At 71.0% G+C, this 453,771-nt stretch carries 432 protein-coding genes, 5 tRNA genes, 2 pseudogenes and 1 riboswitch (2 of these 440 cut by a window edge); of the genes and pseudogenes, 258 read left to right on the forward strand and 181 right to left on the reverse strand.

Going from position 1 to position 453,771, the window contains the following annotated elements; translation table 11 throughout:
* On the reverse strand, positions 1–11 hold the 5' portion of the coding sequence (locus tag ACT26F_RS01630) for a mycoredoxin (RefSeq protein WP_471668731.1). It extends 235 nt beyond the left edge of the window; 11 of the gene's 246 nt are visible here — the first part of the coding sequence; its start codon is at positions 9–11; its stop codon lies off the left edge, out of view.
* 94 nt (positions 12–105) lie between these two features.
* On the opposite strand from ACT26F_RS01630, the gene ACT26F_RS01635 reads away from it, so the two are divergent.
* Complete coding sequence (locus ACT26F_RS01635) at positions 106–873, forward strand: ankyrin repeat domain-containing protein (protein WP_471668732.1); 768 nt, start codon at positions 106–108, stop codon at positions 871–873.
* A 22-nt stretch (positions 874–895) separates the two neighbouring features.
* Entirely contained in the window at positions 896–1,519 is a 624-nt protein-coding gene (locus tag ACT26F_RS01640; protein ID WP_471668733.1) for a hypothetical protein, read from the forward strand.
* Between the two features lie 37 nt (positions 1,520–1,556).
* Here the strand turns inward: ACT26F_RS01640 and ACT26F_RS01645 are convergent, their stop codons facing one another.
* Positions 1,557–1,895, reverse strand: coding sequence for a type II toxin-antitoxin system PemK/MazF family toxin (locus ACT26F_RS01645; RefSeq protein ID WP_471668734.1), 339 nt, complete (start codon positions 1,893–1,895; stop codon positions 1,557–1,559).
* Entirely contained in the window at positions 1,892–2,125 is a 234-nt protein-coding gene (locus ACT26F_RS01650; protein WP_471668735.1) for a hypothetical protein, read from the reverse strand. Before ACT26F_RS01650 ends, ACT26F_RS01645 begins: the two co-directional genes overlap by 4 nt.
* 197 nt (positions 2,126–2,322) lie before the next feature.
* On the opposite strand from ACT26F_RS01650, the gene ACT26F_RS01655 reads away from it, so the two are divergent.
* Positions 2,323–4,314: an ATP-dependent helicase gene (locus ACT26F_RS01655; RefSeq protein WP_471668736.1), complete on the forward strand. Its 1,992-nt coding sequence runs from the start codon at positions 2,323–2,325 to the stop codon at positions 4,312–4,314.
* A gap of 134 nt (positions 4,315–4,448) precedes the next feature.
* Here the strand turns inward: ACT26F_RS01655 and ACT26F_RS01660 are convergent, their stop codons facing one another.
* From ACT26F_RS01660 to ACT26F_RS01670, 3 genes are all read right to left on the reverse strand, one after another.
* Positions 4,449–5,804, reverse strand: coding sequence for an ABC1 kinase family protein (locus tag ACT26F_RS01660; RefSeq protein ID WP_471668737.1), 1,356 nt, complete (start codon positions 5,802–5,804; stop codon positions 4,449–4,451).
* A 36-nt stretch (positions 5,805–5,840) separates the two neighbouring features.
* Positions 5,841–6,650 (reverse strand): hypothetical protein, encoded by an 810-nt coding sequence (locus ACT26F_RS01665; protein WP_471668738.1) that lies wholly within the window; start codon positions 6,648–6,650, stop codon positions 5,841–5,843.
* A 65-nt stretch (positions 6,651–6,715) separates the two neighbouring features.
* Positions 6,716–6,874, reverse strand: a complete 159-nt coding sequence (locus ACT26F_RS01670; protein WP_471668739.1) for a DUF5679 domain-containing protein — start codon at positions 6,872–6,874, stop codon at positions 6,716–6,718.
* 320 nt (positions 6,875–7,194) lie between these two features.
* On the opposite strand from ACT26F_RS01670, the gene ACT26F_RS01675 reads away from it, so the two are divergent.
* Positions 7,195–7,701 carry a M48 metallopeptidase family protein gene (locus ACT26F_RS01675; RefSeq protein WP_471668740.1) on the forward strand — a complete coding sequence of 169 codons (507 nt, stop codon included), beginning with the start codon at positions 7,195–7,197 and terminating at the stop codon, positions 7,699–7,701.
* Here ACT26F_RS01675 and ACT26F_RS01680 read toward each other — a convergent pair.
* Positions 7,625–8,200, reverse strand: a complete 576-nt coding sequence (locus ACT26F_RS01680; RefSeq protein WP_471668741.1) for an NUDIX hydrolase — start codon at positions 8,198–8,200, stop codon at positions 7,625–7,627. The genes ACT26F_RS01675 and ACT26F_RS01680 overlap by 77 nt on opposite strands.
* Positions 8,197–9,492 carry a zinc-dependent metalloprotease gene (locus tag ACT26F_RS01685; protein ID WP_471668742.1) on the reverse strand — a complete coding sequence of 432 codons (1,296 nt, stop codon included), beginning with the start codon at positions 9,490–9,492 and terminating at the stop codon, positions 8,197–8,199. The genes ACT26F_RS01680 and ACT26F_RS01685 overlap by 4 nt, the downstream gene beginning before the upstream one ends.
* Positions 9,493–9,581: 89 nt before the next feature.
* On the opposite strand from ACT26F_RS01685, the gene ACT26F_RS01690 reads away from it, so the two are divergent.
* The 4 genes from ACT26F_RS01690 to ACT26F_RS01705 all read left to right on the forward strand — a co-directional run bounded on the left by ACT26F_RS01690 (position 9,582) and on the right by ACT26F_RS01705 (position 15,306).
* Positions 9,582–10,655, forward strand: a complete 1,074-nt coding sequence (locus ACT26F_RS01690) for a YlbL family protein (protein ID WP_471668743.1) — start codon at positions 9,582–9,584, stop codon at positions 10,653–10,655.
* Positions 10,643–11,179, forward strand: coding sequence for a PPA1309 family protein (locus ACT26F_RS01695; protein WP_471668744.1), 537 nt, complete (start codon positions 10,643–10,645; stop codon positions 11,177–11,179). The genes ACT26F_RS01690 and ACT26F_RS01695 overlap by 13 nt, the downstream gene beginning before the upstream one ends.
* A gap of 75 nt (positions 11,180–11,254) precedes the next feature.
* A complete protein-coding gene (locus ACT26F_RS01700; RefSeq protein ID WP_471668745.1) occupies positions 11,255–14,158 on the forward strand; it encodes a UPF0182 family membrane protein in 2,904 nt (967 codons plus the stop codon).
* Positions 14,159–14,160: 2 nt separating this feature from the next.
* A complete protein-coding gene (locus ACT26F_RS01705) occupies positions 14,161–15,306 on the forward strand; it encodes an NAD(P)/FAD-dependent oxidoreductase (RefSeq protein WP_471668746.1) in 1,146 nt (381 codons plus the stop codon).
* A 109-nt stretch (positions 15,307–15,415) separates the two neighbouring features.
* Here ACT26F_RS01705 and ACT26F_RS01710 read toward each other — a convergent pair whose 3' ends face one another.
* A complete protein-coding gene (locus tag ACT26F_RS01710; RefSeq protein WP_471668747.1) occupies positions 15,416–15,823 on the reverse strand; it encodes a nuclear transport factor 2 family protein in 408 nt (135 codons plus the stop codon).
* Between the two features lie 26 nt (positions 15,824–15,849).
* A complete protein-coding gene (locus ACT26F_RS01715; protein WP_471668748.1) occupies positions 15,850–16,452 on the reverse strand; it encodes a TetR/AcrR family transcriptional regulator in 603 nt (200 codons plus the stop codon).
* 100 nt (positions 16,453–16,552) lie between these two features.
* On the opposite strand from ACT26F_RS01715, the gene ACT26F_RS01720 reads away from it, so the two are divergent.
* Positions 16,553–17,038: a hypothetical protein gene (locus ACT26F_RS01720; RefSeq protein WP_471668749.1), complete on the forward strand. Its 486-nt coding sequence runs from the start codon at positions 16,553–16,555 to the stop codon at positions 17,036–17,038.
* 13 nt (positions 17,039–17,051) lie between these two features.
* On the opposite strand, the gene ACT26F_RS01725 is transcribed toward ACT26F_RS01720, so the two are convergent.
* From ACT26F_RS01725 to ACT26F_RS01745, 5 genes are all read right to left on the reverse strand, one after another.
* Complete coding sequence (locus ACT26F_RS01725) at positions 17,052–17,534, reverse strand: DinB family protein (RefSeq protein ID WP_471668750.1); 483 nt, start codon at positions 17,532–17,534, stop codon at positions 17,052–17,054.
* 41 nt (positions 17,535–17,575) lie between these two features.
* The gene (locus ACT26F_RS01730; RefSeq protein WP_471668751.1) at positions 17,576–18,031 is read right to left on the reverse strand and encodes an aminoacyl-tRNA deacylase; all 456 of its coding nucleotides are present in this window, start codon (positions 18,029–18,031) and stop codon (positions 17,576–17,578) included.
* The gene (locus ACT26F_RS01735) at positions 18,028–18,267 is read right to left on the reverse strand and encodes a hypothetical protein (RefSeq protein WP_471668752.1); all 240 of its coding nucleotides are present in this window, start codon (positions 18,265–18,267) and stop codon (positions 18,028–18,030) included. Before ACT26F_RS01735 ends, ACT26F_RS01730 begins: the two co-directional genes overlap by 4 nt.
* Positions 18,268–18,285: 18 nt before the next feature.
* Positions 18,286–20,007, reverse strand: coding sequence for a ubiquinone-dependent pyruvate dehydrogenase (gene poxB, locus ACT26F_RS01740; RefSeq protein WP_471668753.1), 1,722 nt, complete (start codon positions 20,005–20,007; stop codon positions 18,286–18,288).
* A gap of 65 nt (positions 20,008–20,072) precedes the next feature.
* Positions 20,073–20,927: an aldo/keto reductase gene (locus tag ACT26F_RS01745; RefSeq protein ID WP_471668754.1), complete on the reverse strand. Its 855-nt coding sequence runs from the start codon at positions 20,925–20,927 to the stop codon at positions 20,073–20,075.
* Positions 20,928–21,052: 125 nt separating this feature from the next.
* On the opposite strand from ACT26F_RS01745, the gene ACT26F_RS01750 reads away from it, so the two are divergent.
* From ACT26F_RS01750 to ACT26F_RS01775, 6 genes are all read left to right on the forward strand, one after another.
* On the forward strand, positions 21,053–22,069 hold the full coding sequence (locus ACT26F_RS01750) for a LacI family DNA-binding transcriptional regulator (protein ID WP_471668755.1): 1,017 nt from the start codon (positions 21,053–21,055) through the stop codon (positions 22,067–22,069).
* A gap of 159 nt (positions 22,070–22,228) precedes the next feature.
* The gene (locus ACT26F_RS01755) at positions 22,229–23,188 is read left to right on the forward strand and encodes a sugar ABC transporter substrate-binding protein (protein ID WP_471668756.1); all 960 of its coding nucleotides are present in this window, start codon (positions 22,229–22,231) and stop codon (positions 23,186–23,188) included.
* An 81-nt stretch (positions 23,189–23,269) separates the two neighbouring features.
* Entirely contained in the window at positions 23,270–25,468 is a 2,199-nt protein-coding gene (locus ACT26F_RS01760) for a cytochrome P450 (RefSeq protein ID WP_471668757.1), read from the forward strand.
* Positions 25,465–26,397: an NHL repeat-containing protein gene (locus ACT26F_RS01765; protein WP_471668758.1), complete on the forward strand. Its 933-nt coding sequence runs from the start codon at positions 25,465–25,467 to the stop codon at positions 26,395–26,397. Before ACT26F_RS01760 ends, ACT26F_RS01765 begins: the two co-directional genes overlap by 4 nt.
* The gene (locus tag ACT26F_RS01770) at positions 26,394–26,543 is read left to right on the forward strand and encodes a hypothetical protein (RefSeq protein WP_471668759.1); all 150 of its coding nucleotides are present in this window, start codon (positions 26,394–26,396) and stop codon (positions 26,541–26,543) included. Before ACT26F_RS01765 ends, ACT26F_RS01770 begins: the two co-directional genes overlap by 4 nt.
* Positions 26,544–26,598: 55 nt before the next feature.
* Complete coding sequence (locus ACT26F_RS01775; RefSeq protein ID WP_471668760.1) at positions 26,599–26,973, forward strand: hypothetical protein; 375 nt, start codon at positions 26,599–26,601, stop codon at positions 26,971–26,973.
* A gap of 44 nt (positions 26,974–27,017) precedes the next feature.
* On the opposite strand, the gene ACT26F_RS01780 is transcribed toward ACT26F_RS01775, so the two are convergent.
* The 3 genes from ACT26F_RS01780 to ACT26F_RS01790 are packed head-to-tail and all read right to left on the reverse strand — an operon-like array spanning position 27,018 to position 28,509.
* The gene (locus tag ACT26F_RS01780; RefSeq protein WP_471668761.1) at positions 27,018–27,449 is read right to left on the reverse strand and encodes an arsenate reductase ArsC; all 432 of its coding nucleotides are present in this window, start codon (positions 27,447–27,449) and stop codon (positions 27,018–27,020) included.
* Positions 27,446–28,150, reverse strand: a complete 705-nt coding sequence (locus ACT26F_RS01785; protein ID WP_471668762.1) for an aquaporin — start codon at positions 28,148–28,150, stop codon at positions 27,446–27,448. The genes ACT26F_RS01780 and ACT26F_RS01785 overlap by 4 nt, the downstream gene beginning before the upstream one ends.
* Positions 28,147–28,509, reverse strand: a complete 363-nt coding sequence (locus ACT26F_RS01790; RefSeq protein WP_471668763.1) for a metalloregulator ArsR/SmtB family transcription factor — start codon at positions 28,507–28,509, stop codon at positions 28,147–28,149. The genes ACT26F_RS01785 and ACT26F_RS01790 overlap by 4 nt, the downstream gene beginning before the upstream one ends.
* A gap of 80 nt (positions 28,510–28,589) precedes the next feature.
* On the opposite strand from ACT26F_RS01790, the gene ACT26F_RS01795 reads away from it, so the two are divergent.
* Positions 28,590–29,018 (forward strand): ArsI/CadI family heavy metal resistance metalloenzyme, encoded by a 429-nt coding sequence (locus ACT26F_RS01795; RefSeq protein WP_471668764.1) that lies wholly within the window; start codon positions 28,590–28,592, stop codon positions 29,016–29,018.
* Positions 29,019–29,085: 67 nt separating this feature from the next.
* On the opposite strand, the gene ACT26F_RS01800 is transcribed toward ACT26F_RS01795, so the two are convergent.
* Both ACT26F_RS01800 and ACT26F_RS01805 read right to left on the reverse strand, forming a co-directional pair.
* Positions 29,086–29,508, reverse strand: coding sequence for a hypothetical protein (locus ACT26F_RS01800; protein ID WP_471668765.1), 423 nt, complete (start codon positions 29,506–29,508; stop codon positions 29,086–29,088).
* A gap of 333 nt (positions 29,509–29,841) precedes the next feature.
* Positions 29,842–30,261 (reverse strand): Hsp20/alpha crystallin family protein, encoded by a 420-nt coding sequence (locus ACT26F_RS01805; protein WP_471668766.1) that lies wholly within the window; start codon positions 30,259–30,261, stop codon positions 29,842–29,844.
* 160 nt (positions 30,262–30,421) lie between these two features.
* On the opposite strand from ACT26F_RS01805, the gene ACT26F_RS01810 reads away from it, so the two are divergent.
* Positions 30,422–30,832 (forward strand): DnaJ domain-containing protein, encoded by a 411-nt coding sequence (locus ACT26F_RS01810; protein WP_471668767.1) that lies wholly within the window; start codon positions 30,422–30,424, stop codon positions 30,830–30,832.
* Position 30,833: 1 nt separating this feature from the next.
* Complete coding sequence (locus tag ACT26F_RS01815; RefSeq protein ID WP_471668768.1) at positions 30,834–31,169, forward strand: MerR family transcriptional regulator; 336 nt, start codon at positions 30,834–30,836, stop codon at positions 31,167–31,169.
* A 560-nt stretch (positions 31,170–31,729) separates the two neighbouring features.
* Here the strand turns inward: ACT26F_RS01815 and ACT26F_RS01820 are convergent.
* The 3 genes from ACT26F_RS01820 to ACT26F_RS01830 form a co-directional block, all read right to left on the reverse strand.
* A tRNA-Met gene (locus ACT26F_RS01820) sits at positions 31,730–31,806 on the reverse strand.
* A gap of 73 nt (positions 31,807–31,879) precedes the next feature.
* A complete protein-coding gene (locus ACT26F_RS01825) occupies positions 31,880–33,724 on the reverse strand; it encodes an Ig-like domain-containing protein (protein WP_471668769.1) in 1,845 nt (614 codons plus the stop codon).
* An 82-nt stretch (positions 33,725–33,806) separates the two neighbouring features.
* Positions 33,807–34,844 carry a GNAT family N-acetyltransferase gene (locus ACT26F_RS01830; RefSeq protein WP_471668770.1) on the reverse strand — a complete coding sequence of 346 codons (1,038 nt, stop codon included), beginning with the start codon at positions 34,842–34,844 and terminating at the stop codon, positions 33,807–33,809.
* 244 nt (positions 34,845–35,088) lie between these two features.
* Here ACT26F_RS01830 and pstC (ACT26F_RS01835) point away from each other — a divergent pair, with 244 nt between their 5' ends.
* The 13 genes from pstC (ACT26F_RS01835) to ACT26F_RS01895 all read left to right on the forward strand — a co-directional run bounded on the left by pstC (ACT26F_RS01835) (position 35,089) and on the right by ACT26F_RS01895 (position 49,799).
* Positions 35,089–36,120, forward strand: a complete 1,032-nt coding sequence (gene pstC / locus ACT26F_RS01835) for a phosphate ABC transporter permease subunit PstC (protein ID WP_471668771.1) — start codon at positions 35,089–35,091, stop codon at positions 36,118–36,120.
* Positions 36,117–37,187 (forward strand): phosphate ABC transporter permease PstA, encoded by a 1,071-nt coding sequence (pstA, locus tag ACT26F_RS01840; protein ID WP_471668772.1) that lies wholly within the window; start codon positions 36,117–36,119, stop codon positions 37,185–37,187. Before pstC (ACT26F_RS01835) ends, pstA (ACT26F_RS01840) begins: the two co-directional genes overlap by 4 nt.
* 11 nt (positions 37,188–37,198) lie before the next feature.
* Positions 37,199–38,827, forward strand: a complete 1,629-nt coding sequence (locus ACT26F_RS01845) for a substrate-binding domain-containing protein (protein ID WP_471668773.1) — start codon at positions 37,199–37,201, stop codon at positions 38,825–38,827.
* Positions 38,824–41,622, forward strand: coding sequence for a hypothetical protein (locus ACT26F_RS01850; RefSeq protein WP_471668774.1), 2,799 nt, complete (start codon positions 38,824–38,826; stop codon positions 41,620–41,622). Before ACT26F_RS01845 ends, ACT26F_RS01850 begins: the two co-directional genes overlap by 4 nt.
* Positions 41,619–42,533, forward strand: a complete 915-nt coding sequence (locus ACT26F_RS01855) for a class E sortase (RefSeq protein WP_471668775.1) — start codon at positions 41,619–41,621, stop codon at positions 42,531–42,533. Before ACT26F_RS01850 ends, ACT26F_RS01855 begins: the two co-directional genes overlap by 4 nt.
* 143 nt (positions 42,534–42,676) lie before the next feature.
* Positions 42,677–44,044, forward strand: coding sequence for a substrate-binding domain-containing protein (locus ACT26F_RS01860; protein ID WP_471668776.1), 1,368 nt, complete (start codon positions 42,677–42,679; stop codon positions 44,042–44,044).
* A 21-nt stretch (positions 44,045–44,065) separates the two neighbouring features.
* Positions 44,066–44,692 carry a hypothetical protein gene (locus ACT26F_RS01865; RefSeq protein WP_471668777.1) on the forward strand — a complete coding sequence of 209 codons (627 nt, stop codon included), beginning with the start codon at positions 44,066–44,068 and terminating at the stop codon, positions 44,690–44,692.
* Positions 44,693–44,739: 47 nt separating this feature from the next.
* Positions 44,740–45,987: an Ig-like domain repeat protein gene (locus ACT26F_RS01870; RefSeq protein WP_471668778.1), complete on the forward strand. Its 1,248-nt coding sequence runs from the start codon at positions 44,740–44,742 to the stop codon at positions 45,985–45,987.
* Between the two features lie 73 nt (positions 45,988–46,060).
* On the forward strand, positions 46,061–46,894 hold the full coding sequence (locus tag ACT26F_RS01875; RefSeq protein ID WP_471668779.1) for a phosphate ABC transporter ATP-binding protein: 834 nt from the start codon (positions 46,061–46,063) through the stop codon (positions 46,892–46,894).
* A gap of 1 nt (position 46,895) precedes the next feature.
* Positions 46,896–47,600: a lytic murein transglycosylase gene (locus tag ACT26F_RS01880; RefSeq protein ID WP_471668780.1), complete on the forward strand. Its 705-nt coding sequence runs from the start codon at positions 46,896–46,898 to the stop codon at positions 47,598–47,600.
* Positions 47,601–47,624: 24 nt separating this feature from the next.
* Positions 47,625–48,098 carry a PPOX class F420-dependent oxidoreductase gene (locus ACT26F_RS01885; RefSeq protein ID WP_471668781.1) on the forward strand — a complete coding sequence of 158 codons (474 nt, stop codon included), beginning with the start codon at positions 47,625–47,627 and terminating at the stop codon, positions 48,096–48,098.
* Positions 48,099–48,195: 97 nt separating this feature from the next.
* The gene (locus tag ACT26F_RS01890) at positions 48,196–48,558 is read left to right on the forward strand and encodes a YciI family protein (protein WP_471668782.1); all 363 of its coding nucleotides are present in this window, start codon (positions 48,196–48,198) and stop codon (positions 48,556–48,558) included.
* Positions 48,559–48,569: 11 nt separating this feature from the next.
* The gene (locus ACT26F_RS01895; RefSeq protein ID WP_471668783.1) at positions 48,570–49,799 is read left to right on the forward strand and encodes an RNA polymerase sigma factor; all 1,230 of its coding nucleotides are present in this window, start codon (positions 48,570–48,572) and stop codon (positions 49,797–49,799) included.
* Positions 49,800–49,829: 30 nt separating this feature from the next.
* On the opposite strand, the gene ACT26F_RS01900 is transcribed toward ACT26F_RS01895, so the two are convergent.
* Positions 49,830–50,759, reverse strand: a complete 930-nt coding sequence (locus ACT26F_RS01900) for a YhjD/YihY/BrkB family envelope integrity protein (protein ID WP_471668784.1) — start codon at positions 50,757–50,759, stop codon at positions 49,830–49,832.
* Positions 50,760–50,894: 135 nt separating this feature from the next.
* On the opposite strand from ACT26F_RS01900, the gene ACT26F_RS01905 reads away from it, so the two are divergent.
* From ACT26F_RS01905 to ACT26F_RS01920, 4 genes are read left to right on the forward strand one after another with little or no spacing between them, the layout of a single operon-like run.
* A complete protein-coding gene (locus tag ACT26F_RS01905; protein WP_471668785.1) occupies positions 50,895–52,916 on the forward strand; it encodes an FAD-dependent oxidoreductase in 2,022 nt (673 codons plus the stop codon).
* On the forward strand, positions 52,913–54,139 hold the full coding sequence (locus tag ACT26F_RS01910) for a class I SAM-dependent methyltransferase (protein WP_471668786.1): 1,227 nt from the start codon (positions 52,913–52,915) through the stop codon (positions 54,137–54,139). Before ACT26F_RS01905 ends, ACT26F_RS01910 begins: the two co-directional genes overlap by 4 nt.
* Positions 54,136–55,350 carry a class I SAM-dependent methyltransferase gene (locus tag ACT26F_RS01915; RefSeq protein ID WP_471668787.1) on the forward strand — a complete coding sequence of 405 codons (1,215 nt, stop codon included), beginning with the start codon at positions 54,136–54,138 and terminating at the stop codon, positions 55,348–55,350. Before ACT26F_RS01910 ends, ACT26F_RS01915 begins: the two co-directional genes overlap by 4 nt.
* Positions 55,347–56,144, forward strand: a complete 798-nt coding sequence (locus ACT26F_RS01920) for a DUF1295 domain-containing protein (protein ID WP_471668788.1) — start codon at positions 55,347–55,349, stop codon at positions 56,142–56,144. Before ACT26F_RS01915 ends, ACT26F_RS01920 begins: the two co-directional genes overlap by 4 nt.
* 36 nt (positions 56,145–56,180) lie before the next feature.
* On the opposite strand, the gene ACT26F_RS01925 is transcribed toward ACT26F_RS01920, so the two are convergent.
* Together ACT26F_RS01925 and ACT26F_RS01930 are read right to left on the reverse strand one after the other, a co-directional pair.
* A complete protein-coding gene (locus ACT26F_RS01925; protein WP_471668789.1) occupies positions 56,181–56,834 on the reverse strand; it encodes a sigma-70 family RNA polymerase sigma factor in 654 nt (217 codons plus the stop codon).
* Between the two features lie 111 nt (positions 56,835–56,945).
* Positions 56,946–57,068 carry a hypothetical protein gene (locus ACT26F_RS01930; RefSeq protein WP_471668790.1) on the reverse strand — a complete coding sequence of 41 codons (123 nt, stop codon included), beginning with the start codon at positions 57,066–57,068 and terminating at the stop codon, positions 56,946–56,948.
* 130 nt (positions 57,069–57,198) lie between these two features.
* Between ACT26F_RS01930 and ACT26F_RS01935 the strand changes: the two genes are divergently transcribed.
* The 7 genes from ACT26F_RS01935 to ACT26F_RS01965 all read left to right on the forward strand — a co-directional run bounded on the left by ACT26F_RS01935 (position 57,199) and on the right by ACT26F_RS01965 (position 62,980).
* Entirely contained in the window at positions 57,199–58,398 is a 1,200-nt protein-coding gene (locus tag ACT26F_RS01935; RefSeq protein ID WP_471668791.1) for an alcohol dehydrogenase catalytic domain-containing protein, read from the forward strand.
* The gene (locus ACT26F_RS01940; protein ID WP_471668792.1) at positions 58,395–59,366 is read left to right on the forward strand and encodes an iron-containing redox enzyme family protein; all 972 of its coding nucleotides are present in this window, start codon (positions 58,395–58,397) and stop codon (positions 59,364–59,366) included. Before ACT26F_RS01935 ends, ACT26F_RS01940 begins: the two co-directional genes overlap by 4 nt.
* The gene (locus ACT26F_RS01945) at positions 59,359–59,565 is read left to right on the forward strand and encodes a CDGSH iron-sulfur domain-containing protein (RefSeq protein ID WP_471668793.1); all 207 of its coding nucleotides are present in this window, start codon (positions 59,359–59,361) and stop codon (positions 59,563–59,565) included. The genes ACT26F_RS01940 and ACT26F_RS01945 overlap by 8 nt, the downstream gene beginning before the upstream one ends.
* Positions 59,562–60,041 (forward strand): hypothetical protein, encoded by a 480-nt coding sequence (locus ACT26F_RS01950; protein ID WP_471668794.1) that lies wholly within the window; start codon positions 59,562–59,564, stop codon positions 60,039–60,041. The genes ACT26F_RS01945 and ACT26F_RS01950 overlap by 4 nt, the downstream gene beginning before the upstream one ends.
* Before the next feature lie 33 nt (positions 60,042–60,074).
* A complete protein-coding gene (locus ACT26F_RS01955) occupies positions 60,075–60,935 on the forward strand; it encodes an SDR family oxidoreductase (protein WP_471668795.1) in 861 nt (286 codons plus the stop codon).
* Positions 60,935–61,573, forward strand: a complete 639-nt coding sequence (locus ACT26F_RS01960; protein WP_471668796.1) for a methyltransferase — start codon at positions 60,935–60,937, stop codon at positions 61,571–61,573. The genes ACT26F_RS01955 and ACT26F_RS01960 overlap by 1 nt, the downstream gene beginning before the upstream one ends.
* 108 nt (positions 61,574–61,681) lie before the next feature.
* Positions 61,682–62,980: an HNH endonuclease signature motif containing protein gene (locus tag ACT26F_RS01965; protein WP_471668797.1), complete on the forward strand. Its 1,299-nt coding sequence runs from the start codon at positions 61,682–61,684 to the stop codon at positions 62,978–62,980.
* Here the strand turns inward: ACT26F_RS01965 and ACT26F_RS01970 are convergent.
* Together ACT26F_RS01970 and ACT26F_RS01975 are read right to left on the reverse strand one after the other, a co-directional pair.
* Complete coding sequence (locus tag ACT26F_RS01970; protein ID WP_471668798.1) at positions 62,959–64,197, reverse strand: MFS transporter; 1,239 nt, start codon at positions 64,195–64,197, stop codon at positions 62,959–62,961. The two genes, ACT26F_RS01965 and ACT26F_RS01970, sit on opposite strands and share 22 nt — an antisense overlap.
* A 1-nt stretch (position 64,198) precedes the next feature.
* Positions 64,199–66,151 (reverse strand): M13 family metallopeptidase, encoded by a 1,953-nt coding sequence (locus ACT26F_RS01975; RefSeq protein WP_471668799.1) that lies wholly within the window; start codon positions 66,149–66,151, stop codon positions 64,199–64,201.
* Positions 66,152–66,170: 19 nt separating this feature from the next.
* On the opposite strand from ACT26F_RS01975, the gene ACT26F_RS01980 reads away from it, so the two are divergent.
* The 3 genes from ACT26F_RS01980 (at position 66,171) to ACT26F_RS01990 (ending at position 69,475) form a co-directional block, all read left to right on the forward strand.
* Positions 66,171–66,956 carry a siderophore-interacting protein gene (locus tag ACT26F_RS01980; protein ID WP_471668800.1) on the forward strand — a complete coding sequence of 262 codons (786 nt, stop codon included), beginning with the start codon at positions 66,171–66,173 and terminating at the stop codon, positions 66,954–66,956.
* A 147-nt stretch (positions 66,957–67,103) separates the two neighbouring features.
* Positions 67,104–68,525 carry an SDR family NAD(P)-dependent oxidoreductase gene (locus ACT26F_RS01985; RefSeq protein WP_471668801.1) on the forward strand — a complete coding sequence of 474 codons (1,422 nt, stop codon included), beginning with the start codon at positions 67,104–67,106 and terminating at the stop codon, positions 68,523–68,525.
* Between the two features lie 158 nt (positions 68,526–68,683).
* A complete protein-coding gene (locus ACT26F_RS01990) occupies positions 68,684–69,475 on the forward strand; it encodes a PIG-L deacetylase family protein (protein ID WP_471668802.1) in 792 nt (263 codons plus the stop codon).
* 1 nt (position 69,476) lies between these two features.
* Here the strand turns inward: ACT26F_RS01990 and ACT26F_RS01995 are convergent, their stop codons facing one another.
* From ACT26F_RS01995 to ACT26F_RS02010, 4 genes are all read right to left on the reverse strand, one after another.
* Positions 69,477–70,532, reverse strand: a complete 1,056-nt coding sequence (locus ACT26F_RS01995; RefSeq protein WP_471668803.1) for a tocopherol cyclase family protein — start codon at positions 70,530–70,532, stop codon at positions 69,477–69,479.
* A gap of 64 nt (positions 70,533–70,596) precedes the next feature.
* A complete protein-coding gene (locus ACT26F_RS02000) occupies positions 70,597–71,754 on the reverse strand; it encodes a reverse transcriptase family protein (protein WP_471668804.1) in 1,158 nt (385 codons plus the stop codon).
* 49 nt (positions 71,755–71,803) lie between these two features.
* Positions 71,804–72,541: a hypothetical protein gene (locus ACT26F_RS02005; RefSeq protein WP_471668805.1), complete on the reverse strand. Its 738-nt coding sequence runs from the start codon at positions 72,539–72,541 to the stop codon at positions 71,804–71,806.
* Between the two features lie 284 nt (positions 72,542–72,825).
* Positions 72,826–73,743 carry a DUF2510 domain-containing protein gene (locus ACT26F_RS02010; RefSeq protein ID WP_471668806.1) on the reverse strand — a complete coding sequence of 306 codons (918 nt, stop codon included), beginning with the start codon at positions 73,741–73,743 and terminating at the stop codon, positions 72,826–72,828.
* A gap of 77 nt (positions 73,744–73,820) precedes the next feature.
* Between ACT26F_RS02010 and ACT26F_RS02015 the strand changes: the two genes are divergently transcribed.
* Positions 73,821–74,117, forward strand: a complete 297-nt coding sequence (locus ACT26F_RS02015) for a DUF2277 domain-containing protein (RefSeq protein ID WP_471668807.1) — start codon at positions 73,821–73,823, stop codon at positions 74,115–74,117.
* Positions 74,118–74,151: 34 nt separating this feature from the next.
* Here ACT26F_RS02015 and ACT26F_RS02020 read toward each other — a convergent pair whose 3' ends face one another.
* Positions 74,152–74,565, reverse strand: coding sequence for a DUF8059 family membrane protein (locus tag ACT26F_RS02020; RefSeq protein WP_471668808.1), 414 nt, complete (start codon positions 74,563–74,565; stop codon positions 74,152–74,154).
* A 77-nt stretch (positions 74,566–74,642) separates the two neighbouring features.
* On the opposite strand from ACT26F_RS02020, the gene ACT26F_RS02025 reads away from it, so the two are divergent.
* On the forward strand, positions 74,643–75,260 hold the full coding sequence (locus ACT26F_RS02025) for a MerR family transcriptional regulator (protein WP_471668809.1): 618 nt from the start codon (positions 74,643–74,645) through the stop codon (positions 75,258–75,260).
* Positions 75,261–75,350: 90 nt separating this feature from the next.
* On the opposite strand, the gene ACT26F_RS02030 is transcribed toward ACT26F_RS02025, so the two are convergent.
* From ACT26F_RS02030 to ACT26F_RS02050, 5 genes are all read right to left on the reverse strand, one after another.
* Positions 75,351–76,109 (reverse strand): glycoside hydrolase family 16 protein, encoded by a 759-nt coding sequence (locus tag ACT26F_RS02030; RefSeq protein WP_471668810.1) that lies wholly within the window; start codon positions 76,107–76,109, stop codon positions 75,351–75,353.
* A 143-nt stretch (positions 76,110–76,252) separates the two neighbouring features.
* Entirely contained in the window at positions 76,253–77,617 is a 1,365-nt protein-coding gene (locus ACT26F_RS02035) for a pyridine nucleotide-disulfide oxidoreductase (protein ID WP_471668811.1), read from the reverse strand.
* Between the two features lie 42 nt (positions 77,618–77,659).
* Positions 77,660–78,910 (reverse strand): hypothetical protein, encoded by a 1,251-nt coding sequence (locus ACT26F_RS02040; protein ID WP_471668812.1) that lies wholly within the window; start codon positions 78,908–78,910, stop codon positions 77,660–77,662.
* Between the two features lie 28 nt (positions 78,911–78,938).
* Entirely contained in the window at positions 78,939–79,709 is a 771-nt protein-coding gene (locus tag ACT26F_RS02045; protein WP_471668813.1) for an acyl-CoA thioesterase, read from the reverse strand.
* Positions 79,706–81,067, reverse strand: a complete 1,362-nt coding sequence (locus tag ACT26F_RS02050) for an MFS transporter (protein ID WP_471668814.1) — start codon at positions 81,065–81,067, stop codon at positions 79,706–79,708. Before ACT26F_RS02050 ends, ACT26F_RS02045 begins: the two co-directional genes overlap by 4 nt.
* Before the next feature lie 54 nt (positions 81,068–81,121).
* Between ACT26F_RS02050 and ACT26F_RS02055 the strand changes: the two genes are divergently transcribed.
* Both ACT26F_RS02055 and ACT26F_RS02060 read left to right on the forward strand, forming a co-directional pair.
* Complete coding sequence (locus ACT26F_RS02055) at positions 81,122–81,598, forward strand: winged helix-turn-helix transcriptional regulator (RefSeq protein WP_471668815.1); 477 nt, start codon at positions 81,122–81,124, stop codon at positions 81,596–81,598.
* A gap of 43 nt (positions 81,599–81,641) precedes the next feature.
* Positions 81,642–82,307, forward strand: a complete 666-nt coding sequence (locus ACT26F_RS02060; RefSeq protein ID WP_471668816.1) for a histidine phosphatase family protein — start codon at positions 81,642–81,644, stop codon at positions 82,305–82,307.
* A 30-nt stretch (positions 82,308–82,337) separates the two neighbouring features.
* Here ACT26F_RS02060 and ACT26F_RS02065 read toward each other — a convergent pair whose 3' ends face one another.
* On the reverse strand, positions 82,338–83,792 hold the full coding sequence (locus ACT26F_RS02065) for an MFS transporter (protein ID WP_471668817.1): 1,455 nt from the start codon (positions 83,790–83,792) through the stop codon (positions 82,338–82,340).
* Positions 83,793–83,899: 107 nt separating this feature from the next.
* Here ACT26F_RS02065 and ACT26F_RS02070 point away from each other — a divergent pair, with 107 nt between their 5' ends.
* Complete coding sequence (locus ACT26F_RS02070) at positions 83,900–84,604, forward strand: TetR/AcrR family transcriptional regulator (RefSeq protein WP_471668818.1); 705 nt, start codon at positions 83,900–83,902, stop codon at positions 84,602–84,604.
* 33 nt (positions 84,605–84,637) lie between these two features.
* On the opposite strand, the gene ACT26F_RS02075 is transcribed toward ACT26F_RS02070, so the two are convergent.
* On the reverse strand, positions 84,638–84,994 hold the full coding sequence (locus tag ACT26F_RS02075; RefSeq protein WP_471668819.1) for a TraR/DksA family transcriptional regulator: 357 nt from the start codon (positions 84,992–84,994) through the stop codon (positions 84,638–84,640).
* 100 nt (positions 84,995–85,094) lie between these two features.
* On the opposite strand from ACT26F_RS02075, the gene ACT26F_RS02080 reads away from it, so the two are divergent.
* Positions 85,095–85,676, forward strand: a complete 582-nt coding sequence (locus ACT26F_RS02080) for a TIGR03086 family metal-binding protein (RefSeq protein WP_471668820.1) — start codon at positions 85,095–85,097, stop codon at positions 85,674–85,676.
* Positions 85,677–85,680: 4 nt separating this feature from the next.
* On the opposite strand, the gene ACT26F_RS02085 is transcribed toward ACT26F_RS02080, so the two are convergent.
* Together ACT26F_RS02085 and ACT26F_RS02090 are read right to left on the reverse strand one after the other, a co-directional pair.
* Positions 85,681–86,022 (reverse strand): DUF2200 domain-containing protein, encoded by a 342-nt coding sequence (locus tag ACT26F_RS02085; RefSeq protein ID WP_471668821.1) that lies wholly within the window; start codon positions 86,020–86,022, stop codon positions 85,681–85,683.
* A gap of 10 nt (positions 86,023–86,032) precedes the next feature.
* On the reverse strand, positions 86,033–86,533 hold the full coding sequence (locus ACT26F_RS02090; RefSeq protein ID WP_471668822.1) for a MarR family winged helix-turn-helix transcriptional regulator: 501 nt from the start codon (positions 86,531–86,533) through the stop codon (positions 86,033–86,035).
* A gap of 88 nt (positions 86,534–86,621) precedes the next feature.
* Between ACT26F_RS02090 and ACT26F_RS02095 the strand changes: the two genes are divergently transcribed.
* A complete protein-coding gene (locus tag ACT26F_RS02095) occupies positions 86,622–87,263 on the forward strand; it encodes an FMN-dependent NADH-azoreductase (RefSeq protein ID WP_471668823.1) in 642 nt (213 codons plus the stop codon).
* Between the two features lie 22 nt (positions 87,264–87,285).
* Here ACT26F_RS02095 and ACT26F_RS02100 read toward each other — a convergent pair whose 3' ends face one another.
* From ACT26F_RS02100 to ACT26F_RS02115, 4 genes are read right to left on the reverse strand one after another with little or no spacing between them, the layout of a single operon-like run.
* Positions 87,286–88,488 carry a CDP-glycerol glycerophosphotransferase family protein gene (locus ACT26F_RS02100; protein ID WP_471668824.1) on the reverse strand — a complete coding sequence of 401 codons (1,203 nt, stop codon included), beginning with the start codon at positions 88,486–88,488 and terminating at the stop codon, positions 87,286–87,288.
* Positions 88,481–89,650: a UDP-galactopyranose mutase gene (glf, locus tag ACT26F_RS02105; protein ID WP_471668825.1), complete on the reverse strand. Its 1,170-nt coding sequence runs from the start codon at positions 89,648–89,650 to the stop codon at positions 88,481–88,483. Before glf ends, ACT26F_RS02100 begins: the two co-directional genes overlap by 8 nt.
* Positions 89,647–90,615 (reverse strand): glycosyltransferase, encoded by a 969-nt coding sequence (locus ACT26F_RS02110; protein ID WP_471668826.1) that lies wholly within the window; start codon positions 90,613–90,615, stop codon positions 89,647–89,649. The genes glf and ACT26F_RS02110 overlap by 4 nt, the downstream gene beginning before the upstream one ends.
* A 60-nt stretch (positions 90,616–90,675) precedes the next feature.
* Positions 90,676–92,442, reverse strand: coding sequence for a CDP-glycerol glycerophosphotransferase family protein (locus ACT26F_RS02115; protein ID WP_471668827.1), 1,767 nt, complete (start codon positions 92,440–92,442; stop codon positions 90,676–90,678).
* A gap of 41 nt (positions 92,443–92,483) precedes the next feature.
* Here ACT26F_RS02115 and ACT26F_RS02120 point away from each other — a divergent pair, with 41 nt between their 5' ends.
* From ACT26F_RS02120 to leuS, 3 genes are all read left to right on the forward strand, one after another.
* On the forward strand, positions 92,484–93,839 hold the full coding sequence (locus ACT26F_RS02120; RefSeq protein ID WP_471668828.1) for a TrkH family potassium uptake protein: 1,356 nt from the start codon (positions 92,484–92,486) through the stop codon (positions 93,837–93,839).
* Positions 93,832–94,509 (forward strand): potassium channel family protein, encoded by a 678-nt coding sequence (locus tag ACT26F_RS02125; protein ID WP_471668829.1) that lies wholly within the window; start codon positions 93,832–93,834, stop codon positions 94,507–94,509. Before ACT26F_RS02120 ends, ACT26F_RS02125 begins: the two co-directional genes overlap by 8 nt.
* A gap of 142 nt (positions 94,510–94,651) precedes the next feature.
* Positions 94,652–97,426 carry a leucine--tRNA ligase gene (gene leuS, locus ACT26F_RS02130; protein WP_471668830.1) on the forward strand — a complete coding sequence of 925 codons (2,775 nt, stop codon included), beginning with the start codon at positions 94,652–94,654 and terminating at the stop codon, positions 97,424–97,426.
* 7 nt (positions 97,427–97,433) lie between these two features.
* Here the strand turns inward: leuS and ACT26F_RS02135 are convergent, their stop codons facing one another.
* The 3 genes from ACT26F_RS02135 to mobA are packed head-to-tail and all read right to left on the reverse strand — an operon-like array spanning position 97,434 to position 99,397.
* Positions 97,434–98,558, reverse strand: coding sequence for a molybdopterin molybdotransferase MoeA (locus ACT26F_RS02135; RefSeq protein ID WP_471668831.1), 1,125 nt, complete (start codon positions 98,556–98,558; stop codon positions 97,434–97,436).
* Between the two features lie 49 nt (positions 98,559–98,607).
* The gene (locus tag ACT26F_RS02140; RefSeq protein WP_471668832.1) at positions 98,608–98,853 is read right to left on the reverse strand and encodes a DUF6457 domain-containing protein; all 246 of its coding nucleotides are present in this window, start codon (positions 98,851–98,853) and stop codon (positions 98,608–98,610) included.
* On the reverse strand, positions 98,840–99,397 hold the full coding sequence (mobA, locus tag ACT26F_RS02145; RefSeq protein WP_471668833.1) for a molybdenum cofactor guanylyltransferase: 558 nt from the start codon (positions 99,395–99,397) through the stop codon (positions 98,840–98,842). Before mobA ends, ACT26F_RS02140 begins: the two co-directional genes overlap by 14 nt.
* Positions 99,398–99,477: 80 nt before the next feature.
* Here mobA and ACT26F_RS02150 point away from each other — a divergent pair, with 80 nt between their 5' ends.
* The 5 genes from ACT26F_RS02150 (at position 99,478) to ACT26F_RS02170 (ending at position 107,512) form a co-directional block, all read left to right on the forward strand.
* Complete coding sequence (locus ACT26F_RS02150; RefSeq protein WP_471668834.1) at positions 99,478–103,179, forward strand: nitrate reductase subunit alpha; 3,702 nt, start codon at positions 99,478–99,480, stop codon at positions 103,177–103,179.
* Positions 103,180–103,252: 73 nt separating this feature from the next.
* Positions 103,253–104,917: a nitrate reductase subunit beta gene (narH, locus tag ACT26F_RS02155; RefSeq protein ID WP_471668835.1), complete on the forward strand. Its 1,665-nt coding sequence runs from the start codon at positions 103,253–103,255 to the stop codon at positions 104,915–104,917.
* Positions 104,914–105,546 carry a nitrate reductase molybdenum cofactor assembly chaperone gene (gene narJ, locus ACT26F_RS02160; protein WP_471668836.1) on the forward strand — a complete coding sequence of 211 codons (633 nt, stop codon included), beginning with the start codon at positions 104,914–104,916 and terminating at the stop codon, positions 105,544–105,546. The genes narH and narJ overlap by 4 nt, the downstream gene beginning before the upstream one ends.
* Positions 105,546–106,304: a respiratory nitrate reductase subunit gamma gene (gene narI / locus ACT26F_RS02165; RefSeq protein WP_471668837.1), complete on the forward strand. Its 759-nt coding sequence runs from the start codon at positions 105,546–105,548 to the stop codon at positions 106,302–106,304. The genes narJ and narI overlap by 1 nt, the downstream gene beginning before the upstream one ends.
* Positions 106,301–107,512 carry an MFS transporter gene (locus ACT26F_RS02170; protein ID WP_471668838.1) on the forward strand — a complete coding sequence of 404 codons (1,212 nt, stop codon included), beginning with the start codon at positions 106,301–106,303 and terminating at the stop codon, positions 107,510–107,512. The genes narI and ACT26F_RS02170 overlap by 4 nt, the downstream gene beginning before the upstream one ends.
* A 15-nt stretch (positions 107,513–107,527) precedes the next feature.
* On the opposite strand, the gene ACT26F_RS02175 is transcribed toward ACT26F_RS02170, so the two are convergent.
* Positions 107,528–107,845 (reverse strand): DUF503 domain-containing protein, encoded by a 318-nt coding sequence (locus tag ACT26F_RS02175; RefSeq protein WP_471668839.1) that lies wholly within the window; start codon positions 107,843–107,845, stop codon positions 107,528–107,530.
* Between the two features lie 4 nt (positions 107,846–107,849).
* Positions 107,850–108,404 carry a TetR/AcrR family transcriptional regulator gene (locus tag ACT26F_RS02180; RefSeq protein WP_471668840.1) on the reverse strand — a complete coding sequence of 185 codons (555 nt, stop codon included), beginning with the start codon at positions 108,402–108,404 and terminating at the stop codon, positions 107,850–107,852.
* Between the two features lie 38 nt (positions 108,405–108,442).
* Between ACT26F_RS02180 and ACT26F_RS02185 the strand changes: the two genes are divergently transcribed.
* Positions 108,443–108,916, forward strand: coding sequence for a PaaI family thioesterase (locus ACT26F_RS02185; RefSeq protein ID WP_471668841.1), 474 nt, complete (start codon positions 108,443–108,445; stop codon positions 108,914–108,916).
* Positions 108,917–108,935: 19 nt separating this feature from the next.
* Here the strand turns inward: ACT26F_RS02185 and ACT26F_RS02190 are convergent, their stop codons facing one another.
* On the reverse strand, positions 108,936–109,187 hold the full coding sequence (locus tag ACT26F_RS02190; protein ID WP_471668842.1) for a TFIIB-type zinc ribbon-containing protein: 252 nt from the start codon (positions 109,185–109,187) through the stop codon (positions 108,936–108,938).
* A 137-nt stretch (positions 109,188–109,324) separates the two neighbouring features.
* On the opposite strand from ACT26F_RS02190, the gene ACT26F_RS02195 reads away from it, so the two are divergent.
* Both ACT26F_RS02195 and nhaA read left to right on the forward strand, forming a co-directional pair.
* Positions 109,325–110,980 (forward strand): hypothetical protein, encoded by a 1,656-nt coding sequence (locus tag ACT26F_RS02195; protein WP_471668843.1) that lies wholly within the window; start codon positions 109,325–109,327, stop codon positions 110,978–110,980.
* A gap of 91 nt (positions 110,981–111,071) precedes the next feature.
* Positions 111,072–112,331, forward strand: a complete 1,260-nt coding sequence (nhaA, locus tag ACT26F_RS02200) for a Na+/H+ antiporter NhaA (RefSeq protein WP_471668844.1) — start codon at positions 111,072–111,074, stop codon at positions 112,329–112,331.
* A 4-nt stretch (positions 112,332–112,335) separates the two neighbouring features.
* On the opposite strand, the gene ACT26F_RS02205 is transcribed toward nhaA, so the two are convergent.
* Both ACT26F_RS02205 and ACT26F_RS02210 read right to left on the reverse strand, forming a co-directional pair.
* Positions 112,336–112,656 carry a hypothetical protein gene (locus ACT26F_RS02205; RefSeq protein ID WP_471668845.1) on the reverse strand — a complete coding sequence of 107 codons (321 nt, stop codon included), beginning with the start codon at positions 112,654–112,656 and terminating at the stop codon, positions 112,336–112,338.
* Complete coding sequence (locus ACT26F_RS02210; RefSeq protein WP_471668846.1) at positions 112,653–113,111, reverse strand: MarR family winged helix-turn-helix transcriptional regulator; 459 nt, start codon at positions 113,109–113,111, stop codon at positions 112,653–112,655. The genes ACT26F_RS02205 and ACT26F_RS02210 overlap by 4 nt, the downstream gene beginning before the upstream one ends.
* Positions 113,112–113,176: 65 nt before the next feature.
* On the opposite strand from ACT26F_RS02210, the gene ACT26F_RS02215 reads away from it, so the two are divergent.
* Complete coding sequence (locus ACT26F_RS02215; protein ID WP_471668847.1) at positions 113,177–113,419, forward strand: helix-turn-helix domain-containing protein; 243 nt, start codon at positions 113,177–113,179, stop codon at positions 113,417–113,419.
* Positions 113,420–113,427: 8 nt separating this feature from the next.
* Complete coding sequence (locus ACT26F_RS02220; RefSeq protein ID WP_471668848.1) at positions 113,428–113,694, forward strand: acylphosphatase; 267 nt, start codon at positions 113,428–113,430, stop codon at positions 113,692–113,694.
* Here the strand turns inward: ACT26F_RS02220 and ACT26F_RS02225 are convergent.
* Both ACT26F_RS02225 and ACT26F_RS02230 read right to left on the reverse strand, forming a co-directional pair.
* The gene (locus tag ACT26F_RS02225; protein WP_471668849.1) at positions 113,648–116,380 is read right to left on the reverse strand and encodes an Ig-like domain-containing protein; all 2,733 of its coding nucleotides are present in this window, start codon (positions 116,378–116,380) and stop codon (positions 113,648–113,650) included. The two genes, ACT26F_RS02220 and ACT26F_RS02225, sit on opposite strands and share 47 nt — an antisense overlap.
* Before the next feature lie 85 nt (positions 116,381–116,465).
* Positions 116,466–116,541 (reverse strand) — tRNA-Lys (locus tag ACT26F_RS02230).
* A 72-nt stretch (positions 116,542–116,613) separates the two neighbouring features.
* Here ACT26F_RS02230 and ACT26F_RS02235 point away from each other — a divergent pair.
* Complete coding sequence (locus ACT26F_RS02235; protein WP_471668850.1) at positions 116,614–117,348, forward strand: dienelactone hydrolase family protein; 735 nt, start codon at positions 116,614–116,616, stop codon at positions 117,346–117,348.
* Here ACT26F_RS02235 and ACT26F_RS02240 read toward each other — a convergent pair.
* On the reverse strand, positions 117,334–118,854 hold the full coding sequence (locus ACT26F_RS02240; protein WP_471668851.1) for a phytoene desaturase family protein: 1,521 nt from the start codon (positions 118,852–118,854) through the stop codon (positions 117,334–117,336). The two genes, ACT26F_RS02235 and ACT26F_RS02240, sit on opposite strands and share 15 nt — an antisense overlap.
* 83 nt (positions 118,855–118,937) lie before the next feature.
* On the opposite strand from ACT26F_RS02240, the gene glpK reads away from it, so the two are divergent.
* From glpK to ACT26F_RS02260, 4 genes are read left to right on the forward strand one after another with little or no spacing between them, the layout of a single operon-like run.
* Complete coding sequence (gene glpK, locus ACT26F_RS02245; protein WP_471671643.1) at positions 118,938–120,470, forward strand: glycerol kinase GlpK; 1,533 nt, start codon at positions 118,938–118,940, stop codon at positions 120,468–120,470.
* Positions 120,467–121,525, forward strand: coding sequence for an alpha/beta hydrolase (locus ACT26F_RS02250; RefSeq protein WP_471668852.1), 1,059 nt, complete (start codon positions 120,467–120,469; stop codon positions 121,523–121,525). The genes glpK and ACT26F_RS02250 overlap by 4 nt, the downstream gene beginning before the upstream one ends.
* Positions 121,526–121,541: 16 nt before the next feature.
* Positions 121,542–123,326, forward strand: a complete 1,785-nt coding sequence (locus ACT26F_RS02255; protein WP_471668853.1) for a glycerol-3-phosphate dehydrogenase/oxidase — start codon at positions 121,542–121,544, stop codon at positions 123,324–123,326.
* The gene (locus ACT26F_RS02260; protein ID WP_471668854.1) at positions 123,323–123,865 is read left to right on the forward strand and encodes a nucleosidase; all 543 of its coding nucleotides are present in this window, start codon (positions 123,323–123,325) and stop codon (positions 123,863–123,865) included. Before ACT26F_RS02255 ends, ACT26F_RS02260 begins: the two co-directional genes overlap by 4 nt.
* 29 nt (positions 123,866–123,894) lie before the next feature.
* Here ACT26F_RS02260 and ACT26F_RS02265 read toward each other — a convergent pair whose 3' ends face one another.
* The 3 genes from ACT26F_RS02265 to orn all read right to left on the reverse strand — a co-directional run bounded on the left by ACT26F_RS02265 (position 123,895) and on the right by orn (position 125,139).
* Positions 123,895–124,323: a DUF1801 domain-containing protein gene (locus ACT26F_RS02265; RefSeq protein WP_471668855.1), complete on the reverse strand. Its 429-nt coding sequence runs from the start codon at positions 124,321–124,323 to the stop codon at positions 123,895–123,897.
* Between the two features lie 77 nt (positions 124,324–124,400).
* Positions 124,401–124,473 (reverse strand) — tRNA-His (locus ACT26F_RS02270).
* A gap of 57 nt (positions 124,474–124,530) precedes the next feature.
* On the reverse strand, positions 124,531–125,139 hold the full coding sequence (gene orn / locus ACT26F_RS02275) for an oligoribonuclease (RefSeq protein ID WP_471668856.1): 609 nt from the start codon (positions 125,137–125,139) through the stop codon (positions 124,531–124,533).
* Positions 125,140–125,228: 89 nt separating this feature from the next.
* Between orn and ACT26F_RS02280 the strand changes: the two genes are divergently transcribed.
* Together ACT26F_RS02280 and ACT26F_RS02285 are read left to right on the forward strand one after the other, a co-directional pair.
* Positions 125,229–125,990, forward strand: a complete 762-nt coding sequence (locus tag ACT26F_RS02280; RefSeq protein WP_471668857.1) for a DsbA family protein — start codon at positions 125,229–125,231, stop codon at positions 125,988–125,990.
* 1 nt (position 125,991) lies between these two features.
* Entirely contained in the window at positions 125,992–126,672 is a 681-nt protein-coding gene (locus ACT26F_RS02285; protein ID WP_471668858.1) for a DsbA family protein, read from the forward strand.
* Positions 126,673–126,680: 8 nt separating this feature from the next.
* Here the strand turns inward: ACT26F_RS02285 and ACT26F_RS02290 are convergent.
* A tRNA-Arg gene (locus ACT26F_RS02290) sits at positions 126,681–126,754 on the reverse strand.
* A gap of 51 nt (positions 126,755–126,805) precedes the next feature.
* Here ACT26F_RS02290 and ACT26F_RS02295 point away from each other — a divergent pair.
* The 10 genes from ACT26F_RS02295 (at position 126,806) to secA (ending at position 139,454) form a co-directional block, all read left to right on the forward strand.
* Positions 126,806–127,963 (forward strand): PrsW family glutamic-type intramembrane protease, encoded by a 1,158-nt coding sequence (locus tag ACT26F_RS02295; protein WP_471668859.1) that lies wholly within the window; start codon positions 126,806–126,808, stop codon positions 127,961–127,963.
* A 62-nt stretch (positions 127,964–128,025) separates the two neighbouring features.
* Positions 128,026–129,453 carry an adenosylhomocysteinase gene (gene ahcY / locus ACT26F_RS02300; RefSeq protein WP_471668860.1) on the forward strand — a complete coding sequence of 476 codons (1,428 nt, stop codon included), beginning with the start codon at positions 128,026–128,028 and terminating at the stop codon, positions 129,451–129,453.
* A 1-nt stretch (position 129,454) separates the two neighbouring features.
* Positions 129,455–130,156: an MtrAB system response regulator MtrA gene (gene mtrA, locus ACT26F_RS02305; RefSeq protein WP_471668861.1), complete on the forward strand. Its 702-nt coding sequence runs from the start codon at positions 129,455–129,457 to the stop codon at positions 130,154–130,156.
* The gene (gene mtrB / locus ACT26F_RS02310) at positions 130,156–131,685 is read left to right on the forward strand and encodes an MtrAB system histidine kinase MtrB (protein ID WP_471668862.1); all 1,530 of its coding nucleotides are present in this window, start codon (positions 130,156–130,158) and stop codon (positions 131,683–131,685) included. Before mtrA ends, mtrB begins: the two co-directional genes overlap by 1 nt.
* Positions 131,682–133,343: an LpqB family beta-propeller domain-containing protein gene (locus ACT26F_RS02315; RefSeq protein WP_471668863.1), complete on the forward strand. Its 1,662-nt coding sequence runs from the start codon at positions 131,682–131,684 to the stop codon at positions 133,341–133,343. The genes mtrB and ACT26F_RS02315 overlap by 4 nt, the downstream gene beginning before the upstream one ends.
* Before the next feature lie 65 nt (positions 133,344–133,408).
* Positions 133,409–134,059 (forward strand): ComF family protein, encoded by a 651-nt coding sequence (locus ACT26F_RS02320; protein WP_471668864.1) that lies wholly within the window; start codon positions 133,409–133,411, stop codon positions 134,057–134,059.
* An 85-nt stretch (positions 134,060–134,144) separates the two neighbouring features.
* Positions 134,145–134,765 carry a ribosome hibernation-promoting factor, HPF/YfiA family gene (gene hpf / locus ACT26F_RS02325; protein ID WP_471668865.1) on the forward strand — a complete coding sequence of 207 codons (621 nt, stop codon included), beginning with the start codon at positions 134,145–134,147 and terminating at the stop codon, positions 134,763–134,765.
* 27 nt (positions 134,766–134,792) lie between these two features.
* On the forward strand, positions 134,793–135,455 hold the full coding sequence (locus ACT26F_RS02330; protein WP_471668866.1) for a response regulator: 663 nt from the start codon (positions 134,793–134,795) through the stop codon (positions 135,453–135,455).
* Complete coding sequence (locus ACT26F_RS02335; RefSeq protein ID WP_471668867.1) at positions 135,452–136,648, forward strand: winged helix-turn-helix domain-containing protein; 1,197 nt, start codon at positions 135,452–135,454, stop codon at positions 136,646–136,648. The genes ACT26F_RS02330 and ACT26F_RS02335 overlap by 4 nt, the downstream gene beginning before the upstream one ends.
* Positions 136,649–136,724: 76 nt before the next feature.
* Complete coding sequence (gene secA / locus ACT26F_RS02340) at positions 136,725–139,454, forward strand: preprotein translocase subunit SecA (protein ID WP_471668868.1); 2,730 nt, start codon at positions 136,725–136,727, stop codon at positions 139,452–139,454.
* A gap of 9 nt (positions 139,455–139,463) precedes the next feature.
* On the opposite strand, the gene ACT26F_RS02345 is transcribed toward secA, so the two are convergent.
* Together ACT26F_RS02345 and ACT26F_RS02350 are read right to left on the reverse strand one after the other, a co-directional pair.
* On the reverse strand, positions 139,464–139,814 hold the full coding sequence (locus ACT26F_RS02345) for an Rv3235 family protein (RefSeq protein WP_471668869.1): 351 nt from the start codon (positions 139,812–139,814) through the stop codon (positions 139,464–139,466).
* The gene (locus ACT26F_RS02350) at positions 139,801–140,400 is read right to left on the reverse strand and encodes a LysM peptidoglycan-binding domain-containing protein (protein ID WP_471668870.1); all 600 of its coding nucleotides are present in this window, start codon (positions 140,398–140,400) and stop codon (positions 139,801–139,803) included. The genes ACT26F_RS02345 and ACT26F_RS02350 overlap by 14 nt, the downstream gene beginning before the upstream one ends.
* A gap of 162 nt (positions 140,401–140,562) precedes the next feature.
* On the opposite strand from ACT26F_RS02350, the gene ACT26F_RS02355 reads away from it, so the two are divergent.
* Positions 140,563–141,063, forward strand: coding sequence for a hypothetical protein (locus tag ACT26F_RS02355; protein WP_471668871.1), 501 nt, complete (start codon positions 140,563–140,565; stop codon positions 141,061–141,063).
* On the opposite strand, the gene ACT26F_RS02360 is transcribed toward ACT26F_RS02355, so the two are convergent.
* Positions 141,011–141,277, reverse strand: a complete 267-nt coding sequence (locus tag ACT26F_RS02360) for a helix-turn-helix domain-containing protein (protein WP_471668872.1) — start codon at positions 141,275–141,277, stop codon at positions 141,011–141,013. The two genes, ACT26F_RS02355 and ACT26F_RS02360, sit on opposite strands and share 53 nt — an antisense overlap.
* A 192-nt stretch (positions 141,278–141,469) precedes the next feature.
* Here ACT26F_RS02360 and ACT26F_RS02365 point away from each other — a divergent pair, with 192 nt between their 5' ends.
* Positions 141,470–142,003 (forward strand): hypothetical protein, encoded by a 534-nt coding sequence (locus tag ACT26F_RS02365; RefSeq protein WP_471668873.1) that lies wholly within the window; start codon positions 141,470–141,472, stop codon positions 142,001–142,003.
* Positions 142,000–143,181 carry an AAA family ATPase gene (locus tag ACT26F_RS02370; protein ID WP_471668874.1) on the forward strand — a complete coding sequence of 394 codons (1,182 nt, stop codon included), beginning with the start codon at positions 142,000–142,002 and terminating at the stop codon, positions 143,179–143,181. The genes ACT26F_RS02365 and ACT26F_RS02370 overlap by 4 nt, the downstream gene beginning before the upstream one ends.
* Here the strand turns inward: ACT26F_RS02370 and ACT26F_RS02375 are convergent.
* Entirely contained in the window at positions 143,111–143,599 is a 489-nt protein-coding gene (locus tag ACT26F_RS02375) for an ion channel (protein WP_471668875.1), read from the reverse strand. The two genes, ACT26F_RS02370 and ACT26F_RS02375, sit on opposite strands and share 71 nt — an antisense overlap.
* Positions 143,600–143,713: 114 nt before the next feature.
* Between ACT26F_RS02375 and ACT26F_RS02380 the strand changes: the two genes are divergently transcribed.
* Together ACT26F_RS02380 and ACT26F_RS02385 are read left to right on the forward strand one after the other, a co-directional pair.
* Positions 143,714–145,120, forward strand: coding sequence for a wax ester/triacylglycerol synthase family O-acyltransferase (locus tag ACT26F_RS02380; RefSeq protein ID WP_471668876.1), 1,407 nt, complete (start codon positions 143,714–143,716; stop codon positions 145,118–145,120).
* Entirely contained in the window at positions 145,117–145,410 is a 294-nt protein-coding gene (locus ACT26F_RS02385; RefSeq protein WP_471668877.1) for a hypothetical protein, read from the forward strand. The genes ACT26F_RS02380 and ACT26F_RS02385 overlap by 4 nt, the downstream gene beginning before the upstream one ends.
* A gap of 130 nt (positions 145,411–145,540) precedes the next feature.
* Here ACT26F_RS02385 and ACT26F_RS02390 read toward each other — a convergent pair whose 3' ends face one another.
* The 6 genes from ACT26F_RS02390 to ACT26F_RS02415 form a co-directional block, all read right to left on the reverse strand.
* Positions 145,541–146,023 (reverse strand): DUF2505 domain-containing protein, encoded by a 483-nt coding sequence (locus ACT26F_RS02390; protein WP_471668878.1) that lies wholly within the window; start codon positions 146,021–146,023, stop codon positions 145,541–145,543.
* A complete protein-coding gene (locus ACT26F_RS02395) occupies positions 146,020–146,811 on the reverse strand; it encodes a PspA/IM30 family protein (protein WP_471668879.1) in 792 nt (263 codons plus the stop codon). Before ACT26F_RS02395 ends, ACT26F_RS02390 begins: the two co-directional genes overlap by 4 nt.
* 113 nt (positions 146,812–146,924) lie before the next feature.
* Complete coding sequence (locus tag ACT26F_RS02400; protein WP_471668880.1) at positions 146,925–148,130, reverse strand: bifunctional glycosyltransferase family 2/GtrA family protein; 1,206 nt, start codon at positions 148,128–148,130, stop codon at positions 146,925–146,927.
* Positions 148,127–150,106, reverse strand: coding sequence for an ArnT family glycosyltransferase (locus ACT26F_RS02405; RefSeq protein ID WP_471668881.1), 1,980 nt, complete (start codon positions 150,104–150,106; stop codon positions 148,127–148,129). Before ACT26F_RS02405 ends, ACT26F_RS02400 begins: the two co-directional genes overlap by 4 nt.
* A 67-nt stretch (positions 150,107–150,173) precedes the next feature.
* Positions 150,174–151,592: a sensor histidine kinase gene (locus ACT26F_RS02410; protein WP_471668882.1), complete on the reverse strand. Its 1,419-nt coding sequence runs from the start codon at positions 151,590–151,592 to the stop codon at positions 150,174–150,176.
* Positions 151,592–152,326: a response regulator transcription factor gene (locus ACT26F_RS02415; protein WP_471668883.1), complete on the reverse strand. Its 735-nt coding sequence runs from the start codon at positions 152,324–152,326 to the stop codon at positions 151,592–151,594. The genes ACT26F_RS02410 and ACT26F_RS02415 overlap by 1 nt, the downstream gene beginning before the upstream one ends.
* Positions 152,327–152,475: 149 nt before the next feature.
* Here ACT26F_RS02415 and ACT26F_RS02420 point away from each other — a divergent pair, with 149 nt between their 5' ends.
* The 20 genes from ACT26F_RS02420 (at position 152,476) to ACT26F_RS02515 (ending at position 172,694) form a co-directional block, all read left to right on the forward strand.
* Positions 152,476–152,697 carry a hypothetical protein gene (locus tag ACT26F_RS02420; protein WP_471668884.1) on the forward strand — a complete coding sequence of 74 codons (222 nt, stop codon included), beginning with the start codon at positions 152,476–152,478 and terminating at the stop codon, positions 152,695–152,697.
* Positions 152,698–152,785: 88 nt separating this feature from the next.
* Positions 152,786–154,495 carry an Ig-like domain repeat protein gene (locus tag ACT26F_RS02425; protein WP_471668885.1) on the forward strand — a complete coding sequence of 570 codons (1,710 nt, stop codon included), beginning with the start codon at positions 152,786–152,788 and terminating at the stop codon, positions 154,493–154,495.
* Between the two features lie 36 nt (positions 154,496–154,531).
* The gene (locus ACT26F_RS02430; protein ID WP_471668886.1) at positions 154,532–154,876 is read left to right on the forward strand and encodes a histone-like nucleoid-structuring protein Lsr2; all 345 of its coding nucleotides are present in this window, start codon (positions 154,532–154,534) and stop codon (positions 154,874–154,876) included.
* Between the two features lie 92 nt (positions 154,877–154,968).
* Positions 154,969–155,733 (forward strand): phosphatase PAP2 family protein, encoded by a 765-nt coding sequence (locus ACT26F_RS02435; RefSeq protein ID WP_471668887.1) that lies wholly within the window; start codon positions 154,969–154,971, stop codon positions 155,731–155,733.
* Positions 155,734–155,782: 49 nt separating this feature from the next.
* Positions 155,783–157,714, forward strand: a complete 1,932-nt coding sequence (locus ACT26F_RS02440) for a TIGR03960 family B12-binding radical SAM protein (protein ID WP_471668888.1) — start codon at positions 155,783–155,785, stop codon at positions 157,712–157,714.
* Position 157,715: 1 nt separating this feature from the next.
* Complete coding sequence (locus ACT26F_RS02445; protein WP_471668889.1) at positions 157,716–158,480, forward strand: TIGR03936 family radical SAM-associated protein; 765 nt, start codon at positions 157,716–157,718, stop codon at positions 158,478–158,480.
* 136 nt (positions 158,481–158,616) lie between these two features.
* Positions 158,617–161,160, forward strand: coding sequence for an Rne/Rng family ribonuclease (locus ACT26F_RS02450; RefSeq protein ID WP_471668890.1), 2,544 nt, complete (start codon positions 158,617–158,619; stop codon positions 161,158–161,160).
* Positions 161,161–161,252: 92 nt separating this feature from the next.
* Entirely contained in the window at positions 161,253–161,558 is a 306-nt protein-coding gene (gene rplU, locus ACT26F_RS02455; RefSeq protein WP_471671644.1) for a 50S ribosomal protein L21, read from the forward strand.
* A 12-nt stretch (positions 161,559–161,570) separates the two neighbouring features.
* Positions 161,571–161,828 (forward strand): 50S ribosomal protein L27, encoded by a 258-nt coding sequence (gene rpmA, locus ACT26F_RS02460; protein ID WP_471668891.1) that lies wholly within the window; start codon positions 161,571–161,573, stop codon positions 161,826–161,828.
* A gap of 89 nt (positions 161,829–161,917) precedes the next feature.
* Positions 161,918–163,522, forward strand: coding sequence for a GTPase ObgE (gene obgE, locus ACT26F_RS02465; RefSeq protein WP_471668892.1), 1,605 nt, complete (start codon positions 161,918–161,920; stop codon positions 163,520–163,522).
* Positions 163,519–164,619: a glutamate 5-kinase gene (gene proB, locus ACT26F_RS02470; RefSeq protein WP_471668893.1), complete on the forward strand. Its 1,101-nt coding sequence runs from the start codon at positions 163,519–163,521 to the stop codon at positions 164,617–164,619. Before obgE ends, proB begins: the two co-directional genes overlap by 4 nt.
* A gap of 57 nt (positions 164,620–164,676) precedes the next feature.
* On the forward strand, positions 164,677–167,703 hold the full coding sequence (locus ACT26F_RS02475) for a hypothetical protein (RefSeq protein ID WP_471668894.1): 3,027 nt from the start codon (positions 164,677–164,679) through the stop codon (positions 167,701–167,703).
* 57 nt (positions 167,704–167,760) lie between these two features.
* The gene (locus tag ACT26F_RS02480) at positions 167,761–168,309 is read left to right on the forward strand and encodes a QsdR family transcriptional regulator (protein WP_471668895.1); all 549 of its coding nucleotides are present in this window, start codon (positions 167,761–167,763) and stop codon (positions 168,307–168,309) included.
* A gap of 19 nt (positions 168,310–168,328) precedes the next feature.
* Positions 168,329–169,465 carry a serine hydrolase domain-containing protein gene (locus ACT26F_RS02485; protein ID WP_471668896.1) on the forward strand — a complete coding sequence of 379 codons (1,137 nt, stop codon included), beginning with the start codon at positions 168,329–168,331 and terminating at the stop codon, positions 169,463–169,465.
* A 64-nt stretch (positions 169,466–169,529) separates the two neighbouring features.
* Complete coding sequence (locus ACT26F_RS02490; RefSeq protein WP_471668897.1) at positions 169,530–170,774, forward strand: glutamate-5-semialdehyde dehydrogenase; 1,245 nt, start codon at positions 169,530–169,532, stop codon at positions 170,772–170,774.
* A gap of 23 nt (positions 170,775–170,797) precedes the next feature.
* Positions 170,798–170,947 (forward strand): hypothetical protein, encoded by a 150-nt coding sequence (locus ACT26F_RS02495; RefSeq protein ID WP_471668898.1) that lies wholly within the window; start codon positions 170,798–170,800, stop codon positions 170,945–170,947.
* Positions 170,948–170,949: 2 nt separating this feature from the next.
* Complete coding sequence (gene nadD / locus ACT26F_RS02500; protein WP_471668899.1) at positions 170,950–171,564, forward strand: nicotinate-nucleotide adenylyltransferase; 615 nt, start codon at positions 170,950–170,952, stop codon at positions 171,562–171,564.
* Entirely contained in the window at positions 171,561–171,917 is a 357-nt protein-coding gene (gene rsfS / locus ACT26F_RS02505; protein WP_471668900.1) for a ribosome silencing factor, read from the forward strand. The genes nadD and rsfS overlap by 4 nt, the downstream gene beginning before the upstream one ends.
* A complete protein-coding gene (locus ACT26F_RS02510) occupies positions 171,917–172,564 on the forward strand; it encodes a histidine phosphatase family protein (protein ID WP_471668901.1) in 648 nt (215 codons plus the stop codon). Before rsfS ends, ACT26F_RS02510 begins: the two co-directional genes overlap by 1 nt.
* Before the next feature lie 57 nt (positions 172,565–172,621).
* A tRNA-Ala gene (locus ACT26F_RS02515) sits at positions 172,622–172,694 on the forward strand.
* A gap of 68 nt (positions 172,695–172,762) precedes the next feature.
* Here ACT26F_RS02515 and ACT26F_RS02520 read toward each other — a convergent pair.
* On the reverse strand, positions 172,763–173,527 hold the full coding sequence (locus tag ACT26F_RS02520) for an IclR family transcriptional regulator (protein ID WP_471668902.1): 765 nt from the start codon (positions 173,525–173,527) through the stop codon (positions 172,763–172,765).
* Between the two features lie 100 nt (positions 173,528–173,627).
* Here ACT26F_RS02520 and hutH point away from each other — a divergent pair, with 100 nt between their 5' ends.
* From hutH to hutI, 5 genes are read left to right on the forward strand one after another with little or no spacing between them, the layout of a single operon-like run.
* Positions 173,628–175,175 (forward strand): histidine ammonia-lyase, encoded by a 1,548-nt coding sequence (gene hutH / locus ACT26F_RS02525; protein ID WP_471668903.1) that lies wholly within the window; start codon positions 173,628–173,630, stop codon positions 175,173–175,175.
* A complete protein-coding gene (gene hutU, locus ACT26F_RS02530) occupies positions 175,172–176,836 on the forward strand; it encodes a urocanate hydratase (protein ID WP_471668904.1) in 1,665 nt (554 codons plus the stop codon). Before hutH ends, hutU begins: the two co-directional genes overlap by 4 nt.
* Positions 176,836–178,014, forward strand: a complete 1,179-nt coding sequence (locus tag ACT26F_RS02535) for an allantoate amidohydrolase (RefSeq protein ID WP_471668905.1) — start codon at positions 176,836–176,838, stop codon at positions 178,012–178,014. Before hutU ends, ACT26F_RS02535 begins: the two co-directional genes overlap by 1 nt.
* Positions 178,011–179,312, forward strand: coding sequence for a formimidoylglutamate deiminase (locus tag ACT26F_RS02540; protein WP_471668906.1), 1,302 nt, complete (start codon positions 178,011–178,013; stop codon positions 179,310–179,312). Before ACT26F_RS02535 ends, ACT26F_RS02540 begins: the two co-directional genes overlap by 4 nt.
* Positions 179,309–180,517 (forward strand): imidazolonepropionase, encoded by a 1,209-nt coding sequence (hutI, locus tag ACT26F_RS02545; protein WP_471668907.1) that lies wholly within the window; start codon positions 179,309–179,311, stop codon positions 180,515–180,517. Before ACT26F_RS02540 ends, hutI begins: the two co-directional genes overlap by 4 nt.
* Here hutI and ACT26F_RS02550 read toward each other — a convergent pair.
* Positions 180,477–180,833 (reverse strand): hypothetical protein, encoded by a 357-nt coding sequence (locus tag ACT26F_RS02550; protein ID WP_471668908.1) that lies wholly within the window; start codon positions 180,831–180,833, stop codon positions 180,477–180,479. The two genes, hutI and ACT26F_RS02550, sit on opposite strands and share 41 nt — an antisense overlap.
* Before the next feature lie 47 nt (positions 180,834–180,880).
* The gene (locus ACT26F_RS02555; RefSeq protein WP_471668909.1) at positions 180,881–181,381 is read right to left on the reverse strand and encodes a Dps family protein; all 501 of its coding nucleotides are present in this window, start codon (positions 181,379–181,381) and stop codon (positions 180,881–180,883) included.
* Positions 181,382–181,542: 161 nt separating this feature from the next.
* Between ACT26F_RS02555 and ACT26F_RS02560 the strand changes: the two genes are divergently transcribed.
* Positions 181,543–183,276, forward strand: a complete 1,734-nt coding sequence (locus ACT26F_RS02560; RefSeq protein WP_471668910.1) for a glycosyltransferase family 61 protein — start codon at positions 181,543–181,545, stop codon at positions 183,274–183,276.
* Positions 183,277–183,347: 71 nt separating this feature from the next.
* Positions 183,348–184,502 carry an acyl-CoA dehydrogenase family protein gene (locus tag ACT26F_RS02565; protein ID WP_471668911.1) on the forward strand — a complete coding sequence of 385 codons (1,155 nt, stop codon included), beginning with the start codon at positions 183,348–183,350 and terminating at the stop codon, positions 184,500–184,502.
* Between the two features lie 9 nt (positions 184,503–184,511).
* Here the strand turns inward: ACT26F_RS02565 and ACT26F_RS02570 are convergent, their stop codons facing one another.
* Positions 184,512–185,345 (reverse strand): MOSC domain-containing protein, encoded by an 834-nt coding sequence (locus ACT26F_RS02570; RefSeq protein ID WP_471668912.1) that lies wholly within the window; start codon positions 185,343–185,345, stop codon positions 184,512–184,514.
* Between the two features lie 43 nt (positions 185,346–185,388).
* On the opposite strand from ACT26F_RS02570, the gene ACT26F_RS02575 reads away from it, so the two are divergent.
* Positions 185,389–185,745, forward strand: coding sequence for a hypothetical protein (locus ACT26F_RS02575; protein ID WP_471668913.1), 357 nt, complete (start codon positions 185,389–185,391; stop codon positions 185,743–185,745).
* Between the two features lie 92 nt (positions 185,746–185,837).
* On the opposite strand, the gene ACT26F_RS02580 is transcribed toward ACT26F_RS02575, so the two are convergent.
* Positions 185,838–186,734, reverse strand: coding sequence for a DMT family transporter (locus tag ACT26F_RS02580; protein ID WP_471668914.1), 897 nt, complete (start codon positions 186,732–186,734; stop codon positions 185,838–185,840).
* 108 nt (positions 186,735–186,842) lie between these two features.
* Between ACT26F_RS02580 and ACT26F_RS02585 the strand changes: the two genes are divergently transcribed.
* Entirely contained in the window at positions 186,843–189,722 is a 2,880-nt protein-coding gene (locus ACT26F_RS02585) for an esterase-like activity of phytase family protein (RefSeq protein ID WP_471668915.1), read from the forward strand.
* 64 nt (positions 189,723–189,786) lie between these two features.
* On the opposite strand, the gene ACT26F_RS02590 is transcribed toward ACT26F_RS02585, so the two are convergent.
* Positions 189,787–190,356, reverse strand: a complete 570-nt coding sequence (locus ACT26F_RS02590; protein ID WP_471668916.1) for a GNAT family N-acetyltransferase — start codon at positions 190,354–190,356, stop codon at positions 189,787–189,789.
* A gap of 47 nt (positions 190,357–190,403) precedes the next feature.
* On the opposite strand from ACT26F_RS02590, the gene ACT26F_RS02595 reads away from it, so the two are divergent.
* A complete protein-coding gene (locus tag ACT26F_RS02595; RefSeq protein ID WP_471668917.1) occupies positions 190,404–190,982 on the forward strand; it encodes a dihydrofolate reductase family protein in 579 nt (192 codons plus the stop codon).
* Here ACT26F_RS02595 and ACT26F_RS02600 read toward each other — a convergent pair.
* Genes ACT26F_RS02600 through ACT26F_RS02615 form a run of 4 tightly spaced genes read right to left on the reverse strand, consistent with a single transcriptional unit; the run spans position 190,949 to position 195,020 of the window.
* Positions 190,949–192,070, reverse strand: a complete 1,122-nt coding sequence (locus tag ACT26F_RS02600) for a uroporphyrinogen-III synthase (protein ID WP_471668918.1) — start codon at positions 192,068–192,070, stop codon at positions 190,949–190,951. The genes ACT26F_RS02595 and ACT26F_RS02600 overlap by 34 nt on opposite strands.
* Before the next feature lie 5 nt (positions 192,071–192,075).
* Positions 192,076–193,428: a TrpB-like pyridoxal phosphate-dependent enzyme gene (locus ACT26F_RS02605; RefSeq protein ID WP_471668919.1), complete on the reverse strand. Its 1,353-nt coding sequence runs from the start codon at positions 193,426–193,428 to the stop codon at positions 192,076–192,078.
* 60 nt (positions 193,429–193,488) lie between these two features.
* A complete protein-coding gene (locus ACT26F_RS02610; protein WP_471668920.1) occupies positions 193,489–194,235 on the reverse strand; it encodes an alpha/beta hydrolase in 747 nt (248 codons plus the stop codon).
* Between the two features lie 8 nt (positions 194,236–194,243).
* Positions 194,244–195,020 (reverse strand): SDR family NAD(P)-dependent oxidoreductase, encoded by a 777-nt coding sequence (locus ACT26F_RS02615; RefSeq protein ID WP_471668921.1) that lies wholly within the window; start codon positions 195,018–195,020, stop codon positions 194,244–194,246.
* 77 nt (positions 195,021–195,097) lie between these two features.
* On the opposite strand from ACT26F_RS02615, the gene ACT26F_RS02620 reads away from it, so the two are divergent.
* The 3 genes from ACT26F_RS02620 to stf0 are packed head-to-tail and all read left to right on the forward strand — an operon-like array spanning position 195,098 to position 197,023.
* Complete coding sequence (locus ACT26F_RS02620) at positions 195,098–195,262, forward strand: DUF5302 domain-containing protein (protein WP_471668922.1); 165 nt, start codon at positions 195,098–195,100, stop codon at positions 195,260–195,262.
* A gap of 21 nt (positions 195,263–195,283) precedes the next feature.
* Positions 195,284–196,159, forward strand: a complete 876-nt coding sequence (locus ACT26F_RS02625; protein WP_471668923.1) for a formylglycine-generating enzyme family protein — start codon at positions 195,284–195,286, stop codon at positions 196,157–196,159.
* 54 nt (positions 196,160–196,213) lie between these two features.
* On the forward strand, positions 196,214–197,023 hold the full coding sequence (gene stf0, locus ACT26F_RS02630; protein ID WP_471668924.1) for a trehalose 2-sulfotransferase: 810 nt from the start codon (positions 196,214–196,216) through the stop codon (positions 197,021–197,023).
* 4 nt (positions 197,024–197,027) lie between these two features.
* Here the strand turns inward: stf0 and ACT26F_RS02635 are convergent, their stop codons facing one another.
* From ACT26F_RS02635 to ACT26F_RS02645, 3 genes are all read right to left on the reverse strand, one after another.
* Positions 197,028–198,401 carry a sulfatase family protein gene (locus tag ACT26F_RS02635; protein WP_471668925.1) on the reverse strand — a complete coding sequence of 458 codons (1,374 nt, stop codon included), beginning with the start codon at positions 198,399–198,401 and terminating at the stop codon, positions 197,028–197,030.
* Between the two features lie 67 nt (positions 198,402–198,468).
* Positions 198,469–199,428, reverse strand: a complete 960-nt coding sequence (locus tag ACT26F_RS02640; RefSeq protein ID WP_471668926.1) for an NAD(P)H-dependent flavin oxidoreductase — start codon at positions 199,426–199,428, stop codon at positions 198,469–198,471.
* 107 nt (positions 199,429–199,535) lie between these two features.
* Positions 199,536–200,315, reverse strand: coding sequence for an SDR family NAD(P)-dependent oxidoreductase (locus ACT26F_RS02645; RefSeq protein ID WP_471668927.1), 780 nt, complete (start codon positions 200,313–200,315; stop codon positions 199,536–199,538).
* 231 nt (positions 200,316–200,546) lie between these two features.
* Here ACT26F_RS02645 and ACT26F_RS02650 point away from each other — a divergent pair, with 231 nt between their 5' ends.
* Positions 200,547–202,148: an AMP-binding protein gene (locus ACT26F_RS02650; RefSeq protein WP_471668928.1), complete on the forward strand. Its 1,602-nt coding sequence runs from the start codon at positions 200,547–200,549 to the stop codon at positions 202,146–202,148.
* 78 nt (positions 202,149–202,226) lie between these two features.
* Here ACT26F_RS02650 and ACT26F_RS02655 read toward each other — a convergent pair whose 3' ends face one another.
* A complete protein-coding gene (locus tag ACT26F_RS02655) occupies positions 202,227–202,721 on the reverse strand; it encodes an O-acetyl-ADP-ribose deacetylase (RefSeq protein ID WP_471668929.1) in 495 nt (164 codons plus the stop codon).
* A gap of 145 nt (positions 202,722–202,866) precedes the next feature.
* Here ACT26F_RS02655 and ACT26F_RS02660 point away from each other — a divergent pair, with 145 nt between their 5' ends.
* From ACT26F_RS02660 to ACT26F_RS02675, 4 genes are all read left to right on the forward strand, one after another.
* The gene (locus ACT26F_RS02660; protein ID WP_471668930.1) at positions 202,867–203,268 is read left to right on the forward strand and encodes a helix-turn-helix transcriptional regulator; all 402 of its coding nucleotides are present in this window, start codon (positions 202,867–202,869) and stop codon (positions 203,266–203,268) included.
* Between the two features lie 49 nt (positions 203,269–203,317).
* A complete protein-coding gene (locus tag ACT26F_RS02665) occupies positions 203,318–203,722 on the forward strand; it encodes a VOC family protein (protein ID WP_471668931.1) in 405 nt (134 codons plus the stop codon).
* Between the two features lie 137 nt (positions 203,723–203,859).
* Complete coding sequence (locus ACT26F_RS02670; protein ID WP_471668932.1) at positions 203,860–203,982, forward strand: hypothetical protein; 123 nt, start codon at positions 203,860–203,862, stop codon at positions 203,980–203,982.
* Between the two features lie 112 nt (positions 203,983–204,094).
* Positions 204,095–204,403, forward strand: a complete 309-nt coding sequence (locus tag ACT26F_RS02675; RefSeq protein ID WP_471668933.1) for a WhiB family transcriptional regulator — start codon at positions 204,095–204,097, stop codon at positions 204,401–204,403.
* Between the two features lie 82 nt (positions 204,404–204,485).
* Here ACT26F_RS02675 and ACT26F_RS02680 read toward each other — a convergent pair whose 3' ends face one another.
* From ACT26F_RS02680 to ACT26F_RS02695, 4 genes are all read right to left on the reverse strand, one after another.
* Positions 204,486–205,469 carry an aldo/keto reductase gene (locus ACT26F_RS02680; protein ID WP_471668934.1) on the reverse strand — a complete coding sequence of 328 codons (984 nt, stop codon included), beginning with the start codon at positions 205,467–205,469 and terminating at the stop codon, positions 204,486–204,488.
* 148 nt (positions 205,470–205,617) lie between these two features.
* The gene (locus tag ACT26F_RS02685; protein WP_471668935.1) at positions 205,618–206,382 is read right to left on the reverse strand and encodes an SCO1664 family protein; all 765 of its coding nucleotides are present in this window, start codon (positions 206,380–206,382) and stop codon (positions 205,618–205,620) included.
* Entirely contained in the window at positions 206,379–206,933 is a 555-nt protein-coding gene (locus tag ACT26F_RS02690) for a DUF3090 domain-containing protein (RefSeq protein WP_471668936.1), read from the reverse strand. The genes ACT26F_RS02685 and ACT26F_RS02690 overlap by 4 nt, the downstream gene beginning before the upstream one ends.
* A 10-nt stretch (positions 206,934–206,943) precedes the next feature.
* Positions 206,944–207,651 carry a histidine phosphatase family protein gene (locus tag ACT26F_RS02695; RefSeq protein WP_471668937.1) on the reverse strand — a complete coding sequence of 236 codons (708 nt, stop codon included), beginning with the start codon at positions 207,649–207,651 and terminating at the stop codon, positions 206,944–206,946.
* 65 nt (positions 207,652–207,716) lie between these two features.
* Between ACT26F_RS02695 and ACT26F_RS02700 the strand changes: the two genes are divergently transcribed.
* The 4 genes from ACT26F_RS02700 to ACT26F_RS02715 all read left to right on the forward strand — a co-directional run bounded on the left by ACT26F_RS02700 (position 207,717) and on the right by ACT26F_RS02715 (position 213,144).
* Positions 207,717–208,313, forward strand: a complete 597-nt coding sequence (locus ACT26F_RS02700) for a hypothetical protein (RefSeq protein ID WP_471668938.1) — start codon at positions 207,717–207,719, stop codon at positions 208,311–208,313.
* A gap of 67 nt (positions 208,314–208,380) precedes the next feature.
* Positions 208,381–209,538, forward strand: coding sequence for an exonuclease SbcCD subunit D (locus ACT26F_RS02705; protein ID WP_471668939.1), 1,158 nt, complete (start codon positions 208,381–208,383; stop codon positions 209,536–209,538).
* A complete protein-coding gene (locus ACT26F_RS02710; RefSeq protein WP_471668940.1) occupies positions 209,535–212,423 on the forward strand; it encodes an AAA family ATPase in 2,889 nt (962 codons plus the stop codon). The genes ACT26F_RS02705 and ACT26F_RS02710 overlap by 4 nt, the downstream gene beginning before the upstream one ends.
* A gap of 49 nt (positions 212,424–212,472) precedes the next feature.
* A complete protein-coding gene (locus ACT26F_RS02715; protein WP_471668941.1) occupies positions 212,473–213,144 on the forward strand; it encodes a TetR/AcrR family transcriptional regulator in 672 nt (223 codons plus the stop codon).
* Positions 213,145–213,156: 12 nt separating this feature from the next.
* On the opposite strand, the gene ACT26F_RS02720 is transcribed toward ACT26F_RS02715, so the two are convergent.
* The 3 genes from ACT26F_RS02720 to ACT26F_RS02730 all read right to left on the reverse strand — a co-directional run bounded on the left by ACT26F_RS02720 (position 213,157) and on the right by ACT26F_RS02730 (position 215,537).
* A complete protein-coding gene (locus tag ACT26F_RS02720; RefSeq protein WP_471668942.1) occupies positions 213,157–213,408 on the reverse strand; it encodes an excalibur calcium-binding domain-containing protein in 252 nt (83 codons plus the stop codon).
* Between the two features lie 26 nt (positions 213,409–213,434).
* Positions 213,435–214,325 (reverse strand): HNH endonuclease family protein, encoded by an 891-nt coding sequence (locus ACT26F_RS02725; protein WP_471668943.1) that lies wholly within the window; start codon positions 214,323–214,325, stop codon positions 213,435–213,437.
* 69 nt (positions 214,326–214,394) lie between these two features.
* Entirely contained in the window at positions 214,395–215,537 is a 1,143-nt protein-coding gene (locus ACT26F_RS02730; RefSeq protein WP_471668944.1) for an acyl-CoA dehydrogenase family protein, read from the reverse strand.
* A gap of 74 nt (positions 215,538–215,611) precedes the next feature.
* Between ACT26F_RS02730 and ACT26F_RS02735 the strand changes: the two genes are divergently transcribed.
* Together ACT26F_RS02735 and ACT26F_RS02740 are read left to right on the forward strand one after the other, a co-directional pair.
* Positions 215,612–216,451, forward strand: coding sequence for an aldo/keto reductase (locus ACT26F_RS02735; RefSeq protein WP_471668945.1), 840 nt, complete (start codon positions 215,612–215,614; stop codon positions 216,449–216,451).
* 20 nt (positions 216,452–216,471) lie between these two features.
* Positions 216,472–216,663: a hypothetical protein gene (locus ACT26F_RS02740; protein WP_471668946.1), complete on the forward strand. Its 192-nt coding sequence runs from the start codon at positions 216,472–216,474 to the stop codon at positions 216,661–216,663.
* A gap of 18 nt (positions 216,664–216,681) precedes the next feature.
* Here ACT26F_RS02740 and panB read toward each other — a convergent pair whose 3' ends face one another.
* Positions 216,682–217,542 (reverse strand): 3-methyl-2-oxobutanoate hydroxymethyltransferase, encoded by an 861-nt coding sequence (panB, locus tag ACT26F_RS02745; protein ID WP_471668947.1) that lies wholly within the window; start codon positions 217,540–217,542, stop codon positions 216,682–216,684.
* A gap of 21 nt (positions 217,543–217,563) precedes the next feature.
* A complete protein-coding gene (locus ACT26F_RS02750) occupies positions 217,564–219,321 on the reverse strand; it encodes an NAD+ synthase (RefSeq protein WP_471668948.1) in 1,758 nt (585 codons plus the stop codon).
* 313 nt (positions 219,322–219,634) lie between these two features.
* On the opposite strand from ACT26F_RS02750, the gene ACT26F_RS02755 reads away from it, so the two are divergent.
* The 3 genes and pseudogenes from ACT26F_RS02755 (at position 219,635) to ACT26F_RS02765 (ending at position 224,784) form a co-directional block, all read left to right on the forward strand.
* Entirely contained in the window at positions 219,635–220,972 is a 1,338-nt protein-coding gene (locus ACT26F_RS02755) for a glutamine synthetase family protein (RefSeq protein ID WP_471668949.1), read from the forward strand.
* A gap of 10 nt (positions 220,973–220,982) precedes the next feature.
* Positions 220,983–223,883, forward strand: a pseudogene (locus ACT26F_RS02760) (bifunctional [glutamine synthetase] adenylyltransferase/[glutamine synthetase]-adenylyl-L-tyrosine phosphorylase); the annotation flags it as partial.
* Positions 223,884–223,893: 10 nt separating this feature from the next.
* Positions 223,894–224,784: a DUF3152 domain-containing protein gene (locus tag ACT26F_RS02765; protein WP_471668950.1), complete on the forward strand. Its 891-nt coding sequence runs from the start codon at positions 223,894–223,896 to the stop codon at positions 224,782–224,784.
* Positions 224,785–224,817: 33 nt separating this feature from the next.
* Here ACT26F_RS02765 and ACT26F_RS02770 read toward each other — a convergent pair whose 3' ends face one another.
* From ACT26F_RS02770 to ACT26F_RS02795, 6 genes are all read right to left on the reverse strand, one after another.
* Positions 224,818–225,363, reverse strand: coding sequence for a hypothetical protein (locus ACT26F_RS02770; RefSeq protein WP_471668951.1), 546 nt, complete (start codon positions 225,361–225,363; stop codon positions 224,818–224,820).
* Positions 225,364–225,452: 89 nt separating this feature from the next.
* Positions 225,453–226,943, reverse strand: coding sequence for a DUF6801 domain-containing protein (locus ACT26F_RS02775; protein WP_471668952.1), 1,491 nt, complete (start codon positions 226,941–226,943; stop codon positions 225,453–225,455).
* A gap of 213 nt (positions 226,944–227,156) precedes the next feature.
* Positions 227,157–228,431 carry an FAD-dependent oxidoreductase gene (locus tag ACT26F_RS02780; protein WP_471668953.1) on the reverse strand — a complete coding sequence of 425 codons (1,275 nt, stop codon included), beginning with the start codon at positions 228,429–228,431 and terminating at the stop codon, positions 227,157–227,159.
* Between the two features lie 60 nt (positions 228,432–228,491).
* Complete coding sequence (locus ACT26F_RS02785; RefSeq protein ID WP_471668954.1) at positions 228,492–229,787, reverse strand: fatty acid desaturase family protein; 1,296 nt, start codon at positions 229,785–229,787, stop codon at positions 228,492–228,494.
* Positions 229,788–229,799: 12 nt separating this feature from the next.
* A complete protein-coding gene (locus ACT26F_RS02790) occupies positions 229,800–230,891 on the reverse strand; it encodes a ferredoxin reductase (RefSeq protein ID WP_471668955.1) in 1,092 nt (363 codons plus the stop codon).
* Positions 230,892–231,042: 151 nt separating this feature from the next.
* Entirely contained in the window at positions 231,043–233,607 is a 2,565-nt protein-coding gene (locus ACT26F_RS02795; RefSeq protein ID WP_471668956.1) for a LuxR C-terminal-related transcriptional regulator, read from the reverse strand.
* Positions 233,608–233,735: 128 nt separating this feature from the next.
* Here ACT26F_RS02795 and ACT26F_RS02800 point away from each other — a divergent pair, with 128 nt between their 5' ends.
* The 5 genes from ACT26F_RS02800 to ACT26F_RS02820 all read left to right on the forward strand — a co-directional run bounded on the left by ACT26F_RS02800 (position 233,736) and on the right by ACT26F_RS02820 (position 238,685).
* Positions 233,736–233,936: a hypothetical protein gene (locus ACT26F_RS02800; protein WP_471668957.1), complete on the forward strand. Its 201-nt coding sequence runs from the start codon at positions 233,736–233,738 to the stop codon at positions 233,934–233,936.
* Positions 233,937–233,942: 6 nt separating this feature from the next.
* Positions 233,943–235,289, forward strand: coding sequence for a threonine/serine exporter family protein (locus ACT26F_RS02805; RefSeq protein ID WP_471668958.1), 1,347 nt, complete (start codon positions 233,943–233,945; stop codon positions 235,287–235,289).
* Between the two features lie 97 nt (positions 235,290–235,386).
* Complete coding sequence (locus ACT26F_RS02810) at positions 235,387–236,850, forward strand: APC family permease (RefSeq protein ID WP_471668959.1); 1,464 nt, start codon at positions 235,387–235,389, stop codon at positions 236,848–236,850.
* On the forward strand, positions 236,847–237,266 hold the full coding sequence (locus tag ACT26F_RS02815) for a hypothetical protein (RefSeq protein WP_471668960.1): 420 nt from the start codon (positions 236,847–236,849) through the stop codon (positions 237,264–237,266). The genes ACT26F_RS02810 and ACT26F_RS02815 overlap by 4 nt, the downstream gene beginning before the upstream one ends.
* A gap of 57 nt (positions 237,267–237,323) precedes the next feature.
* The gene (locus ACT26F_RS02820; RefSeq protein ID WP_471668962.1) at positions 237,324–238,685 is read left to right on the forward strand and encodes a M20/M25/M40 family metallo-hydrolase; all 1,362 of its coding nucleotides are present in this window, start codon (positions 237,324–237,326) and stop codon (positions 238,683–238,685) included.
* On the opposite strand, the gene ACT26F_RS02825 is transcribed toward ACT26F_RS02820, so the two are convergent.
* The gene (locus ACT26F_RS02825) at positions 238,679–239,983 is read right to left on the reverse strand and encodes a chloride channel protein (protein ID WP_471668963.1); all 1,305 of its coding nucleotides are present in this window, start codon (positions 239,981–239,983) and stop codon (positions 238,679–238,681) included. The two genes, ACT26F_RS02820 and ACT26F_RS02825, sit on opposite strands and share 7 nt — an antisense overlap.
* Positions 239,984–240,133: 150 nt before the next feature.
* Between ACT26F_RS02825 and ACT26F_RS02830 the strand changes: the two genes are divergently transcribed.
* Both ACT26F_RS02830 and ACT26F_RS02835 read left to right on the forward strand, forming a co-directional pair.
* Complete coding sequence (locus ACT26F_RS02830; protein ID WP_471668964.1) at positions 240,134–241,204, forward strand: AI-2E family transporter; 1,071 nt, start codon at positions 240,134–240,136, stop codon at positions 241,202–241,204.
* 42 nt (positions 241,205–241,246) lie between these two features.
* Positions 241,247–241,873 (forward strand): TetR family transcriptional regulator, encoded by a 627-nt coding sequence (locus ACT26F_RS02835; RefSeq protein ID WP_471668965.1) that lies wholly within the window; start codon positions 241,247–241,249, stop codon positions 241,871–241,873.
* Here the strand turns inward: ACT26F_RS02835 and ACT26F_RS02840 are convergent.
* On the reverse strand, positions 241,854–242,810 hold the full coding sequence (locus ACT26F_RS02840; protein WP_471668966.1) for a DUF4268 domain-containing protein: 957 nt from the start codon (positions 242,808–242,810) through the stop codon (positions 241,854–241,856). The genes ACT26F_RS02835 and ACT26F_RS02840 overlap by 20 nt on opposite strands.
* Positions 242,811–242,979: 169 nt before the next feature.
* Between ACT26F_RS02840 and ACT26F_RS02845 the strand changes: the two genes are divergently transcribed.
* Positions 242,980–243,696 (forward strand): GTP pyrophosphokinase, encoded by a 717-nt coding sequence (locus ACT26F_RS02845; protein WP_471668967.1) that lies wholly within the window; start codon positions 242,980–242,982, stop codon positions 243,694–243,696.
* 4 nt (positions 243,697–243,700) lie between these two features.
* Here ACT26F_RS02845 and ACT26F_RS02850 read toward each other — a convergent pair whose 3' ends face one another.
* The gene (locus tag ACT26F_RS02850) at positions 243,701–245,002 is read right to left on the reverse strand and encodes an HNH endonuclease signature motif containing protein (RefSeq protein WP_471668968.1); all 1,302 of its coding nucleotides are present in this window, start codon (positions 245,000–245,002) and stop codon (positions 243,701–243,703) included.
* 192 nt (positions 245,003–245,194) lie between these two features.
* Here ACT26F_RS02850 and ACT26F_RS02855 point away from each other — a divergent pair, with 192 nt between their 5' ends.
* From ACT26F_RS02855 to ACT26F_RS02870, 4 genes are all read left to right on the forward strand, one after another.
* Positions 245,195–246,991, forward strand: a complete 1,797-nt coding sequence (locus tag ACT26F_RS02855; protein WP_471668969.1) for an acyl-CoA dehydrogenase — start codon at positions 245,195–245,197, stop codon at positions 246,989–246,991.
* A 30-nt stretch (positions 246,992–247,021) separates the two neighbouring features.
* The gene (locus ACT26F_RS02860) at positions 247,022–248,116 is read left to right on the forward strand and encodes a hypothetical protein (RefSeq protein WP_471668970.1); all 1,095 of its coding nucleotides are present in this window, start codon (positions 247,022–247,024) and stop codon (positions 248,114–248,116) included.
* Between the two features lie 223 nt (positions 248,117–248,339).
* Complete coding sequence (locus ACT26F_RS02865; RefSeq protein ID WP_471668971.1) at positions 248,340–249,722, forward strand: DEAD/DEAH box helicase; 1,383 nt, start codon at positions 248,340–248,342, stop codon at positions 249,720–249,722.
* A gap of 63 nt (positions 249,723–249,785) precedes the next feature.
* Entirely contained in the window at positions 249,786–250,148 is a 363-nt protein-coding gene (locus ACT26F_RS02870; RefSeq protein ID WP_471668972.1) for a DoxX family protein, read from the forward strand.
* Positions 250,149–250,185: 37 nt separating this feature from the next.
* Here the strand turns inward: ACT26F_RS02870 and ACT26F_RS02875 are convergent, their stop codons facing one another.
* Complete coding sequence (locus ACT26F_RS02875; protein WP_471668973.1) at positions 250,186–251,559, reverse strand: aspartate aminotransferase family protein; 1,374 nt, start codon at positions 251,557–251,559, stop codon at positions 250,186–250,188.
* A 253-nt stretch (positions 251,560–251,812) separates the two neighbouring features.
* On the opposite strand from ACT26F_RS02875, the gene ACT26F_RS02880 reads away from it, so the two are divergent.
* Entirely contained in the window at positions 251,813–252,103 is a 291-nt protein-coding gene (locus tag ACT26F_RS02880; RefSeq protein WP_471668974.1) for a hypothetical protein, read from the forward strand.
* Between the two features lie 5 nt (positions 252,104–252,108).
* On the opposite strand, the gene ACT26F_RS02885 is transcribed toward ACT26F_RS02880, so the two are convergent.
* Together ACT26F_RS02885 and ACT26F_RS02890 are read right to left on the reverse strand one after the other, a co-directional pair.
* Positions 252,109–252,642: a MarR family winged helix-turn-helix transcriptional regulator gene (locus ACT26F_RS02885; protein WP_471668975.1), complete on the reverse strand. Its 534-nt coding sequence runs from the start codon at positions 252,640–252,642 to the stop codon at positions 252,109–252,111.
* Between the two features lie 48 nt (positions 252,643–252,690).
* The gene (locus ACT26F_RS02890) at positions 252,691–253,284 is read right to left on the reverse strand and encodes a TetR/AcrR family transcriptional regulator (protein WP_471668976.1); all 594 of its coding nucleotides are present in this window, start codon (positions 253,282–253,284) and stop codon (positions 252,691–252,693) included.
* Between the two features lie 172 nt (positions 253,285–253,456).
* Here ACT26F_RS02890 and ACT26F_RS02895 point away from each other — a divergent pair, with 172 nt between their 5' ends.
* On the forward strand, positions 253,457–254,551 hold the full coding sequence (locus tag ACT26F_RS02895; RefSeq protein ID WP_471668977.1) for a ScyD/ScyE family protein: 1,095 nt from the start codon (positions 253,457–253,459) through the stop codon (positions 254,549–254,551).
* 127 nt (positions 254,552–254,678) lie between these two features.
* On the opposite strand, the gene ACT26F_RS02900 is transcribed toward ACT26F_RS02895, so the two are convergent.
* From ACT26F_RS02900 to ACT26F_RS02920, 5 genes are all read right to left on the reverse strand, one after another.
* The gene (locus ACT26F_RS02900; protein ID WP_471668978.1) at positions 254,679–255,815 is read right to left on the reverse strand and encodes a hypothetical protein; all 1,137 of its coding nucleotides are present in this window, start codon (positions 255,813–255,815) and stop codon (positions 254,679–254,681) included.
* On the reverse strand, positions 255,812–256,846 hold the full coding sequence (locus ACT26F_RS02905) for a hypothetical protein (protein ID WP_471668979.1): 1,035 nt from the start codon (positions 256,844–256,846) through the stop codon (positions 255,812–255,814). Before ACT26F_RS02905 ends, ACT26F_RS02900 begins: the two co-directional genes overlap by 4 nt.
* Positions 256,847–256,951: 105 nt before the next feature.
* A complete protein-coding gene (locus tag ACT26F_RS02910; RefSeq protein WP_471668980.1) occupies positions 256,952–258,571 on the reverse strand; it encodes a hypothetical protein in 1,620 nt (539 codons plus the stop codon).
* Between the two features lie 221 nt (positions 258,572–258,792).
* Positions 258,793–259,230, reverse strand: a complete 438-nt coding sequence (locus ACT26F_RS02915) for an EamA family transporter (protein ID WP_471668981.1) — start codon at positions 259,228–259,230, stop codon at positions 258,793–258,795.
* A 42-nt stretch (positions 259,231–259,272) separates the two neighbouring features.
* The gene (locus ACT26F_RS02920) at positions 259,273–260,526 is read right to left on the reverse strand and encodes an APC family permease (RefSeq protein WP_471668982.1); all 1,254 of its coding nucleotides are present in this window, start codon (positions 260,524–260,526) and stop codon (positions 259,273–259,275) included.
* A gap of 114 nt (positions 260,527–260,640) precedes the next feature.
* Here ACT26F_RS02920 and ACT26F_RS02925 point away from each other — a divergent pair, with 114 nt between their 5' ends.
* Complete coding sequence (locus tag ACT26F_RS02925) at positions 260,641–261,633, forward strand: quinone oxidoreductase family protein (RefSeq protein ID WP_471668983.1); 993 nt, start codon at positions 260,641–260,643, stop codon at positions 261,631–261,633.
* Positions 261,634–261,794: 161 nt separating this feature from the next.
* On the opposite strand, the gene ACT26F_RS02930 is transcribed toward ACT26F_RS02925, so the two are convergent.
* Positions 261,795–262,157: a hypothetical protein gene (locus tag ACT26F_RS02930; RefSeq protein ID WP_471668984.1), complete on the reverse strand. Its 363-nt coding sequence runs from the start codon at positions 262,155–262,157 to the stop codon at positions 261,795–261,797.
* Positions 262,158–262,370: 213 nt separating this feature from the next.
* Positions 262,371–263,705 (reverse strand): hypothetical protein, encoded by a 1,335-nt coding sequence (locus ACT26F_RS02935; RefSeq protein ID WP_471668985.1) that lies wholly within the window; start codon positions 263,703–263,705, stop codon positions 262,371–262,373.
* A gap of 112 nt (positions 263,706–263,817) precedes the next feature.
* On the opposite strand from ACT26F_RS02935, the pseudogene ACT26F_RS02940 reads away from it, so the two are divergent.
* Positions 263,818–265,011 (forward strand): annotated as a pseudogene (locus ACT26F_RS02940) (IS3 family transposase).
* Between the two features lie 136 nt (positions 265,012–265,147).
* Positions 265,148–265,564, forward strand: coding sequence for a hypothetical protein (locus ACT26F_RS02945; protein WP_471668986.1), 417 nt, complete (start codon positions 265,148–265,150; stop codon positions 265,562–265,564).
* A 600-nt stretch (positions 265,565–266,164) separates the two neighbouring features.
* Here ACT26F_RS02945 and glnA read toward each other — a convergent pair.
* Positions 266,165–267,586: a type I glutamate--ammonia ligase gene (gene glnA / locus ACT26F_RS02950; RefSeq protein WP_471668987.1), complete on the reverse strand. Its 1,422-nt coding sequence runs from the start codon at positions 267,584–267,586 to the stop codon at positions 266,165–266,167.
* Between the two features lie 367 nt (positions 267,587–267,953).
* Here glnA and ACT26F_RS02955 point away from each other — a divergent pair, with 367 nt between their 5' ends.
* Together ACT26F_RS02955 and ACT26F_RS02960 are read left to right on the forward strand one after the other, a co-directional pair.
* Positions 267,954–268,466: a hypothetical protein gene (locus ACT26F_RS02955; RefSeq protein WP_471668988.1), complete on the forward strand. Its 513-nt coding sequence runs from the start codon at positions 267,954–267,956 to the stop codon at positions 268,464–268,466.
* Between the two features lie 179 nt (positions 268,467–268,645).
* A complete protein-coding gene (locus tag ACT26F_RS02960; protein ID WP_471668989.1) occupies positions 268,646–269,029 on the forward strand; it encodes an RDD family protein in 384 nt (127 codons plus the stop codon).
* Position 269,030: 1 nt separating this feature from the next.
* Here the strand turns inward: ACT26F_RS02960 and ACT26F_RS02965 are convergent, their stop codons facing one another.
* Genes ACT26F_RS02965 through ACT26F_RS02975 form a run of 3 tightly spaced genes read right to left on the reverse strand, consistent with a single transcriptional unit; the run spans position 269,031 to position 271,055 of the window.
* Positions 269,031–269,738 carry a DUF4191 domain-containing protein gene (locus ACT26F_RS02965; RefSeq protein WP_471668991.1) on the reverse strand — a complete coding sequence of 236 codons (708 nt, stop codon included), beginning with the start codon at positions 269,736–269,738 and terminating at the stop codon, positions 269,031–269,033.
* A 28-nt stretch (positions 269,739–269,766) separates the two neighbouring features.
* Positions 269,767–270,663: a lipoyl synthase gene (gene lipA / locus ACT26F_RS02970; RefSeq protein ID WP_471671645.1), complete on the reverse strand. Its 897-nt coding sequence runs from the start codon at positions 270,661–270,663 to the stop codon at positions 269,767–269,769.
* A gap of 23 nt (positions 270,664–270,686) precedes the next feature.
* Entirely contained in the window at positions 270,687–271,055 is a 369-nt protein-coding gene (locus ACT26F_RS02975; RefSeq protein ID WP_471668992.1) for an ArsR/SmtB family transcription factor, read from the reverse strand.
* Between the two features lie 19 nt (positions 271,056–271,074).
* On the opposite strand from ACT26F_RS02975, the gene ACT26F_RS02980 reads away from it, so the two are divergent.
* Positions 271,075–272,310 carry an MFS transporter gene (locus ACT26F_RS02980; protein ID WP_471668993.1) on the forward strand — a complete coding sequence of 412 codons (1,236 nt, stop codon included), beginning with the start codon at positions 271,075–271,077 and terminating at the stop codon, positions 272,308–272,310.
* A gap of 3 nt (positions 272,311–272,313) precedes the next feature.
* Here the strand turns inward: ACT26F_RS02980 and lipB are convergent, their stop codons facing one another.
* Together lipB and ACT26F_RS02990 are read right to left on the reverse strand one after the other, a co-directional pair.
* A complete protein-coding gene (lipB, locus tag ACT26F_RS02985; protein ID WP_471668994.1) occupies positions 272,314–273,006 on the reverse strand; it encodes a lipoyl(octanoyl) transferase LipB in 693 nt (230 codons plus the stop codon).
* A gap of 4 nt (positions 273,007–273,010) precedes the next feature.
* The gene (locus ACT26F_RS02990; RefSeq protein ID WP_471668995.1) at positions 273,011–273,508 is read right to left on the reverse strand and encodes a GNAT family N-acetyltransferase; all 498 of its coding nucleotides are present in this window, start codon (positions 273,506–273,508) and stop codon (positions 273,011–273,013) included.
* Positions 273,509–273,574: 66 nt separating this feature from the next.
* Between ACT26F_RS02990 and ACT26F_RS02995 the strand changes: the two genes are divergently transcribed.
* Together ACT26F_RS02995 and ACT26F_RS03000 are read left to right on the forward strand one after the other, a co-directional pair.
* A complete protein-coding gene (locus tag ACT26F_RS02995) occupies positions 273,575–273,967 on the forward strand; it encodes a hypothetical protein (protein WP_471668996.1) in 393 nt (130 codons plus the stop codon).
* Positions 273,968–274,097: 130 nt separating this feature from the next.
* Positions 274,098–275,396 (forward strand): HNH endonuclease signature motif containing protein, encoded by a 1,299-nt coding sequence (locus ACT26F_RS03000; protein WP_471668997.1) that lies wholly within the window; start codon positions 274,098–274,100, stop codon positions 275,394–275,396.
* Between the two features lie 12 nt (positions 275,397–275,408).
* Here the strand turns inward: ACT26F_RS03000 and ACT26F_RS03005 are convergent, their stop codons facing one another.
* From ACT26F_RS03005 to lpdA, 3 genes are read right to left on the reverse strand one after another with little or no spacing between them, the layout of a single operon-like run.
* Positions 275,409–276,293, reverse strand: coding sequence for a TIGR01777 family oxidoreductase (locus ACT26F_RS03005; RefSeq protein ID WP_471668998.1), 885 nt, complete (start codon positions 276,291–276,293; stop codon positions 275,409–275,411).
* Positions 276,294–276,313: 20 nt separating this feature from the next.
* Positions 276,314–278,089, reverse strand: a complete 1,776-nt coding sequence (gene sucB / locus ACT26F_RS03010; protein ID WP_471668999.1) for a 2-oxoglutarate dehydrogenase, E2 component, dihydrolipoamide succinyltransferase — start codon at positions 278,087–278,089, stop codon at positions 276,314–276,316.
* 18 nt (positions 278,090–278,107) lie between these two features.
* Positions 278,108–279,484, reverse strand: coding sequence for a dihydrolipoyl dehydrogenase (gene lpdA / locus ACT26F_RS03015; RefSeq protein ID WP_471669000.1), 1,377 nt, complete (start codon positions 279,482–279,484; stop codon positions 278,108–278,110).
* 148 nt (positions 279,485–279,632) lie between these two features.
* Between lpdA and ACT26F_RS03020 the strand changes: the two genes are divergently transcribed.
* Positions 279,633–280,181 (forward strand): hypothetical protein, encoded by a 549-nt coding sequence (locus ACT26F_RS03020; protein ID WP_471669001.1) that lies wholly within the window; start codon positions 279,633–279,635, stop codon positions 280,179–280,181.
* Between the two features lie 25 nt (positions 280,182–280,206).
* On the opposite strand, the gene ACT26F_RS03025 is transcribed toward ACT26F_RS03020, so the two are convergent.
* Positions 280,207–281,514, reverse strand: coding sequence for a serine hydrolase domain-containing protein (locus ACT26F_RS03025; protein ID WP_471669002.1), 1,308 nt, complete (start codon positions 281,512–281,514; stop codon positions 280,207–280,209).
* Positions 281,515–281,520: 6 nt separating this feature from the next.
* Complete coding sequence (locus ACT26F_RS03030) at positions 281,521–282,945, reverse strand: leucyl aminopeptidase (protein ID WP_471669003.1); 1,425 nt, start codon at positions 282,943–282,945, stop codon at positions 281,521–281,523.
* A gap of 33 nt (positions 282,946–282,978) precedes the next feature.
* On the opposite strand from ACT26F_RS03030, the gene gcvT reads away from it, so the two are divergent.
* Together gcvT and ACT26F_RS03040 are read left to right on the forward strand one after the other, a co-directional pair.
* On the forward strand, positions 282,979–284,079 hold the full coding sequence (gcvT, locus tag ACT26F_RS03035) for a glycine cleavage system aminomethyltransferase GcvT (RefSeq protein WP_471669004.1): 1,101 nt from the start codon (positions 282,979–282,981) through the stop codon (positions 284,077–284,079).
* A 1-nt stretch (position 284,080) separates the two neighbouring features.
* Positions 284,081–284,275: a hypothetical protein gene (locus ACT26F_RS03040; RefSeq protein WP_471669005.1), complete on the forward strand. Its 195-nt coding sequence runs from the start codon at positions 284,081–284,083 to the stop codon at positions 284,273–284,275.
* Between the two features lie 7 nt (positions 284,276–284,282).
* Here ACT26F_RS03040 and ACT26F_RS03045 read toward each other — a convergent pair whose 3' ends face one another.
* On the reverse strand, positions 284,283–284,831 hold the full coding sequence (locus ACT26F_RS03045) for a DUF3043 domain-containing protein (RefSeq protein WP_471669007.1): 549 nt from the start codon (positions 284,829–284,831) through the stop codon (positions 284,283–284,285).
* Between the two features lie 56 nt (positions 284,832–284,887).
* Here ACT26F_RS03045 and ACT26F_RS03050 point away from each other — a divergent pair, with 56 nt between their 5' ends.
* The 11 genes from ACT26F_RS03050 to ACT26F_RS03100 all read left to right on the forward strand — a co-directional run bounded on the left by ACT26F_RS03050 (position 284,888) and on the right by ACT26F_RS03100 (position 295,419).
* A complete protein-coding gene (locus ACT26F_RS03050; protein WP_471669009.1) occupies positions 284,888–285,625 on the forward strand; it encodes a PspA/IM30 family protein in 738 nt (245 codons plus the stop codon).
* On the forward strand, positions 285,600–286,490 hold the full coding sequence (gene htpX, locus ACT26F_RS03055; protein WP_471669010.1) for a zinc metalloprotease HtpX: 891 nt from the start codon (positions 285,600–285,602) through the stop codon (positions 286,488–286,490). Before ACT26F_RS03050 ends, htpX begins: the two co-directional genes overlap by 26 nt.
* Before the next feature lie 4 nt (positions 286,491–286,494).
* Positions 286,495–287,064, forward strand: a complete 570-nt coding sequence (gene pspAB, locus ACT26F_RS03060; RefSeq protein ID WP_471669011.1) for a PspA-associated protein PspAB — start codon at positions 286,495–286,497, stop codon at positions 287,062–287,064.
* Between the two features lie 25 nt (positions 287,065–287,089).
* Positions 287,090–288,355 (forward strand): aspartate aminotransferase type Ic, encoded by a 1,266-nt coding sequence (locus ACT26F_RS03065; RefSeq protein WP_471669012.1) that lies wholly within the window; start codon positions 287,090–287,092, stop codon positions 288,353–288,355.
* 1 nt (position 288,356) lies between these two features.
* Positions 288,357–289,463: a glycerate kinase family protein gene (locus ACT26F_RS03070; protein ID WP_471669013.1), complete on the forward strand. Its 1,107-nt coding sequence runs from the start codon at positions 288,357–288,359 to the stop codon at positions 289,461–289,463.
* Positions 289,464–289,595: 132 nt separating this feature from the next.
* Entirely contained in the window at positions 289,596–289,961 is a 366-nt protein-coding gene (locus ACT26F_RS03075) for a HesB/IscA family protein (protein ID WP_471669014.1), read from the forward strand.
* 89 nt (positions 289,962–290,050) lie between these two features.
* Positions 290,051–291,058 (forward strand): carbohydrate kinase family protein, encoded by a 1,008-nt coding sequence (locus ACT26F_RS03080; protein ID WP_471669015.1) that lies wholly within the window; start codon positions 290,051–290,053, stop codon positions 291,056–291,058.
* Between the two features lie 128 nt (positions 291,059–291,186).
* Positions 291,187–292,020, forward strand: a complete 834-nt coding sequence (gene ctaC, locus ACT26F_RS03085) for an aa3-type cytochrome oxidase subunit II (RefSeq protein WP_471669016.1) — start codon at positions 291,187–291,189, stop codon at positions 292,018–292,020.
* Positions 292,020–293,768 carry an aa3-type cytochrome oxidase subunit I gene (ctaD, locus tag ACT26F_RS03090; RefSeq protein ID WP_471669017.1) on the forward strand — a complete coding sequence of 583 codons (1,749 nt, stop codon included), beginning with the start codon at positions 292,020–292,022 and terminating at the stop codon, positions 293,766–293,768. Before ctaC ends, ctaD begins: the two co-directional genes overlap by 1 nt.
* A gap of 3 nt (positions 293,769–293,771) precedes the next feature.
* A complete protein-coding gene (locus ACT26F_RS03095) occupies positions 293,772–294,167 on the forward strand; it encodes a cytochrome c oxidase subunit 4 (protein ID WP_471669018.1) in 396 nt (131 codons plus the stop codon).
* Between the two features lie 61 nt (positions 294,168–294,228).
* On the forward strand, positions 294,229–295,419 hold the full coding sequence (locus ACT26F_RS03100) for a L,D-transpeptidase (RefSeq protein WP_471671646.1): 1,191 nt from the start codon (positions 294,229–294,231) through the stop codon (positions 295,417–295,419).
* Between the two features lie 8 nt (positions 295,420–295,427).
* On the opposite strand, the gene ACT26F_RS03105 is transcribed toward ACT26F_RS03100, so the two are convergent.
* Entirely contained in the window at positions 295,428–295,997 is a 570-nt protein-coding gene (locus ACT26F_RS03105) for an HhH-GPD-type base excision DNA repair protein (RefSeq protein ID WP_471669019.1), read from the reverse strand.
* A gap of 190 nt (positions 295,998–296,187) precedes the next feature.
* On the opposite strand from ACT26F_RS03105, the gene pstC (ACT26F_RS03110) reads away from it, so the two are divergent.
* The 7 genes from pstC (ACT26F_RS03110) to pstB all read left to right on the forward strand — a co-directional run bounded on the left by pstC (ACT26F_RS03110) (position 296,188) and on the right by pstB (position 306,226).
* Positions 296,188–297,201 carry a phosphate ABC transporter permease subunit PstC gene (gene pstC, locus ACT26F_RS03110; RefSeq protein WP_471669020.1) on the forward strand — a complete coding sequence of 338 codons (1,014 nt, stop codon included), beginning with the start codon at positions 296,188–296,190 and terminating at the stop codon, positions 297,199–297,201.
* A gap of 8 nt (positions 297,202–297,209) precedes the next feature.
* Complete coding sequence (gene pstA, locus ACT26F_RS03115) at positions 297,210–298,301, forward strand: phosphate ABC transporter permease PstA (protein WP_471669021.1); 1,092 nt, start codon at positions 297,210–297,212, stop codon at positions 298,299–298,301.
* Entirely contained in the window at positions 298,298–299,872 is a 1,575-nt protein-coding gene (locus tag ACT26F_RS03120; RefSeq protein ID WP_471669022.1) for a substrate-binding domain-containing protein, read from the forward strand. The genes pstA (ACT26F_RS03115) and ACT26F_RS03120 overlap by 4 nt, the downstream gene beginning before the upstream one ends.
* Complete coding sequence (locus ACT26F_RS03125) at positions 299,869–302,391, forward strand: hypothetical protein (protein WP_471669023.1); 2,523 nt, start codon at positions 299,869–299,871, stop codon at positions 302,389–302,391. The genes ACT26F_RS03120 and ACT26F_RS03125 overlap by 4 nt, the downstream gene beginning before the upstream one ends.
* On the forward strand, positions 302,388–303,302 hold the full coding sequence (locus tag ACT26F_RS03130) for a sortase (RefSeq protein ID WP_471669024.1): 915 nt from the start codon (positions 302,388–302,390) through the stop codon (positions 303,300–303,302). The genes ACT26F_RS03125 and ACT26F_RS03130 overlap by 4 nt, the downstream gene beginning before the upstream one ends.
* A gap of 136 nt (positions 303,303–303,438) precedes the next feature.
* Positions 303,439–305,295 (forward strand): Ig-like domain repeat protein, encoded by a 1,857-nt coding sequence (locus ACT26F_RS03135; RefSeq protein WP_471669025.1) that lies wholly within the window; start codon positions 303,439–303,441, stop codon positions 305,293–305,295.
* Between the two features lie 79 nt (positions 305,296–305,374).
* The gene (gene pstB / locus ACT26F_RS03140) at positions 305,375–306,226 is read left to right on the forward strand and encodes a phosphate ABC transporter ATP-binding protein PstB (RefSeq protein ID WP_471669026.1); all 852 of its coding nucleotides are present in this window, start codon (positions 305,375–305,377) and stop codon (positions 306,224–306,226) included.
* A 270-nt stretch (positions 306,227–306,496) separates the two neighbouring features.
* Here pstB and qcrB read toward each other — a convergent pair whose 3' ends face one another.
* From qcrB to ctaE, 4 genes are all read right to left on the reverse strand, one after another.
* The gene (gene qcrB, locus ACT26F_RS03145; protein ID WP_471669027.1) at positions 306,497–308,215 is read right to left on the reverse strand and encodes a cytochrome bc1 complex cytochrome b subunit; all 1,719 of its coding nucleotides are present in this window, start codon (positions 308,213–308,215) and stop codon (positions 306,497–306,499) included.
* Entirely contained in the window at positions 308,212–309,303 is a 1,092-nt protein-coding gene (gene qcrA / locus ACT26F_RS03150) for a cytochrome bc1 complex Rieske iron-sulfur subunit (RefSeq protein ID WP_471669028.1), read from the reverse strand. The genes qcrB and qcrA overlap by 4 nt, the downstream gene beginning before the upstream one ends.
* On the reverse strand, positions 309,300–310,136 hold the full coding sequence (gene qcrC / locus ACT26F_RS03155; RefSeq protein WP_471669030.1) for a cytochrome bc1 complex diheme cytochrome c subunit: 837 nt from the start codon (positions 310,134–310,136) through the stop codon (positions 309,300–309,302). Before qcrC ends, qcrA begins: the two co-directional genes overlap by 4 nt.
* A gap of 147 nt (positions 310,137–310,283) precedes the next feature.
* On the reverse strand, positions 310,284–310,889 hold the full coding sequence (gene ctaE / locus ACT26F_RS03160; RefSeq protein ID WP_471669031.1) for an aa3-type cytochrome oxidase subunit III: 606 nt from the start codon (positions 310,887–310,889) through the stop codon (positions 310,284–310,286).
* Between the two features lie 24 nt (positions 310,890–310,913).
* Between ctaE and ACT26F_RS03165 the strand changes: the two genes are divergently transcribed.
* Positions 310,914–311,342 carry a response regulator gene (locus ACT26F_RS03165; RefSeq protein WP_471669032.1) on the forward strand — a complete coding sequence of 143 codons (429 nt, stop codon included), beginning with the start codon at positions 310,914–310,916 and terminating at the stop codon, positions 311,340–311,342.
* Positions 311,339–312,376, forward strand: coding sequence for an anthranilate phosphoribosyltransferase (gene trpD, locus ACT26F_RS03170; RefSeq protein ID WP_471669033.1), 1,038 nt, complete (start codon positions 311,339–311,341; stop codon positions 312,374–312,376). The genes ACT26F_RS03165 and trpD overlap by 4 nt, the downstream gene beginning before the upstream one ends.
* Before the next feature lie 12 nt (positions 312,377–312,388).
* On the opposite strand, the gene ACT26F_RS03175 is transcribed toward trpD, so the two are convergent.
* Entirely contained in the window at positions 312,389–312,667 is a 279-nt protein-coding gene (locus tag ACT26F_RS03175; RefSeq protein WP_471669034.1) for an Lrp/AsnC family transcriptional regulator, read from the reverse strand.
* 21 nt (positions 312,668–312,688) lie between these two features.
* Entirely contained in the window at positions 312,689–314,404 is a 1,716-nt protein-coding gene (locus ACT26F_RS03180) for a DEDD exonuclease domain-containing protein (RefSeq protein WP_471669035.1), read from the reverse strand.
* 110 nt (positions 314,405–314,514) lie between these two features.
* Between ACT26F_RS03180 and ACT26F_RS03185 the strand changes: the two genes are divergently transcribed.
* Both ACT26F_RS03185 and ACT26F_RS03190 read left to right on the forward strand, forming a co-directional pair.
* Positions 314,515–314,754, forward strand: a complete 240-nt coding sequence (locus tag ACT26F_RS03185) for a hypothetical protein (protein WP_471669036.1) — start codon at positions 314,515–314,517, stop codon at positions 314,752–314,754.
* 42 nt (positions 314,755–314,796) lie between these two features.
* Positions 314,797–314,957: riboswitch (cyclic di-AMP (ydaO/yuaA leader) on the forward strand.
* Positions 314,958–314,965: 8 nt separating this feature from the next.
* Complete coding sequence (locus ACT26F_RS03190; RefSeq protein WP_471669037.1) at positions 314,966–315,922, forward strand: C40 family peptidase; 957 nt, start codon at positions 314,966–314,968, stop codon at positions 315,920–315,922.
* A 73-nt stretch (positions 315,923–315,995) separates the two neighbouring features.
* Here ACT26F_RS03190 and ACT26F_RS03195 read toward each other — a convergent pair whose 3' ends face one another.
* The gene (locus ACT26F_RS03195) at positions 315,996–317,738 is read right to left on the reverse strand and encodes an AMP-dependent synthetase/ligase (RefSeq protein WP_471669038.1); all 1,743 of its coding nucleotides are present in this window, start codon (positions 317,736–317,738) and stop codon (positions 315,996–315,998) included.
* A gap of 18 nt (positions 317,739–317,756) precedes the next feature.
* On the opposite strand from ACT26F_RS03195, the gene ACT26F_RS03200 reads away from it, so the two are divergent.
* Both ACT26F_RS03200 and ACT26F_RS03205 read left to right on the forward strand, forming a co-directional pair.
* On the forward strand, positions 317,757–318,263 hold the full coding sequence (locus tag ACT26F_RS03200; protein WP_471669039.1) for an SRPBCC family protein: 507 nt from the start codon (positions 317,757–317,759) through the stop codon (positions 318,261–318,263).
* A complete protein-coding gene (locus ACT26F_RS03205; RefSeq protein ID WP_471669040.1) occupies positions 318,256–319,296 on the forward strand; it encodes an ROK family glucokinase in 1,041 nt (346 codons plus the stop codon). The genes ACT26F_RS03200 and ACT26F_RS03205 overlap by 8 nt, the downstream gene beginning before the upstream one ends.
* On the opposite strand, the gene ACT26F_RS03210 is transcribed toward ACT26F_RS03205, so the two are convergent.
* Positions 319,196–319,624: a hypothetical protein gene (locus ACT26F_RS03210; RefSeq protein ID WP_471669041.1), complete on the reverse strand. Its 429-nt coding sequence runs from the start codon at positions 319,622–319,624 to the stop codon at positions 319,196–319,198. The genes ACT26F_RS03205 and ACT26F_RS03210 overlap by 101 nt on opposite strands.
* A 16-nt stretch (positions 319,625–319,640) precedes the next feature.
* Positions 319,641–320,423 (reverse strand): alpha/beta hydrolase, encoded by a 783-nt coding sequence (locus tag ACT26F_RS03215; protein ID WP_471669042.1) that lies wholly within the window; start codon positions 320,421–320,423, stop codon positions 319,641–319,643.
* 58 nt (positions 320,424–320,481) lie between these two features.
* Between ACT26F_RS03215 and ACT26F_RS03220 the strand changes: the two genes are divergently transcribed.
* The gene (locus ACT26F_RS03220) at positions 320,482–321,231 is read left to right on the forward strand and encodes a lysophospholipid acyltransferase family protein (RefSeq protein ID WP_471669043.1); all 750 of its coding nucleotides are present in this window, start codon (positions 320,482–320,484) and stop codon (positions 321,229–321,231) included.
* Between the two features lie 240 nt (positions 321,232–321,471).
* Positions 321,472–322,809 (forward strand): class II 3-deoxy-7-phosphoheptulonate synthase, encoded by a 1,338-nt coding sequence (locus ACT26F_RS03225; RefSeq protein WP_471669044.1) that lies wholly within the window; start codon positions 321,472–321,474, stop codon positions 322,807–322,809.
* 28 nt (positions 322,810–322,837) lie between these two features.
* Here ACT26F_RS03225 and pknB read toward each other — a convergent pair whose 3' ends face one another.
* Positions 322,838–324,826: a Stk1 family PASTA domain-containing Ser/Thr kinase gene (gene pknB, locus ACT26F_RS03230; RefSeq protein WP_471669045.1), complete on the reverse strand. Its 1,989-nt coding sequence runs from the start codon at positions 324,824–324,826 to the stop codon at positions 322,838–322,840.
* 64 nt (positions 324,827–324,890) lie between these two features.
* Complete coding sequence (locus ACT26F_RS03235; protein WP_471669046.1) at positions 324,891–325,919, reverse strand: polyprenyl synthetase family protein; 1,029 nt, start codon at positions 325,917–325,919, stop codon at positions 324,891–324,893.
* A gap of 23 nt (positions 325,920–325,942) precedes the next feature.
* Here ACT26F_RS03235 and metF point away from each other — a divergent pair, with 23 nt between their 5' ends.
* Positions 325,943–326,851 (forward strand): methylenetetrahydrofolate reductase [NAD(P)H], encoded by a 909-nt coding sequence (gene metF / locus ACT26F_RS03240; RefSeq protein WP_471669047.1) that lies wholly within the window; start codon positions 325,943–325,945, stop codon positions 326,849–326,851.
* 26 nt (positions 326,852–326,877) lie between these two features.
* On the opposite strand, the gene ACT26F_RS03245 is transcribed toward metF, so the two are convergent.
* The gene (locus ACT26F_RS03245; protein WP_471669048.1) at positions 326,878–328,062 is read right to left on the reverse strand and encodes a phytoene desaturase family protein; all 1,185 of its coding nucleotides are present in this window, start codon (positions 328,060–328,062) and stop codon (positions 326,878–326,880) included.
* Positions 328,063–328,116: 54 nt separating this feature from the next.
* Between ACT26F_RS03245 and ACT26F_RS03250 the strand changes: the two genes are divergently transcribed.
* From ACT26F_RS03250 to ACT26F_RS03345, 20 genes are all read left to right on the forward strand, one after another.
* Positions 328,117–328,866: a class I SAM-dependent methyltransferase gene (locus tag ACT26F_RS03250; RefSeq protein WP_471669049.1), complete on the forward strand. Its 750-nt coding sequence runs from the start codon at positions 328,117–328,119 to the stop codon at positions 328,864–328,866.
* Positions 328,867–328,881: 15 nt separating this feature from the next.
* On the forward strand, positions 328,882–329,262 hold the full coding sequence (locus tag ACT26F_RS03255; RefSeq protein WP_471669050.1) for a DUF3040 domain-containing protein: 381 nt from the start codon (positions 328,882–328,884) through the stop codon (positions 329,260–329,262).
* Between the two features lie 251 nt (positions 329,263–329,513).
* The gene (gene mraZ, locus ACT26F_RS03260) at positions 329,514–329,966 is read left to right on the forward strand and encodes a division/cell wall cluster transcriptional repressor MraZ (RefSeq protein ID WP_471669051.1); all 453 of its coding nucleotides are present in this window, start codon (positions 329,514–329,516) and stop codon (positions 329,964–329,966) included.
* A 118-nt stretch (positions 329,967–330,084) separates the two neighbouring features.
* Positions 330,085–331,032, forward strand: coding sequence for a 16S rRNA (cytosine(1402)-N(4))-methyltransferase RsmH (gene rsmH, locus ACT26F_RS03265; RefSeq protein WP_471669053.1), 948 nt, complete (start codon positions 330,085–330,087; stop codon positions 331,030–331,032).
* Positions 331,029–331,490: a cell division protein FtsL gene (ftsL, locus tag ACT26F_RS03270; protein WP_471669054.1), complete on the forward strand. Its 462-nt coding sequence runs from the start codon at positions 331,029–331,031 to the stop codon at positions 331,488–331,490. The genes rsmH and ftsL overlap by 4 nt, the downstream gene beginning before the upstream one ends.
* Positions 331,490–333,202, forward strand: coding sequence for a peptidoglycan D,D-transpeptidase FtsI family protein (locus ACT26F_RS03275; protein ID WP_471669055.1), 1,713 nt, complete (start codon positions 331,490–331,492; stop codon positions 333,200–333,202). The genes ftsL and ACT26F_RS03275 overlap by 1 nt, the downstream gene beginning before the upstream one ends.
* 28 nt (positions 333,203–333,230) lie before the next feature.
* Positions 333,231–334,730, forward strand: a complete 1,500-nt coding sequence (locus ACT26F_RS03280; protein ID WP_471669056.1) for a UDP-N-acetylmuramoyl-L-alanyl-D-glutamate--2,6-diaminopimelate ligase — start codon at positions 333,231–333,233, stop codon at positions 334,728–334,730.
* The gene (locus ACT26F_RS03285; RefSeq protein WP_471669057.1) at positions 334,727–336,085 is read left to right on the forward strand and encodes a UDP-N-acetylmuramoyl-tripeptide--D-alanyl-D-alanine ligase; all 1,359 of its coding nucleotides are present in this window, start codon (positions 334,727–334,729) and stop codon (positions 336,083–336,085) included. The genes ACT26F_RS03280 and ACT26F_RS03285 overlap by 4 nt, the downstream gene beginning before the upstream one ends.
* Positions 336,086–336,115: 30 nt before the next feature.
* A complete protein-coding gene (gene mraY / locus ACT26F_RS03290) occupies positions 336,116–337,183 on the forward strand; it encodes a phospho-N-acetylmuramoyl-pentapeptide-transferase (RefSeq protein WP_471669058.1) in 1,068 nt (355 codons plus the stop codon).
* Complete coding sequence (gene murD / locus ACT26F_RS03295) at positions 337,173–338,627, forward strand: UDP-N-acetylmuramoyl-L-alanine--D-glutamate ligase (RefSeq protein ID WP_471669059.1); 1,455 nt, start codon at positions 337,173–337,175, stop codon at positions 338,625–338,627. Before mraY ends, murD begins: the two co-directional genes overlap by 11 nt.
* Positions 338,628–338,713: 86 nt before the next feature.
* Positions 338,714–339,961, forward strand: a complete 1,248-nt coding sequence (ftsW, locus tag ACT26F_RS03300; protein ID WP_471669060.1) for a putative lipid II flippase FtsW — start codon at positions 338,714–338,716, stop codon at positions 339,959–339,961.
* Between the two features lie 2 nt (positions 339,962–339,963).
* Positions 339,964–341,043 carry an undecaprenyldiphospho-muramoylpentapeptide beta-N-acetylglucosaminyltransferase gene (gene murG, locus ACT26F_RS03305; RefSeq protein ID WP_471669061.1) on the forward strand — a complete coding sequence of 360 codons (1,080 nt, stop codon included), beginning with the start codon at positions 339,964–339,966 and terminating at the stop codon, positions 341,041–341,043.
* Positions 341,040–342,437, forward strand: a complete 1,398-nt coding sequence (gene murC / locus ACT26F_RS03310; RefSeq protein WP_471669062.1) for a UDP-N-acetylmuramate--L-alanine ligase — start codon at positions 341,040–341,042, stop codon at positions 342,435–342,437. The genes murG and murC overlap by 4 nt, the downstream gene beginning before the upstream one ends.
* Positions 342,430–343,140 (forward strand): cell division protein FtsQ/DivIB, encoded by a 711-nt coding sequence (locus ACT26F_RS03315; RefSeq protein WP_471669063.1) that lies wholly within the window; start codon positions 342,430–342,432, stop codon positions 343,138–343,140. Before murC ends, ACT26F_RS03315 begins: the two co-directional genes overlap by 8 nt.
* A 172-nt stretch (positions 343,141–343,312) precedes the next feature.
* Complete coding sequence (ftsZ, locus tag ACT26F_RS03320) at positions 343,313–344,428, forward strand: cell division protein FtsZ (RefSeq protein ID WP_471669064.1); 1,116 nt, start codon at positions 343,313–343,315, stop codon at positions 344,426–344,428.
* A 3-nt stretch (positions 344,429–344,431) separates the two neighbouring features.
* Complete coding sequence (locus ACT26F_RS03325; RefSeq protein WP_471669065.1) at positions 344,432–345,130, forward strand: purine nucleoside phosphorylase YfiH/LACC1 family protein; 699 nt, start codon at positions 344,432–344,434, stop codon at positions 345,128–345,130.
* Positions 345,127–345,831 (forward strand): YggS family pyridoxal phosphate-dependent enzyme, encoded by a 705-nt coding sequence (locus ACT26F_RS03330; RefSeq protein WP_471669066.1) that lies wholly within the window; start codon positions 345,127–345,129, stop codon positions 345,829–345,831. The genes ACT26F_RS03325 and ACT26F_RS03330 overlap by 4 nt, the downstream gene beginning before the upstream one ends.
* 37 nt (positions 345,832–345,868) lie before the next feature.
* On the forward strand, positions 345,869–346,342 hold the full coding sequence (locus ACT26F_RS03335; RefSeq protein WP_471669067.1) for a cell division protein SepF: 474 nt from the start codon (positions 345,869–345,871) through the stop codon (positions 346,340–346,342).
* Positions 346,343–346,348: 6 nt separating this feature from the next.
* Positions 346,349–346,642 carry a YggT family protein gene (locus ACT26F_RS03340; protein WP_471669068.1) on the forward strand — a complete coding sequence of 98 codons (294 nt, stop codon included), beginning with the start codon at positions 346,349–346,351 and terminating at the stop codon, positions 346,640–346,642.
* 108 nt (positions 346,643–346,750) lie between these two features.
* Positions 346,751–347,473, forward strand: a complete 723-nt coding sequence (locus ACT26F_RS03345; RefSeq protein ID WP_471669069.1) for a DivIVA domain-containing protein — start codon at positions 346,751–346,753, stop codon at positions 347,471–347,473.
* A 90-nt stretch (positions 347,474–347,563) separates the two neighbouring features.
* Here the strand turns inward: ACT26F_RS03345 and ileS are convergent, their stop codons facing one another.
* The gene (ileS, locus tag ACT26F_RS03350; protein ID WP_471669070.1) at positions 347,564–350,749 is read right to left on the reverse strand and encodes an isoleucine--tRNA ligase; all 3,186 of its coding nucleotides are present in this window, start codon (positions 350,747–350,749) and stop codon (positions 347,564–347,566) included.
* Positions 350,750–350,810: 61 nt separating this feature from the next.
* On the opposite strand from ileS, the gene ACT26F_RS03355 reads away from it, so the two are divergent.
* The 8 genes from ACT26F_RS03355 (at position 350,811) to ACT26F_RS03390 (ending at position 360,068) form a co-directional block, all read left to right on the forward strand.
* A complete protein-coding gene (locus tag ACT26F_RS03355; protein ID WP_471669071.1) occupies positions 350,811–351,212 on the forward strand; it encodes a TraR/DksA family transcriptional regulator in 402 nt (133 codons plus the stop codon).
* Between the two features lie 5 nt (positions 351,213–351,217).
* A complete protein-coding gene (gene lspA / locus ACT26F_RS03360) occupies positions 351,218–351,751 on the forward strand; it encodes a signal peptidase II (RefSeq protein ID WP_471669072.1) in 534 nt (177 codons plus the stop codon).
* Positions 351,748–352,677 carry an RluA family pseudouridine synthase gene (locus ACT26F_RS03365; protein WP_471669073.1) on the forward strand — a complete coding sequence of 310 codons (930 nt, stop codon included), beginning with the start codon at positions 351,748–351,750 and terminating at the stop codon, positions 352,675–352,677. Before lspA ends, ACT26F_RS03365 begins: the two co-directional genes overlap by 4 nt.
* Positions 352,678–352,834: 157 nt before the next feature.
* On the forward strand, positions 352,835–354,058 hold the full coding sequence (locus tag ACT26F_RS03370; RefSeq protein ID WP_471669074.1) for a pyridoxal phosphate-dependent aminotransferase: 1,224 nt from the start codon (positions 352,835–352,837) through the stop codon (positions 354,056–354,058).
* Positions 354,059–354,102: 44 nt separating this feature from the next.
* A complete protein-coding gene (locus ACT26F_RS03375; protein WP_471669075.1) occupies positions 354,103–355,083 on the forward strand; it encodes an ATP-binding cassette domain-containing protein in 981 nt (326 codons plus the stop codon).
* Positions 355,080–355,889, forward strand: coding sequence for an ABC transporter permease (locus tag ACT26F_RS03380; protein WP_471669076.1), 810 nt, complete (start codon positions 355,080–355,082; stop codon positions 355,887–355,889). The genes ACT26F_RS03375 and ACT26F_RS03380 overlap by 4 nt, the downstream gene beginning before the upstream one ends.
* A 124-nt stretch (positions 355,890–356,013) precedes the next feature.
* A complete protein-coding gene (dnaE, locus tag ACT26F_RS03385) occupies positions 356,014–359,553 on the forward strand; it encodes a DNA polymerase III subunit alpha (protein WP_471669077.1) in 3,540 nt (1,179 codons plus the stop codon).
* Positions 359,550–360,068 (forward strand): hypothetical protein, encoded by a 519-nt coding sequence (locus ACT26F_RS03390; protein ID WP_471669078.1) that lies wholly within the window; start codon positions 359,550–359,552, stop codon positions 360,066–360,068. Before dnaE ends, ACT26F_RS03390 begins: the two co-directional genes overlap by 4 nt.
* On the opposite strand, the gene ybaK is transcribed toward ACT26F_RS03390, so the two are convergent.
* On the reverse strand, positions 360,046–360,534 hold the full coding sequence (gene ybaK / locus ACT26F_RS03395) for a Cys-tRNA(Pro) deacylase (protein WP_471669079.1): 489 nt from the start codon (positions 360,532–360,534) through the stop codon (positions 360,046–360,048). The genes ACT26F_RS03390 and ybaK overlap by 23 nt on opposite strands.
* Before the next feature lie 9 nt (positions 360,535–360,543).
* The gene (locus ACT26F_RS03400; RefSeq protein WP_471669080.1) at positions 360,544–361,719 is read right to left on the reverse strand and encodes a benzoate/H(+) symporter BenE family transporter; all 1,176 of its coding nucleotides are present in this window, start codon (positions 361,717–361,719) and stop codon (positions 360,544–360,546) included.
* A gap of 24 nt (positions 361,720–361,743) precedes the next feature.
* Between ACT26F_RS03400 and hisD the strand changes: the two genes are divergently transcribed.
* The 4 genes from hisD to hisH are packed head-to-tail and all read left to right on the forward strand — an operon-like array spanning position 361,744 to position 365,361.
* The gene (hisD, locus tag ACT26F_RS03405; protein WP_471669081.1) at positions 361,744–363,042 is read left to right on the forward strand and encodes a histidinol dehydrogenase; all 1,299 of its coding nucleotides are present in this window, start codon (positions 361,744–361,746) and stop codon (positions 363,040–363,042) included.
* Positions 363,039–364,118 carry a histidinol-phosphate transaminase gene (locus ACT26F_RS03410; protein WP_471669082.1) on the forward strand — a complete coding sequence of 360 codons (1,080 nt, stop codon included), beginning with the start codon at positions 363,039–363,041 and terminating at the stop codon, positions 364,116–364,118. The genes hisD and ACT26F_RS03410 overlap by 4 nt, the downstream gene beginning before the upstream one ends.
* Entirely contained in the window at positions 364,115–364,723 is a 609-nt protein-coding gene (gene hisB / locus ACT26F_RS03415) for an imidazoleglycerol-phosphate dehydratase HisB (RefSeq protein ID WP_471669083.1), read from the forward strand. Before ACT26F_RS03410 ends, hisB begins: the two co-directional genes overlap by 4 nt.
* 2 nt (positions 364,724–364,725) lie before the next feature.
* Positions 364,726–365,361 carry an imidazole glycerol phosphate synthase subunit HisH gene (gene hisH, locus ACT26F_RS03420; protein ID WP_471669084.1) on the forward strand — a complete coding sequence of 212 codons (636 nt, stop codon included), beginning with the start codon at positions 364,726–364,728 and terminating at the stop codon, positions 365,359–365,361.
* A 2-nt stretch (positions 365,362–365,363) separates the two neighbouring features.
* Here hisH and ACT26F_RS03425 read toward each other — a convergent pair whose 3' ends face one another.
* Positions 365,364–365,984 carry a YitT family protein gene (locus ACT26F_RS03425; protein ID WP_471669085.1) on the reverse strand — a complete coding sequence of 207 codons (621 nt, stop codon included), beginning with the start codon at positions 365,982–365,984 and terminating at the stop codon, positions 365,364–365,366.
* A gap of 41 nt (positions 365,985–366,025) precedes the next feature.
* On the opposite strand from ACT26F_RS03425, the gene priA reads away from it, so the two are divergent.
* A complete protein-coding gene (priA, locus tag ACT26F_RS03430; protein WP_471669086.1) occupies positions 366,026–366,748 on the forward strand; it encodes a bifunctional 1-(5-phosphoribosyl)-5-((5-phosphoribosylamino)methylideneamino)imidazole-4-carboxamide isomerase/phosphoribosylanthranilate isomerase PriA in 723 nt (240 codons plus the stop codon).
* 15 nt (positions 366,749–366,763) lie between these two features.
* Here priA and ACT26F_RS03435 read toward each other — a convergent pair whose 3' ends face one another.
* The gene (locus tag ACT26F_RS03435; protein WP_471669087.1) at positions 366,764–367,411 is read right to left on the reverse strand and encodes a hypothetical protein; all 648 of its coding nucleotides are present in this window, start codon (positions 367,409–367,411) and stop codon (positions 366,764–366,766) included.
* 4 nt (positions 367,412–367,415) lie between these two features.
* On the opposite strand from ACT26F_RS03435, the gene hisF reads away from it, so the two are divergent.
* The 7 genes from hisF (at position 367,416) to ACT26F_RS03470 (ending at position 373,480) form a co-directional block, all read left to right on the forward strand.
* A complete protein-coding gene (gene hisF, locus ACT26F_RS03440; protein ID WP_471669088.1) occupies positions 367,416–368,177 on the forward strand; it encodes an imidazole glycerol phosphate synthase subunit HisF in 762 nt (253 codons plus the stop codon).
* Entirely contained in the window at positions 368,174–370,024 is a 1,851-nt protein-coding gene (locus ACT26F_RS03445) for an ABC transporter ATP-binding protein (protein WP_471669089.1), read from the forward strand. Before hisF ends, ACT26F_RS03445 begins: the two co-directional genes overlap by 4 nt.
* The gene (locus ACT26F_RS03450; RefSeq protein WP_471669090.1) at positions 370,017–371,789 is read left to right on the forward strand and encodes an ABC transporter ATP-binding protein; all 1,773 of its coding nucleotides are present in this window, start codon (positions 370,017–370,019) and stop codon (positions 371,787–371,789) included. Before ACT26F_RS03445 ends, ACT26F_RS03450 begins: the two co-directional genes overlap by 8 nt.
* 120 nt (positions 371,790–371,909) lie before the next feature.
* A complete protein-coding gene (gene hisI / locus ACT26F_RS03455; RefSeq protein ID WP_471669091.1) occupies positions 371,910–372,248 on the forward strand; it encodes a phosphoribosyl-AMP cyclohydrolase in 339 nt (112 codons plus the stop codon).
* The gene (locus tag ACT26F_RS03460) at positions 372,245–372,802 is read left to right on the forward strand and encodes a Trp biosynthesis-associated membrane protein (protein ID WP_471669092.1); all 558 of its coding nucleotides are present in this window, start codon (positions 372,245–372,247) and stop codon (positions 372,800–372,802) included. The genes hisI and ACT26F_RS03460 overlap by 4 nt, the downstream gene beginning before the upstream one ends.
* A 52-nt stretch (positions 372,803–372,854) precedes the next feature.
* Positions 372,855–373,055, forward strand: coding sequence for an HGxxPAAW family protein (locus tag ACT26F_RS03465; RefSeq protein WP_471669093.1), 201 nt, complete (start codon positions 372,855–372,857; stop codon positions 373,053–373,055).
* Between the two features lie 53 nt (positions 373,056–373,108).
* On the forward strand, positions 373,109–373,480 hold the full coding sequence (locus ACT26F_RS03470; protein WP_471669094.1) for a DUF2752 domain-containing protein: 372 nt from the start codon (positions 373,109–373,111) through the stop codon (positions 373,478–373,480).
* A gap of 56 nt (positions 373,481–373,536) precedes the next feature.
* Here the strand turns inward: ACT26F_RS03470 and ACT26F_RS03475 are convergent, their stop codons facing one another.
* Complete coding sequence (locus ACT26F_RS03475) at positions 373,537–374,364, reverse strand: hypothetical protein (RefSeq protein ID WP_471669095.1); 828 nt, start codon at positions 374,362–374,364, stop codon at positions 373,537–373,539.
* Positions 374,365–374,503: 139 nt separating this feature from the next.
* Here ACT26F_RS03475 and trpC point away from each other — a divergent pair, with 139 nt between their 5' ends.
* From trpC to lgt, 4 genes are read left to right on the forward strand one after another with little or no spacing between them, the layout of a single operon-like run.
* On the forward strand, positions 374,504–375,319 hold the full coding sequence (gene trpC / locus ACT26F_RS03480) for an indole-3-glycerol phosphate synthase TrpC (protein ID WP_471669097.1): 816 nt from the start codon (positions 374,504–374,506) through the stop codon (positions 375,317–375,319).
* Between the two features lie 39 nt (positions 375,320–375,358).
* Positions 375,359–376,600, forward strand: a complete 1,242-nt coding sequence (gene trpB, locus ACT26F_RS03485; RefSeq protein ID WP_471669098.1) for a tryptophan synthase subunit beta — start codon at positions 375,359–375,361, stop codon at positions 376,598–376,600.
* Complete coding sequence (gene trpA / locus ACT26F_RS03490) at positions 376,597–377,394, forward strand: tryptophan synthase subunit alpha (RefSeq protein WP_471669099.1); 798 nt, start codon at positions 376,597–376,599, stop codon at positions 377,392–377,394. Before trpB ends, trpA begins: the two co-directional genes overlap by 4 nt.
* Positions 377,394–378,239 (forward strand): prolipoprotein diacylglyceryl transferase, encoded by an 846-nt coding sequence (lgt, locus tag ACT26F_RS03495; protein WP_471669100.1) that lies wholly within the window; start codon positions 377,394–377,396, stop codon positions 378,237–378,239. The genes trpA and lgt overlap by 1 nt, the downstream gene beginning before the upstream one ends.
* Before the next feature lie 39 nt (positions 378,240–378,278).
* On the opposite strand, the gene ACT26F_RS03500 is transcribed toward lgt, so the two are convergent.
* On the reverse strand, positions 378,279–378,557 hold the full coding sequence (locus ACT26F_RS03500; RefSeq protein ID WP_471669101.1) for an antitoxin: 279 nt from the start codon (positions 378,555–378,557) through the stop codon (positions 378,279–378,281).
* Positions 378,558–378,640: 83 nt separating this feature from the next.
* Between ACT26F_RS03500 and miaA the strand changes: the two genes are divergently transcribed.
* The 6 genes from miaA to galE all read left to right on the forward strand — a co-directional run bounded on the left by miaA (position 378,641) and on the right by galE (position 386,553).
* The gene (miaA, locus tag ACT26F_RS03505) at positions 378,641–379,549 is read left to right on the forward strand and encodes a tRNA (adenosine(37)-N6)-dimethylallyltransferase MiaA (protein ID WP_471669102.1); all 909 of its coding nucleotides are present in this window, start codon (positions 378,641–378,643) and stop codon (positions 379,547–379,549) included.
* 9 nt (positions 379,550–379,558) lie between these two features.
* The gene (gene dapF, locus ACT26F_RS03510) at positions 379,559–380,368 is read left to right on the forward strand and encodes a diaminopimelate epimerase (protein WP_471669103.1); all 810 of its coding nucleotides are present in this window, start codon (positions 379,559–379,561) and stop codon (positions 380,366–380,368) included.
* On the forward strand, positions 380,365–381,762 hold the full coding sequence (gene hflX / locus ACT26F_RS03515) for a GTPase HflX (protein WP_471669104.1): 1,398 nt from the start codon (positions 380,365–380,367) through the stop codon (positions 381,760–381,762). Before dapF ends, hflX begins: the two co-directional genes overlap by 4 nt.
* 81 nt (positions 381,763–381,843) lie before the next feature.
* The gene (locus tag ACT26F_RS03520) at positions 381,844–383,799 is read left to right on the forward strand and encodes an ATP-dependent DNA helicase (protein WP_471669105.1); all 1,956 of its coding nucleotides are present in this window, start codon (positions 381,844–381,846) and stop codon (positions 383,797–383,799) included.
* A 43-nt stretch (positions 383,800–383,842) separates the two neighbouring features.
* A complete protein-coding gene (locus ACT26F_RS03525; protein ID WP_471669106.1) occupies positions 383,843–385,570 on the forward strand; it encodes a carboxypeptidase-like regulatory domain-containing protein in 1,728 nt (575 codons plus the stop codon).
* Between the two features lie 20 nt (positions 385,571–385,590).
* The gene (gene galE, locus ACT26F_RS03530) at positions 385,591–386,553 is read left to right on the forward strand and encodes a UDP-glucose 4-epimerase GalE (RefSeq protein ID WP_471669107.1); all 963 of its coding nucleotides are present in this window, start codon (positions 385,591–385,593) and stop codon (positions 386,551–386,553) included.
* Positions 386,554–386,557: 4 nt separating this feature from the next.
* Here the strand turns inward: galE and lexA are convergent, their stop codons facing one another.
* Complete coding sequence (gene lexA / locus ACT26F_RS03535) at positions 386,558–387,244, reverse strand: transcriptional repressor LexA (protein WP_471669108.1); 687 nt, start codon at positions 387,242–387,244, stop codon at positions 386,558–386,560.
* Between the two features lie 101 nt (positions 387,245–387,345).
* On the opposite strand from lexA, the gene ACT26F_RS03540 reads away from it, so the two are divergent.
* Positions 387,346–387,654, forward strand: a complete 309-nt coding sequence (locus ACT26F_RS03540) for a hypothetical protein (protein ID WP_471669109.1) — start codon at positions 387,346–387,348, stop codon at positions 387,652–387,654.
* Between the two features lie 24 nt (positions 387,655–387,678).
* On the opposite strand, the gene ACT26F_RS03545 is transcribed toward ACT26F_RS03540, so the two are convergent.
* Complete coding sequence (locus tag ACT26F_RS03545) at positions 387,679–388,605, reverse strand: YihY/virulence factor BrkB family protein (protein WP_471669110.1); 927 nt, start codon at positions 388,603–388,605, stop codon at positions 387,679–387,681.
* Between the two features lie 186 nt (positions 388,606–388,791).
* On the opposite strand from ACT26F_RS03545, the gene ACT26F_RS03550 reads away from it, so the two are divergent.
* Both ACT26F_RS03550 and ACT26F_RS03555 read left to right on the forward strand, forming a co-directional pair.
* Positions 388,792–389,178 carry a LysM peptidoglycan-binding domain-containing protein gene (locus tag ACT26F_RS03550; RefSeq protein ID WP_471669111.1) on the forward strand — a complete coding sequence of 129 codons (387 nt, stop codon included), beginning with the start codon at positions 388,792–388,794 and terminating at the stop codon, positions 389,176–389,178.
* A gap of 188 nt (positions 389,179–389,366) precedes the next feature.
* Positions 389,367–389,819 carry a hypothetical protein gene (locus ACT26F_RS03555; protein ID WP_471669112.1) on the forward strand — a complete coding sequence of 151 codons (453 nt, stop codon included), beginning with the start codon at positions 389,367–389,369 and terminating at the stop codon, positions 389,817–389,819.
* Positions 389,820–389,885: 66 nt separating this feature from the next.
* Here the strand turns inward: ACT26F_RS03555 and ACT26F_RS03560 are convergent, their stop codons facing one another.
* Complete coding sequence (locus ACT26F_RS03560) at positions 389,886–390,392, reverse strand: Dps family protein (RefSeq protein ID WP_471669113.1); 507 nt, start codon at positions 390,390–390,392, stop codon at positions 389,886–389,888.
* A gap of 67 nt (positions 390,393–390,459) precedes the next feature.
* Positions 390,460–391,668 (reverse strand): RNA polymerase sigma factor, encoded by a 1,209-nt coding sequence (locus ACT26F_RS03565; RefSeq protein ID WP_471669114.1) that lies wholly within the window; start codon positions 391,666–391,668, stop codon positions 390,460–390,462.
* Between the two features lie 397 nt (positions 391,669–392,065).
* Between ACT26F_RS03565 and nrdR the strand changes: the two genes are divergently transcribed.
* Positions 392,066–392,563, forward strand: a complete 498-nt coding sequence (gene nrdR / locus ACT26F_RS03570; RefSeq protein ID WP_471669115.1) for a transcriptional regulator NrdR — start codon at positions 392,066–392,068, stop codon at positions 392,561–392,563.
* Positions 392,564–392,620: 57 nt separating this feature from the next.
* Entirely contained in the window at positions 392,621–395,554 is a 2,934-nt protein-coding gene (locus ACT26F_RS03575; protein WP_471669116.1) for a vitamin B12-dependent ribonucleotide reductase, read from the forward strand.
* An 84-nt stretch (positions 395,555–395,638) separates the two neighbouring features.
* Here the strand turns inward: ACT26F_RS03575 and ACT26F_RS03580 are convergent, their stop codons facing one another.
* From ACT26F_RS03580 to ACT26F_RS03600, 5 genes are all read right to left on the reverse strand, one after another.
* Entirely contained in the window at positions 395,639–396,646 is a 1,008-nt protein-coding gene (locus ACT26F_RS03580) for a sugar phosphate isomerase/epimerase family protein (protein ID WP_471669117.1), read from the reverse strand.
* 29 nt (positions 396,647–396,675) lie between these two features.
* Positions 396,676–397,851, reverse strand: a complete 1,176-nt coding sequence (locus ACT26F_RS03585; protein ID WP_471669118.1) for a Gfo/Idh/MocA family protein — start codon at positions 397,849–397,851, stop codon at positions 396,676–396,678.
* Positions 397,852–397,936: 85 nt separating this feature from the next.
* Entirely contained in the window at positions 397,937–398,983 is a 1,047-nt protein-coding gene (locus ACT26F_RS03590) for a substrate-binding domain-containing protein (RefSeq protein WP_471669119.1), read from the reverse strand.
* Between the two features lie 86 nt (positions 398,984–399,069).
* The gene (locus ACT26F_RS03595; RefSeq protein WP_471669120.1) at positions 399,070–400,083 is read right to left on the reverse strand and encodes an ABC transporter permease; all 1,014 of its coding nucleotides are present in this window, start codon (positions 400,081–400,083) and stop codon (positions 399,070–399,072) included.
* Positions 400,080–401,597: a sugar ABC transporter ATP-binding protein gene (locus tag ACT26F_RS03600; RefSeq protein ID WP_471669121.1), complete on the reverse strand. Its 1,518-nt coding sequence runs from the start codon at positions 401,595–401,597 to the stop codon at positions 400,080–400,082. Before ACT26F_RS03600 ends, ACT26F_RS03595 begins: the two co-directional genes overlap by 4 nt.
* Before the next feature lie 94 nt (positions 401,598–401,691).
* On the opposite strand from ACT26F_RS03600, the gene ACT26F_RS03605 reads away from it, so the two are divergent.
* The 7 genes from ACT26F_RS03605 (at position 401,692) to ACT26F_RS03635 (ending at position 408,944) form a co-directional block, all read left to right on the forward strand.
* Positions 401,692–402,861: an ROK family transcriptional regulator gene (locus tag ACT26F_RS03605; protein WP_471669122.1), complete on the forward strand. Its 1,170-nt coding sequence runs from the start codon at positions 401,692–401,694 to the stop codon at positions 402,859–402,861.
* Positions 402,862–402,881: 20 nt separating this feature from the next.
* The gene (locus ACT26F_RS03610; protein ID WP_471669123.1) at positions 402,882–404,474 is read left to right on the forward strand and encodes an amidohydrolase; all 1,593 of its coding nucleotides are present in this window, start codon (positions 402,882–402,884) and stop codon (positions 404,472–404,474) included.
* 57 nt (positions 404,475–404,531) lie between these two features.
* Positions 404,532–404,960, forward strand: coding sequence for a MarR family winged helix-turn-helix transcriptional regulator (locus ACT26F_RS03615; RefSeq protein WP_471669124.1), 429 nt, complete (start codon positions 404,532–404,534; stop codon positions 404,958–404,960).
* Between the two features lie 31 nt (positions 404,961–404,991).
* On the forward strand, positions 404,992–405,423 hold the full coding sequence (locus ACT26F_RS03620; RefSeq protein WP_471671647.1) for an organic hydroperoxide resistance protein: 432 nt from the start codon (positions 404,992–404,994) through the stop codon (positions 405,421–405,423).
* A gap of 63 nt (positions 405,424–405,486) precedes the next feature.
* Positions 405,487–406,662 carry an NAD(P)/FAD-dependent oxidoreductase gene (locus ACT26F_RS03625; RefSeq protein ID WP_471669125.1) on the forward strand — a complete coding sequence of 392 codons (1,176 nt, stop codon included), beginning with the start codon at positions 405,487–405,489 and terminating at the stop codon, positions 406,660–406,662.
* Between the two features lie 72 nt (positions 406,663–406,734).
* Positions 406,735–407,346, forward strand: coding sequence for a TetR/AcrR family transcriptional regulator (locus tag ACT26F_RS03630; RefSeq protein WP_471669126.1), 612 nt, complete (start codon positions 406,735–406,737; stop codon positions 407,344–407,346).
* The gene (locus ACT26F_RS03635) at positions 407,343–408,944 is read left to right on the forward strand and encodes an MDR family MFS transporter (protein ID WP_471669127.1); all 1,602 of its coding nucleotides are present in this window, start codon (positions 407,343–407,345) and stop codon (positions 408,942–408,944) included. Before ACT26F_RS03630 ends, ACT26F_RS03635 begins: the two co-directional genes overlap by 4 nt.
* Positions 408,945–409,010: 66 nt before the next feature.
* Here ACT26F_RS03635 and ACT26F_RS03640 read toward each other — a convergent pair whose 3' ends face one another.
* On the reverse strand, positions 409,011–410,369 hold the full coding sequence (locus tag ACT26F_RS03640) for an FAD-binding oxidoreductase (protein ID WP_471669128.1): 1,359 nt from the start codon (positions 410,367–410,369) through the stop codon (positions 409,011–409,013).
* On the reverse strand, positions 410,366–411,067 hold the full coding sequence (locus ACT26F_RS03645) for a FadR/GntR family transcriptional regulator (RefSeq protein ID WP_471669129.1): 702 nt from the start codon (positions 411,065–411,067) through the stop codon (positions 410,366–410,368). The genes ACT26F_RS03640 and ACT26F_RS03645 overlap by 4 nt, the downstream gene beginning before the upstream one ends.
* A 100-nt stretch (positions 411,068–411,167) precedes the next feature.
* On the opposite strand from ACT26F_RS03645, the gene ACT26F_RS03650 reads away from it, so the two are divergent.
* A complete protein-coding gene (locus ACT26F_RS03650; protein ID WP_471669130.1) occupies positions 411,168–411,785 on the forward strand; it encodes a cysteine hydrolase family protein in 618 nt (205 codons plus the stop codon).
* A gap of 27 nt (positions 411,786–411,812) precedes the next feature.
* On the opposite strand, the gene recD is transcribed toward ACT26F_RS03650, so the two are convergent.
* From recD to ACT26F_RS03670, 4 genes are read right to left on the reverse strand one after another with little or no spacing between them, the layout of a single operon-like run.
* Positions 411,813–413,516, reverse strand: a complete 1,704-nt coding sequence (recD, locus tag ACT26F_RS03655) for an exodeoxyribonuclease V subunit alpha (RefSeq protein ID WP_471669131.1) — start codon at positions 413,514–413,516, stop codon at positions 411,813–411,815.
* Positions 413,513–416,839, reverse strand: a complete 3,327-nt coding sequence (locus tag ACT26F_RS03660; RefSeq protein ID WP_471669132.1) for a UvrD-helicase domain-containing protein — start codon at positions 416,837–416,839, stop codon at positions 413,513–413,515. The genes recD and ACT26F_RS03660 overlap by 4 nt, the downstream gene beginning before the upstream one ends.
* Entirely contained in the window at positions 416,836–420,129 is a 3,294-nt protein-coding gene (gene recC, locus ACT26F_RS03665) for an exodeoxyribonuclease V subunit gamma (protein ID WP_471669133.1), read from the reverse strand. The genes ACT26F_RS03660 and recC overlap by 4 nt, the downstream gene beginning before the upstream one ends.
* Positions 420,130–420,136: 7 nt before the next feature.
* A complete protein-coding gene (locus tag ACT26F_RS03670) occupies positions 420,137–420,610 on the reverse strand; it encodes a hypothetical protein (protein WP_471669134.1) in 474 nt (157 codons plus the stop codon).
* A gap of 90 nt (positions 420,611–420,700) precedes the next feature.
* Here ACT26F_RS03670 and ACT26F_RS03675 point away from each other — a divergent pair, with 90 nt between their 5' ends.
* The 3 genes from ACT26F_RS03675 (at position 420,701) to ACT26F_RS03685 (ending at position 423,454) form a co-directional block, all read left to right on the forward strand.
* Positions 420,701–421,153: a helix-turn-helix domain-containing protein gene (locus ACT26F_RS03675; protein WP_471669135.1), complete on the forward strand. Its 453-nt coding sequence runs from the start codon at positions 420,701–420,703 to the stop codon at positions 421,151–421,153.
* A complete protein-coding gene (locus ACT26F_RS03680; RefSeq protein ID WP_471669136.1) occupies positions 421,153–422,805 on the forward strand; it encodes a nuclease-related domain-containing DEAD/DEAH box helicase in 1,653 nt (550 codons plus the stop codon). Before ACT26F_RS03675 ends, ACT26F_RS03680 begins: the two co-directional genes overlap by 1 nt.
* Before the next feature lie 73 nt (positions 422,806–422,878).
* On the forward strand, positions 422,879–423,454 hold the full coding sequence (locus ACT26F_RS03685) for a hypothetical protein (RefSeq protein ID WP_471669137.1): 576 nt from the start codon (positions 422,879–422,881) through the stop codon (positions 423,452–423,454).
* 68 nt (positions 423,455–423,522) lie between these two features.
* On the opposite strand, the gene ACT26F_RS03690 is transcribed toward ACT26F_RS03685, so the two are convergent.
* The 3 genes from ACT26F_RS03690 to ACT26F_RS03700 form a co-directional block, all read right to left on the reverse strand.
* Entirely contained in the window at positions 423,523–425,130 is a 1,608-nt protein-coding gene (locus ACT26F_RS03690) for a solute symporter family protein (RefSeq protein WP_471669138.1), read from the reverse strand.
* A complete protein-coding gene (locus ACT26F_RS03695; RefSeq protein ID WP_471669139.1) occupies positions 425,127–425,489 on the reverse strand; it encodes a DUF485 domain-containing protein in 363 nt (120 codons plus the stop codon). The genes ACT26F_RS03690 and ACT26F_RS03695 overlap by 4 nt, the downstream gene beginning before the upstream one ends.
* A 176-nt stretch (positions 425,490–425,665) precedes the next feature.
* Positions 425,666–426,172, reverse strand: a complete 507-nt coding sequence (locus ACT26F_RS03700) for a hypothetical protein (protein WP_471669140.1) — start codon at positions 426,170–426,172, stop codon at positions 425,666–425,668.
* 288 nt (positions 426,173–426,460) lie between these two features.
* Between ACT26F_RS03700 and ACT26F_RS03705 the strand changes: the two genes are divergently transcribed.
* Both ACT26F_RS03705 and ACT26F_RS03710 read left to right on the forward strand, forming a co-directional pair.
* Complete coding sequence (locus tag ACT26F_RS03705) at positions 426,461–428,125, forward strand: AAA family ATPase (protein ID WP_471669141.1); 1,665 nt, start codon at positions 426,461–426,463, stop codon at positions 428,123–428,125.
* Complete coding sequence (locus ACT26F_RS03710) at positions 428,125–429,411, forward strand: 5-methylcytosine restriction system specificity protein McrC (protein WP_471669142.1); 1,287 nt, start codon at positions 428,125–428,127, stop codon at positions 429,409–429,411. The genes ACT26F_RS03705 and ACT26F_RS03710 overlap by 1 nt, the downstream gene beginning before the upstream one ends.
* 136 nt (positions 429,412–429,547) lie before the next feature.
* Here the strand turns inward: ACT26F_RS03710 and ACT26F_RS03715 are convergent, their stop codons facing one another.
* The gene (locus ACT26F_RS03715; RefSeq protein WP_471669143.1) at positions 429,548–432,133 is read right to left on the reverse strand and encodes a DEAD/DEAH box helicase; all 2,586 of its coding nucleotides are present in this window, start codon (positions 432,131–432,133) and stop codon (positions 429,548–429,550) included.
* 74 nt (positions 432,134–432,207) lie between these two features.
* On the opposite strand from ACT26F_RS03715, the gene ACT26F_RS03720 reads away from it, so the two are divergent.
* On the forward strand, positions 432,208–433,050 hold the full coding sequence (locus ACT26F_RS03720) for a dioxygenase family protein (protein WP_471669144.1): 843 nt from the start codon (positions 432,208–432,210) through the stop codon (positions 433,048–433,050).
* A 13-nt stretch (positions 433,051–433,063) separates the two neighbouring features.
* On the opposite strand, the gene ACT26F_RS03725 is transcribed toward ACT26F_RS03720, so the two are convergent.
* Positions 433,064–434,566 (reverse strand): acetyl-CoA hydrolase/transferase family protein, encoded by a 1,503-nt coding sequence (locus tag ACT26F_RS03725; protein ID WP_471669145.1) that lies wholly within the window; start codon positions 434,564–434,566, stop codon positions 433,064–433,066.
* A gap of 49 nt (positions 434,567–434,615) precedes the next feature.
* A complete protein-coding gene (locus tag ACT26F_RS03730) occupies positions 434,616–435,011 on the reverse strand; it encodes a thioredoxin family protein (protein ID WP_471669146.1) in 396 nt (131 codons plus the stop codon).
* Between the two features lie 106 nt (positions 435,012–435,117).
* On the opposite strand from ACT26F_RS03730, the gene ACT26F_RS03735 reads away from it, so the two are divergent.
* Positions 435,118–436,239, forward strand: coding sequence for a PQQ-dependent sugar dehydrogenase (locus ACT26F_RS03735; RefSeq protein ID WP_471669147.1), 1,122 nt, complete (start codon positions 435,118–435,120; stop codon positions 436,237–436,239).
* A gap of 276 nt (positions 436,240–436,515) precedes the next feature.
* On the opposite strand, the gene cspE is transcribed toward ACT26F_RS03735, so the two are convergent.
* The 5 genes from cspE to ACT26F_RS03760 form a co-directional block, all read right to left on the reverse strand.
* Positions 436,516–436,719 carry a transcription antiterminator/RNA stability regulator CspE gene (cspE, locus tag ACT26F_RS03740; RefSeq protein ID WP_471669148.1) on the reverse strand — a complete coding sequence of 68 codons (204 nt, stop codon included), beginning with the start codon at positions 436,717–436,719 and terminating at the stop codon, positions 436,516–436,518.
* Between the two features lie 371 nt (positions 436,720–437,090).
* Entirely contained in the window at positions 437,091–438,392 is a 1,302-nt protein-coding gene (locus tag ACT26F_RS03745; protein WP_471669149.1) for an MFS transporter, read from the reverse strand.
* The gene (locus ACT26F_RS03750; RefSeq protein ID WP_471669150.1) at positions 438,379–438,804 is read right to left on the reverse strand and encodes a MarR family winged helix-turn-helix transcriptional regulator; all 426 of its coding nucleotides are present in this window, start codon (positions 438,802–438,804) and stop codon (positions 438,379–438,381) included. The genes ACT26F_RS03745 and ACT26F_RS03750 overlap by 14 nt, the downstream gene beginning before the upstream one ends.
* A gap of 47 nt (positions 438,805–438,851) precedes the next feature.
* On the reverse strand, positions 438,852–439,649 hold the full coding sequence (locus ACT26F_RS03755; protein ID WP_471669151.1) for an exodeoxyribonuclease III: 798 nt from the start codon (positions 439,647–439,649) through the stop codon (positions 438,852–438,854).
* 34 nt (positions 439,650–439,683) lie between these two features.
* A complete protein-coding gene (locus ACT26F_RS03760; protein ID WP_471669153.1) occupies positions 439,684–440,925 on the reverse strand; it encodes a geranylgeranyl reductase family protein in 1,242 nt (413 codons plus the stop codon).
* 51 nt (positions 440,926–440,976) lie between these two features.
* On the opposite strand from ACT26F_RS03760, the gene ACT26F_RS03765 reads away from it, so the two are divergent.
* Positions 440,977–441,717, forward strand: coding sequence for a queuosine precursor transporter (locus ACT26F_RS03765; RefSeq protein ID WP_471669154.1), 741 nt, complete (start codon positions 440,977–440,979; stop codon positions 441,715–441,717).
* Here the strand turns inward: ACT26F_RS03765 and tgt are convergent.
* The 5 genes from tgt to ACT26F_RS03790 form a co-directional block, all read right to left on the reverse strand.
* Complete coding sequence (gene tgt, locus ACT26F_RS03770; protein WP_471669155.1) at positions 441,684–442,895, reverse strand: tRNA guanosine(34) transglycosylase Tgt; 1,212 nt, start codon at positions 442,893–442,895, stop codon at positions 441,684–441,686. The genes ACT26F_RS03765 and tgt overlap by 34 nt on opposite strands.
* 44 nt (positions 442,896–442,939) lie before the next feature.
* Positions 442,940–443,344, reverse strand: a complete 405-nt coding sequence (locus ACT26F_RS03775) for a tetratricopeptide repeat protein (protein ID WP_471669156.1) — start codon at positions 443,342–443,344, stop codon at positions 442,940–442,942.
* A 61-nt stretch (positions 443,345–443,405) separates the two neighbouring features.
* On the reverse strand, positions 443,406–444,212 hold the full coding sequence (locus ACT26F_RS03780; protein WP_471669157.1) for a class I SAM-dependent methyltransferase: 807 nt from the start codon (positions 444,210–444,212) through the stop codon (positions 443,406–443,408).
* 41 nt (positions 444,213–444,253) lie between these two features.
* Entirely contained in the window at positions 444,254–444,919 is a 666-nt protein-coding gene (locus tag ACT26F_RS03785) for a hypothetical protein (protein ID WP_471669158.1), read from the reverse strand.
* A gap of 105 nt (positions 444,920–445,024) precedes the next feature.
* Positions 445,025–446,983, reverse strand: coding sequence for a PTS mannitol transporter subunit IICBA (locus ACT26F_RS03790; protein WP_471669159.1), 1,959 nt, complete (start codon positions 446,981–446,983; stop codon positions 445,025–445,027).
* 167 nt (positions 446,984–447,150) lie between these two features.
* Here ACT26F_RS03790 and ACT26F_RS03795 point away from each other — a divergent pair, with 167 nt between their 5' ends.
* Positions 447,151–448,197: a zinc-dependent dehydrogenase gene (locus tag ACT26F_RS03795; RefSeq protein ID WP_471669160.1), complete on the forward strand. Its 1,047-nt coding sequence runs from the start codon at positions 447,151–447,153 to the stop codon at positions 448,195–448,197.
* A gap of 3 nt (positions 448,198–448,200) precedes the next feature.
* Here ACT26F_RS03795 and ACT26F_RS03800 read toward each other — a convergent pair whose 3' ends face one another.
* The 5 genes in view from ACT26F_RS03800 to secD are tightly spaced (at most 29 nt apart) and all read right to left on the reverse strand, a layout consistent with a single transcriptional unit that may run on beyond the window.
* Positions 448,201–448,671 (reverse strand): SRPBCC family protein, encoded by a 471-nt coding sequence (locus ACT26F_RS03800; protein ID WP_471669161.1) that lies wholly within the window; start codon positions 448,669–448,671, stop codon positions 448,201–448,203.
* A 13-nt stretch (positions 448,672–448,684) separates the two neighbouring features.
* Positions 448,685–449,848, reverse strand: a complete 1,164-nt coding sequence (locus ACT26F_RS03805) for a cystathionine gamma-synthase (RefSeq protein WP_471669162.1) — start codon at positions 449,846–449,848, stop codon at positions 448,685–448,687.
* On the reverse strand, positions 449,845–451,218 hold the full coding sequence (locus tag ACT26F_RS03810; RefSeq protein ID WP_471669163.1) for a cystathionine beta-synthase: 1,374 nt from the start codon (positions 451,216–451,218) through the stop codon (positions 449,845–449,847). Before ACT26F_RS03810 ends, ACT26F_RS03805 begins: the two co-directional genes overlap by 4 nt.
* A gap of 14 nt (positions 451,219–451,232) precedes the next feature.
* Positions 451,233–451,736, reverse strand: coding sequence for an NINE protein (locus ACT26F_RS03815; protein WP_471669164.1), 504 nt, complete (start codon positions 451,734–451,736; stop codon positions 451,233–451,235).
* 29 nt (positions 451,737–451,765) lie between these two features.
* Positions 451,766–453,771, reverse strand: partial view of a protein translocase subunit SecD gene (gene secD / locus ACT26F_RS03820; RefSeq protein WP_471669165.1) — the 3' portion only. Its footprint extends 385 nt past the window's final position; only the last 2,006 of its 2,391 coding nucleotides appear in the window; its start codon lies beyond the right edge, outside the window; it ends in the stop codon at positions 451,766–451,768.

The following is a 453,771-nucleotide window of genomic DNA, read 5'->3' on the forward strand; positions in this document are numbered from 1 at the left end:
GCGTCGGTCATCAGGTTCCTTCCGGAGGGGGGAGAGCGTCTCCATCATCCTGAACGCGAACAAACGCGTGGCCATTCCGACCGACCGGCTACCGTCGAGACGGTCATGTTGCGCCTGTCGATCACGCTCGCCCTGCTCGTCGTGGCGACCGCTGCCTGCGAGGGATCCGGGGAGCCCAGACCGGCGGCTCGCCCGACCGAGTCCCGGGCGACCCAGACCCCGACGACTCAGACTCCGACGACCCAGACTCCGTCCCCGAGCCCGCCGTCCGCGTCGATGAGCCGGTCGGAGGCGACGCGGCTGCTGGTCCGCTCCGCGCCCCGCGGTCACGGTGCGCAGGTGCGCGAGGCGATCGCCGCGGGCGCCGACCTCGAGCGTCGCGACGCGCAGGGCCGCACGCCGTTGGTTGCCGCGACGAAGCAGGATCGGCCCGGCGTGGCGCGGCTGCTGCTGGAGGCAGGCGCCGATCCGGACGCGAAGGACGACCTGCAGGACTCGGCGTTCCTCTACGCGGGTGCCGAGGGGTTGACCGAGATCGTCCGGTTGACCCTCGCACACGGGGCCGACGTCCGCAGCACGAACCGTTTCGGGGGCACGGCGCTGATCCCCGCGAGCGAGCACGGTCACCTCGAGGTGATCCCGCTGCTGCTCGCCGCGGGCGTCCCGGTCGACCACGTCAACGACCTGGGCTGGACGGCGCTGCACGAGGCGATCGTGCTCGGCGACGGGTCGCCGAGGCAGGTCGAGACGGTGCGGCTGCTGCTCGAGGCGGGAGCGGACGTGACGATCCGCGATCGTGACGGGGTGCTGCCGCGCGACCTGGCCGCACGCCGTGGGTTCACCGACATCGTGGACCTCATCGACGCGCGGTGAGTCCGCCACCTAGCCTTGGCGCGTGAGGAGACGCCGTCGGGATGCGCCGTTCACGGTGCGATACGTCGCCCGGGCCACGGACGGGTCGTTGGACCAAACGCTGACGATCACGAACGCCACCGAGACCTCGGTGATCCCGACCCTGCGCTTCCGGCCCATCAACATGTACGGCATGCCGTTGCCGCACGTGGCCGCGATCGGTGTCAACGGCTCCCATGCGGGACGCGCGATCCTGCCGGCCGGCGGTGCGCTCGTCGACGTGCTGCGGTTCGACGGACAGGGCGCCGACCAGGTGCGCCACGTCGAGGTCGAGGTGGCCGAGGTCGAGGAGATCGACCTGCCCGGCCCCGTGCAGCCGTGCCGGTCGGTGATGATCGACCTCGACGAGAAGGCGACGGCCGACAGCGACGCGTTCTGGGGGATCGGTCTGGTCAACCCGAACCCGTTCGGGGTGACGATGCGCGTCTCGCTGCTGCGGCTGGAGGAGCCGCACCGCGACGATCCCCGCCAGGTCGAGCACGTCGTGACGATGCAGGACGACGTCGACCTGGCCTCGGAGTCGAACCACGTGATCTGGCTGCCCGAGGACGTGCGCGGACTGTTCCACGAGGTCGTGCACCACCTCGTGCCACCGAGCTACGTGTGAGCGCCGCAGGCTCTCCTGCGCGACCGACCCGGTGACCTCACAGGCCCAGGGCGAGCCTGAGGCCGTCGTCGACGCGGCGCATCGCGGTCGCCCCGAGCGCTCCGGCAGGCTCGACCAGTCTCGTCCGGTCGATCACGAGAGTCTGTGACACGTTGACGACGGAGGCCTTCGGCAGCCCTGCCGCATCGGGCTCGAGTTCGACGTTGCCCGGCGCCTCCGCCAGCCGCAGGTTGCTCGTGACGGCCGAGACGATCACCGTCGCGATGCGCGACCGGTTGAACCGGTCCGAGGAGACGACCAGGGTCGGCCGTCGGTACCCGGGTTCGGAGCCGACCGGATCGCCGAAGTCCACCCACCAGATCTCGCCGCGGCTCACCACTGCCAGTTCCCGGTGTCGATCAACGTCCGACCGGTGTTCGCCGGATGGGTCGGGGCGAGGTCGTCGGCCAGCGCGTCGAGGGCTCGGGTCACCGGGTCGTCCTCCTGGTGCTCGAGGAAGCTGCGCAGCGCCTGGGCGTACAACTGGGATCGGCTCCAGCCTCGGGCTGCGGCAGCGCGTTCCGCGTCGCGGAACACCTCGTCGGGGATCGAGACCGCGATCTTCACGGGATGAGTATAACCGGTATGAACCGTCCGGCGAAGTGCTGGCACGGGTCCTCCTGTGCGTCGATACGGTCGGTGACGGCAGCACCGTAGGCGCCCGCGCCGACATCGGACGTCGACGTCCTGTGACGAGCCGGTGATCTGTCCGCGCCGCCGACTACGCTGGTCGCTGCCGCGCTCGACGACCCGAATCGGAGACCATGCCCCACGCCGACGACCTGCTGGACGGACTCGACCCCGAGCAACGCGAGGTCGCCACGACCCTGAGGGGACCCCTGTGCGTCATCGCCGGTGCCGGCACCGGGAAGACGCGCGCGATCACCCACCGCATCGCGTACGGCACCGCGACCGGTGTCTACAAGCCCACCGAGGTGCTGGCCGTGACGTTCACGGTCAAGGCCGCGGGAGAGCTGCGTGAACGCCTGCGCACGCTGGGCGCGGCGGGTGTGCAGGCGCGCACGTTCCACTCCGCGGCCCTGCGTCAGGCCCGCTACTTCTGGCCGCGCGTCTACGGCACCGAGTTCCCGCAGATCCTGGAGTCGAAGTTCGCGTTCGTCGCCGAGGCGGCGCGGCAGGTCGGCATCCGTGGCGACCAGGCGCTGATCCGCGACCTCGCGGCCGAGGTCGAGTGGGCCAAGGTGTCGAACGTCCGGCCCGACGACTACGGCGCCGAGGCGATCCGCCGCCATCGCGAGGTCGGCTCCCTCGACCCGGGCGAGGTGGGCGCGATCCTGCGGGCGTACGAACAGGTCAAGCGCGACCGGGGCCGCATCGACATGGAGGACATCCTGTTGATCACGGCGGCGATCCTGGCCGACGACGAGGCGATCGGGGCCGAGGTCCGGCGCCAGTACCGGTGGTTCGTCGTCGACGAGTTCCAGGACGTCAACCCGCTGCAGTCGACGCTGCTCGACCTGTGGCTCGGCGGCCGCGACGAGGTGTGCGTCGTCGGTGATCCGCGCCAGACGATCTACACGTTCGCCGGCGCCTCGGCCAAGATCCTGGGCGACTTCTCCACCCGTCGGTTCCCGCAGGCCCAGCGGATCGAGCTCGTGCGCAACTACCGCTCCACCCCGCAGATCGTCGCGGCGGCCAACGAGGTCTTCGCGGGCAAGGGACCCTCGATCAACCTCGGCGTGCGACTGCAGTCGCAGAACACCGCGGGCCCGGCCGTCGACTACCGCCCGTTCCCGGACGAGCCCGCAGAGGCCGACGGGGTCGCCGAGCGGATCGCGGCGCTGCACCGGCAGGGCGTGCCGCACCGCGAGATGGCGATCCTGTACCGGATCAACGCCCAGTCCGAGGTGTACGAGGAGGCGCTCGGGCGGCTGCAGATCCCGTACTCCGTGCGCGGCGGCCAGGGCTTCTTCCAGCGTGCCGAGGTGCGCCAGGCGGTCACCCTGCTGCGTGGCTCGGCCCGCGCGGGCGAGGGCGCCGGTGCGTTGGCCGACGACGTCCGCGCGGTGCTGGCTGCGATGGACTTCAGCGAGAAGACCCCCGAGGGCCGGGGCGCGGTGCGCGACCGCTGGGAGTCGCTCATGGCGATCCTCACGATGGCGACCGACCTGGCCGAGGCCCAGCCCACCGCCGACCTCGCCGCACTCGTCGCCGACCTCGACCGGCGTGCCGAGCAGGCGCACGCACCCGCCACCGACGGCGTCACGCTGTCCACGCTGCACGCCGCCAAGGGCCTGGAGTGGGACGCGGTGTTCGTCGTCGGCGCGCAGGAGGGAACGCTGCCGTTCGTGCACGCGATCGACGACCCCGAGTCCGTCGAGGAGGAGCGGCGACTGTTCTACGTCGGCGTCACGCGCGCCCGCCGTCATCTCACGGTGTCGTGGTCGGCCGCGCGGAAGGCCGGGGGTCAGGCCCGTCGCAAGCCCAGCCGGTTCCTCGATCGCCTGCTGCCGCCCGAGGTCCGCACGACGCGGCCGGCCAAGCGCAAGGTCGGGCTTCCCGAGCAGCCGGTCGACTACGACGAGGCGCTGTTCGAGGCGCTCCGGACGTGGCGCAAGGAGGTCGCGACGGCCGAGAGCAAGCCCGCGTTCACGGTCTTCAACGACGCCACCCTGAAGTCGATCGCCGCGACCAAGCCCCGCAACCCGGGATCGCTCATCACCGTCCCGGGCGTGGGCCAGGCCAAGCTGGAGAAGTACGCCGACGCGGTCCTGGCGATCGTCGCCGACCACTAGGTGAGGTGATCTCGATACGCCGGCTCGTTCCTCGCCGTGCTACTCGATCACCGAGCCGGCCGGACCGGTGATCGAGTAGCGACGAGCGAAGCGAGCCGCGTATCGAGATCCCGGCAGGATGCGAGGCGGGAGGGCTATTCGAAGCCGGGCAGCGACTCGGCGACGATGCCGCGGAAGTGGGCCGTCGCGCCCAGTTGGCACAGCACGCCGATGCCGCCGGCCCACACCCGGTGGATCAGCAGGTAGGACGGCGGGATGTTCAGCTTGAGCGCCGTCGACATCCCCTCCGGGCCCGGGGCGGCGATCCGCTGACTCTGGCGGCGCAGCCACCCGCGGTCGAAGGTGAAGGTCTCCTCGATCACGGGCTCGACGAGCGGAGCGAGGTACCGCTCGAGGACGTCGGTCTCGACGCGCGTGCCCGGCTTGAGGAAGCCCTCGTCGCGCAGGCCGGCGACCACGGCGTCGTAGTCGTTCTCGGCGGCGGAGCGCAGCAGGGGTCCGATCGGCGCCGGCAGGCCATCGGGCAACCGGGCCACGGCCCCGTAGTCGACGACGCCGAGCCGGCCGTCGGGCAGCACCCGGAAGTTGCCCGGATGCGGGTCGGCGTGCAGCAGGCCGGCGCGTGAGGGACCCGCGAACAGGAACCGCACGTAGATCTCGCCGAGCCGGTCCTTCTCGGCCTGGTCGTCGCCGGCGATGACGTCGGCCAGCGAGCGGTCGCCGGGCAGCCAGCGCGAGACGAGAGCCCGCGAGGTGTGCGCGTAGGGGTAGGGGACGACGATGTCGGGATCGTCCTGGAAGGCCTTCGCGAAGGTGGCCTGCGCCTGGGCCTCGAGCGAGTAGTCCAGCTCCTCGGCCACCCGGTCCTGCAGCTCCGTGACGAGCGCCTTGACGTCGAGGTTGGGCGCGAGTGAGCCGAGCAGTCGTGCGAGCCGGCCGATCTGGCGCAGGTCGGACATCAGCGCCTCGCCCGCACCCGGGTACTGCAGCTTGACGGCGACCTCGGTCGGCTCGGTCTCGGGGGTCGGCACCCACCACGAGTGGTGCACCTGTCCGATGGACGCCGCGGCGGCGGGGACGACGTCGAAGTCGGGGAACTGCTCGGGCCAGTCGTCCCCGAACTCGCGCGCCATGACGCGACGGACCGTGGCCGGACCCATCGGCGGCGCGGCGTCCTGCAGCTTCGTGAGCGCCTCGCGGTAGGGGGCGGCGATCTCCTCGGGCAGCGCGGCCTCGAAGACGCTGAGCGCCTGGCCGAACTTCATGGCGCCGCCCTTGAGCTGGCCCAGGACGCTGAACACCTGGTCGGCCGTGCGGCGCTGGACGTCGGTCACGACGGCCGCGGCGGGCGCCCCGACGAGCCGGCGACCGATGCCCCACGTCGTGCGGGCGGCGAACCCGGCCGGCAGGCTGGCCAGCCGCGCACCACGGCGCAGCGCGGATCCGCTCAGCGGAGTCTCACGCGCGTCGTCCTGGTCGTCGTCGGCCACGCGGTCAGGATAGTGGCGAGCTCGCAACCGGGCCGGTCACGCGACCAGCAGGGCGCACGGGCAGCCCGGTGCGAAGGGAACGGGGCGCACGGCGGAGTCGTGGTGCCCGGGCCCCAGCGACAGCACGGCGCCGGTGGTCGAGGGCCGCTCACCCGCGGCGAGGCACTCCAGCTGGTGCAGCACCTCGCCGGCTGCGCGCAGCAGCAGTCGGTGCGGCAGCCCTTGCGGCAGCAGTCGAGGGCGCTCGAACTGGGGCAGGAGCGCCGACCAGGCCGGATCGTCGACGGCGAGCAGCTCGTCGAGGCAGCCCAGGCACGACGTCGCGCCCGGGACGACGAGCGGCCCGATCCGGACGCGTCGCTCGTCGATCACGACCGGCAGGTGCGCGACGCCGGCGATGCGCAGGCTCTCGATACCCGAGCGGGCCGGTTCGCCCGCGCTCACCAGCACCTCGACGTCGGGGTCGATCCCGGCCGGGCCGAGCGCCTCGGTCAGCCGTGCGGCGAGCCAGTCGGTGGACCGGTCGTGGCGGACGGCGACGCGCAGGGCGTGCTCAGGCGGACGCGGGTCGACGACGGCCCCCGCGGCGACCAGGCGGGTGATCGTGCCGGCGAGGTCTCCGGTGAACTCGGGGACGTCACGAGCGACGACCTCGGCGAGCCGGGGGAGCGGCAGCGATCCGTCGAGCAGGCGCAGGACGCGTCCCAGACCCGGCTCGTCACGCACCCGGAAGCCGGGAGCCGTGCCGATCTGGAGGGTGGCGCGGTCGCGCCGCAGGAGCAGCGCACCGGGGGCGAGCATCGGACCGGTCGTGGCGGGCTCGCGCAGTGGTCGGGGTGCCGGCATGGCCCCATCGTGGCGGAGCGGGCCGGCGCGCGGGCGGCTGGTCCACAGCCGCCCGCGAGCGCGTTTCAGGCCTTGCCGAGGATCCGGTTGAGCTTCGTGCCGCAGACCGGGCAGACGCCCTTGGCCATGCGGGTGCCCTTGTCGCTGACCTGGACCTCGCCGGTCGTCTCGCGCTTGTCCTTGCACTTCACGCAGTAGAACTCGCCCGTCCATGTCTCCGCCATCACGGCCTCCTTGCCGAGGGTGTGCCGCCTGATGTGGCACAGATCACGTTCAGCCTAGGGCCAAAACGCCCGCTGGCAAGGGTGAGGCCCTCGTCCGGCGCGCCTTCCCCTTGCGCGCCGAGCGAGGGCCTCGACAGGGCTCAAGGTAGGACGCGGGATTCGGCTCGGTCAATGGGTCGTTCGGGTGACTTTCCACGGCCTGTGGACAACCTTGGGGACAACGTGTGGGGAAGGTCTCCCGGGGTGTGGAGAGACCTGTGGACGACGCGCCTCGCCTGTGGACGGCCCCGGGTGTCGGATCCGGGGCCTACCGTTGTCGCATGGCCGAGATCGAGGTGCGCCGCAGCGCGCGCAGGACCCGCACCGTGTCGGCCCGTCGCGAGGGCGATCTTACGATCGTCATGGTGCCCGCGCGCATGTCGCGCGCCGAGGAGGAGCGCGTCGTCGCCGACATGGTCGCCAAGCTCGACGCGCGCGAGCGACGGCGCACGGTCGGTCGTGGCGACGCCGAGCTCGAGCAGCGGGCGGCCCGGCTGGCGGCGCGCTACGTGCCCGAGGCGCCGGCACCCGCGTCGGTGCGCTGGGTCACGAACCAGAACCAGCGCTGGGGATCGTGCACTCCGGTCGACCGCACGATCCGGATCTCGCACCGCATGCAGGACATGCCCGACCACGTCGTCGACGCGGTGCTCGTGCACGAGCTGACGCACCTGGTCGTGTCGGGCCACGGCCCGCGCTTCGACGCGATCGTCAGGAGGTACCCACGCCTGGACGAGGCGATGGCGTTCCTCGAAGGCGTGACCTGGCAGCGGCGACGAGACTCCTGACCGAGTCGTCGGTCCCCTCCGGCAGGGCGTCGACGGCGAACCAGCGCACCTCGTCGGACTCGTCCGAGCACTGCGGCTCGGCGCCCGGGGGAGCGACGGCGACGAACTGCACGTCGAGGTGGTGACCACCCTCGTGGCAGCGGACGGGGTGTCGCGACAGCCGCACCGGCTCCGGGACGATCGTGAGATCCGCGATCGCGGTCTCCTCGGTGGCCTCCCGCAGCGCGGCCGCCACGATCGAGGCGTCGCCGGGCTCACAGTGGCCGCCGGTCTGCAGCCATCGCCCGAACTTCGGGTGCAGCACGAGTGCGACGCGGTCGTGCTCGGCCGACACCACGAGCGCGCTGGCCGTGACGTGGTCGGGTGCGCAGGACCGGGCGCCGGGCTCGTCGAACCCCTCGGCGTGCGCGACGAAGAGCTCGCGCAGTGCGTCCTGGTCGTCGTCCGGGGGCGTCCACCCGGCCAGCACGTTCCGGATGTCGGCGGTCAGTTCCCTCACGACTCGGACGGGCCCGCGTCCGGCTCGCCCGCACCGCCGAGCAGCTCGTTCAGGGCGGCGTCGAAGTCCGCATCGCTGAGCTCACCCACCTGGGTCTCGGCGAAGCCGAGCGGATCGTCGAGGTCCGCGATCGTGGGCAGCAGATCGGGGTGCGTCCACACGGCGTCGCGGGCCGCGGCACCGCGCCGGTCGCGCAACGCCGACCACAGGTTGGCGGCGTCGCGAAGTCGCCGCGGACGCAGCTCGAGGCCCACGAGCGAGGCGAACGTCTCCTCGGCGGGTCCGCCGGTCGCGCGGCGGCGGCGCACGGCCTCGGCCAGGGCGGTCGCGGCGGGCATGACCTCGGCGGTGGCCTGGGCGACGACCTCGTCGACCCAGCCCTCGACGAGCGCCAGCAGCAGCTCGAGGCGCTCCTTGGCGCGCTCCTGCTCGGGGGTCGGCTGGGGATCGAACAGCCCGCCGGACAGTGCCTCCTGCATCGCGGCCGGGTTGCTCGGGTCGATCGAGCCCATCTGCTCCTCGATCGCGCTGACGTCGATCCGGATGCCGCGCGCGAAGTCCTCGATCGCGCCGAGCACCGCCTGGCGCAGCCACGGCGCGTGCGCGTACAGCCGGTGGTGGGCGCACTCGCGCAGCATCACGTACAGCAGCACGTCGGACTCGGCGGCCTCGAGGTCACGCGCGAAGGCGGCGACGTTGTGCGGCAGCACGGCGGCGGTGTGCTCGGGTCCGAGCGGCAGTCCGACCTCGGTCGAGGAGAGCACCTCGGTCGCGAGCCCGCCGATCGCCGAGCCGAGCTGCTGGCCGAACATCGCGCCCCCGGCCTGGTTCAGCATGCCGACGAGCGGACCGGCCATCGCCTTGGCCTCCGCGGGCAGGGCGTCGGCCATCGAGGTGACGACGTGCTGCGCGATCGGCTCGACCATGACCTGCCATGTGCCCATCGTGCGCTCGACCCACTCGGCGCGGCTCCACACGGCGGTGGAGGTGGTGCCGGAGGGCAGGTCGGTGACCTTGTCGAGCCACATCTCGGCGAGCCGGGTGGCATCGGTCGCGGCGCCGGTCTGACCGGCGTGCGGCGTCGGGTCGTCGCCGGCGGCGGCGACGGCGTGCCGTGCGACGTCGGTGGCGAGCGCGTAGTTCACGGTGCCCTCGTGCGGCTCGAACATGCGCTGCATCTGCGACATCATCTGGCCGAGGTCGAAACCGCCTCCGGCCAACTGCCCGAACAGCGCCTCGAGCGGCGTGCCCTTGAACGGGTTCTGCGGGTCTTCCTCAGGTACCTCGGCCATGCAGCAAGCCTAGGCCGTCGCCCCTGAATCGCGGTGACCGTGCGGCGCACCCCGCGGGTGCCGTGGGTCCGGGGTTCTAGGGTGTCGGTGTGTCGAACCCCCTGCGGCTGAGTCGCCGCAACCTCTCGCTGACCGTCGCGGTCTCGATCCTCGTGCTGCTGACGTGTCTCGTGTCGTTCCTGCCCGTCCCGTACGTCACGATGCGGCCCGGGCCGGTGTTCAACACGCTGGGCGAGATCGACGGCGAGCCGATGCTCACGTTCGGCGACGACGTCACGACGTACCCGACCAAGGGCCGGCTCGACTTCACCACCGTCTCGGTCACCCGGGCCGAGTCGCGGATGTCGCTCGTGGCGGCGCTCCAGGGCTGGATCAACCCGGACGTCGCGGTGGTCCCGCACGACTTCCTCTACCCGGACAACCAGACGAACGCGCAGTCGCAGGCCGAGGGTGCCGCGCAGCTGGCCAGCTCGCAGGACTCGTCCAAGGCGGCAGGCATGCGCGCCGCCGGCTACGAGGTGACGGAGGTGCCCAAGGTGTCCGCCGTCGCGCCGGACGGGCCGGCCCAGGGCAAGCTCGAGGCGGAGGACCTGATCACGTCGGTCGACGGCGCGAAGGTCACGTCGCAGCAGGCGGTCGCCGACCAGATCAGCGGGCGCAAGCCGGGCGAGGACGTCACGATCGGCTACACCCGCGACGGCAAGCCCGGCAGCGCCACGATCACGACGGTGGCGATGGACGACGACCCCGACAAGGCCCGGATCGGCATCGCGGTCGGCACCGGATTCGAGTTCCCGATCGAGGTCGAGAACCACATCGGCGACCGGGTCGGCGGCCCGAGCGCCGGCACGATGTTCGCGCTCGCGATCTACGACGAGCTCACACCCGGAGCACTGACCGGCGGGCAGAACGTCGCGGGAACGGGCACGATCGATCCCGAGGGCACGGTGGGCGCGATCGGCGGCGTTCGGCAGAAGATGGCCGGCGCGGCCGCCGCGGGCGCGGACATCTTCCTCGTACCGGCCGACAACTGCCAGGAGGCGACCAGTGGTGGTGACTTCGACATGACACTCGTCAAGGTGGCGAAGCTGCAGGACGGGATCGACGCGATCTCGGCACTCGCGAAGGATCCCGACGCGAAGGTGTCCTCGTGCTCGGCGTGACGGGCGACGGCGTCGGCGAGGACTCGCCGGTCCGCCACGCGGCGCTCGAGGTCGAGCACCACGTGGGCGACGCCGGCTGGGACCAGCCGCCGCGACTGTTCGCGCTCGTGCTCACGGCCGACCTGCTGCGGGCCCAGCCCGAACTGGCCGACCAGCTCGGCGCGCCCGACTCGTACACCCCGATCGAGCAGGAGCTGCCCCCCGGCCGCGAGGTCGAGGACCTGCTCACCGAGATCGGCTGGCCGCCGGAGGTCGACGGCTGCGCCGTCGTGATGGAGCGGCTGACGTTGCCCCCCGAGGCGGAGGCAGGGCTGCCCGACGAGCCCGCGGCCGCCGCCGCGTACGCGGCGGGCCACCCCGATCGTCAGGAGATGCGGATCGTCGCGGCGGTGCTGCGCGACGGCTCCGAGCACGCCGCGGTGCGACCTCGCGTCCCGCAGGACTCCCCGCTCATCGAGGGCCCCGGGCTGCTGCCCGGACTCGTCGCCGCGATGCGCGAGACCCTCGCCGACGAACTGGCGTGATGCGCGCGGGGCCCGTGATGCACACCACCCCGTAGGCTGGCGCCACCAGACGCACGCCCGTGAGCCAGGAGAACCGTGAGCGACATCTTCGGATCGATCCCCCCTCGACGCGAGCCCGAGCCGGGTTCCCACCGGCGTCGCCGTGTGCTCATCCCGACGTTCGTCACGCTCGCCCTGCTGTTGATCCTCGGGTCGGTGTTCGTCAACCTCTGGACCGAACGGCTCTGGTACGGGTCGGTCGACTTCCAGGGCGTCTTCACGAAGGTGCTGACCACCCGGGCGCTCATGTTCGTCGTGTTCGCGCTCCTGGGCGGTGCGGCGATCGGCGTGAACGTGTGGCTCGCCCACCGGAACCGCCCCAACCCGCTCGGTCTGCGCCGCGACGACCCCGCGGCCCGGTACCGGCTCGCGCTCACGCCGGTCGTCAAGCCGGCCTGGTGGGTGCTGACGGTGGTCGTGGCGTTCTTCGCCGGCATCATCGGCGCCAGCCGCTGGGAGTTGTTCCAGCTGTGGCGCCACGGCACGCCGTTCGGCCAGAAGGATCCGCACTTCGGCATGGACGTCGGCTTCTACGTCTTCGACCTGCCGTGGTTCCAGTTCCTCGTGTCGTTCGCCTTCGGCCTGCTGCTGATCGCGCTCGTCGCGGTCGCGTTCGTCCAGTACGTCTTCGGCGGGATCCGCTTCTCCGGTCGGGGTCCGCAGTTCAGCCGGGCCGCGCAGGTCCAGGTGGCGGTGCTGGCCGGCCTCGCGATGCTCGTGCGGGCCGCGTCGTACTGGCTCGACCGCTATGCGATGGCCGTCGGCACCGACGGTCTCTTCGACGGCATCGGCTACACCGACGCGAACGCGCGCATCCCCAGCAAGAACATCCTGATCGCGGTCGCGATCCTGTGCGCGCTCATGTTCTTCTCGACGATCTTCCTGCGGTCGTGGACGCTGCCGCTCATCGGGCTGGGCCTGTGGTTCGTCACGTCGCTGCTGATCGGCACCCTGTGGCCGGCGATCATGCAGCGCTTCCAGGTCGACCCCTCCGAGCCCGACCGCGAGGGCCAGTACCTCGAACAGAACATCAAGGGCACGCGCGCCGCCTACGGGGTCGACGGCGTCCAGACCCAGGACTACTCGGCCAAGACCGAGCTGACGCCGCAGGAGCTCAACGCCTCGGCGGAGTCGCGGGTGAGCACGCGACTGCTCGACCCGACGCTCATCTCGCCGGCGTTCACGCAGCTGCAGCAGGTGCGTGGCTACTACACGGTGCAGTCGACGCTCGACGTCGACCGCTACGCGATCGGCGACGACCCGCAGCCGCAGGACGTCATCATCGCCGCGCGCGAGGTCGATCTCGACGGCCTGCAGGAGTCGCAGCGCACGTGGTCGAACGACCACACCGTGTACACCCACGGCTACGGCGTGATCGCGGCGTACGGCAACAAGCGGGGTCCGCAGGGCGAGCCGGTCTGGGTCGTCAAGGACATCCCGCCGGAGGGCCAGATCGAGTTCGAGGACGCGCCGCGGATCTACTTCGGCGAGAAGTCGCCCGAGTACTCGCTCGTCGGGCGGCCCGACGGCGCCGAGCCGATCGAGGTCGACACCCCGCGTGGCGGTGGCTCCACCGACGACGCGGGAACCGGGGACACCTCGGCGAACACGTACGACGGCAAGGGCGGCGTCGCGATGGGCAGTCTGGCGCGCCAGGTGCTGTACGCGTTCAAGTTCGCCGAGCCCAAGCTCGTGCTGTCGGACCGCGTCAACGAGAACTCCAAGATCATCTACGACCGGCACCCGCGCGACCGGGTCAAGAAGGTCGCCCCGTGGCTCACCCTCGACGGTGACACCTACCCCGCGGTCGTCGACGGCAAGATCGTCTGGATCGTCGACGGCTACACGACGAGCAAGTCGTACCCGTACTCGGAGTCCCGGTCGCTGGCCGCGGCCACGAGCGACACGCTCACGGAGGGCACGAGCCAGATCGCGCTGCCGACCGATCAGGTCAACTACATGCGCAACTCCGTGAAGGCCGTCGTGGACGCGTACGACGGCACGGTCACGCTGTACGAGTGGGACACGAAGGACCCGATCCTCAAGACGTGGGAGAAGGTGTTCCCCGGCGTCGTGGAGCCGAAGTCCGCGATCAGCGACTCGCTGCTCGACCACTTCCGCTACCCGGTCGACCTGTTCAAGGTCCAGCGTGACGTCCTGAGCCGCTATCACGTGACGAACGCCCAGACGTTCTACGAGGATGGCGAGCGCTGGAAGATCCCCGAGGACCCGTCCAGCGGCGGGGGCACGAAGCAGCCGCCGTACTTCCTCACGACCAGCCGGCCCGGCGAGGAGCAGTCGCGGTTCAGCCTGACGAGCGTGTACCTGCCCAACAACCGGCAGAACCTCGCGTCGTTCATGAGCGTGAACTCCGAGGCGTCCGACACCGAGAACTACGGCAAGCTGCAGATCCTCGAGCTGCCGAGTGACACGCGCGTCGGCGGCCCGAACCAGATCGCCGCGCAGTTCGAGTCCGACGCCGGCGTCCGGGCGGCCCTGCTGCAGTACGAGCAGTCGCAGAACACCCGCATCCTGCGCGGCAACCTGCTGACGCTGCCGGTCGGTGGCGCGATGCTCTACGTCCAGCCGATCTACATCCAGCGCGTCGGTGAGGGCTCGTACCCCGTGCTGCAGCTCATCACGGCGACCTTCGGCGATGGTGTCGGCGTCGGCCAGACGCTCGACGAGGCGCTCAAGGACGCGCTCGACCTCGCTCCCGACAGCACACCCGGCTCGGGCGGCGACACGGGCGGCGGTGGCGACACCGGTGGTGGCACGGGCAGCGCGAACAAGTCGGCCGACGAGCACCTCAGCGATGCGCAGCGCTACTACGACCAGGCGCAGGCGGCGCTCAAGGCGGGCGACCTGGCGACGTACCAGGCACGCATCGACGACATGGCCCAGGCGCTGGAGGCGGCGCAGAAGGCGCTGGAGGAGTAACCGTGGCCGCCCTGCCCACCACCGCCGAGGTCGTGGTGGTCGGTGGCGGGGTCATGGGCCTGTCGACGGCCCACCACCTCGCGCGGGCGGGCGTGCAGGTCGTCCTCGTCGAGCGCGACCAGTTGGGTGAGGGCTCGACGAGCCGGGCGGCCGGGGGAGTGCGGGCCCTGTTCAGCGACGAGCTCAACACGCGGCTCGGCCTGGCCAGCCTCGAGGTGTTCGAGCGCTTCGCCCACGACTTCGGCCAGCCGATCGACCTGCACCAGAGCGGCTACCTCTTCCTGCTCGACGACGCGGCGGATGCGGAGCGCTTCGCCGACGACGTCGTGTGGCAGAACGCCCTCGGCGTCGACAGCAGGGTCATCGACGTCGCCGAGGCGGTGCGGCTGGCGCCGGTGATCGATCCCGGCGGACTCGTCGGGGCGGTGTTCTCGCCCCGGGACGGGCACTGCACCCCCGAGTCGGTCGTGCTGGGCTACGCGACCGCGGCGCGCCGGGAGGGCGCGTGCCTCGTCACCCATTGCGGCGTGACCGGGATCGAGACCGACGGCGACCGGATCGTGGGCGTGCACACGACGCAGGGCACGATCGCCACGAGCGTCGTGGTGTGCACCGCCGGCGCGTGGTCGGCCGAGGTCGGGCGCTGGGTCGGCGTCGACCTGCCGGTGCGGCCCCTGCGCCGCCAGATCGTGGTGACCGATCCGGTCGACGTGCCGCCCGACCTGCCCTTCACGATCGACTTCGGCACGTCGTTCTACTTCCACCGCGAGGGGTCGGGCCTGCTCATGGGCGCCACCGAGGCGACCGACTCGTGGGGCTTCGACCTGTCGCGGGACCCGGCCTTCCTCGAGGTGCTGGCGGAGCGGATCGAGTACCGGGCGCCGGCCCTGGGCGACGTCGGGATCGCGTCGGGCTGGGCCGGTCTCTACGAGGTCACCCCCGACCACAACGCGCTGATCGGCGAGGCGGCGGGGATGTCGCGGTTCCTCTACGCGACCGGATTCAGCGGCCACGGGTTCCTGCAGGGTCCGGCCGTGGGTGAGGTGATGGCCGCCCTGGTCCAGGGGCATGCGCCCCGGTTCGACGTCGCCGAGCTGTCGGTCGAGCGCTTCGCGGCCGGCTCGCGGCGCGAGGCGAACATCGTCTGATCTCGATACGCCGCGTGCTCGCTGCGCTCGCCGCCGCTACTCGATCACCGGCTCGGTGGTCGAGTAGCTCCGCGAGGCACGAGCGGGCGTATCGAGACCACCATGCCCTTCAGCCGCCGAACAGTGCCTCCGTCGCACGGGAGTCGGCATACTCCTCGAACCGCGCGATCCGACCGTCCTGCACGGTCACGACCAAGCATGACGGGATCCGTACAGGCGCGCCGGTCGCCGAGGTCCCCACGGTCGTCGACTGCAGCACCCAGCCGCCGTCGAACACCTTGACCCGGACGTCCTCGACCCGAAGGTCCGCGCCGCCGTCGACCTGTCGGGTCCGCGAGGGCGTGCGCTGGATCTCGACCTCACGCTCGCCGATGTTGTGCCAGGTCGACACGGGGTCGGCGTACAGGTCGTCGTCCGCGCGACGGCCGGCCAGGAATGCGGGCAGCCAGCGCCGCACGACGGCCAGGGTCGCCTCGATCCCGGGTGTGCTGGGGGTCTCGATCACCGGCTCGGTCACGTCGTGATGCTATCGGCGCGCCGGGCTCAGGTGATCAGGCCGCTGAGGAGTCGGACCATGACCTCGCTGTACTCGTCGCGAGCCTGCTGCCGATCCTCCGGCTCGCTGGCGGCGATGTTCATCGCGCAGCCGCTCAGCGCCGTGAAGGTGATCGACGAGAGTCGTTCGACGGGCAGTGACGTGATGCGTCCGGAGGCCATGAGCGACGTGAGGATCTGCTCGATCAGGCCCGCGGAGTACTGCTCCTCGCAGGCCTTCCACTGCTCCCAGCCCAGGGCGATCGGGCCCTGGCGCAGGACGAGTTCGGCGTACTCGGGGTCGAGGCCGTGGTCGAGGTAGGCGTTCATGGCCGCGAAGGCGCCGTCGACGGGGTCCTCGTGGGCGAGGTAGGCGTCGGTGATCGAGTCGAGCCGCTCGGTCTCGGTGCGCTCGAGAACGGCCAGGAACAGGTCCTGCTTGTCCTTGAAGTGGTGGTAGACCGCACCTCGCGTGACCTGCGCCGCCGACGCGACCTCGGCGAGGGCGGTCTTGGCGAAGCCACGCTCCACGAAGAGCGCCGCGGCGGTGGTGAGCAACGCCTCACGCGTCTCCTCCGAATATTGCTGGCGCCGGCTCCGCGTGAGTGACATACTCGAAGCATAAGACATACACTGTGTATGTGACCGACGGAACGAAGGTCACCATCACGGCGTCAACGAACTTCGAGGAATCGCACGAGAGGACATACCGATGACGACCTCGACCATGAACACCACCGCCTGGGAGCGGACCACCCGGAACCAGCGCGCGCTGCACGCGCTCGCCGATGCCATCGCCCACGATCCCGCTGTGCTGCCGGACGCCGTGCGCCGCGCGCAGGAGGAGAGCTTCGACTCGCTCGACGACCTGCTGGAGCAGGCCCACGCGCAGTGGGCCCGCAACGTCGATGCCCGGCTCGACGTCCTGCTCGAGGACGGCGCCTACGGCGACCAGGTCGCCTTCGACGAGATCTGGGCGCAGGCGGGACGGGCGCTCGACGGCATCGCCCGCGTGCTCGACCACCACGGCGACCACCCGGTCGTCGCGCGCGCACACGCCGCGCACGCGCGCCGGGTCCGCGTCACGCTGGCGGTCGAGTTGCCGTCCACGTTCGCCCAACCGCGGATCGAGGATCGCCGGCGGACCGGTTGGGGCAGCCGCGCCCGGGCCCTGCTGGCCTGCACCAAGGTCGCCTGAGCGACCGACCCGCTCAACCCATCGTGCGCTGGCCGTCGATCGTCTCGCGGATGATGTCCGCGTGACCGGCGTGCTGGGCGGTCTCGGCGATGACGTGCAGCAGCACGCGGCGCACGGTCCATGAGCCGTCGGTGAACCACGGGGCGTCGGGCAGCCGGTGCGCGAGGTCGAGATCGGCCTCGAGGACGAACGCATCGGTCCGCCCGGCGACCTGCGCATAGCGGTCGAGCAGCCTCGCGAGGGTGTCGTCGTCGCCGAGCAGGAAGCGCGGATCCCCTTGCGACCAGTTGGGTACCGGGAAGTCGCCGGTGCTCGCGAACGTCAGCCACTGCTCCTCGGTGTCGGCGACGTGCTTGATGAGGGAGGCGACCGAGAGGGCGCTGGCGGTCGGGGTGCTGCGGGCCGCCTCCTCGGAAAGGTCGCGGGCGGTGAATCGCAGGAAGTCGCGGTGCCGGTCCAGGCTCGCGACCAGGTCGGCGCGCTCGATGTCGGTCATGGTGTGATTCTGGGCCCACCCGCCGACGATTTCGAGCCCCCTCAGTCCGTGACGTCGGCGACGGTCGCGGCCAGGACGCGGATCACGTCGTCGGCCTCCACGGTGGCCGCGACCCCGTGGGCGCCGGCGCCGAGCGAGATCGAGCCGGTCATCCGCGCGTCGGCGATGACGGGCCACGCCTGGGTCGAGCCGAACGGGGTGATCGTGCCGCGCTCGTAGCCCGTGGCCGCGAGGGCCACGTCGGCCGGGGGCAACGAGAGGCGCGAGACGCCGAGGTGGGCGCGCAGCTTCGGCCAGCTGATCTGGCGATCGCCGGGGACGAGGACGAACACGAAGTCGTCGTCGGCGCGGCGGACGACGAGGGTCTTGACGATCCGGTCGGGACTGACGCCACGCGCCTCGGCGGCCTCCTCGAGCGAGCGCACCGGCCCGTGGCGCGTGATCGTGTGGTCGATGCCGGCGGCGGCGAGCGCCGCGACGGCCCGCTCCTCGCTCACGAACGTCCTTGACGCATGAGGCCGCCGCGGGCACGGAACGAGAGGGTCGCCCGCAGGCAGAGGGCGGAGAAGGCCGAGCCGACGCTGGCGAACGAGCCGACGCTGAACACGGACAGGGCAGACCCGATCGAGCCCACCGAGAGGACGCTGCCGACCGATCCGACGGACAGCACCGACCGGGTGCTGCGGATCGAGAGGAACGAGTCCTGCGACGCGATCGACCACTTCGAAGCCATGGCGTCAGCCTGACACGATCAGAAGACCTGGCGCAGGTTCGCGCGGGCGAGGTCGATGATCTCGTCGCCGCGCCCCGACATCACGGTGCGCAGCGCGTAGAGGGAGAAGCCCTTCACCTGTGCGGCGGTCACCGCCGGCGGGACCGTGAGCTCCTGGCGCTCGGTGATGACGTTCACGAGCGCGGGGCCGTCGTGGGCGAACGCCTCCGCGAGGGTCGACGCGAGCTGGTCCGACCGGTCGACGCGGAAGCCGCGGATGCCGATCGCCTCGGCCACGGCCGCGAAGTCGGGATTCTGCAGACCCGTGCCCCAGTTCACGAACCCGGCGGCCTTCATCTCCAGCTCGACGAAGTTGAGCGAGCCGTTGTCGAACACGACGATCTTCACGGGCAGCCGGTTCTGCACGAGCGTGATGAGCTCGCCGAGCATCATCGACAGTCCGCCGTCGCCGGCGAGCGCCACGACCTGCCTTCCCGGCTGGGCGGCCTGGGCGCCGATCGCCTGCGAGACGGCGTTCGCCATCGACCCGTGACTGAACGATCCGATCAGCCGGCGCCGTCCGTTCATCCGCAGGTAGCGGGCCGCCCACATGACGGGGGAGCCGACGTCCGGCAGGAAGATCGCGTCGTCGCTCGCGGCGACGTCGATCGCCGTCGCGACGAACTGGGGGTGCTGGCCCCGGCCGGCCTTGACCGGCTCGGCGAGCTCGTCGAGCTTCTCGCGCGTCGTGGCGTAGTGGTCGCGCGCGTCGTCGAGGTGCGAGCGCTCCGCCTTCCTGCGCAGCAGGGGCAGCAGGGCGGCGGCCGTGTCGGCGACCGTGCCGACGAGGCCGAGGTCGAGGGGGACGCGCCGGCCGAGCTGCTCTCCGCGCACGTCGACCTGCACGACCTTCGCCTTCGGCGGGTAGAAGTCCTGGTACGGGAAGTCGGTGCCGAGCATGAGCAGTGCATCGCACGACTCCATCGCGCGGTACCCCGAGGCGAAGCCGAGCAGTCCGGTCATCCCGACGTCGAACGGGTTGTCCCACTCGACGTGCTCCTTGCCGCGCAGCGCGTGGACCACTGGCGCGCCCAGCCGGTCGGCGAGTGCGACCACCTCGTCATGGGCTCCCGCCGTCCCCGCGCCGGCGAGGATCGTGACGTTGCGGGCGTCGTTGAGCAGCGCGGCCGCCGCGTCCAGCTCCTCGTCGGACGGCACGACCCGTGCCGCCGTCGGGCGCAGCGTCGTGACCGTGTCGTCGGCGGCGTCCATGAGGGCGACGTCGCCCGGGATCACGAGCACCGCCACACCGCGACGCTCGATCGCCGTCTGCATCGCGATCCGCATCATGCGCGGCATCTGCGAGGGGCTCGAGACGTGCTCGACGAAGACGCTGCACTCGCGGAACAGGTCCTGCGGGTGGGTCTCCTGGAAGTAGGTCGAGCCGATCTCGGCGGTCGGGATGTGCGCTGCGATCGCCAGGACCGGGACGCGGGAGCGGGTGGCGTCGTAGAGGCCGTTGATGAGGTGCAGGTTGCCCGGACCGCAGCTGCCGGCGCACACCGCGAGCCGGCCCGTGGTCGCCGCCTCCGCGCCGGCCGCGAACGCCGCCGCCTCCTCGTGCCGGACGTGGACCCAGTCGATCCCGGAGGTGCGCAGCGCGTCGGTGAACGCGTTCAGCGAGTCGCCCGGGAGCCCGTACACGCGCTCGACGCCGTTCGCCGCCAGCGTGTCGACGATGTTCTTCGCGATGGTGGCCATGCGTCGACGCTAGTGCGCCGAGCGGTCGCCCACACCCCGTGCGGCGGTCGCCGCGGTCGACCGGGTCAGTCGGCCTTGCGCGACGACAGCCACTGGACCATCGACACGTCGTGGTGGTCGAAGAACTGGGAGCCGCCCTCCTCGAGGGTCTCGATCCGGGTCACCTCGTCCGCCGTCAGCTCGAAGTCGAAGATGCCCAGGTTCTCGTCCATCCGCTCGCGGTGCACCGACTTGGGGATCACGACGATCTCGCGCTGGGTCAGCCAGTGCAGGACGACCTGGCCGACGGTCTTGCCGTGCGCCTCGGCGATGTCGCTGAGGACGGGGTTGGTGAACAGCCCGTTCTTGCCCTCGGCGAAGGGTCCCCACGACTCGTGCTGGACGCCGAGCTCGCGCATGATCTCCTGGTCCTTGACCCGCTGGTGGAACGGGTGCGTCTCGATCTGGTTGACCGCCGGCACCACCTCGTTGTGCTCGATCAGGTCGACGAGGCGGTCGGGCAGGAAGTTCGAGACGCCGATGGCGCGGGCGCGTCCGTCGGCGTTGATCTGCTCCATGTCGCGCCACTCGCCGTAGACGTCGCCGATCGGCTGGTGGATCAGGTACAGGTCGACGTGGTCCAGGCCGAGGTTCTCCAGCGACTGCTCGAACGCCTTCTTCGTCCGGTCCTTGCCGACCGAGTGGATCCACAGCTTGGTCGTGACGAACAGCTCGTTGCGGGCGATGCCACTGGCGGCGATGGCGCGCCCCACGCCCTCCTCGTTGCGATAGGCCGCAGCCGTGTCGAGGTGCCGGTAGCCGGCCTCCAGCGCCTGGCTGACGGCGGCCTCGGTCTCCTCGGGCGGGATCTGGTAGACGCCGAAGCCGATGATCGGCATCGCGACGCCGTTGTTCAGGGTCACGGTGGGCTGGGTGGTCATGGCTGCTCCCGGGGGATCGAGGACGGGCGGACGGAGAGACCCGCTCCTGCAGTCAATGCGTCGCCGCCGCGGTACGCAAGCGCAGCGCCGGAGCGGTCCACCCGCGCCGTGGCATGATGCGCTGCGTGGTCCCCGCACAGAGCCGCCGCCCGACGATCTACGACGTCGCGGAGCGCGCGGGCGTGTCCAAGTCCCTCGTATCCCTGGTCCTGACCGGATCGACGAGTGTGAGCGAGCAGCGGCGCGAGGCCGTGCTCCGGGCCATCGACGAGTTGGGCTACCTCCCGAACACCGCCGCCGCGAGCCTGGCCGGAACCCGCACCCGGACGGTCGGCCTCGCGATCGAGCACTTCGCGAACCTGTGGTTCGTCGAGCTGCTGCGGGGCGCGCGCGAGGTGCTCGAGCCCGAGGGCTACCAGGTCATCGTCGGCGATCACGCGATGACCGTCTTCGGCGGCAGCGACTCCCTCGACGCCTTCACCTCGATGCGCGTCGACGGCGTCGTGCTCGCGTTCGACCCCGACACCACCCCCACGATCCGGCACGGCATCCCCTGCGTCGTGGCCGGCCAGCGGGTCAACAGCCCCGACGACGTGGAGGTCGTGACCAACGACGACCGTGCCGGCGGGCGTCTGGCCACGGAGCACCTCCTCGGCCTCGGCCACCGGCGCATCGTCCACGTGACCGGTCGCGGCGGCGCCGCCCGAGCACGACGCGAGGGCTACGAGATCTCGATGCGCGACGCGGGCCTGGAGCCCGTGGTCATCGGTGATCGCGAGGAGACCAACGAGCAACCGGCGCGGATCGCGCTGGGGGAGTACCTGCGCACCGATCGCGACCTCACCGCGGTGTTCGCGGCCAACGACACGATGGCCCTGGGCTGCATGGGTGCCCTGCGTGCCGTCGGCCTGTCGGTGCCCGAGGACGTCTCGGTGATCGGCTACGACGACTCGCCGATCGCCGAGGCCTCCTACCTCGCCCTCACGACGGTCGACTCGCGCAGCTTCGACGTCGGTCGCGACGCCGCGCGGGTGCTGCTGGCGCGGATGTCCGGCGCCGACCGGGAGCCGCACTCGCTCGTCCTCGATCCGCAGCTCGTGCTGAGGTCGTCGACGGCACCGCCCCGCACTTCGGGCGTCTGAACACCGTCTTCGCCGCGCATCCGAGGAAATATCCACCGAGCCCTTGACGTGACCCCCGTCACCTACGTACATTTTGGAGCGCTCCAAAGTTTGCCTCATGTCCTGACAAAAGAGTTCAGGAAACCCGAGCGGCGGACTTGCGACAGAGACGAGAAGACAATGAAGAAGCTCCCGCTGATCGGTCTGGTGGTCGCCGGCTCGTTCGCCCTCGCGGCCTGCTCCGGCACCGGCAAGTCCGACACGCCCGACGCGAAGGACCTCGACCTGAAGTACGCGGTCATCACCCACGCGCCGTCCGGTGACGCGTTCTGGGACCGCGTGAAGACCGGCGCCGAGAAGGCCGGCGACGACTACGGCGTGGAGGTCGACTACTCGGGGTCCGACGATCCGTCCGAGCAGTCGAAGCTCATCGACAGCGCCGTGGCCGACGACGTCGACGGGATCGTCGTCTCGATGGCCAACCCCGACGGCGTGAAGGACTCCGTGACGAAGGCGGTCGCCGCCGGCGTCCCGGTCGTCACGATCAACGCCGGCCAGGAGCAGTCGCAGGAGTTCGGCGCCATCACCCACATCGGCCAGTCCGAGACGATCGCCGGCGCGGCCGTCGGCGAGCAGATGAAGACCGAGGGCTTCACGAACGTCATCTGCGTCATCCAGGCCGCCGGCGCGGTCAACCTCGAGCAGCGCTGCGCCTCCGCGGCGGACGCGCTCGGCGCGAAGATGGAGAACATCCAGGTCGACGGGACCGACGACAACCAGGTCACCGCGACCATCACGTCGAAGCTCCAGGCCGAGCCCGACATCGACGGGATCCTGACGCTCGGCGGCCAACAGGCGATCGACGGCGTCGCCGCGGTCGAGGAGTCGGGCAGCAAGGCCCGCGTCGCGACGTTCGACCTCTCCGAGGACGTCCTCAACGACATCAAGAGCGGGAAGATCGAGTTCGCGGTCGACCAGCAGCCGTTCGTCCAGGGCTTTCTGGGCGTCACGACCCTCTACCTCAAGAGCATCAACGGCAATGACGTCGGCGGCGGTCAGCCGATCAACTCCGGGCCCGCCTTCGTGACGAAGGACAACGCCGACGCGATCTTGAAGTTCGCGAAGAACGGCACCCGCTGAGACCGGTGCGTGCGGGCCCTCCCTCCGTGCGGCCCGCACGCACCTCCTCGTTCCATCGACCCCACCCTCCGGAGTAGTGCCGTGACCGTCCAGCACCGCTCGAGTGTCGTCTACGACCCGTTCAGCGTCGCGTTCCAGGAGGACCCGGTCCCGGTCTACGAGCGCCTGCGTGAGGAGGCTCCGCTCTACCGCAGCGAGAAGTGGGGGTTCTGGGCGCTGTCGCGCTACGACGACGTCCGCGCCGGCGTCCTGGACCACGAGCTCTACAAGAACCACCCCGGCATCGACCTCGACGCGACCAACGACCAGGGCGGCGAGGGCAACATCCCGAACCTGGACAACCCCCGCCACGACGAGATCCGCAACGTCGTCCAGCGCCTGTTCATGCCGCGCAGCATCGCCAGGCTCGAGGACGACGTCCGCCGGATCACCCGACGGATGGTCGACTCGTTCGCCGACCGCGGCGAGGTCGACATCGCCCAGGCGCTCTCGTGGCCGCTGCCGTACGAGGTGTTCTTCGACTTCCTCGGCCTGCCTGAGGGGCAGGAGCGGGAGCAGCTCGTGCGGTGGTCGCACGGCCTGAAGGACCGCATCCCCGACGACGACCAGCTGACGCCGTACGCCCGCGAGTGCACGGACCACTCGCGCCAGTACCTCGCCGACCTGCTCATGGAGCGCCGCCGCCACCCGAAGGACGACCTGCTCACCCACGTGGCGCGGGCCGACATCAACGGCATCCCGCTCGCCCACCACGAGATCGAGGCGGCGTCCGAGGTCGTGGGCCTGGTGTTCGGGCTCTACCTGGCCGGGATCGAGACCACGGCGGGCCTGCTGTCGACCCTGTTCCAGGAGCTCGCGAAGCAGCCCGCGCAGCAGCGCGCCCTGCGCGACGATCCGAGCCTCATCCGCAACGCGGTCGAGGAGGGCCTGCGGTTCCGCACCCCGCTGCAGGTCACGACGCGGACCCTCCAGCGCGACACCGAGTACTACGGCATCACGATCCCGAAGGGCGATCGCGTCGCGATGGTCATCGGCGCCGCGAACCACGACCCGCGCCAGTTCGAGCGGGCGGGCGAGTTCGACGCGCTGCGTCCGAACGTCCGCCACCTCGGCTTCGGCGAGGGACTGCACGGCTGCCTGGGCAATCCGCTGGCCCGGCTCGAGGCCCGCGTCGCGCTCGAGGAGGTGCTGCCGCGGCTGGGTGAGTTCCGCATCGCCGGACGCGAGGAGCGGTACCCCAGCACGCCGAACATGGCCGTCCTGCAGCACCTCGACCTCGCCTTCGCGCCCGGCGCCGCGGCGCCGCCCGCCCCGATCGCCACCGAGGTCAAGCCCGCCCACACGACCCTGCCGCTCGTGGTCGAGGAGCGCGTCGAGGTCTCCGAGGGCGTCGTCGCCCTGACCCTCACGTCCCGCGACGGTGCCGACCTGCCCGCGTGGACCCCGGGGGCCCATGTCGACCTCGTCCTCGACGACGAGCTCGTCCGCCAGTACTCGCTGAGCGGCGATCCCGCCGACCGCTCGGCCTACCGCGTGGGCGTCCTGCGCGAGCCGGCCGGTCGCGGTGGCTCCGAGCGGGTCCACGAGACGCTGAATCCGGGGGCGCGCATCGAGGTGCGCGGCCCGCGCAACCACTTCGCACTCGAGGCCTCGCCGCGCTACCTCTTCATCGCCGGGGGCATCGGCATCACGCCGATCCTGCCGATGATCCGGGCGGCCGAGGCGGCCGGTGCCGCATGGACGCTGACATACGGCGGGCGGACCCGGTCGTCCATGGCCTTCCTCGACGAGCTCGAGGGGCACGGTGACCGGGTGACGGTGTGGCCGCAGGACGAGCGGGGCTTCATCGACCTCGACGGGCTGCTGGGCACCCCGCTGGACGACACCCTGATCTACGTCTGCGGTCCGACGCCGCTGCTCGACGCCGTCGAGGAGCGCAGCATCGCGTGGCCGAAGGGCGCCCTGCACCTGGAGCGGTTCGCGCCGAAGGACCTGTCGGCACCCGTGCTCGACGAGCCGTTCGAGGTCGAGCTGGTGCGCACCGGGAAGCTGCTGACGGTGCCGACGGACCGCAGCGTGGTCGACGTCCTCGACGAGGCCGGCGTGACGGTGCTGACGTCGTGCGGCGAGGGCACGTGCGGAACCTGCGAGACCACGGTCCTCGACGGCATCCCGGACCATCGCGACTCCGTGCTGACCGACGACGAGCAGGCGCGGAACGACTGCATGATGGTCTGCGTCTCGCGCTCGTGCACCGCACGTCTGGTCCTGGACCTGTGACGTCCCTGCTCGGTCGCGCCGTCGTCGAGCTGTTCGCGTCGGACGGCCCGGCGTGGATGCACTCCGGTGTCGCGGTGTCCGCGTCCGGCGAGGTGGTGGTCGCCGCACCCGAGGGCGACGCGCTGCTGGTCCTCGGTGCATCCGGACCGCGCCGAGTACCGACGCCCACGACCGAGCTGCACGGCATCACGCGTGACGTCGTGGACGGGACCGAGGTGTTCTGGGTCGCCGACAACGGCCACAAGTACGTGCCCGCCACCCCCGTCTACGCCGACCACCGCGTCGACGCCCGGCTCCTGGCGATCGACCTCGACGGGAAGGTCCATCGGGAGCTGACGTCGCCGGCGGGGTCGTGGAGTCCGACCGCCGTCGCCGTGCATGACGACGTGGTCTGGGTGGCGGACGGGTACGGGCAGTCACTGCTCCATGCCTTCGACCGCTCCGGCGTGGGCGTGCTGACGGTCGACGGAGCCGACTCCGGTCGCCCGTTCGACTGTCCGCACGGCCTCGTCGTCGACTCCCGCGGAGACGTTCCCGTGATCGTGGTGGCGGACCGCGCGAACCGGCGGCTCGTCGAGCTCGACCTCGACGGGACGTGGCGACGCACGTTCGGCGAGGGGACCGTGTTCAGCCCGTCCGGCCTCGCGATCGACGGCGACCTGCTGCTCGTGACCGAGCTGTGGGGGGACCTCGTCGTCCTCGGTCCCGACGGCGCGCTCGTCGACCGGGTCGGAGCGCAGCCCGCCGAGCCGACGCGGCCCGGCTGGCCCAACGCGATGGAGGACGGCGTCATGGTCCGACCGGCCGTCATGGCCGGCACGCTGAACAGCCCGCACGGCATCGCCGTCGACTCCGACGGCTCGTGGCTGCTGACCGAGTGGCTCATCGGCGGCCGCGTCACCCGGTTCCAGGGGGAGGACGGCCGATGAACCTGCAGCTCAGTTGCCCGTGCGGCGTGCACGTCGAGGCGCCCGAGGCGCAGTTCGTCGAGCGCGTCCAGGAGCACCTCGCCGACGCCCACCCCGGCCGCACCTACACGCAGGAGCAGATCCTCTTCCTCGCCACGCCGGCCTGACCTGCCGCCGTCGTCTCGACTCCGGGGCGGCGCAGGGTCGTCGTAGCCTGAGGTGGTGGAGTCAGCGGACGGCGCGCCACGGGTGCTCGTGATCGGGCTCGATCCCTTTCGGGTGCCCGGTTCGTGGGACCCCGCGCCGGTGGCCGCAGGGATCGAACTGGGAAGGGCGCGTTTCGCGCAGCATGGCGTCGGCGCCGAGTTCTGCCTGGTCGGCCTCGACGGCAGCGACGACGTGGAAGCGGTCATCGCCGCGGCGCTCGGTTCGCGCGCGTGGGAGTGCGTCGTCGTCGGCGGAGGGGTGCGCCATGACGGCCTGTTGTTCGAGCGGACGGTCAACCTGGTCCGCGAGCTCGCGCCGGGTGCCGCCATCGCGTTCAACGCCTCGCCGTCGGACACCTACGACGCCGCGGCGAGGTGGATCGCCGACTGACGCACGGCACTGGTGCCATCGCGGTGACCTGTCGCGAGCGACGGTCAGGCCTCGGCGCCTCCCAGCAGGTCGCCGATCAGCGCCGCGACGCGGCCCTTGATGTCGTCGCGAATGTCCCGGACGGTGGCGAGGTCCTGGCCGGCGGGATCGGCCAGCTCCCAGTCCAGGTAGGTCGTGCCGGGGTAGTAGGCGCACTCGTCCCCACAGCCCATCGTCACGACGACGTCGGCAGCCTGCATGAGGTCCGGCGACGCGTACTGGGGACGGTTGCCGGTGATGTCGATGCCTTCCTCGGCCATCGCCTCGACAGCGACCGGGTTGATCTGCGTGCCGGGGTTGGAGCCGGCGGAGCGGACGTCGATCGCATCACCGGCGAGGGCGCGCAGGTAGCCGGCGGCCATCTGGGACCGACCGGCGTTGTGGACGCACATGAACAGCACGCTCGGTCGAGGGGTGCTGTCGGTGGATGTGGTCATCGGGAGACTCCTTTGTTGGCGGGCCAGAGGACACGGATGAGCGCCAGGGCCAGCGCGGCGCCGGCCACCTGGGCGACGAGGAAGGCCGGTACCGAGGCCGGCGCGATCCCGGCGAAGGTGTCCGACAGCGTGCGGGCCACCGTGAGGGCGGGATTGGCGAAACTGGTCGAGGAGGTGAACCAGTAGGCCGCGGCGATGTAGCCGCCGACCGCGAACGCGACCGTGTGCGCGCGGCCGGAGCGGAGGGTCCCGAAGATCACGAGCAGCAGCCCGGCGGTGGCGATGAGCTCAGCGAGCCACACCCCGCCTCCGTCGCGGGCGCGGGCGGACACGCTCACGGCGTCGAGGTCGAACATCAGGTTCGCGAGCACCGCCCCGACGATCGCGCCGAGGACCTGGGCCGGGACCAGGACGCTGACGTGTCGCCACGGCAGGTGTCCGAGCACGGCCTCCAGCGCGGTCACGACCGGGTTGAACGCGGCCGAGATCGACCCGAACGCCAGGATCAGGGCGACGAGGACGGCGCCGGTGGCGATGCTGTTCTGCAGGAGTTGCAGGCCCGTGTCCGCGGGGGAGAGCCGGGCCGCCGCGATGCCCGATCCGATCACCGCCATGGCCAGGAACCCGGTCCCCACGGCCTCGGCGACCGCCTTCTGCGTCAGGCCGGGAGCCCGGGAGTCGGTCTCCGGGCCCGCAGTCACGCGGCGCCGCCGAGCAGGTTGACCAGTTCGCCCAGCGCGCTGGCGCGAACCCGGTAGTAGACCCACGTGCCGCGCTTCTCCCGGTCGAGCAGTCCGGACTCGTGGAGCACCTTGAGGTGGTGGCTGATCGTGGGCTGGGAGAGGTCGAAGGCGTCGTTGAGGTCGCACACGCACGCCTCGCCGTCGGCGTGCGCGGCGACGAGGGACAGCAACCGCAGCCGGACCGGATCGGCCAACGCCTTGAGCAGCGGCGCCACGCCCTCGGCCTGCTCGGTCGTCAACGGCTGCTTGGTCAGCGGTGAGCAGCAGGCCGCCGCGTCGACGGCGGTGGGCTCGAGGAGCGGCAAGGACTTCGACATGAATCAATATTGACATCAGTCGATGTAAGGCGCAAGGTAAACATCGACAGACATCAATATCGTGCCGAGGAGGCATTCCCATGTCGCGCATCCAACTCGCCCTGAACGTCGACGACCTCGAGGAGTCGATCGGGTTCTACACCCGGCTCTTCGCCACGGAACCGGCGAAGGTCCGTCCCGGCTACGCGAACTTCGCCGTCGCCGAGCCACCCCTGAAGCTGGTCCTGATCGAGAACCCCGGCCACGGCGGCTCGATCAACCACCTCGGGGTCGAGGTCGCCGACACCGACGCCGTCGACGCCGAGCAGACCCGGCTCGCCGAGGCGGGCTCCGCCTCGGTCGACGAGCGGGGTACGACGTGCTGCTACGCGAAGCAGGACAAGTTCTGGGTCGAGAACGCCCCCAACGGCGAGCGGTGGGAGATCTACACGGTCCTGGAGGACAGCCCCGTCGCCGGCGACGCCTGCGAGACGGACGGGTGCGCATGCGAGGTCGACGCGACGGCGTGACCCGGGCCTGATGCGGCCGTTGACCGCACATGTCTGGCCCGTATTCGGTCCCTGCTCGAATCCCGATTCAGGCGGTGGGTGGCTGGGGTGGGGCGGGTTGGCCGGTACGTCCTGGGGTGAGGGGCATCGTGGCCCAGGCAGAGGAGAGTGCGTCGGTGCCCAGGTCGCGGCGGTCGCCGGGGTTGAGTTCCGTCAGGTCGAGGGCATCCCAGTATTCGGCGTGCTGTTCGCAGTCGAGGACGGCGGTGATGTCGCCTCGGACGGGTGCCTTCTTGCGGTGCGCGCTGACTTGCAGGTACCGGTGGCCCGAGTCGGTGGCGCGCCAGGCGAGAACCTTGGGGTGGGCAAGGATCAGAGCCCACGCCAGGAGTTCGGACGGGTTGTCCACGGTCGCCGTGACGTCTCCGACGATGTCGAGCTCGCGGCTGATGCGTATCAGGATGGCCAGTTCGCGCGCGTCCTTGGCTGGGTACATCTCCTGTCCTTTCATGTTCGGACCTACGTGCAAGGCTCGGGCGGGCGCATGTGATCGGTGGGCTGCGGGGCGACATCGGCGGGAGGATCCGGCCGCATGTCGGGTCCTCCCGCCGATCGGGTCGGAGCGGGTCAGCGTGTGCACCGCTCGTCCCGGTTGACCGCTCAGCTGGCGATGAGCCGTGCCAGGGCTCTTCTGAGGGTCGCTCTGGCGACGACCCTCAGCGCGGTCGTGGTGGCACGCGCTTGCCGTGAGTCGCGTTCGCTGGGTAGTGCTGGCATGACCACCTCCTGTCCTGAACCTCCTGATGACCGGATGCGGGCGAGCCGGGTCGCGGCCCGTCTGGTCTCAGGCGTTGATCTCCTTGGCGGAGTCACCTGCGGTGATCTCGACCCTGCGCGGCTTGGCCTTCTCCGCCACGGGGATGCGTAGGGTCAGCACACCGGCGTCGTAGTTCGCGGTGAGCTGGTCGGCGTCGAGGGTCTCGCCCAGGAACAGCTGGCGACTGAACACGCCGTAGCTGCGCTCCTCGACCACCCGTTCCACGTCTCCAACTGGGGGCTTGCGTTCGGCGTGGACAGTGAGCACGTTCTGCTCGATCGTCAGGTCGATGGAGTCGGCCGAGGCGCCCGGCAGGTCGAGGTCGACCACGAAGGAGCCGTTGTCTCGGTACGCCGTCATTGGCATCACGGCCGGACGGGCTCGGGTTCCGAGCATCGCCTCGGTGAGACGGTCGAAGTCACGGAAGGGATCGGTGCGCATCAGCATGAGTTCTTCCTCCTCGCATGTCGCTCTGAAGTTGGGACCTGAGGCCACTGGGACTTCAGATAATCTGCTTTTGCTATTTCAGATTTTCTCTCTCTGTGCGACGATGTCAAGAGGTCACACTCAGGTTTTTTCGAGGGCAAGGCGCGGACGGGAGGCGGGGATGGACAGCAGACGGATCCACGCGTTCGGGGTACTGGGGATCCCCCCGGACAGCGACCCGGATGTGGTGGCGCGCGCCTACCGGGAACGTGCCCGCGCCACGCATCCCGACGTCTCGAACCACCCTGACGCCGCTCAGCGGTTCGCCACGGTCGCTGCGGCATACGAGCTGGTGTCCAAGGATTCTCGAACACGGTCGGTCCCCATACGTGTCCACGCCCCAACCCCCGGCGACGAAGGCCGGGCGCAGGCGTCTGTCCGCGTCGAGGGCGGGGCGGGTGCACCAGTGCGTCTCGGCTGGACGACACCGATGCCGACGATCCCGGGCCGGCGTCGCGGTGGGACCGCCCCGATCGTGGCTGGACCGGGATGGGTCCAACCCCCACGACGTGGCGTCGAGACGGAGGCGTGAGGTGGTTGACCTGGGCGCCGAGCGCGCATTGTTCTCGATCTCGGTCGCGGCGGAGGTGACCGGCGTACGGCCCCAGATGCTGCGCGTCTATGAGCAGAAGGGCTTGCTGGAGCCGCATCGCACCGAGGGCGGGACCCGTCGCTACAGCGGTCAAGACCTGCTCCTGGTCGACGAGATCACGAGCCTGCTCGCGGCCGGACTCAACCTGGCCGGCGTGGAGCACGTGTTCAGGCTTCGCGCCGAGAACGTTCGCCTGCAACGCGAGGTCGATCGGCTCCGCCGACGGCACTCCTCCGCCGCGACGACCGACCGGGGCGGACCACACTCGGGCGGGTGAGCGGATGGGTGGGATCGCCCTCGTGCTGCGCAATCCCGTCACGCACGACCGGCGGAGTCGGGCCGGGAACGGTGTCTGCAGCGGGAAGCCGCCGAAGCGAGAAGACCTGGCACGCCACCGCCGCGAAGGCGCGAGCTCGGGCAGCCAGGAGCACGTCCGCCCACGTGACCACCTCACCACACCGAACAGGACCGTGGATCCACTGGATCCACTGCCGTGATGAGTAGCGGGGGCGGGATTTGAACCTGCGACCTAGCCCGGCGGGCAAAGATGGGGGTGGTCAGACGCGGAGGTCAGGAATGAGTTCATCCATGCCTTGTACCGGGCTGCGACGTCGATCGCCCGGCCAGCCAGGGGCGGACGCCAGCGTCCGACCCTGCCGGCGCGGTGTCGTCCCGGCCAGTCGCCGAGGGGTCCATCGATCCCTAGGCCGGTCATGCCAGGGCCGGGGGTTCATCGGTAGGCAGGCGGGCCCGTCGGTCAAAGGAGCCCGAGGTGGACACTTGATCAAGTTCGTAAATGCTTTCAGGCTCGGAATCCGTAGATTCCGAGCCTGAAATTGGTAGCGGGGGCAGGATTTGAACCTGCGACCTCTGGGTTATGAGCCCAGCGAGCTACCGAACTGCTCCACCCCGCGTCGCTCGCTCCACTTTACAGGGCGGCCCTGCGCGCTCCAAATCGGGGTCACTCGGGTCTTCGACCTCGGGGACTCAGAAGCCCAGCGTGCGCAACAGCCCGGTGTCGGCGATCGGCGTCTCCCACACGGGTCCCGAGCCGTCCGGGTCGATCGTGCGGCCCGTCCTCAGGAACTGTGCCGTCTGGCCGAGTCCCTGGGCGCGAGCCGTCGCGAAGACCGGTGCCAGTCCCGGGAAGCCGTGCGGGTTCTCGCTCGCGGCGGCCGTGAGGTCGTTGCGGTACAGCGAGGTCCGGCCGGCGAGGTGTCCGGCCCTGAGGAGCGTGTACGACGTCGGGTTCGCCACGGTCCGGTCACCGCGGGCCACCTGGTAGAGCACGTCGCGGTGGCGCACGAGGGGGGCGAAGGTCTCGGGACTGCCCGACCGCTGCAGCCACGTGGAGTTCGCCAGGTAGGCCTGGATCGCGAGTGAACCGGCGGCCGGCGCGGTCACCGGATCGGCACCCGGAAGCGGCAGCGACTCGGTGAAGCCGACATTTCCGCCGTTCAGCAGGCCCTCGACCTGCAGGTTGAGCGCGGCGAGCGGACGGAAGTCCGGGGACAGCCGCGCGATCTCGCTGATCGGGCCGCCGGGCACGGTCAGCACGGCTCGGTCGAACGCGCGGTCGGCGCCGACGGTCATCGTGCCGTAGATGCCGCCGAAGCTGATGCCGTAGTAGTCGATCGAGCGCGACGACAGACCCAGTCGACGGTCGGCGGCGACGGCCCGCAGCAGGCTCATGTTGTCGAGCGACGCCTGCCGCAGCGTGTCCCGGAAGCCGACGGTCGCCGCGGGCGTCCCGACCCGTGGGCTCGCGCCGTCGGTCGACCCGATGCCGGGAGCGCCGTCCACGTCACGGCCGCGCCCGTACGCCGAGACGGTGCGCACGCCGGAGGAGTCGGTGATCCGCCACTGGCTGGCCGGACCGAAGCCGTGGCCGGGCACGGTCGTGGCGATCGTCGCGATGCCTCGGCGGGAGTTGTACTCGGCGACCGCCAGCATGTTGCTGAGGTTGCCGGTGAAGCCGTGGCCGAACACCGCGACCGGCCAGCCGCCGCGCGGAGCCCGTCCGGGCGGGGTCGTGAGCACGAACGGCAGCCGCGTCGACCCGACGGCCCGCGGACCCGCATCGCGGGTCGGGGTCTGCTCGATCGTCCCGTCGGCCCGCAACCACGACGGCGCGACGAACGAGCCGATGACGATCCGGCCGTCGAGCCCGGGAGTCGGTACGGGCACGGCCTTCAGGTCCGCGCCACCGACGTCCTGCAGGTACTCCAGCGTGGCGTCCGTCGCGTCGACGCGCGCCTCCACGCGCAACGACCCGGGCCGCGTCGCGCGGACCTGGCGCGCGAGGTCGAGCAGGCCGTCGGTGGCCGACATCGTGGTGAACTCCTCGCTCGACGCCCGCGCTCCCGAGCCCCGCACCGTGAGCCGATAGGTCGTGTCCGGGTCCAGCTGCCTCGCGGGATGGGCGTAGACGGTGTGCGTCGTCGCGTCGAGGACGACCCGCTCGACGCCGATGGCGTGCCTGCTGCCGACCGGGCGGATCGTGATCCGCTGCGCGGCCTGCGCCGCATCGACCGGACCGTCGAACGTCACCGCGATCCGCGGATCCAGGTCGAACCCGTCCAGCTCGTTGAGTCGTGCGACCAGGCCACACGCCGAGGCGGTGGCACAGCCCTGGGCCGGGAGCGCGATCCGCAGTCCCGTCCGCTGGCTGCGGTCGCGCACCGTGAGGTCGTTGCTCGGATAGATCGTCACGACGCCGGCTCCGGAGTCGTCACCGCCGCTGTCGATCGACGCGGCGCCGGCCGGGACGGCGGTGACGAGCATCCCCGTCACCGCGCTCGCGATGGCCGCAGTGGCCCAGTGCTTCCTCATCACGGATCCCCCCGATGCGTGTGATTCAAGTCACGTCGATCCTTGGCCCCGCGGCGGCGCGCGTCAAGTCGGGGAGTCGGGCTCAGTCCGTCAGGTCGAGGTCCTTGAACCACGACTCGGTCACGTAGTCGGTCACCCAGCCGAGGGAGCGGTAGAGCTGGTCGGCGCTCGTGGGGGAGTCGGCGTCGACCTCGAGGCCGACGCGGTCGTGGCCGCGGCGCGCGGCATCGGCGAGCACGGTCGCCAGCAGCGACTTCGCGATGCCGCGGCCCCGCGCGGCGCGGTCGACACCGATGTACTCGACGTACGTGCCCGCGGCGCCACCGTCGGAGGCGGGCAGTTCCGAGCAGACGACGGTCCCCGCGGCGACCGGCCCCGAGCCGTCCTCGGCGTCCACGGACGCGAGCCACCAGTGGTCCCAGCGGTGTCCGGGCAGCTCCCGCAGGCGCTGCACGAACTCGGGGAAGCTCTCGCGGTACGAGTTGAAGTGGTCCTCGAAGGACTTCTCCAGCATCGCGTGCACGACCCACAGGTCCGCGGCGACGGGCAGGCCGTTCTCGTGGCGCTCGACCGGACGCACGGTCACGCCGGGGCGCGGGGTGAGCGCCGCGTCCGCCGCGGTGGTCGGCCTTTCCATGTGCAGCCACGTGCGGCGCTTCGCGTAGCCGGCGCGCTCGAGCCAGCCGGCCTGGCGCGCGTCGCCGGCGAACGGGCTCTCGTCGAGGCGCGTCGACCGGACGCCGCGCAGCCGGGCCATCGACACGGCGGCGGCCTCGGCCCACACGTACGACGCCTCCGCGATCGCGTCCACCTCGGGCACGTCGCGGTCGAAGTAGCCCCACACGAGGGCTCGTCCGGCGGCCCGGTCGTGCACCGTGATCCATGCGCGCGGCACGTCGTCCTCGCCGACCGCCACGAACTGACGACGCGTCCAGGAGGCCTCGCCCGCGACTTCAGACTCGATGCCGGCCGGGTCGACGTGCGCCTCGCCCGTGCCCTGCAGCTCGTCGAGCCGGCGGAGCCTCACGAGATCGTCGAGGTCGGCGAGAACCGGGACCCGCGCCCGCCACGGGCTCGGCAGGTCGGGCAGGGGCAGGTCGATCGGAGTCGTCTGGGGCATCGCGTCCATTCTGGTCGACGCGGCGCGGGGAGGCGCCCGGGCCCCGAGATCGGGGCTCGTGATCCACCTCAATGTCCAGTAAACGAGTGAAGTTTGTCCAGAATCTGAGACCCAGCCCGTGAGCGGGCGTGAGCGTTCTATCGTTCCCCGACCGACAGCGCGTTTTCGATGGGTGCACACGTCCAGCGAGGGGGGACGGTGCTGACGGGCCGACTGCCCATTCCTCGACCCGATTGGACGCCCGGTGCCCCCCGAGACGACCCTGCTCGACGCCGTCGATCGCCTCGACGACGACGTGCCCCGGGACATCTCGGCCCGACCCGTCGGATCGGATCGCGTGTTCGTCAACGTCACCCGCGGAGTCGGCGTCCTCGTGTTCGTCATCGTGACGGCGATCGGCCTGTTCCTGGGCCTGCAATCCATCCCGACGTTCTCGCACTACGGACTGAGGTTCCTGACCGAGTCGCGCTGGCTGCCCAGCCAGGACATCGTCGGCATCTCCGCGGTGGCCCTGGGGACGCTCGAGGTGGCGATCATCGCGCTCGTCCTCGCGATCCCGCTGGCACTCGGCACGGCGCTGTTCATCACCGACTGGGCTCCCGAGCGCTGGCGTCCGGGCCTGACGTCCGCCGTCGACCTCATGGCGGCCGTGCCGGGCATCGTGTTCGGCCTGTGGGTCATGCTGCTGATCCAGCCGCACGCGACCCACGTCACCCACTGGATCAGCAAGCACCTCGGCTGGATCCCGTTCTTCGAGGTGCACACCGACGTCGACTACCCGATCTGGAACCAGGCCCCGGGCTACCCCTCGTACGCCGGTTCGGCCGCCATCGCGGCGATCGCGGTGGCGGCGATGATCTTCCCGATGGCCACCTCCGTCATGCGCGAGGTGTTCGCCCAGGCGCCGGTGGGGGAGAAGGAGGCCGCGCTCGCGCTCGGCGGCACGCGCTGGGCCGTCGTGCGCAACGTCGTCCTGCCGTTCGGCAAGAGCGGCATCATCGGCGGCTCGATGCTCGCGCTGGGCCGGGCCCTCGGCGAGACGATCTCGGTCGTGCTCGTCATCAGCCAGTCGTTCGACCTGAAGGTGCGCGTGCTCGAGTCGGGCACCTCGACGATCTCGGCCCTGATCGCGACCGGCTACAAGGAGGCCACCCCCGCCCAGCTCTCGGCGCTGCTGACGGCGGGCTTCCTGCTCTTCGTCGTGACGATGGTGGTCAACACCCTGGCCGCCGGGATCGTCGCCCGGGCCCGCTCGGGGGCGGTGAGCGAGCTGTGACGCTGCACGCCGTCGTCCCCGTGGTCGAGACCGTCCGCGCGACCGGCTCCTCGACCCGCGACGACCGGCATGCGCTGGCCGGCGCCGTCCTGGGCTCGCTCGCCACGACGTGGCTGCTCTACACGCAGGTCCTGCCGGTCACCGGACGGATCGGGTTCATCCTCGTCTGGTACGTCCTGTTCGTCGCCTTCTTCGCGGGACTGACCGCGCTGACCCGCCCCTGGCCGATCGTCGCCGACCGGATCGCGACGAGCCTCGTGGCCGCCGCCCCGGTGATCGTCGGTCTGGCCCTGGCCAGTGCCGTCCTGTCGACCGTCATCAAGGGCCTCGAGCCGCTGCTGCACGCCAACTTCTACGTCGAGGACATGAGCGGCGTGCAGGGCGACGACCCGTTCACGCAGGGCGGCATCCTGCACGCCATCGCCGGCACCCTGATCCAGATGAGCATCGCGGTGGCGATCGCGATGCCGCTGGGCCTGCTCACCGCGATCTTCACCGCCGAGGTGGGCGGCAAGATGGCCAACACCGTCCGGTCGGTGATCGAGGCGATGACCGCGATGCCGTCGGTCGTGGCGGGCCTGTTCATCTACACGGTGTGGCTCGTCTACCTGGGACAGCAGACGAGCGGTTTCGCCGCCTCGCTCGCGCTGGCCGTGATGGCGCTGCCGATCATGGCGCGGGCCAGCGACGTGGTGCTGCGCGTCGTCCCCGGCGGCCTGCGCGAGGCGTCGTACGCGCTCGGTGCGACGCGGTGGCAGACCGTGTGGCACGTCGTGCTGCCCACGGCCCGCCCGGCGCTGGCGACGGCCTTGATCCTCGGCGTCGCCCGCGCGGTCGGCGAGACCTCGCCGCTGCTGCTGACGTCCGGCGCGTCGACGTACTTCAACGCCAACCCGGTCAGCGAGCCGATGAACTCGCTGCCCCTCTACATCTACGCGAGCGCCTCGTCGGGGATCCCCCAGATGGAGCAGCGGGCCAACGCCGCCGCCGCCGTGCTGCTCGTCGTCGTGCTCGCCCTGTTCACGACCGCGCGGCTGATCGCCCGCAGGAAGGGAGTCCGAGGATGAGGCCCGCCACGATGGTCCGTCGCGCAGTGGTCGTGGGGGTGAGCCTCGTCCTGCTCTGCCTGTCCGGACCGCTGGGCGCCGCCCACGCCGCGACCTACGCACTCATCCAGGGATCGGGCTCCAGCTGGGCCGCCAACGCCGTCAACCAGTGGGTCGCCGACGTCGCGGCGCAGGACCTCAAGGTCGTCTACACCGCCAACGGCGCCGCGCAGGGTCGCAAGGACTACGCGAACGTGCGCACCGAGTTCGGCATCACCGACTCGCCCTATCGCGGCAAGGACCCGACAACGGGGGCGACGGACTCGGCGCTGGGTCGCTCGTTCGCGTACCTGCCGGTGGTCTCGGGCGGCACCTCCTTCCCGTACCACCTCGAGGTCGGCGGGAAGATGCACCGCAGCCTGCGCCTCTCGGGCGAGACGATCGCGAAGATCTTCACGAACCAGATCACCAACTGGAGCGACGCGGCGATCACGAAGGACAACAACGGCAAGCAGCTGCCGTCGATCCCGATCATCCCCGTCGTGCGCGCCGACGGCGCCGGCGTCACGAACCAGTTCACGACGTGGCTGAGCGATCAGTACCCGTCGCTGTGGAAGGCCTGCAACGGCGGCACGAACGCGCCCACCGACTACTTCCCGCTCAACTGCGGCAGGTCCTCGGGCCCGCAGAAGGCGCAGTCCGGCTCCGACGGCGTCATGAACTACATCAAGTCCGGTGGCGCGAACGGCTCGATCGCGATGGAGGAGTACTCCTACCCGCTGCTGGCGAAGTACCCCGTCGCGCGCATGCTCAACAAGGCCGGCTACTACGTCCTGCCGACGCAGTACAACGTCGCGGTCGCCCTGACGAAGGCGAAGATCAACACCGACAAGGGCTCGGCGAACTACCTCACGCAGGACCTCGACAACGTCTACGTCAACGCCGACCGGCGCACGTACCCGCTCTCGTCGTACGTCTACGCCATCATCCCGACGGCCAAGTCCGACGCGCGCATGACGAAGGCGAAGTCGCAGAGCCTCGCGGACTTCCTCTACCACTCGATCTGCCAGGGCCAGCGGGGCATCGGCCCGATCGGCTACTCACCGCTGCCCATCAACCTCGTGCAGGCCGGGTTCGAGCAGATCGGCAAGCTCAAGGCCTTCGGCGCCACGATGAAGGACCGCAACGTCTCGACGTGCAACAACCCCACGTTCATCAAGGGCAAGCCCTCGCAGAACTACCTCGCCCAGATCGCGCCCCAGCCGCCCGCGTGCGCGAGGGCCGGCAACGCCCCGTGCGAGAACAACGAGGACGCGGTGATCGCCAATCCCACGTCCGACGGGAAGGCGCCGGCCGCAGCCGGCGGGGCGAAGTCCCCGACTCCGCAGGCGACGGCCGGCGGCACGACGACGAACGACGGTCCGGCCGCGCAGGCGCCGGACGCGGGCGGCGTGGCCACGAACGACCTCGGCGTCGCGGGATCGAACGCCGCCGTCGCCTCCGGTGACGTCACGGTCGTGCCCACGACGCTCACGAGCGGTGCCCGATCCGGTCCCGCGCCCGTCCTGACGGCGCTCGTGGTCGGTCTGTTCATCGCCGTGGTCGTCGCACCCGGTGCGGTCTCCTCGTTCGCGGGCCGCTCGACGGGCAGGCGCCGATGAGCCGCCGTCAGTGGTCGCGCGCGCTGCTCGCGACCGCCTTCGTGGCCGGCGTCCTCGCCGTCGTGCAGGTCGCCGCCGGCCCCGCCGGAGCGGAGGACTGGGCATTCTCCAAGACCGTCGTGGCGAAGCGCGCGCACCTCGACGAGGACGGCACGACGTCCACCGAGGGCGCCACGAAGGACGAGGTCCAGGTCAAGGTCTCCGCGGTGACGAACCTGCGCGGGCGCCAGGAGGTGCGGGTCGCGTGGAACGGCGCGCACCCGACGGGCGGCGTCGCCCTCGATCCCACGGCCGCCGAGGCGAAGGACCAGGAGTACCCGGTCGTGATCCTGCAGTGCCGGGGCGTCGACACGACGGGCGCGGTGCCGAAGGGACAGTCCCGGCTGACCCCGGAGACGTGCTGGACCCAGACCGCTCCCGAGCGCTACTTCGCGTCCACGTCGCACACCCCCTCGTGGCGCTTCGACGCCTACGCCGACGCGGCCGACCGCGCGCCCGTCGTGGGCGCGCCCGATCCGCTGCCGGCCGCCTGCTCGAAGCTCTCGACGCCGGTCACCGCGCGCTGGCTGCCACTGCGCGGCGCCGACGGCGAGACGTACTTCGGCGGTCCCGATCCGTCCGTCGGGTGCGCCGGCGCGGCACCCGAGGCCAGCGACACGAGCGACGGCGGCCTGCCCAGCAACACGGTCTACGGCGCGACGGACGAGGACGGCACCGGCCAGGCCGAGTTCCCGGTCTGGACGCGCGCCGAGAACGCCACCCTCGGCTGCTCCGCCACGGTGCGGTGCGCCTTGGTCGTCGTGCCGATCGTCGGGATCAGCTGCGACGCGTGGGGGACCGAGCTCGACGCCGCGCAGGTGCAGGCGAACGGCACGGCGCTGACCACCTCGCAGAAGTCGAGCGCGAACGCCACGTGCCGGCGCACGGGTGCCTACTCACCCGGCGAGACCCGCGACTCGACCAAGAGCTCGGACCAGGCCGTGCGCGGGGCCTACTGGTGGTCGGCGTCGAACTGGCGCAACCGGGTCGCGGTGCCGCTCGAGTTCGCGCCCACGGGCGATGCCTGCTCGGCCACCGGGGCGGGGGAGGCCGTCGAGATCGGCGGCTCCGTGGTCCTCAACGAGCTGACCGCCTCGTGGCGGCCCGCGTTCTGCGCGAGCGACTCCCTGTTCAACTTCAGCCACGTGCAGCAGGCCGACTTCTTCGCCCTCGACCAGGTCGACGGCGGCACCCTGCCCGGGGCGTTCGCCAGCTCGGCGCGTGAGACGGAGTTCAGCAAGCCCGTCGTGCCCGCCCCGATCACCGTCGGCGGCTTCGCGATCGCCTTCGCGGTCGACGACACGACGAAGCACCGCAAGGAGAGCCTCCACCTCAATGCCCGGCTCGTCGCCAAGCTGATCACCCAGTCCTATCCCGTGACCACGTGGCTGCGCGCGGACCGTGCCGACCTCGCCGCGAATCCGCTCAACATGTCCGTCGACCCGGAGTTCCAGGCGCTCAATCCCGGCCTGAAGTCCGACACCGACCTCAGCTCGGCCGGTGCCCTGCAGCTGCTGTCCGAGCGGGCGGACCTGACCACGGCGCTCACCGCGTGGATCGACGCCGACCCCGAGGCCAGGGCCTGGCTCGACGGTGCGGCCGATCCGTGGGGGATGAAGGTCAGCGCCGCGTACAGCGGCAAGCGGCTGTCGGACCTCGACGGATTCCTGCTCGACACGTACGAGGCTCCGGACTGGTACAAGACGGCGAACAAGTGCTACGGCAACTCGCCCGCGCCCTACCTCAACCTCGTCGCCAACCCGCAGCCCAACCTCGCGGCGATCACCCTGAACCTGCAGTACGCCAGCTCGGCCGTGCTCACGGCGTGCAACTACCTCACGGAGGAGCCCGTCGCGTCGCTGCCGCTGCGCAAGGTCGGCCGGGCGTCGATCGGCAACCGGTTCGTGCTCGGCCTCGTGACGCTGTCGTCGGCGGAGCGCTACAACCTGCGGACCGCCGACCTGCAGACCGCGACCACGGTTCCGGCGGGGCAGAAGTTCACCGACGGGTCGGGCCGCACGTTCGTCCACGGTGACACGGCAGGGCTCAAGGCTGCGACGGCCGGGCTGAAGGCGGACCCGGAGACGAAGGTCTGGACGTTCGATCCGGCCTACCTGAAGACCGCCGCGGGCAAGGACGCCTACCCGGGAGCGCTCCCGGTCTACCTGGCCGTCCCGACGACGGGCCTGGCCACCGCGACGGCGCAGGATCTCGCGAAGCTGCTGTGCTACGCCACCGACGAGACGCGCGGCGCGAAGCAGGGGACCGCCAACGGTCGCCTGCCGGACGGCTACCTCGCGCTGACTGCCGCGAACGGGCTCGGTGCGCAACGGGCGTTCACGCTCAACGCGGTGTCGGCCATCCGCAACCAGACGAAGTCCGTCCCCGCGCTCGATGCGAAGCCCCTGGGCTACGACGCCGTGTGCGACTTCCGGACGGCCGCGACGCCCGTGGCCACGACGGCACCCACCTCCGACCCGGCCGCCACCGTCCCGGACGTCCCGGTTTCGGACGTCCCGGTCTCGGACGTGCCCGCCGAGTCCGGCGACCGCGTCGCTGCCGCCGCCGAGACGCCCCAGGTCACGCTCACGTCGGGGCAGTACTCGCGGCTCGGCAGTCTCGGCGCGCCGTTGCTGCTCGTGCTCGCGCTGTTCGCCGGACTCGCCGGATCGGTCCTGCGGTGGTCGGACGAGCTGGAGACCGTGGGCCGCCGGTTCCGCCGGCGACCGCCCGGAGTCGGGAGGCGGGCACGATGACCCTGCTCGACGACCGGACCACGGTGCACCACGGGTTCATCGACGCCTCGCCGCCACCCGTCGGAACGTCGGCGCCCAGCCGCGTGACGGTGGCGACCGTGCTGCAGGCCGTGGCCCTCGTGGTCGCGTGGCTGCTGCTCTACCTGACGGTCCTGAGCAGCTTCCAGCACGGTCACGCCCAACGCGAGCTCTACGACGAGCTGCGCACCCAGCTGGCGCTGGGGGAGGCGCCGTCGGGCGCCCCGATCCCGCTCGGCACGCCCCTCGCGCTGTTGGCGATCCCCGCGCTCGACGTCAGCAGCGAGGTCATCGTGGAGGGCTCGCGCAACGACCAGCTGCGCGCGGGACCCGGACACGTCACCGGCACGGTCCTGCCGGGCCAGCAGGGCGTCAGCGTCCTGGCCGGCCGGTCCACGACGTTCGGCGGCGTCTTCGGCGGCCTCGATGAGCTGCGGTACGGCGACCGCATCACGGTCACGACCGTGCAGGGAACCTTCCGCTACGACGTCCTGGGCGTCCGCGTGAAGGGCGACCCGATCCTGGCCGCACCCAAGGCGGGCCAGGGCCGGCTCACGCTCATGAGCTCGCTGCCCGGCGCCGGACCCCTGGGTGCCCTGCGGCCGGCCAACACCGTCTACGTCGACGCGGTGCTGAAGTCGGGCGCCGTCGCCGCCGGCCCCGCCGGCCAGGCCGACCCCGAGGTGACGTACATGTCGGGCCGGCTCGACGTCCCGACCCTCGCCCAGCTCGCCCTCGCCCTGCAGCTGCTCGTGCTGGGCGTCGCGGGCTTCGCGTGGGGCTGGCGTCGCTGGGACCGGCGCGTCGTCTGGGCGGCCGGCGTGCCCGTCGTCCTCGCGGCGCTCTGGCTCTCCACCTCGCTTGCCGCCTACCTCATCCCGGGCCTGATATGAGGCCCGTCCAGATCCCGGGACCGGGAATCAGGGCGGTTCGCCGCCGATAGTTTCCGGTCACCGCAATCGGCGCCGGGGGGCCAGCCGAGCACGACCCGCACCACCAGCAGTACCTGTTCAGCAACCACATCGAAAGGCTCCTCATGATCCGCACCCGGACCGTCGCCACCACGGCGGTCGCCGGGCTGGTCGCCGCGACCGCCCTGTTGACCACCAGCCCGGCCCAGGCCGACACCGCCCCGCAGGAGAAGGACGTCGTCTCGACGGGCTCGGACATCCTGCAGACCGCCTACAACTTCCTCGCCGACGGCTACGGCGACCTGCCCGGCTACAACACGGCCGGCAACCGGTGGCGGTTCATCAACTTCGACTCCTCGGGTGACGCCCAGGGTCGCACCGCCTACACCGACCCGCGCCTGCTCAGCACGATCACGGGCAACGGCACCCTCGGCGAGAGCGGCGTCAAGTACGTCAAGCAGAGCGAGGTCGAGGTGCTCAACCCGACGATCGCCCTGCGCGCGGGCCAGCCGCTCGTCGTGCGGCCGTCCGGTGGCGGCGGTGGCGGTCGCGACGCGATCATCAACGACTACGTCGACTCCAACGGCATCGGCGACTGGATCGACGTCGGTCGCAGCCCCGACCCGGTCGACTCCTCCGGCCAGGCCAACCAGACGAAGGCCCAGGCCCAGCTCGGCACGAAGCTGTACAGCGTCCAGTTCGGCACGGACCGTCAGGTGATCGCCACGGCGGCCGACACGAACGCGCCCGCGACCCTCTCGGCCGAGGTCGTCAAGAAGATCTACAAGGGCGAGATCACGAAGTGGAACCAGATCCCCGGCAACGAGGGCGGCAGCGGTGACACGATCATCCCGCTCACGCTGCCCGACGACGCCGGCATGTGGAACACGTTCCTCGCCGGCATCCGCGCCGCGAACAACCTGACGACGACGACGTGGACCGACGCCGACGCGCGGTCGAACCCGAACTCGTTCAACGTCCAGCAGAACGACCCGACCGCCATCACCGGCATCGAGGACCCGGTCAAGCGCAAGAACGCGATCGTGCCCTTCCCGCGCAGCCGTGCGACGGTCGTCAACAACGGCTACTACACGGTGGCGAAGAACGGCGCGAGCTCGACCAACCCGTACAACGGCGGCCGTACCTACACCGGCTCGTTCACCTCGGGCGGGCTGACGCTCGGCAACCACCGGATCTCCGCGACCGCGTCGGGCATCAAGCTGCTCGGAGCCGACTCGAGCACCTCGGGTGCGGCGGCGCCGTACGGCCAGAACTTCGCCCTGCGGGCGATCTTCCGCGAGTCCGACCTGAACGACGAGACGCCGTGGCAGCCCGGCAGCACGCTCAACTGGGTGCGCACGCTGTTCTACAACCCCGGCGGCGCCAAGCCGTTCGTCCAGACACCGGCGGGCGAGGCGCTCATCGAGGCCGCAGGTCAGGTCCCGACGTACCACGTCTACGGCACCGACAACGCCGAGATCACCGGCGACTGACGTCGTCCGAGGAGAGCAGCCGTGAGCAGCCAGTCCACCAGTCCGGGCCCGTCCGGGGCACGCGTGCGTCGCGTGTCCCGGAGGGTCTGGGCCCTCGCCGCCGTCATCGCGGTGGTCGCCGTCGTGGCCGTCACGTGGTTCGCGACGCGTGATGAGGTCGTGCCGTACGACGACCCGCAGTCCAGCGGACTGCTGACGTTGTGCGACGCGTCCGGTCACGCGGTCACGCACGGGAAGACCGGCGACACGCCGTTCGCCCCGATCGTCCTGGGCGAGACGCCCCTGGACGAGCGGGTCACCGACGACGCGGTCGCGATCGCCACCCTCTACGGCTACCAGCCGCGTGAGGCCGTCGACCCGCTGGAGTTCAGCGGATCGCCGATCGGCGGTCCCGTGCCGTTCGTGGACCACGCCCGACCGGCGACGCGGATCGTCAAGGACGCCTGGAGCCTCGCGGACTTCACCGAGGTGTTCCCGGCGACGCTCGACGGCTACGTGCAGCTGCGTCTCGTGACGAGCGCGAGCGGATTCGGCGCGTTCACCCAGGCCTACGACACCGCCGACCTCAAGGTCGACGGCGACTCGTGGCACGTGGTGCGCGGCGGTCATGCCGACTGCTCGGACGCGGCGGCCCTCCTCGGCGACTGACGTCGCCCCCACCAGACCTCTCGACCCCCCCCCCCAGGAGAACCCACATGAAGATCACCCCACGAACAGTGGCGAGCGTGGCCATCGGCCTGACGCTCGTCGCGGGGGCCGGCGGCGTCGCCGTCGCCGCCGACCAGCTCGACTGGTACGACGGCGGCCACGCGACGGTCGCCGACCCCGACAACGTCACGACCCTCAAGATCGTCAAGGCCGACGGCACGGAGGTCACCTCCGGTGCGCTCGACGAGCCGCTCGGTGCCTTCGCGGTCGCCGCCGAGGAGGTCCGGGCAGGCGACACCTCGGCGTCGCTGTTCGTCCACCTCGCCTCGGCGTCGACGGCAGCCGGCGCCTGGAGCGGCCAGCAGGCCTCGAGCACGACACGCTTCAGCGGCGGCGGTGCGGTCTCCGGGCCCACCGGTGTCGGTGCGAAGCCCTTCGTGGCGCTCGCGGACTCGCTCCCGCTCGACCAGGTCGTCGAAGCCTTCCCGAGCACCGAGACGCAGGGCTCGTTCCCGGACGTGTACGAGCTGCGACTGCGCACGAGCTCAACTCGGGCGGGCGTGTCGAACACCTACGCCTCGGCGTACGTCAAGGTCACCGGCTCGACCTGGGCGGTCACCGGGGCGCCCGAGCCGACGACCGAGCCGACGACGGACCCGACGACCGAGCCCACCTCTCCGGTGGACGGCCCGGTCGCGACCGTGACGCCGAGCTGGGGCGCGAACTTCGCGTACGGCGCGGCGCGCGGCATCACCGTCGCGGTGACCGGCGGCACGGCCACCGCGAAGGGCAACGTCGCGCTGCTCTCCGGCACGACGACGCTCGCCGCGGCGCGGCCGCTCGACGCGTCGGGCAAGGCCACGCTCACGATCGCCAAGGGTGCTGTCCTGCCCGGGGCCCGCAAGGTCAAGGTCGTGTTCACCTCGACCGACGCGAGCGTCGTGCAGTCCGCGACCACCGCCGACCACGCCTACACCGTCACGCGGGGCACGCCGCCCGCGCCGACGTTCACGGTGAGCAAGAAGGTGACGGCGAAGAAGGCTGGCAAGCTCACGATCGCCGTGGCCAGGCCGTCCGGACTCGCCCAGCCGACGGGCAAGGTCAACGTCGTGCTGAAGCTCGGTCGCAAGACGGTCGTCATCCGCAACAAGACGCTGTCGAGCTCCGGCAAGGTCGCCGTCACGGTGCCCAAGCAGAAGGCCGGCAGGTGGAAGGTCACCGTGCAGTACCTCGGCAGTACGGTGTACGCACCGCGGAACTCCGCGGCCAAGACCCTGGTCGTGGCCAAGAAGTGACCGATCGTCCCACCCGTGCGTGGGGGCGTCGCCCTGGCGACGCCCCCACGCGGCACGTCTCGCGAGGCTGTCCATGACCGCCGCCCAGACCGTCGTCCTGCCCGCCGTCGAGCGGGCCGCCGTCGTGTCGACGGCCTCGACCCTCGACGCGCGCGAGGTGTCGGCCTGGTTCGGCCGCACCAAGGTGCTGGACCGGGTCTCGATCCAGATGCCGGCGGGACAGGTCACCGCCCTGATCGGTCCGTCCGGCTGTGGCAAGTCGACGTTCCTGCGCATCCTCAACCGCATGCACGAGCTGGTCCCGTCGGCGCGGCTCGCCGGTGAGGTGCTGCTCGACGGCGAGGACGTCTACGACCCGGAGCGCCGGCTGACCCTCGCGCGCCAGAAGATCGGCATGGTCTTCCAGAAGCCCAATCCGTTCCCGGCGATGTCCATCCGCGAGAACGTCCTCGCGGGACTGAAGATCACCGGCACCCGGGTCGCCAAGGACGAGCGCGAGCAGCTCGTGCAGGAGTCGCTGACCCGCGCGGGACTGTGGAACGAGGTGCGCGACCGACTGGACCAGCCGGGTTCGGCGCTGTCCGGCGGCCAGCAGCAGCGACTGTGCATCGCCCGATCCCTCGCGGTGAAGCCGAAGGTGCTGCTCATGGACGAGCCCTGCTCGGCCCTCGACCCGACCTCGACGCGCGTCGTCGAGGAGACGATCACCCAGATCGCGCAGGACGTCACGATCGTGATCGTCACGCACAACATGCAGCAGGCGGCCCGGGTGTCGCAGCGGTGCGCGTTCTTCCTCGCGTCGCACGGAACTCCCGGTGTCGTGGTCGAGCAAGGTCCGACCGAGGCGATGTTCGCCGCGCCGGCCGACCCGCGCACGGCCGACTACGTCAACGGACGATTCGGCTGACGTGCGCCTCCTGATCGCCCTGTCGCTCGCGCTCGCCGGAACCGTTGTGGTCTTCGGGCTGGCGTGGGCGGACGTCCCCACCGCCGATCCGTTCGCCGATGCGGGTCTGCCGGCCGCAGCCGTCGCACCGGTCACGGCGGCCGGTGCCGCTACCGGCGCCACCGACGCCGCCCAGGCCTCGGGGCCCCGGCCCGCCGACAGCTGGGTCGCGAACGAGGCCGAACGGACCGGCGTCCCGCGGCGCGCCCTGACCGCTTACGCGACGGCCACCCTGCGGATGGACGGCGAGCGGCCCGGCTGCCGGCTCGGCTGGACGACGTTGGCCGCCATCGGCGAGGTCGAGTCCGGTCACGGCAACGGCACGCTGGACGAGTCGGGACTCGGGGCCGCCACGATCCACGGCCCGGAGCTCGACGGCACCGACGGGAACGCGGCGATCGCCGAGTCCGGACAGTGGGACCGCGCCCGCGGGCCGATGCAGTTCATCGCCTCGACGTGGCGCGACTGGGCCTCCGACGGCGACGGCGACGGGGTGGCCGACGTCGACGACGTCGATGACGCGGCCTACGCGGCCGCCCGCTACCTGTGCGAGGCCGGCGGCGACCTCGCCACCGGCGCGGGCTGGACCCGCGCGATCCACGCCTACAACCACTCCGACGACTACGTCCGCTCCGTCCTGGCCGTCGCGCAGCGCTACGCGGGCTGACGCCGCCGGGACTAGCCTGAACGCATGCCCCGAGTCGCCACGAACACGCCGGTCGCGCTGGACGAGTTGCTGGCGTTCGTGCGTCCTCGCCACCGGATGCTGGTGATCACCCGGCGGGCCGACGGAGCACCCCAGGCGTCGCCGGTGACCGGCGGCGTCGACGACGACGGCCGCGTCGTGATCGCGACCTATCCCGAGCGGGCCAAGACCCGCAATGCGCGACGCAACGACGAGGTCAGCGTCGTGGTGCTCTCCGACGACTGGGACGGGCCCTGGGTCCAGGTCGACGGCCGGTGCGAGGTCCTCGACGCCGTCGACGGCGAGGCGGCGCTGGACGCGTTCGTCGAGTACTTCCGGAACATCTCCGGTGAGCACGGCGACTGGGACGAGTACCGCCGGGCGATGGTCGACCAGGGCAAGTCCCTGCTGCGGATCACCCCGGAACGCTGGGGACCGGTCGCGACGGGCGGTTTTCCGCCGCGTCTCGCAGACCGGTGAAATTTTTCTCGTGCCGGGTGTCGTATCGGCGGTGCCCCGTTCGTGGTCAGGGTGGAAGGCGGTCATCGAGTCCGCCACGGAATCTAGGAGAACTGTCATGACGCACTACCTGCTTTCGGTCCACGGCCCCGTCGAGCGCTCCGAGTTCGGCAACTACGGCTCGAAGGAGGCCATGGAAGCGGCGTTCGCGGCGACCGGTGCCTTCAACGACCAGCTGCAGGCCGACGGCTACTGGGTCTACGCCGGCGGGCTCGAGCCGGCCGACACGGCCACCGTGGTCGACGGGAGCGGCGCCGAGCCGGTCATGACCGACGGGCCCTACCTCGAGTCCAAGGAGGTCATCGGCGGCTTTTGGATCATCGACGCACCGGACCTCGACGTGGCACTCAAGCTGGCCGCAGCGGGGTCGAAGGCGTGCGGCGGCACGGTCGAGGTGCGACCGTTCCAGGGTCTGGCCTGAGCCATTCCCCGATGACATCGGAAGCCACGGCGGCCGTCGAGCGGGTCTTCCGCGAGGAGTACGGCCGTCTGATCGCCTCGCTCGTCCGCCGGTTCGGTGACATCGACCTGGCCGAGGACGCGGCGAGCGAGGCGCTCACGGTCGCGCTGTCGACGTGGCCCGAGTCCGGGCCGCCGCCCAACCCCGGCGCCTGGCTGACCACGACCGCGGCCCGCCGGGCCATCGATCGGATCCGCCGTGAGAAGTTGCGCGACGCCAAGCACGAGGCCGCCTCGATGATCTTCGATCCCACCCCCGCCGAGCCCACCGGTCCGATCGAGGACGACCGGCTGCGGCTGATCTTCACGTGCTGCCACCCGGCCCTCGCGCCGGAGGCCCGGATCGCCCTGACGCTGCGCCTGCTCGGCGGACTCACCGTGGCCGAGATCGGTCAGGCGTTCCTCGTGCCCGAGACGACGATGGCCCAGCGGATCACCCGCGCCAAGCGCAAGATCGCGGCGGCGAACGTGCCGTTCCGGGTCCCCGCGGCCGCCGACCTGCCTCGCCGGGTGGACGGTGTCCTCACGGTGCTCTTCCTGATCTTCAACGAGGGCTATCTCGCCAGCGGTCCGGCCGTGGCGCCGGTGCGCGACGATCTCACCGCCGAGGCGATCCGGCTCACCAGGATCGTCCGTGAGCTGCTTCCCGAGGACGGAGAGGTGGCGGGTCTGCTGGCGCTCATGCTGATGACCGAGGCCCGGCGCCCCGCGCGGATCTCGGCGAGCGGCGAGCTGGTCACCCTCGCCGAGCAGGACCGCGGGGCGTGGGACGCCGCCCTCGTCGCCGAGGGGCACCGGCTGGTCCGCGAGCGACTCGTCTCCGGCGTGGCACCCGGCCGGTACCAGTTGCTCGCGGCGATCAATGCCGTCCACACGTCGGCCCGCGACGCCCGCGACACGGACTGGTCGCAGGTCGTCGCCCTGTACGACCAGCTCGTGCGACTCGATCCCTCGCCGGTCGTCGCGCTCAATCGCGCCGTCGCGATCGCCGAGCTCGACGGCCCCGAGGTGGCCCTCGCCGAGGTCGACCGGCACGCCGGCGCGCTGGACGGCTACCACGCCCTCCATGCCGTGCGCGCCGACCTGTTGCGGCGGCTGGGACGCAGCCGTGAGTCGCGCGAGGCCTACGACCGGGCCATCGAGCTGGCCGGGAACACCGCAGAGGCCGCCCACCTCACACGGCGTCGCGACCAGCTGGGATGACCCGTCCGGCAGGGGTGCCGTGGACTCAGGTCACAGGGGATCGAGCGGGTCGGCCGCCACGGCGGCGGCCCGGGCCGGTCGGACGAGGGAGTGACCCCCGGCGAGCCAGCGGCCCACGGGCCCGGCGTCGTTGACCAGGACCGACCCGAGGACCGCCGCCGCGAGGAACACCCACGCGATGACGTACAGCCACGCCAGGTACGTGAAGGCGACGCCGATCGAGCCGTAGTGCAGGGCGCTGGCCTCGAGCGATCGCGGCAGCCACAGGTCGGTGAAGGGGCGCATCAGGACGTTCACGACGCCGAAGATGAGCGCGCCGGGCATGAGCCCGCGCACGGTCACCTGGCCGTTCAGCAGGATCCACGGCACGAACAACGCAGCGGCGACGTACAGGGCCAGCGTGAGGACGAGGGTCCACAGCTCGGGCGGCGGGAGGTCCTTCGTGAGCTGATCCATGCGCCGGACCACGACGAGGGTCAGGACCAGGCCGACGACGACCGCGACCCACCGCCACGCCGAGCGGAGCGAGCTCTTCGGGCGCGGCAGCGACCAGATCACCGCGAACGCCCGGGCCAGCGCGCGCGACAGGCTCGTCGCCGACGCGATCACGATGATCGTGCCGATGATGCCGAACGTCGTCGAGGCGCCGGAGTTCATCGCATCGTCGACCTGCGCCGCCGCATCGGGAGGCAGATCAAGGGTGGACACCAGTACGTTGTCGGCATGGCCGAACCACGACGCCATCAGGATCAGCATCGGGAAGACCGATGTGAACAACTGCGCTGCGACGGCCATCGAGCGGTCGAAGATCTCGATCCTCTGCAGACCCCACGCGAATCCGAGCAGCACCCGGCCGACCCATGAATCGAGGATCAGGTCCGCCACCGACCGCAACCGCGTCGGCAGTATGCCGAGAGCGCGGTCCAGTTGCGCCCGTTGCTCGGGGGTCGGGGTGCTCACGGGTCAACCGTAGTCATCCCGGTGCCTGCTGCAGGCCGCGACGGCCCGGTGTCGCGGTGATTCGACACACCACCCATCCAGTCGCGCGTCGACTCCGAATGACACGCGACCCATCCGATCGCGCGCCGGCGCCGAATGACCGAGGTGAACGTGTCCCGGACTGAACCACATCAGCCCGCTACGCCCCGACTCGCCGTGATCGGGTCGGGCATAGCCGGCCTCAGCGCGGCGTGGTTCGCCACGCGCGCGGGGGCGCGCGTGGTGCTCTACGAGGCCGACGAGCGTCTCGGCGGACACGCCGACACGCACCGGGTGACCGACGGTGACCGCGAGCTGGCGATCGACACCGGCTTCATCGTGCACAACCGCCGCACGTACCCCGTGCTCTGCCAGTTGTTCGACGAGCTCGGCGTCGAGACCCAGCCGTCCGAGATGTCGCTCTCGGTCCGCGACGCGGAGGGCCGCGAGTGGGCCGGCGCGAAGGGCCGACGAGGCCTGTTCCCCGACGCGGCCCGACTGCGCGATCCGGGCCACTGGCGCATGCTCGTCGAGATCCCGCGGTTCCACCGCGCGGCACGACGACTGCTCGCGGCGGACCCCGGGACGCAGGACGAGATCACGCTCGACGCGTTCCTGGACCAGCACCGCTTCGGTCCGCGACTGCGCACGCACTACATCCGGGCGCTCGTCGCGGCCGTCTGGTCGTGCGATCCCGAGCTCGCCGGGCGATATCCGGCGCGCTACCTGTTCGCGTTCCTGGCCAACCACGGGATGCTCTCGGTGTTCGGCAGCCCGAGCTGGCGCACCGTCACCGGCGGCTCGCACGAGTACGTGCGGCGGGTCGCGAAGCAGCTCCCGGACGTCCGGCTCGCGACGCCCGTCACGAGCATCGTCGAGGATGCCGAGGCGATCACGGTCCGCGACGCCACGGGTCACGAGGAGCGCTTCGACCGCGTCGTCGTCGCGACGCACCCGGCCCAGGCCCTCGCCCTGCTCGGCGAGCCGACACCGTTGCAGCGCGACGTGCTGTCGGCGATGCCGTACTCGCCGAACCCGGCGCTGCTGCACACCGACGAGCGGCTGCTGCCGCGCACCGAGGGCGCCCGCGCGTCGTGGAACCTCGCCCTGGGGGACGAGACCACGGTGACGTACGACCTCACCCGGCTGCAGCTACTGCCCACCGCGACGCGCTACCTCGTGACCCTCGGCGGGGAGCATCTCGTCGATCCCTCGACGGTCATCGCGCGGATGGACTACGAGCACCCCGCCTACACGCCCGAGTCGGTCGCCGCGCAGCGCCGGCTCCCCGAGATCGAGACGGACCGGCTCGCCTTCGCGGGCGCCTATCACGGCTGGGGCTTCCACGAGGACGGCGCGCGCTCCGGACTCGACGCGGTGCGCCGGCTGGGCCTCGCGGCCCCGGCCCACCACGAGGCCGAGCGCGGACCCGACGTGCACCTCACCCGCGTGCGGCACCAGCGGCGGCAGCCGTTCGTCCGCGGGTTCGAGCAGCGGTCCGCGATGTGGGTCGTCGACCTCGACGCCCAGCTCGCCCGGCAGGAGGGACAGTCGCGCTGGCGGCGGCTCACCCGCGGCACGATCGAGGCGCGCGACCACCTCGGCGAGCCCGGCTCGACCCTGCGCCAGAACCTCGCGGGTTTCCTCGCCCGGCACGGCATCGAGCTCGGCGACGCACGGGTCCGGCTCATGACCCACCCGCGGGCCTTCGGCTTCTGCTTCAACCCGATCAGCGTGTGGTGGTGCACCCGACCCGACGGCACCCCGCTCGCGACCGTGGTCGAGGTGCACAACACGTACGGCGACCGCCACGCGTACCTGCTCGCCGGGGATCCCGACCAGGAGCAGCGGGTGGCCAAGGCGATGTACGTGTCGCCGTTCCACGACGTCGAGGGCTCGTACCGCGTGCTGGCGCCGGTCCCCGACGAGCGGCTCGACGTCCGGGTCGAGCTCGACCTGCCCCACGGCCCGCCGTTCCACGCATCCATCAGCGGCGAGCGGGTACCCGGGCACGAGTGGCGCGCGGCGACCGCCGGCCTGCTCGACCGCATCGCCATCACGGGGCACGGCGTCATCCTCTGGCTGCGCCGACTGCCCATTCGACCGAGGCCCACCCACCACCAGGAAGGCGTCCGATGACCACCATTCGACCGACCGTCACCCGTTGGCCGTCACTCGACCTCCCGCGCCGCGCGTGGCCCACCGGCGTCCGCGCCGCCGTGGCGCGCCGCCTCTTCGAGTCGGCGGTCTCGCGGCTCGACGTCACGGTTGAGCTCGAGGGTCGCTCGTACGGCCGCGGCGGCCCGATCATGACGATCCACCGGCCGAGCGAGTTCTTCGCGCGGCTCGGCACGCATCCGTCGACGGGCTTCGGCGAGTCGTACATGACCGGCGCGTGGGACGCGCCCGAGCTCGGTGAGTTCCTCACGGTGCTCGCCGCCCGGATCAGCACGCTCGTGCCGCGTCCGCTCCAGGTCCTGCGTGGCGCCGTGATGCCGCGTCCGCCCCGCGACGAGCGCGGCGCGCGGGCCGACACCCAGCGCGTCGTCGGCCACCACTACGACCTGTCGAACGACCTGTTCGCGTTGTTCCTCGACCCGACGATGACCTACTCGGCGGCGCTGTTCGACTCGACCGAGGAAGATCTCCAGACGGCCCAGGAGCGCAAGCTGGACCGCCTGCTCGACCTGGCCGAGGTGGGCGACGGGACCCGTCTGCTGGAGATCGGATCGGGCTGGGGGTCCATGGCGATCCGCGCGGCCCGACGCGGTGCCCGGGTCCGCACGATCACCCTGTCGGTCGAGCAGCAGCAGTTGGCCCGTGAACGGGTCGCCGCCGCCGGCCTCGGCGACCTCGTCGACGTCGACCTGTGCGACTACCGCGACCTCGACGGCACGTACGACGCCGTCGTGTCGGTCGAGATGATCGAGGCCGTCGGGTGGCGGCACTGGCAGACCTACTTCGCGACGATCGACCGGGTGCTGGCGCCCGGGGGGAAGGCCGCGATCCAGGCGATCACGATGCCCCATGACCGCATGAAGGTCACCCGGAACACCCACACGTGGGTGACGAAGTACATCTTCCCCGGCGGTTTCCTGCCGTCCGTGCAGGCGCTGGAGGAGGCCACCGACGACACCGCGCTGAGCCTCGAGTCCGCCTTCGCGTTCGGCTCGCACTACGCCGAGACGTTGCGCCGCTGGGACGAGCAGTTCGTGGCCAGGGCCGCCGAGGTCGAGGACCTCGGCTTCGACCACACGTTCCGCCGGATGTGGCACTTCTACCTCGAGTACTCGAGGGCAGGCTTCGCCTCGGGGTACCTCGACGACCACCACCTCGTCTTCGCGAAGGAGGCCGTCCGATGACGGGACTGGCGGAGCGCGTCTCGACCGTGCTGCAGCCCGTCGTCGGCGACCTGCCGGTGCGGCTGGAGATGTGGGACGGCTCGGCGACCGGACCCACGTCGGCCCCGGTCGTGCGCCTCACGTCCCCGCGGGCCCTGCGGCGGCTGCTGTGGAGTCCGGGCGAGCTCGGCGCGGCACAGGCGTACGTGACGGGTGAGGCCGAGATCGACGGTGATCTCGACGCCGCGCTGACGAGCCTGCTGGCTGCGGGCCGCGAGGTCGGGCCGATGCCGCGCACGCGCATCGCCACGACGGTCGCCAGGTCGATCCCGCTGCTCGTGCGGGCCGGGGCGATCGGTCCGCCGCCCGCTGCGCCGGCATCCCAGGCCGTCGTCCGGGGCCGGCTGCACTCCCGTGACCGCGACCGCGAGGCGATCCACCACCACTACGACCTGTCGAACGAGTTCTACTCGCTGATCCTGGACCCGTCGATGGCCTACTCGTGCGCCTACTTCACGACACCCGACGTCACCCTCGAGCAGGCCCAGCACGACAAGCTCTCGCTCGTGTGCCGCAAGCTCGGACTCGAGGAGCGCAGCCGGCTGCTCGACGTCGGCTGTGGCTGGGGCTCGCTGACGATCCACGCGGCGAAGCACTTCGGTGCCCAGGTCGTCGCGGTGACGATCGCACAGGAGCAGCGCGACCACGTCGCCGCGCGCGTCGCGCAGGAGGGTCTGGAGGATCGCGTCGAGGTGCGGCTGTGCGACTACCGCGACGTCGCGGGGGAGTTCGACGCCGCCGTGTCGATCGAGATGGGCGAGCACGTCGGGCAGGAGAACTACCCCGTGTTCGTGCGGGTGCTGCACGACCGCGTGCGCCCCGGTGGCAGCGTCCTGGTGCAGCAGATGTCGCGGCAGGGCCGGTGGCCCGGTGGTGGCCCGTTCATCGAGAGCTTCATCGCCCCCGACATGTACATGCGCCCCGTCGGCGAGACCGTCGCGCTGCTCGAGCAGGGCGGGCTCGAGGTGCGCGACGTGCACGATCTGCGCGAGCACTACGTGTGGACCGTGGCCGGGTGGATCGAGAACTTCGAGCGTCACGTCGACCGGCTCACGGAACTCGTGGGGGAGGAGGTCATCCGGGTGTGGCGGCTGTACCTCGCCGGTGGTGCCGCCGCGTTCCGTGACGGCCGGATGGGCGTCGACCAGCTGCTCGCGGTGCGGCCCGCGTGACCGGCGTCCTCGTCGCGGCCGTCGTCGCGGTGGTCCTCGTCATGGCGGTCGGTGCCGTGGCCTCGCGGGCCCGTGACACCTTCGCGATCGTCGATGTCGTGTGGCCGGTCGCGTTCGCGGTCGGGATGGCTGCGTCCGCGGTCGTGGGCCTGACCGGCGACCTGGGTGAGTCGTGGCGCACGGTGCTCGTCCTCGTGCTTGTCCTGGGGTGGGCGGCGCGGCTGGCGATGCACCTGGGCCGGCGCACGTTCTCGGCCGAGGAGGACGATCCGCGCTACGTCGAGTACATGGGCGGGTCGGCTCGCGAGGTGCCGTTCGTCGCGCTGCTGTCGAAGGTCTACGGACTGCAGGCCGTCCTCGTGCTCGTCGTCGGCTACGCGGTCTTCGCGGCGCCCGCGCTCACGGTGGCGTGGTCGTGGGTCGTGGTCGTCGGTGTGCTGGCGTGGATCGCCGGCGTCGTGGTCGAGGCCGTCGCCGACCGCCAGTTGGCCGCCTACCGCGCGACGCCGAAGGACCAGCGGGAGTCGATCCTGCGCACGGGGATCTGGTCGTGGAGCCGGCATCCGAACTACTTCGGTGAGGCCGTCACGTGGTGGGGCCTGTGGCTCGTGGCGGGCGCCGCGAGCGGCTGGGCACCGCTGCTGTGGACGCTGCCCGCGCCGATCGTGCTGACCGCGATCGTCACGGTCGTCTCGGGGGTCCGGATCGCGGAGCGGCGCATGCGCGGTCGCCCCGGCTGGGACGACTACGAGTCCCGCACGTCGGTGTTCGTGCCCCTGCCGCCGCGGCGGTGAGGACCTCCGCCGCGAGTGCTCGCGGCGGTTCCTCCGTCAGGCGACCTCCGGCAGGGCACCCGCGCGGAGCCGGCTCAACAGCGCCGACAGGCGACGCGAGACCTGAACCTGGCTGATCCCGAGCCGCTCACCGATCTGGCTCTGGCTGAGCTCGTCGATGAACCGCCAGAACAGCAGCTGGCGGTCCGGCCGGGGCAGGTCGGCGCACAACCGCCGCAGGGTCAGCAGGTCGTCGACGCGGCCGAACCCCGGATCGACGAGGCCCGGACCCGTGCGGGCGTCGGCATCGACCGAGGCCAGCGTGTAGGAGGCCCCGGCCTGCGCGGCCTCGCGCACGTCGGTCTCGGGAACGCCGAGCCGCGTCGCGAGTCGGGCCGTGTTCAGCGACGTGACCGGCTCGTCCGTCTCGGCGTTCAGGCGGGCTCGCACCTCCTGGACACGACGCGGCGGTCGCATCGCCCAGCCGTGGTCACGGAAGTGTCGCTTCAGCTCGCCGCGGATCGTGGCCGCGGCGAACGGCGGGAAGTCGCCACAGGCCGGGTCGAAGCGGTCGGCCGCGCTGACCAGTCCGAGGCGGGCGACCTGCACGAGGTCGTCCACCTCGATGCCGCGACCGGCATAGCCGTGCGCCAACCGGGTCGCGAGTTCCAGGTGGTCGAGAATCAGACGATGTAGTGCAGGGGCGTGCATGGCGACCTCTCACAAAAAGTGGTGGCCGGCTGCTTGACCACCTCCAACGTCGCAGTACCCGCCCTCGGTCGCAACCTGAGGCGGGTGGGCCGCGGAGAGGCCGGGCTCGGATCAGTCCGGCGGCTCCTGCTCTGCTGGCGCCTCGGGAGCCTCGGGTGCCACCTCGTCGGGAGCGGTCGCGGGGTCGTCGACGTCGGGCCCTTCCGCAGGAGCCTCGGGATGGGGAGTGCTCATGGTGGTTCCTTCCTGTCGTGGATGTACCCGGGGCGTACCCGCCGGTCGGCCGTCCATGCGTGCGTCGCAGTGGTGCATGGATCGCGCGGGGCTGGGTACTCCTTCGACACCAGCTGTCGAGAGGACATCCATGCGAGCAGTGACGTGGCACGGCCGGCGCGACATCCGCGTCGACGAGGTGCCCGACCCGGTGATCGAGCGTGACGACGACGCGATCGTGAAGGTCACGACGACGGGCCTGTGCGGGTCCGATCTGCACCTCTACGAGGTGCTCGGGCCGTTCATGACTCCCGGCGACGTGCTGGGCCACGAGACGATGGGCGAGGTCGTCGAGGTCGGCTCCGCTGCCGACCGGCTCAAGGTCGGCGACCGGGTGGTCGTGCCCTTCCAGATCGCGTGCGGCCGCTGCTACATGTGCGAGCGCGGCCTGCAGACCCAGTGCGAGACCACGCAGGTGCGCTCGCAGGGCACCGGTGCCGCGCTGTTCGGCTACAGCAGCCTCTACGGCAGCGTGGCGGGCGGCCAGGCCGAGTACCTGCGGGTGCCGCACGCGGACTACGGACCGATCGTCGTGTCGGGCGACCTGCCGGACGAGCGCTACGTCTACCTCTCGGACGTCATGCCGACGGCGTGGCAGGGGGTCGAGTACGCGAACGTCCGCGAGGGCGACACCCTGGCGGTCGTCGGGCTCGGTCCGATCGGTGACATGGCGGCGAGGCTCGCGCTGCACCGTGGCATCCGGGTGGTCGGCTTCGACCTCGTGCCCGAGCGCGTCGAGCGGGCCCGGGCGCGTGGCGTGGAGGCGTTCAACGCCGCCGAGCACGACCCCGCGGACACCGTCATGACACTGACCTCCGGGCGCGGTGCGGACGGGGTCATCGATGCGGTCGGCATGGAGGCGCACGGCTCGCCCGTCTCGACGGTGGCCCATCGGGCGACGTCCCTGCTGCCGTCGGCCGTCGGCCGGGCGATCCTGCAGAACGTGAGCATCGACCGGATGGCGGCGCTCATGACGGCGTTCAGCCTCGTGCGGCGAGGGGGCACCGTGTCGATCAGCGGCGTGTACGCCGGCACGGTCGACCCGCTGCCGATGCAGCAGCTGTTCGACCGCCAGATCACGCTGCGGATGGGCCAGGCGAACGTGCGTCGCTGGGTCGACGACCTGCTGCCGCTCGCGGAGGCGTCGGGCGACCCGCTGGGCCTGCAGGACTTCGCCACGCATCGACTCGGCCTCGACGCCGCGCCGGAGGCGTACGCGCAGTTCCAGGCGAGGCAGGACGGCATGGTGAAGGTCCTGTTCAACCCGTCGGCACGGCTGGGTGCCCCATGACGACGATCGCCGTCGGCGCGACGACGGGCCTGCCCGCCGCGCGCGGTGAGCTGAGCGCGGCGGTCCTCGGCGCGCTCACGGGCACGTCCTCGTGGAGCACGCTGGCGTCCGTCGGTCCCGACGACGACGCCGATGCGCTGCTCACCCTGTGGCTGTGCCACGAGCTGCACCACCGCGGCCTTCGCGGCGTCGACGACGACGCCGAGTGGCGACCGGAGCTGATCGCGGTGCGGTGCGAGCTGGAGGCCGACCTCGAGGACCGGTTGCGGGAGCGAGCCCGGGGACGCCTGCCCGCCGAGGTCGACCCCGACGCCCTGCTCGCCTTCGTGCACGAGCACGGTGGCCGCTCGCTCGCCCGCTTCGTGCAGCGGGACGCCGACGCCGATCAGGTGCGCGAGCTGCTGGAGCTGCGTTCGATCTACCACCTCAAGGAGGCCGATCCGACGACGTGGGTGATCCCGCGGCTGCCGGTCCGCGCACGCGCCGCGCTCGTCGAGCTGCAGTACGACGAGTACGGCGCAGGGCGCGGTGACCGCCTGCACGCGAACCTCTTCGCCCGGGGGATGGCGGCCGCCGGCCTCGACTCGCGGGAGGGTGCCTACGTCGACCTGGCCCCCGTCGAGGTGCTGGAGCAGAACGTGGCGCTGACGATGTTCGGCCTGCGCCGCCGCCTGCGGGGTGCGGCCGTCGGTCACCTCGTCGCGTTCGAGGCGTCCAGCGCGGTCCCGTCCCGCCGGATGGCGCAGGGCCTGCGTCGGCTCGGATTCCCCGAGGTGCTGGCCGAGTACTACGACGAGCACGTCGAGGCCGATGCGGTGCACGAGCAGACCGCCGCCCGCTTCATCGCCGGCGCCCTGCTCGAGGCCGAGCCCGAGTTGGCCGAGGACGTCGCGTTCGGCGCGTTCACGGCCCTCGACCTCGAGGACCGCTTCGCCCGTCACCTGCTCGGGAGGTGGGGACGTGGCTGACCCCGACGTCGTCGTGTGCCCCGGCGGACCGCTGTTGCTGCGCGGCGACCACACCGTGCAGGCGGCCGACGGCAGCCTGCACCGCACCCAACGACCCGTCAGCGCCGTGTGCCGCTGCGGGCTCACCGCGACCGGTCCGTGGTGCGACGGAACCCACCAACTGCTCGCAGGTCGCACGGAACGACAGGAGCGCGGATGACCACCCACTCGTCGACGATCGGGCCCTACGTGCGCGCCCACCTCGCGGGCGCCTCCGCGGGCATCGCGCTGTTCGGGAACTCCCATCAGACCGATCCGCAGATCCGCGCGGCCGTGGCCGAGATCCACGGCGAGCTCCTCGAGGAGCGCGCCTTCCTGCGGCGCCTCGCCGACGACCTCGACGTCCGCGAGGTGCGGCTCGTCGGGTTGGCGGCGCGTGCCGCCCTGGGCTTGACCCGCCTGACCTTCCGCGGGCCGGGCCTGCGGCGCAGTGGACTGACCGAGCTCGGCGAGCTGGAGGTCATGCACGACGCCGTCTCAGGAAAGCTCGCCGGATGGCGCGCGCTGCGCTGCGTCAGCGACGACCTCCCGTGCTCGGCGACCGAACTCGACGAGCTGATCGACCAGGCCGAGCGTCAGCGAGCACGACTTGCCGACGCGCATTCCCACGTGTGCGCCCGCGACCTGCGGGTGTGATGCGTGCCCGGATCCCCACCCGAAGGAGACGACATGAGTGACGACCCCGCGTTCCCCGCCCAGCAGCAGGCCCCGCCCGGCACCACCGCGGCGATGGATCCCCGGCCCGACCACGGCGAGGACAGCTACGTGGGATCCGGGCGGCTGCGGGGCCGGCGCGCCCTCATCACCGGGGGTGACTCCGGCATCGGCCGCGCCGTCGCGATCGCCTACGCGCGTGAAGGGGCGGACGTCGCCATCACCCACCTGCCCGACGAGGCCGAGGACGCCGCCGAGACGCGACGCCTCGTCGAGGCGGAGGGCCGCACGGCCGTGGTGATCGAGGCCGACCTGCGCGACAGCGCGACGTGCGACCGGGTCGTCGCCCGGGCCGCGGAGGGACTCGGCGGTCTCGACATCCTCGTGAACAACGCGGGCTACCAGATGGCCCGGGACGAGGGGCTCGCCGACATCGACGACGAGCGGCTCGAGCGCACCTTCCGCACGAACCTGTTCGCGCTGTTCTGGCTGACCCGGGCCGCGCTGGCGCACCTCGGTGAGGGCTCGTGCGTCATCAACAACTCGTCGATCCAGGCGTTCGCGCCGTCGACGAGCCTGCTCGACTATGCGGCGACGAAGGCGGCGATCAACAACGCCACGGTGAACCTCGCGGCCGAGCTCGGGCCGAAGGGGATCCGCGTCAACGCGGTCGCGCCGGGACCCATCTGGACGCCGCTGCAGCCCGCGACCCAGCCGCCGGAGAAGATCGAGCAGTTCGGCAAGGACACCCCGATCGGGCGAGCGGGCCAGCCGGCCGAGGTGGCCCCGGCGTTCGTGTTCCTCGCCTCGGCGAGCGACGCGAGCTACGTGTCCGGGACGGTGCTCGGTGTCACCGGCGGAAAGCCGGTGTTCTGATGCTGCAAGGAGCACCGGAGGAGGACGCGGAACGTTCCCTGCTCTTCGGGGGCCGGCCCATCGAGTACGACGACACCGTCCTGGAGCCGCGGCCGTGGACCGAGGCGCAGTCCCTGTGGGGCCGCGAGCTGTTGTCGGAGGCCGACCCCGGCCCGCTGCTCGAGCTGTGCTCGGGTGCGGGCCACATCGGTCTGCTCGCCGTCCACTCCACGGGGCGACGGCTCGTGCAGGTGGACAGCAGTCTCACCGCATGTGCGTGGGCGTGCCGCAACGCCACCGCGTGGGGCATCGAGAGCGACATCAGGCACGCACCGATGGCCGAGGCCCTCGATCCCGACGAGCGATTCCCCGTCATCCTCGCCGACCCGCCGTGGGTGCCGAGCTCGCGCGTCGACGAGTTCCCGCGGGATCCGCTCACGGCGATCGACGGCGGCGATGGCGGACTCGACGTCGCCGTGGAGTGTCTCGACGTGATCGCCCGCCACCTCGCCCCCTTCGGCCGTGCCGTGCTCCAGCTCGGCACCCTCGGTCAGGCCCGGCGACTCGAGACCTCGGCCCGCGACCGTGGCCTCGAGGTGCTCGAGGTGCGGGAGTACGACCGGGGTGGGGTCCTCATCCTGATGATGGCGAGGTCGTGAGAGGTCAAGCCGAAGAAATTGGGCCTGTGGACAACGCTCTTGTGTCAGTCCGAATCGGTTAGAATGGGAACATCAGTTCGTAGTTCTGGCGTGAAGGTCGGGGGAATCGTGAGTCAGTTGCTGGCGCAGATTGGGTCGGGGCCGCGGGTCTTGGCTGCGGCGCGTGCGAGCGATCTTGATGCGTTGACTCCGGGCGAGTTGGCTGACGCGACTCGGGTGGTGCAGTCGGTGCTGCGGGAGGCGCAAGCCCTGAACCTGGCCCTGTTGGCTGCGGCGGATCGCAAGAACGCGCACCGGACCACGGATGCGACGTCGTTGACGGCGCTCGTCGCGCGGGAGGCCGGGGTGTCGACGCGGGAGGCTGCATCGCAAGTGCGGTTGGCGAATCGGCTCGAGTCGGCGCCGCGGGTCAAGGAGGCTTTGGCGAAGCCGGGAATGTCTCCGGCCAAGGCACGCATCGTGACGGCCGCGCTCGACGACCTGCCGGTGGACTTGAGCGCCGACCAACGGGACCGGGTCGAGGCGGACCTGACCACCGCGGCACCTGCGATGTCGGTCGAGCAGTTGGGTCGCAAGGCGGCCCGGGCGGTCGAGATCGTCGACCGGGAGCGCGCGGACCGGATCGAGAACGCCCGGCTGGAACGGGCCGAGCATGCCCAACGCCAGTTGAGCGAGTTTTGGATCGGTCAGCCCGATGAGACCACCGGTCTGGTGTCGTTCGGTGGCAGGACCGACCCGGTCAGCGCGGACATGCTGCGCGCGGTGATCGAGTCCAAGACCAATCCCCGCCGCCGCGCGATCACCGAACGTCAGCAGGACGCCCCGGTGGTTGAGCCTGTCGAAACCACATCGCTGTCCCCGTCGCAGAAGGCCGGTGAGGCGTTCACGGAGATCGTCCGGCACCTGCCGCGCGATTGCTACGGCAACCACGGCGGCGTCGCCGCGACTCTGGTCGTCACCGTCGACGAGACCACGCTGCGCGGCGAGACCGATCGGGCCGGGGTGACCGAGTACGGCACCCGCATCTCCGCTGGCCAGCTCCGCAAACTCGCCTGCGACGCCGGGATCCTGCCGGTCGTCATGAACGGGACCTCACAGGTGCTCGATGAGGGCCGGACCAAACGGCACCACACCGCCGCCCAACGCATCGCCCTCGCCCAACGCGACCTGGGCTGCGCGTTCCCCGGCTGCGACCGACCACCAGGCTGGTGCGAAGCCCACCACGTGATCCCGTGGAGTCGCGGTGGGCCCACCAACACTCAGACCGGCGTGCTGCTGTGCGGACATCACCACCGGTTCGTGCACGAGGCGGACATACCGATCCGGTTCGCCAGCGACGGCATGCCCGAGTTCCTCGTGAAGGGCAGTTGGCAACGCAACCAGCGCTACCGACCGCTCGCCGCCTGAGCGCGGCGCGGGTCGGCCTGCCCGGGAGTTCCGCGGTCGGCCAGGACGCCGAGCACGACGGGCACGGTCAGCACCGCCGCCACGGCGGTGAGCGCGCCGAAGCTCCACGCCGCCACCACCAGTCCGGCGAGCAGTCCGCCGGCGGCACCGGCAAGGTTCATCGACAGGTCGCTGAAGCCCTGCACGAGCGGCCTCACGTCGGGATCGACGCTGCGAGTCAGCAGGGCGGCGCCGGCGATGACCGACATTGACCAGCCGGTGCCCAGCAGGATCAGGCCGATCGTGATCTGGACCTCCGAGCGGCCCGCCGTTCCAGCGATGCCGCACGCGAGGATCAGGACGGCCTGGCCCATCAGGATCGTCGGCTCGGGTCCCCAGCGGTCGGTCAGCCAGCCGAACACGGGGGAGAGGGCGAACATGCCCGCGATGTGCAGGCTGATCGTCAGACCGATGACCTCCAGCTCGGCGCCGTGACCCAGCATGTGCACGGGTGTCAGCGCCATGACCGCGACCATCACGGCATGCGACAGCGCGACCGCCGCGATCGCGAGGGCGACCCGGCCGCGGACGTGCGGCAGTGCGGTGAGGATGCGAGGGGCACGGTGGCCCGCGGCGCTCGGCTCCAGCGGATCCGGCCGCAGCAGCAGCCACGTCAGCACGCCGGCGGCCGCGAATGCCACCGCCGCGAACACCTGGGGTCCGGCGAGGGCGGGGATGCCGAGCGACTCGGCGACCGTCGCGCCCGGTCCGGTGAGGTTCGGACCCGCGACCGAGCCGATCGTCGTCGCCCACACCACGAGTGAGATCGAGCGACCCACGTCGGCCGGTTGGGCCCGGTCAGCCGCGGCGAAGCGCGACTGCAGGTTCGCCGCCGTGCTCGCCCCGAACAGCAGGAAGCCGAGCAGCAGGACGGGCAGCGAGGACCACTCGGCGCCCATGACCACCGTCGCGGCACCCAGCGCCCCGCCGAGCCAGCCCAGCGTCAGCGCCGGTCGGCGGCCGCGTCGCACCGCCAGGTTCGACAGCGGGACAGTGAACAGCGCCGCGCCGAGCGTCAGGGCGACGACCGCGAGGCCCGCCCACCCGGCCGAGTCGGTGACCTCCTTGAGGAGCAGGGCCCCGACCGCGAGCCCGGCGCCGTTGCCGATGCCGCCGACGACCTGCACGAGCGCGAGCGTTCCGATCGTGCGCCGCTGTGCAGGCCAGGCGGCGGTCACCTCAGGCCCAGATCGTGACGCGCTCGGCCGGATCGAGCCACAGCGCGTCGGTCTCGGTCAGACCGAACGCCGCATAGAACGCGTCGACGTTGCGCACGACCTGGTTGCAGCGGAACTCCGGCGGCGAGTGCGGGTCGACCGTGAGCCGGCGGATCGTCTCGGCGGGGCGCACCTTGCCCTGCCAGGCGAGGGACCACGACAGGAAGAACCGCTGGTCGGGGGTGTAGCCGTCGATCTCGACGGGCTCCTGGCCCTCGGTCGCGAGCTTGAAGGCCAGATAGGCGATGCCGAGACCGCCGAGGTCGCCGATGTTCTCGCCGATCGTGAGCGCACCGTTGACGGTCTGGCCGTCGGCGCCGTCGGGGGACAGGTCGTCGTACTGGCCGATGATCTTCGCCGCGAGCGCGTCGAACGCCGCCCGGTCCTCGTCGGTCCACCAGTTCCGCAGCGCGCCGGTGCCGTCGTAGTGCGAGCCCTGGTCGTCGAAGCCGTGGCCGATCTCGTGACCGATCACCGAGCCGATCGCCCCGTAGTTGACCGCGTCGTCGGCGTCGGCGTCGAAGAACGGCGGCTGCAGGATGGCGGCCGGGAAGACGATCTCGTTCATCGTCGGGTTGTAGTAGGCGTTGACGGTCTGCGGGGTCATGTACCACTCGTCGCGGTCGATCGGCGCGCCGATCTTGGCCAGCTCGCGGTCCATCGCGACGGCCTGCGCCCGACGGGCGTTGCCGAGCAGGTCGGCCGGGTCGGTGACGAGGGCCGAGTAGTCCTTGAAGTTCTCGGGGTGGCCGATCTTCGGGGTGAAGGCGTCGAGCTTCTCCAGCGCGCGCTGCTTCGTCTCGTCGCTCATCCACGGCAGCCGACGGATGCTGATCCGGTACGCCTCGATGAGGTTCTCGATCAGCTCACCCATGCGGGCCTTCGCCACGGCGGGGTACTCGGTGCGGACGTAGATCTTGCCGACGGCCTCGCCCATCGAGCCCTCGACGAAGCCGATGCCACGCTTCCAGCGCGGACGCAGCTCGTCGGTGCCCTGCAGGGTCTTGCCGTAGAAGTCGAAGTTGGCCTGGACGAACGCGTCGGACAGGTAGGAGGCGGCGCCGTGCACGAGCTGCGAGCGCAGCCAGTCCTGCCACGCGGGCAGCAGGTCGTCGGTGAGCAGCTCCTGCAGTCCCTCGAGGTACGACGGCTGCGAGACGACGGCCTCGGCCAGCACGACCGGCTCGATGCCGGCAGCCGCGGCCCACGTCGACCAGTCGAACGCGGGCGTGAGCGCGCCGTACTGCTCGGCCGACATGAGGTTGTAGGTCTTCTGCGCGTCACGGCAGGCGACTCGGTCCCAGTGGTGCGACGCGATGCGGGTCTCGAGGTCGAGCACGCGGGCGGCACGCTGCTCCGGCTCGTCGAGTCCGGCCAGCGCGAGCATCGTGCCGACGTGGGCGACGTACGCCTCGCGGATGGGCGCGAACTGGTCCTCGCGGTAGTACGACTCGTCGGGCAGGCCGATGCCGGACTGGACCACGTGGGTGACGTATCGGTCGGGGTTGCCGCGGTCGGGTGCGATGTACAGGCCCATGACGCTGTTGACGCCCGCGCGCTCGAGGGCGCCGAGGGTCCGGACGAAGTCGGCCACCGACCCGATCGTGTCGATCGTCGCCAGATCGGCCGCGATCGGCTGGGCATCGAGCGCCTCGATCCGCTCGGTGTCCATGAAGCTCGTGTAGAGGTCGCCGATCTTGCGCTCCTCGTCGTCCTGCGGCGACTCGGCGCAGCGTTCGACGATCGTGCGGACCAGGTCCTCGGCCTCGTCGAGGAGGTTCACGAACGCTCCCGCCGTCGCCCGGTCGGGCTTGATCGGGGCGTCGCGCAGCCACGGTCCGTTCACGTATCGGAACAGGTCGTCCTGGGGACGGATCTGGGAGTCGAAGGTCGCGGAATCCAAGCCGTGGGTCACGGCGATTAGGCTACACAGCGTGGCGAATCGCACCGAGGTGGAACTGTCCGTCGTCCGCACCGAGGAGCTCGCCCCGAGGTTGCGTCGCGTCGTGCTGGGCGGGCCGGCGTTCGCCGAGTACCTCGCCTGTCACCTGCCGACGACCGACACGTACGTCAAGCTCGTGTTCGCCGGCGACGATCCCGACGATCGCCCCGTGCTCCGGACCTACACGATCCGCTGGGTCGACGCCGAGGCCGAGGAGCTGGCGATCGACTTCGTGACGCACGGCGCCGAGGGCATCGCCGGCCCGTGGGCGCAGGCCGCGCAGCCGGGCGACTCGCTGAGGTTCCGTGGCCCCGGCGGCGCCTACGCTCCGAAGCCCGAGGCCGACCATCACCTCTTCGTCGGCGACGAGGCCGCCCTGCCCGCGATCGCCGCGTCGGTGGCGACGCTCGCCCCCGGCGTCGCGGCCACGGCGTTCGTCGAGGTGGACGGGCCGGAGCACGAGATCGCGCTGCCGTCGCCGGGCGACCTGACGATCCACTGGCTGTACCGCGACGGCGCCGCGCCTGGCACGACGACGCTGCTGGACGACGCGGTGCGCGCGTGGGACTTCCCGGCCGGCCGCGTCCAGGCGTTCGTGCACGGCGAGTCGGCGCTGCTGAAGTCGGTCCGGCCGTACCTGCTCGACGGTCTGGTCGAGCGCTCGGACATCTCCGTCTCGGCCTACTGGCGCCGCGGCGTCACCGAGGAGGGCTTCCGGGCGTGGAAGTCCGAGCAGTCCGAGGCCGTCATGCGCCCGGGAGTCGCCCCGACCCGCTGATCGGCATATCGAGATCCCACCGGACCCGCTGACCGGCATGTCGAGATCCCACCGGACCCGCTGATCGAGTAGCACGCGAGCGCAGCGAGCGGCGTATCGAGATCACCGGTCGGCGGCCGAGGCGGGACCGCCGGGTAGCCTCGACGGGTGACCGAACTGCGCAACGTCGCCGTGATCCTGGCCGGTGGCACCGGCACCCGGGTGGGCCTGTCGATCCCCAAGCAGCTCATCAAGATCGCGGGCAAGACGATCCTCGAGCACACGATCGCCGTCTTCCAGGCGGCCGAGTCGATCGACGAGATCGTCATCCTCATGGCGCAGGGCCACCTCGACCCCGTGCACGCGATCGTCCGCGACGGCGCCTACCCGAAGGTCACGCAGGTGCTCGAGGGCGGCGCGACCCGCAACGAGACCACGAGCCTGGCGTTGCAGGCCCTCGGCGACGGCGAGTGCAACGTGCTGTTCCACGACGCCGTGCGTCCGCTCGTGTCGCAGAAGATCATCGCCGACGTCGTCGAGGCGCTCGGCGACTACGAGGCCGTCGACACCGCGATCCCGTCCGCCGACACGGTCGTCCAGGTGCACGCCGAGCGCACCGGTGAGCTCGACACGATCGAGGACGTCCTGCGCCGCGACCTGCTGCGCCGCGGCCAGACCCCGCAGGCCTTCCGCGCGTCGGTCATCCGCGACGCGTACGAGAAGGCCTGGCAGGACCCCGACTTCACCGCGACCGACGACTGCACGGTCGTCCTGCGGTACCGGCCCGACGTCCCGATCGCGGTCGTGCAGGGCCACGAGCGGAACATGAAGGTCACCGAGCCGATCGACGTCTACATCGCCGACAAGCTCTTCCAGCTGGCCTCGGCCGAAACCCCCGCCGAGCTCGACGACGACCAGTACCGCGAGGCGCTCGCGGGCCGGACGATGGTCGTGTTCGGCGGCTCGTACGGGATCGGCGGCGACATCGCGAAGCTCGCCGAGTCGTATGGCGCGACCGTCTTCTCCTTCTCGCGCTCCGCCACGGGCACCCACGTCGATCGTCGTGAGGACGTCGCGGAGGCCGCCCGTGAGGTGATCGCGAAGACCGGCCGGGTCGACTTCGTCGTCAACACCGCGGGCGTCCTGCCCATCGGTGACCTCGCCGACACGAGCGAGGAGACGATCTGGGCCGCGACCGAGATCAACTACCTCGCGCCGATCTTCATCGCGCAGGAGTTCCGGCCGCTGCTGGCCGAGTCCGACGGCTCCCTGCTGCTGTTCACGTCGTCGTCCTACACGCGCGGCCGCAAGGGCTACTCGCTTTACTCGTCGGCGAAGGCCGCGACCGTCAACCTCACGCAGGCGCTCGCGGACGAGTGGGCCGGCTCGGTCCGGGTCAACTGCGTCAACCCGGAGCGCACCGGCACCCCGATGCGGACGAAGGCCTTCGGTGACGAGCCGGCCGGCACGCTGCTGTCGTCGGAGGAGGTCGCCAAGCGCTCGCTCGACGTCCTGCTCGCCCCGATGACCGGCCACGTCATCGACATCCGTCGCGAGGACGGCCCCGCCGCCATCGGCGGGGGTCACTGACCCGACCGGTGGTCGAGTAGCTGGGCGAGGTACGAGCCCGCGTATCGAGACCACCATCGGACCCGCCCCGCTGGTCGAGTGCCGCGAGGAACGAGCGGTGTATCGAGACCACGTATAGAGGTCTCCCATGAGGCCCACGCCGGGCGTACGCTCCGAGGATGAGCGCAGATGAGCTGCTGCCGCCGTTGCCACCCGACGCCTTCGAGCGCGTCCTGTGCGTCGTGGCCCACCCCGACGACGTGGAGTACGGCACGTCCTCGGCCGTGGCGCGGTGGACGAGCGAGGGCGTGGACGTCGCCTACCTGTTGTTGACCCGCGGTGAGGCGGGCATGGACGCGCTGCCGCCGGAGGAGACGGCAGAGCTGCGTCAGCGCGAGCAGATCACGGCCTCGGAGGTCGTGGGCGTCTCGGACGTGCAGTTCCTGGACTACCCCGACGGAGTCCTCGAGTACTCGCTGGCGATGCGGCGGGACATCTCGAGGGCGATCCGCCGGTTCCGGCCCGACGCCGTGGTGGTGGGCTCGTGGAACGTGGAGTTCGTCGCCGGTCTGAACCAGGCCGATCACCGGGTGGCCGGGATGGCGACGCTCGACGCCCTGCGCGACGCCGGCAACCGGTGGGTGTTCCCCGAGCTGCTCTCGGAGGGGCTGGACCCGTGGTCGCCGCGGTGGCTGCTCGTCTCCGGTGACGAGCGCCCGACCCACGGCGTCGACGTCACCGGCGACCCGCTCGAGAAGGGGATTGCGTCGCTCGAGGCGCACGGCCAGTACCTCGCGGGGATCGAGGGACACCCGCCGCCGCGCCCGATGATCACGGGCATCACGGCGATGCAGGGGCGGCAGTTGGGCGTCGCGCACGCGGTGCTGTTCCGCGCCTTCGACTTCCACGCTCCGCCGCCGATCGCGCGCGAGGCGATGGAGCTGGGCGGAGGGGCCGGCCCGCCGACCTGAGTCAGGCGATCGGGGGAGCGTCCTCGGCGTCCGGTCCGTGACCCCGTCGCGTGACCTCGGCGCGCGCCCGGTCGATGCCGCCGTGCTCGAGCGCGGCGAGGTGGGACTCGCCCTCCCACACGAGGCTGCCCCGGCGGCGGACGGTGACGCGCATGTGGGCGCCGAGGTGCTCGATCGCGCCGGGCACGTTGCGCCGTTCGAGGGGGAGCGGCACCGGCAGCACGTGGGCGCTGGCGAGACTGCCTGATCCTTCGACGTCGACGCGCCACCGGGCGCTGCGGCCGTGGAGCGACCAGCGTTCGTCGGTGACCTCCGCGCGCACGGGCGAGACGACCGGGTCGCCGAGCCGGATCACGGAGCCGTCGGGCAGCCGCACGACCACGGCCGTGACGGTGGTGCGCAGCGGTCCGGCGGTGACCTCGCCGCCGGCGAAGGCGACGCACACCGACGGGTCGGCGAAGCCCTGCGCCTGACCCCACCACCACGAGTCGGGGAACCCGCCCTTGCCCCAGTTCTTCTCGGCGTAGACCGACCAGCCGTCGAGGTCCCAGGTCTCGTCGCCGACCACGGCCGTGCCGTGCGCGGACCCGCCCAGCAGCCACGGGTGCCAGTACTGGTTGAGCCCGGGGACCGACTGGAAGACGCTCGACCCGCCGAAGCTGCGGCGCGGCCAGGGCACGGGATTCGTGATCTTCACGTCGAGCCGTGCGTCCGGCGCGAGGTCGACTCGCAGGCTGTCGGCGGTGCCACGGAAGGCGTCGCCCGAGGTGACGCCCAGCCCGCGTTCGTCGGCATGGCCCGCCGGGTGTGTCGTGGTGCGGAGGAAGCCGTTCGGATGCGCCGCGAGCCCGAGGGTCGACCACATCCCATCGGCCGCCCGGTTCACCCCGTCGAGCGCGATCACGACCCGCCCGGACGCGGGATCGGTGAACCGCCAGAAGTACCCCTCCATCGCGACTCCGTGCGCAGGAAGCGGATCCCCGAACGGCCGGTCCGCCCCGCTGGCCCGGTACGCGTGCTGCATGGATCCGACGGCACGACGTAGCGGCGAGGTCATCTCCGCACTATCGCAGAGGAGTCGGGCGGGTCGCTCGGTGGCCGCATCACGACTGCGGCGCCCACTATGAGGCGTCCCAAAATGAGGCGCGAGGCTCCGGTCGAAGTCGTATCAGTTCAGCCTGCCGCTGCAAGAATTCCACGCGATTTGCCCGCGCCTGCGAACGGGTCTGGGCGGATCCCATCAGTGCTTTCGAAGCTCCGGGGTATCTTGAAAGCTGTTGCTCTGTCCATGCTCGTTGAATACTCAACGCGTACAGAATCTTCCCTCGCACGTGGGCGCGGGTCATGGCAACATGCTTTCCGGGGTCCGCTTCGGCATCTATCCAAGACCACGAGTATTCGCGTAGAGCGTGGTCGTCGATTCCGTAGCGTTCTATGAAGTGCAACTCTGTGAGCAGTCGATTCCGGAAGCGCTTTGGTAGCCGGGGCGGACCGTCCCACACCACGAGACCCGTCACGGTCAGGCCTTGGCCTCGACGCCTCGTAACATTCTTGCGCTGCGAAAGTTCGTAGCCGCGTCTCGCGAGCAACTCGTGGACAGAGGGCGTGAGGTCAAATTGGTCGTTACTCGAGAATGTCAGATCATCCGCGTAACGCGTATACGTAACGCCTTCGGCGTTTGCTGCGGCGAACATTTCCTCGTCGAACGACGCGAGCATGAGATTTGAGATCACGGGACTCGAGGGCGAGCCCATCGGGAGTGCGTCCCGCAGCGTGCTTAAGTCAGCGAGTAGCTGGCTGGATTCGCCGTCGAACCCTATTGATTCCAAGACGCGCTCAACCATCCCGTGGGTCGTCGACGGAAAGAAGTCGACAATGTCGAACTTCTGCACATGGAGGCGTCCTGCATGTGGTGCAGCATTAGTACGGGCAGACCGCCCGACACGATAGCCATGACAACACTCGTGGAGAAGCTCCTCTGCGGGGTACCGCAACAGCTCCCGAATCTGCGTCTGAAGCATCTTCAGCCGAAACTGCGGGACATGGATAAGCCGGCGTTTCCCTCGCACCACCACAAGGCGCAGCTCATAGTCGGGAAGCCGGCTTTGAAAGAACTCGTCGCTTGGCTCACACGCTTCGGGCCAATCCGGGTCGCCCCAGATGACTGGCGCCTCTCGGAGGCCGTTCGCCATCGCCTCTAGCGTTGGCAGCGGCCATCCCAGGCTGGCGGCAACGCCGACGCGGTTTCCGATTAGAGAAACGTGCTCCGCCCACACCACGGCTACGAGACTAGCAATGTGCGATCCGCCTGCGGGTCATACTCAGACCCTAAGTAGATGGGGCGGACGGAGCACGCTCGAACATGATGTCACGAAACTTCGACCGGTGGACCCCCGCATCGAAGTCGAGCACATGGGATACCCGGCTTGCGAGAGATTCGTAGTGCGAGATCTTGTACGCTTGGATTTCGCCCTTGAGGCCGTAGTAATGGCTGAGGCGGGCAGAAACGATCCCGAGAACATAGTCGACGAGCGAGAGTCCCGGCGACGGCTTGGTTCCGATCAAGGTCACGTGTTCCGGGGTCGGTCCATCGAGGGACTCCATCGCCGCCGCCACAATCTTGGAGTAGGACTCATCAAGGGACGTGTTCTGCTCAAAAACGAATGCGATCGTCCGACTGCGGTGCTTCTGGGCGTAATTGCGGACCATTGCAAAATACATGTTGATAAGCAGGTCCGGGGTGTCAAGTTCGATGGATCGACGCGAGAACATAACGCTTGAGCGGAAGGGTAGTTCGCTGAAACCGTCGACGAACAGACCCTGGACGCTTGCATTGTCCTCGCCATAATGAAATCCCCGCCGGGCGAAGACGGCTCGCTTCGACGAATTTCCCTGCCATAGGTGGGGCGAAGCAAGTGCACGTTGCTCCAAAGTGCGAACCCCTTCCTGGATGAGGGTGAAGTCACCAACTTCTACGGCACCAGCGAGCGTGAGTTGGCTGGAATCGTGGGTTCCCGACTCATCAAAGAAGACGTAAAAATCGGCCTCGGGCGTCGTCGACTTCATGGCACTCTCAGGTCCGTTGGATCCGGCACCGTTAGTCAACCAGATCTAGGGCCTCGTGCGGATGCAGAAGGCGCAATAGGCTCCGCGGGCGCGCACACATCGTGTGACGACGCACACGATGCAGGTGCGCTGTGCATCTTGTGTCAACACGCTTGATCGCGCTCGCTTCCCTCCGAGCGCGCACGCGGAGGCGCCGGATGTGACGCGCAGATAGTTGGTCACCCGTTTAATCGCCCACCAAACGCAGGCCAGGCGTGCAAACGAGCGTCACTTCCGCGGATGGTTTAGTCGCATCCGATCCCGTCGCCGTCCCGGTCCAATCGGTACGGGTCATCGCCCGTCACTGAGACGGGATGGCCGATCTCGCCGCAGTCCAAATCGGCGACTATCGGCAGGCAGGGGGAGTACCCGGACATGCATTTGCTCGCAGGCGCTTCAGTCTTGCGGGGCTTCGTGACAAGTGGGACGGGCTCGGCGGCCTTCCGGCAGGCCGGTTGCGACGCCGACGCGAAGGCACGGTCGAGTCGACGACCCAGGTCGGGGTTCTCATGGCGGAACTGCTCGAGGTAGCGGTCGTCGCCGAGTCCACTCTTCGCAAGCTTGAGGTTGAGCGACCGGCCCTCCTTGTCACGTACTTCGGAGACCGCCCGACCATAGTCGTCGGACGCGTACGCATCGACCGTGAACCCATCGCTGAGGAAGTCGCGCGTGAATGCGGTCGCCTCCGGCCCGCACTGCTCGTTCCACTCTGGCGTGTTGACGAGTCCCAGGCGGTACTCCTTGCCGTCCGACGCCACCCAGGAGTCACCGTCCTTCTGGTCCGTGATGAAGAGGAGGACTACGGGTTTGCTCGTCGGTTTAGCGACGGGCGTGGGGCTCGGCGTGGCGCTGGGCGAGGTCTGGTCAACCTCTTGCGCTGGTTCGGTCGCTTGCGTGGGCTTCGCCACATCCTCGGTGGTGTCGGGCGTGGCCGCGTTGCCGATCGCACCGATTCCGAAGAGGGCCACACACCCCGCGACCAGCCAGACCTGCCATCGACGAGTCCACGGCTTGCTCACCGTCGACCCGGTCGAATATTGAGACGTCTGCGGATACCGATAGTTGCTCGCAGTGTGCTCGGTCCACGCCGTGCCGTTCCAATAACGCATCTCGCCGCCCGGATCGAGATACCAGCCAGCAGGGGGTCGGGGGCCGTTCGTCATCGCAAGAGCGTGCCACGACCAGCGACCGTAAATCCGCGAAACCGTCACGTACGGCCGACCGGAGTTACAGTCGGAATATGTGCCGAAACATCAGGGTGCTCCACAACTTCGAGCCCGCGACGACCGATGAGGAAGTGCGCGAGGCGGCGCTGCAGTTCGTGCGGAAGGTCAGCGGGTCGACTCGGCCGTCGCAGGCGAATGCCGAGGCGTTCGAGCGGGCGATCGACGAGATCGCGGTGGCGACGCGGCGGCTGCTCGACGACCTCGTGACGAAGGCGCCGCCGAAGAGCCGCGAGCGCGAGGCGATCAAGGGGCGCGAGCGTCACGAGAAGCGGATGGAGCGCGAGGTCCGCATCCGCACCGCGTCGGCCTAGCCGCGAGGCGCCCTCGCGGCAGGGCAGCGGGCGCTCACGCCACGAGCAGTCCGATGCCGAGGGTCGCGAGGCTGACCGCCAGCAGGAGCGCGCCGGCGAAGACCATGAGGATGAACCGGTTGGGCTCGGTGCGGTCGCGGCCCATCGAGGCGAAGAAGAAGCCGCCCGGCATGAGCAGCGCGGACACCGCGACGCCGGTGCGCGCCAGCCACTCCCAGGCGCCGGTCAGTTCGGTGGCGTCGACGAACGGCTGGCAGACCAGTGCGAGCACCAGCAGCACTCCGGCGTGAGCGTGCCCGGCGCGGGCGAACTTCTCCTGGAACGGCGTGACGCCGGCGCGGCCCGTGACGATCTTGACCATGTAGAGGCCGCCCGTCTCGACGGTGACGAGAGCGAGGAACAGGATGCCGGCGAGTTGACGTGACTCGTCGGAGAGCAGGGTTTCCATGGGTACTCCAGTGATCGGATAGTGGAACTATCCCTTTTATTGGAGACCTTCACTATCCCATCTGTCAAGATGTGGTCATGCGCCTCGCCGAACTCGCCGCCCGCAGTGGGCTGCCGACCGCGACGATCAAGTACTACCTGCGGGCCGGGCTCGTCCCGCCCGGCGCGACCGAGGGCGCCACGTGGGCGCGCTACGACGAGTCGCACCTGCGACGCCTGCGCCTCGTCCGCGCCCTCACCGAGGTGGCCGGGCTGGCGCTCGAGGACGTCCGTGCCGTGGTCGTCGCGCTCGACGCGTCCGGATCACCGCACGAGGCCCGCGGTGTCGCGCAGTGGCACCTGTCCGCGCCCGTCCCCGAGGAGCCGTCCGAGGATTCGCTGCAGCAGGTCGAGGCGCTGCTCGCCCGGCGCGGCTGGGACCTCGAGCCCGAGAGCCCGCACCGCCAGACGCTGGCGGCCGCGCTCGACACCCTCGACGAACTCGACTTCCCGGCGACCGACGAGGTCCTCGACGCCTATGCCGAGGCCGCCGCAACCGTGGCGGCTGTGGATGTCCCTCGGGTCACCGCCGAGACCGATCCGGTCGTCGCCGCGGAGAAGCTCGTCATCGGCACCCTGCTCTACGAGCCCGTGCTGACCACGCTGCGGCGGATGGCGCACGAGGCCGACTCGGGCCGCGGTCAGGCGCCCCGCTGAGCCGTGCCATCGTGGACGGCTGGATGCCGAGGTCCCGACCCCGACCTCTCGAGCCGACTCCCGAGCGCCGGCCGGGGAAGTAACGCCGCGTCAGGACGTGGAGCGGATGCGGTCCACCACGAGCCGCGGCACGTGACCGGGGTCCGAGCCGGGCGCCCGCTCGGGGAAGTCGAAGACCGCGAGCATCACCTGCATCGGATACGTCGGCGGCCCAGGACAGGTGCGCAGTGGCTCGCCGTCGACGAGGAACCGCACCTCGTCGGACGTCCATTCAAGGGCGTACGTGTGGAACTCGGCGACGTCGATCTGCCGTCGCGTGGTGGCGAAGTCCTCGGGCACATCGGGGTCGCGGAAGGCATGCAAGCCTGCGCCCACCTCGGCCGAGCGACCGGGGTCCACTGTGTCGCCGAAGACCTCGAAGAGGCAGATCTCGGCGGACTCGCGCGGCTCGACCTCACGCCCGACGAGCCAGCACGACGCCATCGATCGCGGCGACAGGTCCATCAGCGCGACCACCTCGAGTGACTCCACCTGCGGGGTCCAGCCCCAGAAGGTCTCCTGCTCCTCGCGCACGGTGAGCCCGTCGCGGAACGGCTGCTGGCCCACCGTGCTGCCGACGGGTCCGGAGTGGTTGCCGCTCTGGATGCCGGAGACGCGCAGCGGTGGCCGGTGGTCGTCGGCGCACCACAGGCCCTGCTCGGGCGTGATGCGCAGGGTCAGGCAGGAGTCGCGGACCTCGAGGTCGGCCGCGGAGGCCGCGCGTGAACTCCAGGCAGGCAGGTAGTGAGGGAGCCACACCGACCGGTCGAGATCCGTGCCGTCGAAATGGTCGTCGAAGCGCGTCGCCATCCTCACATGGTGCCCGCGCCGGGTGCGAGAGTGGAAGCCTTGGCCGCCGTCGCGCCCGTGGAGCGGGCGTACCCGTTCACCGGTCGGTGGCTGGCGCGCGACAGCTCGGCTGGGACGACCGCGTCGGCTACTGACGGCACGGGTCACACCAGCTGCGCGAGGCGCTCCATCGCCGGACCGGTGTGGGTCGCGAGGCGCTCGCGGGCGTCGTCCAGCGCTGCCGACGTGTACCCCTCGGGGATGCGGGCCGGGTTGAGCGCGGTCCCGTTCGCCCAGGCCCTGACGTCGGGCTCCGAGGTCGCCGCGGCGGCGGAGCGGCCCCCCAGGACCGTCATCTCGATCCACTGGCGCATCGAGTCGCCGTAGGGCGTCGGCGCGCAGAGACGGTTCTTCGCGGCATCGTCGTCGCGCGTCGCCTCGACGTAGCCGGCGAGCGCCGCGCCGAAGCACGGGAACCCCGCCCGGATGGGCTGCAGCGTGATCGCGTCGGGGCCCCAGATCGGCACCAGCGGCGGGTACTTCAGGCCGTCCGCGGCGCAGTGGACGACCACGGCGTCGCGCGCCACCGGCACCGAGGCGTCGGCGAAGCCGAGCCGGCCGGGGCCGACGGAGGTCAGGTGGCCGTGCCGGACGATGCGCTCGAGCGTGCGCAGCCGGTCCAGCTCCCAACGGGCGAGGGTGGGGGACTTCGCCATCGTCGGCATGACGTCGCGATCGATCCGCAGCATGATCCCGGCGTCCTCCAGCCGCAGGAAGAGGTCCTCGGGCGAGGCGGCGGCACGGCCGGCCTCCATGAGGTCGGCCACCATGCCCACGAAGATCGCCGGATCGGGCTGGATCACGGCACGGTCGAACATCCAGGGATCCCGCGGGCGGACCCAGGTGATCCGGTCGGGATCCACGCCGTGCGCCAGCAGCCAGATGCAGGCGTCCGTCGCGGTCTTTCCCGCTCCGGCGATCACGTACTCGCTCGGCGTCTCCTCCAGCCGGGCCAGGTCGTTGACCGCGATCACGTGTGCGCCGTCCTCGACCCCGAAGGGCGGCGGCTTCTCCGCGGGGATGCTGGGGGAGAGGTAGCGGGCGTCGACGATCCGGCAGTGCTCGGGCACGCTGAACCGCTCTCCCGAGACGAGCGACACGACCTCGCGACCGCCGGTGTACTCGCAGCCGGACAGGAACTCCACCCGGCCCGAGTCGGTCAGGGTCGTCAGGACCGACTCGTAGTAGCCGCAGATCTGGTTCCGGGTGGCGCGCTCCTGCAGGCCCTGCTCGGGACCGGACTGCTGCAGCTGCCCGCCGCCGAGGAGGGTCGACGCGACGCCGTAGAACGCGGAGGCCTGGTGCAGGCGGACGAACGGGTACGCCTCGAGCCAGTGGCCTCCGGTCGCGTGCCGTCGGTCGACGAGGGCGACGCTGGCGTCGCCGTGGCCGACCAGGGCGTCGGTGAACGCCATCCCCATGGCGCCGGCGCCCACCACGAGGTACTCGACATCGAGCGGGGTGCTCATCCGTCCACCGTGCGCCTGTGTCTGGTCTGCGTCAACGGCCCGTCAGGCCTTGCGGGTGATCCGGTAGTCCAGCACGAGGAAGCCGAACCCGAAGACGCGGAAGGCGTGCTCGGCGCGCAGGACGCCGTCGCGGACGAAGACGTCGAGCTCCTCCTCGAAGCCCGGCACGGCCAGGGTGGTCAGTTCGTCGGCTGCCGGGTCGACGTAGGAGAGGTAGTGCCCGGCCTGGCCGTCGTCGATCCGGCTGGTGAGCGTCAGGCCGCCGTCGGGCCGTGACCTCGGCCGCAGCGTCGCGGTGAAACTGCCCTCGGGCAGGGGGAACCCGACGCTGACGTAACCGGAACCCTCGTGCGTGTAGGTCGTGTAGATGCCGAGCATGATCGGCTCGTCGTCGTCGGCGAACGACCGGATCCAGCCGCGCACCGACACCGTGCCGTCCACGCCCGAGATCGTGTCGATGCGGCTGCGGATGCCGCGCTGGGCCTCGCGCTGGTTCATGGGCATGCTGGCCTGGCCGAGCGGGCGTGCGACCGCGGTGCGGTAGAGCAGGTAGCCCGGGCGGACCCACGCGCGCCACCGCGGCACGATGTCGAGCGCGAACCGCGTCGTGTGCTCGTAGAACTCGCGCACCAGCGGGTCGACCTGCTGCGGGTCGAACCCCGACCCGGCCAGGGCGTCGAGTGAGGCGACGATGCCGGTGTCCTGGTGGTCGGCGGTGTACTGACCACCGAGCTCGTCGGCGAGCGCCCGGACGTAGTCGGTGCCCACGAACCGCGACCGCGCCGGCCGGGGGACCACGAAGGGCAGGTCCTCGGTGCGGGCCCGCTCGGCGAGCAGGCTCACCTGCGGGTCGCGGAAGATCAGGGCCGAGAGACCGCGCTGGGCCACCACCGCCGCGGCGGCCGCCAGCGCCCCGGAGGCGTTCGTGCGGTGCAGGACCTGACCGACGCCGGTGCCCACGACCGGACCCAGCGCCACCTTCTGCGGGCGCAGTCCCAACGCTCCGATTGCCGCGCCGGTGACCGTGCTGATCGCCCGCGGGCCGGCACCGGCTCGCTCCGCTGCCCAGCCCAGTGGGGCGGCGAGTGCCGCACTCACGGCGATCCGCTGCCACAGCGCCGGGATCTCGTCCGGCTGCTGGCGGAGCCGCGCCACCGTCTCGGACGCGGCGAGCCCGGCTGCCCCGGCCAGCGCGCCGGCCGCGACCGCCCGGCCACCGCGTCGCGATGCCAGTGCAGCGCCGGCGAGTCCGCCGACGACCGCGGCGAACCCGGCCGAGGAACTCGTGCTCACGCTCGCGAGCCTAGTGCGCGGCGGGCTCCTAGCGGATGGTCCGCAACTGCGACGAGGTCGCCAGCGGCACGCCGTCAGGGGTCCAGATCCGGATGTCCTCGGTGAGCCAGCCGTCGTCGCTCGCATCGACCGTGGTGGCGTCGACGAGCACCCAGCCGGCGTCGGCCGAGGCGACCTCCGGAGTGAACCGGACCGTGGTGCGCACCGTGGGGATCGTGCGCATCTCGGTCAGGACCGCGGAGAAGGACGGAGCCAGCGCGTCGGAGAGCACGAGCAGGCGCTCCCACGGGTCCTCGACCCGCTCGTTCAGCCGGATCCACGCGCACAGGTTCGGCTCGGGTGAGGCGGAGAACGGCAGGGGAGCGGTCGCGGGCCGGATCTCGATCCGCGTGCTGATGGGCACGAACTCGGGCGGCACCACGAAGCGTCGGGCGCGGTCGAGCGGGAAGTCGACGACGGGCGGCCGCGCCCGGTCGGTCGGGACGTCCGGACGGCGGGGAGCGGAGAGCACCGCCGTGGCCACGGCCGCGGTCCGGCCACCGGAGGTCACCGTCGCGGAGGCGAGGTTCACGCCGCGGCCCTCGTGGGTGAGCTCGGCCTGCACCTCGAGGCTTTCGGTGACGGGTCGCACGAGGTACGCCGTGAGCTCGATCGGGATGAGGTCGGGGGAGGCCACGGAGCGCATCTCACGCAGCGCGACGGCCGCGACGAGTCCACCCTGCAGGCCTCCGAAGCCGCTGAACGGACGCAGGTCGACGTCGCTCGCGCCATCGAGCACATCGGCGATCACGGCGGTCATCGCGACGACTGCCCGAGCGCGGTGATGCTGGCGACGAGCGCGAAGGCGGCGGTCATCCACCACGCGACTGCAAAGGCCTCGGGGCCCGCGGGTTGCGAGGCGAGGACGGCGACGAGCGCGGCGACGCCCACCGCGATGCCCACCTGGCGCGCGGTCTGCAGCACGGCCGAGCCGGTGCCGTGCTGTTCCGGCGGGAGCTGGCTGCAGCCCAGGGCCATGGCGGGCGGGACGACCAGCCCGACGCCGACTCCGGTCAGCAACAGGCCCGGGAGGATCGACGTGGCGTACGAGGTGGAGGGCCCGGCGAGCACTGCCCACGACGCCACCCCGGTGGCGAACACGCCCGTACCCACCGCGACCACCGCCCGTGGGCCGATCGCCGCGACGAGCCGACCGCCGTACACGGCCACGAACGGCACCAGCAGCGGCCCCGGCGCGATGCCCAGTCCAGTCTCGAGCGCGGAGAGCCCCCACACGTCCTGCAGCCACAGCACGAGGGACAGCAGCATCGCGCCGAACGCCACGTGGAACGTCAGGAGCGTCAGGCTCATCGAGGTGAAGTGAGGAGTCCGGAGCAGGCCGAGGCTCACGATCGGGTCGGCGGACCGGGCGACGGCGAGCGCGTTGAGGGCCAGTCCAGCGACCACGATCGCCGCGACCGCGAGGGTCTTGGTCGAGGTCCAGCCCCACTCGGAGCCGTCGACGAGGAGCAGGACGAGGGTGGCGACGGTCGCGACCAGCAGCAGGGCGCCGCCGAGCGCGGGACGCCGTCCGGGGTGCCCGACCGTGGCAGGCAGCACCCGCCAGCCGACGACCGCGGCCGCGATCCCGAGCGGGACGTTGACCAGGAAGATCCACCGCCAGTCGGCCTGGACGAGAACACCGCCGACCACCGGTCCGAGGGCGGCACCGACACCGCCGAGTCCGGCCCACAGCCGCACCGCGCCGGCGCGACTCTCGGCCGGGAAGGCGGTCAGGACCAGGCCCAGCGACGACGGGATCATCAGCGCAGCGCCCGCGGCCTGGACGATCCGGAAGGCGATGAGGGTGCCGAGGCCGGGGCTGAACGCGCACGCCGCCGACGCGAGCGTGAAGACCAGCAGCCCGACGAGGAACCCGTTCTTGCTGCCGACGAGGTCGCTGACCCGCCCGGCGGGCACGAGCAGCGCGGCGAAGGTGATCGCGTAGGCGTTGAGGATCCACGACAGGTCCGCGAGGTCGCCGACGCCGAGTGACGCGGCGATGTCACCGAGTGCGACGTTGACGACGAACAGGTCGAATCCGGACAGCAGGACGCCCACGGCGACGACGGCCATCACGAGGCGGGGCGAGGTGGTCCGTGTAGTCAGTTGTGTCACGAAACGCACACTAGACCTAGTGCGTTGCGTGGTGCAACTGACTAGGCTGGGCGCATGCGCCGCAGCAGCTTCTCCGAGATGAACTGTTCGATCGCCCAGAGCCTGGAGGTGATCGGGGAGTGGTGGACCCCGCTGATCCTGCGTGACGCGCTCATGGGCGTGACCCGCTTCGAGCAGTTCCAGACGCGGCTGGGGATCGCGCGCAACGTCCTGTCCGCACGACTGCAGACCCTCGTCGAGCACGGGATCCTCGAGGAGGTGCAGTACTCGCAGCGGCCGCCGAGGTCGGAGTACGTCCTCACGCAGAAGGGCCGCGACCTGTGGCCCGTCCTCACGATGCTGCGTCAGTGGGGCGACCGGTGGCTCGCTCCCGAAGGTGCTCCCGTCGAGGCCGTCCATGCGAACTGCGGTCACGTCGCACACGCCGAGCTGACGTGCTCGCACTGCGGGGAGCGGCTGCGCGGCCGCGACCTCGAACTGCGCCACGGACCGGGCGCGCCCGACGGCGGCATCCTCCTCGACGCTCGGTAACCCCGTTCCGGGAGTTCTCGATCGCGGATGACAGGGTGGTGTGATGCGACTGCTGCTCCTGCGCCACGGCCAGACCCCGTCGAACGTGGGAGGCCTGCTCGACACGGCCGCACCCGGTGCCGAGCTGACCGCGCTCGGGTTCCGGCAGGCCGAGGCCGTTCCCGGAGCGCTCCACGACCGTGACGTGGACGCGGTCTTCGTCTCGAACCTCGTGCGCACGACCCTCACGGCGACGCCGCTGGCGGTGGCCAGGTCGCTGGACCCGGTCACGCTCGACGGTCTGCGCGAGATCGGCGCGGGCGACCTCGAGATGGCCGGCGACCACGAGTCCCACATGACGTACCTGCACACGGCCTTCGCGTGGGCGCGGGGACGGCTGGCGGCGCGGATGCCCGGTGGCGAGGACGGCCACGAGTTCCTCGACCGCTACGACTCCGCGATCGCCGCGATCGCGGACTCGGGGGCGCAGACCGCGCTCGCGGTGTCCCACGGCGCAGCCATCCGGACGTGGACCAGTGCCCGGGTGGGCGGCGTCGACGTCGACTTCGTCGAGCGCTCCCCGCTGCCGAACACCGGACTGGTCGAGGTCGAGGGCGATCCGCGGACGGGATGGACCCTCGTCGGCTGGCCCGAGCACCCCGTGGGCGGCGCCCACCTCGCGGTCGACAACTACGACGATCCGACGGGCGAGCCGGTCGAGGACGACTGAGTCGGGCGGGGGCCGGAGCCCCCGCGAGCCTCAGGCGGGGTGCTCCTCCGTGGACCGCGAGTCGGTCAGCGTGAGCGCGCCCCAGCCGGCCACGAGGCCGACGACGACGGCCAGGACCGCGTAGGTCACGCGTTCGCCGTGGAAGAACGACTCGACCAGCTCGGTGCTCCACACGCCCGACGGCAGGGTCGTCGTCACGAGGACCGCGATGAAGGTCCCCACGACCGCGGTGCCGACACTCGTGCCGACCTCCTGCGCGGTGTCGTTCAGCGCGGCGGCGATGGACGTCCGGTTCTCGGGCATCGCCGAGACGAGGGCGACCGCGCAGATCGTCATGACGGTGCGCAGGCCGATCGTGAAGGTCACCATGAAGAAGGCGATCGGCAGGTAGCCGTGGTCGACGGACCACGCGAAGCCCGCGAGCGAGCCGGCGAGGAAGCCCGTGCCGACGAGGCATGCGATGCGATGGCCGTAGCGCTTGGCCAGTGACTCCGAGAACGGGGTCGCGAGGATCATCGTGACGATGAGCGGAAGGTTCGCCAGGCCGGCGCGCACGGGGCTCCAGCCCCACGCGTACTGGAAGTGCAGGATCAGGCCGAACATCACGCCGGCCATCGCGATCGACGTGCCGATCTGGGCGAGCGCGGCGCCGCGGACGGTGCCGGAGCGGAACACCGTGAGGTCCAGCATCGGCTGGGCGGTGCGACGCTCGTGCATGACGAATCCGGTGAGCGCGAGCGCGGATCCGAGCACGCAGGCCCACGTCGTGGGCGACCACCAGCCGTGCTCGACGCCGCTGGTCAGGGCGTAGCAGGCCAGGCCGATCGTCGCGATGCTGAGGACGGCGCCGGGCAGGTCCAGCCGGTCACGCGTGAGGTCCTCGGGGCGGTCGGCCGGCACGCCCAGCCGCACGCCGATCCACGCGATGAGCGCGATGGGTGCGTTGACGAGCAGGAGCCACTCCCAGCTCACGTGCGCGAGGGCGGTGCCGCCGAGCAACGGGCCGAGGATGAAGCCGCTCATGCCGACGATGATCATCACGGTCATGGCGCGCATGCGCAGGGTCTCGTCGTCGAAGAGCCGGAAGACGAGGGAGTTGGTGATCGGGGCCATCGCGGCGGCGGCGAGGCCGAGCGCGGCGCGCAGCGCGATGAGCTCGCCCGCGGAACTCACGGCGACCACGGCGAGGCTGATCAGGCCGAACGCGGCCAGACCGACGAGCAGGACGCGACGGCGTCCGAGCCGGTCCGCGGCCGAGCCGGCGGTCAGCAGCAGGCCGCCGAAGGTCAGGGAGTACGCGCCGGTGACCCACTGCAGGGCGGTCGTGCCGCTGCCGAGGTCGCGACCGATCGTCGGCAGCGCGATCGTCAGCAGGGTGTTGTCGACCATCTCGACGAAGAAGGCCAGGCACAGCGCGAACAGGGGGATCCACGCGGCCTTGAGCGACGGATAGGTGTGACTCGGGGTCGTGGTGCTGGCAGTCATGGTGGCCTCCTCTGGAACAGTGTTCGATAATCGAACTACGTTCCATACGATAGAACATTGTTCGATCCGGAGCAAACCCGGAACCGCCGATGTGATGGGATAGACACATGCCGAGCTCAGGACGCACCGCCGCCACGGGACCCCGGCGGCGCGCCTCGCACTCGATGGAGGCCGTCATCGCCGAGGCCGTGGCCCTGCTCGACGAGGCGGGGGAGCCCGCGCTGACGTTCCGCGCCCTTGCCGCGCGGCTCGGCGGCGGCGTGGCCAGCATCTACTGGTACGTCGGCAGCAAGGACGAGCTGCTCGACCGCGCGACGGACCACGTGGTCGGCGAGGTGCTCGCCGCCACCGAGCGGTTCACCGGCGCTGCCGACCCGATCGACGACCTGCGCTCCACCGCGGTCGCGCTCTTCGACGCGATCGCCGACCGGCCGTGGCTCGCGTCCTACTTCCTGCGCAACGCCGAGGTCCAGCCGAACGCCCTGGCGATGTACGAGCGCATCGGTGAGCACGTCATGCGACTCGACCTCACGCCGCGCCAGACGTTCCACGCGGTCTCGGCCGTGCTGGGCTACGTCATCGGGGTCGCCGCCGACCTCGGGCAGACGCCGACCCAGGAGATGATCGACGGGACCGTCGATCGCGACGGCTACCTGCGTGAGCAGGTCGACCGGTGGCTGGACCTGGACGCCGCCCAGTTCCCGTTCCTGCACCTCATCGCCGAGGAGTTCGCCGGGCACGAGGACCGCGACCAGTTCAGTGCCGGCCTCGACCTGCTGCTCGCGGGCCTACGGCTCCAGGCCGAGCGCTGATCGGCGGTCGAGTCGACCCGGTCCACGCGGGGGTCAGCGCCGGCTCTCGCTCGTGGAGGCGCAGCTGATGCACTGTCGCGCGACGGGTCGAGCCTCCAGGCGCGCCGCGGAGATCCGCCGACCGCACGACTCGCACGCACCGTAGGTCCCCGCCGCGACGCGCTCGAGGGCGGCGTCGATCTCCCTCAGGTGGTGCTTGGTCTGCTGGACCATCGCGTCCACCTGCGACCGGTCGAACGCCACGGTGGACCCCTCTGGATCGTGCTCGTCGTCGCCGTTGGAGTCCAGGGCCGCCTCCACCACCGCGTCGAAGTCCCGCGTCAGCCCGGTGAGCCGGTCGAGGGTTTGCCGTCGGTCCTCGTCGAGGCGGGCTCGACTCCCGTGCGACATCGGCCACCTCCCTTTCGCGGTTCCTGCCCCGTCACCCATGATCGCGCGTTTCGTGGGCGACGAGGGTTTCGCGAGGAGCGATTCACGAAGACACTGGAGCATGGTCACCATCGATCTGGAGTCCGCCGGTCAGGCCCTGCTCGCGACCGTCCGGGGCATCGAGGACGAGTCGCACAGCCGGCAGACCCCGTGCATGGGCGTGTCCGTGGGGCAGTTGCTGCACCACGTCGTCGGCCTGACCGAGGCGTTCCGGGCGGCCGCCGAGAAGGAGCTCGGTCCGCTGACGGACACGGCACCCGGCCTCGTGGAGTCACCGACCGTGGAGGACGGCTGGCAGGCCACCCTGGCGGACCGCGTTCCCCGTCTGGTTGAGGCGTGGCGCCAGGACGCGGCCGGCGAGGGGATGACCCGAGTCGGCGGCGTCGACCTCCCCGGCGAGGTGGCCGGACGGGTCGCGCGCGACGAGCTGGTGCTCCACGCGTGGGACCTTGCCCGGGCGACCGGTCAGGAGTACGTGGTCGACGACGCGACGGCCGCGGCGTGCCTGGAGTTCGTGGAGCAGTTCGACCCGGCGGGAACCCCGGGCCTGTTCGGGCCGGCCGTTCGGGTCGCCGCCGATGCGCCGGTGCTGGATCGGCTGGTGGCGCGGGCCGGGCGGGACCCGCGGTGGGCGCCGTCCTGACCGATCAGGCCCGCAGGATCTTCTCCATCGGCTTGCCCTTGGCCAGCTCGTCGATCAGCTTGTCGAGGTAGCGGACCTTCTTCATGAGCGGATCCTCGATGTTCTCGATCCGCACACCGCACACGACACCCGTGATGAGCGAGACGTTCGGGTTCAGCTCGGCCTCGGCGAAGAAGTCCTCGAAGGTCGTTCCGGCGTCGAGGTGCTGCTGCAGCGCTGCGGCGTCGAAGCCGGTGAGCCACTCGAAGACCTCGTCGACCTCGTCCTTCGTGCGCCCCTTCTTCTCGGCCTTCACGATGTAGTGCGGATAGACCGAGGCGACGGGCATGGTGTAGATCCGGTGCACGGTCACGAGTCTATCGAGGCTCGCTGCAGTCCACGTCCGAATGGATTCCGGCCACGATGGCCCGCGCGGCGTCGCCGAGACCACGCAGTTGCTCGGGGCTCAGCTGGTCGACGACGAGCCGTCGCGCCTCGCGTGCGTGGTCGGGAGCGGCGGCCTTCAGCTTCGCCAGCCCCGCCTCCGTGAGATGGGCCTCGATGCGGTGACGGCCCATCGTGCAGCTGCGGCGCTCGACCCAGCCGGCGCGCTCGAGCCGGCTCATCGCATGCGAGAGCCGCGAGGGCGATCCCTGCGCCACGAGGGCGAGGTCGCTGAGCGGCAGCCGGTGGTCGGGGGAGGACGAGAGGTAGGCCAGGACGTGGTACTCGAACGAGTTCATCCCCGCGTCGCGCTTGAGCTGGGCGTCGATCGCCGCCGGGAGCGTGTTGATGAGCCCCATGAGGGCCTTCCAGTCCTCCAACTGGTCGTCGGCGAGCCACGGGGAGTCGTCGAGCGGCGGGGTGGGCATCGTCACAGGCATCATCCTACCCGTTGATTTGAATGTTCAACAGGATCCGCCTACAGTCGAGTTGAACATTCAAATCAAACTTCGGGAGTCCCGCATGACCCTTCTCCGTGTCGACGCCAGCATCATGGGCGAGCAGTCCGCGAGCAGCGCGCTCGCCGATCGCGTCGTCGCCTCCTTCGCCGAGGCGCAGCCCGGTGTGGAGGTCGTCTCGCGTCACCTCGGCCGCGAGCCGCTGCCGGCCGACGCCTGGCCGCACGCGATCAGCGCCGGGTTCACGCCGCAGGACCAGCGCACGGACGAGCAGGCCCAGGCCGCGTCCCTCGCCCAGGAGCTCGCTGCCGAGCTGCGCGACGCGGAGGCCGCCGTGCTGGCGCTGCCGCTCTACAACTGGGGCGTCTCCCAGCACGTCAAGACGTGGATCGACCTGGCCATCGCCGGCGCCCCGCAGGGCGAGCGCCTCCTCGAGGGCAAGCCGGTCGTCCTCGTGGTCACGCGCGGCGGCTCCTACGCCCCGGGCACCCCGAAGGAGGGCTGGGACCACAACGTCGACTACCTGCGCCGCATCGCCGCGGACGTGTGGGGCGGCGACGTCACGGTGATCGAGCGCGAGTTCACGCTCGTCGGCGTCAACCCCGCGCTCGACGCGTTCACCGACGTGGCCCACCGGATGCGCGAGGAGGCCGAGGAGGCGTCGGACAAGGCCGGCGCGAGCCTCGCCGGCCGCATCGCCGGCTGATCCGGACCCGACGACGGCGGGCTCAGGGGCCGGTGGCTCCCTGGGCCCGCTTCTCGTCCCATGCGCTGTCGCGCAGGGCGATCGCGTCGGAGCAGGCCTGCACGAACCGGGCCGTCGCGACGCCGGGTGTCGTGTCGCCGAGGTAGTACTCGACCAGGTCCCGCCGGGCGACCGCCGTCGGATCGGCGGTGAGCTGTTCGGCGACGACCGCCGCGACGTCGGCGCCCTCGTCCAGCAGCGGCAGGGTGTCCATGAGCCGCGACGGCGGCACGGCGATCCGGGGCCGACACACGATGACGGGCTTGCCGGTCGGCAACCAGTTCAGGGTCACCGCCGACACGTCGGTGATCAGTAGGTCGGCGTCCGCGAAGGACTGCTCCAGCGGCACGTCCACGTCGACGCGGTCGGCACGCGCACGGGCCGCGGCGTCGGCCTCGGCGTAGGCCGCGTCGATCACGCCGTTGAGCGGGTGCGGCCGGTAGACGAGCCGGTACGTCCCCGGCAACGCGTCGAGGATCGCCGCGCCGTGGGTCAGCAGGGAGCCGTAGGAGACCGACGGCTGCGAGGCCTCCCACGTCGGCGCGTACAGCACCGTCCGACGGGTCGCGTCGGGGTGCGCCGTCGGGGCCGGGACGTCCAACTGGGGCTGGCCGATCAGGACCGATCGGGCCGGGGCGTCGTAGAGCATCACGGCCGCCGCGGTGCGGTCGAGCGCCGCCTGCCCGGCCAGGAAGCAGAAGTCGTACGCCTTGACCTGGTTCGACACCGAGACGCCCTTGTCGCTGTCGCCGTGGCCGAGGTAGACGTGCACGAGCGACGTGAACCGCAGGCACTCGAAGTTCACGGGGTCGTGGTTGACGTAGAGCGCGAGCCTGACGTCGCTCACGGCGAGGATCTCGTCGAGCTGGCCGTACCGGGCGAGCGTCACGCAGTCGAGCCCGGACTCGGCCCGCACGAGGGCGGCCGTGCGCGAGTCCTTGAACACGGCCACGACGCCGTGGGCGGCGTCGAGCGCCTCGAGCGCACGCAGCCACGGTCGCAGCTGGTACAGCGCGTCGGCGCCGTTCGGGAAGTAGAGCAGGACCGACTGCGTGAACGGCCGGCCCAGCCGGTGCTCGTCGGTCAGCTTGTCGGGCATGCCGACGGGCAGGAACCGGGAGCGGCGGATCCGGGCGATCAGCCACTGCCGCAGGCGGGGGACGAGCCCCACCCGGCTCTCAGCCACGGACCAGCCCCGGCCGCAGCACGTTGTCGACCATCGACAGCGCGGACGCGATCGCCATGTGCATGTCGAGGTACTGGTACGTCCCGAGGCGCCCGCCGAAGTGCACCCCGGTCTCGGCGTCGGCGAGGGCGCGGTAGCCCTTCAGTGCGACGCGGTCGTCGGGCGTGTTCACCGGGTAGTACGGCTCGTCGTCGGTGCCGGTGCGGGCGAAGCGGCTGAACTCGCGCATGATGACCGTCGCGTCGCTCGGGTAGGCGCGCTCGGGGTGGAAGTGCCGGAACTCGTGGATGCGCGTGAACGGCACGTCCTCGTCGGCGTAGTTCATCACCGGGGTGCCCTGGAAGTCGCCGATCGGCAGCACCTCGGACTCGAAGTCGAGGGTGCGCCAGGCCAGCGCGCCGTGCGCATCGTCGAAGTACCGGTCGAGCGGGCCCGTGTAGACGACCGGGAGGCGGCCCACGGTGTCGGCCTTGTTGAACGGCTGCGAGGCGTCGAAGAAGTCGGTGTCGAGCCCGATCGTGATGTTCGGGTGGTCGGCCATCCGCTCGAGCCACGCCGTGTAGCCGTCGGTGGGCAGGCCCTCGTACGTGTCGTTGAAGTACCGGTTGTCGTACGTGTACCGCACGGGCAGGCGCGTGATGATGTCGGCCGAGAGCTGGGTCGGATCGGTCTGCCACTGCTTCGCCGTGTAGCCCTTGATGAACGCCTCGTACAGCGGTCGGCCGATCAGGCTGATCGCCTTCTCCTCGAGGTTCTGCGCCGCGGCCGAGCCCCCGGAGAGCGCCGCCCCGGCCTGCTCGGTGACCCAGGCCCGCGCCTCGTCGGGCGTCATCGCCGAGCGGGTGAACTGGTTGATCGTGCCGAGGTTGATCGGCAGCGGGTACACCTCGCCGCGGAACGTCGAGTACACGTGGTGCCGGTAGCTCGTGAAGGTCGTGAACCGGTTCACGTAGTCCCACACGCGCTCGTTGGAGGTGTGGAACAGGTGGGCGCCGTAGCGGTGCACCTCGATGCCCGTGGTCGGCTCCGCCTCGCTGTAGGCGTTGCCGCCCAGGTGCGAGCGGCGGTCGATGACGTGCACCTTCAGGCCGGGGTCGTTCGCGAGCTGCTCGGCGACGGTGAGACCGAAGAAGCCGGAGCCGACGACGAGGACGTCGGTCACGCTTCGCCTCCCTCTGCCGGCGGCAGCGCGGGCATCGGCTGCCACGAGCGGTCGCGCCAGATCTTGCGACCGTCGCGCCATCCCTTCACGAGCGACGTGAAGCCCGTGAAGGAGCGCTCGACGACGACGAGCCGCACGATCTCCTTCGCGAAGGTCAGCGCCGTGCCGATCGCGAAGCCGACCTTGTGCAACCGGTCGTGCTCGGCAAAGTAGCGGCCGACATAGGCCCGGTTGCGCATCACGTGGTACTTCGCGAGCGGGCTCGAGTCGTTGAGGTGGCGCAGGCCGAGGTTGACCTGCTTCTGCTCGCGCTTCTTCTGCAGCACGAACTCGTCGACGTAGACGACCTCGGTCTCCAGCGACGCGAGCCAGGCGTAGACGGCGTCGTCCCACGAGATGAAGAAGCGCGGGTCGGGCAGGCCGATGCGGCGCACGACGTCGGCGTGGACGAGCATGCCCTCGAACGTGCCGGAGTTCGTGAGCGCGTAGCCGTCGGTGTTGAACGTCTTGACCGAGTAGGGGAGAGGGACGCCGAGGAACTGGTTGAACTTCGCCTGCCAGTAGAAGGGCGTGCCGTCGACGTCGTAGCGGCGACCGTGGATGACCTTGAACCGCTGCATCCACGGTTCGAACAGCGCGAGGGCGTCGGGCAGGATCTCGACGTCGTCGTCCATGAGCCACACCCAGTCGGCGCCGAGCTCGAGCGCGACCTTGGTGCCCTCGCTGAACCCGCCCGCGCCGCCGGTGTTGGTGGCCATGCGGTGGTTGACCAGCACCCCCGGACCGAACTTCGACTCCCACTCGCTGACGACGTCCTGCGTGTCGTCGGTGCTGGCATTGTCGACCACGATGATGCGGTCGGGTGCCGTCGTCATGGCCGCGGCACTCTCCAGCAGGTCGGCCAGGAGCGCCGATCGATTGAAGGTGACGATGGCGATCGCCAGGGTTCCGGTCGTCGAAGTCACCCGCCTAGGCTATCGGGCCCGACCCTGCCGTGAGCCGCGTCACGCCGCACGTGCGAGTGGTCAGCGGTACATCGCGCGCTCGGCGTCGGACCGGGCGACGAAGGCCGTGACGGCCTCGCGGAAGGCCTCGAGCGTGCGCTGCTCGGGCGCACCCAGCAGATAGGTCGCCAGCTTCGAGCGGTACTCGGCCAGCAGGTCGGGCCCACGCCCCGTCACGACGTCGAGGAACTCGTCGATGCCGTGACCGTCGGGATCGATGATCGTGGCGGCGGCGCTGGAGGGGTAGTCCTCGCGGAAGTCACGCGTCGACAGGCCCGAGTGGTTGAACACGGCGTACGGCTTCTCGCCCGCGAGCCAGTCGCTCAGCACGCTGGAGATGTCGCTGACAAGCGCCGTCGACTGGTTCATCCACGTCGTCAGCGAGCCGCCGCGCACGACGCGGTGGTCGATCCCGCTGGACATCTTCGCGGCGTCGATCCGGGCCGCGATCGCGGCGTGGGTCGCGCGGTACTTCGCATCGCGCTGGCCCGTGAACGGGTGCGGCTTGTAGACGACCCGCACGGAGCCGTCGGCCAGCAGCGCCTCGACGAGGCGCACGCCGACCGCCCGCAGCGACGAGTACTCCTGCTGCAGGTTCACGCCCTCCCACGTCGGGGCGTACAGGACCGTGGGGACGTCGGTCTCGCCGATCCGCGGCGTGGGCGCGATCGCGTGCACCTGGGGGCGGCCGACGAAGCGGAACTGCGACTCGGGGATGTTCATGCCCGCCCGGCGGTAGCGGTCCGCGCCGGCCTCGCCCGCGACCCACAGCTCGTCGTACACGCGCGAGAAGGGGTTGTTCGAGGCGCTCTTGTCGCTGTCGCCGTGTCCGATGAAGGCGCTCATCATCGTGGGCAGGCGCAGCAGGTGGATGTTGTTGCCCGTGTTCGACGGGTACAGCGCCACCCGCGCGGACGAGAAGTCGAGCATCAGCAGTTCGCTCGGCGCGGGCAGCGAGAGCGTCGGCAGCGACGAGGACGCCATCCGGTCGAACAGCGGGTGGTCGCGCAGCACGACGAAGACGCGCTGGTCGAGGGCCTCGAGGGCCTCGATCCACGTGTTGATCTGGTACGCCGCGGTGTCGGGTCCGGAGAGGTGGACGACGACCTCAGGCCGGTACTCGTCGAGGAACCGCTGGACCGCCGACAGCTGCGGGGTGAAGCCCGTCGCGCGCTTCGCGGTGCGCATGCGCCAGCTGGTCCGGACGTCGGGCAGCGTGCCGACGGCGAGGGCCGCGACGGCCAGCGCGCCGATCGACAGGACGACCCACCAGCTCGCGCCGAGCAGCGCCGGAGCCAGCGCCGCGAGCTGCGTCACGACGACGAGAGCCGGTCGCGTGGGCGGCTCCTCGTCGATGCGGGTCTCGCCGGGGATGTGCAGCGTGCGCATCGGCTTGAGCGGCCCGACGCGGCGGTACTCGGCGTGCAGCGCCCGCACGCACAGCCCGGCGACGACGAACAGGGCGATCACGGCGAAGGCGACGAACGCGTGCCGGTCCGCGAAGCGCTCGGTCGCCATCGACGCCACCAGGACGCGCAGCGCGAATCGCAGCGGGGGACCGGCCGACGCCTGGCGCATGAGGGTCGCCGACGTGACCGATCGGGTCTCGAAGAACAGTTCGGCCGCGGCCGAGAGCAGGACGGCGATCGCGGCGGCGAGGTCGAGGTCGAACAGGGCGAGGACGATGGCCGCGGCGAGGGTGCCGTTCACCGCGACGAGGCCCGGCAACTCCGCCGACCGCCCCAGTCGCGCCATCAGGGCACGCAGGAAACTCGCCGGGGAAGCCATGGCGGCAATCTACCGGGTGCGAGCCGGTGTACCGTCGATCCGTGCCCTGGCGTCGCCGCTTCCGGCTCCCGGCGTCCGTCGCTCATCCCGTGCGATTGCTGCCCCTGACGTTTCTGACGCTCATCGTGCTCGGCACGTGTCTGCTGATGATGCCGTTCGCGCGCCGCGGGCATGATGCGCCCGCGTTCATGGACGCGTTCTTCACGGCCACGTCGGCCGTCACGGTCACGGGGCTGTCCACGGTCGACACGGGCACCTACTGGTCGACGCCGGGCCTCGTGATCCTGCTGGTCCTGGTCGAGATCGGCGGCATCGGGATCATCGGCCTGGCGACGGTGCTGAGCGTGTTCGTCGGCGGCCGGCTCGGCCTGACGACGCGACTCGTGGCCCAGGCCGACACCCACGTCGTGAGCATCGGCGACGTCAAGCCGCTGTTCAAGCGCGTCACGATCACGATGCTCACGTTCCAAGGACTGACGGCAATCATCCTGACCCTGCGGTATCGCGGGGCGTACTTCGACACGTGGCTCTACTCGGCGTGGCACGGCCTGTTCGACGCCGTGATGGCGTTCAACAACGCGGGCTTCTCGCTGCACCCCGACAGCCTCGCGAGCTATGCCGGCGACTACCTCGTGATCCTGCCGATCTCGGTCGCGGTGTTCGCCGGCGGTGTCGGGTTCCCCGTGCTCGCCGAGCTCTACCAGCGCTGGCGGCACCCGCAGACGTGGACGATCCACACCCGGCTGACGGTGTGGGGCTCGCTCGCGCTGCTGGTCTTCTCGGCCGTGATGTTCATCGGCGTCGAGTGGAACAACCCCGCGACGATCGGCAACCTCGACTTCGTCGACAAGGTCGTCACCGGCATCGAGGGCGGCATCATGCCCCGCTCGGGCGGTCTCGCGAGCTTCGACTGGGGCGATGTCCGGCCCGAGACGCTCAACCTCGCGATCATCATGATGTTCATCGGCGCGGGCAGTGCCAGCACCGCGGGCGGCATCAAGGTCACGACGTTCCTGCTGCTGGCCTACGTGATCCTCGCCGAGGTGCGCGGCGACGACCAGGTGCGCATCGGCGTGCGCGCGATCAACCCGCGCACGATCCGCACGGCGCTCAGCATCGCGCTCATCGCGGTGGCGCTCGTGACGGGTGGCTCGATGATGCTCATGCTGCTGTCGGACGCGTCGTTCCCCGACTCGCTGTTCGAGTCGGCGTCCGCATTCGGCACCGTCGGCCTGACGACGGGACTGACCCCCGAGCTGAACGTGCCGAGCCAGTTCGTCGTCATCGCCTTGATGTTCGTGGGACGAGTCGGCACGATTACGGCAGCATCCGCGTTCGCGCTGCGCCGGCACCAGCCCAGGTACCACCTTCCCGAGGAGCAACCGATCATTGGCTAGGAACGAGTCACCGAAGAACGCGCCCGTCCTCGTCGTGGGGCTGGGGCGGTTCGGCTTCGCCGTCGCCAAGTCGCTCGTGCGCCTGGGACATGACGTGCTGGGCGTCGACGAGGACGTCAACATCGTCCAGAAGTACGCGAGCGACTTCACGCACGTCGTCGCGGCCGACACGACCGACAGCGAGGCCCTCCAGCAGATCGGCGCCGACCAGTTCGACCGGGCCGTCGTCGGCATCGGCACCGACATCGAGGCCAGCGTCCTGACGGTGCTCAGCCTCGTCGAGTTGGGCGTCACGGAGGTCTGGGCCAAGGCCATCAACTCCAAGCACGCCCGGATCCTCGAGCGCGTCGGCGCGACCCACGTCGTGCGGCCCGAGTCGGCGATGGGCGAGCGCGTCGCGCACATGGTCACCGGCGCGATGATCGACTACATCGAGTTCGACGACGGCTTCTCGATCGCCCGGACCCGCGCTCCCGAGCTGGCCGTCGGCCGCACGCTCGCCGAGTCCCAGCTGCGGGCGAAGTTCGGCGTCACGGTCGTGGGCGTCAAGCGGCGCGGCGAGGACTTCACGTACGCCCGCCCCGAGACCGACATCGCCGCCTCCGACGAGCTCATCGTCTCCGGCCCGACCCGCAAGGTCGAGATCTTCTGCGCCGTCACCAACGGGTAGGCCCGGGCGACGGTTTACCACGGTCCCTCGGTTGTTTGGATCCTCCCTCGGCAAGCTTTCCGAGGGAGGAGGCAACGAACCGAGGGACCGTGGTAAACCGGCACCGCGCAAGAGGCCGGAGCCGGGTCGGTAACCTTGGTAGGTGAGCACCGAGGAGAGTTCCGCACACCGGTACACCAGTGAGCTGGCCGGCCGGATCGAGACGTCGTGGCAGGAGCGCTGGGAGGGCGAGGGCACGTTCGACGCCCCCAACCCCGTGGGCAACCTCGCCACCGACGGCGCGGGCCACAACTCCGGTGGTGACAAGTACTTCCTGATGGACATGTTCCCGTACCCGTCGGGCGCGGGCCTGCACGTCGGACACCCCCTCGGCTACATCGCCACCGACGTCGTCGGTCGGCACCAGCGCATGCAGGGCCGCAACGTCCTGCACACGATGGGCTACGACGCCTTCGGCCTGCCCGCCGAGCTGCACGCCATCAGCACCGGCGAGCACCCCCGCGACAACACGCTCGCCAACATCGCCAACATGCGCCGTCAGCTGCGCCGGCTCGGCCTCGCCCACGACCCGCGTCGTTCGTTCGCGACGATCGACCCGGAGTTCGTGAAGTGGACGCAGTGGATCTTCCTGCAGATCTTCAACTCCTGGTACGACGCCGAGCAGGGCAGGGCCCGCCCCATCTCGGAGCTGATCGAGGAGCTCGGCACCGACGATCCCGAGGTCATCGACCAGTACCGCCTCGCCTACATCAGCGAGTCGCCCGTGAATTGGTGTCCCGGCCTGGGCACCGTGCTGGCGAACGAGGAGGTCACCGCCGAGGGCCGCAGCGAGCGCGGCAACTTCCCCGTCTTCAAGCGGAATCTGCGCCAGTGGAAGATGCGAATCACGGCGTACGCCGACCGCCTGATCGACGACCTCGAGCGCGTCGACTGGCCCGAGCCGGTCAAGCTCATGCAGCGCAACTGGATCGGCCGCTCGCACGGCGCCACGGTCGCCTTCGAGTCCGCCGCGGGACCGATCGAGGTCTTCACGACCCGCCCCGACACGCTCTTCGGTGCCACGTACATCGTGCTGGCGCCCGAGCACCCGATGGTCGACCAGCTGGCCGCGCTCACGTGGCCCGAGGGCGTCGACGAGCGGTGGACCGAGGGCGCGGACGACCCCCGCGAGGCGATCGACCGGTACCGGCGTCGCGCCGCCGCCAAGTCCGACGTCGAGCGCCAGGAGAACCGCGAGAAGACGGGCGTCTTCACCGGCTCCTTCGCCGTCAACCCGGTCAACAACGAGCACATCCCGGTGTTCGTCGCCGACTACGTCCTGATGGGCTACGGCACCGGCGCGATCATGGCGGTGCCCTCCGGTGACGCCCGCGACCACGAGTTCGCGACCGCGCTGAGCCTGCGGATCGTCCCGACGATCGCCGAGCAGGTCGGCCTCGCGGAGGCCTACGCCGGCGAGGGCACGCTCATCAACTCGTCCAACGACGAGGGTCTCGACGCGAACGGTCTGGGGGTCGCCGACGCGAAGGCGGCGATCGTCGCCTGGCTCGAGTCCCGCGAGGCGGGGACGGGCACCACGACCTACCGGCTGCGCGACTGGCTGTTCAGCCGTCAGCGCTACTGGGGCGAGCCGTTCCCGATCGTGTTCGACGAGGCCGGCCATCCGCACGCGGTGCCCGAGAGCATGCTGCCGGTCGAGCTGCCCGAGGTGCCCGACTACTCGCCGCGCACGTTCGAGCCCGACGACTCCGCGAGCGAGCCCGAGCCGCCGCTGGGCCGGGTCCAGGAGTGGGTCGACGTCACCCTCGATCTGGGCGACGGGCCGCAGAAGTACCGTCGCGAGACCAACACCATGCCGAACTGGGCGGGCTCGTCCTGGTACGAGATCAGGTACACCGACCCCGACAACACCGAGCGCCTGGCCGACCCCGAGAACGAGCGCTACTGGCTCGGTCCGCGCACGCCCGGCGGCGCCGGCGGCGTCGACCTCTACGTCGGCGGTGTCGAGCACGCCGTGCTGCACCTGCTGTACGCCCGCTTCTGGCACAAGGTCCTGTTCGACCTCGGCCACGTCAGCGGCGAGGAGCCGTTCCAGCGGCTCGTCAACCAGGGCTACATCCAGGCCTACGCCTACACCGACGAGCGCGGCACGTACGTCCCCGCCGAGCACGTCGAGGAGCGCGACGGCGGCTGGTTCTTCGAGGGCAAGCCGGTCAACCGCGAGTTCGGCAAGATGGGCAAGAGCCTCAAGAACGTCGTGACGCCGGACGACATGTACGACGAGTACGGCGCCGACACCCTGCGCGTCTACGAGATGAGCATGGGCCCGATCGACCAGTCGCGACCGTGGGAGACCCGCGCGGTGGTCGGTGCGCAGCGGTTCCTGCAGCGCGTGTGGCGCGTCGTGGTGGACGAGGTGTCCGGCGACGTCGTGGTCGACGACTCCGAGGTCGGCGAGGCGACCCTGCGTGCCCTGCACCAGACGATCGCCGGTGTCACCGAGGACATGGGCGAGCTGCGGTTCAACACCGCGATCGCCAAGCTCATCGAGCTGACGAACCACCTGACGAAGGAGTCGGTCCGCTCCCGCGCGGCCGTCGAGCCGCTCGTGCTGATGCTCGCGCCGTTCGCGCCGCACCTCGCCGAGGAGCTGTGGTCCCGGCTGGGCCACGACGAGACCCTCACCTACGAGACGTGGCCGACCGCCGATCCGCAGTACCTCGTCGAGGACCTGGTCACGTGCGTCGTGCAGGTGCAGGGCAAGGTCCGCGGCAAGCTCGAGGTTCCCGCCGACATCGACGACGACGCCCTGTCGGCCCTGGCGCTCGCCGAGCCGAACGTCGTCCGCACGATCGACGGCCGCGAGATCCGCAAGGTGATCGTCCGCGCGCCCAAGCTCGTCAGCGTCGTCGTCTAGTCCCGGCTCACCACACGCGAGGCAGGACGGCGACGGGGGAGCCCGGGGCAGTGTCGCCGTGAATGACCGCGACGCAGTCGGCCACGGCGAGACCACGCAGTTGATGGGGCCGGGCGGGGCCGACGGGCGCGACGCCTGCCGCCGTGACGACCGCCGGGACGAGTGTCGTTCCCGCCTTGCCGGTGAACGGCTCCGCGGCCACGGCGGCCTGCAGGACCGGCACGGATCGGCCGTCATGGCCGGCGACGAGCGCCGGGACGAACGACAGCGCCGTCAGGACGGCGGCGAGCGGGTTCCCGGGCAGCGCGAGCCACGGCCGGCCGTCGGGCAGGACGGCGAGCGAGACGGGATGCCCGGGCCGCATGTCGACGCCGCGGAAGCGCACCTCGGCGCCGAGGCGTGACCACGCTCCCGCGATCGGATCGGCGCTCGACCGGCCGGTGCCGCCGGCGCTGACCACCAGGTCAGCCGAGGTCGCGACCGCCGCGGCGACGGCGGCCGGGTCGTCGCCGACGCGCACGACGGTCTGGATGCTCGCTCCCAGGCCGGTCAGCAGGGGCGGCAGCATCGGCGTCATCACGTCGCGCACCCGTCCCGGTTCGGGAACTCCCCGCGAGTCGAGCTCGTCACCGGTGACGAGGACCTGCACGCGCGCTGGCCGGCGCACCGACACCTCGTCGTGACCGGTGTTGGCGGCGAGTGCGAGGTCGGACGGGGTGAGCCGGTGTCCGGCGGGCACGAGGACCTCGCCGGCTCGCGCCTCCTCGCCGGCGGGCCGGATGTGACGCCCGGACTCGGGCGCCGGTCCGGTGAGGACGTCGCCGTCCACCGCGCCGAGCTCGCTCGGCAGGACCGCGCTGGCGCCTTCGGGAGGCACACCTCCCGTCACGATCGCGCGCGCCCTGCCCGGAGCGAGTGGCCCGGTCCCGCGGTCGAGGTGCCACGGGCCGCGGCCGGACACCGCCCAGCCGTCCATCGCCGAGGTGTCGGCATGGGGGAGGGGGCCCAGCGCGTGGATCTCGCGTGCCGTCGTGGCGCCGAGCGCCTCCGTGACCGGGACGACCTCCGGCCCGGCCGCCCGGACGCACGCGTGCGCGAGTCGGCGCGCCTCGTCCCAATCGATGTCGCTCACGCGGCCCCTCCGCCACCGCCACCGCGACTCGCGGTAGTCGGGCGGGCGCTCACCCGAAGTCCTCGGCGGCGGCCTCGGCGCGGGCGATCAGGTCGGTGAGGCCGGCGGCGTCCGAGTCCGCGGCGCCGGCCGCGTAGCCGACGAGGAACGTGGTCAGCGGGGCGGCCGGGCGGACGACGGCGTGTGCGGCGGTGCCGGCGAGGTCGAGCAGTGCCTCCGGGTCGGCCTGCGGGTCGATGCCCAGTTCGGCCGTCAGGGCCAGCCACCACCGGGTCAGGACCTCATCTGTCGTCATCGGAGTGCTCCCTTGCATCGTCGGGGGTGTCGAGGTCGGCGCACGCGTCGTGCGACAACACGACCTCGTCGAGGTCCAGACTGCCGAACAGGTGCCGCAACGGCAGGCCCGACACGTCGACGGCGCCGCCGAGGGCCTCGACCAGGTCGCCGGCCGTGAGGCGGACGCAGGCCCACTGCCGACGGCCGTCGGGGTCCACGACGATCGTGCCCGCAGCCGAGAGGGCGGCCACGACCGCCTCGGGGCGGACGAGGTCCGCCGGCAGCACGAGCACCTCGTCGGCGGGCTCCGGCGCAAGGGCGACGAGTCCGGCGGCGATCGCCGCGGCCGGGCCGCCGAACGGCGGGTCCTCGCGGGTCCAGAGCACCTCGTGCGGGAGGCCGGCGTCCCGCTCGGGTCCCACGACGACGACCCGCTCGGACTCGGCCGCTGCGGAAACCGCCCGGAACAGCAGGCTCTGTCCGCCGACGGAGGTCATCACCTTGTCGACTCCACCCATCCGTCGCGCACGGCCCCCGGCCAGGACGATCGCGTGCAGTCGCATGCCTCATCGTCGCACCGACCCCACCGAACCGAGGGGCCTCCTCGTTGCGTGTGAACCCGATCACACGCTTCAGTGGATCCATGTCGACGGGGCTGGACGGTCCGGGAACCGACGCGCTGCTCAAGGCGGGTCGGTTCTTCACGCGGTGGGACGAGACCGAGGACGGCCGGGCCGTGTTCCGCGAGGGAGGTCGTCAGGGCGACGTCTTCTACCGCGACCGGTGGAGCCACGACAAGGTGGTGCGCTCGACCCACGGGGTCAACTGCACCGGCTCCTGCTCGTGGAAGATCTACGTCAAGGACGGGATCATCACGTGGGAGTCCCAGCAGACCGACTACCCGTCCGTCGGCCCGAACAGCCCCGAGTACGAGCCGCGCGGATGTCCGCGCGGGGCCGCGTTCTCCTGGTACACCTACTCGCCGACCCGGGTCAGGTACCCGTACGCGCGCGGCGTGCTGCTGCAGATGTACCGCGAGGCCAAGCAGCGCCTCGGCGACCCGGTGCTGGCGTGGGCCGACGTCGTCGGCGACCCGGAGCGCCGGCGCCGCTACCAGCAGGCACGCGGCAAGGGCGGGTTCGTGCGTTCGACGTGGGCCGAGACCGTCGAGATGGTCGCCGCCGCGCAGATCCACACGATCAAGGAGCACGGCCCCGACCGCATCGCGACCTTCAGCCCCATCCCCGCGATGTCGATGGTGTCGCACGCCGTCGGCGCGCGGTTCACCCATCTGCTCGGTGGCGCGATGACGTCGTTCTACGACTGGTACGCCGACCTGCCCGTCGCCAGCCCGCAGGTCTTCGGCGACCAGACGGACGTTCCCGAGTCCGGTGACTGGTGGGATGCGACCTACCTGATGATGTGGGGCTCGAACGTCCCGGTCACCCGCACGCCGGACGCGCACTGGATGGCCGAGGTCCGTTACCGGGGCACGAAGGTCGTCACGGTCAGCCCCGACTACGCCGACAACACGAAGTTCGCCGACGAGTGGTTGCCCGCGCAGGCCGGCACGGACGGCGCGCTCGCGATGGCGATGACGCACGTGATCCTCAAGGAGTTCTTCGTCGAGCGGCGGGTGCCGTTCTTCGTCGACTACGTGCGCCAGTACACCGACCTGCCGTTCCTGATCACGCTCACCGAGAACGCCGAGCACGGGGGACTCGTGCCGGGCAAGTTCCTCACCGCGAAGGACCTCGGGGCGCAGGCGCCGGAGGACGCGTGGAAGACCGTCCTGTTGGACGCGGCGACGGGTCAACCGGTCGTGCCGAACGGCTCGATGGGCTTCCGGTACGCCGAGTCGGGGGAGGGGAAGTGGAACCTCGACCTCGAGGGCGTCACCCCGGCCCTGTCGCTGCGGGACGCGAAGGTCGCGCCCGAGGCGGCCGAGGTGCTGCTGCCGTCGTTCGCCGGCGCCACCGGCGACGGCGAGGTCCTGCGCCGCGGCGTCCCGGTCACCCGGGTGGGCGACGCCCTCGTCACGACGGTCTTCGACCTCATGCTGGCCCAGCACGGGGTGGGCCGCGACGACCTGCCCGGCCAGTGGCCGACCGGCTACGACGACTCGACGCAGCCCTACACCCCGGCGTGGCAGTCCGAGGTCACGAGCGTCCCCGCCGAGGCCTGCATCCGGATCGCGCGCGAGTTCGCCACGAACGCCGAGGAGTCGGGCGGCCGGTCGATGATCATCCTGGGCGCCGGCGTCTGCCAGTGGTTCCACGCCGACGCGACGTACCGGTCGATCCTGTCGATGCTGCTGCTGACCGGCAGCATGGGCCGCAACGGGGGCGGCTGGGCGCACTACGTCGGCCAGGAGAAGTGCCGCCCCATCACGGGCTGGATCTCGCTGGCGAACAACCTCGACTGGAGCCGTCCGCCGCGCACCATGATCGGCACGGCGTACTGGTACATGCACACCGACCAGTGGCGCTCCGACGGCTACCGGGCCGATGCGCTGGCCTCGCCGCTGGCCGAGGGACATCTCTCGGGCATGCACACCGCGGACACGATCGCGCAGTCGAACCGCATGGGCTGGATGCCGTTCTACCCGCAGTTCGACCGCAATCCGCTCGACCTCGCGGACGAGGCGGAGGCGGCGGTCGAGGCCGGCGAGGCGACCGACGTCAACGACTTCGTCGTCCAACGGCTCAAGGACGGCAGCCTGAAGTTCGCGATCGAGGACGTCGACGCGCCGGAGAACTGGCCCCGCACGCTGATGCTGTGGCGCTCGAACCTGTTCGGGTCGTCGGCGAAGGGCAACGAGTACTTCCTCAAGCACCTCCTGGGCACCCACTCGAACACCAAGGCCGAGGACGGTGCGCCCGAGGTACGCCCGCGCGACGTGCGATGGCGGGACGAGGCGCCCGAGGGCAAGCTCGACCTGCTCGTCTCGGCGGACTTCCGGATGACCTCGACGACCCTGTTGTCCGACATCGTCTTCCCGGCCGCGACCTGGTACGAGAAGCACGACCTGTCCTCGACCGACATGCACCCCTTCGTGCACGCGTTCACCCCCGCGATCGACCCGCCGTGGGAGGCCAGGACCGACTTCGAGATGTTCCACCTCGTCGCGAAGCGGTTCTCCGAGCTGGCGGCGTCCCACCTCGGCGTCCGCAAGGACATCGTCGTCGTCCCGATGCAGCACGACACCCCCGGCGAGACCGCCCAGCCCGGCGGCGTCGTGCTCGACTGGAAGCGCGGCGACGTCGAGCCGATCCCGGGAAGGACGATGCCGGTCCTGCAGGTGATCGAGCGCGACTACACGGCCGTGGCCGCCAAGCTGTCGTCGATCGGACCGCTCGCCGACCGGCTCGGCTTCGGCGTCAAGAACGTCACGTTCGACCTGACGTCGGCGCTCGACCTGCTCGCGAAGTCCGGCGGCGTCTACGACTCCGGTCCCGCCGAGGGCCGACCGGCGATCGACACCGACGCCAAGATGGCCGAGGCGATCCTGACGCTGTCCGGCACGACGAACGGCGAGCTCGCGACGCAGGGCTTCCACACGCTGGAGAAGCGCGTGGGCAAGAAGCTGGCCGACCTCGCCGAGGGCTCCGAGGAGAAGCGGATCACCTTCGCCCAGACCCAGGCCGCGCCGGTTCCCGTGATCACCTCGCCGGAGTGGTCGGGATCGGAGACCGGCGGCCGCCGGTACGCGCCGTTCACGGTCAACATCGAACGGCTCAAGCCGTTCCACACGCTGACCGGCCGGATGCACTTCTTCCTCGACCACGACTGGATGCGCGACCTCGGCGAGGCGATGCCCATCTACCGGCCACCCCTGGACATGGCGCGCCTGTTCGGCGGTCCGCGGCTGGGTGAGAACGGCCAGCAGGAGATCACGGTCAGGTACCTGACGCCGCACTCGAAGTGGTCGATCCACTCCGAGTACCAGGACAACCTGCTCATGCTGTCGCTCTCGCGCGGTGGCCCGACGGCGTGGCTCAGCCCGCAGGACGCCGGCTCGATCGGGGTCCTGGACAACGAGTGGATCGAGTGCACGAACGCGAACGGCGTGTTCGTCGCCCGCGCGATCGTCAGCCACCGGATCCCCGAGGGCGTCACCTACGTGCACCACGCCCAGGAGCGCACGATCGACGTGCCGAAGTCGGAGTTCACCGGGCGTCGCGGCGGCATCCACAACAGCGTCACCCGCGTGCTGGTGAAGCCGACGCACCTCATCGGCGGCTACGCGCAGCTGTCCTACGCGTTCAACTACCTCGGTCCCACGGGCAACCAGCGGGACATCATCGCGACGATCCGTCGCCGCTCGCAGGAGGTGACGTACTGATGTCCGAGCGCAGCGAGGAGGTTGAGCAGGTCGCTTTGCGACCGTGTCGAAACTACGAATGCGAGGTACGAGCATGAGAGTCATGGCCCAGATGGGCATGGTGATGAACCTCGACAAGTGCATCGGCTGTCAGACCTGCTCGGTCACCTGCAAGCAGGCGTGGACGAACCGGGCCGGCACCGAGTACGTGTGGTTCAACAACGTGGAGACCCGACCCGGGCAGGGATATCCACGGCGGTACGAGGACCAGGAACAGTGGAAGGGCGGCTGGACGCTCAACCGCCGCGGCAACCTGCAGCTCAAGGCCGGCGGCCGGCTCAAGAAGCTGTTCGGCATCTTCGCCAGCCCGGTCCAGCCCGAGCTCAAGGACTACTACGAACCGTGGACGTACGACTACTCCACGCTCATCGAGGCGCCGCTCGGCGACGACTTCCCGGTCGCGCGGCCCAAGTCGCTCATCACGGGCGAGGACACGAAGGTCACGTGGTCGGCGAACTGGGACGACGACCTCGCCGGCACGAGCGAGATGGGACACCTCGACCCGATCGTCGAGGCGGTCCGGCGCCAGAGCGAGGACAAGATCAAGTTCGAGTTCGAGCAGACCTTCATGTTCTACCTGCCGCGGATCTGCGAGCACTGCCTCAACCCCGCCTGCATGGCGTCCTGCCCGTCCGGCGCGATCTACAAGCGCAGCGAGGACGGCATCGTGCTGGTCGACCAGGACCGCTGTCGCGGCTGGCGCCAGTGCATCACGGGCTGCCCGTACAAGAAGATCTACTTCAACCACAAGTCGGGCAAGGCCGAGAAGTGCACGATGTGCTACCCGCGCATCGAGGTCGGCCTGCCGACCGTGTGCGCCGAGACGTGCGTCGGCCGCCTGCGCTACCTGGGCCTGTTCCTCTATGACGCGGACGCCGTCACCGAGGCGGCCGCGGTCCCCGATCCGAAGGATCTGTACCAGGCCCAGATGGACGTGATCCTCGACCCGGACGACCCCGAGGTGGCGCGCGCGGCTCGCGAGCAGGGGATTCCCGAGGACTGGCTGGACGCGGCCCGGAGGTCGCCGGTGTACGCGTTGGCCAAGAAGTACCGGGTGGCCCTGCCGCTGCATCCGGAGTACCGCACGATGCCGATGGTCTGGTACGTCCCGCCGCTGTCGCCGATCGTCGACCTGCTGCGCGAACAGGGTCACGACGCCGAGTCGGCCGGCACGTTGTTCGGTGCGATCGAGGCGCTGCGGATCCCCGTGGAGTACCTCGCCGAGCTGTTCACGGCCGGCGACACCGAGGTGATCACCGAGGTGCTCGACCGGCTGGCCGCGATGCGCGCCTACATGCGGGACATCACGCTCGGCCGCGAGAGCGACGCCTCGATCCCCGAGGCGGTCGGCATGACCGAGGAGTCGATGTACGAGATGTACCGGCTCATGGCGATCGCGAAGTACGAGGAGCGCTACGTCATCCCCAAGGCGCACGCCGAGCAGGCGCACGACCTCGAGGAGATCGGCTGCTCGCTCGACTTCGACGAGGGGCCGGGCATGGGCGGCTCCGGGCCGTTCGGCGAGGCCAGCGGGACGCCCACCCCGGTCGCGGTCGAGACCTTCCACGCCCTGAAGAACCGTCAGGAGTCCGGTACGGCCGCCGGCTCGGGGCAGATGCGCGACCGGGTCAACCTGCTCAACTGGGACGGCAACGGCGCACCGCCAGGACTGTTCCCGGCCCGAGGGGACGACTCATGAGCGTCCCGGTGGTCCACCAGGTGGCGTCGTGGGTCCTGTCCTACCCCGACGAGGAGCTGGTCGCGGGCCTGCCGGCCCTCGCGGCGGCGCTCGACGAGCAGCGCCCGAGCGATGCGGTCGACGACCTGCGGGCGGTGGTCGAGCACCTCACCGTCACCGACGCCGACCGGTTGCGCCACGACTACGTCGAGACCTTCGACCTGGCCCGCCGGCACGCCCTGCACCTGTCGTACTGGACCGACGGCGACACCCGCCGCCGCGGCGAGGTGCTGGCCGGCTTCAAGCAGGTCTACCGCGACAGCGGCTGGGTCGTGCGGCTCGACGGCGAGTTGCCTGACCACCTGCCGGTCGTACTGGAGTTCGCCGCGGTCGTCGATCCCGATGCTGGCGCCGAGCTGCTGCAGCGGTACCGGCCGAGCCTCGAGCTGCTGCGGCTCGAGCTCGAGGCGGACGACTCGCCGTGGGCCCCGGCGGTGCGCGCCGTGTGCCGCACCCTGCCCGGTGCCTCGCCGCGTACGACGGCCGAGGCGATGGCCATGGCCGGACCCGTCCAACCGGCGGAGTCGGTCGGGCTCGAGCCGTTCGACCCGCGGCTCCTGCCCCAGGTGCAGCCGGAAGGAGCACGCTGATGGACGTCCTGCTGTGGGGAGTGCTGCCCTACCTGTGTCTGGCGGTGCTGGTCGGCGGCACGATCTGGCGGTACCGGTACGACAAGTTCGGCTGGACGACGCGGTCGTCGCAGCTGTACGAGTCCCGGCTGCTGCGGATCGGCTCGCCGCTGTTCCACTTCGGCATCCTGATGGTCGCGGTCGGTCACGTCGGCGGCCTCGTGATCCCCGAGAGCTGGACCGAGGCGCTCGGCATCAGCGAGGGGATGTACCACTTCAACGCCCTGTTCTTCGGCTCGATAGCGGGCCTCGCCACCCTGGCCGGGATCGCGCTGCTGATCTACCGCCGCCGCACCACCGGGCCCGTCTTCATGGCCACGACGACGAACGACAAGGTCATGTACGTCGTGCTGGTGTCGGCGATCGTGCTCGGCCTGTGGACGACGCTGGTCTCGGTCGGCGCGGGCCACGACGCGCACAACTACCGCGAGACGGTCTCGCCGTGGTTCCGCTCGATCTTCCGGCTGCAGCCCGACGTGGACGCCATGGCCGCGGCCCCGTACCAGTTCCACATCCACGTGCTGGTCGGGATGCTGCTGTTCACGATCTGGCCGTTCACGCGGCTCGTCCATGCCTTCACCGCGCCGGTGCACTACCTGTTCCGGCCGTACATCGTCTACCGCAGCCGCGACGCGTCCCGGGGCACCGGCGCGCGCCCGCCGCGCGCCGGCTGGGACCCCGTCGGCACCCGTGACCGCGACACCAGGAGACCACGATGAGTGACACCGAGCAGGCGTTGGCGGCGGGGCGGGGGCGCAACCTCGCGCTCGCGACGCTCGCGTTCACCGTGAGCTTCTGGGCGTGGAACGTGATCGCCCCGCTGGGCGTCCGGTACGCCGAGCAGCTGGACCTGTCCTCCGGTCAGAAGTCGCTGCTCGTGGCCACGCCGGTGCTCGTCGGCTCGGTCGGCCGCATCCTCGCCGGAGCGCTCACGGACCGGTTCGGTGGCCGCGTCATGTTCCCGGTCCTCATGGTGGCGGCGGCGCCGTTCGTCGTCCTCGTCGCCTTCGCGGGAGACCAGGGCTCGTATCCGCTGCTGCTGCTGTTCGGGTTCTTCCTGGGCATCGCGGGCACGACCTTCGCGGTCGGCATCCCGTTCGTGAACGCGTGGTTCGACAAGCCCCGCCGCGGCTTCGCGACGGGCGTGTTCGGCGCGGGCATGGGCGGCACGGCGCTGTCGTCGTTCTTCACGCCCCGGTTCGTCCAGTGGTTCGGCTACGGCGTCACCCACGTGATCATCGCCCTGGCCGTCGTCGCCGTGGCCGTGCTGTGCTGGTTCATGATGCGTGACTCGCCGCTGTGGAGTCCGAACACGGACCCGGTCGTGCCCAAGCTCGCGGCGGCCGCGAAGTTGCCGGTCACGTGGCAGATGTCGTTCCTGTACGCCGTCGCGTTCGGCGGGTTCGTCGCCTTCTCGACGTACCTGCCGACGTACCTCAAGGACGTGTACGACTTCGACCTCGCCGGTGCGGGATCGCGCACCGCGGGCTTCGCGCTCGCGGCCGTCGCCGCCCGCCCCGCAGGCGGCGTGCTGTCGGACAAGGTCGGGCCGAAGCTCATCACGGGCATCTCGTTGCTGGGCACCGTCGTGATGGCCGCGGTCGTCGCGCTGCAGCCGCCGCCGGAGATTCCCGCCGGAGCTGCGTTCGTGCTGCTCGCGGCGTTCCTCGGCCTCGGCACGGGCGCCGTGTTCGCGTGGGTCGCGAAGCTCGCGCCGCCCGAGCGCGTCGGCAGCGTCACCGGCATCGTCGGTGCCGCAGGTGGCCTGGGCGGGTTCTTCCCGCCGCTCGTCATGGGTGCGACGTACGACGAGGCCGATCACAGCTACACGATCGGACTCGCCCTGCTCGTGGTCGTCGCGGCGATCGCCTTCGCCTTCTCGCAGTGGGGCATCCGCTCCCGCCCGGGCACGCGCCGCAAGGACTGACGCGGGGTCGCAGGCTCAGTAGGAGAGCTCGCCCTGGTCGTCGTCGCTGCTCGTGCCGATGTGCCGGTGGGCCTCGAGGATCTCCACCTCGGGGCGGCCGGCCATCCAGCGCTCCACGGTGTCGAGGACCTGGACGACGTGGGCCCGGTCGATCGACACGAGGCTGCCGCCGATGCCCGCGCGCCGGTACAGGTCGACGGAGTCGGTCTCGGCCGCTGACACGGCGAACCGTCGCTGCAGTTCGTTGACGATCGGCTTGACGATCGCGCGCTTCTCCTTGAGGGAGTGCACGTCACCGAGCCGCAGGTCGAACTCGATCCATCCCACCCACACGGGCTCAGTCTGACAGCAGGCCGTCGATCAGGAGGTGCAGGTGCACCCGCACGTCGTCCATCGGCGCCGTCGACCGCAGTGCGCGGGCGAGCATGATCGCGCCCTCCATCGCGCTGAGCTGGAAGCGCGCGAGCGAAGCCGCGGCGTCGGGCTCGGCCCCCGCCGCCACGAGGACCGCGGTGAAGTGGCCCGTCCAGTCGTCGAAGGTCTCCCCGGCCGCGGCGACGACCGCCGGGCTGTCCGGACCGGCCAGGGCGGCGGCCGCGATCGGGCAGCCGAGGGCGAAGTCGTGGCGCTCCAGCTGCCCGACCCACCAGTCGATGCGCGCGTCGACGTGGGCGTGCGGGTCGGGGTCGTCGCAGAGTCCGACGATGAAGTCGCCGGCGCGCCGGGTCGCGGCGGCCACCAGCTCGGTCTTGCCGCCGGGGAAGTGCTGGTAGATCGACTGCCGCGCGGTGCCGCTGCGCTCGAGGATCTCGGCGATGCCGGTGCCGTGCACGCCGTGGCGGCGCAGCAGCACCGCGGTCGTGTCGACCAACCGGTCGCGAGGAGACGTCACGTTGCCCAGCATAGACCGATCGGTCTATGCTCGTCGACATGACGACGCTTCCCTTCGCCGAGGCCCAGCTGGCCGCCGCGCAGCAGATGACCGGACTGGAGTTCCTGCGGTTCGCGACCTCGATGCCGCGCGACCAGCGCCCGCCGATCATCGGCGACCTGTTCGGGATGGAGATCCTCTCGCTCGAGGAGGGCACCGCCTCGTTCTCGATCCAGTCGCTGCCGACCGCCGCGAACCCGCTGGGGAACCTGCACGGCGGAGCCTGCGCGACGCTGCTCGACTCGGTCATGGGGTGCGCCGTGCACACGACGCTGCCCGCCGGCGCCGGCTTCGGCACCCTCGAGCTCAAGGTCAACTACATCCGCACCGTGCCGGTCGACGGGCAGACGCTCGTCGGCACCGGCACGGTGATCCACGTCGGTCGCAGCACCGCCACGGCCGAGGGCAAGGTCCACGACGCCGAGGGCAGGCTCGTCGCCCACGGCACGACGACCTGCATGATCCACCGCTGACGAGAGCGGTGGCGTCGGGTCAGTCGAACAGCTCCGACAGCCAGTTCTCGCGCTTGCGCTTCTTCGGGTACGAGGACGTCTCGCGGCCACGCGGCGCCTCGTACTCGCGCGCCGGTGCGGACGGGGTGGTCGGTGCGGCCGAGGCGCGATCGATGATCTTGTCGAGCTCGCCGCGATCGAGCCACACCCCACGGCACTGAGGGCAGTAGTCGATCTCGATGCCGCTGCGTTCGCTCATGACCAGGACGGTGTCGTCGGTGGGGCACTTCATGGCTCGACCGTAGGCAACCGGTCCAACCCGGCACGGACTGAACGTCCGGTCCTGCGTGCAGCCAGACTCGGGTTTCGAGGCGCGTGCCGACCGCGCCAAGTAGACTCGGCCCGCCGCACGAGACCGAGGGAGGGCCCATGCGCCGGGCGATCGTTGCTGTCCTGGTGGGAGTTCTGGCGAGTCTGTTCTCGCCGATCGCACCCACCGCCGTCGCCGCCGATCCGGCGTCATCGGGTGCGGTCGATCCCTTGGCCCACCATGCCTGGGTGGTGCTCTTGACGAGTGCAGGGTCCTACGCGACGACCTGGACCGACGACGCCGTTCGCACGTCCGTCGACTCGGCCCTCGCCTACTGGAAGCGTGAGTCCGACGGCGTGATCTCGTCCTTCAGCCGTGAGAAGGCCGTGACGCGCCTGGCCGACGCCAGTACGTCGGGGTGCAACGTGGCCAGCCTCAGCGAGGCCCAGACGGTGTGGACGAAGGCCGCGGTGGCCGCGGGATTCCCCGGTGGCCCGGGCAACCATCTCGTCGTGGTGGTTCCCGAGACCTGCGAGTCGACGCTGGTCCCGGGAACCCGGTCGACGCAGGGCACGGTCGGTGCTGGAGTTCACGACGGGGGAAAGGTGATCGCTCTGCTGGGCACCCACGCGACGGCCTCGATCATCGCCGGACTCTCCCGGAACATGGGTTTCCCCGAGGCCGTGGCCGACCGGTGCACCGGATGCAGGTCCTCGTTCCCGACGGACGCCTACAGCGTCACGGGGAAGGTGATGCGGTCGGCTCCGCAGGCCTACGAACCGACCTTCCTGGGCACGGCTCAGCGATACCATCTCGGCCTCGTGAGGGGGTCCTCGTGGTCGACGATCACCACGCCCACGACGTACGAGATCGAGAGTCGCGGAAACGTCAACGGTCAGCACGGGATCGTCGTGGAGTACGACGGTGAGCTGTTCGGTGTCGACTACCGCTGGGGAGCGAACGCTGAGGACGAGGGCAGCAGCTTCTACGCGCGGCACATGTTGGACACGAACACGGGTTACGTCTACCCGCGAGGTGCGATCACGGTGACGCACCTCGATCCGGCGACGGGTCAGACGACACTGCTCACGCACGGGCGGGAGGATGCCGGCTTCATCGGTGAGCAGACGGAGTTCGACCCGCAGGTCGACTCCGCCACCGGCACCGGGTTCCCCTTTGTGGCGCACGCCAATGCCGGGACGATCACGGTGGTGCCCGGCGAGGGCGCGGTCGTCCGGGTGCTGGCCGATCGGACGTTCCACCCGACGGTGACCGTCACGGGCACCAGACGGGTCGGTGAGCGACTCACCGCCCGGGTGACGGGCGATCTTCCGAACGCCACCCCGCGCATCCGGTGGACCGATGAGGTAGGTAGAACCGTCCTGGCCCGTGGTCCGGTGCTCATCGTGCCGGGCGACAGCGCCGACTCCCGCGTCGTCGCCGTCGTGGACTATCCGGGCCTGCCGAACGTCGCCCAGGCCTCGGAGTACGTGCTGGTCGGGCGCGGCCGAATCAGCGCATCCACGCCGCGTATCACCGGTCGGGCCAGGGTCGGTGCGAAGTTGCGCGCGAAGCCAGGCGCGTGGAGCGCCGGCACCCAGTTCCGCTACCGCTGGTATGTCGGTGGCGTTCGCATCAAGCACGCGGCCAAGTCGACGCTCAAGGTGAGCTCCTCGATGCGTGGCAAGCGCATCCGGGTCACCGTCGTCGGCACGGCACCGGGCTACCAGTCCACGTCCCGCACCTCGGCGGTGACGGCCAAGGTGCGTCGCTGACTCAAGGACGGACGTCGGTTGCCGATAGGCTGAGTTGAGGGTGTGCCGGGAAGTCTGGTCGGCGGCATGTCGCCGACCCTGGAGGAGCCCCATGAACGCGCCGTCCCTGTTCTCGCGTGGCAGTTGGCTCGAGTCCTCGCGAACGGCGGAGATCCTGCGCAAGGAGACCGTCGGCGGGTTGATCCTGCTCGTGTCCGCCGCGGCCGCGCTGATCTGGGCGAACTCGCCGTGGCAGCAGGCGTATCACGATCTGTCCGACTTCGTGTTCGGCCCGTCGGCGCTGCACCTGAGCCTGAGCGTCGAGACGTGGGCGGCCGACGGGTTGCTGGCGATCTTCTTCTTCGTGGTCGGGCTGGAGCTCAAGCGCGAGTTCGTCGCCGGCGACCTGCGTGACCCACGCCGCGCCGCGCTGCCCATCGTGGCCGCCGTGGGTGGCATGGTCGTGCCGGCGTTGATCTTCGTGGCGGTGAACGCCGGCCACGGGACGACCAGCGGGTGGGCCATTCCGACGGCCACGGACATCGCGTTCGCGGTGGCGGTCCTGGCCGTCATCTCGACCCACCTGCCGTCGGCGTTGCGGACGTTCCTGCTGACCCTCGCGGTCGTCGACGACCTGCTCGCGATCACGGTGATCGCCGTGTTCTACACCGAGGACCTCGATCTGGCGATGCTCGCGCTGGCGGCCGTGCCGCTCGCGCTGTTCGCGTTCGTCGTCCAGCGCGGCCCGCGCACGCCCTGGCTGCTGATCCCGCTCGCGCTCGTGACGTGGGACCTGGTCCACCTCTCGGGGGTCCACGCGACCGTCGCCGGCGTGCTGCTCGGCTTCACCGTGCCGGCGGTCGAGCGAGCCGGTCGGGCGAGCATCGCCGAACGGATCGAGCACCTCGTGCGGCCGATCTCGGCGGGCTTCGCGATCCCGGTCTTCGCCTTCTTCGCCGCCGGGGTGACGTTCGGCGGCGGCGTCATGGGAGACGCCCTGCACTCACCGGTCTTCTGGGGCATCGTGCTGGGGCTGGTCGTGGGCAAGCCGGTCGGCATCCTGACCAGCTCCTGGCTGCTGTCCAGGACGACCCGGGCCGGGCTCGACCCGAGCATCGCGTGGGTCGACGTGGCGGGCGTGGCGATGCTGGCGGGCATCGGTTTCACGGTGTCGTTGCTGATCGGCGACCTGGCCTTCGCCGATCCCGAACTCGACGACTTCGTGCGCATCGGGGTGCTGCTCGGGTCGGTGACGTCGGCCCTGCTGGCCGCGGTGGTCCTGAGGTCGCGCAACCGGCACTACCGCCGGGTCGAGCAGGAGGAGTCCGCCGACGACGACGGCGACGGCGTCCCGGACGCCTTCCAGCGCTGACCCGTCAGAGCACCCAGAAGAAGCCGACGACGCACGGCGTCAGGGTGAGCAGCAGCCACGGCAGCGACCGCCAGGTCAGCAGCGGCTTGTCCAGGATGAACCGCGCGACTCCGTAGACGAGCAGCGCGATCGGGACCGACATGACCAGCAGGATGATCTGGTCCGAACGACGATCGGGGCCAAGGGCGTAGGCCGCGCCGATCGCGCCGAAGAGACCGTGGATCGTCGTGACGACCCACGTGATCGCGAGGATCCGGCGCCGGACGAGGTTCAGCGAGGGCTCGTTGTCGTCGAAGGCCACGGGGTTCCGGGTGGTCTCGCTCATCGAGTGGCTCCCGTCAGCGCGTGGTCGGCCCGTTCGATCACGTGGTGCAGGACCTGGTTGACCTGCTCGAGCTCGGCGACGCTCATGTCGAACCGGGCGAGCATCGTGACCGGCACGTCGAGGGCGCGCTCGCGCAGCGCCCAGCCGTCCTCGGTGACCGTCAGCGCGAAGGCGCGGTCGTCGCCGGGCCGGCGGTCGCGGCGCAGCAGGCCGGCAGCCTCGAGGCGCTTGACGAGCGGAGAGACGGTCGCGGGTTCGAGCCGGAGCCGGTCGCTGAGCGCGCGGAGCGTCTGGCCGTCGTTCTCCCAGAGCGCGAGCATCACGAGGTACTGCGGGTGGGTGAGGCCGAGCGGCTCGAGGACGTCGCGGTAGCAGGACACGACGGCGCGCGACGCGACCGAGAGCGCGAAGCAGACCTGTTCGTCCAGCGAGAGGGGATTGCGGGGACCGGGCATGTCATGAGTGTACTGATGATGAGTGCCCTGATGAAATCGGGGTCAGCCGAGCGTAGGTTGTGCGCATGGCCTTCCGTCACCGCACGGCGTACGACGAGTCGGTGCCGCGCGCCCTGCACGAGGCCCGCGAGGCGTACGACGCCGCGACGGCCGAGTACGAGGAGGCGGTCGCGCGGGCACGCCGGGCGTGGGCCGAGTCCCTCGCCGCCGCCGTCGACGCAGGCATGTCCTATCAGGAGATCGCCGACGAGGTCGGGGTCTCGCACACGAGCATCAGTCGCGCGATCAAGCAGTTCGGGGAGCACTGAGCCGACGCATGAGGCGCGTGCACGTGATCGTCCGTGGCCGGGTGCAGGGCGTCGGATTCCGGTGGACGATGCGCATCGTGGCCGAGAGGTCGGGAGCGTCGGGGTGGGTCCGCAACCTCCCGGACGGCAGCGTGGAGGCCGAGGTCGAGGGCACGGACGCGCAGGTCGATGAGGTGCTCGCGTGGCTGGCCGACGGCCCCTCGGGTGCCAGGGTGACCTCGCGCGAGGTCACCGACCTGCCCGTCGGCGGGAGCCGGGGCTTCGACGTGCGCTGAGCAGCAGCCCGGCGCCCACGGCGAGCAGCGCGCCGGCCAGCGTCGCGAGCCACGCCGCCGGGCCACCGGCGTTCGCGAGGTCACCCGAGCCCCAGCCGTCGTCACCGGTGGACCCGCCGTCGTCGGTGGACCCGCCGTCGTCCGTCGATCCACCGCCACCGTCCGACTGCGCCTCGACCACGATCGTGACCTCGGCCTGCGAGCACAGCGGGACCGGGTCCGGCGAGCAGATGCGGTACGTGAAGCGGTCGGTCCCGGTGAACCCGTCCTCCGGGGTGTAGGCGAAGCGTCCGTCGCTCAGGGCAACCGTCCCGTGACCCGGTGCGTCGACGACGACCGGGTCGCCGGCCTCGCCCTTGTCGTTGGTCAAGGAGTCGATCTCGACCGTCTCGCCCGCGGGCGTCCGCGCGCTGTCGTCGGTGGCCAACGGTGAGACCTCGAAGCGGACCGTGCCGCTCGAGCACAGGCTTGGCGTGCCGTCGTCGCAGACGATGACGGACATGTCGTCGCGGCCGGAGAACCCGACGCCCGGTGTGTACATGACGTCCGCGCCGGTGAGGGTCGCCGTGCCCTCGCGCGGGTTCCGGGCGATGACGTAACTCACGGCGTCGCCGTCGGGATCGGTGCCGCGCAGGGTCCCGTCGACCGGCTGCTCGGTGACCGTCCGCCACAGCTCGTCGGGGACGACCGGCGGCGCGTTGGGTGAGCGGACCACGAGGTCCACGTCCGCCTCGGCGCACAGGGTCGGCGCGCTGGCGGCGCAGATGCGGTACGTCAGGACGTCGGTGCCCAGGTAGCCAGGTCCCGGGGTGTACCGGATCGTGTTGTCCGGCCGGACGACGGCGAGGCCATGGGCCGGCGGGGTCGGGATCGTGACGATCACGTCGTCGCCGAGGTCGTTGGCGAGCTGCGGCACGTCGACGGGCGTGTCCACCGTGGTCTCGGCGGTGTCGTCGACGGCGACCGGACGAACGTTGATCGTGATCGTCGCGGAGTCACACGCGGCAGGGACGTAGTTGTCGCACACCTCGTAGTCGAAGCTGTCGATGCCCGTGAAGCCGTCCTCGGGCGCATAGCCGAACAGTCCGGCCGGGGTCACGACGGCTCTGCCGTTCGAGGGCGCATCCTGCAGCGTCGTTCGCAGGCTCTGGCCGGGATCGGGGTCGCTCACGTCGAGCCGATTGAGGGAGACACGCTCGACCAGCGTGTCGTAGGTGACCGAGGCGGCGACCGGGGGGTCGTTCTCGGGGCCGGGCTCGGCGACCTCGGTGACCTGGGTCGTGACCTCGGCGGCCGGCGACGTGCCGTCGTTGTTGCTCGGGTCCGGATCGGCGGTGCTGCTGGTCCCACGCACGACGTTGACCAGCGTGCCGCTCGCCGGCGCGGTGCCCGAGACGGTGCGAGTCACGGTCGCCCCCGACGCCACGCTGTCGAGCTGCCAGGTCACCTCGCCGCCGGCGACAGTGCCGCCGTCGGAGGCGGTCACCCCGGTGAGAGCGGCGGGGAGCTCGTCGACGATCTCGACCGCGTCGGCCGTCGTCGGGCCGTTGTTGGTGATCGTGACCGTGTACGTGATCGTGTCGCCCGACGCCACGGTGCTGGGGCCGGACTTGGAGACGTCCAGGTCGGCGCTCGGCCGGGGCTGCAGGCCCGAGCACCCTGGTGTCGGGTAGTCCTCCGGCGGGACCGCCGAGACGGCCGCCGGGACGACGTTGGTGACCGTGCCCGACTGCAGGTCGAAGATCTGCGGCGGGGTCGGCGGGGTGGTGTCGTTGACGACGATGGGCGACGCGGCTGAGTCGCCGGTGAAGGTGCCCTGCGTCCGGGTCTCGCCGGTGACCCGGTAGCGCCCGAAGCCCGTGACCGTGCCGTCGTTGGACAGTCCGGCGCTGAGGAGGGCACCGCTCAAGGCCTGGCGCCACGTGCCGTTGTTGGTGAAGGTCGCACCGACCAGGGCGAAGCCCTCGTTGAGCGACGACGGAGAGTTGTTGCGCAACGCTGCCTGGGCGAGGAGCACACACTCGTTGTGCAGGGTGCCGGAGCCGTTGACCTCGACGGAATTCGCCTCGAGCGCGCCGGAGTTCTGCAGACGTCCGTTCACGATCAGTCCCGCGGTGATCCGCAGCGCACCATTGTTCTCGAGCGAGGCGCTGCCGTTGACGTTGTAGTCGCCGCGCACCTCCATCTCGCCGTCGTTGACGACGGCGCCGGTCGCGGGCGAGAACGCCTCACGGAAGGTCAGGGTGCCGCCGGCCAGGTTGTGGATGCTCGCCGCGCCGTTGATGTTGAAGGTCCCGCCGGTGACGGTGCCCTCGTTCTCGAGCGAGAACCCGGTGGCGACGGCGGTGCCAGGCAGCGTGACCTCCGCCCCGGAGGCGACGACGAGCGCACCCGCGGCGTTGTTCATGTACGGCGGGGTGAGCACGGCGGACGCTGCGACGCAGAGCGTCGAGCCGGCGGGGAAGGCATCGATTCCTCCGGTGAAGGCACCGCCCGTCAGCAGCAGCGTCTCGCCGCCGGCGACGCTCAACGACTCCGAGCGGTCACCGGTGAGCGTCCGGCTGGGGGAGCTGCACTGCGAGGCGAAGTCCGCCTGGGCCGGCGGGGCGAGCGGCAGCAGCAGCACCAGCCCGATCAGACCCCCGAGCGCAGCCGCCGTCGTTCTGGTCGCCGCCGAGATCGCCATGGTTCACCCTAAGCGGCCCCGGCCGGACGGGCCACGTAGGCGTCCGGAAACGACGAAGGCCCCGGCGAACCGGGGCCTTCGTCGTTGGTACACCCCCTCGGACTCGAACCGAGAACCCATTGATTAAGAGTCAATTGCTCTGCCAATTGAGCTAGGGGTGCCCGCGCGCTGGCGCGAGACAAACATTAGCGCACACCTCCCCGCGACCTGAAATCGAGTGTCATGCTTCGACCGTGACGGCCTTGCAGACGTGGACCCGCGGCAGCTTCTCCGACGTGGGCATCACCCACGACACGTACCGCAAGGGCAGCGGCCCCGGGGTCGTCGTGATCCACGAGATCCCCGGCATGACCCCCGAGGTGATCGCCTTCGGCGAGGAGGTCGTCGCGCGCGGGTTCACGGTCGTGATGCCGGATCTGTTCGGCGAACCGGAGCGACCCATGACCACCGGGTACATGCTCGGCTCGGTCGTCCGCGGATGCGTCAGCAAGGAGTTCACGGCGCTCGCCCTGGGCAGGACGGCTCCCGTGACCCGCTGGCTCGCCTCGCTGGCCCGCGCCCTGCACGAGGACCTGGGCGGTCCCGGCGTCGGCGCGATCGGGATGTGCTTCACCGGCGGGTTCGCCCTGGCGATGCTCGTCGAACCGGCGGTCGTCGCCCCGGTGCTGGCGCAGCCCTCCGCGCCGTTCCCGTTCACCGGATCACGATCTCGCGACCTCGGGCTCAGTCCGGCCGACCTCGACGTCGTCAGGGAGCGGGTCGCGAAGGGCTGTCCCGTCCTGGGCCTGCGCTACGAGGACGACCGGATGGTCGGGCGGCGCTTCGACACGCTGCGCGCGGAGCTGGGCGCGAACTTCACGGCGGTCGAGTTCGCGGGCAGCCAGCACTCGACGCTCACGCTCGATCGCCAGCAGGTGGGCGTGGACGCGGTGCTGGACTTCCTCGACGCGCGGCTACGCCCCGAGTGACTCCAACAGCGCGGAGGCGGCGTTGTGGCCGCCGATGCCGCTGACCGCTCCACCACGGCGAGCGCCGCTGCCGCACAGCAGGATCCGCGGGTGCTGCGTCGCGACGCCCCAGCGGCCGGCGGGCGTGTGCGGGTGCTCGTCCTCCTCGAGCCACGGCCACGCGAGGTCGCCGTGGAAGATGTGGCCGCCGGGCATCCAGAGCTCGTGCTCGATCTCGGTCGGCGTCTTGGCCTCGAGGCCCATCAGCAGGGGCTCGATCGGCTCGGCGAGGTGCTCGTCGAGAGCGCGGAGGACGCGCGCGATCGCGGTGTCCTTCGCCCCCGGCGCGTCGAGGACCTCCGGCGGCGTGTGCAGGCCGAAGTAGGTCAGCGTGTGGGCCGGGGTGTCGCGCAGTGCGGGTCCGAGGATCGAGCGGTCGGTGAGGGTGTGGCAGTAGAACTCGCCCGTCGCCGGAGGCAGTGCCCCGGAGGCCGCGGCGGCCCAGGCGTCCTGCAGCTCCTCGTACGACTCGTCGAGGTGGAACGTGCCCGCGAACGCGGTCCGCGGATCGACCCCGCAGGCCAGCTTCGGCAGCCGCGACAGCAGCAGGTTGAGCTTGAGCTGGGCGCCGGCGGGCTTGGTCGCGGGCGAGTGCCCGAGCAGCCGTTCCAGCACGTACGGCGCCGCCCCGAACAGGACGTGGTCGGCCTTCTCGACGAAACCGTCACCGCAGACCGTGACGTCGACGTCGCTCACGTCGATCCCGTCGACCTCCGAGTTCAGCCGGATCGTCACTCCCGCCTCGGTCGCGCGCCGCGCGAGGGCGTCGGTGACGGCGCCCATGCCGCCGACGGGCACGCGCCACTCGCCGGTGCCGTTGCCGACGAGGTGGTAGAGGAAGCAGCGGTTCTGCACGAGGGACGCCTCGTCGAGCGACGCGAACGTGCCGATGAGCGCATCGGTCGCGACGATCCCGCGCACGACGTCGTCGGCGAAGCGTCGCCGCAGGGCGGTACCGAGCGGCTGCTCGACGAGGTCGGTCCAGATCGCCATCTGCACCTTGTCGCGCAGGTCGCCGATGTGGGGGAGCGGGTGCAGGAACGTCGGCGCGATCGCCTCCGCGATCGTGGCGACCTCCGCGTAGAAGCGTTGCCAGGCCTCGAACTCGGCGTCGTCGCCGGTCAGGTCGGCGAAGGAGGCCCGCGTCTTCTCGCCCTCGTCGGTCTCGACCAGCAGACCGCCGACCCGCCCGTCGCGCTGCCACGGCGTGAACGAGGCCGTGCGTCGTGAGCGCAGCTCCAGGTCCAGGCCGAGCTCGTCGATGAGCTGCTGCGGGAACAGGCTCACGAGGTACGAGTAGCGCGACAGGTGCGCGTCGTACTCGTCGAACGTCGTGGTGCTGATCGCCGCCCCGCCGACGTGGCCGAGTCGCTCCAGCACCTGCACCTCGAGCCCAGCGCGGGCGAGCAGCGTCGCCGCGACCAGTCCGTTGTGTCCTGCCCCGACGATGACGACGCGATCGGCCATGCTCCGAGAGTAAGCCGGAATCGGGTCGATGCGTCATGCGTCGAGTGGCCCGCGACCCGCGCCCGGAAGACGCACCGTCGCGCCTGCCCGCGGCTAGGGTGACGCGCATGAGCGAGCAGTTCGTCGGAGCGATCGACCAGGGCACGACCAGCACGCGCTTCATGGTGTTCGACCACGCCGGCACCGAGAAGGGCCGGCACCAGGTCGAGCACGAGCAGATTCTGCCGCGCGCGGGCTGGGTCGAGCACGACGCCGCCGAGATCTGGCGCAACACGCAGGCCGTCGTCGCCGGAGGGCTCGAGGCCGCCGGGATCACCGCGGCCGACCTCGCCGCCGTCGGCATCACGAACCAGCGCGAGACGACGGTCGTGTGGGACCGGCGCACCGGCGAGCCGTACGCGAACGCGATCGTGTGGCAGGACACCCGCACCGCCGACCTCGCGAAGCGCCTCGACGAGGAGGGCGCCGGCGCCGTCATCCACGCGAAGGCCGGCCTTCCGCCCGCGTCGTACTTCGCCGGCGGCAAGCTGCACTGGATCCTGGAGAACGTCGACGGCGTGCGCGCCGACGCCGAGGCCGGGCACGCGCTCTTCGGCACGATCGACACGTGGCTCATCTGGAACCTCACGGGAGGTCCCGACGGCGGTGTGCACGTCACGGACGTCACGAACGCGAGCCGGACGATGCTCATGCACCTCGAGGACCTCGACTGGGACGACGAGCTGCTCGAGATCTTCGGCGTCCCGCGGCAGATGCTGCCCGAGATCACGTCGTCGTCGGTCGAGTTCGGTCGCACGCAGGCCGACGGGCCCTTCGACGGCGAGGTCGTCCTCGCGGGCAACCTCGGCGACCAGCACGCCGCCCTCGTCGGTCAGGCCTGCTTCGAGCCGGGGATGCTCAAGAACACGTACGGCACGGGGAACTTCCTCGTCCTCAACACCGGCACCGAGATCGTCCGGTCCGAGCGTGGCCTGCTGACGACGGTGGCCTACCGCTTCGGCGACGAGCCCGCCGTCTACGCCCTCGAGGGCTCGATCGCGGTGACCGGCTCGGCGATCCAGTGGCTGCGCGACCAGCTGAAGGTGTTCGCGGAGGCCGCCGACTCCGAGGGCCTGGCCGCGACCGTCGAGGACAACGGCGGCGTCTACTTCGTCCCGGCGTTCAGCGGACTGTTCGCCCCCTACTGGCGGTCGGACGCGCGCGGCGTGATCGTCGGCCTCTCGCGCTTCAACACGGTCGCCCACGTGGCCCGGGCCGCCCTCGAGGCGATCTGCTACCAGTCCAAGGACGTCGTGGACGTCATGGTCTCCGATGCCGGCCTCGAGCTCGAGGTGCTGCGCGTCGACGGCGGCATCACCGCCAACGAGCTGTGCATGCAGATCCAGGCCGACATCCTCGACATCGAGGTCAGCAGGCCCGTGGTCGCCGAGACGACGTGCCTCGGTGCGGCCTACGCGGCCGGCCTCGCCGTCGGGTTCTGGGCGAGCACCGACGAGCTGGTCGCGAACTGGGCGGAGTCGAAACGCTGGACCCCGAACTGGGACGACGAGCAACGCGAGTCCGGCTACCACCAGTGGAAGAAGGCCGTCGACCGCACGCTGGGGTGGGTCGAGTGAGCGCGGGAACCGCGGGCCGGCTGTCGGCCGCCCTGCAGGCGGAGCGGTCGGTCATCCGCGGCTTCGCGAGGCTGCCGGAGTCCGTCGTCGCCCGACTCGGCCGGCGCGCGCCGGTGAACCGGGCCGGTGAGCAGCTCGCGCCCGAGGTCGCGGTCGCGCTCTCGGTGCTGAACCGCATCCCCGGCGGTGACTTCACGGACCATCCCGTCGAGAAGGCCCGGCGCATGATCGAGGACGAGGCGCTCGTGTTCGCCGACACCTTCGAGCCCTTCGCGGTCGAGGAGGACCTCGTGATCGAGGGCCCGGGCGGCCCGATCCCCGCGACCCGCTACCGCGCGACGACGGAGTCCGCCGGTCTCGTCCTGTACTTCCACGGCGGTGGCTGGGTGCTGGGCAGCCGGATCAGCACCGACTCGGCGGTCCGCTTCCTCGCCCGCGAGGCCGGCGTCGACGTGCTGTCGGTCGACTACCGGCTGGCGCCGGAGCACCCGTTCCCCGCGGCGATCGAGGACGCCCTCGCGGCCTGGGACTTCGCCGTCGAGCACGCCCCCAGCTGGGGACTCGACGCCACGAGGATCGTGGTCGCCGGCGACAGCGCGGGCGGCAACATCAGCGCTGTCCTGGCCCAGCAGCTGCGCGGCCGGGAGGTCACGCCCGCCCTGCAGGTCCTGCTCTTCCCGGTCACCGACCTGTCGACGAAGCACCCCTCGTACGCCGAGTTCTCCGACGGCTTCTTCCTCACCGAGAAGCACATGGACTGGTACCGCGAGCGCTACCTCGCGGACGAGTCGGACGCCCTCGACCCGCGTGCCTCGCCCCTGCTCGCCGAGGACCTCTCGGGGCTGCCGCCGGCGTACGTCGCCGTCGCCGGCTTCGACCCGCTGCGCGACGAGGGCATTGCGTACGCGGAGCGCCTCACGCAGGCCGGGGTCGCGACGACGCTCGAGCGCGAGGGCTCGCTCATCCACGCCTTCATCAACATCACCGCCGTCAGCCGTCCGGCCCGCGAGGCGACGTCCCGCATCGCCACGGCGATCCGCGAGGCCGTCCGATGACTGGTTGACTGGGCCCATGCGCACGGTCGCCCTGTCCCCGCAGTACCGCCAACAGTCCCTCGACGCTCTCGCGAGCCGGCACTTCGACGTGCTCGTGATCGGAGGCGGCGTCGTCGGAGGGGGCTCGGCCCTCGACGCGGCGACCCGTGGTCTGACCGTCGGCCTCGTCGAGGCCCGCGACTTCGCCTCGGGCACGTCGAGCCGCTCGAGCAAGCTGATCCACGGCGGCCTGCGCTACCTCGAGATGCTGGACTTCCGGCTCGTCGCCGAGGCGCTCGCCGAACGCAGCCTGCTGATCGAGAAGCTCGCGCCGCACCTGGTCAAGCCCGTGCCGTTCCTCTACCCGCTGACGCACCGCGTGTGGGAGCGCGGCTACGCCGGCGCCGGTGTCGCGCTGTACGACTCGATGGCGCTGCTGTCGGGTCGCGCACGCGGCGTGCCGCGTCATCGCCACCTGACCCGCACGGGCGCGCGGCGTCTCATGCCCGCGCTGCGCAAGGACGCGCTCGTCGGAGCACTGCACTACTACGACGGGCAGGTCGACGACGCCCGGCACACGATGATGCTGTCGCGCACGGCGGCGGCCTACGGTGCGCACGTCGTCAGTCGCACCCGCGTGGTCGACCTGCTGCGCGAGGGTGACCGGGTCGTCGGCGCTCGGGTCAAGGACCTCGAGTCCGGGCTCGAGTTCGACATCCGCGCCCGCCAGGTCGTCAACGCCACGGGCGTGTGGACCGACGAGACGCAGTCGTTCGCGGACGAGCGCGGCCAGTTCCACGTCCGCGCCAGCAAGGGCATCCACCTCGTGGTGCCGCGCGACCGGATCCGCGGCGAGTCCGGCCTGATCCTGCGCACCGAGAAGTCCGTCCTGTTCGTCATCCCGTGGGGTCGCCACTGGATCATCGGCACGACCGACACCGACTGGTCGCTCAGCAAGGACCACCCGGCGGCCAGCGCGAAGGACATCGCGTACCTGCTCGACGAGGTGAACAAGGTCCTCGTCGAGCCGCTCGTGCCCGAGGACGTCGAGGGTGTCTACGCCGGCCTGCGACCGCTGCTCGCGGGCGAGGACGAGGCGACCAGCAAGCTGTCGCGCGAGCACGCCGTGGCGACGGGCGTGAAGGGTCTCGTCGTGATCGCCGGTGGCAAGTACACGACCTACCGCGTCATGGCGAAGGACGCGATCGACGCGGCCGTCCAGCAGATGGGCACGCTGCTCGACCGCCGCGTGCCGCCGTGCTGCACCGAGGACGTGCCGCTCGTCGGCGCCGAGGGCTACGAGGCACTGTGGAACCAGCGGCACGTCCTGGCCGAACGCCACGGCCTCGGAGTCGGCCGGATGGAGCACCTGCTCAACCGGTTCGGCTCGCTCGCGCTGGAGGTGCTCGACCTCATCGCCGCCCGGCCTGACCTGGCCCAGCCGCTGCCCGGGACCGACGACTACCTGCGCGCCGAGGTGGTCTACGGAGTCACGCACGAGGGCGCCCGCCACCTCGACGACGTGCTCGCGCGGAGGACCCGGATCTCGATCGAGACGTTCCACCGCGGCACCGAGTGCGCCGAGGACGCGGCCTCGTTGATGGCCGAGGCGCTGGGTTGGTCGGAGGACCAGCGCGCCCGCGAGGTCGACCACTACCTCAAGCGCGTCGAGGCCGAGCGTGAGAGCCAGACGATGCCCGATGACGAGACCGCCGACGCGGCGCGCATGGGTGCCCCGGACGTCGTGCCGGTGGCGCGCGATGGCGGGGTGCCGGTGGCGCGCGACGTGGACGCGGTCGCCGTTCCGGGGGAGGCCGAGTGAGGGTCCTGGTCGTCGCCGCGACGGCGGCCGAGGCCGCGCACGTCCCGGAGGGGCTGACGGTCGTGCTGACGGGGATCGGCAAGGTCGAGGCGGCCGTGGCGACGGCCGGGGCGATCGCCGAGCACCGGCCGGAGCTCGTCGTGAACGTGGGCACGGCCGGTGCGCTGCGCGCAGGCGTGTCCGGGCTATTCGTGCCCTCGACGGTGGTCAACCACGACCTGTCGGCCGCCGCGATCCGCGCGCTCGGCCACGACGCGGTCGACGAGCTGGATGTCCCCGAGGGCGACGGCACGGTGCTCGCGACCGGTGACCTGTTCGTCACGGACCCGGTCGTGCGCGACCAGATCGGTCGACGTGCCGACCTCGTCGACATGGAGGGATTCGCGGTCGTCCGCGCGTGCGCGGCCGCCGGGGTGCCCGTGCGCCTCGTGAAGGTGGTCAGTGACAACGCCGACGACACGGCACTGGACTGGCCGACGGTCGTCGATCACTGCGCCCAGCAACTGGGGGAGTGGCTGGCCGAGCACGTGACCGCCTGAGGTTCCGGGCCCGGCCGTCGCGCTGGACGTCAGCGTTCGGGCTCGGCGTCGTCGCCGCGGGTCCACGCGATCGCGATGAGCTCGCGCAGGACGTCGAGGTCGATGTCCGCCAGCTTCTTGACGTAGACGCAGCCCGCGCCCTCGGTGTAGGTGCCGAGACGCGGGAGCAGCGCGGCGCCCTCGGGCAGGTCCTTGAGGCCGTAGAGCGACAGTTGGGCCTTGCGGGGCGAGAAGCCGGTCTTGGGCCAGTCGCCGCGGTTGCGGGGGTTCGCGGGGGAGATGTAGCGGTAGCTGCCGTAGCCGACGATCGACGGCCCCCACATGACGGGCTCGGCACCGGTGACCTCGGCGAAGATCTCGGCCAGCTGCACTCCGTCCTCGCGGCGGCGGGCGGGAGTGGCGGCGGCGAGGAACTCCTCGACGCTCGCGTCGGTGGGCTGAGTCTTGATCTCGGCCATGAGGTCATTGTGCCCTGATGTGGTGCAGTCCTCGGGGGAAAGGAAAAGGGGACGTGGTCACCCACGTCCCCATTCGGGGTGGCTGACGGGACTTGAACCCGCGACCACCGGCACCACAAGCCGGGGCTCTACCAACTGAGCTACAGCCACCATGTGCGCCGCCGAGCAGCGCAGCGAGAAGAGTCTAGCCGAGGCTCGGCCGTGGACCTACTCGGGTGTCGTCGCGCCGACGATCTCGGCGGCGACGGCGCGGGCGGTGTCGGTGTCCATGCCCGGATCGGGGGTGAAGACGGTGCGCCGGTAGTAGCGCAGCTCGTCGATGCTCTCGCGGATGTCGGCGAGCGCGCGATGGGCGCCGCCCTTGGCCGGCGCGGCGAAGTAGGCGCGCGGGAACCAGTGTCGGGAGAGCTCCTTGATCGAGGAGACGTCGATGACGCGGTAGTGCAGCCACGTCTCGAGCTCGGCCATGTCGCGGGCGAGGAAGGCCCGGTCGGTGCCGATGGAGTTGCCCGCCAACGGGGTGCGGCCCGGCTCGGTCGCGAACTGTCGGACGTACTCGAGCACCTGCTCCTCGGCCTCGCGCACGCTGATGCCCGTGGCCAGCTCGTCCAGCAGCCCGGAGGTCGTGTGCATCTGTGTGACGACCTCGTTCATCTGCTCGAGCGCGGCCTGCGGAGGCTTGATGATCAGGTCCACGCCGTCGCCGAGGACGTTGAGGTCGTAGTCGGTCACGAGGGCCGCGATCTCGATCAGCGCGTCGTCCTGCAGCGAGAGTCCGGTCATCTCGCAGTCGATCCACACCAGCTTGTCGTTCACGCAGCCAACCCTAGTGCGCGCCGCCGACGCTTCGCCCGCGCCCGGTAGGCTTCCGCCGTATCGTCAGAAGTGCCGCCCGAGGAGCTCCCGTGACCAACGACCGCAAGGCCCGCGCCGCCCGTGCAGAGCAGATGCGCAAGGACCGCGAAAAGGCCGACCGCCGCCAGCGCAACCTCATCACCGTGGCGATCGTGGCCGTCGTCATCCTGTTGATCGCCGTCGCCGGCTGGGGCATCAAGTCGATCGCGGACGCGAACCAGGACGAGACGAAGGTCATCACCCCGAACAACCTCGTCGAGGGCGGGGTCGAGTTCCCGGCCAACGAGGGCGTCGACAACGCCGCGGCGCCGCTCGTGCAGACCTTCGAGGACTTCCAGTGCCCCGTCTGCCAGCAGTTCGAGCAGGTCAGCGGCCCGTTCCTGCAGGAGCAGGCCGCCGCGGGCAAGATCCGGCTCGTGTTCATGCCGCACAGCTTCCTCGACGACCAGGGCGGCAGCACGAACGAGTACTCCCGCCGGTCGACCAACCTCGCGATGTGCGCGGTCGACCAGAACGGCGCCGAGGACTTCTGGAAGGTCCACAACGCGCTGTACCAGAACCAGCCCGACGAGGGCACGGCCGGACCGTCCGACACCGAGCTGATCGCCACGGCGAAGACGGCCGGCGTCACGGTTGACGAGGCGTGCGTCAAGAGCCACCGCTTCGTCCCGTGGATCGACAAGACCAACGACGACCAGCAGACGAAGGACGATGTCACCGGCACGCCGACGGTCTGGGTCAACGGCAAGGTCACCGAGGCCCGCACCCCGGACGATCTGCAGAAGGCGATCGACGCGGCGGCCAAGGGCTGAGATGACTCCCGACCGTCGCCGAGCACTCATCGGGGCGGCGGTCGTCGTCGTGGTCGTGGCCGCGATCGCGGCGACATGGTGGGTCGTCTCCTCGATGGAGGACGATCCCGCCGCCGTCGTCGCGCCCTCCGGCGTGGTCGACGGCGGCGTCCCGTATCCCGCAGCCGGCGACGAGGATGCCGACGCGCCGGTCGTGGAGGTGTACTCCGACTTCCTGTGCAGCCACTGCAAGGACTTCGCGGCCGACGGCGGCGTCTACCTGGCCGACCAGGCGAGGGCCGGCGCGATTCGCTACCGCTACGTGCCGTTCGTCGTGCTCGACGACGCCGACGGCACCGACCACTACTCCAGTCGGGCCGCGTCGGTGGCGCTGTGCGGGTTGGAGCAGGACGGTCCCGAGGGGTTCTGGCGCATCCACGACGCGCTGTTCGCCCACCAGCCGACGCAGGTGCCGACGCCGTCGGACGCCGATCTGGTCGACCTCGCCGGCGAGGCGGGGGTCACCGGGATCGACGACTGCGCGACGCAGAGCACCTACCAGGCGTGGGTCCAGCAGCAGTACGACGAGATCGCGAAGGCGGGCCTCGTGGACTCGACGCCCACGGTCGTGATCGACGGTGAGATCACCGAGGCGCAGTCGGCCGCCGACCTTGCCGAGGCGATCGCGGCGGCCACGCGCTGACCGCGCAGCGCCCCCGGCAGGAGTCGAACCTGCGACCTAGAGATTAGAAGGCTCTTGCTCTGTCCAGCTGAGCTACGGGGGCCTCGCCACAGCCTAGCGGCGGGTGTCCGGACCGGACCCTAGGCTGTCCTGCGTGACCAGCGCCGCATCGACCCTGCCGCCCGAGACGGATCCGTTCCGCCAGCGCGGTCGGGTCCTGCTGGTCGTCCTAGTCTGGATCGCGGCCGCGGTCGGGGTCGCCGGTGCGATCTTCTTCGCCTCGCACTCCGGGTCCGTGGCGGGCACCTCGCTGGCCCTGGTCTACGCCCTCATCCCGTTGCCGATCGTGCTGTGGGCCTACTGGTGGCTCGACCGGGTCGAGCCCGAGCCGTTCCGGTACAAGGCGGCCGCCTTCGTGTGGGGCGCGGTGGTCGCGGTGGCGATCGCGCTGCCGCTCGAGATCGCCATGGCGCGGCTCGGGATGAGCGAGGACTGGCTCACGGCCGTCGGCGCACCGTTCGCCGAGGAGTTTGCGAAGGGCCTGTTCGTCGTGCTGACGCTCGTGCGCAGTCGGCGGATCATCGACGGCGTCCTCGACGGCCTGATCGTGTCGGGACTCGTCGCGATCGGCTTCGCCGCGATGGAGAACGTCGGCTACTACGCCGCCAGCTACCTGGGCTTCGACGCCGACGTGCCCTACTCGGGCACCGAGTTGGCGACGGCGACGTTCGTGGTGCGCGGACTCTTCAGCCCGTTCGCCCATCCGCTGTTCACGTCGGCGATCGGCATCGCGATGGGCGTCGCGGCGCTCCGCTCGTCGAAGCGGGCCCGCCTCGGGCTGATCCTCGTCGGCTACCTCGTCAGCGTCGGGCTGCACGCGCTGTGGAACGGGTCGATCGTCATCGTCGGCGGGTTCGGGTTCCTGATCGCCTACCTGGTCCTGGCGGGGCTGCTGATCGGCCTGGCGGTGCTGGCGATCGTGCTGCGGGTCCGGCAGTTCCAGACGCTCACCCGATCGCTGGAGCATGTCGCGACGCGCGGCTGGATCCATCCGGCCGAGGTGCCGTGGCTCGTGCGCTTCGGCCGTCGGCGCCAGTGCCGCGAGTACGCGGCCCGGTTCGGTCCCGTCGAGGCGGACGCGGTCCGGCGCTACCAGCGGCTCGCCACGCAGATGGCGTTCCTGCACGATGCGGTGATGACGGGCCGGGCCAAGCCCGACGGGCGTGAGCGCACGTACGCGCTGCTCGACGCGATGTGGCACCTGCGCCCGTTCCTGCGCTTTCCCCCGGCGCTGCCCCCGGGCGTGCGGTGAGTCGGCCCCCGTTCGGGCGCGCGATTGGGAGTGCGTGGGAGGCCGCCGGTAGGCTTGCGGGCATGGATCATCACGTCAAGGACCTGTCCCTCGCCGAGTTCGGCCGCAAGGAGATCGAGCTGGCCGAGCACGAGATGCCGGGCCTCATGGCCATGCGCGAGCGCTTCGGCGACAGCAAGCCGCTGGCCGGCGCCCGCATCGCCGGCTCGCTGCACATGACGGTGCAGACCGCGGTCCTGATCGAGACCCTCACCGCGCTGGGCGCGGACGTGCGCTGGGCCACCTGCAACATCTTCTCGACGCAGGACCACGCCGCAGCCGCCGTCGTCGTGGGCCGTGACGGCACCGTCGACGCGCCGGCCGGCACGCCCGTCTTCGCGTGGAAGGGCGAGACCCTCGCCGAGTACTGGGACGAGGCCGAGAAGGTCTTCGACTTCGCCGAGGGCGGCCCCAACGTGCTGCTCGACGACGGCGGCGACATCACGATGCTGCTGCACCTGGGCGTCGAGTACGAGAAGACCGGCGTCGTCCCGCCGCTGGACTCCACCGACAACGAGGAGTTCAAGGAGGTGCTGCGCGTGCTGGCCCGCTCGGTCGCGACCAAGCCGCAGCACTGGACCAACATCGCCAAGGACATCAAGGGCGTCTCGGAGGAGACCACGACGGGCGTGCTGCGCCTGTACGAGCGCTTCCGCGACGGCACGCTGCTCTTCCCGGCGATCAACGTCAACGACTCGGTCACCAAGAGCAAGTTCGACAACAAGTACGGCTGCCGCCACTCGCTCATCGACGGCATCAACCGCGCCACCGACGTCATGATCGGCGGCAAGGTCGCGGTCGTGTGCGGCTACGGCGACGTGGGCAAGGGCTCGGCCGAGTCGCTGCGTGGCCAGGGCGCCCGCGTCATCGTCACCGAGATCGACCCGATCTGCGCGCTGCAGGCCGCGATGGACGGCTACGAGGTCAAGCGCCTCGAGTCGGTCGTCGAGACCGCCGACATCTTCGTCACCACGACGGGCAACTTCGACATCATCCGGGTCGAGCACTTCGAGAAGATGAAGCACCAGGCGATCGTCGGCAACATCGGCCACTTCGACAACGAGATCGACATGGCCGGCCTCGCGAAGATCCCGGGCATCGTCAAGGACGAGATCAAGCCCCAGGTCCACCAGTGGATCTTCCCCGATGGCAAGAAGATCATCGTGCTGTCCGAGGGACGCCTGCTCAACCTCGGCAACGCCACGGGTCACCCGTCGTTCGTCATGAGCAACTCGTTCACGAACCAGGTGCTGGCGCAGATCGAGCTGTTCTCTAAGGCCGACCAGTACGAGCTGGGCGTGCACGTGCTGCCCAAGCACCTCGACGAGGAGGTCGCGCGTCTGCACCTCGACGCCCTCGGCGTCGAGCTGACCGAGCTGTCCAAGGAGCAGGCCGAGTACCTCGGGGTCGACGTGGCGGGTCCCTACAAGTCGGACCACTACCGCTACTGACATGTCGCAGCGCCGCCACAAGCACGATCGCGTGCTCGTCGTCGACGATGATGCATCGTTGGCGGAGATGCTCGCGATCGTGCTCGAGGGGGAGGGCTTCCGCACGCGCGTCGTCCGCACGGGCGACGCAGTCATGGCCGAGTTCGAGGACTTCAAGCCCGATGTGGTGCTGCTCGACCGGATGCTGCCGGGCCTCGACGGCATGGAGGTGTGCCGGCAGATCCGCGAGCTCTCGGGCGTGCCGATCATCATGCTCACGGCCAAGGGCGACACCGGAGACATCGTCGACGGCCTCGAGGTCGGCGCCGACGACTACATCACCAAGCCGTTCCGCAACAACGAGCTGATCGCGCGGATCCGCGCCCGGCTGCGCCGCAGCGACCCGCTCGCCGCCCGGATCGAGTTCGGGGCGATCGTCCTGGACCCGCAGGCGCACACCGTCACCCGCGACGGCCGCCCGGTGTCGCTGACCCCGCTGGAGTTCGACCTGCTCGCGTGCCTGATCGCCGCGCCCGAGCAGGTCTTCAGTCGCGAGGTGCTGCTGCAGAAGGTCTGGGGCTACCACCACCCGGGCGACACGAAGCTCGTCAACGTGCACATGACCCGGCTGCGCCAGAAGATCGAGGACGACGCCGACGACCCGCAGGTGATCCGCACCGTGCGCGGCGTGGGCTACCAGGCGATCGACCCGGCGATCCGCTGATGCGCCGGCTCGTCGGCCTGTGGCGGCGCTCGCTGCGCTTCCGGGTCGTGCTGAACACCGTGCTGCTCAGCACGGCGGTGATCCTGGCCGTGGGCTGGGCGCTGCTGCGCGACGTGGCCGGCGGGCTGGCCGAGAACCGGCGCGACGCCGCGATCGCCGAGGCCCGCGCGGGCTTCGAGCAGGCGCAGTCCCAGCTCGACGCCGCGGTCGACACCGAGCCGGCCCCGCAGTCGCAGGCGCTCACCCAGCTCGTCGACTCGCTCGCCGCCACGCGCGGCGAGAACCGCTCGTACGAGCTCGTGCTGCAGGGACCGCTCGCCCAGCCCGGCGGCGCACCGGTGCGTGCCTCGGGCGACGTCGGGATCGACGAGGTGCCCGCCGACCTCGTCAGGGAGGTCGGGTCGGAGCAGGGCACGTTCTGGACCTTCTCGGAGCTGTCCACGTTCGGCTCGGACGGGGAGATCCCGGTCGTGACGGTCGGCAGCCGGGTCACGGCGCCCGGCTCGAACGACCAGTACGCGCTCTACTACGTCTTCTCGATGGCCGACCAGCAGGAGACGCTCGACCTCGTGCGCAACGCCCTGCTCGCCGGTGGCCTGGTGCTGCTGGTGATGGTCGCGATCGTGTCGTGGCTCGTCGCCCGTCAGGTGGTCGACCCGCTGCGGCTGGCCCGTCGGATCGCCGAGCGCTTCGCGGCCGGAAACCTCGAGCAGCGCATGCACGTGCGGGGCGAGGACGACATCGCCCGCCTCGCGACGGCGTTCAACCAGATGGCCGAGAGTCTGCAGAGCCAGATCCGCCGGCTGGAGAACCTCTCGCGCCTGCAGCAGCGGTTCGTCTCGGACGTCTCGCACGAGCTGCGCACCCCGCTCACGACGGTGCAGATGGCCAGCCAGGTCCTGCTCGACGCCCGGCGCGACTTCGACTCTCAGACCGCCCGTGCCGCCGAGCTCCTGCACACCGAGCTGGATCGGTTCGAGGACCTGCTCTCGGACCTGCTCGACCTGAGCCGCTTCGACGCGGGTGCGGCCACCCTCGAGCTCGATCCCGTCGACCTCGCGGAGGTCGCTCGCAGCGCCGCCGGCAGCGAGGCGCTCACGCGCGCCGGGATGGTGGGCCGGGCCCACGGGGTGAACCGGCCGGCCGTGGTCGACGCCGACATCCGACGCGTCGACCGCATGGTGCGGAACCTCATCGTGAACGCCTCCCGGTACAGCAAGTCCGCGAGCGTCGACGTGATCGTCTCCCAGGCGCCCGACCGGGTCTCGCTCGCGGTGCGTGACCACGGGATCGGCATGACGCCCGAGGAGGTCCGCCGCGTCTTCGACCGGTTCTGGCGCGGCGACCCCGCCCGATCGCAGGGCGGGACCGGCCTCGGCCTGGCCATCGCCCGCGAGGACGCGGCACTGCACGGTGGCACCCTCGAGGTGTGGTCACGCGAGAACCGGGGCACGGAGTTCGTCCTCACGCTGCCGCGCAAGCCCGGCGAGCGCGTGTGGGAGCCGGTCTCGAAGTCGGTGTACGCATGAACGGCGTCCGCTGGACGCGTCGCGTCGCCATGGTCGCGGCCATCGTCGTCGTCACCGCCGGGTGCGCGGCGATCCCGACCTCCGGCCCGGTCGAGCGTGTCGAGGACGAGTCCGGTCTGGGCGAGAGCACCGTCCGGTACACGCCGGCGGGGCCGGCGCCGGGGGCGAGCGAGCCGCAGATCATCCGCGGTTTCCTCGACGCGATGCTGGCGTACCCGGTGACGCATAAGGTCGCCGCCGAGTACCTCACGCCCGAGGCCGCGCGGACCTGGCGTCCCGGCACCCGCACGACCGTCTACACGAGCGCGGACGTCTTCTCGACGCGACGCGGCAGGGCCTGGATCGACCTGGCGGCCGAGTCGCGGCTCGACGCGCAGGGGCGGCTGAGCCACCTGACCGGATCGAACCGGGTCGACGTCCGGCTCAAGCGGGTCGACGGGGAGTGGCGGATCGCGACGCCGCCGGACGGCGTGCTCGTCAGCCACGACTGGTTCGACGACTACGTGCGGCCGTTCGACCTGTTCTTCCTCGACGGCGCGGGGGAGCGGCTCGTCACGGTGCCCGTCCACGAGGTCGTCGGCGACCAGTTGGCGACCTCCCTCATGACGAGCCTCGCGATCGGGCCCACGGATCAGGACCCGCCGGGCCTCACGACGGCCGTCCCGCCCGCCTCCGACCTGAGGTCCTCGGTGCCCGTCGTGGAGGGGGTCGCGCAGGTCGACTTCTCGACTCGCGTGGGCGAGCTGACGACGAACGACCAGAAGCGGCTCTCGGCACAGATCGCGTGGACGCTGCGCCAGATCCCCGCCGTCACGAGCATCCAGATCACCGGCGACGGAACCGTCGTCGCGCCCAACGGCGACGCGGTCCAGGACGCCTACGGCTGGGCCTCGTTCGGTCCGGACAAGTCCCGCCGGTGGGCGATCGTCGTGACGGCGGGCGCGGCCCAGCAGGTCGACCGCTCCTCGCGCCAGCCCCTGCCGGGAGCATGGGGCGACGATGCCGAGGGCGCCGTCATGGTCACCACCGGCGGCGACCGCGCCGTGGGGGTGTGGCCCGACCGGGCTCGGGTCACCGACGCCGCAGGACGTGACCCGGTCGACGTCGTGGGCGCGCGATTCCTGCGCCCCGTCGTCGACGTGGAGGGTCTGGCGTGGCTCGTCGACCGGCCCGGCGACACGGCCCGCGTCCGGGTCTCCGACGGCACCCGGGTCACGACGGTGAGGGCACCGGGCCTGCCGGAGGTCAGCTCGTTCTCGGTGTCGCCGGACGGCGCCCGGTACGCCGCGACCGCGGACGGTGCCCTCCTCGTCGGGGACATCGAGCGACAGGACGGCACCGTGGTCGGCCTGACCCGGCCGACCCGCGTCACGACGGGCGAGGCGGCCCGTCAGGTCGTCTGGGTGCAGACGGCGCGGGTGGCCTACCTGGCACCGGACGGATCGCAGGTGATGTCGGTCCGGATCGACGGGACGGGCCACGTCTCGGGCTGGCCCGGTGGCGGGCAGCTGCTCCCGGATGTCCAGCCGACGGCACTGCTGGCCACGGCCGCTCCCGAGGCCGATCTCTACGTCCTGGGCGCCGACGGATCCCTGTGGGTGCTCGACGACACGCGCTGGGTCGAGCTCGGGATCCCCGAGGTCCGCGGCATCGCCTGAGCCGTCGTCCACAGGCGGTCGGGAGCGTCTCGACGGGCCCCGCCCGACCTGCCGAGACTGGCTCCATGCGCGACCTGTGGCACGCCGCGGCCGACCTCGTCCTCGGCCTGCGCTGCCCCTCGTGCGGATCGCCCGGACCCGGGATCTGCCGGCCGTGCGCCACCCTCGTCGTGCCCGACCCGTTCTCCGTGCCGGTGCCCGGCCTGGAGGTCGTCGCCGCCGGCCGACACGCCGACCTGCTGCGCGATGCGCTCCTGGCGTGGAAGGTCGGCGGCCGTTCCGGGCACGACGTCCTGATGGCCCATCACCTCGCGGCCGCGGTCGTGCCGCTGCTGGGGGAGCGCACCGTCGTCGCGCTCGTCCCGGTGCCCACGACCCGCCGCGCCCGACGTGAGCGTGGCCGCGACCTCGTCGGCGACGTGTCACGCCGGGCGGCCCGGATGCTCGCCGTGGCAGGGGTCGACGCGAGGGTCGTGCCGGCGCTGCGACTCGCGCGCCAGCCCGCCGACCAGCACGGTCTCGGGGCCGACGAACGCCGCCGGAACGTCGCGTACAGCATGCGTGCCGCGACCCTTCCGCGCGCGCCGGTCGTGGTGGTCGACGACGTCGTCACGACGGGCGCGACCCTGCGTGAGGCGGCGCGGGCCCTGGCGGAGCGGGGCCCGGTCGAGATCCTTGGTGCCGCTGCAGTCGCGGCGGCGATTCGGCAGGCCTGAGCGGTGGCGGGTCACCCCCTCCCCGGGCTACGGTCGAAGGGAACCGAGAAGTTCGGGCACTCGCAACGTAGCTAGGGAGTCGAACATGGAAATCGTGGTCACCGGTCGCAACAGCGAGATCTCGGAGCGGTTCCGCTCCCATGTCGCCGACAAGCTCCAGCGGATCGAGAAGTTCGACGGCCGTCAGCGCATCAACCGCGTCGAGGTCGAGGTGACCCATGCGAACAACCCCCGCCAGCACGACAAGGCGGCCAAGGTCGAGATGACGCTGCTCTCGCGCGGACCGGTGGTCAGGGTCGAGGCCGCCTCGACCGACCAGCACTCGGCGCTCGACGCCGCGATGGACAAGCTCGAGGCGCGGCTGCGGCGCGTCGTGGAGCGCAAGCGCAGTCACCGCGACCGGCACCAGGACGACGCGTTCGAGGCGGCCACGGCCGATCTGGCCCGTGCAGCGGCCGAATCGCCCGACGAGGGCCCGCAGGTCCGCCAGGTCGCCACGATCGAGGTCCAGGGCGACGGACCGCTCGTGGTGCGCGAGAAGGAGCACACCTCGGCGGCGATGACGCTCGACCAGGCCCTCTACGAGATGGAGCTCGTGGGCCACGACTTCTTCCTCTTCGTGGAGAAGGACTCGATGAAGCCGAGCGTCGTGTATCGCCGCAAGGGATACGACTACGGCATCATCCGGCTCACGGTCGAGGAGTAAGCGGCCGATACGTGGCATGATCGACACGTGAGTGTGAGCGGTGATGCCATCCGGGTGTTGCTCGTCGACGACCAGGAACTCTTCCGGCGCGGCGTGACGATGGTCCTGGGTGCCGACGGGGGTTTCGAGATCGAGGACGTTGACGACGGCGACGCCGCGTTGGAACGGATCGCGGAGGAGCCATTCGACGTGGTCCTCCTCGACGTTCGAATGCCGGGGCGCAGCGGTGTCGAGACGTGCGGTGCGATCAAGGAGACCGCGCCGACGACCGGCATCATCATGCTGACCGCGAGCGATGACGAGGCCGATCTCTACGAGTCGATCAAGGCCGGTGCCGCGGGCTACCTGCTCAAGGACGGCTCGACGTACGACCAGGTGGCCGAGGCCGTGCGGCTCGTCGCCGCGGGTCAGTCGCTGATCAGCCCCAGCATGGCGACGAAGCTGCTCGACGAGTTCGTCCACATGGCCAAGGGCCCCGCTCCGGCGACGACCCTGACGGCCCGGGAGCTGCAGGTGCTGCGGCTCGTGGCGCACGGCAAGAGCAACCGCGACATCGCCACCGAGCTGTTCATCAGCGAGAACACCGTCAAGAACCACATCCGCAACATCCTCGAGAAGCTGCAGATGAAGTCGCGCATGGAGGCGGCGATGTTCGCCGTGCGCAGCAAGCTCATCGACGACGTGCTGTGAGGCTGACGGCCCTCTCCGCCCGCCGCATCACCCTCGCCGCCCAGGGGTTCACCCGACCGGCACCCGACGAGGTCCGGCGCAGCCATCTGGCTGCCGTCGCACGACGTCTGGGCTTCTTCCAGATCGACTCGGTCAACGTGCTGCAGCGCGCGCACTACCTGCCGCTGTACTCGCGGGTCGGGCCGTACGACGTCGATCTGCTGCACCGCGCGGCGGGCCGGTCTCCCCGCCTGCTGTTCGAGTACTGGGCCCACGAGGCCGCGCTCGTCGACGTCGACCTGTGGCCGGCGATGGCCCACAAGATGCGCTCGGGCCGCGGCATGTGGGGCGGCATGGCACAGCTCGCGGCCGACCAGCCCGACCTCGTCGAGCAGGTGCACGAGGCGGTCGGCCGGTTCGGCCCCGTCACCGCGCGCGAGCTGGACGCCCGGCTCGGCAGCGCCGAGCGCACGCGCGACCACTGGGGCTGGAACTGGTCGCAGACGAAGCACGCGCTGGAGTACCTGTTCTTCGTCGGGCGGGTGACCGCCGCGCGCCGCAACGCCGCCTTCGAGCGCGAGTACGACCTGCCCGAGCGGGTCCTGCCGGCTCGGGTGCTGGCGCTTCCCGAACCCTCCGACGACGAGGCGTACCTGACGCTCGTCGGTCACGCGGCCCGCGCGCTGGGCGTCGGCACGGCCCAGTGCCTGCGCGACTACTTCCGGCTCGCGCCCGAGCCGACCGCGCGGGCGATCGCGGCGCTGGTCGCCGACGGCACGCTCGAGCCGGCGTCGATCGACGGCTGGAACCGGCCCGCCTACCTGCATGTGGAGGCCTCCCGCCCGCGCAAGGTCCACGCGCGCACGCTGCTCAGCCCGTTCGACCCGCTCGTCTTCGAGCGCACGCGCACCGAGCGGCTCTTCGACTTCCGGTACCGGATCGAGATCTACGTGCCCGAGGCGCAACGGGTCCACGGCTACTACGTGCTCCCGTTCCTGCTGGGGGACCGGCTCGTCGCGCGCGTCGATCTCAAGGCCGACCGCGCCGCTGGCCGGCTCCTCGTCCCGGGTGCCTTCGCCGAGCCGGGCGCGCCGGCGGACACGGCGGTCGAGCTGGCCACCGAGCTGCACCGGATGGCCGGTTGGCTGGGCCTGGCCGAGGTCGAGGTCGGCCACCGCGGCGACCTCGCACCCGCCCTGCGCGCACTGGTGTAACCGCGATTGTCGTCCACGCTGCGAACGGTGCGTGGCGGCTGACTCGGTGTGAGGCCCGGGGTCCTAGGATGGGCGGGTGCCGAAGATCATCGACAAGATCCTGCGTGCGGGCGAGGGCAAGATCCTCAAGCGCCTCGACGCCATCGCCGACCAGGTCAACGCCCTGGCCGACGAGTTCGGAGCCATGAGCGACGACGAGCTGCGCGCCATGACCGCGGAGTTCAAGGAGCGCCTCGCCGACGGCGAGACCCTCGACGACCTGCTGCCCGAGGCGTTCGCCACGGTCCGCGAGGCCTCGTGGCGCGTCCTGGGCCAGCGGCACTTCGACGTGCAGATCCTCGGTGGCGCGGCCCTGCACCTGGGCAACATCGCCGAGATGAAGACCGGTGAGGGCAAGACCCTCGTCGCGACGCTGCCGTCGTACCTCAACGCCCTGTCGGGCAAGGGCGTCCACGTCGTCACCGTCAACGACTACCTGGCCAAGTACCAGTCCGAGATGATGGGCCGCGTCCACCACTTCCTCGGGCTGACCGTCGGCGTCGTCGTCGCCGGCCAGACCCCGGCCCAGCGCCGCGAGCAGTACGCCGCCGACATCACGTACGGCACCAACAACGAGTTCGGCTTCGACTACCTGCGCGACAACATGGCCGAGTCCCTCGACCAGTGCGTCCAGCGCGGCCACAACTTCGCGATCGTCGACGAGGTCGACTCGATCCTGATCGACGAGGCGCGCACGCCGTTGATCATCTCGGGCCCCACCGAGGACGAGGTCAAGTGGTACGGCGAGTTCGCCCGCATCGTCGGCGCGATGACGATCGACGAGCACTACGAGGTCGACGAGAAGAAGCGCACCGTCGCCGTGACCGAGAAGGCCATCGACGCGGTCGAGGACCAGCTGGGCATCGCGAACCTCTACGACGCGGTCAACACGCCGCTGATCGGCTTCCTGAACAACGCCGTCAAGGCCAAGGAGCTCTTCAAGCGCGACAAGGACTACGTCGTGCTCGAGGGCGAGGTCCTGATCGTCGACGAGCACACCGGGCGCCTGCTCGACGGCCGTCGCTACAACGAGGGCCTGCACCAGGCGATCGAGGCCAAGGAGGGCGTGCGGGTCCGCGAGGAGTACCAGACGCTCGCCACGATCACGCTGCAGAACTACTTCCGCCTCTACGGCACGCTCTCCGGCATGACCGGCACGGCGATGACCGAGGCCGCCGAGTTCGACAAGATCTACAAGCTGGGCGTCGTCCCGATCCGCACCAACATGCCGATCCAGCGCGGCGACCTGGCCGACCTCGTGTACCGCACCGAGGACGCCAAGTTCAACGCCGTCGTCGACGACATCGCCGAGCGCCACGCGAAGGGGCAGCCGGTCCTGGTCGGCACCACGAGCGTCGCCAAGAGCGAGCGGCTCGCCAAGCAGTTGAAGAAGCAGGGCATCGCCCACGAGGTCCTCAACGCCAAGCAGCACGAGCGTGAGGCCGCGATCGTCGCGATGGCCGGTCACAAGGGTGCGGTCACGGTCGCCACCAACATGGCCGGCCGCGGCACCGACATCATGCTCGGCGGCAGCGTCGAGTTCCTGGCCGACGCCGAGCTGCGCGGCAAGGGTCTCGACCCGGTCGAGACGCCGGACGAGTACAACGCGGCCTGGCCCGAGGCGCTCGAGCGGATCGAGAAGCAGGTCGCCGCCGAGAAGGACGAGGTCATCGCCGCCGGTGGCCTCGCGGTGATCGGCACCGAGCGGCACGAGTCGCGCCGCATCGACAACCAGCTGCGCGGTCGCTCCGGCCGTCAGGGCGATCCGGGCGTCACGCGCTTCTACCTGTCGCTCGAGGACGACCTGATGCGCCTGTTCAAGGGCGACTGGGTCAACTGGATCCTGCAGACGATGAAGATCCCCGACGACGTGCCGATCGAGAACAAGCGCGTCACGAAGTCGATCGCGTCGGCGCAGGGCCTGGTCGAGGCGCAGAACTTCGAGACCCGCAAGAACATCCTCAAGTACGACGACGTCATGAGCGCCCAGCGCGAGGTCGTCTACAGCCAGCGCCGCCGTGTCCTCGAGGGCGAGGACCTCGAGCCGCGCGTGCGTCAGATGATCGAGGACGTGACCGGCGCGTACGTCGACGTCGCGACCGACGGCTACCCCACGACGTGGGAGCTCGACAAGCTCTGGACCGCGCTCGGCACGCTCTACCCGGTCAGCCGTACGGTCGAGGAGATCGTCGAGGAGGCCGGTGGACTGGAGCGGATGGACGCCACGACGCTGCGCACGACGATCGTCGAGGACGCGCTCGCCGCGTACGACGCGCGGGAGGCCGAGCTGGGTGGCGAGGTCACCCGCGAGCTGGAGCGCCGGGTCGTGCTGAGCGTGCTCGACCGCAAGTGGCGCGAGCACCTCTACGAGATGGACTACCTCCGCGAGGGCATCGGCCTGCGCGCGTACAGCCAGCGCGATCCGCTGATCGAGTACCAGCGCGAGGGCTACGACCTGTTCAACGCCATGATGGAGGGCATCTCCGAGGAGTCCGTCGGCTACCTGTTCAACCTCAACGTCGAGGTCGAGATCGAGGGCGACGGCGAGGAGCCGCAGGTGATGGCCAAGGGCCTCGAGCAGGATTCGACGCCCAAGCAGCTCTCGTACTCCGCGCCGTCGGAGGACGGCACGGCGGTCGACGTCGACGAGTCCTACCTCGACGACGACGAGCTCGATCCGAACGAGGCCGCCCGGCAGAACAAGGCGAAGGACGCCGCCCGAAAGAAGGCCAAGGCCCAGCGCCAGTCGCGCAAGCGCAACCGCTGACGCCGGCGGTCAGGCCCACTCGGCCGCGGTGCACCGCCAGCTGGTCCGGCCGTCCGAGCTCGTGACCTGCTGGAGGCGGATCGCGATCGCGTGCGACCGTCCACGCAGGACCATGCGGGCCGCGACCTCGGCCGCGTGCTCGCCGACCATCGCCACGTGGACGGAGACGACGCGCGGGCTGTGCCGCGGCGTCCCGACGCCGTAGCGCTCGTCGACGTAGCGGTGGAGCTGCTCGTAGACGTCACGGCTCAGCCACGGGCCGAGCTGGCGCACCGGACGCACGCCCGCGATCGCCTCGGCGAGCGCCTGGGCGAAGCGGGCGCACCGGTGGCGCAGGGCGCCGGCGTCACCGCGCTCCACCGGTACCGGGAGCAGGGGTACCCGCGCCGGGAAGGGCAGCGGCACCTGGAGAGGGTCGAAGGGCGCGGTCGCGAGGGCCGTGGCGGTGATCATGGTGCTCCTGGGGTGGGACGAGTTCCTGGCCGGGCTGGAGGAGGTCGGGGTCGGCGCCGATGAGGTCGCGGTTGACCGCGTACCAGCGCGCGACGTCGCGGGCGATCGTCGCGTCGTCGGCGTCCGGAAGTCGGGCGCGCACGATCGACCAGAGGCAGTCGCCGGGACGCACGACGTGACGGGAGGCGTGCGGCGCGGTGGCCCGTGCCGGGGCGGCCGGATGCACGGGCTCGGTCACGGGGCGGTCCGGCAGACGGAGCCCGTCGAGGGCGCTCGTGCCGGACTCCTTGGCCTGGGCGGGCAGTGCCGTCGCGGCGCACGTCCCCGCGACGAGCAGGGTCCGCAGCAGCGGGGGACCGATGCGGGCCGCGAGGCGACGGTCGACGAGCGCGACGGCCAGCGTCAGCAGGCACCAGCAGGCCCAGACGGCGAGTGCGAGCGCCCCGCAGGCCGCGAGGGCGGAGTCGAGACTCGACTGCGACAGGTCCGGCATGATCCCCCGATCACGACACATCTCCACGGCGTATGACGTCGTTTGACGTCCGATGACGACGTTCCACGTCGTGCCGAGTAGGAAATCGGTTCCGAGGGAGATCCGTCAACCGGCAGGTCCGAGGGCTGTGCACGGACCGTGGCGAGCCCCTACCGTGTGCGCATGCGCTGGGACCGCCTGTTCGCCGATCTGGAGGGCTCTGCGGTCGACGCGCAGGCCGACGAGCGCGACGCGCTCGCCGACGACCTGCGCGACGAGCAGTGGGGCGAGCTGGGCTGGCTGGACCTGCTCGGCGGCGACCGGGTGCGCCTCCAGGTGGTCGGCCTCGGCGAGGTCGTCGGGAGGGTCGTGGGCCGTGGCGAGCTGCTGCTCGTGGACGACGGCGGGGGCTGGCTCGCCGTCGTGCCCGACGCGGTGGCCGGAGTCGGGTCCTCGGACGGCCGGGCCGCACCGGCCCCGCCGCTGCGGCGGACCCGGCGTCAGTTCGCGCGGGCGCTGCGCGACGAGGGGATCGAGGTGCAGGTCGTGCGCCGCGACGGCACGACCGTGCAGGGTCCGATCGTCGCCGCCGGCGGCGACTTCGTCCAGCTGGCGATCGGTATGACTCGCCTCACGCTTCCGTGGGCTTGGATCGCGGCGCTGCTTCCGGCTCCGGCTCGGTGACCTGAGTCCTCTCGCGCGCCGCCCGCTCGTACTGGCGCCGGATGTAGTCGTCGAGCTGTTCGGCCTCGATGCGCCAGTCGCCGCGGCCACCGACCTGGAATCCGAGCAGTTCGCCCGAGTTGAGGAGGTCCCGCACGACCCGGGCGCTGATGTGCAACGTGTCGGCGACGTCCGTGACGGTCAGGATCTCGAAGGCGCGGGCCATGCGCGTCATTCTCACACGATGGCCCGACGCCGGCGGGACGACGACGCCCGGACTGTGGACGAACGGTGGCGGCCGCGGTGCGTGGGCCCGTATGACTTCTCCATGCGAGTCACGGGGGGTGACGCGAACGGGCCTGCGCCGGCCCGGCGCGTCGGGGGATCGAGTTGGCGTCAACCGCGGCTTCTGGCGGGGGTGCTCCTCGTGCTGGTCTCGGCCCTGCTCGGTGGCTGGCTGCTGTCGACGGCGCGCGACGCGACGGACTACTGGGTCGTGGATGCCGACGTCCGGGCCGGTGAGGCGATCGACGCGGGCGACCTGCACGCGGTGGCCGGTCGGGTCGAGGCATCGGTGGAGGGCACGCTGCTCGCCGTCTCGAGCGGGGCGCCGCGCGGCGTGTGGAGTCGGGACCTGCCGTCGGGCACGCTCCTGACGCGCGACGCGGTCACCGACCGCTCGGACCACGGTCGGCAGCTCCCGCTCGCCCTCCAGTCAGGAGCGCTGCCTGCCGACCTCGCGCCGGGCCAGGTCGTCGACGTGTGGTCGAGCCCCGGCGCCGAGGGAGATCCGGAGCTGTCCACCCGCCGTGTCCTCACGGCGGTGCCCGTCGTCGCGGTCTCGCGATCGGATGGAACGGGGGTCCGCACGATCGTCGTCGACACGGGCCGGTCCGGTCCGGTCGCCTCGGTCGTGGCGGCCGTGACGGCGAACCGGCTCACCCTGGTGCGGGTCCCGTGACCGCGCCGGGAGCCGAGCCGCTGCGGGTCGCGGTCGCCGCGTGCGGCGCGCGGTGGGAGGCGGCCGCGCTCGCGGAGATCGATGCCGCGCCCACCGTGACCCTCGTCCGACGCTGTGTCGACGTCGCCGACCTGCTGGCGACCGCCGAGACGCACCGGATCGACGTGGCCCTGCTCGCGGTGGATGCGCCCGGCCTGGACGTGGGGGTCGTGGACCGGCTCCTCGTCCTCGGCGCCGGGCCCTGTGCGGTCGAGGAGGACGGGCGCCACCTCGGCATCGAGCGCACGGTGCGGCTCGGTGCGCTCGCCGACCTGGCGGCCGCGCCGGCGGAGCCGCGACGGTCCACCTCCGACGCCGGCCGACTGGTCGCGGTGTGGGGTCCGACGGGCGCACCCGGCCGCAGCACCCTGAGCATCTCGCTGGCCGCTGCCGCGGCGGCGGCGGGCCGGACGACGGCGCTCGTCGACGCCGACCTCTACGGCGGCTCCATCGGACAGCTGCTCGGGGTGTTAGACGAGGTCAGCGGGGTGATGGCGGCGTGCCGCGACACCAATCGCGGCCTGCGCGAGACCGCCGACGCGCATCTGCTGTCGGTGGGCCCGCGGCTGCGCGTCCTGACCGGTCTGCCGCGGTCGGACATGTGGCACCACGTCCGACCCGACGCGCTCACCGTCGTGCTGGACCGGCTCCGTGAGGAGCACGACCTGGTCGTCGTCGACTGCGGCTTCGGAGTGGAGCACGGGACGGGTGCGGGACCCTGGCGCGACCACGTGACCCGCCGGGTGCTGGAGGTGGCCGACGAGGTCGTCGCGGTCGGTCGGGTCGATCCGGTGGGCCTCGCCCGCCTCGTGCGGTCGGTCGCCGACGCCGGCCCGTGGAGCCGGCCGCCGCGGCTCGTCCTGAACGGGTTCCGCCCGGGCCTGGGCTGGAGCGAGCGTGAGGTCGCGGCGACCGTCCGCGAGCTGACCGGCATCACGGTGTGGGCGTTCCTGCCGTACGACGGGGCCGCGCACGACGCCGCGATCATGAGCGGCCGGCCGATGCGCGAGGTCGCGCCGACGTCCGGCTACGTCTCGCGGGTCGACCGACTCGTCGCGGACCTCGCGATCACGCCGTCGCGCGCTCGTCCCGGCGGCGACGCCCGACGAACACGTACAGCCGCAGCAGACCACCGATGACGAGCAGGTCGATCATGATCTGCAGGGTCACCCACACGCGCGCCAGCTCGGTCTTCGCGGAGATGTCGCCGAAGCCGACCGTCGCCAACGTCGAGGTCGTGAAGTACCACGCGTCGATGCGCGACAGCGGCTCGCTGAAGGCGGCCGGGTCACGCGTCGACATGACGAGGTACGCATACGCGAACACGGCGATGAGGACCGGGACCGTGACCATGATCGAGGAGATCGCGACCACGATCGGCTTCTCGGCCCGCGCGACGTGCCACAGGCACCACGTCATGACGACCAGAAACAGCAGCAGACCGATCAGCAGCACGCCGGAGGCGAACCAGCGCACCTGCGGCTCCAGCGGCGCGAAGCCGTACAGCGTCAGCACCACGGGCACCGGCAGCACGAAGGACGCGATCGTACGGAGCATGGCCGAGATCCTAGCCGTGCGCGGGGCGGCACGCCGGTGCCACGGCGAACCGGCACCATGGTGCACTGGTGGTAGTTTCTGGCTACCCGTCCCGCGGGTCGCAGAAAGGTGATCATGCAGCGACTGAGTCCGCTCGACGCGATGTTCCTGCACCGCGACCATCCCGAGACACCGCGCCAGATCGCCTCACTGGCGATCCTGAAGCCGGGCGAGCGACCGCTGGACTACGACCGGCTGATCCAGGTCATCAACGACCGCATCGACCTCGTCCCGCGGTACCGCCAGGTGCCGCGCCGCATCCCCGGTGGGATCGGCATGCCGGTGTGGGCCGACGACGACCACTTCGACCTCTCGTTGCACGTGCGCCGCTCCGCCCTGCCTCGGCCCGGCGGTCGCGACGCGCTGCACGACCTCGTCGGCCGGCTCATCGCCCGCCGCCTCGACCACGAGCGGCCGCTGTGGGAGCTGTACCTCATCGAGGGGCTGCGCGGGGGCGAGCTGGCCCTGCTGTTCAAGTCCCACCAGTCGCTCGTCGACGGATCGCACACGGTCGACCTCGCCCAGGTGCTGTTGGAGGAGACGCAGCAGGAGCGGTCGATCCCGCACGACGAGTGGACGCCACGGCCGGCACCCGGTGCGGTCGAGCTGCTCACGGGGTCGGTCCGGTCGCAGCTGAGCCATCCGGCCGAGCTGCTCTGGACGAGCGAGTACCAGCTGGGCCGGGTCACCTCGCACCTGCCGTCGATCGCGCCCGACCAGGCGGCGCACGGTCCGCTCACGACCACGTTGTCGCGGCACCGCCGGTTCACGAGCGTGAGCGCACCGCTGGCGAGCTTCCGCCGGGTCCGCGACGAGCACGGCGGCACGGTCAACGACGTCATCCTGGCCGCGATCGCTGGCGGCATCCGCGGCTGGATGCTGACGCGCGCCGAACCGGTCACCGCGAAGACCAGCTTCCGCGCGATGGTGCCGATGTCGGTCACCCGCGACGGCACCGCCGACGGCGGGCTGCCGACGTCGCTGGGACCGCGCGTGCGCGGGCTCATGCTGACCCTCCCGGTGGGCGAGGCGAACGCCGTCGTCCGGCTGCACCAGGTCTCGTACGCGCTGCGTGGTCATCGCGAGACCGGCTCGGCGATCGCCGCGAACAAGATGGCGAACCTGCCGGGCTTCGCGACGTCGACGTTCCACGCGGTCGGCGCGCGGGTCGCCGAGGACGAGTCCGGCCGCCCGTACCACCTCACGATCACGAACGTGCCCGGTCCGCAGGACCCCGTCTACATGGCCGGACAGCAGCTCAAGGAGATCTATCCCGCGATCCCGCTCTCGGGACGCCGGGCGATCGCGATCGGCGTGACGTCGTACGACGGGCACGTCTACTTCGGCATCGTCGCCGACCGCGAGGCCGTGCCGGACGCCGACGTGCTGGGCCAGTGCATCCTCGAGGCGCTCGACGAACTGACCGAGACGCTCGAGTCGTCCCGGTCGCGGGCCCCGCGCGGACGGAAGCGGCCGCGATGACGCGCGTCTACGGCCCGGCCGGCGTGACGGAGCTGCAGCGGCTCGCCGCGGGGGAGGCCGTCGAGCTCGAGCTCGTCACGGCCGTCTCCGAGGACGAGGAGGACGAGTACGACGCGTTGCTCACGGCGGCCGAGACCGGTCCGGTCGTCGTGACCGCCGAGGTCGGCGACGACACCGCGGCCGTGCGTCCGCAGGACGTGCAGGCGTACCACGTCGACGCCGACGCGAGCGGCGACCTCGCGTGGTACGCCCCGCAGGAGCTCGACGCGGTCATCGCGCTGTTGCAGTGACCCGGTGACCCGGCGGCCGGTGGCCGGTGGGTGCCGTCACCTGACCGGGTTTCGAGGCTTCGGGCGCTGAGCGCCCTCGCGCCTCTTCCTCCTCGGGCGATCAGCCGCTCAGCGGCCTCATGCCCTCGGACTAGAGCTTGGTCTTGCCGTACTCGACCTCGTCGTGGAGCGAGGCGGAGATCGCCTTCGCCACCTCGGGCTCGATGCGACGCCCGATCAGCGGGATCGAGACCTTGACGTCGCCGTCGAGCGACATGATCGATCCCTCGCCGTCGGCCGTGATCGCGGAGGTGCCCTGCATGCGGGCCGGCTGCCCGTGGATGTCCACCGTGATGTCGGCGGTGCGTCCACCGGTCGCGTCGGCCGGGCCCCACTTCTCGACCTGCGTCACGGTGACCGTGTCACCGGTCAGCTTCTTGACGAAGTCCGGCAGGTCCGACGCCATCGTGCGGACGATCGTGACGACCGTGCGACCGCCCTCGTCGGCGACGCTGACGCTGTAGTCGGTCGCGCCCTGGCGCTCGCACGACTCCTCACGGAACGTCTGGTCGCTGACCAGGCCGAAGACCTGGTCGGGGCTGGCGGGGTACTCGAAGCGCTCGGTGAGTTTCACGCATCCTCCTGGGCTGGCGCCTGCTCGGGCGAGGCGGTGGTCCCGATCGTATCGACGGGCGCGGACGGGCTGGAGCCGATGCCCTTGAGCTCGGCGAGACGGGCCTCGACCTCGAGCTGACCGGCGTCGGCCTCCAGCTCGCTGAACTGCGCCTCGAGGCTCGAGCTCGCGAGCTCCTGCCGGCCCTGGACCTGGGCCTCGATGCGGCGGACGCGATCCTCGTACCGGCCGAGCTCGCTCGTCGGGTCGAGGATGTCGATCGATCCGATCGCGTCGTTGACCTGGGCCTGCGCCTCGGCGCTGCGATGCCGGGCGACCAGCTCGTCGCGCTTGGACTGCAGCTCGGTCAGCTTGCCCTTCATGCCGATCAGGCCGGTCTTGAGCTTCTCGACGACCTCGGACTGCTGGGCGATCATCGGGGCGGCCGCCTTGGCCTCGTTCTCGGCGGAGATCTGCTTGCCGAGCGCCACCTTCGCGAGCTGGTCGAACCGGTCCGCCTGGGGAGCCTGCCCGCCGGCGCGCAGCTGGTCGGCCTTCTGGGAGGCGGCGAGCGCCTTGGCGCCCCACTCCTTGGCCGCGGCGACGTCCTCGGCGTGGTCGGCCTCGGCGAGCCGCAGGTTGCCGATCGTCTGCGCGACGGCCTGCTCGGCCTCGGCGATCGAGTTCGTGTAGTCGCGCACCATCTGGTCGAGCATCTTCTGCGGATCCTCGGCCTTGTCGATCAAGGCGTTGACATTGGCCTTCGTCAACTGGGCGATCCGTCCGAGGATGGACTGTTTCTGTGCCATGGAACTTCCTCTTGTGTCGGGTGCGCGGGGGTCTGGGGCCATCGAACCACCCAGGTCCTCGCGGCTTCGATCATGGTCCACCCGGGAGACGAGCCGCAACCGGTGGCGCCGGCTCACGATCCGGGGAAGATCCACCAGCGCATCGCCGCGAACCGCATGAGGGTGACGAGCAGGTTGACCGCCGTCAGCGCGACCATCTCCGCGAGCGCGTGACCCGTGCCTGCGGTCGCGTGCAGGACGAGCAGCGATCCGCTCGTCGCCGCGAGCCCGGCGGCGAACACGAGCAGGCCCTGCACGTGGTGGCGGGTGCGCCCGGCGGGATCGGTGATGCCGAACGTGAATCGCCGGTTCGCGGCGGTGTTCGCGACCGCCGTGGCCACGAGCGCCAGCGCGTTCGCCCACTGCGGTCCGACGCTGCCGCGCAGCAGCAGGAACAGCAGGGCGTACGCGATCGTCGAGCACACGCCCACCACCGCGAAGATCGCGACCTGCGCGTGCAGACCACCGCGGGCGCTGGCGCGCACCGTGCGGCCGAGCGACGAGCGCAGGGACTCCAGCCGGATCGAGCCGTCGGCCAGTCCGCGGCCGACCCGCCACATGCCCTGCAGGTCGTCGAGTGCGGTGCGGACGACGTCGACACGGCTGTCCGGGTCGTCCGTCCAGTCGACGGGGACCTCGTGGATCCTCAACCCGGCACGCTCCGCGAGGACGAGCAGCTCGGTGTCGAAGAACCATGCGTCGTCCTGCACGAGCGGGACCAGCTCGCGGGCGACCTCGGCGCGGACGGCCTTGAAGCCGCACTGGGCGTCGCTGAACCGGGCCCGCAGGAGCCCGCGCACGAGGAGGTTGTACGAGCGTGAGATCAGCTCGCGCCGCGCCCCGCGCACCGTCCTGGACGCCGGGTCGAGCCGGGTGCCGATCGCGATGTCGCTGTGCCCGGACAGCAGAGGCGCGACGAGCGGCGGCAGTGCGGCCAGATCGGTCGAGAGGTCCACGTCCATGTAGACGACGACCCGCGCGTGCGACTGCGACCACGCCTGCTTGAGGGCGAGGCCCCGGCCGGGCCGGTCGATCCGCAGGGAGGCCACGTCCTCGAAGCGATCCGCCAGCACGGCGGCAAGCCGCGGGGTGTCGTCGGTGCTCGCGTTGTCGGCGATCGTGATCCGGAACGTCCACGGCAGGGTCGCCAGGTAGGCGTGCACGGTCTCGACCGATCGGACGAGGGCGTCCTGCTCGTTGCGGACCGGGATCACCACGTCGAGGTCGACGACCTCGACTCCGCGGTCCGTCGCGGGCACGCGCTCGTCGAGGTACGTCACTGGTCGGCTCCCGTCGAGAGGTCGTACAGCACCACGCCGTCGACGGTCTGTGCCGCGAAGTTCTCCTGGACCCACGCGCTGATCTGCGAGGAGGTCGAGCCGCTCGCGCCCAGTCCACCGCGACCGCTCGAGCCGATGAACCAGTGGATGTCACCGTCGGCGACGTACTGCTGGAACTGCTCGAGCGTCGGGCTCGGGTCCGAGCCGTTGAAGCCACCGACGGCCATCACCGGCTGCTGGGTCGAGAGCTGGTAGCCGGCCGCGGAGTTCGAGCCGATCGCCGCGGCGACCCAACGGTAGGCGTCGGCATCCTGCGTCAGCAGCTCGTCGATCGCCGCCGTGGACTCCGAACCGTTCAGCAGACCGCCCGTGCCGCCCCCGCCCGGCAGCTGGCCCGGCGTCTGGCCCTGTGTCTGGCCCTGGGGCTGCTGGCCCGCCCCGGGAAGGCCACCGGGACCACCGCCCCGGCCCGCGCCGAACGGACCGCCGCCGCCACCGCGACTGCTCGTGGCCGGGCCGGCCGTCGGGATCGAGCCGGTGTGCGCCGTCGCCGCCGTCTCGACCGCGTAGGCGGCCGGGCCGGCGAGCACGGCGACGGCTGCGGCGATCGCCACGGCGATGCTCGCGCGACGCGGGATCAGCGGCCACAGCACGAGCAGCACCGCGGAGGTGACGCCGACGATCACGACGACCCACCGCAGCCACGGCAGGAAGTCCGGCGTGCGACCGAGCAGGACGAACGACATCGCCGAGGTCATCGAGAGCGTGAACGCCGCGGTGAGCCGTGCGAACTGGTCGTCACGGCGCTCCCACAGGATCCAGCCGCCGATCGCGACGGTCGCGGCGATCGCGGGGGCCAGCGCGACCGTGTAGTAGGCGTGGAAGATGCCCGCCATGAGGCTGAAGGTCAGTGCGGTGACGACGAGCCAGCCACCCCAGGCGACGAGGGCGCCGATCGCGGTGTCGGTGCGGCCGCGCCGCCGCCCGAACCACAGGCCCGTGACGAGCAGGGCGAGCGCGGCCGGCAGGAACCACGCGATCTGGCCGCCGACCTCGGACGAGAACAGCCGACCCAGCCCGGTCGCGCCCCAGCCGCCCCCGCCGCCCACGGACCCGGTCTCGTTGCCGTTCAACCGGCCGAAGCCGTTGTAGCCGAGCGTGAGCTCGAGGATGGAGTCGCCCTGCGAGCCTCCGATGTAGGGCCGGCTGCCCGCGGGCCACAGTTCGACGATCGCGATCCACCAGCCGCCGGCCACGATCATCGAGCCGAACGCCACGAGCAGGTGCTGCAGTCGCTTGACGGGGGCCACCGGCGCGCAGACGGCGTACGCGAGCGCGAGGCCCGGCAGCACGAGGAACGCCTGCAGCATCTTGGTGAGGAACGCCAGGCCGACGAGCGCTCCGCCGAGCGCGATCCAGCGAACCGCCCGGACCGGGTCCTCGATCGCGCGGATCGTCGCGTACACCGCGCCGATCATCAGCAGGACCAGAAGCGCGTCGGGGTTGTTGAAGCGGAACATCAGCACCGCGACGGGGGTCGACGCGAGGATCGCGCCGCCCGCGATCCCCGCCCACGCGTTCCGGGTGACCCGGACGATGCTCGCGTACAGCAGCGCGACCGAGCCCACGCCGATGAGCGCCTGCGGGGCGAGGATGCTCCACGACGAGAGCCCGAAGATCCGCACGGACAGGGCCATCGGCCACAGCGACAGCGGCGTCTTGTCGACCGTGATCGCGTTGCCGGCGTCCGACGAACCGAACAGGAACGCCTTCCACGACTCCGCACCGGCCTGCGCCGCCGCCGAGTAGAACGAGTTCGCCCATCCGGAGGCGCCCAGGCCCCACAGGTAGAGGAGGGCGGTGCCCACCAGCAGTCCGGCGAGCGCGAGCCGCTCGGACCGTCGGCCGCGCGGGCGCCTCGGGGTGGCCTCGGTGGACTCCGCCCGCTGGGGGTCGGACTCGATGATCGTCGTCATGCCCCCACGGTCGTGCGCCGTGATGTGACGGGCCTTCGTCGTTCCTGAGGCCCGACTGTGTGGCGGCTCAGGCGTCGAAGGTCAGCTGGAACGTCGTGTCGCCGGGGCGGCTCTCGACCGTGGCGGTGCCACCGTGGGCGATCATGATCGCCTTGACGAGGGACATGCCGAGGCCGGCGCCGCCCGAGGCCCGTGTCCGGGACGAGTCGCCCCGGACGAACCGCTCCCAGATGACGGGCAGCAGATCGGGTGCGATCCCCGGCCCGTCGTCGTGGACCTCGATGCGCACCGGATCGGTGAGCACCCGGGCGGTCACGGTCGTCCCCTCGGGGGTGTGCCGGCCGGCATTCGTCAGAAGGTTGGTGACGGCCTGGTGCACGCGCAGCTCGTCGCCGACCGTCGTGACGGCCTCGCCGGGCACGTCGAGGTGCCAGCGGCGGTCCGGGTCGACGACCCCGGCGTCCGCGACGGCCTCCACCACGAGGTGCGTCAGGTCGACCTCCTCGCGGACGAGAGGGCGGCCCGAGTCGAGCCGGGCCAGCAGCAGCATGTCCTCCACGAGGGCGGACACCCGCCCGACCTCGGACTCGACCTTCGCGAGGGACTCGACCGGGTCGGCCCCCGTGCGGCGGCTCAGCTCGGCGTAGCCCTTGATCGTGGTGATCGGCGTCCGCAGCTCGTGGGACGCGTCCGCGAGGAACTGGCGGACCTGCTGCTCGCTCTCGTGCCGGGCGTTGAGTGCCAGCTCGACGTGGCCGAGCATCCGGTTGAACGCCTCGCCCACCTGACCGACCTCGTTGTTCGGGTCGGTGAGCTCGTCCGGGACGCGCGGGGTCGAGCCGACCTCGCCGCTGGACAACGGCATGGCTGCGACCTCGTGGGCCGTCGCGGCGACCTCGCGCAGGGGGCGCAGCTGGCGACGGATGATCTCGCGGGCCACGATCGCGGCGATCGCGATGCCGATGAGCGACAGCACGACCTCCCACCAGATCAGGCTCGCGATCGTGGCGTCGACGTCCTTCGTCGGCAGGCCGAAAACGATCCGGTCGCCGGAGCTGTTCGTGGTGGCCGCGACCCGGTAGGAGCCGAGGTCCGGCAGGTCGACCGTCTGCGGGGCGGCGCCGACCTCGATCTGGTCCAGCTCCTGGCGCGCGGCGGCGTCCAGCTCGGTGACCTCGCCGTCCTCCGTGATCTGGACGCCCACGCTGCACGCGTCGCCGAAGACGGCCGTGACGCTGCCGGCGTTCTGGCCCGGGGGGAGGGTCGGCAGCTCGCCGCACTGGGTCGTGAGGCCGGTCGATCCGCCGGGTCGCGGGCCCTCGACGCGCTGGGACCGCTCGACGGCGTTGTGCAGGTTGTCGTCCAGCTGGGCGGTCAGGGAGGACCGCATGATCACGGTGGCCGTGATCGCGACGAGCAGGCTCACGACGGTCACCAGCGCGACGGTCGCGCCGATGAGCCGCCCCGTGAGGGTCTGCGGGCGCATCAGGAGGCCGCCGGGTCGGCCGCCTTGATGACGTACCCGGCGCCCCGCTTGGTGTGGATCATGGGGGAGCGACCGGCGTCGATCTTCTTGCGCAGGTACGAGATGTAGAGCTCGACGATGTTGTCGTTGCCGCCGAAGTCGTAGTCCCAGACGCGGTCGAGGATCTGGGCCTTCGAGAGCACGCGCCGCTCGTTGCGCATGAGGTACCGCAGCAGCTCGAACTCGGTCGCGGTCAGCTCGATCGGGTCCCCGCCGCGGACGACGTCGCGACTGTCCTCGTCGAGCTCGAGGTCGCCGACGACGAGGGTCGGACTCTCGGCCTGCCGGCGTCCGCCCGCGCGCCGCAGGAGACCGCGCAGCCTGGCCACGACCTCCTCGAGGCTGAACGGCTTCGTGACGTAGTCGTCGCCGCCGGCCGTCAGGCCCGCCACCCGGTCCTCGACCGCGTCGCGCGCGGTGAGGAAGATGACCGGGACCTCGGGGGAGAAGGCACGGACCTTCGCCAGCACCTCGAGACCGTCGTAGTCGGGGAGCATCCAGTCCAGGATCATCGCGTCGGGGGCGAAGTCGCGCGCGGCCGAGACCGCCTTGCGGCCGGTTCCCGCGGCGCGCACCTCGAAGCCCTCGTAGCGCAGGGCCATCTGCAGCAGCTCGGCGATGTTGGGCTCGTCGTCGACGACGAGGATGCGCAGGGGCGTGCCGTCGGCGCGGGTCAGGGGCGGGGTGGCGCTCATGGCCACCAGTGTCCCTCTCCCGCTCCCCAGGTGCCTGAGTCCTGCCTGTGCCGTTCCTGTGAGACAGGGGAGTCCGTCGCCGCGGGGCTCCCAGCCGTCACCCGCGGTGCGCACAGGGAGGCCACAGGCCCGGTCGCGAGGCTGCCGTCATGAACGATGGACAACTGACTCCGCGGATGCTTCTCGTGGCCGCGATCGCCGCGGTCGTGCTCGGGGTGGGGTCGGCGGCGGCCCTCGGCGCGATCGGCGACTCGAGCACCTCGCAGGGCGGTCCCGGTGGGCGGGGCGGCGCTCCGGGCGGCTTCGGCCGTCAACCCGCGATGCCGAACGGCTCGATGGGTGGGCCGCCGGGCAGCGCTGCGCGCACCTGACAAATCACACGCGTGTCATTAACACACCAAAACCTTAAAGTTCGGCTTGAGGTTCACATCGGCGTGTCGCTGCCCTAGGCTGACGCGCATGCGCCGATTGGGACTGATGGGACTTCTGTGCCTGCTCCTGATGGCCGGCCTGTCCTCCGTGACCACGTCGGCGCACGCCTTCACCCTGATCTGCAGCGGAAAGACGACCGCGCAGGTCGCGAAGTGCGACACCTCCGGGTACGCCTCCGTCATGGCGAAGATGCACTGGCGCATGTACGGCGGCCACAACTGCACGAACTACGCCGCCTACCGCATGCAGAAGGCCGGGGTGCCCGAGCCGAGGATCCTGCTGGGCAACGCCCGCGACTGGGCGAAGAACGCCGAGAAGCTCGGCTACCCGGTCGACCAGCGGCCCGCGGTCGGCGCGATCGCGCAGTGGTCGAAGGCCGCGAGCCACGTCGCCTACGTCGAGGAGGTCGGCGCGAACTACCTGATCCTCTCCGAGGACAGCTACACGTCGAAGGTCTACCGGCGCTACAAGGTGCTCTCGACCGACTCGTGGTACCCCGAGCGCTTCATCCACTTCAAGGACGTCTCGACGTCGGTCGATCCCCAGAAGCCCACGGTCGAGTCCACCGTGAAGGTCACCGCGCCGGCGAAGGTGAGTTCCTCGATGAAGGCCACCGTCGCGGTCACCGTGGCCACCGGTGACGGCAAGCCGGCGATCGGCGTCCTGCGCGTGCGCCGTGGCGGGACCACGGTCGCGACGACGTCCCTGACGGCCGCCGCGAACGGGACCGCGAAGGTCACGATCCCGAAGATGAAGCGCGGCACGCAGTGGATCTCCGCCGCGTTCGACGGCAGTGCCACGGTGCGCCCCTCCACGAGCGGCTCGGCCAAGGTCGTCGTCACCAAGCCGCCGAAGACGATCGCCTCGACGACGACCGTGACGCCGGCGGCGACCACGATCGCCGCAGGTGCCCGGACCAAGGTCGCCGTGGCGGTGAAGGCCCTGGACGGCCGCGTGATGACCAATGCCGTGTCGGTCTACGTCGACGGCGTGCGCGTCGCGGCACCCGTGCTCAAGAAGGCCCACCGGGGCCAGGTGACGGTCGCGCTCCCGGCGATGACCGCGGGACGTCACTCCGTCACCGCGAGGTACTGGGGCTGCCCGACGGTCAAGCGGTCCACGTCTCCGGCGAAGGCGGTCATCGTCGTCGAGCCGACCACCGTCGTCGGGATGCTCGCGAAGCCGACCGTGACGTCGCGCGAGGCCACGTCCGTGACGGCGACCGTCGCCACCGCGCGCGGCGTGGCCCCGACGGCCGGTGAGGTCCGGGCGCTCGTCGACGGGATCGAGGTGGGAACGGCATCGCTGACTCCGGCGAGCAAGGGAACCGTGACGATCCCGCTGCCCGTGCTCGCGCCCGGCAGTCGCCAGGTGTCGGTCCAGTACGGCGGATCGACCTATCAGACGGCCTCGACGGGCGCCGCGACGACGCTCGTCGTGCAACAGCCCACGAGCGTCACGTCGACGCTCTCGGCCGCCTCCATCAGGACGACGACGAAGGCGACGGTCGCGGTGACGGTGCGCACCTCGACGGGTGCCGTGGCGCCCGCGGGGACGGTCACGGTCCTCGAGGGGACCAAGCGACTCGCGACCGGCACGGTGACCGCCGCAGGCACGGTCAGGCTCACGCTGCCGGTGTTCGCCGCCGGCACGCACCGGCTCACCGTCACGTACGGCGGCACGGCGACGCTCGAGCCGTCGACCGGCGCGGTCCTGACACTCACCGTCAAGAAGTAGCGGGCCGCTTCGCTCGCGCGGGCCTACGATCTCGATATGGCCAAGGAAACGATCGTCCGCGTGGTGTCCGACCTCTCCGGTGAGGAGATCGTCGAAGGAGCCGGCCGAACGGTCCGGTTCGCCCTCGAGGGCGCGACCTACGAGATCGACCTGACGAACGCCGAGACCGACGAGCTGTACGCGGCGTTGGCGCCCTACGTGGCGGCCGGTCGCTCGGTCGGCCGAGGCGTCGGCGCGGCCCGGCCACGGCCTTCGTCCGCCCGCCGCGGAGCCGAGGAGCTCGCCGAGATCCGGGAGTGGCTGCGCGCCGAGGGCCACGATGTCGCCGACCGCGGACGCATCCGCGCGGACCTCGTGGCGCTGTACGACGCCGCGCACTGATCCGGTCCATTCGCTCCACTGGGAGCATTTGACGGCGAATCGGCGCACACTGGGCAGATGACGACACCCGAGCCGGCCCCCGCCTGACGTCGATGGCCTCGCCCGAGGTTCCGCTCCCATCCACGGCGGGACAGCGCTCGCAGAGGATCTCGCGCGTCGACCGGTTGCGGTCGGGTGCGCGCGAGTGCGTGCTGCTCGTGGTGCTGTACGTCGCGTACTCGTTCGCGCGCACCCTCGCCTCCAACGACGTCGGCCCGGCCTACGCCCACGCGACGTGGCTGCTCAACATCGAGCGGATGCTGCACCTCGACGTCGAGCACGGACCGGTCGACTTCGTGGCCGGTCACCCGCACCTCGCGGTCGCGGCGAGCTACTACTACGCGACGGCGCACTACCTGATCACCCCGCTCGTGCTCGGCTGGCTGTGGTGGCGGCGGCCGACCGACTACGTCACGGCGCGGCGGGCGCTCGTGGCCGCGTCCCTCGTCGCGCTGCTGGTGTTCGTGCTGTTCCCCGCGATGCCTCCGCGGCTGTACGGCGGATACCCCGACGTCCTCTCGCTCACGTCCGACAGCGGCTGGTGGGGGGCGAGCGCCTCGGCGCCGAAGGGGCTCGGCGGGCTGACGAACCAGTTCGCGGCCATGCCCTCGATGCACGTCGGGTGGGCGGTGTGGTGCGCCCTCGCGATCGGCGCCTTCGCGCGGAGCCGGGTCGTGCGGGTCGTGGGCGCCCTCTACGCGGTGCTGACGATGCTCGTCGTGGTCGGAACGGGGAACCACTGGATCCTCGACGTCGTGGTCGGTGCCGCGATCGTGGCCGCCGCGTGGTTCGGGTTCGTCGGCCGAAGGCGAGCGTGACCCTCGTCGCCGGAACGTCGGTCTGACGTCCTCGCCTATCCTTGGAGTCATGCCCGTCGACTCCCTGTACGCCCGTCTGGAACCGCTGCTGTCCGGCGTCGCCAAGCCGATCCAGTACATCGGCGGCGAGTTGAACTCGACCGTCAAGGACTGGGACGAGGCCGACGTCCGCTGGGCGCTCATGTACCCCGATGCGTACGAGGTGGGGCTGCCGAACCAGGGCGTCCAGATCCTGTACGAGGTGCTCAACGAGCGCGAGGGCCTGCTCGCCGAGCGCACGTACGCGGTGATGGCCGACATGGAGGCCGTGATGCGCGAGCACGGCATCGCGCAGTTCACGGTCGACAGCCATCGTCCGGTGGGCGCCTTCGACCTGCTCGGCGTCAGCTTCTCGACCGAGCTCGGCTACACGAACCTGCTCACGGCGCTCGACCTGGCCGGCATCCCGCTGCACGCCGTCGACCGTGACGACTCCCACCCGATCGTCCTCGCCGGCGGCCACAGCGCCTTCAACCCCGAGCCGATCGCCGACTTCGTCGACGCCGCCGTGATGGGCGACGGCGAGGAGGTCGTCCTGGCGATCAGCGAGGTCGTGCGCGAGTGGAAGGCCGAGGGGCGTCCGGGCGGGCGCGACGAGGTGCTCGCGCGGCTCGCCGCCTCCGGTGGCGTGTACGTGCCGAAGTTCTACGACGTCTCCTACGACGCCGCGGGGCAGATCGCCGCCATCGGGCCGAACCGGCCCGGCGTGCCGACGCGCGTCGCGAAGCACACGCTCATGGACCTCGACGCCTGGCCGTACCCGAAGAAGCCGCTCGTGCCGCTCGCCGAGACCGTCCACGAGCGCTACAGCGTCGAGATCTTCCGCGGCTGCACGCGCGGCTGCCGCTTCTGTCAGGCCGGCATGATCACGCGCCCCGTGCGCGAGCGGTCGATCCAGACGATCGGCCAGATGGTCGACAACGGTCTGAAGATGTCGGGCCTCGACGAGGTCGGCCTGCTGAGCCTGTCGAGCGCCGACCACTCCGAGATCGGCGAGATCGCCAAGCAGCTCGGCGATCGCTACGAGGGCACGAACACGTCGCTGTCGCTGCCGTCGACCCGCGTCGACGCGTTCAACATCACGCTCGCCAACGAGTTCAGCCGCAACGGACGCCGGTCCGGCCTGACCTTCGCGCCCGAGGGCGGCAGCGACCGCATGCGCAAGGTCATCAACAAGATGGTCAGCGAGGAGGACCTGATCCGCACCGTCGCTGCGGCGTTCTCGCACGGCTGGCGCCAGGTCAAGCTCTACTTCATGTGCGGACTGCCGACCGAGACCGACGAGGACGTCCTGCAGATCGGCGAGCTGGCCAAGCGCGTCATCGACACGGGCCGCGAGGTCTCCGGCCGGCGCGACATCCGGTGCACCGTCTCGATCGGCGGTTTCGTGCCCAAGCCGCACACGCCGTTCCAGTGGGCCTCGCAGCTCGACCACGAGACGACCGACGAGCGGCTGCGCCAGCTGCGCGCCTCGGTCCAGTCCGACAAGCGGTACGGCCGCGCGATCGGCTTCCGGTACCACGACGGCAAGCCCGGCATCGTCGAGGGACTGCTGTCGCGCGGTGACCGGCGCGTCGGCGGCGTCATCGAGGCCGTGTGGCGCGACGGAGGCCGCTTCGACGGCTGGAGCGAGCACTTCAGCTACGAGCGCTGGGAGTCCAAGGCGGCCGAGGTGCTCGCGCCGCAGGGCGTCGACCTCGACTGGTTCACGACGCGCGAGCGCGATCACGACGAGGTCCTGCCGTGGGACCACCTCGACTCCGGTCTCGACCGCGAGTGGCTGTGGGAGGACTGGCAGGACGCGATCGACCCCGAGGGCGCCCTCGAGGTCGAGGACTGCCGCTGGACGCCGTGCTTCGACTGCGGCGTGTGCCCCGAGATGGATCTCGAGATCCAGATCGGCCCCACGGGTCAGAAGCTCCTTCCCCTCTCGGTGGTGTGACATGAGCACGACGCTGGAGGGGACCCCGAACCCGGAGGCCCCGAACCCGCAGCTGCCGATCGTGCAGCGGCTGCGCATCCGCTACGCCAAGCGCGGCCGGATGCGCTTCACGAGCCACCGCGACTTCGGTCGGGCGTTCGAGCGCGCGATCCGGCGCGCGGGCCTGCCGATCGGGTACTCGTCGGGCTACACGCCGCACCCGAAGATCTCCTACGCCGGCGCGTCGCCGACCGGCGCGGCGAGCGAGGCCGAGTACCTCGAGATCGGCCTGACCCGGCCCATGGAGCCCGGCGATGTCCGCGCCGCCCTCGACACGGCGCTGCCGGAGGGCCTCGACGTCGTCGACGTCGTCGTCTCGCCCGGGGGAGCGCTCGCCGACCTGCTGCAGGCGAGCCGGTGGCGGATCGAGCTGCCGGACGTGCCCCGTGAGGCGGCGGAGAGCGCCGTCGAGACGTTCCTGGCTCTCGACGAGGCGCTCGTCGAGCGCATGACGAAACGGGGCCTGCGGACGTTCGACTGCCGGTCGGCCGTCATTCGTCTTCTCGTCGAAGAACCGTCGTCCGAATCGGGGTGTGCGATACTGGACGTGGTCGTACGCCATGACATCCCGTCGGTACGACCGGACGACGTGATCACCGGACTGCGCACCTTGTGCGGCCTGCCGATCGAGAAGGCGCCTCTGGCGACCCGCTCGCATCAAGGGCCGCTGGATGTGCAGGAAGGTACGGTCGGCGATCCACTCGCCCCCGACCGCGACGCACCCTGACGGGTGCCGACCGCGGCGGGCCGGGCGGAATAGCCGTGTGACAGGCCGAGGCGCCGTCGAAGACAGACTTGAGGTCCCACGGGACCGCTGACCAGCCCGGTGTTCGGCTGCGCCATCGCCGGGCGGAGGAGCGCACATGCTCGATCAGAACGACGTGAACGACGAGTCCACCGGAGCCGAGGACGAGGCGTCACCGTCTCCCGATCCGCAGCCGGCCGAGGCGTCGACCGAGGCCCCCGAGGCGTCGCCCGAGGAGTCGACCGAGACTCCTGACGAGCCGAAGGTGACCACGACCCGCACGCGCCGCCGTGCCGCGGGTCGCCCCGCCGGCCCTCCTGCCGCCGTCGCGGCGATCTTCTCCGCTCCGGTCGAGACGCCGGTCGAGGAGATCGAGGACGAGGACGACGAGGAGGAGGAGGAGGCCGTGCTCGCCCAGACGGCCGAGCTCACGCCGACCCTGCCGCCCGTCGGCGCGATGTTCCAGGCCCCGCCCGCCGAGCTGGCGCCGCCGCGGTCCAGGCCCGCGAAGCCGGTCGAGGACGACGAGGACAGCGCCGAGGGCTCCGACGACGACGGTGACGACGAGGGTGGCGAGGGCTCTGAGCCCAAGCGCCGCCGCCGCCGCGGCGGTCGCCGTCGCCGCAAGAACGACCAGGACTCCTCCGACGACGGTTCCGACGACTCCGACGACGCGGGATCGGGCGACTCCGACTCCGACGGTCAGGGCGACGAGGAGCAGGGCTCGTCCGGCTCCACCACGACGCGCCGCCGCCGCCGTCGGGCCCGCGCTGGCGAGGGCGCCGAGTCCTCGTCGGACGACCCCGAGAACACCGTGGTCAAGGTGCGCGAGGGCCGCACGGCCGAGGACGAGATCACCGGCGTCACCGGCTCGACCCGCCTCGAGGCCAAGAAGCAGCGCCGCCGCGAGGGCCGCGAGGCCGGCCGTCGCCGCGCCCCCATCGTGAGCGAGGCCGAGTTCCTCGCCCGCCGTGAGGCCGTCGAGCGCGAGATGGTCGTGCGCCAGCGCGACGACTACACCCAGATCGCCGTGCTCGAGGACAATGTCCTCGTCGAGCACTACGTCGCCCGCGAGTCGCAGACGTCGCTCATCGGCAACGTCTACCTCGGCAAGGTGCAGAACGTGCTGCCCAGCATGGAGGCGGCGTTCGTCGACATCGGCGCGGGCCGCAACGCCGTCATCTACGCCGGCGAGGTCGACTGGTCCAACATCCAGAACGGCAAGCAGCGCAAGATCGAGGACGCGCTGCAGCCCGGCCAGACGGTGCTCGTGCAGGTCACGAAGGACCCGATCGGCCAGAAAGGCGCCCGGCTCACGAGCCAGGTCAGCCTGCCCGGTCGCTTCCTGGTCTACGTGCCCGGCGGCGGCAGCAACGGCATCAGCCGCAAGCTGCCCGAGAACGAGCGCGCGCGGCTCAAGGGCCTGCTCAAGGAGGCCCTGCCCGAGAGCGCGGGCGTCATCGTCCGCACGGCCGCCGAGGGTGCCACCGAGGACCAGCTGCAGCGCGACATCACGGCGCTGACCGCGCGCTGGGAGGACATCGAGCGCAAGGTCGCCGACGGCAAGTCCCCGCAGCTGCTGTACGCCGAGCCGGACCTGATGATCAAGGTCATCCGCGACCTGTTCAACGAGGACTTCGCGTCGCTCGTCGTGCAGGGCGACGAGGCCTGGGACATGGTCGCCGGCTACGTCGCCCATGTCGCGCCCGACCTCGGGGAGCGCGTGCGCCGTTGGGAGGGCGAGGGCGACGTGTTCGCCGAGCGCCGCCTCGACGAGCAGATCCACAAGGCGCTCGATCGCAAGGTCCACCTGCCGTCGGGCGGCTCGCTCGTCATCGACCGCACCGAGGCGATGGTCGTCGTCGACGTCAACACGGGTCGCTTCACCGGCTCGGGCGGCAACCTCGAGGAGACCGTCACCAAGAACAACCTCGAGGCGGCCGAGGAGATCGTCCGTCAGCTCCGGCTGCGCGATCTCGGCGGCATCATCGTCGTCGACTTCATCGACATGGTGCTCGAGAGCAACCGCGACCTCGTGATGCGTCGTCTCGTCGAGTGCCTCGGGCGCGACCGCACGCGCCACCAGGTCGCCGAGGTCACGTCGCTCGGCCTGGTCCAGATGACCCGCAAGCGCATCGGCACGGGCCTGCTCGAGTCGTTCAGCCACGAGTGCGAGCAGTGCCACGGCCGCGGCGTCATGATCGAGGACGCCCCGGTCGAGCCGAAGAAGGACGAGGGCCCGCGGCGCGGCCGCCGTGGCGGTCGTTCCGGTGGTCGCGGCGGCAACGAGGGCAGCGCCAACGGCAACGCCAACGCCAAGGGCGACGGCAACGCCAAGGGCGAGGGCAACGGCAACGCCAAGGGCGACGGCAACGGCAACGCCAAGGGCGACGGCAACACCAAGGGCGGCGGTCGCCAGCGCCAGGCCAAGTCGCAGGAGCCGAAGGCCGAGGAGTCCCCGGTCGAGGAGCCCCTGACGCAGGAGCCGGACACCGACGCCGGACCGGTCGACGAGGCCGCCGTCTCGGATGCTCCCGTCGAGCAGGTCGCGGCCGAACAGGTGTCTGCGGAGCCGGCTCCCGAGCAGCTCCCGCTCGATCCCGAACCCGCCGGAGACGGCGAGGACGGACCCGTTTTGACCGAGGGCGGGGCGCCCCAGTAGAATGGACAGTCGGTGCGCCTCCGTCGCGCACCCCGAATTCTCTGAAGCACACCGTCTCTGACGCAACACAGCTCGAAGTGAGGAATCCCGTGGTGTACGCAATCGTGCGCAATGGCAGCGGCCAGGCCAAGGTCGCGGTCGGCGACGTCATCTCGATCGACCAGCTCCAGGCGGCCGAGGGCGACACCGTCCAGCTCGCCGCCGTGATGCTGGTCGATGGCGACGACGTCACCGCCGGTGCCGACGCGTCCAAGGTCAAGGTCGACGCCGAGGTCGTCGGCCCCGCCAAGGGCCCGAAGATCATCATCCAGAAGTACAAGAACAAGACCGGCTACAAGAAGCGCCAGGGTCACCGCCAGAAGTACACCCAGGTCAAGATCACCGGAATCTCGAAGTAAGGGCACGCAGACATGGCACACAAGAAGGGCGCAGCCTCCACCAAGAACGGCCGCGACTCCAATTCCCAGCGCCTCGGCGTGAAGCGCTTCGGCGGTCAGCAGGTCAACGCCGGCGAGATCATCGTCCGCCAGCGTGGCACGCACTTCCACCCGGGCACGAACGTCGGTCGCGGTGGCGACGACACCCTGTTCGCGCTCTCCGCGGGTGCGGTCGAGTTCGGCACCCGTCGTGGTCGCCGCGTCGTGAACATCGTTCCGGCGGAGCAGTGACGAGTAGATCTTCCTGAGAGGGGCGGTCCGCTGATGCGGGCTGCCCCTTCTCTTTTTCGGCAGGGTTCCTTTTCTCAACGGAGGCAGTGATGGCGATCCCCACGTTCGTCGACCAGGTGACGTTGCACGTCACGGGCGGCAACGGCGGCCACGGTGTCGCCTCGGTGCACCGCGAGAAGTTCAAGCCGCTCGGTGGCCCCGACGGCGGCAACGGCGGTCACGGCGGTGACGTGATCCTGCGGGTCACGCCGGACGTCACGACGCTCATCGACTACCACCACGAGCCGCACCGCAAGGCGACGAGCGGCGCGCCCGGTGCGGGCTCGAACCGCAACGGCGGCAACGGCGAGGACCTCCTGCTGAAGGTGCCCGACGGCACGGTCGTGCGCGATGAGGACGGCGAGGTGCTGGCCGACCTGGTCGGTGCCGGCACCGAGCTCGTGATCGCGGCCGGTGGCCGCGGTGGCCTCGGCAACGCCGCGCTCGCGTCGAGCAAGCGCAAGGCCCCCGGGTTCGCGCTCAAGGGTGAGCCGGGCGAGGAGCGCACCGTCACGCTCGAGCTCAAGGTCGTCGCGGACATCGGTCTGATCGGCTTCCCGTCCGCGGGCAAGTCCAGCCTCATCGCGTCGCTGTCGCGCGCCCGGCCCAAGATCGCCGACTACCCGTTCACGACGCTCGTGCCCAACCTGGGCGTCGTCACGGCCGGGTCCACGACGTTCACGGTCGCCGACGTGCCCGGCCTCATCGAGGGCGCGAGCGAGGGCCGCGGTCTGGGTCACGACTTCCTGCGCCACGTCGAGCGCTGTGCCGCGCTCGTCCACGTGATCGACTGCGCCACGGTCGAGCCCGGACGCGACCCGATCACCGACCTCGACATCATCGAGACCGAGCTGGCGCGCTACGGCGAGCTGACCGGCACCGACTTCGCCGACCGGCCCCGGCTCGTCGCCCTCAACAAGACCGACGTCCCCGACGCCGCGCAGATCGCCGAGTTCGTGATCCCCGAGCTCGAGGACCGCGGCCTGCGCGTGTTCGAGGTCTCGGCCGCGAGCCACGTCGGCCTGCGCGAGCTGTCCTTCGCGATGGCCGAGATCGTCGCGGCCCGCCGGGCCGCCGAGCCCGCGCGTGAGGCGACCCGGATCGTCCTGCGCCCGCCGGCGCCCGCCGGCGTCGGTCGCGAGTTCGCGATCACGCACCTCGACGGCAAGTGGCACGTGCGCGGCGAGAAGCCCGCCCGTTGGGTGCGCCAGACCGACTTCAGCAACGACGAGGCCGTCGGCTTCCTCGCCGACCGCCTCAACCGGCTCGGCGTCGAGGACGAACTGCTCAAGCTGGGTGCCGAGGCTGGCGACGACGTCGTCATCGGCGACCCCAACGACGCCGTCGTGTTCGACTTCGACCCCACCATCACGGCCGGTGCGGAGGCACTCGGCCGTCGTGGCGAGGACCTGCGCATCGACCAGAGCACGCGCCGCACGAACAAGGAGCGGCGCCAGCTGCTCGCCGCCCGCCGGGCGTGGGAGCTCGACGCGGCCGCCGCGCGCGCCGAGGGCCGCGTGCCCGAGCCGTTCCTGCCGCCGGAAGGCACCGAGCACCTCGTGGAGGACTTCTCCGACGCGTGGTCGGTCGACGAGCTGTACACCGGCGGTGACGAGGGCGTCTTCGACGAGGACGACGCGGGAGACCAGCGGTGAGCCGGGTCGTCGTCAAGGTCGGCTCCTCCTCGCTGACCACGGCCGACGGCCATCTCGACCCCGACCGGATCGGCACGGTCGTCGACGCGATCGTCGCGGTGCGGGCGCGCGGCGACGAGGTTGTGCTCGTCAGCTCCGGTGCGATCGCCGCGGGTCTCGGCCCGCTGGGCCTACCGTCGCGTCCCCGCGACCTGCCGACCCAGCAGGCGGCCGCCGCGGTCGGCCAGCGCGCGCTGATCGCCCACTACTCCGAGGCGTTCGCCGCGGCCGGTCTCGTCGTCGGGCAGGTGCTGCTCACGGTCGATGACGTGAGTCGTCGCGGCCACTACCGCAACGCGTACCAGACGTTCGCGAAGCTGCTCGAGCTCGGCGTCGTGCCGGTCGTCAACGAGAACGACACGGTCGCGACCTCCGAGATCCGGTTCGGCGACAACGACCGGCTCGCGGCGCTCGTCGCGCACCTGGTCCACGCCGACGAGCTGATCCTGCTGTCGGACGTCGACGGCCTCCACACGGGTCATCCCGAGGCCCCGGGCTCGCACCTGCTCGAGGTCGTCGCCTCCGACGCCGACCTCGCCGGCGTCGACGTCGCCCGGGTCGGCTCGGCGGTGGGCACCGGAGGCATGGTCACGAAGATCGACGCGGCCCGGATCGCCACGGCCGCCGGCATCCCCGTCCGGCTGACGTCCGCGGCGCGCGCGCTCGACGCCGTCGAGGGCAAGTCGGCGGGCACGCTCTTCACGCCCACCGGCAAGCGCCGGGCCACCCGGCTGCTGTGGCTGGCCCACGCGAGCGAGACCCGCGGCCGGCTCGTCCTGGACGCCGGTGCGCGACGCGCTCTCGTCGAGCGCGGGGCGTCGCTGCTCGCCGCCGGGATCGTGCGGATCGAGGGCGACTTCGCGGCGGGCGACCCCGTCGACGTGCTGGGTCCGGACGCCGTGGTCATCGCCCGCGGGATCGTGAACTACGACAGCTCTGAGCTGCCCGGGCTGCTGGGCCGCTCCACGCACGATCTGGCGGCCGAGTTCGGCGCCGACCACGGTCGCGCCGTCATCCACCGCGACGACCTGATCCTCGTGGGCGCCCCCCACGCCTGACCCCCGCCGGGGTTCGTGAGGCATCACGGCACCTTGTCGGGCCTCACCATCGGTGACATGTTCTTCTGGACGACGTCGCGCCGGTGGGAGGTGGGGACGATGGCCGACCCGGATCCTCGGGTGGTGCTCGAGCTGCGGGTGCACGGCGTCCGCGGCACGCCCCCGTCCTCGATGCTCGGGATCGACGCGGGCAACGTCGTCCAGGTCGCCGGTGACGACCTCACCGGGTTCTACCGGCGGGCGGACGGCACGGAGCTCCCGCTGCGCACGCCGAAGCCCGAGCTGGCCGTCGAGGCCTACTCGTGGGGCGCGCTCACCTCGGGGGTGCGGGGCTGGTTCGGGTGGGTGCAGCGGGTGCTGTGGTTGGCCCTGCTGCCGTTCGCCCTCGTGAACATGGCCTTCTGGGCACGTCAGTACGCCGGCGAGCAGTCCGGCCAGGCGCGCTGGGGCCTGCGGGCCGTGCGGGTCTCGGGCATCCTGCTCACGGTCGTGGCCGTCCTGACCCCGTGCGTCCTGGCGATCGACCTCGTCGGCTGGCAGTGCTTCCGCAGCAACAGCATCGCGTGCCCCGTGCTGCCGGACTGGACGGACCGACTCGCCTCGTTGTCGACGGGCCAACGGATGGCGCTGACCTCGCTCGTCCCGCTCGCCGCGATCCTCGGCCTCGTCCTGCTGTCGTTCCGCACGCTCGCCCGCTACGAGGCCACGCCCATGATGACGAAGCCGGGCGGCACGAGCCGTGGCGCCGACGTCGGCATCCTCGGCGACTCGAAGATGTGGAAGAGCGGGGGTCGCACGCGCCGGCTGCAGCGGCTGCACGTGGCCGCCGCGCTCGCGACCGTCGTGTGCTTCACCGGGATCCACCTGCTCGTCGTGGGGCGGCTGGCCCGGCTGTGGCCCACGACCGCGGCGGGCATTCTCATCATGGTCCTCGTGGTGGCGCTCGCGACGACCGTCGATCCACGCGACCACGAGCACGCGACGACGCGACGGCACTTCTGGTCACGCAGCGCCTCCGGTTGGTACAACGCCCTCGCGTGGGTCGCGCTTGCCGTGGTGGTCGCGCACCTGGCCGTCCTGTGGACCATCCGACTTCCGCTGGCCCTGCACGACCGGAACTTCACGGGCACCAACACGTGGTTCATCACGCTCTTCGCGGCGCTGACCGTGCTGCACGTCGTCCTCTTCGTCGGCGGTCGGCTGCCGGGACCCCTCGCGACCCTCGTCGCGGGGCTGTTCCTCGCGCTCGTCGTGTGCGGCGTCGTGCTGGGGCACGGCGGTGCCGGGGTGCGCAACGCGGTGCTGCTGGCCGTCGGCGCCCTGATGGCCTGGGGGGTGCTCGCCCTGATCCAGGTGCGGCTGGCCCGACGGGGTCGGTGGGGCGATCGTGACGGGCCCGATCTGCGCGAGATGGCCTGGGTCGGCGCGGGCTCGTCCCTGCTGCTCGGCGCGGCCACGATGGTCGCCCTGCTCTTCACGACGGCCGCGGTCGTCGCCACCGCCAACCACCTCAACGGACCGGACCAGTCCGTCGACGACCTCGTGACGAGGCGCCACGAGGTCGCGCCCGTCGACGCCGCCACGCTGCGCGCCGCGGGCGACGTCGTGCTGACGGGCGCGCGCATCACCTCCGACCACGGGGTGATCCGCGTGTCGTCCGGGACGATCGCGGTCGACCGGCTCACCGCCATCGATCCCGACAGCAGACTCGCGACGATCGGCCTGGGCTCGACCCACCTGAGGAAGTCGGTGCTCGTGCTGCCGTCGGACGCGACCGGAGTCCGGCTCGAGTCGTCCTGCTACGGCCGCGCCGGCGACCCCGACTACGCCTCCAAGGCGCCGTGCACGGGCGAGTCCGTCGGGTTCAGGACGGCGGGCACGGTCCTGGTCCCGCCGGCCTGCCTCGTCGACGGGGTCCCCATGCGCTGCCTGCAGGTCAAGGCGGTCTCCGACCGGATCACGATCGACGTCGCCGACTCGCCGCAGGGACCGCTCGTCGTGCCCCAGGTGCTGGTCTGGACGCCGCTCATGCAGTTCGCCCTCATCGTGCTGGGCACCGTGGCCCTCCTGCTGACGATCGTGAGGTTCCGGCTCAGCGCGGCACGACGGATCCGCGAGCAGGCCATGGCGGACACCCGGATCCCGACCTCCGACCGGGCGACGGTCGCCGCGACCCGCGTGCGGGCCGCCCTCGCGCACCGGGCCGAGCGCGTGCTGGACGTCCTGGGCATGGTCACGAGCATCCTCGCGCTGCCCACGCTGGCGCTCTCCCTGAACGGCCGGCCCCCGTGGGACGTCGTCGAGTGGTCGCGGCCCTTCACGACGATCTCCCTCTACGCGGTCGTCGTCGTGTCACTCGGTCTGATGTTCGCGGGGGCCCAGATCCGCAAGTCGCCCGAGGCACGTCGATCCGTCGGCATCCTGTGGGACATCACGACCTTCTGGCCGCGCGCGGCGCACCCGTTCGCGCCGCCGTGCTACGCCGAGCGGGTCGTCCCCGAGGTGACGGCGCGCGTGCGCTGGGCGCTCGAGCGCGACCCGCAGGGGATCGTGGTGATGTCGGGGCACAGCCAGGGCTCGCTGATCTGCGCCGCCGTGCTGTGCCAGCTCAACGGGCTGGCCCACCGCGTGCGCGTGGTCACCTACGGCAGTCAGATCCGGACGATCTACGGACGCGTGTTCCCGCGCGCCGCCGGGCCGAAGGAGTTCGGCTACGTCGCCACGACGGGGGCCACACTGATGGGCGTCGCGCCGCCGGACCTGCCGACGGAGCCGGCCGCGCCGACGACGAGCGTGACGGGCCTGCGGGCCCGACTGGCCCGTCCGGACCACTGGGTCAACCTGTTCCGGCGCGGTGATCCGCTGGGGTACCGGGTCTTCAGTGACCTCGACGATCCGGTCCTCGACCGGCCGACCCTCGAGGTGCCCACGGTCGAGTGGGGCGATCCGGGCCCGCGCGTGCTCGGGCACGGCGGCTACCAGCACACGCAGGAGTACCGCGAGGTCGTGGCGACGTGGACGGGGGAGCCCGTCGTGGGTCCGCCGGCGACGACGGCGGACGTGCGCCCGCTGCCCGGACCGTGACCCGTTCGTTGTGCAACAAATCTTGAAAATGTTGTAGCCGCGTCCTACGCTGTCGCCATGAGTGACGTGGATCACGTTCGAGAGCGGATCATCGGGGCTGCTCGGCACGCGCTCATCGCCGGCGAGGCCGTCGACGTCGGCAAGGTCGCCGCGCACGTCGGGGTCGACCGCACCACGGTGTTCCGCCAGGTCGGCCGCCGGGACGTCCTGATCGCCGAGGCGCTGTGGAGCACGACGGATCGGATCGCGTGGCCGACGAGCCTCGACGCGCAGCCGCCCGGCACGCCGCACCGTGCGGCCGAGGTGATGCGGACCTACGTGCGCATGCTGATCGACGAGTCGTGGTTCCGCACGTTCCTCGACCGCGACCCGCAACGCGCGTTGCGCATCCTCACGACCGCGGCGACGCCGGTCCAGGCCCGCATGGTCGACCGGGTCCGCGACCTCGTCGAGAACGAGCCCGCGGGGCCCGTCGACCTCCCGCCCGCCGAGCTGGCGTACCTCGTGGTGCGGGTCGCGGAGTCGTTCATCTACGCCGACCTGATCGCGGGCGGTGCCCCCGACGCCGATGCGGCGTACACCGTCTTCGTCGCCCTGCTCGGGTGACCGGAACGAAGGAGAACCCATGACCGTCAACGGACACCACGATCCCCGCTTCGCGCGCCTGCGCGAGGTGTTCGAGCAGAACCTGGACTCGGGCGAGGAGCTCGGTGCGGCGATCGCCGTCGACCTCGACGGGGAGACGCTCGTCGACGTGTGGGGCGGCTTCGCCGACGTGGCCCGCACCCGCCCGTGGGAGGCCGACACGATCGTCAACGTCTGGTCGACCACGAAGGAGATCACGGCGCTCGCGGTGCTGACTCTCGTCGAGCGAGGACTCGTGGACGTCGACGAGCCCGTCGCGACGTACTGGCCTGAGTTCGCGCAGAACGGCAAGGAGCGGATCGAGGTGCGTCACCTGCTGTCGCACACCTCCGGCGTGTCGGGCTGGGAGCAGCCGTTCGCGCTGGAGGACATGTACGACCGGGAGTCATCGACCTCGCGGCTCGCCGCGCAGGCGCCGTGGTGGGAGCCGGGCACCGCGTCGGGCTACCACGCGCAGAACCAGGGCCACCTGCTCGGTGAGGTCGTGCGCCGGGTCACCGGCAAGACGCTCACGCAGTACGTCGCCGAGGAGATCGCCGGGCCGCTCGGGGTCGACCTGCAGATCGGCGCGAGGGCCGAGGACGACGACCGGATCGCCGAGATCGTCGCGCCCCCGCCGTTGGACATCGACTTCTCCCAGATCGACCTGGCCTCGCCCATGGCGAAGACGTTCATGGGCCCGATCGCCGACGCCAACGCCGCGAACACGATCGCCTGGCGGCGCGCGGAGCTGGGGGCGCTCAACGGCCACACGAACGCGCGGGCGCTGGCCCGGACCTTCTCGGTGATCTCCCGCGGGGGAGAGGTCGACGGCGTCCGGCTGCTCTCGGACAAGACGATCGACCGGATCTTCGACGAGCAGTCGCGGAACGTGGACCTCGTGCTCGGGGTGCCGCTGCGCTTCGGGGTCGGCTTCGCCCTGCCCGAGCCCGCGACCCTGCCCTACATCCCCGACGAGCGGATCTGCTTCTGGGGCGGCTGGGGCGGCTCGCTGACGATCATGTTCCCGCTGCAGCGGCTGACCGTCTCCTACGTCATGAACAAGATGGCCCCCGGCATCATCGGCTCCGACCGCGCGGCCGCCTACGTCTCCGAGATCCTCGCCGCCGTCGGCTGACCGCACCCGCCGCCGACCACCTGCCACTCGCGGTCGGTGGCGGGGGCGCGCCTAGAATCGCGGCATGGGAACCGAGGTTCGTGACGCGGCGCTGCGTGCCCGCGAGGCCGCGCGAGTGCTGGCGCTCGCGACGCGCAAGGACAAGGACGCCGCGCTCGTGGCGATGGCCGAGGCGCTCGTCGCCGGGACTGACCGGATCCTCGCCGCCAACGGCGAGGACGTCGCCGAGGCACGCGCCGAGGGCACGCCCGAGAACGTGATCGACCGGCTCGCCCTCGACGCCGACCGGGTCGCCGCGTTCGCGCAGGGCGTGCGCGACATCGCGGCGCTGCCCGACCCGGTGGGCGAGCTCGTGCGCGGGTCCACCCTCGAGAACGGCCTGCAACTGCAGCAGGTCCGCGTGCCGATGGGCGTCATCGCGATGATCTACGAGGGCCGTCCCAACGTCACCGCCGACGCCGCCGCGATCTGCCTCAAGGCCGGCAGCGCCTCACTGTTGCGCGGCTCGCGGTCGGCGCGACGCTCGAACGCCGTGATCGTGCAGATCATGCGCGACGCCGTCGCCTCGACGGGTCTGCCCGCCGACGTCATCCAGGCGATCAGCGCCGAGGACCGCTCGACCTCCACCGACCTCATGACCGCGCGCGGCCTCGTCGACCTCGTGATCCCGCGCGGCGGCGCCGGCCTCATCCGCACGGTCGTCGAGCAGTCGACCGTGCCCGTCATCGAGACCGGCACGGGCAATGTGCACGTGTACGTCGACGCGGACGCCGACCTCGACATGGCCCTGGCGATCGTCCTGAACTCCAAGACCCAGCGCACGAGCGTCTGCAACGCCGCCGAGTCGCTGCTCGTGCACAAGGCCGTCGCCGACGAGTTCGTGCCGCGGGTCGTGGCCGCCCTGCAGGAGCACGACGTGCTGATCCACGGCGACGCCGCGTTCACGACGTTCGAGGGCGTCGAGGCGGCGACCGACGACGACTACGCGACCGAGTACCTCGCGTCGGAGATCTCGGCGCGGGTCGTCGACTCGCTGGAGGACGCCGTCGACCACATCCGCCGGTACTCCTCGGGGCACACGGAGGCGATCGTGACCCGCTCGCTCGACGCCGCCAGGCGATTCACGATGGGCGTCGACTCGGCCGCCGTGATGGTCAACGCGTCCACGCGATTCACCGACGGCGGGGAGTTCGGCTTCGGCGCCGAGATCGGCATCTCGACCCAGAAGCTGCACGCCCGCGGACCCATGGGACTGACCGAGATGACCACCACGACGTACGTCGTGACGGGAACCGGTCAGGTCCGCTGACCCGCCGCTGATAGCCTGTCGCCATGCTCGATCTGACCCGCGTCGCCGCCGAGGCGGCAGAACACGGCGAACCCGCCATCAACCCGTACATCGTCGGTGGGATCGCGCTCGGCGTCCTGCTCACGCTGCTGCTGATCACCGTCCTGTTCGGGCTGGGTCGCGAGCACACCTGAGCATGTCGGGTCGTCGCCGTCGCATCGGCGTGATGGGCGGGACCTTCGACCCCATCCACCATGGGCACCTCGTCGCCGCCAGCGAGGTCCAGTCGTGGTTCGACCTCGACGAGGTCGTCTTCGTCCCCACGGGGCAGCCGTGGCAGAAGGCGGACCGCGTGGTCTCGCCGGCCGAGGACCGCTACCTGATGTCGGTCATCGCCACCGCCGCGAACCCCCGGTTCACGGTGAGCCGCGTGGACATCGACCGCGACGGGCCCACCTTCACGATCGACACGCTGCGCGAGCTCGCCACCGCGCATCCTGACTCGGACCTCTACTTCATCACCGGCGCCGACGCGATGGCGCAGATCCTCACGTGGCGCGACCACGCCGAGCTGTTCGAGCTGGCGCAGTTCGTCGGCTGTACCCGGCCGGGCCACGAGATGGACGAGACCACCCTCGCGGGGTTGCCGGGCAACCGGATCACCCTCGTCGAGATCCCGGCCCTGGCGATCAGCTCCACCGACTGCCGACTGCGGGTGAACTCCGGCGAACCCGTCTGGTACCTCGTGCCCGACGGTGTCGTCCAGTACATCGGCAAGCACGGCCTCTATGCCCCGAAGGAGTCCTCGTGACCGCCACCGACCATGCGACCACGCTCGCCCGCGCCGCCGCCCACGCCGCCGCAGACAAGCAGGCCGCCGACATCCTCGCGTTCGACGTCTCGGACCAGCTCGCGATCACGGACGTGTTCGTGCTGTGCTCGGCGTCCAGCCAGCCGCAGATGAGCGCCGTCAAGGACGCGATCGAGGAGCAGCTGCTGGCGATCGGCGCGAGGGCCATCCGCCGCGAGGGCACCCGCGAGTCCCGCTGGATCCTGATGGACTACGGCGACATCGTCGTGCACGTCCAGCACAGCGAGGAGCGCGCCTTCTACGCCCTCGAGCGGCTCTGGAGCGACTGCCCCACGATCGACCTGCAGCTGTGATGAACCGCCGGATCATCCTGTGGCGGCACGGCCGGACGCAGTGGAACCTCGAGGGCCGCGTGCAGGGCCAGACCGACATCCCGCTCGACGAGGTGGGCCGGCAGCAGGCGCGTGACGCGGCCGCGCGGCTCGCCTCGCTGAAGCCGTACCGGATCGTCAGCTCCGACCTGTCGCGCGCGTTCGACACCGCCACGGCGCTCGCCGAGCGGACGGGCGTGCCCGTCGAGACCGACCCATTGCTGCGTGAGCTGGCCTTCGGCGTCCGCGAGGGCCTGACGTGGCGAGAGTCCTGGGACCGGTTCCCCCAGCAGATGCAGGCGTGGGCCGACGGGCACGAGGACACGGTCGAGGGCGCCGAGACGCACGCGCAGGCCGCCGCCCGGCTCGACACGGCGCTCATGCGCCACCTCGAGGACCTGCCCGAGGGCGAGACCCTCGTCGTCGTGGCGCACGGCGCCGTCCTGCGCACGGGGGCCTGCCTGTTCCTGGGCTTCCCCGAGACCCACTGGCGATTCTTCGGCGGTCTGTCGAACTGCCACTGGTCGGTCCTGGAGGAGTCCCGCTACCAGGACTGGTCGCAGTGGCGCCTCACGGAGTGGAACAGCGGCTCACTGCCCGAGCCCGTCCTCTCCGACGACGAGGAGTGAAGGGGGACCCGGTTTGGGGAACCGTGACCCGGGCAGGTAGAGTTGTCGACGCACTACGGGGCATTGGCGCAGTTGGTAGCGCGCTTCCATGGCATGGAAGAGGTCAGGAGTTCGAATCTCCTATGCTCCACCGAAATGAGGCCCGGACCGTCTGGTCCGGGCCTTCGTCGTGCCCCCGGGGAGCCGGTGGGACCAGGCTCACCGCTCCGGCGGATCCTGACCGCCCAGGCGCCGCGTGATGCGGGCGGCGGTGTCGGCGACGGCGGGGGCCAGGACGTCGGGGTCGGCCTCGCCGGTCGGGTAGGTCAGGGCGACGCCGGCCACGGGGTGACCGTTGTGGTCCAGGACGGGCGCGGCGACGCTGGCCATGCCGGGGGATACCTCGCCGTCCTCGCGAGCGTGGCCGCGCCGCCGCGTGTCGGTCAGGACGGCGCGCAGGGCGGGCAGGCTCGCAGGTCCGGTCCCGGTGCGCAGGGTGAGGGTCGAGGCGTCGGGAAAGAGCGCGCGGACCTGGCCGACGGGCAGGCTCGCGAGGATCGCGCGACCACTGGCGGTCAGCTGGGCGGGCAGGCGGACGCCGACGTCGGTCACGAGCGGCGGTCGCCCGGGGGCGCGGTCCTCAATCACGTAGAGCACGTCGCGACCGTGCAGCACCGCGAGATGGGCCGAGTGGCCCGTCCGGTCGACGAGCTGCGCGAGCGGTCGCCGCGCGATCCGCTCGAGCGGTGCCTGGCGCACGTAGCCGCTGCCGACCTCGAACGCCGCGACGCCGAGTCCGTAGCGACGGTCGTCGGCCAGGTGCACGACGAATCCCTCGTCGATCATCGCGGTCATCAGGTGGTACGCCGTGCTGCGCGGCAGGTCGCACGCCCGCGAGATCCGGTCGAGCGGCACGGGATCGGCCTGCGTCGCGAGGAAGCGCAGCACCCGCAGGGCCTTGGTCGCGGCCGGGACGTGGCTCATCGTCCGAGCGTGCCACGGAAGTGTCCCGATGTCTCGGATCCGAGACAACGGTGCGACGGAGGCTCTGGCCGGGCGGGCCCGGCGGGATTGCAATGGAGGCATGGTCGAACCAGTGCACGTCGGGACCGGTCCCGTCTCCCCCCGCGAGGTCGTCGCCGTCGCCCGCCACGGCGCCCCGGTCGTCCTCACCGACGAGGCGCTGGCGGCGATCGCGGCGGCCCGCGCCGTGGTCGACGGCCTCGCGTCGTCGCCTACCCCCGCCTACGGCGTCTCGACGGGGTTCGGCGCCCTCGCGACGAAGCACATCGCGCCCGAGCTGCGCGCGCAGCTGCAGCGGTCCCTCGTCCGCTCGCACGCCGCCGGATCGGGTCCGGAGGTCGAGCGTGAGGTCGTGCGGGCGCTCATGCTGCTGCGGCTCTCGACGCTCGCCACGGGTCACACCGGGGTCCGCCCCGCGACGGCTCGGCTGCTCGCCGACCTGCTGACCCACGGGATCACCCCCGTCGTGCACGAGTACGGGTCGCTGGGCTGCTCCGGCGACCTCGCGCCGCTCGCGCACTGCGCGCTGGCGCTCATCGGTGAGGGCCCCGTGCGCGATGCCGAGGGCACGAGGATGCCCGCCGCCGAGGCGCTCGCGGCCGTCGGGCTCGAGCCGGTCGAGCTCGCGGAGAAGGAGGGTCTCGCGCTCATCAACGGCACCGACGGGATGCTCGGGATGCTCGTGCTCGCGATCGACGACCTCACCGAGCTGCTGAAGGTGGCCGACGTGACGGCGGCGATGTCGGTGGAGGGGCAGCTCGGCACCGATCGGGTGTTCGCCGCCGACCTGCAGGCGCTGCGACCGCACCCCGGTCAGGCCGCCTCCGCCGCGAACCTGACGGCCGTGCTGAAGGACTCGCCGATCGTCGCGTCGCACCGCGGGCCGGACTGTCACCGCGTGCAGGACGCCTACTCGCTGAGGTGCTCGCCGCAGGTGCACGGGGCCGCTCGCGACACCGTCGCCCATGCCACGCTCGTCGCCGAGCGCGAACTGGCGTCGGCCATCGACAATCCGGTCGTGCTGGCCGGCGAGAACCGGGTCGAGAGCAACGGCAACTTCCACGGGGCGCCGGTGGCGTACGTGCTGGACTTCCTCGCGATCGCGGTGGCCGACGTCGCCTCGATCGCCGAGCGCCGCACGGACCGGTTCCTCGACGTCGCGCGCAACCACGGCCTGCCGCCGTTCCTCGCCGACGACCCGGGAGTCGACTCCGGGCTGATGATCGCGCAGTACACGCAGGCGGCGATCGTCTCGGAGCTCAAGCGGCTCGCCGCCCCGGCGTCCGTCGACTCGATCCCGTCCTCGGCGATGCAGGAGGACCACGTCTCGATGGGCTGGTCGGCCGCGCGCAAGCTGCGCCGGTCGATCGACGGCCTGCGCCGGGTCCTGGCGATCGAGCTGATGACGGCCGCGCGCGGGATCGAGCTGCGCTCCCCGCTCGAGCCGGGAGCCGCCTCGACGGCCGTCATCGACCTGTTGCACGAGCACGGCGTCGCCGGGCCCGGCAGCGACCGCTTCCTCGCGCCCGAGATCGAAGCGACCCACCAACTCGTCCTCGACGGCGCCGTCGCCCGGGCCGTCACCGCCGCGATCGGAGACCTGTCATGACCACCACCAACCCTCGCCTGCCGATCCACGCCGCCACCGGCACGGAGCTGACGGCGAAGTCGTGGCAGACCGAGGCGCCGCTGCGGATGCTCATGAACAACCTCGACCCCGAGAACGCCGAGCGCCCCGAGGACCTCGTCGTCTACGGCGGCACGGGCAAGGCCGCCCGGAACTGGGAGGCCTACGACGCCCTCGTGCGCACCCTGCGTGACCTCGAGGACGACGAGACGATGCTGGTCCAGAGCGGCAAGCCGGTCGGCGTCATGCGGACCCACGCGTGGGCGCCGCGGGTGCTGATCGCCAACTCCAACCTCGTCGGCGACTGGGCCAACTGGGAGGAGTTCCGCCGGCTCGAGGACCTCGGCCTCACGATGTACGGGCAGATGACGGCGGGATCGTGGATCTACATCGGTACCCAGGGAATCCTGCAGGGCACGTTCGAGACGTTCGCCGCGGTCGCCGACAAGAGGTTCGAGGGGACGCTCGCCGGCACGATCACGTTGACCGCGGGACTCGGTGGCATGGGTGGCGCCCAACCGCTCGCGGTCACGATGAACGACGGCGTCGTGATCTGCGTGGAGGTCGACCAGTCGCGCATCACGCGACGGCTCGAGCACCGCTACCTCGACGTGCAGGCCGACTCGCTGGAGCACGCCGTGGAGCTTGCGGTGCAGGCCCGCGACGCCCGCCGCGCCCTCTCGATCGGCCTGCTCGGCAACGCCGCCGAGGTGTTCCCGCGGCTGCTGGAGCTGGGGGCGCCGATCGACGTCGTCACCGACCAGACCTCCGCCCACGATCCGCTGTCGTACCTGCCCATCGGCGTGCCCGTGCCGGAGTGGCGCGAGCGGGCCGAGCGCGACCCCGAGGGCTTCACCAAGGAGGCGCGGGCGTCGATGGCCGCCCACGTGCGCGCGATGGTCGAGTTCCAGGACGCCGGCGCCGAGGTGTTCGACTACGGCAACTCGATCCGCGACGAGGCCCGCAAGGGCGGCTACGACCGCGCCTTCGAGTTCCCGGGCTTCGTGCCGGCCTACATCCGCCCGCTGTTCTGCGAGGGACGTGGCCCGTTCCGCTGGGCCGCGCTGTCCGGCGACCCGGCCGACATCGCCGCGACCGACCGCGCGATCCTCGAGCTGTTCCCCGACAACGAGCGGCTGCGGAAGTGGATCACGATGGCGCAGGAGCGCGTGCACTTCCAGGGTCTGCCGGCCCGCATCTGTTGGCTGGGGTACGGCGAGCGTCATCTGGCCGGGCTGAGGTTCAACGAGATGGTCGCCAGCGGCGAGCTGAAGGCGCCGATCGTCATCGGCCGCGACCACCTCGACTGCGGGTCGGTCGCCTCGCCGTACCGCGAGACCGAGGCGATGGCGGACGGCTCCGACGCGATCGCGGACTGGGCCCTGCTCAACGCGCTGGTCAACACCGCCTCCGGCGCGTCGTGGGTGTCGATCCACCACGGCGGTGGCGTCGGGATGGGCCGCTCGATCCACGCCGGGCAGGTGTGCGTCGCGGACGGCACCGACCTGGCCGCGGAGAAGATCGAGCGGGTCCTGACGAACGACCCGGGGATGGGCATCATCAGGCACGTCGACGCCGGCTACGACCGGGCCGCCGAGGTCGCCACCGAGCGTGGCGTGCGGATTCCGATGGGCGAGGGCTGATGGTCGACGACTTCGAGCGGATGTGGGGCGACCTGGTCCCGGTCGGTCGCAGCGCCGCGACCGGCGGGTACTTCCGCCAGCCGTGGCACACCGCAGAGCTCGAGCTGCGCGACTGGTTCCGCGCGCAGGCGACGGCCCGCGGGCTGGGGGTCGAGGAGGATGCGTTCGGCAACCTCGTCGCGTGGTGGACGCCGGAGGGTGTCGACCGCGACGACGCGGTGCTCACCGGATCGCACCTGGACTCCGTGCTCGACGGCGGCGCGTTCGACGGACCCCTCGGTGTCGTGTCGGCCCTGGCGGCGATCGACGTGCTGCGCGACCGCGGTGTCGTCCCACGCCGCCGGCTCGGGGTCGGCGTCTTCGTCGAGGAGGAGGGATCCCGCTTCGGGCTGGCCTGCCTCGGCTCGCGTCTCGCCGTCGGTTCGTCCACGTGGGAGCAGGCCCGTGCGCTCGTCGACCGCGACGGCACGCGGCTCGGCGACGTCGTCGCCGGGGGAGAGTCACGCCTGCTCGACGGCGTCGGGACGTACGTCGAGCTGCACGTCGAGCAGGGCCGCGGCCTCGTCGACCTCGACGCTCCGGTCGGTGTCGCGAGCGGCATCTGGCCGCACGGCCGCTGGCGGTTCGACGTGGCCGGCCGCGCCGACCACGCCGGGACGACACGCATGCAGGACCGGCAGGACCCGATGCTCACGTACGCCGCGACGGCGCTCGCCGCGAGTGAGGCGGCGGCCGAGGCGGGTGCCCGGGCGACCTTCGGCCGCGTCGACGTCCGGCCGAACGGGACGAACGCGGTGCCGTCGCACGTCGCGGCGTGGCTGGACGCCCGCGCGGCGACCGAGGCCGACCTGGCGACGCTCGTGCAGGAGGTGCGCCGTCGAGCCGATGACCGGGCCGCACGCGACGGCACGTCGGTCGAGATGACCGCGGAGTCCGTCAGCGGCGAGGTCGTCTTCGACGTCCCGCTGAGCACCGCGATCGGCGGTGGTCTGCCGGTGCTGCCGACGCAGGCCGGTCACGACGCCGGGACCCTCCAGTCGGCCGGGATCGCGTCGGCGATGCTGTTCGTCCGCAATCCGTCCGGGGTCTCCCACTCGCCGGCGGAGACGGCCGGGACGCGGGACTGCCTCGCCGGCGTCGACGCGCTCGCCGATGCGCTGGGTGGGCTGGTCTCATGAGGCTGCTGCTGGAGCGCGCGTGGGTCGGGGGCGACGTGCGCGAGCGGGTTGCCGTCGAGGTCGCCGGCGGGCGGTTCGTCGGGGTCGAGCCGGATGCCACGGGCGGCGAGCCGGTACCCGGGCTGAGCCTGCCGGGGTTCGCGAACACGCACAGCCACGCGTTCCACCGGGCACTGCGCGGTCGCACCCAGCAGGGCCGGGGCACCTTCTGGACGTGGCGTGAGCAGATGTACGCCGTGGCGGCCCGCCTCGATCCCGACCGCTACTTCGCGTTGGCCCGGGCGGCGTTCGCCGAGCTGGCCGCGGCCGGATACACGAGCGTGGGGGAGTTCCACTACATCCACCACCGCCCGGACGGCACGCCCTACGCCGACCCGAACGCGATGGGCGCCGCGGTGGTCGCCGCCGCACGCGAGGTGGGCCTGCGGATCGCCCTGCTCGACACGTGCTACCTCGCCGGCGGCTTCGGCTCGCCGCTCTCGGCCGACCAGCTCCGCTTCGGCGACCGCGACGTGGACGCCTGGGTCGATCGGGTCTCGCGGCTCTCGGACGCCGAGGGGGTCGTGATCGGCGCGGCGATCCACTCGGTCCGGGCGGTCCCGCGCGCGGCGCTCGCGACCGTCGCGGCGTGGGCCGGTGAGCGGGCGGCGCCGCTGCACGTGCACGTGTCGGAGCAGGTCGCCGAGAACGAGGCCTGCGTGGCCGCGCACGGACTCACGCCGACCGAGCTGCTCGCGGCCGAGGGCGTGCTCGGGCCGCGGGCGACCGTCGTCCACGCCACGCACCTGACCGATCGCGACATCGACCTGCTCGGGGCAAGCCGGACCACGGTGAGCCTGTGCCCGACGACCGAGCGCGACCTCGGCGACGGGATCGGGCCCTCGCGCCGCCTGGCCGACGCGGGTGCACCGCTCGGCATCGGCAGCGACTCCCAGGCCGTGGTCGACCCGTTCGAGGAGCTGCGCGCGGTCGAGCTGGACGAGCGGCTCGCGACCCGGCGGCGCGGACACTTCACGGCGGACGAGCTGATGGCCGTGGGCACCGCCCATGACGGTCTCGGCTTCGACGCCGGGGCCATCGAGGTCGGTCGCCGGGCCGACCTCGTGACGATCGACACGGGCAGTCCGCGCACCGCGGGCACGGGTGGAAACCTGCACACCGCCCTGTTCGCCGCCACGTCCGCGGACGTCCGACGCGTCATGATCGACGGCAGGGTCGTCTTCGCCGGCGACCACGCGGCGATCGGCGCCGACCTCGCCGCCGCGATCGCGAGGATCCACCCGGAGGTGACGGCGTGACCAGCACCCTGATCCACGGCATCGGCGAGCTCGTGACGAACGACCCCGAGGCCTCCGACCTGCTCGGCCTGCGGCACGACGCCGCACTCGTCGTCGAGGACGGAGTCGTCGCGTGGGTCGGCGCCGACGCCGACGCTCCTGCCGCCGACGAGTCCTTCGACGCCGCGGGGCGGGCCGTGCTGCCCGGCTTCGTCGACAGCCACAGCCACCTCGTCTTCGCCGGGGACCGCGCCCGGGAGTTCGGTGCCCGGATGGCCGGCGAGCCCTACTCCGCCGGCGGCATCCTCGCGACGGTCGCCGCGACCCGGGCGGCGACGGACGAGGAGCTGACCGCGAACGTCGGCCGGCACGTCGAGCAGATGCGCCGGCAGGGGACGACCACCGTCGAGATCAAGTCGGGCTACGGCCTCACGGTCGACGACGAGGCCCGCGCCCTGCGGATCGCGCGGGGATTCACCCCCGAGACGACGTACCTCGGCGCGCACGTCGTCCCGCCGGAGTTCGCCGACGATCCCGATGGGTACGTCGCGCTCGTGACGGGCGCGATGCTCGAGGCGGCGACGCCGCACGCCCGCTGGATCGACGCGTTCTGCGAGCGGGGCGCGTTCGACGCGGACCAGGCTCGTGCGGTGCTGCAGGCCGGCGCCTCCGCGGGGCTGCGAGGCCGACTGCACGCCAACCAGCTCGGCCCCGGCCCGGGTGCGCGGCTGGCGGCGAGCCTGGGCCTCGTCGCGGTCGACCACTGCACGTTCCTGGCCGACGAGGACGTGCACGCGTTGCGCGAGGCCGGCACGATCGCGACGCTGCTGCCCGGTGTCGAGTTCTCGACCCGCCAGCCCTATCCCGACGCGCGCCGGCTGATCGATGCCGGTGTCCGCGTGGCGCTCGCGAGCGACTGCAACCCCGGCTCGAGCTACACGTCCTCACTGCCGTTCTGCATCGCGGTGGCCGTGCGCGACATGGGCATGACGCCGGCCGAGGCCGTGCACGCCGCGACGGCCGGAGGTGCCGCCGCGCTCGACCGACCGGACCTAGGTGCGCTCGTGCCGGGACGGCGGGCCGATCTGGTGCTGCTCGACGCGCCCACTCACGTGCACCTGGCCTACCGGCCGGGCGTGCCGCTCGTGGCGCGCACGTGGGTCGGGGGCGAGTCCGACGGGACCGTCAGTGGCGCTCGGGATACCCGTCGAGGTCGTGCCGACTGACGTCGACCGCGGTGCGGGCGTGGGGTCCGATCCAGACGGAGATCCGGCGCTGCGGATCCGGCTCGTCGAAGGCCCACTCGGCGACCCAGGCGGCGACGGCGTCGGACAGCGAGCCGAACTGCGGGTCGATGCGATGGATCGTGACGCGGGGCGGCACGACGAGGAACAGCGGCTCGTGGGCCGGCGCCTCGACGAACACCTGGCCGTAGGCATCGGCCGACAGCAGGGCCAGCTCGGCCCGCATGGCGTCGAGATCGTCGGCATGGCCGGCGATCAGGATGTGCTCGAGGGGCGCTCGGCGACGGTGGGACCTCACGAGGTCAGCATAGCCTTACCTACATGAGCGTCCCACCATCGGGTGGGTCAGGACGCGACGTGCGCCTGCAGGAGCCAGCGGTCCTTCGTCAGACCCCGCTCGATCTCGATCGCGACGTCCTGGCTGCTCAGGTCGATGTCGTCCAGCCCGGTGACGGCCGCGCGCACGGTCACGAGCGCCGCGTCGATCTGCGCGACGACGGCCGCAGCCGTCTGCTGCCACGTCTGGAAGCCGTCGGCGAGCGTGGGCAGCGTGGACTTCGCGGCGACCGTCTCGAGGCGAGCGTCGAGCGGGAGGCCCAGCGCGACGACACGCTCGGCGGCCGTGTCGGCGAACTCCTGCGCGTGCGCGACGACGTCGTCGAGCAGCTCGTGGACCCCGATGAAGCTGCCACCGCGCACGTGCCAGTGCGCCTGCTTCCCATTGACGACGAGGGCCTCGAGATCACGGACGACGGGGGTGAGGAACTGCGCGGCCCCGCTGGCGACCTCGGGGGAGGCCGAGAGGTCGGCGGGGGTCGCGGTGGTGGGCTTCGAGGTGGTGGACATGCATCGCTCCTGAGGTCGTCGGCGTGTCGTACGGACTCCACCTTTGCCCTGTCCCGCGGTGTTTTCAACGAAGAGCAGGCTCACCTCATGGCCCGCGTGCGCCGGTTTCCGGCACCGCCGCGGGTATCTTCGTGCCCGACGCGACGAAACGGAGGTGCCGCATGGCTGTGTCCTCGCCCGTGCGAGATCTCTACCTGCGGCTCGCCCGCGAGCACGTGCGGACGGCCGATGACGCCCTCGTGATCGTGATCGACTCCGGCTCCTTCGACCTGGCCGTCGACCTGTCCGAGGCATGCCCCGAGTCCGCGGTCCTCGTCCTGCTCCGCGACGTCCAGCAGGTCCCCGAGGACCTGCGCGCCCGCCTCGGCAGCCACTGCCGCATCACGGCGGACCGCACCTTCGCGGAACGGACGCTGCGCGTGGCCGCGCTACCCCACGCGCCGACGCTCGTCGTCGAGCACGACGGGCGTACCGGCTCGCCCACGGCCTCGGGCTTCAAGTTCCTGTTCTGGACGCTGGCTCCCGGCGGACGCTACGCCGTGTGGGACAACGGCGGGGCCGCACGCTTCCACCACGAGGGTCGGACCGAGCTGAGCGTGCGCGAGGTCATCGAGTGGATCGGCCGGGAGGGACCCCGTCCCGACGACCCGAGCCAGTCGGCCAAGGTCATGCGTGAGTTGCGGGCGGCCCGCGCCTCCGCGCACTTTGAGGCGGGCGTGACGATCGTCGAGAAGGCGAACTCGCACGTGTTCAAGCTGCGCGAGTGGGAGACCGAAGAGGTGTTCTCCGCGCGGTGGGGCGATGCGTGGGGTGAGACCGTCGTGCGCCGGCCCGCCTACGAGTTCGAGCCCGAAGGCACGCTGACCGTCCTGGGCACGGGGCCGCTCGATCCGCAGCGACGGCAGATCGAGGTCCCCGAGCTGGTGCTGCGCTGCTACCGCGACGTCGACCTGTCGTGGCGGTTGCTGCTGCTGAAGGAGAACCTCGTCCTGCCCGACGCGTTCCGGCACCGCCAACAGCGTCGGCTCAACCAGGCCCGGCTCGTCAGCGCCACGGCGCGGATGGCCCGGCCTCTCCGACCGGCCGGCCGGCGCGTTCTCGAGGGCGACTTCTACCTCCTCGACTCGGAGTACCCGGGCCACTTCGGTCACCTCACCACCGAGCTGCTCGGCATGATGTGGGGCTGGCTCGAGGCCCGCTCCCGCATCGAGGGCCTGCGACCGATCGTGACGTGCAACCCGGGCATGACGGTGCTGCCGGACTACGTCCTGCGGGTCTTCGAGGCGTTCGAGATCGACCCCGACGAGATCGAGTACGTCGGGAACGACGAGGAGGTCCGGATCGAGCGGCTCCACGCCGCGTCGCCCCAGCTGGAGTCGCCGCGCTGGATCGACCGCGCGATCACCGAGAGCTGGCGCCGGCTCGGCACCGAGGTGCTCGCGCGGGCCACGTCGGCGGAGGACCAGGGCCTGGGTGTCGACAAGGTCTTCGTCTCACGCCGCCCGGGTGGCAAGCGCGACTGCCTGAACACGCCGCAGGTGGAGTCGTTCTTCCGTCGGCTGGGGTTCTCGATCTACTTCCCCGAGGACCACTCGTACGCCCACCAGGCCAGGACGTTCATGCGGGCGACGCGCATCGCGGGCTTCGGCGGCAGCGGGATGTTCGGGACGATCTTCGCCCCGTCGGCCCGGGTCCTGGTGCTGGCCAGCGAGAACTACACGGCCAACAACGAGTACCTGATCGCGGCGGCGAACGGCAGCGACATCGCCTACGTCTGGGGGCACGCCGAGATTCCCGCGCGACCCGACGGACGGTGGGACTCCGCGGCCTTCAGGTCCGACTTCACGGTGCCGTTGCGTCGTCGCCGCCGGGCGATCAAGCGCTTCCTGCGCTGACTTCGCGACGTTGCGAGGCGCTCGTCGCGCCCTACTGTGGCAGGGCACGGCACCCGACTGGAGGACGACTCATGGTGGATCTGGCCCTGACCGACGAGCAGCGCGCGTTCGCGAAGGTCGCGCGCGACTTCCTGACGGCCGAGGTGGTGCCGTACCGGGCGGAGTGGGACCGGCGTGAGTCGGTCGACACCGACGTGATCGCGAAGATGGGCGAGGTCGGCTTCTTCGGCCTGACGATCCCCGAGGAGTACGGCGGACTCGGCGGCGACCACATCACGTACTGCCTCGCCATGGAGGAGCTCGGCCGCGCCGACTCGTCCGTGCGCGGCATCGTGTCGGTCTCGACGGGCCTGTTCGGCAAGGTCGTGCTGGCGAGCGGCAGCGAGGAGCAGAAGCAGCGCTGGCTGCCCGGGATCGCGAACGGGACGCTGCTCGGCTGCTTCGGCCTGACCGAGCCCGGCACCGGTTCGGACGCGGGCAACCTGTCGACCCGCGCGGTCCGCCAGGGCTCGGACTGGGTCATCAACGGCTCGAAGATCTTCATCACGAACGGCACGTGGGCCGACGCGTGCGTCCTGTTCGCGCGGACCGGCGGTCCGGGGCCGAAGGGCGTCTCGGCGTTCCTCGTGCCCACCGACACCCCGGGCTTCGAGCGCACCGAGATCCACGGCAAACTCGGGCTGCGCGGTCAGGCCACGGCCGAGCTGAGCTTCTCGGACCTGCGGGTGCCGGCCGATGCCCTGCTCGGGGAGCCGGGCGAGGGGTTCAAGATCGCGATGCACTCGCTCGACAAGGGCCGCGTCTCGGTCGCTGCCGGCTGCGTCGGCATCAGCCAGGGGTGCCTCGAGGCGGTCGTCTCGTACAGCACCGAGCGCGAGCAGTTCGGCCGTCCGCTCGCGTCGTTCCAGCTGATCCAGGACATGATCGCCGAGATCTCGACGGACGTGGACGCGGCGCGGCTGCTGACGTGGCGCGCCGCCGACCTGATCGATCGTGGACTGCCGTTCGGCACGGAGGCGTCGAAGGCCAAGTTCTTCGCGTCCGAGAAGGCCGTCAAGGCCGCGAACCTGGCGATCCAGGCCTTCGGCGGCTACGGCTACGTCGACGAGTACCCCGTCCAGAAGTACATGCGCGATGCCCGCGTCATGACCCTCTACGAGGGCACGTCGCAGATCCAGAAGCTGCTCATCGGCCGCGCCGAGACCGGGGTCAACGCGTTCGTGTGACCGTTCCGGTCAGGCACCCACCGGGCCGCCGCCCGGGGGAGCGGCCTCGAGGACCTCGACCTCGTCGCCGGGTCGGATCACCGCGCCGGGGGAGTCGGGGATGAGGTTGACGCCGAACCAGACGCCGGAGCCGAAGCGGCGAAGGCGGGCCAGCGTGCGGGTCGGCTCCTTCCCGCCGGCGACCTCGCCGGTCGCATGGTCCGGCTCGAGGGTGACCATGACGCACCGGGCACAGCCCTTGACGGCACGGAACTCGGCCTCGCCGATGCGGATCCGTCGCCAGTCGTCCTCGGCCCACGCCTCGCCACCGGCGACGACGACGTTCGGCCGGAAGCGATGCATCGGCAGCGGCTCGGGCAGCGCCGCGTTGAGCGCCGCGAGCGACGCCTCCGTGGTGACCAGCAGCGGGTAGCCGTCGGCGAAGCTGACTCGGTCGTCGGGCTCGGAGTATGCCGGGCTCGTCGGTCGCCGGGTCGGGTCGTCGAGGTGCACGAGCCGCGCCGGGCAGCCGAGGTGGGCGGTGAGCCAGTCGCCGGCGTCCTCGGCGACGGCTGCCGTGAGGTCCGACTTCCACAGATGGACCGGCGACTGCTTCGCCGGATCGGGGAACGGCACGTCGATCGGCGCCGTGCCCGGCGCGGACAGCCGTACGCCCGTGTCCGTCGGCCGCGGATCGATCGTCAGCAGCCGATGGGCCTCGCGCGCCGTGATGACGTCCCCGTCGGGATCCACGACCATCCACCGCCGGTCGCCCGCGAGACCCCACGGCTCGACGACGGCCTCGTCGAGGGTCTCACCGCGGCACGACTTCACGGGGTAGCGGTGGATCGAGGACAACTGCATGGACACATCCTGCCGCCTCGCCCGGCTTCCCTAGGGTGGACCCATGCTTCCCGAGGGCTGGACGCCGCACCGCCGCGCCGACGGTGAGGTCGTCGGATGGGTCGTGCCGGTCGGCGACGACTTCGCCGCCGTGGACCTGCTGGGCCGCCGAGTCACCGAGGAGCCGCTGGACTGGACCGAGGCCGAGCAGGCGCTCGAGGACCGTGGCATCGGCTACCTCGCCGATCCGTGGTGGCTGCGTCTGCCCGACGGGAACGAACGCCCCGTCCGCATCGGCGAGGCCACCCCCGACCACGTCACCGTCGTCGCGGACGAGTTCGGCACGGCCTCGGTCGTCGGTGCCGAGCCCGAGACCTTCGTGCTGCCGTTCCCCGCTCCGGACTCGCTGCGCCCTCGCTAGCGGATGTGTAGCGGTGTGCACCCGTGATCGGCCTCGGAGGCCGCCTTCTGGTGGAAACTGCTACACATCTCGCCCGCCGGAGGCGGGTCGGCTCAGCGCCCGAGCCGCACGAGGCCGCGGCTGATCGCCACGCCGAGCAGGCACAGTCCGCCGCCGAGCACGCGCAGCGGTGTCGGCACCTCACCGAGGAACAGCCACGACAGGACGATCACGATGGCGGGGACGACGAGCGTCGTCGCGGCCATCGTGCTCGCGCTCGTGCGAGCCAGCGCGTAGGCCCACGTCGTGAACGCGATCGCCGTCGGCCCGATGCCGAGGTAGGCGATCAGGGCGATGTCGTGTGGTGCGGCGTCGGCCAGCTCGGAGACGGCCGTCGGGGCGAACGGGAGGGTGACGACCAGGCCCGCGACGGCGCCCAGCCACGTCGTGGTCACGGCGTCGACGGTGTGCAGCGCGACCTTCTGCAGCAGCACGCCGGCGGCGTAGAGCACGGCGGTCAGCAGGCCCAGCGCGATGCCGAGCAGGCTGGCGTGGGCGCCGCCACCGCCGGCGGTGATCACGACGACGCCGAGGAAGCCGACCGCCATCCCGGTCACGACCGGGCGGGGGAACCCCTCGCCGAGGAACAGTCCGGCGTAGGCGGCGACGAGCAGCGGGGCGACGTTGACGAGCAGCGCGGCGGTCCCGGCGTCGAGATGCTGCTCGGCCCAGTTCAAGACGACGGTGTAGCCGCCGAACCACGCCGCGCCGTACAGCACCACGAACACCAGGGCGCGGCGCGAGGGCCGCCGGGTGGCGCCCCGGCTGCGCGCCACGAGCCACAACGGGGTCAGCACGGCGAGGCCGAAGGCCAGCCGCAGGAAGGCCATCGCGCCGGGGGAGAAGACCGAGCCCTGGTCGCGGATGACGACGAAGGCCGAGGCCCACAGCAGGACGGTGATGCCGGCCGCGATCGCGGGCCGCGAGGTGGCTTGGGCCGTCTGGGTCACCGGATCAGTGTTGCGGGGATCGTCACCGGGCGTTCACCCGGGGGCGGCCGGCGGTTCGGCGGGAGCCGAGACCCTCGGGTCGATCCTCGTCCCCCATCCAGGAGAGTCATGTCCCGCTCGCTGCACCTGCTCACCGGCGCCGCCGTCCTCGCGACGGTCCTGCCGGTCGCGTTCACCGCGACCGCCAGCGCCGACGACGCCCCGAAGTCGTTCCACCGCGTCGCCACCTACCCCGTCTACAAGAACGTCCCCGCCGGCACGGCCCCCTCCGCCGCGACGGTCGCCGAGATCTCGGCGGTCTCCGAGGACGGCGACACCCTCGTCTACTCGGACGCCCTGGGAAAGCGGATCGGCTTCCTCGACATCAGCGACCCTGACGACGTCAGCGGCGCGGGCAGCCTCTCGCTCGCCCAGCTCGGCGACGTCGACGACCAGCCCACCTCGGTCACGGTCGTCGGCAAGTACGTGCTCGTCGTCGTCGACACCTCGACGAGCTTCACCGACCCCAGCGGCCGGCTCGACGTCGTCCGCCTCAGCGACGGCAAGCGCGTCCGCAGCATCGACCTCGGCGGCCAGCCGGACTCGATCGCGCTGACGAAGGACAAGTCCATCGCGGCGATCGCGATCGAGAACCAGCGCGACGAGGAGACCGCTCCGGCCGGGGGCAGCAAGGGCGATCTGCCCCAGCTGCCCGCCGGGTTCGTGCAGCTGATCGACCTCGACGGCACCAACCCGGCCGACTGGGGCCTGCGGACCGTCGACCTCGTCGCCGAGGACGGCAGCGCCCTGCCGGTCCTGGTCGACGCGGGCATCGTCGAGCCGACCGATCCCGAGCCGGAGTACGTCAGCATCAACGGCGAGGGCACGCTCGCCCTGACCCTGCAGGAGAACAACGGCGTCGTCCTGATCGACACCGCCACGGGTGGGATCGAGAAGGCCTTCAGCGCCGGCACGGTCGACCTCACCGGCATCGACGCGAAGAAGGACGGCGTGATCTCGCTGACCGACTCGCTCACAGGGGTGCGCCGCGAGCCGGACTCCGTCGCCTGGATCGACGACGATCACCTCGCCACCGCCAACGAGGGTGACTGGAAGGGCGGCAGCCGCGGCTGGACGGTCTTCGACACGGCCGGCACGGTCGTGTGGGACGCCGGCAACTCCTTCGAGCGGCTCGCGGTGCGGTACGGCCTCTACAACGACGACCGGGCCGCCAAGAAGGGCAGCGAGCCCGAGGGCCTCGCGGTCGCGGAGTTCGACGGGAAGCCGTACGCGTTCGTCGGCTCCGAGCGCAGCAACTTCGTCGCCGTCTACGACGTGAGCGATCCGGCGGCACCGGAGTTCGTGCAGATCCTCAGCACGACGCCCGGCCCCGAGGGGATCCTGCCGATCCCGTCGCGCGGACTGCTCGCCGTCTCCAGCGAGACCGACGACGCCGCCAACGCGGTGCGCGCGACGGTCGGCCTGTACGCGTGGAAGCCCGGCCAGGACTCCTTCCCGGGCGTCGTCTCCGGCGATGCCGCCGGAGCACCGATCGGCTGGGAGGCGCTCGGCGCGCTCTCCGGCGACCCCCAGGACGCGAACACGCTCTGGACCGCCGCCGACACCGTGATCAAGAACGGCACCCTGTTCAAGCTCGACGTCGCGCAGACGCCTGCGCGGATCACGCAGTCGATCCCCGTCACCGAGGGCGGCGCCGCCGTGCCGCTCGACGTCGAGGGAGTCTTCAAGCGGCCCGCGGGCGGCTTCTGGCTCGCCTCGGAGGGCGCGACGGGCCCGGCGAACACCCTGGTCCGCACGGACGACGCCGGTGTCGTGCAGCAGCGCGTGAACCTGCCGGCCGACGTCTCGTCGAAGATCAAGAACTGGGGCCTCGAGGGCGTCACCGCGACCACCGACGCCGGTGGTGAGCACGTGTGGTTCGTCGTGCAGCGGCCACTGTGGTCCGACCTCGGGACGCTCGACGCCTACGAGGGTGACGACGTCGTCCGTATCGGCCGCTACGACGTCTCCGACGCCTCGTTCCACTGGTACGGCTACCGCCTGCAGTCCCCGCAGCGGGGCAGCGCGGACTGGGTCGGCCTGTCCGAGATCACCGCGATCGACCACGACACGTTCGCCGTGATCGAGCGCGACAAGCTCAACGGCCCGGATGCGCGCAACAAGCGCATCTACACGGTGTCGGTGCCGTCGGCGAACGGCGAGGTCACCGATCCGGCGACGGACGCGCTGCCGATCCTGGACAAGCGGCTCGCGATCGACGTGCTGCCGCAGCTGAGGGCGACGCACGGCTGGACGCAGGAGAAGCTCGAAGGCTTCACGATCGCCGCGGACGGCCGGCTCTACGGGGTCACCGACAACGACGGTCTCAAGAACGCGACCGGCGAGACGGTCTTCCTGCGGCTCGGCAGGGCGACCGACGCCTTCGGTCAGGAGCTCGCGACCACCACCGCGTTGAGCCTGTCCGCCACGAAGGTCCCGTACGCGACCAAGGTCACCGCGACCGTGAGCCTGGACGGCGCGGCCACGAGCGGCAAGGTCGACCTGCTCGACGGCGCGAAGGTCGTCGCCAGCGGCACCGTCGCGAACGGCTCGGCGTCGGTCCCGGTCTCCGGGCTGGGCGTCGGCACGCACCGGCTCACGGCGCGCTTCGCCGGCGGACCGTTGGCCGGAGCTTCCACGAGCACGGCCGTGAACCTCACGGTCGTCAAGGCGGCCAGCCGGGCCGCGGTCAAGGTCGCGAAGTCGGTGGCGAAGGGCAAGCCGGTCACCGTCACCGCGACGGTCTCGGCCGCCGGTCACGTCCCGACCGGCAAGGTCACGTTCGTCAGCGGTTCGAAGGTGCTCGGCACGGCCTCGCTGGTCAACGGCAGGGCGAGCACCAAGGTCCGTTTCGCCACGCGCGGCACCAAGTCCGTGCGCGCCGTCTACGCCGGATCGGGCCAGACGAATGGCTCGGTCTCCAGCACAGTCGCGGTCCGCGTGCGGTAGGCCGGGTGACCGATTCCCCGGTCGAGTGGAGAACCCACTCGACCGGGGAGTCCGCGCGTCGCGATCAGCCCAGGTCGAGGCGCATCAGGACGCGCGGGAAGCCGTTCAGGACGGAGGTCGTCTCGGCCGCCTGGCTGAAGCCGCCGGCCTCGAACAGCGCCTTCGTGCCGACGTAGGCCATCGTCAGGTCGACCTTCTCGCCGCGGTTGTCCACCGGGTAGCCCTCGACCGCCGGCGCCCCCTGCGCCCGGGCGAACTCGACGGCACCGGCCAGCAGGTGGTGCGAGATGCCCTCGCCCCGGTGGCCGGGCCGGACCCGGAGGCACCAGATGCTCCAGACGTCCAGGTCGTCGACGTGCGGGATCCTGCGGCTCGTCGCGAACGAGGTGTCGGCGCGGGGGTGGACGGCGGCCCAGCCGACCACCTCGTCGTCGTCGTACGCGAGCACGCCGGGCGGGCCCTCGGCCATCAGCGTCTTCACGTGGAGGCCGCGTGCCTGCTTCTGCAGCGACCGGTTGAGCGCGTTGGCGACGCGATAGCTCAGGCACCAGCAGACGTTCGCGTCCGGACGCTTCGGACCCACCATCGTGGCGACGTCGGCGAACTCGGTCGCGGGTCGCACCTCGATTCCCATGCCCCCATGGTGTCGCGGATGTCCGACGATCGCGCCACCATGGAGGCGTGGGCAGGATCATCTTCGACACCGCGACGAGCCTCGACGGCTGGATCGCCGACACCCAGAACTCCTTGACGTGGCTGTTCGCCGTCGAGGGTGGCGACCAGCCCCCGGAGGGCCTGGTCCCCGCGAACGCGTCCGTCATGGTCGAGGGATCGACGACGTACGAGTGGGTGCTGGCCGAGACCGACCTGCTCGCCTACCCGCACAAGTGGCAGGAGTTCCACGGCGACCGAACGACGTTCGTCTTCACGACGCGCGACCTGCCGGTGCCCACGGGCGCCGACGTGCGGTTCGTCCAGGGCGAGGTCGCCGACCATCTCGAGGCGATTCGCGAGGCCGCGGGTGACGGCGACATCTGGGTCGTGGGCGGGGGCGACCTCGCGGGTCAGTTCCTCGATGTGGGCGCCCTCGACGAGGTCGCGGTGTCCGTCGCCCCGGTCGCCCTCGGCAGCGGCGCCCCGCTGTTGCCGCGCCGGGTCGAGTCCGACCGGCTCCGCCTCGAGTCGGTCCGCGCCGTCGGGCAGTTCGCCCGGATCGTCTGGTCGGTTCAGTCCGGATCGCCCGGCAGCGCGAGCCGGTAGCCGCGCTTCACGACGGTCCGGATCGGGTGGTCGGCGCCCCAGGCCTCACGCACGCGGGCGATCGCGACGTCGGCGGCGTGCCGGTCGCGCGAGTCGCCGGGCAGGACGTCGAGCACCTCGTCGCGCGAGACGACCGCACCCGGCTCGACCGCGAGTCGGCGCAGCAGCGCGAGGCCGCTGGGGGAGACCGGCAGGACGCGATGGTCGACCGTCGCGGTGGTGGCGAGCACCCGCAGACGACCGGCCGTGGTCAGCAGACCGCCGTCCTCGGCGCCGAGGTGCACCACGACGAGACGCACGAGCGCGCCCAGGCGTCCGCGGTCGGGCACGATCGGTGCGAGCCCGGCGTGACGCAGGGGCTCGGCCGTGACGGGACCGACGGCGGCCGTCGTCAACCGGCCGTCGCCGACGAGCAGTCGGATGCGGTCCAGGACGCCCTCACGCTCGGCGTGGGCGATCCAGGCCGCCGCGCCCGGCGACGACGTGAAGAGCGCGGCGTCGAAGCGTCCGGAGGCGGCCTCACGCAGTGAGCGCGTGACGGCGGCCTCGTCCGGCGGGGGACCCCACCGGTACACGATGAGCGGCGTGACCTCCGCGGCGCCTGCGGCGCGCAGCACGTCCGCGAGGCCGTCGTCGCCCGATCCGTGGTGCTGGACGGCGATCCGGGCGCCGCGCACGCCCTCGGCGACGAGGAACTCGCCGATCTCGTGGGACGTCTCGGACTCGGCGACCCAGTCCGGCCGCAGTCCGACGGCCTGCAGCGCCCCTCGGGCCTTGGGCCCGCGCGCGACGAGCCGGGTGCCGTCCAGCAGCGCCCACAGGTCCTCGCCGACCCCGGCGGCCTCGGCCGCCTCCCACCAGCCCCGGAACCCGATGCCCGTCGTGATGACGACGACGTCGGCCGGGTGCTCGATGAGCGTGCGCGTGGCGGCGACGAGGGCGTCCTCGTCGAGGTGCGCCTCGACGCCCAGCGCCGACGCGATCTCGACGTCGGCTCCCCGACGATTCAGCGCGAGCGCCAGGTCGGACGCCCGCCGTTGCGCCGTGACGAGGATGCGGGTGCCGGAGAGCACGGGGCCGTCGGGCACGCCGATCAGATCGCGGGGACGTTGGCGAGGGCGGCGGCGAGGTCGTCGTCGGAGAGCGGGTCGTCCTCGAGCCGGCCGTTCAGGTAGGAGTCGTACGCGCCCAGCTCGAGCAGGCCGTGACCGGACAGGCCGACGACGATGACCGGCTCGGCGCCCGTCGCGGTGGCCTCGAGGGCGGCCCGGCGCGCCTGCGCGAGCGCATGCGAGGACTCCGGCGCCGGCACGATGCCCTCGGTGCGCGCGAAGCCCAGCGCCGTGTCGAAGCACTCGCTCTGGTGCAGCGCGACCGCGTCGATGAGACCCTCGTGGACCGTGTGCGAGACCAGCGGAGCCATCGCGTGGTAGCGCAGCCCGCCGGCGTGGATCGGCGACGGCACGAAGTCGTGGCCCAGCGTGTACATCTTCATGAGCGGGGTCATACCCCCGGTGTCACCGAAGTCGTAGCGGTACTCGCCGCGCGTCAACGTGGGGCACGAGGCCGGCTCGACCGCGAGGATCCGCGGGCTCTGGTGGCCGGCCAGCTTCTCTCGCAGGAACGGGAACGCGAGGCCGGCGAAGTTCGAGCCGCCGCCCGCGCAGCCGATCACGAGGTCGGCTCCGGACTCCCCGGCCAGGGCGAGCTGCTTGAGCGCCTCCTCGCCGATGACGCTCTGGTGCAGCAGCACGTGGTTGAGCACCGAGCCGAGGGCGTACTTGATCGCCGGGTCCTGTGCCGCGACCTCGACGGCCTCGGTGATCGCGATGCCGAGCGAGCCGGGATGGTCCTGCGGCAGCGACGAGCCGAACTGCGTCAACGTGCTGGGGGAGCGGTGCACCGTGCCGCCGAACACCTCGATGAGGGTGCGTCGCTGCGGCTTGGTGTCGAACGAGGCGCCGACCTGCCACACCTCGCACTGGAGGCCGAACAGCGAGCACGCGTACGCCAGTGCCGTGCCCCACTGGCCGGCACCGGTCTCGGTGGTGAGCTTCGTGACGCCGTTGATCGCGTTGTAGTACACCTGCGGGACGGACGTGTTCGTCTTGTGCGAGCCGGCCGGCGAGACGCCCTCGTACTTGTAGTAGATCCGGGCCGTCGTGCCGAGCGACTGCTCCCAGCGGCGGGCGCGCACGAGCGGGGAGGGTCGGTACTGGCGGTAGACCTCGCGGACCGGCTCGGGGATCTCGACGTAGCGCTCCGCCGAGACCTCCTGCGCGATCAGCTCGGGCGGGAACAGCGCCGCGAGGTCGTCCGGCCCGACCGGCTGGTGCGTCGCCGGGTGCAGGGGCGGAGGCGGTGGCGTCGGCAGATCGGCGACGATGTTGTACCAGTGCGTCGGCAGCTCCGACTCGTCCAGCAGGAACCTGACCTGTTCGCCCATCGTGTGGCCTTCCGTGTCGCCCGGGTATTACGTCGCGCCGAGCCTAGTGCTCGCTCGGGGCTACGCGCCCGCGTTCAGATGACGGGCGAAGAAGCGGCCGGCGTCCTCGGCGGCGAAGGACGGAACGCCCGTGTGCCCGCCCAGGTTGGCGTTGAGCGTCTTCTCCGAGGAGCCGAAGGCGTCGAACAGGTCGAGCGCGGCCTGTCGGTCGTTGCCCGCGTCGTCCCACTGCAGCAGGACGTGCACCGGGATGACGACCCGGCGTGCCTCCTGCAGGATCGTGCGGGGCACGAAGCTCCCGGCGAAGAGGCCGGCTGCCACGATGCGCGGCTCGACCACGGCCAGCCGGACGCCGATCGCGATCACGCCGCCGGAGTAGCCGACCGGTCCACCGATCTCGGGCAGGGCGAGCAGGGCATCGAGGGTGGCCCGGCACTCCGGCACCGCCGCGTCGACGAGTGGCAGGACCAGTCGATCCACGACGTCGTCGCTCGGTCGGCTGCCGGACGCGATGGCCTGCCGCAGTGCGACGCGGGCCTCGTCGACAGCGGGCAGGGCGGGGCGCCCGCCGCTGCCGGGCAGCTCGATCGCGGCCGAGGCGAAGCCCTGTGCCGCCGCGGACCGGGCCCGGGCCGCGAGGCGCGGCTGCATGGGACCCAGACCTCCGGGGTGACCCATCAGGATCAACGGAGCCGGAGTGGACGCGGTGGCCGACGCGGGAGTCCAGACGAGTCCCGGGATGTCGCCGAGGGTGAACTCCCGCTCGATGACGCCGTCGGCGAGCTGCCGCTGGGACGTGAGGTGCATGACTCGACCTACTTCGGGGGCATCCGGATGGCGCCGTCGACCCGCACGGTCTCGCCGTTCATGTACGAGTTGGTCACGCACTCGACGACCATGCTGGCCAGCTCGTCGGGTTGGCCGAGTCGCTTGGGGAAGTTCACGGACTCGCCGAGCTTGGCCTTGAACTGCTCGGCGGCCTCGCCCTCGCCGTAGATCGGGGTGTCGATCAGGCCGGGTGCGACGGTGTTGACGCGCACGCCGATCGCCGCCAGGTCGCGCGCGACCGGCAGGGTCAGGCCCACGATGCCGCCCTTGGACGAGGAGTACGCGGCCTGGCCGATCTGGCCGTCGAACGCCGCGACGGAGGCGAGGTTGCAGATCGCGCCGCGCTCGCCGGACTCGAGCGGCTCGGTGCGGCTCATGGCGGTGGCGGCCAGCCGGATCGCATCGAACGTGCCGACGAGGTTGATCGCGATGACCCGCTTGTAGGCGTCGAGGTCGTGCGCGGAGTCGAAGCCGCCGTCGCGGCCCACCGTGCGCTGGGCCCAGCCGATGCCTGCCGAGTTCACCAGGACGCGCAACGGACCGAGCTCCTCGGCGGCGCCGACCGCGGTGAGGATCTGGTCGGTGTCCGTGACGTCGACCCGGATGAAGACGCCGCCGACCTCGGTGGCGAGGGCGCGACCGGCGTCCTCGTTGAGGTCGGCGATGACCACCCGGGCGCCGCGCGCGGCGAGCTGGCGGACGACTGCGGCGCCGATGCCGGACGCCCCTCCGGTGACGATGGCGGATGCTCCTGCGATGTCCATGACGGCACCCTACCGAGCGCGCTGAGGCATCCGGTCCGCTCGACGGCTACGGTGGACCTGAGCCTGAGGAGGCCGTCGTGACCGATGCCGAAGACCTGAAAGCCAAGTTCCGCGAGGCGCTGGACAAGAAGAAGGAACGCCACCACGCCACCGCGGAGGCCGCCGAGCACGATGGCAGCGAGAAGTCGCACGGTGCCTCGAAGCCCATCGAGCAGCCCGAGTTCCGTCGCAAGGCCACCTGACGCGCGTGGCACTCCCGTCCCGTGACTGAGGCACTCGTGGCCCTGCCCGGGGGCGAGTTCACGATGGGCTCGGACCGGCACTACCCCGAGGAGCGGCCTGCCCACCGGCGCCGGGTCGACCCCTTCGAGATCCAGGTCCATCCGGTCACGAACGCGCAGTTCGCGGCGTTCGTCGCCGCGACGGGCTACGTCACGGTCGCCGAGCGGGCGCCCGATCCCGCGGACTTCCCCGGCGCCGATCCCGCCGACCTCGTGCCGGGTGCGCTCGTCTTCACCCCGAGCACCGGCCCGGTCGACCTGACCGACTGGACGCAGTGGTGGCGCTGGCAGCCCGGGGCCCAGTGGCGACACCCGCTGGGTCCGGACTCCAGGATCGACGGACTGGCCGACCACCCCGTCGTGCAGGTCAGCCACGTCGACGCGACCGCGTACGCGCGGTGGGCCGGGCTGCGACTGCCGACCGAGGCCGAGTGGGAGTTCGCCGCCCGGGGCGGCCTGGACTCCCGCGAGTTCGCGTGGGGCGACGCGTTGCACCCCGACGGCGAGGTCGTCGCGAACACGTGGCTCGGCCACTTCCCGTACCGCAGCGACGGCTGGGGCGGCACCTCTCCGGTGGGCACGTATCCCGCGAACGGCTGGGGTCTGGTCGACCTGATCGGCAACGTGTGGGAGTGGACGGCCGATCGCTACACCCCGCGTCACGACGAGGCGGGCGTCGACATCGACGGGCGCCGGGACCTGTTGAGCCCGTCGGGGCGACCGGACTCGTTCCGGGTCACGAAGGGCGGCTCGCACCTGTGTGCGCCCGAGTACTGCCGCCGCTACCGGCCGGCCGCGCGGTCGCCGCAGTCGGAGGACTCGGCCACGTCCCACCTGGGTTTCCGGTGCGTGCGCTGACTCACGTTGCGAGATGGCTGACCCGGACCCGGGTTCTCCATTACCTTGCTCGACATGGCCGACACGGTGACGCCGCCCGCCTACCTCGTGTGCGGGTCCCAGCGCAGCGGGAGCACGCTCCTGGTCGAGTCACTGCGTGAGACCGGCGTCGCGGGCATGCCTGAGGAGCACTTCCACTTCCTGAGGCACTCCGGCATGTCGCCGCGTCCGCGGGAGTGGTTCGCCGGGGTCACCGACGAGCGCGTGCTCGCCCTGCTGCCCCCGCTCGACGGCGGCAGCCCCGACCTGCGGACCGCCGACGAGTGGGTCGCGCACGTGAGGGGGATCGGTCGATCCGCGAACGGGATCTGGGGCGGCAAGCTCATGTGGAACCAGGTCCCCGTGGTGCTGGACCGGATGGCCGACTGGCCGGAGCGCAGCGGCGACGACCTGCGCTCGGCGATCGTGGACCTGCTCGGCACCGACCCGCTGTACGTGCACGTGTGGCGTGAGGACGTGGTGCCCCAGGCCGTCTCGATGTGGCGCGCGGTCCAGACGGAGGTCTGGCGCGGCCCGACCCCGGCCGAGCTCGACGACCGGGCCCGGTACGACGCCGACGGGATCGCGCACCTGGCACGGCTCCTGCTGGAGCAGGAGCAGGGCTGGCGGCGCTGGTTCGCCGACGAGGGCCTCGAGCCGATCGAGATCCCGTACCAGGCGCTCGTCGCCGACCCGCACGGTGAGGTGGGGCGGGTGCTGGCCGCGCTCGGGATCGACCCCGAGCTCGCCCCCGACCCGCCCCTGCAGCGCCAGGGCGATCGGCGCTCGAAGGCGTGGATCGACCGCTACCGCGAGGACGCGGAGCGGCTCGGACTGCCGTCCTGACGCCTCAGACCGCGTGGCCGCCCCGGACCGGGTCGGCCAGCTCGCGGTCCGTGCCGCGCGGCGAGCGGGGGACCGTCTCGGGCTTGGGCGCGATCTGGGCGAGGTAGCGCTCCATGTTCCGCTCGGCGATCGCCGAGCCCTCCGCGTCGGAGGGCAGCGCGTCGGCGGTGTCCTCGCGCCACGCGCGGAGCCGGCCGGCGAGCGTCTCCCGCACGTCGGCGAACGCGGGATCGTCCGCCAGGTTGACGGTCTCGAGGGGATCGGTGACGAGGTCGTACAGCTCGACCGCGGCCCGCGGAGCGTCGTAGCGACCCGAGACCGCCTCGCCGGACAGGCTGTCCTGGATGTCGAGCGGGAGGTCGAGCTCGGGACGGTCGGTGTAGTTCTCGATGTAGCTCCAGCGCTTGGATCGCACGGCACGCATCGGGTCGTAGCTGTCGTGGTAGGTCTTCTCGGTGAAGACGACGTCGCGCGCGGGACCGGGCGCGGCTCCGGCGAGTCGTGCGGCATGCGAGACGCCGTCGACGCCGGCCGGCACCGCCACGTCGAGCAGGTCCAGCAGGGTGGGCATCAGGTCGACGCCGGAGAACAGGTCGTCGACGCGGCGCGGCTCGAGCCCACGGCGTCGCGGCGGCCGGACCATGAGCGCGATGCCCGTCCCGGCCGAGTAGAGCGTGGACTTGGCGCGCGGCAGCGCGGCCCCGTGGTCGGTGTAGAAGACGACCCACGTGCTCTCGTCGAGACCGTGCCGGGCCAGCGCGTCCAGCAGGCGGCCGACCGCCCGGTCCGCCTTCGTGATCGAGCCGTGGAAGGCGGCCAGGTCCTCGCGCACCTCGGGCGTGTCCGGCAGGTAGCCCGGGACCTCGACGAGGGCAGGATCGGCGTACTCGTACTCCGATGCGGGGAACGGCCGGTGCGTCTCGAAGAAGCCGGCGTTCAGCAGGAACGGCGTGTCCCCGATGCGCGACATGAAGCCCTCGGCCAGCGCCACGACGTGGTCGCAGTAGGAGTTCTCGACGTCGTACTCGTCGTAGCCCAGGCGCGTCATGTGCGTCGTCTCGTGCTGCATGCCGAACAGGGCTGTGTGCCAACCACCCTCGGTGAGCGCCTGCTGCAGCGTGACGACGTCCTCGTGGTACTCCCAGCCGTGGTGGGCCAGGCCGACCAGGCCGTTCTCGTGCGGGTACCGCCCGGTCAGCAGCGATCCGCGCGACGGCGAGCACAGGGGAGCGGTGGCATGCGCATCGGTGAACAGGAAGCTCTCGGCCGCGAGGGCGTCGGTGTGCGGGCTGACCACCGACGCGTGCCCGTAGCTGTGCAGGTGCCGACCGAGGTCGTGCCAGTGCACGAGCAGGACGTTCTCGCGAGGGGTGGCCATGCTGCCCACCCTAGGCACGTCGCCTCGTCGTTCCGGGCACGTCCCAGTCCGTGGCGGTCGTGGGGACTCAGCCGGCGAGGGCGGCGCCCGCGAGCAGCTGGTCGCGCGCCGCGTCGTACTCGCGCTTGAGCCGGCCCACGAGGTCGGCCGTCGGGACCGTCGCCTCGATCACGCCGAGGCCCTGGCCGGCGCCCCAGATGTCCTTCCACGCCTTCGCGTCGGAGGTGCCACCGGAGCCGAAGTCCATGGTCGACGGATCGCCCTGGGGCAGGTCCTCCGGATCGAGGCCGGCGGCGAGGATGCTGCCACGCAGGTAGTTGCCGTGCACGCCGGTGAACAGGTTCGAGTAGACGATGTCGCCCGCCGTGCTCTCGACGATCATCTGCTTGTACGCGTCGACGACGTTCGCCTCGTCGGTGGCCAGGAACGCCGAGCCGACGTAGGCGAGGTCGGCACCGGCGGCCTGCGCGGCCAGGATCGACCGGCCGTGCGCGATGGAGCCCGACAGCAGGAGAGGCCCGTCGAACCACGTGCGGATCTCCTGCAGCAGCGCGAACGGCGACAGCGTGCCCGCGTGGCCGCCCGCGCCGGCCGCGACGGCGATCAGCCCGTCGGCGCCCTTCTCGACCGCCTTGCGTGCGAAGCGGTCGTTGATGATGTCGTGCAGCACGATGCCGCCGTAGGAGTGGACGGCGTCGTTGATCTCGGGCCGGGCGCCGAGCGAGGTGATGACGATCGGCACGCGGTGCTCGACGATCGTGGCCATGTCCTGCTCGAGTCGGTTGTTCGAGCGGTGCACGATCTGGTTGACCGCGAACGGTGCCGCGTCCGTGCCGGCGAGCTCGCCCTCGATCCGGTCGAGCCAGTCGCCCAGCATGGACGCCGGCCGCGCGTTGAGCGCGGGGAAGGAGCCGACGACACCCGCCTTGCACTGGGCGATCACGAGTTCGGGTCCCGAGGCGATGAACATCGGCGACGCGACCACGGGGATCGACAGACGGTTCTCCACGATGGCGGGCAGGGACATCTTCGACCTCCACGACGAAACGGAAATGCACCTCGTTGTAGTGCAACCAGTTGCATACTAGTCGATGCGGGAGCCCCGCGGAAGGGTCGGATCCGGCCGCGGCGGGATCAGTCGCGGGGGCGCAGGAGACCGAGCCGCGACAGCGGCGTCCCGGCGGCAGTCGCGCCGCCGTCGCACAGCACGTCGGTGCCGTTCAGGAATCCTGGGCGGTCCCCGGCGCAGAACGCGACGACCTCGGCGACCTCGTCGACGCGGGCCGGCGCGAGCGTACCGGGCGAGACGGAGACGATGCGCGCGCCGCGGTCGGCGAACGCCTCGGCCATACGGGCGGAGTACCAGATCGCGAAGGCGCGGCTCAGGACGTGTGCCGAGCCCGGGCGGATCCGGTCCGGCCCGATCGACGCGGCCCGGACGAGACGTGTGGCGAAGTCGTCGGGGTCGACGAGGGCCTGCCGGAAGATCCAGCGCGGCAGCAGGGCGGACGGCAGGACGTGCCCGGCGGCGGAGGCGACCGTGACGACGGCGGTGCCGGGACCGGCGACGGCCAGCGCCGCACGCGCGACGTGGATGGTGCCGAGCGCGTCGACCCGCACGATCTCCTGGACGTCCGCCGACCGAGGACCGACGGAGGCGGCATGCACGACCGCGGTCACCCGACCCGCGTCAGCGGCCACGGCCATGAGCTCCTCGACGGCGCCGCGGTCGGTCACGTCCGCGGCGACCGACTCGGCCGAGACGCCGGGTCGGCACAGGTCGTCGAGGGCCGTGACGAGTCCGTCCTTGTTCGCGTCGCTGAGCACCACGTGGTGGTCGCGGCTCAGGATCCTCGCCGCAGCGAGGCCCAGGGCACCTGCTCCACCCGTCACGACGGCCACCGAGTTGGTCATCTGACGTCCCCTCCCTCGCGGGCCCCGATGCCCGCAACGTTCCCAATATGGGCACGCGCGACGCCGCGCGCGAGCAGAACGCCGGGTTACAACGGCAGTGACAGCAAACTCAGGCCGGATGTGAGGTGCATCGCATCGTGGACAGGGAGTTACCCTCCCGAAATGACTCGCTGGTAACCTGCGTCACACTGCGAACCTACTGGCCGGTACACACAGGAATCTGGAGAGAGAATGGGCGACCTCGGTTACAAGGTGCGGGTGCTGAAGCAGATTGGTCTGCTCAAGCCCCAGAACCCCGTCCGGCTGGCCAAGGCCGGCGTCAAGCTGGCCACCTGGGGGCCCGGATTCCCGTCGGCGGTCGGTGCCGCGGCAGCGCGCCGCCCCCAGCAGCTGGCGATCATCGACGATGCCGGCGAGCTCACGTGGAGCGAGACCAGCGCCGAGATCAACCGGTTCACGGCGGCCCTCAAGGCCCGTGGGATCGGCGTCGGCGACCCCGTCGCGGTGCTGTGCCGCAACCACCGCCACATGGTCGTCGCGATGGTCGCGATCATGCAGATCGGCGGCCGCATGCTGCTGCTCAACACGATGGCCAGCGCCAGCCAGCTCGGTGAGCTCGCCAAGCGTGAGGGCGCCAAGCTCGTGATTCTCGACCAGGAGTTCCTCCCGGTCGCCACCGACATCGGCGACACGCCGGTGCTCGTCGCGTGGGAGGACGACGACACCCACGGCCGCGAGACCGTCGCGGGCATCGCGAAGGGCCGGCCGACCGCCGATCACCAGAAGCCCTCGAAGCCCGGCGGCATCGTGATCTTCACGTCCGGGACGACGGGCCTGCCCAAGGGCGCCCAGCGCAAGGAGCCGGAGAACCTCGACCCGCTCCTCACGTTCTTCGGCTCGATCCCCTACGAGGGCCACTCGACGGTCGTGCTGGCGGCTCCGCTGTTCCACTCGTGGGGCCTGCTGAACTTCGGCTTCGGCCTGTCGACCGTCCCGACCTACGTCCTGCGCCGGCGCTTCGTGCCCGAGCAGGTCGTGCGCGACATCGCCCAGTACAAGGCCGAGGTGCTCGTCGTCGTGCCGCTCATGATGCAGCGGCTCGTCGACGCCGATCCGGAGGTCATCAAGAACCACGACGTCTCGAGCCTGGCGATCACGGCCTCGAGCGGCTCGGCCCTGGCCGGCGAGCTGGCGACCCACTTCATGGACACGTTCACCGACTCGGTCTACAACTTCTACGGCGCCACCGAGACCGGCTGGGCCACGATCGCGAACCCGCGCGACCTGCGGGCCGCGCCGGGCACCGCGGGCCGCGTGCCATGGCGCACGATCACGAAGGTCCTCGACGAGGAGGGCAACGAGCTGCCGGCCGGCGAGACGGGCGTCATCTACGTCGGCAACGAGATGCTGTTCGCCGGCTACACCGACGGCAACTCCAAGAGCTTCAAGGACGGGCTCATGCACACCGGCGACCTCGGCTGGTTCGACGCCGAGGGACGCCTGTTCGTGGCCGGCCGCGACGACGACATGGTCATCTCCGGCGGCGAGAACGTGTTCCCGCGCGAGCTGGAGGACTGCCTCATCGAGCACCCGAAGGTGCAGGACGTCGTGGTCACGGGCATCGACGACCCGCAGTGGGGCCAGAGCCTCGCCGCGTACGTCGTCGTGCGCGATGGCGAGACGCTCACGCAGGAGGAGGTCGTCGAGCACGCCAAGGGGAGCGTCGCCCGCTTCGCGGTCCCGCGCGCCGTGATGTTCCTCGACGAGTTGCCGCGCAACCCCACCGGCAAGGTGATGAAGCGGAACCTGCCGAAGTTCGCCGAGCAGCTCTGACGCTCGGCTGCGACACGGACCGCGGGGTCCGGTGGACTTCGGGGGAGTCCGCCGGGCCCCGCTCCGCTGTGCGGCGGCTCAGCCCAACGCGGTCCGGACGGCTGCCAGGGCGGCGTCGCTGAACGCGACGATCCTCGCCTCGACGACGTCGGAGTCGGTGGTGCGCAGCGTGTCGACCGCCGCGAGGGCCGCGTCGTCGAGCGGCCAGCCGTAGACGCCCGCGCTGATCAGCGGGTAGGCGACGGTCGCGGCACCGAGCTCGTCGGCGACCTCGAGGGTGCGGCGGTAGCAGGAGACGAGCAGCGACCGGTCGGTCTGGCCGGCCGTCCGGTTCGGGCCGACGGTGTGGATCACCCAGCGTGCCGGCAGGAGCCCGGCGGTCGTCCAGCCGGCGTCGCCCGTCGCCAGTCCGTCGGGAAACCGCGCGATGCAGTCCTCGAGCACGGCCGGTCCGCCGGCCCGGTGGATCGCGCCGTCGACGCCGCCGCCTCCGCGCATCCGGGTGTTCGCGGCGTTCACGACCGCGTCGACCTGCTGGGTCGTGATGTCGCCCCTGACGACCGTGATCCTCATGCCCCCAGTGTGAATCGGGACGGGGCCGCCGGCCTGCCCGTGGGGGACGAATCTTGATGCGTTGCGGTCGCCATGGCCACCGCAACGCATCAAGATCCGTCCGTCCCCGGGTGACTCCACGGCACCCGCTCCCTAGGCTGACCCCGTGAACGCGGAGGAGCTGGCGAACCTCGCGCACCTGCGGCGGGCGCGCGACCTGATGGACCGCCGGTTCGCCGAGCCGCTCGACGTGGCGGCGATCGCACGCGAGGCGCTCATGTCGCCCGCGCACTTCTCCCGGCAGTTCCGGGCGGCGTACGGGGAGACCCCCTACGGCTACCTCATGACGCGGCGCATCGAGCGGGCGAAGTCCCTGCTGCGGCGCGGAGACCTGTCGGTCACGGACGTGTGCATGGCGGTCGGCTGTACGTCGCTGGGGTCGTTCAGTGCGCGGTTCACCGAGTTGGTCGGGCAGACCCCGACGCAGTACCGCGCCGGCGACCACGCCGACCTCGTCGGACTCTCGAACTGCGTCGCGAAGCAGGCCACGCGACCCGTGCGCCGATAGAGCAGGAACGGAGAAGACGCCCGCGTCGGCCGCGCCCTAGCGTGGAGACATGAACCTCACACTCTCCACCTGCTTCGTCCAGGTCGACGACCCCGACAAGGCCCTCGCCTTCTACCGCGACGCCCTCGGACTCGAGGTGCGCCTCGACGTCCCGCGTGAGCAGTTCCGCTGGATCACCGTCGGCTCGCCCGCCCAGTCGGACGTGTCGATCGTGCTCACCAACTACGTCGACGGCAGTCCCGACGACGTCGACGCCGTGGCCCGGCTGCTCGCGAAGGGCGCCATGAACGGCGTGCACTTCCACGCCGACGACCTCGATGCGACGTTCGCGCAGGCGCGCGAGTGGGGCGCCGAGATCGTGTCCGAGCCGGCCGACCAGCCCTGGGGCGTGCGCGACTGCGCGCTGCGTGATCCTGCCGGCAACCTCGTCCGGATCGACCAGCAGGCCAGCTGATGTGCCTGCCGCACCACCTGCCCCGGTACGCCCGGAACCGGCCGGCCGCGAAAGTGGCTTGGCCGGATCCGGCGGTCGGGCCTAGGGTGATCCTCACGGCCCCGTCCGGGACCGCTTCGCAAAACGCAAGGACGACCATGACCACGCTGTATGGCAACCAGACCCCCACGTGGGTCCGCTCGACGAGCGCTGCCGCCGCGCACGGTCTCATGGCCGATTTCTCGTTCGAGCCGAAGCGTCCCTCGGAGCCGCCGATGTAGGTGCCACCAGCACCCGACAACGGGCCGCTCCAACGAGACGAGATCTCGAGGGAGCGGCCCTTCTGCATTTCCGAAACCCGACCACGTGCCACCGACAAGGAGGTGACGGCACATGGAGAGCAAGATCATGGCGTCGATCCTCAACAGCAAGGGAGTGACCGTCGCCTACGCGACCCCGACCCCGCGCGCCCCGAAGCAGGACTGGGCGTGCGCGGGTCTGGACCCCGAGCTGTTCTTCCCCGAGGACGCGAGCGCCCTCGACGCGGCCCGCACGCTGTGCGGCTCGTGCCTGCAGCGCGACGTCTGCCTCTCCTTGGGGCAGGCGCGGGCCGAGACGGGCGTGTGGGGAGGCGTCCTGCTCGACCGCGGCAAGGCGCTCGAGGCCGTCCCGGTCATGGGCCGTCCCCGCAAGGTGGCCTGACCGCCCGGGTCCGGGTCCTGCCCGCCTGACGAGGCGAGCAGGACCCGGTACCTGCGCGCCGTGGGTGACGTGACCCGACGACTCAGCGGTCGATCATCTGCTGCATCGCCGCGGGGTAGCGGTCGCCGATGACGCGCACGGAGCGCGAGGCCGCGTCGAGCTCGGCGAGGTCGTCGGCGGTGAGCTCGAGTGCCGTGGCGCCGAGGTTCTCGTCGAGCCGCTCGAGCCTGCGGGTGCCGGGGATGGGCACGATCCACGACTGCTGGGCCAGCAGCCAGGCGAGCGCCACCTGGCCGACGGTCGCGCCACGGCGCTCGGCGACGACGGTCACGAGGTCGACGAGGGCATGGTTCGCGGCGAGCGCTTCGGGAGCGTACCGGGGGAGCGTGGCCCGGATGTCGCCCTCCCCGAACGTCGAGTCGGCGGCGACGGCACCGGTGAGCAGGCCACGGCCCAGCGGGCTGAACGGCACGAAGCCGATCCCGAGCTCGGCCAGCGTCGGCAGGATCTCGTCCTCGGGCTCGCGCCAGAACAGCGAGTACTCGCTCTGCAGCGCGGTGACCGGATACGTGGCGTGGGCGCGGCGGATCGTGTCGACGCTCGCCTCGGACAGGCCGAAGTGGCGGACCTTGCCCTCCGCGATGAGCTCGCCGACCGTCCCGGCGACGTCCTCGATCGGCACGTCCGGGTCGACGCGGTGCTGGAAGAGCAGGTCGATCGTGTCCGTCCGCAGGCGGCGCAGCGAGCCGTCGACGACCTCGCGGATGTGCGCCGGCGAGCTGTCCAGTCCGGTCATCCGGCCGTCGGGCTCGAACGTGAGGCCGAACTTCGTGGCGATCACGACCCGGTCCCGTACGGGCTCGAGCGCCTCGCCGACCAGCTCCTCGTTGTGGTGGATGCCGTAGACCTCGGCGGTGTCGAAGAACGTGACGCCGCGGTCGACGGCCGTGCGGATGAGGGAGATCATCTCGTCCCGCGGCGGGCGCGGACCGAAGCTCTGGCTCATCCCCATGCACCCGAGGCCGAGATCGGAGACGGTCAGGTCGTGGCCGAGGGTGCGGGTCATCGGTCCTCCAGGAGCGAGATCGGGGGCTGTGGGTCGAAGCTCACGTGGTCGGCTCGAGGATCCCGGGGATGGTGGGGCCGCCTCGTGCCGGTGCGATGCTAGCGGACGGCCTCGGTGGGAGCCGGGTCCGCCGAGCCGAGGGGCGTCATCAGAACGGTGGCCACGGAACGGCCGGCATCTCGCCCTGCGGCCCGGGGAACCGAGCGGTGGCGAGGAGGCGGTCGCCGCGGTCCCGCATCGCCTCGAGCTCGGGCGCGGCGATCAGGTCGGCGAGGTCCGACTGGAGTGCCTCGTCGGCCAGCACGCGCGCGACGCCCGCCAGCTCGTCGGGCGCCAGCGGTTGGCCGATCCACCCCCACAGCACGGTCCGCAGTTTCGGCTCGACGTGGAAGGTCAGCCCGTGGTCGACGCCGAACCGATGACCGCCGGCCATCGCGAGCACGTGCCCGCCCTTGCGGTCGGCGTTGTTGACGAGGGCATCGAAGATCGCCATCCGGCGCATCGCCGCCGAGTCCTCGTGGATGAGCGAGACGGGCTGCTCGTGCTCGTCGATGCCGTCGAGCACATGGCACCAGCCGTGGGGCACCTCACCGGCGGGCACGAGCGTGACGGCCTCGCGCGCGGGATCGGCCTCCTGCCACAGCTGCAGCATCCCCGTGCCGTGCGGTCCGTCGTCGAGCCAGGTCGGCGGGACGACGTTCCAGCCGAGCGACTCGGAGACCAGCCAGGCGGCGACCTCGCGGTGGGCGAGGACGGCGCCGGGGAAGTCCCACAGCGGACGCTCGCCGTCGATCGGCTTGTAGACCACCGCTGCCTCGTCGACGTGACCGAGGAACGTGGCGTTCGAGGCCGGCAGGATGCGTCCCTCGAGCACGAGCTCGCCGGTCGGGCGAGCGGCCCCGGGCAGGCTCACGCGTCCAGGTCGAGGTCGGGGCAGGTGTGGCCTTCGGGGTCGATCGGCTCGAGGCACAACGGGCAGATGGGCCGTCCCGACAGGACGACCTCGCGCGTGCGCTTGCAGAAGGAACGCGCCGTGCCGACGGGGATCCGCACCTGGAGGACCTCCGCGGGCTCGACGGGCTCGGCCTCGGTGAGCGACTCGGGCGAGTCCTCCACGAGCGGGTACGCCTCGATGACGACCTGGGCGGTCCGCGGGTCCCAGCCGAGGGAGAGCAGCCCGACCCGGAACTGCTCGACCACCGGCTCGTCGAGGGGATCGGGATCGTCCAGGCCCTCGGGAGCGGTCGGCGGCACGTGATACGGATTGCCGTCCTCGGCCATCAGCTCGTCGAGGACCTCGTCGATCTTGTCGGCCAACGCCGCCGACTGCTCCTTCTCCAGCGCCGCGCTCAGGAGCCGGTCGCCGGCACGCGCCTGCAGGTAGAAGGTGCGCTGTCCGGGCACGCCGACCGTCCCGACGACGAGTCGGTCCGGCCAGTCGAAGTCGTGGACGAGAGTGGGCATGGCATCCATGCTAGGAGCCTGCTCCAGCCTCCGCCCGCGGTCCGGCGCCGCCGCCGACCGGAGCGTCCTCGGGGGCCGGCGCTGCCGCGAGCCACGACAGGTCGCCAGCCGACGTGTTGACGGCGACGACGGTGGGGCGATGCTGGCCGTAGCCGACGATCGTGAGGGACGCCGGATCGACGTGCAGCCGCTGGAACAGGTCGAGGTGCATGCCGAGCGCGTCGGCCAGGACCGACTTGATCGGGTCGCCGTGGAACACCGCGGCCCACACGGCGTTCGGGCCGTGCTCGGCCTCGATGAGCGCGTCCCAGCGCCGGATCGCCGCGACCGACCGCGCCTGCATCGCCGCGAGCGACTCGCCCTGCGGGAACGCGGCGGCGGCAGGATGTCGCTGCACCGTCGTCCACAGCGGCTCCTCGGCGAGCTCCTTGAGCGGTCGGCCCTGCCAGTGGCCGTAGTCGCACTCGAGCAGGTCGGCGTCCTCGACGAGCGGGGTCGTCGACGGCTGGTGTGCGGCGATCGCCTCGGACGTCTCGCGGCACCGCTCCAGCGGACTCGTGACGATGTGCCGCAACGGCACCGCGGCGAGGCGTTCGCCGGTCCGCTGCACCTGCTGCCGCCCCTCCTCGTCCAGGTGGACGCCAGCGGTCCGGCCGGCGAGGGTGCCGTCCGCATTCGAGGTGCTCCGGCCGTGCCGGACGAGCAGGACGATCGCCATGCCCGCGAGCCTAGCGGCGCGCGCCGATTCCCTCGGACCGGCTCCTGCGGGGGCACGATGGGTCCATGAGGATCCGCGGGGCCGCCGTCGTGGTGGCGTGTCTCGCGCTGACGGCCTGCACGGATGCGGGCCACGACGAGCCGCGCGACACCCCGCTGACACCGCGCGCCGTGGCCGTCGTGATGCTCGACCACGTCGACCAGGACCCGGACCGGATCGGACCCGTCCCCGACGACGACCGGCTGCCGAAGGACCTCGTGGGCACTCAGGCGCACTACCCCGATGGCGTGTTCGACGCCGTCTCGGGCACCTTCCTCGAGGTCAGCGTCAGCCAGACCAGACCGATCGCGGCCTGCGCCGGTGGCACGACCGAGGACGAGAACCCGTGCGCCGAGCTCGACGACGGGGTGGTCCTGGTCTGGCAGGAGGAGGAGCCCGAGGAGGATCCCGGGATCGTGATCGTCGAGCACCAGCAGGGCGACGACGTCGTCACGACGGTGCTCGCCGGACCGGCGATCACGGGCGACCCCCGTGAGTTGGACCTCCAACCGTCCCTCGACACACTCGTCAGTCTGACCCGCGACCCGCGGCTGAGGCTCATGACCACGGCCTCGGCGGTCGAGGCGGGCCGACGGATCGAGGGGTGGCCGGTCCAGGAGTGAGTTCCTGACGCTGCCTCGCTGGCGTTGCACCGCGATTCTGTCGGCGCCGCAATCTAGCGTCGGAGACGTGAAGTTGCTGCACACCTCCGACTGGCACATCGGTCGCACGTTCCACCAGCACTCGACGGCCGCGGCGCTCGCCTCGGTGCTCGACGCGCTGGTCGATCTCGTGCGCGATCACGCCGTCGACGTGGTCGTCGTGGCCGGCGACGTCTTCGACTCGTCGACCCCTTCGGCGGCGGCGGTCGAGGAGCTCGACCGCGTGCTGGTGGCACTGCGCCAGACCGGGGCCCGCGTGGTCGTCAGCAGCGGGAACCACGACTCGCCGGCCCGCCTCGGCGCCAAGGCCGTCTTCGCCGCCGAGGCCGGGATCCACATCATCACCCGGCCCGAGGACCACGCCACGCCCGTGACGATCGAGGACGAGCACGGGCTCGTCCACGTCTACGGCATCCCGTACCTCGAGCCGGCCCTGATCCGGCACAGGTGGCCCGAGCAGCGGCTCGCCAACCAGGCCGACGCCCTCGGATTCGCGCTCGACAACATTCGGGCCGACCTCGCAGTTCGCGGTGGCCGTTCGGTCGTGCTGGCCCACACGTTCGTGTCCGGCGCGGAGGGTGAGTCGTGCGAGTCCGAGCGGGGCATCACCGTCGGCGGCGTCGACCGTGTCCCGGTGCCGGCGTTCGACGGCATCGACTACGCCGCGCTCGGCCACATCCACGGGCGCAGCACCCTCGCCCCCCACGTCCGGTACAGCGGTGCGCCCCTGCACCTGTCGTTCTCCGAGCAGGACAAGCCGCGAGGAGCCTGGCTCGTCGACCTCGACGCCGACGGGCTCGGCTCGGTCGACTGGCTCGACCTGCCGGTGCCGCGCCGGCTCGTCACACTCACCGGCACGCTCGACGAGCTGCTGGCCGACCCCGCGCTCGCCGTGCACGTGGACGACTGGGTCAAGGTCGTCCTGACCGACATCGCCCGGCCCGACGACCCGATGCGCCGGCTGCAGCAGCGCTTCGCCGGGTGCGCGGTGCTCGAGTTCCGGCCCAGCCAGGTGCGCGACAGCGCCGCCGCGTCCGACCCGAGGCGGCTCGCGACCCTCACCGACCAGCAGGTCGTCGCCGAGTTCCTCTCCCACGTGCGCAACGGCGAGGGACCCACGACGGCCGAGGCCGAGCTCGTCGACGAGCTGATCGGGGCCGTGCGCGCGCAGGAGGTGTCGGCATGAGGATCCACGAGGTCTCCATGACGGGTTTCGGCCCGTTCCGCCACACCCAGACCGTCGACCTCGACGGCTTCGCCGACGACGGCATCTTCCTCATCACGGGTCGCACGGGTGCCGGCAAGTCCAGCATCCTCGACGCGATCGTCTACGCGCTGTACGACTCCGCGCCCCGGTACGGCACGGCCAGCGGCAAGCAGCTGCGCAGCGACCACTGCACCCCCGGCGAGCCGTCGCGGGTCGAGCTGGTCTTCAGCGCCGGATCCGAGCGCTACCGCGTCGTGCGCACCCCCGAGTACGTGCGCCCCAAGTCGCGGGGCGACGGCTTCACGACGGAGAAGGCCGGAGCCGAGCTGTCCCGGTGGGACGGCGCGCAGTGGGTGGGCATCGCGTCCCAGTTGCGCACGGTGGGTGAGGCGTTGCACGAGATCGTGCCGCTGTCGGCCGACCAGTTCCTGCAGGTCGTCCTGCTGGCCCAGGGCGAGTTCCAGCGATTCCTCGTGGCCTCCAGCGAGGAGCGCCAGCGGGTCCTGCGCACGCTCTTCCGCAGCGATCGCTTCGGCCGCTACGACGAGATCGCGCAGCAGCGCTCCGCCGAGCTGCGCAAGCGGATCGAGCTCGCCGACGCCGGCGTCGAGGCCACGATCGAGGCGCTCGCCGCCCACGCCGACGACGAGCCGCCTGAGTCCGCCGTCGACGTCTGGCTCGTCGACGTCCTCCAGGCCCACGACACCGACGTCGAGGTCGCCCGTGTCGATCTGGAACAGGCACAGAAGGAGCTCGTCGAGGCCGAGGCCGTGCTCCTCGCGGCCACCCAGCTGGCGGGCCGCCAGCGGCGGCTCGCCGTGGCACGGGAGGCGCTCGCCGCGCTCGCGGAGCAGCAGGAGCAGGTCGAGGCCGACCGCGTCCGGCGCGAGCGGGGCCTCGCCGCGGCCTCGTGCGTGCCCGCCCACAGGGCCCTCGCCGCCGCGGTCACCGAACGGCAGGTGGCCGCCGCCGCGGTCACCTCGGCCACGGAGCGCTATCGCCGCGTCCTCGGTGCCGAGCCGCCCGCCGACCTCACCGCCCGACGCGACCAGCTGGGCGCCCGGGTGGCCACGCTCGAGGCGCACCTCATCGAGGAACAGCGGCTGGAGCAGTTGCGGTCCACCGCGCTGGAGGTGGGCGAGGAGCTGGAGCGGGTCGACCTTCGCGTCGCGAGGCGGACGAGCGAGCGCGAGCAGCACACCGGCGTGCTGGCGGCCGAGGTCCTCATCACGGCCGACCGGGCCGAGGCGGCGCTGACTGCAGTGCGCGACGAACTGGGCCGGGCCACCCGGCTCGAGCAGGCGGTCGGCCAGCTGCGCACGGCGGAGGTCGCCCAGCTGGAGTTCGGCCGGGCCCGCACCACGGCGTCCACGGCACTGGACCGACTGCGCGAGCGTCGGCTCGCCGAGTACGCGGGAACGCTGGCGCAGGAGCTGCGCGCCGGTGAACCGTGCGCGGTGTGCGGCGCGACGGAGCATCCGGCACCTGCCGCGATCTCCGAAGAGCCCGTCACCGAGGCGATGGAGCAGGCCGCCGAGCACATCCTCGCCGATGCCGACGAGCGTGCCGTCGAGGCCGGTCGGGTCGTTGCGGGCCTGCGCGCCACGATCGCGGGTCTGGGGGAGGCCCGACCCGTTGCCGAGCTCACGAGACTCGTCGACGAGGCGACCGAGGCCGCGACGTCCGCACGGCGGGTCGAGGCCGACCGGGCGCGGGCCACCGCTGCGCTCGCGACGATCGACACCGACCTCCAGCACGCCGCGGTCCGGCGCGCCGCGCTGGAGGCCCGGCAGGCGACGACGGCCGAGAGCGTCGCCGTCCTCGAAGCCAAGGTCGAGGCAGCGCGCGGCGACGCGGAGTCGGTCGCCGACCGGCTCGCCGCGCTCACCGCCGAGAGGCAGGTCACCGATGACCTCGCCACCGCGTCGGCGCACGACGAGACGGCAGGCGCTCGCCTGGCCTCGGCCCGCCAGACCCTCGACGACGTACTGGCCCACCACGACTTCGCCGCCGACGCCGCGTTCCTGGCCGCGCGCGTTGACACGGCCACGCTCGAGCGGATGACCGCCCGGATCAGGCGGCACGACGACGCGCTCGCCGCCGCCACCTCGGTCGTCGCCGAACCCGAGCTGCAGGACCTTCCGGACGCACCGGTCGACGTCGCCGGGCCGCACGCCTCGCGCGAGGAGGCGAAGGCGCGGTGCGACGTCGCGGTCGGCCGGCACGCCTCCGCGCGCACCCGCTCCGAGCACTCGCACGACCTCGCCGGCTCGATCCGTGACGGCTGGGCCCGCACGGCCGAGACCCGGGCCGAGTACGAGATCGTCAACCGGCTCGCGCGGTCGTTGCACGGCGACTCGCCCAACACGCGGCGGATGCGACTCGAGAGCTATGTGCTGGGCGCCGAGCTCACCCAGATCGTCACGGCCGCCAACACCCGACTGCGCACGATGTCGGCCGGACGCTACGAGCTGCAGCGCAGCAGCCGCGGCGCCACGAAGGGCAACAACGCGGGGCTCGAGGTCGAGGTGCTCGACCACCACACGGGGGAGACGCGGTCGCCGGAGTCGCTGTCCGGCGGCGAGAAGTTCCTCGCCTCGCTGTCGCTCGCGCTCGGCCTGGCCGAGGTGGTCACGAGCCGCGCCGGCGGGATCACGCTCGACACGCTCTTCGTCGACGAGGGCTTCGGCGCACTCGACGCCGACACGCTCGAGATCGCGATGCACACCCTCGACGGTCTGCGCGAGCACGGTCGCACGGTCGGGCTGATCAGCCACGTCGAGACGATGAAGGAGCGGATCGCCGCCCAGCTCGCCGTCGAGACGACGTCCGGCGGCTGGAGCGAAGTCACCGTGCGCCACTGAAACCCCAAAAGCCCCACCTGTTGCGATTGCAAGGAATATCCTGTGCCACGTGGATGACGAGGACCTGCTGAGCCTCCTGCCCGAGCGGATGGATCTTCCGCGCGGGCGGTCAGCACTGTCCGAGACCGAGGTGGCCGAGTCCCGGCACGGTCGCATCCTGCAGGCCGTGATCGACGAGGTCGCCGAGTCCGGCTACCACGGCACCACGGTCGCGGCGATCACGAAGCGCGCCCACATCTCTCGCACGTCGTTCTACGAGGCGTTCCCCGACAAGGAGGCCGCCTTCGCGGCGGCTCACCTCGATGCGAGCGAGCTCGCCCTCAACGTGGTCTGGGGGCCGGCGTTCGCCCACGCCGAGGCCGACTTCGTCGCCCGCGCACGGATCGCGATCGAGTCGTACGTGAGCGCGATCGAGAGCGCGCCGGCGTTCGCGACGTGCTTCTTCGTCGAGATCCGCGGTGCGGGCGACCGACTGCTCGGCCAACGCGACCTCATGATGGACCGCCACATCGACATCCTGGTCCAGCTCATGACCCGCGCCGCGGCGGCCGACGACGCGTACCGGGTTCCCACCCGGGACGAGCTGGTCGCCATGATGGGTGCGTTCGACGAGCTGACCGGCCGCGTCGTGCGCTCCCAGGCCGGTCACGCGACGCTCGACCTCGGGTCCGTCGTCGAGCCGTTCATGCGCATCATGCTGTCCATCGCCCGCGCCGACTGAGCGCGGGGACGCTCAGCGCTTCTCGCAGGCGATCTTGTCGCCGTCGCGATCGCTCTTCTTGTTCGCCGTGTAGAGCGCCTTGCTGCGCTTGAAGTTCGCGACGGGCGTGCCGGACGTGTGGTCCTTCGCGCCGGGCAGGCCGACGCCGTGCGGGTACTTCTTGTTCAGCGCGGTGCAGTTCTTGAACGTCGTCGCAGCCTCCGCGGGAGCCGCGGTGAGCACGAGCGTCGACGTCAGGGCGAGGGCCAGCAGTGCCTTGCGCATCGGGTTTCTCCTCCAGTGGTTCGTCATCAGGCCTGGGAGCGCCGGTAGCCGGCGGCGACGGCCGCGTCCTCGGTCGCGAAGCATTCCTCGGGCTGCGTCACGTCGTAGTACCGGCCGCCGGGAACGTGGTAGATCATCGAGTTCGCGTTGCCCTTGATCGGATGGCTGCTCGGGCAGTCGTGCTCCGAGATCGGCGCGACGCTGTCGTGGCCTCCGGGCACGTCCTGATCGGGATCGGACGGCGCGGAGTCGTGGCCTTCGGGCTTGCCCTTCGCGGGCTTGGCGACCTTCGTGCGGGCCGCCCCGCAGCGGTGCAGCCACCGGTTCAGCGTGGACTTCTCGGCCCGGTCGACCGTCAGGTCCCACCGGTACTTCACGGCGATCCAGCGCGCGACGTACTGGCAGCGGCTCTTGGTCGGCATCCACTCGGTGGGGTCGTGGTCGGACTTGGCGGAGTTGGATCGGGCGGACACTCCCAGCAGGGAGTGCGCGTAGCCGGTGTCGTTGGCGAAGCCGCGGCGGCGGGCCTCGCCCCACGTCGACGCGCCGGAACGCCAGGCCTCGGCGAGGGCGACGCGGTGGTCGATCTGGACCTTCCGAGCACTCGTGAGGGTGCGCCCCGTGTACTCGTTGCGCCAGCGGCCCTTCGTCACGGTGCAGTTCGCGTTGCGCTTTGCCTTCGTGCGCGACTCGGCGATGAGCACGCTCTCGCGCACGTTGCACGTGCCGCGGCGCATGACCCAGTGGTCGAAGAGATCGCGGTCGTAGCGCGGGGAGGTCGTCTCGGCGGCGACGGTCAGCTTCGCCAGGAGCCGCTTCGCCGGGACCTTGGGAGCGGCCTCCGCGGACGTGGGGGCGGACACGACCAGCCCGACGCCCAGCAGGAGCGCGAGCAGGTGAATGAGGGGGCGGCGCACGGGCCGAAGTTTACTTGAGTCACAACAGTCGCATCAGTCACTTGGGCCGATGCGGAGGGACCCGCCGACTCAGCGGGTGAGGTGGCGACTGATGACGAGGCGCTGGATCTGGTTGGTGCCCTCGAAGATCTGCATGACCTTGGTCTCGCGCATGAACCGCTCGACGGGGAAGTCCTTCGTGTAGCCGGCGCCGCCGAGAACCTGGACGGCGTCGGTCGTGACCCGCATGGCGTTGTCGGTGGCGACGAGCTTCGCGACCGAGGCGAGCCGGCCGTAGGGTCGGCCGGCGTCCTTGAAGCGGGCCGCGTACAGGTAGGCGGCGCGAGCGGAGTCGACCGCGGCAGCCATGTCTGCCAGCACGAAGCCGAGGCCCTGGTGCTCGATGATCGGCTTGCCGAAGGCCTCCCGCCCCCGCGCGTACTCGACCGCGACGTCGAGGGCGCGCTGGGCGACGCCGACCGCGACGGCGGCGATCCCGAGTCGGCCCGCATCGAGCCCGGCGAGGGCGATCGACAGGCCCTGACCCTCCGCTCCGACGCGACGCTCCACCGGGACCCGGACCCCGTCGAACAGCATCGTCGCCGTCGTCGACGACATGAGGCCCATCTTGTCCTCGGGCACGTCGGCGGACAGGCCGGGCGCGTCGGCGGGGACGAGGAAGCACGAGATGCCCTTTGCGCCGTCGTCGGACGTGCGCGCCATGACGGTGTAGAAGTCGGCCTGGCCGCCGTGGGTGGTCCACGCCTTCGCCCCGTTGATCACGTAGTCGTCGCCGTCGCGGACCGCGCGGGTGCGCATCGCCGCCGGGTCGGAGCCGGCATGTGCCTCCGACAGGCAGTAGGCGCCGAGGAGGTTGCCGGACAGCAGCTCGGGCAGCCAGCGCTCCCGCTGCTCCTGCGAGCCCGCGGTGAAGAGCGGGAAGCAGCTCAGGGCGTGGACGCTCGTGCCGACACCCACCGCGGCCCACGCGTAGGCGATCTCCTCGACGACCTGCAGGTAGACCTCGTACGGCTGCGCCCCGCCGCCCAGCTCCTCGGGGTACGGCAGTCCCAGCAGGCCCGCCTCGCCCAGCAGCGCGAACACCTCGCGATGGAACGTGTGCGTGCGCTCGGCCTCGTCGGCGAGCGGGATCAGCTCCCTCGTCGCGAGGGTGCGCGTGAGGTCGATCAGGTCCTGCGACTCCGGAGTCGGCATCAGTCTCTCGGCGGGCATGTCTCCAACCTAGTTGGCCCCTCGTGTCTCGCCTCGTCGTGTCGGTCTCGGTGCCGGCACGTAGCGTGGACGCCATGACGGTTCCCACCCGCACCCTGAACAACGGCATCGAGATCCCGCAGCTCGGCTACGGCACGTGGCAGGTCCCCCCGGAGACCGCCGCCGACCGCGTCGCGGAGGCCCTCGAGGTCGGCTACCGGCACATCGACACGGCCCAGATGTACGGCAACGAGGAGGGCGTGGGCCGGGCGATCGCCGCGTCCGGGCTGGCTCCCGAGGACGTCTTCGTCACGACGAAGCTCAACAACAACCGGCACGACCCGGCCGCCGTGGGTCCCTCGCTGGACGAGTCGCTCGACAAGCTCGGCCTGGAGCGGGTCGACCTCTTCCTCATCCACTGGCCATTGCCGACGATCGAGATCGACTTCGTCGACACGTGGCGCGCGATGGAGGAGGTCTACGCCGCGGGCCGGGCCCGGGCGATCGGCGTCTCGAACTTCCAGCCCGCGCACCTGCGCCGGCTCGTCGCCGAGGCCACCGTCGTCCCGGCCGTCAACCAGGTCGAGGTGCATCCCTACTTCACCCAGGACGAGGTGCGCGGCGTGAACGCCGAGCTCGGCATCGTCACGGAGGCGTGGTCGCCGCTCGCCCAGGGCCAGGTGTTCGAGGACCGCGCCCTGGCCGCGATCGCCCACGGCGTCGGCCGCAGCGTCTCCCAGGTCGTGCTGCGCTGGGCGCTGCAGCGCGGTGACGTCGTCTTCCCGAAGGCATCGTCGATCGAGCGCGTCCGCGAGAACTTCGACGTCGTCGACTTCGAGCTGTCGGACGCGGACGTCGCGGCGATCTCGGCGCTCGACGAGAGCCGCCGGATCGGTCCCGACCCTGACACCTTCGCCTGGGTGCCGCGCGGCTGAACCCGTCCTAGGGTGAGGCCATGAGCTACTACTTCTGCCTCAAGCACCACACCGTCGAGGGCGAGGACGGCTGCCGCGCACAGGACCGGATGGGCCCGTACGACACCGAGGCCGAGGCGTCCCGCGCCCTGGAGACCGCTGCCGAGAAGACGAAGGCGTGGGACAACGATCCGGACTGGAACGACGACGCCCCCCAGGACGAGCAGTCCTGAGGGGCGCCGCGGTCGGGGTCAGCTGTCGAAGGTGTGCTCGGCCGCGGGGAAGGAGCCCTCGGCGACCTCGCCGATGAACTGCCTCGTCGCGTCGAGCATGATGCCGTGCAGGTCGGCGTAGCGCTTCACGAAGCGAGGTGCCCGGCCGGTGCGCAGGCCCATCATGTCCTGCCAGACGAGCACCTGCGCGTCGCAGTCGGCGCCGGCACCGATGCCCACGGTGGGGATGCGCAGTCGCGTCGTGATCTCCTTCGCCGCGGGCGCGGGCACCATCTCCATCACGACCGCGAACGCTCCGGCGTCCTCGACCGCGAGCGCGTCGTCGAGCAGCTTCTGCGTCGCGTCGCCGCGCCCCTGCACCCGGTAGCCGCCGAGGCTGTGCTCGGACTGCGGCGTGAAGCCGATGTGCGCCATGACGGGCACGCCGTTCTCGGTCAGCTTGCGGATCTGCGGTGCCATCTCCGCTCCGCCCTCGAGCTTCACGGCGTGCGCCAGGCCCTCCTTCATGAAGCGGACGGCGGTGTCGAACGCCTGCTCCGGTGAGCGCTGGTACGAGCCGAAGGGCAGGTCGGCCACGACGAGGGCGCGCTTCGCGGTGCGGGTGACCGCCTTCACGAGCGGGAGCATCTCGTCGACCGTGATGGGCAGGGACGACTCGTAGCCGTAGACGTTGTTCGCGGCGGAGTCGCCGATGAACAGGACGGGAACCCCGGCCTCCTCGAAGACCTGGGCGCTGTACTGGTCGTAGGTGGTCAACATGACCCACTTGTGACCCGCGTCCTTCCACTTCTGCAAGTGGTGGATGCGGACCTTGCTGATGCCGTCGATCGGGCTGCCGGCCACGGTGGGTCCGGCGCCGTACGGTGCGGTTTCTTCCATGCCGTCAGCGTAGACCGGCGCTCAGTCCTCGAGCTGCTCGCGCCACCGGTTAGTGATCGGCACCCGGCGGTCGCGGCCGAAGTTGCGCTTGCTGATCTTCGGGCCGGGCGGGTACTGGCGGCGCTTGTACTCGGCACGGTCGACGAGCGTCACGACGCGCTCGACCAGTGCGGCGTCGTAGCCGAGCGCGACGACGTCGGCCGAGCCGAGGTCGCGCTCGACGTACGCGTCGAGGATCCCGTCGAGCACCTCGTACGGCGGCAGACTGTCCGTGTCCTTCTGGCCCGGACGCAGCTCCGCGGAGGGCTCCTTCGTGATCGTGGCGGGAGGGATCGGCGGGGTCTCGCCGCGGGACTCGGCCCACGCGTTGCGCCACCTCGCCAGCTCCCACACGAGCGTCTTCGGCACGTCCTTGATCGGGGCGTAGCCGCCGACCGCGTCGCCGTAGATCGTGGAGTACCCGGTGGCCAGCTCGGACTTGTTGCCGCACGCGAGCACGAGCCGGTTCTCCTGGTTGGACAGGCCCATCCAGATGACGGCCCGGATGCGGGCCTGCAGGTTCTCCTGCGCGAGCCCGTCGAGGTGCAGCGACTCCTGGTACTTGTCGAAGATCGGCGCGATCGCGATCGTGCGCAGGTCCAGCCCGGTGCGCTCGGCCTGGTCGGCGGCGTCGGACTTCGAGTGCTCGGTCGACCACGCGGAGGGGTTCGAGATCCCGAAGACCCGATCGGCCCCGAGGGCATCGCACGCGAGCGCGGCGACGAGCGTGGAGTCGATGCCGCCGGACATGCCGAACAGCACGGACGAGAAGCCGTTCTTGCCGACGTAGTCGCGCAGCCCGAGCACGATCGCCTGCCAGCGCTCACCGAGGTCGTCCCAGCGCTCGGCGATGCTGGGGGCGAGCGGCTCGTAGGCCGGCAGCGGTTCGGCGCTGAGGATCGTGCGCTCGACGAGCAGCCCCTCGAAACGCGTGCCCGGCGCGGGCATCGGCGCGGTGGCGGCCGGCAGGTCGAGGTCGACGACGAGCAGCTCGGGCACGAACTGCGCGGCGCGGGCGACGAGCTCGCCGCGGGCGTCGACGACGATCGAGTCGCCGTCGAAGACCAGCTCGTCCTGCCCGCCCACGAGGTTCACGTAGGCCAGGGCGCACTCGCCCTCGCGGGCCCGACGGGCGCACAGCTCGAGTCGCACGTCGTCCTTGGCCGCCTCGTACGGCGACCCGTTGAGCACGACGAGCAGACCGGCCTCGGCCGCCCGCGCGGCCTGCGACGGTCCCTCCTGCCAGATGTCCTCGCAGATCGCGATCGCGACGTCGACGCCGTGCACCTGCACGACCTGCGTCTCGTCGCCGGCGACGAAGTGACGGAACTCGTCGAAGACGCCGTAGTTGGGCAGGTGGTGCTTGTCGTAGCGGGCGACGGCCTCGCCGCGGTGCAGGACCGTCGCGGAGTTGACGGGCGCGTTCTTCGGGACGCCGAGCCGATCCGGCACGTGCTTCGCGCGGTCGAGGTGTCCGACGATCACGACGAGCTCGTCCAGCCCCTCCTCGACGAGCCGCGCAGCGAGCTCGGACACGGCCGCCTGGGACCGCTCGATGAACGACTTGCGGTACGCCATGTCCTCGATCGGATACCCCGTGAGCACCATCTCGGGCGTCACCAGCACATGCGCCCCGGCGGCGTGGGCGTCCCGGGCCTGGGCCAGCACGAGCTCGAGGTTGCCGGCGACGTCGCCGACCACCGGGTTCACCTGGGCGAGGGCAAGTCGCAATTGCGGCATGGCCCCACCCTAGGACCTCCCCGCCGCGGCTCCCGGGTGGTGGTTTACCACGGTCCCTTGGTTGCTTGTCTCCTCCCTCGGTGAATTCACCAAGGGAGGTAGCAAGTTGCCGAGGGGAGTCAGACCCGGCGGCGCGCGTCCACGGGAAGCCGCAGGTGTGGGACACCAGGACGACTCTCGATCGTCGGACGGGCGTCCTCCCGTGGCAGCTTGTGTCCTCCCGCCGCAAACTTTCCGAGGGAGGAGCCAAGCAACCAAGGGACCGTGGTAAACCGGCGGCCCGGATCACCGGGGACGCCCCTACACTGACCGCATGGGTAAGCAGGAGGACTTCGTCCTACGCGCGATCGAGGAGCGGGACGTCCGCTTCGTCCGGCTGTGGTTCACCGACGTGCTCGGGTCCCTGAAGTCCGTGGCGGTCGCGCCGACGGAGCTCGAGGGCGCGTTCGAGGAGGGCATCGGCTTCGACGGCTCGGCGATCGAGGGCTTCGCCCGCGTGCACGAGGCCGACATGCTCGCCAAGCCCGACCCGACGACGTTCCAGATCCTGCCGTGGCGCGGCGAGACGCCCGCGACCGCGCGCATGTTCTGCGACATCGCGATGCCGGACGGCAGCCCCTCGTACGCCGATCCGCGTTACGTCCTCAAGCGCACGCTGGCCAAGGCCGCCGACGCGGGCTTCACGTTCTACACGCACCCCGAGATCGAGTTCTTCCTCTTCAAGAACAAGCCCGAGCCCGGCACGCGGCCCGTGCCGGTCGACGACAGCGGCTACTTCGACCACACGGCCCAGGGCGCCAGCCAGGACTTCCGTCGTGAGGTCATCACGATGCTCGAGGCGATGGGCATCTCGGTCGAGTTCAGCCACCACGAGGGCGGCCCCGGCCAGCAGGAGATCGACCTGCGCTACGCCGACGCCCTCTCGATGGCCGACAACATCATGACGTTCCGCACGGTCGTGCGCGAGGTCGCGCTGAGCCAGGGCAAGTGGGCGTCGTTCATGCCCAAGCCGTTCACGGAGCACCCCGGCTCGGGCATGCACACGCACGTGTCGCTGTTCGAGGGCGACGAGAACGTGTTCTACGAGGCCGGCGCCGAGTACCAGTTGTCCAAGACCGGCCGGGCGTTCATCGCCGGGGTCCTGGAGCACACGCCCGAGATCACGGCCGTCACGAACCAGTGGGTCAACTCCTACAAGCGGCTGGCGTGGGGCGGCGAGGCCCCCAACTACGTGTGCTGGGGCCACAACAACCGCTCGGCGCTCGTGCGCGTCCCGATGTACAAGCCGCACAAGTCGGGCTCCGCGCGGGTCGAGCTGCGCGCGCTGGACTCCGCGTGCAACCCGTACCTGGCGTACGCGCTGATCCTGGCCGCCGGCCTGAAGGGCATCGAGGGCGGCTACGACCTGCCGCCGGAGGCCGAGGACGACGTGTGGGCGCTCAGCGAGAATGAGCGCCGTGCGATGGGCATCGCCCCGCTGCCGCGCAACCTCGACGAGGCGATCCGGATCATGGAGACGAGCGAGCTCGTCGCCGAGACGCTCGGTGAGCACGTCTTCGACTTCTTCCTGCGCAACAAGCGCGCCGAGTGGCAGGACTACCGGTCGCAGGTCACGCAGTTCGAGATCGACCGCTTGATGCCCGTCGTCTGACCGACCGGAAGCACACCGCGTGACCCGCACCCGATATTCCGACCCCGACGTCGCCGCCGCCAACCTCGCGCGGCTCGGCGACGTGTCTGCCGACCTCCGGGCCCAGATCGAGTCCGTCGCCGACCCCGACACGGCACTGGCTTCCCTCGTCGACATCCTCGACTCCGGCGACCGCGACCGGCTGCTGAGTGCGCTCGAGGACGACCCCGTCCTGCGCGAGCGGGTCCTGATCGTGCTGGGCACGAGCCGGGCGATCGGCGAGTACTGGAACCGGCACCCCGAGTACGTCCTCGACCTCGTCGAGGCGAACATGCTGCTGCGCCCGGCCACGGAGGAGGAGTACCGGGGCTGGCTCGCCGACGTCGACGACCCCGACGGTCTGCGCGTGGCCTACCTGCGTGAGCTGGCGGTGATCGCGGCGCGCGACCTCAACGCCCACACGACCTTCGAGCAGTCCTCGGGCGAGCTGTCCCACCTCGCCGTCGCGACCCTCGGCGCCGCGCACCGGATCGCGGCGGCCCGCGAGCAGGACTCCGACCTCGTGTCGTTGAGCGTGATCGCGATGGGCAAGACCGGTGGCCACGAGCTGAACTACGTGAGCGACGTCGACGTGATCTTCGTCCACGAGCCGGCCGAGGGCGCCGACGAGCAGCTCGCCACGGCGGCGGCGACGCGGATGGCGGCCGACATCATCAGGATCTGCGGCGAGCACACGGGGGAGGGCACGATCTGGGAGGTCGACCCGAACCTGCGGCCCGAGGGCAAGGCGGGTCCCCTGACGCGCACCCTGGCCAGCCATGTCGCCTACTACGACCGCTGGGCCGTCACGTGGGAGTTCCAGGCGCTCGTGAAGGCTCGGTACGCCGCGGGCGACCGCGACCTCGCCGACCGCTACCTCGCGGCGCTGCAGCCGCTCGTGTGGAAGGTGTCCGAGCGCGACGACTTCGTCCCGGACGTGCGCCGGATGCGGCGTCGGGTCGTGGAGAACATCCCCGCGGCCCACCGTGACCGTCAGCTCAAGCTCGGCAGCGGCGGTCTGCGGGACGTCGAGTTCGCCGTCCAGCTGCTGCAGCTCGTGCACGGTCGCGTCGACGACCGGATCCACAGCCCGAACACGCTGGAGGCGCTGCGCTCGCTCACCGCGGGTGGCTACGTCGGCCGGCGCGACGGCTCGGCACTGGAGGAGGCGTACGAGTTCCTGCGGGCACTCGAGCACCGCATCCAGCTGTTCCGGCTCAAGCGGACGCACCTGGTTCCCGAGGACCCCGAGGAGCTGCGCCGCATCGGCCGCAGCATGGGCTTCCGGATGAGCCCGGCCGACAACCTCGTCAAGGAGTGGCAGGCGCATCGCCGGATCGTCAGCCGACTGCACGAGAAGATCTTCTACCGCCCGCTGCTGGAGGCCGTCGCCTCGCTGCCGGAGGACCGCCTGAGGCTCAGCACGGAGGCGGCCGAGGACCGGCTGGCCGCGCTCGGCTTCAGCGACCCGCGCGGCGCGATGGCGCACATCGAGGCGCTCACGACGGGCGTCACGCGACGCGCGGCGATCCAGCGCTCCCTGCTGCCCGCGATGCTCGGCTGGTTCGCCGAGGCACCCCATCCCGACTCCGCCCTTTTGGCGTTCCGGCAGATCTCCGACGAGCTCGGCGACTCGCCCTGGTACCTGCGCAAGCTGCGCGACGAGGGTACGGGCGCGCAGCAGTTCGCCCGGATGCTCTCGTCCAGCCAGTACGTCACGGACCTGATCCGTCGCGCGCCCGACGCCGTCGCACTGCTCGGCGACGACGACGCGCTCGTGCCGAACACCCTTGACCGGCTCGACACCGAGATGGCGCTCGCCGCCGCGCGGCACCGGATCCCCGACGGCGCGGTGCGGGCGATCCGGCGTATCCGCCGCCGAGAGCTGTCGCGCGTCGCGATGGCCGACGTCCTCGGCCGGCTCGACGTCGTGGAGGTCGGCGATGCGCTGACGGCGATCAACACCGCGACCATCTCGGCGGCCCTGGCCACGGCGGAGGCGGCGTGGGTGCAGGACAACGAGCGTCCGTTGCCGACCCGCATGGCGATCGTCCTGATGGGCCGCACGGGAGGGTTCGAGACCGGTTACGGCTCCGACGCCGACGTCATGTTCGTGCACGACCCGGTCGAGGGCGCCGAGCCCGACGACGCGAAGGCGTGCGCGCAGTGGCTCGCCGAGCTGCTTCGCAAGATGCTCGGGGCGCCGGGCGACGATCCGGCGCTCGAGCTCGACGCGGACCTGCGTCCCGAGGGCAAGAACGGACCGCTCGTGCGCACGTTCGCCGCGTACGCGACCTACTACGAGAAGTGGTCCGACACGTGGGAGGCGCAGGCCCTGTTGCGCGCCCACGCCCTGATCGGCGATGCGGACCTGTGCCGCCGGTTCACCGAGCTCATCGACCCGCTGCGGTATCCGAAGGGCGGCCTGTCGGCGACCGAGGTACGCGAGATCCGCCGGATCAAGGCCCGCGTCGACGCCGAGCGGCTGCCGCGCGGCGCCAATCCGAACACGCACCTCAAGCTGGGCCGCGGGGGACTGGCGGACGTCGAGTGGACGATCCAGCTGCTCCAGCTCGACAACGCCCACCGGATCCCGGCGCTGCGCACGACCCGCACCCTCGACGCGCTGTCCGCGGCGGCAGAAGCCGGGCTGATCTCGGCCGACGACGCGGAGGCGTTGAGCGACGCCTGGCGGCTCGTCACCCGGATCCGCAACGGCGTCGTGCTGTGGCGCGGCAAGGCGGCCGAGTCGATGGTCGAGACCGCGGCCGACCGCGCCGGTCTCGCGCACCTGCTGGGCATCGGTCAGGACCACAGCGAGGAGATGGTCAACGACTACCTGCGGATCACGCGCCGTGCCCGCAGGGTCGTCGAACGGGTCTTCTACGCCTAACGTGGCAGTCATGTCCGCCAGACTTCTCGCCGCGGCCGTGCTGCTCTCGCTCCTGACCGCCGTGCCCGCGTCCGCTGACGAGCCCACCCCCACGCCGACGCCCACACCGAGTCCGACGACGGAGGTGCCGGCGCAGATCACGGTGCACGTCCGCCCGAAGGTCACGGGCGTGGCGCGGTACGGCAGGACCCTGCGCCGCACCGTCGGCACGTACTCGGTGGGAGGCAACACGTACCGCACGCGCTGGCTGCGCGACGGCCGGGCGATCCGCGGCGCGACGAAGGCGAGCTACGCGATCCGGCCGGGCGACGTCGGTCACCGGATCTCCGTGCGCGTGAGCGTCCGGCACCCCGGCTACGCGCGGCTGCTCGTGACCTCGAGGTCGCGGGTGGGCAAGCACGTGCGCGACGTCCGGCCCACCGTGAAGTACACGATCAGGACCAAGGGACGCATCACCGCGAGTCGCGCGACCTTCCGCAAGCAGGTCGCCGCGACGCTCAACGACCCACGGGGTTGGCGCGCTGCCGGGATCGCCTTCACCGAGGTGAAGTCGGGTGGCTCCATGACGGTCGTGCTGGCGCAGGCCTCGAAGGTGCCGACGTACTCCTCCGGCTGCTCCTCGACCTGGAGCTGCCGCGTCGGTCGGAACGTCATCATCAACCAGGAGCGGTGGAAGCACGCCTCGCCGGCGTGGAACGCGGCGAAGGGCACGACGCTGCGCGGCTACCGGCACATGGTCGTCAACCATGAGGTCGGCCACTGGCTCGGCTGGAACCACAAGTCCTGCGGCGGCAAGGGCCGGAAGGCGCCGGTCATGATGCAGCAGTCCAAGGGCCGCGCGGGCTGCACGTTCAACTCGTGGCCGAAGGCCTCGGAGCGCAACGTGCCCCGGTACCGCTGAGGCACCGGGGCACGCACACGTCGACGGACTCGGTCAGGACTCCAGCATCGGCGAGCACGCCTTGGTGTCCTCGAGGGTCGCCTTCAGCTTCGCGTCGTTCGCCGAGAGCTCGGCCAGCGGGCCGCGGAAGCTCGCGGCGTTGGCGAGCGACTCTCCGACCTGGACCAGGGCTGCCTGGAGCGCCGCGGCGTCCTCGGCCTTGGCCTTCGAGAAGCGGTCCAGTACGTCGGCCAGCGTCTCGTTCGCGGTGGCCAGTTGCTCCTTGGCCTTGTCGTAGGCCGCGGTGTCGCCGTTCGGCGGCACTCCGGCATCCTCGAGCGCCTGCTGCTGCGTGCCGAGGCGATCCTTGAGGGTCTCGAGGAAGGTCACGACCTGCTTCTTCGCGGCGCCGGGGTCCTCACCATCGGTCTGCGGCGGGTCCACCGCCTCGGTGGTCGGGGCGAGGGACTCGCACAGCGACTTGGCCCATTGCTGTTGTGCTGTGAGCTTCGGCGCGTCGTCGCCGCCACCTCCGCAGCCACTCAGCATCAGGCCCAGCGCCATCGCGCCGGCCAACATCGCTCGGGTCATCCTGCTCATGGTGTGCCTCTCGGATGGGGAACGGGAGGGAGGGCCCCGCCGCGGTGCGACGAGGCCCTCCCGGGTGTTTTAGTGGTGGAACACCGGGCTCACGGGGCGAGCGTAGCGGTGATCACGTTGCCCGAGCCGGACGCCTGCGAGGAGAGCAGGTCGTTCAGCAGGCCACACCCGGTCAGCTTGGCGACCGAGTACGTACCCGTCACCTTGCCGCCGGCGAACGGGTCGAACGTGCCCGTCGACTTCAGGGTGATGTCGGACGGCTTCGACGCCTTGCAGGACGAGCCGCCACCGAGCGTCAGACCGAAGCTCTTCACCGACGGGATGTAGATGTCGAGCTTGGAGTTGGCGGTCAGGATGCCCGTGCTCGCGGGGAGCGAGCCGGTCGTCTTGCCCAGCGACACGAACTTCAGGTCGGCGGTGACCGGCAGGAAGCCGAAGGCCTTCAGATCAGCCTTCGTGGGGTCCAGCGTCAGATCGGCGACGAAGTTGCCGGTCGAGAGGCTGTAGTCGGCCGCGATCTTGCCGTTGAGCGGCGCCGTGCCGTTGCCGGCCTTGATCGTCGTCGAGCCCTTGAGCTTGAAGTTGATCTTGACCGGGGCGCTGGTCGGCGTCGTGGTCGGCGTCGTCGTGGGCGTCGTGGTCGGCGTCGTGGTCGGCGTCGTGGTCGGCGTCGTCGTGGGCGTCGTGGTCGGCGTGGTGGTCGGCGTCGTGGTCGGCGTGGTGGTCGGCGTCGTGGTCGGCGTCGTGGTCGGCTCCGTGGTCGGCTCGGTGGTCGGCGTGGTGGTCGGCTCCGTGGTCGGCTCGGTGGTCGGCGTGGTGGTCGGCTCCGTGGTCGGCTCGGTGGTCGGCGTGGTGGTCGGCTCCGTCGTCGGCTCGGTGGTCGGCGTGGTGGTCGGCTCCGTGGTCGGCTCGGTGGTCGGCTCCGTGGTCGGCTCCGTGGTCGGGATGTTGACCGGGATCGAGCCGAGGCTCAGATCGGTGCTGACCGGGGTGCAGTCCATCGTCGCCTGGAAGGACGTCCCGTTCGCGCGGTAGACCGTTGCGAGGATGTTGAACCGCGTCGGCATGCCGAGCACGACGGTGCCGACGGCGTAGTCAGGCGTCGTGATCGCGGGGACCTGTCCGCTGGCCGGGATGGTCCACGGAGAGGCGCTGGTCGACGGGATCGGGGTGCGGGCAGCGGCCAGGCTGGGGATGCCCACCGAGGTGGTCTGGCCTGCGGTCGTCAGGGTGACGGCCGAGTCGGTCGATGCGCCCTCGGCCTCGCGGCCGCCGAGCAGCCCGTACGTCGAGGCGCGGAGGTCCTCGGGCAGGGCCAGGGTGATCGAGACGGTCCGCGACGGCAGCACCTCACCGGGGGTGACCGACTGGGGAACGGTGGTCTTGGCAGTCACGCCGACCGCCTGCGGGCCCAGGTCGAGGCCGCTGGCGACGGTCGCACAGCTGTAATCGAAACCCTTGGTGATCTCGATGTCGGCGGCGCTCGCGCTGGCGGCACCGATCACACTGAGTGTCCCGGCGCCGAGAGCGACTGTGGCTCCGGCGGCGAGGACCTTCCCGGTCTTCGTCAGTTTGTTCACAACGTGTCCTTCGATGGGAGTGAAGCCGCCCCACCGCTCTCCCTCAGAGGATTCCCGGTGCTGCGACTGTGATAGACGCCACAGACGTTACCGAGGGGTTAACCGAAGGTGCAACCAGTAGTTACACCTCATTAGTAACATCAGTCACACCAGTAACATGGATCACGCGTGTAGCGGATTCACACTGAAATCCCAGTCAAAAATTTGTTGCCGTCACCAGCCAGTGTCAAGACGTGTCGCTGCGGCGACGCCGGAGCGGCATCCGTCCTCGTGCGACGCCAGTTCTCCGTGGTACGCCCCGGCGAAGACCGTCCGGTCGGTCGCGAGCAGGGGCAGCCGCCGGCGGGCCGCGACCGCATCGTCGGAGTACGACCACAGCGTGTACTCGTCACGGGCGAGGACGGTCGACTCGTCCATCCCGTCCCGCAGCCCGGCGGCGTCGCGCGTCACGACGGCCGCCACCGCGCCCGGCTGCGTGGTCCCGCCGCTCCACGTGGACACGACGGTGGACCGACCACCACCGTCGCAGTCGACCATGCGGTGGTTCAGGACGGCACGGGCGTGGACTGACCGCGGCAGCACGCCGAGATCGCGGTGGACGGTCACCTCCGTGCGGCCGTGGTCGAACGCACCGAGCACGGACGACTCGTCCTCGGTGGGATCGGTCAGCAGGGCCAGCGCCTCGTCCGGGTGGGTCGCGATGACGACGTGGTCGAAGCGTTCGGAGCGCCGCGCCGTGGTGATCTCCACGTACTCCGGGGTGCGGCCGATCGCGGTGACCGGCGTGCGGGCCAGTGACTCGCGGACGAGGGCGGTGACGGCGTCGACGTAGCTGCGCGTCCCGCCGTCGACCGTGACCCACTCGCCTCCGGAGCCGCGGCCGAGCAGTCCCTGGTGCCTCAGGTACCCGAACACGTGCTTGGCCGGCAGGGTCGCCGACGGCGCATCGCCCCTCGACCAGGCTCCGTCCGCCAAGGGCATCGCGTGATGCCGCACGAAGTGCTCGTCGAAGCCGTGCTCGCGGAGGAACGCACCGTAGGTGACGGCGTGCGATGCCGGGTCGAGGGACTTCGCCAGGTCGAGCCCGGCCGCGCGGAACCGTGGGATCTCGGCGACGAGGCGCGAGAACCGGCGGTCCAGCGCGCGCCGACGCTGGGCATGGAGTCCGCGCTGGCCGAGCCCCTGCGCGTACTCGAGGCCGCAGCCGTCGCACCGCACGCTGACGGACATCGCGGTGGCCGAGGTGGTGAGGTCCAGCTGGTCCAGCAGTCGGCGCAGCAGCGGATTGGCGCGGTCGTGGTGGAAGGCGAACCCGCCGTCGACGCGCTCCGTCCCGGTGTCGTGGGTGTGCGCGTGGCCGCCGAAGCGGTGCTGGGCCTCGTAGAGGGTGACGTCGAACCGGCGGCGCAGCAGGTACGCCGCCGTGAGGCCGGAGATGCCGGAGCCGACGACGGCGACCGACCGCCTCGGGCTCGTCAGTCGAGCCATCGGAGGCGGCCGGTCGCCGTCGTGGTGGTCACCGGGACAGTCTCGCGGTCCCGGAGCGCGTCAGGCTGCCTGGGCCGCGCTCTTGGCCTCGCGCTTGGCGCGGCGGAGCGCCTTGGACTCCGGCGAGTTGCCGACCTGGTACGGGTCGCTCGGCTTCTTCGCGTACTTGCGCAGCTGGCTGGCGACGCTCCACAGCTGCTTGGGCAGCGGTCCCGTGTTGTAGCGCAGGCCGTACTTCTCGACGAGCTGCCGCACGTCCACGCTGACGGCGCGGTAGCGGCGCGCGGGGATGTCGGGGAACAGGTGGTGCTCGATCTGGTGGGACAGGTTGCCCGACATCAGGTGCAGCAGTCGCGAGCCGGAGATGTTGGCCGAGCCCATGAGCTGGCGCACGTACCACTGGCCGCGCGTCTCGTTCTGCGCGTCCTCCTCCGTGTACGTCTCGGCGCCCGCGGGGAAGTGCCCGCAGAAGATGATCAGGAAGGCCCAGATGTTGCGGGCGATGTTCGCGACGACGTTCGCGCCGAGGACCCACAGGCCGGCCTGCCAGCCGATGCCCGGCAGGGCCAGTCCGGCCAGGGCGGCCACGCCGGGGTAGACGACGTAGTCCTTGAACACCTGGCGGCGGGTCTTGCGCAGCGCGCGCGCCCGGTGCTGCTTAAACTCCTCCTTGCTCATGCGGCCGTGGAGGTAGTCGTCGAGCTCGAGGCCGTGGTACATCACGCCCCACTCGAAGAAGAGCATGAGGAAGAACGCGCTGATCAGGTTGAACCGGTGGTTCGGGTACCACGGCTGGTCCTCGTCGATGCGCAGCAGCCCGTAGCCGATGTCGCGGTCCATGCCGTGGATGTTGGTGTACGTGTGGTGGATGAAGTTGTGGCCGTGCTTCCAGTCCTGCGCAGGAGCGACGTTGTCCCACTCGTAGCGCCGGCCGTCGATCATCGGGTCGTTCATCCAGTCGTACTGGCCGTGCATGACGTTGTGGCCGATCTCCATGTTCTCGAGGATCTTCGAGATGGAGAGCAGCACGACGCCGGCGATGAAGGCCGGCGGGAAGATCGGCAGGAAGATGCCGATGCGGCCGAGGACCTCGAACCACTTCTGGACCTTCAGCACGCGGCGGATGTAGTTCGCGTCGACCTGCCCGAGGTCGTCGAGCACGCGCTGGCGGACCGCGTCGAGCTCGTTGCCGAAGGTCTCGAGCTGCTCGTACGTCATGACGTCCAGGCCGATCGTGGACTTGCGGTTCGGGTCGTAGAGATCGACCAGCGGGACCGGGGCCTGGTTGTGGTCGTGCGCGCTCAGCGGCGCGATCGGCGCCGGCGTGGAGCGGGTGAACAGGCGGTTCTTGGGCATCGTTTCTCTCCTTCAGAGGGCGACCGCGACGTCGCCCACGGGGACGTTGACGCAGACCTTGATGGTTTCGTCGGTGTCGGCACAGACCTCACCGCTGATGACGTGGCGCACTGCGCCGTGGAGCTTCTTGACCGCACACGTGTTGCACACGCCCATGCGGCAGCCGTAGGCGGGGGACAGTCCGGCGGCCTCGGCCTGCTCGAGGATCGTGGCGCCGGAGTTGGGGGCCGCGACGCTGCTCGCGTCGAACGAGACGGTGCCGGTGGCGTCCTCGGCGTCGAGGTCGACGGACGGCACCTTGAAGTACTCGGCGGTGAGCTGGTCGCTCGCGCCGAGGTCGTCGTAGAGGTCGCGCACGGTCTGGATCAGCCCGGCCGGTCCGCACACCCACGTGGCAGTGCTGGCCGGGTCGACGCCCAGGTGCTTGAGGTGGTCGATCGTGATCCGCCCGGCGAGGTCGGCACCCGGCTCGGGGTCACGCGTGTAGACGCGCACGAGGTCGACGAAGGGCAGGGCGGCCAGGGCATCGAGCTCGATCGAGAACATCTCGTCGTCGCGTGAGCGGGCGTAGTGCAGGAACGTGACGCGTCCGGCGTGCCGACGGTCGGCGAGCGTGCGCAGCATGCTCATGACGGGCGTGACGCCCGAGCCGCCGCTGATCAGGACGATGTGGTCGGGCACCTGCTCCGGCAGCACGAAGTCGCCGGAGGCGGGGGAGAGGTAGACGACGGTGCCGCGCTCGAGCGCGCCGGCGTGCAGGAACTGCGAGACGTAGCCGTCGGGGTGGGCCTTGACCGAGACGCTGAACAGGCCGTCCTTGCGCTCGGCCGAGCTCGAGACGCTGAAGACGCGGACGCGGCGGGTGCCCTCGACCTCGACGCCGAACTCGACGTGCTGACCCGGGACGAACCCGCGCCAGGCGCCGTTGGGCTTGATCAGCACGGTGCTCGCGGCACCGGTCTCGCGGATCACGTCGACGACGCGACCGCGGACGGCCTTGGCGGTCCACATCGGGTGCAGCAGCGTCAGGTAGTCGTCCGGCGTGTGCGGCGACGTCACCTTGGCGGCAGCCGAGGAGGCCAGTGCCTTGCGGATCAGTCCCATGGGGCTCCCGTCGGGTCGATGGTGACAGCAGTGGTGTTGACTTCAGTGAACACCTGTTCACCAAAGGATGTCAGGTCGGAGCATCCCGAGTCAACAAGATCGACCGTGTCGTGGAACACGTGTTCACTCAAATGCGGGACGCCGGCCGGGGTCAGATCAACCGCAGCGCGCGGGCCGCCGAGAGCGCCTCACTGCGTCGCGTGGCGTCGAGCTTCGCGTACAGGCTCGACACGTGCGTCTTCACCGTGTTCTGGGACACGAACAGGGCGGCAGCGATGTCCGCGTACGTGGCGCCGCGGGCCAGCTCGTACAGCACGTCCTGCTCGCGCGGGCTCAGGATCGGCACGGGTGTGCCCACGTCGGCGTCGATGTCGGGCGCGCGGCGGCCGGGCCCGAGCCTGGCGACGAGAGGCGCCTGGCCGCGCGCCGCGGTGCGGGCCCGCAGCAGCTCCTCGGCCCACGCCGACGGGTGGGCGTGCACGTGACGCTCCAGCAGCCGGTGGACGCGGGTGCCGTGCCAGGACCAGTCCGCGAACGGTCGCGCGTTCGCGGTCACCTCGGTCGCGCCCAGCGCCGTGGCGAGCTCGTGCTGCGCCGTCCGGGTGTCTCCGAGCGCATCGAGCAACTGCGCCCTGAGGACACGCGCGAGCTCCCTGACCGGAGGTGAGGTGGAGGTGCCGGCTGCGGTGGCGAGCTCCAGCTCGGTGCACGCCCCGCGCAGGTCGGCGACCCGGTCCGCCCGGAGCGCCCGCACCACCGCGGCCTCGCCGGGTGCGGCCAGGTCCGACAGCGCCGCGGCGAGGCGGTCGAGGGTCTCGACGTCGCCGCCCAGGCCGGCCACGAGGGCCCGCTCCGAGAGGAGGACGACCTCGAGGTGTGCCGGCAGTGCCGGAGCGGTCGGCTCGATCAGCTCCAGCGCGGCGTCGACGAGCGAGCCGGCGGCGAGGGCCAGCCGGGACCTCAGGATCGGCTCCGAGAAGTGCCAGACGCGATCCGCCTCGTGGAACACGAGGCCGTCGTGGGACCGGGGGGCGACCTGGTCCGCGGTCGGGTCGTGGGTCGCGGCGAGGGCCTCCGCCAGGTCGAGCCGCGACGTGACGTGGGCGGGGGCACTCGCGCGCTCGGCCAGCAGTGTCCTGGCGCGGGCCGACTCGGCCCGAGACTGCCGGACCCGTCCCTCGCCGAGCTCGAGCAGCGCCAGGTCGGTCCGTGCGAGGATCTCGAGCGCGGGCAGACCGTGGACCCGGCTCTCCCGGGCGGCCACCGCGGCGTGCGCCGCGCTGCGCTCGAGGTCGCCGAGCCACGCGTACGTGGCGGACAGGTGGTAGCGCAACAGCACGAGGAGGGTCTCGTCGTGGGTGGCGCTGTCGGTCGCGATCAGGAGTCGCTCACCGTCGCCGAGCGCCGGCTCGACCGGGTCGACGCCGAGTCGCACGCGCAGCAGCCGCGCGACGGTGGCCTCGATCGGCGAGATGTCGCCATGGGACGCGAATCGGGTGAGCAGACGATCCAGCCACGCCATGGCCGTGCTCACGTCGCCGGCGATCCAGCGGTCGAACGCGATCGTGAACCACGTCGCGGGCGTCGCGGCGACGAGGTCGACGTGCGTCGCGACCCAGGCGCGGAGAGCGCCCGAGTCGCCCGAGACGACCAGCCGCGGACCGGACGTCGTGAGCAGGGCCACGACGTCCTCGGCCGCTCGGACCGCGACGAGCCGGTCGAGGGCACGTCGCGTGTCGCGTCGAGCGACGTCGTGGGCCACGGCCGAGGTCAGGGCGGCTCGCGCCCGGGCGACGTCGGCTCCGCCGGCGACGATCCGGCGGCGGACCACCTCGGCCAGCAGCGCGTGGACGGCGAAGCGCGGTCGCTCCGCGCCCTCGGTGGCCAGACTCGTGACCAGCAGGCCCGAGTGCCTGAGCCGGACGAGCGTCTCGCCGGCCGTGGGCTCGAGGGTGAGGTGCACGACCGATTCCTCGGTGACGTAGGGCTCCGCCCCGATGCACAGCAGGAGATGGCGCTGCTCGTGATCGAGGCGGCCGAAGGCCTCTGAGGCCACCCGGTCGGCCAGGCTCGTGCCGTGCTGCGCGTACGACCGCGCGAGTGCGACGGGATCGGCCGACCCGGCGACCGCACGGACCGTCAGCACGACGACGGACGCCCAGCCACCGGCGTGCTCGTTGACGGTGCGGGCCAGCTCCGCGGCGGTGGGGAGGCTCTCCGGATGGCCGGCGAGGTGGGCGCCGACGAGCGTCACCGACTCCTCCTCGTCGAGCAGCAGCAGGTCGCCACGCAGGATCGTCAGGTCACCGAGGAGTTCGGCGGCGAGTCGCGTGAACGGCAGGTCCCACGTCGTCATGAGCAGGACTCGCATCGATCGTGGGTCGGTGTCGAGGCGTGCGTCGAGCAGCTCCAGGCACGCGAGGGAAAGGTTCTGGGCCTCGTCGATGACGAGCAGCCGGTCGCCGTCCAGCATGCTCGCGAGCCGACCGGGTTCCAGCTCCGCGTCGGCACGCAGCCACGCCACGGGGTTGGTCTCCTGGCGGCGGCGCGCCCACCCGGCCACGCCGAGGGTCTTGCCCGTGCCACTCGGTCCGGTCAGCACGGTCACGGCACCCGCGACGGCCACGTCCAACGCGGCCCACAGGCGCGCGCGCGGCACGTACGCGGTCGGAAGTCGCGGGAGGTCGGCGCTCGTCCTCGCAACGAAGTCCGCCACGAGTCGACCGTAGACCCGCGCGGCGCCCCCGCGCGGCCGCGGCGGCCCCGGGCGTGTCCTCACCCGTTCTGCGTGAATCGCAGTTGCATCCGGCCGACCTATCGTGGGATACCGATGAGGCGGTGGCCATGACGCGCATGATGCTCCGAGTCGACACGACTCTCTCCGACGAGATGTCCCAGGCGTTCCCCCAGATGGTCGCGACCATCCAACCTGCCTCGACGATGCTCACCGGAGAGGTCTTCGACCAGGAGGAGCTGCAGGGCATGATCAGCCTGCTGCGCAGCATGGGCATCTCGGTCGTCGAGGTCGTCACGATCCCGAGTTGACCTCCGATGCCCACCGAGGAGCCCGCCCGCGACCACCTGCGCGAGGAGGCCCAGCGCGTGTGGCGGCGGGTGACCCGTGCCGTCGGCGGAACGCCCGCGCCGCGACCGGAGCCGCTCGAGCCGCAGGCCCCGCCCGAGGCCGTCCTGGCGGTGCTGCGCGAGCTCGGCATCGCGATGTGCCGCGCTGGTGACGCCGCCGACCGGGTCACGGCGATCCTCGACGACGTCGCCGGGGTCTACGGCGCGCACGGCGTGCACTTCTTCGTCCTGCCCACGGGGGTGTTCGTCCGGATCGAGACGGGGGAGTCGACCCGGGTGGACTTCGCCGCCGGCAGGACGGCACCGCTGCGCCTGGACCAGGTCGACGAGCTCTACCGGATCGTCGACGACATCCGGCACCACCACCTCGACCCGACGGCGGCGGCCGAGCGGATCGAGGAGCTCGACCGGGCCGCGCCGCGATTCGGTCGGCTGACGACGGTCGCGGGCACGGCGATCGTGACGCTCGGACTCGGCCTCATGATGAGTCCTGCCGCCGCGGCGATCCCGGCCTACGTCGCAATCGGGCTGGTCGTCGGCCTGCTGCACTGGTGGGGGGACCGCGATGCGGTGCTGGCTCCCGTGCTCCCGGTGCTCACGGCGGGCGTCGTGAGCTTCCTGTCGTTCCGGTTCGCCGGCCCGTGGCTGGGCGTCGCGCCCATCGACATCGTCATCCCGGCGCTCGTGACGTTCCTGCCCGGCGCCGCGCTCACGATCGCGACGGTCGAGCTGTCCAGCGCCTCGATGATCTCGGGGGCGTCACGGCTCGTCTACGGACTCGAGCGCCTGCTGCTGCTGACGTTCGGGATCGCGGTGGGCGTCCAGTTGGCGGGGCTGTCGAACCTGCCCGCCGACGTCTCCGAGCCGCTCGGCCAGTGGGTGCCGTGGGTCGGCGTCCTCGTGTTCGCGCTCGGGCAGTACATCGTGATGTCGGCTCCGCGGCGCACGCTGAGCTGGCTCCTGCTGGTCCTCTACGTCGCGTATCTCGCCCAGTCCGGCGCGGGACTGCTGCTCGGCTCGCTCGGCGGCAGCCTCGTCGCGGGCGCGGTCGTGTTCCCGGTCGCGTACTGGGCCCAGGCGCGGCCGAGCGGCCCACCGGCGATGGTCACGTTCCTGCCGGCCTTCTGGCTCCTCGTGCCCGGCGCTCTCGGGCTGCGCGGGGTCGCCGAGCTGGTGGGACCCGACCAGGCGGCCGGTCTGGGTGACTTCATCAACGCCCTGATGTCCATCGTCGCGATCGCCGTCGGCGTGCTCATCGGGTCGGGCTGGGCGGAGCGGGTCGGGCGCACGACGCGGGCGTGGCGCGGTCTGTGAGTCACCCGGACCGGGGGAGGCGGCAGGGACGTCACGCAGGGGAGATTCGAGGTGCCGGGGCGGTCGCCTCGAACGTCACGGTCAGGGGGAGGCGTCCATGAGCTCAGCCAGTGTTCCCGCCGACGGGGTGCCCGTGGAGAGTTCCACGGTCGCCGCGTCGCGCCCGTCCTACGTCACGTGGACTGCCCTCGCGTTGATGACCGTCTCGTCGGTCGCGAGCCTGCGGCCCGCGCCGACGATGGCCGTCTACGGCCTCGCGTGCGTGTTCCTCTACGTGCTGCCCGCGATCGTGTTCCTCGTCCCGACGGCGCTCGTCTCGGCCGAGCTGGCCTCGGGCTGGTCCGGCGGCGTGTACCGCTGGGTGACCGAGGGGATCTCGCCGTCGATGGGCTTCGCGGCCGCATGGCATCAGTTCGCGATGACGATCTTCTACTACCCGACGCTGCTGTCGTTCGTGGCCAGCACGCTCGCGTTCGTCATCAGTCCCGACCTTGCCTCGAACGGCGTGTACACCGCGGTCGTGATCATCGCGGTCTACTGGCTCGGCGTCCTGCTCGCGCTGCGCGGCGGCATCGGCGTCATCGCGAAGCTGGCCTCCAGCGGCGTCCTGATCGGCACGCTCATCCCCGGCATCCTGCTCGTCGGTCTCGGTATCGCCTACCTGATGCAGGGCAACCCTTCGGCGGCACCGATGGACGCGGACCACCTCTTCCCGGCCTGGACCGGCATCGCCAGCATCGTGCTGATCGTCAGCAACTTCGGCGCCTACTCGGGCATGGAGATGAACGCCGTCCACGTCAACGAGCTGCGCAAGCCCGGCTCGGAGTTCCCGCGGGCGATGTTCCTCGCCGTGGCGCTCGTCCTGCTGATCCTGATCCTGCCGCCGCTCGCGATCAGCTGGATCGTGCCGTCGCAGGAGGTCAGTCTGACCGCCGGGATCATGCAGGCGTTCGAGACGATCTTCGCCCACTTCGGGATCGACTGGCTGACCCCGATCGTCGGCCTGGCGATCGTCATCGCGTCACTGGCCGGCTTCATGACGTGGCTGTCCGGCCCGTCGCGCAGCCTCCTGCTGGTCGCCAAGGAGGGCGGCTACCTGCCCCCGTTCTTCCAGCGGACGAACGCCGCCGGCGTGCAGGAGAACATCCTCGTCGTGCAGGGCGGGGTCACGACCCTCCTCGCGCTGCTGTTCGCGCTCGTGCCGGCCGTGTCGAACGCGTACTGGATCTTCATGACGATCACGACGTCGGTGTACCTGCTGGTGTACCTGTCGCTGTTCGTCGCGGCATGGCGACTGCGCAAGCTCCAGCCCGACCACCCGCGCGGGTATCGCGCGCCCGCGCTGCCGCTGCTGTGCGTCGTCGGCTTCGTCTCGTCGCTGGCCGCGATCGCGATCAGCTTCGTGCCGCCGTCGCAGTTCGGGTCCGGCAGCCCGTGGGCCTTCGTCGGGATCGTCGGCGGCGGCATCCTGCTGCTCGGGCTGATCGTCCCGGGTCTGTTGCTGTGGCTGCGCAAACCCAGTTGGAAGGTCAGCGCGGACGGGACGGAGGTGGCGTCGTGAACTCCCAGCGCACCCTGTGGTGGATCGTGATCGGCGGCCTCGCGATCCTGCTCGTCATCATGCTCGTGTCGTGGAACTACGGCCGTCCCAGCGACGAGGCCGAGGCGAAGGCCGAGGAGCTCATCGAGTCGTACGAGGCCGCCGGCCTGCCCACCCCGGTCGACGCGGAGACCGTCGCCCGCACCCTCGGCGAGGACGGCGGCTCGGTGTGCGTGGCCGCCGACAGCGACCTGCTCCAGGGCTACCTGAAGACCCGGCTCGGCGTCGGCGGCGAGTTCTACTACCGGCCCACCCGGGTGCCGGCGCGCGTGCTCGAGGGCTACGTGCTGATCGCGAAGGTCTACTGCCCGGACGCCGTGCCGTCGGTGGAGGACCTCAAGGAGAACCTCGAGTTCGGCGACGTGGTGCGTGGCTGAGGCTCGTGCTGGCATCAACGCACCACCGCACCGAGGCCACGACGGAAGGAACCACCGATGAGTGACGAACTGCGCGAGCGGGTGCGCGCGAACATGCCGCAGGCGCATGACGACCTGAGGACCATGGTCGGCTTCAGGTCCGTGCACGACGAGGCCCAGTTCCCGCCCCAGGGGTGCCAGGACATGGTCGACCACACCGTCCAGGCGTTCTCCGCCCTGGGCTTCGCCGACGCCGCCGGCCACGAGACGCCGGACGGCAGCCAGGCGATCTGCGGCAGCAAGGCCGGACCCGACGACGCGCCGACGGTCCTGCTCTACTTCCACCACGACGTCCAGCCGCCGCTCGACGACGCGGCATGGCGCACGCCCGTGTGGGAGCTGACCGAGCAGGACGGCCGCTGGTACGGCCGTGGCGCCGCCGACTGCAAGGGCAACATCGCGATGCACCTGACGGCACTGCGTGCGCTCGGCGACGACCTGCCCGTCACCGTCAAGATCGTGGGAGAGGGATCGGAGGAGCAGGGCACCGGTGGTCTCGAGGCGTTCGTGCCCGACCATGTCGACCTGCTGCGTGCCGACGTCATCATCGTGGCGGACACAGGGAACTTCGCGGTCGGTCAGCCGAGCCTCACGACGAGCCTGCGCGGCATCGCGAACGTGTGGGTCACGGTGCGCACGCTCGGCAGCCCCATGCACTCGGGCATGTTCGGTGGCGCCGCCCCCGACGCGCTCGCCGCGCTGATCCACATGCTCGCGACGCTGCGCGACAACGCCGGCAACACGACGATCCGGGGTCTGGCGAGCGACCAGGAATGGGATGGCGCCGACTACCCGTCGGACCAGTTCCGCGTCGACGCGACCGTCCGTCCCGGCGTCGACCTGCTCGGCAGCGGCCGCGTGTCCGACATGGTCTGGGCCCGCCCCGCCGTGACGGTGCTCGGCATCGACTGCCCTCCGGTCGTCGGCTCGTCGGCGGCGATCCAGCCCGAGGCGCGCGCCCGACTGAACCTGCGCGTCCCTCCGGGCACGGACGCCAAGCAGGCGCAGGCCGCGCTCGTGGAGCACCTCAAGGCCGTCGCGCCGTGGCACGTCGACGTCGAGATCGAGATGGAGGCCGACGGATCACCGTTCACCGGCTCGCTCGACGGTCCCGGCTACCGGGCGATGTCGCGCGCGATGGCCGCGGCGTACGGCAAGGACCTCATCACGCAGGGGCAGGGCGGGTCGATCCCGTTGTGCAACGTCTTCCAGGAGACGTTCCCCGATGCGGAGATCATGCTCATCGGCGTCGAGGAGCCGTTGTGCCTCATCCACGCCCCGAACGAGAGCGTCGACCCGACCGAGATCGAGAACATGGCGCTCGTCGAGGCGCTGTTCCTGCAGGAGCTCGCGCAGGAGTGGCGGCGCCGGGATCAGTGACCGGCCGAGGCCGGCTCGCCGGCCCGACGGCGCAGGGCGGCGTTCGTGAGCCAGGCCGCGACCACCGCGAACACGGCGGCGGGCATGGCGTCGAACCCGGTCGTGCCCGTCAGCAGCATCGCGAAGAGGGTCGAGCTGAACACGAGCCCGGTGCCGGCCGTGACGCCCGCGGCCGCGCCCACGGCGAGGGCCCACGTGATCGAGCTGTCGAACGCGAGGCTCCCGATCGTGGCGATCGCGACGCCGATGAAGATCGCCGGGAAGACCGGGCCGCCGCGGAAGCCACAGCCCAGGCACACGCCGTAGCCGATCGCCTTCGCGGCGATCACGACCAGCAGGATCCCGACGCTGGACTCCGCGAGCGTGTCCGGCACGGCCGCCTGACCCGAGAAGAGCAGCTGGTGCGAGTCCGCGCCGAAGGCCTCGACGATGAGCGCGAGCACTCCCACGGCCAGGCCGCCCGCCAGCAGGATGCCGTACTTGCGACCGTCGCCACCGGACGCCGCCGAGCGGTCGACGAACCGACCAAGGTTCTTGACCTGCGAGATCAGCAAGGCCGTCAGCACGCCGACCACGATCGCCAGGAGGAGGTCGAGGATCCGCGTTCCGTCGTACGTGGGCAGGTTCGGGACGGCGAGCGGGGCCGTGTCGATCCCACCCCAGTCGCCGAGTCCGACGAACAGGACGTAGCCGACGGCGGCCGCGGCCAGACCCGGCAGCAGCGCCGGGATGAGGGCCGAGCCCGCGGCGAGCCCACCCTCCAGCAGCAGCATGCCGGCGACGAGGGGTCCGCCGAACAGGGCCGACACGGCGGAGAACGAGCCTGCGGTCGCGAGGACGCTCTCGGACGTCTTGTCGAGCTTCACGAACGGCACGACGGCCATGCCCACGGCCGAGCCCAGCGCGATGAGCGGAGCCTCGGGTCCGAGCACGGCGCCGAATGCGAGCGTGCCGATCGCGGCCAGCGCGATCCCGGGGGCGTACTGCCACGGGGTCGTCCCGCCGCCGATGCCGTCGAGGGGGGAGTGCCCGCCGTCACCGGGCAGGAAGCGGCGGGCCAGCACGACCACGAGCGCACCGAGCACCGGCAGGGTCAGCACGAGCCACCACGGCGCCGAGTCCTCGCCGAGCGACTCCGGCAGGTCGGTCCACAGCAGGTGCTCGATCCAGTGCGTGAGCGCGAGGAACACCGATGCGAGCAGCGCCGCCGGGACGCCGATGGCGGCGCCGAGGGCCACGAGCCTCAGGTAGTCCGCACCTTGCCGACGGTCGGGATGGAGGGCATCGGTCGAACTCATCGGGGGCCTCGTTCCTCGCGCGGCAGTGACATCTCGCTCACCCTAGTCATCCTGAGGGGGAGGGACGCCGCGCCCCGCGGCGTCAACGACGAGTGATGCCGTCCGGCGCGCATGCTGGTGGGACACCCGGACGGATGCCAGAGTAAGCCCATGTCCGACTTGACGACCCCCGAGACGCCGCGGCCGATCGTGCCCCAGGGCTCCCTCATCATGGTGACGATCGCCGCGACCCTGCTGGTCGCGGTGGGGCTGCGCTACTTCTCCGACATCATCGCGCCGGTCATGCTGGCGCTCGTGCTGTCGATCGCGGTGCAGCCGGTGCGTCGTGAGCTCAAGAAGCGCGGAGCGCCGAAGTGGGTGGCCACGATCGCCGCGGTCGTCGCGGTCTACCTGATCGTCATCGGGATGCTGTGGGCGATCCTCGCGGTCGGCACCCACTTCGCCACGATCATGGTCGACTACGCGCCGGCCGTGCGGGGCAAGCTGGAGGACTTCGCCGCGCGGGCGTCCGAGTTCGGGTTCGACGAGAAGAAGCTCGAGTCGATCGCGAGCCAGGTCGACGTCGGGGCGATCCTGGAGACCGGACTGGAGCTCGTCGGCGGACTGGCGGGCGTGCTCTCGGGGATCTTCTTCCTCATCATCCTGCTGTTCTTCACGGTCACGGACGCGGGCAGCTTCACCGAGCAGCTCGACGTGCTGCCGGAGCGCGGCGCCCGGCTCGTCGAGGCGTTCAGCCGCTTCGGCCACGGCACCCGGTCCTACCTGCTGGTCTCGACGGTCTTCGGCCTGATGGTCGCCGCCGTCGACACGGTCGCGTTGTGGGCGCTCGACATCCAGGACCCGATCACGTGGGGCATCCTGGCGTTCCTGACGAACTACATCCCGAACGTCGGCTTCATCATCGGCTTGGTGCCGCCGGCGATCATCGCGTGGATCGATCACGGTCTCGGCCGGGCGCTCGCGGTCATCGCGGTCTACTGCGTCGTGAACTTCGTCCTGCAGACGATCATCCAGCCGCGGGTCGTCGGCGACGCGGTCGGACTGTCGGCGACGTTGAGCTTCCTGTCGCTGTTGTTCTGGGGTGCGATCTTCGGCGGCATCGGCGCGATCATCGCGATACCGATGAGCCTGCTGGTCAAGGCGATCTTCCTCGACACCGATCCGGACCGACAATGGATGACACCCCTGATCGGCACGCCCACGGAGCCGAAGCGCAGATGACGCGGCGGTGACCGGCGCGGGTGTGCCCCTAGGCTGACACCCGTGACCGAGTCCGTCAGTGCGCGCCAGCAGCAGAAGGAGCGCACTCGTCACGCCCTGCTCGACGCCGCGCTCGAGCTCAGCCAGGAGCAGGGGTTCGCCCAGACGAGCCTGCGCCAGGTCGCGAAGCGGGCCGGCGTCGTGCCCGCGGCGTTCTACCGGCACTTCGAGTCGATGGACGCCTTGGGCCTGGCGCTCGTCGAGCGCTGCTTCACGACGCTGCGTGTCATGATCCGCGACGCCCAGCGCGATCCCGAGGTGTTCATCCACATCATCGACGCGGCCGCCGAGATCCTCGTGGAGGCGGTCAAGCAGAACAAGGCCGACTTCGGGTTCGTGGCCCGCGAGCGCATCGGCGGATCGGAGGTCGTCCGCCGTGCGATCGGCCACGAGCTCGACCTCTTCGTCTCGGAGCTGGCCGTCGTGCTGGCCCGGTTGCCCAACATCGAGAACTGGAGCACCGACGACGTCCAGATGGTGTCGCGGCTGTTCGTGCGCAACATGGTCGCCAATGCCGAGGAGGTCGTCGAGATGCCCGACGGCCGACCCGACCTCGAAGAGAGGATCCGCGAGGGAGCGCGCCGTCAGATGCGGCTCATCGTCGTCGGCTTCAAGGAGTGGCGTAGCTGAGGACGGCGGGTCCGGTCTGCTCCAGGACGGCGCGGAACTCGCGCTGGCGCTCGATCAGCCACGTGACCATGGCCGGCCACGTGCGCGGGTCGCGCAGGTCGATCAGGTGCTCGGTGCGGGTGGCGACGCATGTGAGGTCGCCGGGGTCGGCGTCGGGGGAGCGCCACTGCAGCGGCGCGTCGACGGCGGTCTCGAACACGCCGCGGGAGTCGGCGAGCCGCCGGAACCGCATGGCGTTGAGGATGGGGTCCGGGCCGTCGAGGAGCAGCCGCAGCTGGGGTCCCTTCGGCTCGGCGACCATCTGCAGGGAGAGACCCGGCAGCCCGGTCGAGGTCGTGAACACGGCATCGCTCGGCGCCGTGCGCGTGCGTGTCCAGCGGGGGTGCTCGACGCTGATGCGCTCGCGGCACACCTCCCAGAACTCGGCGTAGGCGAGCGGGTCGGGGGTCGGGTCGGCGGCGACGTCGGGTGCGGCGTCGTGTCCGGCGTCGGTGGTCGCTGCCGGACCGGTCACGAGGGTCAACCACGGTGCCGGCGGGGAGGCGCCGATGCGGACGAAGGCGACCTCGATGCCGAAGGCGCGGCTGTCCTGGCCGGCGCGCGAGTTGACCCAGTCGAGCGTGGCGCGGTGGCGGGGATCGAGTCGCGGTCCGATCCACACGATCGTCGCGGCGTCGTGCTCGGCGGCCAGGGCCAGCAGTCGGCCGACGTGCCCGTCGGTCGAGTCCTCGAACGCGGTGCCGACCACGACCGGTCGGTCCGACGCGGTGGTCGTGCCGACGAGGGCGTCGGCGGCGATCGGGCGGAGTCGCACGTCGGTCCCGAGGACGTGGCCGAGCACGTCGGCGTGCTCGCCGAGCCACGGCGTGAAGCCGGCCGAGTCGGCGCGCAGATCGCCCACGGGGACCCCGGTCAGCCGGTCGAAGGTGACGCTCACGTCGCGAGACTAAGCCAGTCTGGGGCGGCAGGGCAGGGAATTTGGACGTGGTCTTCCTCATTCCGTCACTCCGAGTTGCCACACCAATCACACCAATAACACCAGTCACACAAGTCACACGATGGGATGGATGAGGGCGAGGTTTTTCGGCGCTCGGGACAATGGCCGCATGTCGCAGCACACCGACTCGGACACCTCGCTCATCCACGTCTTCCGGGACTTCGCCGGGCCCGGCGCGGAGCAGCGCGAGGCGCGTGAGGTGCTGCGCGACGTCCAGGCGCGGCTCTCGACCTTCCTGATGGAGTACAAGTTCGGGCTCGACGAGGTCGAGACGAAGATCAGCATCCTGCGCGAGGAGTTCGAGCTGGTCCACGAGTACAGCCCGATCGAACACGTGAAGGCGCGCCTGAAGTCGCTCGAGAGCCTCGCCGAGAAGATCGAGCGGACGGGCTGCCCCCGCGACCTCGACGTGATCCGCGAGCGCATCCACGACATCGCGGGCATTCGCGTGACGTGCGCCTTCGTCGAGGACACGTACCGGTTCGCCCGGATGCTCACCCAGCAACTCGACCTGACGGTGCTCGCGGAGAAGGACTACATCGCGAATCCCAAGCCGAACGGCTACCGCAGCCTGCACCTCATCGTCGCGGTCCCGGTCTACCTGTCGGACCGCACGGTGCAGATTCCCGTTGAGGTGCAGATCCGCACGATCGCGATGGACTTCTGGGCCAGCGTCGAGCACCAGATCTACTACAAGTACGACGGCCAGGTGCCCGACGACCTGACCGAGGTCCTGCGCACGATCGCGGGTACGGCCTCCGACCTCGACGACCAGATGGCGCACCTGCGCGGCGAGGTCCGCTCGCTCGCCCCGCCGCTCGACTGAGCGCTCAGGCGGCGAGGGGTCGGTAACGCTGGTTGCGTTGCCAGTTGCCCTTCAGGAGGAACTCGGGCATCGCGTCTTGTGTCGCGAATCGGATCGGTATGTCGGCGTCGTGCACGAACCGGTGGTGGTGTCCGCAGAGCAGGACGCCGGTGTCGGTGTTGGTGGGCCCGCCTTGGCTCCAGGGGATCGCGTGGTGGGCCTCGCACCATCCAGGTGGTCGGTCGCAGCCGGGGAACGCGCAACCGAGGTCACGTTGCGCGAGGGCGACGCGTTGGGCTGCGGTGTGGTGCCGTTTGGTGCGGCCTTCGTCGAGGACGTGGCTCTGGCCGTTCATGACGACGGGCAGGATTCCGGCGTCGCAGGCGAGCTTGCGGAGTTGGCCTGCGGAGATGCGAGTGCCGTACTCGGTGACCCCGGCCCGGTCCGTGGCACCGCGCAGCGTCGTTTCGTCGACGGTGACCACCAGGGTCGCGGCGACGCCGCCGTGGTTGCCGTAGCAGTCGCGCGGCAGGTGCCGGATGATCTCGGTGAACGCCTCGCCGGCCTTCTGCGACGGGGTCAGGCGTGTGGTTTCGACAGGCTCAACCACCGGATTGTCCTGGTGGCGTTCGGTGATGGCGCGGCGGCGGGGGTTGGTCTTGGACTCGATCACCGCCCGCAGCATGTCCGCACTGACCGGGTCGGTCTTGCCGCCGAATGGCACCAACCCGGTGGTCTCGTCGGCCTGACCGATCCAGAACTCACTCAACTGGCGTTGCGCATGCTCCGCGCGTTCCAGGCGGGCGTTCTCGGTCCGATCCGCGCGTTCCCGATCGACCACCTCGACTGCGCGGGCGGCCTTGCGACCCAACTGCTCCACCGACATCGCCGGGGCGGCCGTCGTCAGGTCTGCTTCAACTCGATCGCGCTGGTCGGCGCTCAGGTCCGCCGGCAGGTCGTCGAGTGCGGACGTCACGATGCGCGCCTTGGCCGGAGACATGCCCGGCTTGGCGAGGGCTTCCTTGACCCGTGGCGCGGTTTCGAGCCGATTCGCCAACCGGACCTGCGATGCCGCCTCTCGCGTCGACACCCCGGCTTCCCGCGCGACCAGTGCCGTCAACGACGTCGCGTCCGTGGCCCGGTGGGCGTTCTTGCGATCCGCCACCGTCAAGGCCTTCAGCCGCAACGCCTCGGCCTTGCGGACGATGTCCGTCGTGATCCGCGTGAGCTGCACCAGTTCGTCCGCAGACAACTCGTCTAGGTCGCAGGCCAGCGCCGCATCCAGAGCCTGCGGCCCCGACCCGATCTGCGCCAGCAACTGACTCACGATTCCCCCGAACCCTCACGCCAGAAGTACGAACTGATGTTCTCATTCTAGCCGATTTGGACTGACACTATGGCGCTGTCCACAGGCCAAATTTCTTCAGCTTGACGTGAGTCATTGCTGGCGCGCATCGACGTCGAGCGCCGTGGGCCCTACAGTTCATTAAGCAAGCGCTTAGTTCCGAGAGGTGCGCACATGTCCACCGTCCTGTCCCGCCGCGACGTCGACTTCCTGCTGTTCGACTGGCTGAAGGTCGAGTCCCTGCTCGACCGCGCACGGTACGCCGATCACTCCCGCGAGACGTTCGACGCGGTCATCGACCTCGCGCAGACGATCGCGACGGAGCGGTTCGCGCCGATCAACCGACTTCTCGACACACAGGAACCGGTCGTGGGCGAGGACGGGAAGGTCGTCCTGCCCCCCGAGCTGGCCGAGGCCCTCGCCGTCTACACCGACTCCGGGATGCCGGCCGGCACGTTCGACGCCGAACTCGGCGGGATGCAGCTGCCGTTCACGGTCGCCCAGGCCGCGTTCGCGTGGTTCCAGGCCGCCAGCGCCGCGGCGGCGTCGTATCCGTTCCTCGCCCTCGGCAACGCCAACCTGCTGGTCACGCACGGCTCGCCCGAGCAGATCGAGCGGTTCGCGCAGCCGGTCGTCGACGGCCGCTGGTACGGCACGATGTGCCTCTCCGAGCCGCAGGCCGGTTCGTCGCTCGGCGACATCACGACCCGGGCAGAGCCCCAGCCCGACGGGACGTATCGGCTGTTCGGCACGAAGATGTGGATCTCCGGCGGTGACCACGAGCTGACCGAGAACATCGTCCACCTCGTGCTCGCGAAGGTCGCCGGGGGACCGGCCGGCGTCAAGGGCATCTCGCTGTTCATCGTCCCCAAGTTCCTCGTCGAGGAGGACGGCACGCTCGGCGAGCGCAACGACGTCGCGCTCGTCGGCCTCAACCACAAGATGGGCTGGCGCGGCACGACGAACACGCTGCTGAACTTCGGCGAGGGCCTCGCGAGCCCCGGCGGCGCGCCCGGTGCCGTCGGGTACCTGGTCGGCGAGGAGGGCCGCGGCCTGGCCCAGATGTTCCACATGATGAATGAGGCGCGGATCTCCGTCGGCATGGGCGCGGTCGCCCTCGGCTACACGGGCTACCTGCACGCGCTCGAGTACGCGAAGCAGCGCACGCAGGGCCGGCTCGCCACGGCCAAGGACCCGGCCGCGCCGATGGTGCCGCTGACCGAGCACGCCGACGTGCGCCGCATGCTGCTCGCGCAGAAGTCGTACGTCGAGGGCGGTCTCGCGCTGCTGCTGTACTGCGCGCGACTCGTCGACGAGCAGGTGACGGCCCCCGACGAGGAAGCCCGCCGCCACGCGCACGACCTCATCGAGGTGCTCACCCCGATCGCGAAGTCCTGGCCGTCGCAGTGGTGCCTCGCGGCGAATGACCTCGCGATCCAGGTGCACGGCGGCTACGGCTACACGCGCGACTACGCGGTCGAGCAGTTCTACCGCGACAACCGGCTCAACCCGATCCACGAGGGCACCCACGGCATCCAGAGCCTCGACCTGCTCGGCCGCAAGGTCGTCGCCGGCGGGGGAGCCGGTCTGGCGACGCTCGTCGGCGCGATCCGCGAGACGACCGGTCGCGCGGCCGAGGCCGGGGGCGTGGCGCAGGAGTACGCCGCGCAGCTCGACGAGCGGGTCGAGCGTCTCGTCGAGGTGACCGCGACGCTGTGGTCCGGCGGCGACCCGGCCGTCGCGCTCGCCAACTCGTCGGCCTACCTCGAGGCCGCGGGCCATGTCGTGGTCGCCTGGATCTGGCTCGAGCAGCTGCTGGCCGTCGGCGACCGCGAGGGCGACTTCTTCGACGGCAAGCGTGCCGCCGCGCGCTACTTCTTCGCGTTCGAGCTGCCGAAGACCGGGCCGATGCTCGACCTGCTGGGCTCGCTCGACCGCACGGTGCTGGACCTCGATCCCGCGGTGCTCTGATGACGTTAGGCTCACCCGCGGAGGTGGCGCGTGAGCGGTGACGGACTCGATCTGACGGTCTTCTGGGTGGTGGTGGCGGCACGCTTGCTGCTGCCGCTGGTGATCTTCAAGTACCCGCTGCCGGGGATCGTCGCGTGCCTGCTGCTGGACGGCGTCGACCAGACGGTCTTCCAGACCTTCACCGACCTCGACCTGAGCAACTACCAGAGCTACGACAAGGCGCTCGACGTCTACTACCTGTCGCTCGCGTACGTCGCGACGATGCGGAACTGGACGAGCCATCCGGCGTTCGTCGTCGCGCGGTTCCTGTTCTTCTACCGCATGGTCGGCACGACGATTTTCGAACTGGCCGGAGGCGACGACCGCTGGCTGCTGCTGATCTTCCCGAACACGTTCGAGTACTTCTTCATCTTCTACGAGCTCGTGCGGCTGCGCTGGGATCCGGCGCGGCGCACGATGCGGTTCTGGGTCGTGGCCGCGGCGGCGATCTGGATCTTCGTCAAGATCCCGCAGGAGACGTGGATCCACGTCGCCCAGCTCGACCTGACCGACACGATTCGCGACGTGCCGTGGTTCCTGCCAGCGATGCTCGTGGCGCTCGCGGTGCTCGCCGCGGTCTTCTGGTTCGTGGTCCGTCCCCGGCTCGACCCGCCCGACCACGGGTGGCAGGTCGTCGCCGCGCCGTTGCCGCCGGAGATCGACGAGGCCCGCGAGCGTGCGGCGGCTCGCGTCGCGCGCGGCAGGATCTTCGACGGCTGGCTCGTGGAGAAGATCGCGATCGTCGCCCTGCTGAGCGTGATCATGGCGAACATCATCCCGAGCGTGACGGCGTCCCCGGTGCAGATCGCCGTCAGCGTCGCCGTGCTGATCGTGGTCAACGCGTTCATCGGCCTGGGCGCCGCCCGCCGCGGTGGGGGCGTGGACTCGGTCGTCGTCACGTTCGTCATCGCGTTCTGCGTCAACCTCGTGCTCGTGTGGGTGGCGAGCCGACTGGTGCGGACGGACGACGCGTTCTTCCTGACTGCGGGCGCCTTCTTCCTGCTGCTGCTGACGCTCATCGTGGGCCTCTACGACCGATATCGGCCCGTCCTTGCGGTGCGGGTGGAGCAGGGCACCGTCGCCTGACGGCCGGGCCGCCGCGCCGACGTGTCGAACGTCGCACGCTTGGTACCCGCCGGGCACGATAGGATGAAGGCACAACTCGTTGCTGTCCCGCCGCGGGTTGTCCGCGCGTCGTAGCTTGACACTCTGCTCCGTGCGTCGGTGGTCCGAGACCTTCGTGACTTCCGTTCCGGTGGGAAATTCGCACAGATTCGGTATTCGCTTGTCCTCCTTCGCAACTCTCGGCGTGCCCGCACGCCTCGTCGACGTCCTCGCTGCCCGCGGCATCGAGACCCCGACCCCCATCCAGGCCGCGACGCTCCCCGATGCGCTCGCCGGCCGTGACGTGCTCGGCCGTGGTCGCACCGGCTCGGGCAAGACCTACGCCTTCGGCCTGCCCGTCGCGGCACGCCTCTCGGGCGGCCGCAAGCCCCGCCCCCGCGCCCCGCGCGCGCTGATCCTCGCGCCCACTCGCGAGCTGGCCACCCAGATCGACGAGTCGATCGCGCCGCTCGCGAAGGCCGCCGGCCTGACGACGCGCACGATCTTCGGCGGCGTGGGCCAGAACCCGCAGGTCGAGGCGCTGCGTCGCGGCGTCGACATCCTCGTGGCGTGCCCCGGCCGTCTCGAGGACCTGATCAACCAGGGTCACTGCTCCCTCTCCGACGTCGAAATCACCGTGCTCGATGAGGCCGACCACATGGCCGACCTGGGATTCCTGCCGGGCGTGCGCCGCCTGCTCAGCCAGACGCCGTCCAACGGTCAGCGCCTGCTGTTCTCGGCGACGCTCGACCGCGGCGTCAACACGCTCGTGAAGCAGTTCCTGCACGACGCCGTCACCCACGAGGCCGACTCGGCTCAGTCGCCCGTCGCCGACATGGAGCACCACGTGCTGCACATCGAGCGCGAGCACCGGCTGCCGCTGCTGGTCGACCTGACCAGCGCGCCGGGCCGCACGGTCGTGTTCACCCGCACGAAGCACGGCGCCAAGGCGCTCGCGCGCCAGCTCAACAGCCGCGGCGTGCCGGCGGTCGAACTGCACGGCAACCTCGCCCAGAACGCGCGTCAGCGCAACCTCGAGGCGTTCGGTTCGGGCAAGGCGATGGCGCTCGTCGCGACCGACATCGCGGCGCGCGGCATCCACGTCGACGACGTGACCCTCGTCGTGCACGCCGACCCGCCCACCGAGCACAAGGCGTACCTGCACCGCTCCGGTCGCACGGCCCGCGCCGGCAGCGCCGGAACGGTCGTCACGCTGGCCACGCGCGATCAGGCCCGTGAGGTCAACGCGCTCACGAAGGCGGCCGGCGTCCGCCCGACGGTCACCAAGATCGCCGGTGACACCCACCCGATCCTCGTCGAGCTCGCCCCCGGCGAGCGGTCGCTGCCCGGCGCCCTCGTGCCGGTGCAGCCCGTCCAGCAGCAGGGTGGCGGCTCGCGCAACTCCGGCTCACGCGGTGGATCGGCCAAGCAGGGCGGCAACTCCGGCTCGCGCGGCGGTTCGGCGAAGCAGAGCACCGGCGGCAACTCCGGCGGAGGCTCGAACGGCAACCGCCGTCGGCGTCGCCCCGCGAACGGCTCGTCCCGCGGTCCGCGGAGCGCAGCCGAGTTCAGCTCCGGACGGCGCTGACCGCCCCGGCGCGTCACCGCCGAGAGGCGGTGGCGCGGCGGCGGGCTCGGCCATGATGGGTCCATGACCGTCGCGTACTGGGTCCTCGCCTCGCTGCTGGCCGCGTTCTACCTGTGGTCGGGCGCCATGAAGGTCCTGCAGACCCGCGAGAAGCTGCGTCCGTTGATGCGGTGGGTCGACGAGGTGCCCATGGAGCTCGTGCGGGCGATCGGGATCGTCGAGGTGCTCGGCGCGATCGGCCTGGTCGTGCCGCGCGTGACCGGGATCCTGCCGGGCCTCGCGATCTCGGCGGCGATCGGCCTGACGATGCTGCAGATCTTCGCGCTCGCGTTCCACCTGAGGCGCGGCGAGACGAAGGATCTGTGGCTCAACGTCGTGCTGATCGTCCTGGGCATCGTCGCGGTCTGGCTGGCCGCGTACTCCTAGACCGCGAGGCCGGCCGGCCCCGTCGAGGACGGTCCGATCAGGACGTGAGGTCGGCCGCGAGCTCCTCGAAGACGGCGATGTAGGCGTCGATCGCCTCGTCGGTGTGGGTGACCGAGAGCGTCCACTCCTCCTCGCGCCCGGGCGTCATGAAGATGCCCCGGTTGAGGTTGAACAGCCACGCGAGGTCCGCCAGCTCGGCGTCCTGGTTCTCCTTGAACGTCTCGTAGTCGACGACCTTCGTCGTGGAGAAGGTGACGCAGCCCTTCGACCCGATGCCGACGGCGTAGCCGGGCAGGTCGAACTTGTCGACGATCGCCTGGCAGCCGGTGACGATGCGGTCGTTGAGCCGGTCCAGGTGCGCGTAGGCGTCGGGGGTCAGGACCTCCTCGAGCGAGGCACGGGCGGCGACCATCGTCAGCGGGTTCCCGTTGTACGTGCCGACCTGGTAGACCGACCCGTCCGCGACGACCGCCATGACCTCCTCGGTGCCGCCGATCGCGCCGGAGGGCAGGCCGCCGCCGAGCGCCTTGGCGAGGGTGACCATGTCGGGGGTCACGCCGAACTTCTCGGTGGCGCCGCCCGGCGCGATGCACAGGCCCGTCTTGACCTCGTCGAAGATCAGCACGATGCCGTGCTTGGTCGTGATGTCACGGACCGCCTGCAGGTAGCCGTCCTCGGGCAGCACGACGCCGAGGTTCATCATGGCGGCCTCCATGATGACGCACGCGGGCTTGCGGCCCTCGGCGTCGAGGCGCTCGATGCGGCGCTCCATCGCACCGGCATCGTTGAACGGGACGGCGACGGTCATGTCGACGACCGACTGCGGGATGCCCGCCCCGTACGCGAGCGAGGCGAGGTTCTCGCGGTCGCCGATCTGGTCGTACTCGACGCCGATCGAGACCATGACGGTGTCGTGGTGGCCGTGGTACGAGCCGAAGATCTTCATGACGGTGTCGCGCCCCGTGACGGCACGCGCGATGCGGATGGCGTCCATCGTCGCCTCCGAGCCGGAGTTCGTGTAGCGCCACTTCGGCAGGCCCCAGCGGCGGGCCAGCTCGTCGGCGACGAACACGTCGTCCGCGGTCGGACAGCCGAAGTGCGTGCCGTCGGGGTACCGGCGGGCGATCGCGGCGCCGATGGCCGGGTGCGCGTGGCCCTGGACCATCGAGCCGAAGCCGTTGTGGAAGTCCCACATCTCGTTGCCGTCGACGTCCCACACCTTCGGGCCGGAGCCCTTGCCGATGTAGATCGGCCACGGGTCACGCAGCTGGTAGGACGAGGCGACGCCGCCGGAGAGGTGGACGCCGGCGCGCTGGTAGAGGTCCCGCGAGGCGCCGGTGCGCTCGTCGAGACGGGCGGCCTCACGGGCGGTCAGCTCGGCGATGCGAGCGCGGTCGATGGAGATGCTCATGCTTCCTCCGCATGGAATGCGCCGACCGGCCTGGCGTCGACTCCTGTGCAGGAAAGCGGCGTTCGCGGTCGGCCTGGCGCCGGGAACGGTCCTCGAGACGTTCGCAGCCTACCAAGTCGGGGGTCAGCCGCCGCTGGCGCGAACGTCACACCGCGAGGCTCGGCGCGTTGTCGCCCCTCGTGGACGGGCGTACCATGGGGCCATAAAGGTTGTAGATGCAATCAAATAGTGTGTTCGGCGGAAGGAGAACGTCATGGCCATCGTCCACGGTCTGCACCTGCCCCACCTGCATCGGCACTCCGGGACCCGTCGCCGTCCTGCCCACGAGGCCGCGGCACCGGGGGAGCCCACGGTCCTGGGCGGCCGCTTCCTGCTCGCGGGCTACATCGTCGCGTTCTCGGCGTGGGCGGTCGCCCTCGTCTCGATCCTGAACCTGCCCGATTCGCAGCTGCACTCGGGTACCGCCGCCTTGTGGACCGCCTTGGCGATCGGCTCGGCCATCAGCCTTTTCCTGCTCGGCATCTGGAAGGCACACCGCGCCTGACCGGCTCAGTCGAGGGGAGTGGGAGCGCGGGACAGGCCCGGGCGCCCGCCCTCGCCGGCGCGAGTCTGCGCGAGCACGTGGCGCTCCGGATCGAGTCCGCGCAGGAGCCGGTTGCCGATCCGGCGCACCTGGTCGAGCTGCTCGCGCGTCAACTGCCCCACGAAGAGTCGCTGGACCAGTTCGACGTGCGCCGGTGACGCCTGGCCGAGCTTGTCCCAGCCGGCATCGGTGAGCGTGGCGTGTCGCGAGCGGCCGTCGTCCTCGTTGGCCCGACGGTCGACGAGGCCGTCCTTCTCCAGTCTCGCGACGACGCGCGAGAGCCGGGGGAGCGTGGTGTTCGTCGTGGCGGCCAGATCGGTCAGCCGCAGGCTGTGCCCGGGCACCTCGGCCAGTTGGGTCAGCACGAGGAACTCGAAGAACGTCAGGTCGGCGTCGCGGGTCAACTGCGAGTCCAGGGCGGCCGGCAGCAGCTCGAGGATCGACACGAGGGCCAGCCACGCCTCGGCCTGGTCGTCGTCGAGCCACGGCGTCTCGGTCATGCGGGTCACGCTAGTGCGCGCGGTGGGGTGCCGCGCGTCCGCGCGCCGTCAGCCGGCATCGGGGCCGAGGAGCCCGTGGCCCGTGACGGCGGCGAGCGTGTCGGCGACCCGGTCGATGTCCAGGATCGTGCCGCGGAAGTGCGAGTCCATCGCGATGCCCCAGCACATGCCGACGCACATCGGGGTCGTCACCTCGGCGTCGTGCAGTTGCGGCCAGTCGTCGCCAGCGCGGCGGATCGCGCTGGAGAGCGTGTCGATGAACGGGGCGATGCGGCGCAGGTAGAACGTGTGCCCGCTCTCGCGATCGCTGAACAGCACCACGCCGAAGAGTTCGATCGTCTCGGCGAAGATCGCGAGCAGCGTGCGGTAGAAGACGACGAGCGTGTCGCCGACGGGAACCCGTCCGGCACGATCCGAGGCCTCGGCGAGCAGATCGCGCAGCAGGTCGTCCAGGGGCGCGACGATCGACTCCTCGAACATCTGCTCCTTGGAGTCGAAATGTCGGTAGATCAGCGCGACGTTGACCCCCGCGCGATCGGCGATGTCGCTGATCCGGGCACCCTCGGGGCCGAGGCGGAGGAACTCGTCGCGCGCGACGGCCAGCAGCTGGGCTCGCCGCTCGGGTCCGGACAGTCGGGTCATCGCGCACCTCCGGCCGTCAGCCTAGGTGGACCACTGTCCCGCGGCGAGGTGAACGGCGATCGGGCGGTCGCCACCGCCCCGGAATTGGGGGGTTCCCCACGCCGAGCGCGTTCGCTAATGTGATCCAGATCACTTTCTCGGGAACCCGTCCCCCCTGCCATTGGAGCCCGAGATGACAAAGATCCCACGCAAGCTCACCGTCGTCGGCGTCGCCGCGACTGCCGCTCTCGCCTTTGCCCCGTCCGCGTCAGCGCACGGCGGCAAGCCCCAGCCCAGCCAGCCCGTCACCGTGCTTGCGCAGGGTCTCGAAGGTCCCTTCCAGGTCTCCTCGATCGGTCACGACCTGTTGGTCACCGAGTCCGGTGCCGGCCGCGTGATCTCGGTCGATCCCCGCAGCGGCAAGATCAAGACCGTCGTCGACGGCCTGGGCGCCGGGGCCGCCAGCGGCGCCGTGCACGCGCGAGGCCGCACGTTCGTCATCACGGGCGAGGCGGATCCGTCGGCGCCGGCCGGCCCGTTCCCGGGGTCCTCGGTGCTGGTCGCCAAGCACGGCAAGGTCACGCAGTTCGCCGACCTGCTCGCGGCGGAGCTGAAGTACAACCCGGACAAGCAGACGCAGTTCGGTCCCGACGGCGCCCCGCTCGACGCGCTGTCGAACCCGTTCAGCGTCATCGCCCAGCGTGGCCGGGGAGGTGGCCTGCTGGTCGCCGACGGCGGGGCCAACACGGTCTGGCGGGTGAGCAAGAAGGGCAAGGTCACGCCGTTCTTCGTGCCGCCGACGGTCAACACGGGTGCCTGCGAGGGACGCCCGAACAACGACGAGAACACGGTCGGCTGCGATGCCGTGCCGACGGGCGTGGCCTATGGCCCGTGGGGCACGCTCTACGTCTCCGCCCTGACCGGCGAGGCGCCCGGCGAGGGTCGCGTCTACATCCTCGACGCCCGCTCCGGCAAGATCCGCAAGGTGATCTCGGGCTTCTCGGCGCCGACCGGCGTCGCGGTGCGGGCCGATGGCACCTTCTACGTCTCGGAGGTGCTCGAGGGCGCTCCCGAGGGCGAGCCGGGACCGGACTTCGATCCGTCGACGGTCGGCCAGATCGTGAAGGTCACGCCGTGGGGCAAGCGCACGGAGGCGCAGGTCACGATGCCGACCGGCGTCCTGTGGCGCGACGGCAAGCTCTACTCGTCGGCGTGGTCGATCGCCGGGTTCCTCGGGATCCCCGCTGCCGGACAGGTGGTGGCGGTCTCGGACCGCGCGTTCGAGTAGTCCGTGGACCACGGCCCGAGCTCGGGTCGTGGTGATGGAATACTTTGACGAAGCGAGCCCCTCATGCCGACAGGTGACATGAGGGGCTCGCCGTCTGGGGGCCGACTCCCGAGTAGTCGTATATCATTTATTGTATGGTTCGACGGCCCGTTTCGTCTCCCACTTCAACGAAATTGCCGAAGACCGATTCGCTCCAGTCCTCCGCGGTCATCGCCGGGACGTCCTCGGAGGGCAGGTCGATCTGGCCGCCCGCGGCCAGCCGCAGCAGGTCGTCGGGGGAGATCCGTGCCCGGACGCGGTCGAGCGTCCGCGATCCGCGCAGCGCCGCGGGGTTGACCAGCAGTCCGCCGATCTCCTCGACGTAGACGACGTCCGGGAGCTGGTAGACCGCGACCTCGTCGGCCCGGCGCCGACGCTCGGCGGCGCGTGCCCGGCCCCAGCGCGTCCACCACAACCACAGCAGCGCGAGCACGCCGAGCGACACGAGGAACCCGACCAGCAACCACGGGTAGGTGCTCCAGCTGGTCGAGACCTGGGCGTCGGTGTCCTTCGCCCACGCCACCGTGGCCTGCTGCGAGCCCATCGATCCGATCGGGAGATCGACCTCGAGGGGCAGCGTGCGGCTCTGCCTCGGCGGAACCGTCGCGTCAATGCTCTGTGGCTCGCCGAGTTCGCCGTCACCCAGCCCGACCCGCAGCGCGGGGACCGGCGCCGGCGCGTCACCGCGGTTCGTCACGGTGACGAGGACCTCGGCCGAACCGCCCAGTCCGAGCAGCCGGCGCAGGGTGGAACCGGCGCCCTGCATCGTCACGGCGGTCAGTTGCAGGTCGGGAGCCGGCTGCTTCGTCACGGGCACGGCGGCGACCTTGTGTCCGATCACGTCGATCGGCAGGCTCACTGACTCGGCGTCACCGGAGAAGCTCGTGAGCCGGACGACGCACGGGCACGGTCGCGGCGGTGCGGCCACGGTCAGTTGCAGGTGCACCCTGCCCCGGTTGTCCGCGCGACCGAGGGCCGCGCCGGGCAGGTAGCACGTGTTGGAACCGCCGATCGCCCAGGCGCCGCAGACGACCGCCTGGATCTGCGCGCCGTCGGACCAGCCCTTGCTGCCGATCTCGACCGTCTCGCCGGGCCGCGCGCTCGAGGGGAGCACGACACCGGAGGGACCGTCTGCGGCCGCGACCGGACTGCCCCAGCCGCCGATCGAGATCACGGCACAGCTGAGGAGGGCGAGCACCAGCGCTCGGGTGGATCTGGTCCTCACGGGCGGCCCGAGACGGTGAGCTGGGGTGCCTCCTCGGCGGCCGCGACCCGCCGGACGCCGGTGCCTCGGTGGCGACGGATCAGCCAGATCGCGACCGCGATCAGCGCCAGGAGCACGAGCAGCGCCGGCCACGGCATCAGCCACGTGCTGGTGGAGGCCTGGTCGGTCAGTCCGTCCTTCGTGGTCACGGTGACGCTCGTGGTGACCTTTCCGAACGAGGGGATGCCGTCGACCTTCTGGTTCACGCGCGCGGTCTCACCGGGCAGCAGATCGGTCAGGCCCTTGCCGTCGACGGAGGTGATCTCGCCGGTGAGCCCGCTCAGGCGGATCACGGCCTCGGGGGAGAGGCGGACGTTGCCGGTGTTCTTCACCGCGTAGCCGACGGTGCCGCGACCCGAGCCGGTCCACGGCATCAGGCCGCGGTCATGGTGGAGCGTCACGTTCTCGACCTCGAGCCCGGGCGTGGTCGGCCCAGCCACCCGGACGTACATGCGGGCGCCGACCGCCCGCTGGATGCCGACCTCGATGCCCTCGGCGTCCTTCTTGGTGGACTCGACGGAGACGTTCATCGCGACGACGCCGCCGACGTGGTCGCCGGGGGTGGCGTTGCGGGGGATCTTCACGGTGACCGGGACGTCGACCTGGGTGAGTCCGTACACGGTGACCTGGGACGTCAGGGGCGTGACCCAGCGGCCGAGATCGGTCATCTTCTCGCCGTAGCCCTTGAGCGCGAAGAAGCCGTCCTGCTCGGTGTTGAAGCCGTCGGCGCCGAAGAGCTTGAAGGTGATCGGGGCCTTCGTCCAGTTCTGGAGCCGGACCTTGTCCTTGATCTTCGTCCCGGGCTCGCCCTCGAGCACGAAGTAGTTGCGCGGCGCCGGGTTCGCCGTGTCCTGTGGTGTGGGGGTCACCGACCACGCGCCGTTGTCGGCGGCGTGGGCAGGGACGCTGCCCAGACAGGTGGCGAGGACGGCGATGACGAGGCCGAGCAGGGCCAGTGCGCCGCGGCGCCAGATGGAGTCTGGGTGAATCATGGTCGTGCTCCTCGCAGGTGCGGCCACTCGGTTCGAGCGACCGTCGACCCGGGTGAGCGCCAGGGGCGCCCACCCGGGTCGAGGGTGTTCAGTCGGACGTCACGATCACGACAGCGTGAGGGTGAGCGTTCCGGTGTAGTTGCCCGCCGCCTGGTTGGCGAGCAGGTCCAGCGTCAGTGCGGCGTCGGCCACGGTGTCGCCACCGCTGACCAGGTCCGCACCGAGGTTGCCGGCCACCACGGAGCACAGCGGCTGCGCGGTCGCGCTGTCGACGAAGGCACCGGCCGCACCAGCGGTGACGGTGTCATCGTTGTTGCCACCCGGGGTGCAGGTCGGCGTCCAGCTCAGCTTGCTCGGGGCGATCGCCACCGGGCCGCTGAGGCCGCTGAACTTGCCCGTCAGCGACCAACCCAGCGAGCTGCCGCGGTAGTCCTTGACGGTGACGTCGCGCAGCGAACCGGTCGACTGGTGCGCCGCGCCGTCGAGGGTGACGGGCGACAGGACGACGTTGCCGGCGTCCTTCGACATCTTCAGCTCACCGGCGGTGACCGTGAGGGTCACGGTCTCGAGAGCCTCGCAGTTGCCGGTCGAGCTGGGCTTCGCCACGCAGGTGTCGCCGGAGAAGGCGAACGGCTTCGAGGTGAAGATCGCGCCCGCGCCGTGGGACTTCGAGCCACCGATGTAGACGGTCAGCGGGTCGTTGACCGTGAACGTGGTCGAGATGTTGCCGCTGGCGTTCGCCGTGGCGCTCACCGTCGGGTCGGAGGTGGCACCGGGCGGGAACGGAGGACCGGCCTTGAAGCCGCCCACCGAGACTGCCTGGTTCGGATCCCAGTTGGTGCCGGTCACCGTGACGGTCGTGCCCGTGCCGCCACCAGCGATGTTGGTGGTGATCGTCGGGCTGCCGAGGATGGTGATCGACTTCAGCGTCTGCTCAGCGCCGTTGCTGAGCTTGAGCGCCTTGGCGCCGGTGACGCCGGTCGGGACCGTCAGGGTGCCCGAGCCGCTGCCGCTGGCGAGGGTGAACGTCGACGCCGCGCCACAGTTCGTGCCGTCGGAGTCGCAGAGCTGGGCCGAGCCCGTGCCGTTGTTGATGAAGCCCGACGCGTTGAAGTTGATCACGTCGTTGGCCCGGGCGTGGGTGGTCACCGTCTGGTTGGTGATCGACGCGATCGTCGCCGTGGCGTTCGACGCACCGACCGAGCCGGTGATGTTCGTCACGACGGGCGACGTCACCGGGTCGGTGCCGAGGTTGCAGTTCGTCGGGACACTGGCGTCGAACAGGATGTTGCTGACCCGCAGGTCGGTGACGCCGGGCTGCGCGGTGAACGTGCCGCTCATCGAGCCGCCGGGCATGACCTGACCCGGTGCGGTGTCGCCGAGCACTGCGCCCGCCAGCTGGAGGTTGCCGGAGCCGGCGCCCGACAGCGCGACCGTCGCCTTCGGCGTGATCGGGACTCCGTTGCCGGGCCCGACGGCCACGGGGCCGTTGGTCGGACCGGGGGCGAACGAGAGCGTGACCGTGACAACCTGGCCGGGCGAGGGGGACGCCGGGCTGAAGCTCAGGTTGAAGTCCGAGGTCCACGGCGCGATCGTGCTGAGTGTCTTGCAGTTGAGCGTGCTCGTGGCTGCGGCGGCTGGCGTGCTGCTCAGGGCGACCATGCCACCCGTTGCTGCCAGCGCAGTCGCCCCCAGGGCGGCGACGTACCTGTTCCGTGAATTCATCTACCCATACTCCTCATCGGAAACGCCCCACTACGGGGCGAGTTGAGTAGCAGAACCTGTCTCTGCGCCGCGCGCATCATGGCGTGCGGTGGACACAGTCTTGGGCACCCCTCCTATATCGTCAATCATATATGGAAATTTGGTGCCAAAGATTTTTCGGGGCCGCGCGGGGCACCGCCTGATCTGCGTTCAGGAAGAGTGCCGACCGGGCAAACGGACGGTCAGCCGAGGGCGAGCAGCACGGCTCCACCGCCGACCAGCGCGACGCCGAGCCACTGCACCGGGTCGAGCCGTTCGGCCAGGAACATCACGCCGAAGACGGCCACGAACACGACGCTGAGCTTGTCGATCGGAGCCACGAGCGACGCCGGCCCGTGAGACAGTGCCCGGAAGTAGCACAGCCATGACGCGCCGGTCGCGAGTCCGCTCAGCACGAGGAAGGTCCACGTCCTCGGGCTGAGCGGACCCGGGTCGTGCAGCTTGCCGAGCACGAGCAGGATCACCCCCAGGGTCGCGAGGATCACGACGGTGCGGATCAGGGTCGCGACGTCGGAGTCGACGCCCTCGATCCCGACCTTCGCGAAGATCGCGGTGAGTGCCGCGAACACCGCCGACAACAGTGCCCAGAAGACCCAGCTGCTCATCAGCCCGTCAGTCATCGGATCCGCCTCTCGTGGGTGGTGCCAGCCGGACGTGGATGGTCATGACGACGATCCTCCTCCTCGTCGCAGGAGCCGGTAGCCGACGCCGACGGCCAGGACGAGGAGGCCGGCGGCGATCGATGCGACCGGGAGGGTCGCGACCAGGATGAGGCAGCCGATCGCGCCGAGCACCTGCAGTGCCTGGGGATGGCGGCGATGCTCCGCGGACTGGGTGAGCGCCGAGACGTTGGCGACGAAGTAGTAGAGCAGCACGCCGAAGGAGGAGAATCCGATCGCGCCACGCAGGTCGGTGGTCAGCACGAGGACGCTCATCACGCCGGCGAGGGTCATCTCGGCACGGTGCGGGACCAGGAATCTCGGGTGCACGGCGGCCAGCCACGCGGGCAGGTCTCCGTTGCGGGCCATCGCGAGAGTCGTCCGTCCCACTCCCGCGATCAGCGCCAGCAGGGCACCGAGCGCCGCGGCAGCCGCGCCGACCCGGACGACGGGGGTCGCCCACGCGGCGTCCGCGGCCCTCACGGCATCGACCAACGGTGCGGTCGAGGCCGCCAACGGTCCTGGTCCGAGCACCAGCAGCAACGTGATCGCCATGCCTGCGTAGAGCACCAGCACGATGGCGAGCGCGATCGTGATGGCGCGCGGAATCGTGCGTTCGGGTGCCTTGACCTCCTCGCCCATCGTCGCGATCCGGGCATATCCGGCGAAGGCGAAGAACAGCAGGCCCGCCGACTGCAGCACGCCGTACGCACCCTCGGCGAACAGGTCCCCACCCAGGTCTGCAGCGGGGCCTCCCGCACTGAGCCCGACGACCATGACGAGGACGAGCGCGATCAGCACGACGACGACGAGCAGGCGCGTCAGCTTCGCGGTGCGCGTGACGCCGACGTAGTTGACGGCCGCCAGGGCGAGGATCGCCGTCACGGCGACAGGCTTCTGCCACTCCACCGGAGCGGTGTAGGCCGCGAAGGTCAGTGCCATCGCCGCGCAGCTCGCGGTCTTGCCGACGACGAACCCCCACCCAGCCAGGAATCCCGGCCACGGGCCCAGCCGCTCGCGACCGTAGACATAGGTGCCGCCCGAGGTCGGATACTGGGCGGCCAGTTGGGCCGATGAGGTCGCGTTGGCGTAGGCGACGGCCGCCGCGATCGCCAGGCCGACCAGCAGCCCGGTCCCCGCAGCCGCCGCGGCGGGCGCGAAGGCGGAGAAGATCCCGGCGCCGATCATCGACCCCAGACCGATCGTCACCGCGTCGACGGTGCCGAGTCTGCGGGCCAGCGCCGGACTCGAGTTCATCGCCATCTCCTGCTTCGCGCGTCACCAAGGAGCCAGGACGACGGTACTCCGCGGCTCACCTCGACGGGGGAGTCGCGTCCGGGACGTGGACCGGTCCGCGCTCATACTGAGAGGGTGCGTGCAGCGCTTCGGCGGCGGTACGGCGGCCCCGACGTCCTCCGCTTCGACGACATCCCCGAGCCGGTTCCTGGTCGCGGCGAAATCGTCGTGCGGGTTCACGCGACGACCGTGAACCGGACCGACTGTGCCTACCGGTCCGGGCGACCGTGGATCAACCGCGTCTTCTGCGGGTGGCCGAGTCCTCGCATCCAGGTGTTGGGCTCGGAGTACGCCGGGGTCGTGGTGGGCGTGGGGGAGGGCGTCGCAGCGTACGCCGTCGGTGACCGCGTGTTCGGGTTCGTCGACGGCCGCCCCGGCGCCCACGCCGAGCTGGTCGCCGTCGAGGTCGACGGGCTGACGGCGCCGGTGCCGGACGGCTGGGACCTGGCCGACGCGGCTCCGGGCATGGAGGGGGCGCACTACGCCCACGCCTGTCTTCGGGTGTCCGGCCTGGGACCGGGAGACCGGGCTCTCGTCCACGGTGCGACCGGGGGCATCGGCTCGGCGCTCGTGCAGCTGCTGCGCGCCGAGGGCGTGGAGGTGGTCGCGGCGTGCGACCGGCTGCCGCCCGACCGTCCGGAACTGCTCACCGATCTCGGGGCCACGCGGGTGATCGAGCTGGACGGCGGCGAGGCGCTGCGGTCGGCGGGAGGCGACTTCGACGCGGTGTTCGCCGCGACGGGACACCTCTCGTTCGGTGCCGCGCGCCCGCTGCTCCGTCCAGGAGGCTGCTACGTCTCCTCGGACCTGGGCCGGGGTGGGCAGAACATCCTGCTCACCGCCATCGGCCCGCTGGCCCGCAGGTGGGGGCGTCGCCACGTGCGATTCCCGTTGCCGCACGCCAACGCGGCCCTCGCCGCGCATCTGGCCTCACTCATGGAACGCGGCGCCTACCGACCCGTCGTCGACCGCACCTTCGCCTTCGACGACCTGCGGGCCGCGTACGCCTACGTGGACAGCGGCCGCAAGGTCGGCAACGTCGTGGTCGTCATGCCGAGCGCCGGCTGAGCCCGCTCGACGCTCGAGTCTGCGACTGCTTCTCCAAGGCCTCGAACTCCAAGGCAGGATAGAACTCACATGATCGGTCCTGCGTGCTGTACATGGTGGAGGACGGGTGCCCCAATATGGGGTTGTCGCGACTACTCGGGCCGGGATGGCCGCTCCGACGGTCATGAGCGTCCGGAGTTCGTCATCAGCATTGCGGTGACGTCAGCCCGAAGAAACGGAACGACGAGCGGCGGTCTCGTGGTCTGGGGATAGCGGACCAGATCCGCCTTCCCGTTGCGCGCCTTCGCGACCTTGCTGAGGACGAAGTCCCCGAGGTGTACGCCGCGAGCGCCTGCGCGCTCGCCCGAGGCTCCGCCTGATGTCGACCCGGTTCTCTCGGCGACGTACCCGCCCTCGATCCCTTGGCAGGCCGTGGCGATGCGATTGTTGGGTACGTCTTCGACGGTGAGCTCTTCTGCGACGGCTGCGGGGAACAGACTGCCGACATCGACCAGTGCTCGGCCAGCTACAACAATCTTCGCCATCGTGTCGACTTTGCGGAGCTCACGGGTGGGGAGCGACTGGTGGAGCCCGGCCGTAGCGGCCATCCTGAGCGTGGCGGAGATGAGCTTCTGTGTGACGCGATGTCCGTCCTCGTTGAACGCGAAGCGCCGCAGGGACTTCGAGACGTCTGAAGCCCACTCGTGGCCGACGGGATAGACGAGACCGGCGCCCCTCGTACACCTGGGTGCCCTTGTTCAAGGGGTTGGATCATCCGACGGTGCTGGGAGAGGGGTGCTCGGCGGATCAGGATCATCGCCCGAAGTGATCCCACTTGGGCTGTCTTCCACGCCGTCATCGTCGATAGCGATGACCTGCACGATCTCGCCCGAACGAGTCCTGAGAAAGCGAAGCTCAACGTCTTCATCGAAGCTCGGGGCCGACGCCAGCGAACGAATGCGCTCCTGCTTCTTCAACGCCTTGGGAATTGACCAGCCACCCTTCAGCTGAATTTCGGTGAGTTGCTTGGTGATGGCCGAGGCGACCTCGTCTGCTTCCTCCAACTCGCTCACGTGCGAATCCAGAACCTTACGTAGCGCCGTGTACGGGTTGTCAGGGTCAGCAAGAGCGACCGACGCCGCGTATGCGAGGAGTGCCTTTCGTCGAATTGCGATAGCGCCCCGAGCCATGTGAAGTTCGCGCAGGAAGTAGTCGAGGTCCTTTGTTCCGCCGCCGAGCCTTTCCTCCAAGCGGCGGTAGTCGACCTTTCCGTCGGCACCAACGAGTTGCTCTATGGCGCCGCGGTACTTGTGCAGGAACTGTTGTGAGCGGTGAAACTCGTCATCCGCGCTCTTAAGGGCAAGCTCCATGTTCGGATTGCGACCATCAAGCATCAGGCCAATTGCGCGCGTCAATTGGGTATCGGCCGATCGTTGGTCCTTGATCCTCTCGATGTAGTGCCGCTCTTCTTGCCTACCGAGAATCGTCTCGACACGTCGCTGATGAGCGCGAAGCTCGCGCTTCCCAACCATGTCCATGACCATCACCGTGCCTGCAACCGCGAAGATGGGCCAGCCGGCAGCGACCGCACCTCCGGCCGCAACAGGCTTGAGAACCGCCTGCGCCGTGATCTTGCCCCCGCCGCGAGCGAAACCCCGAAAACCTGAGGTTCCAGCGGCCTTGACGAGTTCGGCACCCTTCGGGAGGACTACCCGGTACAAGGTCGGGTTGTTCGGGTTGAGTGCCTTCACGATCTCGCTCACGGACTGCTGGGCCGCAGCGTTGACGGGGATGGTTCGGTACTTGGTGAGTTCGGCTTCGGTTACGGGGAAGTACTCGACGGCCATCGGCACTGCTGCAGCTTCGAGGGCGTCCCACACCGCAACGTCTGACGAGCCGGTCACACGGAGCACCTCGTCTGCAACCAGAAGTCCGGCTTCCGGGAACTCGGGGCGACGTTCAGCCAATACCACCTCCGAGGTGACCGGTGGGACATGCTGCCGGCCTAGGGATGGGCGTCTCGTACGACGCCAAAACAGACCCGCAGCGACGAACGTTGCGATGACGATGATGGTGATTACGGTGGGAAGCATCGTCGCTAAGGCTAGTCAGCCGGGCCGACGGATTGTGGCGGTTGGGTCTGCTGCACGAATAGGTGACATCTGATCTGCGTCGATGTGTGTCGGCGCTGGAAGGATGTGCACCATGCCCGAGGCGTTTCCCCGAGAGTTCCGCGAGGACGTGATCCGGGTCTTCAAGAGTTCGGATGCCTCGATTGCTCAGGTCGCGAAGGGCTTCGGTATTTCGCCGTCGTGCCTGAAGTGGTGGCTCACCATCGACGATCGCCAGTCGGCCGACCCGTCGCCGGCCGCGCGGGCGGCGAACGTGTCCGAAGCGTTGCGTGAGGCGAGCAAGCGGATCAAGCTGCTCGAGCAGGAGAACGAGGTGCTGCGTCGCGCGGCGGCGTATCTGTCGCAGGCGAATCTGCCGGGAAAATGATGCACCCGCTCGTCCGCGAGCTGGCCGTCGACGGGAGTCCCGTCGCGGTGACGTGCCGGGTGCTCAAGATCGCCCGACAGCCGTATTACCCCTGGCTGGTCCAACCGGTCACCGATGCCGAGTCGGTTGGGGCTCATCGTGCGAACGCGTTGTTCGACGCTCACCGCGACGACCCGGGGTTCGGATATCGGTTCCTGGTCGTGAGGCTCGCGATGCCGGGCAGTCGATGGTCGAGCGGACCGCGTGGCGGATCTGCTCGAACCTGGGCTGGTGGTCAGCGTTCGGCACGAAGCGCGGCAGGAACGGCAAGAAGCCCGGGCCACCGGTCCACGACGATCTGTGCGCCATCGTTGACAAGCACGGCGTGACCCGTCACCAGTTCGATGCCGACGCCCCGAACGAGTTGTGGCTGGCCGACATCACCGAGCACTGGACCGGGGAGGGCAAGCTCTATCTTTGCGCGATCAAGGACGTCTACTCCAACCGGATCGTCGGTTACTCGATCGATTCGCGGATGAAGTCCCGGCTCGCGGTCGCAGCATTCAACAACGCGGTCGCCCGCCGAGGGGACGTGGCCGGCTGCGTGCTTCACACCGACCGCGGGTCGCAGTTCCGCAGCAGGAAGTTCGTTCACGCGCCCGACCGTCACGCGCCATGGTCGGATCGATGGGCCGAGTCGGCGCTGCTGGCGACAACGCGGCCATGGAGTTGTTCTTCTCGCTGCTGCAGAAGAATTTTCTGAACCGTCGCCCCTGGGCCACCCGGGAGGAACTACGGACCGCGATCGTCCGATGGATCGAAAGGACTTATCACCGGCGCAGGAGGCAGGCCGCCCTCGGGCGATTGACCCCGGTCGAATACGAGATCATCATGGCCCCAACCGCCGTCCAAGCGGCCTAACCGAAACTGTCACCAGTTCCTGCACCAGACCTCTTGCACGTCGGTGTACCTAACCGGTCGATAGCGTTGACTTGGGGGTCGGGGGTTCATTCGTAGCCACACGTGAAAGGGCGTGAGTTGTGTGACGAACTTCTTCATGGTCGGGACCATCCACGGCGGTTGGCATGGCCAGGGAGCACGGGAGATGCTCGACGAGTGGATTGACGCGAACGAGTGGGTGTTGGGGTGGCACGACCTGGAGTCGGACCCGAGCTACCAGAAGCAGGTGCCGAACCTGGCGCTGATGGACGTGGGCGACGTGCTCATCGCCAAGCAGATGAACAATGACTTCAAGACGATGCTCGTCAAGGCCATCGGCGTGGTGACTGTGCCCGCCACCGACGGGCACCGCGTGGGAGTGAACTGGATTCGTGACTTCAGATCCTCGCCTGTCACGCTTCAGACTTCCTATCGCCAGACGCTGACGAAGGTGTCCGATACCCCGAAGTCAAGGGCACTGATCAGAGATCACATCGGCCCACTCCTGGGCGACGGTCTCCGGGTCGCTCAGTAGCGGCTCGCGGTCGGTGACAGGCGCAGCGACCCATTCAGAAACGGCCGGGGAGTCTGCTGCATATCGCCGCGAATGGGTGCGGGTGGTCCGTTCCCGGCCGGATTCGATCGGGGTCCAAATAGAGTCCAGATTGGGCACGGCACACACCGCATCAGACGGGTACCGTGAGACGGAAGCGAGGGCGAATCCCTCACCACACCGAGTGAATCGGTAGCTTCCGGCTTGACTCCGTAGTTGTCGCGACGCCTCTGATGGCGCCCAGAGGATTCGGGTTCAAATCCCTCTCGCTAGGTCACAGTTCCGCCGGCATCGCATGCTCCAGAGGCTCCCCGCCGACGGATTGCTGGGTTGTGCTCTGGCCCGCCGTTCTCGTGGCCCGCGTCGGCGGAGATGATCCCAGATGCACAGGACACGTGTCCGATCTCACTCTTCACGGCCAGCGCGAGGCCCCTCGACGCAGCTCCACAGACTGGCTCTTGGGGTGCACTGGGTACGCACGAGAACGAAAAACGACCCCAGACGCTGGAAGGCGTCGAAAGACGTTTTCCCAGGTCAGGGGCCGTTTTCCAGCACTACTGACAGAGGCTGAAAACCTCCAAATCAGATGTCGTAGTACAGCTCGAACTCGTGCGGGTGCGGGCGCAGTTGCACGGGGAGGATCTCCTCGTTGCGCTTGTAGTCGATCCACGTCTCGATCAGGTCGGGCGTGAACACGTCACCAGCGGTGAGGAACTCGTGGTCGTCCTCGAGGTTGTCGAGGACGGCGCTCAGGGACGTCGGGACCATGTCGATCTCGGCGTACTCCTCCGGCGGGAGCTCGTAGATGTTCTTGTCGATCGGGGCGGCGGGCTCGATCTTGTTCTTGATGCCGTCGATGCCGGCGAGCAGCAGCGCGGAGAACGCCAGGTACGGGTTGCTCGACGGGTCGGGGCAGCGGAACTCGATGCGCTTGGCCTTGGCGTTCGAGCCCGTGATCGGGATGCGGACGCAGGCGGAGCGGTTGCGGGCCGAGTAGACGAGCGCGATGGGCGCCTCGAAGCCGGGGACCAGACGGTGGTAGGAGTTCACCGACGGGTTCGTGAAGGCCAGCAGCGACGGCGCGTGCTTCAGGATGCCGCCGATGTACCAGCGCGCGGTGTCGGACAGTCCGCCATAGCCGGCCTCGTCGTAGAACAGCGGCTCGCCGTTGTTCCAGATCGACTGGTGCACGTGCATGCCCGAGCCGTTGTCACCGAAGATCGGCTTCGGCATGAAGGTCACGGTCTTGTCCGCGGCCCAGGCGGCGTTGCGGACGATGTACTTGAACTTCATCGTGTCGTCCGCGGCCTTGAGCAGCGTGTCGAACTTGTAGTTGATCTCGGCCTGACCGGCGGTGCCGACCTCGTGGTGGCCGCGCTCGAGCACGAGACCGGACTCCGAGAGGTACGTCATCATGTCGTTGCGCAGATCGGCGAAGCGGTCGGTCGGCTGGACCGGGAAGTAGCCGCCCTTGTAGCGGACCTTGTAGCCGCGGTTGTCGTCGACGTCGTCGCTCGTCGACCACGCCGACTCGACCGACTTGATCTCGTAGTACGACTTGTACGCGCTCGTGCCGTACGAGACGCGGTCGAAGATGTAGAACTCGGCCTCGGGAGCGAAGAACGCGGTGTCGCCGATGCCGGTGGTCTTGAGGTACGCCTCGGCCTTGCGGGCGATGTTGCGCGGGTCGCGCGAGTAGGCCTCGCCGGTGATCGGGTCGTGGACGAAGAAGTCCATCGCGATCGTCTTGGGGTTGCGGAAGGGGTCCACGTAAGCGGTGCCGTAGTCGGGGAGCAGCTTCATGTCCGACTGGTCGATCGTCTGGAAGCCGCGGATCGACGAGCCGTCGAACGCGACGCCCTCGGCGGCGGTGCCCTCGTCGAACGCCGAGATCGGCATCGTCACCTGCTGCTGGATGCCCGGGAGATCCGTGAAACGGATGTCGATGTACTTGACGTCCTCGTCCCGGACAAACTTGAAGAATTCGTCGGCGTTGCCGAACATGTGGCCTCCTCGACCGCGAAGCGGTGGATAGATCGGTCGGACGCAAGCTCCCTGCGTCCGAGTCGACGGTAGGCCGGGGCAGTTTCCCGACCATCACCGGATTGTTACATGCAGGTTACGCGGCTTCGAGTCGGCGGCGGGCCGCCGGGCGCGGCTCGAAAACGTGCGGAACTCAGTACTTCGGAGGGGTGCGGCAACAAACCCCACCGAAGGGCGACCCGATCCATACCGACGTGTGCAACACATCCGTCCCCTGTCCATTCTGCGCCCCGGGGTAGCAACCCGTTCCGCACGTATCGGGCTGACGGCGCGCCGCTCACCGTGGGGAGAGGGCGTGCACGGTGCCCGCCTGCTGAAGGAGCCGACGATGAGGCGTTCAACCTTGGTCCCCGCGCTGTTCGGAGCAGCACTGCTCGTGGGCAGTGTGGCTGCACCGGCCTCCGCCCAGACGGTCGACAGGACCGACCCCGCCGGTGACGCGCCGGCCCGGATCGACATCACCAAGGTGCGGTACACCCACGAGTCCGACCGGGTGCGCGTCTCCGCGAAGATCCCCGAGCTCGGCAGGTCCGGCACCGCCGACTTCCTGGTGTCGCGTTACGAGATCTTCGAGGCCGGGTACGTGGTGCGGATCCGCCAGATCAAGGGCAAGCCCGCCAAGGTGAGCCTGCTCTACTTCGACCACTTCGACCTCAAGAAGCGCACGTGCGAGGGCATCTCGGGGAGCTGGGGTCCGCAGGTCGTGCGGCTGAAGGTGCCGCGGTCGTGTCTGAAGGGGCACGCGACGAAATACGTCTCGGCTCAGTTCTTCATCTCGTACGGCGCAGGCGGTGAGCGGTTCGACGAGGCCCCGCTAGTGAAACGTCTGCGCCGGTCCTAGGCGGCGCTTGTGGGACCACCTTCCGCCCTTGATCGGGGACGCCGTTCTCGGGGCTGTCTCAGAGCCGGGGAGGAGAGCTGGACTTCCCGACACCGCGAGTCCGCGCTCCTGCACCTCGCGCCCTGACGGTCGTTCGACCCGATCCGCGGGAGGCTGGCGCCGCTGCCTAGGCTGGGGCCGTGACCGAGACCTTCGACGAGCCGTCCCTGGGTCGGCGCATCGTGGCGCTGCTCATCGACTGGGTGATCGCCGCGTTCTCGGCCGTGGCGCTGTTCGGGTGGACCGGCGTGCGGTTCCCGCCCGACGGCATCCGCGACCAGTTGATCATCAACGGGGTGTTCGTCATCGAGGTGGCGATCCTCGTCGGCCTCACCGGCTTCTCAATCGGCAAGCGCATCATGGGCCTGCGGCTGATCGACCCCGACGGCCGACCGATCGGCGTCCTGCGGGCGCTGCTTCGCACCGTTCTGCTCAGCCTCGTGATCCCCGCGATCGTCATGACCGACGACAAGCGAGGGCTGCACGACCTCGCGGCCGGCAGCAAGGTCGTCTACGCGTCGTAGCTCAGCCGCGCATCATCTTGCGGGCGCCCTTCATGCTCGTCGGCACGGGGCCGCGCGGCATGGGGGCGGCCGGACGCATCGCGTCGAGGGCCTTGAGCTTGTAGAGCACGTCGGTCTGCTGCGCGGGCTTGAGTGCCTTCGGCAGCTTCTTGACCGTCTTGACCAGCTTCGGCAGCGGGACCTCGCCCTCGCCGCGACCGACGACCAGCGACGTGACCGGGACGTCGTCGCCGACGATCCGCCGGTGCTTCTTCACCTCGGCGCCGAGGAGGTTCTTGACCCGGGCGTGCTGGCCCTCGCCGACCAGGACGACGCCCGGCTTGCCGACGACGCGGTGCACGACGTCCTGCTGCTTCGTGAAGCCGACGGCGGGCTTGACGGTCCAGCCGTTGCGCAGCATCTGCAGCGCGCCGGCACCGGCACCGACCTGCCCCTCGGCCTGGGCGTACATCGCCTTCTCGGCGCGTCGCCCGAACAGCAGCATCGTCACGAGCGCCGAGGTGGTCAGTGCCAGCAGCACGGTGATGATGATCGCGAACCAGCCCGTGCCCAGCAGCAGCACGCTGAGGCCCGCCACGACGGCCGCGGTGAGCAGGAAGACGCCGAGCAGCAGCAGTCCGATGTGGCGCTGGGACTGCTTGGTCATCCGGTACGCCTGGCGCAACTGCGCGAGGCGACCCTGGGGAACGGCGGGAGCGGGGCTGGACATAGGGGGAATTCTACTTCAGGGGTCTACGTCAGGAACGGGCGTCCATGGCCTGCTGGTAGAGCCGGCCCGCGCGGTACGAGGAGCGGACCAGCGGACCCGACATGACACCGGAGAATCCGATCTCGTCGGCCTCGTCCTTGAGCTCGACGAACTCCTCGGGCTTGACCCAGCGCTCGACGGGATGGTGACGCGCCGACGGCCGCAGGTACTGCGTGATCGTGACCAGCTCGCAGCCGGCAGCGTGCAGGTCCCGCAGCGCCTGCGAGACCTCCTCGCGGGTCTCGCCCATGCCCAGGATCAGGTTCGACTTGGTGACCAGTCCGTAGTTGCGGGCCTGCGTCAGCACGTCGAGCGAGCGGTCGTAGCGGAACGCCGGACGGATCCGCTTGAAGATCCGCGGGACGGTCTCGACGTTGTGCGCGAGCACCTCGGGACGCGAGTCGAAGACCTCCTCGAGCAGCTCGGGCTTGCCGTTGAAGTCGGGGATGAGGTTCTCGACGCCCGTCTCGGGATTGAGCTCGTGGATCTTGCGCACGGTCTCGGCGTACAGCCACGCGCCGCCGTCGGGCAGGTCGTCGCGGGCGACGCCGGTGATCGTCGCGTACTTCAGGCCCATCGTCTGCACGCTCTCGGCGACCCGGCGCGGCTCGTCGCGGTCGAGCGCCTCGGGCTTGCCGGTGTCGATCTGGCAGAAGTCGCAGCGGCGCGTGCACTGCTCGCCGCCGATGAGGAACGTGGCCTCGCGGTCCTCCCAGCACTCGAAGATGTTGGGGCAGCCCGCCTCTTGGCAGACCGTGTGCAGCCCCTCGCTCTTCACGAGTCGGGTGAGCTCTTGGTACTCCGGCCCCATCTTGGCTCGCGTCTTGATCCACGCGGGCTTCTTCTCGATCGGGGTCTCGGCGTTGCGAACCTCGAGGCGCAACATCTTCCGGCCTTCGGGAGCGATGGTCACTCGTCCACCCTACGTGGCGCGGCATCGAGCGCGCCGACCACCGAGTCCAGCAGGCCGGGGTACCGCTCGCCGACCGCCTCGAGCCGCAGGCGCTGGTTGAGGACGCCCTCGACGTAACGGCGCTCGGTCAGCCCCGCCTCGCGCAGCACCTTGAAGTGGTGGCTGGCGGTGGACTTGCCGATGCCGTCGTAGAGCGTGTGGCAGGCGGCCGTGCGATCCGGCGATCCGGCGAGCCGGCGCACCATCTCGAGGCGCACCGGATCGGCGATCGCGGCCAGGACCGTGGGGACGTCCGCCACCTCGGAGACCGCCGGCAGCTCCTCGGTCATGTGATCCTCCTCGCGTCCCTTGCGTTCGATCGTCATCGAACCTACGCTGAACGGCATGAGTTCGATCAGCATCAAACATACCACCGTGCTTGCGGGCCGGACGGCCGCCCAGCGGTGGGCCTACCCGTGGCTCATGGTCCTGATTGCGGTGTCGTTGGGGATCTCGGGCGCTCCCGCGCCGCTCTACGGCGTCTACGCCCAGCAGTGGGCCTTCACGCCGATCACCACCACGATCGTCTTCGCCGTCTATGCCGTGGGCGCACTGCTCAGCGTGCTGGTGACCGGCGCGGTGTCGGACCGCGTCGGCCGCCGGCCGGTCCTGCTCCTGGCCGCCGTCGGACTGCTGGTCGGCCTCATGGTCTTCGCCGTCGCGCCGTCGGTCGCGTGGCTCCTGGTGGCACGCGCGATCCACGGCGTCTCGGTCGGCGCGATCGTCGTGGTCGCCTCCGCGTCACTGCTGGACCTGCGTCCGGACGAAGGAGCCCGCACCGGGATGTGGACCGGGATCGCCTTCAACGTGGGCATCGGTCTGTCGATCGTGATGACGTCGCTCGTCGCCCAGTACGGCTCGTACCCGCTCGTCACCCCGTACGTCCTGCTGGGGGCGCTCGTCGCCGTCCTGCTGGTGGGCGTCGTGGCGATGCACGAGTCCCATGTGGAGGACCGCGCGCCCGTCCTGCGGATCGCCCGTCCGCACGTGCCGGCCGCGATCCTGGCGGACTTCCGGTTCGCCGCGATCGGCGTCATGGCCTCGTGGTCGGTCCTGGGCGTCTTCCTCTCGCTGTTCCCCTCCATCGCGTCGGCCGCCGTCCACACGGACAACCTGGTCTTCGCCGGGGGAGTTGTCGCGGTGTCGGCGCTCGCCGCGGCCGTGAGCCAGCTCGTCGCGGTCGTCTGGACGCCGCGGACGGCCGCCGTCGCCGGCGACACGGGCACCGCGGTCATGCTGCTGGTCTCGATCGTGGCGATCCGGAGTGGCTCCGCTGTCGCGATCCTGCTGGCGTCGGGCGTGCTCGGCTTCTTCTTCGGACTCGCCTTCGGCAGCTCGCTGCGTCACCTCGGCGACGTCGTCCCGGCGGGACACCGTGGCGAGGTGATGAGCGCCTTCTACGTGCTGGCGTACGCGGCGATGGCCGTGCCGACGATCCTGGCGGGCTGGGCTGCGACGGTCTGGAGCCTGCAGCAGATCCTCGCGCCGTTCCTCGTGTGCGTGGCGCTGGCCAGCGTGGTGGCCGGGGTGCTCGGCTGGCGGTTGGACGCGCCCGACGCCGACGTCGACCTCGAGGTCTGACGACTACGTCAGCGGCAGGGTCGCGTACTCCGCCCGCGCGAGGTCGGGGGAGGGCTCGTACGGCCGCCACGCGAGCAGGTCGACGAGGTGGCGCGAGACGACCGGAGCCACCTGCGGCGGTGGGATGTCGCGGCCCAGCTCGACGTCCATCGAGGTGACCCCGGCGTCCGCGATGCCGCACGGCACGAACCGCTCGTACCAGCCCAGGTCGACGTCGCAGTTGAGGCTGAAGCCGTGCATCGTGACGCCGCGCGAGACCCGGATGCCGATCGCGGCGATCTTGCGCTCGGGCCGACCGGGCGCCTCGGCGAGCCAGACTCCCGACCGACCCGGCACGCGGCCGGTGGCGAGGTCGAACTCGGCGAGCGACCGGATCAACGCCTCCTCGACGCGGCGCACGTAGTCGACGACGAGGACGTGCGAGGGGAGCTTCGTGATCGGGTAGCCGACCAGCTGGCCGGGGCCGTGGAACGTGATCTTTCCGCCGCGGTCGACGTCGACGACGGGCGTGCCGTCGCGAGGCCGCTCATGGGGCTCGGTGCGCTTGCCGGCGGTGTAGACGGCAGGGTGCTCGAGCAGCAGCACCGTGTCGTCGATGCGTTCGGCGACGCGTTCGGCATGCAGGTCGCGCTGCAGTTGCCACGCCTGTGTGTAGTCGAGGGCGGCATCGCCGTACCAGTCCTGGCGGAAGAGCACCCGGTCAGCCTACGCCGAGCCGCAGGATCGTCAGGTCGAGCCACCGGCCGAACTTGCGACCGACCTCGGGCAGCGTCCCGGCGACGGTGAACCCCAGTTCCTCGTGCAGGGCGATCGACACGGCGTTGCCGCTCTCGATGAGCGCGAGGACGACATGCGCGTCGGCGTCCTCGCGGGCCAGTCCGACGAGCGACGTCAGCAGCAGCCGGGCGAGTCCCTGACGACGATGGTCGGGATGGACGTAGACCGAGTCCTCGACCGTGTGCCGGTACGAGGCGCGAGGCCGGAACTCGCCGTAGGCGGCGTAGCCACCGACCGCGCCGTCGACGTCCGCGACGATCACCGGGTGCCCGTGGGCCTGCTTCGCCTCGAACCACGCACGGCGGTCGGCGAGGTCGACGGGCTGCTCGTCCCAGATCGCCGTCGTCGTCGCGATCGCGTCGTTGTGGATCTGCAGGATCGCGGGCAGGTCGTCGGTCATCGCCGGTCGGATGGTCACCACCGCCCCATGGTCGCAGCCTGTGGACGGGCGTTCGACACGGCACCCGGGGCCCGTGAGGCTGCGGCCATGGGGGAGTTGATCGCCGCGCTCGTGGTCCTGCTCGTGCCCGGCGCCGACCGGTGTGAAGCGCTCGCGGCCGTGGACGTCGTCAGGGCCCACGCGTGGCGAACCGGTGACACCGAGCTGCTCGCCGGTCTGTACGCCGACGGCGCGGGATCGACTGACGTGGCGAGCCTCGCGGCGTGGCGTGATCGCGAGGTCTCCGTGCAGGGCGCGCGGACCGAGCGGGCGTCGTGTCGCGAGGTCGGCCGCGATGCCGTGGAGGTCGTCGAACGGCTCGGGCCGACGGTCGCCGTCCTGCCCGACGGCTCTCGGCGGTCGTTGCCTGCCGACGGCTGGGACCGCCGCTGGATCGTTCTCGCCCACGAGGGTCGCTGGCGCATCGTGGCGGTGAGGTGAGTCCCTCCGGTGGGCGGGTCATGCGTCAAGCCGAAGAAATTGGGCCTGTGAACAACGCTCTTGTGTCAGTCCGAATCGGCTAGAATGGGAACATCAGTTCGTAGTTCTGGGGTGAAGGTTCGGGGGAATCGTGAGTTCGTTGCTGGCGCAGATCGGGTCGGGGCCGCGGGTCTTGGCTGCGGCGCGTGCGAGCGATCTGGATGCGCTGACTCCTGCCGAGTTGGCTGACGCGACTCGGGTGGTGCAGTCCGTGCTGCGGGAGGCGCAAGCCCTGAACCTGGCCCTGTTGGCGGCGGCGGATCGCAAGAACGCCCACCGTGCGACGGATGCGACGTCGTTGACGGCCTTGGTGGCCCGCGAGGCGGGCGTGTCGACGCGCGAAGCGGCATCGCAGGTCCGGCTCGCGAATCGGCTCGAGTCGGCGCCTCGGGTCAAAGAGGCCTTCGCGAAGCCGGGCATGTCAGCGGCGAAGGCACGCATCGTGACGACGGCACTTGACGACCTGCCGGCGGACCTGAGCGCCGACCAGCGCGATCGGGTGGAATCGGACCTGACCAGCGCCGCCCTGGCGATGTCGGTGGAGCAGTTGGGTCGCAAGGCCGCCCGGGCGGTCGAGGTGGTCGATCGGGAGCGGGCGGACCGGATCGAGAACGCCCGGCTGGAACGGGCCGAGCATGCCCAAAGGCAGTTGAGCGAGTTCTGGATCGGGAACCCGGACGAGACCACGGGTCTGGTGCCGTTCGGCGGCAGGACCGACCCGGTGTCGGCGGACATGTTGCGTGCGGTGATCGAGTCCAAGACCAACCCCCGCCGCCTCGCCATCACCGAACGTCAGCAGGACAATCCGGTGGTTGAGCCTGTCGAAACCACACGCCTGACCCCGGGCCAGAAGGCCGGTGAGGCGTTCACCGAGATCGTCCGACACCTGCCGCGGGACTGCTACGGCAACCACGGCGGCGTCGCCGCGACCTTGGTCGTCACCGTCGACGAGACCACGCTGCGCGGTGCCACCGATCGGGCCGGGGTGACCGAGTACGGCACCCGCATCTCGGCCGGCCAACTCCGCAAGCTCGCCTGCGACGCCGGGATCCTCCCGACCGTGATGAACGGGACCTCGCAGGTGCTCGACGAGGGACGCGCGAAACGACACCACACCGCCGCGCAACGTGTCGCGCTCGCCCAACGCGACCTGGGTTGCGCGTTCCCGGGCTGTGATCGACCACCGGGCTGGTGCGAGGCGCACCACGCGATCCCCTGGAGCCGCGGCGGACCGACGAACACCGACACCGGCGTCCTGCTCTGCGGACATCACCATCGGTTCGTGCACGAGGCGGACATACCGATCCGGTTCGCCACCGACGCGATGCCCGAGTTCCTCGTCCGAGGAACGTGGCAACGCAATCAGAGGTACCGACCTCTCGCCGCCTGAACGCGGCGCGGGTCAGCGCAGGGCGGTGCGCAGGACCCGGTCGATGCCGGGGTCGGCGAACGTGAAGCCGTCGGCCATGAGAGCGGCGGGTCGCAGGTGCAGCGAGCCGAGCAGGTCGTCGGCCATGCTGCCGAGGGCGAGCCGCAGCGCGAACGACGGCGCCGCGAGGAACGCCGGCCGGCGGACGGTGGCGGCCAGGGCGCGGGTGAAGCCACGGTTGGTGACCGAGTCCGGGATCGCGAGGTTGACGGGCCCACTCAGCTCGCCCTCGAGCACGTGCGTGACGGCCGAGACCCAGTCGCGCCGCGAGATCGTCGACATGTACTGCCGGCCATCGCCGAGCCGTGCGCCGAGACCGAACCGGAACGGCAGCGCCATGAGCTTGAGGGCCCCGCCCGAGCCGTCCATCACGAGACTCGTGCGCAGGAACGCGACGCGGGCGCCGGCGTCGACGGCAGGTCCGGCGGCGGCCTCCCACTGCTGGGCGACCCCGGCGAGGAACCCGGTCCCTGGGCCGGCGTCCTCGGTCAGCTCGGTGTCGCCGCGGTCGACGCCGTACCAGGACATCCCGGAACCGGACAGGAACGCGGGCGGGGCGGGTGCGGCGGCGATCGCCCGGGCGAGGGTGCCCGTGGCGCCGACGCGGGACGCGAGGATCTGCCGCTTGCGCGAGGGCGTGCGTGGCCACTGCTGGATGGGCGAGCCGGACAGGTTCACGACGACGTCGGCAGCGTCGACGACCGTCTGGTCGATCAGGCCCTCCGACGGCTTCCACCAGGACTCGTCCACCCCGGCCGAGCGGCGGACCAACGCCGTGACGTGGTGACCGCGCTCGCGGAGGTGATCGACCAGGGGCGCGCCGAGAAATCCCGACGCGCCCCCGATCACGACTCGCATGTGAGCCAGTCCACCACGGTTCAGCCCAACTCGCCTTCGAAGGAGCCGCTCTCGAGGCGCTCCTTGATCGCCGTCAGGAAGCGACCGGCGTCGGCGCCGTCGATGATCCGGTGGTCGTACGTGAGGGCCAGGTAGGCCATCGACCGGATCGCGATGGAGTCCGAGCCGTGCTCGTCGGTGATCACGACGGGACGCTTGACGATCGCGCCGACACCCAGGATCGCGACCTGGGGCTGGTTGACGATCGGCGTGTCGAACAGGGCCCCGTTGCTGCCGAGGTTGGTGATCGTGAACGTCGCCCCGGAGAGCTCGTCGGGCGCGATCTTGTTCGTGCGGGTGCGCTCGGCGACATCGGCGATCTTGCGGGCGAGCCCGGCGATGTTGAGGTCGCCGGCGTCCTTGATCGTCGGGACGAGCAGGCCGCGCTCGGTGTCGACCGCGATGCCCAGGTGCTCGCCGTCCGGGTAGGTGACGGTGCCGGCCTCGAGGTCGAGTGCCGAGTTCACCTGCGGGTACAGCTTGAGCGCCTCGATGGCCGCCTTCGCGAAGAACGGCAGGTACGTCAGCTTGACGCCCTCACGCTCGGCGAACGCGTTCTTGTGGCGGGCGCGCAGGCGGACGACCTCGGTGACGTCGACCTCGTGCACCTGGGTCAGCTGGGCGCCGATCTGCAGCGACTCGACCATGCGCGTGGCGATGATCTTGCGCAGGCGCGAGAGCTTCTCGGTGCGACCGCGCAGCGGCGAGGCCTCGGCAGGAGCCGCAGCCGAGGCGGCGGGAGCCTCCGCAGGCGCCTGGGCGGCCTTGGCCTTCTCCGCGGCGTCGAGGATGTCCTGCTTGCGGATGCGACCGCCGACACCGGACCCGGTGACGTCGGCCAGGTCGACGCCGTGCTGCTTCGCGAGCTTGCGCACGATCGGCGTGACGTAGCCGCTCTCGGCGGAGGCGTCGGAGGACTCCGACGATGCGGCCGGAGCGGGCTGCTCGGCCTTCGGCTCCTCCTGCGCGGGCGCGGGCTCATCCTTGGCCGGCTCGGGCTCGGACTCCGGCTCGGGCTCCGGCGCAGACTCTTCCTTCGCGGGCTCGGGCTCAGGCTCGGGCTCCGGCTCGGACTCGACCGGGGCCGCGCCCTCCTCGCCGATGATCGCGAGTTCGGCACCGACCTCGACGGTCTCGTCCTCGGCGACCTTGATCTCCAGGAGCGTGCCCGCGACGGGGGAGGGGATCTCGGTGTCGACCTTGTCGGTGGAGATCTCCAGCAGCGGCTCGTCGACCTCGACGGTGTCGCCGACCGACTTGAGCCACTGGGTGACGGTGCCCTCGGTGACGCTCTCGCCCAACGCGGGCAGGGTCACGGCGTGTCCGCTGCCACCGGCAGGCTTGGCGTCGGCCTGCGGCGCGGGAGCCTCCTCGTCGGGCTCCGACGCGATCTCGCCCGCGGTCTGCGGCTCGTCGTCGGCCGGGGCCTCCTCGGCCTCGTCCTCGGGCGACTCCGGCGCGGACTCGGCCTCGTCGCCGGCGGGCTCCTGCGAGCCGCCGTCGTCGGACGAGCTCTCGTCAGCGTCGCCGATGATCGCCAGGACGGCGCCGACCTCGACGGTCTCGTCCTCCTCGGCACGGATCTCCAGGATCGTGCCGGCGACGGGGGACGGGATCTCGGTGTCGACCTTGTCGGTGGAGATCTCCAGCAGCGGCTCGTCGACCTCGATGGTGTCGCCGACCGACTTGAGCCACTGGGTGACGGTGCCCTCGGTGACGCTCTCGCCGAGTGCGGGCAGGGTGACTTCGGTTGCCATGGTTTCCGTGCTCCGATCTCAGGCGTGCGAGTGCAGCGGCTTGCCGGCGAGGGCCAGTGCGGCCTCGCCGAGGGACTCGTTCTGGGTGGGGTGCGCGTGGATGAACTGCGCGACATCCTCGGGGTAGGCCTCCCAGTCGACCCACAGCATCGCCTCGCCGACCTGCTCGCCCATGCGGGCACCGAGCATGTGGACACCGACGATCGGGCCGTCCTTCTCGCGGACGACCTTCACGACGCCGGCGGTCTGCAGGATCTGGCTCTTGCCGTTGCCGCCGAGGTTGTACTCGAGGGACTCGACCTCGCCGTGCTTCTCCTTGGCCTGCGCCTCGGTGAGGCCGACGGAGGCCAGCTCGGGCTCGCAGTACGTGACGCGGGGGATGCCCGAGTCGACGATCGGCTGCGGGGCCAGGCCCGCGATCTCCTCGGCGACGAAGATGCCGTGCGCGAAGCCGCGGTGGGCCAGCTGCAGGCCGGGCACGAGGTCGCCGACGGCGAAGACGCCCGGGACGTTCGTGCGCAGGCGCTCGTCGGTGGGCACCCAGCCGCGGTCGACGGTGATGCCGGCCTCCTCGAAGCCCATCCCGGCCGAGCGGGGGCCGCGGCCGACAGCCACGAGGACGACGTCGGTCTCGATCGTGTCGCCGTTCTCCAGCGTCACGACGGCGCCGTTCTCGTGCTGCTCGACGCCGGTGAACTTCACGCCGGTCTTGAAGGCGATCTTGCGCTTGCGGAAGGCGCGCTCGAGGCCCTTGGACAGGACCGGGTCCTCCAGCGGGACGAGCGTCGGCAGTGCCTCGATGATCGTGACCTCGGCACCGAAGGAGTTCCAGACGGAGGCGAACTCGACGCCGATCACCGAGCCGCCGATGATGACGGCGCGCTTCGGGACCTCGTCGAGCTCGAGGGCCTGGTCGCTGGTCATGACGCGGCCGCCGATCTCGATGCCGAGCGTGCGCGGCTCCGAGCCGGTCGCCAGCACGACGTTCGCGCCGGTGTAGCGGGTGCCGTCGACCTCGACGGTGTTGGCGTCGACGAGTCGGCCCTCACCCTCGACGACGGTGATGCCGCCGGACTTCACGAGGCCCTGCAGGCCCTTGTAGAGGCGGTCGATGACGCCCTGCTTGTAGGCGTTGACCCGGGGCATGTCGACGCCCTCGAAGGTCGTGTGGACGCCGATCGCGTCGCCCTCGCGGGCGGTGTCGGCGACCTCGGCCGCGTGCAGCAGGGCCTTGGTGGGGATGCAGCCGTTGTGGAGGCACGTGCCGCCCACTTTGGCCTTCTCGATCATGGCGACGGACTTGCCGAGCTGGACAGCGCGCAGTGCGCACGCATAGCCCCCGCTTCCGGCTCCGAGAATCACGATGTCGAACGAATGGGGTGCGTCGTCGGGCACGATGTCCTCCGGGTAGGTGGTCTGCCGTTCATCTTGTCACCCTCGCCATGGGAGGTGCCACCGGGGCGGCACCCGTTCACTCGTGACCTGCGGGTAGGTGTCGGCACGTCGCGTCCGGGGCGTGGGACCCGTCCGGCAGACTTGTGCCGTGGGTTTGTTCAAGCGCCGTCAGCGCACCGAGGCCGGTGCGGTCGTGTCCGACCGCGACGCCAGTCGTGCCGACCTCGCCGCGCTGCGTGAGTTCGCCGCGAGCCGCAAGGGCGTCGAGGCGTTCGTCGAGCCGAAGACCGCGGTGAGCCAGATGACGGTCCTGCTGGTCGCGGCCGACGGCGAGTGGACGCGCCGACGGATCGCCTCGCCCAAGGCCGCATCGGACCTCGCGCGCGACCTGCGCATCCCGATCTACGACGCCAACAAGGTCGGCTACCCGCAGCGGATGCGCGACTTCAACACGCGGATCGCCGCGAAGCGGACGACGGTCGAGGCCGAGCGGGGCAGCTACACCGCCGCGCAGTTCGCCGCGATCATGACGCTCGAGACCGTCGCCGGCGCCGACCCGCTGCCGCGCAACCCGTCGAAGTCCGACCTCGAGCGGGTGCACCGCGCGGCCCGGGCGAAGGCGCACCCCGACCGCACCGGCGGCGACCGCAGCCAGTGGGACAAGGTCGAGCAGGCCGCCCGCACCCTGGGCCTCTGACCGCTCGGTCCCCGATGCCGGGCGCTCAGCGCCAGTCGGCCGGCCCGCCGGGGTGGTCGACGGCCGGGTCGTAGGGCGTGCGCGAGAGCACGAACGAGGCCAGGTCGAGCGCGCCGTCCGGCCGGACGACGAGTCGCTCGCCGGCGAAGTAGGCATCGAGTCCGCGCCAGCCGTCGCCGTCGGGCACGAACCGCGAGCGGCGGAAGCCCTTCGTGTCGCCGAGGACGAAGCCGTCGCCCGTCGGCTCGAGCCGGTAGGGCATCGGTCCCCAGAACCAGTCGCCGGCGATCGCCGCGACCTCCGGTGAGGCAGTGGCGGCGGTCGTGGGCGGCGTCCGCTCGGGCCAGGTCTCGTGGGCGATCGCGAGCAGGTCGTCGGCGAGTCCGCCCAGGCGCGTCGTGTCGTTCGCGAGCACCGTGACGGCCAGGCCCGTCTGCGGTTCGGCGAACAACGTCGCAAGGAAGCCGGGCATGGAGCCGCCGTGGCCGACGAGCCGACCGTGGCCGTCACCGGCCCAGATGCGCCAGCCGAGGCCCTGCGCGGTCGCCCACGGCTGTCCCGGCCGGTCGTCGACCGCGAGCGGCACGGTCATCTGCGTCCACGTCGACGGGTCGAGCACGTCCCCGGTGTCGCCGCCGGCGAACGCGGCCCAGCGGGCCAGGTCGCCGACCGTCGACCAGAGCTGCCCGGCCGGTGCCATGACCCCGGTGTCGTGCGTGGGCTCGCGCGTCTGGAGGTCCTCGGTCGGATGGCGCGAGAGGCCGAGGGCGTGGTCGCCGGAGGGCGAGAAGGTCGTCCGGTGCATGCCGAGGGGCTCGAGGATGCCGCTCCGGACGGCCTCGAACCACGGTGCGCCGCGCAGCACCTCGACGAGTCGGCCGAGCACGCCGAAGCCCACGTTCGAGTAGTGGAAGCGCGTGCCGGGCACGTGCACGAGGCCCGGCGCCGCCGCCATCAGCGCCTCCCAGGTGAGGCCCTCGGTGCGCTCCCACCACGGTCCGTTCGTCTCGGCCTGCAGGCCGGAGGTGTGGGTCAGCAGTTGGGCGATCGTGACTTGGCCGAAGGGCACCTCGGGCAGGTGCGCGCCGATCGGGTCGGCGAGATCGAGCCGGCCCTCGTCCCGCAGGCGCAGGACCTCGACGGCCGTCACGGTCTTGCTGATCGACCCGATCCGGTACTGCGTGTCGACGGTCGCGGGCGCACCGTCACGGCCGTCGACCGTCCCGGAGGCACCCGACCAAGCCACGGCGCCGTCGCGGACCACGGCCGCGGCGACGGAGGCCATCGCGCTCTCGGCCCGCTCGGCCTCGAGCCGCTCGGTGAAGCGCCGCATCGGTCGTCAGGAGGCCAGGTCGCGCGCGAGCCGGACGAGCGTGCGCACGCTGGCGCCCGTGCCACCGACCGGCGTGTAGTCGTAGACGCCCGCCTCGTTGAACGCCGGCCCGGCGATGTCGAGGTGGGCCCACGACGCGTCGCCGACGAACTCGCGCAGGAACGCCGCGGCGTAGAGCGAGCCGCCGTAGGGCTTCGGGTTGTGCTGGCGGACGTCCGCGATCGTCGAGGAGGTGACGGCCTTGCCGATCTCCTCGGTGATCGGCAGCCGCCACATCGACTCGCCGGCCTCCGCCGCCGCGGACAGGACCCGCTCCTCGAGCGCCTCGTCGTTGCCGAGCACCGCCGACGTCCGGGTGCCGAGGGCGACCATCGCCGCACCGGTCAGCGTCGCCGCGTCGACGATGTGGTCGGGCTTGGCCTCGACCGCGAGCGCGAGCCCGTCGGCCAGCACGAGCCGACCCTCGGCGTCGGTGTTGTGCACCTCCACGGTCGCGCCCGAGCGCATGTGCAGCACGTCGCCGGGACGCGTCGCGGTACCGCTGGGCAGGTTCTCGGCGATGCAGGCGAAGGCGGTGACCCGGATCGGCAGACCCAGGCGCGCGATCGCGCCGATCGCCGCGACGATCGCGGCCGCGCCGCCCATGTCGCACTTCATCGTCATCATCGAGGCGCCGGGCTTGAGCGACAGGCCGCCGGAGTCGAACGTGATGCCCTTGCCCACGAGGGCGAGGTGGGTCTTCGCGCCGTCCGGGTTGTAGGTCAGCTTCACGAGCCGCGGCGGCGCCTCCGAGCCACGTCCGACGCCCAGGATGCCGCCGCAGCGCTCCTTCTCGAGCTTCTTCTCGTCCCACACCGTGACCCGCACGCCGGTCGGCGCGGTGGCCTTGATCGCCTCGGCGAACGCGGGCGGTCGCAGGTCGGCGGGCGGGGTGTTGACCCAGTCGCGCGCCAGGCACGTCGCCTCCGCGACGACCACGGCCTCGTCGACCGCGCGCTTCGCGGCGGCCTTGCGGGCGTCGTCCGACAGGATCGACACGGTCTGCACGACGGTGGTCTTCTTGCGGGCGTCGTCGCCCTTGTACGCGAGGTACGCGTAGGCGGTCAGGACGGCCGCCTCGGCGATCGCGCCGAGGTCGGGCGAGGGCAGCCGGGTGGGATCGATGCCGACGGTCGTCGCCTTCGGCAGGGCCCGCAGGCCCTGGGCGACGGCGCGACGCTGCTGCTCGGCGGTCGGCTCGGCGGCCGTGGAGACCCATGCCGTGAGCGCGGACCCGCTCTCGGTGCTCGGCACGACCGCGACCTGCCCGGCATCGCCGGTGAATCCCAGTGCTGCCCACGGGACGCCGGCAGGCAGGTCGGAGCCGGTGGGGAGCAGGACGACGACGGCGTCGGCGGAAGGCAGGGAGGCGCGGAGCTGGACCGTGGGCATGAGGCCACCATAGTCAGCGGTAGTTTGAGGCGCATGGACCTGCTCCAGTCACCGTTGCACCCGCGTCATGAGGCCCTGGGGGCGAAGTTCTCCGAGTTCGGCGGCTGGTCGATGCCGCTCGAGTACGCCGGCGGCGGCGTGCTGGCCGAGCACAAGGCAGTCCGTGAGGCGGTGGGCCTGTTCGACGTGAGTCACCTCGGCAAGGCGCTCGTCCGGGGCACCGGCGCGGCCGCGTTCGTGAACGCGTGCCTGACGAACGACCTCGGCCGCATCGCGCCGGGCAAGGCCCAGTACACGCTGTGCTGCGACGAGGACGGCGGCACCGTCGACGACCTGATCGCCTATCTGCGCAGCGACTTCGAGGTGTTCCTCATCCCGAACGCGGCCAACACGGCCGAGGTCGTCCGGCGGCTCGCCGCGGCCGCGCCCGAGGGCATCGACGTGGAGGACCAGCACCGCGCCTACGCCGTCCTCGCGGTCCAGGGCCCGCTCAGCGACGAGGTCCTCACCGCGGTCGGACTGCCCGTCGACCACGAGTACATGTCGTTCGCCACGGGAACCATCGACGGCGTCGAGCTCACGGTGTGCCGCACGGGCTACACCGGGGAGCGCGGCTACGAGCTCGTCGTCGCGGCCGAGGACGCCCTCGTCGTGTGGGATGCGGTCATGGCCGCCGGCGAGCAGCACGGCATCCGCGCGTGCGGCCTGGGCGCCCGCGACACCCTGCGCACCGAGATGGGCTACCCCCTGCACGGCCACGAGCTCTCGCCCGAGATCTCGCCGGTCATGGCCCGCGCCGGCTGGGCCGTCGGCTGGTCCAAGCCCGCCTTCTGGGGCAAGTCGGTCCTCGAGCGCCAGCGCGCCGAGAAGACGGTGCCCACCCTGCGTGGCCTGCTCGCGCAGGGCCGCGGCATCCCGCGGCCCGGCATGACGGTGCGCGGCGACGACGGCACCGATCTGGGCGAGATCACGTCCGGCACCTTCTCGCCGACCCTGCGCCAGGGCATCGGGCTCGCGCTGCTCGACCCGGGCGTCGCCGACGGCGACACCGTCACGGTCGACGTCCGCGGTCGCCAGGAGGCCTTCACGGTCACCAAGCCGCCGTTCGTCGACCCGTCCACGAAGGAGGACTGACATGACATTCACGTGGCAGTACGAGAACGGCACCGGCGAGTCCGTCGGTCAGTCCGAGGGGTTCGAGCACCGCGGCGACGCGGAGTCGTGGATCGGCACCGCGTTCGAGGACCTGCTGGAGGACGGGGTCGAGCAGGTGCGCCTGCTCGACGACGGCGACGAGGTCTACGGACCGATGTCGCTGCGTCCGGAGTGACCGGGGCTCAGTACTTCTCGGGCAGCGGCTGACCGATCGCGACGGTCGGCTTCGGCAGGCGCATGCGCCGCAGTTGCGTGCTGCGCAGCACCGCGTAGAGCACCGCGCCACGGGACTCGGCCTTCGTGAAGCGCTTCTTCATCTCGCGACGCAGCTGGTACACGAGCAGCAGCTCGTCGGCGACGGTCGCGAGGATCGCGACGGTCCACAGGGAGAACACCAGGGCCGCGGCGCTCGGCAGGAAGCTCAGCACGAGGATCACGACGAGGATCGGCAGCATGAACTCGGCGACCGTGCGGCGACGGTCGACGACGTCGCGCGCGAGGGCTCGCGCGGGCCCCCGGTCGCGCGGCGGGAGGTTGTCGGTCGAGCCGACGCCCATGAGCGCCTCGCGCTGCTTGTCGCGCGCGGAGTTGCGGCGCTTGCGCTCGCGCTCGGCCTGCTCCTTGCGGGTCAGCGGGCGCTTCATCTGCTGCTTGCGGGCGGCCTCGGCGTCCTTGCGGCTGCGAGTCGGCCCGCCCTTGCCCTGACCGGTCTCGTCGGCTGCATCGTTCACGCCAGCGACCCTACAAGGCCGGGCCCAGCGCTGGGGTCCGTGGCTAGGGTGGGGCCATGGCAGACGGCGGCATCCGCGAGCGGATCAAGGGCCTGTTCCGGGCGCGCTCGGCGCGTGAGGACGCCCGCGACGTCGACCGGCTGCGCGACCGCCTCGACGAGGCGTACCGGTCCCAGACGCAGTTGCTCGCGCAGGTCCGCCGGGGCGTGGCCGACGTCTCCACGAGCCGCAAGCGCGTCGAGATCCAGCTCGCCTCCCTGCGCCGCGAGATCGAGTCCGCGGGCGCCGATGCGAAGGCCGCCGTCGACCGCGGCGACGACACCGCCGCCCGCGCGGCCCTCGAACGCCAGGTCGCCCTGGAGAAGGCCGCAGGGGAGTTGGGCACCCGCCACGCGCAGCTGCGGTCCGAGGAGGACAAGCTCAACCTGTCGGCCGCGGGCATCGAGCGCCAGGTCGAGGAGTTCCGGATCCGCAAGGACACGCTGTCAGCCCGCTACTCCGCCGCCCAGGCGCGCTCGGAGATCCAGGGCGCGACCGCGGGGATCGGCGCGACTGCCGGCGAGGTCGGCCGAGCGATGCAGGAGGCCGAGCAGCACACGCGCGAGCTCGAGGCCACCGCCGACGCGGTCGACGAGCTCATGAACGACGGCATCATCACCCGGCCGGGGGAGAGCCAGGACGAGGCGCTGCTGCGCCGGTTCGACGAGGCGCTCGGCTCGGTCGGGCCGCCCGTCGAGGACGTGCAGGGCGAGTTGGAGGGGGAGGGCCATGGCCCGCAGCAGATTTCGCAGTGACCGGGGGCTGAGCCTGCGGATGGGCGGCGTGGGGCTCGGCCTGGTGCTGCTCTACGTCGCGTTCGGCGCCCTACTGTTCTCAATCATCCCGAGTGTCTGGCTCGCCCTCGTGGTCTGCTTGGGCATGGCGTGGGGGCAGTGGTACTTCTCTGACTCGCTCGCGCTCAAGTCGATGGGCGCACACGTCGTCGCCCCGGAGCAGGCGCCCGAGCTGCACGCCATGATCGACCGTCTCGTCACGCTCGCCGACATGCCCAAGCCGCGGGTCGCCGTCGCGGTGACCGACATGCCGAACGCGTTCGCGACCGGGCGATCGCCGAAGCACTCGGCGGTGTGCGTCACGACCGGCATCATGCAGCGGCTCGACGCCGAGGAACTGGAGGGCGTGCTCGCGCACGAGCTGTCCCATGTCGCCAACCGCGACGTCTCGGTCATGACGGTGGCGTCGTCGCTCGGCCTGCTCGCGGGCTTCCTGACCCGCTGGGGGATGTTCTTCGGCGGCGGTCGCCGTGACGGCAACGGCCCGGGCTTCCTCGTGATCCTCATGGTCAGCCTCGTCGTCTCGTTCGTCAGCTTCCTGCTCACGCGCGCCCTGTCGCGCTACCGCGAACTGAGCGCCGATCGCTCGGGGGCCTACCTCACCGGCCGGCCGTCGAAGCTCGCCTCGGCGCTCGTCAAGATCTCCGGCGAGATGGGCAGGATCCCCACGTCCGACCTGCGCGAGGCGCAGTCGATGAACGCCTTCTTCATCGCGCCGGCCGTCAACGGCGAGTCCGTCCAGGCGCTCATGTCGACGCACCCGCCGCTGCAGTCGCGGCTCGACCAGCTGGCGCGCATCGGCGCCGACCTGTCCGAGAGGCGCTGAGCGGGTGGGTCTCCTCGACGCGATCCTCGGCCGCAGCAAGCCGCCGAAGGCCAATCTCGACGTGCTCTTCCAGGTGCCGCAGGCGGCGCTCTCGCTGCAGGCCGAGGGGTTCGACTTCAGCGGTCACGGCGCGGTGTGCTTCCGCGACTCCGAGGGTCGTGCCGACGACGAGGTGATCGCCGCGGCCCAGGAGATGATCGGCACCGACGCGACCGCGTCGACCGAGGTGCACCGCGACGAGTTCGGCTTCACGTGGCTCGAGGTCGTACGGCCCACGGGCGACGTGTCGGGGCTGGTCACCGACCTGCACGCGGTGAACTCCACGATGGCCGAGAGCGGCTTCGACACGGCGCTGTTGTGCTCGACCGTCGTGTTCGAGCACGAGGGGAATCGGCTCGCGCTCGTGTACCTGTTCAAGCAGGGCACGTTCTACCCGTTCGTCCCGGACTCGTCGGCCGCGCGCCGGCGCGACAACCCCACCGAGCTGCGCATCCGGGCGCTCATCGAGAACGACGTGCCGATCGAGCCCGAGTTGGCCCGCTGGCTCGCGATCTGGGGTGCCCCCGGCCTGTGAGCCGAACGGCGGTACGTTTGAGGACGTGACTCTCGACGCCCTCACCCGCGACCAGATCCAAGCCCTCCTGGCCGAGCAGCAGCAGGCGTATGCCGCGCTGCAGGATGCCGGTCTCAAGCTCGACATCACGCGCGGCAAGCCGTCCGCCGCCCAGCTCGACCTCTCCGACGAGCTGCTGACGGCGCCCCTGCAGGACCACCTCGCCGGCGGCGTCGACGTGCGCAACTACGGCGGCCTGACGGGGATCACCGAGCTGCGCGAGATCTTCGCGGACCTGCTCGGCGTGCCGGTCGACCAGCTGCTCGCCGGGGACAACGCGAGCCTGTCGCTCATGCACGACACGATCGCGTTCGCGCTGCAGCACGGCGTGCCCGGCTCCGAGCAGCCGTGGGGCGCCGGTCCGGTGAAGTTCCTGTGCCCCGCGCCGGGCTACGACCGCCACTTCGCCATCTGCCAGCACCTCGGCATCGAGATGATCACGATCGAGATGCACCAGGACGGCCCGGACATGGCGGCCGTGCGCGAGCACGTCGCCGACCCGGCGGTCAAGGGCATCTGGCTCGTGCCCACCTACTCCAACCCGACCGGTGCCGTCGTCAGCGAGGAGGTCGCCGCAGAGCTCGCCGCGCTGCAGACCGCGGCGGCCGACTTCCGGATCTTCTGGGACAACGCGTACGCCGTCCACGACCTGACCGACCAGCACGCGAAGTCCGCCGACATCCTCGGCCTGTGCGCCGCGAGCGGTCACCCCGACCGGCCGCTGCTGTTCGCCTCGACCTCGAAGATCACGCACGCGGGCGCGGGGGTGAGCTTCCTCGGCGGCTCGCCCGAGAACGTGGCCTGGTACCTGTCGCACGCCCAGTTCCGCTCGATCGGCCCGGACAAGGTCAACCAGCTGCGCCACGCCCGGTTCCTGCGCGACGCCCGGGGCGTCCTCGACCTCATGGCCGGCCACCGCGAGATCCTCGCGCCGAAGTTCGAGACGGTGCTGCGGATCCTCTCGGACCGCCTCGGCCCGCACGGTGTCGCGACGTGGACCGAGCCGCAGGGCGGCTACTTCGTGAGCCTCGACGTCGTCGACGGCACCGCCACGCGGGTCGTGCAGCTCGCGAAGGAAGCCGGCATCGCGCTGACCCCGGCAGGCGCGTCGTTCCCGTACGGCAAGGACCCGCGCGACCGGAACATCCGGATCGCGCCGTCGTTCCCGCCGCTCGACGAGCTGACCCAGGCGATGGAGGGCCTGGCTACGTGCGTCCTGCTCGCCGCGGCCGAGAAGGCCCTCGCGGCCTGACGTGCGCATCGTCGTCGCCCCCGACAAGTTCGCGGGAACCCTGACCGCTCCCGAGGCGGCCGAGGCGATCGCGGCCGGATGGCGGCGGACGTCGCCCTCGGCCGACCTCGTGCTCGCGCCGATGGCCGACGGGGGACCGGGGTTCCTCGACGCGCTGCGCGGTGCGTACCCCGAGGGCCGGCTCGACGTCGTCACCGTGCCCGGACCGCTCGGCGAGCCGACCCCCGTGGGCCTGCTCGTCGTCGGCGACACCGTCTACCTCGAGTCGGCGCAGGCGTGCGGCCTGCACCTGGTCGCCGAACGGCGCCCGCTGGACGCCAGCACGGTCGGCGTCGGTCAGGCGATCGCGGCAGCCCTGGAGGGCGGCGCCCGCAGGATCGTCGTGGGCCTCGGCGGAAGCGCCACGAACGACGGGGGAGCAGGACTGCTGGCCGCGCTCGGCGCGACGGCGGACGTCGCCCTCGACCGGGGTCCGGCCGGTCTCGACGGCGTCACCTCGGTCGACCTCACGGCGGTGCGTGCACGTCTCGAGGGCGTCGAGCTCGTGGTCGCGGCCGACGTCGAGTCGACGTTGCTCGGCATGTTCGGCGCGACGCGCACCTTCGGACCGCAGAAGGGCCTCACCGAGGAGCAGGTGCTGACGGTCGACCACCGGCTCGACCGGTTCGTCGAGGCCGTGTGCGGGTCGACGCCCGCCGAACGCCGGATCGCCGACGCCAAGGGCGCGGGTGCGGCCGGCGGACTGGGATTCGCGCTGCTCGTGCTCGGCGCCGAGGTGACGTCGGGGATCGGTCTGGTCGCGGCGGCGACCGGCCTCGCGGACCTCGTGGCCGGCGCCGACCTCGTGCTCACGGGCGAGGGCGCGTTCGACTACTCGTCCCGCGCGGGCAAGGTCGTGCACGGCGTCGCACAGGTTGCGATGGCGGCGGCCCGGCCGTGCGTCGTGCTCGCCGGCCGCGTCGACGTCGGCAGCCGGGAGATGCGCGCGCTGGGCGTCGAGTCCGCGTACGGGCTCGTCGACCGGGTGGGGGAGGCGGCGGCCCTCGCCGAGCCGACCCGCCACCTGGCCGACCTCGCCGAGCGCGTCGCCCGCAGCTGGTCCGCCTGAGCAAAGTCGATCTCGTGCGCGCCGATGCGGCGGAGCGGGCGGGCAGCGGCAGGTAGGATGAGGGGGAATCGAACCGGGTCGCACGGTGTTGCACCAGTGACACCACGACCATCCGTCGCCTTAGGAGCCTCGATGACCGCCACGGACCAGACCAGCACCGAGACCACGCCCGCCGACGGCATCTCCCTGACCGACGGCGCCGCGCTCAAGGTCAGGACGCTGCTCGACCAGGAGGGCCGCGACGATCTCGCGCTGCGCATCGCCGTGCAGCCCGGAGGTTGCTCGGGCCTGCGCTACCAGTTGTTCTTCGACGAGCGTGCGCTCGACGGCGACGAGATCCGCGAGTTCGACGGCGTCAACGTCGTCGTCGACCGGATGAGCCTGCCGTACCTGCACGGCGCGACGATCGACTTCGTCGACACGATCGAGAAGCAGGGCTTCACGATCGACAACCCGATGGCGACCGGGTCCTGCGCCTGCGGCGACTCGTTCCACTGAGCCTGATCGGGCGTCCCGCGGACGCCTGACGACGATCGGGGCGCGCCCACCATTCGGTGGATGCGCCCCGATCGCCTATTCTGGCGGGCGTGCATCTTGCGATCGCGGGCTCGGTGGCAACCGACCACCTGCAGACCTTTGCCGGCCGATTCTCCGACTCCCTCGTGCCCGACCAGCTGGACAAGCTGGCGGTCTCGTTCCTGGTCGAGGACCTCGACATCCGTCGCGGCGGCTGCGCCGCGAACATCACCTTCAGCCTGGCCAGTCTCGGCGTGCGACCCACGCTCGTGGCGGCCGTCGGCCGTGACTTCGTCGACCAGGGCTACAAGGCGTGGCTCGAGAACGTGGGCGTCGACTGCTCGCGCGTGCTCGTCTCGCCGACCCTGCACACGGCGCTGTGCACCATCACGACCGACGAGGCGCACGCCCAGATCGTGACGTTCTATCCCGGCGCCATGTCCCAGGCCCGCCAGATCGACATCGCGGAGCTGCATGCCCGCGAGCCGATCGACCTGCTGCTGATCGGCCCGGACGACCCGGAGGGCATGCTGCGCCACACGCGCGCCGCGCGTGAGCTGGGCATCCCGTTCGCCGCGGATCCGTCGCAGCAGCTCGCGTGGGCCGACGGCGAGCTGATCCGCAACCTCGTCGACGGGGCCGCCTACCTGTTCAGCAACGACTACGAGGCCGCCCTCATCGCGAAGAAGACGGGCTGGAGCGACGCGGACATCGCCGAGCGGGTCGGGGTCCGGATCGTCACGCACGGCAAGAAGGGCGCCGTCGTCCACGCCGCGGACGGCACGCTCGTCGAGGTGTCCGCGATCCCCGGTGTCGACGCAGTCGACCCGACCGGCGTCGGCGACAGCTTCCGCGGCGGTTTCCTGGCGGGCATCGCCGCCGGTCTGGGTCTCGAACGGGCCACGCAGGTCGGCTGCACGATCGCCGCCAGCGTCGTCGAGACGATCGGCACCCAGGAGTACCGACTCGACCGCCCGGAGTTCCTCGAGCGGGTCGGATCGGCATACGGCCCGCAGGCGCAGGCCGACATCGCCGCAGCACTCTCGATCGGGCACGAACCGACGTCCAAGTCAGGCTGACCTAACCCGCCGGGTGAACGCTCGGCTGCGTTACTGTTCTGCAAAACCACCATGTGGGTGTGGCAATCACCCGTGTGGTGGAGATCTTCTGAGAAAGGCGCTCCGTGGGTCGCATGAAACTGGCGGTGATGACCGCCCTGGCAGCCGTCGTGCTCGGTGGCTGCTCGCCCCTGGATGACTCCGATCTCCAGCGACTGGCACTGCCCGTCGCGGGATCGGACCGGTCGGACTACGTCTGGTACATGTGGCTCGGCACGTGGATCGCCGTGCTCGTGGTCTTCGTGCTGGTCTTCGGCATGATCCTGTACGCGCCGATCCGCTACCGCCGCAAGAACGTGGACGATCCGGCTCCCAGCCAGGTGCGCTACAACCTGCCGCTCGAGGCGCTGTACACGATCGCCCCGGTGATCGTCGTGGCGGTGTTCTTCTTCCACACGGTCGACGCGCAGAACAACATCCTGCGCGAGGTCAAGAACCCCGATCACACGATCGAGGTCGTCGGCAGCAAGTGGCAGTGGACCTTCAACTACCTCGAGGGCGCTCCCGGCGGTGAGCCGGTCTTCGACCAGGGCGACACCGCGAACCTGCCCGAGCTGTGGCTGCCGGTCGACGAGTCGGTCAAGTTCGACCTCATCTCGCCGGACGTCATCCACTCGTTCTGGGTGCCCGAGTTCTACTTCAAGATGGACGTCGTCCCGGGCAAGATCCCCGGCAAGGACGGCAACAACGAGTTCACCATGACGCCCAACCGCGAGGGGACCTTCACGGGTCGCTGCGCCGAGTTGTGCGGCGTCTACCACAGCCGGATGCTGTTCAAGGTCAAGGTCGTCTCCGCGGCGGAGTACGCGGACCACCTCGCTGATCTCGAGGCAGCCGGCCAGGTCGGTCGCCCGCAGGGCGCGTCGGTGGCCAACACCGTCGCAGGTCTTGAGGGCAACGGCGAGAACGAACCGGAGGACTGATGGCGACCGCAACGTTCGAGGCCCACGAGGCCCGCCCCGCGCGCAAGGAGCGTTCGCTCGGCACGAGGGCGTTCACGCTGCTGACCACGACCGACCACAAGGTGATCGGTCAGATGTACGCGGTGACGACGTTCTTCTTCTTCATCTTCGGCGGCATCCTGGCGCTCATCATCCGCGCCGAGCTGGCCCGTCCGGGCTCGCAGATCGTCGGCGACGAGACGTACAACCAGCTGTTCACGATGCACGGCACGATCATGCTGCTGATGTTCGCGACGCCGCTGTTCTTCGCCTTCGGCAACATGATCATGCCGCTGCAGATCGGTGCTCCCGACGTCGCGTTCCCGCGCCTGAACATGTTCAGCTACTGGCTGTACCTGTTCGGCTCGCTGATCGCCGTCTCGGGCTTCATCGTGCCCGGCGGCGCCGCCAGCTTCGGCTGGTTCGCGTACCTGCCGCTGTCGGACTCGATCAACACCCCCGGCATCGGTGGCGACCTGTGGGTCATGGGTCTGTACATGTCCGGTCTGGGCACGATCCTCGGTGCGGTCAACTTCATCACCACGATCTTCTGCATGCGCGCGCCCGGCATGACGATGTTCCGGATGCCGATCTTCGTGTGGAACACGCTGGTCACGAGCATGCTGATCATCATCGTGTTCCCGGTGTTCGCCGCGGCGCTGCTCGCGCTGGGTGCCGACCGAATGCTCGGGGCACACGTCTTCGACCCGTCCACGGGCGGCCCGATCATGTACCAGCACCTGTTCTGGTTCTTCGGCCACCCCGAGGTGTACATCATCGCGCTGCCGTTCTTCGGCATCATCACCGAAGTGCTCCCGGTCTTCAGCCGCAAGCCCGTCTTCGGCTACGTCGGCCTCGTCGGCGCGACGCTCGCGATCGCGGTCCTCTCGGCGGCGGTCTGGGCGCACCACATGTTCGTCACCGGAGCAGTGAACCTCGCGTTCTTCAGCTTCATGACACTGCTCATCGGCGTACCGACGGGCGTGAAGTTCTTCAACTGGATCGGCACGATGTGGGGCGGATCCGTCTCGTTCGACACGCCGATGTTCTTCGCGCTCGGCTTCCTGACGACGTTCCTCTTCGGCGGCCTGACCGGCATCATCCTGGCCTCGCCGGCCCTGGACTTCCAGCTGTCGGACTCGTACTTCGTCGTGGCCCACTTCCACTACGTCGTGTTCGGCACGGTCGTGTTCGCGATGTTCGCCGGCTACTACTACTGGTGGCCCAAGATCACCGGTCGCATGCTCGACGAGAAGCTGGGCAAGATCCACTTCTGGTTGCTGTTCATCGGCTTCCACCTGACGTTCCTGATCCAGCACTGGCTCGGCGTCGAGGGCTTCCCGCGCCGCTACGCCGACTACCTGCCCGGTGACGGCTTCACGCGCCTCAACGAGATCTCGACGGTCGGCGCGTTCCTGCTGGGCGCCTCGACGCTGCCGTTCATCTACAACGTGTGGAAGTCGCGCAACGCGCCGCTGGTCAACCAGGACGACCCGTGGGGCTGGGGCCGCACGCTCGAGTGGGCGACCTCCTGCCCGCCGCCGCGCCACAACTTCGTGTCGCTGCCGCGGATCCGCTCCGAGAGCCCCGCGTTCGACCTGCACCACCCCGAGGTCGTCGCGCTCGAGATGGAGCAGAACCCCGACGAGACCGACGCGCTGGCCGATGCCCCCGATCTCGAGGGTCGTTCCGAAGCGCTCGGGCAGTCCGATCCCAAGGCTGGTGAGTGAGCGGTGCGCAAGGAATTCTGGCTGTTCCTCAGCTGTGCGATCTTCTTCGTGATCGTCACGCCCGTCTACTGGGCGTTGTCCCACGAGGTCACGGGCGTGGTCGCCCTGATCATGGCGATGCTGCTGTTCTTCATGATCAGCTTCTACCTGTTCTTCGTGACCAAGGCGATCCCGGAGCGACCCGAGGACCGGCTCGACGGCGAGATCGCCGAGGGCGCCGGTGAGCTGGGCTTCTTCCCGCCCTACAGCTGGTGGCCGCTGTTCGCCGCCATGTCGTTCGGACTGCTCGTCCTGGGCGTCGTCTTCGGCTGGTGGATGTTCATCCTGGCGCTGCCGTTCGGTGCGATCTGCGTGATCGGCTGGATCTTCGAGTACTACCGCGGCATCCACGCGCACTGACACGCCCGCTCACCGTCGCCGAACCGCTGGGGCCGTTGCCTAGACTTCTCGGGTGAGGTCCATGGGGTGGAAGGTGCTCGTCGTGCTGGTCGCGACGATGCTGCTCGGCGCGTGCACGTCGTCCGGAGGGTTCAACGCTCCGGCGGCGACGTCCGAGGCACCCAAGGATCCGCTCACGATCTCGCCGAGCGTGCAGGACGGCGCCGCGGACGTGGCGGTCGACCAGCAGGTCTACGTCGACGGCTTCGACGGCGCGCTCACCGGCGTGTCATTGGCCTCGAAGGACGGCAAGCTCACGGTCGCCGGTGCCCAGCACGGCATCCGCTGGACCTCCGACGGCTACCTCGAGCCGGGCACGACGTACGTCCTCAAGGCCTCGGGCACGGGCGACGACGGCAAGGCCGTCAGCTCGACGACGACCTTCACGACGAAGGCGCTGACGCTCGACGAGCAGACGTACCCGTCGGTCGCGCCTCTGCAGGGCGAGACGGTCGGCGTCGGGATGCCCGTCATCGTCACGTTCGACATTCCGGTCAAGGACCGCGCCGCGTTCGAGAAGAAGATGGCGGTCACGGCGCAGCCGGCCACCGAGGGCGGCTGGTACTGGCTGAGCGACAGCGTCGTCCACTGGCGCCCGAAGCACTTCTGGAAGGCCGGAACGAAGGTCTCGGTCGACCTGGCGCTCAACAGCGTGCCGGCCGGCAACGGCATCTACGGCCAGCAGGACCAGCACGTCGACTTCACGGTCGGGCGCAAGGTCGTCTCGATCGTCAACACCAGGACGCATCGGGTGAAGGTGCACATCAACGGCAGGACCGTGCGGTCGATCCCGGTCTCGACCGGCGACGCCGACCATCGCAGCCGCGGCGGCATCAAGGTCGTCATGGAGAAGCACGCGTCGATCGACATGGACGCCGCCACGACCGGCGTCGACTCCGACGATCCGGGCTACTACAACATGAAGGGCGTCAAGTGGGCGCTGCGGGTCACGAACTCCGGTGAGTTCCTGCACGCCGCCCCGTGGTCCGCGGCCTTCCAGGGCAACGCCAACGTCAGCCACGGCTGCGTGGGCATGAGCACCGCGGACGCCGCCTGGATCTACAAGCAGAGCAAGCGCGGCGACGTCGTCAAGTACATCGGCAGTCCGCGCAAGCTCGAGCCCGGCAACGGCTGGACCGACTGGAACCGGTCGTGGAGCGAATGGCTCGAGGGCTCGGCCCTGCAGGACCAGGACGACGCCAACGCCGCCTGACGGTTTCGTCAGCCCTGCGCGGCCTTGGCGGCGGCCTTCATGGCCTGCTTGTGCTCGCGCACCTTCAGCAGCGAGTCGGCGTCGACGACGTCGGCCACGGAGCGATAGCCGTCGAGCGCGTAGTCGCCGGCTGCCTTCTGCCATCCCTCCGGCGTCACCCCCAGCTGCTTGGCGACGAGAGCCGTGAAGATCTGGGCCTTCTGCGTGCCGAAGCCGGGCAGCGCCTTGATCCGCTGGAGCAGGTCCGCGCCGCTGGTGGCCTCGGTCCAGATCCTCGAGGCGTCCCCGTCGTAGTCGGCGACCACGACCTTCGCCAGCTCCTGCATCCGAGCCGCCATCGAGCCCCCGTAGCGGTGGATCGCCGGGGGCGTCCGGCACAGCTCGGAGAACGTCTCGGGGTCCGCGTCGGCGATGGCCACCGGGTCGATGCTGCCGAAGCGAGCCAGCACCTTCGCAGGCCCGGCGAAGGCCCGCTCCATCGGAAACTGTTGGTCCAGCATCATGCCGACGAGGAGGGCGAAGGCAGAGTCCGTCAGCACCTCGTCGGCAGCAGGGTCCTGGGCGATGTGGATGGGCATGCGGCGATCCTTCCAGATGTCATCGAGAGCCCCGGGTGCCTCGAGCACCGGCTCATGGGTCCATGATCGCGCACCCGTCCGAAACGGCCGTCCACCGTTCATGCGGCGTTCATCGCACGACCCCCGATCGCCTCTGCTGCCGTCCTAGATTGCTCGCGACGTCATTCGGGGATGAGTACGTGGAGGTCGTGTGTCGACGGTCGTGCCCACCCGTGTGCCCGCGGGCGCCCCAGCCACACCGCGCAGCCTGTCCGGCGGCGAGGGCGGTGCCGATCGCGTCTTCACGCTCTCGATGCGCGCCGTCGGGACGAGCGTCCTGGCGATCACCGGCGGGATCGGGCTGTTCCTCGCGGTCCAGGCGGTGCCCACGTTCCGGCACTACGGACTCTCGTTCTTCAGCGAGACGCAGTGGCAGCCCGACGCCGACCGGGTCGGCATCGGCGCGGTGCTCGTGGGCACGTTCTCGGTCGCGGCGGTCGCGATGGTCGTCGCCTTCCCGCTCTCGCTGCTGACGGCCCTGTTCATCAGCGAGTACGCGCCGGCGCGCTTCCGCGGCCTGCTCGTGTCGATGGTCGACCTGATGGCCGCCGTGCCGAGCATCATCTACGGCCTGTGGGGCTTCTTCCTGCTGCAGCCGCACGCGAGCAAGGTCGCCCACTGGCTGCACGAGCACCTCGGCTTCCTGCCGATCTTCCGCGTCGACGCCGACCCGGACGCCGCGATGTGGGAGCAGAGCCGGTACACCGCGTCGGCATTCGTCGCGGGGCTCGCGGTCGCGATGATGGTGCTCCCGATGGCGTGCGCCGTGATGCGGCAGGTCTTCAGCCAGGCGCCACTGGGGGAGCGTGAGGCCGCCCTGGCGCTCGGCGCCACTCGCTGGGGCATGATCCGCTCCGTCGTCCTGCCGTTCGGGCGCGGCGGCATCATCGGCGGCACGATGCTCGGGCTGGGCCGCGCGCTCGGCGAGACGATCGCGGTGCTGCTGATCATCTCGCCGGCGTTCGAGCTCAAGCCGCGCGTCCTGGAGATCGGCACGAACACCGTGTCGGCGCTCATCGCGGGTCGCTTCGGCGAGGCGAACGGCGCCCAGCTCTCCGCGCTGCTGACCGCCGGATTCGTCCTGTTCATCATCACGCTGGTCATCAACACGCTCGCCGCGATCGTCGTCGCCCGCAGCCGCTCGGGAGGGGGGACCGACGCATGAGCACGACGATGACCCCAGCGACCGCGGTTCGGACCGAGCCTCCCGTCGCGCGACCGCCGGTCGAGACTCGATCCCTGACCACCGCCACCATTGAGGACCGCTGGGTCGAGATCGGCTCCTGGGCGGCCGGGCTGGCGATCGCCTGGATCCTGAACGACCGGCTGCTCGCGTGGAGCGGTGTCCTGACGTTCGTCGTGACCACGATCGTGGCCGGGATGCTGGTCCTCGCGGTCGCCACCGCGATGACCGAGCCTCGCCCCGTCGTCGTCGACCGGCTGTGGAGCGCGGCGGTGCACGTGGCCGCCGGAATCGTCTGCGCCGCCCTCGTGAGCACCGTCCTGTTCACGTTCCTGCGGGGGATGAAGGCGCTCCCGCACCTGTCCCTGCTCACGCAGGACATGACGGGGGTGGGGCCGCGCGACCCGCTCTCGCACGGCGGTCTCCTGCACGCGATCGTCGGCACGCTCATCATGGTCGGCATCGCGGTCGTCGTGACCGTCCCGCTCGGCATCGGCACGGCGGTCTTCATGACCGAGGTCGGCGGCCGCTACGCGAAGGTCGTGCGGACCGTCGTGGAGGCGATGACCGCGCTGCCGTCGATCGTCGCGGGCCTGTTCATCTACACGACGTTCATCGTGGTGCTCGGCGTGCCCCGTTCGGGACTCGCCGCGGCCATGGCCCTCGCGGTCATGATGCTGCCGATCATCGCCCGCGCCGCCGACGTCGTGCTGCGCGTCGTGCCGGGCGGCCTGCGCGAGGCCAGCCTCGCGCTCGGCTCCTCGCGCTGGCGCACCGTGTGGCACGTCGTGCTGCCCACGGCCCGCCCGGGCCTGGCCACCGCCCTGATCCTCGGCGTCGCCCGCGGCATCGGCGAGACCTCGCCGGTCCTGCTGACCTCCGGCGCGGCGGCCTTCGTCGTGACGAACCCGACCGACGGCGTCATGAACTCCTTGCCGCTGTTCATCTACACCACCGTCCGCAGCGGTGAACCGATCTACATCGCGCGCGCGTTCGCCGCCGCGACCGTCCTGCTCGCCCTCGTGCTCGCGCTGTTCGTCGCCGCGCGCCTGCTCGCTCGCCCCCGGAAGGGTTCTCGATGAAGCTCCGCCGACTCCGGCTCGTCCTCGCCGCGGTCCTCGTCCTCGTGATGGCCGGCCAGTCGGCCGCGCACGCTGTCGCCTACGCCCAGATCGAGGGCAACGGGTCGACGTGGTCGCAGGTGATCGTCAACCAGTGGATCGCCGACGTGAGCGCCAACGGCATGAAGGTCACCTACAGCGGCGGCGGCTCCTCGCAGGGCCGCAAGTCGTTCGCGCAGTACACGACCGACTTCGGCATCACCGAGATCCCGTACCAGGGCAAGGACGAGTTCGGGAACGTCGACTCCTCCGGTGGCCGCGACTTCGCGTACCTGCCGATCGTCGCCGGCGGCACGGCGTTCACGTACCAGATCAAGGTCGGCGGCAAGCCCGTCAAGAACTTGCGGCTGTCGGGCGACACCCTGACGAAGATCTTCACGAACAAGATCACGAACTGGAGCGACCCCGCGATCACGAAGGACAACAACGGCCGCAAGCTGCCGTCGCTGCGGATCGTCCCGGTGGTCCGGTCCGACGGCTCGGGCACGACGGCCCAGTTCACGGCCTGGATGAACTCCCAGCACGGTGCGCTCTGGAAGGCGTTCAACGGGCGGTCGGGCCTCACGTCGTACTACCCGCGCAAGGGCAATGCGATCGGTGCCTCGGGCTCCGACCAGGTGATGAACACGATCAAGGCGGACTCCGGCAACGGCACGATCGGCTACGTCGAGTACTCGTACCCCGTCAACGAGGACTTCCCGGTCGTGAAGGTGCTGAATCGCGGCGGGTACTACGTCGAGCCCACGCAGTACAACGTGGCCGTCGCCCTGACGAAGGCCAAGATCAACCAGGACAAGGGCTCGCAGGCCTACCTGACGCAGATCCTGAGCGGCGTCTACACCGCGACCGACCCGCGGGCCTACCCGATCTCGTCGTACTCGTACATGCTGCTGCCGACCGGCGCGACCGACCGGCGCATGACCACCGCGAAGCGCCAGACGATCGCCGACTTCATGTTCTACTCGCTGTGCCAGGGGCAGTCGAAGGCCGGCAAGTACGGCTACTCGCCGCTGCCGCTGAACCTCGTCTCGGCGGGGTTCGACCAGCTCAAGAAGCTCAAGGCCGCGGATCCGAAGGTCGAGATCGCGGGCCGCGACGTGACGAAGTGCCACAACCCCACGTTCGTCGCCGGTGACCTGTCCAAGAACAAGCTCGCCCAGATCGCGCCCGCGCCCGCCGCATGCGACAAGGCCGGAGCCGGTCCGTGCGGCGGCGGCACCGGCGCGGCACCCACGACCGTCGAGGAGGCCCAGAAGGCCTCGGGCCCGGCGGCCGAGTCGCCCGGCGGCTCCGACGTCGCCACGGGCGATCCGGCGACCGGTGGCGCCGCGGTCGGGGGAGACGGGTCGGCGGCCGTCGTCGCGGCGGGGGCGGCGACCGGTGGTGCCCAGGCCGTCCCGGTCGAGCTCGCCTCGGCCCGCCCGAGCGACTCGAGGGTGTTCGGCACCGTGGCCGCCCTGGAGCTGCTGGCGATCGTCCTGATCCCCGGTGTCGTCGCCGCCGTCATCCGCAGCAGGAGGTCCGTCCGATGAGGGTCGTCCCGAAGTCCTCCGTGACCGGCGCCCTCGCCGGCGTGGTCCTCGTCTCGCTCTTCGCGATCGTCACGCCCGGCTCGACGGCCGCGGCCGCCTCGAGCGACGTCACGGCGTCGAAGAAGGTCTCCCGCGTCTTCGTCGAGGACGGCGAGCGGCTCACGGTCGACGAGCGGACGGTCACCGTCGCGGTCGACCACACGGCCGACCTGCGCGGCCGCGAGCGGATCGAGGTCTCGTGGAGCGGTGCGCACCCCAGCGGCGGTCGCAGCACCAACCCGTTCGGTGAGAAGGGCCTCGCCCAGGAGTATCCCGTCGTGATCCTGCAGTGCCGCGGGCTCGACGACGCGAAGCTCGCCGCGGCCAAGCGGGTCTCGCCGAGGACCTGCTGGACCTCCACGGCGCAGCAGCGGTTCCGCTCGTCGAGCGAGCGGCTCGCCATCTGGCGCCGCGATCCCTACGCCGACGAGTCCGACCGGGAGCAGAAGAGCGGCATCGACCCGTTCCCGACGAGCGGCTGCGACGACGTGCCGAGCTTCTCCGCGCACGCCGTTCCGTTCGTCGCCGCGAAGGGCACGGTGTACGCCTCGTGCAGCGCCGGCACGATGGCGCCGGAGGCTGCCGCCGACGCCTCCTACCCGCCTGCGGAGCAGGCCGCGTTCACCGACGCGGACGGCACGGGCTCGGCCAGCTTCGAGGTGCGCACGAGCACGGAGAACGAGTCGCTCGGCTGCAGTGACTCCGTGCCCTGCTCGCTCGTCGTGATCCCGATCGAGGGCGTCAGTTGCGGCGAGGGTGACAGCGCGTGCCAGAAGACCGGCCGGTTCGCCCCGGGCTCGTCGAACTTCGCCGGCGAGGGTGTGGACGATCCGGTCTCGGCCGCCTACTGGTGGGCGGCGTCGAACTGGCGCAACCGGATCAGCATCCCGCTCGACTTCGCGCCGGCTCCCAACGTGTGCGACGTGCTCGACTCGCGCGCGCCGACGGCCTTCTACGGCACGGAGCTGATGAGCCAGGCCGCGCTGCAGTGGGCCCCGGCGTACTGCCTCAACAAGAAGCGCTTCAAGTTCCAGCAGAACTCGATGCCCGACACCGCGGCGTTCCGGCTCGTGGAGGACGGCGAGGCGCCGGCCGCGCTCGTCTCCGGCCAACGCACGCGGGAGACCTCGGACCCGATCGCGTACGCGCCGACGGCCGTCACGGGCTTCGCGATCTCGTACGTCATCGACCGGCCGGACAACGCGGGGGAGTACACGAGCCTGCGGCTCACCCCGCGACTGCTCGCGAAGCTGCTGACCCAGTCGTACACCGGCTCGGCGTACGGGGCGCAGCACCCCGGCATGGTCACCAACCCGCAGTCGATCAACCAGGATCCCGAGTTCACGAAGCTCAACCCGGGCCTGGACGACACGGCGCGCGAGGCCGGCGCGACGCTGCTGTCGCTGTCGACCTCGTCGGACGTGATCTCGGCGCTCACCTCCTATATCGCACGGGACAAGGAGGCGTCGGCGTTCGTGGCCGGCACGCGCGATCCGTACGGCATGGTCGTGAACCCGAGCTACAAGGGCCTCGACCTGCCGGTCTCGGAGTGGCCGCTCAAGGACGAGTTCGTCCCGGCGTGGACGCAGGAGTGCCAACGGCAGTACACGACGCCGTACTTCACCCAGCTGGCCGCACCGGTCTCGAGCCTGCGCACGATCGCCGAAGCGGTCCTCGACGGCTGGCCGAACCTGCAGACGAAGTGCGAGCTGGACACCAGCACGGGGTCCAGCAAGGTCTACAAGACCGGACGCACCGATCGGCAGAGCATGGGCGCGAGGTTCATGCTGGGCCTGACCAGCCTCGGCGACGCGGCCCGGCTCGGCCTCGACACGGCGGCGCTGCAGACATCCTCGAAGTCGTGGGTCGCGCCGGACGCGACCTCGATGGCTGCCGCGGTCGGGCAGGCGAGCCGGAACACGTCCGAGACGGGCCTGTTCGACCTGAGGCAGTCGGCGCTCGCGAAGAAGCCGGCCGCCTACCCGGGCACGATGATCGTCTACACCACGGCGCGCACGTCGGGACTCGCGAAGGCCGAGGCGCAGCACGTGGCGCAGTTCATCCGGATCAGCACGTCGGAGGGCCAGCGTGCCGGGCGCGGCAACGGTCAACTGCCCGAGGGCTTCCTCCCGATCCGCCGCACCGGGCCGACGGCACCGCTGTACGCGGCCGCGCAGCGCTCCGCCGCACTGATCGCGGCGCAACAGGGTGCCGCCGCGACGGGGACGAAGGACTCGGCCCCGGCGGACGGTGGCACGACCACGCAGGTCGGCGACGTCCCGGGCTCCGGGGAGGTCCCACAGGCGGCGGACGCGAGGACGGCGAAGACGCCGACCGCGCTCGTGGACACGGTGCCGACGGCGGCGACCACGTCGCGGTCCGGCCGGCTCGCGGTGCCGCTGCTGCTGCTGATCGGCCTCACGATGGGCGCCCTCGGACCGGTTCTGCGCCGGGCGGCAGGACGGGGGACCGCACGATGACCCTCGCCCTGCCCACGCGTGCGCGCGGCCGCCGGTCGCGACCCGCACCGGCCACGAAGGCCGAGGCGCGCCCCATCCCGGTCGAGGTCTCGGTCCTCACCGAGACGATGACGATGGTCTCGATCGTGTGCGTGTGGCTCGTCCTGCAGTTGCTCGTACTCGGTGGCCTCTCCCAGGCCCGGGAGCAGACGCTGCTGTACGACCGGTTCCGCGCCGACCTGGCCGCCGCCACCGTGCCCGTGGGCGGCGTGATCACTCCCGGGACCCCGGTCGCGGAGGTGAGGATCCCCGAGATCGGCCTCGACACCGTCGTCGTGGAGGGCACCTCGTCGACCGTGACGCTCGACGGGCCCGGTCACCGCCGCGACACCGTCCTGCCCGGCCAGCCGGGCACGTCCGTCGTGCACGGGCGGGCCAGCACGTACGGCGCGCCGTTCGCGAAGATCACCTCCCTCACGAAGGGGGACCGGATCACGACGATCACCGGCCAGGGCACCTCGACGTACGAGGTCGAGTCGGTGCGACGCGCCGGCGATCCGACCCCGCAGCCGCTCACCGGTGACGCGGGTCGGCTCGTGCTCGTCAGCGCCGAGGGCAGTGGACGGCTGTCGGCACTCTCGCCCGGCACGGTCGTCTACGTCGACGCCAAGCGGGTCTCGGCCGGGTTCGAACCGGGTGCCGCGCGCGTCGCGGCCGTCGCGGGATCCGAGGTGCCGATGGGTCGCGACACGTCCGTCCTGCCGCTGCTGACCCTCGCGCTGGCCGGGTGCGCCGCGGTCGTCGCGGCCTCCGTGTTCGCGGTCCGCGCGCTCGGCCGGACCCGCGCGTGGGTGCTCATGGCCGCCCCCGTCGCGGCCCTCGCCTGGCTCACGACCGACGTGGCCATGGGCCTGCTGCCCAACCTGATGTGAGGAGTGCCGAATGTCCTCGCGAGGTTCACGCGCCGTTCACCACAGGGCCCCCGGACCCGGGTTCCGAAGCCATAGCGTCCCCGTCGTGACCCGGCACGTGGCCGGCTCCGTTCCTGGATCGAAAGGGAATCCCCCCATGAAGCGAAACCGTGTGTCGGCCCTGGCGGCCGGTGCCGCCCTCGTGGTCGGCTCCGCGCTGACCGTCGCGTCCCCGGCCAGTGCCGCCGACGCGAACCCGTACGACCCGACCTTCACCCCGGACGCCACCACCGACATCGTCGGCGTCGGCTCGGACACGACGCAGATCGTCGTCCACGACCTCGCCACCGCGTACAACGTGGGCCGGGCCTCCGGCCGCATCGCCTCGTGGGCCGCCGACGGTGCGCCGTCGAGCATCAGCCTGCGCGCGGGCGCGGCCGCGATCACGCGGCCCAACGGCTCGGGTGCGGGCAAGAAGCTGCTCTACGGCGCCACGAACGACGCGACGGTCAACTTCGCCCGCTCGTCCTCGACGCTGTCCACGGCGGAGGTCGACGGTGGCCTCAAGCAGGCCGCGTTCGCCGTCGACGGCCTGCAGATGGCCGTCCGGGCCGCGGGCACGAACGCGCCGGAGACGCTGACGCTCGAGCAGATCCGGGACATCTACAAGGGCATCTACACGAACTGGAGCCAGGTCGGCGGCCAGCCAGGCACGATCAAGGCGCTCGTCCCGCAGTCGGGCTCGGGCACGCTGAGCTACTTCACGTCGCTCATGACCGCGGCCAACGGGGGCACCGCCTTCACGCCGGTCGCGGTGTCCACGCAGGAGCACAGCGACGCCGACATCAAGAACGACCCGAACGCGATCTCGCCGTTCTCCAGCGCCCGCGCGACGATCACGCCGACCGTGCGGCTCGAGGGCGGCTGGAAGGCGACCCGCGCCGTTTACGACGTGTTCCGCACGAGCGACCTCGCGGACGCGACGCGCGGTCCGGTGCTGGACTCGATCTTCGGCGAGGACGGCTGGATCTGCAGCCCGGCCGGTCGCACCGTGATCGAGGCCGCCGGCTTCGACCAGCTCGCCTCGGTCGACCAGGGCGGCGCCTGCGGTGAGTACGTCACCGGCGCCGTGTCGAACCTCAAGACGGCCGACCAGGCCGACGCGACGGCCACGACGACGACGCTGAGCGCGACCGCCGCGGGCTCGCGCAAGGTCACCCTCCGCGCGACCGTGGCCGCGGGCGGCAGCTCCGCCGCCGGCAAGGTCGAGTTCCACGAGGGCGGCACGAAGGTCGGCACGGCGTTCCCGTCCGGCGGTGTCGCCACCCTCGACCTGACCGACGTCACCGTCGGCAGCCACAGCTACGTCGCGAAGTTCGTGCCCACGAACGACGGTGACTTCGGCGCCTCGGAGTCGGCTGCGACCGACGTCGTCGTCAAGACGCCCTCGACGATCGCCGTCACCGGCGTGACCGGCGCGTACGGCAAGGCCAAGACCGCGAAGGTCACCGCCAGCGTCGACGGCTCGCCGGCCGTGGGCACGGTCTCGGTCAAGGTCGGCTCGGCTGCGGCGAAGTCGTACACCCTCACCGGCGGCACGGTGTCCGTCCCGGTCGTCGCCTCGACCCCGGCCGGCACCCTGACGATCGTCGCGACCCTGCCCGGCACGGCGGACGTCGACGCGGCCACGGTCACCAGCAAGGTCGCGATCGCGAAGGCGAAGGCCTCGGCCTCGGCCAAGCTGGCGAAGTCGAAGATCAAGGCGTCCCAGCGCGGCTCGGTCGTCGTCAAGGTCGCCCCGGTCGGCGCCGCCAAGGGCGTCTACGCCACCGGCAAGGTCACGATCAAGGAGGGCAAGAAGGTCGTCGGCACCGGCACCCTCAAGAACGGCAAGGTCACGATCAAGCTCGCGAAGCTCAAGAAGGGCACCCACAAGCTGGTGGCCTCCTACGCCGGCAGCTCGAACGTGTCCGGCGTCTCGGCCAAGGCCGTGAAGCTGAAGGTCACCAAGTAGCACGCACGACACCCGATCCCGTCGGGACGGCTCGCCACCGCGAGCCGTCCCGACGGGCGGTTCACCGGAAGGAACTGCCATGAGCATCACCGAGACCTCGATCATCCCCGTGCTGGACGCGGAGTCGACGTTCGTCCCGACCATCGCCGGATCCGCGCCCGCCGCGCTCGTGGCCGACTCGGTGTCGGCGTGGTTCGGCAGTCACCACGTGCTGGACCGGATCTCGCTCGAGATGCCCGCCGGTCGGATCACGGCCCTCATCGGCCCGTCCGGCTGCGGCAAGTCGACCTTCCTGCGCACCCTGAACCGCATGCACGAGCTCGTCGACGGTGCCCAGTTGGCCGGCGAGGTGCGTCTCGACGGTGAGGACGTCTACGACCGCCGTCGCAAGCTCATGGACGTGCGCCGCAGCATCGGCATGGTGTTCCAGAAGCCCAACCCGTTCCCGGCGATGTCGATCCGCGACAACGTCCTGGCCGGCCTGCGCCTGACCGGCACGAAGGCTCCCCGCTCCGAGAAGGACGAACTGGTCGAGTCGTGCCTGCGCCGCGGCGGCCTGTGGAACGAGGTCAAGGACCGCCTCGACGCCCCCGGCGGCGGACTGTCGGGCGGCCAGCAGCAGCGCCTCTGCATCGCGCGCTCGCTGGCGATCAAGCCTCGTGTTCTCCTCATGGACGAGCCGTGCTCGGCCCTCGACCCGACCTCGACGCGCGTCATCGAGGAGACCATGGTCGAGCTGGCGCGCGACGTCACGATCGTCATCGTCACCCACAACATGCAGCAGGCCGCGCGCGTCTCCGACCAGTGCGCCTTCTTCCTCGCCGCACAGGGCACCCCGGGCGTCATCGTCGAGCACGGCGACACCGACGCGATGTTCGCGTCCCCGCAGGACCAGCGCACCCACGACTACGTCAACGGCCGCTTCGGCTGACCCACCGCGGCCCGAGCTGGCGCGTGGGCGGTGACTTACGTACCGCTGGGTGCCTGGGCGGTGAGTTACGTACCGCTGGGTGCCTGGGCGGTGAGTTACGTACCTCAAACTGCCGCCGGAGGTTCGTAAGTCACCGCCCACACATGCCGCAGGTACGTAAGTCACCGCCCACCGGCCCCCAGGTACGTAAGTCACCGCCCACACGGGCCCGGGGGGAGCGGAGACGACGAAGCCCCCGACCAGCAGGTCGGGGGCTTCGTCGTGCGGTGCTCAGTGGACGCGCGGGACGCCGGTCTCCGAGACGCCCTGGAAGTCCTCGCCCAGGTCGACCGGGTGCTCCCCGCCGCCGGCGAGGTGCTCGGCCGCGTGGTGCATGTCGTCGGTGGTCGGCTTGTCGACCGAGCCGTCGAAGTACCAGGAGCGGACCTTCTGACGCAGGCTCTGCTTGCGGTACTGCGGGTTGCGGACGCCGTACGCGTCGTTCTTGTGCACGGCCTCCTCCTCGAGGACCGGGAGCCGGTCGCGCGACGCCGTGAGCTCGTAGGCCTCGGCGCTCGGCAGCGGAGCGTGCCGCTCGGCATAACCGCCGTCGGGGGAGCGGTCGATGACTCCGGTCTCCCAACCATGCGTGAGCGTCTCGTTGTCCTTGCGCTGCAGCGAGATGCAGATGCGCTTCGTCACCATGAACGCGATGACCGGGAAGATGAACAACCCGAAGCGCAGCACCCACGTGATCGCGTTGAGGCTCAGCCCGAACTTCAGCGCGATGATGTCGTTGCCGCCACCGATCCAGCCGACCGCGTAGGCGGTCATGCCGGCCACACCGAGCGCGGTGCGGGTCGGGTTGTTGCGCGGACGCTCCAGCAGGTGGTGCTCACGGTTGTCGCCGGTGATCCACCGCTCGATGAACGGCCACAGCGCCAGCGAGGTGAAGATCAGGCCCAGGCCACCCATGCCGGGGATGAAGACGCTCCACGTCCACGTGCGGTTGAACCACGTGGTCTCCAGCGGCGGCATGAGGCGCACGAGGCCCTCGGACACGCCCATGTACCAGTCCGGCTGCGAGCCGGCCGTGACCTCGGACGGGTTGTAGGGGCCGTACGCCCAGATCGGGTTGATCTGGATGAGCGCGCCCATGAGCGCGGTGAAGCCGAACACGACGAAGAAGAATCCGCCGGCCTTGGCCATGTACACCGGGAGCATCGGGTAGCCGACGACGTTGTCGTTCGTGCGTCCGGGTCCGGGCCACTGCGTGTGCTTGTGGTAGACGAGCAGCAGCATGTGCGCGCCGATCAGACCCAGCAGCAGGGCCGGGAGCAGCAGGATGTGGGCCATGTACAGGCGCGGGATGATGATGTCGCCGGGGAACTCGCCACCGAAGAGGAAGAACTCGACGTACGAGCCGACGAGCGGGATCGAGCGGATCAGGCCGTTGACGAACCGCAGGCCCGTGCCGGACAGCAGGTCGTCGGGCAGCGAGTAGCCGGCGAAGCCCTCGACCAGGCCCATGCTGAGCAGGCCGACGCCGATGAGCCAGTTGATCTCACGCGGCTTGCGGTACGCGCCCGTGAAGAACACGCGCAGCATGTGGGCCATCATCGCGGCCACGAACAGCGCCGCCGCCCAGTGGTGGATCTGGCGGATCAGCAGGCCACCGCGGACGTCGAACGAGATGTCCAGCGTCGAGGCGTAGGCCTGGGACATCTCGATGCCGCGCAGCGGGGCGTAGGAGCCGTTGTACTCGACCTCGGCCATGCTCGGCACGAACCACAGCGTGAGGAAGACACCCGTCAGCAGCAGGACGACGAAGCTCCACAGGGCGATCTCGCCGAGCATGAAGGACCAGTGCTCCGGGAAGACCTTGCGCAGGTTCTTCTTGCCGGCCGCGGCCAGGCCGAGCCGGTCGTCGAGCCAACCGACCGGACCGGCGAGCTTCTTGCCGGTCGGGGAGTCCTCGATCCGCGTGTAGCTGTTGCTCTGGCTGCTCATGCGTCACCGCCGAACTTCTCGTCGAGCTTCTTCTGGTCGCGCGCCAACTCGGGGTAGCTCGGCGTCACGATCTCGGGGAAGTCGCTCACCGCGACCAAGTAGCCCTCGCTGTCGACCGCCAGCGGCAGCTGCGGCAGCGGACGGTAGGCGGGACCGAAGATCACCTTGCCGTTGTCGGCCAGGTCGAACGTCGACTGGTGGCACGGGCACAGCAGGTGGTGGGTCTGCTGCTCCCACAGGCTGATCGGGCAGCCGACGTGGGTGCAGATCTTCGAGTAGCACAGGATGCCGTCGACGCCCCAGTTCTCGCGGCCCTTGCTCGGCGTGATGTCCTCGGGGCGCATGCGCACGACGATGACGGCGGCCTTGGCCTTGGCCTGCAGCAGCTCGGTGCCGTGGTAGACGGGGTGGCCCTCGTCATCGGTCTCGAAGAACACGGCCGGCTCGGCGTTGACCAGCTGGCCGACCTGCAGGTCGGACGGCTTGATCGGCGTGCCGGAGACGTCGTTGACGACGCGCATGCCCTTCTTCCACACCGTGTTCGTGTGGCCGTAGGGCAGCGGTCCGAGGTCGCGCAGCATGACGATCGCCGGCAGGCCCAGGGCCGCGACTCCGCCGAGCAGGCTGTTGCGGATCAGCGGACGGCGGCCGATGCCGCTCTCGTTGATGCCGGCGTTGATGTCGGTCATGACCGCCGAGAGGTCCTCCTCGGCGGAGTGCGCCGGGTGCCGCATCTCGATGATCTCGTGATCGCCCATGAGCTTCTTGGCCCACTGGATGATGCCGATGCCCAGGAGCAGCAGCGCGGTGCCCAGGGTCGCACCGAGCGCGAAGTTCTGCGCCGACCAGCCGCCGAAGGCGTTGCCCTCGGCCGGGTCGCCGAACGCGAAGATGCGCACGTCGGAGTCGATCGCGAAGTACGCGACGCAGAAGCCCAGCAGGAGCAGGGTCGCGAGGCCGAACATGCCAGCGATCTGGCGCTCGGTGCGACGCTCCTGGTCGACGTCGACATCCTGCGGCCGGTACTGGTGGTCCGGCAGCCCGGGATCGCCGATCGGATCGCCGGTGTGGTCCAGTTCAGTCGTCATCGCTTCTTCGACCTCGTTCCGTGCATGCCGATCCAGACCGCGAACCCGACGAGGCCGCCCATGCCGACGATCCACACGAAGAGTCCGTCGACCACGGGGCCGAGGCCGCCGCCACCGACGCCGCCGTCGTTGCCCTGCTGCTGGATGGTCTTGATGTAGGCGATGATGTTGAGCTTGTCCTCGGGGGTGAGCACCTCGTCGGAGAAGACGGGCATCTGCTGCGGGCCGGTGAGCATGGCCTCGTAGATGTGCGTGGCCTCGACGCCCTTGAGCGACGGGGCGTACCGGCCGTCCGGCAGGGCTCCGCCGGCGCCGACGGAGTTGTGGCACGCCGTGCAGTTCGTCCGGAAGAACTCGCCGCCCTCGGAGATGCCCTCCTCGTCGACGTCCTGCCAGTTCACCTGGTCCGCGGAGGGACGAGCCGGTCCGGGGGCGAGCGAGGCGACGAAGGTGGCGATCTTGTCGATCTCGTCCTGCGTGTACTCGATGTGCTTGCGCGGGGCCTGGGGCGCGGACTGCGCCATCGGCATGCGTCCGGTCTCCATCTGGAACCCGACGGCGGCGGCGCCGACGCCGATGAGCGAGGGACCGTAGTTGCCCTTCTCGCCGTCGTCGCCCTCAGTGGTGATGCCCTGGGCGTTCATCCCGTGGCAGCTGGCGCAACCGACGAGGAACAGCTGGCGGCCGGCCTCGATCTCGGAGGCCGACGACGTCTCGGCCTTCGCCGGCTCGGGCGCGATCGCGGCGTACAGAGCGCCGGTCAGCATGAGCGCCAGCGCCAGGAGCGCCGGGAGCGCGATCCAATGACGGCGCCGTGTCGACAGTTTCCGCACCGAAAACCTCGTTCCTGAAGATCGTTTTCAGACCGTGGGCGGGCCCACGGGAGGACGTCGTCCCCACCATTTGCGCCCGCGCGTTCGCATCAGCGTAGCGAGGGACGGGTCCAGGTTGTTTAGTTAGGTTCGCCTATCCGGCGAGGTTCAGCGGATCACGTAGATGGCCGCGAACAGGGCCACCCACACGACGTCGACGAAGTGCCAGTAGTACGAGACCACGATGGCCGAGACGGCCTGCTCGTGGGTGAACTTGCGGGCGGCGTAGGTGCGGCCGATCACGAGCAGGAAGGCGATCAGGCCGCCGATGACGTGCAGGCCGTGGAAGCCGGTGGCGAGGTAGAACAGGCTGCCGTAGGCCGAGCTCTGGATCGTGAGGCCCTCGTGGACGAGCTCGGCGTACTCCGTGGCCTGGCCGCCGATGAAGATCGCGCCCATGATGAAGCTGAGGATGAACCACTTGCGCATCCCGGCCGCGTTGCCCTTCGCCGCGGCGTAGACGCCGAGCTGGCACGTGACCGACGAGAGCACCAGGATCGTGGTGTTGACCGTGGCGAACGGGACGTTCAGCAGCTCGGTCTCCTTGGCCCACAGCTCGGGGGCGACGCTGCGCACCGTGAAGTAGGCCGCGAACAGCGTCGCGAAGAACATCAGCTCGCTGGACAGCCACACGATGGTGCCGACCGTCACGTAGGACGGACGGCCTTCGACGCCGTGGAGTCGGGACGCGGGGATCGCAGAGGTAGTCGCCACCCGCTCATTATGTACGATGCGAACGTGAGTGAGCACCAGCCCCTTCGTGTCCTGCTCTACAGCGACGACCGCGACGTCCGCGCCGCCGTCGTCGCCGCCTTGGGCACGCGGCCGCACCCCGATCTTCCGACCGTGGAGTTCGTCGAGTGCGCGACCGAGCCTGCCGTGTGGCAGCACCTCGACGCGGGCGGCATCGACCTGGCGATCCTCGACGGCGAGGCGGTCCCCGCCGGGGGCATGGGCATCGCCCGTCAGATGAAGGACGAGCTCTACCAGGGCCCGCCGAGCCTCGTGCTGACCGGGCGCCCCCAGGACGCCTGGCTGGCCACGTGGTCGCGCGCCGACGCGGTGGTCTCGCAGCCCCTCGATCCGTTCCGGCTCGCCGAGACGGTCGTGGAGATGCTGCGCGCGGCCGTCGAACCCGGCGCTGCCACCTCCGTCACGCCCGCATGACCTCCACCTGGCCCACCGTCCTGTCCGACCTCCTCGCAGGACGGGACCTCGACACGGCCACCACGACGTGGGCGATGGGCGAGATCCTCTCCGGCGACGCGACCGGCGCCCAGATCGCGGGCTTCGCGGTCGCCCTGCGCGCCAAGGGCGAGACGGCGCAGGAGCTGCAGGGGCTCGTCGACGCGATGTACGCCAAGGCCACGACGCTCGACCTCGCCGACCGGGTCGTCGACATCGTGGGCACGGGCGGCGACATGGCCAAGACGGTCAATATCTCGTCGATGTCCGCGGTGACGGCCGCCGGCGCCGGCGTGGGCGTCGTCAAGCACGGCAACCGGGCGGCCTCCAGCCAGTCCGGCACGGCCGACGTCTTCGAGCGGCTCGGCGTCCGGCTCGACGTCCCTGCCGAACGCGTCCTGGACGTCTACCGCGAGGCCGGGATCACGTTCTGCTTCGCTCCGGTCTTCCACGCGTCGATGCGGTTCGCCGGTCCGACGCGCCGCGAGCTCGGCGTGCCCACCTTCTTCAACTTCCTCGGTCCGCTGACCAATCCGGCGCGGCCCGTGGCCTCGGCGATCGGTTGCGCCGACTCGCGGATGGCTCCACTCATGGCCGACGTGCTGGCACGCCGCGGCTCCAGTGCGCTCGTCTTCCGCGGCGATGACGGTCTCGACGAGATCACGGTGACGACCACGACCCGGTTCTGGGTGGTGGCCGACGGCGAGGTCGCCGAGGAGACGATCGACCCGGTCGACCTCGGCTTCGAGCACGCCCCGGCCGACGCCCTGCGCGGTGGGGAGCCGGAGTACAACGCCGACGTGTTCCGGCGCGTCCTGGGCGGCGAGCCCGGTCCCGTGCGCGACGCGGTGCTGCTCAATGCCGGTGCTGCGATCGCGGCGCACGAGGCCGCCGGGGGACCGCTCGTCGACCGTCTGAGCGCAGGGGTGGCCCGGGCGGCCGAGTCGATCGACTCAGGCTCCGCCGCGGCCGCCCTGCAGCGCTGGATCGACGCGACGACGCGTCACGCCGGCTGAGCGAGGCTGCGGTCAGTCCAGGCCGATGCTGAAGGCGTCGTCGAGGTCGTGGCGGCTGAAGGCCCGGAACGCGATCTGGGTCTGGGTCGACAGGACGCCCGGCACCTTGTTGAGGCGGTCGGCGACGACCGCGGCGATGTCGTCGTGCGTGCGCACCCGGACCATCGCGATGAGGTCGTGGTCGCCGGTGACGGAGTAGACCTCGCTGACCCCGGGGATGTCGGCGATCGCGGCGCCGGTCTCGCCGATCTGGGAGACCTCGGCCTGGACGAAGACGATGGCGGTGATCACGCGGTCAGCCTAGCCGCCGGATCACGCGGTCCGCGCGACCTCCAGGTCGACCTCGAAGCGGTCGAGGTGGCGAGCCGCGGCAGGCCACGCGGAGTGCCACTCGCCGCGCACCATCCGCACTCCCGGTGACTCGAGCCACCGCAGCAGCACCTCGGTCTCCTCGATGAGCGCGGCCGGCAGGGGTCGCGGCGCCGGCTCGACGGACTCGGCGGTCGTCAGCAGCCGGTCCACCCAGGGAGCCGTGGCGCCCGGGGTGACGGCGACCTCGCGCGGCAGGACGGCCGCGGCGGCCAGCCGGCCGTGCCGGACGACGTGGACCTCCCAGCCGTCGCGGTGCGGGGCGGCCGCCACGACCTCGGGCTGGGCGGCCAGCGAGTCGAGCCGCTGGGCCCGTCGGACCGCCCGGATCAGGCTGGTCGCCCGGTCGCGCAGGACGGCCGCGTCCTCGAACCGCTGGGCCACGGCGAGCGCGGCCATGCGCTGCTCGAGGTGGGACACGACCTCGACGGGGTCGGCGGTCATGGCGGTGCGGGCCCGGCCGACCTCGTACGCGTAGTCGGCCGCCGAGACGCTGCCGTCGCACGGCGCGAGGCACTGGCCCAGCTCGGCCAGCACGCACGCGGCCCGGCTGGGGGCGAGCGGCAGCCGGCCCGTGCACTGGCGGATGCGGAAGGCGTCGTGCAGGGTCGCCTGTGCCGCCTCGGCCTGCCGGCGACTGCCGAACGGGCCGATGTGGGTCGCGCCGTCGATGACCGTGCGGACGAGCGAGACGCGCGGCCAGGGCTCGTCGGTGAGGCGCAGCCACGTGGACCGCTCGGGGAACTTCGAGCGCCGGTTGTACGGCGGTCGGTGCCGATCGATGAGGCGCAGCTCGCGGACCCGGGCCTCGGTGGCGGTGGCACACACGACGTGGTCGACGCGCTCGGCGAGGGTGATCATCTCGCCCATCCGGGTGCGGGTCTCGGCCTTCGTGAAGTACGACCGGACGCGCGTGCGCAGCGAGCGCGAGGTGCCGACGTAGAGCACGTCGCCGCGAGGGTCGCGGAAGAGGTAGACCCCCGGGGCGTCGGGCAGCCCGTCGGCGAGATGCCGCTTGCGGCGCTGCTCGGGCGTGACCTTGGCCGTGAAGGTGGCCAGGTCCTCGACGGTCGAGACGTTCCACGTGCCAAGCCGCTCGAACAGGGCGTGCAGCACGTCGACCGTCGCCCGCGCGTCGGTGAGCGCCCGGTGGTCCGGGACGACGGGGGAGAAGCGCGCGGCGAGCGTCGACAGCTTGACGTTGGGGACCTCGTCGCGCAGCAGCACGCGGCGGGCCAGCAGGACCGTGTCGACGACGTCGAACCCGGGCCAGTCGATCTGCAGCTCGCGCGCGGCGTGCTTGAGGAAGCCGACGTCGAAGCGGGCGTTGTGGGCGACCAGCACGCTGCCGTGCGCGAACTCCAGGAAGCTCGGGAGGACCTCGGCGATCCGCGGCGCCTCGACGACCATCTGGTCGGTGATGCCGGTCAGCACCGTGATGAACGCGGGGATCAGCTGGTCGGGGTTCACGAGCGTCTGGAACTCGCCCACGATCTCGCCCGCGTGGACCTTGACCGCGCCGACCTCGGTGATGCGCGACCCCTTCGCGGGCGAGCCACCCGTCGTCTCCAGGTCGACGACGCAGAACGTCGTGTCGTGCAGCGGACGCCCGCCCCAGTCGAAGCCGGGATCGTCGAAGGCGGGCTGGATGGAGGTCATGGCGCGACCGTAGGACGCGGGTCCGACCGTTTCGGCGCCGACGCGCCCGCAGCGCACGACCGAACCGCTCACGACGAAAACTGTCCGCGGTCGTCCGTACGTTCGGGCGCATGAACGAGATCGAATCCCCGGCGCCCGTCGTCGTCGACTGCGACAGCTGCCTCGTCCGCTGCGCGGCGGTGTGCGCCGACTGCGTCGTGTCGGTCCTGATGGGTCCGCCCGACGATCGGCTCGCCTTCGACGCCGACGAACGAGCGGCCCTGGACGCCCTCGCCGAGACCGGGCTCGTGCCGCCGCTGCGGCTCGTCGTCAGCCTCCCCGACCCCGTGACACGCGCCGATGCAGGTTGAACCCGACTCCCTCCCGAACTACAGTGGGGCCTTGTGTCGCCGAAGGTGACACCGCCGAATCGCTGCGATCACGCCACTGACGTCGAGATCAATGCGAGCCGGGGACCCAAGGTACGTGGGGTGAATCGACCGGCATGCCGGTCGTAGGGCAACCGAGGCCCGAACCCGTCAGCTCACCTGGTAGGCGTCTAGGTACAGCAGGAGTCACTTCGTGCGCTTTCGCACCCCCGCGATCGTCGCGGCCGCATCGGCCGTCGCGATCGGATCGTTCGTTCTCGTCTCACCCGCTCAGGCCGACCCCGAGGTCACCCAGGCCGACGTCGACAAGGCCTTCGACAAGGCCGAGGCCGCGAACGAGCGCCTCAACGAGCTGAACGAGGACGCCAAGGACCTCGACCAGCGCATCGACGAGGTCACCGGCGAGATCAAGAAGATCCGCAAGGTCTACACCGTGCAGCGCAACGAGCTCGGTGCCGACATCGTCCAGCAGCAGATGGAGCAGCCGCTCGGCCCCACGGTCAGCCTGCTCGGCAGCCAGGACCCCGATCAGTTCCTCGACGGGCTCAGCGCCATCGACGCGCTCAACACGACGCGCGCCGACGCGCTCGAGTCCTTCACGAAGACCCGCATCGAGCTCGAGAAGCGCGAGAAGCAGCTCAGCGGGCAGCAGGACGCGCTCGACGCCAAGCTCGCCACGGCGAAGAAGACCAAGACCGAGCTGCAGGCGTCCTACGCCAAGGCCAAGTCCGACTTCGCCCTGTTGTCGCTGGCCGAGCAGAACGCGATGTCCGACAGCGACATCTCCGCCGTGGAGAACGCCGGTTCGGGCGCCGCGAAGAAGGCCATCGCCTTCGCGATGAACCAGCTCGGCGACCCGTACGTCTACGGCGGCACCGGCCCCAACAGCTGGGACTGCTCCGGTCTCGTGATGAAGGCGTACGCCGCGGCGGGCATCTCCCTGCCTCGCGTCGTCGGCCCGCAGATGGCCGCCGGCCGCCGCGTCTCGGCGTCCGAGCTGCAGCCGGGCGACCTCGTCGCCTACGGCAGCATGGCGCACATCGGCATCTACCTGGGCGGCGGCAAGGTCATCCACGCGCCGCGCCCCGGCAAGAGCGTCGAGATCACGAGCCTGTCGTACGGCTTCAACGTCTACGCGCGCGTCAGCTGACCGCCTGCTCCACCCGTACGACGAAGGCCGCCCCGAGGGGCGGCCTTCGTCGTGTCCGGACGGGGTGACGCGCTCAGCGCACGTACAGCGCCTCGATCGTGTCGTGCAGGTCGCGCAGCACCATGTGGCGCTTGACCTTGAACGACGGCGTCAGGTAGCCGTTCTCCTCGGTCCAGTCCTCCTCGACGATCACGAACTTGCGGATCGCCTCGGCGCGCGACACCTGGGTGTTGGCGTCGTCGACGGCCTTCTGGACCTGTTCGAGCAGCTCCGGGTCGTCGAGGTCGCCTGACCACCCCTCCGGGTCGATCGTGATGAGCGCCGCGATGAACGGCTTGCCCTCGCCGACGACGAGGCACTGGCTGATCACCGGTTGGGCGCGGACGCGATCCTCCAGGATCGCCGGCGAGACGTTCTTGCCGCCCGCCGTGACGATGAGCTCCTTCTTGCGGCCGGTGATCTTGACGAAGCCGTCCTCGGTGATCTCGCCGAGGTCGCCGGTGGAGAACCAGCCGTCCTCGGACAGCACCTGACGGGTGGCGGCCTCGGCGTTCCAGTACCCGGCGAAGACCTGCGGCCCGCGGAACTGCAGCTCGCCGTCGTCGGCGACGCGCACCTCGACACCGGGGAAGGGCGGTCCGACCGTCCCGATGCGCTGGTGGCCGGGGTGGTTCGCGGTGAGCGCCGCGGTCGTCTCGGTGAGGCCGTAGCCCTCCAGGACGTTGAAGCCGATGCCGCGGTAGAAGTGTCCGAGCCGATCGCCGAGCGGCGCGCCGCCGGAGATCGCGTACTCGGCCTTGCCGCCCAGCGCCGCGCGCAGCTTGCCGTAGACGAGCGTGTTGTAGAGCGTGTGCTTGGCGCGCAGGGCGATCGACGGCCGACCGCTCTCGGTGGCCCGGCTGTAGGCGATCGCGGTGCGCACGGCGGCGTCGAAGATCTTGCCCTTGCCGTCGGCGTAGGCCTTCGTGCTGGCGGTGTTGAAGACCTTCTCGAAGACGCGCGGGACCGCGAGGACGAAGGTGGGCTGGAAGGTGCCGAGGTGACCGACGAGATCGGCGACGTCGGCGGTGTGGCCCAGGACGGCGCCCCACCGGATCGCCCCGACCTGGATGATCCGGGCGAACACGTGGGCCAGCGGCAGGAAGAGCAGGGTCGACGCGTCGGGGGAGTCGAACAGCTCGGGCAGGCGCACCTTGGCGCCGTGCAGCTCGGCGCGGAAGTTCGCGTGGGTCAGCTCGCAGCCCTTCGGGCGCCCCGTGGTGCCGGACGTGTAGATGAGTGTCGCGACGTCGGACTGCGCGACGGCCGCGCGGCGTGCCTCGAGCTCGTCGTCCGAGACCGAGGCGCCCTCCGCCGCGAGCGATCCGAGGACGTCCTCGATCGGACGGACGACCGTCAGCTCGGGGGCCTCGACGCGGGCCTCCTCGACGCGGGCGAGGTGCTCGGAGCTCTCGTAGAACAGCTCGGTGGCGCCGGAGTCCTGCAGGATCCAGGAGATCTGGCTGGCCGACGACGTCTCGTAGATCGGCACCGTGATCGCGCCGATCCACCAGTTGGCGTAGTCGAGGACGGTCCACTCGTAGCGGGTCTTGGCAAGGATCGCGACGCGGTCCTGGTGCTGGGTGCCGGCGGCGAGGAGTCCCTTCGCCGCGGCGATGACCTGCGCGTGGAACTCCCCGAGGGTGACGTCCACCCACGCACCGTCGACGAGACGCCGCACTGCGACGTCGTCGGTATCGGTGTCCGGGCGGTCGAGGATGTCACGACTGAGCGTCCCCCAGTCGTCGACGGTGACGGCGTTAGTTTCGGTGCTCACAGACAGCACCGTACTCCTGTGGCGAGGACGTCCGACCGCGCCGATAGGCTGGACGGCATCGGCGAGGAGGTGGGCATGGCGCGCACGGTGAACGACATCGTCATCGATGCCCCGGCGGGTGCGGTGATGGCGGTGATCGCCGACTTCGAGGACTATCCGCAGTGGGCCACCGGCATGCAGGCCGTGCAGGTCCTCGAGTCCGATTCCGACGGTCGCGCGCACGATGTCCGCTTCACCCTCGACTCGCCGCCGATCCGCGACACGTTCACGCTGCGATACCACTGGCGTGGCGAGCGTCAGGTGTCCTGGTGCCTCGTCGCCGACGAGGAGACGATGCTCTCGGCGATGGACGGCACCTACACGCTCGACGTCGTCGCCGGTGGGCGCACGCGGGTCACCTACCAGCTCGCCGTTGACGTCAAACTGCCATTGTTGGGCATGCTCAAGCGCAAGGCGGAGAAGGTCATCGTCGACACGGCACTCAACGGCCTCAAGCGCCGCGTCGAGAGCCGGGCACGTGCCTGAGCGGCTCGCGGTCGGCATCGACATCGGTGGCACGAAGATCGCTGCGGGCGTCGTCGACGAGGACGGCCGGGTGCTCGCGCGGACCCGTCGAGCGACTCCGACGACGGACGCCGGTGAGGTCCTCGAGGCGATCGCGGACGTCGTGGCCGAGTGCCAGTCGCGGTTCCCCATCAAGGCCGTGGGTGTCGGCGCGGCCGGATACGTCGACGTCACCGGCTCGACCGTCGTCTTCTCGCCGCACCTGGCGTGGCGCAACGAGCCGTTGCGCGACGCGGTGTTCCGGCGCACCCGCCTGCCCGTCCTGGTCGACAACGACGCGAACGCCGCCGGCTGGGCCGAGTGGCGGTTCGGTGCGGCCCAGAACGAGCCCGACGTGGTCATGGTCAACCTCGGCACCGGCATCGGCGGGGCGATGGTCCTCGAGGGCCAGTTGTACCGCGGCCATTCCGGCATGGCGGGGGAGTTCGGCCACCAGCGCGTCGTCGACGACGGGATCGCGTGCGAGTGCGGCAACCACGGCTGCTGGGAGCAGTACGCCAGCGGTCGGGTGCTCGAGCGTCGGGCCCGCGCGGCGGCGGCGGAGGGCTCCGAGATCGGTGCCGCGCTGATCGAGATCGCCGGGTCGCCCGAGGCCGTCGACGGCTCCACCGTGGGGGCCCTCGCGGCCCGCGGTCATGGCGAGGCGGTCGCGTGGGTCACCGACGTCGGGCACTGGCTCGGCATCGGCCTGGCGAACCTCGCGGCGGCGCTCGACCCGGGGATCTTCGTGATCGGCGGCGGCGTCAGCGAGAACCGCGAGCTGCTGCTCGCCCCGGCGCGCCGGGCGTTCGCCGAGCACCTCACCGGACGCGGCTACCGGTCGGAGGCGCGCATCACGCGCGCCCACCTGGGCAATGACGCGGGGCTCGTCGGCGCTGCGGACCTGGCACGACTCAGAGCGCGGCGCCGTCGTCTGGCCAGTCCGGGGTACCAGGCCCGCGATCGGGCAACCGCGCTACCAGGTAGACCACGGCGGCGACCGAAGCGAGGATGAGCGCGCCCGTCACGACCGTCGGCGGCCGCAGCGAGAGCAGGGCCGCGAGCAGCAGCACGGCGGGCCCGGCCACGAGCAGCGTCCACGCGACCTTGACCCGACCGTCCGCGCGCAGGCCGGCGGGCCCGACCTGGCGGTAGAACTGCTCGTCCTCGGAGTCGTCGCCGGTGTTGGCAGGCTCGCGAGCCGCCTCGCGCTCGGCCCGGTCGCGCTCGGCGGCCATCCGCGCCGCCGACGAGTCGAGATCCGCGAGGCCCGTCAGGTCCAGGTCGAGTCCCTCGACGATGCGGTCGAACTCGTCCGAGGAGGGCGTGCGGTCGTCGGTCACGGCGGTGGCTCCTGGCTCACTCGGCGGGGGCGTGGTCGGCGAGGAACTGCGCCGACCTCTCCATGATGTACTCCGCATCATGATCGAGCGTTGCGACGTGGAAGCTGTTCGTCAGCTCGACCAGCTCGCGATCGGGTGACGAGATCCCGTTCATCACGAGCCCGGTCGTCAACTCGTCGACGACGTGGTCCTCGCGTGAGCGGAACATCAGCAGCGGAGCGGTGACCTTGTGCAGGTTCGACCGCACGTCCTTCCACAGCTGCAGCTGCGAGTTCAGTGCCTTGAGCGGCGTCTTGTCGTAGCCGATCTCGTCCTGGTCCGGCTTCTTGATGTCGTTGCCGATGCCGGGCATCGAGGACAGGACGCGGCTCAGCAGCGGCACGGCCTTGAGGTCGAGGCGCTTGAGCGCGATCGCGGGGTTGACCAGCACGAGGGCGCCGACGTCGGCCGGCCGCTGCTCGGCGAGTCGCAGGGCCAGCGCGCCGCCCATCGACAGGCCGCACACCGCGACCCAGTCGCACCGGGCGCGCAGGTCCGTCAGCGCCGAGTCGACCTCGCCGTACCAGTCCTGCCAGCGCGTCGTGTTCATCTCCTGCCACGTCGTGCCGTGGCCGGGCAGCCGCGGCACGACGACGGTGTGGCCGAGCCCGGCCAGGTGTCGGCCCCACGGTGTCATCGAGGCCGGTGAGCCCGTGAAGCCGTGGCTGAGCAGGACGCCGATCCGGCCTCCGTCGGCCAGGAACGGCTCGGCTCCGGCCTTGATGGCGGCGGGTGGGCGAGGCGAGGTCGCGTCGGACATGTCGCCATCGTGCCCCATCGCGCCGATGAGAGCGCCGCGTCGGGGTAATGTCTCGTGCGTGTTCTACTGGTTCCTGAAGTTCCTCGCCCTGGGTCCGGTGCTCAAGCTGATCTTCAGGCCGTGGGCGGAGGGCACCGAGAACGTGCCCCGCGAAGGGGCCGTGATCCTCGCCAGCAACCACCTGTCGTACAGCGACTGGCTGTTCATGCCGCTCGTGATCCCGCGGCGGGTCACCTTCGTGGCGAAGGCCGAGTACTTCGAGGGAACCGGCATCAAGGGCTGGTTCCAGCGGACGTTCTTCTCCGGCGCCGGACAGGTGCCGATCGACCGCAGCAGCGGTTCGGCCGCGGCCGGCGCGATCCGCACCCAGTTGCGTCTGCTCGCCGACGGCGAGGTGTGCGGCATCTATCCGGAGGGCACCCGCTCGCACGACGGCAAGCTCTACCGCGGCCGGACGGGCGTCGCCCGCATCGCGCTGGAGTCGAAGGTCACGGTCATTCCCGTGGCGGTCATCAACACCGACGTGGTCGCGCCTCCCGGCAAGGTCTTCGGCACGTACGCGCGCCCCGGCGTGCGGTTCGGCAAGCCGCTGGACTTCAGCCGCTACGAGGGCATGCAGGACGATCGCTACATCCTGCGCGCGATCACCGACGAGATCATGTACGAGATCATGACGCTCTCGGGCCAGGAGTACGTCGACCTCTACGCGCAGGACGCGAAGAAGCGCGACAAGGAGCTCGAGCGCCAGGCCGCCCGGGAGAAGGCCAAGGCCGAGGCCGAGGAGGTCTGGGAGGAGATCGCCGAGTAGTCCGAGACCATGAGGGCGCTCCGCGCCCGATCGGTCGAGGAGGTTGAGGTGCGCAGGGCGCTCAGCGCCCGAAGCCTCGAAACCCGGTCGGCTGGCGTGCCCGGTTCCGACCGCCCGCGCGGGGACCGGCACGCGTCGCCGTGGTCTCGATACGCCCGCTCGTTCCTCGCGTGGCTACTCGACCACCGGGCCGGTGGACGCAGGTCAGGTCCCCTGAATCGCTGACGTAGAATTTGCCCGGTGAGCATCCCCAGCCTGGAAGACCTGCGTGCGATCGGTGCTGCCCAGCAGCCGACGTACCCCGACCTCGACGCGCGCGACCGCGCCGTCGAGACGCTGCGGAAGATGCCGCCGCTGGTTTTTGCGGGCGAGTGTGACGCGCTGCGCGACAAGATGGCTGCCGTCGCCCGCGGCGAGGCGTTCCTGCTCCAGGGTGGCGACTGCGCCGAGACGTTCGAGGGCGTCACCGCCGAGAACGTCCGCAACAAGCTGCGCGTGCTGCTCTCGATGGCCGTCGTCCTGACGTACGCGGCGAGCGTGCCGGTGGTCAAGGTCGGTCGGCTCGCGGGCCAGTACGCCAAGCCCCGCTCGAGCGACTCCGAGACGCGCGACGGCGTCACGCTGCCGGCCTACCGCGGCGATGCGGTCAACGGCTTCGACTTCACCCGCGAGTCCCGTCATCCGGACCCGCAGCGGCTCGTCGACGTCTACCACGCGTCGAGCGCGACCTTGAACCTCGCGCGGGCGTTCACGACCGGCGGCTACGCCGACCTGCGCCAGATGCACGCGTGGAACACCGACTTCGTCCGCAACAGCCCCGTCGGCGAGCGCTACGAGCGGATCGGCGACGAGATCGACCGGGCGCTGGCGTTCATGGACGCGATGGGCGTCGACGCCGACGAGCTGCACACGGTCGACTTCTACTCCTCGCACGAGGCGCTCGTGCTGGAGTACGAGCACGCGTTGACCCGCATCGACTCGCGCACGGAGCAGCCGTACGACGTGTCGGGCCACTTCGTGTGGATCGGTGAGCGCACGCGCCAGCTCGACGGCGCGCACGTCGAGCTGCTGAGCCGCATCGCGAACCCGATCGGCGTGAAGCTGGGCCCCACCAGTTCGGCCGACGACGCGCTGGCGCTCTACGAGAAGCTCAACCCCGAGCGGGTGCCGGGCAAGGTCACGTTCATCACCCGCTTCGGCGCGGACAAGATCCGCGACCTGCTGCCGACCCTCGTCGAGAAGGTCACCGCCGCGGGCGCCGAGGTCGCGTGGGTCACCGATCCGATGCACGGCAACACGTTCGCCACGGACAACGGCTACAAGACCCGCGAGTTCGACGACGTCATCGACGAGGTCCGGGGCTTCTTCGAGGTGCACCGCGCGCTCGGCACGTGGCCCGGTGGCCTGCACGTCGAGCTGACCGGTGACGACGTCACCGAGTGCCTCGGCGGCGGCTTCCGGTTGAACCAGGACGACCTCGCGCACCGGTACGAGACGCTGTGCGACCCGCGCCTGAACCGCGCGCAGTCGCTCGAGCTGGCGTTCCTCGTCGCCGAGATGCTCGCCGGCCGCGGCTGACCCGCGGCCGTGCCGGCGTGCGGCCGGCTCAGGACAGGAAGACCGTCACCGACGAGCCGACCTTGACCGTCGAGCCCGTGCCCGGCGACTGGTAGCGCACCGTCGCGTCCTTGCCCGCGAACGGGTTGCGGGTCGCGTTGAGCTTGAGCCCGATCGCCGACAAGGTCTTGCGCGCTTCCTTCTCGGTCATGCCATCGAGGTTCGGTACGGCGACCTTCTCGGGCCCCTTCGACACGACCAGGGTGATCGTGTCGCCCTTGTGGCCGGTGCCGGAGCTGGGTGTCTGGGAGATGACGTTCCCCGCGGCCACGGTGTCGCTGAACTGCTCGGTCCGCGCGACCGCGAACCCGGCCTCCTCCAGGGCCGCCGCGGCGCTGGCCGCCGACCGGCCGGAGTAGTCGACGATCTCGATCGGCTTGGGACCCTTGCTGACGACGAGGTCGATCGGGGTGTCGCGCTTGACCTTGTCGCCGACCTTGTGGCTGGACGACCGGATGACGCCGTCGGTCGGGACGGTGTCGCTGTAGGCCTTGGCGACGTCGCCGATCGCGAGGTGGCGGGCGCCGAGGATCGTCTCGGCCTCCTCGAGCGTGCGGCCCTTGATGTTCGGGACCTCGTAGCGCTCCTTGCCCTTCGAGATGGTCAGCGCGATCGTCTCGTCGGGCAGCAGTCGTGACCCCGGCTCGGGGTCGGTGGCGATGACGGCGCCCTTCTCGACCACCTCGGAGTACTCCTCGTCGCCGACCGTCGTGGTGAACCCGGCGGCCTCGGCGGTCTTGACGGCCTCGGCCTGGTCGAGTGCGACGAGGTTCGGCACGGGGTCGTACCTGCCGACGGCCAGGTACCAGCCGAGCAGCGCGGTGGCGGCGAGGGCGGCCAGCGCGAGCAGGAACAACAGGGGACCGCGACGCTTGCGACCCGTGCGCTCCTGCGTGACCGGGACCGAGCCCGCGGCGGCGGGCTGGGTGGCGGGCACGGGCCGGAAGGACGTGGTCGGCTCCAGCACGGCCGCGGTGGGCTGGTCGTCCCCGGGTCCGTAGGAGCGGGCGAGGATCGCGCCGACCGGAGCCGTCGGCTCGGTGTCGGAGCCGTGCGCCAGTCGGGGGAACTCGGCCGGGGTCGGACCCGCTCCCGGCAGCAGGTCGCGGGTCAGCTCGGGATCGTCGGCCAGGCCGGCTGCGAGCGCGCGCTGGACCTGTCGCAGCTGGTGTAGGAGCACGCGGGCGTCCGGGGAGCGCTGCGCCCGGTCGCGGGCCATCGCCCGGATGACGAGGGCATCGAGGTACGGGGGGATGCCCGGCTGCAGCTGCGACGGAGGGAGGACGTCCTCGTTCACGTGCTTGTGCGCGACGGCGATGGGCGAGTCGGCCGCGTGCGGCTTGGCGCCCGTGACCATCTCGAAGAGCATCGCGCCGCACGCGTAGACGTCGCTGCGCGGATCGGCGCCCTGGTGCGTGATGATCTCCGGTGCGAGGTACGAGACCGTCCCGACGAGGACGCCGCTGCCGGTGGAGTCGTTGCTGACCGCCCGGGCCAGCCCGAAGTCGGCGAGCTTGACCTCGCCGGTCGTCGAGATGAGGACGTTCTCGGGCTTGATGTCACGGTGGATGAGGTTCGCGTCGTGGGCCGCCGAGAGAGCCATCAGGACGGGCTCGAGGTACGACAGGGCCCGCCGGGGCGGCATCGGGGCCTCGTCGCGCAGGACGTCGCGCAGCGTGCGCCCGGGCACGTACTCCATCACGAGGTAGGTCGTGTCGCCATCGACGCCCTGGTCGTAGACCGACACGATGCCGCGGTGGTTGAGCTTGGCCGCGGACTGCGCCTCGCGCACGAAGTGGCCGGGCGTGTCCTCGAGCTGCGAGTCCGGGTGCATGACCTTGACCGCGACGACGCGGTCCAGACGCAGGTCGGTGGCCCGGAAGACGCTGGCCATGCCGCCGCGGGCGATGCGCTCGTGGATCACGTAACGCTGGTCGAGCGTGCGCCCGACCAGTGCTTCGTCGTCCATGACGGTCATGTCTCGCCTCCTGCGAACACCACGATTCTAGAGGTCGGGCCTGCATGCCGACCGTTACGGCGGATCAGCGGACGCGTCGCACGGCCGCGTCGACGAGCGGGCCGAGCACGTCGTGGGCCGCCGGGCCGAGCGCGACGATCGCCGTGTGGGCCGCCTCGGTCAGCCGGTCGATGTCCGCCTCGACGGCGGCGAGGGCGCCGCTCGACTCGATCAGGTCGCGCAGCTCGGCGACGCCGTCGGGCGTGCCGAGCAGGTCCAGCACCCGCTGGTCGCCGCACGCCTCGGCCGTGCGCGCCACCAGCACGGTGCGCTTGCCCTCGCGCAGGTCGTCTCCGGCGGGCTTGCCCGTGTCGGCGGGGTCGCCGAACACGCCGAGCACGTCGTCACGCAGCTGGAACGCCTCACCGAGGGGAAGCGCCACGGCGGTCAGGCCGGCGAGCAGGGCATCGTCCGCGCCGGCCATCGCGGCACCGACGTGCAGCGGACGCTCGACGGTGTACTTCGCGGCCTTGTAGCGGATGACGTGCATCGCGGACTCGACGCTGACCCGGTCGCGGGTCTGGGCCAGCACGTCGAGGAACTGTCCCGAGACGACCTCGGACTTGCACGCGTCCCACAGGGCCGCCGTGCGGTCGTCGGGTCCGGCCACGCGGAGCTGCTCGTCGGCCCAGCTGAGCAGCAGGTCGCCGAGCAGGATGGCGACGCGCGCCCCAAACTGCTCCGGATCGCCCGTGCCGCCGGCCGCGCGGTGACGGGACTCGAACTCGCGATGGACGCTGGGCCGGCCGCGGCGCGTGTCGGATCCGTCCATGAGGTCGTCGTGCACGAGGGCGCTGGCCTGGAGCCACTCGAAGGCGGCGCCGGCCGCGGCGATCCGGGGATCGGCGCTGGTGCCGCCGGCGAGCAGCCAGCCGGCGTGGCAGAAGGTCGGGCGCAGCAGCTTCCCGCCGGAGGCGAACTTGAATGCCGCGTCGACGAGATCGGCCACGACCGGGTCGAGCTCGGTCGACCAGGACCGCTGCCGGGCGGCGAAGTCCTCCATCGTCCGTGAGACGGCAGTCCGAAAGGTGGGATCGGATGCCGGGTTGCTCACAGCGGTGACGATACCGTTGGCGCATGCCGACGTTCGACGACACCGCCCGCCGCGACGCCATCCTCGACGCCCTCGCGTCGGATCGTCCCGCGGTCTCGTTCGAGTTCTTCCCGCCGAAGGACGACGACGGCGAGGCCCAACTGTGGCGCACGATCGACGACCTCACGGACCTGGAGCCGACGTTCGTCTCGGTCACGTACGGGGCCGGCGGCTCGAGCCAGGACCGCACGATCCGGGTCACCGAACGCATCGCCCGGGAGTCCTCGCTCCTGCCGGTGGGTCACCTGACCCTCGTGGGTCAGACCCGCGGCGAGATCGAGACGGTGCTCAAGCACTATGCCGCGGCCGGGGTCGCGCACGTGCTGGCCCTGCGCGGCGATCCGAAGGGAGGCCCCCGGGCGCCGTGGGAGCCGCATCCTGACGGCATGGACCACGCGATCGAACTGGTCGAACTCGCCCACGAGGTCGGCGGACTGTCGGTGGGCGTCGCCGCGTTCCCCGAGGGCCATCCCGACGCGGCCGACCTCGACGCCGACGCCGAGGTCCTCGTCGCCAAGGCGCAGGCCGGTGCCTCGTTCGCGATCACCCAGCTGTTCTTCCGGGCCAGCGACTACTTCGAGCTCGTCGACCGGGTCCGCGCGCGAGGCTGCGACCTGCCGATCGTGCCGGGCATCATGCCGATCCTGAACTTCGGGCAGGTCGCCCGGATGGCCGAGCTCTCCGGCGCCGCGATGCCGCGCGAGGTGCTCGACCAGATCGAACCCATCGCCGACGACCGCGTCGCGGTCCGCGCCACGGGCATCGCGCTGGCCACGCAGCTGTGCCGTGACCTGCTCGCCGGGGGAGCCCCGGGCCTGCACTTCATCACCCTCAACCGCTCGCCCGCGACGCGCGAGATCTTCGAGCTGCTGCGCGCCGACGGCCTCGTCTGACCGTCCCCAGCCCACCGGCTCCTCGGTCAGCGCGGGACGGGACCGAGCGTCGCGGCGAGCGCGGCGGTGCCCATCCCGGTGACCTCGAGGCCCGCGCCGGGCACCGCAGCGCCACCGACCCGCCACAGGCCGGGTGTCGGCTCGACCGCGGGACGGGGCAGCCCGGCCGCGTCGCGATCGACGGCGACTCCCGGCACGTCGTGCCGCTCGACGATGTGGTCCCGCACGTCGAGGCCGGCCCGGGCCGCCGCGTCGACGGGGTCGACCCCCGGCGCCGCCGAGAGCATCCACCGGCCGGGGCCCGACTGCCAGCCGCGCACGGGCGACGTGCCGTGGACCGCGAGATCCGCGGGCAGGGCCATGCCCTCGAGCCGCACCGCCGCCAGCGCGGACGTCGGTCGCGCCTCGCCGACGGCCCACACCACGAGGTCGGCCTCGCGCACGGACCCGTCGGCCAGGGTGACGCCGTTCGCGCGTCCGGCGACCTCGGCGACCGAGACCGCCTCGGTCCCGGTCCCGATGCTCACGCGGCGCTCGCCGAGGCGCTTCACGAGCGCGGCGGCCAGGCCCGCGCTGCCGCCGTCGAACGACCACCGACCGAAGTTCCGCTCGACGTAGTGCCAGACCGCCAGCACGGCACGAGCGCCGTCCTCGTGGCCGGGCAGGTCGGTCGCGAGCGGTCGCAGTCGCCGGGGGAGCGCCCGGGCGTGGCGGGACAGTGAACGATCGCCGAGCATCGCGTCGTCGGTCGGCCCGTCGACGGGTGCGTCCCCGGTCACCTCCAGCACCGAGCGGCGCAGCGCGTCCCACGGCTCGGCGAGGGCGTCGACCCACGGCGACCAGCCGTCGGTGCCGAACGCCGCGACGATCGCGTCGTGCTGGGCGCCGCGCGTGCCGAACGGCAGGTCGAGGGCGACCGGCCCGCGCAGCAGGCCACCGGGCAGCACGTGGTGGCGCGCCGGGCCGGCAGAGATCGCGATGAGCGCGTCCATCGGGCGCCCGGACTTGCGGAACAGGTCTCGGAAGACGCCGGGGAGGGTGACGCTCTCGGGCCCCGCGGCCCAGCGCTGACCGCCGAGGCGCAGCCCGAGCAGTCGCCCGCCCGGCTCGTCGTCGCGCTCGAGCACCGTGACGTCGTGGCGCAGCTTGGCCAGGCGCGCCGCGGCGGAGAGGCCGGCGAACCCGCTGCCGACGACGATGACCCGAGCCATGGACGCGACGGTACCGCTCCGGGTGGGGGCCGGGGCCTGTGGGAGGCTGGCTCCATGGGTCCGATCCGTGGCGTCCTGGCGTGGCAGTCCGTCGTCGACGCGCTCGTCGTCGCCGGGGCCGCGCCCGATGGCTCGGGCTCGCTCGACGTCCTCGACCTGGGCGGCGGCACGGGCTCGGACGCGGTGCGTCTCGCCGGTCTGGGCCATCGCGTCGTCGTGGTCGATCCGAGTCCTGACGCGCTCGCGGCATCCGCCCGGCGCGCGGCGGAGGCCGGTGTCGAGATCGAGGGCAGGCTGGGCGACTCGACCGATCTGGCCGAGCACGTCGACGCCGCGAGCATCGACCTGGTGATCTGCCACGGCGTCCTCGAGCACGTGCCCGATCCGGGCCAGGCCGTCGACGCCGCGCGGGACGTCCTGCGCCCGGGCGGGCGGCTCAGCCTGCTGGTGGCGGGCCGGGTCGCAGCCGTGGCCGCACGCGCGGCCGCCGGTGACTTCGACGGTGCGCGCGCGCTCGTCGACGCCGTTCCTGACGCCTCGTGGGACCTGGCCGGACTGGGGCCTCGTCGGTGGTTGCACAGTGAGCTCGCCGACCTCGTCGAGGCGCACGGATTCGCGGCCGAACTGCAGCAGGGCGTGCGCGTCCTGAGCGACGAGGTGCCCGGCGTCGTGGTCGACGGATCGCCCGGTGCGCGGGAGGCGCTGTTCGCGCTCGAGCAGGTGATCCGGCGCATTCCGGAGTTCGCCGGACATTCGGGTGGTTTGCAGACCGTGGCGCGCCTAGAATCGGCACTACACCCCTGATCGAGGAGTCCCACCGTGCCACTGTCGGACGAAGAGGCCCGTCTGCTCGCCCAGCTCGAGCAGTCGCTGGCAGCCGAGGATCCCGAGTTCGCGTCCACGCTGCGCGGCTCGAAACTGGTCGCGCACAACCGTCGCGTCGCTGCGATCTGCGTCGTGGGCTTCCTTGCGGGTATCGCACTGCTGCTCGGCGGCGTCGTCGCCAAGCTGACGTGGGTCGGTGTCCTGGGATTCGTCGCGATGGTGGCGGCGGCCTACTTCTTCGTCCGAGCGTGGCGCCGGGGCATCTCCGGTGCCGAGGAGGCGCCCGGCCCCAAGCCCGCCTCGCCGAAGAGCTCCGGCTCGTTCGTCGAGCGCATGGAGGAGCGCTGGCAGCGCCGCCAGGACGAGGGGCTCTGACCCCGCTCCACCACCAGACCATCTGAGAGGCCCCGCCGTCGGCGGGGCCTTTCGCATTTTCCCCCACGACGCTCCACCGACCCGTCATGCCCGTCATGACGGGTCTTTTCGTCTGCGTGGCGCCTCGACACGCCCATTCCTTGACGAAAAGCGGGTGGATGGTGGAGCGTTGTGGTTTACAGTGGGGCAAAGTGGTGGAGCACACCGAGATTTTGCCCCGAAGGAGACCGACGTGACGCAGGAGGTGCGCGATGCCGAACCCGACATCCGGGCACTTCTTCGGCACGTTCACCCCGCGCCTGGACGAGAAGGGGCGGATCTTCCTGCCAGCGAAGTTCCGGCCGCTGCTGGCGGGCGGCGTGGTGCTGACCCGCGGGCAGGAGCACTGCATCTACGGCTGGACCCCCGAGGCGTTCGACGACTTCTCGGCGCGGGCCCGGCAGGCCTCCTTCACGAACAAGCAGGCTCGCAACTTCGTGCGGATGCTGTTCGGCGGGGCGGCGCACGAGACGCCGGACAAGCAGGGACGCGTGCCGGTCTCGGCGCTGTTGCGCGAGTGGGCGGCGCTGGACCGCGACTGCACGGTCGTGGGCACGGGGGAGCGGTTCGAGATCTGGGACTCGGCCGCCTGGAACGACTTCTCGGACGAGCACGAGGAGGACTTCGCCGACCTGTCGGAGGAGATCTTCCCCGGGATCTTCTGATCGCGGCACCGGTGGGGTGCGATACCCGCCTGATGGGATCTGACGTCACTTCCCCGGCGTCAGAGCCCTGCAGGCGGGGATCGGACCCCATCGACCGGAACGTTCGCGGAGCCGCGGCATGAGCCCCCGGCACGTCCCGGTGATGCTGGACCGTGTCGTGTCGGAGTTCGCGCCGGTCGTGGGACGGACCACGTCCCCGGTCATCGTCGACGCGACGCTCGGCCTGGGTGGCCACAGCGAGGCCCTGCTGACGCGGTACGAGACCCTGCACGTGATCGGCGTCGATCGCGACCGTGAGGCCCTGCGCCGGGCCGGCGAGCGGCTCGCGCCGTTCGGGGACCGCTTCCACGCGGCCCACGCCGTCTACGACGAGCTGCCCGACGTCGTCGCCGAGTCCGGGAGGGACACCGTCGACGGCGTCCTGTTCGACCTCGGCGTCTCCTCGATGCAGCTCGACCTGGCCGAGCGCGGCTTCGCGTACGCGCAGGACGCGCCCCTGGACATGCGCATGAACGACGAGGACGACCTGACCGCCGCCGACGTGCTCAACACGTACGCCGAGGCGGACCTGGCTCGCATCCTGCGCGAGTACGGCGAGGAGAAGTTCGCCCGTCGCATCGCCGCCGCGATCGTCGCCGAGCGCGACGACACGCCCTTCGCGAGGAGCGACCAGCTCGTGGCGCTCATCCGGCGCTGCATCCCGGCACCGGCCCGCCGCACGGGCGGCAACCCGGCGAAGCGGACCTTCCAGGCGCTGCGGATCGAGGTCAACGACGAGCTCGGCGTCTACCGCCGGGCCCTGCCCGCGGCGCTCGAGCTGCTGGCTCCCGGCGGCCGCGTCGTCGTCCTGTCCTACCACTCGCTCGAGGACCGCATCACGAAGCGCGTCTTCACCGCAGCCACCACGTCGACGGCGCCGCGTGACCTGCCCGTCGTCCCCGAGTCCATGCTGGCCCGCTTCCGCTCGCTCACCCGAGGGGCGGAGCAGGCCGGCGAGGACGAGATCGCCGAGAACCCCCGCGCGCGTTCGGTCCGGATGCGCGCCGTCGAACGGATCGCCGCATGAGCACGACGTCGTCCCCCCGCGCGCTCGGCCGATCGGCCGTCGTCAGGTCGACGGCCCTGGCCTCCGGACTCGCGGCTCGCAGTCGCGACGCCCGGGAGGCGGGCCTCAAGCTCGTCGGACCCGTCCGGGTGCGCGCCCGTCGCGCACCGTTCGTGGTCGTCGTGCTGTCGGTCCTGGCCGCCGGTCTGGTCGGCCTGATCCTGTTCAGCACCGCGATGCAGGCCCAGTCGTTCCGCATCGACGACCTGCAGCGGCAGGCCACGCTGCTGCAGGCGCAGAAGGACCAGCTCGCCACCGAGGTCGAGCAGATGCAGAGCCCGTCCGGCGTGGCCCAGCGCGCGCTCGCGCAGGGCATGGTGCCCAACGCCAGCCCCGTGTTCCTGAGGCTGTCGGACGGCAAGGTGATCGGCGAGCCGGTCGCGGCCGAGCCCGGCACGAACGTGAGGAGGGCCGGCTGATGCCCGTGTCGGTGACCCGCAACCGGGTGCGCGTGCTCATCGTGGCGGTCCTCGTGCTGTTCGTGCTGTTCGCGGGGCGGCTGTTCCAGATCCAGGCCGTCGACTCCAAGGCGTACGCGGCGATGGCGGTCGAGGCCGGCACCCGCAAGGCCGTCGTGCCCGCACCGCGCGGCGACATCCTCGACCGCAACGGCGAGGAGCTGGTCACCAGCACCGACGGACTGACGATCACCGGCGATCCCTCGATGGCGGCGGAGAACGCCCCCGAGATCGCCCGCCTCCTGCACGAGAAGCTGGGCGACGAGATCGACTACTTCGACACGATCCAGAAGCTGCGCACGCCCAACTCGCGCTTCGTCTACATCGCCAAGGACCTGCCGGCCTACGAGGCGAAGCAGGCCGTTACCGCGGTCAACGAGGCCGGCTACCCGGGGATCTTCACCGAGACCGAGTCGTTGCGCACCTACCCGGGTGGCTCCCTCGCGGCGAACGTCCTGGGCATCACCGAGAGCAACGGCAAGGGCATCGCCGGCCTCGAGAAGCAGTACGACACCAACCTCACCGGCAAGGACGGCTCCTCGACGTACGAGGTGTCCTCGACGGGCCAGCGCATCCCGATGGCCGACTCGACGGTCGAGGAGATGGTGCCCGGCGCCGACCTCACGACGACGATCGACCGCGACCTGCAGTGGTACGCGGACCAGCGACTGCGTGACGTCGTCAGCTCGGCCGGCGCCGACTACGGCCTCGCGATCACGATGGACGTCCGCACGTGCGAGGTCGTGCAGATGTCGCAGGCGCCGACGTACAACCCCGCTACCCGCGAGAACGTCACGGAGAAGACACTCGTCAACCGCGCGGTGTCGAACGTGTACGAGCCGGGCTCGGTCATGAAGACGATCACGATGGCGGCGCTCGCCGACCAGGGCAAGGTCACGGCGGACACGAAGATCAAGGTGCCGTCGGGGCTGTCGATCGACGGCTTCCCGATCGGCGACTACTGGCAGCACGGCACGCTGCGGCTGACCGCCGCCGGCGTCATCGCGAAGTCCTCGAACCTCGGCACGATCGTGGCGGCCGAGCAGATGTCGGACTCGACGTTCTACTCCTACCTGCGCAAGTTCGGCTTCGGCTCCCGGACCGGCATCGACCTGCCGGAGGAGTCGGTCGGCCTGCTCGCCCCCGCCCGGGAGTGGACGAAGTCGAAGCACGCGACCGTCTCGTTCGGCCAGGGCGTCTCGGTCAACGCGGTCCAGATGATCCGCGCGGTCGGCGCGATCGCCAACGGCGGCGTGATGTGCACCCCGCACCTGACGGCGGGCGCGGACCACGGCGACTCGCGCCGCGTCGTCTCCCGCGAGGCCGCTTCGGAGGTCACGCGCATGATGGAGGCGGTCACGGCCGACGACGGCACCGCCCCCACGGCGCAGATCGACGGCTACCGGGTCGCCGGCAAGACCGGCACCGCATGGCGGGTCAACCCGACGACGGGCACCTACATCCACGGGCAGAACACGATCTCGTTCATGGGCTTCGCGCCGGCGGACAATCCGCGCTTCATCACGTACGTCGTGATCGACAAGCCGCCGGCCAACGCGGGCGGTGGCTCGATGGCGGGCCCGGTGTTCCAGGACATCATGTCGATGGCGCTCGAGCGGTTCGGCGTCACGCCCACGGGGTCGAAGTCACCCAAGATCTCCCAGGATTGGTAGCCGTCGGACTCGCCGGTAGGTTGGCCGGGTGGAGAACGTGAGGGTCCGGCCGTACGACGCGCCCGCATGGAACCTCGCTCGTGTGGCCGCCGACCTGCCCGGGGCCACGGTCCACGGCGAGGCGACCGTCTCCGGTGTGAGCCTCTCGACGCGTGACGTGGTGCCCGGCGACCTGTTCGCGGCGCTGCCGGGGGCTGCGACCCACGGGGCGCGGTTCGCCGAGCAGGCGCTCGCGGCCGGAGCCGTGGCCGTCCTCACGGACCCGGCCGGCGCGGACCTGCTGGCGGACGGCACCCCGCACGTCGTCGTGCACGAGCCGCGGTCGGTGCTCGCGGCGTTCGCGGCGGACTTCTACGACCACCCGAGCCGGCGCCTCACGACCGTGGGCGTCACCGGCACGCAGGGCAAGACCACGACGACCTACCTCGCCGAGGCGGCGCTCGGCGCCCACCGCTGCGCCGTCATCGGCACGGTCGGCACGCGGATCGCCGGACGGCCGGCGGCGAGCAGCCTCACGACGCCGGAGGCTCCGGCCCTGCAGGCGCTGTTCGCCGTCATGGCCGAGGAGCAGGTCGCGGCCTGCGCGATGGAGGTGTCCAGCCACGCGATCGTGCAGGGCCGGGTCGACGGTTTCGTGCTCGACGCGGCAGTCTTCCTCAACCTCGGTCGCGACCACCTCGACTTCCACCACGACCTCGAGTCGTACTTCGCGGCGAAGGCCGAGCTCTTCACGCCCGCACACGCGCGCCGGGCCGTCGTCAACGTCGACGACGCGCACGGACGGATCCTCGTCGAGCGCACCTCGCTGCCCGTCACGACGTTCTCGACGACCGGGCTGCCGGCCGACTGGCGTGCGGTGAACCTGCGCGCGCACCGGCTGGGGAGCGACGTCACGCTGCTGGGCCCCGAGGGTGGCGCGGTCGAGCTGAGCGTCCCGCTCGCTGGCGCGTTCAATGTCTCGAATGCCGTCGCGGCCGTGGTCGCCCTGGCGGGCGAGGGGTTCGCGGTGGAGGAGCTCGCGGCGGGCATCGCGACCGCGCCGGGCGTGCCCGGCCGCATGGAGCGGGTCGACGTCGGCCAGTCGTTCACGGCGGTCGTCGACTACGCGCACAAGCCCGAGGCGATCGAGGCCGTCCTCACCGCGTTGCGGCCGGTCACCGCGGGCCGACTCATCGTCGTGCTGGGTGCCGGCGGCGACCGTGATCGCGGCAAGCGACCGATCATGGGCGAGGTCGCGGCACGGCTGGCGGACGTCCTCGTGGTGACCGACGACAACCCGCGCAGCGAGGTGCCGGCCGCGATCCGCGCCGAGGTGCTCGCCGGCGCGACCGGCGGTGCCGCGCACGTGGTCGAGATCGGTGACCGACGCGAGGCGATCGCCGCCGCGGTCGCCCAGGCCCGGCTCGGCGACACGGTCGTCGTGGCGGGCAAGGGGCACGAGCGCGGCCAGCAGGTCGGCGACGTGGTCCATCCGTTCGACGACCGAGAGGTGCTGGTGGAGTTGCTGGGCGGGGACGGTTCCCGATGATCGACACGACCCTGGCCGAGATCGCCAAGGCGACCGACGGACGCGTGGTGGGCGGCGAGGACGTCCTCGTCACGGGACCCGCGGTCGTCGACTCCCGACGGGCGGTGCCCGGCGCGCTCTTCGTCGCCGTCGCCGGCGAGCACGTCGACGGCCACGAGTTCGCGCCGACCGCGACCGCCGCGGGAGCCGTCGCGACCCTCGCGACGCGCGAGGTGCCCGGTCCGCACGTCCTGGTCACCGAACCCGTCGAGGCGCTGGGCCGGCTCGCCGCGGACCGGCTCGCGGTGCTGCGCGGCGCGACGGACGTCGACGTCGTCGCGATCACCGGCTCGCAGGGCAAGACGAGCGTCAAGGACCTCGTCGCGCACGTGCTGGGCGCCCACGCGGCGACGGTCGCACCCGAGGGATCGTTCAACAACGAGCTCGGCGTCCCGCTGACGGTGCTGCGTGCGGATGCGACGACGCGTCACCTCGTCCTCGAGATGGGGGCCCGGGGGATCGGTCACATCGCCCACCTGTGCCGGATCGCCCGCCCCGACGTCGCGGTCGTCCTGAACGTGGGCTCGGCCCACGCCGGCGAGTTCGGCGGAGTCGAGCAGACCGCCCGGGCCAAGGGCGAGCTCGTCGAGGCGCTCGCGTCGTCCGGCGTCGCCATCCTGAACGCCGACGACGAGCGGGTCGCCGCGATGGCCTCGCGGACGCGGGGGAGTGTCGTCACGTTCGGTCGTGCGGGCGACGTGCGGCTCGTGGGCGACATCGAGAGCGATGCGTCGGGACACCCGCACTTCCGGGTCGAGGTCGACGGCCGCACCCACGGCGTGACGGTGCCCCAACTGGGCGCCCACCACGCGCTGAACGCGCTCGCCGCGATCGCGGCCACGCGAGCCCTCGGCGTCCCGGTCGAGGATGCCGTGGCGGCGCTGGCCGGCGCGGGCGCCGCCTCGCCGATGCGGATGGAGCGGCACGAGACGGCCTCCGGCGCGATCGTCGTGAACGACGCCTACAACGCGAACCCCGAGTCGATGGCCGCCGCCCTGCGGACGCTGGCCGACCTCGCGCCGGGCCGCGGGATCGCCGTGCTCGGCGAGATGCTCGAACTGGGCGAGGAGTCCGAGCAGGACCATCTCGAGATCGGCCGGCTCGCCGCCGAGCTGGGCATCGGGCGCGTCGTGGCCGTGGGCGCCGGAGCAGCGCCGATCGCCACGGGTGCCGGCGAGATCGGGGAGTCCGTCGACGACGTCGACGCCGCAATCCGGGCCGTCTCCGCGAGCCTGCGTTCCGGCGACGTCGTCCTTGTGAAAGCATCGAGGGGCATTCGCCTCGAGCGGGTCGCCGACGCGCTGGTGCGCGCCTGACGCAGGACCGGGAAGGAACGATCAAGACCGATGCTGGCCGTACTGATCGCGGGACTCGTGGGACTCGTCGGGACCCTGGTGGGTACCCGGTTCGCGATCTCCGTGCTCGTGAAGAAGGGCTACGGCCAGCTGATCCGTGACGACGGTCCCACGTCGCACCACGTGAAGCGCGGCACGCCCACGATGGGCGGGCTCGTGATCATCGTCTCGACCGTCGCGGGCTATGCGATCGCCAAGCTGCTCACCGGGTACGAGCCCAGCGCCTCGGCACTGCTGCTGCTGTTCCTTTTCGTCGGGCTCGGGGCGATCGGCTTCCTGGACGACTGGATCAAGGTCGCCAAGCAACGCAGCCTCGGTCTGCGCAGCAAGGCCAAGATGATCGGGCAGGTCCTCGTCGGGCTCGTGTTCGCGGTGCTCGCGATCGGCTGGGAGGACGAGAACGGCCAGACCCCCATCACGCACGCGATCTCCTTCACGCGCGACCTGCCGTGGACGATCCCGACGATCCTGCTCATCGTGTGGGTCCTCCTGATGATCGCGGGAGCCAGCAACGGCGTGAACCTCACCGACGGGCTCGACGGCCTGGCCACGGGCGCCTCGGTGATGGTGTTCGGCGCCTACATCCTCATCAACGTGTGGCAGAGCAACCAGAGCTGCTTCCTGGTCGAGGCCGGGCCGAAGTGCTACGAGGTGCGCGATCCGCTCGACCTCGCGGTCCTCGCCTCGGCGGTCACCGGGGCGTGCTTCGGCTTCCTGTGGTGGAACGCCTCGCCGGCCAAGATCTTCATGGGTGACACCGGCTCGCTGTCGCTCGGTGGCCTGATGGCCGGGTTCGCCCTGATGACCCGCACCGAGCTGCTGCTGCTCGTGATCGGCGGCCTGTTCGTCATCATCACGGCCTCGGTGATCCTGCAGGTCGGCTACTTCAAGATCAGCGGCGGCAAACGGATCTTCCGGATGGCGCCGCTGCAGCACCACTTCGAGCTCAAGGGCTGGGCCGAGATCACGATCGTCGTCCGGTTCTGGATCATCAGCGGCATCTGCGTCGTGACGGGCGTCGGCCTCTTCTACTGGGAGTGGGTCGTCGGTGCCTTCTGAGCCTGACGTGCGCGTGCTCGGCCGCGACGACTCGTGGGAGGGCGTCCGCGCCGTCGTCACGGGCTTCGGCGTGAGCGGCTTCGCGGCGGCCGACACCCTGACCCACCTCGGGGCCGACGTCGTCGTGGTCGACGAGGCCGAGGGCGACGCGGCCCAGCACGAACAGGCCCACCTGCTCGAGGTGCTGGGCGCCGACGTGCGCCTCGGCCCGGGCAGCACGGCCGCGCTGCCCGCCGACGTCGACCTCGTGGTGACCTCGCCGGGCTGGCGCCCGAGCGCCGGGCTGCTCGTCGAGGCGGCGGGTCGCGCCGTCCCCGTGTGGGGCGAGGTCGAGCTGGCGTGGCGGCTGAGAGGCGAGGACGCGGCCCCGTGGCTCGCGGTGACCGGCACGAACGGCAAGACGACGACGGTCCAGATGCTCGAGCAGATCCTGCAGGCCGCCGGACGTCGGGCGCAGGCCGTCGGCAACGTGGGCGTTCCCGTCGTCGAGGCGGTCATGGATCCGGCCGGCCGCGACGTGCTGGCGGTCGAGCTGTCGAGCTTCCAGCTGCACTGGACGCAGTCGATGTCCGCGCAGGCCGCCGTGGTGCTGAATGTCGCTCCAGACCACTACGACTGGCACGGCGGTGCCGAGGCGTACGCCGCCGCGAAGGGCCGCGTGTACGAGCAGGCGCAACGCGCCTGCGTCTACAACGTCGCCGACGAGGCCACGCGACACCTCGTGGAGGAGGCCGACGTCGTGGAGGGCTGCCGGGCGATCGGCTTCACCCTCGCGATGCCCGAGGTCGGGATGGTCGGGGTCGTCGACGACCTGCTCGTCGACCGCGCCTTCGTGGAGACCCGGACGACCCACGCCGCCGAGCTGGCCTCGCTGACCGACCTCGCCGACGCCTCGCCGCACAACGTCGAGAACGCGCTCGCGGCGGCGGCGCTGGCCCGGGCCCACGGCGTGCCGCCGGCCGCGGTCCGCGAGGGACTCCGGGCCTACCGGCTCGGACCGCACCGGATCGCCACGGTGGCCCTGCGCGACGACGTCCGCTGGGTCGACGACTCCAAGGCGACCAACCCGCATGCCGCGCGGGCCTCGCTGCTCAGCTTCGACCACGTCGTCTGGGTCGCCGGTGGACTGGCCAAGGGCGCGACGTACGACGAGCTCGTCGAGTCGGTCCGCCCCCGACTGCGCGGCGCGGTGCTGATCGGCGCCGACCGCGACCTGATCGCCGACGCCCTCGCCCGGCTCGCGCCCGAGGTGCCGGTCGAACTCGCCGACGGCGATGCGGCCGAGGCGCTCATGGACGCCGCCGTCGCGGCTGCCGCGCGGCTCGCCCAGAACGGCGACACCGTGCTGCTGGCGCCGGCCGCCGCGTCGATGGACCAGTTTCGCGACTACGCCCACCGTGGTGACGCGTTCGCGGAGGCGGTCCACCGCTCGTCGTCGAACTGATCTCGACACGCGTCGCGAGATCCGAGCCCCGGCCCGTCCCGGGGGTCACACTGGACGCAGTCTCTTCTCTTCCCCGAAGGAACGCCATGAGTACCACCGCATCTCGGCGGTCGACGAGCCACACGCTCGAGTCCGTGCGGAGCCTGCTCGAACGTCCGCTCGCCTCGTACCAGCTCGTGCTGGGCACGACCGGCCTCCTGCTCGGCCTGGGCCTGATCATGGTGCTGAGCGCCAGCTCGGTCTTCGCGCTGCGCGTCTACGGCAACTCCTTCGAGATCTTCACCCGCCAGGCGATCTTCGCCGTCGTCGGGGGCACCGCCTTCCTCATCGCCCTGCGAATGCCGCTGGCCACCGTGCGCCGGTTCGCCCGTCCGGCCCTCATCAGCGTCGTACTGCTGATCTGCGTGACGTTCACCCCGCTGGGCCTGACCGTCAACGGCAACCGGAACTGGATCCCGCTGTTCGCGGGCTTCAACCTGCAGCCGTCGGAGTTCGCGAAGCTCGCGCTCGTGCTCTGGATCGCCGACCTCTACACGCGCCGGCACAAGTACCTCGGCACGGCGCGCTACGTGCTGACCCCGATGGTCCCCGTGGCCGCCGGGGTGTCGGCCCTCGTGGTGGCGCAGAAGGACCTCGGCACCGCCGTCATCCTGTTCGCGATCATCGCCGGGATGCTGTGGGTCGCCGGCCTGCCGCTCAAGCCCATGCTCGCGTTCGGGGCGGGCCTGACCGTGATCCTGCTGTTCTTCGTCGCGACGGCCCAGCACCGCATCGACCGCTTCATGTCGTTCCTCAACCCGATGGCCGACCCGGAGAAGTCCGGCTACCAGGCGATCAAGGCCATGATGGGCTTCGCCCGCGGCGGCTTCTGGGGCCTGGGCCTGGGTGGCAGCCGGCAGAAGTGGGGCGCACTGCCCGAGGCGCACACCGACTTCATCCTCGCGGTCATCGGCGAGGAGCTCGGCCTGGCCGGCAGCCTCGTCGTGATCTCGCTGTGCGCGCTGCTGGCCTACACCGGGTTCCGCATCGCGCACCGCAGCAAGGACCGGTTCGCGCGCTACCTCGCCGCCGGCATCACGATCTGGATCACGACCCAGGCGCTCATCAACATCGGCATGGTCCTCGGTCTGCTGCCGGTCATCGGCGTGCCGCTGCCCCTCGTGTCCTACGGTGGATCCAGCATGATCGCGACACTCGCAGCCCTGGGCCTGCTGGCCAACTGCGCGACGACCGAGCCCGGTGCGGCGCGGGCGCTCGCGACCTCCAAGCGCGCCAAGGCACGACGCAAGCAGGGCTCCTCGGCGCGCACCGCGACCGTCACACGGGGGCGCTGACCGTGCGAGTGCTGCTCGCCGGCGGTGGCACCGCCGGCCACACGTCGCCCCTGCTCGCCACGGCGGCCGTGCTCGCGGAGGCCAGCGACGAGATCGTGTGCCTCGGGACCCCGAAGGGTCTGGAGGTCTCGCTCATCCCGCAGGCGGGCTACGCACTCGAGCTCGTGCCGCCGGTCCCGCTGCCGCGCCGCCCCAACGCCGACCTCGCGCGCCTGCCGGGCCGCCTGCGCGCCTCGGTCAAGGCGACACTCGCCGTCATCGACCGGTTCCGGCCCGACGTCGTCGTCGGGTTCGGCGGCTACGTCTCCGTCCCGGCCTACCTCGCGGCGCGACGACGCAAGCTGCCGCTCGTCGTGCACGAGGGCAACGCCCTGCCCGGCATCGCCAACAAGCTCGGCGCGCGATTCACCCGGCACGTCGCCACGAGCTTCCCCGAGACCGACCTCCCGCACGCCGACTACGTCGGGCTGCCGATCCGGCGTCAGATCGCCGACCTCGACCGGTCCTCCGTCCGGGCCCAGGGGCGTGAGCACTTCGGGCTCGACCCCGACCGGCCCACGATCCTGGTGACCGGCGGCTCGCAGGGCGCCCGCCGGATCAACACGACGATGGCGGCCGCCGCGCGCGACCTCGCCGACGCCGGGGTGCAGGTCCTGCACGCCGCCGGCCGGCCCGAGGAGGTCGAGGTCGACCGGCGCGCCGACGATCCGCCGTACGTCGTCGAGACCTACATCGACCGCATCGACCTGGCCTACGCCGCCGCCGACCTCGTGGTATGCCGCTCGGGCGCCAACACCGTCACGGAGGTCGCGGCGGTGGGACTGCCCGCCGTCTTCGTGCCGCTGCCGATCGGCAACGGCGAGCAGGCGCTCAACGCCCATCCCGTCGTGGGCGCCGGTGGCGGGCTGCTGATCGAGGACGCCGCGTTCACGCCGGCCTGGGTCGACAGCGCCGTCGTGCCGCTCGTGACCTCGCCCGATCGGCTCGAGCACATGTCCCACGCGGCCTCCGGGATCGTGCGCCGCGATGCCGCCGAGCGGCTCGCCGACCTGGTCCACGCCGCGGGACGGGAGCGCCGGTGAGGATCGACGTGCCGCCGGAGGTCCTGCCCCTCGACCGGATCGGGCGCGTGCACCTCATCGGCATCGGCGGGGCCGGCCTGTCCGCGATCGCGCTGCTCATGCACGAGGCGGGCGTCGACGTCACGGGCAGTGATGCCCGGGACTCGGCCGTCCTGCAACGGCTCCGCGACGCCGGGATCGTGTGCCACGTCGGACACGACGCGGCCCACGTCGCCGATCGCGACACCGTGATCGCCTCCACGGCCGTGCCGGAGGACAACCCCGAGGTGGTCGAGTCGGTGCGCCGGGGGCTGCGGCTGTGGCCGCGCTCGGCCGGGCTGATGGCCACGATGCTGTCCGACCGGCGGATCGCCGTCGCCGGCACGCACGGCAAGACCACGACGACCGCGATGCTGACGTTCGCACTGCGCGGGGCCGACGCCGATCCCTCGTTCGCGATCGGTGCCGAGGTCGCCGGACTGGGCACCAACGCGCGCCGCGGTGGGGGAGCGGACTTCGTGGTCGAGGCCGACGAGAGCGACGGCGCGTTCCTGCACTACCGGCCGCACCTCGCGATCGTCACGAACGTCGATGCGGACCACCTCGACACGTGGGGCTCGGTCGAGGCGTACGAGGAGGCCTTCGCCCGGTTCGCCGCGACCGTCGAGGAGGTCGTCGTCGCGTCGGCGGACGATCCCGGCAGCCGGCGCCTCGTCGAGGCCGCGACGGCGCCGCGCATCGTGACGGCCGGGTTCGCCGACGACGCCGCGGTGCGCGGGACGGAGGTCACGGTCTCCGGATCGACGACCCGGTTCGTCGTGCACGCGGCCGACCTGCCGCCGACCGAGGTCGTCCTCGCGGTCCCCGGCCGGCACTACGCGGCCGACGCCCTGCTGGCCCTGGCCGCCGGGCTCGAGCTCGGTCACGACCTCGCCGGACTCGTCGCGGGAATCTCGGCCTACACGGGCGCCGCGCGCCGCATGGAGCCGAAGGGGCAGGCCGCCGGGATCCGCGTCGTGGACTCCTACGCGCACCATCCGACCGAGATCGCCGCCGACCTCGCCGCCGCGCGTGCCCTGGCCGGCGACGGCCGACTCGTCGTGGTGTTCCAGCCACACCTGGTCAGCCGGACCCGCCTGTTCGGCGCGCAGATGGGTCGCGAGCTGGCGGCGGCCGACGTCGTCGTGGTGGCCGACCTCTATCTCGCGCGTGAGGCGCCCGACCCCGAGGTCACGTCGGCGCTCGTGCTCGACGCTGCCGGTCCCGGCGCGATCGCCGGCGGCCCGGTCGACCGGGTTCCCGCGGTCGTGCTCCCGTTGCTGCGGTCCGGCGACCTCGTCCTGACCCTCGGTGCGGGCGACGTCACGACCGTCGGCCCGGCACTGCTGAGCGCTCTCGGCGGTGCCGATGAGTGACCGCCTCGTCGAGAAGCTGAGGCAACGGCGTCGGCGCCGGCTGTGGAAGATCGCGGCGGTCGTGCTCGTCGTGGTGCTGGTCTGCGTCGCGGCGTGGGCCGTGTGGTTCTCGAGCCTGCTCGAGGTCCGTGATGTCGAGGTCTCGGGCACCGAGCACCTCTCGACGGAGCAGGTCCTCGACGCGGCGGACGTTCCCGAGGCCACGCCGCTGCCGCGCGTCGACACCGATGCGATCGCCGAGCGCGTCGGTGAGCTGCTGCCGGTCGAGTCGGTCGTCGTGGCCCGCGACCTGCCGCACACCGTGACGATCGCCGTCACGGAACGCTCGGCCGTCGCCTGGATCGAGAAGTCCGGCGGGCCGTGGGCCGTCGATGCGCACGGGGTCGTCTACCGGTCCTTGGCGTCCGAGCCCTCGCACATCCCCGAGCTCGACGTCGACGCGGACGACTCGCGCACGGTGGCCGCCGCCGCGAGCGTGGTCGCCGACATCGAGAGCGGCGACCCCGAGCTGGCCAAGGACATCGAGACGGTGAGCGCCGAGACGCGCGACTCGATCGAGCTCGAGCTCTCCGGCGGCCGCACGGTCGTGTGGGGGAGTGCGGAGGACTCCGAGGCCAAGCTCGCGGTGCTGACCCCGCTGCTGCAGATCGACGCCCGCACGTACGACGTCAGCGCCCCCGAGCGCCCGACCACCCTGCAGTAGGCGCGCGAGGGCGTCGCCGACCCCGCCGATCCCGCAAAGAGTCGCGCAACACGTCGACACCCCGGCGTGTCATCCCGGATCGATCGGCCGTCGCGCCTACTGTCGTTCACATCGAGGAGGTTGACATAACTATAAGCCTCCAGTTGAAGGTTAAGGTTGAAGGGAAGACGACATGGCGGTCCAGAACTACCTTGCGGTGATCAAGGTCGTCGGCATCGGCGGCGGTGGCGTCAACGCCGTGAACCGCATGATCGAAGCCGGACTCAAGGGCGTGGAGTTCATCGCGATCAACACCGATGCACAGGCGCTCCTCATGACCGACGCGGACGTCAAGCTCGACGTCGGCCGGGACTCGACGCGCGGCCTCGGCGCCGGCGCGGACCCCGAGATCGGCAAGAAGGCGTCCGAGGACCACGCGGAGGAGATCGAGGCGGCCCTCAAGGGCGCCGACATGGTCTTCGTCACCGCGGGCGAGGGAGGCGGCACCGGCACCGGCGGCGCTCCCGTCGTCGCGCGCATCGCGCGCTCGCTCGGTGCCCTGACGATCGGCGTCGTGACCCGGCCGTTCAAGTTCGAGGGCCGCAACCGCGCCGCGCAGGCCGACGTCGGCGTGCAGCGGCTGCGCGAGGAGGTCGACACCCTCATCGTCATCCCGAACGACCGACTGCTCTCGATCAGCGACCAGAGCATCAGCTTGCTCGACGCCTTCCGCCAGGCCGACCAGGTCCTCTACCAGGGCGTCTCGGGCATCTCCGAGCTCATCACCACGCCCGGTCTGATCAACGTCGACTTCGCCGACGTCAAGTCGATCATGAGCGATGCCGGCTCGGCCCTCATGGGCATCGGCTCGGCGCGCGGTGAGCACCGTGCGGCCACGGCGGCCGAGCTCGCCGTCTCCAGCCCGCTGCTCGAGGCCTCCATCGAGGGTGCCCGTGGCGTGCTGCTGTCGATCGCGGGCGGTTCCGACCTCGGCCTGTTCGAGATCAACGAGGCCGCCGAGCTGGTGCAGGAGGCGGTCCACGAGGACGCCAAGATCATCTTCGGCACCGTCATCGACGACTCGCTCGGCGACGAGGTTCGCATCACGGTCATCGCCGCCGGCTTCGACGGTGGTGAGCCGAAGCAGCGCGACACGGCCCAGCCGGCCCTGCGCCGCGAGCCCGCGGAGTCCCCGGCCCAGCCCGCTGCCACGACCGAGCAGCCCGTGGTCAGCGAGCCCGTGCCGGTCGGCCAGCCCTCCGGTCAGGAGTTCGGCGACGGGCTGGACATCCCCGACTTCCTGCGCTGAGCCGTGACCGCCGCTCCGTTCTGGTTCCGCGGCGGGCTCGGCCGGGCCGAGTTCGGCTTCACCGACGCGCGGACCGATCTCGGCCGCGGGCCGCTGGGCGAGAGCGGTGCCGCACCGGGCGTCCCCGTGGCGACCGCAGCGCTCGGCGGCGCCCGGCCGGCGCTCATGCGTCAGGTGCACGGCGCGACGGTCGCGCTCGCCGATCCCGAGGCAGCGGCACCCGAGGCCGATGCGCTCGTCCTCGACCGGACCGGCGTCGCGGCCATCGTCCGGGTGGCCGACTGCACCCCCATCGTCCTCGTCGACGCCGAGCGACCCCTGGCCGCGGTCGTGCATGCGGGGCGCGTCGGCATGGCCGCCGGGGTGGTCCCGGCGGCGGTCGCCGCATTGCGTGAGCGCGGAGCCGACCGGCTCGAGGCGTGGATCGGCCCGAGAGCCTGCGGCGGCTGCTACGAGGTGCCGCAGGACCTGGCCGACGAGGTCGCCGCGATCGAACCGGCCAGCCGCTCGACCACGACGTGGGGCACGCCGAGCCTGGACATCGGCGCCGGTGTCGCCGCGCAACTCGCGCGCGCGGACGTCGTCGTGCACGACCTCGGTGGCTGCACGATCGAGGACGACCGCTTCTGGTCGCACCGCCGCCAGGGTGAGGCGGCCGGCCGCTTCGGTGCCGTCGTCGTGCTGCACGAGGCACCGCGATGAACCGCGAACAGGAGCTGGCGGCCAACCTCGCCGACGTCGAGGAGCGGATCGCCGCCGCCTGCGACGAGGCGGGACGCGACCGCGGCGAGGTCCGCCTGATCGTGGTCACGAAGACCCACCCCGCGTCCGACGTGGCGCTGCTCGCCCGACTCGGCGTCACCGACGTCGGCGAGAACCGGCACCCCGAGGCGGGGGACAAGCATGACGAGGCACTCGCGCTCGGCGCGCACGTGCGCTGGCACTTCGTCGGGGGACTGCAGACCAACAAGGCCGGTGTGGTGGCCCGCTACGCCGATGTCGTGCAGAGCGTCGATCGGGCGAAGCTCGCGCGCTCGCTCGATCGTGGTGCCGAGGCCGCCGGACGCACACTCGAGTGCCTCATCCAGGTCGACTTCGACACCTCCGACCCGGGCCGGGCGGGCGTGCCGGTCGCCGAGGTGCTGCCGCTGGCCGAGCTCGTGCTCGAGGACTGCCCGCACCTCGTGCTCGGCGGCCTCATGACCGTGGCCCCGCTGGGCCAGGACCCCGAGCCGAGCTTCGCGCGGCTGCGCGAGCTGAGCGCCGAGCTGACCCGGATCGCCCCGGCGGCGACGGCGATCTCGGCCGGGATGAGTGATGACTTCGAGGCGGCGATCAGGCACGGAGCGACACACCTGCGTGTGGGTCGTTCGGTGCTCGGGCAACGCCTGGGACTGCAGTAGTGTCGACAACGTCAAGATCTGACCACCGGGAGTGAGCATGGCTGGCGCAATGCGCAGGATGGGCGAGTACCTCGGACTCGTCGAGCAGGCCGAGTACGACGACGCGCTCGAGTACGAGCCGGAACAGCCGGTGCGTGCTGCGACCGCTGTCCGTCCGGTCGCCGCCGCGAGCCCTCAGCGGACCGTGACGGCACTCGACGACCGCCGTCAGGCTGGCCTGTCGGTCGCCGACCTCGCCCGCATCGAGACGGTCACCCCGCGCACGTACAACGACGCCCGCACGATCGGCGAGTCGTTCCGTGCCGGCGTCCCGGTCATCATGAACCTGTCCGACATCGGGGACGACGACGCCAAGCGCCTCGTCGACTTCGCCGCAGGCCTCGTCTTCGCCGTGCACGGCACGATCAACCGGGTCACGGCGAAGGTCTTCCTGCTGTCGCCCGAGGGCGTGCAGGTATCGGACGAGGACCGGGCGACGCTTGCCGCCGGCGGTTTCTACAACCAGAGCTGAGCGCGTGTGACGATCGTCGGCACGATCCTGTACGACCTGCTGTACCTCGCGATCATCTTCGTCATCGCCCGTTTCGTCATCGACTGGGTCCAGTTGCTGGCCCGGCGATGGCAGCCGCGGGGCTTCGTCGCGGTGCTCTGCGAGCTCGTCTTCAGCGTCACGGACCCGCCCCTTCGCCTGCTCCGTCGGGCCATCCCGCCGATCCGGCTGGGCGGCGTGATGCTCGACCTTTCGGCCATGGTGTTGCTGTTGGGGCTGTTCATCGCACAGTCACTCGTCGTGGTGATCTTTCTGCGATAGGACCGACTTGCCCACGCAGGCGCTTGGCGGGCGCATAGGATGAACCGGTACCGTTGACGACGGCCCGCAGCTTTCTCAACTGACACGACTCAACGCAGAGGTGACCAGATGGCGCTCACGCCCCAGGACATTCGTGACAAGCAATTCACTGCCGTCCGCTTGCGCGACGGCTACGACATGGGTGAGGTGGAGCAGTTCCTCGACGAGGTCGAGGTCGAGTTCGAACGCCTCGCGAACGAGAACACCGAGCTGAAGGCCAAGGTCGCCGAGCTCGAGTCCGCGCTGGAGGAGGCCAAGAAGGCTCCCAAGCCCGCCCCGGTCGCCGAGGCGCCCAAGCCCGAGCCGGTCAAGGCGCCCGAGCCGGTCAAGGCCGTCGAGCCCGCCGCCCCGCAGGAGATCAAGGTCACCTCGTCCGGTGAGGTGTCGGCTGCCGCCGCCCGCCTGCTCGAGATCGCGTCGGCGAACGCCGACCAGCTCATGGACGCCGCCAAGGGCGAGGCCGACGGAATCCTGGCCGACGCCCGCGTCGAGGCCGAGAAGCTGTCCGCCGAGGCCCGTCGCAACGCCGACACGCTGCAGTACGAGTCGCGCAAGCGCGCCGAGCAGCTCGACGTCGAGACCGAGCAGCGCCGCAAGGAGACGATCTCCAACCTCGAGCGAGAGCGTCAGGAGCTGCAGGGCGAGATCGATCACCTGCGTGCCTACGAGCGCGAGTACCGCGCCCGCCTGAAGGCGTACTTCCAGGACCAGCTCGCGCAGCTGGAGGGCAGCAGCCCGGTCGCCCCGCAGGGTGGCGGCTCCGCGCTCGACGGAGGCAACTCCGGCGAGTGACTCGCGTGGCCTGAGTCGACGACGGCGCCCGGTCCCCTCAGGGGGTCCGGGCGCCGTCGCGTCTGCGCGGGGATGCCGCGCGGGTGCGACTCAGGCGCGCTGGAGCGCGATCCGCAGGCCCAGCTCCGGGTCGCCGAGATCGCCGGCCACGTCACCCTCGTCGAACGACCGGGCCAGCACCTCCTCGGCGATCGAGGTGGCGTGCTCGCGCAGGGCGTCGGCGGTCTCGCCGTCGGCCGACCAGGTCAGCGTGATCCTGTCGGTGATCTCCAGACCGGAGGTCTTGCGCGCCTCCTGGATGACCCGGACGGCCTCGCGGGCCAGACCCGCGCGACGCAGGTCGTCGTCGATCGCGAGGTCGAGCGCGACGGTCTCGCCCTGCTCGTTGACGACCGACCAGCCCTCGCTCGGGCGCTCGGTCACGATCACGTCGTCGGGCTCGACCTCCCACGTGGCGCCTGCGTCACCGGTGACGACGGCCCGGCCGTCGCTCTCGAGCCTCGCGGCGAGCTCTGCGGCGTCCGTCGCCGCGATCGCCTGGGCGACCGTGGGTGTCTGCTTGCCGTACCGCTTGCCGAGATTGCGGAAGTTGGCCTTGGCGGAGAACTCGACGACATCGGAGCCGGCGTCGACCAACGAGCCCAGCGAGGCGATGTTCAGCTCCTCGCACACCTCGGCGCGCAGGTCCTCACCCAGTTGGTCGTGATGGGCCGAGCCGATCAGGGCGCGGCGCAGCGGCTGGCGCGTGCGGACCTTCGCCTCGGCACGGGCGGCCCGGCCGAGCTCGGTGACGCGACGGGCCAGGTCGACGCGCGTCGCGAGGCCGTCGACGACGAGCGATGCGTCGGCCGTCGGCCACGACGCCAGGTGCACGGAGGCGGCGGCGTCGGGCGTGACCGGCACGATGACGTCCTGCCACACGCGCTCGGCGATGAACGGCACGAGCGGCGCGAGGAGTCGCGTGACGACGTCGAGCACCTCGTGCAGGGTGGCGAACGCCGCGGCGTCACCGCGCCAGAAGCGCTTGCGCGACCGGCGCACGTACCAGTTCGAGAGGTCGTCGACGAACGTCGCCAGAACGCTGCCGGCGCGCTGGGTGTCGAACGTCTCGAAGGCATCGGTCACGTCGCGCACGAGGAGCTGCGTCTGCGAGAGCAGCCACCGGTCGAGCACCGACCGCTCGGCGACGGGCGGGATCTCGCCGGTCGCCGGGCTCCAGCCCTCGGCGCGGGCGTAGAGGACGTGGAAGGCGGCCGTGTTCCAGTACGTCAGGAGCACCTTGCGCACGATCTCGGTCAGCACGTTGTGACCGATGCGGCGGGCCGACCACGGTGAGCCGGAGCAGGCCATGAACCAGCGCAGCGCGTCGGCGCCGTGCTCGTCCATGAGCGGCATGGGCAGCAGGATGTTGCCCAGGTGCTTGCTCATCTTGCGGCCGTCCTCGGCCAGGATGTGGCCCAGGCAGACGACGTTCTCGTAGCTGGAACGGTCGAACACGAGCGTGCCGACGGCCATGAGGGAGTAGAACCAGCCACGGGTCTGGTCGATCGCCTCGCAGATGTACTGCGCCGGGTAGGCCTGCTCGAACTTCTCGGCCGAGCCCTCGGCATGGGGGTAGCCCCACTGCGCGAACGGCATCGAGCCGGAGTCGAACCACGCGTCGATGACCTCCGGGACGCGGCGGTACGTGCCCGGCTCGCCGTCGATCGTGAAGGTCACGTCGTCGATGTACGGACGGTGCGGGTCGAGGTCGGACTGGTCCGTGCCGGTCAGCTCGGACAGGTGCGCGAGCGACTCGACGCACACGACCTTCGCCGGATCGACGTCGTTGCGCCAGATCGGCAGCGGCGTGCCCCAGAAGCGGTTGCGCGACAGCGACCAGTCGATGTTGTTCTCGAGCCAGTCGCCGTAGCGGCCGTGCTTGATCGTGCCCGGGAACCAGTTGGTCTGCTCGTTCTGCGCGAGCAGCTCGTCCTTGCGCGCCGTCGTGCGGATGTACCACGCAGGCAGGGCGAAGTACATGAGCGGCGTGTGGCAGCGCCAGCAGTGCGGGTAGCTGTGCTCGTAGTCGAGCTTCGCGAACAGCAGCCCGCGCGAGCGCAGGTCGTCGACGAGCGTCGCGTCGGCGTCCTTGAAGAACGCGCCGCCCACGAGGGGCACGTCGTCGCCGAAGTGGCCGTCGGTCGTGATCGGGTTGACGACGGGCAGCCCGTAGGCCTTGCAGACCGTCATGTCGTCGGCGCCGAACGCGGGGGACTGGTGCACCAGGCCCGTGCCGTCCTCGGTCGTGACGTACTCGCCCAGGACGACGAAGTGGGAGTCCGGGATCTCGACGAGCTCGAACGGGCGGCGGTACGCCCAACGCTCCATGTCGCGACCGGTGACCGTCTCGTCGACCTCCCAGCCCTCGCCGAGCGCCTTCGCGACGAGCGGCTCGGCGACCACGAGGCGCTCCCCGTCCTTCGAGGCCAGGGCGTACGTGACGTCGGGGTGCACCGCGACGGCCGTGTTGGACACGAGGGTCCACGGCGTCGTGGTCCAGACCAGCAGGTCGACGCCCTGCCACGGACCCGACGTCAGCGGGAACCGGACGTACACCGACGGATCGGTGACGGTCTCGTAGCCCTGCGCGAGCTCGTGGTCGGACAGGGTCGTGCCGCACCGCGGGCAGTAGGGCGCGACGCGGTAGTCCTCGACGAGCAGGCCCTTGCCGTGGATCTGCGCCAAGGCCCACCAGACGCTCTCGACGTAGGGGGCATCCATCGTGCGGTAGGGATGGGCCATGTCGGTCCAGTAGCCCATCCGCTCGGTCATCTCCTCGAAGAGGTCGACGTTGCGCAGGACGGACTCGCGGCACTTCGCGTTGAACTCGGCGATGCCGTAGGCCTCGATGTCGGGCTTGCCGTTGAAGCCCAGCTCCTTCTCGACCGCGATCTCGACCGGCAGGCCGTGGCAGTCCCAGCCCGCCTTGCGGTCGACGTGGTAGCCCTGCATCGTGCGGAAGCGCGGGAAGATGTCCTTGAAGACGCGGGCCTCGACATGGTGGGTGCCGGGCGTGCCGTTCGCGGTCGGCGGCCCCTCGTAGAAGGTCCAGCGCGGGGCGTCGTCGGGGGTGTCCAGCGACGCGGCGAACGTCCCCTGCTCGGCCCACAGGTCGAGGATCTCGCGCTCCATCGCGGGCAGGTCCACGTGCGCGGGGACCTGTCGGTAGCCGAGTGGCTGATCACCCTGTCCTGCAAGGGTGGAAACGGGGGCGTTCGAGGCGTCCTGACTCACTCGGTCGATTCTACGGTGGGCCGACTTGCACCGGCTCCGCGGTCGGTCTACTGTCCCGGGCATGCCCAAGACCACGTTCGCCGTCCGCGCGGACGAGAAGCCCTGGACCGCCGCCGAGGCCAAGTCCGTCCGCGACGAGCTCACCGAGGACCTCGAGCGGCTGCGTGCCGAACTCGACATCTCGGCCAAGGATCTGCACGACCTCCTCGCCGGCGGCGTGGACGGTGCCGGCAACGATCAGGCCGACGTCGGCTCGAACAGCCTCGAGCGCGATGCGGAGATGTCGTTGGCGGCGAACCAGCGCGAGCTGCTGCTGCAGACCGAGAAGGCGCTCGGTCGCCTCGAGGACGGCAGCTACGGCGTGTGCGAGGTGTGCGGCGAGGCCATCGGCAAGATGCGCCTCATGGCGTTCCCCCGCGCGACGCTGTGCATGGACTGCAAGCGCCGCGAGGAGCGTCGCTGAGGACCGTGACATCCTCCACGGAACCTGATTCCGACCCCTCCGGCCCCGTCGGTCGCCGTCGTCTCGGTCTGTTCGCGGCGGTCGCCGTGGGCGTCGTGGCCATCGACCAACTGAGCAAGTGGTGGGCCGTGAGCCGTCTCGACGGCGATGACCCGATCGCGCTCGCCGGCGACCTGCTCAGCCTGCGATTCGTGCTGAATCCGGGTGCCGCACTGGGTACCGGTGCCGGCTACACGATCGTGCTGAGCCTCATCGCGATCGCCGTCACGGTCACGCTGCTCATCGTCGCGCGGCGCCTGCGCGACCCGTGGTGGGCGATCGGGCTGGGCCTGTTCCTCGGCGGTGCGGTCGGCAACCTGATCGATCGGCTGTTCCGCGAGCCGGGCTTCCTGCGCGGCCACGTCGTGGACTTCATCGACTATGCGGGCTTCTTCGTCGGCAATGTCGCGGACATCGCGCTGACGCTCGCGGCGGTCGTGATCGTCGTGCGCTCGTGGCAGGGCTACCGTTTCGACGGGACCCGGGAGGAGAAGTCATGAGCGAGGACCACAGGAGCGTGTACGTGCCCGAGGGGCTCGCCGGCGAACGGGTCGACGTGGCCCTCGCGCGGCTGTTCGGGGTCTCGCGGACGCGGGCAGGAGACCTCGTCGCCGAGGGCCACGTGCTGCTCGACGGGGTGCAGCCGATCAAGTCCGAGCGGGTCGAGTCCGGGGCCCTGCTGGAGGCGACGATCCCTTCGCCGCGCCGGGCTGTCGTCGTGCCGACCGAGGTCGAGGGCATGTCGATCGTGTTCGAGGACGACGACATCGTGGTCGTCGACAAGCCGGTCGGCGTCGCCGCGCACCCCGGCGTGGGCTGGGACGGACCGACCGTGTCGGGCCACCTCGCCGGCGTCGGCGTCCGGATCTCCACGTCGGGTGCTCCGGAGCGGCAGGGAATCGTCCAGCGGCTCGACGTCGGCACGAGCGGACTCATGGTCGTGACGAAGTCCGAGCGCGCGTACACGGTGCTGAAGCAGGCGTTCCGAGACCGCACGGTCGAGAAGACCTACCACTCGCTCGTGCAGGGACACCCCGACCCGCACACCGGCACGATCGACGCGCCGATCGCGCGTCATCCCAAGCACGACTTCAAGTTCACGGTGCGCGCCGACGGCCGGGCCAGCATCACGCACTACGACACGCTCGAGGCCCATCGGTTCGCCTCGCTGCTGACGATCAAGCTCGAGACCGGGCGCACCCACCAGATCCGCGTCCACATGGCCGCGATCAAGCACCCCTGCGTCGGCGACCCGCTCTACGGCGCCGACCCCGTCCTGGCGAAGAAGGTCGGCCTCGACCGCCAGTGGCTGCACGCCGTGAAGCTCGGCTTCGACCACCCGACGTCGGGCGAGTGGGTCGAGTTCGAGAGCCCGTACCCCGCCGACCTCCAGCGCGCGCTCGACATCGTCCGCGACCTCGACTGACCGTCCCGAGAGGACCGCTGGCAGTGACGTTCGAGAGGTGAAATCGCCGAATTCGCCCCTCGAACGTCACGCCCAGCGGTCCGCGGTGGCCACCTGTCGGTGATTGGACCGGTTGGCCTCGTCCGGCAACCCCGAGGGCGCTGCCACAATGGAGGGCATGTCGGAACTCGTGCGCCAGTCGGAGAAGTTGAGGGATGTCCTGTACGACATCCGCGGCCCCGTCAGCGCGCGAGCCGCCCAGCTGGAGTCCGAGGGGCACCGGATCCTCAAGCTCAACATCGGCAACCCCCAGCCGTTCGGCTTCGACGCGCCCGCCGAGATCCTGCAGGACGTGATCGCCGGGCTGCCCACGTCCCAGGGCTACTCCGACTCGCGCGGGATCCAGTCCGCGCGCCGGGCCGTCGTGCACCACTACCAGCTGCAGGAGGGCTTCCCGGCGATCGACATCGACGACGTGTGGCTCGGCAACGGCGTCTCGGAGCTCATCCAGATCGCGCTGCAGGCCCTCATCAACAACGGCGACGAGGTGCTGATCCCCGCGCCGGACTACCCGCTGTGGACGGCGGTGACGAATCTCGCCGGCGGCCGGCCCGTGCACTACCTGTGCGACGAGGAGAACGACTGGAACCCCGATCTGGCCGACCTCGAGAGCAAGATCACCGACCGCACCCGCGCGATCGTCGTGATCAACCCGAACAACCCGACGGGCGCGGTCTACAGCCGCGAGACCCTGGTCGCGATGGCCGATCTGGCGCGCAAGCACGACCTCGTCCTGATGGCCGACGAGATCTACGACAAGATCCTCTACGACGACGCCGTCCACGTCCCGCTCGCGAGCGTCGCGCCCGATGTGCTGACGCTGACGTTCAACGGGCTGTCCAAGGCGTACCGGGTCTGCGGCTACCGGGCCGCCTGGCTCGTCGTCACCGGTCCGCTCGAGCGCGCCGGCGACTACCTCGAGGGCATCACGCTGCTGGCCTCGATGCGCCTCTGTCCCAACGTCCCCGCGCAGAACGCGATCCAGGTGGCGCTCGGCGGCTACCAGTCGATCAAGGAGCTGATCCTGCCCGGCGGACGGCTGGTCGAGCAGCGCGACACCGCCGTCTCGGAGCTGCGCAAGATCCCCGGCGTGAGCGTGGTCCAGCCGCGAGGCGCGCTCTACGCCTTCCCTCGGTTCGATCCCGAGGTCTACCCGATCAAGGACGACCAGCAGTTCGTGCTGGACCTGCTGATGAGCGAGAAGATCCTGCTGACGCAGGGGACCGGCTTCAACTGGCCCGACCCTGACCACGTACGGATCGTGACCCTGCCATGGTCGCGTGATCTGGCCGAGGCGATCCAGCGGATGGGCAACTTCCTGTCCGGCTATCGCCAGGGCTGATCGCCGGCTCGAAACCGTCGGACCCGCATGTGAGGGTGGATCGCATGGAAACCACGGAACCGATGATCCGGGCCCGGGGCCTGGTCAAGCGATACGGAGACGTCGAGGCGCTGGCCGGACTCGACCTCACCGTGCCCGAGGGCACCGTGCTCGGCCTGCTGGGACCGAACGGCGCGGGCAAGACCACCGCGGTGCGGATCCTCACGACGCTGCTGCGTCCCGATGCGGGCGAGGCCACGGTCGCCGGCGTCGACGTCCTGGCCGATCCCGACGGCGTGCGCCGGCGGATCGGGCTGTCGGGCCAGTACGCGGCCGTCGACGAGTACCTCACCGGCTACGAGAACCTCGAGATGGTGGGTCGGCTCTACGGGATGCGGGCGAAACAGGCCGGTGCCCGCGCGCGCGAACTGCTCGAGCGATTCGGGCTCGCCGACGCCGCGGACCGGCCGTCGAAGACCTACTCGGGCGGCATGCGCCGCCGGCTCGACCTCGCCGGTGCGCTCGTGGCCGAGCCACCGGTGATCGTGCTCGACGAGCCGACCACGGGCCTCGACCCGCGCAGCCGCCAGCAGATGTGGGACGTGATCGCCGACCTGGTCTCCTCCGGCGGCACGGTGCTGCTCACGACGCAGTACCTCGAGGAGGCCGACCTCCTCGCCGACAACATCATCGTGATCGACCACGGCAGGGCGATCGCCGAGGGCACCGCCGACCACCTGAAGTCGCAGGTCGGCGGCGAGCGCATCGAGGTCGTCGTCGCCGATCCGGCGCGCGCCGCCGAGGCGGGCGACCTGCTCGAGCCGGTCGCCAAGGGCGAGGTCAACCGTCGTGAGCGCACGGTGTCGGCGGCGGTCGTCGGCTCGGGGGCCGACCAGCTCATGCAGGTGCTCGCCGGACTGCGCGATGCCCGCATCGAGGTCCTCGACGTGGGCCTGCGCCGGCCCACGCTCGACGACGTGTTCCTGACGCTCACGGGTCGTGAGGCCGACGGAACCGGCACCGACCACGAGGAGGTCGCGTCATGAGCATGGGACTGGCACGCACCGCCACCGACGGCTGGGTCGTCGCGAGGCGCAACCTGATCAAGATCAAGCGGGTTCCCGAGATCATGGTGTTCGTCCTGGTCTCGCCGATCATGTTCGTGCTGCTGTTCGCGTACGTCTTCGGCGGCGCGATCGATGCCGGGCCTGGCCTGGACTACAAGGAGTTCCTCGTCGGCGGCATCTTCGTGCAGACCGTCGTGTTCGGGGCGACGTACTCCGGTGCGGCGATGGCCGAGGACATGCAGAAGGGCTTCATCGACCGGTTCCGCTCGCTGCCGATGGCGCGCTCCGCGGTCGTGGTCGGTCGGACGGGCAGCGACGTCGTCTACAACGTGCTGTCGCTCATCATCATGGCGCTCACCGGGCTGCTCGTCGGCTGGCGCGCCCACCACGGCATCGTCAGGATGCTGGCGGCGTTCCTGCTGCTGTTGGCCTTCGCCTACGCGATCAGCTGGGTGATGGTGTGGATCGGTCTGATCGTGCCGAGCGTCGACGTCATCAACAACGCGTCGTTCATCGTCATCATGCCGCTGACGTTCGTCTCGAACGCGTTCGTGCCGGCCGAGACCTTCCCGGCGTTCCTGCAGCCGTTCGTCGAGTGGAACCCCGTCTCGGCGGTCACGCAGGCCGTCCGCGACCTGTTCGGGAATCTGCCGGCCGGGTACGAGCCGCCCGACGCGTGGAGCCTGCAGCACCCCGTGCCCTACTCGCTGATCTGGATCGTGATCATCCTCGTGGTGTTCGTCCCGTTGTCCGTGCGGCGCTACCAGCGGGCCAGCCTGAAGTAGCCGATCCGCGCTTCGGGCGCGCCTGCGATAACCGTCGGAGGGCTCACGTAGTCTGGAGTCCTTCCCCACCCCGTGCCCTCGTCCGAGGGCTTGTTCGTCCTGTCTTGCGGAGGCCCACAGACCCATGCCGAGTGATTCGAGCTTCGTGCACCTGCACGTCCACACGGAGTACTCGATGCTCGACGGTCACTCCCTGCTGGGCGGGCTGTTCGAGCGCACCGCCGAGCTGGGGATGCCGGCCATCGCGATGACCGACCACGGCAACGTGCACGGTGCCTACGACTTCTGGAAGAAGGCCGGCCAGCACGGCGTCAAGCCGATCATCGGCCTGGAGGCCTACCTCACGCCCGGCACGCACCGCAGCGAGAAGAAGCGCGTGCGCTGGGGCCGCGGCAACGCCGCGGAGGAGGGTGGCGACGACGTCGCGGGCGGCGGCGCCTACACGCACATGACGATGTGGGCCTCGTCGACCGAGGGCATGCACAACCTGTTCCGGCTGTCGTCGCTGTCGAGCCTCGAGGGGTACTACTACAAGCCGCGGGCCGACCGCGAGCTGCTCGAGCAGTACTCCGCCGGACTCATCGCCACGACCGGCTGCCCATCGGGCGCGGTCCAGACGCGGCTGCGCCTGGGCCAGTACGAGGAGGCGCGCCGCGAGGCCGCCGAGCTGCAGGAGATCTTCGGCAAGGAGAACTTCTTCCTCGAGTTGATGGACCACGACATCTCGGTCGAGCGGCGCACCCGCGAGGACCTGCTGCGGCTGGGCCGCGAGCTGGGCATCCCGCCCGTGGCCACGAACGACTCGCACTACACGCACGCCAACGACGCAGCCGCCCACGACGCGCTCGTGTGCGTCGCGTCGGGCAAGCGGATCAGCGACGAGAAGCGCCTGCGCTTCGACGGCGGCGGGTACTACATCAAGTCCGCCGCCGAGATGCGCTCGCTGTGGGAGGACAAGCACGGCATGAAGGAGGCGTGCGACAACACGCTGCTGATCGCCGAGCGCTGCGAGATCGACTTCTCCGAGTCCACCGGCGGGTACATGGCGCGCGCCGACATCCCCGCGGGCGAGACCGAGGAGTCCTGGTTCCGCACCGAGGTCTGGAACGGCATCAAGGCCCGCTACGGCGACGACTTCTCCGACGAGGTGCGCAATCGCACCGAGATGGAGCTCGAGGTCATCGCGCAGAAGGGCTACTGCGGCTACTACCTCGTGGTCGCCGACTTCATCGGCTGGTCCAAGGACAACGGCATCCGCGTCGGCCCCGGCCGCGGCTCGGGCGCCGGCTCGATCGCGGCGTACGCGCTGCGGATCACCGATCTGTGCCCGCTGCAGAACGGCCTGATCTTCGAGCGCTTCCTCAACCCCGAGCGCCCCTCGATGCCCGACTTCGACATCGACTTCGACGAGCGTCGCCGCGGTGAGGTCATCCAGTACGTCACCCGCAAGTACGGCTCGGACCGGGTCGCCCAGATCGCCACGTTCGGTCGGCTCAAGGCCAAGGCAGCGGTCAAGGACGCCAGCCGGATCCTGGACTACCCGTTCGCGATGGGCGACAAGATCACCAAGGCCCTGCCGGCCGACGTGATGGGCAAGGGCGTGCCGCTGTCGAAGCTGTTCGACGAGTCGAACGCTCGCTACAACGACGGCAAGGACTTCCGCGAGCTGCACGGCCAGGATCCCGACGTGCGCAAGGTGTACGACATCGCGCTGGGCCTCGAGGGCCAGATCCGCAACTGGGGCGTCCACGCCGCCGGCGTGATCATGAGCAGCGACCCGTTGATCGACATCGTGCCGATCATGAAGCGCGAGGCCGACGGCTCGGTCATCACGCAGTTCGACTACCCGATGTGCGAGGCGCTCGGGCTGGTCAAGATGGACTTTCTGGGTCTGCGCAACCTCACGGTCCTCGACGACACGCTGCTCAACATCAAGGCCAACCGTGGTGTCGACCTCGTGCTGGAGGACCTGACGTTCGACGATCCGGAGGCGTACGCGCTGCTGGGCCGCGGTGACACCCTCGGCGTGTTCCAGTTGGACTCCCCGCCGATCCGCCAGCTGCTCAAGCAGATGCAGCCGGACAACTTCGAGGACATCAGCGCCGTCATCGCGCTGTACCGGCCCGGTCCGATGGGCGCCGACAGCCACACGAACTACGCCAAGCGCAAGAACGGCCGCCAGGAGATCGACTACATCCACCCCGAGCTGACCGAGGCACTCAAGCCCGTCCTCGGCACGACCTACGGCCTGATCGTGTACCAGGAGCAGGTCATGACGATCGCCCAGGAGCTGGCCGGGTTCACGCTCGGCCAGGCCGACAACCTGCGGCGCGCGATGGGCAAGAAGAAGCGCGAGGTGCTCGAGCAGGAGTTCGTCGGCTTCGAGGGCGGCATGCTCGAGCGCGGCTACTCCAAGGTTGCGATCAAGACCCTGTGGGAGATCCTCGTCCCGTTCGCCGACTACGCCTTCAACAAGGCGCACTCGGCCGCCTACGGCGTCATCAGCTACTGGACGGCCTACCTCAAGGCCCACTACCCGGCCGAGTACATGGCCGCCCTGCTCACGAGCGTCAAGGGCGACAAGGACAAGTCCGCCCTCTACCTGGCCGAGTGCCGCCGGCTCGGCATCAAGGTGCTGCCGCCGGACGTCAACGACTCGGTCGCCAACTTCGCCTCGGTCGGCGAGGACATCCGCTTCGGCCTGACCGCCGTGCGCAACGTCGGCGACAACGTCGTCGGCGGGATCGTCGAGGCGCGCGAGGAGAAGGGCGCCTACACCGACTTCGGCGACTTCCTCGACAAGGTGCCCACCCAGGTCTGCAACAAGCGCGTGCTCGACTCGCTCGTGAAGTCCGGGGCGTTCGACTCGCTCGGCCACGGCCGACGCGCGCTCGCGACGATCGCCGAGGAGTCGGTCGACCAGTACATCGACCTCAAGCGCAACGCGGCGATCGGGCAGGACTCCCTGTTCGGGGCCTTCGAGGACGACTACACCGGCATGGGCGTCACGGTGCCCGACCTGCCGGAGTGGGAGAAGGCCCAGAAGCTCGCGTTCGAGCGCGACATGCTCGGCCTGTACGTCTCGGACCACCCGCTCGGCGGGCTCGAGCACGTCCTGTCGGCGAACGCCGACTCGACGATCGGGGCCCTGCTCGACGGCGACCGGCCCGACGGCGACGTCGTGCGGCTGTGCGGACTCGTCACGAACGTCCAGCGCCGGATGAGCAAGAAGGGCGACACGTGGGCCACGATCACGCTGGAGGACCTCGACGGCTCGGTCGACGTCGCGGTGTTCCCGGCGGCCTACAACCTGGCCGCCACGGTGCTGACCCAGGACGCGATCGTCGTCGCGAAGGTGCGGGTGCGGCGCAACGACGAGGGCATGGACCTGTCCGCCAACGAGGTGTCGTTGCCGAACCTCGGCCAGGGCCGGGCCGACACCCCGCTCGTCGTCAGCCTCGCGACCTCACGCTGCACGCTCGACACGATCAACGCGTTCAAGCAGGTGCTCGGCTCGCATCCGGGAGTCACCGAGGTGCACCTGCGGCTGTCGGGCAACGGCAAGACCACGACGATGCGCCTCGACCAGGGATTGCGGGTGTCGTCGACGTCGGCGCTGTTCGCTGACCTGAAGGAGCTGCTGGGACCGGGGTGCCTGTCATGAGCCGGGTCCCGAAGCTGCTCCTGGGCGTCGTCGCCACGGGCATCCCGGCAGCACTCGTGTGGTGGTGGCTCGGCGAGCCGTCGCAGTGGCTCGTGACGCAGAACGGCCTGATCCTGACCGAGGACCGGGCGACGGGCCAGTTCCAGGTCATCGCGGTGTTCACCCTGATCGGGTTCGTCGTGGGCCTCGTGTCGGGATTCGTCGTCGAGCGACTGGGTCGGCCCAGCCGGTGGCAGACGGTCGTGGGGCTGACCGCAGCGTCGTCGGCGGCGGCCCTGCTGTGCTGGCAGCTCGGGATCTGGCTCGGGCCGCCCGAGCCGGGCTCCGTGACCGACGCGGCGGTCGGCGACCTCGTGCCCGCGCAGTTCGTGGTGGACACGATCGTGCCGTTCCTGGTGTGGCCGTTCGCCGCTGTCCTGGGCTACACGCTGTCGCTCTACATGGGGCCGGACGGCACCCATGACGAGCCGGACGACCTGTGGGCCGACGAGGTCACCGAGCGATCGCAGCCGTGACGGCGCGGGTCTGGGCCACCAGGTCGGTGGGCGAGACCTCGATGTCCAGTCCCCGCCGCCCGCCCGAGACGAACACCGTCCGGTGCGCGGCGGCGCTGACGTCGACGACGGTCGGATGGGCGCGCTTCTGGCCGAACGGGCTGATCCCACCGAGCACGTAGCCCGTCGCCCGCTGGGCTGCCGTGGGATCGGCCATGGCGGCCTTCTTCCCGCCGAGCGCGGCGGCGGCCTTCTTCAGGTCGAGGCTGCACGACACGGGCACCACTGCGACTGCCAGCCGTCCGTCGACGTCGATCATGAGGGTCTTGAACACGCGCTCGGGCTCCAGGCCCAGCGCCTCGGCGGCCTCGAGGCCGTACGACTCGGCCCGCGGGTCGTGGTCGTACGGGTGCGCCGTGACCGGCACGCCGGCCCGATGCAGGGCCACGAGCGCCGGGGTCGCGTCCCCGCCGTGCTTCTTCGCCACGCGCCGAGGCTAGCCCAGCGGAGTCCGCCGCTCGACCGTCGCACGCACCGCCAGCCCGAGCAGCAGCGCCCAGAAGGCCGCGCCGACGGACCACAGGGTGACACCGGAGGCGGCCAGCAGGAAGGTCAGTCCCGCGCTCGTGCGGTGACGCGGCTCGGCGAAGGCGCCCTCGAGCGAGCCGACGAGCGCAGCGATCAGGGCGAGCCCGGCGACCGTCTCGATGATTCCCGGCGGTGCGACCGCGGACAGCGTCACGACGAGCCCCGCGGCGCCGGCGATCACGAGGTAGCCGAAGCCCGCCGAGACCGCGGCGACCCAGCGCCGCTCGCGCGGGCCGGCCTCGTCCCCGGCGGCGAGCGCCGCCGACAGCGCCGCGAGGTTCATCGCATGGCCGCCGAACGGTGCGACCGCGGCCGTGCCCAGACCAGTGGCGACGATCGAGGACCGCCACGGGGTCTCGAAGCCGAAGCTGCGCAGCACCGCGGCGCCGGGCAGGTTCTGGGAGGCCATCGTGACGACGGTCAGGGGCACGGCGATGCCGACCAGCGCCGACCACGTCCAACCCGGCGTGGTCCACGTCAGGTGCGGCACGAAGTCGGCCGGGTCGATCGAGGTGCCCGAGCGGGCCGTGGCCACGAGGATCGCCGCGATCGCCACCAGGAGCGCGAACGGCACGGCCCATCGCGGCCGGAACCGCAGGGCGGCCAGCCACGCGACGATGACCGGGACGACGTATCCGGGCGAGTGGGCCGCCGCGACGAACGGCGCCAGGCACAGCTGCAGCAGGATCCCGGCCAGCATCGCCTGCGCGATCTCGGTGGGGATGCGGGCCACGAGGTCGCCCAGCACGGGCACGACGCCGATCAGCGCGAGCAGGAGCCCGGTCACGACGAACGCGCCCACGGCGGCGGCCCAGCCACCGTCGACCGCTCCGGTCGAGACGAGCAGGGCGGCTCCCGGGGTCGACCACGCGAGCGTCACCGGCACCCGGTGCACCCACGCCAGGACGATGATCAGCAGGCCGAACACGACGGTCAGCGCCAGCAGCCCGCTCGCCGCCTGGTCCTCGGAGGCACCGACGGCGCGCAGTCCCGCCAGGACGACCGCGAACGACGACGTGAAGCCGACGAGGGCGGTGACCACCCCGGCGACGACCGGCTGCTGCCACGTGGGCGCGGAGCTCACCTGACCGCCTCCTAGACTTGGCCCGTGCTTCGACGACTCGATCTTCGTGACCAGACCGGAGGCTACCGCGACGCGGTGCCGCGTGCCGAGGTCGACGTCGAGCATGCCCTCGCGGCCGTCGTCCCGATCTGCGACGACGTGCGCGATCGAGGGGCCGACGCCGTGCTCGACGCGGGGGAGCGGTTCGACGGGATCCGCCCCGAGCGGCTGCGCGTCCCGGCGGAGGCCCTGGCGAAGGCTCTCGCCGAGGTCGACCCGGCCGTGCTCGAGGCCCTCGACGAGTCGATCGCGCGGCTGCGCGCGACGTGCGAGGCCGAGCTCGAGCACACGATCGGGGTCGACGTCGCCACCGGCGCCACGGTGCAGCGGCGGATCGTGCCGATGCAGCGCGTCGGGCTCTACGTGCCGGGCGGGCTGGCGCCGCTCGTCAGCACCGTGGTCATGAACGCCGTCCCGGCGCAGGTCGCCGGCGTGCCGGGGATCGCCCTGGCGAGCCCGCCGCAGGCGGAGTTCGGCGGACTGCCGCACCCGACGATCCTCGCCGCGTGCGCGCGACTGGGCATCGACGAGGTCTACGCCGCCGGCGGCGCACAGGCCCTCGCGATGCTCGCGTACGGCACGCAGGAGAACGAGGCGGTCAACCTCGTCACGGGTCCGGGCAACATCTTCGTGGCCGCCGCGAAGCGGCACCTGCAGGGTGTCGTCGCGATCGACGCCGAGGCCGGCCCCACCGAGATCGCGATCGTCGCCGACGCGACCGCGGACCCCGAGTTCGTCGCGGCCGACCTGATCAGCCAGGCCGAGCACGACCCGCTCGCGGCCGGCGTCCTCGTCACCGACTCGGTCGAGCTCGCCGACGCGGTCGACGCCGAGCTCGCGCGCCAGGTGCCCACCGCGAAGCACGAGGAGCGGATCCGCACCTCGCTCGCGGGCACCCAGTCGGCGACGGTGCTCGTGCGCGACCTCGACCAGGCGGTCGACGTCGCGAACGCCTACGCCGCCGAGCACCTCGAGATCCAGACCGTCGACGCCGCCGCGGTGGCGGAGCGGATCGTCAACGCGGGCGCCGTGTTCGTCGGCTCGTTCGCTCCGGTCTCGCTGGGCGACTACGCCGCCGGCTCGAACCACGTGCTGCCGACCGCCGGCTGCGCGTGCCACTCCTCGGGCCTGTCGGTGCGCGCCTTCGTCAAGAACATGCACGTCGTGACCTACTCGGAGGCCGCGCTGCGCGAGGTCGGCCCGAAGGTGGTCACGCTCGCCGAGGCCGAGGACCTGCCGTCGCACGGTGCCGCCGTGACGGCGCGTCTGGAGCGGGCGCGGTGAGCCTGCCGGCGTGGGTGCCGATCCGTGACGAGCTGCGCGACGACGAGCCCTACGGCGCGCCCCAGATCGACGTGCCGGTGCGCCTCAACACGAACGAGAACCCCTACGGACCGAGCGCCGAGGCGGCGGCCGACATCGCCGAGGGCGTGCGCGTCGCGGCGCTCGAGCTCAACCGCTACCCCGACCGCGAGGCGTGGGCCCTGCGTGAGGGCCTGGCCGCGTACCTGGGCCACGGCCTGACGGCCCAGCGGGTGTGGGCCGCGAACGGCTCGAACGAGGTCATGCAGCAGATCCTGCAGGCGTTCGGTGGGCCCGGTCGCACCGCGCTGTCGTTCGCGCCGACGTACTCGATGTACCCCGAGTACGCCCGCAACACGCACACCCGGTGGGTGGCCGGCCGGCGTCAGGAGGACTTCGCGATCGACGTGCCCGCCGCGGTGGCGCTGATCGAGGCCGAGCGGCCCGACGTCGTCTTCCTGACCTCGCCGAACAACCCCACCGGCACCGCCCTGGCGCCGCACGAGCTGCAGGCCGTCCTGGCGGTCGCACCGGGCATCGTCGTGGTGGACGAGGCCTACGCGGAGTTCCGTCGCGCCGGCACGCCGACCGCACTGGAGCTGCTCGACGCGAACCCGAGGCTCATCGTCACGCGCACCATGAGCAAGGCCTTCGCCCTCGCCGGCGGCCGACTCGGCTACCTCGCCGCCGACGCCGCGATCGTCGACGCCCTGCGGATCGTGCGGCTGCCGTACCACCTGTCCTCGGTCTCGCAGGCGACGGCGCTGGGCGCACTGCGGCACACCGACGAACTGCTGGCGCAGGTCGACGCGCTGCGTACGACGCGGGACGAGACGGCGGCGTGGCTCATCGACCGCGGGTACGACGTCGCCGCGTCCGACGCGAACTTCGTGCTGTTCGGGCATTTCGCCGATCGGCACGCGGTGTGGGAGGGTTTGGTCGGCCAAGGTGTCCTGATCCGCGAGGTCGGGCCCGCCGGCTGGCTGAGGGTGTCGATCGGCACCCCCGAGGAGATGCAGGCGTTCCACGCGGCACTGACGGAGGTGGACCCCCGATGAGCGGTACTGGCAGGACGGCACGGATCGAGCGGAAGACCTCCGAGTCGCACGTGGTCGTCGAGGTCGACCTCGACGGCACGGGGCGCACCGACATCAGCACGGGCGTGGGCTTCTACGACCACATGCTGACCGCCCTGGGTCGGCACTCGCTCATCGACCTCACGGTGCGGTCCGAGGGTGACCTGCACATCGACGCGCACCACACCGTCGAGGACACCGCGATCTGCATCGGCGAGGCGATCTCCGAGGCGCTCGGCGACAAGTCCGGCATCCGTCGCTACGGCACCGCCACGATCCCGCTTGACGAGGCCATCGCGACGTGCGTCGTCGACGTCTCCGGACGTCCGTACTTCGTGCACACCGGCGAGCCCGAGCGCCAGATCACGGCGATCATCGGCGGCTCGTACATCGGCTCGCTGACCTCGCACGTCTTCGAGTCGATCGCGCACCACGCCGGGATCACGATGCACATGACCCTCATTGCAGGCCGCGATCCGCACCACATCGCCGAGTGCCAGTTCAAGGCGCTCGCGCGGGCGCTGCGCACGGCCGTCGAGGCCGACCCGCGAGAGACGGGCATCCCGTCGACCAAGGGCGCACTCTGACCATGAGCACGGTCGCGGTCCTCGACTACGGATCCGGCAATCTCCGCTCGGCCATGCGCGCGGTCGAGCGCGCCGGGGCCGAGGTCGTCCTGACCTCCGACGCCTCCGTCGCCGAGCTGGCCGACGGCCTACTCGTGCCCGGCGTGGGGGCGTACGAGGCCTGCATGCGCGGGTTGCAGTCCGTCGGTGGCGAGCGCATCGTCGAGCGGCGGCTCATCGCGGGTCGTCCGGTCCTGGGCATTTGCGTCGGCATGCAGATCCTGTTCGGCGAGGGCATCGAGCACGGGGTCCGCACGCGCGGCTGCGGCGAGTGGCCGGGCACGGTCGAGCGGCTGCAGGCGCCGATCGTCCCGCACATGGGCTGGAACACCGTCGAGGCGCCCCGGGACTCGACGATGTTCGCCGGGATCGAGGACGAGCGGTTCTACTTCGTCCACTCCTACGGGGTGCGCCAGTGGCAGCTCGACCCGACGGGCACGGCCTTCCGCGCGCCCGGGGTCACGTGGACCGGGTACGGCGGCGACCGCTTCGTCTCGGCCGTCGAGAACGGCCCGCTGTGGGCCACCCAGTTCCACCCCGAGAAGTCCGGCGACGCGGGCCGCCGCCTGCTCGAGAACTGGATCGCGACGCTCGCCTGAGGTCAGGCGCGGTAGCGCTCGGGCCGGTGGTTGAAGGCCAGGATGACGTTGAGGATCACGGCCCCCACGGCCGAGAGCGCGACGTTCGAGACGGGCACGACGAGCAGCGCCGCCAGCACGACGAGGATGTCGAGCGCCATCTGCACGTAGCCCGCGCGCAGTCCGGCCCGCTCCTGCGCGATGAGCGCCAGGACGCTGAAGCCGCCCAGGCTCGAGCCGTGCCGGAACAGGATCAGGATGCCGACGCCGGCCAGGATGTTGCCGGTGACGACGCCGTAGACGGCATCGAGGTCGGGGTTCGGCAGCAGGTGGGTGTGCAGCGCGGTGAACGCCGACATGAGCAGCACCGCGACGACCGACTTGGCCGTGAACGCGGCGCCCTTCTTCCACAGGGCGAGCGCGAAGAACGGCAGGTTCACGAGGATCAGCACGAGCGAGAGCGACCACGGCACGGCGTACGTGATGAGCAGCGACAGGCCGGCCGTGCCTCCCGTGACGGCATGGGCCTCGTGCAGCAGCGTCAGTCCCAACGACGCGAGCCACGTGCCCGTCAACACCCCCAGGACGTCCTCGGCCGGGGTGTGGGGCAGCGTGATGGTGGTCGGTTCGCTCGTGTCGCTCATGGCCCGTCAAGAGTACGGACCCGGGCCGATACGATCGCCGGGTGACTCTCGAACTCCTCCCCGCGGTCGACGTCGCCGATGGCCAGGCGGTCCGCCTGGTCCAGGGCGAACTCGGCAGCGAGACGACGTACGGCTCCCCGCTCGATGCCGCCCTGCAGTGGCAGGCCGACGGTGCCGAGTGGATCCACCTGGTCGACCTCGACGCCGCCTTCGGCACGGGCAGCAACCGCGCCCTGCTCGCCGAGGTCGTCGGACGCCTCGACGTCCAGGTCGAGCTGTCCGGAGGCATCCGTGACGACGAGTCGCTCGCCGCGGCGATGGCGACCGGCTGCCGTCGGGTCAACCTCGGCACGGCAGCCCTGGAGAACCCCGAGTGGTGCCGGGCCGCGATCGCCGAGTACGGCGACCGGGTCGCGGTCGGCCTCGACGTGCGCGGCACGACCCTGGCCGCGCGCGGCTGGACGCAGGAGGGCGGCGACCTCTTCGAGGTGCTCGAGCGCCTCGAGCAGGACGGCTGCTCGCGCTACGTCGTCACCGACGTCACGAAGGACGGCACGCTGCAGGGCCCGAACCTCGACCTGCTGCGCCAGGTCTGCGAGCGGACCGACAAGCCCGTCGTGGCCTCCGGCGGCGTCTCGAGCCTCGACGACCTGCGCGCGATCGCGTCCCTGACCGGCCTCGGCGTCGAGGGTGCGATCGTCGGCAAGGCGCTGTACGCGGGCGCCTTCACGCTGCCGGAGGCACTCGCCGCCGTCGCCGGGTGATCAGTCCCGAACGGGTCAGCAGCCGCTGCGCATGAGGTCGGGGCGGGTCGCGTGCGTGACCTCCACGAAGGTGACGGGCTCCTGCGGGCCGATCGACTCGACGTCGGCATCGAAGAGGAAGCCGAGCCAGTCCTCGCCGTCGGTGACGAACAGCCCGGTCTGGCCGAAGCCGGCCTCCGCGAGCTCGGCCGTCTCGTAGACCTTCGAGATCTGCTGCAGGGTGCTGCCCACCCCGAGCCCGTCGGCCGTGCGCGGTTCGTCGCCGCGGACGCCGATCGACACGATCGTGCCGTCGTCGGAGGTGTAGACGTCCAGCGAGGACGCGTACGCCTCCTTCCACGCCAGGGCGACGGGACCGCAACCGTCCACGCCGCTGTCGACGTCCGCGTCGAACAGCCCCGTGGCGAGCGCCTCGTCCTTCGTCATGCCCGCCCGGACGTCGCCGACGCGTCCGGGTGCGACGACGAGGTCCGCGATCGCCGGGGTCGTCGCCGGCGGGGTGGGTGCCGACGTCGTCGACGTGGTGGCCGCCGTGGTGGTCGTGGCCGGGCTGGGCGTGGCCGGATCGGCCCCGTCCGAGCACGCCGTCAGCGCGAGTGCGGCGACCGTTGCGAGGGCCAGCAGGCGGCTCCACCGGCGGTGGTGCGCACGGGCTAGGCTCATGGCCGTGAGCCTAGCCGTCCGCGTGATCCCGTGCCTGGACGTGGACGGGGGCCGCGTCGTCAAGGGCGTGAACTTCGTCGACCTGCGTGATGCCGGCGACCCGGTCGAGATGGCCCGCGTCTACGACGCCGAAGGTGCCGACGAGCTCGCGTTCCTCGACATCACAGCCTCCAGCAGCGACCGGTCGACGACGTACGACATCGTCGGACAGACCGCCGAGCAGGTCTTCATCCCGCTGACCGTGGGCGGTGGCGTCCGGTCCGTCGAGGACGTCGACCGGCTGCTGCGCGCGGGCGCCGACAAGGTCGGGATCAACACGGCCGCGATCGCGCGGCCCGAGGTCGTCGCCGAGATCGCGCACCGCTTCGGGAATCAGGTCCTCGTGCTCAGCGTTGACGCACGACGTGCAGCAGACCAGCCCAGCGGGTTCGAGGTGACCACCCACGGCGGCCGCCAGTCGGCCGGGATCGACGCGGTCGAGTGGGCGCGCGAGGCGACCGCTCTCGGCGCGGGTGAGATCCTGCTCAACTCGATGGACGCCGACGGCACGCAGGCCGGCTTCGACCTGGAGCTGATCCGCGCCGTCCGGCAGGTCACCGACGTCCCCCTCATCGCGAGCGGGGGAGCGGGCCGGCTCGAGCACTTCCCGCCGGCCGTCGAGGCCGGTGCCGACGCGGTGCTCGCCGCCAGCGTCTTCCACTTCGGCACCTTGACGATCCCCGCGGTGAAGGAGACGCTCCGAGCCGCGGGACACGTGGTCAGGTGACCGCGACCGACACCGTCGAGGCTGAGCCGGTCATCGACACGCTGGGCGGGGGTGGCACCGACGGGCTGACCCGGCGGGGGTTCGTGGTCATGGGCCGCGGCATCGCCCGTCAGAAGCAGATGTTCGTCTGGGCGACGCTGTCGTCCCTGCTCTTCGGTGTCATGACGGTCGCCGACGCGTGGGTTCTCGGCTGGGTCACCGACCACGTCATCACCCCCTCGTTCCGTGAGGGCGAGGTGCGCACCGCGGCGCTGTGGACGGGCGTGGCACTGTTCCTCGCGGCCGCCGTCCTGCGCACCGTCGGCGTCATCGGCCGACGACTGCTCGGCGGCGTCGTGTTCTTCCGACTCGTGCGCGACGACCGACTGCGCGTCACGCGCCGCTACCTGCAGCTGCCGCTGCGGTGGCACCACCGGCACCCGACCGGACAGCTGCTGAGCAACGCCAACGCCGACGTCGAGGCGACCTGGGGCGTGTTCATGCCGCTGCCGATGGCGATCGGCACCGTGGCGATGCTCGTGGCGGCCGTCGTCACGATGCTGTTGGCCGACGTCGTGCTGACGGCCGTCGGTCTGGTCGTCATCCCGCTGCTGTTCATCGCGAACGCGATCTACCAGCGGTGGCAGGGCCCGCGCATCGCCCTCGCCCAGAGCCTGCGCGGCGACGTCTCGACCGTGGCACACGAGTCGTTCGACGGGGCGCTCGTGGTCAAGTCGCTGGGCCGTGAGGCCGACGAGACGGCGCGGTTCCGGGCCGCGAGCGAGCGCCTGCGGGACGCGAACGTCGCGATCGGTCGGATCCGTGCGGTCTTCGACCCCGTGATCGAGGCGCTGCCGAACCTCGCGGTGCTCGCCGTGCTGCTGCTCGGGGCGTGGCGCGTGTCCTCCGGCGGCGCCGACGCGGGCGACGTGGTCCAGGTCGCGTACCTGTTCACCGTGATCGGGATGCAGATCCGCTCCTTCGGCTGGGTGCTCGGTGAGCTCCCGCGCGCGGTCGTCGGCTGGGACCGCGTCTCGCGCGTGCTGGGCGACCGCGACGTCATGCCGTACGGCGAGGGGGAGGTGCCCGGGACGGCGCCGGTCACCCTGACGGTCGAGCACCTCGACTACAGCCATCCGGACGAGCCGGACACGGCCGTCCTGCGTGACCTGAGCTTCACCGTCCCCGCCGGCACCGTGACGGCCGTCGTCGGCAGCACCGGCAGCGGCAAGAGCACGCTCGCCTCGCTCGTGACGCGTCTCGTCGACCCGGACTCCGGCGCCGTGCGGCTCGACGGCCGCGACGCCCGCGACCTGTCTCAGCATGCCCTGACCCGCACCGTCGCCCTCGTGCCGCAGTCGACGTTCCTGTTCGACGACACGGTGCGAGCCAACGTCGCGCTCGACCTCGAGGTGTCCGACGACCGGCTCTGGGAGGCGCTGCGGATCGTTCAGGCCGACCGGTTCGTCGCGGCGCTGCCCGCCGGCCTCGACACCGAGCTGGGGGAGCGGGGCACGAGCCTGTCGGGCGGCCAGCGTCAGCGGCTCGCCCTCGCGCGGGCCCTCGTGCGCGATCCCCGCGTCCTCGTGATGGACGACGCCACGAGCGCCCTGGACCCCGAGGTCGAGCAGCGGATCCTGCGCGCGCTGGCCGACCGGGCAGGCGCGCCCACGACGGTCGTCGTCGCCTACCGCAAGGCCACGATCGCGCTGGCCGACGAGGTCGTCCTGCTCGACCACGGCCGGATCGCGGACCGCGGCACCGATGCCGAGCTGAGGGAGCGCTCCGCGACGTACCGCCACCTCGTCGACGCCTACGACCGCGCGAGGGTCGAGAGCTCGCGGGAGGAGGTGGTCGACCATGGCTGATCCCACGGCCAGGGAGGGTGGCACCGCGGTCATCATGCGCGGTCTGCGCCGCAATCCCGAGATCGTCGAGGGCATCTGGCTGACCCTGCTGCTGGCACTGCTCAGCACGGCCGGCGGCACGGTCGTGTCGCTCGTGGTGCGATCCGTGATCGACGACGGGTTCGGCGCCGACGGTGTCGACATGGCGCTCGTGCGCCGCTCGGTGCTGATCGCGGCCGGCGTCATGGCGCTGATCGCCGTGACCGGCTACTGGTCGAAGGTGCGGATCTTCACCGCGAGCGAGCGCGGGCTCGCGAACCTGCGCGTCGCGGCGTTCCGGCACGTGCACGACCTGTCGATGCTGACCCAGAACACGCAGCGCCGCGGGTCGCTCGTCTCGCGGGTGACCTCGGACGTCGACCAGATCAGCCAGTTCCTGCAGTTCACCGGGATCATGATGATCGTCAGCATCGGCCAGATGCTCGTCGCGACCGTCGTCATGGCGTTCCTGTCGTGGCAGCTCACGATCGTCGTGCTCGTCAGCTTCGTGCCGCTCGCGTTGAGCCTGCGGTGGCTCGCCGGGGCGATGTCGCGCGCCTACGACCGCGTGCGGGCCAGCGTGGGCGAGATGCTCGCGGTCATCGCCGAGCCCGTCGTGGGTGCTGCGGTCGTCCGCTCCTACGGGATCGAGGAGCGCACGCAGGGGCGCGTCGACGCGGCGGTCCGGGCGAACTACCGCGACAACATCCGGGCGCAGACGATCACGGCGGGTGCGTTCTCCGCCGCAGTGCTCGTCGGTGGCGCGGCGAATGCCGCGGTCGTCGCGGTCGGCGTGTGGCTCGGCGTGGCCGGCGAGCTGTCGATCGGCACCGTCGTCGCGTTCGTCTTCCTCGTCGGCCTGTTCACCGGGCCCGCGCAGATGGCCACGCAGGTGATCTCCGAGGCGCAGAACGCGATCTCCTCGTGGCGTCGCGTGCTGGACCTTCTGGACACCCCCGCCGACGTCGTCGATCCCGGGACGGGGGGAGTCGCGCTGCCCGACGGCGACATTGACGCCCGCTTCGAGCACGTCTCGTTCTCGTACCCCGACGGTCCGACGGTGCTGGCCGATGTCGACGTGACGATCCCGACGCGGCAGCGGGTCGCCGTCGTCGGTGAGACGGGATCGGGCAAGACGACCTTCGCCAAGCTGCTGACCCGGCTGATGGATCCGGCGCAGGGCCGGGTCGTGCTCGGTGGCGTCGACATCGCCCACGTGGCGTTCGACGAGCTGCGCCGGCACGTGCTGATGGTGCCGCAGGAGGGCTTCCTGTTCGACGCGACGCTCGCCGAGAATCTGCGCTACGGCGCCCGCGACGCGACCGACGACGAGCTCGTCGCCGCGATCGCCCGGTTGGGCCTGGCCGACTGGTTCGCGGCGCTGCCTCGCGGCCTCGAGACCCGCGTCGGCCAGCGCGGCGAGTCGTTGTCGGCGGGGGAGCGCCAACTCGTGGCGCTCGTGCGGTCGGCGCTGGCGGACCCCGAGCTGCTCGTGCTCGACGAGGCCACCTCCGCGGTCGATCCGCGCACCGAGCTGCGCGCCACCCGCGCCCTGGACCACCTGCTCGAGGGACGCACGAGCGTCACGATCGCGCACCGGCTCTCGACCGCCGAGAACGCGGACCGGATCCTCGTCTTCGACCAGGGCCGGCTGGTCGAGGACGGCCACCACCGCGACCTCGTCCTCGCCGGCGGGGTCTACGCCCGCCTCCACGCCTCGTGGGTCGCCCAGGCGTCGCTGGCCTGACGGTTTACCACGGTCCCTCGGTTTGTCCCTTCGGCCCGTGGCAAATTCACCACGGGAGGAGCCAAGGAACCAAGGCACCGTGGTAAACCCGAGCCGCGAGCCGCCTGAGAGAATGGTCCGGTGAGCTCCCTCGACCCGACCATCGCCGCCCGGCTGAAGCGCAACGAGGCCGGCCTGGTCCCCGCCGTCGTGCAGGACGCGACGAGTCATGCCGTGCTGATGATGGGCTGGATGGACGACGAGGCGCTGCACCGCACGCTCAGCACGGGTCGGTCGACGTTCTGGAGCCGCAGCCGGCAGGAGTACTGGGTCAAGGGCGAGACGTCCGGGAACACCCAGCACGTGCGCGAGGTGCGCCTCGACTGCGACGGCGACACCCTCCTGCTCGTCGTCGACCAGCAGGGACCGGCGTGCCACACCGGCGCCACGACGTGCTTCGACGCGGACCGGCTGCGGTGAGCCGGACCGCGCGCAACCTGCTGTTCCCGGTCGTCGTGGCCCTCGTGGTCACCGGCGGCGGTGCGCTGCTGTGCCTGCGCCGCCCGTGGTCGACGGCCGCGGTGTCCGGACTGCCGGTCAGCGACGTGACGGTGGCCGGATCCGACGTCGCCGGGGGCGCGGCCGGCCTCGCCGTGCTCGTGCTCGCCTCGAGTCTGGGGATCCTCGCGGCCGGTCCGCGGCTGCGCCGGTGGATCGGTGGGCTCGTGGTGCTGGCCGGCGTCGGCGGGATCGGCCTGGTCGCCGGGGCCGCTGACCGGATGGACGAGGCGCGCCGGCGCGCCCTCGACGCGGCAGGCGCCTCCGGCGCGAGCGACGTCGACTGGTCGAGCGGGCCGTGGCCGTGGGTCACGATCGGACTGTTCGCACTCGCGTCCGTTGTGGGTCTCGTGATCGTCCGCCGTGGTGCGGACTGGCCGACGATGGGCGGCCGGTACGAGGCGCCGTCCGCGCGTGAGGCCGATCCCAGCGACCTGTGGAAGGCCATCGACGACGGTGTCGATCCGACCGTCTGACCACCGAGTAGGCTGTCGCACACACGCCCCGAGCATCCCAAGGAGTGACCCCATGTCGCACGGTTCGTCCCCGGCCGCCTGGACAGCCGTCCTCGTCAGCCTCGCCGGTTTCCTCATCGGCGGGATCGCCCTGATCCCCGAACCGAACTGGGTCCTGTTCACGATCGGAGTCGTCCTCGTCGTGGCCGCGCTCCCGCTCGGCAAGATCTTGTCGGTCGCCGGCTACGGCGTCGACCGGGCGAAGGGCCACTGAGCACCGTCCCCGACTCCGCCACCGCCTCGCGCGGTCGGCTCCTGCGGGCCCCGTTGCTGACCGCCGCGGTCGGTGCCGGGGCCTTCGCATTGCTGCACGTCCGCGATCCGCACGAGTCGGGCTCCTACGGCTACTGCCCGTTCCTGCTCCTCACCGGCCAGCCCTGCCCGGGCTGCGGTGGACTGCGGGCCGTGAACCTGCTGACGAACGGCGAGCTCGTGCCCGCCGTGTCCAGCAACCTGCTCGCCGTCGTGCTCGTGCTCGGCAGCGTGGTGGCCTGGGCCGTGTGGCTCGTGCGCCGGGCCCGAGGCATCGACGCACCGTTCCTGACGCTCTCCTCGCGCACCGTCGTGCTGGGCGGGGTCCTGGCCGGGGCGTTCTGGATCCTCAGGCTCACCCCGTGGGGCGCCTGGCTGGCTCCCTAGCCCCGGGACGACGAAACCCGCCGCCCGGAGGCGACGGGTTCCGTGGACGGTGGTCGTCAGGGGGCGACCGGCTGGTCCTGGAACTTCCTGTAGGCGTAGGCCGTGGCGATCGTCGCGACCGGGTAGGCCACGAACAGGCCGAGGCCACAGATGCAGGCGCCGAGCAGGATGATGATGAACGAGAGCGCCCCGAGGAAGAAGGCCTGCCCGAAGTTCGCCCAGATCAGCTTGACGCTCGACGAGATGGCCTCGACGGCCGACTGGTTCTTGTCGACCACGAACAGCAGCGCGAACCAGGACAGGAACGCGAAGAGGATGCCGGGGATGAAGCACAGGAGGAGGCCGACGGTGACGCCGATCGCGACGAGCAGCGACGTGATGATGACGTTCGCGACCGGCACGCGCGAGAAGGTCTCGCCGAGGGCGAACTTGCGACCCTCGGTCTCGTCCAGGGCGCCGCGGTAGACGTACCCCGAGATGACGTAGCCGACGAGCACCGACAGGACGTTCACGATGACGCTCGCGAGGCTGAACGTCGAGCCGAAGTTGAGCTCGTCCCCGGGGTCGACATCGGGCTGGGCGATCCAGCTCAGGCCGGCGAACACGAGGGAGACTGCGACGATCAGCAGGCCCGCGAGCAGCCACTGGCCGGCGTTGCCCGTGAACTTCTTCCAGCCGTAGGCGATCGCCTCGGTCGAGTTGAAGGGGGTGTCGTAGCCCGAATCGGCCGGCGGCGGAGGCGGGTAGCCGCCGGCGCCGTAACCGGCGGACGCATCGCCGGGCGGCGGGTACTGGGTGCTGCCGTAGGACGGCGGGGGAGGCGGAGGAACGGACCCTTCGGGCTTCTCGGGATCGGGTCCGACGGGCGGCTCGTTGGTCGTCATGGACTGAGCATAGGGACGATCGCGGACGGGCAACACCCCGTGCGGCATCCACGGTCCGGGGCGTGTGAGGGGACCCTGCCGGGCGGGTCTACGCTGGTGACCTGTCAGATGTGATGACCGTGCGAGGAAGGGGAGAGCCATGACCGTGCTGGACGAGATCCTCGCCGGGGTGGCCGAGGACCTGGCGGAACGCCAGGCGAAGGTGTCCCTGGACGACCTGAAGCAGTCGGCGTCGCGCCAGCCGCCGGCCCTCGACCCGCTGCCCGCGTTCCGCGCCGAAGGTGTCTCGGTGATCGCCGAGGTCAAGCGCTCCAGCCCGAGCAAGGGCGCCCTGGCCGACATCAAGGATCCGGCCTCGCTGGCCACCGACTACGCCGCCGGCGGTGCCGCGGCGATCAGCGTCCTGACCGAGCAGCGCCGTTTCGGTGGCACGCTCGAGGACCTGCGCGCCGTGCGCGCCCAGGTCGACGTGCCGGTGCTGCGCAAGGACTTCATCACGACGTCGTACCAGCTGTGGGAGGCCCGCGCGGTCGGCGCCGACATGGCGCTGCTCATCGTCGCGGCACTCGAGCAGAAGGCCCTCGAGTCGCTCATCGACCGAGCCCGCTCGATCGGGCTGACGCCGCTCGTCGAGGTGCACGACGAGCTCGAGGTGCAGCGGGCCCTGGCGGCCGACGCCGACCTCATCGGCGTGAACGCGCGCAACCTCAAGACCCTCGAGGTCGATCGCCAGACGTTCGAGCGGCTCGCGCCGAAGATCCCCGACTCCGTCGTCAAGGTCGCCGAGTCCGGTGTGCGCGGACCGCACGACGTCATCGAGTACGCCCGCTTCGGCGCGAACGTGGTGCTCGTCGGCGAGACCCTCGTCAAGGGCGACGACCCCCGCGCGAGCGTCGCCGACCTCGTGGCCGCGGGTCTGCACCCGGCGTTGCAGCACCGATGGCAGCCCAGCTGACCTGAGCTGCCGCCCGCCCCCGACCAGGACCACCACCTCATGACCACTTCATCCCCGTTGTCCGCGCTGCCCGACGGGCCGGGCCACTTCGGCCGCTTCGGCGGCCGGTTCATGCCCGAGGCGCTCATCGCCCCGCTCGACGAGATCACCCGCGAGTGGGAGGCCGCCCAGGCCGACCCGGCCTTCCGGTCCGAGCTCGACCGGATGCTGCGCGAGTACGCCAACGTGCCCAGTCCGCTGTACGAGGCGCACCGCTTCTCCGAGGCGGTCGGCGCCCGGGTCCTGCTCAAGCGCGAGGACCTCAACCACACCGGCGCCCACAAGATCCGCAACGTGATCGGCCAGGCGCTGTTGGCCAAGCGCATCGGCAAGCCGCGCTGCATCGCCGAGACGGGCGCGGGCCAGCACGGCGTCGCCTCGGCCACCGCGTGCGCCTACCTCGACCTCGAGTGCACCGTCTACATGGGCGAGGTCGACACCGAGCGCCAGGCGCTCAACGTCGCGCGGATGAAGATGCTCGGCGCCGAGGTCATCCCCGTCACGACCGGCAGCCGGACGCTCAAGGACGCGATCAACGAGGCGCTGCGCGACTGGGTCACCACGGTCGACACGACGCACTACCTGTTCGGCACGGCGGCCGGACCGCACCCGTTCCCCACGATGGTGCGCGAGCTGACCCGCGGCATCGGCGACGAGGCCCGGGCCCAGTGCCTCGAGCTGACCGGGGCCCTGCCGGACGCGGCCATCGCGTGCGTCGGCGGCGGCTCGAACGCGATCGGCCTGTTCACGGCCTTCGTGCCCGATGCCGACGTCCGGCTCGTCGGCATCGAGGCCGGCGGCGACGGATTCGAGACGGGTCGGCACGCCGCCACGATCACCGCCGGCGAGGTCGGCGTGCTGCACGGTGCACGCTCGTTCCTGCTGCAGGACGAGGACGGCCAGACCATCGAGTCGCACTCGATCAGCGCGGGGCTGGACTACCCGGGCGTCGGCCCCGAGCACGCCTACCTGGCCGACACCGGTCGCGCGGAGTACCGGCCCGCGACCGACGCGCAGGCCATGGCGGCGTTCGACCTGCTGTGCAAGACCGAGGGCATCATCCCCGCGATCGAGTCCGCGCACGCGCTGGCCGGCGCGATCGAGCTGGCCGAGGAGCTGGGTCCCGATGCGGTCCTGCTCGTGAACCTGTCGGGCCGCGGCGACAAGGACGTGCACACCGCAGCCGAGTACTTCGGGCTGCTCGACGAGCCGGTCGTCCTGGAGCAGGGGGTCGAGGAATGAGCGCGATCGACGACCTCTTCGCGACGACGCGGGCGCAGAACCGTGCGGCGCTCGTCGGCTACCTGCCGGCCGGGTTCCCGACCGTCGAGGGCTCGATCAAGGCGATCGCCGCCATGATCGAGGGCGGCGTCGACCTCGTCGAGGTCGGCCTGCCGTACAGCGACCCGGTGATGGACGGTCCGACGATCCAGGCCGCGGCCGAGATCGCCCTGGCCGGCGGAACACGCGTCGACGACGTGTTCGAGGTCGTGCGCGCGACGGCCGCCACCGGCACCCCCACCGTCGTGATGACGTACTGGAACCCCGTCGAGCGCCGTGGCGTCGACCGGTTCGCCGCCGACCTCGCGGCAGCGGGCGGCGCGGGCCTCATCACCCCCGACCTCATCCCCGACGAGGGCGCCGACTGGGATCGCGCCTCGCGCGCCCACGGCCTCGACCGGATCTACCTCGTCGCCCCCTCGTCGACCACCGACCGGCTCGCGCTCACGGCGCAGGCGGCGAGCGGCTTCGTCTACGCGACCGCCGTCATGGGAGTCACGGGCCAGCGTGAGCAGACCAGCAGCCTCGCGCCGGAGTTGGTCGCTCGGCTCCGCGAGGTCACCGACACCCCGATCGGTGTAGGACTCGGCGTCAGCAACGGTGCGCAGGCCCGCGAGGTCGCCCGGTTCGCCGACGCCGTGATCGTCGGGTCGGCGCTCGTGCGCTGCCTGCTCGACGCGCCGGACGAGCAGGCCGGGCTGGACGCGGTCCGCGCGCTGGCCGCCGACCTGCGCGCCGGGGTGGAGCGCGGCTGATGGACGTCGCGGCCTACATCCCGTCGCCGGCCGAGTCGGTGTGGCACCTCGGCCCGTTCCCGCTGCGCGCGTACGCGCTGTGCATCATCGCGGGCTGCATCGCGGCGATCTTCATCGGCGAGCGGCGCTTCGTGGCCCGCGGCGGCCGCCCCGGCGCGATCGGCGACATCGCCGTGTGGGCGATCCCGTTCGGGATCATCGGCGGCCGGATCTACCACGTGATCACCGACCCCGAGCTCTACTTCGGTGACGGGCGCAACGCGTTCGACGTCGTGAAGATCTGGGAGGGCGGCCTGGGCATCTGGGGCGCCATCGCCTTCGGCGGCGTCGGCGCGTGGATCGCGTGCAAGCGCTACGACATCGACTTCCTGACGATGGCCGACGCGCTCGCGCCCGGCCTGCTGGTCGCGCAGGCGATCGGTCGCCTCGGCAACTGGTTCAACCAGGAGCTCTTCGGCGGTCCCACGACCCTGCCCTGGGGCCTGCAGATCGCGCCGCAGTACCGCCCCGACGGCTACGAGCAGTTCGCGACGTTCCACCCGACCTTCCTGTACGAGGCGCTGTGGAACCTGGCGGCCGCGGCGCTCCTGGTGTGGCTCGACCACCGCTTCAAGCTCACCCACGGGCGCGTGTTCGCGCTGTACGTCATGCTCTACACCGCCGGACGCGGCTGGATCGAGACGCTGCGGATCGACACCGTCAACCACATCGGGCCGTTCCGGCTCAACGTGTGGACGTCGATCGTCGTCTTCACCCTCGCGCTGGGCTACTTCGTCTGGGCCGGCCGCCGGATCCGCAGTGACGAGGCCGCTGAGCGTGACGTTTCGGGGCCGGAAACGCCCTGAGGCGCCCCCGAACGTCACTGCCAGCGGCCCTCGGGAGCGTCAGGCGGTCGGCTCGCCGCCCTCGGCCTGCTCGCCGCCCTCGGCCTGCTCGGCTGCGACGTCCTTGAGCTTCTCGGCCGCCTCGTCGATCTTGTCGCTGAACTTGCCGCCGGTGGCCTGATCGGCGAGATCGGCGACCTTGTCGATCGCGCTCTCGATGTCGTCACCGTGCGCGGCGGCCACGTCCTTCGCCGTGTCGCCGAGGTCGGCGGCGCCGGCCTTCGCCTCGTCGAGCAACTCGCTCGTGTCCTTGCCCTTGAACCTGTCGAAGAACCCCATGGCTGCCCCCTTCGTCTCGTCGGTCCCGCACACCGGGACCCGCAGCCACGGTACTGCCGATCCGGCCTGCGAGACTGCTGTCCATGGAGCGGAACGGGGCCGTGGTGGCGGTGGTCGGTCCGACCGCGTCGGGCAAGACCGCGCTGTCGGTCGAGCTGGCGCTCGCGACCCACGGCGAGGTCGTCAACGCGGACTCGGTCCAGCTGTACCGCGGGATGGACGTCGGCAGCGCGAAGGCCACCCCTGAGGAGCGACGCGGCGTGCCGCACCACCTGCTCGACGTCCTCGACGTCCGCGAGGAGGCCAACGTCGCGCAGTTCCAGACGATGGCCCGCGCCGCGATCGACGAGGTGCGTGCGCGTGGGGGAGTCCCGATCCTGGTCGGCGGCTCGTCGCTGTACCTGCGGGCCGCGCTCGATCCACTGGAGTTCCCCGGCACCGATCCGCGCGTGCGGGAGCGCTGGAGCCGGCGACTGGAGCACGAGGGACCCGCGGCGTTGCACGCCCTGCTCGCCGAGCGCGACCCCGCCGCCGCGGAGCAGATCCTGCCGACCAACGGCCGGCGCATCGTGCGAGCGCTCGAGGTCGGCGAGCTGACCGGCGGGAGCTTCGCGGCGCGCATGCCCGAGCCGGTGTCGATCTATCCCGACGTCGTCATGATCGGCCTCGACGTGCCCCGGGACGTGCTCGACGCCCGGATCGACGCCCGGGTCGACCGGATGTGGGCCGACGGACTCGTCGAGGAGGTCCGCTCGCTCGACGGCCTGCCCGGCTCACCGACCGCCTCGCGTGCGCTGGGCTACCAGCAGGTGCTCGCGTTCCTGGCCGGTCGTACCACCGAGGACGAGGCCCGCGAGGCGACGAAGGCCGGCACGCGCCGGTTCGCGCGCCGCCAGGACCGCATGATGCGCAAGGACCCGCGGATCCACTGGCTGCCGTTCGACGCCCCCGACCTCGTCCGGCGTGCGCGGGCAGTCGTCGCGGCCACGTAGGCTGGGGCAATGGCATTCGCGTGGTTCAAGGGGCACGGCACCGAGAACGACTTCGTGCTGCTCCCGGACCACGACGGCACGGTCCACGGCGACCTCGACCCGGCCTTCGTCGCGGCCCTGTGCGATCGGCGACGCGGCATCGGGGCCGACGGCGTCATGCGGGTGATCCGCTCGGCATCGCTCGGCGTCGACTCGCCCGCGGAGTGGTTCATGGACTACCGCAACGCCGACGGGTCGCTGAGCCAGATGTGCGGCAACGGCATCCGGGTGTTCGGCCGGCACCTGCTCGACCACGGCCTCGTCACCGGTCCGGAGTTCGCGATCGGCACGCGTGACGGACTCAAGACCCTCACGGTCGACGGCGACGAGCTCACGGTCGACATGGGCGCCTGGTCCACGGGCACCCACACGAAGGTCTCCGCCGACGGGCACACGTGGGAGGCGCTCGAGGTCCACACCGGCAACCCGCACGCCGTCGCCTTCGTCGACACCGTGGCCGACGCGGGTCCGCTGACCGAGCAGCCCGGCTTCGACGACGCGGTGTTCCCCGAGGGCGTCAACATCGAGTTCGTCCAGCGCCTCGACGAGCGTCACGTCGCGATGCGCGTCCACGAGCGCGGCTCCGGCGAGACGCGGTCCTGCGGCACGGGCGCGTGCGCCACGGCGATCGCGACGGCCCGCGCCGACGGGGCGACCGACGCCGTCTATCGCGTCGACGTGCCCGGCGGCACCCTGCGCATCGCCGTCTCGCCCGAGCGGACGCTGCTGACCGGTCCGGCGCAGATCGTCGCCGGCGGCACGATGGAGTGGTTCGCGTGACCGACGAGCGTCGCGACCAGCACGAGCCCGACACGGGCACGCTCGACCTCGAGGAGCGCTCCTCCCTGCGCCGCGTCGCCGGGCTGTCGACCGAGCTCGAGGACATCAGCGAGGTCGAGTACCGCCAGCTGCGCCTCGAGCGGGTCGTGCTCGTGGGCGTGTGGACCGAGGGCACGGCCGAGGACGCCGAGAACTCGCTGACCGAGCTCGCCGCGCTCGCCGAGACCGCCGGCTCCGAGGTGCTCGACGCCCTCGTCCAGCGCCGCCAGAAGCCCGACCCGGCGACGTTCATCGGCCGCGGCAAGGTCGACGAGCTGCGCGACGCGGTCAAGGCGACCGGCGCCGACACGGTCATCTGCGACGGCGAGCTCGCGCCCAGCCAGCTGCGCAACCTCGAGGACCGGGTCAAGGTCAAGGTCGTCGACCGGGTCGCGCTGATCCTGGACATCTTCGCCCAGCACGCCAAGAGCGCCGAGGGCAAGGCCCAGGTCGAGCTGGCGCAGTTGCAGTACCAGACGCAGCGTCTGCGCGGCTGGGGCGGCAACCTGTCACGCCAAGCCGGCGGCCGGGCGGCCGGCGGCGAGGGCATCGGCGGCCGCGGACCCGGTGAGACGAAGCTCGAGACGGACCGCCGCCGCATCCAGGCCAAGATGTCGAAGCTGCGCCGCGAGCTGGTCGACCTGCGCGGCGCCCGCGACACCAAGAAGGCCGAGCGGCGGCGTCACAAGATCCCGTCGGTGGCGATCGCGGGCTACACGAACGCCGGCAAGTCCAGCCTGCTGAACCGGCTGACGGGTGCGGGCGTGCTCGTCGAGGACGCCCTGTTCGCGACGCTCGACCCCACGACCCGCCGCACCGAGACCTCCGACGGCCGCGTCTACACGCTCTCGGACACGGTCGGGTTCGTCCGGCACCTGCCGCACCAGTTGGTCGAGGCGTTCCGGTCGACCCTCGAGGAGGTCTCCGACGCCGACCTCGTGCTGCACGTCGTCGACGGATCGCATCCCGACCCCGAGGGTCAGATCGCCGCGGTGCGCGAGGTCTTCTCCGAGATCGGCGCCCTCAAGGTGCCCGAGATCGTCGTGGTCAACAAGGCCGATGCCGCCGACCCGCTCGTGCTCAAGTCGCTGCTCGCCCGCGAGCCGCACGCCGTCGTCGTCAGCGCTCGCACGGGCGAGGGGATCGACGAGCTGCTCGGCGCGATCGAGGCGGACCTGCCGGTGCCCGCGTCGCTGGTCGACGTCGTCGTCCCGTACTCGCGCGGCGACCTCGTGAACCGCGTCCACCTGCACGGCGAGATCGAGACCCTCGAGCACGAGGCCGACGGAACCCACCTCGTCGCCCGGGTCCACCCCGAGCTGGCCGCCGAGCTCGCGCCCTTCGTGCGTTCCTGACCCGTGCTCGTCGCCGGCGGCGCGCGAGACGGCCTGTGGATCGCCGGCCGGTCCCGCCGGCCGGGCGGGTAGCGTTCCCCCATGCCCGCGCAGCCCTCCGTGAAGACCGTCCTGTCCGCCGCGGTCGAGTCGGTCGGCGGTACGGAGCGCCCGGGGCAGGTCGCGATGGCCGAAGCCGTGGAGCAGGCGCTGACCGAAGGTCGGCACCTGCTGGTTCAGGCGGGCACGGGCACCGGCAAGTCCCTCGGTTACCTCGTCCCGGCGCTGTTGCACGACAAGCGTGTCGTCGTCGCCACCGCCACCCTGAACCTGCAGCACCAGCTCGTCGAGCGTGACCTGCCCGCCCTCAAGGAGGCCGCCCGGGCCACGATGAGCACCGTCCCGCACCACGCGGTCGTGAAGGGCCGCGCGAACTACGCGTGCCTGCACCGCGTCCGGCAGGGGGCGCCCGACGACCAGGGCGTGCTCGTCGAGATCCCCGAGGGCTCCCTCGGCGGGGAGGTCGTGATGCTGCGCGAGTGGGCCGAGGAGCAGGCGACGGGAGGCCACACGGGCGACCGCGATGCGGCCCCCTCCCACCAGGACCGCGCGTGGCGACAGGTCAGCGTGTCGGCCCGCGAGTGCCTCGGCGCCGCGCGGTGCGAGTACGCCACGGAGTGCTTCGCCGAACGGGCGCGCGATGACGCGGCGCAGGCGCACGTCGTGGTCACGAACCACGCGATGCTCGCGATCGACGCGATCGAGGGCGTGCCGATGCTGCCGGAGTTCGACGCCGTCGTCGTCGACGAGGCCCACGAGCTGGCCGCGCGGGTCACGCAGGCCTCCACCGACGAGCTCGACCCCGGCCACGTCAAGCGGGCCGCTGACCGCGCCGAACGGCACCTCGACCGCGACAAGACCGACCTCGCGCGCGATCTCGTGGACGCGTCCGACGCCCTGGCCGACGCGCTGACCCATGTCCCGCCCGGCCGGATCGACACGATCGAGCAGTCGCTCGAGGCGGCCCTCAACCTCGTCCGCGACACGGCGCGGGCCTGCTTCTCGGGCTTCGCGAAGGAGAAGTCGGAGGACGCCGACCCGGCTCGGCAGCAGGCACGGACCATGGTCGACGACGTCCGTCAGGTCGCCGAGCGGATGGCGGCCGGCCGCGAGACCGACGTCCTGTGGCTCGGCGAGGGCCGGTCGTCGCTGCAGCTGCGGATCGCGCCGATCGACGTCTCGGGCGACCTGCGCGAGAAGCTGTTCGGCGAGAAGACCGTCGTGCTGACCAGCGCGACCCTGACGCTGGGCGGATCGTTCGGGCCGATCGCGTCGTCGCTCGGCCTGGACTCGCGCGGCACCGACTGGACGGGCCTGGACGTCGGCTCGCCGTTCGACTACGCCAAGCAGGGGATCCTCTACGTCGCCCGCCACCTGCCGACCCCGGGACGCGACGGACTCGAGGCGGACCAGCTCGGCGAGATCACCGCGCTCGTGAAGGCGGCGGGCGGCCGGACCCTCGGGTTGTTCTCCTCGCGCCGGGCGGCCGAACGCGCCGCCGAGTACGTGCGCGAGTCGCTGCCCGGCCTCGACGTGTGGTGCCAGGGTGACGCCCAGCTGCCCGAGCTCGCGCGGAGATTCGCCGCCGAGCCCAGCACGTGCCTGTTCGGCACCCTGAGCCTGTGGCAGGGCGTGGACCTGCCGGGGGACACGTGCACCCTCGTGATCATCGACCGGATCCCGTTCCCGCGGCCCGACGACCCGCTCATGAGCGCGCGGCAGCGTCTCGTCGAGAAGCACGGCGGGAACGGCTTCATGCAGGTCGCGGCGCAACACGCGGCGCTGCTGCTGGCGCAGGGGACCGGCCGGCTGATCCGGCGGTCGAGCGACCGGGGCGTCGTCGCCATCCTCGACCCGAGGCTCGTGACGGCCCGGTACGGGGGATTCCTGGCGTCATCGCTGCCGCCCTTGTGGCGCACGACCGACCGGTCCGTCGTCACGGCTGCCCTGCGGCGCCTCGACGAGTCCGCGCAATCGGGGAATTCGGCCGCAGTTTGATATCGTGACCCGGTCTGACCATCCACAAAAACTCGGGGATCCCATGTCGTTCCGTCTCACCTCGCTGGCCGTCGTCTGTGCGGCGCTGGTCGGGTCGCTCTTCGTCGCGTCGCCCGCCGAGGCCGCGAACAAGGTCGTCTCGAACACGTCGCTCGTCGCGATGTCCTCGACCGGCTACGGCAAGGTCTGGGCCAAGTGCGTGGGCAAGAAGACGTGCAAGGGCAAGATCTGGATCGACGGCGCCTCGTCGCAGGCCCGGTCCTACACGATCAGTGGCCGCAAGTCGAAGTACATCACCTTCCGGTTCACGGGCTGGAAGGCCAAGCGCGTCGCGAACCTCAGGATCTCGGGCGCCAAGACGCGCCGGATCACGATGGAGTCGCCGGTCCCGTACGGCACGATCGCCGGCACCGTCACCCGCGTCGGCGGACCCACGGCGGGCAACGTCGAGGTCGAGCTCTGGGCGATCGGCTCGCACAAGCGCGACCGGCTGGTCAGCAAGCGCGAGCTCGCCGGCGGCTCCTCGGCGCCCTTCAGCTTCAAGGTGCGGATGGGCGTCAACAACGGCCCCTCGGCGACGTACAAGCTCCACGTCACGGGCACCTCGGACGGCCAGAGCCGGTCGTGGTGGTGGCGTGGTGGCAACGGTTCCTTCGCCGGCGGCAGCCGCGAGATCTCCTCGGGCTCCGGCGTGCGGGTCACCCGCGGCGCCGGCTACCGCTTCACCGCGAACGCGCGCTACTCCTCGATCCGGGGCACCGTGACGAAGGGCTCCTCGGCCGTCTCCGGCACCGAGGTCACCCTGATCGGCCGGCCGCCGTACTGGTCGAAGTCCTCTCGGGCGCTCGCCGACCTCGACGTCATGAGCTGCGCGAACATCTACGGCCGCGACACCACCAACAGCGCCGGTCGCTACGAGATCGGCTTCGTCCCCACGAACGGGTCGCGTGTCTACGCGGTCAAGTCCGAGGACTCGCAGTGGAACAACCGCTTCGGCACGTGCCACGCGGCGGTCAACTACCGCAGGAACGCCAGCTCGACGCCGACGATGCTCCCGCTCGCCGCGGGCAGCGTCACCCAGAACCTCAACACCGCCGCGGGACGCACCACGGTCAACGTGCGCGTGTCGGGCTACCAGGGTCAGTCCAGCACCGCGAAGGTCGACCGCTACGTCACGATCCGCGAGTACGCCAAGGGTCGGTCGGTCCTGAGGTCCGACGTCGTCCGGGCCAGCCAGACGGACCGCAGCTTCACGCTCGGTGAGGGCCTCTACTGGGTCGAGGTGGGCCGCCGCACGGGCTGCCAGGCCTGGTACAGCAGCCGCTACGACAACAACAACGGCTACTTCAACGGACTCGACCGCGCCTTCGAGAAGTGGAAGGCGCAGAACCACAAGATGTACCGCGAGCACTGCCGGGCGTTCTCCGCCGGCGCGTACAAGCTGGTCCAGGTCCGGGGCGGCACGACGAACGTCGCGCTGCGGAACGCCAAGGGCGGCTGGGTCAGCGGCCGGGTCACGGCGTCCAAGATCAAGCCGCGCACCGAGCTGCTCGTGCGTCTGACGTCCAGCGACGGCAAGAAGGTCTACCGGACGGCGATGACCGACGGTGGCGGCCGCTTCAAGGTCACCGGCCTCGCCTCCGGCCGGTACACCGTCGTCGTCAACGCCGACTCCTGGCGCGGCATCTCGCGCAAGTTCAAGGGCGCCCACTCGGTGAAGGTCACCCGCGGCAAGGGCAAGTCCGTGGGCACCCTGCGGTTCGTCCAGTGACCCGCGACTAGGCTGCGCAAGTGGCGATCCTCGTGACCGGCGGAGCCGGCTACATCGGCGCGCACGTCGTGCGGGCACTGGGCAGGGCCGGACTGGAGTCGATCGTGGTCGACGACCTGTCGAGCGGCCACCGTGCCTTCGTTCCCGACGACGTGCGACTGCTCGACCTCAACATCCTGCGTGCCAAGCAGCTCGTGGAGCAGCTGGAGGACACGCCGATCGAGGCGGTCGTCCACCTCGCCGCGTTCAAGTACGCGGGCGTCTCGGTGCAGCGACCACTGCACACGTGGCGGCAGAACGTGGGCGGCACGCTGAGCCTGCTGCGCGCGATGGAGCGTCTCGACGTCTCCCGGATCGTGTTCTCGAGCACCGCGGCCGTGTACGGCACGACCGATGTCGCGATCGTCACCGAGCAGACGCCCACCCGCCCCGAGTCGCCCTACGGCGAGTCCAAGCTCGTGGGGGAGTCGATGATCCGCGACCAGGGTCTCGCGACGGGCCTGCGGCACACCTCGCTGCGCTACTTCAACGTCGTCGGATCGGGCGAGCCCGACCTGTTCGACTCGAGCCCGCACAACCTGTTCCCGTTGGTCATCCGGGCGCTCGACGAGGGTCACCGGCCGAAGATCTTCGGCGACGACTACGCGACGCCCGACGGCACCTGCGTGCGCGACTACGTCCACGTGGCCGATCTCGCCGAGGCGCACGTGACCGCCGTGCAGCGACTGATCGCCGACGAGGACCTCGAGCCGGTCTACAACCTCGGCAGCGGCGAGGGCGTGTCCGTCCGCCAGATCATGGGGGCGGTCGCTCGCACGACGGGTGTCGACTTCGAGCCGCTGGTCGAGGGCCGCCGGCCGGGCGACCCGGCGCGGATCGTGGCGTCCGGAGAGCTCGCGGCCCGCGACCTCGACTGGCGGATGCGGCACACGATCGACGACATGGTCGCGAGCGCCTGGCGCGCCCGCGCCGCGGCGGAGTAGTCGGTCAGACCCGGCGCAGGACTGCGGTGACCTTGCCCACGATCGTCGCGTCCGTGCCGTCGATCGGCGCGTAGGCGGGGTTCTGCGGCAGCAGCCACACGTGCCCGTCGCGGCGGCTGAGCGTCTTGACGGTGGCCTCGCCGTCGATCATGGCGGCGACGATCTCGCCGTTCTCGGCGACCTGCTGCTGACGTACCACGACGAAGTCGCCGTCGCAGATCGCCGCGTCGATCATCGAGTCGCCCTGCACCTCGAGCAGGAAGAGCGTGCCGTCGCCGACCAGCGAGCGCGGCAGCGGCATGACCTCCTCGACGCGCTGCTCGGCCAGGATCGGGCCGCCGGCGGCGATCCGGCCGACCATCGGCACGTAGGCGGGCTGGGGCATCGCGTCGCCGGAGTCGGTCTCGTCGACCTCGACGGGCCGGGGGCGTCCGGCCGGCTTGGCGTCGGGCAGGTAGATCTCCAGTGCCCGCGGACGGTTGGGGTCGCGGCGGATGTAGCCCTTGCGCTCGAGCATGCGCAGCTGGTGCGAGACCGAGGACGTGCTGGCCAGGTCGCACGCAGCGCCCACCTCGCGCATGCTCGGCGGATAGCCGCGATCTTCGATGTGGTCCTTGAGGAACACCAGGATCCGGCGCTGGCGCTTGGTCAGCCCCGTCATGTCGACCGGCCCGTCGAGGTTCTCACTCATGACCCGACCGTAACGGCTCGGCGACCGGGGATCAAACATCTGTTCGACACCGGCGAGTCTCCCGCGGCGGGAGCCTCGGGCGGCGGCATAGGGTGAGCCTCGTGAGCTATGTCGTGGTCGGGAAGCGCGTGGACGACGCGTGGCGGGTCGAGGTGTCGGGAGTCGGCGAGACCGACGCGAGCGACCTCTCGCAGGTCGAGGCCGCGGCACGCAGGCTGCTCGCCGAGCACGGCGTGGCGGACGCCGCCACGGTCGACCTGAACCTGCTGCTGCCGGACTTCGAGGTCGACTTCGCGCAGCAGGGCGTGCCCGATCACGGGGTGCGTCACGTCGAGCTGGTCAGCGGCCTGATCGCGCTCGTCGTGGTGGTCGGCGCGATCGCGTTCCTGCTGGGCCGCGCACTCGGCTGAGCCGGCCTCAGGAGCGGGCCGGTCTCAGGTGCGGGCCGGTCGGTCGAGCTCCTCGGTGAAGTCGTCCAGACCCACGGCGATCCCCGCGTCGGCGGCCCGCTGGCGGGCGAGCGACTGGTCCTCGGCGAGCGTCTCCTGCGTGACGATGCGCTCGCGCGCCGCCTCGACGCATGCGCCGAGCAGGATCGCGTACATCCCGATCCACAACCACAGCAACAGCACGACGACACCGGCCAGCGCGCCGTACGTCTTCGCGTAGTTGCCGAAGGTGTTGACGTAGAACGAGAACCCGAACGAGACGAGCATCCAGATGACCGCCGCCAGCACGACGCCCTTCGTCACGAGGCCGCCGGCCGGGGTGCGGTTCGGCGCGACACGGTAGAGGACGCCGATCGCGAGCACGACGGCCAGCGCGAGGACGACCCAGCGACTGATCTGGGCGACGAGGCGCACGCCCGGAACGGCGTCGACGACGTTCAGGACGGCCGGGACGACGGCCACGAGCGAGATCGCCACGAGCCCGAACAGCAGGCCCCCGGCGGTGAGTCCGAGGCCGAGCAGCTTGCGGCGCAGGAAGGAGCGGTCGTCCTCGAGGCCGAACAGCTGGTTGATCGCCGTGACGAGGTTGCCGATGCCACCGGAGGCCGCGTAGACCGCGAGCACGATCGCGATGACCGCGCTCAGTCCCAGCGAGCTCGAGGGCGCCGAGGTGAGCTGCTCGATCTGCCCGTTGATGAGCGAGGCGGCGTCGGCGGGCAGGGCGTCGGAGATGCGGGCGGTCTGGTCCGCGACGGTCTCGGGGTCCGCCACGAGTCCGTAGATGGACACGGCGGCGATGAGTGCGGGGAACAGGGACGTGAACAGGTAGAAGGCGACGCCGGCGGCCAGCAGGGGAGCCTGCCGCGAGGAGGCCTGGCGCCAGGCCGTGCGAAGAGTGCGGAGGGCGTTCACACCTCGACGCTAGTGCGGGAACGACCCGCTCGCACGGCGCCGATTCGAACACGTGCGCGACACGCCGAATCGAACATCAATTCGAACCTGCGCGATTCTGTCGGCGGCGACCCCTAGAGTCGTTCACGTGTTCGATAGAACACCTGCTCGAATCGAACGGATCGCCGCTCTTCCCCTGGAGGCATCATGACCATCGCACTGGACGACTACCGCATCGGCACCGGCCGCATCTCGCTCGCGCCGACCCGCACGACCTACCGCGTCTCCCGGCCCGAGCCGGCGCCCGTGCGGCTCACCCACCGCGGTCGCCTCGCCCTCGTCGGCGTGGCGGTGCTCGTGATCACGGCACTGGGGATCATGTTCGGGTCCTCCGTCGCGGCCACCGACGACGCCCCCGGCGAGGTCACGACGATCACGGTCCAGCCCGGGCAGACGCTCTGGAGCATCGCCGCGGACGCCCGGCCGGACGCCGACATCCGCGAGACGGTCGACGAGATCATCCGACTCAACGCGCTCGAGAACGGCAGCAAGCTGCCGATCGGCGCCACCCTGGCGGTCCCGGTCACCGAGTGACCGCAGCACCGCCGTCGGCGGCGCTCACCATGCCTCGGGGAAGGGGCCGGTGAGCGCCGCCGCCGCATTTCCGTCGCGACCCACCCCGGGATTCATCGAGGATTCGACACGCTTTCACCGCTTGTCACCCGTCATTGGCCGGTGACGGCGTAGCGTGGAGAGCACGACCCGACGTCGAGGAGGGGATCGTGATGGCCGTCGTCGCCCACACCCACCACATCCATGTCATGACCCGCTTCCGGGCCCAGGTGATGTGGCGGGCCTTGGCGCTGTTCGCCGGGAGCGCGCTGACGTGGCTGCTTCCGCTCGACGCCCCTGACGGCGTCGCCCGGCCCGCCCGCTGGCTCGGCAGCAACGTGACCGAGGTCAGTCCCGCCGCGGCCGCCGCCGTACTGCTCGTGATCGCCGCGGGCGCCTTCACCTGGCAACGCGTCCGCCCGGCCGACATGGGCGCGCTCGCCTGGGTCGTCGCCGGCGGATCGCTCGCGATGGTCTCGGTCCTGCTCGTCCTGCTGGCCGGTTCCGGCCCCGTGTACTGGTGGTTGGGCATCGGCGTCGTCGTCACCTCGATGGCGCTGCAGGTGCTGGCCGCCCTGGCCGGGCACGGCGCCGCCGTGCTGCTCTCGCGTCGGCACGGCTGATCGCGTTCCCACGCACGAGGGCCCGGAGTCGCCATGGCGACTCCGGGCCCGTCCATCATGCGGGGCTCAGTGCTTGAGCTGACCGCCGGCGTTCTCCAGATGCGCCCGGACGAACCAGTGGAACAGCTCGAGCGCCTTGATCTGGCCGATCAGCATGTCCTCGGTGACCGGGTCGAGATCGGACGAGGCCGACTGCGCCTTGCGGTGGTCGTCGAGGAGTCCGACGTAGACCTCGTCGAGCGCCTTGAGGTGCTCGGTCGTGGTCGCACGGCCCAGCGGGTAGTCGGCCCACGTGCGCCCGTCGACGATCGCACCCGGCGTCCCGAGCGGCGCCGTGCCGAGGGTCGCGATCCGCTCCGCCGTCTCGTCGACCATGTCGCGCACCTCGAGGACGTGCGGGTCGATCATCTCGTGCACCGCGATGAAGTGCGGACCGACGACGTTCCAGTGGACGTGCTTGAGGGTCAGTGCGAGGTCGTTCAGGGCGTTGAGGCGGTCCTGCAGCAGCGTCGCGAGGCTCTCGCCGTCGGCAATGCTGATACCGGGGACCGTGTACTTGGGTTTCGTGGCCATGCCTCCACCGTAGGGCGCGTCAGGGCGGTCGCAACTCGGTGAGACAGGCCCTCGACCGCGGCGCGGATCACCGGTCGATCTGGTCGCGCAGGTACGCCTGTTCGGCTTCGTTCCGCACGCGTGACACGGCTGCCGTCCAGGCCCGGTCGGCCTCCTCGGTGTGGCCGAGACGGTTGAGCAGGTCGGCTCGCACGGCGTGGAAGAGGTGGGTGTCGAGGCCGAGTTGCTCGACCGCATCCAGGGCGGCGGCCGGCCCCTCGACCTCCGCGACGGCACTCGCGCGGTTGAGGGCGACGACGTCAGACGGTTCGAGCAGCATGAGGTGGTCGTAGAGGGCCAGGATCTGCGGCCAGTCGGTGTCCTCGGCGGCCTCGGCATCGCAGTGCACGGCCTGCAGCGACGCCTGCACCTGGTAGGGCCCCGGCCGGTCCATGCGGCGGCACTGCAGCAGGAGGAACCGGCCCTCCTCGATCTCGTCGCGGTGCCACAGTCCGCGGTCCTGCACGCCGAGCGGTGTGAGGCTGCCGTCGGCGCCGGCGCGCGCGTCGCGGCGGGCGCTGATGAACAGCATGAGGGCCAACAGGCCGCGCACCTCGGGCTCGTCGGGGAACATGTCCAGCAGGATCCGGCCCATCCGCACGGCCTCGGTCGCGAGGTCCTCACGGCTCGCGGCAGACGTGCGCGCCGCGAGGTAGCCCTCGTTGAAGATGAGGTGGATGACGGCGAGCACGCACGCGACGCGGCTGCCCCACTCCGGCGGCTCCGGGACGCGGTAGGGCAGGTGGTGGTCGCGGATGCGGGCCTTGGCCCGCCCGAGCCGGTGCTCCATCGTCGGCTCGGAGACCATGAAGGCCTCGGCGATCTCGGCGTTCGTGAGTCCGCCGAGCAGGCGCAGGGTCAGCGCCACCCGTGCCGCCTCGGGCAGGGCGGGGTGGCAGCACGTGAAGACCAGCCCGAGCCGTTCGTCGGTGCGGCCCGGCGGGTCGGGTCGTCCCTCGACCTCGGCGGCCAGCGGCAGCAGGGTGCGATACCGGTCGTCATGATCGGCATCGCGGCGAATGCGCTCGATGGCCTTGCGCTGGGCCGTCCGGATGATCCACTCGGTCGGCTCGCGCGGTGGATCCTGCGGCCACATCCCGGTCGCCTCGTCGTACGCGTCGGAGACGGCGTCCTCGGCCAGGTCGATGTCGCCGAACGTGCCGATCAGGCTCGCGAGGGCCTGCGGCCATCCTCGGCGGAAGGCGCGCGCGACGTCATCGTCGGTCGTCTGGCTCATGGCTGGGTGGGCACCTTCGGGGCGTCGGCGGCGCGCAGGGGATGTGCCATGGGGCTCCTCTCGCGCTGCCTCACCCGGACGGATGCGCCCGGGACTCGAATCCGTCCCTTGATCGTCGCCGACACGCCGGTGTCGCGCGACTCGGCGACGTCTCACACCCGCCTGACCTGCGTAAACGCGGGTGACCGACAGTCCATCACAGATTCTGTCGGTGTTCTTCGCGAAACTGTTGCCTACCGCGAGAGCGCCACGTAGAGTAACCACTACATCTAGTAGTTACACGGATGTAGTTCTCCACATCTAGGTACACAGGCCAAGGCGTGTTACCCACATCACAGTGGAGATGTCCACAGGTCGATCCCCAGGTTCATCCACGAGCACGCCGAAGGAGGACGCGATGCACTGCCCGTTCTGCAAGCACACCGACACCCGCGTCCTCGACTCGCGAGTCGCCGACGAGGGCGGCGCCATCCGGCGTCGTCGCACGTGCTCGCAGTGCGAGAAGCGGTTCACGACGATCGAGCAGATGCAGCTCATGGTCGTGAAGCGCTCCGGCGCGACCGAGCCGTTCGTCCGCGACAAGGCGATCGCCGGCGCGGCCAAGGCGTGCAAGGGCCGTCCGGTCTCGACCGACGACCTGGCGTGCCTCGGCCAGCAGGTCGAGGACACACTGCGCGCCTCCGGCCAGGCCGAGATCAACACGCAGGACATCGGGCTGGCGATCCTCGATCCGCTGCGCACCCTCGACGAGGTGGCGTACCTGCGGTTCGCGTCGGTCTACAAGTCGTTCGACTCGGCCGACGACTTCGTCGCCGAGATCGGCGCACTGATGGCCGAACGGGCCCATCCGGACGACGCCTCGGTCGCCGAGTCGTCGCCCACCTTGACTTCCTAGCAGTTCGGGCCGCAGGCCCCACCACGCAACGCACCCCATCCAGGACAGGAGCACCACATGACCGAGACGGTCGGCGGGACCCCCGCACCCCGCGCCAGCCGCAAGTCCGCCCAGCCCAGGTCGAAGGGGGCCGAGCTGAAGATCGAGCGTGTCTACACGACCGAGGGCGTGCACCCGTACGACGCCGTCACGTGGGAGCGTCGCGATGTCGTCCAGACCAACTGGAAGACCGGCGAGACCGTCTTCGAGCAGCGCGGCGTGGAGTTCCCCGACTTCTGGAGCCTCAACGCCTCGACGATCGTCACGACGAAGTACTTCCGTGGCGCCGTCGGCACCGACGAGCGTGAGTCGAGCCTGCGCCAGCTGCTCGACCGGGTCGTGCTGACGTACGTCAAGGCCGGCAAGGACCACGGCTACTTCGCCACCCCCGCCGACGCCGAGGTCTTCGAGCACGAGCTGACGTACATGCTCCTGCACCAGGTCTTCAGCTTCAACAGCCCGGTGTGGTTCAACGTGGGCACGTCCAGCCCGCAGCAGGTCAGCGCGTGCTTCATCCTCGCGGTCGACGACTCGATGGACTCGATCCTGAACTGGTACCGCGAGGAGGGACTGATCTTCAAGGGTGGCTCGGGTGCGGGCCTGAACCTGTCGCGGATCCGCTCCAGCAAGGAGCTGCTGCGCTCCTCCGGCGGCACCGCCTCGGGCCCCGTGTCGTTCATGCGCGGCGCCGACGCCTCGGCCGGCACGATCAAGTCCGGTGGAGCCACGCGCCGCGCGGCCAAGATGGTCGTGCTCGACGTCGACCACCCCGACATCGTCGAGTTCGTCGAGACCAAGGAGCGCGAGGAGGAGAAGATCCGCGTCCTTCGCGACGCCGGCTTCGACATGGACCTCGGCGGCAGCGACATCACGAGCGTCCAGTACCAGAACGCCAACAACTCGGTGCGCGTCAGCGACGAGTTCATGGAGGCCGTCGAGGAGGGCACGCCGTTCGGTCTGCGCGCCCGCACGAGCGGTGAGGTCATCGAGGAGATCGACGCCCGCGAGCTGTGGGGCAAGATGGCCCAGGCCGCGTGGGCCTGCGCCGATCCGGGCATCCAGTACGACTCGACGATCAACGACTGGCACACGACGCCGGAGTCCGGCCGGATCACCGCGTCGAACCCGTGCAGCGAGTACATGCACCTGGACAACTCCAGCTGCAACCTGGCCAGCCTGAACCTGCTCAAGTTCCTCAAGGACGACGGCTCGTTCGACGCCCAGACGTTCGTCAAGGCCGTCGAGTTCATCATCACCGCGATGGACATCTCGATCTGCTTCGCCGACTTCCCGACCGAGCCGATCGGCGACACGACCCGCAAGTTCCGCCAGCTCGGCATCGGGTACGCCAACCTCGGCGCCCTGCTGATGGCCTCGGGCCTGGCGTACGACTCCGACGGCGGCCGCGCGCTCGCCGCGTCGATCACGTCGCTCATGACGGGTACGTCCTACCGTCGCAGCGCCGAGCTCGCCGGTGTCGTGGGTCCGTACGAGGGCTACGCGGCGAACGTCGACGGCCACCAGCGCGTCATGCGCAAGCACCAGGCGGCCAACGACGAGATCCGCACGAAGCATGCGATCGACATCGCCGTGCAGAAGGAGGCCACCAAGCAGTGGGCGGCCAACTCGAAGATCGGTGAGAAGAACGGCTGGCGCAACTCGCAGGCCTCGGTGCTGGCGCCCACCGGCACGATCGGCTTCATGATGGACTGCGACACGACCGGCATCGAGCCGGACTTCTCGCTCGTGAAGTTCAAGAAGCTCGTCGGCGGTGGCTCGCTGCAGGTCGTCAACCAGACGATCCCGGTGGCGCTGGCCAAGCTCGGCTACACGAACGAGACGACCGAGGCGATCGTCGAGTACATCGGCGAGCACGGCCACGTCGTCGACGCGCCCGGCCTCAAGCCCGAGCACTACGAGATCTTCGACTGCGCGGTCGGCGAGCGGGCCATCAAGCCCATGGGTCACGTGCGGATGATGGCGGCCTGCCAGCCGTTCCTGTCCGGCGCGATCAGCAAGACGGTCAACATGCCCGAGACCTCCACGGTCGAGGAGATCGCCGACGTCTACTTCCAGGGCTGGAAGCTCGGCCTGAAGGCGCTCGCGGTCTACCGCGACAACTGCAAGGTCGGCCAGCCGCTGTCCAGCCAGAAGTCGCAGGACGACAAGACCAACGCGTCGGCCACCGCCGAGACCGAGGTCAAGACGGTCATCGTCGAGAAGCCGATCCGCCGCCGCCTGCCGAAGTCGCGTGCCTCGATCACGACCAGCTTCAGCGTCGGCGGTGCCGAGGGCTACATGACCTCCGGCGCCCACGACGACGGCACGCTGGGCGAGATCTTCCTCAAGCTCGGCAAGCAGGGCTCGACCCTGGCCGGCGTGATGGACGCGTTCAGCATCGCGGTGTCGATCGGCCTGCAGTACGGGGTTCCGCTCGAGACGTTCGTCAGCAAGTTCACGAACCTCAAGTTCGAGCCCGCGGGTCTGACCGACGACGCCGACATCCGGATGGCGCAGTCGATCATGGACTACGTCTTCCGCCGCCTGGCGCTGGACTACATCGACTTCGACACCCGGTCGGCGCTGTCGATCCACTCGGTCGAGGAGCGTCAGCGCTACCTGGACACCGGTTCGTACGAGCCGGTCAAGGGTGACGGCACGACGGCCGCCGAGCTGGTCGCCGATGCGCCTGCCGCCCCGCACGGCGTGACGAGCGAGGCCGCGGCCGAGCTCAAGGCCGAGTCGCAGGTCGAGGCGCCCGCCGCCGTCGAGATCCAGATCGAGACGGCCAAGCCCGCCTCGGGCCGGGCCCACACGTCGGCCGAGCTCCTCGAGGAGATCACCGGTTCCGCCGTCGACAGCCCGCTGTGCATGACCTGCGGGACGAAGATGCGGCCCGCCGGCTCGTGCCACGTGTGCGAGGGCTGCGGCAGCACCAGCGGCTGCAGCTGACCGGCAGCGGCGAAAGACCGCGGCGCGGTCGACCCTGGGGAAGGGGTCGGCCGCGCCGCTCTTTCGTGTGACGGTGTCGCGGGCTCAGTCCTTGGTCGCGAAGGCGGCGTCGAAGGCGGCCTCGGGGGCGTCGAAGGCCAGTCGGCGGACGAACTCGAGCGCCTCGGGTGCGCCGACGAGCCGATCCATGCCGGCGTCCTCCCACTCGACTGAGATGGGCCCGTCGTAGCCGATCGTGTTGAGCATGCGGAACGACGCCTCCCAGGGGACGTCGCCGTGGCCGGTCGAGACGAAGTCCCAGCCCCGGCGGGGGTCGGCCCAGGGCAGGTGCGAGCCAAGCCGGCCGTTGCGGCCGTTGCCCACCTGGCGCTTCGCGTCCTTGCAGTCGACGTGGTAGATCCGGTCCTTGAAGTCCCACATGAACCCGACCGGGTCGAGGTCCTGCCACACGAAGTGGCTCGGGTCCCAGTTCAGCCCGAACGCCTCGCGATGGCCGATCGCCTCGAGCGTGCGGACCGTCGTCCAGTAGTCGTACGCGATCTCCGACGGGTGCACCTCGTGCGCGAACCGGACGCCGCACTCGTCGAAGACGTCGAGGATCGGGTTCCACCGGTCGGCGAAGTCGCGATAGCCGGCCGCGATCATGTCCTCGCTCGCCGGCGGGAACATCGCGACGTACTTCCAGATCGACGACCCGGTGAAGCCGACGACGACGTCGACGCCGAGCCGGCGGGCGGCACGGGCGGTCATCTTCATCTCCTCGGCCGCGCGTTGGCGGACGCCCTCGGGGTCACCGTCGCCCCACACGCGCGCCGAGAGGATCGCCTCGTGTCGCGCGTCGATCGGGTCGTCGCACACGGCCTGGCCCTTGAGGTGGTTGGAGATCGCGTAGACCTTGAGGCCGTACCGGTCCAGCAGGTCGAGCTTGGCCTGGACGTAGGCGTCGTCCTCGGCGGCCTGCCACGGGTCGAGGTGATCGCCCCAGCAGGCGATCTCGAGTCCGTCGTAGCCCCACTCGGAGGCCAGTCGGGCAACCTCCTCGAACGGCAGGTCGGCCCATTGGCCGGTGAACAACGTGATCGGACGGGGCATGGTGCACACTCCTGGTTCGTTCGTCGGTGTCAATCGGTCGGGATCTGCTGCCACTGCCGGTCCAGGGAGCTGGTCTCGACGGCGGCCAGGACGCGTTGGACCCGCAGGCCGTCGGCGAAGCTCGGGGCGGGATCGCGATCCGCGGCGATCGCGCCGACGAGGTCCACGACCTGGTGGGTGAAACCGTGCTCGTAGCCGAGACCGTGTCCGGCCGGCCACCACGCCGCGACGTACGGGTGCTGTGGCTCGGTCACGAGGATCCGACGGAAGCCCGCCGACTCGGCCGGGTCGGCCGCGTCGAAGAACTCGAGCACGTTCATGTCCTCGAAGTCGAACGCGAGGCTGCCGCGGGAGCCGTTGATCTCGATCCGGATCGAGTTCTTGCGGCCGGTCGCGAATCGGGTCGCTTCGAAGACGCCGAGCGCCCCGCCGGCGAAGTGGGCCAGGAAGACCGCGGCGTCGTCGACCGTGACCGGCCCGCGCTCGCTCGAGGCCGTGCCGGACAGCCCGCTGTGCTCGGCCGCGAGCGGCCGCTCGGTGACGAACGTCTCGAGCTGTCCGGAGATCTCGGCGATCAGGTCCCCGGTGATGAACTGCGTGAGGTCGATGATGTGGGCGCCGATGTCGCCCAGGGCCCCCGAGCCCGCCTTCTCCTTGTCCAGCCGCCACGACAGCGGAGCCTCCGGATCGGCGATCCAGTCCTGCAGGTAGGCGGCGCGGACGTGCCGGATCTGCCCGATCCGGCCCTCGGCCACGAGTTGGCGGGCGTAGGAGATCGCGGGCACCCGGCGGTAGGTGAAGCCGACCATCGACCGCACCCCGTGCTCGGCGGCGCGGGCGGCCGCGGCGGTCATCGTCTCGGCCTCGGCGACCGAGTTGGCCAGCGGCTTCTCGCACAGGACGTGCTTGCCGGCCTCGAGCGCCGCGATCGCGATCTCGGCGTGGGAGTCGCCCGGGGTGCAGATGTCGACGACGTCCACGTCGTCGCGCGTGACGACCTCGCGCCAGTCGGTCGCGGCCTCGGCCCACCCCAGCCGGGCGGCGGCATCGGCGGTGCGCGTGGCGTCGCGCCCGCACACGACGGTCATGACGGGGTTGAGCGGGAGGTCGAAGAAGTGCGGCGCCGTGCGCCAGGCCTGCGAATGGGCCGCGCCCATGAACGCATGGCCGATCAGGGCCACCGAGAGCGATTCGTGCTGGGTCATGCCGAGTCCCGTCCGTGATCGGTCGAAGTGCGGGGGAGGTCCCCTGCGAGGCCGGGAGGAGGGTCCGGCCTCGCAGGGGCAGCGGTCAGGACTCGAAGGCCGAGTCCATGAACTGGTCGACGTTCTCCTTCGTGACGACCGGTGCGTAGAGCTGCACGGTGCGCGGCACCTCGACCTCGACCAGATCGCTCATGGCCTTGCCCTGCACGAGCAGGCGAGCGAGCTTGATGCCGTCCGCGGCCTGCGTCGACGGGTAGATGACCGTCGCCTTGAGCACGCTGTCGTCGGCCTCGATCGACCGCATCGCGTTCGCCGAGCCGGCGCCGCCGACCATGAAGAACTCGTCGCGGTCGGCGTTGTCGATGGCCGCCAGCACGCCGACGCCCTGGTCGTCGTCGTGGTTCCACAGCGCGTCGATCTTGGGCGCGGCCTGCAGCAGGTTCGCGGCGGCCTTCTCCCCGCCCTCGACCGTGAAGTCCGCGGCGACCCGGTTGTCGACGTTCTGGCCGCACTCGGACAGCGCGTCCTTGAAGCCGCGGCTGCGGTCCTGGGTCAGCGGCAGCGAGTCGATGCCGGCGATCTCGGCGACGACGGCGTCCTTCTTGTCGCCGAGCTGCTCGCACACGTACTGGCCCGCCGAGACGCCCATGCCGTAGTTGTCGCCGAGCACCGTGACACGGGCGGCGTTCGGGTCGTCGAACTCGCGGTCGACGTTGATGACGGGGATCCCCGCCGTCATGGCCTTGATCGCCACCGGTGTCAGCGCGGCGCCGTCGAACGGCAGCAGCACGATCGCGTCGACCTTGTCGTTGATGAAGGTCTCGACCTGGCTGATCTGCAGGTTCACGTCGTTCGTGCCCTCGGCGACGCGCAGGTCGACGTCGTCGAGGCCCTCCGCGGTCTTCTTCGCCGAGTCGGTGATCGACGCCATCCAGCCGTGGTCGGCCGCGGGCGCCGAGAAGCCGATGACGACCGTGTCGCCGGACTCGTCGTTCGAGCCGGCCGCCGCGTTGTTCGTGTCGCCGCTCGAGTCGTCGTCACCGGAGTCGTTGCCGGTGCAGGCCGAGAGCCCGAGAGCCAGCGTTCCTACCGCCAACAGTGCTCCCAGCCTCATGCGAGGGTGCTTCTTCATGATTCCTCCTTGGGGGTGGGCGGCCGGACGAATCGTCCGGACGCGGGGGAGTCGGGAGCACTGGCTCCGACCCGGTCCGGGCGTCGCTACGTCGAGTCGCTGCGGGACGCGAAGCGCTGTTGCAGCAGCACGGCGACGACGATGATCGCTCCCTTGAGCAGGGCCTGCTCCGAGATCGACCGGTTGTTGAGCGTGAAGACGTTGGTCAGCGTCGAGAAGATCAGGACGCCGAAGACGGTGCCCACGATCGTGCCGCGGCCGCCTGACAGCAGCGTTCCGCCGATCACGACGGCGGCGATCGCGTCGAGCTCGTAGAGCGTGCCGTGGGTCGAGCTGCCGGTCGAGGTGCGCGCGACGAGCATGAGCGCGCCGATCCCGCAGCACAGCCCCGAGAGCACGTAGAGCATGACGGTCTGCCGGTTGACGTTGACGCCCGCCAGGCGGGCCGCCTCGGGGTTGCCGCCCACGGCGACGGTGCGCCGGCCGAACGTCGTGCGGTTGAGCAGGACCCACCCGACGACGGCCACGATCGCGAAGATCACGATCAGCATGTCGACGCCGAGGATCTCCCGCCCGAAGAAGACCTTGAAGCCGGGGACGTCGGCGATCTGGGTCTTGCGCTGGGAGATGATCTCGGCGAGGCCACGGGCGCTCGCGAGCATCGCGAGCGTCGCGATGAAGGGCACGACCTTGCCGTAGGCGATCAGCAGGCCGTTGACGAGTCCGCAGCCGGCCCCGACGAGCAACGCCGTCAGCACCATGAGGCTCCAGTGGTAGTCGCGCGCGGCCTGCTGGCTGGCCAGGGTCGTGCACCACACGGACGCCAGGGCGAGGATCGCGCCGACCGACAGGTCGATGCCGCCGCCGGTGATCACGAAGGTCATGCCGATGCTGACGACGCCGATCGTGGCGGCCAGGCGCAGGATCGTGACGACGTTGTCGATGCTGGCGAACCGCTCGCCGGCGGTGATCGCACCGACCGCGCACAGCAGCAGAAGGCCGATGACGAGGCCGAGGTTGCGGCCGACGCTCGACCGGAGCAGGTCGATCGGGCGCGTCGGTGTCGCGGGGGCCGTGGCTTCCGTGGTGTGGTCGCTCATGCGGCGCTTCCTTCCATGACGAGGTCGAGCACGGTCGGCTCGTCGAGCTCGGTGGCGGGTGCGGTGTGGACGACCTGGCCCTCGCGGATCACGAGGACCTGGTCGGCCAGGCCCAGGACCTCCTCGATCTCGCTGGACACGACGACGATCGCGACGCCGGCGTCGGCGAGGGCACGGACCAGCCGGTAGATCTCGGTGCGCGCGCCGACGTCCACGCCGCGGGTTGGTTCGTCGAGCAGCAGCACCTTGCACTCGCGCAGGAGCCACCGGGCCAGGACGACCTTCTGCTGGTTGCCGCCGGACAGGTTGCGAGCGGGCCGCCCCACGCCGGCCGGCCGCACGTCGAGCTGCTCGACGACCTCCGCGGCCCGGCGCCGCTCCCGGGTGCGATCGAGGAAGCCGGCCCGGGAGAACTCGGCGAGCGACGAGATCGTGATGTTGCGGTACACCGGCTCGTCGAGCAGCAGCCCCTGGCTCTTGCGCTCCTCGGGGCACAGGCCCAGGCCGGCCTTGACCGCGCTGGTCACCGACCCGCGTCGCAGGGTCCGGCCGCCCAGCCGCACCTCGCCCTCGGTCGCCCGGCGGGCACCGTAGATCGCCTCGAGGATCTCCGAGCGACCCGAGCCGACCAGACCGGCCAGTCCGACGATCTCACCGGCGCGCGCCTGCAGGTCGACTCCCGAGAACACGCCGCTCTGGCCGAGGCCGCGGACGTCGAGCACCGGCTCGCCCTGCGGTGCCTCCTGCGGTCGAGGCGGGAAGGCGTACTCGATCGCGCGGCCCGTCATGAGCCGGATCAGCTCGATGGTCGGGGTGTCGGCCGCCTGCAGGCCGCTCGCCACGGTGCTGCCGTCCTTGAGGACCGTGATCCGGTCCCCGATCTGACGGATCTCCTCGAGCCGGTGCGAGATGTAGACGATCGCGACGCCGTCGGCGCTCAGCGTGCGGATGACGCGGAAGAGGTTCGCCACCTCCTCCTGGTCCAGCACGGCCGAGGGCTCGTCGAGGATCAGCAGCCGGATGTCGTGGGAGAGGGCGCGGGCCATCGAGACCATCTGCTGGTTCGCGGGGGAGAGGGACCCGACGGCCCGGGTCGGTGAGATCTCGGCGTGGCCGAGCCGGGCGAGCAGCTCACGGGTGCGGGCGTTCGTGTCGTGGCGGCGCAGGAAGCCTCCGCGGGACAGCTCGTGGCCGAGGAAGACGTTCTCGGCGACCGAGAGGTGCGGGACGAAGTCCAGCTCCTGGTAGATCGTCGCGATGCCGGCGGCGAGTGAGGACTGCGGCGAGGGGAACGACGTCTCCTCGTCGGCCCACGTGATCGTGCCCGCGTCCGGCTGGTACGCCCCCGCCATGACCTTGATGAGGGTGGACTTCCCGGCACCGTTCTGGCCGAGCAGGCAGTGCACCTCGCCCGGGCGGACGTCGAGGTCCACGCCGTCGAGGGCGACGACGCCGGGGAACTCCTTGCGGATCCCGTGCATCTGGAGGAGGGGCCGGTCCATCGTCTCGTCCACGAGAGCAATGTGACACACATCACGTACTTGTGTCGAGAGTTCGGTAAAAGTTGGCTGGTGGACGTACCTAAGTGACGATGGTTCAATCAGGGTCGTGAAGACGAGCGACGTGTTCGCCCTGCTGCAGCGCGAGGGGCGCCCCATGACGCGGGCCCAGCTCGCCGAGACGACGGGGCTGGCCCGGTCCACCGTGGCCGCCCGCATCGACGTGCTGATGAGGCTCGGCCTCGTCGTGCCGCACGGCGACGCCACCTCGACCGGGGGCCGGCCGCCGTCGCTGCTGGCGCTCAATCCGGCGGCCCGCGTGGTCGGCGCGGCCGACATCGGCGCGACGCACGTGCGGGTCGCCATCGCGGACCTGTCCGGCGAGCTGCTCGCCGAGCGCCGCACCGAACTCGACATCGCCGAGGGGCCCGAGACGGTGCTGGACTGGGTGACCGGCACCACCGGGCGGCTGTTGGCCGAGACCGGCCGGCCCGTGGCCGAGCTCGCCGCGATCGGGATCGGCCTCCCGGGCCCGGTCGAGCACTCCAGCGGCCGGGCGATCAACCCGCCGATCATGCCCGGCTGGGACCGCTTCGACGTCCCGGCCCACGTGCGCCTGACCTACGACGTGCCGGTCCTGGTCGACAACGACGTCAACATCATGGCGCTCGGCGAGCAGCACGCGCAGTTCCCCGAGGTCCAGGACCTGGTCCTGATCAAGGTCGCGACGGGCATCGGCGCCGGCACGATCGCTGGTGGCGAGCTGCAGCGCGGGGCCCAGGGCACGGCCGGCGACGTCGGTCACATCCGTGTCGGCCGCCCCAGCGACACCGTGTGCCGGTGCGGGAACGTCGGCTGTCTCGAGGCGGTCGCCGCCGGACCGGCGATCGCGCGTGGCCTGCGCGACCGAGGGATCGAGGTCCACGACGCCACCGAGGTCGTGGACCGGGTCCGCGCCGGTGACGTCGCCGCGATCCAGGCCGTCCGCCAGGCCGGCCGCGACATCGGCGACGTGCTGGCGATGATCGTCAACTTCATCAACCCGTCGGTCGTCGTGGTCGGCGGCGCCCTCGCCGCGGCCGGGGAGCACCTCCTCGCCGGCATCCGCGAGGAGGTCTACCGCCGGTCGCTCCCGCTCGCGACCGAGCACCTGCGGATCGTGCCCTCGAGCACGGGGGAGCGGTCGGCCGTCCTCGGTGCGGCCGCGATGGCGATCGCCCACGTGCTCTCGCCCGACGCGATCGAGGCCGCGAGCCGGGCGATGACGGCCGCGAGCTGACCGACTGCGAGGAGCGAGCGATGGTGACCGTGTTCCGCAATGCCCGGGTCTTCGACGGGCACCGGTACCTCGGCGCGGTCGGCGACGTGATCGTGGACGACGGCCGGATCGTCGCGGTCGGCGGGCAGGCGCCCCCATCGGCCGAGGTCGTCGACGTCGACGGCGCGTTGCTGCTGCCGGGATTCGTCGACGCCCATGTGCACGCGGTGCAGGGCGGGCTGGAGCGGATCCGCTGTGACCTCAGCGCGAGCGCCGTGGACCAGCAGGCCTATCTCGCCGTGATCGGCGACTACGCCGCCGCACACCCTGAGCGGGAGTGGATCCTCGGCGGTGGGTGGGCGATGTCGGCCTTCCCGGGTGGGACGCCGACCGCGGCGGCGCTCGACTCCGTGGTGCCGGACCGGCCGGTGTTCCTGCCGAACCGCGACCACCACGGCGCCTGGGTGAACTCGCGGGCACTCGCGCTGGCCGGGATCGACCGGTCGACGCCCGACCCCGTGGACGGACGCATCGAGCGCGACGCCGACGGAGCGCCGACCGGCACCCTGCACGAGGGTGCGATGACGTTGGTCGCCCGACTGCTCCCGGTGACCGGTGAGGCGGAGCTGCGCGCCGCGCTGCTCGCCGGCCAGGCGTACCTGCACTCGCTCGGCGTCACCTCGTGGCAGGACGCGATCGTCGGGTCGTACTCGGCGCTGGAGGACAACGGGCCGACGTACGCCCGGGCGGCCGCGGCGGGGGAGTTGCGCTCGCATGTCGTCGGCGCGCTGTGGTGGGACCGGGAGCGCGGCGCCGAGCAGGTCGAGGAGCTGGTCGCCCGTCGAGCGGCGCTGTCCGGGGGCCGGTTCGCCGCCACGAGCGTCAAGGTCATGCAGGACGGGGTGGCCGAGAACGGCACCGCGGGCCTGATCGAGCCGTACCTCGACCGGTGCGGTCACGCGACGGCCAACCGCGGCCTGTCGTTCGTCCCGCCGCAGGCGCTGAAGGAGCACGTGGCCGCGTTGGACTCGCTCGGCTTCCAGGTGCACGTCCACGGGCTGGGCGACCGCGGCGTGCGTGAGGCGCTCGACGCCTTCGAGGGCACGGACCCGGCCCGCCGCCACCACATCGCGCACCTGCAGCTGGTGCACCCCGACGACGTGCCGCGGTTCGCCGAGCTCGGTGTGGCCGCGAACCTGCAGGCGCTGTGGGCCTGCCACGACGACCAGATGGACGAGCTGACGATCCCGTTCCTGGGTGACGAGCGGGCGCGGCGGCAGTACCCGTTCGCCGATCTCGCGGCGACCGGAGCCCGGCTGGTCGCCGGCAGCGACTGGCCGGTCAGCACGCCCGACCCGCTGCAGGCGATCCATGTGGCCGTGCACCGGAAGGCGTACGGCGATCCGGAGGGTGTCGAGGCGTTCCTGCCCGAGCAGGCGCTGTCGATCACCGCCGCGTTCGCCGCCTACACGAGCGGGTCGGCGTGGATCAACGGCCGCGACGACGCGGGCGTCGTCGCTCCCGGTGCCGTCGCGGATCTGGTCGTGCTCGATCGCGACCCGTTCGACGACCCCGCCTCGATCGGGGCGGCGACGGTCGTGGGGACGTGGATCGACGGCGACCGGGTGGCGTGATCGAGGTCTCGTCCAGCAAGCATTGTGTGCAATCTAATTGTGCACAATGATTGAGTCATGACGACGGCGCGACTGGACGACCAGCTCTGCTTCGCCCTCTACTCGGCCTCCCGCACGCTCACGGCCGCGTATCGCGAGCCCTTGCAGGCGCTGGGCCTGACCTACCCGCAGTACCTCGTCCTGATGGCGCTGTGGGAGGTCGACGGGCAGAGCGTCGGCGACCTCGGAGCCCGACTCAAGCTCGACAGCGGCACGTTGTCGCCGCTGCTCAAGCGGCTCCAGGTGCACGGCCTGGTCGATCGCCGGACCTCGACCCAGGACGAGCGACGGGTGCACGTCCACCTCACGGCCGCCGGCCGAGCGCTGAGCAGCCAGACCGACGAGGTGACCCGCTGCGCGATGGACGCGATCGACCTCGATGCCGACGAGTTCACCGTCCTGCGCCACCTCGCGCGCCGCGTCGCGGCCCTCGAGTCCGCGCACTGAACAGACCTTTGCACCACCCCTCGACAGGAGAATCCCCTTGAGCAACGACCTGTACACCGCCGAAGCACTCGCCACCGGAGCCGGCCGCGACGGCCATGTCGTCACCAGTGACGGCCGCCTCGACCTGCAGCTGGCCATCCCCAAGGAGATGGGCGGCTCCGGCGACGGCGTCAACCCCGAACTGCTCTTCGCCTCGGGCTACGCCGCGTGCTTCCTCAGCGCCCTGGGCGCCGTCGGCCGGCGCGAGAAGGCCGACCTCTCCGACGCCAGCGTCGGGGCACGGGTCGGCATCGGCGCGAACGACCAGGGCGGCTTCGCCCTCTCGGTGGCCCTCGAGGTCGTGATCCCGCACCTCGAGCACGACGCGGCCGTCCGGCTGGCCGAGGCGGCCCACCAGGTCTGCCCGTACTCGAACGCGACCCGCGGGAACATCGACGTGCAGATCTCGGTCTCCGACGACTGACCGCGGGCGCCACGCGGCCCACGCGGGCTTGCGTCCGGGGCGACACGGAGCACCATGGGAGCCATGGAGAACCTGGTGATCGTCGGTGGAGGGCTGGCGGCGGCGAAGGCCGTCGAGCGGCTGCGGGACGAGGGGTACGAGGGGGCCGTCACGGTCGTCGCGGGGGAGTCGCACCTGCCCTATGAGCGACCGCCGCTGTCCAAGGACCTGCTGCTCGGCAAGGACGCCGATCCGACCGTGCTGCCCGACGCGTGGTGGGACGAGCACGACGTCCGGCTGCGCACGGGCGCGACCGCCACGTCCCTCGACCGCGAGGAGGGCCGGATCGGCCTCGACACGGGCGAGTGGCTGGACTTCGACCTGCTCGTGCTGGCGACGGGAGCCGAGCCCCGCGTGCCCGACCTGCCCGGGGCGGACGCGGCCCTCTACCTGCGCACGATCGAGGACTCCGAGCGTGTGCTCGCGGCGCTCCAGCCCGGGCAGCGGCTGGTCGTCGTCGGCGGCGGCTGGATCGGTCTGGAGGTCGCGGCCGCGGCGCGCTCCCACGATGCCGAGGTCACCGTCCTGGAGATGGCCGACCTCCCGTTGGAGAAGGTGCTCGGTCCGACCCTCGCCCGGTACCTCGCCGACCTGCACCTGTCGCACGGTGTCGACCTGCGCACGGGCGTCACGGTCGAGGAGGTGCTCGTCGAGGACGGGCGGCCCGTCGGCGTGCGGACCTCCGATGAGGTGATCGACGCCGACCACGTCCTGATGTCGATCGGCGCGGTGCCGTCGACGTCGCTCGCCGCGGACGCCGGACTGGCCGTCGACGGCGGGATCGTGGTCGACGAGCGGTTCCAGACCGACGACCCGCGCGTCCTCGCGATCGGCGACGTCGCGAACGCGTGGAACACCGCGCTGCACGACCGCCTCCGGGTCGAGCACTGGGACAACGCGATCAAGCAGGGCAAGGCCGCCGCGGACGTCGTGCTCGGCCGGGACACGGTGTACGACTGGCAGCCGTACTTCTACACCGACCAGTTCGAGTTCTCGATGGAGTACGTCGGCCACTCCGCGCCCGACGACGACGTCGAGATCCGCGGCGACCTGGCCGCGCACGAGTTCATCGCCTACTGGATCGACGGGCAGGGACGGCTCACGGCCGCGATGAACGTCGGCATCTGGGACGTCAACGACACCCTGCGGGCCATGGTCGGCTCGGAGGTGGCGCGCGACGAGCTCACCGACCTGAGGTGAGCAGGAGCACGTGATTTGCAGTTGTGCAAAGCGTGCACAACTGCATAGAATGCAATGGTGCAAACTGACGCCGTGAGCCCGCTGGTCGCCGAGCGCCAGCGGCGTACCTGGACGGCGATCCACGATGCGGCGGCGACCCAGACGCTCGAGCACGGCATCGACGCCGTCACGGTCGCCCGCATCGCCGAGATCGCCGGGATCTCCCCGCGGACCTTCTTCAACTACTTCGACTCGAAGGAGGACGCGATCGTCGGCGTGCGCGCCCCGCGCGTCACCGACGAGGCGCTGAGCGCACTGGCCGAGTCGTCGAGCGACCTGCCGCTGCTGCGCGTCGCGCGGCTCGTCACCGACGTCGCCGCGACCACGATCGGACCGGGGGTCGACCTGCAGCGCCGCCGCCGGCTCGCCCACGCCCACCCGGGTCTGCGCACCCGGCTCTCGCAGATCTTCACCGACAGCCGCAAGCACGTCATCGAGCGCCTCGTCGAGCAGGTCGACGAGCCGTGGCAGGGCATCGCCGGGCTGCCGACCGATCCCACGGAGGCCCGCGCCCTCATCCTGCTCGCCGGCGCGGTCGTCACGTTCGCGTGGACGGCCGACCCCGACCGCATCCTCATCGACCGCGACGGCGCGCTTGCCGACGCCATCACCACCTTCCGAAAGGTCGCCACGACAAGCCTATGAACACCACCGCCACCACCACCGCGACGCGCGACGCGCACCACCAGCGCACCGTGCGCCTCGTCTTCGCCGCCCTCATGCTCGTGATGCTGCTGGCATCGCTGAGCCAGACCGTGCTGTCCACGGCCCTGCCCACGATCGTCGGCTCGCTCGACGGCGCCGACCACATCGCGTGGGTCATGACCGCGTACCTGCTCGGGATGACCGTCACGATGCCGATCTACGGCCGCTTCGGCGACCGTTTCGGCCGCAAGCCCGTGCTCATCGTCGCGATCACGCTCTTCACGGTCGGCTCGCTGCTCGGCGCGACGGCCGGCTCGATGACGATGCTCATCGGTGCGCGTGCCGTGCAGGGACTCGGCGGTGGTGGCCTCATGGTCCTGTCGCAGGCCTCGATCGCCGACGTCGTCCCGGCGCGCGAGCGTGGTCGCTACATGGGCATCCTCGGCGCCGTCTTCGCCGTGTCCTCGGTCGCCGGCCCGCTGCTCGGTGGCTGGATCACCGAGGGTCCCGGCTGGCGCTGGGCCTTCTGGATGAACGTCCCGCTCGGCATCCTCGCGATGGCGGCCGTGGTCTTCCTGCTGCACATCCCGCGCAAGGTCGGCGGCCCCCGCGCCCGCCTCGACTACCTCGGTATGACGCTGCTCGTGGTCGCCACCTCCAGCCTGATCCTCGCCGCGACGTGGGGCGGTCACCAGTACGACTGGGACAGCCCGCTGATCATCGGCCTGTTCGCGACCACGATCGTCGCCGCCGTCGCGTTCGTCCTCGCGGAGAAGCGGGCCGAGGAGCCGGTCATGCCGATGGCGCTGTTCCGCGACCGCAACTTCAACCTCACGACCGTGGGCGCGCTCGTCATGGGCATCTCGATGTTCGGTTCGCTGTCCTACCTGCCGACGTACATGCAGATGTCGGTCGGTGTCGACGCGACCCACGCCGGCCTCATGATGATCCCGATGATGGGCGGTCTGCTCGTGACGTCGATCGTCGTCGGTCAGGTCGTGACCCGCACGGGCCGCTACCGCTGGTACCCGGCGGCCGGCGCGGCCGTCACGGGCGTGGGCCTCTACCTGCTGTCGATCATCGAGGTCGACGCCTCGCGCTGGCAGATCGAGGGCTCGTTGCTCGTGCTCGGCGTCGGCATCGGCCTGGGCATGCAGGTCATGACGCTCATCGTGCAGAACTCGTTCTCGCACCAGATCGTGGGAACCGCCACGGCCGCGACGAACTTCTTCCGCCAGGTGGGCGGCACGCTCGGCGCTGCAGCGGTCGGCTCGATCTTCACCTCCCGTCTGGTCGACAGCCTCACCGAGAAGCTGCCGGCGGGCTCGACGAGCGGTGGCGGCAGCAGCAGCTCGCTGACGCCCGACCTCGTGGCATCGCTGCCGGACCCGATCCACGACATCGTGATCACGGCCTACAACGAGGCCCTGATGCCGATCTTCCTGTGGCTCGTGCCGCTGGCGCTCGCGGCGGTCGTGACGCTCGTGTTCGTCCGCGAGAAGGCGCTCAGCCACACGATCGAGGCGACCCGCGAGGACGAGTCGCTCGGCGAGCAGGCGCTCGACGCCGCCGACGCGATGACCGGCGCGGAGCGCTGAGTTCGGCTGGGCGCGGAGCGCTGAGTTCGGCTGGGCGCGGAGCGCTGACCTGAACCGGCCGCGGGCTCAGAGTCCGCGGCCGGGGTTCAGGATCCCGAGCGGGTCGAACGCCGACTTCACCCGGGCCATGAGCTCGAGCTCGGCCGGGCCAAGCTGGCGGGCCAGGTGCTCGCGCTTGAGCAGACCGACCCCGTGCTCCCCGGTGACGGTCCCGCCGAGGTCCACGGCGGCCACGACGATGTCCTCGAAGGCGGCCCGCGCTGCGGCGCGGGCCCCCTCGTCGGTGGCGTCGAAGACGATCGTCGGGTGCAGGTTGCCGTCCGCCGCGTGACCGAAGGTGCCGATCGTGACGTGGTGTCGCCCGGCGGCGTCCTCGATGGCGTCCAGCAGTGCGGGCAGGTCCGGGACGGGCACGGCCACGTCGTCGAGCAGGACAGTCCCGAGCGCCTCGAGCGCGGGGTAGGCCAGTGCTCGGGCCGCCATGAACGCCTCGCCCTCCTCCGGGTCGGAGGTGGCGAACACCTCCGCGGCGTCGGCCGCGCCGAAGATCGACGTGCAGGTCGCGGAGTCCGTGGCCGAGGACGGTCCGTCGAAGCGGGCGAGCAGCAGGGCACCGGCCGTCGCGTCCAGGCCCATCCGGGCGTGCTTCTCGACCGCCGCGATCGTCGTGGCGTCCATCAGTTCGACCGCGGCGGGCACGGTGGCGGCCGTCAGGGCCAGCACGGCGTCGATCGCCTTCCGGGTCGTGGCGAAGGACGCCACCACGGTCGCGGGCGGCCCGGGATCGGGCTGGAGACGCACGGTGACCTCGACGACCACGGCCAGCGTGCCCTCGGACCCGACGAGGAGTCGGGTGAGGTCGAGTCCCGCCACGTCCTTGCGCGTGGTCCGACCCGTGCGCACGACGGTGCCGTCGGCGAGGACGGCGGTCAGCGCCGCGACGTGGTCGGCCGTGACCCCGTACTTCGCGCAGCACATGCCGCCCGCGTTCGTGGCGACGTTGCCGCCGATCGTGCTGATCGCGCGGCTGCCCGGATCGGGCAGGTAGACGAGGCCGTGCTCGCGGGCCGCCCGGTCGAGGTCACCGTTGAGCACGCCGGGCTGGACCCGCGCGAGCCGGGCGACCGGGTCGAGGTCGACGATCGCGTCCATCGTGGCGAGCGACAGCACGATCCCGCCGTCGATCGCATTGGCGGCGCCGGCCAGTCCCGTGCCGGCGCCACGCGCCACGACGGGCACGCCGTGCCGGTGCGCCGTCCGCAGGGTGGCGACGACGTCGTCGACGTCGCGTGCCCGGACGACCGCGGCCGGCACGCCCGCCGGGGTGAGCAGGCACTGGTCGTGGCGGAAGGCCGCCGTCGCATCGGGGTCGGTGACGACCCGGCCGGGCAGGGCCGTGACCAGTTCCGCGACCCAGTCGGTCATGCGCGCTCCGACGAGTAGAAGCCGTGGATGTGCTCGACGACGAGCGTGGCGGCCAGCTCGCGGTCGCCCGCGTCGATCGCGGCGACGATCGCGGCGTGCTCGCCGTGCAGGCGGCGCAGTGTCGGCCGGGGGTCCTCGAGTGCGGCGAGCTCGCGGCGCAGGAACGAGGCGATGGAACCGCGCAGCACGCCGACGACGAAGCCGAACGCCTGGTTGCCGCCCGCGTGCGCCAGCCCGGCGTGGAAGTCGACGTCCAGCAGGTGGAACGCCTCGACGTCGCCGGCGTCCGCGGCCGTCGCCATGGCGACGAGCAGGCCGCGCACCTCGTCGGGCACCTGGGCGACGTGGCGCAACGACTCGGCCTCCAGCAGGACGCGCAGGGCGACGAGGTCGGGCAGCGGGATCGCGCCGACCTGCAGGGCGGTGCCGAGGGCGACCGCGGCGGTGTCGGCCGTCCGGTCGTGGGTGACGCGCGGACGCGCGGTCGAGACGGTGTCGGCTCCGCTCACGAGGCCCTGAGCCTGCACGATCCGCAGTGCCTCGCGCACCGTCGACCGGCCGACGCCGAAGGTCGTGGCGAGGTCGGACTCGGTCGGCAGCTCCTCGTCGGCGGCGAACGTGCCGTCGATGATCGCCGAGCGCAAGCGGTCGGCCACGGCGATGCTCAGCGGGGCGCGGGCGACGGGGGCGAGCGACATGCCGTCACCTTACCGGTTTGCTTGCCTGCTTGTCAGACAAGGTGTTCAATGTGAGTGACTCGGATCACAGATCCATCCCCCCTGACCCGCTGGAGACGCCATGACCGACATCCTCGAGCTCGATCCCAACACCACCGCCGTGGTGCTGATCGAGTACCAGAACGAGTTCACCTCCGACGGCGGCGTCCTGCACCCCGCCGTGTCCGCCGTGATGGACAAGACCCAGATGCTGCCCAAGACCGTCGCGCTCGTCGAGGCCGCGCGAGCCGCCGGCGTGACGATCATGCACGCGCCGATCACGTTCGCGCCCGGCTACGGCGAGCTGACCCGCCACCCGTACGGGATCCTCAAGGGCGTCGTCGACGGCAATGCCTTCGTCAAGGACACGTGGGGCGCGGCGATCGTCGACGATCTCGCGCCCGCCGAGGGCGACATCGTGATCGAGGGCAAGCGCGGCCTCGACACGTTCGCGAGCACCAACCTGGACTTCATCCTGCGCAGCAAGGGAATCCAGACCGTGATCCTCGGCGGGTTCCTGACCAACTGCTGCGTCGAGTCGACGATGCGGTCGGCGTACGAGAACGGCTACCGGGTGCTGACGCTCACCGACGGCACCGCGGCGACGAGCGTCGAGGAGCACGACAACGCGATCGCCTACGACTACCCGATGTTCTCGGTCCCGGTCGAGACGTCGGCGGTCATCGCAGCGCTCGGCTGATCGACACGGGCGGATCAGCGGGATGGCTCAGCCGGGGCCGGCCCCGGCGGTGAGTCGTTCGGCGATGCCGCTGGAGCGGGCGACCCGGCGTCCGATCGCGGCCCGGATGTCGTCGGCCGTGCCCACGACCGTCACGGTGTCGACGGCGCGGGTCACGGCCGTGTACAGCAGCTCGCGCGTCATCGCCCGCGACTCACGGTCGGGCAGCAGCACCGTGACGTGCGCGAACTCGCTGCCCTGGCTGCGGTGGATCGTCATGGCGTAGGCGGTCTGGACGTCCGGCAGCCGCGAGGGCGAGAACTCGCGCACGTGCTCGCCGTCGATCGCGACGCTGAGCCGCTCTGCGGCGGCCAGCGTCACGCCCGCGTCGCCGTTGAAGACGCCCAGCGTGGCGTCGTTGCGGGTGACCAGGACCGGTCGACCCGGATACCACGTGCCGTATCCGACGTCGTCTCGCAGCCAGCTGGTGACCCGGTCGTTCCACGTCGACGCGCCCGTCGGCCCGGCCCGGTGCGCGCACAGCAGGCGTCGGTCCGACAGCAGTCGCAGGGCGGTCGCGGCGTCACCGGCGCGACCCGCGTCCACGAGGTCGCGGGCCAGCGGCAGCAGCTCGGACTCCAGCAGCGCCGGTGCCTCGGCCGGATCGACGAGGCGGATCGCCGGGTCGCCGGCGGTCAGCAGGTCGATTGCGGCGTCTGCCTGGCCATCGCGGACCGCTGCGGCGAGTCGACCGATGCCGGCGCCGAAGCGGTGGCTTCGGGTCAGCCGGACCACGTGCTCGCCCGACCAGCCGGCGACGACGTCGTGCAGCACGGCACCGGCCTCGACCGAGGCCAGCTGGTCGGCGTCGCCGACCAGGATCAACCGCGTGTCGGGTCGCAGTGCCTCGACGAGCCGGGCGACGATCTCCAGTGACGCCATCGAGGTCTCGTCGACCACCACGACGTCGTGCGGCAGCCGGCGGGTGCGGTCGTGGCGGAACCGCGTGTGGTTGTCGGGACGCCAGCCGAGCAGCCGGTGCAGGGTCGACGAGGGCAGCGTCGTGAGCCACGCGCGCTCGTGCTCGGTCAGCGCGAGCCGGCCGGCGGTGGCGGCGACGGCCTCGCGCATGCGGGCGGCCGCCTTGCCCGTCGGGGCCGTGAGCGCGACCCGCAGCGACCGGCCACGGGTCGCGCGCGACTGCGCCTCGAGGATGGCCAGGACACCCGCGACGGTCGTGGTCTTGCCGGTGCCCGGACCGCCGGTGAGCACGATCGTGCCGACCCGGGCGGCGCGCTCGGCAGCGGCACGCTGGTCGTCGTGCGCCTCGCCCGGGAAGAGCCGGTCGAGGTCGGCCGTGAGCAGCTCCTCGTCCAGGGGCGGGGGAGGGACGGCGGCGCGCGCGCTGAGGTCGTCGCACAGGGCCACCTCGAGCTCGCGGTATCGGTCGAGGTAGAGCAGGCCGTGCTCGGCGACCAGGACCCGGCCGAGCCGGCTCGACCGCACGGCGTCGAGCCACTGCTCGGTCGGGGGCCAGGCCGAGCCGTCGACGCCCGGGTCGTCCTGCGGGTCGAAGCACGTCGACCCGAGCCGGACCGCCCGGACCGCGAACGCCAGCGCGAGCAGCGCCAGCGAGCCGGACTCGCCGGTGAGCCCGCCCAGCCGGGTCGCGATGAGCGCGTCGCCGGGGGTCAGCACCTCGGCCGCAACGAAGTCGGCGATCGTCGGCAGGCCCGTGGTCGGTGTGGTCATCGCGGACTCCCGTCGAGCAGGTCGGACAGCGCGACCACGAGCGCGGCCGGCGGGTGCCACGAGAACACCCCGAACGGGACGCCGTCGGCCCGTGGCGCGTCGGGACCGGCCATCCCGCGCACGTACAGGTAGAGCACGCCGCCCAGATGGGTCTCCGGCCGGTAACCCGGCACGCGCCAGCGCAGGAAGCGGTGCAGCACGACGTTGTAGAGCAGCGCCTGCAGGGGATACGTGCCCGAGTTCATCGCGTCGGCCAGGCCCCGGGGGTGGTACCCGGCCAGGGTCAGCGCCGTGTCGTACGGGCCGAGCCAGTTGGTCTTGTGGTCGACGACGAGGCACCGGCCGTCGGACAGGCGCAGCACGAGGTCGATCGATCCGGACAGATAGCCGCGCAGAGGCTGCGCGGCCAGCGCGGGGGATCGTAGCCGCGCGGCGAACGGGCGGATCGGGTCGTCGGCCGGAAGGTGCTCCTCCAGCAGGTCGGCCAGCTGGCCCAGGCGGGTCACGTGGGGACCCGGCCGGTCACCGCCGCCGAGCGGGATCTCGAACTCCAGCTCCTTGAGCTGGCGGTCACGCAGGGCCGTGCGCAGGTCGATGTCGTCCGCGAGCGGGCCGAGGGGAGTGGTCACGACGGCGGCGAGGGCCGTCGCCGCCGCCTCGGGCTCGACCTCGACGGGCCAGCGGTCGAGCTGTCGGCGGACCTGCTCGACCAGCTCGGCATGGAGGTCGTCGGCAGTCACGTCGACCTCCTCGAGGACGCCGTGGACGAGGCTGCCGAACGCCGTGCCGCCGGGCAGGTCGGCCATCGGCGATGGCACGTCGGAGCCGGGCACGACGCCGGTCGCGGGCACCGCGGCGACCTCGTCCTCGTCGGTCGTGCCGGCCGCGACGGCCTCACTGGCGACGTGCGGACGGTGCTCGTCGGTGCGGGTCAGCCCGGTGTAGGAGGTGCGGCGCCACTGCGAGTCCAGGGCGCGGTCGAAGCGTCGCACGGCCAGGTCGACGTCGTCGGCCGTCGGCGTCGGGGGGACCGCCGTGCGCTCGACGAGGCGCTCGATCGTCGGGCCGCCGCGGGCCTGCCACGCCGACAGCACCGCGAGGGCGTCGTCGTCGCGTGGCACGGGGGCCCGCTCGGGCACGTCGGACGTCGTGGGGTCGGGTCGGAACAGCAGCCTGTGCAGCCCGGAGTTGCGCGCGTCGCGGGTCGGACCCCACCACGCGACGAGCTGGGACTTGGCCCGCGTCATGGCGACGTAGGCCAGCCGCAGAACCTCGCCGGCGTCCTCGGCCCGGGCGCGACGTGCGTGATCGGGGAAGCCGTCGTGCCCGGGACCGCCGACGTCCAGCTGGCGCTCGCCCTCGTCGTCGTGGAAGCGTGGCCGGTCCTCGCGGTCGGGCTTCCACCGGTTGAACAGGAACGGCAGGTAGACGACCGGGAACTCCAGGCCCTTGCTCGTGTGGATCGTGAGCACCTGCACGGCCTTGGCATCGCTGTCGAGCCGACGGGTCAGCTCGGCGGACTCGCCGCTCTCGCTGCGCTGGTGACGCAACCACTGCAGCAGTCCGGGCAGGCCGAGCCGTTCGCGCAGGGCGACCTCGTGCAGGAGGTGGGCGACGTGGCGCAGGTCGGTCATCCGGCGATTGCCGTCGGCGCGACCCAGCACGCGGGCCGTGAAGGCGTCGTCGGTGACCGCCTCGACGACCGCCGCCACACCACCCACCGCGACGAGGTCGGCGAGGTCGCGCACCCGGGTGGCGACCTCGTCGGTGAGGTCGTCGCTGCGGGTGCCGAGCGCCGTGGCGTCGAAGCCGAAGAAGTCCGTCAGGGCGACCGCGCGGACCAGGCCCGTGCGCTGGGGGGACTCCATCGCCTCGATCAGGGCGAGCCAGTCGTCGGCCGCGCCGCTGCGCAGCACGTTGCTACCGCCGCCGAGGACGGCGGGGATGCCGTGCGCGGCGAACGTCCGTTGGACGAGGTCGGCCTCCTTGCCGGTGGCGACCAGTACCGCGAGGTCGCCGGCGGCGATCGCGCGCGGGCCGGAGCCGGGATCGTAGGTCGCTCCGGACGCGAGCAGCTCGGCCACGTCGACGGCGAGGTCGGCGGCGATCCGGGCGCGGGTCGCGGCCACCGGCAGGTCGCGCTGGGGATCGGGTCCGTCGGCGCGCGTGAGGACGCGCAGCCGGAACGGTGCCGGGTGCGGCACGTCGGCCAGCCGGCTGTCGCGATGGTGGGCCGTGACGGGACGGACCGCGATCGCCGGGTCGCCGAGCTCGGCCTCGGCGAAGGTGGCGCCGAGCGCGTCGACGAGCGGGGCGTCGCTGCGCCGGTTGACGGCGAGCGTGCGACGGTCGGTGGCGGTCGCCGCGGCGCGCAGGTACGTGAAGACGTCGCCGCCGCGGAACGCGTAGATCGCCTGTTTCGGGTCGCCGATCAGCACGAGGGTCGCGTGTCCCCGGAACGCGCGGTCGAGCACGTTCCACTGGACGGGGTCGGTGTCCTGGAACTCGTCGACGAGGACGACCTTCCACCGTGACCTCATGAGGGTGCGGGCAGGGGAGTCCTCGGGGGCGAGCACGGACTCGAGGCGACGGAGCAGATCGTCGTAGTCGAGCAGGCCCAGCTCACGCTTGCGTCGGTCGAGCCGCTGGCGGACCACTTGGGCGAACCGGACCCGCACGGCGTGCACGGAGCCGGGATCGGCGTCGGTCGGTACGAGCTCGGCGTGCGGGTCGGCGATGACGGCGAGAGCCAACTGGCGGGCCTCGTCGTGGCGCAGGACCGGGTCGCTCTCGCGGGCGTACTTGGCGACGTAGAGGTCGTCGACGATCTGGTCGACCAGCTCGGTGACATCCTCGACGAGCTCGGCGGAGCCGTCGGAGTCGCCGGCGGTGCCGAGGCTGCGCAGCACGGTCTGGCAGAACTGGTGCGTCGTGGCGATCGTGGCGCCGTCGAAGTCGGCGATCGCCGCGCGCACGCGGGCACGTCGTTCCGCGAGGACTCCCGCGTCGCCCGTCGTGAGCAGGGCCAACAGGTCGTCGTCGCCGTCGCGATGGGCCTGCGGCTCGGCGAGCGCCGCCTCCGCGGCGACGAGCTGGTCGCGAACCCGTTCACGCATCTCCTGGCTGGCCGCGCGACCGAACGTGATGACGAGCAGCTCGGGCAGCGTGACGACGCCCTCGGCGACGTAGCGGGTGACGAGCGCACCGATCGTCCACGTCTTGCCCGTGCCGGCGCTGGCCTCGAGCAGGGTCGTGCCCGTCGGCAGTGGATCGGTGATGTCGAACGGCTGCATGCCGTTTCCGTCCGAGGTGGTGGCGGTCACAGCGTGGCCTCCCGCTGGAAGTCGAGGGCGCCGTCCCACAGGCGCATCGCGAGCGACTCGAAGCCTGCCTCGCGCAGGACGTCATAGGGCGTGTTCGGCCCCCACGTGCGGACGATCTCGTCGGCGTCGCGCTCGGGTGCGGGCCCACGGTCGCCGCCGTCGCGGGTCCACTCGCGGACCGCGCGGCGGCCGGCGTCGAGCGGGCCGCGCGACCGCAGGCTCGTGGCGAACGCGTACGCGAGCTCGACCGGGAGTGGCAACGGCCGGGTCAGACCGGCGTCGCGCAGCTCGACGAGATCGGCCAGCAGCCCGGCGGCCGACTCCGGATCCGTGAGCGGACCGGTCACGAGTCGGGCTGTCCCCGATCCGATCTTGCCCGCGGTGTGCGACGTCCACGCGACGTCCGGCCGATGCGCCGCGAGGGCGAGCAGCCGCACCCAGTCACGCAGTCGGTGCTTGGCCCGCACGGTGGAGTAGGTGACCGTGACGATCCGGTCGCCGTGGACGCCCTCGACCGTGCCGGTGAGCCGGCGCCCGTCGGGCAGCGCGACGTCGACGTCGATCGACTCCGCGTCGCCGGCGCGCAGCTCGGTGGTGCGCTCGACGAGGGTCGCGACACGCGTGCCCACGTCGCCGATCACGACCGAACCGAGCTCCCCGGGCGGAAGCATCCCGGCGCGCCGGACGGCCGCCCATGCGTCCTCGGCGCCGACGCCGCGCACGGCGTCGTCGAGCAGGCGCTGGCCGATCGCCCACCGGGCCAGGCCGTCGAGCGTGATCGGCAGGTCCTCGTCGAGCAGGTCCTCGTCGCCGCGCAGCGTGACGCCGAGTCGTTGCCGCCAGAACGCCCGCACCGGGTTCTGCACGAACTGCTCCAACTCGAACAGGGTGAGGTCGGAGCGCTCGGGATCGGGCAGCGGCGCGGGCAGGAACGGCTCGGCGCGCAGCCGCGGCCGGACGCTGGCGCGGGCGCCCGCGAGCGCGGCGGGGTCGAAGCTGAAAGGTCGCCCGTCCGCGACGAGCGCGCCGGGACGCAGGTTGCGCGGGTCGAACGGTTGCAGCGGGTGGGCCGTCTCCACCGGGTGCGAGCCGGCCGTCCGACGGACCTGGTCGAGCAGCTCGCCGAGCGGGACGGCCGGAGGGCGGGCCTGCCCGCGGTGCTCGTCGGCGCCGGTGTACGTGACGACGAGCGTCTCGGAGGCCGACATGACGGCGTCCAGCAGCAGCTGACGATCCTCGGCCCGTCCGTCGCGCTCTCCCGTGAGCGGGTGCCGGGCGAGCACGTCGTCGCCGTCGACGTGGGCCGTGCGGGGGAACGCGCCGTCATCGAGACCGACGAGGCACACGACCCGGTGGGGCACCGATCGCATCGGCACCATCGTGCAGACGGTGAGGCTCCCGGTGCGGAAGCTGGCCTTCGACGGCCGTCCGGCCCAGCGCTCGCGCAGCATCGCCAGCACCTCGCCGGGGCGCAGCGCCGTGACGTCGTCGCCGAGCAGCTCGAGCTCACGGTCGACCTGCTGACGCTGCCACGCGTCCAGACTGGAGACGTCGGCCAGATCGGTGAGGGCGCGGTCGAGCGCGCGCGCCCAGCCCGTCATGGTGTGCTCGCCGCCGAACGCGTCGACCGCGGCCTCGAGCCGCTCGACGAACGTCGCGAGCCGGCCGACGAGGTCGACGTCGCCGCTGGGGACGTCATCGAGCGGCAGCACGTCCTCCACCGGCCGGGTGGGGTCCTCGCTGGCGACGACGCCGGCCACGATCCGGTCGATCCCGGCGCGCCACGTGTTCTGCTCCAGGGGAAGGCCGAACCGGCGCCGATGGTCGGCGTCGAGGCCCCAGCGGATGCCCGCGGCCTCGACCCAGCCGGTGATCCGCTCGACGTCGTCGTCGTCGAGGCCGAACCGGTGCCGCACGGGCCCGGTCGACAGGACGTCGAGGACCTCGGCGTTCGTCAACCGGCCGCGGTGGGCCAGGTCGAGGAGCTCGACCGCGAGGGCGAGCAGCGGGTTGGTGCGCGAGGCGGCTCGGTCGGCGAGCATCACCGGCAGCAGGTGGCCGGGGTGGTGGGGCCCGTCGAGGACGTCGGCCAGGCCGAAGGACGCCTGGAACAGGGGTGCGTACGACTCGATGTCGGGGACCATCACGAGGATGTCGCGCGGCTCGAGCGTGGGGTCGTCCTGCAGCAGGCCGACGACGACGTCGCGCAGCACGTCGACCTGACGCGAGCGGCCGTGGCAGGCGTGCACCTGGATGCTGCGGTCGCCCGGAACGGGCGCGACGGCGGGCCCTGCCGGGCGGTCGGCGACGAGATCGGCCTGCAGCCGGCCCAGCAGCGTGTCGGGTCGAGGCACCGAGGCGGCCACGTGGTCGACCGCGTCGGGCGCGGCGGCCGACAGCGAGCGCTGCAGTTCGCGGACGTCGCGACCGAGCGCGGCCAGCAGTGGGTTCGCGACCAGGGCGGCCGCGTGGTCGTCGTCCCGGGCGAGGACACCCGTGGCGTCGGCGTCACGGAGCCGCTGCCACGAGACGGGCGAAGGGTGCGGCAGCCAGAGGTGGACGTCACGGTGGCCGGCCACGGCCGTCAACACCTGTAGCTCGCCCCAGGGCAGCCGGTTGTGCCCGAACAGGCTGAGCCGCGGCGGCAGCGCGAACGCATCGGGATCGGCCTGAAGAGCTGTGGTGGTGGTGGCGATCCGCTCGTCGGGCGACGGACCGCCGACGCCGGGTCGGACCCGCCGCCAGAGCTCGGCCTGCCAGCGCACGTCCGGCGGCAGCGCGCGGCCGGTGCCGTCCTCGTCGCGGCCGGCCGTCCAGGCCGCGGTCATCGCGGGGCGCTGGCGGGCGTAGTCGTGGAGGAGTCCGGCGAGGTGTCGGGCCACGCCGAGCCGTCGGTCGCGACGCAGCTCGCGTTCGTCGCCCGTGTGCTGCCCGCCGAGGTGCCGGGCCACGGTGGCGAGCCAGGGCTCGGTCAGCGACGACTCGAGCACCTCCAGGACCGGCCACACGAGTGCCTCGGGGCGCCACGGGTCGTCGTCGTCGATACCGATCAGCTCGGCCACGATCGAGCGCGGGCGGACGAACCTGATCCCGGCGCACACGCCGTCGGCGGAGCCGGCCGCGGCGCCGAGCCGATGGCTGAGGCGCTGCGAGAGCCAGCGCTCGGTGCCCAGGGCCGCGACGACGACCAGCTCCATGTCGAACGGGTCGCCGGAGCCGGTGGTGAGCAGGTCGGCCAGGCCGTCGGCCAGCACGTCGGTGCGCTCGGCGCGATGCAGGTGGAAGGTCATGTCGGGCTCAGTCTGCCGTGCCGGTCCGACAGCCCGCGCGACCCGCGCCGAACGTCCGACGCCGCTCGGCGAGGATCGCCTCGCACTCCGCGTCGCGGGGCAGCCGGGCCGAGCCGACCGGCTGCACGAGGACCGACAGCATCCGGCCCAGACGATGGTCGCCGTCGTCGTCCCTCCAGTCGACGCGGATCGAGCCGATCGACCGCGGGCCCGGGGCCACCGCCTGCGCGGGGGAGTACTCCAGCAGGACGAGTCGACGCGCCCCGGCCTCGAGGGAGCCGAGCTCGACCTCGACACCCCCGGACCGCCGCTGGACCAGCTCGCCCGGCGCGCGCACCCGCCGCGTCGCACCGGAGCACATCGCTGTCAGCGTGACCGCCCGGACGGCCGCGTCCGACCTCAGTTCCACGAGCACGAGGGCATGCTCCGGCAGGGACATCCAGCGGTACCCCGCACGGTCCGGGCGTGTCGTGACCTCCATGCTGCCTCCTTCTGCATAGAATCTGCGGTGAGCATAATGCTGAGGGCAGACAGAAATGCTCGGAGCATCTTCGACCACCCGGGAGGGCCCATGGCCACCGCGACCTTCGCGAACACGCTGCGCGCGTTGCGTGAGCGCGCGGGAATGACCCGCGCCGACCTGGCGACCGCGGCCGGACTGTCATATCCCTACGTGTCCCAACTCGAGACGGGCCTGCGGAAGCCGTCGCGCAAGGCCGCTGCCGACCTGGCCAGGGCACTCTCGATCGAGCCGCTCGAGTTCGAGGCGACGATTCCGGCCGACGAGTCCGATCCGCAGGACGTCCGGCGCAGTGCACGCCAGTCGGCACGGGTGATCGCCGGGCAGACCTCCACGACCCGGGCGCCCGCGGTGTGGGACGTCGTGCACGATGACCTCGTCCGCCGCATCACCGAACTCGTCGAGCAGGTCGGTCCGGGGGACCGCATCGACCTGATGGCCGACGTGCAGCGCGAGGTGCTGCGCCGACTCGTGACGACCCCGACCCAGGAGGGCAACCACTGATGGCCACTGACCTGCTCTGGCCCCCCAACCCGCATTTCGTCACCGCGTCCGAGGAGGCGGTCTGGAAGGCGTTGCGCGACCAGCTCGGTCCGCGCGACCTGCTGATCGCCAACCAGCGGTTCACGACGCGACAGCGCGACCACGAACTCGACCTCGCGGTCGTGCTGGACGGTCATGGTGTCGTCGTGCTCGAGGTGAAGGGCGGCAAGGTCTGGTTCGAGCGCGGCCAGTGGTGGCAGTCCGCGAACGCGGGGCCGCGGCCCATCGACCCGGTCGGGCAGGCCCTCGGCAACAAGCACGTCCTCAAGGACTGGGTCGAGGCCTCGGACCACTGGCTCGGCCACGGCGCGGTGCGGTGGGCGCACGGCATCGTGCTGCCGCACATGGACCTCGACCTGGCCCTCTCGGCACCGGACCTGACGCGACAGATGGTCGTCGACCGGTCCGACCTGGCCGACATCGGCTCGAAGGTCCGCACGATGGTCGACGTCCTGGACACGACCGCCAGGGCGACCACGGTCGCCGACGCCACCGCGATCCTCGACGCCCTGTCGGGCCGGTTCCTGCCGCAGCGCGGGACGCTCGACCTCGTCGGCGACGCCGTCGCCGAGCGGGACGAGCTGGTCGAACGACTCAGCGAGGAGCAGGCCGTCATCCTCGACGCGATCCGCCTTCTGGACCGGGTCGAGATTCGTGGCGGTGCCGGCAGCGGCAAGACCTGGCTCGCGGTCGAGCAGGCGCGGCGACTCGCCCGACAGGGCCGACGCGTGGCGCTCGTGTGCTACTCCCGTGGGCTCGCGGCGTGGCTCCAGCGGCGCATCGACACCCTGCCCGCGCAGGAGCGGCCGGCGTACGTCGGCACGTTCCACGGGCTCGGCACGGCGTGGGGAGCCGAGGAGGGCACGGACGACGACTCCGACTTCTGGGAGAACCGGCTGCCCGCGCAGATGGTGCAGATCGCCCGCGACCTGCCCATGGCGGAGCTGTTCGACGCGATCGTCGTCGACGAGGCCCAGGACTTCGCCGACGCCTGGTGGCCCGTCGTGCGCGAGTCCCTGAAGTACGAGGATGGCGGCATCTACGTCTTCAGCGACGAGGGTCAACGGATCTTCTCGCGGTTCGGCAACGCCCCCGCGGGGCTCGTGCCGCTCGTGCTCGAGCAGAACCTGCGCAACACCCGGCAGATCTCCGAGGCGTTCGTGCCGTTCGCGCCGAACCCGCTCCGGGCCAGTGACCACGACGGCCCGCCGGTCCGGTTCGTCGAGTGCTCACCGGAGCAGGCGCTCGACGTCGCCGACGACCAGGTGGAGCTGCTCATCGACTCCGGCTGGGAACCGTCCGATCTCGCCCTGCTGGCCACGGGACACCGCCACCCGGAGCAGGCCGAGCGCCAGCGGCGTGGCCAGGACGCCTACTGGGACTCGTTCTGGGACGACGACCAGGTGTTCTACGGGCACGTGCTCGGGTTCAAGGGTCTCGAGCGCCCCGCCGTCGTCCTGGCGATCAACGAGAGGTCCGGGCGCGAACGGGCCCGCGAGCGGCTCTACGTCGGTCTCTCGCGCGCCCGTGACCTGCTCGTCGTGTGCGGAGATCCGCAGCACGTGCTCGATGTCGCCGGACCTGACGTGCTCGCTCGCCTGCGCGGCCGTTGATGCCGTTGGGCGTCGCTGCCAACTCGGCAGCAAAACCCGCGTCATGATATGGGGCGGTCCCCGTCTCATGTGCATGAGCCGCCCGACCGTCCGCAGCATCGACCCGCTGTCGCGTCCCCGGTTGACCGTCGTCCAGGGTGGTGGCGAGTCCGCGGCCGCCCCCGATCGCGCCGACGCGACCGACACGCTCGCGCAGTTGCTCATCGACGCGTTCGGCGACCACGTGCTGTTCCTGTTCCACCGCCGGATCCCCGGCCAGAGCGGCGACCTGCCCGTCATCGCGATCACGTCGTCGGGCGTGCACCTGATCGAGCCGCGCTCCTACCCGGGCAAGAAGGTCCGGACGTGCCGCGACGGCAGCACGTTCGTCATCGACGGTGTCCGGCACACCCGGATCGCCGACCAGATGCAGGACCACGCGGAGGCCCTCCAGGCCGCCGTCTCCACCGGCCCCCTCCCGGACGTGCCGGTCCACACCAGTTACTGCTTCGTCGACGGTGAGCTGCCGATGCGGCCGCTCGAGGTCGCGGGAGTCCGCGTCCTGTCCGTCCGGAGCACCCTCAAGCGTCTGCGTGGCAAGGGCCCGCTCGACGAGCGACAGGTCGAGGCGCTGCACCGCGACCTGTCCCGTCGGCTCGAACGGACCTGACGCCGGGCAGCACACGACGATGGGGCGGTCTCTCGGGTCCGCCCCATCGTCGTGTCATGGCACCGCGATCAGTGACTGATCGCCTTGCCCTCCGCGCCCGCGCCGGTGATCGCGCGGACCTCCATCTCGGCGGCCTTGTACTCGAGGTGCTCCTTGCTCGAGAGCGTGCCGACGATGCCGAGCAGGAACGACAGCGGGATCGAGACCAGGCCCGGGTTCTGCAGCGGGAACCACGACCAGTCCTGGTCGGGGAACATCGCCGTCTCGGCGCCCGACACCGCGGGGCTGAAGAAGATCAGGCCGACCGTGATGATGAGTCCGCCGTAGATGCTCCACAGGCTGCCGCGGGTGTTGAACCGCTTCCAGAACAGCGAGAACAGGATCGTCGGCAGGTTGGCCGAGGCCGCGACCGCGAACGCCAGCGCCACGAGGAACGCGATGTTCTGGCCGTTGGCCGCGATGCCGCCGAGGATCGCGACGATGCCGATGACGATCGCCGCGATGCGCGCGACCTTCACCTCCTGGCCGTCCGGGGAGTTCCCGCGATGGATGACGTTCGTGTAGATGTCGTGCGCGAACGATGCCGACGCCGTGATCGTCAGCCCCGCCACGACCGCAAGGATCGTCGCGAACGCGACCGCCGAGACGATGCCCAGCAGCAGCGTGCCGCCGAGCTCGAACGCGAGCAGCGGAGCCGCCGAGTTGGCGGCGCCGGGTGCCGCCGCGATCTTCTCGGGACCGACGAGCGCCGCGGCGCCGTAGCCCAGGGTCAGCGTGAACAGGTAGAACAGACCAATCAGCCAGATGGCCCAGACGACCGACTTACGGGCCTCCTTGGCCGTCGGAACGGTGTAGAAGCGCATCAGGATGTGCGGCAGGCCGGCCGTGCCCAGCACGAGGGCCAGGCCGAGCGAGATGAAGTCGACCTTCGTGGTCCCGTTGAGGCCGTACTTCGCCCCCGGCTCGAGCGCCGCACCGGCCGCGGCGCCGTCGCCGAGCAGGTCGGAGAAGTTGAAGCCGTACTGGGCCAGCACCCACACCGTCATCAGCAGCGCGGCACCGATCAGCAGGATCGCCTTGATGATCTGGACGTACGTCGTGCCCTTCATGCCGCCCACGAGGACGTACACGATCATGAGCGCGCCGACGCCGGCGATGACGATGCTCTGCCCGGTCTTGTCGTTGACGTTGAGCAGCAGGGCGACCAGGCCGCCGGCACCGGCCATCTGGGCCAGCAGGTAGAAGAACGACACCACGAGCGTCGAGATCGCCGCGGCGGTCCGGACGGGCCGTTCGCGCATCCGGAAGCTCAGCACGTCCGCCATCGTGAACCGGCCCGTGTTGCGCAGCAGCTCGGCGACCAGCAGCAGGGCGACGACCCAGGCGACGAGGAAGCCGACGCTGTACAGGAATCCGTCGTAGCCCGTGAGCGCGATCGCGCCCGCGATGCCCAGGAACGACGCGGCCGACAGGTAGTCGCCGGAGATCGCGAAGCCGTTCTGCCGGCCCGAGAACGCGGAGCCGGCCGTGTACATGTCGGCGGTCGTCTTATTCGTGCGGCTCGCGCGGATGACGAAGAACAGCGTCAGTGCGACGAAGCCGCAGAAGATCGCGATGTTGAGGCCGGTGTTGCCGACCTGCTCGGTGGTGGCCGCAGCCAGTGCGGTGGCGGTCATACGAGGCCCTCGGCTTCCATCTCTTCACGGATCTTCGCCGAGCGCGGGTCGAGCTCGCGGTTGGCGAACCGGACGTACGCCATCGTCACGGCGAAGGTGGCGACGAACTGCAGCAGCCCGAAGATCAGCCCGACGTTGATGTTGCCGAAGACCTTCTGGCTCATGAAGTCGACCGCGAAGATCGACATCAGGACGTACAGGAAGTAGAACGCCAGGCCTGCGGCCGTGGCGGGGATGACCCAGTTGCGGTGCTTGGTGCGCAGCTCCTGGAACTCGGGGGAGGCCAGCACCGACAGGTACGCGGCCTCGCGTTCGGTCGGCGGTGGCAGGGCGGGATCGGTGTTGAGCGGATTGCTCACGGCAACCTCCGGTCGGTGGGTGAGGACTCGACGCGCGGCGTGATCGACGTCACATCGGACGCTAGGGCCCTGCCGACGAGGGCGCATGGCGGCGGTGCACCGCCTGCGACGAACGTGCGGATCCTGCGACGAGCGGTCGAGGACGTGACCTCCGACAGGGTCGGACGGCACGCCGATCAGTTCGCGGGACCGGTGCTCGTCAGGTCGGCCACGAGGTCCTCGACGGCGTCGGTGCCGTGGCGAGCGAGGTGATGGCCCGCGTGCATCACGTACCGGGCCAGTCCGGCGAGCGGGGCGGGCAGGGGTGGCAGGTCGCGCTCGGCCTCGCCCAGTGCTCCGGCCGCATCTCGACCGACGACGTCCGCCGGCAGCGACGCATCGCGCGCCTCGACCAGACCGATCCCGGCCCCGACCCGGGCGGCGCTGCGCAGCAGGTCGACGAGATGGGGCAGGTCCTGCGTACGCGCGTCGAACTCCAGCAGGGGCACGAGGCGCGCGGTCACGACGTCCGCGATCTCCCGCGCGGGCGGCGTGAAGGCCGCGTCCAGGGCCAGCCGGTGCACGGTCGAGGCGCCGAACCCCGATCGGGCCCCCGGCGCGGCGGCCGGCCACGTCGTTCCGTCGAGGCGCGGTGCCGCGAGGGGGATCGGGGCGGGGGAGCGCCGCCACCAGTTCGGACCCATCGCCGCATCGTACGACGTGGTCCCACGAATTCGTCCTGTGAAATCAGGGGCTGGTGGGTCTCCTGAAATAAATGTGAGAAAAGTTGCGTCATGTGACCGACCGCCCCTCGTCTCACGGACAACGAGCCACCCGGTTCGGAACTGCGGAAACTGAGCGAGGAGTACGACGTGGAAGCGACACTGGGACTAGAAAGATTGGTCCCATCCGTCACTTCCGCAACCGATGCGACGCATGGAACCCTTGAGGCCGCCGCGCAGGAGTTGCGCGGCAATCGGAGGGAGCAGGCGATGAAGGTCGACCGCATCTGGTGGCACGAGATCGGTGCCGAGGACTACTTCACGATGGAGAAGTCCGTTCGTGGCCTGCGCGGCCGCACCCCGCTGGAGATCCGGCAGGTCCCCGAGCTGCTCGAGTTCTTCGGCATCTCGCGCACGACCGACGACTGGCAGGACATCCGGATCGTCGCGCGCGTCATCGGCGACCCCGAGGTCTCGGCGGCCATCGTCTTCAAGGCCCACCGCCGCCACGGCGTGTACGAGTTGACCGCCCAGAACCGCAACGACGAGCGCCACGAGCGCCACCCCGCCTGGATGCCGAAGTACGGCTGGCCCGACCTGCGCGTCCCGACCTCGATCGAGGACGCCAAGCAGGTGCTGGCCGAGATCGGCGGACTGCACGTGTACGTCGCCCGCACCGACTCGGGCCAGTACTACGCGGGAATCACGACCGGTGCGTCGCGGCCCCACAACTGGCCGCAGTCGTGCGATCCGCTGTTCAAGGGCTCCGGATCGGGCGTGATCACGGTCGGCAGCGGCTCGGTCCAGACGCTGACCCCGCTCGCGCGCAAGATCCTCGAGGCGTACCGCGACCGCAAGACCGTCCTGGTCTACGGCCCGCCCGCGACCGGCAAGACGCACGCCGTCGCGCAGGTCCGCCAGGTCCTCGACCAGGCCTGGAGCGGCGGCGAGTCGATCGAGCTCGACGCCTACCTGCCCGAGCGTCCCTTCACGTCGGGGTTCGAGTCCTCGCCGATCCCGTCGCCGGTCATCACCGACTGGGTCACCTTCCACCAGGACTACGGCTACGAGGACTTCATCGTCGGCCTGCGCCCCACGGGCGAGGGCATCCGGCTGGCCCCGTTCGCCGGTCGCCTGCTCGACCTCGCGATCCGCGTGGACCGGCAGGGCAAGGGCTCGGGCCTGCTCGTGATCGACGAGATCAACCGCGGCAACGTCCCGAAGATCCTCGGCGACTTCATGACCTACATGGACACCTCGTACCGGCGTGGTCCCGACGGCGACGACCGCTCGGCCATTCCGGTCAACCTGCCGAAGGTCCAGCGCAGCCCCACCGGTGACCCGGTCACCGAGCCGATCTGGATGCTGTCAGGCGACTCGCACATGCTGCCGGCGCCCTGGTACTTCCCGCACGACGTGTTCATCCTCGCGACGATGAACTCGGTCGACCGGGCCGTCGCCCCCCTCGACTCCGCGATCGGCCGGCGCTTCGAGCGCATCGACGCCTACGCGGACCTGGGCTTCCTGGCCGAGCACCTCGGTGTCGACCTCGAGGTCGCGCTGGCCCCGGAGGTCGACGCCGAGCAGTGGACCCCGCAGGCCGCGGCCGTCGCGTTGCTGGCCTACCTCAACGACCAGATCACCGAGCGACTCGGTCAGGACTACGAGCTCGGTCACCTCTACTTCTGGAAGGTTTCGACATGGGAGGACGTCCAGCGCGTGTGGGATCATGACATCTGGCCCCAGATCCGTGACCGCTTCGGGGCGCGTCCGGACCAGTTGGCCGACCTGCTGCGCGTGAACTCGCGCAATGCCCCGGAGACCTACCCCTTCCGCACGCGCACCCTCACGGGCCGTGCCCTCGTGGTCGACCCGCTGATGGGTCGGTCGCACGCGGACACCGCCATCGCGCTCGACTTCCTGGTACGCGGATGATGGCCGACACGACCCTCCTCGAGGGCGGCCCCGCCCAGCCGTTCGCGGGCACGCCGGCCGATCTGGCCGAGCTGCGCCTGCGCTCGTCCGAGCTGGCCAGCCGCCTCGGCCTCGACGAGGAGCCGTTCGTCATCGACGAGGTCCACGGCACGATCCAGGTGCGTCACGTCGCGGGCTTCATCGCCCTGGGCGACTCGACGATCGAGATCATGCCGCACTACCTGCGGCACGATCCGGGCTGGCGCGTCTCGATGCTGACGATGCTGACCACGATCCACCGGCTCGAGTGGGTGCCCGTCGTCGACCGCGGCTCGCGTCACGCGGGCCTGCCGGACCTGCTCGGCATGATTCTCGGCAGCGCGATGGCGCGGGCATCGTCCGAGGGCGTGCCGCGCACCTACGTCGAGCGCTCGGCCGTGCTGCCGTCGATCCGCGGCCAGCTCGACGCCCAGAAGATGTGGAAGCGCGTCGTCGACCCGCACACGGTCGACTGCCGGTTCTCCGAGTTCGTCCCCGACGGACCGATCACGAGCACGCTGAAGTGGGCGTGCGGTGAGCTCGCGGGAGCCGTCCAGCAGCCGTGGCTCCAGTCCGAGCTGCGGCACTACACCGAGCTGTTCCCGGAGGCCGCGAGCGAGCTGCCGCCGCCGGCCATCCTCGACGGCATGCAGCTGACCCCGCAGTTCGGCTTCCTGCACGACGCCCTCGACGTGGCACGCCTCCTCGCGCTCGGTCCGCAGAACGGCTCGAGCAGCCGTCCCGGCGCCCCCGGCCGCGCGTTCCTGTGGAACACCGACGCGATGTTCGGCGACTTCGTCCAGCTGATCGCCGAGCGTGCCGCCCGCGAGTCCGGGTTCACGGCCTACCGTGGCGGCGCGACCCGACGTCTCGGTGACGTCGCTCGGGCGGGTTCGGGTCCGGCGGTCGACACGATCATCCAGTCCGACGCCGAGATGGTGGCCGTCAACGTCACGTCCCGGGAGTACTCCGAGGACCTCGTCGACGAGCTCACCGTGGCGCTCGTGAGCGCCGGCCGCACCCTGGGCGCCTCCGACATCGCGCTGGTCTTCCCCGCGAGCCTGGGTCTGCGCCCGGGCACGCAGTGGCGGGTGCGCGAGCCCGGCGGCCCCTCGATGCTCCATGCGCTGACGGTCGATCCGTCCGGGCTGGGCGAGATGGGCGGGATGGCGCGCGTCGTCAAGGAGTTCGAGCTCGACCTCGGTGCGGTCCTGACGATCGCGCACCGTCGCCCGATCGGCTCGCGCCGACTCGGCGGCATCGCCTGACGCACGCGGATCTCGATACGCGTCTCGCTGCGCTCGCCTGCTACTCGATCACCGGGATGCTCGGCGGTCGAGCTGCCTGCGGGATTCTCGGTGGTCGAGTAGCTCGCGAGCGCAGCGAGCGGCGTATCGAGACCACCTAGCGGCGGAGCCGCACGAGCGACGCCAGCTCGGCGTCCGTGAGCTCGGTCAGCGCCTGCTCGCCGGCGTTGACGACGGCGTCGGCCAGCGCGCGCTTGGCGCTGATCAGCTCGGCGATCGACTCCTCGATCGTGCCCTCGGCGACGAGCCGGTGCACCTGCACGTGCTTGGTCTGCCCGATCCGGTGCGCGCGGTCGGTGGCCTGGTCCTCGACGGCCGGGTTCCACCAGCGGTCGTAGTGGATGACGTGGTCCGCGCGGGTCAGGTTCAGGCCCGTGCCCGCGGCCTTGAGGGACAGCACGAACACGTCGGTCTCGCCGCCCTGGAAGGCGGTCACCATCTGCTCGCGTCGCGCGACCGGTGTGCCGCCGTGCAGGAAGTCGTGGCGGACGCGTCGCTCCTGCAGGCGGCGGGCCAGCAGTCGTCCCATCTGGGCGTACTGCGTGAACACGAGCGCGGCTCCGCCCTCGTCGACGATCTCCTCGATCAGGGCGTCGAAGGCCTCGAGCTTGCCCGAGCGGCCGGTCAGGCGCGCCTGCGGCTCGTGCAGGAACTGCGCCGGGTGGTTGCAGATCTGCTTGAGCTGGGTGAGCAGCTTGACGACGAGGCCGCGCCGCCGGATGCCGGAGGAGTCCTCGATCTCGGCCATCGTGCGCTGGACGACCGCCTCGTACAGCCCGACCTGCTCACGGGTCAGCGGGACGCGGTGGTCGGTCTCGATCTTGGGCGGCAGCTCGGGCGCGATGCCCGGGTCGGACTTGCGTCGGCGCAGCACGAACGGCCGGATCAGCTGCGACAGCTCGGCGGCCCGCTCGGCGTCGTGGTCGCGCTCGATCTGGCGGGACCACTCGCGGCGGAACTGCTCGCGCGTGCCCAGCAGGCCGGGCGTCGTCCAGTCCAGCAGTGCCCACAGCTCGCCGAGATGGTTCTCGACGGGCGTGCCGGTCAGCGCCATCCGGGCGTCGGACTCGATCCGCCGCAGGGCCTGCGCCGCGCCGCTGCCGGGGTTCTTGACGTGCTGGGCCTCGTCGGCGACCACGAGGCCCCAGTGGTGGCGACGCAGCTCCTCGACGCTGGAGCGCATCGTGGCGTAGGTCGTGACGACGAATCCGGACTTCGCGTCGGCCAGCGTGCGGCGCGGGCCGTGGAACCGGTGCACGGGCACGCCGGGGGCGAAGCGCGCGATCTCGCGCTCCCACGTCGCGAGGACGGATGCGGGACACACGACGAGGGTCGCCTCGTCCGGCTCGAGGTGCAGGTGCAGCGCGATCAGCATGAGCGTCTTGCCCAGGCCCATGTCGTCGGCCAGGATCCCGCCGAGCCCGAGGTCGACGAGCTGGCTCATCCAGCGCAGCCCGCGCAGCTGGTACTCGCGCAGCTGGCCGTCGAGGGCCTCGGGCTGGATCGCCGGCGCGATGTCGACGTCCTGCTCGGCCAGGCGGCGCCGGACGTCCTCGAGCCAGCCGACCGTGTCGACCTCCGTCTCGACGCCGTCGATCTCGAGGCTGCCCGTGACGGCGGCGCGCAGTGCGGTGGCCGGGTCGAGCGTCCGGCCGTGGCCCTCGAGCACGCGGTCGACCTGCTGGCGGTCGACCATGACCCACCGGTCGCGCAGCAGCAGCATGCCCGACTGCGACGACGCGAGGGCGTCGACCTCGGCGCGGCTCAGTCGCTCGCCCCCGATCGAGATGCTCCAGTCGAAGCGGAACAACTGGTCGGGGGAGAAGGCCCGCGGGCGATCGTGGGTCCGGCGCTGCTCGAACTCCTCGTGCGCGCGGTCGATCCGGCGCACGACGCCCGTGGCGCGCACGTCGTGGCGCAGGCCCTCGGGCCACATGATCTCGACGCGGTTCGCGAGCGCGGACACGAGCGGCCGGCCCTGGCCCAGCGAGCCGAGCTCCTCGGCCCCGACCTTCGTGCGTCCGTCGACGGCCAGACGCGCGGCCGGCGGCCAGCTGACGGCGAGGCGCTCGAGCATCGCGGCGGTCGCGGGTCGGGCCGCGGGTCCGAGGTGGTGGTCGTCGCGCACCAGCACGGTCGTGGCGGAGACCGCCGCGCGGTTCAGCGCCTGCGGCCGGACGAACAGCTCGAGTTCGGCGACCTCGTCGGGGTCGTCGGTCAGCGTGACGTCGAGCCGGTAGGCGAAGCTCGTCGGTCGTTCGATTGTGGGTCGCGGCTGCTCGGGCTGGCGACGTCGCTGCGGCGTCGTGGCGACCGTGGGGGCGTCCACCACGAGCGCGGCGAGGAACGCGCGCACGGCTGCCTGTCCCTCGGCCGCGGTGGGGCCGATCGCGCGGCCGGCGTCGAGCAGCTGCTGCAGGTCGGACGAGTCGGGGGAGGCGAGCGCGCCGGTCGCCATGAGGCGCAGGGCGAGGATCGCCGGGGTGGCCCACGCGCGGACGGACGGGTCGGCGGACAGGGCACGGATGCCGCCGCTGAGGGGGCCGATCGCCTCGCTGGCGGTGGCCTCCAAGGGGCCGCTGGGCGTGTCGAAGACGAAGCGCGAGGACGCCGCGTCGTCGGCATCGGCGACGAACCGGACCGGGTGTCGCAGCGCGATCTGCAACTCGGTCGGGGTAGCCATCCCTCCATTGTCGCGCACCCCTTCAAGTGGCGGTTCGCGTGGTATAGTTGAATCATCAACTAACAGGAGCTGTGATGAATCTCCGACCCGAGACCGTCCCGACGCACTCGCTGTCCGACCTGGCGAACCGGCTCGTGCCGAGCCCGCGGATGCCCGTGCTCTTCGTGGGTCACGGCAACCCGATGAACGCGATCAGCGACAACGCGTTCACGCGCGAGTGGGAGCGGGTCGGCGCGGGTCTGCCGGCGGCGCAGGCGATCGTCGTGATCAGTGCGCACTGGCTGACGCCGGGCGGCACGCACATCACCGACGCACCCCGCAATCCGATCATCTACGACTTCGGCGGCTTCCCCGACGAGCTCTACCGGGTCGAGTACCCGACGCGCGGCGACGACCGCGTCGCCCGGATCCTGGCCGAGCACCTCGTCGAGTACGAGGCGCGGCTCGACCAGCAGTGGGGACTGGACCACGGCACGTGGAGCGTCCTCACGCATCTCGCGCCCGCACCCCAGGTGCCGGTCCTGCAGATCAGCATCGACTACGCGATGCCGCTGCCGCGCCTGTACGACCTGTTCTCGCGCCTGCGCGACCTGCGCCGTCGCGGCGTCGTCTTCATCGGCAGCGGCAACATCGTCCACGCCCTGAACCGTGTCCGCTGGGGCGGCGGACCGGCGTGGGACTGGGCCGTCGAGTTCGACACCCAGACCGCGCAGGCCCTCGCCGCGGGCGACGTCGCACGACTCGTCGACCCGTACGGCTCGTGGTCGGCCGCCAGGATCGCGGTGCCGACCGACGACCACTACCGGCCGATGGTCGCCGCGCTGAGCCTGCTGGAGGCCGACGAGCAGATCGGCTTCTTCAACACCGAGATCGACATGGGCTCGGTCGGCATGCGGTCCTTCATCACCGCCGCGTGACCCGCAGGGACGCTCACATGTGACCGGTGTCGAGGAACCGCTGGTGCCACGACAGCGCCTCGTCGAGCAGGTGCGGGGTGTGCCGGGCCGTCGGCCGGGCCGCCTTCGCGCGCTCGACGTAGTCCAGCAGCGGGTACCGGAAGTCCGGATGGGCGCAGTGCGCGATGATGCGCTGCGCGCGGTCCGTGGGGGAGAGCCCTCGCAGGTCGGCCAGCCCGTGCTCGGTGACGATGACGTGCACGTCGTGCTCGGTGTGGTCGACATGGCTGACCATCGGCACGATCGTCGAGATCGCCCCGCCCTTGGCCGTCGACGGGGTGAGGAAGAAGTTCAGGAAGGCGTTGCGGGCGAAGTCGCCGCTGCCGCCGATCCCGTTCATGATCGCGCTGCCCATGACGTGCGTGGAGTTCACGTTGCCGTACAGGTCGGCCTCGATCATCCCGTTCATCGCGATGATCCCGAGCCGCCGGATCAGCTCGGGATGGTTGGAGATCTCCTCGCTGCGCAGCAGGATCCGTCCCTTGTAGCCGTTGATGCCCTCGTGGAACCGGGTCATGCCGTCGGCGGACAGCCCGAAGGACGCGGTCGACGCCGCCCGCAGCGTGCCGGAGTCGAGCAGGTCGAGCATGCCGTCCTGCAGCACCTCCGTGTAGGCGACGAGGTCCGTGAAGTCGCTGCCGTCGAGGCCCTGCATCACGGCGTTCGCGACGTTGCCGACGCCCGACTGCAGGGGCAGGAGCTCGGGTGGCATCCGGCCGGCTCCGACCTCGCCGCGCAGGAAGTCCAGCACGTGCCCGGCGATCGCGCGCGACACCTCGTCGGGGGCCGAGAAGGCGGCGCCGGAGTCCGGCTCGCGGGTCTCGACGATGGCGACGATCTTCTTCGGATCCACCTTCAGGTACGGCTCGCCGATGCGCTCCATCGGGTCGGTCATGACGAGCGGGCGACGGTGCGGCGGCAGCGCCGTGCCGTAGTAGATGTCGTGGAAGCCCTCCAGCTCGCGCGGCTGCCAGTGGTTCACCTCGAGGATGACCTTGTCGGCCTGGTCGAGCCACGTCTTGTTGTTGCCGACCGAGCTGCCGGGCACGAGCAGGCCGTCGGACAGGGCCGCCGTCACCTCCACCACCGCGACGTCGAGCGGACCGTAGAAGCCGAACCACATCTGCTGCGCGGAGTGGCTCAGGTGCGCGTCGATGTAGTCGACCTCGCCGGAGTTGATCTCCCGGCGCAGCGTCGGGTCGGAGTTGTAGGGCAGCCGGGTCGAGATCGCGTGCGCCTCCGCGAGCACGCCGTCGGCCTGGGGCGCCGTCGAGGCTCCCGTCCACAGCCCGATCCGGAAGTCGTCGCCGCGGTCGTGGGCGGCCCGGACGCGCGCGGCGAGCGCCGCCGGCAGCGCCTTCGGGTAGCCGGCGCCCGTGAAGCCGCTCATCCCCACGTTGTCACCGGGTCGAATGAACTCGGCGGCCTCCTCGGCCGTCATGATGCGGTCGGCCAGTTCCGGGCTCACGCGTGTCATGGATCGATCTTGGTGGATCGAGGGGGTCAGCGTCACGCGCCGGCAGGGCTCAGTCGCGCAGTTCCTCCGGAACCTCCGGCTCCTCGGCCTCCTGCTCGGCGATCTGCTGGCGCACCTCGTCCATGTCCAGACCCTTGACGGCCTCGATGATCTGGTCGAGCGCGGCGGCGGGCAGGGCACCGGGCTGGGCGTAGACGAGCACGCCGTCGCGGAACGCCATGAGGGTCGGGATCGAGGTGATCTGGACGGCGGCGGAGAGCGCCTGCTCGGCCTCGGTGTCGATCTTCGTGAACGTGACGTCCGTGTGCTTGTCGCTCGCCGCCTCGTAGACCGGGGCGAACTGCATGCACGGGCCGCACCAGCCGGCCCACCAGTCCACCAGGGTGATGCCGTCGGAGGTGACGGTGTCCTGGAACGTGTCGGCGGTCAGGTTGATCGTGGTCATGTCGGTCCTTCGAGTCGAGGCGGCGCGAGGTTCGGTCCGCGCCGGTACGTCGGTGTCAACGTTGCAATCCACTGTGCCATTCCTGCCACTGGGGCATCATCGACCCATGGACCGCAGGGGCCTGATCGTGGGCGGGACGGCGCTGGGCGCCGCCTGGCTCGCCGGGTGCCGTGGTGACCCGGATGCGCCTGAGCCGAGCGCCTCGACGCCCGTGAGCCCGTCGTCGTCGACCCCGTCGTCGACCGCGCCGACGGTCGCGGCGCGGGCGATCGACCCCACCGTCACCGGCACGATCGCCACCGGCCTCAACGTGCCGTGGGCGATCGTCTTCCTCGCCGACGGCACGGCCCTGGTCACCCAGCGTGACGACGCCTCCATCGTCCGCGTCGCGGCCGACGGCACCGTGACGCCGGTCGGCGAGGTGCCCGGCGTCGCTCCCGGTGGTGAGGGCGGCTTGCAGGGGCTGGCCGTCTCCTCCGACGAGTCCGCCGTGTTCGTCTACCTGACCGGCCCGGGCGACAACCGGGTCGTGCGGATCGCCTTCGACGGCGAGCGGCTCGGGCGTGCCGAGCCGATCCTGACGGGCCTGGCGAAGGCCTACAACCACCAGGGCGGGGCCCTGACGTTCGACGAGCGAGGTCACCTGTTCGTGGCGGTCGGTGACGCGGCGCAGAGCGATCTGGCCCAGGACCGCTCCTCGCTGAACGGCAAGATCCTGCGCATCGACACCGACGGCAGGCCGGTCGCCGGGAACCCGTTCGACAGCGAGGTCTGGTCGTACGGCCACCGCAACGTCGAGGGGCTCGCCTGGGACGCGGCGGGACGGTTGTGGGCCAGCGAGTTCGGCGACCAGTCGACGGACGAGCTCAACCTGATCCGGCGCGGCGGCAACTACGGCTGGCCGCTGGCCGAGGGACGCTCCGACGCGCAGGGCCTCGTGCAGCCCAAGGCGACGTGGTCCACCGACGAGGCCTCACCCGCCGGTCTGGCCATCAGCGGCGACCGGGCGTTCGTCGCGGCGCTGCGCGGCGAACGGCTGTGGCAGGTGCCCCTGGACGGCACGTCGGCGGGGGAGCCCCGGGACTTCCTCGTCGGCGAATTCGGCCGCCTGCGCTCGGTGGCCGTCGCGCCCGACGGGGCCCTGTGGGTCGGCACCTCGAACACCGATGGACGGGGTCAGCCGACGGCGCAGGACGACCGACTTCTGCGCATAGCGATCTTCGACTGAGAAATCTCTGGTCCCTTCGGGCCATGTTCGGCTATCCTTCAAGGCGGGGGATCGACCAGATCCACGACGTCACGAGGAATGCAGCGCCTCGGCCGGGTTCGCCCCACGTCGTTGGAGGAAGTCATCTCCCGGGGTCACGCTCCCATATCCGCTTCGGAGGGGCGTGCCGGCGGTGTCAACCGCCTCTGTGAGTCCGGCTCCCTCCCGGCACTGACAGCAAGAACCCCACCACCTCTCGGTGGTGGGGTTCTTGGCGTTCTGCCTGAACGGTCAGCCTCAGAGGGGCCGGATGTTCGCGGCCTGGAGGCCCTTCTGACCCTGCTCGATGTCGAACTCGACCTTCTGGTTCTCGTTCAGCGAGCGGTAGCCCGAGGACTGGATCGCGGTGTAGTGCGCGAAGACGTCCTCGCTGCCGTCGTCAGGGGCGATGAAGCCGAAGCCCTTGTCGGCGTTGAACCACTTGACTGTTCCGGTGGCCATGGTTACTCCTCTAGATTCCAACTGGCGAGAGCCGGGACGAGACCGTCACGCCCGGCGGTCGCGACGCACATCCAACCGCGAGAGGAACCACCCCGAACGGGAACTGCCCTTTTGCTGTCCAACGTCGTGCAACTGAATCCCACCCTACGACACAAGACTGGGCCCGTGTGAACCTCTGACACGCGACTCGGCGTAAACATCTGGTGAACCGGACCGTGTCGTTCCGCGACGATCGGACTACGTCGCTATAGTCAGGAAGAACCACTCTCGTGTGAAGTGGACGTCGACCGGCTCGCGCCGGTCGACGGAGCGGGGGGCGTGCATCCGGGGGGACGGCGCGTCCCCCGTTTCCGTGTCCGCCGGCCGTCTGCTCAGTCCCGAGAGCTGGCGACGCGCACCTCGTCCAGCGCACCGGGTGCACCGCCGAACTCGTCGGCGACCTCGCCGGCCACGTCGTCCTGCGCGAGGAGCGCGTGGCCGTCCTCGTCCATCCCGGCATCGGCGAGCCCGAGGGCGCGATGGTTCAGCGTGAGGACGCCGATCGCCGCGAGCGCCGTGAGGGTCGCGATCGTGAACGGCACGTGCAGGTTGTAGTGCTCGACGAGCTTGCCGGCCGCGAACGGGGCGAGCCCGCCACCGATGAACCGGACGAAGCCGTACGCGGCGGAGGCGACGGGCCGCTCGACGGGCGAGATGACCATGACGGCCTGCGTCGTGAGCGTGTTGTTGATGCCGATGAAGATGCCCGAGACGATCACGGCGACGATGAGCACGGTCTGGTCCGTCGGGAACGCCGCGATGAACGCGAGCACGACGGCGAAGCCGAACAGCGCCCCGTAGAGCGACGGCGCCGTGCCGAAGCGGGCCTGCAAGCGCGGGGCGGCGATCACCGAGAAGATCGCGACGAGCAGCCCCCAGCCGAAGAACACCCAGCCCAGCTGCATGGCCTCGAGCCCCATCGGGAACGGGGCGTAGCCGAGCATCGTGAAGAAGGACCAGTTGTAGAGCAGCGCCGTGATGCTCATCAGCAGCAGGCCGCGGTGGCGCAGCGCCTTCAGCGGGGCACTGAGCGACGTGGCGTGCTCGGGCTTGGGCGTGGCAGGCAGCAGGATCGCCGTGGCGACGAGCGCGATCGCCATCAGGGCGGCGACACCGTAGAACGGTCCGCGCCAGCTGATGTCGCCCAGGAAGCCGCCCAGCAGCGGGCCGGCCGCGATGCCCAGACCGAGCGCGGCCTCGTAGAGGATGATCGCGCCGGCGAACCCGCCGCGGGCGCTGGACACGATCGCCGCGAGGCTCGTGGCGATGAACAGGGCGTTGCCCAGGCCCCAGCCGGCGCGGAAGGCGATGATGCCGCCGATGCTGGACGCGGAGCCGGCGAGTGCCGCGAAGACCACGATGATGACCAGTCCGATGATGAGGGTGCGCTTCGCGCCGATCCGGCTGGAGACCCAGTTCGTGACGAGCATCATCACGGCGGTCACGACGAGGTAGCTGGTGAACAGCAGCGTGACCTGGCTCGGCGTGGCGTCGAGCTGCGAGCTGAGCGCCGGAAGGATCGGGTCGACCAGGCCGATCCCCATGAAGGAGATGACGCACGCGAAGGCGACCGCGTAGACGGCCTTGGGCTGGTGGAACAGGTTCGCCTTGACGGCGGTGTCAGCGTGACTCATGGAGCTCCGTGAAGTGGGTGAGGGCGGGCAGGGCGGCGTCGATCGCGGCGCGGTCGGCGGGGGAGAGGCGGTCGAGCGTCGCGCGGACGGCCGCCTCCTGGACGCGCTGACGTTCGAGCAGGACCTCGACACCGGCGTCGGTGATCGTGATCGCGGTGGCGCGCGCGTCCTGCGGGTCGACGTCGCGGGAGACGAGGCCCTGGGCCTCGAGCCGTTGGACGAGGTTGGTCATCGCCGGCTGGGACACGGCCTCGCGGTCGGCGAGCGCGGTGATGCGCTGTGCGCCCTCGCGGTACAGGACGCTGAGCGTGCCGGCGGCGGCGCGACTGGTCGCCAGCCGCGGCATCTGCCGGATGAGGGTGGTGGTGAACTCGCGCAGCGTCGTCGCGGCGTCGAGGTGCGTCGATTGCATAACCCCGTTATATCACGGGGTTATGCAATGTCTGGGTGGGCGGGGTGTCAGACCTCGTAGTCGACGGTCAGGGGTGCGTGGTCGGACCAGCGCTCGCCCCAGCTGGCGGCGCGGTCGACCGTGGCGGTGCGCGCCGCGGCGGCCAGGTCGGCGGTGGCGAGCTGGTAGTCGATGCGCCAGCCGGTGTCGTTGTCGAAGGCCTGGCCGCGCATGGACCACCACGTGTACGGACCCTCGACGTCGCCGGCGAGCGCGCGGTGCACGTCGACCCAGCCCAGCTCGCCGAAGAACCGGTCGAAGTAGGCGCGCTCCTCGGGCAGGAAGCCGGCCTTCTTGAGGTTGCCCTTCCAGTTGCGGATGTCGAGCTCGGTGTGGCCGACGTTGAGGTCGCCGGTGACGAGCGCATGGCCGGACATCGCGCTCAGCTCGGCCATCCGCTTGGACATCTGGTCGAGGAAGCGGAACTTCTCCTCCTGGCGCGGGGTGCCGGCCTCGCCGGAGTGCACGTAGACGCTGACGACCGTGAGCAGCGAGCCGTCCGGCAGGGCGAGGTCGGACTCGATCCAGCGGCCGGTGTCGTCGAAGAACGCGTCGCCGTTGCCGACCCGGTGCGAGACGGGCTCGAGCCGGCTGATCACGGCGACGCCGGAGCGGCCCTTCGCGGCGGCCTCGGTGTGCACGACGTGGTAGCCCGAGCCCTCCAGCAGCTCGTGCACGACCGCATCGGGTGCGCGGACCTCCTGCAGCGTGACGATGTCGGCGTCGCGCGCCTCGAGCCACTCGCGCATCCCCTTGCGCCAGGCGGCGCGGATGCCATTGACGTTGACGGTCGAGATCCTCAGCACGCTCAGGAGGCTACCGGGCGTGCCCGACAGGACCTCAGCCGGAGAACGGGGGACGCTCGTCGAGCCGGATGGAGCGGCGGCCCGCCCAGCGCCAGATCCGCGCGGTGAGGTCGTGGTCCTCGTCCGTCACGAGGTTGCCCATGACGCGCAGCGCGAACGTCATGAGCCGGTGGGAGCGCATGCCGACGGGGCCCGCGGTGGGCAGCAGGTGCGGCACGGTCAGCAGGCCGGCGAGCCGGCGGGCGATCGAGAACGCCGTGCCGTAGTGGGCCGTCAGCAGGGCGGGCCACGCCTCGGCGGGGGAGTCGCCCAGCAGGAGCAGTTCCGCGCCCAGGCGGCCGGTCTCGAGGCCGTAGTCGATGCCCTCGCCGTTGAGCGGGTTGACGCAGCCCGCGGCATCGCCGACCAGGATCCAGTTCGGTCCGGCGACGCCGGACACGGCGCCGCCCATCGGCAGCAGTGCCGAGGTGGGCATCCGCAGGTCGCCGGCCAGGTCCCAGTCCTCACGCCGCAGGCTGGCGTAGTACTCCATGAGCGGACGGATCTGCACCTTCGCCGGACGCTTCGCGGTGGCCAGGGCGCCGACGCCGAGGTTCACCTCGCCCGCGCCGAGCGGGAAGATCCACCCGTAGCCGGGCAGCAGCTCGCCGTCCTCGCCGCGCAGCTCGAGGTGCGAGGAGATCCACGGGTCGTCGCCACGACCGGACTTCACGTAGCTGCGACCGGCGACTCCGTACGCGGTCTCGCGGTGCCACTCGCGGCCGAGCATCCGGCCGAGCGGGGACCGCACGCCGTCGGCGACGACGAGGCGCCGGCAACCGATCGTGTGACGGCCTGACGAGGTCTGGACGACGACGCCGGTGACGGAGCCGTCCGGTGCGCGCTCGACGTCGACCGCCCGAGCCCCCTCGACCCCGATCGCCCCGGCGGCCAGCGCGGTGTCGCGGATGCGGGCGTCGAGCTCGGTGCGCGGGACGGCCGAGCCGTGGTCGGGCAGCGAACCGCCGGGCCACGGCAGCAGCAGCTCCTGGCCGAACCCGGAGGCGCGCAGGCCGCGGTTGACGGTGTGCGAGCGCACCCAGTCGCCGAGGTCGAGGCGGTCGAGCTCGGCGATCGCGCGCGGGGTGAGTCCGTCGCCGCACGTCTTGTCGCGGGGGAACGTCGCGGCGTCGAGCAGGACCGTGTCGAGGCCGAGCCGCGCGGTCCAGGCCGCAGTCGCCGAGCCCGCGGGACCGGCGCCGACGACGAGGACGTCGGTGGCGGTGGGCAGGCTCATGTGTCGATTCTCCCATCGAGCCCTGACGGGCCGCGTGGGAGGATGGCCCGCATGTCGTCCGCGCCAGCTCCCGACCGGGGGATCGTCCGGTTCGCCTCCCGCGGATCGAGCCACTTCGACGTCCTGCTGGCCCTGTTCTGCGTCGTGATCGTCGTCTCGAACATCGCCGCGACGAAGCCGATCGAACTGGGCTCCGGCGCGGTGACGGTCGGTCCGATCCAGCTCTGGCCGCTCGTGTTCGACGGCGGCGCGGTGCTGTTCCCGCTGGCGTACGTGCTCGGTGACGTGATCTCGGAGGTCTACGGGTTCGCGGCCGCGCGCCGCGCGATCGTCGTCGGCTTCGCGGCGGCGCTGCTGGCGACCGTGACGTTCGCCGTCGTCGACCGCATCCCGGGTGCGTCGTTCTACGAGAACCAGGAGGCGTTCTCCGCGGTCGTCGGCCCGGTCGCGCAGATCGTCGCGGCCAGCCTCGCCGGCTACGTCACGGGCCAGTTCCTCAACGCGTGGGTGCTCGTGCGGATGAAGGAGCGCACCGCCGAGCACCGCCTCGTGGCCCGCCTCGTCGGCTCGACGGGCGTCGGCGAGCTGGCCGACACGTTCATCTTCTGCGCGATCGCGGCCTCCGCGATCGGGATCACGTCGGTCGGGGTGTTCCTCAACTACTTCGTCGTCGGCGTCCTGTTCAAGGTCGCCGTCGAGCTGCTCGTCATGCCGGTCACGGTCCGGGTCATCGGCTGGCTCAAGCGCCGCGAGCCGTCCTACTGGGAGGACCCGGTCGAGCCGGTCAGGTAGCGGCCCAGCCACTCGGTCTTGAGCTCGGCGAACTCTCCGGCCCCGATCGCCGCGCGCATCGAGTCGACGAGGCGCACGAAGAATCGCTCGTTGTGGATCGAGCACAGCGTGGCCGAGTTCATCTCGTTCGCCTTGAACAGGTGGTGCAGGTACGCCTTCGTGTAGTGGGTGCACGTGTAGCAGTCGCAGCCCTCCTCGATCGGGCCGAAGTCCCGTCGCGACGCGGCGACCAGCAGGTTGTACCGACCCGTCGCGGTGTAGACCCGCGACGACCGCGCGACCCGGGTGGGGGTGACGCAGTCGAAGGTGTCGCAGCCGGCCTCGACGCCCTCGAACAGGTCCTCCGGCTCGCCGATCCCCAGCAGGTGGCGCGGCTTCTCGTCCGGCAGCTCGTCGGTGACCCATCGGCAGATCGTGCCGAGGTTCTCCTTCTCGATCGCGCCACCGACGCCGAAGCCGTCGAACGGCAGCGCGGCCAGCCCACGGGCGGCCTTGCGGCGCAGGTCCTCGTGCTGGGCGCCCTGCACGACACCGAACAGCGCCTGACGCGGGTGCCCGGCCCGCTCGACGGTGAGCCGCTCGTGCTCGACGAGGCAGCGCTCGGCCCAGGCCTGCGTCCGCGCGAGGGACTCCTGCTGGTAGTCCCGCGAGTTCATCAGGGTGGTCAGCTCGTCGAACGCGAAGATGATGTCGGCTCCGAGCTGGTGCTGGATCCGCATCGAGACCTCGGGCGTGAACCGGTGCTTCGCGCCGTCGAGGTGGCTCTTGAACGTCACGCCGTCGTCGTCGACGTGGGCGAGCCGGTCCTTGCCGGGGGCGATCACGTCGTCGGCCTGCACGCCGACCGCGTCCATCGCCAGCGTCTTCTGGAATCCCGCGCCCAGGCTCAGCACCTGGAAGCCGCCGGAGTCGGTGAACGTCGGACCGGGCCAGTTCATGAACGCGCCGAGGCCGCCTGCCTCGTCGACGATGTCAGCGCCGGGCTGCAGGTACAGGTGGTAGGCGTTCGCCAGCACCGCCTGCGCGCCGACCTGCGCGATCGACTCCGGCAGGACGGCCTTCACGGTGGCCTTCGTCCCGACGGGGATGAACGCGGGCGTGCGGATCTCGCCGTGCGGGGTCGTGATCGTGCCCGAGCGTCCCGGGGCGTGGTCGAGGGTGCGGCCGACGGTGAACACGGCCCCATCCAAACAGACGGGGCCGCGTTCGACCGCGGCGCGCCTCAGCCGACGCGGCGATCGACCAGGTCGACGCGGGTCGCGTCGCGCTCGGACGACCCCATCGCGGCGGCGAGCCGGTGGTGGACGGCACCCTCGCGGTGACGGCTCTGCCGGTCGAGGGCCAGGCCGAGGGCGGTCTGCGCCCACGCGCTCGTCGGCTCGAGGGTGACGAGCGTGCGGAACGCCTCCTCGGCCGGGCCGAGGTGGGCGGCCGCGAAGTGGGCGCGGCCGAGCAGCTCCCACACGGCGGCGTTGCGCGGCTCGGCCTCGGCGACGGGGGCCAGGACGCGCGCGGCCTCGCGCGGGAAGCGGGACTCGAACAGCTCCTCGGCGTAGCGGAACGCCTCGAACGGGTCCATCGCGGTGATCTTCTCGTCGGTCAGCGTGGGCTTCATCCAGATGGTCATGGTGGACTCCTTCGGCTGCCTCAACCGCGAACGGGGCACCGTTGTTCCCGCGCCACGGCGGTCACAGGAGGCGCCTCACCCGGCGGGCCAGTCGACGTGCGGGGCCCGGGTTCTCGCGGCGGTGCCGCTCGGCATCACGCTTGGCGATCTCCTCGGCCGTCAGCTTGACGAAGCGGACCATCTTCTGGCCGACCGGGTGACCCCAGCCGCCGATGTACTCGTACCGCCAGGCGCCCCACTGGGCCGCCCAGCGCATGTCCGACCGGTAGTACCAGTAGACGTTTCGCTCGCCGAAGAAGCCCTTGCCGTCACGGGTCAGCCGCGCCGCGTCGAGCGGCACGCTCGGCTTCCGCTCGAAGAAGGTCGCATAGAAGGAGCCGCCCGGTGCCATGACCCGGTCGAGGCGGTACAGGCACAGCCGGATGTGGTTCAGCGACACGTGCGTGAAGACCGAGTTGGCGATCGCGAAGTCGAACAGGACACCGAAGTCGGCATCGAACCGGTCGTTCGCCCGCAGGTTCTCGATGGGCTGGCGCGCGCGCTGCTCGTCGGTGAGCTCGACGTCCCAGCCGGCCTGCATGACGGAGTGGTTCGCGTCGATGCCGTAGTAGTTCCCGGGCTCGAGGTGGTCGATGAAGTGCCGGCCGGCCCGGAACGCCCCGCAGCCGACGTCGAGCAGGCGGTGCTGCGGCAGCAGCCCGTGCTCCACCATGAAGTCGAGCTGGCGCAGCCCGTGGGTGCGCCACGCACCGCCCACGTACCGGCGGTGGGCGCCCCGTGCGATCTCGTCGGCGTCCAGCACCTCTCCGGAGTAGTCGGGGTTCATCCGCAGCGCGTCGAGCTCGATCCGGTGCTCGATCCGATCCATGGGAACCTCCTCGCTCGCGGCTCGTCGCCACGCCTCCAGTGTTACGGCGCTGCCTCCCCGGCCCCGGGGGTCGCCTCGGTCTGGACGCTCGGCGACGGCTCGGAGGTCGGGGCGGTGGTGGGCGCGGTCGTCGGCTCCGGCTCCGTCGCCGGGGGCGGGGTCGTCGCCCCGTCGGTCGGGGTGCTCGTCGGTGCGGTCGTCGCGTCCGACGTGGGGTCGTCGGTCGGCTCGGTCGACGGGTCGTCCTCGCCGATCGAGCTGCCGATCGACGGGTTGTCCGGGTTGCCGAACGACGTTCCCGTGATCAGCTCGTACCCGCCGATCAGCAGCAGCGACGTGCCCAGGGCGATGCCGGCCCACGTGAGCACGCGCGGCCACGAGAACCGGCGCTCGGAGTCCTCGACGCTGATCACCGACTCCTCCTCGGTGACCAGCAGCTCGCTGTCGTCGGAGTCGGACGACTGCTCCTCCTTGGCCTTCGCCCGGGTCACGACCGTGCCGCTCTCGGTGATGAAGGTGGTGCCCCGGTCGAGTCCGTTGATGTAGATCGCGGAGGCGATCGAGGCCACCAGGCTGCCGATCGCCGCGCCGATGATCGTGCCCGCCACGCCGAGGTACGAGGCCACCCAGGCAGACGTCATCGCGGCCAGGGCGCCGCCGACGAGCTGCAGCCAGGAGAGGCCGGAGATGGGACCTTTGCGGGACATGGCGTCGAGCCTAACGAAGGCCCGATCGGGCACCGTCCGTCCCGAGGACGGGCTCGACGGCGCCACCAGTGGGATGACGCCGCCGAGGACCGGGGGGAGAGGGGGTCAGACCGAGACGCCCGACAGGACGTCCAGCACCTCCTGTTCCGTCGTCGCCGCGCGCAGCCGGTCGACCTGGCTGGAGTCGCTGAACACGCGCGCGATCTGGGCGATCACGCCGAGGTGCTCGTCGCCCTTCGCGGCGATCGCCACGACGAACTCCGTGGGATTGCCGTTCCAGTCGATCGGCTCGGGGTAGCGCACGAGCGACAACGCGGTCCGGCGCACGGCGGTCTTGCCGTCGTTCGTGCCGTGGGGGATCGACAGTCCGTTGCCCATGTGCGTCGACACGGACTGCTCGCGTTCGTGCATCGACGCGACGTACGCCTCGTCGATCGCCCCCGCGGAGACCAGCAGGGCGCCGGCCTCGTCGATGGCCGAGTCGGCGCCCGTGGCCGTGCCGGCGAGGGTGATGCAGTCGGTCGTGAGCACGCCCTCCTCCATCGCCGGCTCGTCCTCGACCGGGCCGGTCCCCACGTCGGCGGCACCGCCGGCGAGGGTCGCGGCGATCGCGTCGTACTGCGAGCCGTCCATGAAGTTCTCGACCGACACGTGCTGGGCGCCGGGCGCCTTGAGCTTCGCCCGCTCCGTGAGGTCGCGATGGGTCACGACCAGGTCGGCGGAGTCGTCGAGGTTCGCGATCGCCTTGTTGACGACCTTGACGTCCGTGACGCCGGCCTCCTTGAGCTTGCGACGAAGGAGGGAGGCGCCCATCGCGGACGAGCCCATGCCGGCGTCGCACGCGAACACGATGTCGTTGATCTTCTGGTCGAAGTCGGGGGTCAGCGTCGACGCGACGGACGCCTTGCCCTTCATCGCCACCATGTCCTCGGTGGCCTTCGACAGGTCACCGGCGTCCTTGCTGCGGTCGATCTTGAGCAGGAACGAGGCGACCAGGAAGGTCACGCCCGCGGCGCCGATGACCGACAGCGTCACCGGGACGAGGGCGCTGGGCGGCGACTGCGCCCACACCGAGATGATCGAGCCCGGCGCCGCCGGGGCACGCAGGCCACCGTCGAGCAGGACGTTGATCGTGACACCCGTCATGCCGCCGAGGATCACGGCCAGCACCGTCTGCGGCTTCATCAGCACGTAGGGGAAGTAGACCTCGTGGATGCCGCCGACGAACTGGATCAGGGCCGCGCCGGGCGCCGACGCCTTGGCCATGCCGGTGCCGAAGAAGGAGAAAGCCAGCAGCAGGCCCAGGCCGGGACCGGGGTTCGCCTCGAGCAGGAACAGGATCGACTGGCCCTGCTCGGCGGCCTCGGCGGTGCCCAGTGGGGTCAGGATGCCGTGGTTGATCGCGTTATTGAGGAACAGCACCTTCGCCGGCTCGATGAAGATCGAGGTGAGGGGCAGCAGGTTGTGCGAGACGAGGTAGTCCACGCCCTGCTCGGCGATGTCGCTGAACTTGTCCACGATCGGACCGACGGCGAACAGGCCGACGCCTGCGAGCAGGCCGCCCCAGATGCCGGCGGCGAAGTTGTCGACGAGCATCTCGAAGCCGGGTTTGATCTTGCCCTCCCACAGGGCGTCGATGCGCTTCATGGAGGCGCCGCCGAGGGGGCCCATGATCATGGCGCCGAGGAACATCGGGACCTCGCTGCCGACGATGACGCCCATCGTGGCGATCGAGCCGACGACGCCGCCGCGGACGCCGTAGACCATGGATCCGCCGGTGTAGCCGATCAGCAGCGGCAGCAGGTAGGTGATCATCGGGCCGACGATGCCGCCGCCGTCGTGGGCGCCCCAGCCGCCGATCTGCTCGGCGAAGGGGTACTTGCCGGTGTAGCCCAGCCAGTCGCCGACGAGCGTGACCCAGCCGGTCTCGATGAACAGGGCCGTGATGAGGCCCCACGCGATGAAGGCGCCGATGTTCGGCATCACCATGTTCGACAGGAACGTGCCGAACTTCTGTACCCGCACGCGGGTCCCGACGGACTGGGTGGTCGTCGTCGCTGACATGTGTGTACCTCCGAAGGCTCGTGTGATGAGCATCACATCCCTTGACCAGTAAACAACACGAACGGGCATGTTGCCAAGCAATCTCACAGTGGCAATGCCCGAGTATGTGGAATGTGACCTAGATCTCGGCTACGGTGAAATCCATCACGCGACTCGAGGAGGAACACATGTTGGCACTGCGCTTCTACGCGCCGGAGGACGTGCGCGTCGAGGACGTCCCGGAGCCCGATTGCGGGCCCGACGAGGTCAAGATCCGCGTCCGCAACTGCTCCACGTGCGGCACCGACGTCAAGATCCTCCACAACGGTCACCAGAACCTGACCCCACCGCGGATCACGGGCCACGAGGTGGCCGGCGAGATCGTCGAGATCGGCGCGGACGTGGCGGGGGACTGGAGCGTCGGCGATCGCGTCCAGGTGATCGCCGCGGTCCCATGCGGCGACTGCTACGAGTGCGACAAGGGCTGGATGGAGGTCTGTCAGAACCAGACGTCCGTCGGCTACCAGTACGACGGCGGGTTCGCCGAGTACATGATCGTGCCGCGGCAGGTACTCAAGGTCGACGGCATGAACCGCATCCCCGAGAACGTCGGTTTCGACGAGGCCTCAGCCGCCGAGCCGCTGGCCTGCGCGATCAACGCCCAGCGACTGCTCGGCATCGAGCCGGGTGACACGGTCGTGGTGTTCGGTGCCGGCCCGATCGGCTGCATGCACATCCGCATCGCACGCGGCGTGTGGAACTGCGGGCCGATCTACCTCGTCGACGTCAACGCCGAGCGGCTGAAGATGTCCGCCGACGCGGTGCAGCCCGACGGCACGATCAACGGTGCCGAGGTCGACGTCGTCGAGAAGGTTCTCGAGCTGACCGGCGGCCGGGGTGCCGACGTCATCATCACGGCCACCGCGGCCAACGTCGCGCAGGAGCAGGCGATCGCGATGGCAGCGCGCAACGGTCGCGTCTCGTTCTTCGGTGGACTGCCGAAGACGAACCCGACGATCACGTGCGACTCGAACCTCGTGCACTACCGCCAGCTGCACCTGCACGGCGCGAACGGCTCGTCGCCGGCGCACAATCGCCAGGCGCTCGAGTACATCTCGTCCGGTCAGGTGCCCGTCAAGGACCTCATCACGAAGCACATCGCGCTCGCCGACGTGCTCGAGGCGTTCCGCGTCGTCGAGCAGGGCGAGGCGATCAAGGTGACCGTCGAGCCCTGAGGGTCAGCGCAGCAGGGCCTCGGACAGGTCCTCCAGTGCGCGGGTGGCGTACCGGCCCCAGATCGTCGCGAAGACGACCAGCAGGGGCCGGGCCCACGACGCCTTGGGGTGCGCGACCCACGTCCACGTCACCCGCACGCCCGTCCCGGCCGGTTCGAAGGCCCACGTGCCCTCGATCCGTGAGACCAGGGGCGAGAGCGGGCCGGTCAGGTCCGTCAGCACGTAGGTGAACCGGTGCGGCGGCTCGACGGTCAGCAGGGACTCCTGCATCGTCCCGCCGTCGGCGAGGACGATCCGGCGGCGCTGGCCCGGAGTGTTCCACGGGATGCCGCCCTCGGTCTGGCGGATCGCCGGAATCGGGCCGTAGCGGCGGCGGAAGAGCTCGGGCAGCGGCAGCTCGAGCGTGCGCGCGAAGGCGTTCTCGGGCGCGACGGGGATCGTCCTGCCCTGGGACATCGTGACGGTCGTGCTCATGGAACCTCCCGGTTCAGTCCAGGGCCTGCTCGAGGTCGGCGAGCAGGTCGTCGGCGTCCTCGATGCCCACCGAGAGGCGCACGAGGTCGTCGGGGACCTCGAGCTGCGATCCCGCGGTCGAGGCGTGCGTCATGGCGCCGGGGTGCTCGATGAGCGACTCGACGCCGCCGAGGCTCTCGGCGAGGGTGAACACGCGGGTGCGTGCACACAGGTCGAGCGCGGCCTGGCGTCCGCCCGCGAGCCGGACCGACAGCATGCCGCCGAACCGCGTCATCTGCTTGGCGGCGACGTCGTGGTTCGGGTGGTCGGGCAGGCCCGGGTAGCGGACCTCGCTGATCGCCCGATGGGCCGAGAGCAGGTCGACGACGGCCTCGGCGTTGTCGCAGTGCCGGTCCATCCGCACCGCGAGGGTCTTGATGCCGCGCAGCGTGAGGAACGCGTCGAAGGGTCCCGGCACGCCGCCGGCACCGTTCTGCAGGAACGCGAACGCCTCGTCGAGGGCCGGGTCGGAGGTGACGAGCGCGCCTCCGACGACGTCGCTGTGACCGCCGAGGTACTTCGTCGCGGAGTGCAGCACGACGTCGGCGCCCAGGGCGAGCGGCTGCTGCAGGTACGGCGAGGCGAACGTGTTGTCCACCAGCAGCGTCGCGCCCGCGGCATGCGCGATCTCGGCCGCGGCGGCGATGTCGGCGATGTTGAGCAGCGGGTTGGTGGGCGTCTCGATCCACACGAGCTTGGTCCGCTCGGTGATCGCGGCACGGAGCGCCTCGGGATCGTTCACGGGGACGGGCGTGTGCGAGATGCCCCAGTGCGCGAACACCTTGTCGATGAGCCGGAACGTGCCGCCGTACGCGTCGTCGGGGATCACGAGGTGGTCGCCCGGTCGCAGGATCGCCCGCAGGGCCGTGTCGGTGGCCGCCATGCCCGACGAGAAGGCACGGCCGAACGTGCCGCCCTCGAGCGCCGCGAGGTTGGTCTCGAGCGCGCGCCGGGTCGGGTTGCCGGTGCGCGCGTACTCGAACCCCTCGCGCATCCCGCCGACGCCGTCCTGGGCGAACGTCGAGCTGGCGTAGATCGGCACGTTGACCGCGCCGGTGCGCGGGTCGGGCTCCTGCCCGGCGTGGATGGCGCGGGTCGCGAAGCCGGGCGTGCGGGCCGCGTCGGACGGACTGGTCATACGTGGACTCCCAACAGGTCGTGCCGGGTCAGCACACCCAGCGGCTTGCCCTCGTCGACCACGAGGAGGGCGTCGTCCTCCTTGAGCGCGGCGAGTGCCGCCGCGAGGTCCTCGCCCGAGCCGATCAGCGGCAGCGGCGGCTCCATGTGGTCGGCCACCGCGTCGGTGAGGGTCGCGCGGCCCTCGAAGACGGCGCTGACGAGGGCACGCTCGCTCACGCTGCCGGCGACCTCGCCGATCACGACGGGCGGCTCGGGGCCGACGACCGGCATCTGCGACACGTTGTACTCGCGCAGGATCTCGATCGCGTCGCGGACGGTCTCGGAGGGGTGGGTGTGGACGAGGGCGGGCATGTCACCGGTCTTGCGGCGCAGCAGGTCGCCCACGTGCAGGTCGGCGGCGTGGCCGTCGAGCGGCGTGCGCAGGAACCCGTAGGACGCCATCCAGTCGTCGTTGAAGATCTTGGAGAGGTAGCCGCGGCCGCCGTCGGGCAGCAGCACGACGACCAGGTCGCCGGGATCGGCCCGCTCGGCCACGCGCACCGCGGCGACGACGGCCATGCCGCACGAGCCACCGACCAGCAGGCCCTCCTCGCGGGCGAGCCGGCGCGTCATGTCGAACGAGTCGGCGTCGGAGACCGCGATGATCTCGTCCGGAACGCTCGGGTCGTACGCGCTCGGCCAGAAGTCCTCGCCGACGCCCTCCACGAGGTAGGGCCGCCCGGTGCCGCCGGAGTACACCGAGCCCTCGGGATCGGCGCCGATGACGCGGATGTCGGGATTCTGCTGCTTGAGGAACCGGCCCGTCCCGGTGATCGTGCCGCCCGTGCCGACGCCCGCGACGAAGTGGGTCACGCGGCCGTCCGTGCCGCTCCAGATCTCCGGGCCGGTCGTCTCGAAGTGGCTCGCCGGGCCGGCCGGGTTGGAGTACTGGTCAGGCTTCCACGCCCCGGGCGTCTCGCGCACGAGCCGGTCGGACACGTTGTAGTACGAGTCGGGGTGCTCCGGCGGCACGGCGGTCGGGCACACGACGACCTGCGCGCCGTACGCCTTGAGCGTGTTGCGCTTGTCCTCGCTGACCTTGTCCGGGCAGACGAAGATGCACGAGTAGCCGCGCTGCTGCGCGACGAGGGCGAGCCCCACGCCGGTGTTGCCGGACGTCGGCTCGACGATCGTGCCGCCGGGCTGCAGGGCACCGGACGCCTCGGCCTCGTCGACCATGCGCACCGCGATGCGGTCCTTCGCGCTGCCGCCGGGATTGAAGTACTCCAGTTTCGCGACGACCGTGGCGCCACCGTCCGGAACGACTTTGTTCAGTCGGACCAGGGGAGTGTCACCGATCAGGTCGACCACGTGGTTCGCGATGGCCATGCGTCCATCATCGCTCACGAGCGAAGCGGGCGGCCGGTGGCGTCGCGCGAATCGGTCACGAGCATCACGATGCCGTCGTTGACCGACCAGAGCGCGCCGAACCCACACGTGAGCACCGTGACGAGCAACTGGGCGATGCCCAGTCCCGTGTGGCCCGTGTAGAACCGCCCGATGCCGATCGGCACCAGGATCTGCAGGATCCCCGCGACGAGCTTGGACTTGTCCGAGAACGGCAGCCCCGTCTTCGGGTCGATGCCGTACGGGGCCTGGTACTGGGCCTGGTACTGACCCGCGTACTGGCCACCGGGCCCGGGAGGAGGCGGCGCGTACCCCGGCGGAGGCGGCGGCGGGTACCCGGCCCCGGGCGGGGGCGGCGGGTTCTGCGGAGCCTGCGGGGTCTGCGGGGCCGGAGCCAGTGGCGCCGTCGGCTCGGACGCGCCGATGTCGATGGTCGGCTCGTGGTCGCCGGCGTCGAGGTTGGGGTCCTCGTGCGGCTCCTCCGGAGGCGTGGTGGTCATGACCCCAACCTAGCCTCCGGAGGGGCTCCTCAGACCATCGCGCCGTCGTCGGGCAGGCCGCGACCGTCGCCGATGTGGGCGTACGGATCGACCTTCTCGCGCGGGTCGTTCTCATGGTCGTACGGCCACCGCTCCTCCAGCAGCAGGCCCATCGTCGCGGCGGTGAACACCGTCGACAGGTGGCCGAACAGCAGGCCGAGCAGCACCGCGATGGCGAAGTCGCGCAGCGAGTCGCCGCCCAGGATCGCCAGCGCCGCGAGGATGAACGTCGCACCCGCCGCCGTGTTCACGGTTCGCGGGATGGTCGACAGGATCGCCTCGTTGACCATCTCGCGCAGCGGGATGTCGGCGATGCGCGTGCGTTCTCGGATGCGGTCGAGGACCACGATCGAGTCGTTCACGGCCAAGCCGATGATGGACAGGATCGCGGCCAGGAACACGCCGTCGATCGGCTTGCCCCACCACGCGAACACGCCGACCACGGCCAGCACGACCGAGGCCATCGAGACGATCGCGGCGAGCGCCCACGTCCAGCGGAAGCGCCAGGCCAGGTAGAGCATCTGCGCGGCGACGGCGATCAGGAACGCCAGGACCGCCTTGTTGCGCAGCTCCTTGCCGAGCGTCGGGTCGATCGTGTTGTCGCTGACCTTCTCGCTCGTGCCGCCGACGGACTCGATGGCCTGCTGGACCTTCGCGACCTCGTCGTCACCGACCTTGGGCAGGCGGACCGAGATGTTCTCCTGCCCGTCGCTGGAGGACGTCTGCACGACGGCCTCGGGGAAGCCCGCATCGGCGACCGCGTCGCGGGCCGCGTCGGGCGTGACGGTCTTGGTGGTCGAGAACTCGACCTGGCGGCCGCCGGCGAACTCGACGCCGAGGTTGAGCCCGCGAACCATGATGCCGGCGATCATGATGACGGCGATGCCGAGCGACACCGCGATCCACATGCCGGCCCGCCGGACGAGGTACGGTCCGTGCTCGTTGAGCCAGCGCCGGACGCTGGAGATGCCGCCGATGCCGGAGGCCTGCGGGTGCTGGCGCACCCACTTGCGCTTGACGAGCCACTCGGTGAGGAAGCGCGCGACGACGAGCGCCGAGAACATCGAGGCGATGACACCGATCGTCAGGGTGACGCCGAAGCCCTTGACCGGCCCGGAGGCGAGCCAAAACAGCAGCATCGCGGCGATGATCGTGGTGACGTTGGAGTCGATGATGGCCGACCACGCCTTGTGGAAGCCGGTCGTCAGCGCGGACAGCAGGCCCGCCTTCGGATGGTCGTGGTACTCCTCGCGCGCTCGCTCGTAGACCAGGACGTTCGCGTCGATGGCCAGACCGATCGCCAGCACGAAGCCGGCGAGGCCGGGCAGTGTCAGCGTCGCGCCGAGGAGGATGAGCACCGCGTACGAGACGAGGGCGTAGACGCACAGGGCGATCGTCGCCATCACGCCCGTCAGGCGGTAGATGAAGATGATGAACAGGCCGGTCAGGGCCAGGCCGATGATCGAGGCCATGATCGACGCGTCGATCGCAGCCTTGCCCAGGGTCGGGCCGATCGTCCGCTGGTCGATGATCTTGACCGGGACCGGCAGCGCGCCGCCCTTGATCAGGACCGCGAGGTCGTTCGCCTCGGTCTGGGTGAAGCTGCCGGTGATGCTCGTGGAGCTGCCGCCGCCGCTCTGGCACATGCTGCTCTGGATCGCCGGGGACGAGATGATCTTGTCGTCCAGCACGATGGCGATCCGGTTGTTGGCCGCGGTGTTGGCGCAGGCCGACGTGACCAGCTGCTTCCACGGGTCGGTGCCGGTCTTGTTGAAGTCGACGTTGACGACCCAGTCGCCGAGGCTGTTCTGCGGCGTGGCGGCCTCGGCGTTGTTGATGCCGTTGCCGTCGAGCGTGACCGGTCCGAGCAGCAGGGGCTGACCGCCCTCGTCGGGCAGGACGACCTGGCCCTCCTCGGGCTTGGTGGCCTCGGTGGCCGGCGACATGACCTCGCGGAACTCCAGCGTGGCGGTCTGGCCGATCACCTCGACGGCCT

The organism is Aeromicrobium sp. SP1 (assembly GCF_055663785.1).

Coding starts and splice junctions, on each gene's coding strand:
- ACT26F_RS01635 (WP_471668732.1), top strand. CDS start 106: ATGTTGCGCCTGTCGATCACGCTCGCCCTGCTCGTCGTGGCGACCGCT.
- ACT26F_RS01655 (WP_471668736.1), top strand. CDS start 2,323: ATGCCCCACGCCGACGACCTGCTGGACGGACTCGACCCCGAGCAACGC.
- ACT26F_RS01665 (WP_471668738.1), bottom strand. CDS start 6,650: ATGCCGGCACCCCGACCACTGCGCGAGCCCGCCACGACCGGTCCGATG.
- ACT26F_RS01670 (WP_471668739.1), bottom strand. CDS start 6,874: ATGGCGGAGACATGGACGGGCGAGTTCTACTGCGTGAAGTGCAAGGAC.
- ACT26F_RS01675 (WP_471668740.1), top strand. CDS start 7,195: ATGGCCGAGATCGAGGTGCGCCGCAGCGCGCGCAGGACCCGCACCGTG.
- ACT26F_RS01685 (WP_471668742.1), bottom strand. CDS start 9,492: ATGGCCGAGGTACCTGAGGAAGACCCGCAGAACCCGTTCAAGGGCACG.
- ACT26F_RS01715 (WP_471668748.1), bottom strand. CDS start 16,452: ATGTCACTCACGCGGAGCCGGCGCCAGCAATATTCGGAGGAGACGCGT.
- ACT26F_RS01720 (WP_471668749.1), top strand. CDS start 16,553: ATGACGACCTCGACCATGAACACCACCGCCTGGGAGCGGACCACCCGG.
- ACT26F_RS01725 (WP_471668750.1), bottom strand. CDS start 17,534: ATGACCGACATCGAGCGCGCCGACCTGGTCGCGAGCCTGGACCGGCAC.
- ACT26F_RS01735 (WP_471668752.1), bottom strand. CDS start 18,267: ATGGCTTCGAAGTGGTCGATCGCGTCGCAGGACTCGTTCCTCTCGATC.
- poxB (WP_471668753.1), bottom strand. CDS start 20,007: ATGGCCACCATCGCGAAGAACATCGTCGACACGCTGGCGGCGAACGGC.
- ACT26F_RS01745 (WP_471668754.1), bottom strand. CDS start 20,927: ATGACCACCCAGCCCACCGTGACCCTGAACAACGGCGTCGCGATGCCG.
- ACT26F_RS01755 (WP_471668756.1), top strand. CDS start 22,229: ATGAAGAAGCTCCCGCTGATCGGTCTGGTGGTCGCCGGCTCGTTCGCC.
- ACT26F_RS01770 (WP_471668759.1), top strand. CDS start 26,394: ATGAACCTGCAGCTCAGTTGCCCGTGCGGCGTGCACGTCGAGGCGCCC.
- ACT26F_RS01780 (WP_471668761.1), bottom strand. CDS start 27,449: ATGACCACATCCACCGACAGCACCCCTCGACCGAGCGTGCTGTTCATG.
- ACT26F_RS01790 (WP_471668763.1), bottom strand. CDS start 28,509: ATGTCGAAGTCCTTGCCGCTCCTCGAGCCCACCGCCGTCGACGCGGCG.
- ACT26F_RS01795 (WP_471668764.1), top strand. CDS start 28,590: ATGTCGCGCATCCAACTCGCCCTGAACGTCGACGACCTCGAGGAGTCG.
- ACT26F_RS01800 (WP_471668765.1), bottom strand. CDS start 29,508: ATGAAAGGACAGGAGATGTACCCAGCCAAGGACGCGCGCGAACTGGCC.
- ACT26F_RS01805 (WP_471668766.1), bottom strand. CDS start 30,261: ATGCTGATGCGCACCGATCCCTTCCGTGACTTCGACCGTCTCACCGAG.
- ACT26F_RS01810 (WP_471668767.1), top strand. CDS start 30,422: ATGGACAGCAGACGGATCCACGCGTTCGGGGTACTGGGGATCCCCCCG.
- ACT26F_RS01825 (WP_471668769.1), bottom strand. CDS start 33,724: ATGAGGAAGCACTGGGCCACTGCGGCCATCGCGAGCGCGGTGACGGGG.
- ACT26F_RS01830 (WP_471668770.1), bottom strand. CDS start 34,844: ATGCCCCAGACGACTCCGATCGACCTGCCCCTGCCCGACCTGCCGAGC.
- ACT26F_RS01845 (WP_471668773.1), top strand. CDS start 37,199: ATGGTCCGTCGCGCAGTGGTCGTGGGGGTGAGCCTCGTCCTGCTCTGC.
- ACT26F_RS01850 (WP_471668774.1), top strand. CDS start 38,824: ATGAGCCGCCGTCAGTGGTCGCGCGCGCTGCTCGCGACCGCCTTCGTG.
- ACT26F_RS01855 (WP_471668775.1), top strand. CDS start 41,619: ATGACCCTGCTCGACGACCGGACCACGGTGCACCACGGGTTCATCGAC.
- ACT26F_RS01860 (WP_471668776.1), top strand. CDS start 42,677: ATGATCCGCACCCGGACCGTCGCCACCACGGCGGTCGCCGGGCTGGTC.
- ACT26F_RS01870 (WP_471668778.1), top strand. CDS start 44,740: ATGAAGATCACCCCACGAACAGTGGCGAGCGTGGCCATCGGCCTGACG.
- ACT26F_RS01875 (WP_471668779.1), top strand. CDS start 46,061: ATGACCGCCGCCCAGACCGTCGTCCTGCCCGCCGTCGAGCGGGCCGCC.
- ACT26F_RS01885 (WP_471668781.1), top strand. CDS start 47,625: ATGCCCCGAGTCGCCACGAACACGCCGGTCGCGCTGGACGAGTTGCTG.
- ACT26F_RS01890 (WP_471668782.1), top strand. CDS start 48,196: ATGACGCACTACCTGCTTTCGGTCCACGGCCCCGTCGAGCGCTCCGAG.
- ACT26F_RS01895 (WP_471668783.1), top strand. CDS start 48,570: ATGACATCGGAAGCCACGGCGGCCGTCGAGCGGGTCTTCCGCGAGGAG.
- ACT26F_RS01905 (WP_471668785.1), top strand. CDS start 50,895: ATGACCGAGGTGAACGTGTCCCGGACTGAACCACATCAGCCCGCTACG.
- ACT26F_RS01910 (WP_471668786.1), top strand. CDS start 52,913: ATGACCACCATTCGACCGACCGTCACCCGTTGGCCGTCACTCGACCTC.
- ACT26F_RS01915 (WP_471668787.1), top strand. CDS start 54,136: ATGACGGGACTGGCGGAGCGCGTCTCGACCGTGCTGCAGCCCGTCGTC.
- ACT26F_RS01925 (WP_471668789.1), bottom strand. CDS start 56,834: ATGCACGCCCCTGCACTACATCGTCTGATTCTCGACCACCTGGAACTC.
- ACT26F_RS01930 (WP_471668790.1), bottom strand. CDS start 57,068: ATGAGCACTCCCCATCCCGAGGCTCCTGCGGAAGGGCCCGACGTCGAC.
- ACT26F_RS01935 (WP_471668791.1), top strand. CDS start 57,199: ATGCGAGCAGTGACGTGGCACGGCCGGCGCGACATCCGCGTCGACGAG.
- ACT26F_RS01940 (WP_471668792.1), top strand. CDS start 58,395: ATGACGACGATCGCCGTCGGCGCGACGACGGGCCTGCCCGCCGCGCGC.
- ACT26F_RS01950 (WP_471668794.1), top strand. CDS start 59,562: ATGACCACCCACTCGTCGACGATCGGGCCCTACGTGCGCGCCCACCTC.
- ACT26F_RS01955 (WP_471668795.1), top strand. CDS start 60,075: ATGAGTGACGACCCCGCGTTCCCCGCCCAGCAGCAGGCCCCGCCCGGC.
- ACT26F_RS01960 (WP_471668796.1), top strand. CDS start 60,935: ATGCTGCAAGGAGCACCGGAGGAGGACGCGGAACGTTCCCTGCTCTTC.
- ACT26F_RS01990 (WP_471668802.1), top strand. CDS start 68,684: ATGAGCGCAGATGAGCTGCTGCCGCCGTTGCCACCCGACGCCTTCGAG.
- ACT26F_RS01995 (WP_471668803.1), bottom strand. CDS start 70,532: ATGACCTCGCCGCTACGTCGTGCCGTCGGATCCATGCAGCACGCGTAC.
- ACT26F_RS02005 (WP_471668805.1), bottom strand. CDS start 72,541: ATGAAGTCGACGACGCCCGAGGCCGATTTTTACGTCTTCTTTGATGAG.
- ACT26F_RS02010 (WP_471668806.1), bottom strand. CDS start 73,743: ATGACGAACGGCCCCCGACCCCCTGCTGGCTGGTATCTCGATCCGGGC.
- ACT26F_RS02015 (WP_471668807.1), top strand. CDS start 73,821: ATGTGCCGAAACATCAGGGTGCTCCACAACTTCGAGCCCGCGACGACC.
- ACT26F_RS02020 (WP_471668808.1), bottom strand. CDS start 74,565: ATGGAAACCCTGCTCTCCGACGAGTCACGTCAACTCGCCGGCATCCTG.
- ACT26F_RS02025 (WP_471668809.1), top strand. CDS start 74,643: ATGCGCCTCGCCGAACTCGCCGCCCGCAGTGGGCTGCCGACCGCGACG.
- ACT26F_RS02030 (WP_471668810.1), bottom strand. CDS start 76,109: ATGGCGACGCGCTTCGACGACCATTTCGACGGCACGGATCTCGACCGG.
- ACT26F_RS02035 (WP_471668811.1), bottom strand. CDS start 77,617: ATGAGCACCCCGCTCGATGTCGAGTACCTCGTGGTGGGCGCCGGCGCC.
- ACT26F_RS02045 (WP_471668813.1), bottom strand. CDS start 79,709: ATGACCGCCGTGATCGCCGATGTGCTCGATGGCGCGAGCGACGTCGAC.
- ACT26F_RS02055 (WP_471668815.1), top strand. CDS start 81,122: ATGCGCCGCAGCAGCTTCTCCGAGATGAACTGTTCGATCGCCCAGAGC.
- ACT26F_RS02060 (WP_471668816.1), top strand. CDS start 81,642: ATGCGACTGCTGCTCCTGCGCCACGGCCAGACCCCGTCGAACGTGGGA.
- ACT26F_RS02065 (WP_471668817.1), bottom strand. CDS start 83,792: ATGACTGCCAGCACCACGACCCCGAGTCACACCTATCCGTCGCTCAAG.
- ACT26F_RS02070 (WP_471668818.1), top strand. CDS start 83,900: ATGCCGAGCTCAGGACGCACCGCCGCCACGGGACCCCGGCGGCGCGCC.
- ACT26F_RS02075 (WP_471668819.1), bottom strand. CDS start 84,994: ATGTCGCACGGGAGTCGAGCCCGCCTCGACGAGGACCGACGGCAAACC.
- ACT26F_RS02080 (WP_471668820.1), top strand. CDS start 85,095: ATGGTCACCATCGATCTGGAGTCCGCCGGTCAGGCCCTGCTCGCGACC.
- ACT26F_RS02095 (WP_471668823.1), top strand. CDS start 86,622: ATGACCCTTCTCCGTGTCGACGCCAGCATCATGGGCGAGCAGTCCGCG.
- ACT26F_RS02115 (WP_471668827.1), bottom strand. CDS start 92,442: ATGGCTTCCCCGGCGAGTTTCCTGCGTGCCCTGATGGCGCGACTGGGG.
- ACT26F_RS02140 (WP_471668832.1), bottom strand. CDS start 98,853: ATGACGACAGATGAGGTCCTGACCCGGTGGTGGCTGGCCCTGACGGCC.
- mobA (WP_471668833.1), bottom strand. CDS start 99,397: ATGCGACTGCACGCGATCGTCCTGGCCGGGGGCCGTGCGCGACGGATG.
- ACT26F_RS02150 (WP_471668834.1), top strand. CDS start 99,478: ATGTCGACGGGGCTGGACGGTCCGGGAACCGACGCGCTGCTCAAGGCG.
- narH (WP_471668835.1), top strand. CDS start 103,253: ATGAGAGTCATGGCCCAGATGGGCATGGTGATGAACCTCGACAAGTGC.
- narJ (WP_471668836.1), top strand. CDS start 104,914: ATGAGCGTCCCGGTGGTCCACCAGGTGGCGTCGTGGGTCCTGTCCTAC.
- narI (WP_471668837.1), top strand. CDS start 105,546: ATGGACGTCCTGCTGTGGGGAGTGCTGCCCTACCTGTGTCTGGCGGTG.
- ACT26F_RS02170 (WP_471668838.1), top strand. CDS start 106,301: ATGAGTGACACCGAGCAGGCGTTGGCGGCGGGGCGGGGGCGCAACCTC.
- ACT26F_RS02185 (WP_471668841.1), top strand. CDS start 108,443: ATGACGACGCTTCCCTTCGCCGAGGCCCAGCTGGCCGCCGCGCAGCAG.
- ACT26F_RS02190 (WP_471668842.1), bottom strand. CDS start 109,187: ATGAAGTGCCCCACCGACGACACCGTCCTGGTCATGAGCGAACGCAGC.
- ACT26F_RS02195 (WP_471668843.1), top strand. CDS start 109,325: ATGCGCCGGGCGATCGTTGCTGTCCTGGTGGGAGTTCTGGCGAGTCTG.
- nhaA (WP_471668844.1), top strand. CDS start 111,072: ATGAACGCGCCGTCCCTGTTCTCGCGTGGCAGTTGGCTCGAGTCCTCG.
- ACT26F_RS02205 (WP_471668845.1), bottom strand. CDS start 112,656: ATGAGCGAGACCACCCGGAACCCCGTGGCCTTCGACGACAACGAGCCC.
- ACT26F_RS02210 (WP_471668846.1), bottom strand. CDS start 113,111: ATGCCCGGTCCCCGCAATCCCCTCTCGCTGGACGAACAGGTCTGCTTC.
- ACT26F_RS02215 (WP_471668847.1), top strand. CDS start 113,177: ATGGCCTTCCGTCACCGCACGGCGTACGACGAGTCGGTGCCGCGCGCC.
- ACT26F_RS02220 (WP_471668848.1), top strand. CDS start 113,428: ATGAGGCGCGTGCACGTGATCGTCCGTGGCCGGGTGCAGGGCGTCGGA.
- ACT26F_RS02225 (WP_471668849.1), bottom strand. CDS start 116,380: ATGGCGATCTCGGCGGCGACCAGAACGACGGCGGCTGCGCTCGGGGGT.
- ACT26F_RS02240 (WP_471668851.1), bottom strand. CDS start 118,854: ATGGCCGATCGCGTCGTCATCGTCGGGGCAGGACACAACGGACTGGTC.
- ACT26F_RS02255 (WP_471668853.1), top strand. CDS start 121,542: ATGCGCACGGTCGCCCTGTCCCCGCAGTACCGCCAACAGTCCCTCGAC.
- ACT26F_RS02265 (WP_471668855.1), bottom strand. CDS start 124,323: ATGGCCGAGATCAAGACTCAGCCCACCGACGCGAGCGTCGAGGAGTTC.
- ACT26F_RS02285 (WP_471668858.1), top strand. CDS start 125,992: ATGACTCCCGACCGTCGCCGAGCACTCATCGGGGCGGCGGTCGTCGTC.
- ahcY (WP_471668860.1), top strand. CDS start 128,026: ATGGATCATCACGTCAAGGACCTGTCCCTCGCCGAGTTCGGCCGCAAG.
- mtrA (WP_471668861.1), top strand. CDS start 129,455: ATGTCGCAGCGCCGCCACAAGCACGATCGCGTGCTCGTCGTCGACGAT.
- mtrB (WP_471668862.1), top strand. CDS start 130,156: ATGCGCCGGCTCGTCGGCCTGTGGCGGCGCTCGCTGCGCTTCCGGGTC.
- ACT26F_RS02315 (WP_471668863.1), top strand. CDS start 131,682: ATGAACGGCGTCCGCTGGACGCGTCGCGTCGCCATGGTCGCGGCCATC.
- ACT26F_RS02320 (WP_471668864.1), top strand. CDS start 133,409: ATGCGCGACCTGTGGCACGCCGCGGCCGACCTCGTCCTCGGCCTGCGC.
- hpf (WP_471668865.1), top strand. CDS start 134,145: ATGGAAATCGTGGTCACCGGTCGCAACAGCGAGATCTCGGAGCGGTTC.
- ACT26F_RS02350 (WP_471668870.1), bottom strand. CDS start 140,400: ATGCCGGACCTGTCGCAGTCGAGTCTCGACTCCGCCCTCGCGGCCTGC.
- ACT26F_RS02355 (WP_471668871.1), top strand. CDS start 140,563: ATGCGCTGGGACCGCCTGTTCGCCGATCTGGAGGGCTCTGCGGTCGAC.
- ACT26F_RS02360 (WP_471668872.1), bottom strand. CDS start 141,277: ATGACGCGCATGGCCCGCGCCTTCGAGATCCTGACCGTCACGGACGTC.
- ACT26F_RS02375 (WP_471668875.1), bottom strand. CDS start 143,599: ATGCTCCGTACGATCGCGTCCTTCGTGCTGCCGGTGCCCGTGGTGCTG.
- ACT26F_RS02380 (WP_471668876.1), top strand. CDS start 143,714: ATGCAGCGACTGAGTCCGCTCGACGCGATGTTCCTGCACCGCGACCAT.
- ACT26F_RS02385 (WP_471668877.1), top strand. CDS start 145,117: ATGACGCGCGTCTACGGCCCGGCCGGCGTGACGGAGCTGCAGCGGCTC.
- ACT26F_RS02395 (WP_471668879.1), bottom strand. CDS start 146,811: ATGGCACAGAAACAGTCCATCCTCGGACGGATCGCCCAGTTGACGAAG.
- ACT26F_RS02405 (WP_471668881.1), bottom strand. CDS start 150,106: ATGACGACGATCATCGAGTCCGACCCCCAGCGGGCGGAGTCCACCGAG.
- ACT26F_RS02410 (WP_471668882.1), bottom strand. CDS start 151,592: ATGCGCCCGCAGACCCTCACGGGGCGGCTCATCGGCGCGACCGTCGCG.
- ACT26F_RS02415 (WP_471668883.1), bottom strand. CDS start 152,326: ATGAGCGCCACCCCGCCCCTGACCCGCGCCGACGGCACGCCCCTGCGC.
- ACT26F_RS02420 (WP_471668884.1), top strand. CDS start 152,476: ATGAACGATGGACAACTGACTCCGCGGATGCTTCTCGTGGCCGCGATC.
- ACT26F_RS02425 (WP_471668885.1), top strand. CDS start 152,786: ATGCGCCGATTGGGACTGATGGGACTTCTGTGCCTGCTCCTGATGGCC.
- ACT26F_RS02430 (WP_471668886.1), top strand. CDS start 154,532: ATGGCCAAGGAAACGATCGTCCGCGTGGTGTCCGACCTCTCCGGTGAG.
- ACT26F_RS02435 (WP_471668887.1), top strand. CDS start 154,969: ATGGCCTCGCCCGAGGTTCCGCTCCCATCCACGGCGGGACAGCGCTCG.
- ACT26F_RS02440 (WP_471668888.1), top strand. CDS start 155,783: ATGCCCGTCGACTCCCTGTACGCCCGTCTGGAACCGCTGCTGTCCGGC.
- ACT26F_RS02445 (WP_471668889.1), top strand. CDS start 157,716: ATGAGCACGACGCTGGAGGGGACCCCGAACCCGGAGGCCCCGAACCCG.
- ACT26F_RS02450 (WP_471668890.1), top strand. CDS start 158,617: ATGCTCGATCAGAACGACGTGAACGACGAGTCCACCGGAGCCGAGGAC.
- rpmA (WP_471668891.1), top strand. CDS start 161,571: ATGGCACACAAGAAGGGCGCAGCCTCCACCAAGAACGGCCGCGACTCC.
- obgE (WP_471668892.1), top strand. CDS start 161,918: ATGGCGATCCCCACGTTCGTCGACCAGGTGACGTTGCACGTCACGGGC.
- ACT26F_RS02475 (WP_471668894.1), top strand. CDS start 164,677: ATGTTCTTCTGGACGACGTCGCGCCGGTGGGAGGTGGGGACGATGGCC.
- ACT26F_RS02480 (WP_471668895.1), top strand. CDS start 167,761: ATGAGTGACGTGGATCACGTTCGAGAGCGGATCATCGGGGCTGCTCGG.
- ACT26F_RS02485 (WP_471668896.1), top strand. CDS start 168,329: ATGACCGTCAACGGACACCACGATCCCCGCTTCGCGCGCCTGCGCGAG.
- ACT26F_RS02490 (WP_471668897.1), top strand. CDS start 169,530: ATGGGAACCGAGGTTCGTGACGCGGCGCTGCGTGCCCGCGAGGCCGCG.
- ACT26F_RS02495 (WP_471668898.1), top strand. CDS start 170,798: ATGCTCGATCTGACCCGCGTCGCCGCCGAGGCGGCAGAACACGGCGAA.
- nadD (WP_471668899.1), top strand. CDS start 170,950: ATGTCGGGTCGTCGCCGTCGCATCGGCGTGATGGGCGGGACCTTCGAC.
- ACT26F_RS02510 (WP_471668901.1), top strand. CDS start 171,917: ATGAACCGCCGGATCATCCTGTGGCGGCACGGCCGGACGCAGTGGAAC.
- ACT26F_RS02520 (WP_471668902.1), bottom strand. CDS start 173,527: ATGAGCCACGTCCCGGCCGCGACCAAGGCCCTGCGGGTGCTGCGCTTC.
- hutH (WP_471668903.1), top strand. CDS start 173,628: ATGGTCGAACCAGTGCACGTCGGGACCGGTCCCGTCTCCCCCCGCGAG.
- hutU (WP_471668904.1), top strand. CDS start 175,172: ATGACCACCACCAACCCTCGCCTGCCGATCCACGCCGCCACCGGCACG.
- ACT26F_RS02535 (WP_471668905.1), top strand. CDS start 176,836: ATGGTCGACGACTTCGAGCGGATGTGGGGCGACCTGGTCCCGGTCGGT.
- ACT26F_RS02540 (WP_471668906.1), top strand. CDS start 178,011: ATGAGGCTGCTGCTGGAGCGCGCGTGGGTCGGGGGCGACGTGCGCGAG.
- ACT26F_RS02555 (WP_471668909.1), bottom strand. CDS start 181,381: ATGTCCACCACCTCGAAGCCCACCACCGCGACCCCCGCCGACCTCTCG.
- ACT26F_RS02560 (WP_471668910.1), top strand. CDS start 181,543: ATGGCTGTGTCCTCGCCCGTGCGAGATCTCTACCTGCGGCTCGCCCGC.
- ACT26F_RS02565 (WP_471668911.1), top strand. CDS start 183,348: ATGGTGGATCTGGCCCTGACCGACGAGCAGCGCGCGTTCGCGAAGGTC.
- ACT26F_RS02570 (WP_471668912.1), bottom strand. CDS start 185,345: ATGCAGTTGTCCTCGATCCACCGCTACCCCGTGAAGTCGTGCCGCGGT.
- ACT26F_RS02575 (WP_471668913.1), top strand. CDS start 185,389: ATGCTTCCCGAGGGCTGGACGCCGCACCGCCGCGCCGACGGTGAGGTC.
- ACT26F_RS02585 (WP_471668915.1), top strand. CDS start 186,843: ATGTCCCGCTCGCTGCACCTGCTCACCGGCGCCGCCGTCCTCGCGACG.
- ACT26F_RS02590 (WP_471668916.1), bottom strand. CDS start 190,356: ATGGGAATCGAGGTGCGACCCGCGACCGAGTTCGCCGACGTCGCCACG.
- ACT26F_RS02605 (WP_471668919.1), bottom strand. CDS start 193,428: ATGGGCGAACAGGTCAGGTTCCTGCTGGACGAGTCGGAGCTGCCGACG.
- ACT26F_RS02610 (WP_471668920.1), bottom strand. CDS start 194,235: ATGCACCTCACGTCCCAGCGGCAGCTCGCCGACGGCGTCATCGAGCGG.
- ACT26F_RS02615 (WP_471668921.1), bottom strand. CDS start 195,020: ATGGACATCGCAGGAGCATCCGCCATCGTCACCGGAGGGGCGTCCGGC.
- stf0 (WP_471668924.1), top strand. CDS start 196,214: ATGGCCGACACGGTGACGCCGCCCGCCTACCTCGTGTGCGGGTCCCAG.
- ACT26F_RS02635 (WP_471668925.1), bottom strand. CDS start 198,401: ATGGCCACCCCTCGCGAGAACGTCCTGCTCGTGCACTGGCACGACCTC.
- ACT26F_RS02640 (WP_471668926.1), bottom strand. CDS start 199,428: ATGTCCCTGCCCGCCATCGTGGAGAACCGTCTGTCGATCCCCGTGGTC.
- ACT26F_RS02645 (WP_471668927.1), bottom strand. CDS start 200,315: ATGACCAACTCGGTGGCCGTCGTGACGGGTGGAGCAGGTGCCCTGGGC.
- ACT26F_RS02650 (WP_471668928.1), top strand. CDS start 200,547: ATGGGCGACCTCGGTTACAAGGTGCGGGTGCTGAAGCAGATTGGTCTG.
- ACT26F_RS02655 (WP_471668929.1), bottom strand. CDS start 202,721: ATGAGGATCACGGTCGTCAGGGGCGACATCACGACCCAGCAGGTCGAC.
- ACT26F_RS02665 (WP_471668931.1), top strand. CDS start 203,318: ATGAACCTCACACTCTCCACCTGCTTCGTCCAGGTCGACGACCCCGAC.
- ACT26F_RS02670 (WP_471668932.1), top strand. CDS start 203,860: ATGACCACGCTGTATGGCAACCAGACCCCCACGTGGGTCCGCTCGACG.
- ACT26F_RS02675 (WP_471668933.1), top strand. CDS start 204,095: ATGGAGAGCAAGATCATGGCGTCGATCCTCAACAGCAAGGGAGTGACC.
- ACT26F_RS02680 (WP_471668934.1), bottom strand. CDS start 205,469: ATGACCCGCACCCTCGGCCACGACCTGACCGTCTCCGATCTCGGCCTC.
- ACT26F_RS02690 (WP_471668936.1), bottom strand. CDS start 206,933: ATGCCCACTCTCGTCCACGACTTCGACTGGCCGGACCGACTCGTCGTC.
- ACT26F_RS02695 (WP_471668937.1), bottom strand. CDS start 207,651: ATGGCGATCGTCCTGCTCGTCCGGCACGGCCGGAGCACCTCGAATGCG.
- ACT26F_RS02700 (WP_471668938.1), top strand. CDS start 207,717: ATGAGGATCCGCGGGGCCGCCGTCGTGGTGGCGTGTCTCGCGCTGACG.
- ACT26F_RS02710 (WP_471668940.1), top strand. CDS start 209,535: ATGAGGATCCACGAGGTCTCCATGACGGGTTTCGGCCCGTTCCGCCAC.
- ACT26F_RS02720 (WP_471668942.1), bottom strand. CDS start 213,408: ATGCGCAAGGCACTGCTGGCCCTCGCCCTGACGTCGACGCTCGTGCTC.
- ACT26F_RS02730 (WP_471668944.1), bottom strand. CDS start 215,537: ATGCCCGCCGAGAGACTGATGCCGACTCCGGAGTCGCAGGACCTGATC.
- ACT26F_RS02735 (WP_471668945.1), top strand. CDS start 215,612: ATGACGGTTCCCACCCGCACCCTGAACAACGGCATCGAGATCCCGCAG.
- ACT26F_RS02740 (WP_471668946.1), top strand. CDS start 216,472: ATGAGCTACTACTTCTGCCTCAAGCACCACACCGTCGAGGGCGAGGAC.
- panB (WP_471668947.1), bottom strand. CDS start 217,542: ATGGAAGAAACCGCACCGTACGGCGCCGGACCCACCGTGGCCGGCAGC.
- ACT26F_RS02750 (WP_471668948.1), bottom strand. CDS start 219,321: ATGCCGCAATTGCGACTTGCCCTCGCCCAGGTGAACCCGGTGGTCGGC.
- ACT26F_RS02755 (WP_471668949.1), top strand. CDS start 219,635: ATGGGTAAGCAGGAGGACTTCGTCCTACGCGCGATCGAGGAGCGGGAC.
- ACT26F_RS02765 (WP_471668950.1), top strand. CDS start 223,894: ATGTCCGCCAGACTTCTCGCCGCGGCCGTGCTGCTCTCGCTCCTGACC.
- ACT26F_RS02770 (WP_471668951.1), bottom strand. CDS start 225,363: ATGAGCAGGATGACCCGAGCGATGTTGGCCGGCGCGATGGCGCTGGGC.
- ACT26F_RS02780 (WP_471668953.1), bottom strand. CDS start 228,431: ATGGCTCGACTGACGAGCCCGAGGCGGTCGGTCGCCGTCGTCGGCTCC.
- ACT26F_RS02785 (WP_471668954.1), bottom strand. CDS start 229,787: ATGCCCAAGAACCGCCTGTTCACCCGCTCCACGCCGGCGCCGATCGCG.
- ACT26F_RS02790 (WP_471668955.1), bottom strand. CDS start 230,891: ATGGGACTGATCCGCAAGGCACTGGCCTCCTCGGCTGCCGCCAAGGTG.
- ACT26F_RS02800 (WP_471668957.1), top strand. CDS start 233,736: ATGACGCGCATGATGCTCCGAGTCGACACGACTCTCTCCGACGAGATG.
- ACT26F_RS02805 (WP_471668958.1), top strand. CDS start 233,943: ATGCCCACCGAGGAGCCCGCCCGCGACCACCTGCGCGAGGAGGCCCAG.
- ACT26F_RS02810 (WP_471668959.1), top strand. CDS start 235,387: ATGAGCTCAGCCAGTGTTCCCGCCGACGGGGTGCCCGTGGAGAGTTCC.
- ACT26F_RS02820 (WP_471668962.1), top strand. CDS start 237,324: ATGAGTGACGAACTGCGCGAGCGGGTGCGCGCGAACATGCCGCAGGCG.
- ACT26F_RS02825 (WP_471668963.1), bottom strand. CDS start 239,983: ATGAGTTCGACCGATGCCCTCCATCCCGACCGTCGGCAAGGTGCGGAC.
- ACT26F_RS02830 (WP_471668964.1), top strand. CDS start 240,134: ATGTCCGACTTGACGACCCCCGAGACGCCGCGGCCGATCGTGCCCCAG.
- ACT26F_RS02845 (WP_471668967.1), top strand. CDS start 242,980: ATGTCGCAGCACACCGACTCGGACACCTCGCTCATCCACGTCTTCCGG.
- ACT26F_RS02855 (WP_471668969.1), top strand. CDS start 245,195: ATGTCCACCGTCCTGTCCCGCCGCGACGTCGACTTCCTGCTGTTCGAC.
- ACT26F_RS02870 (WP_471668972.1), top strand. CDS start 249,786: ATGACCGTCGCGTACTGGGTCCTCGCCTCGCTGCTGGCCGCGTTCTAC.
- ACT26F_RS02875 (WP_471668973.1), bottom strand. CDS start 251,559: ATGAGCATCTCCATCGACCGCGCTCGCATCGCCGAGCTGACCGCCCGT.
- ACT26F_RS02880 (WP_471668974.1), top strand. CDS start 251,813: ATGGCCATCGTCCACGGTCTGCACCTGCCCCACCTGCATCGGCACTCC.
- ACT26F_RS02885 (WP_471668975.1), bottom strand. CDS start 252,642: ATGACCGAGACGCCGTGGCTCGACGACGACCAGGCCGAGGCGTGGCTG.
- ACT26F_RS02890 (WP_471668976.1), bottom strand. CDS start 253,284: ATGACCCGACTGTCCGGACCCGAGCGGCGAGCCCAGCTGCTGGCCGTC.
- ACT26F_RS02895 (WP_471668977.1), top strand. CDS start 253,457: ATGACAAAGATCCCACGCAAGCTCACCGTCGTCGGCGTCGCCGCGACT.
- ACT26F_RS02905 (WP_471668979.1), bottom strand. CDS start 256,846: ATGATTCACCCAGACTCCATCTGGCGCCGCGGCGCACTGGCCCTGCTC.
- ACT26F_RS02910 (WP_471668980.1), bottom strand. CDS start 258,571: ATGAATTCACGGAACAGGTACGTCGCCGCCCTGGGGGCGACTGCGCTG.
- ACT26F_RS02915 (WP_471668981.1), bottom strand. CDS start 259,230: ATGACTGACGGGCTGATGAGCAGCTGGGTCTTCTGGGCACTGTTGTCG.
- ACT26F_RS02920 (WP_471668982.1), bottom strand. CDS start 260,526: ATGAACTCGAGTCCGGCGCTGGCCCGCAGACTCGGCACCGTCGACGCG.
- ACT26F_RS02930 (WP_471668984.1), bottom strand. CDS start 262,157: ATGGCGAAGATTGTTGTAGCTGGCCGAGCACTGGTCGATGTCGGCAGT.
- ACT26F_RS02935 (WP_471668985.1), bottom strand. CDS start 263,705: ATGCTTCCCACCGTAATCACCATCATCGTCATCGCAACGTTCGTCGCT.
- ACT26F_RS02945 (WP_471668986.1), top strand. CDS start 265,148: ATGGTCGGGACCATCCACGGCGGTTGGCATGGCCAGGGAGCACGGGAG.
- glnA (WP_471668987.1), bottom strand. CDS start 267,586: ATGTTCGGCAACGCCGACGAATTCTTCAAGTTTGTCCGGGACGAGGAC.
- ACT26F_RS02955 (WP_471668988.1), top strand. CDS start 267,954: ATGAGGCGTTCAACCTTGGTCCCCGCGCTGTTCGGAGCAGCACTGCTC.
- ACT26F_RS02965 (WP_471668991.1), bottom strand. CDS start 269,738: ATGTCCAGCCCCGCTCCCGCCGTTCCCCAGGGTCGCCTCGCGCAGTTG.
- lipA (WP_471671645.1), bottom strand. CDS start 270,663: ATGTTGCGCCTCGAGGTTCGCAACGCCGAGACCCCGATCGAGAAGAAG.
- ACT26F_RS02975 (WP_471668992.1), bottom strand. CDS start 271,055: ATGACGATCGAACGCAAGGGACGCGAGGAGGATCACATGACCGAGGAG.
- ACT26F_RS02980 (WP_471668993.1), top strand. CDS start 271,075: ATGAGTTCGATCAGCATCAAACATACCACCGTGCTTGCGGGCCGGACG.
- ACT26F_RS02995 (WP_471668996.1), top strand. CDS start 273,575: ATGGGGGAGTTGATCGCCGCGCTCGTGGTCCTGCTCGTGCCCGGCGCC.
- ACT26F_RS03005 (WP_471668998.1), bottom strand. CDS start 276,293: ATGCGAGTCGTGATCGGGGGCGCGTCGGGATTTCTCGGCGCGCCCCTG.
- sucB (WP_471668999.1), bottom strand. CDS start 278,089: ATGGCAACCGAAGTCACCCTGCCCGCACTCGGCGAGAGCGTCACCGAG.
- ACT26F_RS03025 (WP_471669002.1), bottom strand. CDS start 281,514: ATGCGGCGCTTCACCGAGCGGCTCGAGGCCGAGCGGGCCGAGAGCGCG.
- ACT26F_RS03030 (WP_471669003.1), bottom strand. CDS start 282,945: ATGCCCACGGTCCAGCTCCGCGCCTCCCTGCCTTCCGCCGACGCCGTC.
- gcvT (WP_471669004.1), top strand. CDS start 282,979: ATGGACCTGCTCCAGTCACCGTTGCACCCGCGTCATGAGGCCCTGGGG.
- ACT26F_RS03040 (WP_471669005.1), top strand. CDS start 284,081: ATGACATTCACGTGGCAGTACGAGAACGGCACCGGCGAGTCCGTCGGT.
- ACT26F_RS03050 (WP_471669009.1), top strand. CDS start 284,888: ATGGCAGACGGCGGCATCCGCGAGCGGATCAAGGGCCTGTTCCGGGCG.
- htpX (WP_471669010.1), top strand. CDS start 285,600: ATGGCCCGCAGCAGATTTCGCAGTGACCGGGGGCTGAGCCTGCGGATG.
- ACT26F_RS03075 (WP_471669014.1), top strand. CDS start 289,596: ATGACCGCCACGGACCAGACCAGCACCGAGACCACGCCCGCCGACGGC.
- ctaC (WP_471669016.1), top strand. CDS start 291,187: ATGACCGCCCTGGCAGCCGTCGTGCTCGGTGGCTGCTCGCCCCTGGAT.
- ctaD (WP_471669017.1), top strand. CDS start 292,020: ATGGCGACCGCAACGTTCGAGGCCCACGAGGCCCGCCCCGCGCGCAAG.
- ACT26F_RS03100 (WP_471671646.1), top strand. CDS start 294,229: ATGGGGTGGAAGGTGCTCGTCGTGCTGGTCGCGACGATGCTGCTCGGC.
- ACT26F_RS03105 (WP_471669019.1), bottom strand. CDS start 295,997: ATGCCCATCCACATCGCCCAGGACCCTGCTGCCGACGAGGTGCTGACG.
- pstA (WP_471669021.1), top strand. CDS start 297,210: ATGACCCCAGCGACCGCGGTTCGGACCGAGCCTCCCGTCGCGCGACCG.
- ACT26F_RS03120 (WP_471669022.1), top strand. CDS start 298,298: ATGAAGCTCCGCCGACTCCGGCTCGTCCTCGCCGCGGTCCTCGTCCTC.
- ACT26F_RS03125 (WP_471669023.1), top strand. CDS start 299,869: ATGAGGGTCGTCCCGAAGTCCTCCGTGACCGGCGCCCTCGCCGGCGTG.
- ACT26F_RS03130 (WP_471669024.1), top strand. CDS start 302,388: ATGACCCTCGCCCTGCCCACGCGTGCGCGCGGCCGCCGGTCGCGACCC.
- ACT26F_RS03135 (WP_471669025.1), top strand. CDS start 303,439: ATGAAGCGAAACCGTGTGTCGGCCCTGGCGGCCGGTGCCGCCCTCGTG.
- pstB (WP_471669026.1), top strand. CDS start 305,375: ATGAGCATCACCGAGACCTCGATCATCCCCGTGCTGGACGCGGAGTCG.
- qcrB (WP_471669027.1), bottom strand. CDS start 308,215: ATGAGCAGCCAGAGCAACAGCTACACGCGGATCGAGGACTCCCCGACC.
- qcrA (WP_471669028.1), bottom strand. CDS start 309,303: ATGACGACTGAACTGGACCACACCGGCGATCCGATCGGCGATCCCGGG.
- trpD (WP_471669033.1), top strand. CDS start 311,339: ATGACCTCCACCTGGCCCACCGTCCTGTCCGACCTCCTCGCAGGACGG.
- ACT26F_RS03180 (WP_471669035.1), bottom strand. CDS start 314,404: ATGACCTCCATCCAGCCCGCCTTCGACGATCCCGGCTTCGACTGGGGC.
- ACT26F_RS03185 (WP_471669036.1), top strand. CDS start 314,515: ATGAACGAGATCGAATCCCCGGCGCCCGTCGTCGTCGACTGCGACAGC.
- ACT26F_RS03215 (WP_471669042.1), bottom strand. CDS start 320,423: ATGTCCGACGCGACCTCGCCTCGCCCACCCGCCGCCATCAAGGCCGGA.
- pknB (WP_471669045.1), bottom strand. CDS start 324,826: ATGACCGTCATGGACGACGAAGCACTGGTCGGGCGCACGCTCGACCAG.
- metF (WP_471669047.1), top strand. CDS start 325,943: ATGCCGACGTTCGACGACACCGCCCGCCGCGACGCCATCCTCGACGCC.
- ACT26F_RS03245 (WP_471669048.1), bottom strand. CDS start 328,062: ATGGCTCGGGTCATCGTCGTCGGCAGCGGGTTCGCCGGCCTCTCCGCC.
- ACT26F_RS03250 (WP_471669049.1), top strand. CDS start 328,117: ATGGGTCCGATCCGTGGCGTCCTGGCGTGGCAGTCCGTCGTCGACGCG.
- mraZ (WP_471669051.1), top strand. CDS start 329,514: ATGCCGAACCCGACATCCGGGCACTTCTTCGGCACGTTCACCCCGCGC.
- rsmH (WP_471669053.1), top strand. CDS start 330,085: ATGAGCCCCCGGCACGTCCCGGTGATGCTGGACCGTGTCGTGTCGGAG.
- ftsL (WP_471669054.1), top strand. CDS start 331,029: ATGAGCACGACGTCGTCCCCCCGCGCGCTCGGCCGATCGGCCGTCGTC.
- ACT26F_RS03275 (WP_471669055.1), top strand. CDS start 331,490: ATGCCCGTGTCGGTGACCCGCAACCGGGTGCGCGTGCTCATCGTGGCG.
- ACT26F_RS03285 (WP_471669057.1), top strand. CDS start 334,727: ATGATCGACACGACCCTGGCCGAGATCGCCAAGGCGACCGACGGACGC.
- mraY (WP_471669058.1), top strand. CDS start 336,116: ATGCTGGCCGTACTGATCGCGGGACTCGTGGGACTCGTCGGGACCCTG.
- ftsW (WP_471669060.1), top strand. CDS start 338,714: ATGAGTACCACCGCATCTCGGCGGTCGACGAGCCACACGCTCGAGTCC.
- ACT26F_RS03315 (WP_471669063.1), top strand. CDS start 342,430: ATGAGTGACCGCCTCGTCGAGAAGCTGAGGCAACGGCGTCGGCGCCGG.
- ftsZ (WP_471669064.1), top strand. CDS start 343,313: ATGGCGGTCCAGAACTACCTTGCGGTGATCAAGGTCGTCGGCATCGGC.
- ACT26F_RS03330 (WP_471669066.1), top strand. CDS start 345,127: ATGAACCGCGAACAGGAGCTGGCGGCCAACCTCGCCGACGTCGAGGAG.
- ACT26F_RS03335 (WP_471669067.1), top strand. CDS start 345,869: ATGGCTGGCGCAATGCGCAGGATGGGCGAGTACCTCGGACTCGTCGAG.
- ACT26F_RS03345 (WP_471669069.1), top strand. CDS start 346,751: ATGGCGCTCACGCCCCAGGACATTCGTGACAAGCAATTCACTGCCGTC.
- ACT26F_RS03355 (WP_471669071.1), top strand. CDS start 350,811: ATGCCCAAGACCACGTTCGCCGTCCGCGCGGACGAGAAGCCCTGGACC.
- ACT26F_RS03365 (WP_471669073.1), top strand. CDS start 351,748: ATGAGCGAGGACCACAGGAGCGTGTACGTGCCCGAGGGGCTCGCCGGC.
- ACT26F_RS03370 (WP_471669074.1), top strand. CDS start 352,835: ATGTCGGAACTCGTGCGCCAGTCGGAGAAGTTGAGGGATGTCCTGTAC.
- ACT26F_RS03375 (WP_471669075.1), top strand. CDS start 354,103: ATGGAAACCACGGAACCGATGATCCGGGCCCGGGGCCTGGTCAAGCGA.
- ACT26F_RS03380 (WP_471669076.1), top strand. CDS start 355,080: ATGAGCATGGGACTGGCACGCACCGCCACCGACGGCTGGGTCGTCGCG.
- dnaE (WP_471669077.1), top strand. CDS start 356,014: ATGCCGAGTGATTCGAGCTTCGTGCACCTGCACGTCCACACGGAGTAC.
- ACT26F_RS03390 (WP_471669078.1), top strand. CDS start 359,550: ATGAGCCGGGTCCCGAAGCTGCTCCTGGGCGTCGTCGCCACGGGCATC.
- hisB (WP_471669083.1), top strand. CDS start 364,115: ATGAGCGGTACTGGCAGGACGGCACGGATCGAGCGGAAGACCTCCGAG.
- hisH (WP_471669084.1), top strand. CDS start 364,726: ATGAGCACGGTCGCGGTCCTCGACTACGGATCCGGCAATCTCCGCTCG.
- ACT26F_RS03425 (WP_471669085.1), bottom strand. CDS start 365,984: ATGAGCGACACGAGCGAACCGACCACCATCACGCTGCCCCACACCCCG.
- ACT26F_RS03435 (WP_471669087.1), bottom strand. CDS start 367,411: ATGAGCCTAGCCCGTGCGCACCACCGCCGGTGGAGCCGCCTGCTGGCC.
- ACT26F_RS03450 (WP_471669090.1), top strand. CDS start 370,017: ATGGCTGATCCCACGGCCAGGGAGGGTGGCACCGCGGTCATCATGCGC.
- ACT26F_RS03465 (WP_471669093.1), top strand. CDS start 372,855: ATGTCGCACGGTTCGTCCCCGGCCGCCTGGACAGCCGTCCTCGTCAGC.
- ACT26F_RS03475 (WP_471669095.1), bottom strand. CDS start 374,364: ATGACGACCAACGAGCCGCCCGTCGGACCCGATCCCGAGAAGCCCGAA.
- trpC (WP_471669097.1), top strand. CDS start 374,504: ATGACCGTGCTGGACGAGATCCTCGCCGGGGTGGCCGAGGACCTGGCG.
- trpB (WP_471669098.1), top strand. CDS start 375,359: ATGACCACTTCATCCCCGTTGTCCGCGCTGCCCGACGGGCCGGGCCAC.
- trpA (WP_471669099.1), top strand. CDS start 376,597: ATGAGCGCGATCGACGACCTCTTCGCGACGACGCGGGCGCAGAACCGT.
- lgt (WP_471669100.1), top strand. CDS start 377,394: ATGGACGTCGCGGCCTACATCCCGTCGCCGGCCGAGTCGGTGTGGCAC.
- ACT26F_RS03500 (WP_471669101.1), bottom strand. CDS start 378,557: ATGGGGTTCTTCGACAGGTTCAAGGGCAAGGACACGAGCGAGTTGCTC.
- miaA (WP_471669102.1), top strand. CDS start 378,641: ATGGAGCGGAACGGGGCCGTGGTGGCGGTGGTCGGTCCGACCGCGTCG.
- dapF (WP_471669103.1), top strand. CDS start 379,559: ATGGCATTCGCGTGGTTCAAGGGGCACGGCACCGAGAACGACTTCGTG.
- ACT26F_RS03520 (WP_471669105.1), top strand. CDS start 381,844: ATGCCCGCGCAGCCCTCCGTGAAGACCGTCCTGTCCGCCGCGGTCGAG.
- ACT26F_RS03525 (WP_471669106.1), top strand. CDS start 383,843: ATGTCGTTCCGTCTCACCTCGCTGGCCGTCGTCTGTGCGGCGCTGGTC.
- lexA (WP_471669108.1), bottom strand. CDS start 387,244: ATGAGTGAGAACCTCGACGGGCCGGTCGACATGACGGGGCTGACCAAG.
- ACT26F_RS03550 (WP_471669111.1), top strand. CDS start 388,792: ATGACCATCGCACTGGACGACTACCGCATCGGCACCGGCCGCATCTCG.
- ACT26F_RS03560 (WP_471669113.1), bottom strand. CDS start 390,392: ATGGCCACGAAACCCAAGTACACGGTCCCCGGTATCAGCATTGCCGAC.
- ACT26F_RS03565 (WP_471669114.1), bottom strand. CDS start 391,668: ATGAGCCAGACGACCGACGATGACGTCGCGCGCGCCTTCCGCCGAGGA.
- nrdR (WP_471669115.1), top strand. CDS start 392,066: ATGCACTGCCCGTTCTGCAAGCACACCGACACCCGCGTCCTCGACTCG.
- ACT26F_RS03575 (WP_471669116.1), top strand. CDS start 392,621: ATGACCGAGACGGTCGGCGGGACCCCCGCACCCCGCGCCAGCCGCAAG.
- ACT26F_RS03580 (WP_471669117.1), bottom strand. CDS start 396,646: ATGCCCCGTCCGATCACGTTGTTCACCGGCCAATGGGCCGACCTGCCG.
- ACT26F_RS03585 (WP_471669118.1), bottom strand. CDS start 397,851: ATGACCCAGCACGAATCGCTCTCGGTGGCCCTGATCGGCCATGCGTTC.
- ACT26F_RS03590 (WP_471669119.1), bottom strand. CDS start 398,983: ATGAAGAAGCACCCTCGCATGAGGCTGGGAGCACTGTTGGCGGTAGGA.
- ACT26F_RS03595 (WP_471669120.1), bottom strand. CDS start 400,083: ATGAGCGACCACACCACGGAAGCCACGGCCCCCGCGACACCGACGCGC.
- ACT26F_RS03610 (WP_471669123.1), top strand. CDS start 402,882: ATGGTGACCGTGTTCCGCAATGCCCGGGTCTTCGACGGGCACCGGTAC.
- ACT26F_RS03615 (WP_471669124.1), top strand. CDS start 404,532: ATGACGACGGCGCGACTGGACGACCAGCTCTGCTTCGCCCTCTACTCG.
- ACT26F_RS03625 (WP_471669125.1), top strand. CDS start 405,487: ATGGAGAACCTGGTGATCGTCGGTGGAGGGCTGGCGGCGGCGAAGGCC.
- ACT26F_RS03635 (WP_471669127.1), top strand. CDS start 407,343: ATGAACACCACCGCCACCACCACCGCGACGCGCGACGCGCACCACCAG.
- ACT26F_RS03640 (WP_471669128.1), bottom strand. CDS start 410,369: ATGACCGACTGGGTCGCGGAACTGGTCACGGCCCTGCCCGGCCGGGTC.
- ACT26F_RS03645 (WP_471669129.1), bottom strand. CDS start 411,067: ATGTCGCTCGCCCCCGTCGCCCGCGCCCCGCTGAGCATCGCCGTGGCC.
- ACT26F_RS03650 (WP_471669130.1), top strand. CDS start 411,168: ATGACCGACATCCTCGAGCTCGATCCCAACACCACCGCCGTGGTGCTG.
- recD (WP_471669131.1), bottom strand. CDS start 413,516: ATGACCACACCGACCACGGGCCTGCCGACGATCGCCGACTTCGTTGCG.
- recC (WP_471669133.1), bottom strand. CDS start 420,129: ATGACCTTCCACCTGCATCGCGCCGAGCGCACCGACGTGCTGGCCGAC.
- ACT26F_RS03670 (WP_471669134.1), bottom strand. CDS start 420,610: ATGGAGGTCACGACACGCCCGGACCGTGCGGGGTACCGCTGGATGTCC.
- ACT26F_RS03675 (WP_471669135.1), top strand. CDS start 420,701: ATGGCCACCGCGACCTTCGCGAACACGCTGCGCGCGTTGCGTGAGCGC.
- ACT26F_RS03680 (WP_471669136.1), top strand. CDS start 421,153: ATGGCCACTGACCTGCTCTGGCCCCCCAACCCGCATTTCGTCACCGCG.
- ACT26F_RS03685 (WP_471669137.1), top strand. CDS start 422,879: ATGAGCCGCCCGACCGTCCGCAGCATCGACCCGCTGTCGCGTCCCCGG.
- ACT26F_RS03690 (WP_471669138.1), bottom strand. CDS start 425,130: ATGACCGCCACCGCACTGGCTGCGGCCACCACCGAGCAGGTCGGCAAC.
- ACT26F_RS03700 (WP_471669140.1), bottom strand. CDS start 426,172: ATGGGTCCGAACTGGTGGCGGCGCTCCCCCGCCCCGATCCCCCTCGCG.
- ACT26F_RS03705 (WP_471669141.1), top strand. CDS start 426,461: ATGAAGGTCGACCGCATCTGGTGGCACGAGATCGGTGCCGAGGACTAC.
- ACT26F_RS03710 (WP_471669142.1), top strand. CDS start 428,125: ATGGCCGACACGACCCTCCTCGAGGGCGGCCCCGCCCAGCCGTTCGCG.
- ACT26F_RS03715 (WP_471669143.1), bottom strand. CDS start 432,133: ATGGCTACCCCGACCGAGTTGCAGATCGCGCTGCGACACCCGGTCCGG.
- ACT26F_RS03720 (WP_471669144.1), top strand. CDS start 432,208: ATGAATCTCCGACCCGAGACCGTCCCGACGCACTCGCTGTCCGACCTG.
- ACT26F_RS03725 (WP_471669145.1), bottom strand. CDS start 434,566: ATGACACGCGTGAGCCCGGAACTGGCCGACCGCATCATGACGGCCGAG.
- ACT26F_RS03730 (WP_471669146.1), bottom strand. CDS start 435,011: ATGACCACGATCAACCTGACCGCCGACACGTTCCAGGACACCGTCACC.
- ACT26F_RS03735 (WP_471669147.1), top strand. CDS start 435,118: ATGGACCGCAGGGGCCTGATCGTGGGCGGGACGGCGCTGGGCGCCGCC.
- cspE (WP_471669148.1), bottom strand. CDS start 436,719: ATGGCCACCGGAACAGTCAAGTGGTTCAACGCCGACAAGGGCTTCGGC.
- ACT26F_RS03745 (WP_471669149.1), bottom strand. CDS start 438,392: ATGAGTCACGCTGACACCGCCGTCAAGGCGAACCTGTTCCACCAGCCC.
- ACT26F_RS03750 (WP_471669150.1), bottom strand. CDS start 438,804: ATGCAATCGACGCACCTCGACGCCGCGACGACGCTGCGCGAGTTCACC.
- ACT26F_RS03760 (WP_471669153.1), bottom strand. CDS start 440,925: ATGAGCCTGCCCACCGCCACCGACGTCCTCGTCGTCGGCGCCGGTCCC.
- ACT26F_RS03765 (WP_471669154.1), top strand. CDS start 440,977: ATGTCGTCCGCGCCAGCTCCCGACCGGGGGATCGTCCGGTTCGCCTCC.
- ACT26F_RS03775 (WP_471669156.1), bottom strand. CDS start 443,344: ATGACCATCTGGATGAAGCCCACGCTGACCGACGAGAAGATCACCGCG.
- ACT26F_RS03780 (WP_471669157.1), bottom strand. CDS start 444,212: ATGGATCGGATCGAGCACCGGATCGAGCTCGACGCGCTGCGGATGAAC.
- ACT26F_RS03785 (WP_471669158.1), bottom strand. CDS start 444,919: ATGTCCCGCAAAGGTCCCATCTCCGGCCTCTCCTGGCTGCAGCTCGTC.
- ACT26F_RS03790 (WP_471669159.1), bottom strand. CDS start 446,983: ATGTCAGCGACGACGACCACCCAGTCCGTCGGGACCCGCGTGCGGGTA.
- ACT26F_RS03795 (WP_471669160.1), top strand. CDS start 447,151: ATGTTGGCACTGCGCTTCTACGCGCCGGAGGACGTGCGCGTCGAGGAC.
- ACT26F_RS03800 (WP_471669161.1), bottom strand. CDS start 448,671: ATGAGCACGACCGTCACGATGTCCCAGGGCAGGACGATCCCCGTCGCG.
- ACT26F_RS03805 (WP_471669162.1), bottom strand. CDS start 449,848: ATGACCAGTCCGTCCGACGCGGCCCGCACGCCCGGCTTCGCGACCCGC.
- ACT26F_RS03810 (WP_471669163.1), bottom strand. CDS start 451,218: ATGGCCATCGCGAACCACGTGGTCGACCTGATCGGTGACACTCCCCTG.
- ACT26F_RS03815 (WP_471669164.1), bottom strand. CDS start 451,736: ATGACCACCACGCCTCCGGAGGAGCCGCACGAGGACCCCAACCTCGAC.